The 456,273-nt window shown below is 64.6% G+C and carries 413 protein-coding genes, 4 tRNA genes, 1 other RNA gene, 4 pseudogenes and 2 riboswitches (2 of these 424 cut by a window edge); of the genes and pseudogenes, 149 read left to right on the plus strand and 273 right to left on the minus strand.

Going from position 1 to position 456,273, the window contains the following annotated elements; translation table 11 throughout:
- A protein-coding gene (locus GGC65_RS06350; protein WP_225940700.1) for a hypothetical protein crosses the window boundary here: on the plus strand, positions 1-156 show its 3' end. The gene continues 564 nt to the left of window position 1, outside the view; 156 of the gene's 720 nt are visible here — the last part of the coding sequence; the start codon falls outside the window, past its left edge; it ends in the stop codon at positions 154-156.
- A gap of 9 nt (positions 157-165) precedes the next feature.
- Here the strand turns inward: GGC65_RS06350 and GGC65_RS06355 are convergent, their stop codons facing one another.
- The 5 genes from GGC65_RS06355 to GGC65_RS06375 form a co-directional block, all read right to left on the minus strand.
- Positions 166-1,104, minus strand: a complete 939-nt coding sequence (locus tag GGC65_RS06355; protein ID WP_192646384.1) for a hemolysin family protein — start codon at positions 1,102-1,104, stop codon at positions 166-168.
- A gap of 18 nt (positions 1,105-1,122) precedes the next feature.
- Positions 1,123-1,629 carry an rRNA maturation RNase YbeY gene (gene ybeY, locus GGC65_RS06360; protein ID WP_192646385.1) on the minus strand — a complete coding sequence of 169 codons (507 nt, stop codon included), beginning with the start codon at positions 1,627-1,629 and terminating at the stop codon, positions 1,123-1,125.
- 151 nt (positions 1,630-1,780) lie between these two features.
- Complete coding sequence (locus GGC65_RS06365) at positions 1,781-3,550, minus strand: hypothetical protein (protein ID WP_192646386.1); 1,770 nt, start codon at positions 3,548-3,550, stop codon at positions 1,781-1,783.
- 128 nt (positions 3,551-3,678) lie between these two features.
- On the minus strand, positions 3,679-4,557 hold the full coding sequence (locus GGC65_RS06370) for a sigma-70 family RNA polymerase sigma factor (protein WP_225940701.1): 879 nt from the start codon (positions 4,555-4,557) through the stop codon (positions 3,679-3,681).
- Positions 4,557-5,012 (minus strand): carboxymuconolactone decarboxylase family protein, encoded by a 456-nt coding sequence (locus tag GGC65_RS06375; protein WP_192646387.1) that lies wholly within the window; start codon positions 5,010-5,012, stop codon positions 4,557-4,559. Before GGC65_RS06375 ends, GGC65_RS06370 begins: the two co-directional genes overlap by 1 nt.
- A 215-nt stretch (positions 5,013-5,227) precedes the next feature.
- On the opposite strand from GGC65_RS06375, the gene GGC65_RS06380 reads away from it, so the two are divergent.
- The gene (locus GGC65_RS06380) at positions 5,228-5,608 is read left to right on the plus strand and encodes a DoxX family protein (RefSeq protein ID WP_192646388.1); all 381 of its coding nucleotides are present in this window, start codon (positions 5,228-5,230) and stop codon (positions 5,606-5,608) included.
- Between the two features lie 4 nt (positions 5,609-5,612).
- Positions 5,613-6,059 (plus strand): hypothetical protein, encoded by a 447-nt coding sequence (locus GGC65_RS06385; protein WP_192646389.1) that lies wholly within the window; start codon positions 5,613-5,615, stop codon positions 6,057-6,059.
- A 52-nt stretch (positions 6,060-6,111) separates the two neighbouring features.
- Here GGC65_RS06385 and GGC65_RS06390 read toward each other — a convergent pair whose 3' ends face one another.
- The 11 genes from GGC65_RS06390 to GGC65_RS06440 all read right to left on the minus strand — a co-directional run bounded on the left by GGC65_RS06390 (position 6,112) and on the right by GGC65_RS06440 (position 16,517).
- Positions 6,112-7,089: a DUF6607 family protein gene (locus GGC65_RS06390; protein WP_192646390.1), complete on the minus strand. Its 978-nt coding sequence runs from the start codon at positions 7,087-7,089 to the stop codon at positions 6,112-6,114.
- A gap of 22 nt (positions 7,090-7,111) precedes the next feature.
- The gene (locus tag GGC65_RS06395) at positions 7,112-9,424 is read right to left on the minus strand and encodes a TonB-dependent hemoglobin/transferrin/lactoferrin family receptor (protein WP_225940702.1); all 2,313 of its coding nucleotides are present in this window, start codon (positions 9,422-9,424) and stop codon (positions 7,112-7,114) included.
- A gap of 447 nt (positions 9,425-9,871) precedes the next feature.
- Positions 9,872-10,879 (minus strand): PhoH family protein, encoded by a 1,008-nt coding sequence (locus GGC65_RS06400; RefSeq protein WP_192646391.1) that lies wholly within the window; start codon positions 10,877-10,879, stop codon positions 9,872-9,874.
- A gap of 130 nt (positions 10,880-11,009) precedes the next feature.
- A complete protein-coding gene (gene miaB, locus GGC65_RS06405; RefSeq protein WP_192646392.1) occupies positions 11,010-12,347 on the minus strand; it encodes a tRNA (N6-isopentenyl adenosine(37)-C2)-methylthiotransferase MiaB in 1,338 nt (445 codons plus the stop codon).
- A 7-nt stretch (positions 12,348-12,354) separates the two neighbouring features.
- On the minus strand, positions 12,355-13,140 hold the full coding sequence (locus tag GGC65_RS06410) for a lysophospholipid acyltransferase family protein (RefSeq protein ID WP_192646393.1): 786 nt from the start codon (positions 13,138-13,140) through the stop codon (positions 12,355-12,357).
- Positions 13,112-13,537, minus strand: a complete 426-nt coding sequence (locus GGC65_RS06415; RefSeq protein WP_039575806.1) for a Fur family transcriptional regulator — start codon at positions 13,535-13,537, stop codon at positions 13,112-13,114. The genes GGC65_RS06410 and GGC65_RS06415 overlap by 29 nt, the downstream gene beginning before the upstream one ends.
- A 134-nt stretch (positions 13,538-13,671) precedes the next feature.
- Positions 13,672-14,106 carry a MucR family transcriptional regulator gene (locus tag GGC65_RS06420; RefSeq protein WP_192646394.1) on the minus strand — a complete coding sequence of 145 codons (435 nt, stop codon included), beginning with the start codon at positions 14,104-14,106 and terminating at the stop codon, positions 13,672-13,674.
- Between the two features lie 109 nt (positions 14,107-14,215).
- The gene (locus tag GGC65_RS06425; RefSeq protein ID WP_318780128.1) at positions 14,216-14,698 is read right to left on the minus strand and encodes a GNAT family N-acetyltransferase; all 483 of its coding nucleotides are present in this window, start codon (positions 14,696-14,698) and stop codon (positions 14,216-14,218) included.
- Positions 14,695-15,312, minus strand: a complete 618-nt coding sequence (tsaB, locus tag GGC65_RS06430) for a tRNA (adenosine(37)-N6)-threonylcarbamoyltransferase complex dimerization subunit type 1 TsaB (protein ID WP_192646395.1) — start codon at positions 15,310-15,312, stop codon at positions 14,695-14,697. Before tsaB ends, GGC65_RS06425 begins: the two co-directional genes overlap by 4 nt.
- Positions 15,313-15,326: 14 nt before the next feature.
- Positions 15,327-15,920 (minus strand): malonic semialdehyde reductase, encoded by a 594-nt coding sequence (locus GGC65_RS06435; protein ID WP_192646396.1) that lies wholly within the window; start codon positions 15,918-15,920, stop codon positions 15,327-15,329.
- Positions 15,921-15,944: 24 nt separating this feature from the next.
- A complete protein-coding gene (locus tag GGC65_RS06440; RefSeq protein WP_192646397.1) occupies positions 15,945-16,517 on the minus strand; it encodes a NifU family protein in 573 nt (190 codons plus the stop codon).
- 63 nt (positions 16,518-16,580) lie between these two features.
- Here GGC65_RS06440 and GGC65_RS06445 point away from each other — a divergent pair, with 63 nt between their 5' ends.
- Together GGC65_RS06445 and GGC65_RS06450 are read left to right on the plus strand one after the other, a co-directional pair.
- Positions 16,581-17,450 (plus strand): hypothetical protein, encoded by an 870-nt coding sequence (locus GGC65_RS06445; protein WP_192646398.1) that lies wholly within the window; start codon positions 16,581-16,583, stop codon positions 17,448-17,450.
- A 17-nt stretch (positions 17,451-17,467) separates the two neighbouring features.
- Positions 17,468-17,543, plus strand: a tRNA-Thr gene (locus GGC65_RS06450).
- Positions 17,544-17,607: 64 nt separating this feature from the next.
- On the opposite strand, the gene GGC65_RS06455 is transcribed toward GGC65_RS06450, so the two are convergent.
- Positions 17,608-18,609: a VacJ family lipoprotein gene (locus tag GGC65_RS06455; RefSeq protein ID WP_192646399.1), complete on the minus strand. Its 1,002-nt coding sequence runs from the start codon at positions 18,607-18,609 to the stop codon at positions 17,608-17,610.
- Between the two features lie 267 nt (positions 18,610-18,876).
- Here GGC65_RS06455 and GGC65_RS06460 point away from each other — a divergent pair, with 267 nt between their 5' ends.
- The 4 genes from GGC65_RS06460 (at position 18,877) to GGC65_RS06475 (ending at position 26,447) form a co-directional block, all read left to right on the plus strand.
- Positions 18,877-21,372: an ATP-binding protein gene (locus tag GGC65_RS06460; protein ID WP_192646400.1), complete on the plus strand. Its 2,496-nt coding sequence runs from the start codon at positions 18,877-18,879 to the stop codon at positions 21,370-21,372.
- A gap of 68 nt (positions 21,373-21,440) precedes the next feature.
- A complete protein-coding gene (locus GGC65_RS06465; protein WP_192646401.1) occupies positions 21,441-21,833 on the plus strand; it encodes a response regulator in 393 nt (130 codons plus the stop codon).
- A gap of 16 nt (positions 21,834-21,849) precedes the next feature.
- Positions 21,850-23,220, plus strand: coding sequence for an EAL domain-containing protein (locus GGC65_RS06470; protein WP_192646402.1), 1,371 nt, complete (start codon positions 21,850-21,852; stop codon positions 23,218-23,220).
- 101 nt (positions 23,221-23,321) lie between these two features.
- A complete protein-coding gene (locus tag GGC65_RS06475) occupies positions 23,322-26,447 on the plus strand; it encodes a S8 family peptidase (RefSeq protein ID WP_192646403.1) in 3,126 nt (1,041 codons plus the stop codon).
- Positions 26,448-26,708: 261 nt separating this feature from the next.
- Here GGC65_RS06475 and GGC65_RS06480 read toward each other — a convergent pair whose 3' ends face one another.
- The 13 genes and pseudogenes from GGC65_RS06480 to GGC65_RS06540 form a co-directional block, all read right to left on the minus strand.
- Complete coding sequence (locus GGC65_RS06480; RefSeq protein ID WP_413052718.1) at positions 26,709-26,906, minus strand: helix-turn-helix transcriptional regulator; 198 nt, start codon at positions 26,904-26,906, stop codon at positions 26,709-26,711.
- A 6-nt stretch (positions 26,907-26,912) separates the two neighbouring features.
- Positions 26,913-27,128, minus strand: a complete 216-nt coding sequence (locus GGC65_RS06485) for a DUF2274 domain-containing protein (RefSeq protein ID WP_192646405.1) — start codon at positions 27,126-27,128, stop codon at positions 26,913-26,915.
- 1 nt (position 27,129) lies between these two features.
- Positions 27,130-28,350, minus strand: a complete 1,221-nt coding sequence (locus tag GGC65_RS06490; protein WP_192646406.1) for a TrbI/VirB10 family protein — start codon at positions 28,348-28,350, stop codon at positions 27,130-27,132.
- Complete coding sequence (trbG, locus tag GGC65_RS06495) at positions 28,347-29,174, minus strand: P-type conjugative transfer protein TrbG (protein WP_192646407.1); 828 nt, start codon at positions 29,172-29,174, stop codon at positions 28,347-28,349. The genes GGC65_RS06490 and trbG overlap by 4 nt, the downstream gene beginning before the upstream one ends.
- Complete coding sequence (trbF, locus tag GGC65_RS06500; RefSeq protein WP_192646408.1) at positions 29,171-30,019, minus strand: conjugal transfer protein TrbF; 849 nt, start codon at positions 30,017-30,019, stop codon at positions 29,171-29,173. The genes trbG and trbF overlap by 4 nt, the downstream gene beginning before the upstream one ends.
- A 2-nt stretch (positions 30,020-30,021) precedes the next feature.
- Positions 30,022-31,326 (minus strand): annotated as a pseudogene (gene trbL, locus GGC65_RS06505) (P-type conjugative transfer protein TrbL).
- 131 nt (positions 31,327-31,457) lie between these two features.
- The gene (trbJ, locus tag GGC65_RS06510) at positions 31,458-32,177 is read right to left on the minus strand and encodes a P-type conjugative transfer protein TrbJ (protein ID WP_192646409.1); all 720 of its coding nucleotides are present in this window, start codon (positions 32,175-32,177) and stop codon (positions 31,458-31,460) included.
- Positions 32,174-34,645 (minus strand): conjugal transfer protein TrbE, encoded by a 2,472-nt coding sequence (trbE, locus tag GGC65_RS06515; protein WP_192646410.1) that lies wholly within the window; start codon positions 34,643-34,645, stop codon positions 32,174-32,176. The genes trbJ and trbE overlap by 4 nt, the downstream gene beginning before the upstream one ends.
- Entirely contained in the window at positions 34,639-34,923 is a 285-nt protein-coding gene (locus tag GGC65_RS06520; RefSeq protein ID WP_192646411.1) for a VirB3 family type IV secretion system protein, read from the minus strand. The genes trbE and GGC65_RS06520 overlap by 7 nt, the downstream gene beginning before the upstream one ends.
- Complete coding sequence (locus tag GGC65_RS06525; protein ID WP_413052719.1) at positions 34,920-35,255, minus strand: TrbC/VirB2 family protein; 336 nt, start codon at positions 35,253-35,255, stop codon at positions 34,920-34,922. The genes GGC65_RS06520 and GGC65_RS06525 overlap by 4 nt, the downstream gene beginning before the upstream one ends.
- 3 nt (positions 35,256-35,258) lie before the next feature.
- Positions 35,259-36,260, minus strand: coding sequence for a P-type conjugative transfer ATPase TrbB (trbB, locus tag GGC65_RS06530; RefSeq protein WP_192646412.1), 1,002 nt, complete (start codon positions 36,258-36,260; stop codon positions 35,259-35,261).
- On the minus strand, positions 36,257-36,682 hold the full coding sequence (locus GGC65_RS06535; protein WP_192646413.1) for a CopG family transcriptional regulator: 426 nt from the start codon (positions 36,680-36,682) through the stop codon (positions 36,257-36,259). Before GGC65_RS06535 ends, trbB begins: the two co-directional genes overlap by 4 nt.
- Before the next feature lie 2 nt (positions 36,683-36,684).
- Positions 36,685-38,727, minus strand: a complete 2,043-nt coding sequence (locus GGC65_RS06540; protein WP_192646414.1) for a conjugal transfer protein TraG — start codon at positions 38,725-38,727, stop codon at positions 36,685-36,687.
- Between the two features lie 226 nt (positions 38,728-38,953).
- Between GGC65_RS06540 and GGC65_RS06545 the strand changes: the two genes are divergently transcribed.
- From GGC65_RS06545 to GGC65_RS06565, 5 genes are all read left to right on the plus strand, one after another.
- Complete coding sequence (locus tag GGC65_RS06545) at positions 38,954-39,118, plus strand: DUF6771 family protein (RefSeq protein WP_192646415.1); 165 nt, start codon at positions 38,954-38,956, stop codon at positions 39,116-39,118.
- Between the two features lie 139 nt (positions 39,119-39,257).
- The gene (locus GGC65_RS06550) at positions 39,258-39,509 is read left to right on the plus strand and encodes a PilZ domain-containing protein (RefSeq protein ID WP_192649423.1); all 252 of its coding nucleotides are present in this window, start codon (positions 39,258-39,260) and stop codon (positions 39,507-39,509) included.
- Between the two features lie 1,269 nt (positions 39,510-40,778).
- The gene (locus tag GGC65_RS06555; RefSeq protein WP_192646416.1) at positions 40,779-41,207 is read left to right on the plus strand and encodes a hypothetical protein; all 429 of its coding nucleotides are present in this window, start codon (positions 40,779-40,781) and stop codon (positions 41,205-41,207) included.
- Positions 41,208-41,277: 70 nt separating this feature from the next.
- Positions 41,278-41,940 (plus strand): HNH endonuclease, encoded by a 663-nt coding sequence (locus GGC65_RS06560; protein ID WP_192646417.1) that lies wholly within the window; start codon positions 41,278-41,280, stop codon positions 41,938-41,940.
- A 488-nt stretch (positions 41,941-42,428) separates the two neighbouring features.
- Entirely contained in the window at positions 42,429-44,345 is a 1,917-nt protein-coding gene (locus GGC65_RS06565; protein ID WP_225940703.1) for a GGDEF domain-containing protein, read from the plus strand.
- A 165-nt stretch (positions 44,346-44,510) separates the two neighbouring features.
- Here GGC65_RS06565 and GGC65_RS06570 read toward each other — a convergent pair whose 3' ends face one another.
- From GGC65_RS06570 to GGC65_RS06590, 5 genes are all read right to left on the minus strand, one after another.
- Positions 44,511-45,188, minus strand: coding sequence for a hypothetical protein (locus GGC65_RS06570; RefSeq protein ID WP_192646418.1), 678 nt, complete (start codon positions 45,186-45,188; stop codon positions 44,511-44,513).
- A gap of 59 nt (positions 45,189-45,247) precedes the next feature.
- Positions 45,248-45,811: a hypothetical protein gene (locus GGC65_RS06575; RefSeq protein WP_192646419.1), complete on the minus strand. Its 564-nt coding sequence runs from the start codon at positions 45,809-45,811 to the stop codon at positions 45,248-45,250.
- Positions 45,812-46,987: 1,176 nt separating this feature from the next.
- Positions 46,988-47,182, minus strand: coding sequence for a hypothetical protein (locus GGC65_RS06580; protein WP_192646420.1), 195 nt, complete (start codon positions 47,180-47,182; stop codon positions 46,988-46,990).
- A gap of 19 nt (positions 47,183-47,201) precedes the next feature.
- Positions 47,202-47,519, minus strand: a complete 318-nt coding sequence (locus GGC65_RS06585) for a hypothetical protein (protein ID WP_192646421.1) — start codon at positions 47,517-47,519, stop codon at positions 47,202-47,204.
- Between the two features lie 285 nt (positions 47,520-47,804).
- Positions 47,805-49,169: an alpha/beta fold hydrolase gene (locus GGC65_RS06590; protein WP_192646422.1), complete on the minus strand. Its 1,365-nt coding sequence runs from the start codon at positions 49,167-49,169 to the stop codon at positions 47,805-47,807.
- A 621-nt stretch (positions 49,170-49,790) separates the two neighbouring features.
- Here GGC65_RS06590 and GGC65_RS06595 point away from each other — a divergent pair.
- On the plus strand, positions 49,791-50,150 hold the full coding sequence (locus GGC65_RS06595; protein WP_192646423.1) for a hypothetical protein: 360 nt from the start codon (positions 49,791-49,793) through the stop codon (positions 50,148-50,150).
- 368 nt (positions 50,151-50,518) lie between these two features.
- On the opposite strand, the gene GGC65_RS06600 is transcribed toward GGC65_RS06595, so the two are convergent.
- Both GGC65_RS06600 and GGC65_RS23705 read right to left on the minus strand, forming a co-directional pair.
- The gene (locus tag GGC65_RS06600) at positions 50,519-50,809 is read right to left on the minus strand and encodes a hypothetical protein (RefSeq protein ID WP_192646424.1); all 291 of its coding nucleotides are present in this window, start codon (positions 50,807-50,809) and stop codon (positions 50,519-50,521) included.
- A 116-nt stretch (positions 50,810-50,925) separates the two neighbouring features.
- Positions 50,926-51,729, minus strand: a complete 804-nt coding sequence (locus GGC65_RS23705) for a Crp/Fnr family transcriptional regulator (RefSeq protein WP_192646425.1) — start codon at positions 51,727-51,729, stop codon at positions 50,926-50,928.
- Positions 51,730-51,885: 156 nt separating this feature from the next.
- On the opposite strand from GGC65_RS23705, the gene GGC65_RS06610 reads away from it, so the two are divergent.
- Complete coding sequence (locus GGC65_RS06610) at positions 51,886-52,314, plus strand: response regulator (protein WP_192646426.1); 429 nt, start codon at positions 51,886-51,888, stop codon at positions 52,312-52,314.
- A gap of 71 nt (positions 52,315-52,385) precedes the next feature.
- Here the strand turns inward: GGC65_RS06610 and GGC65_RS06615 are convergent, their stop codons facing one another.
- The 5 genes from GGC65_RS06615 to GGC65_RS06635 form a co-directional block, all read right to left on the minus strand.
- Complete coding sequence (locus GGC65_RS06615; protein ID WP_192646427.1) at positions 52,386-55,310, minus strand: PAS domain-containing protein; 2,925 nt, start codon at positions 55,308-55,310, stop codon at positions 52,386-52,388.
- 533 nt (positions 55,311-55,843) lie between these two features.
- Positions 55,844-56,068 carry a hypothetical protein gene (locus tag GGC65_RS06620; RefSeq protein ID WP_192646428.1) on the minus strand — a complete coding sequence of 75 codons (225 nt, stop codon included), beginning with the start codon at positions 56,066-56,068 and terminating at the stop codon, positions 55,844-55,846.
- A 527-nt stretch (positions 56,069-56,595) separates the two neighbouring features.
- A complete protein-coding gene (locus tag GGC65_RS06625; protein WP_318780129.1) occupies positions 56,596-58,026 on the minus strand; it encodes a serine hydrolase domain-containing protein in 1,431 nt (476 codons plus the stop codon).
- Positions 58,027-58,112: 86 nt separating this feature from the next.
- Positions 58,113-58,622: a hypothetical protein gene (locus tag GGC65_RS06630; RefSeq protein ID WP_192646430.1), complete on the minus strand. Its 510-nt coding sequence runs from the start codon at positions 58,620-58,622 to the stop codon at positions 58,113-58,115.
- Positions 58,619-59,224: a TetR/AcrR family transcriptional regulator gene (locus tag GGC65_RS06635; protein ID WP_225940704.1), complete on the minus strand. Its 606-nt coding sequence runs from the start codon at positions 59,222-59,224 to the stop codon at positions 58,619-58,621. Before GGC65_RS06635 ends, GGC65_RS06630 begins: the two co-directional genes overlap by 4 nt.
- A gap of 611 nt (positions 59,225-59,835) precedes the next feature.
- Between GGC65_RS06635 and GGC65_RS23545 the strand changes: the two genes are divergently transcribed.
- The 3 genes from GGC65_RS23545 to GGC65_RS06645 all read left to right on the plus strand — a co-directional run bounded on the left by GGC65_RS23545 (position 59,836) and on the right by GGC65_RS06645 (position 61,213).
- Positions 59,836-59,970, plus strand: coding sequence for a hypothetical protein (locus GGC65_RS23545; RefSeq protein ID WP_264081021.1), 135 nt, complete (start codon positions 59,836-59,838; stop codon positions 59,968-59,970).
- Positions 59,971-60,417, plus strand: a complete 447-nt coding sequence (locus GGC65_RS06640) for a hypothetical protein (RefSeq protein ID WP_192646432.1) — start codon at positions 59,971-59,973, stop codon at positions 60,415-60,417.
- A gap of 364 nt (positions 60,418-60,781) precedes the next feature.
- Complete coding sequence (locus GGC65_RS06645; RefSeq protein ID WP_192646433.1) at positions 60,782-61,213, plus strand: hypothetical protein; 432 nt, start codon at positions 60,782-60,784, stop codon at positions 61,211-61,213.
- A gap of 369 nt (positions 61,214-61,582) precedes the next feature.
- Here the strand turns inward: GGC65_RS06645 and GGC65_RS06650 are convergent, their stop codons facing one another.
- Genes GGC65_RS06650 through GGC65_RS06670 form a run of 5 tightly spaced genes read right to left on the minus strand, consistent with a single transcriptional unit; the run spans position 61,583 to position 64,040 of the window.
- On the minus strand, positions 61,583-61,759 hold the full coding sequence (locus GGC65_RS06650; RefSeq protein ID WP_192646434.1) for a YjzC family protein: 177 nt from the start codon (positions 61,757-61,759) through the stop codon (positions 61,583-61,585).
- Positions 61,743-61,916 carry a hypothetical protein gene (locus GGC65_RS06655; protein WP_192646435.1) on the minus strand — a complete coding sequence of 58 codons (174 nt, stop codon included), beginning with the start codon at positions 61,914-61,916 and terminating at the stop codon, positions 61,743-61,745. Before GGC65_RS06655 ends, GGC65_RS06650 begins: the two co-directional genes overlap by 17 nt.
- Positions 61,913-63,367: a HesA/MoeB/ThiF family protein gene (locus GGC65_RS06660; protein WP_192646436.1), complete on the minus strand. Its 1,455-nt coding sequence runs from the start codon at positions 63,365-63,367 to the stop codon at positions 61,913-61,915. The genes GGC65_RS06655 and GGC65_RS06660 overlap by 4 nt, the downstream gene beginning before the upstream one ends.
- Positions 63,364-63,750 (minus strand): hypothetical protein, encoded by a 387-nt coding sequence (locus GGC65_RS06665; RefSeq protein WP_192646437.1) that lies wholly within the window; start codon positions 63,748-63,750, stop codon positions 63,364-63,366. The genes GGC65_RS06660 and GGC65_RS06665 overlap by 4 nt, the downstream gene beginning before the upstream one ends.
- A gap of 11 nt (positions 63,751-63,761) precedes the next feature.
- Entirely contained in the window at positions 63,762-64,040 is a 279-nt protein-coding gene (locus GGC65_RS06670; protein WP_192646438.1) for a multiubiquitin domain-containing protein, read from the minus strand.
- 96 nt (positions 64,041-64,136) lie between these two features.
- On the opposite strand from GGC65_RS06670, the gene GGC65_RS06675 reads away from it, so the two are divergent.
- Positions 64,137-64,508 carry a hypothetical protein gene (locus GGC65_RS06675; protein ID WP_192646439.1) on the plus strand — a complete coding sequence of 124 codons (372 nt, stop codon included), beginning with the start codon at positions 64,137-64,139 and terminating at the stop codon, positions 64,506-64,508.
- A 2-nt stretch (positions 64,509-64,510) separates the two neighbouring features.
- Here GGC65_RS06675 and GGC65_RS06680 read toward each other — a convergent pair whose 3' ends face one another.
- Positions 64,511-64,702 (minus strand): hypothetical protein, encoded by a 192-nt coding sequence (locus GGC65_RS06680; RefSeq protein WP_192646440.1) that lies wholly within the window; start codon positions 64,700-64,702, stop codon positions 64,511-64,513.
- Between the two features lie 53 nt (positions 64,703-64,755).
- Complete coding sequence (locus GGC65_RS06685; RefSeq protein WP_192646441.1) at positions 64,756-66,246, minus strand: hypothetical protein; 1,491 nt, start codon at positions 66,244-66,246, stop codon at positions 64,756-64,758.
- Positions 66,247-66,465: 219 nt separating this feature from the next.
- Here GGC65_RS06685 and GGC65_RS06690 point away from each other — a divergent pair, with 219 nt between their 5' ends.
- Entirely contained in the window at positions 66,466-67,659 is a 1,194-nt protein-coding gene (locus GGC65_RS06690) for a DUF3644 domain-containing protein (RefSeq protein ID WP_225940705.1), read from the plus strand.
- A gap of 236 nt (positions 67,660-67,895) precedes the next feature.
- Here the strand turns inward: GGC65_RS06690 and GGC65_RS06695 are convergent, their stop codons facing one another.
- From GGC65_RS06695 to GGC65_RS06720, 6 genes are all read right to left on the minus strand, one after another.
- Positions 67,896-68,399: an RNA polymerase sigma factor gene (locus GGC65_RS06695; RefSeq protein ID WP_225940706.1), complete on the minus strand. Its 504-nt coding sequence runs from the start codon at positions 68,397-68,399 to the stop codon at positions 67,896-67,898.
- Complete coding sequence (locus GGC65_RS06700; protein ID WP_225940707.1) at positions 68,396-68,914, minus strand: hypothetical protein; 519 nt, start codon at positions 68,912-68,914, stop codon at positions 68,396-68,398. The genes GGC65_RS06695 and GGC65_RS06700 overlap by 4 nt, the downstream gene beginning before the upstream one ends.
- A 186-nt stretch (positions 68,915-69,100) precedes the next feature.
- On the minus strand, positions 69,101-70,024 hold the full coding sequence (locus tag GGC65_RS06705; protein ID WP_192646443.1) for a nucleotidyltransferase and HEPN domain-containing protein: 924 nt from the start codon (positions 70,022-70,024) through the stop codon (positions 69,101-69,103).
- A 105-nt stretch (positions 70,025-70,129) separates the two neighbouring features.
- Positions 70,130-72,094 carry a relaxase/mobilization nuclease RlxS gene (gene rlxS, locus GGC65_RS06710; RefSeq protein WP_192646444.1) on the minus strand — a complete coding sequence of 655 codons (1,965 nt, stop codon included), beginning with the start codon at positions 72,092-72,094 and terminating at the stop codon, positions 70,130-70,132.
- Between the two features lie 358 nt (positions 72,095-72,452).
- On the minus strand, positions 72,453-72,812 hold the full coding sequence (locus GGC65_RS06715) for a hypothetical protein (protein WP_192646445.1): 360 nt from the start codon (positions 72,810-72,812) through the stop codon (positions 72,453-72,455).
- Positions 72,813-73,156: 344 nt separating this feature from the next.
- A complete protein-coding gene (locus GGC65_RS06720) occupies positions 73,157-73,480 on the minus strand; it encodes a DUF736 domain-containing protein (RefSeq protein WP_192646446.1) in 324 nt (107 codons plus the stop codon).
- 844 nt (positions 73,481-74,324) lie between these two features.
- Between GGC65_RS06720 and GGC65_RS06725 the strand changes: the two genes are divergently transcribed.
- Positions 74,325-74,546, plus strand: coding sequence for a hypothetical protein (locus tag GGC65_RS06725; RefSeq protein WP_192646447.1), 222 nt, complete (start codon positions 74,325-74,327; stop codon positions 74,544-74,546).
- On the opposite strand, the gene GGC65_RS06730 is transcribed toward GGC65_RS06725, so the two are convergent.
- The 6 genes from GGC65_RS06730 to GGC65_RS06755 form a co-directional block, all read right to left on the minus strand.
- Positions 74,543-76,369: a ParB/RepB/Spo0J family partition protein gene (locus GGC65_RS06730; protein ID WP_192646448.1), complete on the minus strand. Its 1,827-nt coding sequence runs from the start codon at positions 76,367-76,369 to the stop codon at positions 74,543-74,545. The two genes, GGC65_RS06725 and GGC65_RS06730, sit on opposite strands and share 4 nt — an antisense overlap.
- A gap of 88 nt (positions 76,370-76,457) precedes the next feature.
- Positions 76,458-76,901: a DUF2958 domain-containing protein gene (locus GGC65_RS06735; protein ID WP_192646449.1), complete on the minus strand. Its 444-nt coding sequence runs from the start codon at positions 76,899-76,901 to the stop codon at positions 76,458-76,460.
- Positions 76,898-78,055, minus strand: coding sequence for an ArdC family protein (locus GGC65_RS06740; protein ID WP_192646450.1), 1,158 nt, complete (start codon positions 78,053-78,055; stop codon positions 76,898-76,900). Before GGC65_RS06740 ends, GGC65_RS06735 begins: the two co-directional genes overlap by 4 nt.
- Before the next feature lie 781 nt (positions 78,056-78,836).
- Positions 78,837-79,358: a lytic transglycosylase domain-containing protein gene (locus GGC65_RS06745; RefSeq protein ID WP_192649427.1), complete on the minus strand. Its 522-nt coding sequence runs from the start codon at positions 79,356-79,358 to the stop codon at positions 78,837-78,839.
- A gap of 89 nt (positions 79,359-79,447) precedes the next feature.
- Entirely contained in the window at positions 79,448-80,011 is a 564-nt protein-coding gene (locus GGC65_RS06750) for a S26 family signal peptidase (RefSeq protein WP_192646451.1), read from the minus strand.
- A 325-nt stretch (positions 80,012-80,336) separates the two neighbouring features.
- The gene (locus GGC65_RS06755; protein ID WP_192646452.1) at positions 80,337-81,104 is read right to left on the minus strand and encodes a helix-turn-helix transcriptional regulator; all 768 of its coding nucleotides are present in this window, start codon (positions 81,102-81,104) and stop codon (positions 80,337-80,339) included.
- A gap of 137 nt (positions 81,105-81,241) precedes the next feature.
- Between GGC65_RS06755 and GGC65_RS06760 the strand changes: the two genes are divergently transcribed.
- From GGC65_RS06760 to GGC65_RS06780, 5 genes are all read left to right on the plus strand, one after another.
- On the plus strand, positions 81,242-81,889 hold the full coding sequence (locus GGC65_RS06760; RefSeq protein ID WP_225940708.1) for a sigma factor-like helix-turn-helix DNA-binding protein: 648 nt from the start codon (positions 81,242-81,244) through the stop codon (positions 81,887-81,889).
- 62 nt (positions 81,890-81,951) lie between these two features.
- Positions 81,952-82,284: a hypothetical protein gene (locus GGC65_RS06765; protein WP_192646453.1), complete on the plus strand. Its 333-nt coding sequence runs from the start codon at positions 81,952-81,954 to the stop codon at positions 82,282-82,284.
- Between the two features lie 124 nt (positions 82,285-82,408).
- Complete coding sequence (locus GGC65_RS06770) at positions 82,409-82,801, plus strand: hypothetical protein (RefSeq protein ID WP_225940709.1); 393 nt, start codon at positions 82,409-82,411, stop codon at positions 82,799-82,801.
- Entirely contained in the window at positions 82,765-83,763 is a 999-nt protein-coding gene (locus GGC65_RS06775) for a JAB domain-containing protein (protein ID WP_192646455.1), read from the plus strand. The genes GGC65_RS06770 and GGC65_RS06775 overlap by 37 nt, the downstream gene beginning before the upstream one ends.
- 376 nt (positions 83,764-84,139) lie before the next feature.
- A complete protein-coding gene (locus GGC65_RS06780; protein ID WP_413052720.1) occupies positions 84,140-84,811 on the plus strand; it encodes a LuxR family transcriptional regulator in 672 nt (223 codons plus the stop codon).
- Positions 84,812-85,283: 472 nt separating this feature from the next.
- Here GGC65_RS06780 and GGC65_RS06785 read toward each other — a convergent pair whose 3' ends face one another.
- Together GGC65_RS06785 and GGC65_RS06790 are read right to left on the minus strand one after the other, a co-directional pair.
- Positions 85,284-87,941 carry a PAS domain S-box protein gene (locus GGC65_RS06785; protein ID WP_192646457.1) on the minus strand — a complete coding sequence of 886 codons (2,658 nt, stop codon included), beginning with the start codon at positions 87,939-87,941 and terminating at the stop codon, positions 85,284-85,286.
- A gap of 156 nt (positions 87,942-88,097) precedes the next feature.
- Positions 88,098-88,598: a hemerythrin domain-containing protein gene (locus GGC65_RS06790; RefSeq protein ID WP_192646458.1), complete on the minus strand. Its 501-nt coding sequence runs from the start codon at positions 88,596-88,598 to the stop codon at positions 88,098-88,100.
- 339 nt (positions 88,599-88,937) lie between these two features.
- Between GGC65_RS06790 and GGC65_RS06795 the strand changes: the two genes are divergently transcribed.
- The 4 genes from GGC65_RS06795 to GGC65_RS06810 all read left to right on the plus strand — a co-directional run bounded on the left by GGC65_RS06795 (position 88,938) and on the right by GGC65_RS06810 (position 91,332).
- Positions 88,938-89,348, plus strand: coding sequence for a low affinity iron permease family protein (locus tag GGC65_RS06795; RefSeq protein WP_192646459.1), 411 nt, complete (start codon positions 88,938-88,940; stop codon positions 89,346-89,348).
- A 272-nt stretch (positions 89,349-89,620) separates the two neighbouring features.
- Positions 89,621-89,872, plus strand: coding sequence for a hypothetical protein (locus GGC65_RS06800; protein WP_192646460.1), 252 nt, complete (start codon positions 89,621-89,623; stop codon positions 89,870-89,872).
- A 34-nt stretch (positions 89,873-89,906) separates the two neighbouring features.
- Positions 89,907-90,791 (plus strand): TetR/AcrR family transcriptional regulator, encoded by an 885-nt coding sequence (locus GGC65_RS06805; RefSeq protein WP_192646461.1) that lies wholly within the window; start codon positions 89,907-89,909, stop codon positions 90,789-90,791.
- Between the two features lie 337 nt (positions 90,792-91,128).
- Positions 91,129-91,332: a hypothetical protein gene (locus tag GGC65_RS06810; protein WP_192646462.1), complete on the plus strand. Its 204-nt coding sequence runs from the start codon at positions 91,129-91,131 to the stop codon at positions 91,330-91,332.
- A gap of 252 nt (positions 91,333-91,584) precedes the next feature.
- Here the strand turns inward: GGC65_RS06810 and GGC65_RS06815 are convergent, their stop codons facing one another.
- From GGC65_RS06815 to GGC65_RS06840, 6 genes are all read right to left on the minus strand, one after another.
- Entirely contained in the window at positions 91,585-91,860 is a 276-nt protein-coding gene (locus tag GGC65_RS06815; RefSeq protein WP_192646463.1) for a hypothetical protein, read from the minus strand.
- A gap of 626 nt (positions 91,861-92,486) precedes the next feature.
- The gene (locus GGC65_RS06820; RefSeq protein ID WP_192646464.1) at positions 92,487-92,864 is read right to left on the minus strand and encodes a nuclear transport factor 2 family protein; all 378 of its coding nucleotides are present in this window, start codon (positions 92,862-92,864) and stop codon (positions 92,487-92,489) included.
- Between the two features lie 20 nt (positions 92,865-92,884).
- Positions 92,885-93,391: a hypothetical protein gene (locus tag GGC65_RS23300; protein WP_225940710.1), complete on the minus strand. Its 507-nt coding sequence runs from the start codon at positions 93,389-93,391 to the stop codon at positions 92,885-92,887.
- Positions 93,388-93,579, minus strand: coding sequence for a hypothetical protein (locus tag GGC65_RS06830; RefSeq protein WP_192646465.1), 192 nt, complete (start codon positions 93,577-93,579; stop codon positions 93,388-93,390). Before GGC65_RS06830 ends, GGC65_RS23300 begins: the two co-directional genes overlap by 4 nt.
- A 373-nt stretch (positions 93,580-93,952) precedes the next feature.
- On the minus strand, positions 93,953-94,222 hold the full coding sequence (locus tag GGC65_RS06835; RefSeq protein WP_192646466.1) for a hypothetical protein: 270 nt from the start codon (positions 94,220-94,222) through the stop codon (positions 93,953-93,955).
- Positions 94,222-94,401, minus strand: coding sequence for a DUF3606 domain-containing protein (locus GGC65_RS06840; RefSeq protein WP_192646467.1), 180 nt, complete (start codon positions 94,399-94,401; stop codon positions 94,222-94,224). Before GGC65_RS06840 ends, GGC65_RS06835 begins: the two co-directional genes overlap by 1 nt.
- Before the next feature lie 107 nt (positions 94,402-94,508).
- Between GGC65_RS06840 and ligD the strand changes: the two genes are divergently transcribed.
- The 3 genes and pseudogenes from ligD to GGC65_RS06855 all read left to right on the plus strand — a co-directional run bounded on the left by ligD (position 94,509) and on the right by GGC65_RS06855 (position 98,284).
- Positions 94,509-96,404, plus strand: a complete 1,896-nt coding sequence (gene ligD, locus GGC65_RS06845; protein ID WP_192646468.1) for a DNA ligase D — start codon at positions 94,509-94,511, stop codon at positions 96,402-96,404.
- Positions 96,401-97,230: pseudogene (locus GGC65_RS06850) on the plus strand (exodeoxyribonuclease III). The gene ligD and the pseudogene GGC65_RS06850 overlap by 4 nt, the downstream one beginning before the upstream one ends.
- Positions 97,231-97,402: 172 nt before the next feature.
- Entirely contained in the window at positions 97,403-98,284 is an 882-nt protein-coding gene (locus tag GGC65_RS06855) for a Ku protein (RefSeq protein ID WP_192646469.1), read from the plus strand.
- Between the two features lie 32 nt (positions 98,285-98,316).
- Here GGC65_RS06855 and GGC65_RS06860 read toward each other — a convergent pair whose 3' ends face one another.
- Positions 98,317-98,574 carry a KTSC domain-containing protein gene (locus GGC65_RS06860; RefSeq protein WP_225940711.1) on the minus strand — a complete coding sequence of 86 codons (258 nt, stop codon included), beginning with the start codon at positions 98,572-98,574 and terminating at the stop codon, positions 98,317-98,319.
- A gap of 50 nt (positions 98,575-98,624) precedes the next feature.
- Between GGC65_RS06860 and GGC65_RS06865 the strand changes: the two genes are divergently transcribed.
- Positions 98,625-99,521: a GNAT family N-acetyltransferase gene (locus GGC65_RS06865; protein WP_192646470.1), complete on the plus strand. Its 897-nt coding sequence runs from the start codon at positions 98,625-98,627 to the stop codon at positions 99,519-99,521.
- 65 nt (positions 99,522-99,586) lie between these two features.
- Here GGC65_RS06865 and GGC65_RS23305 read toward each other — a convergent pair whose 3' ends face one another.
- Both GGC65_RS23305 and GGC65_RS06875 read right to left on the minus strand, forming a co-directional pair.
- Entirely contained in the window at positions 99,587-99,823 is a 237-nt protein-coding gene (locus GGC65_RS23305; RefSeq protein ID WP_225940712.1) for a hypothetical protein, read from the minus strand.
- A gap of 674 nt (positions 99,824-100,497) precedes the next feature.
- Complete coding sequence (locus GGC65_RS06875) at positions 100,498-100,854, minus strand: hypothetical protein (RefSeq protein WP_192646471.1); 357 nt, start codon at positions 100,852-100,854, stop codon at positions 100,498-100,500.
- 329 nt (positions 100,855-101,183) lie between these two features.
- Between GGC65_RS06875 and GGC65_RS06880 the strand changes: the two genes are divergently transcribed.
- From GGC65_RS06880 to GGC65_RS06895, 4 genes are all read left to right on the plus strand, one after another.
- Positions 101,184-101,429: a hypothetical protein gene (locus GGC65_RS06880; RefSeq protein WP_192646472.1), complete on the plus strand. Its 246-nt coding sequence runs from the start codon at positions 101,184-101,186 to the stop codon at positions 101,427-101,429.
- Positions 101,426-103,057: an alpha-amylase family glycosyl hydrolase gene (locus tag GGC65_RS06885; RefSeq protein ID WP_192646473.1), complete on the plus strand. Its 1,632-nt coding sequence runs from the start codon at positions 101,426-101,428 to the stop codon at positions 103,055-103,057. The genes GGC65_RS06880 and GGC65_RS06885 overlap by 4 nt, the downstream gene beginning before the upstream one ends.
- Positions 103,057-104,100: a glycosyltransferase family 4 protein gene (locus GGC65_RS06890; RefSeq protein WP_192646474.1), complete on the plus strand. Its 1,044-nt coding sequence runs from the start codon at positions 103,057-103,059 to the stop codon at positions 104,098-104,100. The genes GGC65_RS06885 and GGC65_RS06890 overlap by 1 nt, the downstream gene beginning before the upstream one ends.
- Before the next feature lie 396 nt (positions 104,101-104,496).
- Positions 104,497-104,676 carry a hypothetical protein gene (locus tag GGC65_RS06895; RefSeq protein ID WP_192646475.1) on the plus strand — a complete coding sequence of 60 codons (180 nt, stop codon included), beginning with the start codon at positions 104,497-104,499 and terminating at the stop codon, positions 104,674-104,676.
- Between the two features lie 323 nt (positions 104,677-104,999).
- Here the strand turns inward: GGC65_RS06895 and GGC65_RS06900 are convergent, their stop codons facing one another.
- Both GGC65_RS06900 and GGC65_RS06905 read right to left on the minus strand, forming a co-directional pair.
- Complete coding sequence (locus GGC65_RS06900) at positions 105,000-105,578, minus strand: DUF4142 domain-containing protein (RefSeq protein ID WP_192646476.1); 579 nt, start codon at positions 105,576-105,578, stop codon at positions 105,000-105,002.
- 72 nt (positions 105,579-105,650) lie between these two features.
- Entirely contained in the window at positions 105,651-106,460 is an 810-nt protein-coding gene (locus GGC65_RS06905; protein WP_192646477.1) for an esterase/lipase family protein, read from the minus strand.
- Positions 106,461-106,742: 282 nt separating this feature from the next.
- Here GGC65_RS06905 and GGC65_RS06910 point away from each other — a divergent pair, with 282 nt between their 5' ends.
- Positions 106,743-107,345, plus strand: coding sequence for a DUF1989 domain-containing protein (locus tag GGC65_RS06910; protein ID WP_192649430.1), 603 nt, complete (start codon positions 106,743-106,745; stop codon positions 107,343-107,345).
- A 9-nt stretch (positions 107,346-107,354) separates the two neighbouring features.
- On the opposite strand, the gene GGC65_RS06915 is transcribed toward GGC65_RS06910, so the two are convergent.
- The 5 genes from GGC65_RS06915 to GGC65_RS06935 are packed head-to-tail and all read right to left on the minus strand — an operon-like array spanning position 107,355 to position 110,582.
- Positions 107,355-108,323: an NAD(P)/FAD-dependent oxidoreductase gene (locus GGC65_RS06915; protein ID WP_192646478.1), complete on the minus strand. Its 969-nt coding sequence runs from the start codon at positions 108,321-108,323 to the stop codon at positions 107,355-107,357.
- Positions 108,320-108,976, minus strand: a complete 657-nt coding sequence (locus tag GGC65_RS06920; RefSeq protein ID WP_192646479.1) for a DUF6766 family protein — start codon at positions 108,974-108,976, stop codon at positions 108,320-108,322. Before GGC65_RS06920 ends, GGC65_RS06915 begins: the two co-directional genes overlap by 4 nt.
- Positions 108,963-109,616 carry a PRC-barrel domain-containing protein gene (locus GGC65_RS06925; protein WP_225940713.1) on the minus strand — a complete coding sequence of 218 codons (654 nt, stop codon included), beginning with the start codon at positions 109,614-109,616 and terminating at the stop codon, positions 108,963-108,965. Before GGC65_RS06925 ends, GGC65_RS06920 begins: the two co-directional genes overlap by 14 nt.
- On the minus strand, positions 109,606-109,836 hold the full coding sequence (locus tag GGC65_RS06930; RefSeq protein ID WP_192646480.1) for a hypothetical protein: 231 nt from the start codon (positions 109,834-109,836) through the stop codon (positions 109,606-109,608). Before GGC65_RS06930 ends, GGC65_RS06925 begins: the two co-directional genes overlap by 11 nt.
- Entirely contained in the window at positions 109,833-110,582 is a 750-nt protein-coding gene (locus GGC65_RS06935) for a Crp/Fnr family transcriptional regulator (RefSeq protein WP_192649432.1), read from the minus strand. Before GGC65_RS06935 ends, GGC65_RS06930 begins: the two co-directional genes overlap by 4 nt.
- A 226-nt stretch (positions 110,583-110,808) precedes the next feature.
- Here GGC65_RS06935 and GGC65_RS06940 point away from each other — a divergent pair, with 226 nt between their 5' ends.
- The 5 genes from GGC65_RS06940 to GGC65_RS06960 all read left to right on the plus strand — a co-directional run bounded on the left by GGC65_RS06940 (position 110,809) and on the right by GGC65_RS06960 (position 118,610).
- Positions 110,809-113,067, plus strand: a complete 2,259-nt coding sequence (locus GGC65_RS06940) for a catalase (RefSeq protein WP_225940714.1) — start codon at positions 110,809-110,811, stop codon at positions 113,065-113,067.
- Between the two features lie 124 nt (positions 113,068-113,191).
- Positions 113,192-114,178: a methyltransferase gene (locus GGC65_RS06945; RefSeq protein ID WP_192646481.1), complete on the plus strand. Its 987-nt coding sequence runs from the start codon at positions 113,192-113,194 to the stop codon at positions 114,176-114,178.
- Positions 114,175-116,913: a cyanophycin synthetase gene (cphA, locus tag GGC65_RS06950; RefSeq protein ID WP_192646482.1), complete on the plus strand. Its 2,739-nt coding sequence runs from the start codon at positions 114,175-114,177 to the stop codon at positions 116,911-116,913. Before GGC65_RS06945 ends, cphA begins: the two co-directional genes overlap by 4 nt.
- Positions 116,906-117,784, plus strand: a complete 879-nt coding sequence (locus tag GGC65_RS06955) for an isoaspartyl peptidase/L-asparaginase family protein (protein ID WP_192646483.1) — start codon at positions 116,906-116,908, stop codon at positions 117,782-117,784. Before cphA ends, GGC65_RS06955 begins: the two co-directional genes overlap by 8 nt.
- Positions 117,777-118,610: a cyanophycinase gene (locus GGC65_RS06960; RefSeq protein WP_192646484.1), complete on the plus strand. Its 834-nt coding sequence runs from the start codon at positions 117,777-117,779 to the stop codon at positions 118,608-118,610. Before GGC65_RS06955 ends, GGC65_RS06960 begins: the two co-directional genes overlap by 8 nt.
- On the opposite strand, the gene gntA is transcribed toward GGC65_RS06960, so the two are convergent.
- On the minus strand, positions 118,607-119,326 hold the full coding sequence (gntA, locus tag GGC65_RS06965; RefSeq protein WP_192646485.1) for a guanitoxin biosynthesis heme-dependent pre-guanitoxin N-hydroxylase GntA: 720 nt from the start codon (positions 119,324-119,326) through the stop codon (positions 118,607-118,609). The two genes, GGC65_RS06960 and gntA, sit on opposite strands and share 4 nt — an antisense overlap.
- A gap of 210 nt (positions 119,327-119,536) precedes the next feature.
- A complete protein-coding gene (locus tag GGC65_RS06970; RefSeq protein ID WP_192646486.1) occupies positions 119,537-122,794 on the minus strand; it encodes a helicase-related protein in 3,258 nt (1,085 codons plus the stop codon).
- A gap of 366 nt (positions 122,795-123,160) precedes the next feature.
- On the opposite strand from GGC65_RS06970, the gene GGC65_RS06975 reads away from it, so the two are divergent.
- Positions 123,161-123,679 (plus strand): hypothetical protein, encoded by a 519-nt coding sequence (locus GGC65_RS06975; RefSeq protein ID WP_192646487.1) that lies wholly within the window; start codon positions 123,161-123,163, stop codon positions 123,677-123,679.
- A 13-nt stretch (positions 123,680-123,692) separates the two neighbouring features.
- Positions 123,693-125,228, plus strand: coding sequence for an FAD-dependent oxidoreductase (locus tag GGC65_RS06980; RefSeq protein WP_192646488.1), 1,536 nt, complete (start codon positions 123,693-123,695; stop codon positions 125,226-125,228).
- A gap of 141 nt (positions 125,229-125,369) precedes the next feature.
- On the opposite strand, the gene GGC65_RS06985 is transcribed toward GGC65_RS06980, so the two are convergent.
- The 3 genes from GGC65_RS06985 to GGC65_RS06995 all read right to left on the minus strand — a co-directional run bounded on the left by GGC65_RS06985 (position 125,370) and on the right by GGC65_RS06995 (position 129,186).
- A complete protein-coding gene (locus GGC65_RS06985) occupies positions 125,370-125,876 on the minus strand; it encodes a CinA family protein (RefSeq protein WP_192646489.1) in 507 nt (168 codons plus the stop codon).
- A gap of 285 nt (positions 125,877-126,161) precedes the next feature.
- Complete coding sequence (locus tag GGC65_RS06990) at positions 126,162-128,387, minus strand: hypothetical protein (RefSeq protein ID WP_318780132.1); 2,226 nt, start codon at positions 128,385-128,387, stop codon at positions 126,162-126,164.
- 286 nt (positions 128,388-128,673) lie between these two features.
- The gene (locus GGC65_RS06995) at positions 128,674-129,186 is read right to left on the minus strand and encodes a PA2169 family four-helix-bundle protein (RefSeq protein ID WP_225940715.1); all 513 of its coding nucleotides are present in this window, start codon (positions 129,184-129,186) and stop codon (positions 128,674-128,676) included.
- 346 nt (positions 129,187-129,532) lie between these two features.
- Between GGC65_RS06995 and GGC65_RS07000 the strand changes: the two genes are divergently transcribed.
- The 4 genes from GGC65_RS07000 to GGC65_RS07015 all read left to right on the plus strand — a co-directional run bounded on the left by GGC65_RS07000 (position 129,533) and on the right by GGC65_RS07015 (position 135,370).
- On the plus strand, positions 129,533-131,878 hold the full coding sequence (locus GGC65_RS07000) for a glycosyltransferase family 4 protein (RefSeq protein WP_192646490.1): 2,346 nt from the start codon (positions 129,533-129,535) through the stop codon (positions 131,876-131,878).
- Between the two features lie 3 nt (positions 131,879-131,881).
- A complete protein-coding gene (locus GGC65_RS07005) occupies positions 131,882-132,913 on the plus strand; it encodes a mannose-1-phosphate guanylyltransferase (RefSeq protein WP_192646491.1) in 1,032 nt (343 codons plus the stop codon).
- A 116-nt stretch (positions 132,914-133,029) separates the two neighbouring features.
- The gene (locus GGC65_RS07010; RefSeq protein ID WP_192646492.1) at positions 133,030-133,776 is read left to right on the plus strand and encodes an HAD-IIB family hydrolase; all 747 of its coding nucleotides are present in this window, start codon (positions 133,030-133,032) and stop codon (positions 133,774-133,776) included.
- Positions 133,777-133,870: 94 nt separating this feature from the next.
- Entirely contained in the window at positions 133,871-135,370 is a 1,500-nt protein-coding gene (locus GGC65_RS07015) for an MFS transporter (protein WP_192646493.1), read from the plus strand.
- 5 nt (positions 135,371-135,375) lie between these two features.
- Here the strand turns inward: GGC65_RS07015 and GGC65_RS07020 are convergent, their stop codons facing one another.
- Positions 135,376-136,131, minus strand: coding sequence for an SDR family oxidoreductase (locus GGC65_RS07020; RefSeq protein WP_192646494.1), 756 nt, complete (start codon positions 136,129-136,131; stop codon positions 135,376-135,378).
- Between the two features lie 213 nt (positions 136,132-136,344).
- Here GGC65_RS07020 and GGC65_RS07025 point away from each other — a divergent pair, with 213 nt between their 5' ends.
- The 3 genes from GGC65_RS07025 to GGC65_RS07035 all read left to right on the plus strand — a co-directional run bounded on the left by GGC65_RS07025 (position 136,345) and on the right by GGC65_RS07035 (position 137,140).
- Positions 136,345-136,599, plus strand: a complete 255-nt coding sequence (locus GGC65_RS07025; RefSeq protein ID WP_192646495.1) for a hypothetical protein — start codon at positions 136,345-136,347, stop codon at positions 136,597-136,599.
- A 13-nt stretch (positions 136,600-136,612) separates the two neighbouring features.
- On the plus strand, positions 136,613-136,864 hold the full coding sequence (locus GGC65_RS07030; RefSeq protein ID WP_192646496.1) for a hypothetical protein: 252 nt from the start codon (positions 136,613-136,615) through the stop codon (positions 136,862-136,864).
- Positions 136,865-136,942: 78 nt separating this feature from the next.
- Positions 136,943-137,140 carry a DUF3606 domain-containing protein gene (locus GGC65_RS07035; protein ID WP_192646497.1) on the plus strand — a complete coding sequence of 66 codons (198 nt, stop codon included), beginning with the start codon at positions 136,943-136,945 and terminating at the stop codon, positions 137,138-137,140.
- Between the two features lie 498 nt (positions 137,141-137,638).
- On the opposite strand, the gene GGC65_RS07040 is transcribed toward GGC65_RS07035, so the two are convergent.
- Positions 137,639-138,859 carry a tyrosine-type recombinase/integrase gene (locus GGC65_RS07040; protein WP_192646498.1) on the minus strand — a complete coding sequence of 407 codons (1,221 nt, stop codon included), beginning with the start codon at positions 138,857-138,859 and terminating at the stop codon, positions 137,639-137,641.
- Between the two features lie 218 nt (positions 138,860-139,077).
- Positions 139,078-139,153 (minus strand) — tRNA-Trp (locus GGC65_RS07045).
- Positions 139,154-139,245: 92 nt separating this feature from the next.
- Between GGC65_RS07045 and GGC65_RS07050 the strand changes: the two genes are divergently transcribed.
- Positions 139,246-140,190 (plus strand): DMT family transporter, encoded by a 945-nt coding sequence (locus GGC65_RS07050; protein ID WP_192646499.1) that lies wholly within the window; start codon positions 139,246-139,248, stop codon positions 140,188-140,190.
- Positions 140,187-140,810, plus strand: coding sequence for a glutathione S-transferase family protein (locus tag GGC65_RS07055; RefSeq protein WP_192646500.1), 624 nt, complete (start codon positions 140,187-140,189; stop codon positions 140,808-140,810). The genes GGC65_RS07050 and GGC65_RS07055 overlap by 4 nt, the downstream gene beginning before the upstream one ends.
- A gap of 390 nt (positions 140,811-141,200) precedes the next feature.
- Here the strand turns inward: GGC65_RS07055 and GGC65_RS07060 are convergent, their stop codons facing one another.
- The 32 genes from GGC65_RS07060 to GGC65_RS07215 form a co-directional block, all read right to left on the minus strand.
- The gene (locus GGC65_RS07060; protein ID WP_192646501.1) at positions 141,201-142,760 is read right to left on the minus strand and encodes a fatty acid--CoA ligase; all 1,560 of its coding nucleotides are present in this window, start codon (positions 142,758-142,760) and stop codon (positions 141,201-141,203) included.
- 101 nt (positions 142,761-142,861) lie between these two features.
- Complete coding sequence (locus GGC65_RS07065; RefSeq protein WP_192646502.1) at positions 142,862-143,497, minus strand: DUF938 domain-containing protein; 636 nt, start codon at positions 143,495-143,497, stop codon at positions 142,862-142,864.
- Positions 143,494-143,943: an ABA4-like family protein gene (locus tag GGC65_RS07070; RefSeq protein WP_192646503.1), complete on the minus strand. Its 450-nt coding sequence runs from the start codon at positions 143,941-143,943 to the stop codon at positions 143,494-143,496. The genes GGC65_RS07065 and GGC65_RS07070 overlap by 4 nt, the downstream gene beginning before the upstream one ends.
- Positions 143,940-144,587: a TMEM175 family protein gene (locus GGC65_RS07075; protein ID WP_192646504.1), complete on the minus strand. Its 648-nt coding sequence runs from the start codon at positions 144,585-144,587 to the stop codon at positions 143,940-143,942. Before GGC65_RS07075 ends, GGC65_RS07070 begins: the two co-directional genes overlap by 4 nt.
- Before the next feature lie 46 nt (positions 144,588-144,633).
- Positions 144,634-144,969, minus strand: a complete 336-nt coding sequence (locus tag GGC65_RS07080) for a hypothetical protein (protein ID WP_192646505.1) — start codon at positions 144,967-144,969, stop codon at positions 144,634-144,636.
- A complete protein-coding gene (gene gcvPB / locus GGC65_RS07085; RefSeq protein WP_225941069.1) occupies positions 144,969-146,477 on the minus strand; it encodes an aminomethyl-transferring glycine dehydrogenase subunit GcvPB in 1,509 nt (502 codons plus the stop codon). The genes GGC65_RS07080 and gcvPB overlap by 1 nt, the downstream gene beginning before the upstream one ends.
- Before the next feature lie 32 nt (positions 146,478-146,509).
- A complete protein-coding gene (gcvPA, locus tag GGC65_RS07090; protein ID WP_192646507.1) occupies positions 146,510-147,868 on the minus strand; it encodes an aminomethyl-transferring glycine dehydrogenase subunit GcvPA in 1,359 nt (452 codons plus the stop codon).
- Positions 147,869-147,871: 3 nt separating this feature from the next.
- On the minus strand, positions 147,872-148,693 hold the full coding sequence (locus GGC65_RS07095) for a hypothetical protein (protein ID WP_318780133.1): 822 nt from the start codon (positions 148,691-148,693) through the stop codon (positions 147,872-147,874).
- Positions 148,694-148,732: 39 nt separating this feature from the next.
- A complete protein-coding gene (gcvH, locus tag GGC65_RS07100; RefSeq protein ID WP_192646508.1) occupies positions 148,733-149,104 on the minus strand; it encodes a glycine cleavage system protein GcvH in 372 nt (123 codons plus the stop codon).
- Between the two features lie 3 nt (positions 149,105-149,107).
- Positions 149,108-150,244 carry a glycine cleavage system aminomethyltransferase GcvT gene (gene gcvT, locus GGC65_RS07105; protein ID WP_192646509.1) on the minus strand — a complete coding sequence of 379 codons (1,137 nt, stop codon included), beginning with the start codon at positions 150,242-150,244 and terminating at the stop codon, positions 149,108-149,110.
- Between the two features lie 55 nt (positions 150,245-150,299).
- Positions 150,300-150,403: riboswitch (glycine riboswitch) on the minus strand.
- Positions 150,404-150,505, minus strand: a riboswitch (glycine riboswitch).
- Between the two features lie 60 nt (positions 150,506-150,565).
- Positions 150,566-151,213 (minus strand): NAD-dependent epimerase/dehydratase family protein, encoded by a 648-nt coding sequence (locus GGC65_RS07110; RefSeq protein WP_192646510.1) that lies wholly within the window; start codon positions 151,211-151,213, stop codon positions 150,566-150,568.
- On the minus strand, positions 151,206-152,378 hold the full coding sequence (locus GGC65_RS07115) for a deoxyguanosinetriphosphate triphosphohydrolase (RefSeq protein ID WP_192646511.1): 1,173 nt from the start codon (positions 152,376-152,378) through the stop codon (positions 151,206-151,208). The genes GGC65_RS07110 and GGC65_RS07115 overlap by 8 nt, the downstream gene beginning before the upstream one ends.
- Positions 152,375-154,288 (minus strand): SPOR domain-containing protein, encoded by a 1,914-nt coding sequence (locus tag GGC65_RS07120; protein WP_225940716.1) that lies wholly within the window; start codon positions 154,286-154,288, stop codon positions 152,375-152,377. Before GGC65_RS07120 ends, GGC65_RS07115 begins: the two co-directional genes overlap by 4 nt.
- 59 nt (positions 154,289-154,347) lie before the next feature.
- Entirely contained in the window at positions 154,348-155,802 is a 1,455-nt protein-coding gene (gene ftsZ / locus GGC65_RS07125) for a cell division protein FtsZ (protein WP_192646512.1), read from the minus strand.
- Between the two features lie 152 nt (positions 155,803-155,954).
- Positions 155,955-157,211 (minus strand): cell division protein FtsA, encoded by a 1,257-nt coding sequence (gene ftsA / locus GGC65_RS07130; protein WP_192646513.1) that lies wholly within the window; start codon positions 157,209-157,211, stop codon positions 155,955-155,957.
- Positions 157,212-157,215: 4 nt separating this feature from the next.
- A complete protein-coding gene (locus GGC65_RS07135; RefSeq protein ID WP_192646514.1) occupies positions 157,216-158,154 on the minus strand; it encodes a cell division protein FtsQ/DivIB in 939 nt (312 codons plus the stop codon).
- On the minus strand, positions 158,151-159,077 hold the full coding sequence (locus tag GGC65_RS07140) for a D-alanine--D-alanine ligase (protein WP_192646515.1): 927 nt from the start codon (positions 159,075-159,077) through the stop codon (positions 158,151-158,153). The genes GGC65_RS07135 and GGC65_RS07140 overlap by 4 nt, the downstream gene beginning before the upstream one ends.
- Positions 159,074-159,973: a UDP-N-acetylmuramate dehydrogenase gene (gene murB, locus GGC65_RS07145; RefSeq protein WP_192646516.1), complete on the minus strand. Its 900-nt coding sequence runs from the start codon at positions 159,971-159,973 to the stop codon at positions 159,074-159,076. The genes GGC65_RS07140 and murB overlap by 4 nt, the downstream gene beginning before the upstream one ends.
- Positions 159,970-161,400: a UDP-N-acetylmuramate--L-alanine ligase gene (murC, locus tag GGC65_RS07150; RefSeq protein WP_192646517.1), complete on the minus strand. Its 1,431-nt coding sequence runs from the start codon at positions 161,398-161,400 to the stop codon at positions 159,970-159,972. Before murC ends, murB begins: the two co-directional genes overlap by 4 nt.
- Positions 161,400-162,584 (minus strand): undecaprenyldiphospho-muramoylpentapeptide beta-N-acetylglucosaminyltransferase, encoded by a 1,185-nt coding sequence (gene murG, locus GGC65_RS07155; RefSeq protein WP_192646518.1) that lies wholly within the window; start codon positions 162,582-162,584, stop codon positions 161,400-161,402. The genes murC and murG overlap by 1 nt, the downstream gene beginning before the upstream one ends.
- Complete coding sequence (locus GGC65_RS07160; protein WP_192646519.1) at positions 162,581-163,822, minus strand: FtsW/RodA/SpoVE family cell cycle protein; 1,242 nt, start codon at positions 163,820-163,822, stop codon at positions 162,581-162,583. Before GGC65_RS07160 ends, murG begins: the two co-directional genes overlap by 4 nt.
- A complete protein-coding gene (murD, locus tag GGC65_RS07165; RefSeq protein ID WP_192646520.1) occupies positions 163,819-165,123 on the minus strand; it encodes a UDP-N-acetylmuramoyl-L-alanine--D-glutamate ligase in 1,305 nt (434 codons plus the stop codon). Before murD ends, GGC65_RS07160 begins: the two co-directional genes overlap by 4 nt.
- On the minus strand, positions 165,120-166,190 hold the full coding sequence (gene mraY, locus GGC65_RS07170; RefSeq protein ID WP_192646521.1) for a phospho-N-acetylmuramoyl-pentapeptide-transferase: 1,071 nt from the start codon (positions 166,188-166,190) through the stop codon (positions 165,120-165,122). The genes murD and mraY overlap by 4 nt, the downstream gene beginning before the upstream one ends.
- Positions 166,190-167,566: a UDP-N-acetylmuramoyl-tripeptide--D-alanyl-D-alanine ligase gene (locus tag GGC65_RS07175; RefSeq protein ID WP_192646522.1), complete on the minus strand. Its 1,377-nt coding sequence runs from the start codon at positions 167,564-167,566 to the stop codon at positions 166,190-166,192. The genes mraY and GGC65_RS07175 overlap by 1 nt, the downstream gene beginning before the upstream one ends.
- Positions 167,563-169,002 (minus strand): UDP-N-acetylmuramoyl-L-alanyl-D-glutamate--2,6-diaminopimelate ligase, encoded by a 1,440-nt coding sequence (locus tag GGC65_RS07180; RefSeq protein ID WP_192646523.1) that lies wholly within the window; start codon positions 169,000-169,002, stop codon positions 167,563-167,565. Before GGC65_RS07180 ends, GGC65_RS07175 begins: the two co-directional genes overlap by 4 nt.
- Complete coding sequence (locus GGC65_RS07185; protein ID WP_192646524.1) at positions 169,002-170,693, minus strand: peptidoglycan D,D-transpeptidase FtsI family protein; 1,692 nt, start codon at positions 170,691-170,693, stop codon at positions 169,002-169,004. Before GGC65_RS07185 ends, GGC65_RS07180 begins: the two co-directional genes overlap by 1 nt.
- Complete coding sequence (locus GGC65_RS07190; protein ID WP_192646525.1) at positions 170,690-171,304, minus strand: hypothetical protein; 615 nt, start codon at positions 171,302-171,304, stop codon at positions 170,690-170,692. Before GGC65_RS07190 ends, GGC65_RS07185 begins: the two co-directional genes overlap by 4 nt.
- Complete coding sequence (rsmH, locus tag GGC65_RS07195; RefSeq protein WP_192646526.1) at positions 171,298-172,278, minus strand: 16S rRNA (cytosine(1402)-N(4))-methyltransferase RsmH; 981 nt, start codon at positions 172,276-172,278, stop codon at positions 171,298-171,300. The genes GGC65_RS07190 and rsmH overlap by 7 nt, the downstream gene beginning before the upstream one ends.
- The gene (locus GGC65_RS07200) at positions 172,275-172,775 is read right to left on the minus strand and encodes a division/cell wall cluster transcriptional repressor MraZ (protein WP_192646527.1); all 501 of its coding nucleotides are present in this window, start codon (positions 172,773-172,775) and stop codon (positions 172,275-172,277) included. Before GGC65_RS07200 ends, rsmH begins: the two co-directional genes overlap by 4 nt.
- Positions 172,776-173,053: 278 nt before the next feature.
- A complete protein-coding gene (locus GGC65_RS07205) occupies positions 173,054-174,166 on the minus strand; it encodes a Gldg family protein (RefSeq protein WP_192646528.1) in 1,113 nt (370 codons plus the stop codon).
- A gap of 47 nt (positions 174,167-174,213) precedes the next feature.
- Entirely contained in the window at positions 174,214-174,612 is a 399-nt protein-coding gene (locus tag GGC65_RS07210) for a hypothetical protein (protein WP_192646529.1), read from the minus strand.
- Positions 174,612-175,586 (minus strand): cysteine synthase A, encoded by a 975-nt coding sequence (locus GGC65_RS07215; RefSeq protein WP_192646530.1) that lies wholly within the window; start codon positions 175,584-175,586, stop codon positions 174,612-174,614. The genes GGC65_RS07210 and GGC65_RS07215 overlap by 1 nt, the downstream gene beginning before the upstream one ends.
- Before the next feature lie 194 nt (positions 175,587-175,780).
- Between GGC65_RS07215 and GGC65_RS07220 the strand changes: the two genes are divergently transcribed.
- A complete protein-coding gene (locus GGC65_RS07220; protein WP_192646531.1) occupies positions 175,781-177,907 on the plus strand; it encodes a TonB-dependent receptor in 2,127 nt (708 codons plus the stop codon).
- Between the two features lie 61 nt (positions 177,908-177,968).
- On the opposite strand, the gene GGC65_RS07225 is transcribed toward GGC65_RS07220, so the two are convergent.
- Genes GGC65_RS07225 through GGC65_RS07240 form a run of 4 tightly spaced genes read right to left on the minus strand, consistent with a single transcriptional unit; the run spans position 177,969 to position 181,117 of the window.
- Positions 177,969-178,508, minus strand: a complete 540-nt coding sequence (locus tag GGC65_RS07225) for a hypothetical protein (RefSeq protein WP_192646532.1) — start codon at positions 178,506-178,508, stop codon at positions 177,969-177,971.
- 32 nt (positions 178,509-178,540) lie between these two features.
- Positions 178,541-179,281, minus strand: coding sequence for a 3-oxoacyl-[acyl-carrier-protein] reductase (gene fabG / locus GGC65_RS07230; RefSeq protein ID WP_192646533.1), 741 nt, complete (start codon positions 179,279-179,281; stop codon positions 178,541-178,543).
- Positions 179,282-179,305: 24 nt separating this feature from the next.
- The gene (gene fabD / locus GGC65_RS07235; protein WP_192646534.1) at positions 179,306-180,244 is read right to left on the minus strand and encodes an ACP S-malonyltransferase; all 939 of its coding nucleotides are present in this window, start codon (positions 180,242-180,244) and stop codon (positions 179,306-179,308) included.
- Positions 180,245-180,289: 45 nt separating this feature from the next.
- A complete protein-coding gene (locus GGC65_RS07240; protein ID WP_192646535.1) occupies positions 180,290-181,117 on the minus strand; it encodes an LD-carboxypeptidase in 828 nt (275 codons plus the stop codon).
- 148 nt (positions 181,118-181,265) lie between these two features.
- Here GGC65_RS07240 and GGC65_RS07245 point away from each other — a divergent pair, with 148 nt between their 5' ends.
- The 6 genes from GGC65_RS07245 to GGC65_RS07270 all read left to right on the plus strand — a co-directional run bounded on the left by GGC65_RS07245 (position 181,266) and on the right by GGC65_RS07270 (position 185,852).
- Positions 181,266-182,654 (plus strand): Mur ligase family protein, encoded by a 1,389-nt coding sequence (locus GGC65_RS07245; RefSeq protein WP_192646536.1) that lies wholly within the window; start codon positions 181,266-181,268, stop codon positions 182,652-182,654.
- A 159-nt stretch (positions 182,655-182,813) separates the two neighbouring features.
- On the plus strand, positions 182,814-183,179 hold the full coding sequence (rpsF, locus tag GGC65_RS07250) for a 30S ribosomal protein S6 (RefSeq protein ID WP_037517585.1): 366 nt from the start codon (positions 182,814-182,816) through the stop codon (positions 183,177-183,179).
- An 11-nt stretch (positions 183,180-183,190) separates the two neighbouring features.
- Positions 183,191-183,415 (plus strand): 30S ribosomal protein S18, encoded by a 225-nt coding sequence (rpsR, locus tag GGC65_RS07255; RefSeq protein WP_037517582.1) that lies wholly within the window; start codon positions 183,191-183,193, stop codon positions 183,413-183,415.
- Between the two features lie 13 nt (positions 183,416-183,428).
- Positions 183,429-184,055 (plus strand): 50S ribosomal protein L9, encoded by a 627-nt coding sequence (gene rplI, locus GGC65_RS07260; protein ID WP_192646537.1) that lies wholly within the window; start codon positions 183,429-183,431, stop codon positions 184,053-184,055.
- A 94-nt stretch (positions 184,056-184,149) separates the two neighbouring features.
- Positions 184,150-185,187 carry a hypothetical protein gene (locus tag GGC65_RS07265; RefSeq protein WP_192646538.1) on the plus strand — a complete coding sequence of 346 codons (1,038 nt, stop codon included), beginning with the start codon at positions 184,150-184,152 and terminating at the stop codon, positions 185,185-185,187.
- Positions 185,188-185,195: 8 nt separating this feature from the next.
- A complete protein-coding gene (locus tag GGC65_RS07270; protein ID WP_192646539.1) occupies positions 185,196-185,852 on the plus strand; it encodes a Fe2+-dependent dioxygenase in 657 nt (218 codons plus the stop codon).
- Positions 185,853-185,865: 13 nt separating this feature from the next.
- Here GGC65_RS07270 and folE read toward each other — a convergent pair whose 3' ends face one another.
- Positions 185,866-186,468, minus strand: coding sequence for a GTP cyclohydrolase I FolE (folE, locus tag GGC65_RS07275; protein WP_192646540.1), 603 nt, complete (start codon positions 186,466-186,468; stop codon positions 185,866-185,868).
- A 435-nt stretch (positions 186,469-186,903) separates the two neighbouring features.
- On the opposite strand from folE, the gene GGC65_RS07280 reads away from it, so the two are divergent.
- Complete coding sequence (locus tag GGC65_RS07280; protein WP_192646541.1) at positions 186,904-189,912, plus strand: TonB-dependent receptor; 3,009 nt, start codon at positions 186,904-186,906, stop codon at positions 189,910-189,912.
- A gap of 123 nt (positions 189,913-190,035) precedes the next feature.
- Here GGC65_RS07280 and GGC65_RS07285 read toward each other — a convergent pair whose 3' ends face one another.
- Entirely contained in the window at positions 190,036-192,609 is a 2,574-nt protein-coding gene (locus GGC65_RS07285; RefSeq protein ID WP_192646542.1) for a TonB-dependent receptor, read from the minus strand.
- A 244-nt stretch (positions 192,610-192,853) separates the two neighbouring features.
- Here GGC65_RS07285 and GGC65_RS07290 point away from each other — a divergent pair, with 244 nt between their 5' ends.
- On the plus strand, positions 192,854-194,359 hold the full coding sequence (locus GGC65_RS07290) for a lipopolysaccharide biosynthesis protein (RefSeq protein ID WP_192649438.1): 1,506 nt from the start codon (positions 192,854-192,856) through the stop codon (positions 194,357-194,359).
- Here GGC65_RS07290 and GGC65_RS07295 read toward each other — a convergent pair.
- The 20 genes from GGC65_RS07295 to GGC65_RS07390 form a co-directional block, all read right to left on the minus strand.
- The gene (locus tag GGC65_RS07295; RefSeq protein ID WP_192646543.1) at positions 194,356-195,276 is read right to left on the minus strand and encodes a hypothetical protein; all 921 of its coding nucleotides are present in this window, start codon (positions 195,274-195,276) and stop codon (positions 194,356-194,358) included. The genes GGC65_RS07290 and GGC65_RS07295 overlap by 4 nt on opposite strands.
- Before the next feature lie 162 nt (positions 195,277-195,438).
- A tRNA-Phe gene (locus tag GGC65_RS07300) sits at positions 195,439-195,514 on the minus strand.
- Between the two features lie 95 nt (positions 195,515-195,609).
- On the minus strand, positions 195,610-195,792 hold the full coding sequence (locus GGC65_RS07305) for a DNA gyrase inhibitor YacG (protein WP_039575976.1): 183 nt from the start codon (positions 195,790-195,792) through the stop codon (positions 195,610-195,612).
- Positions 195,782-196,774: a ribonuclease gene (locus tag GGC65_RS07310; RefSeq protein ID WP_192646544.1), complete on the minus strand. Its 993-nt coding sequence runs from the start codon at positions 196,772-196,774 to the stop codon at positions 195,782-195,784. The genes GGC65_RS07305 and GGC65_RS07310 overlap by 11 nt, the downstream gene beginning before the upstream one ends.
- On the minus strand, positions 196,767-197,333 hold the full coding sequence (locus tag GGC65_RS07315) for a Maf family protein (protein WP_318780134.1): 567 nt from the start codon (positions 197,331-197,333) through the stop codon (positions 196,767-196,769). Before GGC65_RS07315 ends, GGC65_RS07310 begins: the two co-directional genes overlap by 8 nt.
- Before the next feature lie 20 nt (positions 197,334-197,353).
- Positions 197,354-197,572: a translation initiation factor IF-1 gene (gene infA / locus GGC65_RS07320; RefSeq protein WP_010162480.1), complete on the minus strand. Its 219-nt coding sequence runs from the start codon at positions 197,570-197,572 to the stop codon at positions 197,354-197,356.
- Between the two features lie 84 nt (positions 197,573-197,656).
- On the minus strand, positions 197,657-198,523 hold the full coding sequence (locus GGC65_RS07325; RefSeq protein WP_192646546.1) for a cupin-like domain-containing protein: 867 nt from the start codon (positions 198,521-198,523) through the stop codon (positions 197,657-197,659).
- Entirely contained in the window at positions 198,520-199,704 is a 1,185-nt protein-coding gene (locus GGC65_RS07330; protein WP_192646547.1) for a GNAT family N-acetyltransferase, read from the minus strand. The genes GGC65_RS07325 and GGC65_RS07330 overlap by 4 nt, the downstream gene beginning before the upstream one ends.
- 77 nt (positions 199,705-199,781) lie before the next feature.
- Positions 199,782-201,677 carry an XrtA/PEP-CTERM system amidotransferase gene (locus GGC65_RS07335; protein WP_192646548.1) on the minus strand — a complete coding sequence of 632 codons (1,896 nt, stop codon included), beginning with the start codon at positions 201,675-201,677 and terminating at the stop codon, positions 199,782-199,784.
- Between the two features lie 11 nt (positions 201,678-201,688).
- Positions 201,689-203,167: an exosortase A gene (gene xrtA / locus GGC65_RS07340; protein WP_192646549.1), complete on the minus strand. Its 1,479-nt coding sequence runs from the start codon at positions 203,165-203,167 to the stop codon at positions 201,689-201,691.
- On the minus strand, positions 203,164-204,369 hold the full coding sequence (locus GGC65_RS07345; protein WP_192646550.1) for a TIGR03087 family PEP-CTERM/XrtA system glycosyltransferase: 1,206 nt from the start codon (positions 204,367-204,369) through the stop codon (positions 203,164-203,166). Before GGC65_RS07345 ends, xrtA begins: the two co-directional genes overlap by 4 nt.
- An 11-nt stretch (positions 204,370-204,380) precedes the next feature.
- A complete protein-coding gene (locus GGC65_RS07350; RefSeq protein WP_192646551.1) occupies positions 204,381-205,445 on the minus strand; it encodes a FemAB family XrtA/PEP-CTERM system-associated protein in 1,065 nt (354 codons plus the stop codon).
- Positions 205,427-206,287: an XrtA system polysaccharide deacetylase gene (locus tag GGC65_RS07355; RefSeq protein WP_192646552.1), complete on the minus strand. Its 861-nt coding sequence runs from the start codon at positions 206,285-206,287 to the stop codon at positions 205,427-205,429. Before GGC65_RS07355 ends, GGC65_RS07350 begins: the two co-directional genes overlap by 19 nt.
- Before the next feature lie 45 nt (positions 206,288-206,332).
- Positions 206,333-207,559 (minus strand): XrtA/PEP-CTERM system-associated ATPase, encoded by a 1,227-nt coding sequence (locus GGC65_RS07360; RefSeq protein ID WP_192646553.1) that lies wholly within the window; start codon positions 207,557-207,559, stop codon positions 206,333-206,335.
- A 22-nt stretch (positions 207,560-207,581) separates the two neighbouring features.
- Positions 207,582-209,297 (minus strand): hypothetical protein, encoded by a 1,716-nt coding sequence (locus GGC65_RS07365; RefSeq protein ID WP_192646554.1) that lies wholly within the window; start codon positions 209,295-209,297, stop codon positions 207,582-207,584.
- Positions 209,297-210,322 (minus strand): P-loop NTPase, encoded by a 1,026-nt coding sequence (locus GGC65_RS07370; RefSeq protein ID WP_192646555.1) that lies wholly within the window; start codon positions 210,320-210,322, stop codon positions 209,297-209,299. The genes GGC65_RS07365 and GGC65_RS07370 overlap by 1 nt, the downstream gene beginning before the upstream one ends.
- Before the next feature lie 14 nt (positions 210,323-210,336).
- Complete coding sequence (locus GGC65_RS07375; protein ID WP_192646556.1) at positions 210,337-211,878, minus strand: XrtA system polysaccharide chain length determinant; 1,542 nt, start codon at positions 211,876-211,878, stop codon at positions 210,337-210,339.
- A 48-nt stretch (positions 211,879-211,926) separates the two neighbouring features.
- Entirely contained in the window at positions 211,927-212,583 is a 657-nt protein-coding gene (locus GGC65_RS07380) for an XrtA/PEP-CTERM system exopolysaccharide export protein (RefSeq protein WP_192646557.1), read from the minus strand.
- 174 nt (positions 212,584-212,757) lie between these two features.
- On the minus strand, positions 212,758-213,987 hold the full coding sequence (locus GGC65_RS07385) for a pyridoxal-dependent decarboxylase, exosortase A system-associated (RefSeq protein WP_192646558.1): 1,230 nt from the start codon (positions 213,985-213,987) through the stop codon (positions 212,758-212,760).
- Entirely contained in the window at positions 213,984-215,516 is a 1,533-nt protein-coding gene (locus GGC65_RS07390) for an acyl-CoA ligase (AMP-forming), exosortase A system-associated (protein ID WP_192646559.1), read from the minus strand. Before GGC65_RS07390 ends, GGC65_RS07385 begins: the two co-directional genes overlap by 4 nt.
- Before the next feature lie 35 nt (positions 215,517-215,551).
- On the opposite strand from GGC65_RS07390, the gene GGC65_RS07395 reads away from it, so the two are divergent.
- Genes GGC65_RS07395 through GGC65_RS07410 form a run of 4 tightly spaced genes read left to right on the plus strand, consistent with a single transcriptional unit; the run spans position 215,552 to position 218,293 of the window.
- A complete protein-coding gene (locus tag GGC65_RS07395) occupies positions 215,552-216,541 on the plus strand; it encodes a GNAT family N-acetyltransferase (protein WP_192646560.1) in 990 nt (329 codons plus the stop codon).
- Entirely contained in the window at positions 216,538-216,804 is a 267-nt protein-coding gene (locus GGC65_RS07400; protein ID WP_318780135.1) for an acyl carrier protein, read from the plus strand. The genes GGC65_RS07395 and GGC65_RS07400 overlap by 4 nt, the downstream gene beginning before the upstream one ends.
- Positions 216,805-216,818: 14 nt before the next feature.
- Positions 216,819-217,487 carry a hypothetical protein gene (locus GGC65_RS07405; RefSeq protein WP_192646562.1) on the plus strand — a complete coding sequence of 223 codons (669 nt, stop codon included), beginning with the start codon at positions 216,819-216,821 and terminating at the stop codon, positions 217,485-217,487.
- Positions 217,472-218,293, plus strand: coding sequence for a hydrolase 1, exosortase A system-associated (locus tag GGC65_RS07410; protein ID WP_192646563.1), 822 nt, complete (start codon positions 217,472-217,474; stop codon positions 218,291-218,293). Before GGC65_RS07405 ends, GGC65_RS07410 begins: the two co-directional genes overlap by 16 nt.
- On the opposite strand, the gene trxB is transcribed toward GGC65_RS07410, so the two are convergent.
- Positions 218,290-219,255, minus strand: coding sequence for a thioredoxin-disulfide reductase (trxB, locus tag GGC65_RS07415; RefSeq protein ID WP_192646564.1), 966 nt, complete (start codon positions 219,253-219,255; stop codon positions 218,290-218,292). The two genes, GGC65_RS07410 and trxB, sit on opposite strands and share 4 nt — an antisense overlap.
- A gap of 90 nt (positions 219,256-219,345) precedes the next feature.
- Between trxB and GGC65_RS07420 the strand changes: the two genes are divergently transcribed.
- Genes GGC65_RS07420 through GGC65_RS07430 form a run of 3 tightly spaced genes read left to right on the plus strand, consistent with a single transcriptional unit; the run spans position 219,346 to position 222,330 of the window.
- Positions 219,346-220,356: a hypothetical protein gene (locus GGC65_RS07420; protein WP_192646565.1), complete on the plus strand. Its 1,011-nt coding sequence runs from the start codon at positions 219,346-219,348 to the stop codon at positions 220,354-220,356.
- Entirely contained in the window at positions 220,353-220,976 is a 624-nt protein-coding gene (locus GGC65_RS07425; RefSeq protein ID WP_192646566.1) for a class I SAM-dependent methyltransferase, read from the plus strand. Before GGC65_RS07420 ends, GGC65_RS07425 begins: the two co-directional genes overlap by 4 nt.
- A gap of 16 nt (positions 220,977-220,992) precedes the next feature.
- Positions 220,993-222,330 (plus strand): caspase family protein, encoded by a 1,338-nt coding sequence (locus tag GGC65_RS07430; RefSeq protein WP_192646567.1) that lies wholly within the window; start codon positions 220,993-220,995, stop codon positions 222,328-222,330.
- Between the two features lie 189 nt (positions 222,331-222,519).
- Here the strand turns inward: GGC65_RS07430 and GGC65_RS07435 are convergent, their stop codons facing one another.
- From GGC65_RS07435 to GGC65_RS07455, 5 genes are all read right to left on the minus strand, one after another.
- On the minus strand, positions 222,520-223,245 hold the full coding sequence (locus GGC65_RS07435; RefSeq protein ID WP_192646568.1) for a rhodanese-related sulfurtransferase: 726 nt from the start codon (positions 223,243-223,245) through the stop codon (positions 222,520-222,522).
- Positions 223,246-223,273: 28 nt separating this feature from the next.
- Positions 223,274-225,286, minus strand: coding sequence for a GMC family oxidoreductase N-terminal domain-containing protein (locus tag GGC65_RS07440; protein WP_192646569.1), 2,013 nt, complete (start codon positions 225,284-225,286; stop codon positions 223,274-223,276).
- 81 nt (positions 225,287-225,367) lie between these two features.
- Positions 225,368-225,991, minus strand: coding sequence for a DJ-1/PfpI family protein (locus tag GGC65_RS07445; RefSeq protein ID WP_192646570.1), 624 nt, complete (start codon positions 225,989-225,991; stop codon positions 225,368-225,370).
- 24 nt (positions 225,992-226,015) lie between these two features.
- Positions 226,016-226,510, minus strand: coding sequence for a hypothetical protein (locus tag GGC65_RS07450; protein ID WP_192646571.1), 495 nt, complete (start codon positions 226,508-226,510; stop codon positions 226,016-226,018).
- Positions 226,511-226,580: 70 nt separating this feature from the next.
- On the minus strand, positions 226,581-228,674 hold the full coding sequence (locus GGC65_RS07455) for a malate synthase G (RefSeq protein ID WP_192646572.1): 2,094 nt from the start codon (positions 228,672-228,674) through the stop codon (positions 226,581-226,583).
- A 202-nt stretch (positions 228,675-228,876) separates the two neighbouring features.
- On the opposite strand from GGC65_RS07455, the gene GGC65_RS07460 reads away from it, so the two are divergent.
- Complete coding sequence (locus GGC65_RS07460) at positions 228,877-229,176, plus strand: WYL domain-containing protein (RefSeq protein WP_192646573.1); 300 nt, start codon at positions 228,877-228,879, stop codon at positions 229,174-229,176.
- Positions 229,177-229,178: 2 nt separating this feature from the next.
- Here the strand turns inward: GGC65_RS07460 and GGC65_RS07465 are convergent, their stop codons facing one another.
- The gene (locus GGC65_RS07465; protein WP_192646574.1) at positions 229,179-230,351 is read right to left on the minus strand and encodes a GGDEF domain-containing protein; all 1,173 of its coding nucleotides are present in this window, start codon (positions 230,349-230,351) and stop codon (positions 229,179-229,181) included.
- A gap of 55 nt (positions 230,352-230,406) precedes the next feature.
- On the minus strand, positions 230,407-230,535 hold the full coding sequence (locus GGC65_RS23550; protein WP_264081022.1) for a hypothetical protein: 129 nt from the start codon (positions 230,533-230,535) through the stop codon (positions 230,407-230,409).
- 40 nt (positions 230,536-230,575) lie between these two features.
- On the opposite strand from GGC65_RS23550, the gene GGC65_RS07470 reads away from it, so the two are divergent.
- The 10 genes from GGC65_RS07470 to GGC65_RS07515 all read left to right on the plus strand — a co-directional run bounded on the left by GGC65_RS07470 (position 230,576) and on the right by GGC65_RS07515 (position 239,117).
- The gene (locus GGC65_RS07470) at positions 230,576-231,778 is read left to right on the plus strand and encodes a hypothetical protein (protein WP_192646575.1); all 1,203 of its coding nucleotides are present in this window, start codon (positions 230,576-230,578) and stop codon (positions 231,776-231,778) included.
- Positions 231,779-231,830: 52 nt separating this feature from the next.
- Positions 231,831-233,042 (plus strand): hydrolase, encoded by a 1,212-nt coding sequence (locus tag GGC65_RS07475; protein WP_192646576.1) that lies wholly within the window; start codon positions 231,831-231,833, stop codon positions 233,040-233,042.
- Positions 233,039-234,040: an arginine N-succinyltransferase gene (locus tag GGC65_RS07480; protein WP_192646577.1), complete on the plus strand. Its 1,002-nt coding sequence runs from the start codon at positions 233,039-233,041 to the stop codon at positions 234,038-234,040. The genes GGC65_RS07475 and GGC65_RS07480 overlap by 4 nt, the downstream gene beginning before the upstream one ends.
- 133 nt (positions 234,041-234,173) lie before the next feature.
- The gene (locus GGC65_RS07485; protein WP_192646578.1) at positions 234,174-235,424 is read left to right on the plus strand and encodes an N-succinylarginine dihydrolase; all 1,251 of its coding nucleotides are present in this window, start codon (positions 234,174-234,176) and stop codon (positions 235,422-235,424) included.
- A complete protein-coding gene (locus GGC65_RS07490) occupies positions 235,421-236,092 on the plus strand; it encodes a spermidine synthase (protein WP_192646579.1) in 672 nt (223 codons plus the stop codon). Before GGC65_RS07485 ends, GGC65_RS07490 begins: the two co-directional genes overlap by 4 nt.
- A gap of 78 nt (positions 236,093-236,170) precedes the next feature.
- Positions 236,171-236,593 (plus strand): hypothetical protein, encoded by a 423-nt coding sequence (locus GGC65_RS07495; RefSeq protein ID WP_192646580.1) that lies wholly within the window; start codon positions 236,171-236,173, stop codon positions 236,591-236,593.
- Positions 236,594-236,635: 42 nt separating this feature from the next.
- Complete coding sequence (locus GGC65_RS07500; protein ID WP_192646581.1) at positions 236,636-236,938, plus strand: UBP-type zinc finger domain-containing protein; 303 nt, start codon at positions 236,636-236,638, stop codon at positions 236,936-236,938.
- A gap of 49 nt (positions 236,939-236,987) precedes the next feature.
- A complete protein-coding gene (locus tag GGC65_RS07505) occupies positions 236,988-237,938 on the plus strand; it encodes a DUF5996 family protein (protein WP_192646582.1) in 951 nt (316 codons plus the stop codon).
- 132 nt (positions 237,939-238,070) lie between these two features.
- Positions 238,071-238,313: a hypothetical protein gene (locus GGC65_RS07510; protein WP_192646583.1), complete on the plus strand. Its 243-nt coding sequence runs from the start codon at positions 238,071-238,073 to the stop codon at positions 238,311-238,313.
- A 48-nt stretch (positions 238,314-238,361) separates the two neighbouring features.
- A complete protein-coding gene (locus tag GGC65_RS07515) occupies positions 238,362-239,117 on the plus strand; it encodes an alpha/beta fold hydrolase (RefSeq protein WP_192646584.1) in 756 nt (251 codons plus the stop codon).
- Here GGC65_RS07515 and GGC65_RS07520 read toward each other — a convergent pair.
- The 3 genes from GGC65_RS07520 to GGC65_RS07530 form a co-directional block, all read right to left on the minus strand.
- On the minus strand, positions 239,068-240,111 hold the full coding sequence (locus tag GGC65_RS07520; protein WP_225940718.1) for an alpha/beta fold hydrolase: 1,044 nt from the start codon (positions 240,109-240,111) through the stop codon (positions 239,068-239,070). The genes GGC65_RS07515 and GGC65_RS07520 overlap by 50 nt on opposite strands.
- 59 nt (positions 240,112-240,170) lie before the next feature.
- On the minus strand, positions 240,171-241,838 hold the full coding sequence (locus GGC65_RS07525; RefSeq protein ID WP_192646586.1) for an MFS transporter: 1,668 nt from the start codon (positions 241,836-241,838) through the stop codon (positions 240,171-240,173).
- 158 nt (positions 241,839-241,996) lie between these two features.
- Positions 241,997-243,379, minus strand: coding sequence for a DEAD/DEAH box helicase (locus tag GGC65_RS07530; RefSeq protein WP_192646587.1), 1,383 nt, complete (start codon positions 243,377-243,379; stop codon positions 241,997-241,999).
- Positions 243,380-243,687: 308 nt separating this feature from the next.
- Here GGC65_RS07530 and GGC65_RS07535 point away from each other — a divergent pair, with 308 nt between their 5' ends.
- Positions 243,688-245,157, plus strand: a complete 1,470-nt coding sequence (locus GGC65_RS07535) for a glycerol kinase (RefSeq protein WP_192646588.1) — start codon at positions 243,688-243,690, stop codon at positions 245,155-245,157.
- Positions 245,158-245,181: 24 nt separating this feature from the next.
- On the opposite strand, the gene rpmE is transcribed toward GGC65_RS07535, so the two are convergent.
- The 12 genes from rpmE to rpsB form a co-directional block, all read right to left on the minus strand.
- Positions 245,182-245,409, minus strand: coding sequence for a 50S ribosomal protein L31 (gene rpmE, locus GGC65_RS07540; protein ID WP_037517493.1), 228 nt, complete (start codon positions 245,407-245,409; stop codon positions 245,182-245,184).
- A 229-nt stretch (positions 245,410-245,638) separates the two neighbouring features.
- Positions 245,639-246,118 (minus strand): 3-hydroxyacyl-ACP dehydratase FabZ, encoded by a 480-nt coding sequence (gene fabZ / locus GGC65_RS07545; RefSeq protein ID WP_192646589.1) that lies wholly within the window; start codon positions 246,116-246,118, stop codon positions 245,639-245,641.
- Between the two features lie 6 nt (positions 246,119-246,124).
- Positions 246,125-246,823, minus strand: coding sequence for an OmpH family outer membrane protein (locus GGC65_RS07550; protein WP_192646590.1), 699 nt, complete (start codon positions 246,821-246,823; stop codon positions 246,125-246,127).
- Positions 246,823-249,513 carry an outer membrane protein assembly factor BamA gene (bamA, locus tag GGC65_RS07555; RefSeq protein ID WP_192646591.1) on the minus strand — a complete coding sequence of 897 codons (2,691 nt, stop codon included), beginning with the start codon at positions 249,511-249,513 and terminating at the stop codon, positions 246,823-246,825. Before bamA ends, GGC65_RS07550 begins: the two co-directional genes overlap by 1 nt.
- Before the next feature lie 71 nt (positions 249,514-249,584).
- Positions 249,585-250,718, minus strand: coding sequence for an RIP metalloprotease RseP (gene rseP / locus GGC65_RS07560; RefSeq protein ID WP_192646592.1), 1,134 nt, complete (start codon positions 250,716-250,718; stop codon positions 249,585-249,587).
- Entirely contained in the window at positions 250,711-251,874 is a 1,164-nt protein-coding gene (locus GGC65_RS07565) for a 1-deoxy-D-xylulose-5-phosphate reductoisomerase (RefSeq protein WP_192646593.1), read from the minus strand. Before GGC65_RS07565 ends, rseP begins: the two co-directional genes overlap by 8 nt.
- A gap of 1 nt (position 251,875) precedes the next feature.
- Positions 251,876-252,550, minus strand: a complete 675-nt coding sequence (locus GGC65_RS07570) for a phosphatidate cytidylyltransferase (RefSeq protein ID WP_192646594.1) — start codon at positions 252,548-252,550, stop codon at positions 251,876-251,878.
- A gap of 3 nt (positions 252,551-252,553) precedes the next feature.
- A complete protein-coding gene (gene uppS, locus GGC65_RS07575; protein ID WP_192646595.1) occupies positions 252,554-253,246 on the minus strand; it encodes a polyprenyl diphosphate synthase in 693 nt (230 codons plus the stop codon).
- Positions 253,247-253,280: 34 nt separating this feature from the next.
- Positions 253,281-253,835, minus strand: coding sequence for a ribosome recycling factor (gene frr / locus GGC65_RS07580; RefSeq protein WP_192646596.1), 555 nt, complete (start codon positions 253,833-253,835; stop codon positions 253,281-253,283).
- 23 nt (positions 253,836-253,858) lie between these two features.
- Positions 253,859-254,581, minus strand: a complete 723-nt coding sequence (gene pyrH, locus GGC65_RS07585) for a UMP kinase (protein WP_192646597.1) — start codon at positions 254,579-254,581, stop codon at positions 253,859-253,861.
- Positions 254,582-254,697: 116 nt separating this feature from the next.
- Positions 254,698-255,624 (minus strand): translation elongation factor Ts, encoded by a 927-nt coding sequence (gene tsf / locus GGC65_RS07590; protein WP_192646598.1) that lies wholly within the window; start codon positions 255,622-255,624, stop codon positions 254,698-254,700.
- Positions 255,625-255,754: 130 nt separating this feature from the next.
- Positions 255,755-256,588, minus strand: coding sequence for a 30S ribosomal protein S2 (rpsB, locus tag GGC65_RS07595; protein WP_192646599.1), 834 nt, complete (start codon positions 256,586-256,588; stop codon positions 255,755-255,757).
- Between the two features lie 312 nt (positions 256,589-256,900).
- On the opposite strand from rpsB, the gene GGC65_RS07600 reads away from it, so the two are divergent.
- The gene (locus tag GGC65_RS07600) at positions 256,901-257,161 is read left to right on the plus strand and encodes a hypothetical protein (protein WP_192646600.1); all 261 of its coding nucleotides are present in this window, start codon (positions 256,901-256,903) and stop codon (positions 257,159-257,161) included.
- Here the strand turns inward: GGC65_RS07600 and GGC65_RS07605 are convergent.
- Positions 257,145-257,927: a phosphatidylcholine/phosphatidylserine synthase gene (locus tag GGC65_RS07605; protein ID WP_318780136.1), complete on the minus strand. Its 783-nt coding sequence runs from the start codon at positions 257,925-257,927 to the stop codon at positions 257,145-257,147. The two genes, GGC65_RS07600 and GGC65_RS07605, sit on opposite strands and share 17 nt — an antisense overlap.
- 4 nt (positions 257,928-257,931) lie before the next feature.
- Positions 257,932-258,666 (minus strand): phosphatidylserine decarboxylase, encoded by a 735-nt coding sequence (locus GGC65_RS07610; protein ID WP_192646602.1) that lies wholly within the window; start codon positions 258,664-258,666, stop codon positions 257,932-257,934.
- Positions 258,667-258,802: 136 nt separating this feature from the next.
- Here GGC65_RS07610 and GGC65_RS07615 point away from each other — a divergent pair, with 136 nt between their 5' ends.
- Both GGC65_RS07615 and GGC65_RS07620 read left to right on the plus strand, forming a co-directional pair.
- On the plus strand, positions 258,803-260,017 hold the full coding sequence (locus GGC65_RS07615; RefSeq protein WP_192646603.1) for an NADP-dependent isocitrate dehydrogenase: 1,215 nt from the start codon (positions 258,803-258,805) through the stop codon (positions 260,015-260,017).
- 66 nt (positions 260,018-260,083) lie between these two features.
- A complete protein-coding gene (locus GGC65_RS07620) occupies positions 260,084-261,868 on the plus strand; it encodes a cation:proton antiporter (RefSeq protein WP_192646604.1) in 1,785 nt (594 codons plus the stop codon).
- Here GGC65_RS07620 and GGC65_RS07625 read toward each other — a convergent pair.
- Positions 261,865-264,810 (minus strand): M16 family metallopeptidase, encoded by a 2,946-nt coding sequence (locus GGC65_RS07625; protein WP_192646605.1) that lies wholly within the window; start codon positions 264,808-264,810, stop codon positions 261,865-261,867. The two genes, GGC65_RS07620 and GGC65_RS07625, sit on opposite strands and share 4 nt — an antisense overlap.
- Positions 264,811-264,897: 87 nt before the next feature.
- Here GGC65_RS07625 and GGC65_RS07630 point away from each other — a divergent pair, with 87 nt between their 5' ends.
- Positions 264,898-265,761 (plus strand): carbon-nitrogen hydrolase family protein, encoded by an 864-nt coding sequence (locus GGC65_RS07630; RefSeq protein WP_192646606.1) that lies wholly within the window; start codon positions 264,898-264,900, stop codon positions 265,759-265,761.
- A 119-nt stretch (positions 265,762-265,880) separates the two neighbouring features.
- Here the strand turns inward: GGC65_RS07630 and GGC65_RS07635 are convergent, their stop codons facing one another.
- Both GGC65_RS07635 and GGC65_RS07640 read right to left on the minus strand, forming a co-directional pair.
- Positions 265,881-266,108 carry a hypothetical protein gene (locus GGC65_RS07635; protein ID WP_192646607.1) on the minus strand — a complete coding sequence of 76 codons (228 nt, stop codon included), beginning with the start codon at positions 266,106-266,108 and terminating at the stop codon, positions 265,881-265,883.
- Positions 266,109-266,283: 175 nt separating this feature from the next.
- Positions 266,284-267,078, minus strand: coding sequence for an NUDIX hydrolase (locus tag GGC65_RS07640; RefSeq protein WP_192646608.1), 795 nt, complete (start codon positions 267,076-267,078; stop codon positions 266,284-266,286).
- 109 nt (positions 267,079-267,187) lie between these two features.
- Between GGC65_RS07640 and GGC65_RS07645 the strand changes: the two genes are divergently transcribed.
- Both GGC65_RS07645 and GGC65_RS07650 read left to right on the plus strand, forming a co-directional pair.
- On the plus strand, positions 267,188-267,814 hold the full coding sequence (locus tag GGC65_RS07645; RefSeq protein ID WP_192649439.1) for a DUF4126 domain-containing protein: 627 nt from the start codon (positions 267,188-267,190) through the stop codon (positions 267,812-267,814).
- Between the two features lie 71 nt (positions 267,815-267,885).
- Complete coding sequence (locus tag GGC65_RS07650; protein ID WP_192646609.1) at positions 267,886-270,678, plus strand: autotransporter outer membrane beta-barrel domain-containing protein; 2,793 nt, start codon at positions 267,886-267,888, stop codon at positions 270,676-270,678.
- Positions 270,679-270,682: 4 nt separating this feature from the next.
- On the opposite strand, the gene GGC65_RS07655 is transcribed toward GGC65_RS07650, so the two are convergent.
- The 4 genes from GGC65_RS07655 to GGC65_RS07670 all read right to left on the minus strand — a co-directional run bounded on the left by GGC65_RS07655 (position 270,683) and on the right by GGC65_RS07670 (position 274,167).
- Positions 270,683-271,906 carry an NAD(P)/FAD-dependent oxidoreductase gene (locus tag GGC65_RS07655; RefSeq protein WP_192646610.1) on the minus strand — a complete coding sequence of 408 codons (1,224 nt, stop codon included), beginning with the start codon at positions 271,904-271,906 and terminating at the stop codon, positions 270,683-270,685.
- A 100-nt stretch (positions 271,907-272,006) separates the two neighbouring features.
- Entirely contained in the window at positions 272,007-272,717 is a 711-nt protein-coding gene (locus GGC65_RS07660) for a glutamine amidotransferase (RefSeq protein ID WP_192646611.1), read from the minus strand.
- 146 nt (positions 272,718-272,863) lie between these two features.
- Complete coding sequence (locus GGC65_RS07665; RefSeq protein ID WP_192646612.1) at positions 272,864-273,115, minus strand: hypothetical protein; 252 nt, start codon at positions 273,113-273,115, stop codon at positions 272,864-272,866.
- On the minus strand, positions 273,115-274,167 hold the full coding sequence (locus GGC65_RS07670) for a Leu/Phe/Val dehydrogenase (protein ID WP_192646613.1): 1,053 nt from the start codon (positions 274,165-274,167) through the stop codon (positions 273,115-273,117). The genes GGC65_RS07665 and GGC65_RS07670 overlap by 1 nt, the downstream gene beginning before the upstream one ends.
- 125 nt (positions 274,168-274,292) lie before the next feature.
- Here GGC65_RS07670 and GGC65_RS07675 point away from each other — a divergent pair, with 125 nt between their 5' ends.
- The 3 genes from GGC65_RS07675 to GGC65_RS07685 all read left to right on the plus strand — a co-directional run bounded on the left by GGC65_RS07675 (position 274,293) and on the right by GGC65_RS07685 (position 279,017).
- Positions 274,293-274,754 carry an Lrp/AsnC family transcriptional regulator gene (locus GGC65_RS07675; protein WP_192646614.1) on the plus strand — a complete coding sequence of 154 codons (462 nt, stop codon included), beginning with the start codon at positions 274,293-274,295 and terminating at the stop codon, positions 274,752-274,754.
- Between the two features lie 85 nt (positions 274,755-274,839).
- Entirely contained in the window at positions 274,840-277,836 is a 2,997-nt protein-coding gene (locus tag GGC65_RS07680) for a DUF2339 domain-containing protein (protein ID WP_192646615.1), read from the plus strand.
- Positions 277,837-277,847: 11 nt separating this feature from the next.
- Positions 277,848-279,017 carry a benzoate/H(+) symporter BenE family transporter gene (locus GGC65_RS07685; protein ID WP_192646616.1) on the plus strand — a complete coding sequence of 390 codons (1,170 nt, stop codon included), beginning with the start codon at positions 277,848-277,850 and terminating at the stop codon, positions 279,015-279,017.
- A gap of 7 nt (positions 279,018-279,024) precedes the next feature.
- Here GGC65_RS07685 and GGC65_RS07690 read toward each other — a convergent pair whose 3' ends face one another.
- The 5 genes from GGC65_RS07690 to GGC65_RS07710 form a co-directional block, all read right to left on the minus strand.
- Positions 279,025-280,224, minus strand: coding sequence for an ABC transporter permease (locus GGC65_RS07690; RefSeq protein WP_192649440.1), 1,200 nt, complete (start codon positions 280,222-280,224; stop codon positions 279,025-279,027).
- Positions 280,225-280,232: 8 nt separating this feature from the next.
- A complete protein-coding gene (locus GGC65_RS07695) occupies positions 280,233-280,961 on the minus strand; it encodes an ABC transporter ATP-binding protein (RefSeq protein ID WP_192646617.1) in 729 nt (242 codons plus the stop codon).
- Positions 280,958-282,268, minus strand: a complete 1,311-nt coding sequence (locus GGC65_RS07700) for an efflux RND transporter periplasmic adaptor subunit (protein WP_192646618.1) — start codon at positions 282,266-282,268, stop codon at positions 280,958-280,960. Before GGC65_RS07700 ends, GGC65_RS07695 begins: the two co-directional genes overlap by 4 nt.
- Positions 282,265-283,677: an efflux transporter outer membrane subunit gene (locus GGC65_RS07705; RefSeq protein ID WP_192646619.1), complete on the minus strand. Its 1,413-nt coding sequence runs from the start codon at positions 283,675-283,677 to the stop codon at positions 282,265-282,267. Before GGC65_RS07705 ends, GGC65_RS07700 begins: the two co-directional genes overlap by 4 nt.
- A 187-nt stretch (positions 283,678-283,864) precedes the next feature.
- Positions 283,865-284,500, minus strand: coding sequence for a cation transporter (locus GGC65_RS07710; RefSeq protein ID WP_192646620.1), 636 nt, complete (start codon positions 284,498-284,500; stop codon positions 283,865-283,867).
- Positions 284,501-284,568: 68 nt separating this feature from the next.
- Between GGC65_RS07710 and GGC65_RS07715 the strand changes: the two genes are divergently transcribed.
- Positions 284,569-284,979, plus strand: a complete 411-nt coding sequence (locus GGC65_RS07715) for a MerR family transcriptional regulator (protein ID WP_192646621.1) — start codon at positions 284,569-284,571, stop codon at positions 284,977-284,979.
- A 52-nt stretch (positions 284,980-285,031) separates the two neighbouring features.
- On the opposite strand, the gene ssrA is transcribed toward GGC65_RS07715, so the two are convergent.
- Together ssrA and mscL are read right to left on the minus strand one after the other, a co-directional pair.
- Positions 285,032-285,387, minus strand: a transfer-messenger RNA (tmRNA) gene (gene ssrA / locus GGC65_RS07720).
- 38 nt (positions 285,388-285,425) lie between these two features.
- Positions 285,426-285,842 carry a large conductance mechanosensitive channel protein MscL gene (gene mscL / locus GGC65_RS07725; RefSeq protein WP_192646622.1) on the minus strand — a complete coding sequence of 139 codons (417 nt, stop codon included), beginning with the start codon at positions 285,840-285,842 and terminating at the stop codon, positions 285,426-285,428.
- Positions 285,843-285,958: 116 nt separating this feature from the next.
- On the opposite strand from mscL, the gene GGC65_RS07730 reads away from it, so the two are divergent.
- The 5 genes from GGC65_RS07730 (at position 285,959) to GGC65_RS07750 (ending at position 289,255) form a co-directional block, all read left to right on the plus strand.
- Complete coding sequence (locus GGC65_RS07730) at positions 285,959-286,555, plus strand: LemA family protein (RefSeq protein WP_413052721.1); 597 nt, start codon at positions 285,959-285,961, stop codon at positions 286,553-286,555.
- A gap of 112 nt (positions 286,556-286,667) precedes the next feature.
- The gene (locus tag GGC65_RS07735; protein ID WP_192646624.1) at positions 286,668-287,075 is read left to right on the plus strand and encodes a TPM domain-containing protein; all 408 of its coding nucleotides are present in this window, start codon (positions 286,668-286,670) and stop codon (positions 287,073-287,075) included.
- Positions 287,072-287,893 (plus strand): TPM domain-containing protein, encoded by an 822-nt coding sequence (locus tag GGC65_RS07740; RefSeq protein ID WP_192646625.1) that lies wholly within the window; start codon positions 287,072-287,074, stop codon positions 287,891-287,893. Before GGC65_RS07735 ends, GGC65_RS07740 begins: the two co-directional genes overlap by 4 nt.
- A gap of 12 nt (positions 287,894-287,905) precedes the next feature.
- Positions 287,906-288,592, plus strand: coding sequence for a TPM domain-containing protein (locus tag GGC65_RS07745; RefSeq protein ID WP_192646626.1), 687 nt, complete (start codon positions 287,906-287,908; stop codon positions 288,590-288,592).
- Positions 288,593-288,709: 117 nt separating this feature from the next.
- Positions 288,710-289,255 (plus strand): NUDIX hydrolase, encoded by a 546-nt coding sequence (locus GGC65_RS07750; RefSeq protein WP_192646627.1) that lies wholly within the window; start codon positions 288,710-288,712, stop codon positions 289,253-289,255.
- A gap of 187 nt (positions 289,256-289,442) precedes the next feature.
- On the opposite strand, the gene GGC65_RS07755 is transcribed toward GGC65_RS07750, so the two are convergent.
- The 5 genes from GGC65_RS07755 to carA all read right to left on the minus strand — a co-directional run bounded on the left by GGC65_RS07755 (position 289,443) and on the right by carA (position 295,624).
- On the minus strand, positions 289,443-290,078 hold the full coding sequence (locus tag GGC65_RS07755) for a rhomboid family intramembrane serine protease (protein ID WP_192646628.1): 636 nt from the start codon (positions 290,076-290,078) through the stop codon (positions 289,443-289,445).
- Between the two features lie 14 nt (positions 290,079-290,092).
- Entirely contained in the window at positions 290,093-290,569 is a 477-nt protein-coding gene (gene greA / locus GGC65_RS07760) for a transcription elongation factor GreA (RefSeq protein ID WP_192646629.1), read from the minus strand.
- Between the two features lie 96 nt (positions 290,570-290,665).
- On the minus strand, positions 290,666-293,986 hold the full coding sequence (carB, locus tag GGC65_RS07765) for a carbamoyl-phosphate synthase large subunit (RefSeq protein ID WP_192646630.1): 3,321 nt from the start codon (positions 293,984-293,986) through the stop codon (positions 290,666-290,668).
- On the minus strand, positions 293,970-294,443 hold the full coding sequence (locus GGC65_RS07770) for a hypothetical protein (RefSeq protein ID WP_192646631.1): 474 nt from the start codon (positions 294,441-294,443) through the stop codon (positions 293,970-293,972). Before GGC65_RS07770 ends, carB begins: the two co-directional genes overlap by 17 nt.
- Positions 294,440-295,624, minus strand: a complete 1,185-nt coding sequence (gene carA / locus GGC65_RS07775) for a glutamine-hydrolyzing carbamoyl-phosphate synthase small subunit (protein WP_192646632.1) — start codon at positions 295,622-295,624, stop codon at positions 294,440-294,442. The genes GGC65_RS07770 and carA overlap by 4 nt, the downstream gene beginning before the upstream one ends.
- 131 nt (positions 295,625-295,755) lie before the next feature.
- On the opposite strand from carA, the gene GGC65_RS07780 reads away from it, so the two are divergent.
- From GGC65_RS07780 to rpoD, 4 genes are read left to right on the plus strand one after another with little or no spacing between them, the layout of a single operon-like run.
- On the plus strand, positions 295,756-296,208 hold the full coding sequence (locus GGC65_RS07780; protein WP_192646633.1) for a GatB/YqeY domain-containing protein: 453 nt from the start codon (positions 295,756-295,758) through the stop codon (positions 296,206-296,208).
- A 45-nt stretch (positions 296,209-296,253) separates the two neighbouring features.
- Positions 296,254-296,643 carry an endonuclease domain-containing protein gene (locus GGC65_RS07785; RefSeq protein ID WP_192646634.1) on the plus strand — a complete coding sequence of 130 codons (390 nt, stop codon included), beginning with the start codon at positions 296,254-296,256 and terminating at the stop codon, positions 296,641-296,643.
- Positions 296,640-298,529: a DNA primase gene (gene dnaG / locus GGC65_RS07790; protein WP_192646635.1), complete on the plus strand. Its 1,890-nt coding sequence runs from the start codon at positions 296,640-296,642 to the stop codon at positions 298,527-298,529. Before GGC65_RS07785 ends, dnaG begins: the two co-directional genes overlap by 4 nt.
- 37 nt (positions 298,530-298,566) lie before the next feature.
- Positions 298,567-300,591 carry an RNA polymerase sigma factor RpoD gene (gene rpoD / locus GGC65_RS07795; RefSeq protein ID WP_192646636.1) on the plus strand — a complete coding sequence of 675 codons (2,025 nt, stop codon included), beginning with the start codon at positions 298,567-298,569 and terminating at the stop codon, positions 300,589-300,591.
- A 363-nt stretch (positions 300,592-300,954) separates the two neighbouring features.
- On the opposite strand, the gene GGC65_RS07800 is transcribed toward rpoD, so the two are convergent.
- Entirely contained in the window at positions 300,955-301,515 is a 561-nt protein-coding gene (locus GGC65_RS07800; RefSeq protein ID WP_225940719.1) for a hypothetical protein, read from the minus strand.
- Between the two features lie 89 nt (positions 301,516-301,604).
- Between GGC65_RS07800 and GGC65_RS07805 the strand changes: the two genes are divergently transcribed.
- The 4 genes from GGC65_RS07805 (at position 301,605) to GGC65_RS07820 (ending at position 305,173) form a co-directional block, all read left to right on the plus strand.
- Entirely contained in the window at positions 301,605-302,678 is a 1,074-nt protein-coding gene (locus GGC65_RS07805) for a winged helix-turn-helix domain-containing protein (protein WP_192646638.1), read from the plus strand.
- A gap of 314 nt (positions 302,679-302,992) precedes the next feature.
- On the plus strand, positions 302,993-303,289 hold the full coding sequence (locus GGC65_RS07810; protein ID WP_192646639.1) for a PspC domain-containing protein: 297 nt from the start codon (positions 302,993-302,995) through the stop codon (positions 303,287-303,289).
- Between the two features lie 271 nt (positions 303,290-303,560).
- A complete protein-coding gene (locus GGC65_RS07815; protein WP_192646640.1) occupies positions 303,561-304,232 on the plus strand; it encodes a DUF6975 family protein in 672 nt (223 codons plus the stop codon).
- 95 nt (positions 304,233-304,327) lie between these two features.
- Positions 304,328-305,173: an AAA family ATPase gene (locus GGC65_RS07820; RefSeq protein WP_192646641.1), complete on the plus strand. Its 846-nt coding sequence runs from the start codon at positions 304,328-304,330 to the stop codon at positions 305,171-305,173.
- 169 nt (positions 305,174-305,342) lie between these two features.
- On the opposite strand, the gene GGC65_RS07825 is transcribed toward GGC65_RS07820, so the two are convergent.
- Positions 305,343-306,740 (minus strand): methyl-accepting chemotaxis protein, encoded by a 1,398-nt coding sequence (locus tag GGC65_RS07825; protein ID WP_192646642.1) that lies wholly within the window; start codon positions 306,738-306,740, stop codon positions 305,343-305,345.
- Positions 306,741-306,853: 113 nt separating this feature from the next.
- Here GGC65_RS07825 and GGC65_RS07830 point away from each other — a divergent pair, with 113 nt between their 5' ends.
- Together GGC65_RS07830 and GGC65_RS07835 are read left to right on the plus strand one after the other, a co-directional pair.
- Entirely contained in the window at positions 306,854-307,429 is a 576-nt protein-coding gene (locus GGC65_RS07830; RefSeq protein WP_192646643.1) for a phosphoribosyltransferase, read from the plus strand.
- On the plus strand, positions 307,422-308,447 hold the full coding sequence (locus tag GGC65_RS07835; RefSeq protein WP_192646644.1) for an adenosine deaminase: 1,026 nt from the start codon (positions 307,422-307,424) through the stop codon (positions 308,445-308,447). The genes GGC65_RS07830 and GGC65_RS07835 overlap by 8 nt, the downstream gene beginning before the upstream one ends.
- Before the next feature lie 7 nt (positions 308,448-308,454).
- Here the strand turns inward: GGC65_RS07835 and GGC65_RS07840 are convergent, their stop codons facing one another.
- The 7 genes from GGC65_RS07840 to GGC65_RS07870 all read right to left on the minus strand — a co-directional run bounded on the left by GGC65_RS07840 (position 308,455) and on the right by GGC65_RS07870 (position 315,677).
- Complete coding sequence (locus GGC65_RS07840; protein ID WP_192646645.1) at positions 308,455-309,495, minus strand: rod shape-determining protein; 1,041 nt, start codon at positions 309,493-309,495, stop codon at positions 308,455-308,457.
- Positions 309,496-309,674: 179 nt separating this feature from the next.
- Entirely contained in the window at positions 309,675-310,154 is a 480-nt protein-coding gene (locus GGC65_RS07845) for a hypothetical protein (RefSeq protein ID WP_225940720.1), read from the minus strand.
- Between the two features lie 64 nt (positions 310,155-310,218).
- Positions 310,219-310,545 (minus strand): reverse transcriptase-like protein, encoded by a 327-nt coding sequence (locus tag GGC65_RS07850; RefSeq protein WP_225940721.1) that lies wholly within the window; start codon positions 310,543-310,545, stop codon positions 310,219-310,221.
- A 77-nt stretch (positions 310,546-310,622) separates the two neighbouring features.
- On the minus strand, positions 310,623-312,722 hold the full coding sequence (locus GGC65_RS07855; protein ID WP_318780137.1) for a TonB-dependent receptor plug domain-containing protein: 2,100 nt from the start codon (positions 312,720-312,722) through the stop codon (positions 310,623-310,625).
- On the minus strand, positions 312,719-313,465 hold the full coding sequence (locus GGC65_RS07860) for a hypothetical protein (protein WP_192646647.1): 747 nt from the start codon (positions 313,463-313,465) through the stop codon (positions 312,719-312,721). The genes GGC65_RS07855 and GGC65_RS07860 overlap by 4 nt, the downstream gene beginning before the upstream one ends.
- A gap of 113 nt (positions 313,466-313,578) precedes the next feature.
- Positions 313,579-315,303 carry a M56 family metallopeptidase gene (locus tag GGC65_RS07865; RefSeq protein WP_192646648.1) on the minus strand — a complete coding sequence of 575 codons (1,725 nt, stop codon included), beginning with the start codon at positions 315,301-315,303 and terminating at the stop codon, positions 313,579-313,581.
- Positions 315,303-315,677 (minus strand): BlaI/MecI/CopY family transcriptional regulator, encoded by a 375-nt coding sequence (locus GGC65_RS07870; RefSeq protein WP_192646649.1) that lies wholly within the window; start codon positions 315,675-315,677, stop codon positions 315,303-315,305. The genes GGC65_RS07865 and GGC65_RS07870 overlap by 1 nt, the downstream gene beginning before the upstream one ends.
- Positions 315,678-315,835: 158 nt before the next feature.
- Here GGC65_RS07870 and GGC65_RS07875 point away from each other — a divergent pair, with 158 nt between their 5' ends.
- From GGC65_RS07875 to GGC65_RS07885, 3 genes and pseudogenes are all read left to right on the plus strand, one after another.
- The gene (locus GGC65_RS07875) at positions 315,836-317,014 is read left to right on the plus strand and encodes a vWA domain-containing protein (protein ID WP_054730936.1); all 1,179 of its coding nucleotides are present in this window, start codon (positions 315,836-315,838) and stop codon (positions 317,012-317,014) included.
- Between the two features lie 31 nt (positions 317,015-317,045).
- The gene (locus tag GGC65_RS07880; RefSeq protein WP_192646650.1) at positions 317,046-317,852 is read left to right on the plus strand and encodes a lipid II flippase Amj family protein; all 807 of its coding nucleotides are present in this window, start codon (positions 317,046-317,048) and stop codon (positions 317,850-317,852) included.
- Positions 317,845-318,693, plus strand: a pseudogene (locus GGC65_RS07885) (DUF817 domain-containing protein); the annotation flags it as partial. The gene GGC65_RS07880 and the pseudogene GGC65_RS07885, both read left to right, overlap by 8 nt.
- A 365-nt stretch (positions 318,694-319,058) precedes the next feature.
- On the opposite strand, the gene GGC65_RS07890 reads toward GGC65_RS07885, so the two are convergent.
- Genes GGC65_RS07890 through GGC65_RS07900 form a run of 3 tightly spaced genes read right to left on the minus strand, consistent with a single transcriptional unit; the run spans position 319,059 to position 322,068 of the window.
- A complete protein-coding gene (locus GGC65_RS07890; protein ID WP_192646651.1) occupies positions 319,059-320,303 on the minus strand; it encodes a M24 family metallopeptidase in 1,245 nt (414 codons plus the stop codon).
- 14 nt (positions 320,304-320,317) lie between these two features.
- Positions 320,318-321,523: an exo-beta-N-acetylmuramidase NamZ domain-containing protein gene (locus GGC65_RS07895; RefSeq protein ID WP_192646652.1), complete on the minus strand. Its 1,206-nt coding sequence runs from the start codon at positions 321,521-321,523 to the stop codon at positions 320,318-320,320.
- Positions 321,520-322,068: a DOMON-like domain-containing protein gene (locus GGC65_RS07900; protein WP_192646653.1), complete on the minus strand. Its 549-nt coding sequence runs from the start codon at positions 322,066-322,068 to the stop codon at positions 321,520-321,522. Before GGC65_RS07900 ends, GGC65_RS07895 begins: the two co-directional genes overlap by 4 nt.
- 41 nt (positions 322,069-322,109) lie before the next feature.
- On the opposite strand from GGC65_RS07900, the gene tyrS reads away from it, so the two are divergent.
- A complete protein-coding gene (gene tyrS, locus GGC65_RS07905) occupies positions 322,110-323,336 on the plus strand; it encodes a tyrosine--tRNA ligase (protein ID WP_192646654.1) in 1,227 nt (408 codons plus the stop codon).
- A gap of 75 nt (positions 323,337-323,411) precedes the next feature.
- On the plus strand, positions 323,412-323,753 hold the full coding sequence (locus GGC65_RS07910) for a PilZ domain-containing protein (RefSeq protein ID WP_192646655.1): 342 nt from the start codon (positions 323,412-323,414) through the stop codon (positions 323,751-323,753).
- Here the strand turns inward: GGC65_RS07910 and recG are convergent.
- Positions 323,750-325,816, minus strand: coding sequence for an ATP-dependent DNA helicase RecG (recG, locus tag GGC65_RS07915; RefSeq protein WP_192646656.1), 2,067 nt, complete (start codon positions 325,814-325,816; stop codon positions 323,750-323,752). The genes GGC65_RS07910 and recG overlap by 4 nt on opposite strands.
- A gap of 204 nt (positions 325,817-326,020) precedes the next feature.
- Between recG and GGC65_RS07920 the strand changes: the two genes are divergently transcribed.
- Together GGC65_RS07920 and mfd are read left to right on the plus strand one after the other, a co-directional pair.
- Entirely contained in the window at positions 326,021-326,281 is a 261-nt protein-coding gene (locus GGC65_RS07920; RefSeq protein ID WP_192646657.1) for a succinate dehydrogenase assembly factor 2, read from the plus strand.
- Positions 326,278-329,772 (plus strand): transcription-repair coupling factor, encoded by a 3,495-nt coding sequence (mfd, locus tag GGC65_RS07925; protein ID WP_192646658.1) that lies wholly within the window; start codon positions 326,278-326,280, stop codon positions 329,770-329,772. Before GGC65_RS07920 ends, mfd begins: the two co-directional genes overlap by 4 nt.
- On the opposite strand, the gene GGC65_RS07930 is transcribed toward mfd, so the two are convergent.
- Complete coding sequence (locus GGC65_RS07930; protein ID WP_192646659.1) at positions 329,769-330,968, minus strand: GGDEF domain-containing phosphodiesterase; 1,200 nt, start codon at positions 330,966-330,968, stop codon at positions 329,769-329,771. The two genes, mfd and GGC65_RS07930, sit on opposite strands and share 4 nt — an antisense overlap.
- Positions 330,969-331,027: 59 nt before the next feature.
- On the opposite strand from GGC65_RS07930, the gene moaA reads away from it, so the two are divergent.
- From moaA to GGC65_RS07945, 3 genes are all read left to right on the plus strand, one after another.
- Complete coding sequence (gene moaA, locus GGC65_RS07935; RefSeq protein WP_192646660.1) at positions 331,028-332,044, plus strand: GTP 3',8-cyclase MoaA; 1,017 nt, start codon at positions 331,028-331,030, stop codon at positions 332,042-332,044.
- A 30-nt stretch (positions 332,045-332,074) separates the two neighbouring features.
- Positions 332,075-332,845, plus strand: coding sequence for an NAD kinase (locus tag GGC65_RS07940; protein ID WP_039576190.1), 771 nt, complete (start codon positions 332,075-332,077; stop codon positions 332,843-332,845).
- Between the two features lie 61 nt (positions 332,846-332,906).
- A tRNA-Asn gene (locus GGC65_RS07945) sits at positions 332,907-332,981 on the plus strand.
- A 399-nt stretch (positions 332,982-333,380) separates the two neighbouring features.
- Here GGC65_RS07945 and GGC65_RS07950 read toward each other — a convergent pair.
- Positions 333,381-334,721: an MFS transporter gene (locus GGC65_RS07950; RefSeq protein WP_192646661.1), complete on the minus strand. Its 1,341-nt coding sequence runs from the start codon at positions 334,719-334,721 to the stop codon at positions 333,381-333,383.
- A 10-nt stretch (positions 334,722-334,731) separates the two neighbouring features.
- Positions 334,732-335,262: a hypothetical protein gene (locus GGC65_RS07955; RefSeq protein WP_192646662.1), complete on the minus strand. Its 531-nt coding sequence runs from the start codon at positions 335,260-335,262 to the stop codon at positions 334,732-334,734.
- Between the two features lie 52 nt (positions 335,263-335,314).
- Between GGC65_RS07955 and GGC65_RS07960 the strand changes: the two genes are divergently transcribed.
- Positions 335,315-336,340 (plus strand): LysR family transcriptional regulator, encoded by a 1,026-nt coding sequence (locus GGC65_RS07960; RefSeq protein ID WP_225940723.1) that lies wholly within the window; start codon positions 335,315-335,317, stop codon positions 336,338-336,340.
- A 228-nt stretch (positions 336,341-336,568) separates the two neighbouring features.
- Here the strand turns inward: GGC65_RS07960 and GGC65_RS07965 are convergent, their stop codons facing one another.
- From GGC65_RS07965 to GGC65_RS07995, 7 genes are all read right to left on the minus strand, one after another.
- Positions 336,569-336,898, minus strand: a complete 330-nt coding sequence (locus GGC65_RS07965) for a nuclear transport factor 2 family protein (protein ID WP_192649444.1) — start codon at positions 336,896-336,898, stop codon at positions 336,569-336,571.
- Positions 336,899-337,040: 142 nt separating this feature from the next.
- Positions 337,041-337,922, minus strand: a complete 882-nt coding sequence (locus GGC65_RS07970) for a hypothetical protein (protein WP_192646663.1) — start codon at positions 337,920-337,922, stop codon at positions 337,041-337,043.
- A gap of 39 nt (positions 337,923-337,961) precedes the next feature.
- Entirely contained in the window at positions 337,962-338,636 is a 675-nt protein-coding gene (locus tag GGC65_RS07975) for a hypothetical protein (protein ID WP_192646664.1), read from the minus strand.
- Positions 338,637-338,664: 28 nt separating this feature from the next.
- Positions 338,665-340,584: a TonB-dependent receptor domain-containing protein gene (locus GGC65_RS07980; RefSeq protein ID WP_192646665.1), complete on the minus strand. Its 1,920-nt coding sequence runs from the start codon at positions 340,582-340,584 to the stop codon at positions 338,665-338,667.
- On the minus strand, positions 340,584-341,438 hold the full coding sequence (locus GGC65_RS07985) for a hypothetical protein (protein WP_192646666.1): 855 nt from the start codon (positions 341,436-341,438) through the stop codon (positions 340,584-340,586). The genes GGC65_RS07980 and GGC65_RS07985 overlap by 1 nt, the downstream gene beginning before the upstream one ends.
- Positions 341,439-341,473: 35 nt before the next feature.
- Positions 341,474-342,619 carry a hypothetical protein gene (locus GGC65_RS07990; RefSeq protein WP_192646667.1) on the minus strand — a complete coding sequence of 382 codons (1,146 nt, stop codon included), beginning with the start codon at positions 342,617-342,619 and terminating at the stop codon, positions 341,474-341,476.
- A gap of 19 nt (positions 342,620-342,638) precedes the next feature.
- The gene (locus GGC65_RS07995; protein WP_192646668.1) at positions 342,639-343,610 is read right to left on the minus strand and encodes an aspartyl protease family protein; all 972 of its coding nucleotides are present in this window, start codon (positions 343,608-343,610) and stop codon (positions 342,639-342,641) included.
- Between the two features lie 205 nt (positions 343,611-343,815).
- Between GGC65_RS07995 and GGC65_RS08000 the strand changes: the two genes are divergently transcribed.
- The 8 genes from GGC65_RS08000 (at position 343,816) to GGC65_RS08035 (ending at position 350,271) form a co-directional block, all read left to right on the plus strand.
- Positions 343,816-344,907, plus strand: coding sequence for a sensor histidine kinase (locus GGC65_RS08000; protein WP_192646669.1), 1,092 nt, complete (start codon positions 343,816-343,818; stop codon positions 344,905-344,907).
- A complete protein-coding gene (locus GGC65_RS08005) occupies positions 344,904-345,647 on the plus strand; it encodes a LytR/AlgR family response regulator transcription factor (protein WP_225940725.1) in 744 nt (247 codons plus the stop codon). The genes GGC65_RS08000 and GGC65_RS08005 overlap by 4 nt, the downstream gene beginning before the upstream one ends.
- A gap of 217 nt (positions 345,648-345,864) precedes the next feature.
- A complete protein-coding gene (locus GGC65_RS08010) occupies positions 345,865-346,074 on the plus strand; it encodes a hypothetical protein (RefSeq protein ID WP_192646670.1) in 210 nt (69 codons plus the stop codon).
- Between the two features lie 134 nt (positions 346,075-346,208).
- Positions 346,209-346,478, plus strand: coding sequence for a UrcA family protein (locus tag GGC65_RS08015; protein WP_192646671.1), 270 nt, complete (start codon positions 346,209-346,211; stop codon positions 346,476-346,478).
- Between the two features lie 28 nt (positions 346,479-346,506).
- Positions 346,507-346,836, plus strand: coding sequence for a hypothetical protein (locus tag GGC65_RS08020; RefSeq protein WP_192646672.1), 330 nt, complete (start codon positions 346,507-346,509; stop codon positions 346,834-346,836).
- Positions 346,837-346,914: 78 nt separating this feature from the next.
- Complete coding sequence (locus GGC65_RS08025; RefSeq protein WP_192646673.1) at positions 346,915-347,109, plus strand: hypothetical protein; 195 nt, start codon at positions 346,915-346,917, stop codon at positions 347,107-347,109.
- A 23-nt stretch (positions 347,110-347,132) separates the two neighbouring features.
- Positions 347,133-349,346, plus strand: coding sequence for a hypothetical protein (locus GGC65_RS08030; RefSeq protein ID WP_192646674.1), 2,214 nt, complete (start codon positions 347,133-347,135; stop codon positions 349,344-349,346).
- Positions 349,347-349,542: 196 nt separating this feature from the next.
- The gene (locus GGC65_RS08035) at positions 349,543-350,271 is read left to right on the plus strand and encodes a hypothetical protein (RefSeq protein ID WP_192646675.1); all 729 of its coding nucleotides are present in this window, start codon (positions 349,543-349,545) and stop codon (positions 350,269-350,271) included.
- Positions 350,272-350,449: 178 nt separating this feature from the next.
- On the opposite strand, the gene GGC65_RS08040 is transcribed toward GGC65_RS08035, so the two are convergent.
- The 10 genes from GGC65_RS08040 to GGC65_RS08085 all read right to left on the minus strand — a co-directional run bounded on the left by GGC65_RS08040 (position 350,450) and on the right by GGC65_RS08085 (position 357,938).
- The gene (locus GGC65_RS08040) at positions 350,450-350,914 is read right to left on the minus strand and encodes a YHS domain-containing (seleno)protein (protein ID WP_225940726.1); all 465 of its coding nucleotides are present in this window, start codon (positions 350,912-350,914) and stop codon (positions 350,450-350,452) included.
- A gap of 43 nt (positions 350,915-350,957) precedes the next feature.
- Entirely contained in the window at positions 350,958-351,458 is a 501-nt protein-coding gene (locus tag GGC65_RS08045) for a DoxX family protein (protein ID WP_318780138.1), read from the minus strand.
- The gene (locus GGC65_RS08050) at positions 351,458-352,156 is read right to left on the minus strand and encodes a putative DNA-binding domain-containing protein (RefSeq protein WP_192646676.1); all 699 of its coding nucleotides are present in this window, start codon (positions 352,154-352,156) and stop codon (positions 351,458-351,460) included. The genes GGC65_RS08045 and GGC65_RS08050 overlap by 1 nt, the downstream gene beginning before the upstream one ends.
- Complete coding sequence (locus tag GGC65_RS08055; protein WP_192646677.1) at positions 352,149-353,015, minus strand: DUF692 domain-containing protein; 867 nt, start codon at positions 353,013-353,015, stop codon at positions 352,149-352,151. Before GGC65_RS08055 ends, GGC65_RS08050 begins: the two co-directional genes overlap by 8 nt.
- A 2-nt stretch (positions 353,016-353,017) precedes the next feature.
- Positions 353,018-353,311, minus strand: a complete 294-nt coding sequence (locus GGC65_RS08060; protein WP_192646678.1) for a DUF2282 domain-containing protein — start codon at positions 353,309-353,311, stop codon at positions 353,018-353,020.
- Between the two features lie 89 nt (positions 353,312-353,400).
- On the minus strand, positions 353,401-354,123 hold the full coding sequence (locus GGC65_RS08065) for a putative DNA-binding domain-containing protein (protein ID WP_192646679.1): 723 nt from the start codon (positions 354,121-354,123) through the stop codon (positions 353,401-353,403).
- Between the two features lie 55 nt (positions 354,124-354,178).
- The gene (locus GGC65_RS08070) at positions 354,179-354,457 is read right to left on the minus strand and encodes a DUF2282 domain-containing protein (RefSeq protein ID WP_192646680.1); all 279 of its coding nucleotides are present in this window, start codon (positions 354,455-354,457) and stop codon (positions 354,179-354,181) included.
- 106 nt (positions 354,458-354,563) lie between these two features.
- Complete coding sequence (locus tag GGC65_RS08075) at positions 354,564-355,694, minus strand: patatin-like phospholipase family protein (protein WP_192646681.1); 1,131 nt, start codon at positions 355,692-355,694, stop codon at positions 354,564-354,566.
- Positions 355,691-356,959 (minus strand): NAD(P)/FAD-dependent oxidoreductase, encoded by a 1,269-nt coding sequence (locus tag GGC65_RS08080; protein ID WP_192646682.1) that lies wholly within the window; start codon positions 356,957-356,959, stop codon positions 355,691-355,693. The genes GGC65_RS08075 and GGC65_RS08080 overlap by 4 nt, the downstream gene beginning before the upstream one ends.
- 145 nt (positions 356,960-357,104) lie before the next feature.
- Entirely contained in the window at positions 357,105-357,938 is an 834-nt protein-coding gene (locus GGC65_RS08085) for a 3-hydroxybutyrate dehydrogenase (RefSeq protein ID WP_192646683.1), read from the minus strand.
- Between the two features lie 232 nt (positions 357,939-358,170).
- On the opposite strand from GGC65_RS08085, the gene GGC65_RS08090 reads away from it, so the two are divergent.
- Together GGC65_RS08090 and GGC65_RS08095 are read left to right on the plus strand one after the other, a co-directional pair.
- Positions 358,171-358,629 (plus strand): cupin domain-containing protein, encoded by a 459-nt coding sequence (locus tag GGC65_RS08090; protein ID WP_192646684.1) that lies wholly within the window; start codon positions 358,171-358,173, stop codon positions 358,627-358,629.
- A 113-nt stretch (positions 358,630-358,742) separates the two neighbouring features.
- A complete protein-coding gene (locus GGC65_RS08095) occupies positions 358,743-359,135 on the plus strand; it encodes a carboxymuconolactone decarboxylase family protein (RefSeq protein WP_192646685.1) in 393 nt (130 codons plus the stop codon).
- Here GGC65_RS08095 and GGC65_RS08100 read toward each other — a convergent pair.
- From GGC65_RS08100 to GGC65_RS23310, 14 genes are all read right to left on the minus strand, one after another.
- A complete protein-coding gene (locus GGC65_RS08100; RefSeq protein WP_192646686.1) occupies positions 359,132-360,019 on the minus strand; it encodes a LysR family transcriptional regulator in 888 nt (295 codons plus the stop codon). The genes GGC65_RS08095 and GGC65_RS08100 overlap by 4 nt on opposite strands.
- Before the next feature lie 62 nt (positions 360,020-360,081).
- Entirely contained in the window at positions 360,082-361,020 is a 939-nt protein-coding gene (locus GGC65_RS08105; RefSeq protein WP_192646687.1) for a YeeE/YedE thiosulfate transporter family protein, read from the minus strand.
- Entirely contained in the window at positions 361,020-361,511 is a 492-nt protein-coding gene (locus GGC65_RS08110) for a DUF302 domain-containing protein (RefSeq protein ID WP_192646688.1), read from the minus strand. The genes GGC65_RS08105 and GGC65_RS08110 overlap by 1 nt, the downstream gene beginning before the upstream one ends.
- Before the next feature lie 280 nt (positions 361,512-361,791).
- On the minus strand, positions 361,792-363,501 hold the full coding sequence (locus tag GGC65_RS08115) for an adhesin (protein WP_192646689.1): 1,710 nt from the start codon (positions 363,499-363,501) through the stop codon (positions 361,792-361,794).
- A 162-nt stretch (positions 363,502-363,663) separates the two neighbouring features.
- The gene (locus tag GGC65_RS08120; RefSeq protein ID WP_192646690.1) at positions 363,664-365,526 is read right to left on the minus strand and encodes a 7TM diverse intracellular signaling domain-containing protein; all 1,863 of its coding nucleotides are present in this window, start codon (positions 365,524-365,526) and stop codon (positions 363,664-363,666) included.
- Positions 365,504-366,169 (minus strand): LuxR C-terminal-related transcriptional regulator, encoded by a 666-nt coding sequence (locus tag GGC65_RS08125; RefSeq protein WP_192646691.1) that lies wholly within the window; start codon positions 366,167-366,169, stop codon positions 365,504-365,506. Before GGC65_RS08125 ends, GGC65_RS08120 begins: the two co-directional genes overlap by 23 nt.
- A gap of 227 nt (positions 366,170-366,396) precedes the next feature.
- Positions 366,397-368,067: a flavin-containing monooxygenase gene (locus GGC65_RS08130; protein WP_192646692.1), complete on the minus strand. Its 1,671-nt coding sequence runs from the start codon at positions 368,065-368,067 to the stop codon at positions 366,397-366,399.
- A 64-nt stretch (positions 368,068-368,131) separates the two neighbouring features.
- Positions 368,132-369,289 carry a CaiB/BaiF CoA transferase family protein gene (locus tag GGC65_RS08135; protein ID WP_225940727.1) on the minus strand — a complete coding sequence of 386 codons (1,158 nt, stop codon included), beginning with the start codon at positions 369,287-369,289 and terminating at the stop codon, positions 368,132-368,134.
- 263 nt (positions 369,290-369,552) lie between these two features.
- Positions 369,553-370,257, minus strand: a complete 705-nt coding sequence (locus tag GGC65_RS08140; protein WP_192646693.1) for a TetR/AcrR family transcriptional regulator — start codon at positions 370,255-370,257, stop codon at positions 369,553-369,555.
- Entirely contained in the window at positions 370,254-371,885 is a 1,632-nt protein-coding gene (locus GGC65_RS08145; protein WP_192646694.1) for a long-chain-fatty-acid--CoA ligase, read from the minus strand. The genes GGC65_RS08140 and GGC65_RS08145 overlap by 4 nt, the downstream gene beginning before the upstream one ends.
- Entirely contained in the window at positions 371,885-372,916 is a 1,032-nt protein-coding gene (locus tag GGC65_RS08150) for a phosphotransferase family protein (RefSeq protein WP_192646695.1), read from the minus strand. Before GGC65_RS08150 ends, GGC65_RS08145 begins: the two co-directional genes overlap by 1 nt.
- The gene (locus GGC65_RS08155; RefSeq protein WP_192646696.1) at positions 372,904-373,638 is read right to left on the minus strand and encodes an SDR family NAD(P)-dependent oxidoreductase; all 735 of its coding nucleotides are present in this window, start codon (positions 373,636-373,638) and stop codon (positions 372,904-372,906) included. Before GGC65_RS08155 ends, GGC65_RS08150 begins: the two co-directional genes overlap by 13 nt.
- Positions 373,639-373,650: 12 nt before the next feature.
- Complete coding sequence (locus GGC65_RS08160) at positions 373,651-374,970, minus strand: TonB-dependent receptor (protein WP_225941085.1); 1,320 nt, start codon at positions 374,968-374,970, stop codon at positions 373,651-373,653.
- Positions 374,901-375,911, minus strand: a complete 1,011-nt coding sequence (locus tag GGC65_RS23310; RefSeq protein WP_225940728.1) for a TonB-dependent receptor — start codon at positions 375,909-375,911, stop codon at positions 374,901-374,903. Before GGC65_RS23310 ends, GGC65_RS08160 begins: the two co-directional genes overlap by 70 nt.
- Before the next feature lie 276 nt (positions 375,912-376,187).
- On the opposite strand from GGC65_RS23310, the gene GGC65_RS08165 reads away from it, so the two are divergent.
- The 5 genes from GGC65_RS08165 to GGC65_RS08185 are packed head-to-tail and all read left to right on the plus strand — an operon-like array spanning position 376,188 to position 380,695.
- A complete protein-coding gene (locus tag GGC65_RS08165; RefSeq protein WP_192646698.1) occupies positions 376,188-376,940 on the plus strand; it encodes an SDR family NAD(P)-dependent oxidoreductase in 753 nt (250 codons plus the stop codon).
- A gap of 19 nt (positions 376,941-376,959) precedes the next feature.
- Positions 376,960-378,252 (plus strand): acyl-CoA dehydrogenase family protein, encoded by a 1,293-nt coding sequence (locus GGC65_RS08170; RefSeq protein ID WP_192646699.1) that lies wholly within the window; start codon positions 376,960-376,962, stop codon positions 378,250-378,252.
- Between the two features lie 24 nt (positions 378,253-378,276).
- Complete coding sequence (locus GGC65_RS08175) at positions 378,277-378,738, plus strand: nuclear transport factor 2 family protein (protein WP_192646700.1); 462 nt, start codon at positions 378,277-378,279, stop codon at positions 378,736-378,738.
- 8 nt (positions 378,739-378,746) lie between these two features.
- Entirely contained in the window at positions 378,747-379,550 is an 804-nt protein-coding gene (locus GGC65_RS08180; RefSeq protein WP_192646701.1) for an alpha/beta fold hydrolase, read from the plus strand.
- Positions 379,550-380,695, plus strand: a complete 1,146-nt coding sequence (locus tag GGC65_RS08185) for a 12-oxophytodienoate reductase (protein ID WP_192646702.1) — start codon at positions 379,550-379,552, stop codon at positions 380,693-380,695. The genes GGC65_RS08180 and GGC65_RS08185 overlap by 1 nt, the downstream gene beginning before the upstream one ends.
- A gap of 452 nt (positions 380,696-381,147) precedes the next feature.
- On the opposite strand, the gene GGC65_RS08190 is transcribed toward GGC65_RS08185, so the two are convergent.
- From GGC65_RS08190 to GGC65_RS08215, 6 genes are all read right to left on the minus strand, one after another.
- On the minus strand, positions 381,148-382,041 hold the full coding sequence (locus GGC65_RS08190; protein WP_318780139.1) for an SDR family NAD(P)-dependent oxidoreductase: 894 nt from the start codon (positions 382,039-382,041) through the stop codon (positions 381,148-381,150).
- 76 nt (positions 382,042-382,117) lie between these two features.
- Positions 382,118-382,798: a TetR/AcrR family transcriptional regulator gene (locus GGC65_RS08195; protein ID WP_318780140.1), complete on the minus strand. Its 681-nt coding sequence runs from the start codon at positions 382,796-382,798 to the stop codon at positions 382,118-382,120.
- A 58-nt stretch (positions 382,799-382,856) separates the two neighbouring features.
- Complete coding sequence (locus GGC65_RS08200; protein ID WP_192646703.1) at positions 382,857-384,443, minus strand: AMP-binding protein; 1,587 nt, start codon at positions 384,441-384,443, stop codon at positions 382,857-382,859.
- A complete protein-coding gene (locus GGC65_RS08205) occupies positions 384,440-386,068 on the minus strand; it encodes a carboxylesterase/lipase family protein (protein WP_192646704.1) in 1,629 nt (542 codons plus the stop codon). Before GGC65_RS08205 ends, GGC65_RS08200 begins: the two co-directional genes overlap by 4 nt.
- On the minus strand, positions 386,065-387,381 hold the full coding sequence (locus GGC65_RS08210) for a spinster family MFS transporter (RefSeq protein WP_192646705.1): 1,317 nt from the start codon (positions 387,379-387,381) through the stop codon (positions 386,065-386,067). Before GGC65_RS08210 ends, GGC65_RS08205 begins: the two co-directional genes overlap by 4 nt.
- A 4-nt stretch (positions 387,382-387,385) precedes the next feature.
- Positions 387,386-389,719: a TonB-dependent receptor gene (locus GGC65_RS08215; RefSeq protein WP_192646706.1), complete on the minus strand. Its 2,334-nt coding sequence runs from the start codon at positions 389,717-389,719 to the stop codon at positions 387,386-387,388.
- Positions 389,720-390,049: 330 nt separating this feature from the next.
- On the opposite strand from GGC65_RS08215, the gene GGC65_RS08220 reads away from it, so the two are divergent.
- The gene (locus GGC65_RS08220) at positions 390,050-392,128 is read left to right on the plus strand and encodes a calcium-binding protein (RefSeq protein WP_192646707.1); all 2,079 of its coding nucleotides are present in this window, start codon (positions 390,050-390,052) and stop codon (positions 392,126-392,128) included.
- A 220-nt stretch (positions 392,129-392,348) separates the two neighbouring features.
- Here GGC65_RS08220 and GGC65_RS08225 read toward each other — a convergent pair whose 3' ends face one another.
- The 4 genes from GGC65_RS08225 to GGC65_RS08240 form a co-directional block, all read right to left on the minus strand.
- A complete protein-coding gene (locus GGC65_RS08225; protein WP_192646708.1) occupies positions 392,349-393,848 on the minus strand; it encodes a SulP family inorganic anion transporter in 1,500 nt (499 codons plus the stop codon).
- Between the two features lie 5 nt (positions 393,849-393,853).
- Positions 393,854-394,549 (minus strand): carbonic anhydrase, encoded by a 696-nt coding sequence (locus GGC65_RS08230; RefSeq protein WP_192646709.1) that lies wholly within the window; start codon positions 394,547-394,549, stop codon positions 393,854-393,856.
- A 99-nt stretch (positions 394,550-394,648) separates the two neighbouring features.
- Positions 394,649-395,986 carry an ATP-binding protein gene (locus GGC65_RS08235; RefSeq protein ID WP_192646710.1) on the minus strand — a complete coding sequence of 446 codons (1,338 nt, stop codon included), beginning with the start codon at positions 395,984-395,986 and terminating at the stop codon, positions 394,649-394,651.
- A complete protein-coding gene (locus GGC65_RS08240; protein ID WP_192646711.1) occupies positions 395,986-396,693 on the minus strand; it encodes a response regulator transcription factor in 708 nt (235 codons plus the stop codon). Before GGC65_RS08240 ends, GGC65_RS08235 begins: the two co-directional genes overlap by 1 nt.
- 293 nt (positions 396,694-396,986) lie before the next feature.
- Between GGC65_RS08240 and GGC65_RS08245 the strand changes: the two genes are divergently transcribed.
- The 3 genes from GGC65_RS08245 (at position 396,987) to GGC65_RS08255 (ending at position 400,033) form a co-directional block, all read left to right on the plus strand.
- A complete protein-coding gene (locus tag GGC65_RS08245; protein ID WP_192646712.1) occupies positions 396,987-397,616 on the plus strand; it encodes a hypothetical protein in 630 nt (209 codons plus the stop codon).
- A gap of 481 nt (positions 397,617-398,097) precedes the next feature.
- The gene (locus GGC65_RS08250; RefSeq protein WP_192646713.1) at positions 398,098-399,003 is read left to right on the plus strand and encodes an alpha/beta hydrolase; all 906 of its coding nucleotides are present in this window, start codon (positions 398,098-398,100) and stop codon (positions 399,001-399,003) included.
- Positions 399,004-399,031: 28 nt separating this feature from the next.
- A complete protein-coding gene (locus GGC65_RS08255; RefSeq protein WP_192646714.1) occupies positions 399,032-400,033 on the plus strand; it encodes a LacI family DNA-binding transcriptional regulator in 1,002 nt (333 codons plus the stop codon).
- A 4-nt stretch (positions 400,034-400,037) separates the two neighbouring features.
- On the opposite strand, the gene GGC65_RS08260 is transcribed toward GGC65_RS08255, so the two are convergent.
- Positions 400,038-400,967, minus strand: a complete 930-nt coding sequence (locus GGC65_RS08260; RefSeq protein ID WP_192646715.1) for an alpha/beta hydrolase — start codon at positions 400,965-400,967, stop codon at positions 400,038-400,040.
- A 149-nt stretch (positions 400,968-401,116) separates the two neighbouring features.
- Between GGC65_RS08260 and GGC65_RS08265 the strand changes: the two genes are divergently transcribed.
- The 5 genes from GGC65_RS08265 to GGC65_RS08285 all read left to right on the plus strand — a co-directional run bounded on the left by GGC65_RS08265 (position 401,117) and on the right by GGC65_RS08285 (position 408,992).
- On the plus strand, positions 401,117-403,420 hold the full coding sequence (locus tag GGC65_RS08265; protein WP_192646716.1) for a TonB-dependent receptor: 2,304 nt from the start codon (positions 401,117-401,119) through the stop codon (positions 403,418-403,420).
- 3 nt (positions 403,421-403,423) lie between these two features.
- Complete coding sequence (locus GGC65_RS08270; RefSeq protein ID WP_192646717.1) at positions 403,424-404,380, plus strand: alpha/beta hydrolase fold domain-containing protein; 957 nt, start codon at positions 403,424-403,426, stop codon at positions 404,378-404,380.
- On the plus strand, positions 404,380-405,861 hold the full coding sequence (gene treF / locus GGC65_RS08275) for an alpha,alpha-trehalase TreF (RefSeq protein WP_192646718.1): 1,482 nt from the start codon (positions 404,380-404,382) through the stop codon (positions 405,859-405,861). Before GGC65_RS08270 ends, treF begins: the two co-directional genes overlap by 1 nt.
- Before the next feature lie 3 nt (positions 405,862-405,864).
- Positions 405,865-407,343 carry an AMP-binding protein gene (locus tag GGC65_RS08280; RefSeq protein ID WP_192646719.1) on the plus strand — a complete coding sequence of 493 codons (1,479 nt, stop codon included), beginning with the start codon at positions 405,865-405,867 and terminating at the stop codon, positions 407,341-407,343.
- Between the two features lie 65 nt (positions 407,344-407,408).
- Positions 407,409-408,992: a long-chain fatty acid--CoA ligase gene (locus GGC65_RS08285; protein ID WP_225940729.1), complete on the plus strand. Its 1,584-nt coding sequence runs from the start codon at positions 407,409-407,411 to the stop codon at positions 408,990-408,992.
- 9 nt (positions 408,993-409,001) lie between these two features.
- On the opposite strand, the gene GGC65_RS08290 is transcribed toward GGC65_RS08285, so the two are convergent.
- The 13 genes from GGC65_RS08290 to GGC65_RS08350 all read right to left on the minus strand — a co-directional run bounded on the left by GGC65_RS08290 (position 409,002) and on the right by GGC65_RS08350 (position 435,220).
- A complete protein-coding gene (locus tag GGC65_RS08290; protein WP_192646720.1) occupies positions 409,002-410,015 on the minus strand; it encodes an alpha/beta hydrolase in 1,014 nt (337 codons plus the stop codon).
- The gene (locus GGC65_RS08295; protein WP_192646721.1) at positions 410,012-411,232 is read right to left on the minus strand and encodes an MFS transporter; all 1,221 of its coding nucleotides are present in this window, start codon (positions 411,230-411,232) and stop codon (positions 410,012-410,014) included. Before GGC65_RS08295 ends, GGC65_RS08290 begins: the two co-directional genes overlap by 4 nt.
- A 220-nt stretch (positions 411,233-411,452) precedes the next feature.
- Positions 411,453-414,173, minus strand: coding sequence for a M16 family metallopeptidase (locus tag GGC65_RS08300; RefSeq protein ID WP_192646722.1), 2,721 nt, complete (start codon positions 414,171-414,173; stop codon positions 411,453-411,455).
- Positions 414,174-414,254: 81 nt separating this feature from the next.
- Positions 414,255-417,716 (minus strand): TonB-dependent receptor, encoded by a 3,462-nt coding sequence (locus GGC65_RS08305; RefSeq protein ID WP_192646723.1) that lies wholly within the window; start codon positions 417,714-417,716, stop codon positions 414,255-414,257.
- 232 nt (positions 417,717-417,948) lie between these two features.
- Complete coding sequence (locus GGC65_RS08310; RefSeq protein ID WP_192646724.1) at positions 417,949-418,923, minus strand: FecR family protein; 975 nt, start codon at positions 418,921-418,923, stop codon at positions 417,949-417,951.
- A complete protein-coding gene (locus GGC65_RS08315) occupies positions 418,920-419,396 on the minus strand; it encodes an RNA polymerase sigma factor (protein WP_192646725.1) in 477 nt (158 codons plus the stop codon). Before GGC65_RS08315 ends, GGC65_RS08310 begins: the two co-directional genes overlap by 4 nt.
- 290 nt (positions 419,397-419,686) lie before the next feature.
- Positions 419,687-421,045, minus strand: a complete 1,359-nt coding sequence (locus GGC65_RS08320) for an HlyD family type I secretion periplasmic adaptor subunit (RefSeq protein ID WP_225940731.1) — start codon at positions 421,043-421,045, stop codon at positions 419,687-419,689.
- Positions 421,042-422,796, minus strand: coding sequence for a type I secretion system permease/ATPase (locus GGC65_RS08325; protein WP_192646726.1), 1,755 nt, complete (start codon positions 422,794-422,796; stop codon positions 421,042-421,044). Before GGC65_RS08325 ends, GGC65_RS08320 begins: the two co-directional genes overlap by 4 nt.
- A 74-nt stretch (positions 422,797-422,870) precedes the next feature.
- Positions 422,871-430,325: a peroxidase family protein gene (locus tag GGC65_RS08330; protein ID WP_192646727.1), complete on the minus strand. Its 7,455-nt coding sequence runs from the start codon at positions 430,323-430,325 to the stop codon at positions 422,871-422,873.
- Between the two features lie 329 nt (positions 430,326-430,654).
- A complete protein-coding gene (locus GGC65_RS08335; protein ID WP_192646728.1) occupies positions 430,655-431,377 on the minus strand; it encodes a LuxR C-terminal-related transcriptional regulator in 723 nt (240 codons plus the stop codon).
- A 171-nt stretch (positions 431,378-431,548) separates the two neighbouring features.
- Positions 431,549-432,571 (minus strand): sensor histidine kinase, encoded by a 1,023-nt coding sequence (locus GGC65_RS08340; protein ID WP_225940732.1) that lies wholly within the window; start codon positions 432,569-432,571, stop codon positions 431,549-431,551.
- Complete coding sequence (locus tag GGC65_RS08345; protein WP_192646729.1) at positions 432,571-433,248, minus strand: response regulator transcription factor; 678 nt, start codon at positions 433,246-433,248, stop codon at positions 432,571-432,573. The genes GGC65_RS08340 and GGC65_RS08345 overlap by 1 nt, the downstream gene beginning before the upstream one ends.
- A gap of 559 nt (positions 433,249-433,807) precedes the next feature.
- Positions 433,808-435,220 carry a PLP-dependent aminotransferase family protein gene (locus GGC65_RS08350; protein ID WP_192646730.1) on the minus strand — a complete coding sequence of 471 codons (1,413 nt, stop codon included), beginning with the start codon at positions 435,218-435,220 and terminating at the stop codon, positions 433,808-433,810.
- 86 nt (positions 435,221-435,306) lie between these two features.
- Between GGC65_RS08350 and GGC65_RS08355 the strand changes: the two genes are divergently transcribed.
- The 4 genes from GGC65_RS08355 (at position 435,307) to GGC65_RS08370 (ending at position 438,012) form a co-directional block, all read left to right on the plus strand.
- On the plus strand, positions 435,307-435,732 hold the full coding sequence (locus GGC65_RS08355; RefSeq protein WP_192646731.1) for a cupin domain-containing protein: 426 nt from the start codon (positions 435,307-435,309) through the stop codon (positions 435,730-435,732).
- Between the two features lie 11 nt (positions 435,733-435,743).
- Positions 435,744-436,199: a carboxymuconolactone decarboxylase family protein gene (locus GGC65_RS08360; RefSeq protein ID WP_192646732.1), complete on the plus strand. Its 456-nt coding sequence runs from the start codon at positions 435,744-435,746 to the stop codon at positions 436,197-436,199.
- A 144-nt stretch (positions 436,200-436,343) separates the two neighbouring features.
- Positions 436,344-437,552 (plus strand): NAD(P)/FAD-dependent oxidoreductase, encoded by a 1,209-nt coding sequence (locus GGC65_RS08365; protein ID WP_192646733.1) that lies wholly within the window; start codon positions 436,344-436,346, stop codon positions 437,550-437,552.
- A 46-nt stretch (positions 437,553-437,598) separates the two neighbouring features.
- A complete protein-coding gene (locus GGC65_RS08370; protein ID WP_192646734.1) occupies positions 437,599-438,012 on the plus strand; it encodes an organic hydroperoxide resistance protein in 414 nt (137 codons plus the stop codon).
- Positions 438,013-438,087: 75 nt separating this feature from the next.
- Here GGC65_RS08370 and GGC65_RS08375 read toward each other — a convergent pair whose 3' ends face one another.
- From GGC65_RS08375 to GGC65_RS23765, 7 genes and pseudogenes are all read right to left on the minus strand, one after another.
- Positions 438,088-438,546 (minus strand): TonB-dependent receptor, encoded by a 459-nt coding sequence (locus GGC65_RS08375; protein ID WP_192646735.1) that lies wholly within the window; start codon positions 438,544-438,546, stop codon positions 438,088-438,090.
- Positions 438,504-440,207: a hypothetical protein gene (locus tag GGC65_RS08380; RefSeq protein ID WP_192646736.1), complete on the minus strand. Its 1,704-nt coding sequence runs from the start codon at positions 440,205-440,207 to the stop codon at positions 438,504-438,506. Before GGC65_RS08380 ends, GGC65_RS08375 begins: the two co-directional genes overlap by 43 nt.
- 300 nt (positions 440,208-440,507) lie before the next feature.
- The gene (locus GGC65_RS08385; RefSeq protein ID WP_192646737.1) at positions 440,508-441,074 is read right to left on the minus strand and encodes a hypothetical protein; all 567 of its coding nucleotides are present in this window, start codon (positions 441,072-441,074) and stop codon (positions 440,508-440,510) included.
- Between the two features lie 287 nt (positions 441,075-441,361).
- On the minus strand, positions 441,362-444,715 hold the full coding sequence (locus GGC65_RS08390; protein WP_192646738.1) for a TonB-dependent receptor domain-containing protein: 3,354 nt from the start codon (positions 444,713-444,715) through the stop codon (positions 441,362-441,364).
- Positions 444,716-444,801: 86 nt separating this feature from the next.
- Positions 444,802-445,554 carry a FecR family protein gene (locus GGC65_RS08395; protein ID WP_225941087.1) on the minus strand — a complete coding sequence of 251 codons (753 nt, stop codon included), beginning with the start codon at positions 445,552-445,554 and terminating at the stop codon, positions 444,802-444,804.
- Positions 445,555-445,758: 204 nt separating this feature from the next.
- Positions 445,759-445,866 (minus strand): annotated as a pseudogene (locus GGC65_RS23760) (hypothetical protein); the annotation flags it as partial.
- Entirely contained in the window at positions 445,863-446,372 is a 510-nt protein-coding gene (locus GGC65_RS23765; RefSeq protein ID WP_192646740.1) for a sigma-70 family RNA polymerase sigma factor, read from the minus strand. The pseudogene GGC65_RS23760 and the gene GGC65_RS23765, both read right to left, overlap by 4 nt.
- A gap of 218 nt (positions 446,373-446,590) precedes the next feature.
- Here GGC65_RS23765 and GGC65_RS08405 point away from each other — a divergent pair, with 218 nt between their 5' ends.
- Positions 446,591-447,817 (plus strand): serine hydrolase domain-containing protein, encoded by a 1,227-nt coding sequence (locus GGC65_RS08405; RefSeq protein ID WP_225940733.1) that lies wholly within the window; start codon positions 446,591-446,593, stop codon positions 447,815-447,817.
- Positions 447,818-447,848: 31 nt separating this feature from the next.
- Here GGC65_RS08405 and GGC65_RS08410 read toward each other — a convergent pair whose 3' ends face one another.
- The 6 genes from GGC65_RS08410 to GGC65_RS08435 all read right to left on the minus strand — a co-directional run.
- Positions 447,849-448,460: a glutathione S-transferase gene (locus GGC65_RS08410; RefSeq protein WP_192646741.1), complete on the minus strand. Its 612-nt coding sequence runs from the start codon at positions 448,458-448,460 to the stop codon at positions 447,849-447,851.
- Between the two features lie 152 nt (positions 448,461-448,612).
- Positions 448,613-450,643, minus strand: a complete 2,031-nt coding sequence (locus GGC65_RS08415) for a glycoside hydrolase family 97 protein (protein WP_192646742.1) — start codon at positions 450,641-450,643, stop codon at positions 448,613-448,615.
- 30 nt (positions 450,644-450,673) lie between these two features.
- On the minus strand, positions 450,674-451,720 hold the full coding sequence (locus tag GGC65_RS08420) for a cupin-like domain-containing protein (RefSeq protein ID WP_192646743.1): 1,047 nt from the start codon (positions 451,718-451,720) through the stop codon (positions 450,674-450,676).
- Entirely contained in the window at positions 451,713-453,197 is a 1,485-nt protein-coding gene (locus GGC65_RS08425; protein ID WP_192646744.1) for a tryptophan 7-halogenase, read from the minus strand. Before GGC65_RS08425 ends, GGC65_RS08420 begins: the two co-directional genes overlap by 8 nt.
- Positions 453,194-454,744 (minus strand): tryptophan halogenase family protein, encoded by a 1,551-nt coding sequence (locus GGC65_RS08430; RefSeq protein ID WP_192646745.1) that lies wholly within the window; start codon positions 454,742-454,744, stop codon positions 453,194-453,196. Before GGC65_RS08430 ends, GGC65_RS08425 begins: the two co-directional genes overlap by 4 nt.
- Before the next feature lie 72 nt (positions 454,745-454,816).
- Positions 454,817-456,273, minus strand: partial view of a TonB-dependent receptor gene (locus GGC65_RS08435; protein ID WP_192646746.1) — the final stretch only. The gene runs 1,933 nt beyond the window's last position; 1,457 of the gene's 3,390 nt are visible here — the last part of the coding sequence; its start codon lies off the right edge, out of view; the stop codon is at positions 454,817-454,819.

Below are 456,273 nucleotides of genomic sequence, written 5' to 3' on the forward strand. Positions count from 1 at the left end.
GACTTGCTCATCCGCCTCGACGTCTCGCGCGACCTCCTGTCCGACATCATGTACCGGCAGAAATCGATCGCAACCGCGAGCGACCGGTCGACGCGGCGCTGCCTGACCCGGAAGGAAGCGCTGAAATATAATGTGGTCAATATAGACGCGGACTAGCCGGCGCCGCTAGTCGCCGGTCTCCGACGGCGCTTCGAGGTCGACCACCACCGGCGGATGGAGGCGCAGGTGGTGAACGCGGCGCTCGTCGGCCTCGGTCACCTCGATGCGCCAGCCGCTCGGATGCTGCAATATTTCGCCAACCTCTGGCACATGGCCCGCGAGCACCGCCGCGAGACCGCCCAGCGTGTCGACATCTTCCTCGACCTCGGCAAGCCGCGGGTCGATCGCCTCGCCGACATCGTCGAGTTCGGCGCGCGCGTCGGCTTCCCAGCAGCCGCCTTCGCCGGGCGCGAACAGCGCGGTCGGCTCGTCGTCATGCTCGTCCTCGATCTCGCCGACGATTTCCTCGACCAGATCCTCGATAGTGAGCAACCCCTCGGTGCCCGAATATTCGTCGATGACGATCGCAAGGTGCGTCCGTTTCGCGCGCATCTCGGCAAGCAGGTCGAGCACGCCCATCGATTGCGGCACGTAAAGCGGCTGGCGGATGAGGTCGAGCAAAGGCGGCGGCGTGCGCCCCTCGGCGAGCACCGCGAACACGTCCTTGACGTGGATCATGCCGACGACCTCGTCGAGATTTTCGCGATAGACCGGCAGGCGGCTGTGGCCGGCTTCGGCGAAGGACGCGACGACCTCGGCAAAGCTGGCGCTTTCGGGGATGGCGATGATGTCGGCGCGCGGCACCGCGACATCGTCGACTGTCTGCTCGCCGAAATGGAGCAGGTTGCGGAGCATCTTGCGTTCGATCGGCGACAGGTCGCCAACGACGCTGCTGCCACGCCGGTCGTCGCCCTCTTCCTCGGCCTCGTCGATGACCTCTTCGATCTGTTCGCGCAGCGAGGGCTCCTTGTCGCCGCCGAACAGCAGTGTTTTCAGCCCGGACAAGAGTCCGGGTCTACTACTGTCCTCTTCCGATCGGTTCGAAGATCCCTGGTCGTCGGGCATAGATACGGCTTTTCCCTGTTAATCCTGATCCGCATATGGATTGGCGATGCCCAGCGATGCAAGCGCTTTCACCTCGAGCGCCTCCATCGCCGCGGCGCTGGCGTCGTCCATATGGTCGTAACCGACGAGATGCAGCGTGCCGTGGACGATCAGATGCGTCGCATGATCGGGAATCGAAATCCCCTTCTCCTCTGCTTCACGCGCGCAGGTTTCGCGCGCGAGCACGATGTCGCCGAGCAGGATTTCGCCATCGTCGCTGTTCGACATGGCGATGAGAAGGTCGGCCTGCACCTGCGGGAACGACAACACGTTGGTCGGCTTGTCTTTACCGCGGAAATCGCGGTTGAGCGCGTGCACCTCTTCATCGTCGGTCAGGCGCACCGAAACCTCGACGAGCGGCGCGGCGTCGGCGAGCGCGGCATAGGGCGTCAGCGCGAGCGCCGCGGCAACCGCCTCCCCTGCCCGCACCTCCCAGTCGAGCGCATCGGGCCAGGGCTGGGCTTCGTGGGTCTCGACGCTCAGCACGGGAAATAGGCTTTCTGAAAAGGCGCGGAAATCTGCGCAACTTCACTCGCAATTCGGGTGTGCGCGGCTGGCATGGTCGTCGAAGAGATCATCGCGCGACGCTATCGCGGCGCGACATTGTAGGACAGCGAAAACTTCGGATCGACGACGCCTAGAGACGATCCATGCGCAGCCAGCGGGCATCGCCAAGCCACGCCTTCGACAAGGCCCTGTCGGCGGCGGCCGCTTCGAGCTTGTGCCCCTGTGCGGCTTCGCTGCGCTTCAGCCCGTAAAGCGCCCAGCCATTGTTCGGCGCCTGCGCCAGCGCACCGCGGAAGGCTTCGCTCGCTTCGCCATATCGCTTCTTCTGGAACAACGCGGCGCCGAGCGACTGTTTGACCGGATAATACCAATAGGTCGGCTCCTGATAAGGAAGCCTGCCTTCGATCTCGATCGCCTTGCGATAGAAGGCGATCGCCTCGTCATAACGGCGGCCCGCAAAGGCAAGGCGGCCGCGTGCGACCTGTTCGGCCAGTGTCACCAGGTCCGCCGCCGGAACCCCCTGATCGATCATCGCCTTCATCGCGTCGGAACCGCGAATTTTATCCATCGCCGCCAATTCGCGGTCGAAACCGGCGCGGTTCCGCTGCTGCGCATAGGCGATGGCGCGGGCATAGTGGCGCATCGCCGTCGGATAGGCGAGCCGCGCATCGGGTGCCGGCATCGCGAGGATGGCCTTTGGCTCGGCGAATTGCGCCATCGCCAGATAGGGCGCGGCGTCGATCGCCTGGATCCAGGCAAACCGTTCCGAGGTTGCCGGATCGAGTACGGTGCCGAGGCGCTGCGCCTCACGGACGGCGGTCGGCATATCGCCCGCCATCTGCGCCGAGGTGACGATGAAGTGGATATTGTGCGGATAATAGCCGTAGCGCACGAGGCCGTGGTCGCCGGCGTCACGGATGAAGGCTTCGTCGGCGCGCGCCGCCGCGATGTTCACGCGGATCGAGTCGGCGTGGCGCCCGCGCAGTTGATAGATATGCCCCGGCATATGGACGAGATGTGCCGCACTCGGCGCACGGGGGCTGGCGAGCCGGTCCGCCGCCGCTTCGGCACGCTGCGGATCGACCGATTCCATCAGGTGGATGTAGAGATGGTTCGCCTGCACATGGTCGGGATTTCGGCGCAGCACCGCCTCGACAAGGCGCACCGCCTCACCGCTGCGACCGACCGGCGTCCGCTTGTCGGTTTCCCAATAATTCCACGGGCTCGTGTCCATCGCCGCTTCGGCCGCGAGGATCGCGACATCGTCGTCATCGGGAAAGCGGCGTGCGACGTCGAGCATCGCGTCGGCATAGGCGGCATCCAGCGCGGCGCGATCGGCCGACGGGTCGCGTGAATAGCGAAGCGCAACGGCCTCGATCAGCGCCCGCTCCATCGGCGTCGCGCCCGCGCGCAAGGCCATGGCGCGGTCCATCGCGTCGAGCGCTGCGGCATGGTCGCGATCGTCCATCGGCGCATTGATATTCGGGCCGAGCGCGACCGCCTCACCCCACCAGCACGCCGCGCAGCCGGGATCGCGGCGCTGCGCCTCGCGGAACGAGCGAACCGCCCCGGCATGGTTGAAGCCATAGGTCAGCAGCAAGCCCTGGCTGAAATATTGCTTCGCCTGCGTATCGCGCGTCGAAACGGGGAATGTTGATGACGCCAGATCGGCGAAGAGCGGGATCGTCTTTCCCTCGCTCGCCGGCGCAGCGTAGGCGGTCGCGATCAACAGATTTTGCGCGAGACTGGAACCCGCGCGGCGCGCACCGCAATAGAGCGACGCCAGCCGGCTGGGATCGAGCGCCTCAAGCGCGGCGGCCGAAAAGCCCGACGGCTGGGCAAAGCTGGAAAGCGAAAATCCGGCCACGACGAGCGCGGCGACCTTGAACGGCTGGCGCATCACAATTCCCCTCTTCCCCGAAGGCGAACTCGAAATAGCGGTGCACGCGTACCACGAAAGTAGGAGCGTCAGAAATCAAATGTGGCGGCAATTTTCAGATCATATTGAGTAAAATGCCGAAAAGCCTATCAATGCATATGCTTAAGCTTGTCCGGGTTTCGCATCACATAGATGCCGGTGACCTTGCCATCCTCGATTTCGAGCGCGGTGGTCTGAAACTCTCCGTCGGCCTCGCGCGTGACGAAGCCCGGCAGGCCGTTGATCATCCCGGCGCGGACGAGCGTCGAGCCATATTTGCCGTACATTACCGCAAAGCTGCGATGCAGCTTGAGCACGATATCATAGCCGAGTGCCGGTTCGACCACCGCAGGACGCTTGCCCCCGCCATCGGCCCACATGCCGACGTCGGCAGCGAGCAGCGAACCGAGCGCGCCCATGTCGCCGCTGCGCGATGCCGCAAAAAAGGCATTGGCGATCTCGAGCCCCTGCTCCTTTTCGAGCTTGTAGCGCGGGCGCGCGTCGCGGACGTGCGTGCGAGCGCGCGCGGCGAGCTGACGCGTTGCGGCGGGATCGCGGTCGATCGTCTTCGCAACCTCGTCGAACTCGACGCCGAAGACATCGTGGAGCAGGAAAGCGGCGCGTTCGAGCGGCGACAGGCGCTCGAGCGCGAGCATTAGCGGCAGCGTGACATCATCCTCTTCCTCCTCCTCGACCAGCGGGTCGGGGAGCCACTGGCCGACATAGGTCTCGCGCTGGTGTCGCGCCGACTTGATCTGGTCGAGGCAGAGCCGCGTCACCGCGCGGCGAAGAAAGGCCGCCGGCTCGCGCACCGCGCTGCGGTCGGTGCCGAGCCAGCGGATATAGGCATCCTGTACCACATCCTCGGCATCGGCGACCGAACCGAGCATGCGGTAAGCGACGCGGGTGAGAAGCGGACGCAGCGGGTCGAAACTCGCCGCTGCGTCCGCCGCCGCATCCATTTCGCCGCGGATGCCCTCGGGGGTCATCAGGCGGCCTTCAGCGCGCCGTTTTCGTACCAGAGGTCGAAACCGACCGCGATACGGTTCCAGCCATTGATGACGTTGATCATCACGGTCAGGTTCACCTGTTCCTCCGGCGTGAAATGCGCTTCGAGCGCGTCCTTGGCTGCCTTCTGTGTGTGCCCTTCGGACAGCTTGGTCAAGGCGTCGGTCCACGCGAGCGCGGCGCGTTCGCGGTCTGTATAGACCGGGGCTTCGTGCCACGCCGAGAGCAGATACATGCGCTGTTCGGTCTCGCCCTTCGCGCGGGCTTCGACGGTGTGCATATTGATGCAGTTGGCGCAGCCGTTGAGGATCGACGAGCGAATCTTCACCAGTTCGATCAGGCTTGCCTCGAGGCTCTTTTCGGCTGCGAGGCTGACGGCCATCCACTGCTTCATGAGCTGCGGGGCGGCGGCGTAGGGGTCGGTTACCTTGGTCATGTCATATCTCCTTCATGGGGGTTGTGCAGACTTGACGAGCGGGCCGCGGCGGATGTGACATGCCGGCCAAATATTTTTCGTCGGCATGCATTTTTCCGTGGCGACGGGGGCGAAAGGCAATGCCACTTTGGGATAGGGCGAGGTCGGCCGGGATATAGGTTGATGTGTCGCGGCGAGGCGCTAGCATCCCATCATCTTTGTTGGAGGGGGCAGTTATGAAGTTTCTCGATGGTTTCGGTGAACAGGCCTATGCCTTGCTGCGCATCGTCGCGGGCCTGTTGTTCCTTGCGCATGGCGTGCAGAAGTTCTTCGCATTCCCGGCCGCCTTTCCTTATCCGCTCACGCCGATGCTCTATGGCGCGGGCACGATCGAACTGGTCGCGGGCGCGCTGATCATCATCGGCTTGTTCACCCGCCCCGCAGCGTTCATCGCGAGCGGGATGTCGGCGGTCGGTTACTGGACCGCGCACGCCACGCAGGGACTGTATCCGATCGCCAACGGCGGCGAGACGATCATCCTCTATTGCTTCATCTTCCTGTTCATCGCGACGCGTGGTGCGGGCATCTGGAGCGTCGAGGGCGCAACGAAGAAATAAGGCGTTGCGCTATTATCTCGACGCCGAGTTCAACGGGTTCGGAGGGGCGCTGATTTCGATCGCGCTCGTTCCCGAAAGCGAGGGCTCGGCGCCCTTTTACGGCGCCATCGAATGCCGCGATCCGACACCATGGGTCGCGGCGCATGTCCTGCCCGCGCTCGACGTCCAGCCGATATCCTATGACGAACTACAATGGGCCTTTGCCGATTATCTATCGGCGGATCCGGAACCCGTGCTCGTCGCCGACTGGCCGGAGGATATCGTTCACGCCGCGCGTCTGCTCGTCACCGACGACGGGCGGCGGCTGATCATATCGGCAGTGCGTTTCGAACTCGCCGAGGTGGTCAATTTCTCGACCGCCGAACTCAGCCATGTCCCGCACAACGCCTATCATGACGCGGTCGCGCTCCGCACTTTCTGCATGGCGCGCCGCCACATCGCCACAAAATAGGGGGCGGCCTTTGCGGGCCACCCCCAGTTCGGGCTTCACATGGTGAAGGTCGTCAAAGCTTGCGCGTGTTCGTCTCGATCAGCTTCTTCGCCTCGCTGATGGCTTTCGCGGTGGTCAGCTTCTTTTCCTGAATATCGTCGGCCATTTCGAGCAGGCGGCCGCTGATCACGGTGCCTGTCTGCGCTTCCTCGTTGATCGCGATGCCGCCCTTGGTCGCGGCGACGCGGTCCCATTCCGCGCGCACCGCCGCCCAATAATCCTTGGTCGCTGCCCAATAATCGTCGGCGGCTTTCACGTCATATTGGTCATATTTGATATAGGTGTTGAGCACATATTCTTGGACGATCGGCACCAGCTTGCCGTCCTTCGTCCCCATCTTGGTATTGTCCTGCCAGTGGACCCAGCCGTCGGGCGAAGGCTGGTGGCGGTTGATCGACAAATAGCGGTCGTAGACCGGGTTGCGCACGGCGTCGCGGCGCGCGAGCGGGCGCCACGTCCAGTTCGAGCGCCAACGGCGGACGCCGCCCTGCGTTTCGAACTGGCCCCAGCCACCATAACGCGGGCTGTCGTCGACCTGATAGACCGTCTGCGACCAGCGGCCGGTGCGCATCTTTTCGGGCACGTCTTCCCACGTCCACGCGTTGCGGTCCGAATAGACCAGCACCTTCGCGGGCTCATATTCCCAGTCCTGCCGCCAATGCTTGATAATCATGCTCTTGTCGTCGTCGCCGGTGATGACGAGCATGTGCTGGAGGCTGATCTTGCGGCCCGTGTCCTCGATCACGCGCACAACCTCGTTGCCGCCCGAACGCTTGGGTTCGAGCACTTCGTAATTCGGATCCCAGCGCGTCGATTCCTGCATATTAAAGCTGACGCGGTAATTGCCCGCCATCGCGAGGATGTCGGCGCGGTCCTGTTCGAAATTGGCGGCAGCGGCCTCGGCGGCGATCGGCGGGTGAGCCGAGGCGGCGACGGGCAGCGCGGCGGTGAGCAGCAACAGCCCGGCGGCAAGCGTGCGATAGGTTTTCATCGGTGCAGTCCTTCTGTTTTGTTTAGAAGCGGAAGCTCAGCGACACGCTCGCGTTGCGGCCGGGCTGGGTATAGGCGTCGGTGACGGCCGAGGTCGAAGCGAGGCCGCGAACGTCGCTCCACCAGGCGTATTTCTTGTCGAGGATGTTGAAGACGCCCGCGCGCAGCGTCAGCGCGTCCATCACCCGCACGAAGGCCGTCGCGTCGAGGATCGTGAAGCTGTCGGGGCGGTAGCAGACCGAACCGCCGCAAACGGTCGTCGGGTCGCCATCGACGTCGACGCCCACGGTGCGCGATTCCTCCTTGCGGCCGCTATGCGTCATGATGATCTGGCCGCCGAAGCGCCCGTCGGGCGCACGGTAGCCGACCCCGGCAACAAGCTTGAGCGGGTCGATCGACTGGAGCGGCACACGCTCGAGCCCGAGCCCGGTCTGCGTCCCGGTGGCATAGGATAGGGCGAGCGTCGTATACAGGCCGGACGACGCTCGCCCCTCGAACCGTGCCTCGGCGCCTTTTACGCGGACACGGTCGAGATTCACGAATTGGAAGATGGCCGGATCGTTCGGCAGGAAATTGCCGCTGACCTGTTCCTGGCTGATGAAATCCTTGTAGCGCGCAGTAAAGCCCGTGACGTCGAGGCTGATCGCGTCGCTGGAAAAGCGGATGCCGCCCTCGAAGCTTTCGCTGCGCTCGGGGCCGAGGTCGGGGTTCGGGATCGAGGTGTAACCCGATGCAATGTTCGAGAAGAACTGGTTCACCTGCCCCGGTTCGGGCGCCTTGAAGCCGGTCGCATAGTTGGCGAACAGGCGTACGTCGTCGGTGACCTTCCACACCGCGCCGAATTTCGGCGAGACGCGCGATCCGTCCTGCTTGGCGCCGGCAAAGGTCGGGAGCAGCGGATCATTGTCGGGCGACAGGTCGTACCAGTCGAAACGCAGCGCCGGATAGAGGAGCAAGCGCCCCTCGGCGACCGAGATTTCGTCACCGACGAACAGCCCGGCGCGGGTAAAGTCGGTGCTCGGGAAGGCGCGCGTCGGATAGACCTCACCGAACGGAGGCACGGTCCCGTCGCGCAGGCCGCGCTGGCGCGTCTTGCTGATGTCGCCGCCGAAGACGAGACGGTGGGTGATCGCGCCGGTCGCAAAGTCGGCGCGAGCGTCGGCCGAGGCGCCGATCACGCGATTTTCGAAGGTGTTGAGGCGCGTGCGGTCGGCTGCGGGGGTGCGGTCTTCCTCGGTGTACTGATTATCCTCGCCGTCCTGCCAGTAGAGCGCGACGCGCGCGAAATCGATCGCCCCCTCGCCTTCCCAGCTCCAGTCGAGCGACACGCGCTTGCGCTCTCCGCTGTCGAAGCCCTCGAGACGGTCGACGCTGGCGGTGACGACGCCTTGCGGGTTGCGCGTCGCCGTCACACCGGTCAGGCCGTTGGTGTAGAGTTCGGTGTCGAGATATTCGCCGGTCAGGCGGAGCTTGTGGCCATTGCCGGGATCGTAAACGATCCGCGCCAGCGCGGCATTCGAATGACCGTCCTGCGGATTGGGCAGCGTGCGCAGCGGGCCGGTGTTCGCATCCTTGCCCGAGGTGCCGGTCGGGGTGACGCCGCCGGCGACATTGCCCTTGTTGTCGAGTTCCTTGTGATCGCGGCGCGTGTAGGCGGCCATGATCGACCAGTCGCCGCTGCGCCCCGCGAGGATCGCGGTCTCGCTGAACTCCTCGTCGGCGCTGCTGTAGGCGGCGCGGAGCAGGCCGCCGACATTCTTGCCGGGCTCGAGGAAGTCGGCGGGGTCCGAGGTGATGAAGCTGACCGCGCCTGCAAGGCCATCGCTGCCGTAGAGCGCCGACGACGGGCCGCGGAGGATTTCGACCGACTTGACGAGCCCGAGGTCGACATAGTCGCCCCGGCCCGCCGCCTGCGCGCCGAAGCTGAAGCCGTCGGGAACGCGGACGCCGTCGACCTGCACGAGCACGCGGTTGCCGCCGATGCCGCGGATATTGAAGCTGTCGTTGCCCGCGCGGCCCGTCGTACCGAGCGCGGCGCCGAAGCGAGCGGGCTGGCGCTGGACGCTGACGCCGGGTTCGAAGCGGACGAGGTCGCGGATGTCGGTAACGAGTTCGTCGGCGATCTGCTCGTCGGTCTTGACGGTGACGGTGAGCGGGGCATCCTCGGCCTTCACCGCGGTGCGCGTCGCCGTGACGACAATGCGGTTCTTGAGCGACACCCAATATTCGCCGTCATTGTCCTGCGCAAAGGCCGGCGAAGCGGTCGCGGCGAGCGCAAGGCCCAGCGCGCTGCCTGCGGCAAGGCGAGTGAAGGACGGCAAATGTCGGATGTTCAATTTTCTTCCCCTGATTGATTGCGACTGACTCGCAATAGCGGCGCTCTAGGCGTGCAAAATCAGTGGGTCAATATGCTATTGCGAATCGTTCTCGAAAAACAGCCGAGTACGGTCGCGCGCGAACACCCGGCCCGAGGCGTGGTGGATGCGGAAACAAGGTTGGAATTGGGAAAGGCAGATAGCGACCGGTTGCGGACATCCCCAATGTCGTCACCCCGGACTTGATCCGGGGTCCACGACGACGGCGCGGCTATGGATCCCGGATCAAGTCCGGGATGACGAGCGTCTGAAAACCGACCGGAAGCTGCTGATAGAGATGTGAACCCCGGCGAAAGCCGGGGCCCAGTGCGGCAAAGCGCGATGCTAGCGTTGAAATTCTGGGCCCCGGCTTTCGCCGGGGTTCACGAGGGGGCAGCTGCCAACCCCAAAACCGACGCTGTTTGCGTGCTAAGCCCCCGGGCCCTCATAGGCATCGACGATCCGCCCGACGATCGGGTGACGCACGACGTCGGCGCTGGTGAAGTAGCTGACGTTGATGCCCTCCAGCCCTTCGAGCCGGCCGACCGCGTCGGCGAGGCCCGAGGTTGCGGGGATCGGCAGGTCGACCTGTTTGGGGTCGCCGCAGATCACCATGCGGCTGTTCATGCCGAAGCGGGTGAGGAACATCTTCATCTGCGGGATCGTCGTGTTCTGCGCCTCGTCGAGGATGATAAAGGCATCGGCGAGCGTGCGGCCGCGCATGAAGGCGAGCGGTGCGATCTCGATCTCGCCCGACGCGATCCGGCGTTCCACCTGCTCGGCGGGCAGGCAGTCGTGGAGTGCATCGTAGAGCGGGCGGAGGTAGGGATCGACCTTTTCCTTCATATCGCCGGGAAGGAAGCCCAGTTTCTCACCCGCCTCGACCGCGGGGCGCGAGAGGATGAGGCGCTGGACGCTGCCGGTGATCAGCTGCGCCACCGCCTGCGCAACGGCGAGATAGGTCTTGCCGGTACCCGCCGGGCCGAGCGCGAAAATCACTTCGTCGCGGGCGAGCGCCTGCATATAGGGGACCTGCGACGGCGCGCGCGGGACGATCGTCTTCTTGCGCGTGCGGATCATGATCGGCGGCGCTTCATCCTTGTCGTGACGGATGATGCCCGCGAGCGTCGGCTGCGCCGACATCGCGATCACCCCGTCGACAAGGCCGGCGTCGACCTCCTGCCCCTGTTCGATGCGGTTATAGAGTTCGGTGAGCACGTCGCGCGCGCGCGCCGCGGCCTCGGCCTCGCCCTCGATCTGCACGCGGTTGCCGCGCGCCGAGATATAGACGCCCAAGCGGTTTTCGATCGCGACAAGGTTGCGGTCGAACTCGCCGAAGAGAATGCCCAAAAGCTGCGTTCGCTCGAATTCCGCGGTCAGTCGGACGCGGTCGCCGGGTTCGGCGGGGGTGGAGGCGGTCAGCGGGCGTTTGGACATATAAGCAAGGCTCCTTCGATCGACGACACGACTGTACTCCCGCCAGAACGGGAGTCCATGACTTGCAGGCTGCGAATGCGACGGAAGGAGGCGGAGTGTGTCTTCGGGGAGACAGCTTCCGCCTGCCGCACTAGGCGACTTCTTCGGTCAAAGCTTCGGCGCCGACGCTGTTCGCCCCGGCCGAGGTGATACGAACATCGATCATATCGCCGATCTTCAGCCCCGGCGCGATAACATGCACCGACTGGAGCCAGGGCGATTTGCCAATCAATTGCCCGTCGAGCTTGCCCTTGCGTTCGAGGAGCAGGCGCGTCGTGCGGCCGACGGTCGCTTCGTTGAACGCCTGCTGCTGTTGGTTGAGCAACGCCTGCAGCCGCTGGAGTCGATCGTTCATTACCGCCTCGTCGATCTGGTCACCCATCGTCGCGGCGGGGGTGCCGGGGCGGCGCGAATATTTGAAGCTGTATGCCATCGCATAGTTGGTGGCGCGGACGATATCGAGCGTCGCGAGGAAATCTTCCTCGGTTTCGCCGGGGAATCCGACGATGAAGTCGCCCGAGATCGCGATGTCGGGGCGCACGGCGCGCACGCGCTCGATGACCTTCAGATAGCTTTCGACCGAGTGGCTGCGGTTCATCGCGGCAAGGATGCGGTCGCTGCCCGCCTGCACCGGCAGGTGGAGGAAAGGCATCAGCTTGTCGACCTCGCCATGCGCGGCGATCAGACCCTCGGTCATGTCGTTCGGGTGACTGGTCGTGTAGCGGATCCGTTCGAGCCCGTCCTCGCGCGCGAGTTCGCGGATCAGCCCGTCGAGACCGATCGCCCTGCCCTTGTCATCCTCGCCGTCCCACGCGTTGACGTTCTGGCCGAGCAAGGTGATTTCGCGCACCCCGCCGGCAACGAGTGCGCGCGCCTCGGCGATGAGGTCGGCGTAAGGCCGGCTGATCTCGGCGCCGCGGGTGTAGGGCACGACGCAATAAGTGCAGAATTTGTCGCAGCCTTCCTGCACGGTCAGGAAGGCGGTCGGGCGCTGGCCGCCCGCGCGCTTCGGCAGCGCGCCGAACTTGCTTTCGAGCGGCATGTCGAGGTCGACGGCCTTCTCACCGCGTTCGACGCGCGCGATCAGGTCGGGCAGGCGGTGATAGGCCTGCGGCCCGACGACGACATCGACGCTCGGCGCGCGGCGCGCGATTTCGGCGCCTTCGGCCTGCGCTACGCAACCTGCCACGGCGATCGTCGGCGTGCTACCGTCGGCGCGCTTCAGCCGGCCGATGTCCGAATAGACTTTCTCGGCTGCTTTCTCACGGATGTGGCAGGTGTTGAGCACGACGAGGTCGGCGTCGGCGCCGTCGGCGGCCGCGACATAGCCTTCGGCGCCCAGCATCTCGGCCATGCGCTCGCCGTCATAGACGTTCATCTGGCAGCCGAAGGATTTGACGTGGAATGTCTTGGGAGAGTCGGATTTCATCGGCGCGCTATAGGCGATGCGGCGCGTTGGCGGAAGACCGCGAAATTTCGGCCGCAATCGTCGCGCGTGCCGCCTCGGCGAGCAGCTTGCGGTCGCCTTCGACAATGTCGGGAAGCGGATCGAGATAGTGGATCGTCAGATGGATCGGGCGCTTGCGCGCGAGCAGCCGCTTGAAATTGTCGAGCCCGGATTCGGGGTCGAGCCACGCGATATCGTTCGCCTCATGCCCGTAGTCGAGAAAGACCGGCTGAACGCGCAGGTTTGGCGGCGTCGGGATCACCGCCTGGAACAATGACGCCCGGAACGGCAGCAGCCCATCGCCCGGCCCCGTTGTTCCTTCGGGAAACAACGTCACCGGGCGACCGCGCGCGAGCGCGTTGCGCAGGTCGTTCGCCTGATTGTGGATCTCGCGCCGCGCCTCGCGCTGGACATAGACGGTGTGGTTCTGGTCGGCGAGCCAGCCAACGAGCGGGGTCGTGCCGACCTCGGCCTTCGACACAAAGGCCGAGCGCGCCGCGCCGCCGAGCGCGAGGATGTCGAGCCAGCTGACATGGTTCGACACGAACAGCACATTGCGCCGCAGACGCGTGCCCGTCGTGCGGATGCGGAGTCCCGCAATCCAGCCGACCGCGTTGAGGAACGCCATCAGCATCGGCGAAGGACGTCCGACGGCACGGTAGAGTAGATGCGGGACGATCAGGAAAAGGAGCGTCAGCACCATCAGGGCGAGACGGGCGACCGTCCGCCAGGTAATCGAGCTGCGATCAGTCGCGCTTGCGATCGATGGCGACACCATAAAGCTCCATGCGGTGGTCGACGAGGCGGAAGCCAAGCCGTTCGGCGATCACCTTCTGCAACGCTTCGAGTTCGGGATCGACGAATTCGATCACCTTGCCCGTTTCGACGTCGATCAGATGATCGTGATGCGCCTCGGGCGCGGCTTCGTAGCGTGAGCGACCGTCGCCGAAATCGTGGCGGTCGAGAATGCCCGCTTCTTCGAACAGGCGGACGGTGCGATAGACGGTGGCGATCGAGATGCCGCTGTCGAGCTTCGACGCGCGCTCATAGAGCGTCTCGACGTCGGGATGATCCTCCGAATCCGAAATGACGCGCGCGATAATGCGGCGCTGCTCGGTGATGCGCAGCCCCTTTTCGTGGCACAGGGCTTCAAGATCGATGTTACCGGACATGCGGGCCTTTCCTGCAAGATGCAGTCGGATTTCTGTTCTTCAAACTGTATAGGCACGCCCCGCGCATAGGACAAGGGCGGCACCCCTACGACGCCGCCCTTCCCTGCTCCCGCTGGAGCGATTTATCGCAAGGATCAGACCTTGGCCTTGCGCTTGCGCCCGCCGCCACGGCCCTTGGTGCCGAGGCCGATTTCCTTCGCCAGCGCGCGGCGCTTTTCGGCGTAATTCGGCGCAACCATCGGATAGTCGGCGGGCAGGCCCCACTTCGCGCGATAGTCGTCGGGGGTCATGCCATAATGGGTCATCAAATGACGGCGCAGCATCTTCAACTTTTTGCCGTCTTCGAGACACACGATATAGTCGGGCTTGACCGAGGTGCGGATCGACACGGCGGGCACCAGCTTTTCCTCGACGACACCTTCGGTACCGAGACCCGACAGCGCGGCGTGCACATTATTTATCAAAATGGAGAGATCGGAAATGGCGACGCTGTTGTTGCTGACATGGGCGGCGACGATGTCGGCGGTCAGCGTAACAAGCATCTCGTTGGTATCGGCTTGGTCGGACATGAGACTATTCCTTGATTTTCATTACCCAGAAGCATGAATGGCGAATATTGGATTTGTTCTTTCGCCAGCAGGATTACTGCCACTTTGGATGGAATTCCGCAATGACCGATCAGTCAGGCTTTCGTTCACGAACCGATTGCCGCATCGTAATTGCGTCGCGAACTACGCCGTCGTTGCCGCGGTAATAGGCCAGCCGGCGGCCGCATTCCGAAAAACCGACGCTCTCATAGAGATGTATCGCGTCATTATCTGCCCGCATTTCAAGAAAATAATCCTCGGCGCCCTGCTCCGCTGCCCACGCCCGCCAGTCATCCATCAGTAACGCACCGATACCGCGGCCGCGGAACAGCGGATCGACCGCGAGCAACAATAATTCGCTTTCGGGTCCGGCGATGCGCGCTGCCGAAAAGCCGCATGCCTGCTCGCCGTCCCACGCCACGCACACGCGCGCCGAGGGGAGCGCGAACAAGGTCAAGAGCTGCGCGCCGCTCCATGCCTCGCCAAAGGCGGGATCGAAGGCGGCATCCATCACGCGCATGACCGCGGCCAGATCGCCGACGCGGGCGGTGGCGAGGCGGATCGCGTCGGTCACGCCGGCGTCATCGGCTTGGCATCGGGCGCGCGGCCGTAGATCGGGCTGGGCTGGTCGATCAGCGCCGCAGGCGGCAGCCGCACGAACGCGCGCGCGTCGGGCAGCATCGCAAGCGCGCGCCCTGTGCCGCGACGCGCGACAAAGGGTTCGGCGCGATTGCCGACGATCAGCTCGTCTTCGAGCAGGACGGCGTCGTCGGGCAAGAGCGAGCGGATATCGGCGCGCGGCGACAGGTCGGCCGCGAACGGCTGGACGAACCATTGGCCATGACCGCCCTCCATCACCACAAGCGCGCCACCAGCCGCCGCAATATCATCGGCGGCGCCGGCTGCGACCAGCGCAAGCGTCGAGAAGCCGTGTACGGGCACCTGCCAGCCGAGCGACAGCGCGCGCGCTGCCGCCACCCCGATGCGCACCCCCGCAAAACTGCCCGGCCCACATCCCGCGACGATGACATCGGCGCGGCCACCGTCCGTCAGCTCGGCGATCAGCGGAACGAGCCGCTCGGCATGGCCGCGGCCGATGACCTCGTGACGATGATCGATAACGACACCATCCTCCAGCAGCGCGACCGAACAGGCCTCACTCGCCGAATCGATGACCAGGTGCCGCATGAGGGTGGGAACAGTCAGGCGATGCGGTTGAAGCGGGCAAAGTCCGGACGCGGGCTGCGTGCGAAGATCGTCGCTGGATCGCCATAACCGAGCGTCGAGATGAAGTTACTCTTCACATGCGGCTGGTCGGCGAAAAAAGCTTCATCGACGCCCGCATTGTTGAAGCCCGACATCGGGCCCGTATCGAGACCGAGCGCGCGCGCGGCGAGGATGAAATAGGCGCCCTGCAAGCTCGAATTGCGAAACGCGGTCGTCTGCGCCAGCGCTTCATTGCCGACGAACCAGCTCCGCGCATCGGCGTGCGGGAAGAGTTCGGGCAGGTGTTCATGGAATTCATTGTCGCTCGCGATGATCGCGGTGACCGGCGCCTTCAGGATTTTCTCGGCATTGGCGGGCAGCGCGAGCGCGGCGAGCTTTGCCTTCGCCTCGTCGGTGACGCACCAGACGATCCGCGCCGGAAGACTGTTGGCGCTGGTCGGGCCGAACTTCACCAGATCCCAGATCGCGTGCAGCTGCGCTTCCGAAACGGGCTTGTCGAGATAGCCGTTATAGGTGCGCGCAGTACGAAACAGCTGGTCGAGAGCGCTGTCGGAAAGCGGCTCGCTCATGGGCTAACTCCTCAGGTAAAATGGTCAGACGGCGTGAACTGCCGTTACCTCAGGCACATAATGTTTCAAGAGGGACTCGATGCCATTCTTCAGCGTCGCCGTCGAGGACGGACATCCCGCGCACGCGCCCTGCATCTTGAGGTACACATTTCCCTTGTCGAACCCGCGATAGACTATGTCGCCGCCATCGTTGGCAACCGCGGGGCGGACGCGCGTTTCGATCAATTCCTTGATCTGGTCGATGATGTCGGCGTCGGCGGGATCGTCGGCAAAACCTTCAGCCTCGGCCGGCACCGAAAAACCCGCACTCGCGGCGTTGAACAAAGGCACGTCGGCGAGGAAATGGTCCATCACGATGCCAAGCACGTCGGGCTTCACATCGGCCCATTCGGCGCCGGGGGCGATCGTCACCGACACGAACTCGCGGCCAAAGAAGACGCCCGTCACATCGCCCAGCGAGAAAAGCGCGCTTGCGAGTGGCGACGCTTCGGCCTCTTCGGGGCTCGCAAAGTCGCGGGTTCCCGTCTCCATCACCGCCCGGCCGGGCAGGAATTTGAGCGTCGCGGGATTGGGCGTCGATTCGGTTTCGATCAGCATGGCGTGCATGTGGGGCGGAGCGAGGCTTTGTGCAAGATGATAGGGATGCGCTAAGGCGCGCCGATGCGTCCTTTCACCCATTTTGCCGCGCTCGACTGGTCGGGCGCCCGCGGCCCGCGGCAGCGCGGGATCGCGCTGGCGGTCGCGAGTGGCAGAGCGGCGCCCGCGCTGGTGCGACCGGGGCATATCTGGTCGCGCGCCGAAATCCTCGATTGGCTGGAAGGCGTCGCGGCGGACGGCACGGATATGCTAATCGGGTTCGACTTTTCGGCCGCCTTCGCCTTTGCCGACCACAACGCCTATTTCCCCGGCTGGGCCGAGAGCCCGGCCGACATGCGCGCGCTGTGGGCGCTCGTCGAACGACTGGCGGGGGGCGATCCGCATTATGAGATCGGCGGATTCCTGGCGCATACGGAGGCTCGGCGCCATTTCCGCCACCTTGGCGAGGCGGGCGATCTGTTCGAAGCGGGCACGGGGCGGCTGCGGGTCGTCGAGCGGTACCAACGTACGACGAAACAGGCGGCGAGCGTCAGCAACTTCAACCTGGTCGGCGCGGCGCAGGTCGGCAAAGCCAGCCTGTCGGGCATGCGCCTGCTTCACCGGCTGGCGGGCCGCATCCCGTTGTGGCCGGGCGACCCGGTACCCGCAAAGGGCCCGATGCTCGTCGAAATCTACACCAGCCTTGCCGCACGCGCCGCAGGGCTGCCGCCGGGGCGCAGCAAGATTCGCGACGGCGCGGCGCTCGACGCTGCGCTCGCGGCCTTGGGTTCGCCGCCGTGCGGTTTGGCGGGACCGGTCAGCGACCATGCGAGCGATGCGCTGCTCACAGCCGCCTGGCTCCGCGCGATCGCGTCGGACCCGGCGTCGTGGACACCTGCACCGCTGACAAATCGCTTGGCACAAACCGAAGGCTGGACCTTTGGCATCATTTGAAGCAAAGGGCGCACAGCGCCGGCTTAGCTCAGTTGGTAGAGCACCTGATTTGTAATCAGGGGGCCACGGGTTCGAATCCTGTAGCCGGCACCATCGACGCCCCGAGCCCGGCGTTTGCGCGGCTTTAGCCGGTTTTCAGATCCAGCCCACGCAAACGCTATTTGGGGGCGCAGGCCTTGATGGGCTCTCCGGCCGCGATCGCGCTTGCTTCGGCCGAAGGCTCGGCCTGCATTGTAACGACGCCGGCTTCGGGGCTGGCGGTATCGGGGCCCTTGCCCTTTAGCGCGTCGATTTCGCGCTGGCGCATTTCCAGATAGAGCGTGCGCGTCTCGACATAGGGATCCGCGCTTTCCTCTTGCAGGCATTTGATCGCCGCATCGCCTTCGATGCGATCGTTGAGCTGCTTGATCACGGTCGTCGGGACCGCATAGGCCGGACGGTTGAAAGGCGCGCCGACGGCGGTCGGAAGGACGAGCAGATCGAGACTGTTACCGGCTAAGTCGCGCAACGTCGTCGGTCCGACGAGCGGAAGGTAGAAATAGGGACCGGGCTCGACGCCGTAGAAACCCAAAGTATTGGCAAAGCCGTTGCGCCGATAAGGCAGGTTGAACGGCTTTGTTTTCGCGACATCGAACAGCCCCCCGACGCCAAAGGTCGTGTTGACCGCAAACCGGCCGAGCGTCTCGGCGGCCTTGCCAATCTTGAACTGCAACAAAAAGTTCAGGAAATTGATAGGCTCGCTGAGGTTGCGCAGCGCATTGCCGAGCCCGTCGCGAACAGGCTCCGGCACGATGCCTTGATATCCCGTGGCGACCGGGGCCACGATCGCCTTGTCGACCGACTGGACGACGCGATACGACGTGATGTTGACCTCTTGCAGCGGATCGCCCGGCGGCGCCTCTCCGCGTGCGGTCACGACGATATCGTCGGGCGACGACGGCGCGTCCGTTGGCGGCTCGCTACCAGCTGTTGCGGGTGCGGCCGGTGCGGAAGATGGGATGGGCTCGATTGTCGGCACGACCGTCGGCGGCGCAACGGGTGCCGGATCATTGTCGTGTTGTTGCGGTTCGATCTCCGCCGAGGCCACGGGCGCAACATCCGAAACAGCGGGCGGTGCCCCGGAAAGCAAGAGAAGTGCAGCGACGGCCGAAATACTCATCGCGCGCGCGATCCCGCCGTCACAAGGTTGATGAGCATCGGTCGCATATGTCAAACTCCTTGCCCGGGTTCTCAGCCCGAAATCATGATCAAGAGACGCCCCTCCCTTCACCCAAGCCGTCTGACCCGCGATCGCGGGCAAAGGTTGCCTTACCCGTCCTCCGCCGAGAGGGAAGAAAAAAATGCTCCGCGGCTGGAAAGCCCGGAAAATAGCCTAACGCTTGCTTAACCCATTGATGGCACATGGGGCCGTCCAAAAGGATAGCGAATGCGCGCCACGATATTATGCCTCGCCCTGTTGATCGGCGCGGCGCCCGCGGGTGCCGAACCCGCCGCGCATGGCCAAACCGTTGCCGCACAATCGCCCGTCATAAAGGCGTTTGCCGCCAAGGTCGATGCGACCAAGCAAGCGATGATGGGCGATCCGGCGATTGCACGGAAATCGGCCGAAGACTTGCTGCGCATGGCCGACACCATGAAGCGCGACGGTTCGGTCAGCGCACGCGACGCCGCAATTTCGTCGGCCACGGCACGGTGGCTGCTGGCCGAAGCCTATATCTTCCTGAACGATACGCCGCGGGCGAAGTCGCTTGTTGCCGAGGCCCTGACCAGTATCCAGAGCGGCGCCCCCGGATCGAAGCTCAACGGCGATCTGCTGCGGTCGCGCGCGACGCTGGCGGAAATGAGCGGCGACGTGCAGGGTGCGCTCAAGGATTATCTGTCCGCGCATCGCATCTTTCGCGCGATCGGCGAGGCACGGTCGCGCGCGATCGCGCTTCAGGACATCGGCAACCTATATCTCGAGGCTGCCGATTTCGACCGCGTCCAAAGCTATTACAGCCAGTCGCTCGAAGCCTATTCGGAGGATCCCTGGCTCAATCTTGCGACCTATAACAACCGCGGCCAAGCGTATCGCGAACAAGGGAATTTCGCAAAGGCCGAAGCCGAATATGGCCTCGCCCTGAAGGCCGCACGGCAGCTCGAAAGCCAGCTGCTCGAAGCGCGCATCCTGACGAACCTTGCCGAAACGCAATATGAGCTGGGCAAGCTCGATCAGGCGCTCGCGACGCTGGCGCGCGCGGAGTCACTCGTCGCCCAGGGCGGCGAAGCCGCGGGATGGCATCCCTTCATCCTCGGCGTACGCGCGATGGTCGAAGCCAAGCGCGGCGACACGGAGAAGGCGGGCCAGCTGATGAGCGCGGCCTTTGCGGGGCAGGATCTGGCGAAGACCGAAATGCCTTTCCGCGAGCTGCACGAGGCCGCGACGGGAATTTACGAGACGCTTGGCGAGCGCGATGCGGCGCTCGCACATCTCAAGGCCTTCCAGCGGCTCGACCGCGAGGCGCTCCGTCTCACCGCCTCGGTCAGCGCGCAGTTGATGTCGGCGCAGTTCGATTTCGCGAACCAGAATCTGAAAATCTCCGAGCTCAAACAAGGGCAGCTCCAGCGCGACATCACGATCGAACGGCAGCGCGGCGAGTTTCGCACGCGCCTGTTCATCGCCCTCGGCACCGCGCTCCTGATCATCTTTGCGATGCTCGCTTTCGGCTATGTTTCGATCCGCCGCAGCCGCAATCAGGTCCGCGCCACCAACGTCGAGCTTTCGGCGAGCAATGTGGCGCTCGAAAAGGCGCTGAAGGCGCGCACGGACTTCCTTGCGACGACCAGCCACGAAATCCGGACGCCGCTCAACGGCGTCCTCGGCATGGCGCAGGTCCTGCTCGCCGACCGCCGCCTGACCAAGGACACACGCGAGCGGGTCGAACTGCTGCGCGGCGCGGGCGAGACGATGAAAACGCTCGTCGACGACATCCTCGACGTCGCCAAAATGGAGGCCGGCGATATGCCGGTCGAAAGCGAAGAGGTCGATCTCGCGCGCCTGATCGCCGACTGCGTGGGCCTCTGGCGCGAGGCGGCCGCAGGCAAATCACTGGCGCTCGACTGTGTGCTCGAGAATGTCCCGGCGCGGGCAATGACCGATGGCGGCCGGCTGCGCCAGATCCTGTCGAACCTGCTGTCGAACGCCATCAAATTTACGCCGCAGGGCAGCGTGACGTTGAGCGTCAGCGGAACTGCCGATGGCGTTGTCTTTGCCGTGCGCGATACCGGCATCGGGATCGACGAAACCGAGCACGCGCGCATCTTCGAAGCCTTCACCCAGGCCAATAATTCGACGACGCGCGAATTTTCGGGCACTGGGCTCGGGCTCGCGATCTCGCAGCGTCTCGCCAGGGCACTTGGCGGCGACATCGCCGTAACCAGCACGTCGGGCGAAGGGTCGTGTTTCACGCTGACCCTGCCGCTGCAAGCGATCGGCGAAGGCTATGCCGAAATCGCCGAAGCATCGGATACGCTGGCGCATGCCGCGGTGCTGCTGATCGAGCGCAATATCGCGAACCACGCGCTGATGCGGATGCTGCTCGCGCCTGAGACGCGAACGGTCGATATCGCCTTTTCGGCCGAGAACGCCCTCGAACAGATGAAATCGGCTCATTTCGATCATATCCTGATCGAAGGCGCATCGACGGGCGGCATCGACGATATTCGTGCGATCATCGCCGCCGCCGAAGCGGCCGGCAGCAAGACGACGCTTTTGGCCGCGCCGACCGAGCAGCTTGGCAAGGCGGAGATGTTCGCCGCGGGTGCGGATCAGGTCATCCTGAAACCGGTGGGCGCTGCAGACCTTATCGCCGGACTCAAGGCGCTCTATGCCGCGCCGGCCGATCGGGGCGAAGACAATCGGCCCATGCGGATCGCCAGCTAAATTTATCCATGGTTTGCCAGAAATTAACGAGCCCGGCATAGAACCCCGCAATCGAGAGGTGGGGACCCATGAATATTCTTTTCGTCGATGATGATGCCATGAACCGGCGTGTCGTGAAGGACATGCTCGGTGTCGTTGGCGCGAGCATGGACGAAGCCGACAGCGCCGAAGCGGGCCTCGCGCTGATTGAGGGCCACGACTATCAGGTCATCCTGATGGACCTGCGCATGCCGGGCATGGACGGGCTCGACGCCACGCGCGAAATCCGCGCCCGCGGCGACGCGAAGGCCGAGCTACCGATCATCGTCGTCACCGCCGACACGTCGAGCGACCTCGAACAACGCTGCACCGCCGCCGGCGCTGACGGTGTGCTGATGAAGCCCGTTGCGATGGCCGGCCTGATCGACACGATCGGCCGCCTGATGGCCCGCTCCGCGGGCAACGGCATCGTCCTGACCTAGTGCGCCCTCGCAGGTCATGAGCGCGCTGATCGTCGTTTCACTCCTCATCACCGTGGCTGTTGCGGCGACCCTGATCTGGGGCTGGCGCGACGGATGGCTAACGCCGCGAGGGCTCGTCGGACATGATGCGCCGGGAATACCCGCGCCGAGCCGACGAACCCATAATTACGCGGCGGTCGCCGAGGTCATGAAATTCGCCGCGGTGCGCCGCCGGATCGGATATCGCGCCGCCAACGAAATCATGCGCGCGCTCGCCGACCGCATCGCCGCCGATCCGCGAATGGAGATTGGCCGCGTCGGACGAACATCGATCGAATTTTTCTATCGCGCCGACGATCCCGCCGACGCGATGGCGACGATGCAGGCGCTGCGCGGCGCGTTGCAGCAAGCCGTGACCGTCGACGCCATGCCGTTCGCGCCCGAAATCGCCATCGGCTCCAACCGCATCGCGGCGGGCGAAACGGGCGACGAGCTTTTCGAGATTTCGGCGCTCGCGGTCGAGGATGCGCAGCGCAAGGCCGAGCGGATCAGCTTTGCCCGCGCCGGCGAATTCGGCGCCACCGCCGCGAGCGCACGGATGTTGCCCGACCTGATCGAGGCGATCCACGAAGACCGGCTCGAGCTTCATTACATGCCCAAGCTCAGCCTTGCCGACGAGACGGTGACCGCGGCGGAGGCGCTGTGCCGCTGGACGCATCCGCGACACGGCAATGTCCCGCCGATGACCTTTGTCGGGCTGGCGGAGGAGACCGGGCTGATCGACGAGCTGACGATCTGGACGCTCGACCGTGCGATCGCCGACCAGCACCGCCTCCTCGAACAGGATCTTGTCCTCCCGATCGACGTCAACCTATCGGGACGGCTGGTGAGCGACGCCGCCTTTTGCGACCTCGTCATCGCACGGATCGGCGATGCATCGGGCAAGATCGGGCTCGAGATCACCGAGACCGCCGTGATCGAGGATACCGATGCGGCGCTCACGAACCTGCGGCGCATCGCCGACGCCGGAATCCATCTTGCGATCGACGATTTCGGGTCGGGCCTCTCGTCGCTCTCTTATCTGCGCGACCTGCCCGCGCACGAACTCAAGATCGACCAGGCCTTTGTGCGATCGCTGACGACGAGCCACCGCGATCCGCTGCTCGTCCGCTCGGCGATCGAGATCGCGCGCGCGCTCGAAATGGAGGTTACCGCCGAGGGAGTCGAAGACGAACTCGCGCTGAGCCTGTTAACAATCATGCGCTGCGATCATGTGCAGGGCTATCATATTTCGCAGCCGCTGCCCCTGCCCCAGCTCGTCGAATATCTCAAGAGTGGCTCAAAACCGGTCAAAAATGAGCTTACCGAGCTCCAGAATCGGCTCGGAACACGACCTGTCGCAAACTGACACAATTTTAGCGTGAACGGGAATTAACGCAGTTCAGTAGGCTTCGCACAAGGAGCCGAAACTTATCCGGTCCCCATCGAGCAATCGATAGGGGGACCAAAATGACCACGTCCAAACTGCTGAAGGCAAGCCTGATGGCCGGCATCGCACCGATGCTGATCCATGCCGCGCCCGCGCATGCAGGACCCCTTTCGGGCATCCTGACGGGCGGCGCCACCAAGACCGCCGCACCCGCCGCTAGCACGGTCGCGAGCACCGTCGGTAAGACGACGACGATCGTGGCGCCCAAGGTCATTTCCGTCCTGCCCCTGTCGACCAAAACCAGCGACAAGCTCAACAATCTCCTGAGCCCGGTGATCAAGACCGTGAACGGCGCACCGGGTTCGCTCGTCAACACCGTCAACGCGACGGGCAGCATCCTCGACAACACGACGACCGACGGCCTGCCCTACCTGCTGCGCAACGATGCCTTTGCCGCGCCCGAGACGGGCGACGTCGAGCCCAAGTGGGGGAAGATCCGCAGCTTCTGGGGCAAGATCCGCAGTTTCGAGGACGAAGAAGTCTCGCCCTTCTGGGGCAAGATCCGCAGCTTCTGGGGCGATGTAACGCCGTTCGAAGGGGATACGCGCGCCTTCTGGGGCGACCTTGTCACCTATAACGACGGCAAGACGCCGAGCAGCGTCAACCGCTCCGCGCCCGCGTGGGGCAAGATCCGCAGCTTCTGGGACGAACTCGGCACGTCATGGGCCGCGACGCGTCCGGCGTGGGACAATGGCGACTATCAGGGCGCCTCTGCGCAGCTTCGCGTGATGGTCAATCGCTCGGGCGGCTTCTGGGGCGATGCTGTCAAGGCCGGCACCGGCAAGGATTTCAACGCGGGCTTCGCAAACCCGCTGCTCGCCAAATATGGCATCGACCTGAGTGATCCCGCGAGCCTCGCCAAACTCGACGTCAACCAGCGCGAGCATTTCTTCCTCGAATGGTATGACGGGCTGATGCAATTTTCGGGTGCCGACAATCCCGATTACTGGATGCGCATGGTCAACTGGTCGCCGTCGCTGACGCAGAATGCCGGCGAAGGCCGCGACAGCATCATTGGCCTGCTCGACTTCACCGTGTCCGACCCGGCCGCGGGCAACATCAAGACGTACAAGGGCGCGTCGAGCTTCGACAACGGCCATGGCTCGGCGGTCGCCAGCCTGATGGTCGCGCCGCACGACGGCAAGGGCGTGATGGGCATCGCGCCGATGGCGACGGTTGTCGCCTATAATCCGTTCGATGCGACCGAAACCGCAGGCTGGGCCGATATCAAAAAGGGCATCCTGACCCTTGGACAGAAAAACGCCAGCATCATCAACATGTCGCTGGGCGTTCCGGGCTGGACGCTGCATCCCGACTGGAACAGCGTGCTGGCCGATCCGGCGGTGACGCTGTCGACGAAGGAGAGCGTCTTCGTCATCGTCGCGGGCAACGACGGGATTTCGCAGCCGCAGAATATCAAATGGACCAATTCGGCGAACGTCATCGTGGTCGGATCGGTCGATCCGTCGGGCGCGATCTCCGATTTCTCGAACCGCCCCGGCGACGCGTGCCTCAACACCAACAATGGCTGCGTCAAGCTGATGGACCGCTTCATCGTCGCGCCGGGCGAGATGATGCTGGTGTCCGACGGCAAGGGCGGCGTGACGCGCTATTCGGGCACGTCCTTCGCCGCGCCGCTCGTTTCGGGCACCGTCGCGCTGATCCACGACCGCTGGCCGTGGCTCGCCAAATATCCCGGCGAGACGATCGACATCATCCTGGGCAGCGCGACCGACCTCGGCGCGAAGGGCAATGACTCGATTTATGGCGTCGGCATGCTCAACGTCACCGGCGCCCTGTCGCCGCTCGATTACAACAACCTCACCTGGTATCAGATGGGTGACAAGGGCCAGGCGAAACCGATGTCGTCGGCGACGCTCCGCTCGCAAGGCGCGACCCAGCTCGGCAATTGGGAAGCCAAGGGCATGTATTTCTATGCCTTCGAGAATATCGGCGGCACCTATCGCGACTTCGCCATTCCGTTGTCGAGCAAGCTGTTCGACAGCAAGGCGCTGTCGGCGGGGTCGACCAAGGAACAATTCCAGGCCTATCTCTACAATCAGGTTACGCGCTGGATGAAGACCGGCGCCTCGTTCACCGACCGGTCCAGCCTCAATTTCTCCGCAAGCTCGGCCAGTGTCGGCGCGCGGTCGGGGCTCAACATCACGCTGTCGAGCGCGCCACGCACGATCCGCGGCAGCGGCCTCCGCTTCGGCCAGTCGCCCTATCAGTCGTCGCTGCGCCTCGCGAGCCCCGAGGGCCGCTTCGCATTGCAGATGGGCGAAGGCGACGGCGCGATCGAGCTCGGCAATATCGCCGGGTTCGGGCGCGCGTCGGACTATGATCCGTCGCAGGGCGGCGCCAACCCGATCCTCGGCATGGCTTCGGGCGGCGCCTTCGGCAAGGTCAGCTACAGCTTCAACGACGCGCTCTCGATCACGGCGGGCTTCACCGAGCAGGACATACGCTATGATTTCCATGCGATGACCCTGGAGCAGCAGAACAGCTACGCCGAGGTCAAGGGCTACCGCACCGGCGCGAGCACCGTATCGGTCGCGTACCGCCCCGTCGCCGGCATCGAGCTGACCGGCGCCTACACGCGGCTCGCGGAGAAGGACGGGATCCTCGGCATCCAGTCGATGTCCTCGGACGTCATCGGCAAGGGCGCGACTACCGACGGGATGACGCTGGGCGCGACTTGGCAGGCGACACCGACGCTGCAGATCGCGGCCTCCGCCACGTCCGGCCGGACGCGCGCCGGATCGGGCGACACGCTTGTCACCACCGGCGGCGGCGGTTTCCGCACCTCGGCCTATCAGGTCAGCATTGCCAAGCAGCATCTGTTCGACAGCAACGACGCGCTGCGCGTCAGCATGGCGCAGCCGCTGCACGTCGACAGCGGCAGCCTCGACGTCAGCAGCGTACAGGTGATCGATCGCGAGACCGGCCAGCTCGGCCTCGTCACCGAACGCTTCGACCTGCCGGGCAGCAAGCGGCCGCTCATCGGGGCGTTCCAATATGCACGGTCGGTGATGGACGGTCAGGCCGATGTGGCGCTGTTCGGCCAAGTACGCCTGCGCGGCGAGCAATCGATCGATCAGGCGGCGGCTGTGATGGCCGGGGCGCGGTTCAACCTTCGCTTTTGATGTCCCTCGGGACGGGCCTGGCAGGGGCAGTAGGACTCGACTTCCTCAAGTAAGTACTTGAAATATAAAAAGGTGAGCGAGTCAAAATGCCCAATCTACCCCAAACTTCCGGCCATATTTCGTAGGCTGTACTGGGACTTTTAGGGACAAATCTGGCATTTTCGCCGAACTGACTTTATTCCGCGACGAGCAGTTCAATCTTTAACCGCAGCGGCTTTAAATCAAAGTTGCCAAGCGCCCGCAACCACAGTTCGAAGTCGGCTAGCTTGGCGGCTTTTCCCAAAACCCTGCAGGATCTGCAATCCACCTATCGACGGCAGATTCGTGCCAGCCGGAGCTGTGAACGCTCAGCTTCAACTGGCGGGGAAAGCTGCCTTCGGCAATTTTGCGATAGAGTGCCGAGCGCGACAGACCTGTCCGGTCCAGTACCGCTTTCAGGCGAAGGATTCGCTCTGCCATCGCCAATCACGACCGTCGGCGTTGCTTGCTGAATTCGCGGTCGCTCTCAAGGAAGGCCCACAGCATATAGGGAATGAGGTCGGCAGGCTTCTCGCGCTTCCCATAAGCGACCTCATAGGCCGCGGCGTAATCGGCGAGTGCCTGCTCGAGATCGGGCATCATCTCGAAGGTCAACTTGACCGGCTTGCGGTCGGGAAGCCTTGCCAGTTTGAGATCCGCCATCTCAGCCTCGCCAGGGCGAAAGGATGAGGTCCTGATGGACGACGATTCGGAGCGGCCAGCCGGGCCGCACTTTAAGCGTCGGCTGCACGTCGAGATTGCGTGCCACAATCTGCTCTCCGGCCCGGGCGCCTTTCTGTTGCGCGGATTCGCGGATAGCTCGAACGAGGTCGCTTTCGCTGCTACCCCATCCCAACTCGGTGCCGACGCCGAGAAGGGTTGAGAGAGCGACACCCTTGAGAAGCTGCCATGTGTGCCGATCGACACGGTCGGAAAGGCCAGAATACCCCTCGGTATCGCTTGCAGGCGCGTTGTTGATGCGGATCGATGCGCCGTTCGGGAGGATGATCCTTTGCCAAATGACGAGCGCTCGCCTTTGCCCAAAGGCAACGACGCTGTCGTAACTGCCGATGAGCCTGGATCCCTGCGGGATCAGCAACGTTCGTCCCGTTACGCTGTCGTAGGCGTTCTCGGTGACTTGCGCGCTGACGATCCCGGGTAAATCCGAATTCAGTCCGGTGATCAGACTTCCGGCGATCAGGCTACCGGCTTGGAGCGTCCACGGCGATGCAGGCGCTTCTAGCCTGTGCGGGTTCACATGGGGTTCGGTGTTTGCTCGCCCGGCAAGATCATCTTTGCGGCGCGGCACGCCAGGATCGGTTGCGTCCTCAGCTAAAGCGCCCTCAGAAATCGACTGAGCCTGTGTAGCAACCGCTGCAACGGATGGGCCCGAAACGCCGTTCGCCAGTTGAAGCATGACGCCCGACTGGCGAGCCGCGCGCTGTTCCGCGGCCAGACGCTGGCGCTCGGTTTCGGCCTCCTGCGTCGCGCGGGCCGCCGCGTCGGCTGCTGGGTCGGTCGGTCCCATCATGTCCAACTCACGCTGCTTTTCGAGGATCGGCCTGCCGAGATCACCTGGAAGCTTGGGCCCGAGTTTCGGAACTTCAGCGTAACTGGTCGGCGCGCCATCGAAAGCATCGGCAGGTGCCTTTACCGCTACCTGCCCGCGGCTTTCAGCCGGTCCGTTCGACAAGAAGCTGATCGGTTTGAACGCCAGCCAGACCGCCCCGGCGAGACAGGTCGTGCCGACGCCGGCGATCGCGATGATTGCGCCGCGGCGGAACCGGGTGGCCCGCGCCGGACTGCCGCGGAGCACCAGCGTTTCGGGGTCGACCTTCGCGGGGGCGCGCGCCGGCGCAGCGGGCACGGGGGCAGTCTCGTTCATTGGCCCTGCCCCCGGCTCGCGCGCTTCGCGCCGCCGCGCGTCACACGCACGATCTTCTGCTTCTTCGCGCCGAGCCGCAATTCGGCGGCGCCGAACAGGCGATCGACGATGTAGAAGCGACCTGAAACGCGATAATTGACGAGTTCGGCTTCGCCCTTGTCGCCGAGGACAAAGAGCGGCGGTGCCTCTCCGGTCGAGATCGCCGCCGGAAACTCGATCCAGGTCTGACGGCCGTCGTCGAATGCTCTGAGCGGCCGCCAGGCGGGCCTGTCTCCGCTAACCCGGTAATCGAAGTTCAGCTGTGCGATCTCGACGCCGAGGGAGACAGGCCGGGCGGCTTCCGCTTCGGCACGTTGCCGCGCCAGCGCGAGCAGTTCGTCCTGCGGATAAGTCCAGCGCATTCCGGTCATCCCCGTCGAAGCCGTACTGGTCAGCTGGACATGATAGACGCGCCGGTCGGTGGTGATGACAAGATTTGTCGACAGTCCGGGCGCGAAGGGTTTCACGAGAAGATGCGTCCGCTTCCCCTCCCCGCTTCCACTCGTGGTGTCGCCGACCGTCCAGCGCACCGTGTCGCCAGCAGCGACCGAGATCAGTGTCTCGCCGGGCTGCAGCGCGATATCGCTTACCCGCTCGGGCGCTGCAAACAGACGGAAGAGCGCGCCTTCGCTATAGGGGTAGACCTGCACGGCGTGGATGAAACCAGAGCGGGAGGGCTCGCGAAGCGCCGCCTTGTTGGCGGCGGCGACGCCGGAGGCGGACTGCGCAAAGGCGGCCGGGGCGAGCGCCGCCAGACTCGCCGCTATCAAGACCAGGCGGATCATTGCGGTTCTCCTTCGTATAGGGGCTGGGTGGATGGCATCAGAGCGAGATCGGGGTCGAGCGGCGACCCAAGCGGGATCGTCGCCGTCGGCGCACCGCCCGACCCGCGTTCCACCGGTGCGACGGCAGCCTCGTCGGCTGCCGGAAGCGACGGAGGCGCGAGCGCCTCGAGCTCGCGGCTCCAGTCGATCGCGTCGATGTAGAGACCGAGCGGATTTTTCCGCAGCACTTCGGCCGAGCGCGGCGGCTCGAGCTTGATGGTCACGACGGCGGTCCATCGCGACGTGCCCGACAGGCTGCCGCGCTCATAAGCCTGCTCGGTCCAGTTGATCCGGAAGCTGTCGTCCGACGCGCGAACGACGCTGGTCACCTGGACCGACACGGTGCGGCGACCGACCTCGGCAAACGGATTGGAGGCACGGGCATATTCGCCGAGAAACAAGGCCCCACGCTCGGTCGCGAAATCGTAGGCCGACAGCCAATGCTCGCGCATCAGCACCGGGTCGAGCGACCGCGCGCGAACATGGGTGATGAAGCGGCCAAGGTGCCAGGCAATCTGCGGATCGGTCGGACGATACGCCCCGTCCGCGGGCGTTACCGCCTGCGCCTGTCCCAGCTTGTCGACCTCGACCACATAAGGAACCACCCGGCTCTGCATCGATTGCCAGACGAGCGCCGACGAGAGGCCGACCGTCAGGACCAGCCCGCCGAACGCCATCAGCCGCCAGTTCCTCGCCTGGACCCGCGCCGAACCGATGCGGTCATCCCAGAGCTGGCCGGCGCGCTGATAGGGCGTGCCGGGTTCGGGCGTCTGCCCATAACGCTGCACAGCACGTTTGAATCGCATGACTAATCCCTTTCGTGGATGTCGGGGGTGATGCCGGCGCCGCCGCGGTCGCCTTCCTTGATCGTGTGCATGGCCATCTGGCGGCGGTGCCGGGAATTTTGCTGGCCTTGCAGGCGCTGTGCCCAGGCTGGAGCGGCATCGCCTGCGGCGGGGACCGGAGCCGGCGCGCCCCGCGCGCCACTAGCAGTTCCGGCGTCCCACGCCGCCGTGCGACCGCGCTCGGCTGCCTCGCCAAGGCCGGCGGCGGAGCGGAAGCGGTTCGCGGCTGCGCCTTTCGCAGCGGTCGCTACGCCGCCGAGCCCCGCGCCGACGCTCGATGATCCCGAGGTCTCCTGCCCCAGCTTCTAGGCGGTAGCGGTGGCGCTCCCCATCGAGGTTCCGGCGCGGATCGCGCCGAGACCGGCGCCGCCGATGCCCCGCGCCGCGGCGACAGCGCCAGCGCCCCCCATGGCGATGCCGCCGGCGGCGAGTGCGGTGGCGGCGACAGCCGATCCGGCGCCGAGCTGCGGTGCGCCCGATACGAGACCCGATGCGATCGCGGGGCCGAAGATCGCAAGACCGAAGAGCGCAAGGCTCGCGAGCATCAACGAGACGGCCTGCTCGATACTGACCTCTTCGACCGTGAGCGCGCTGGTAAAGTCGGCGAAATAGTTGGAGCCGATGCCGACGATCACCGCGAGCACCATGACCTTGATGCCCGAGCTCACGACATTGCCGAGCACGCGCTCGGCAAGGAAGGAGGTCCGGTTCCAGAGCGCGAACGGCACAAGCACGAAGCCCGCAAGCGAGGTGAGCTTGAATTCCAGAATCGTGATGAAGAGCTGGATCGCGAGGATGAAGAACGCCGCAATGACGATCAGCCAGGCGATGACCAGTACCGCGATCTCGATGAAATTGTCGAAGAAGGCGATCGGACCGACGAGCTCCTTCGCCTGCCGGAGCAAAGGCCAGGCGGCCTCAAATCCCGTACCGGCAAGCCTGCCCGGCATCAGCAAATCCTCGGGTCCGATCGCACTGCCGCCCGCCGTCAGGCCGAGCCCCGCAAACGAGCGGAAGATGATCTCCGAGAGCGTCTGGAAGCTGTTCAGGATCAGCGCGAAGACGCCAACATGGAGGATTTTCTTGAGGAACTTGGCGATGACATCGTCCTCGCCGCCGAGCGCCCAGAAGAGCCCGGCGAGCGTGATGTCGATGCCGATGAGGATTGTCGTGAGAAATCCGACATCGCCGCCGAGCAGCCCGAAACCGCTGTCGATATAGGCAACGAACGCCTGCATGAACTGGTCGATGACGTGGAGATCATCCATGTGCGCATGTCCTCATGAAATTTGTCACGGGGGCCAGCGGCCGGATAGCGACAGCCGCGGCAGCCCCCGTGACGGGGCAGCTTTCGGGTGTGGGGAGCGTTGTGACCCGTCCTGCCCCTATCGGATTGACGTCAGCGCGGCGGCGTCCAGGCCTTGCCGTCGCCGAGGAACCGGCGGGTCGATTCGCGGGCTTCGCGTGCGATCTGCGCGCGCTTCGCACGCTCGAGCGTCTGCTCGCGGAACTGCGCCGCCATCAGCTGCTGGATCTGGAACTGCTGCTTGGCGGCGAGCGCAAGCAGCTGATTCGTCGCCTGGGCCGCCTGAAGTCCACCTTCGGCGCCCTGACTCTTGTCGACGATCGCTTTCAGCGCCTCGGCATCGCCCCGAACATTTTCGACGATGCCGCTTTGCACGCCCATCGCCTGGCGAAAGGCCGCCATCTCGCTTTCGAGCCGCTGCTTCGCCGCGGAAATGCGGAGATCGCGCCGGGCGAGATGCTCGAAGCTTGACGGAAAGGCCTGCCGGAACTGCTCGTCGAGGCGGTCGACACGAAAGTCGATCCCCTGCGCCTGTCCCATCAGCCGGTCAATCTGTTGAAGCCGCTGCTCAAGCGCCGACATCTGCGGGAAATCAATCTTGGAAAGATGCTTCTGCTGGTTCGCGAGCACCTGCGCTTCGTTCTGCAGCGATTGGATCTGCTGATTGATCTGCTGGAGGGTCCGCGCGGCGGTGAGCAGATTCTGCGAGTAGTTGGCGCTATCGAAAACCGGTACGGCTTGCGCGGTCGTCACCGTTAATATTGTCACGGGAGCGAGCGCGGCTGCCAACAGCGCAAGGTGCATCTTCTTCATGGCATGTCTCCTTCGGGGGATAGGTCTGCGGGGGAATGGACGCCGGGGAATCCGGCGAGGAGGCCCGCGGCCCAGTCGACGCCGGCACCGCTGAGGAAGTGGGCGGCGAAGTCGCGCTTCCCATGCTCGGCAAGGATGGCGTCGATCCGCTTCTGCGTGTCGGGATCGGAGGCGCCGCACAGCGCCAGCGCGACCGGACCGAGGCCGAGTTCGAACAACCGGTTTCCGCGCGCCGATTGGAGATAATATTGACGTTTCGGGGTTGCGCGCGCGATCAGTTCGATCTGCCGGGCATTGAGTCCGAAGCGCGCATAAGCGACCTCAGACTGCGGTTCGATTGCGCGGTCGTTGGGTAACAATATGCGCTGAGGGCAGCTCTCGATAATCGCCGGTGCGATCGCGCTGCCCGCAATGTCAGCGAGACTCTGCGTCGCGAAAACGACCGAGACATTCCGTTTGCGCAGCACCTTCAGCCATTCGCGGATGCGCGCGCTGAACAGCGGATGATCGAGGAAAACCCAGGCCTCATCGAGGATCAGCAAAGTCGGCCGCCCGTCGAACCGCTCTTCGAGACGATGAAAAAGATAGGTCAGCACCGGCGCGACGATCCCCGCCTGCCCCATCAGCGCTTCGGTTTCGAAACATTGCACATCGGCAATTGCGAGATCGTCCTCGGCGGCATCGAGCATCCGCCCGAAGGGACCTTCGAGCGTATAAGGCGCGAGCGCGGTACGCAGCGATGCCGACTGGAGCAGCAGGGCAAGGCCGGTCAGCGTCCGCTCCTCGATCGGCGCCGTTGCGAGACTGGTGAGCGCCGACCAGATCGCCTCCTTGACCTCCGGGGTAACTGCAACGTGTTCGTGGGCCAGCAGCGCCGCGACCCACTCCGCCGCCCAGGCGCGCTCGTCGGCCCGGTCGATTCCGCGGAGCGGCTGGAAGGCGATCGCCCCCTCCCCCTCGCTTGTCCCGCCCAGGCCAAGCGCGTGATGCGCGCCGCCCATCGCGAGCACCGCGGCGCGCGCCGAGAAGCCCTTGTCGAAAATATAGACCTGCGCGCCCGCATAACGGCGGAACTGGAGCGCGAGCAGGCTGAGCAGCACCGACTTGCCGGCACCCGTCGGTCCGACGATCATCATATGCCCAACATCGCCGACATGCGTGGACAAGCGGAATGGCGTTGAGCCGCTTGTCTCGGCATAAAGCAGCGGCGGACCGTCGAGATGATCGTTGCGCGCCGGCCCCGCCCAGACCGACGACAGCGGCATGAGATGCGCAAGGTTGAGCGTATGGACGAGCGGCTGACGGACATTGGCGTAGACATGGCCAGGAAGCGAGCCAAGCCACGCTTCGACCGCATTGACGCCTTCGCGAATACAGGTGAAGCCGAGTCCATGCACGATCCGTTCGACCGCACGAAGCTTTTCGTTGACGCGGGCGGGGTCGACTTCGGACACGGTGATCGTCGTGGTCAGGTGCCCGAAGGCGACATGATCGCCGCCGAGCGCTTGCAGCGCGAGGTCGGCGTCGAGCATCTTGTTATCCGCATCGCTGTCGAGCAGCTGTGCGGGCTGATTGTACATCACCTCGCGAAGCAATGCGGTGATCGACTTGCGCTTGTTGAACCATTGGCGGCGAAGCCGGGTCAGCGCCTTGGTCGCCTCGGTCTTGTCGAGCGCTATGAAGCGCGTCACCCAACGATAGGAAAAGCCTTGATGATTGAGGGCATCGAGGATGCCGGGCCGGCTGAGGTTCGGGAAGCCGAGGATTGTCAGCGTGCGCAGATGAAGCCGCCCGAGCATCGGCTCGAGCCCGCCGACGAGCGGCGTGTCCGCGAGCAGCGCATCGAGATAGATCGGCGTTTCGGGCACCACGACGATGTGGCGACGGTCCGAGACCGAGCCGTGCAAATAGGTCAGCGTCTCGCCGTCGTCGAGCGGGCGCACCGAGGGCATGAAGCCCGAAAACAGGTCAAGAACACGGTTGGTCTCGGCGACAAAGCTGGCGAGCGCCTGCCGCCAGTCGCGACCCTTTCCGGCGTCGCTGCGCTCGACGAGCGCGCGGCCGGCGCGGTCGGCCTGATCGGGCTCGGCGAGAAAAGTCAGCGTCAGATAGTAGAAGCTTTCGAAATGCGCTTCGCGGCTTTCAAAACCGGCGCGCCGCTCTTCGTCGACCAGCCAGGAGGCGGCGTCGGGAAAACGGCTTGCCGGATAGCCCAGCGCCTCGCGGCGTTCGGCTTCGATATGCAGCGCCCAGCCCGATCCGAAACGCTTCAGCACATTATTGGCGCGTGCGGCGACCGAGACGAGCTCGGCCTCGGTCGCGGATTCGAGATCGGGTCCCCGGAACGCGAGCACCCGGCTGAAGCTGCCGTCCTTGTTCAGGACAACGCCCGGCGCGACGAGTGCCGCCCATGGCAGATGATCGGCGAGCCGGTCCGCCTTGCGGCGATATTCGTGAAGCATCAGCATGCGAGATACCCCCGCTGTTTCAGGTGACGCAGCAGCACCGGCGCGAAGTCGGGATCGCGTTTCGCCGCCATCACAGCGGCGGTGTGACCGAGCGCGCAGACTCCTATCCCCGCGATCCATTGCTGGAGCCCGAGCCCGAGCGCCGCGGCAAGCGTGCCGTTGAGGATCGCGATCGCGCGCGGCGCGCCGCCGAGCAGGATCGGCTCGGCGAGCGAGCGATAGATCGGCGCCTCATAGCCTTCGATCGGCGCGGCGGAAGGATTCGCCGCGGCCGTCATGCGATGAGCGCTCCGCCGCCGAAGCTGAAGAAGGACAGAAAGAAGCTCGATGCGGCGAAGGCGATCGAGAGGCCGAAGACGATCTGGATCAGCCGCCGAAAGCCGCCAGCGGTCTCGCCGAAGGCGAGCGTCAGCCCGGTCGTGATGATAATGATCACCGCGACGATCTTGGCGACCGGTCCCTGGACCGATTCCAGAACCTGCTGCAGCGGCTCCTCCCACGGCATCCCCGAGCCCGCAGCCTCCGCGGTGGCGGCGAAAAGCAGACCGGCGGCAAGCGCGGCGGCGGCGATCTTCGGCATGCGGTGGCGCGAATTGGTCTCGGCTGACATGGCTTAGTCTCCTGTCTTGGGATGATCGGAAGTGAGTTCGACGACGCCGTAGCCTCCGTCGGGATCGAGCCCGGCGACGCGCGCCACGGTCTCGACGCGCCGGGCAAGCCCCCGCCCCGAGATGAAGACGATGAGGTCGATCGCTTCGGCGATGAGGCGGCGCGGCACGGTGACCACGGCTTCCTGGATAAGCTGCTCAAGCCGGTAGAGCGAGGCGACCGCGCCATTCGCATGGATCGTCGCGATCCCGCCCGGGTGTCCGGTATTCCACGCCTTGAGCATATCGAGCGCCTCGCGTCCGCGGACCTCGCCGACGATGATCCGGTCAGGCCGGAGTCGCAGGGTCGAGCGCACCAGGTCGGCCATGGTGACCAACCCCGTCGCATTCGCACCGACGGTTCGCGTGCGCAGCGCGACGACGTCGGACGCGGCGCATTGCAGCTCGCGCGTGTCCTCGATCAGGATCACCCGCTCGTCGAGGTCGCCCATCTCGGCGAGCAGCGCATTGGCGAGCGTCGTCTTGCCCGATGAGGTGCCGCCGACAATGAGGATATTCTGCCGCTCGACGACCGCCATAGCGAGGCGCCGCGCCACATCGGCCGACATAATGCCGTCCTTCACATAGTCTAGCAAAGTGTGGATCTTCGCGGCGGGTTTGCGGATCGAGAAGCAGGGCGCGGTCGCGACCGGCGGCAGCACGCCCTCGAACCGCTCTCCAGCCCCCTGCCCGTGAGGAGGCAGTTCTGCCGAGACGATCGGCGACATAGCATGCGCCTCGGTTCGCGCGTGGCTCGCGACGAGGCGGATGATCCGCTCGACCTGCGCGGGCTCGAACCGGAAGCCGGTATCCCAGCGGCCGCGGCCAAGGCGGTCGAGCCAGAGCCGACCGTCGGGATTGATCATGATCTCGATGACCTCTAAGTCGGCGAGCGCCGCCGCGATCGTCGGCCCCATTGCCGTGCGAAGCATTGCGCGGCTGCGGGCTGTGGAAAGCGCCTCGCTCATGACCGCGGCGCCTTGCTGGCCGGCGCACCGCCAAGCGTGCGCGTCCCGCCTGCCATCGCCTCGCCGACGCGCGCGACGAAGGCGTTGAAGCGGTCGCGGCCCACGGCGCGCGAGGCATCGTCGCCTTCAGCAAGCGGCGCCTGGACGGTGAGCTGGTAGCGGATGAACAGCGCAAGGCTCTCGAGGAGGATATGGCCGTCGCGCTCGATCCGTCCGAGCGCCATCGACATGCGGTCAAGCCGGACGCTGAACTTTGTCTCGAGCTCGGACACGGCATGGCGATTGAGCCAAGCGGTCAGCGCGTCGACGAGGATCGCCGATTTCGCGGCGCCGGGCTCGGCGGCGAGCGCTTCGAACCGCTGACTGAGTTCCTGAGGGAGGAAGAGCTGGTAACGCACCTTATTTTCCTTGCGGCGTCCCATGATCAGAAGCTCGGCAGGGTGTCGTCGTCGTCACCCTGTCCCTGGTTGAGCGCGTGGGCGCGCTGCACATCGCCTTGCGAATTGCGCGACCGGTCCATCGCGCGCTTGTCTGTCGCGGGATCGGCATCGTCCTGCTCGAAGCCGAGCGCATCGATCTGTCTGGGCGGTTCGGCGGGTGCGGGCGGCTCTTCAGCGATTTCCGGCGCTCGCTGCTGCTGAGGTCCGCTGTCATCCTCGGGTACCTCGGCGTCGATGGTGCCCTCGAGCCGGGCATCGGTGCGCCGGGCAAGGCTGCCCCAATCGTTGGGTCGCGGCTTCGGACGGTCGGGATAGGCGCCGCCCTCGGTGCCGCCTGACGGCGGCGGCAAGATCCGCGCCTTGAAATGCGGGTCTTCGTAATAGCGCAGCTTATTGGCGCGGATCGGCGCCATCCCCGAGACGAGGACGAGTTCGTCCTTGGGATCGAGCTGCATCACCTCGCCCTGCGTCAGCAGCGGCCGCGCGGTTTCCTGGCGGCTGACCATGACATGCGCGAGCCAGGGCGCGAGGCGGTGGCCGGCATAGTTGCGCATCGCGCGCTGTTCGGTCGCGACGCCGAGGGCGTCGGAGATGCGCCGCGCCGTCCGTTCGTCGTTCGTCGCAAAGGCGACGCGGACGTGACAATTGTCGAGGATGGCATTGTGTTCGCCATAGGCCTTCTCGATCTGGTTGAGGCTCTGGGCGATCAGAAAGGCGCGCACACCATAGCCGGCCATGAAGGCAAGGCTCGTTTCGAAAAAGTCGAGCCGTCCGAGGGCCGGGAACTCGTCGAGCATCATCAGCAGCTGATGGCGGCGCACGCTCGATGCCTGGTCGTCCAGCTTCTCGGTGAGCCGGCGCCCAATCTGGTTGAGGATCAGGCGGACGAGCGGCCGGGTGCGGCTGATGTCGGACGGCGGGATGACGAGATAGAGCGAGACCGGATGTTCGGCTTCGACGAGGTCGGCGATTCGCCAGTCGCTGCGCGAGGTGACCACTGCGATGGTCGGGTCGCGGTAGAGGCTGAGATAGGACATGGCGGTCGACAGCACACCCGAGCGCTCATTCTCGCTCTTGTTGCGCACTTCGCGCGCGGCCGACGCCACGACCTTGTGGACTTCCGGTTTTTCGGGGGTGCCGAGATGATTGGTCGTCATCATCCGCGTCAGCGTGTCCATGAACGGGCGCTGCGGATCCGAGAGGAAGGTTGCGACGCGCGCGAGCGTTTTTTCTTCCTCGGCGTAGAGGACATGAAGGATCGCGCCGACGAGCAGGCTGTGGCTCGTCTTCTCCCAGTGCCCGCGCTTTTCGAGCGCCCCTTCCGGATCGACCAATATGTCGGCGATGTTCTGGACGTCGCGCACTTCGTTCGGGCCGCGGCGTACTTCGAGAAGCGGATTGTAGCGGGCCGAGGCGAGGTCAGTCGGATTGAACATCAGCGCATTGCTGAAGCGCGCGCGCCAGCCGGCGGTCAGTTGCCAGTTCTCGCCCTTGATGTCGTGAATGACCGCGCTGCCGGTCCAGGAAAGCAACGTCGGAACAACGAGGCCGACGCCTTTGCCCGACCTTGTCGGTGCGAAAGCCATGACATGCTCGGGACCGTCGTGGCGAAGATAATCCGATTTGTGACGCCCGAGGAAGACGCCGGCATCGCGCGTGAGCCCTGCCTTCCTGATTTCGCCATCACTCGCCCAGCGCGCCGAACCGTAAGTCGTGACATGGCTCGACTGGCGCGCGCGCCACAGCGACCCCGCGATCGCGCTCGCGCATCCAAGGAAACCGCTAGCGGCGGCAATCGTCCCCGCGGTGTCGAATATCTCGGGCGCATAGGCCTCGAAATGATACCACCAGGGGAAGAGGGCCCATGGCTTGTACACGGGCGTGCCGAACAGCGTGAACCATGCCGGGCCGAGTTCCGGCTGATAGCCGAGCGCCGAAGCGCAATATTGCGTCGCGCTCCAGACGCCGAGGATCATGATCAGGAAGACGATGAATATCTGGCCGAGCAGCAACCTCGTGGGTGACATCGATCAAACTCCGGGAAGGACGGGCAATTGCCCTGACCCGGAAATAATCGCATCGACCGCGTCATACGGACAGGGTCGCTAGGGGGTCGCTTGAGAGCCGCAAGAGGGTCGCTTCAGTCTCAGCACCCAGACCTGCCGTCTTCGAGGCGCCCGAACGCCGCGCAATGAACGCCGGAGTCGCGGGTGGCAGGTTGCGAAGCACGACTAGTCGGCGCATAGGCCGCAGATGAGCAGCGACCTTACCAGCATCATTCTAAACGTCATCGAGCGCGCTCCGCAATGGATGCGACGTGACCTTGAAGCTAAGGACGCGGTCGTTCGAACCCAGGCCGAAGAAGCATTGGCAGCGATGATTGCTGAAGCCCTGCGAAGGCAGGACGGAGCGGATTAATCATCTCAATGTCTGACTCGCGGCTGCGGGCCTGGGGCGTCAATTGCGCCATTTAGTCATGTTTCAGGCTGCGCGTCGGCGAACGGCTTTTTGACGGGGTCGCGCCGTACCGGTCACCGGGCCCGTACAAGCCGAGGCGATTGCCACGGCACACGGCGCAACCTTCCCGATCGAGCTCGTCGATCTATCGCACCGCGGGGCCGGGTTGCGTTTTGCCGGCTCGCTGGAGCCCGGGTCGGAGATGGAGCTGTTGCTGCCCGGCGGAGAATTGAGAAGGCGGGCAATCGTTCGCTGGATTGATGGGACACGCGGCGGTCTTTGGTTTACCATGCCGCTGGACCGCTCGGACCTTGAAAGCATCGCCCGGTTTCGAACGCAATCGACGAGGTGACGCTCTCGGCGGGCTGCTGCGGGAGCTGTCGGATTGAGGAGTGAACAGCTTAGCACCAGATGCGCTTCGCGGTCCGCGATTGGCGCGAAGGAGGTCCAGATTCACCTGCGCGTCGAACAGGACGAATGAGGCTTATCTTCAGCTTTCGTCTCAGCGGTCATCCGGCCGACATCGACGTTTCGCTCGTCGAAAGCGGCTGATACTGTCCGGTGCAGGAAAGTCGCCGCCAGACCTTCTTCGCGTCGATAAGGGTGCTCAATCCATCGTATTCGCCGTGGAAAGCTCCTCGCCGCGCATCAGAAATTAGGATCTCGCTAATCATCCTGTCGCAGTATTTGGGTGAGCGAGGCCGCTTCCTTCATGCCCCCCACCCACGAATGGCATCGGTCAGAGCGGCGGTCGCTGGTCCCGGCCGTCGCTTTCTATTAAAGCCCGAAAACCAAATCGCTGTCCGATCGCCCGCCGAAATCACTCCGAAGTAGGTTCTCAGCGAGGCCGTACGGCGCCGGGGTTCATCGCTGCTTTTTGAGGCCGAGAAGTCAGATGGGTCAGCCGTCGAAAAATTCCTTCGCACGCCTTTTCAGGATTTGCTCTACCGAAGGGCCCTTGTAGCCGATTGAGCCTATGTGGTCATGATTGCGCCAGTCGCGGCCTCAAGCGACCGCCTGGCCCTCTGAGCTGTCGACGGTTCTGCCCCCGAGGCTGCCAGTTGCGTCCCAAGCGTGCCAAAGTGGCGGCCGGAGCCTTCTCGTGCGATGGTCGCCTCGGACGGCTGGAGAAGCCGCTCGAACCTTCGAGGGCGCAGCCGCTCGCCGGGCGTGAAATCGGATATGGCAGGCAAACTATTGCGAGAGGAACATCTGTTCCGCGAGGGATTCTGCTCCGAATCAGGAACGATGAATAAATGGGCACAGATTCCGTCAGTATTTGAACAGTTAGTTCAGAACGACGAGCGTTTTCTTGATTTATTCCCTGCCCGATCAAGATGATATCAAATGAACTCGAATGCGAGGCGGCTTCCGCCGGAACGACAAGCGATCTGAGACATTTATTCTTCGCATCCCTCCCCACGAGGGGCGCAGTCGACGTGGCATCGAGCAGTGGTTGGTCCCTTGTTCGGTGCCATGCGTGTGCCGCGACGCTCGCAGCCGCGACCGGCATGCCGCCGCGCGAGAGAGCGTCGCGGGCGCACGCTCAAATTCTTCTAGCACCGACACTCAGGTGCGGCGGACGAACGATGCGAACGAAGCATGGGAAGGGAGCGACATCGTGAGTGTGACCGACATCAATGATCCACAGCAACGGCGCGGCCGTATATGCGAGGTCGTCGACTGGGTCATGGCAGAGGTTCCCTGGACCGTTTCCGTGACGGACTGGCCGGGCTTTTCCGAACGTTGGTCCGCACTCACGTCGACCGAATTGGCCGATGTCGAGATCGAACTACAAAGACGTAGCGAGGCGCTTACCGCCGACGATGTCAATCTCGATATTATCGCAGGAACGATGACCGGCCGCGTCGACCGTTGGACTGCAGCGGCTGACTGGCTCATGCAGCATGTTGGTGCCGATATATTCGACGCGGATTTTCGTCACAGGTTCGGGGAGCTTTCGCGTGCCGAGCTTATTCTCGCGGCAATAGAGTATCGCAGCCGCCTTTTAAGCGGCCGCGGAGGGGCGGAGCCCACATTCTCGTCGTAAGGCCCAGTCCCGTTGATCCGAGCGATTTTGTCCCTCGCATTCTCCTTCGTATTTCGGATCAGAATGAGCAGTGGCGAATGTCGAACAATTTGCGTTGATATTCGTCGCGCGGTCAATCATCCTTGCAAACAAGCGCAAGACGCCCGATCGCCCTCCCCCCGGACATGTGGACACGATGGCTCGCACCCACCTTCCGACACCCGAAGCACTTCATACGATTCTGTCCTATGATGCCGTGTCAGGTCGCCTCTCGTGGCGCGCACGGGACGCCGAAACGCTGGCCAGGCATGGTCTACCTATCCCAACCAACCTCGATCGTTGGAACGCGCGCTATGCGGGCACGGAGGCTGCGCAGGCCGATGACGGACATGGATACCGGACTCTCAGCATCGGGGGCCGCTTGCACAAGGCCCAGCGGGTCGTTTGGGCAATGCACTACGGCCGCTGGCCAACCGGCATCATCCGTTTCGTCGGCGCCGATCGCCGCGATCTTCGGATCTCTAATCTTCGCGCACCTGTCTCGCGCCCCATTCGGCGCAAAGGCGACAGGCTCAAAAACAACCGGAGCGGGGTCACGGGTGTTCATTGGCACTGCTCGAAAAACAATTGGCGGGCGAGAATCCACGTCGACGGAAAATGCATCGCGCTCGGCGAGTATGTTCGCTTCGAAGATGCCGTGCGCGTGCGGCGCGAAGCAGAACTACGCTATCGCCCGGCCGCGCCACCGAACTAAATGGCGTGTCACAGACTGACTTGAAGCTTTACGATGAATCAGGACTTTGCAGTCCTTTACCGGTTCAGCGCTTGCGTCGTCATCGTTGAGAACGTCGAAAAAATGGAGTTCGCGCAGCGCCTTCCGCTCGCGCACAAATGTCGGCGGCTTAACCGCTCGGCTACGTCCGAAGCTGCGCGAGACCCACAAGATCGGCGCGCTCCAGTGGTGGGGTAGAGGCCAGTAATTAGCCCCGATTGCGTGGGCTTTCGAATTTAGTTCGCGATCCACCGGGTGGGCATGAAAGCAGAGATTTCGTGGGATAGCCTAGTCTCGTAGGGGACACCGCTTCGCTGAGGCGATTGTCATTTGATCGACATCTTCAAATCCTTATATTTTCCAGTAATGAACCGCCATGCACACTTTCGGCCGCGCGAAGCGTTGCATTCGGATGAGGGAGAATCTTAAACTCTTCGGTTCAAGCTTTCGTGCTCGGCTCGCTCCCCTTCATGATCGCCGCTGGCGCTGGATCTGAGGAGATCATGTTAAAACTTCAGAACATCATTCTCGAAATGATAGCCAAGGGTGATACGCTGGCGAACACCGCCACGCGTTTGTGCATCGAGGCAGAGACCCTCGTGCCGGACGCCATCTGTTCGGTGCTGACGGTCGATGGCGCCGGAATTATCCATCCGCTCGCGGGGCCGAGCCTCCCGGCTTGCTATTCGGTCGCCCTCGATGGGATCAAAGCTGGTCCTACAGCGGGGTCGTGTGGCACGGCTGTGTATCTTCGGTCCGAAGTCACCGTAACCGATATCGAAAGCGACTCGCGATGGGCGGAATACAGGCATCTCGCGCTGCCGATTGGTTTGAAGGCCTGTTGGTCGAGTCCCATCTTGGACGCCAGTGGCGAACCGGTCGGAACCTTCGCCTTCTATTATCGCAAACGCCGGGGGCCGACCGAACTTGAACGTGAAATTGTCAGGCAATGCGTCCACCTTTGCGCGATCGCGCTCGAACGCGAGCAACGTATGGAAGCCCACAAGTTGCGCGCATTCACCGACGCACTCACGGGGCTTCCGAACCGGGCGGCGTTCAATGCTGCGTTGGGAGCCCTGGACTGCGCCGCGCCGGGCGGGTGGGCTTTACTCGTAATCGATCTCGACAACCTCAAATTCGCCAACGATACCTTTGGGCATCATGCGGGCGATTGCCTTTTGAAGATCGCTGGCGAAAGGATCGCTGCTGCGGTGGCGCCGAACGCCGCTTTTCGCGTCGGCGGCGACGAATTCGCCGCAGTGCTCCAAACGCCCGCTTCGCTTAAGAACCTCGACGGGCTCGCCGAGCAGGTACTCGCCGCGCTTGCGGAACCCGCCGAATGCGGCGAGCATGTCATCGTGCCGCGGGCGACGATCGGCGGAGCCACGCTTTCCCTCGGAGACCGGGTCGCGGAGAGGGTCCGCCAGAATGCCGATTTTGCGCTTTATCACGCCAAAGAAACCGGCCGCGGCGGCTTCGTGCGCTACTGGCCAGGCTTGGGAACAAATATTACGCGCCGCCTCGGCGAGATTCGGGATGTCGACGCAGCGCTTCGCGATCACCGGATTGAAGCCTATTATCAGCCTGTCGTACGGTTGGACACGCGGGAGATCGTAGGCCTTGAGGCCTTGTGCCGAATGCGGATTGGTGACCGGGTCATTTCAGCCGCCGACTTCCAGGAGGCAACCAAGGATGTGCATGTCGCAGTGGCGATGACGGCGCGCATGATGGCGCTCGTCGCAGCGGACGTTCGCGCGTGGCTCGACATGGGCATCCCCTTCCAGCACGTCGGAATCAACGTGTCGTCGGCGGACATGCATAGCGGAATGCTCGACCGCTTGCTGGCAGCGGCTTTCGAGAAGGAGAGCGTGCCTTTGCATCACGTCATCCTCGAGGTCACCGAGACGGTCTATATGGGTGAAGGCGAGCGGCTCGTTCAACGGGCGGTCGAAGCGCTTCGTGCCAAGGGTCTCCGCGTCGCCCTCGACGATTTCGGAACGGGCTATGCCTCGCTCACCCATCTTTTGACCGTGCCGGTCGATATCCTCAAAATCGACAAGAGCTTCATCGCGCGTCTCGCACCGGGTGACGCCAGCATGGCGATCGTTGAGGGACTGATCCAGATTGCCGGGAAACTCGATATGCGCGTGATCGCAGAAGGCATCGAAACCGAAAATCAGGCCCATGAACTGATGTCGGCAGGTTGCCTCCTCGGTCAGGGATATCTCTTTGCCGAGGCAGTCGACCGTGAAGCCACGACCGCGCTGTTGCTTAGCGGTGCGCAGCGGCTCTCCGGTCCGCTCAGGTGTCAGACGGGACGCGGCAAGCGGGGGAGCGCAATGCGGCCCACTGATGTTCGAGGATGTTCGGCGAGCCGACAGCAATGAGTCCGAAGGCACGGGAGCAAGTCTGGCACCGGAAACGCGCATGTTGAAATTCGGACAGCAAGCGTCGGCCAAGGCGATTTGACGCGCCCCAGCTATTTCAAGGAGCGCATATGGCGGATTCGAACGGCTAATGCCGCCTTTAGCGTCGCAAGTATCCGCCTCCCTCTAGCTTGGACAGGTGTAGCGATACCACTTGCGCGCGACGCCGGGCAGCCAGCGGAAGCTGGCTGGATCGTTTATCTGTTTGGAGACGCTGACCGAGCCGTTCGTGTCGACTTCGGTGACGCGGTTGGCACCCTCCAGCCAGCTACGGACCGTGCTGCGCGAAGCGATGGCGCCGACAAGCGTCTCGTTTGTTTGCGACAATCGATCCGCGCCGAGCCTGATATGCAGCGTGAAGGCGTCGCCCTTTCGAAGCGTGCCTGTGTGCGTGACCTCGGCGCCTTGCTCGCTCCAGCACGATCGGGAAACACCATGCTCGGTTGCGAACTCATAGCCCACGCCTATGGCCATGAGCGATTGCTGAAGGGTCGGCGCTACGACGGACGTCCGCAGCACGGCTTCGATGGGCGCGCCCGGCCGGATGACGGCGATGACATAGGTTTCGGCGTAGGAGGGTATGAAGTCAAAAGACCGTCCGGCGCTCGCACTCCGCACCATCAACAGCGTTCCAGCGGCGTCATAGACTTCGATAATGACTTTCCCGGCGAGACTGACGTCGATGCTCCGCGTTTCCCCGGGCACGCCGGCGAAATAGAAATAGCGCACCGCGTTGCGCTCACCGGCCGCGAGCGTGAGCGGCTGGCCGACCGGCAAAGGCTGTGCGCCTTCGATCTGCGCCATCGCGGGACCGCCAATCATCGCGGCCGCGATCGCCAGTGCGAAGATCTTCAGATGATGTTTCATTGCGCGCGCCCCCGCTTGCGCATGGCGTCGAGAAACGCCGTGAGCGCCGCCTCCGATTCCGCCCTCGCCTTGGCGCTGGCGGCGATGTTGCGGGCTAGTTCCGCGGCCGCCTGACGCTGTTGTTGCTGCTGCGCCTCGCTCCACTCCGGAGCGGCGGGCGCTGGCGGTGACGAGACGGTAAGATGGCTACCCGATGCCGCGGCTGGACCAGACGGCGCGCCGGGCGCCGGCCATCCTCCCCGCCAGTTGGTCCGAATGACTTGTCCGACGCTCATCGAATAGCGCCTGTTGCCTTCCTCGGCATCGCTCAGTCGTTTGGAGGAGTGGCAGTCGGGCTCGCGAACGATTGTCTCGAACTGTGCAACGTAGCTCTGGAACGCGCGGCCAAACTGGCGCGTCAGCACTTCCTGACCGACATTCGATCCCTCGCCGATGTCGACGACCGCTGAAAGATATGTGTCGTACGACCCGTCCTTCTGTATCGTGCACCAGCCATATTCCGCCTTGGCAGGGGTCATAACGGCGATCGACAGCACCATCCCCCAAAAAAATCGGCGCATCCAAGCCCCCTCGTTTGCATTGTGAGAATCTGTACCGAATATCCGCAGACATTGGCGAGTCGCCGCGGGCGACCTCGGCGAGCGCGACCGCATAGCGAGGCTGGAGCGCGGCATCGGCGCTCGAAGCGGAGCCCGCGTCGATCGCCCCCGGCAGCTTGTCCCCATCGTCCATCGCCGCGAGGACCAGCACTTCAGCGCCGAACCGGTCGATGATGCATTTCGCCTCGCGGGCGGAAACGGTGGTCGCTCCCGGAATATGCTGCGGCGTCAACCCGCTCCCACGCGGCGAAAGCCCGCCGGCATAGCTCTCATCGCCCGCCGCCTGCGGATCGGCGCCCGGCTTGCACGCCGCGTCGATTGCCGCCCGCGTCGGGATTTGCGCTGCCGCCGGAACCGCCGTCAATCCCCAGACAAGCACCGTTGCGGCGCAAAGCGACCTAATAATCTTGCTCATTCAAAGCCCCCCAATTGCGCGACGGCCCCCCCCCGGCGCGCCGCGATCAGATCATCATCTCCGTGCGCTTAGTTGCGCTCTATATTCGGCTGCCAGTATTTTCATGTCGAAGCGCGCGGCCCGAAAGGGATTCGCTCTTACATTCGCGGCGCAGGACGAGGCGTTCCAGCGGGATCTGTCGCGGCCTCGCATTTACCGGAACCCTGTTCGTCTACCACCATATTCAAATCCGGCGAAGCAGGGTATGTCGACTTTCCACTCCTCGTCCAATGAGCCTCGCCGCTGATGCGATCGATCTCGATCTCCAAGTCGTAGCGAGAATAACTCAAGCCATCGTCTTGTGCGACCTTCGCAATTCGCGAATAGAGCCGATCTATAGTTTGCACCGTACATCGAGCGGGCATCGCCATGTAGGCGTCGCAGCCAAACGGCACCCACGCCCATGCAGCTTTATCAAACCGCTCCCACCGGTCAGCACCAATGCGATAGGTGGGAGATGAATCGATCCAGAAGCGGTCCCATTTGCACGACACCATTGATTGAGCGCTCGCTGGCGCCGCGGAAGCACAGATTGCGGCTGCAGCAACCGCAGCTGTTAACGCTTGCAATCTCACCATTCCCTCCGCCACTTGCCTGACACCATGTGTCGGATCAACCGACTGCGAACTCATCGCGGAACCCGATGCCAATAAGTCGCCGCCCATGGAAGCCGACCTACCGCACTATGGCTTGTCCAGGCGCTCCTCGTTCTCGATCTGCTCCCGGTTTAGCCAGTCGAGCATCTCTAATCTTTGCAGTTCATCGAGATCTTCCTGCCGCCGTTCGCGGTGTAGCCGCGCTTCGGCATTAACGCGCACGAACGCCGCAATAACCGCTGGCACGCCGAAATAGACCGCGAGAGACAGCACGGTGATCAAGGCCCATCCGACAGCGGCGTCAGACATGGTGACAGAAGGTCGGAACGGCGTCGGCAGAACGCGTCGTCAAAATCTTGATTATCCGAAAACCGGCGCGGGAAAGCTTGAGATTGCAGAGCCCCTCATGCCGTGCCGGCGGTACAGCAGCGAGCAGCAGGGCAAAAATCGAGGCGGCTTTCGAACGGTCTTTCTCGCTGCGCCGCCACCAGTCAAAGACTATTTCCATTCGCCGGTATTGGCGTTCACGGAACTGCAGCCGGTTTCGTGGCCCTGTTGCTTGTGACCGTTGGCGTAGCGCCAGCATTCGTCGCTGGTTGAGTAAGAGCCCGAGATCCATCCGTACCCGCCCGAGTAGCTGCGGCCATGGGCCGCATTCTTGCACCAGGGCCGATAGGCGACGTTCGAAGCCAGTGCGGCTGCCGGCGTGGCGATGGCCACGGCGAAAATTATGAACCGTTTCATCAATTTTCCTCCCAAGACGGCGCGGGGAAGTTGCGTGGGGTCGCAACACGCCGCCTCCCCGCAGCACGCCCCATCTGGATAACAACGGCTTCCCTCGCCTCACATACCCATTTGTAGGGTCATCTCCTGCGTCGGTGCAGTGCATGAGGAAAGTGCCAATTCAGGTCGCCGAGGAGAGGCGCTCGATGCGCTCCACGATCAGCTCGGGATGGCTGGAAGTCATGAAGCGTCCGGCGCTATCGACGGTTTCCATGCTGGTTCGAGGCAGAAGCCGCGACCAGTACCCTGTCACCTCTTCAACGTCATTGTGGGGGTCGTCGGCGCCCTGCAGGACGATCCAGTCGCAGCAATCGAGCGGCTCGAAATTCCATCCACCATGAGAGATGACGAGTTCCTCGAAAATACCCCCGATATAATTGCCGCAGGCGAATGGACGAAGTGCGCGGAACCGATCACGAATGAACTGCGGGTCGTCGCATAGCTTTTCGTCTACGGCGGACCCACGCGTGATCGAGCGCATAAGGTGGACGACACGTTCGAAACTGAACTGCGCGCTGATCACCCGGAAGAAAAGCTCGACGAGCCGCGGGCTTCGGTAAAAGGCTTCCTTGAAAGCGCCGACGACGCCCATCCGCTTGCCGGCGGCGTCTGCTTGGGGGGTCGGAGAGACCAGCACCACGGGTCCCACCCTGTCGGGCTGCGCCGACTTGAAGGCGTGCACGAACTGAGCCCCGCAGCGCGCGATTACCGGCAATTTCTCGATGCCGAGCGAGGTCATCAGCTGCAGCACATCCTCGATAGCCTGGCTGAAGGGGTCCTCTCGTGACGCGTTCCCGAGGCTGGTCGCGCCAAATCCCGGCCGGTCGACGGCGATCGGTCGCCAGCCGCGCTTTTGCAGTACGGTGAGCAGAGGCCGCGGAACCGCACGGCAGCACCAGTTCGAATGTACGATCAGTATCGGACGCCCCGATCGCGGACCGTAATCGCTCCATGCGATGATACCGCGGCCGTTGGGGCGAACGGAGAAACGCGAGGGCTCGATCGACAGGTCGAGGAATCCTGGCGGGTTGTCGATCGTCCGCGCGAAAGCCCGCAACGCCTGCGACTCCGTAATGAGGCGGGTGAGTTCAGCAGCACTTTGCAGGCCGAAGGTCGCAAACAGGGTCTGCAGTTCCTTCTTGATGACGGCCGCGCTCGTTCCAATCGACGCCGCCGCCTCTTCGCGCGATGCGCCGCTCGCGATCAGGAGTGCGACCTTCGCCTGCCGGTCCGAGATGCAAAGCATGTCAGCGAGTTGAAGCTGGCCGTCGATGTCGCTGGGTAAAATGCCGAATGCGGCCGCAACGACGGCTCTCACCACCGCAGGCGTGTTGGGAAGGTGCATGCGCCGCGCCGCCGTGGCCATCGCCTCGCGCGCGGTCGCGTAGGAAACATCGATCTGTTCTGCCGCGCGCCTGACGCTGCCCGTTCGAACGACCGCCGCCACGGTGCGCTGCTGCAATGACGTGAGACCGAAGGCCGCCACCGCATCTTCCAGGGGTTCCGCCGAATTGCTGGCGAAGACCGCAATCGAGCCTGCCGGATGATCGTCGATAGCGGCGCGGAGAGTAGCGGGCAAATTCCAACCGAGTGTCTCGGAGCAAGGCGCCCATAGCCCGAACAAGGGCGGCGCGTCGTCGCGCGCGCAGCTTATCAGCCTACCATCGTTGCTCCGCGCATCGACATGCGCGAGGACGTCATCGAGGCAATCAAAATCCGGTAGCCATTCTGGCTGGTCGAGCGGGATGCGGGCGCCCCCGCCAGCGAAAAGAAGAAATGCGAGCGCGCGGCGGTCGAGCAGAGCCGCCTGCGCGACATGGCTTTCGGCTTCTTCGGCCATGACCGCGGCCTCGAACGCGGATGCATCATTCTGCAACGCCGCCAGCGACGATTCCGGCGAATCGATCATCTGCTGAAACACGGGTGAAAAGCGGTCGTCTTTTACCAAGCTGCGCCCCCCCGAGCGGCCTTCTGAATAAACTCGCTCTTCAGTTGCCCCGGCGGCGTTCGATCCACAAGGGCCCCTCAGCATGTGACCCTACAAATGGGTATCGCCGCAGGATGCCAAAGAGCGGATGCGAGCGAAATCTGAATGAAGGGGGCAGAAATGAAATATCTCATCGCACTAGCCGTGCTCGCCAGTGCAACGGCTAGCGTCTCCGAAAGCGCGGTGCAGGCCATGCAGGCCGACGAGACGCCGATGTTCCGTTCCATCAGGGCGATGGGCGGGTCGAACCGGAATTACTTCGTCACCGACATCTTCTGGGGCGATTACACGAACAATCTGCAATACAAGAATCGCTTCGCCAGCTGGGTCAATGCCAACTACGGCAGCATGGGCGGTCAATATGCCAGCTACTGCTGGTACGGCGATGATGAGAACGCAGCTTATGAGAAGCGCGACCGCGTCGTTCATGAAAAACGCAGCAGCGGCAATAATGTCATTCTGACCAACTGGGGCGCGTAGCAGGCGTCCTGAGCAAGGCGGACACATTGATCGGCCATCGGGATTCCGAATTGCAGCGCCGAAACCATGGAAACCGCCGTGATCCCGGAAATAAAGCGATGTCCAGATACATTCCGAAGCTCCTATTGCTGATGAGCGCGCCATTCTGCATATCAGCCGCGCCGCCGGCGGACGGCGCCTTATGGTCGGCGACGCAGGCGCCAATGCCGGGCACGATTTCAGAGTGCACAGCCAAGTAGCGGCGGCGGCTCGGCAGCTTCCGTATAGCGCTGGCTTTGCCAGGGCTGCCCGCGATGACGGGGCTTTCACGCTTCGCCATCGGGCTATGCCGATGATCGTGAACGGGCGATGCAACAGCGCCGAGATTATCACCCTGTCGATTGGGTTCCGCGTGCGCTGAGAACGGCCCGTATGCAGGCCTCGCTGTTCTGGAGTCCGCATGCTCGCACCTCACTGCGCTCCGTCGTCGTGGCAATCCGCTCGAACGCTCCGGAGTAAGCCACAAGCGTCATATAGGCTTCGGCAAGGCCTTCTTCGCTCAGGTCAGCGGAATAGGCGATCACATCGATCCGAGGCGGCGGCGGCGCCGCGAAGGCCGGTGCAATGATTAGCATCGGAAGGGAAAAGAGCGCGAGCAGTGAGCGGCTGACTATGGGCAATGACTTCTCCTGATGAAATCCCGGCGGCTTTGGCGTGACCTACATTGGTCATTGGACTTTCGCGACTTACGCTGCTGCTGCTTTCTCGTCCGGCAGCCTGTCCGCATGACACTGGCCTATTGTTCGTCTAGCATAGATGAAGGCTCATGGCCGGTCCGATGGAGGTATAAATCAGAGTAATGCGCTATCTCCAGCAGCCGCGTCATGTTCGAAACCCGTAGCCGCCTTCCCATGCGCCGGATCGCGTGCTTTTCGGAGAGCCTCCTGACCATTCGATTGACGTGCACGGGCGTCAATCCCAGCACGTCGGCGAGTTGTTGCTGTGTGAGGGGCACATCGAAATCTGTAACAGGCAGCCCAGCGACTTCGCTAATGCGATAAAAGGTCTCGCAAAGCAGATGCGCAAAGCGCACCTCGGCATTTCGCCGTCCGATATTCAGGAGCCATTCCCTCGATATCGCCCCTTCGACGAGCACATCCACAATCAGAGCGCGCGCTATCGATGGCCGCTCCGCTGCCAGCTTCTCCAACTCCGTCAGCGGCACGCGCGCCACCACCGCCGGAGTGATCGGATACATGTCGTGATCTGCGGTGTGAACGTAGGCGGACTGCAAGTCGAGGGCTTCGCCCGGAATTTTCAGAGCGACGATCTGACGTCCGCCATCGGCCGCCACCTTGTATCGACAAACGAACCCTTCGAGCAATATCGGACAGACCGTCACGCGATCGCCTTCGCACAGAAGGTTCGTATCGGGAGCTAGATGGATTATGTCGTGCGGCAGGCGGCTCAACGCCAGTTGGTCGTTTGATGAAAGTGGCGACCGATTGAGAAGTTTGCGGATGAAAATGCTGAGCGGCCCCAAATCCATCACGCTGCGGTGATATTCCATCCAGCTTGTGTTTTCGCCGCTTTCGGTCACAATGCCTCCATATTTCCCTTGAGATTAACAGCGGCAGGCGGGGATTGTTCCGAAACGGCTTCCATGAGATTATCGCGCGCGCCCAGCGGAGCGGACCAATTTTTCGCACGCAAGTTGGAAGAGCCGTATCTGTAAAGCCTAATGGAGAATGACGCCGTGAAGCGCCGGATTTTGATCATCGAGGATGACCCCCTCATAGGTCTCATGCTGGAGGAGCTGATCGAAGCGCTTGGCTATGCCTCCGCAGGCGTCGTCCAGCGCGTCGAAACCGCGCTCGACCGTGTCCGGGTTTGCGATTTCGATGCGGTTATCATCGATGTCCACCTCGCCGACGGCGAAACGAGCGGACCGATCGCCGCCGCGCTCAACGCGGCAGCGATCCCTTTTCTCGTCTCGACGGGCGGCTTTGTGAAAACGCCGCTTCCCGCCTGGGACGGCCATCCCGTATTGCTGAAGCCATTTACGCGGGAAAGCCTGGAAGCGGCGCTTGAAAACATCGGTCTGACAGCGTCGCAGAATAGCGCCGCTACCCCCGCCGATACGGCGTCAGCCGATCAAGCTCCGCGGTCTCCGGCCGCAGGCTGATGTTTCGAACAGATCGCCGACGCTTGGACAAAGTGCGTTAAGAGCTGCCAATTGCGTCAGAGCCCGCGGCGTCAACGGATGATGTCGCGAATTCGCTGGGCGAGGCTTTCCATCGGAAAGGGTTTCGTGAGGAGCGCCATGTTCGGTGCAAGCTGTCCGTTACCGATCACCGCATTCTCCGCATAGCCGGTAATGAACAGGATCCGAAGCTTCGGGATCAGGGCAAGAGCCGCATCGGCGACTTGCCTGCCGTTCATCCCTCCCGGGAGCCCGACATCGGTGATCAGAAGATCGATCGCCGGATGCGTCTCCACGAGCCGCAATGCGGCCGGGCCGTCTTCGGCTTCGAGAACGCTGAAACCCAGCTCCTCCGCAACCTCGACGACCAGCATGCGAATGGTGGGCTCGTCGTCGACAACCAATATGCATCCCGCCGCCGTCGGCACGAGGAGCGTCGGCGTTGTCTGTGCGGCTTCGGACCGTGCGTCGGTATCGTCATCAGACAAGTGCCGCGGCAGATAAATGCATACCGTGGTACCCGTTCCGACTTCGGAGTAGATCCTGACCTGCCCGCCCGACTGACGCGCGAAACCGTAAATCATCGAGAGCCCGAGACCCGTCCCTTCGCCGAGCGGCTTGGTCGTGAAGAAGGGGTCGAAAGCACGCGAGGCGATGTCGGGCGCCATGCCGGTGCCGCTGTCGGTCACACAGATGGAAACATATTGGCCCGGGTCGAGATCGCGCTCCCGAGCGCTTCGCGTATCGAGCCATTTGTTGGCCGTCTCGATCGTGATGCGCCCACCATCGGGCATCGCGTCGCGCGCATTGATGCAAAGGTTTAGGATGGCATTTTCGAGCTGATTAGGGTCGACGAGCGTACTCCACAGCCCTGCCTTCCCGACGGTTTCAACCGCGATGGCAGGGCCGACCGTCCGGCGCACCATCTCCTCGATATCGAATATGAGCCGATTGGCATCGGTCGGCTTTGGATCGAGTGTCTGGCGGCGCGAGAAGGCGAGCAGGCGGTGCGTGAGCGCTGCTGCACGGCGCAGCGCGCCCTGCGCCGCGACCGAATATTTTTCGATCTCGCCGACGCGCCCCTGCGCGATGCGGATCTGCATCATTTCGAGCGATCCCGAGATACCGGTCAAAAGATTGTTGAAGTCGTGCGCGATTCCGCCGGTAAGCTGCCCCACCGCTTCCATCTTCTGCGACTGCCGGAGCGCCTCTTCGGCCTGATCGCGTTCGGCCGCGGTAGCCGCCACTTCGTCGACCAGCCGCCGCCTTTCGATCTCGAGTTGCCGCTCGACTGCCTTGCGCGCCGACATATCGAGCATCGCGCCTACCATCCGGAGCGGAGCGCCCTCGGCGTCGCGGATGACATAACCCCGATCGAGCACGTCGGCGAAGCTGCCGTCGGCGCGCTCGAAGCGATACTCGCCCGCCCAGTCGCTGTCGGCGCCTTCGATAACCTCGTGGATGGTCTGGTTGATGCGGTCGCGGTCGTCGGAATGAATGTGCGCGAGCCACCATTCGCCGGTTGGTTCGACATCGGCGAGCGCATGACCGTAAGCGCGCTCGAGCGCGTCGTTCCATGTCACATGATTGGAGCGAAAATCCCAGTCCCAGATCGCATCGTTCGTCGCTCGTCCCGCGAGCCGAAGCCGCTCGCCGATCTCGCGCAATTCGCGGCTCGCTTCACGGTCCTTGGTGACGTCCTGCACCGTGCCGATCAGCCGGACGGGTTCACCTTCTTCAAAAAAAGCAATCCCGTGCGCAGTAAGGTGGCGCAGCACGCCGTCCTCGATGCCGATGGTGCGATATTCGACCTCGAAGCGATGCGACCCGTCGGGGTCGAGCGCCGCCGCGACGGCCGCATCGGCACGGTCCCGGTCATCCGGATGCAGCCCGGCAAGAAAGGCGGTTGCGTAAGTAACGGGTGCTCCCGCGGAAATGCCAAAGAGGGCGCGGCAGCGATCGTCCCAGGCAAGCGTGCCGTCGCGAGGACGGTAATCGAAACGACCGAGCTCGGCCGCTCGCGTCGCGAGCTCAAGCTCTTCCCGACTTGCGGCGAGCGCCTCTTCGGTGCGGCGCCTCTCGGTCAGATCGGTGAAGAGCACCGCGACATGATGTTTCTCGGGCGCATCGACGCGATAGGCGTGGACGAGATACCAGCGTTCGCCGAGTTCGTTCGCCGGAAGCTCGGCGCGTTCGGAAACGCCCGTCCGTGCGACACGGCCGTAAAGTTCAAACCAATGTTGCTCATGAACCGGTGCGATATCACGCATCCAGCGCCCCTCGGCATTGGCGATGCCGGTATAGGCATCGAAGCTCTTGTTCACTTCGACAAAACGGTAGTCGGCCGCTTCGCCATCATCGCCGAACTTCACCTCGACGACGCAGAAACCAGCGTCGATCGAATTGAAGAGACTGCGGTAGCGTTCCTCGCTTTCCCGCATCGCGGCCTCGCTGCGCGCCCGGTCGGCGGCTTCGCGCGTCCGGATCGCGACATCTTCGACGAGCGCGATCTCGGCGATGCGCCAGTCGCGCGGTTCGGAATGATGGACATAGAGAAGCGCATCGAGGCGCCCGTCCTTCATCAGCGGACAGACGATCAGGGAGCGGGTGCCGATGCTGTGCCAGCCCTCGACATAGCCCGAGGATCGGGAATCCCGTTCGCTGTCAGCGACCACAAGCGTGTCGCCGCCGCGAAGCTCGCTAATGACCTCGGGGCCAAAACTGTCGAGGAGGCGCGATTCGCCCGCAAGGCTGAAAAGATCGCCGGCCCAGTCACTGTCGACGCGCACCATCTGGCCGTCTTCGCTGATCGAAGCGAAACCGCAGCGCCCGGCCTCGAGTGCGCGCCCGAGCATCGCGCACGCTGCTTGCAGCATGCGGGCGGGCTCGTCGATATCGCGAAGCCGCGCGATGAGATCGAGTTGGAACGCCTGCCGCTCGAGCAACTCCTCACGGCTAAGCTGATCCGATCGCGGCATGCATGAAACCCCATCGCCAGACAATTACGGTCATTGGCCGTCGGCTGGCGACGTCGCCATTGTCAACGCTGGCGGCACGCCTTCGTTCCGCAGCCATGTCCCGTGGCGGCTAAGACCGAATGGCGCTTTAATAGCTGTTATAGATGGCGGCAGACGCAATCCGGCGCTCCGGCAAGCGATCGCGCGGTCTTTGCAAACGGCGCGCGACAACCGGAGCCGGATCGTCGGTGATACGGGCCCGGTTTGAAGCTCGCCCGGAGCATTCCGACACGCGGCACGTACTGGGGTTGGGCGGATCGCCCGCGCACGGCGAAAGCCGGAGGACGATGGAATGCCAACCGACGAAGTCCAAATCGAGGAATTCATTGTCCATGCAAACGACTGGGTGCCGAACAACGAGCGCCTTCCCGTATGAGTCTATCGCGGAGCTGTCGCGGCGGAAGGCCCCCCACGGCAATGCTGTCTCCGCGCCGCGCGACCGTAGAAGTCCGCACTCCCGCATTGCGGCGACGCGCATCGGCAAGCGCTTCGCTCTAGATTGGCGCTCCCGTCCAGGCAGCACCACCGTCCGGCGCATAAGGCTCGAGCCGTTCGATCAGGCGTCTTCGGTCCGCCGCCACTTCAGCCAGCAGCGCCACTGCGCCCGCCCTGTCGAGACCGTCGGGCTCCAAAACATCCGCTTCGATCTGCGCGATGAGGTCGCGGATGAAGCGCAGCTCCTTTTCCGCAATGCTGAGAAAATCTTCGCTTTGATTCATCCCCGCATAACGCCTGGACCGCCTGGGGGCTGCACTCGCGAGCGACGAATTGTCACCTGTTTAGCAGCTGCAAAGTGGCTCGGGGCATGCAGAAAAAGGGGCAAAAAAGGGCTGTCTGCCACTGCGTCTCACGTCACGCGAGGATGAAGCCCGTTCGAGCTCCCACGTCCGTCAGACGGGGAACTCCATGGCGCGTCGGCCTCCTCGGGATCGAAGCTGGTCTCCACGTTGCCGCCGCCGCTGCGAAGCGCTCTCTCGACTATGCGCGACCCGAAGCCACCCTACACCTGTCAGTTCTCGCGAGGTCAATTGTTTATCCTGCTTAGCAATCCGAGAAACGCCGACGGCTTTCAATCGTTTCAATGACAGCATCGTGATGCTCGCTCACAGGCGCAGGGCAGCGATCAAACGCGCACGACTTCGGTCCGACATCTCGGAAGGCTCGCTCGGCAGGTGCGAGACGAAGACGAACGTCAGTTGCGGTCGGAATTCACGGTGCGACCGGCAAGGGCCCGCCCTGACCTTCCTCACTCCGGTCGAAAACCGATCAGACGTCCATCGGCATTGGCAGATGCCAACCAGACCACCGTTTTGTACGCGAAGGTGAGCCTGTACCGCCGATCGCCATCGGCTTTGACGCCAACCAGCTCGACTCTGCGTAGCGGTCCCATTCCCCGGAGCATGGCGCGCGCGAACGGAGAACCAAGGCTTTGCGCCGCATCCTCACCGGACGGCGCGAACGCCGCCGTCGCGCCTTGGTCCCCCGCTGCCGCCCTGGTTAACGCCATCCGGATATTTGCCGCGATTTCGGGATGATCATCGCTCGCCGCGGGCTCGCGAAGCGATGGCGGCTGGAGGGTGCCGATAATCGCCTCGGCCAGAAGCGGATGCTGGACCTGCTGGTTCGACAGGACGATCACCGTCAGCTTTCGGTCTTCGATCCGCCAGATATCGGCGAGCGCCGGCCCGCCGCTATGCCCGGCGAGCGTGTCACCGCCATAGGGCCGGACGATCCAGCCGAGGCCGAAGGGTGCGCGTTTGCCGTTGGATAATGTCGCGGGAGTCTCAATCTCGCGCAGGCTTTGAGCGCTTAGCACGCGCCCCTCGTCAAGCGCGGTGAACAGCTTGGCAAGGTCGCCGACCGAAGCGAAAAGCCCGCCTGCGCCATATCCTTGCGGCGCGAAGAAGAAATCGCTGGTCGTAAGTTCGTCATCCCGCAGGCCATAAATCTGGGCGCGCCGAGGCAGGATGTCGCCGACGCGGACGGTGCCGTCGTCGCTCGCGTTGGCAAACGCCGTTTCGCGCATGTCGAGGGGCTCGAACAATTCCCGGCGCAGCATCTGCGGCAGCGTATCGCCTCCCGCCTTTTCCAGAATCACCCGAAGAACGGCAAAATCGGTAAAGCCATATCGCGCCTCCGTGCCGGGAGAATATGCAAGCGGGGCGGCCATTGCGGCGGCGAGGATGTCGCTGAGCGTCGCATCGCGCGCCGCGCCGTGCTGCTCTGCAAGACCCGATGTGTGATCAGCAAGCTGCCGCACGCGTATGGCCGACCAGCTAGCAGGTGCCTCCGGAATCCAGCGCGTCAGCGGGTCGTCGAGCCCGAGTTTCTTTTGCTCGACAAGCCGCATCAGCAAGAGGCCAGTCATCATCTTGGTCGCCGAGGCGAGCTGGAACCGCGTGTCGGTTCCAACCGGCGTATTCCATTCGAGATTGGCGCTGCCGTAAGCGGCGAGTTTGACGACGCGACCCTGCTCAATGACTGCGACTGCGACGCCCGGAATCTGGTTCAGCTGCATTTGCCGCGCCACAATTTGGTCGATCTCATCGGGAACGCTGGAAGGCTCGGGCGCCGACAGAACGGGAGATGTCCAAGCGCCGAGCAAGACGGCTAAGATCCAAAGAAATGGTCGATAGATGCCGACCGCACCACAATGCATTCTGCTCCAAACCGGCATTCGTTCTTCTCCCTTAGTCGCTTAGTAGTGCAGACATCGGTTGGGCGCCGCTTCGCCTGATGAGCGTATTTGAAAGACCTACGCTTTTAGATTGCAGCGCCAAACATCTGTCCTGCGACTTCGGGACGGTAGAAAGAGCGATAGCGGGCCGTTCCTTCGGGCGGCAGGACTTCCACCAGAAAGCGATTGTCGATCCAAAGTTCGACCAGGTCGAATACGCCCCCGCGATCGCAAGCAACGGCACGCCAGCCATGCTTCCGTCCAAGCTCTATTATTGCCTCGCCCGACATGTTGCTCGTCAAAGCCACGTGAAATCCGCTCGCCGCTTGCGCGGCTCCATCCTGTCTGATCTGGACCTCCCACGGCATCACTTCAGGTCCGTTTGCTCGGCGCGCGGGATCGGTATCGCCCTCGCCCATGTTGTGCGCGGAGCTTTGCGGAAGCACCTCGACGCCAAGGCCCGTACCATCGCGTGCGATCGCGACCCAGGCCCCGGGGACGACGGGGAAAGGCATGGCCACGCCGTCGATGATTTCTGCGAAGACCCGAGCGGTCCGCTGGGGGTCGCGCGCGGGCAAGGAAAAATGCGCAATCATTGAGTCTTCGTCTTTCGTGACAGGCCCGCCGACGCCGGAACGCGGCTGGGATTTTTGAGATCTGCAATCAGCGTGCGAGCAGCCCAAGCGGCCGCCTTCGCCGACTGCTCAGCGGTCATGCCCCACTGCTCCCTCATCGAGAGCCAGGCGTATGCAGAATATAAAAGCTGAAGCACGCTGGCGGCTGCCAGCTTTTCCTCACCGTCGAGGCCCGGTGCCTCATCGACCGCCTTCAGAAAAGCGGCACGCCGGTCTGCATCGCGAGAGGCTCGAAGGGTGCGCCCCTGCGGCGTGGTCAGCGTCGCCTGGATGTGCGCGGGGGTCTGATCGAAACTCGCGAACAATTCGTCCAGCCGACCGACGATCCCATCGAGAGTTTCGGGGAAGCCTCCCTTCACCCCTTCGATCCTGTTTCTGCGATCCCACAGCGCCGCCAGCAGGGCCCCGCGGGATTCGAAGTGACGGTAAATCGTTATCTCCGTTACCCCGGCGCGCTCGGCCAGCTGGCGATTGGAGACCGCTTCCGGACCACATTCTTCCATTAAATCCGCCATCGACTGGAGAATAGCATCGCGCGTGGCCTCAGCCTTCTGCTGGCGCAAAGGAGATTTGTAGGATCGCGGCTGTCTCATGGTGATGCCGCATATATATTGATGTTATGATTTACAACATGAATTTTGTCGCGGGCGTGCTCTCGCTCACAAACTTTGGTCGCGAAGCTGCATGCATCGCGATTTCTGGCCGACAGGCGTCGGGCAGATTTCCGGCACCGCCTGCAATATGCGGATGTTGAAAACTTCCGCCCCATAGCTGGCAGCGGCAATCTTCACATCGCGGGCGAAGCGAACCCATCATTGAAGGATCCATCATTACCGAGCAGGAGGGGCTCTCCAACTGGGGCGTTGAGCGCCGGAAGTTGTGATGGCCATCGCCAAAAAGAAAAGAAACATTGGCGTGCTTCTTTGCGGAGTCTTTGCCGTCTAGCCGAAGGCGAAGAAGACATGTGATACCGATAGCACGTGACTGGCGACAAGCGCCAGCGACCGCTCTCGCGTCTATGTTCGGTGTCAAAGTGAGCGGTCATGACTGACTTGTCTCACCCCCCTCTGTTGATATACCGAGTATCACCATGACACCGACGCAATGTAAGATGGCGCGTATGGGCCTAAGCTGGCTCGCAGACGATCTAGCAAAGGCTAGTGGCCTGACTAGGGTGACGATCGCTCGCTTCGAATCCGGTCACCCGATGGCGCCGGCGTCCATCAAGAAGATGCGCGAGGCGCTCGAAGCCGCTGGCGCCGGATTCACGCAGAAGCCCGGTCGAATCGGTGTCACGGTGCCGCTTTAGATGTCTAAACAGGCCGCTCCCGAAACGGAGTATCAGTTCCGGATTGAACGACATTATTCTCGTTATGTCTTCGGTGCGGGCTCCCCATCTCAGCCCACCGCCCATGAAGAATTTTTGTTCCTCGAGTTTGTGGCGTCTTGCGTTACACCCGCCGCCCATGCCGGCGAAAGAACCGAATTTCTGCTGATCGCCGACCGCGCCCGGGAAACAGAGATGCGCGAGCGCAAACCGGTAGGCGAGAAGGTCAAGGGCGTGGGAAGGTTAAAGATGCGCGGACAAGCGTCAAACTATTCCGGACTTCTACCTTTCGATGGCGTCTTTCCCCTCATCTCCATGGTCGATGCAGGCGTGCTCCGCTTTGTGCGGCTGATCGGTCCCGCACTCTATAAAGGGGAAACCATCGTCACGAGTTTCGAGCTGTGCCGCGAGTTGGATCGAGCAACCTGACGCCCATCGAGCCAGCGCTCGACGCGCAAGGAAAGCCGGTCGTATCCTATTATACGAACAGCGCCCGCTTCTCCATTCCCACGGACTAGCTATCGCCGGCGTCCGAAGCTGACGAAGCATAATGTCGCTATCCGGCTCACACTTCGATTATGACCCGCAATGGCCGGTTGCTGTCAGGCCGGTTTCGGGCGCGGATCTCAGAAAGCGGCCGTTCGCGTCAAAATGACTGCACATGACCGGAAGCGACCGAAAGTGGACGTTGGCGCCGTAAGTTGTACGTCGCCGCAATTTGGGGCAGAGTTCGCTAATGATCTCGCCGAGAATTACTGTCAGGCACATAATTGGCGGGCTGGTATTGGTCGGCATGGCGCTTGCCCTTTGGTTCATCCTGCCGGTTGCAACGGATGATGAACGCTCGGTTTTGACGGAATTGGCCAGATCCGCGCCCGTGACGACCTGTCTTGCCGTCAAGACCGTCGAGCCTTCAGGCCACCATCCAAGGTGGACCGATAAGGATGAAACTAATCCGAGAGCGCCGGAATTAGAGCGCGCACAATTGCAATCCAGCCATCGGGACGTATCCCTCATCCTCGACGCAGAATCCACGATCGACAACCTGCTCAGATTTGGTTGCCGAGATAGGGCAAGCCTATCGACACCCAGCTTCTTCGGCAATCTGGCGTTTGCGCAAATAAAAAGCAGGCGAAAACGAGAGACGGTTGCCCTTGAAAAGATCGGTGGTCGTTGGGAGTACGTGGGACGCTATATCGAGCGTCTCGACATCATCACTTACTAACCTCACCTCAAGCGAACCGGTGCGTCCGCTTCTCACCCCATTTGCGTCGTCGGTCGCCGATCTCGATGCGATGGCAGGAAATGGCCGTTTGGAGACCGTCTGGTTCCGGCCTGACATATGGCAAAGAAGATGTTCGGATAAAGATTGATTTACACGCGGCGTTGCAACCGTCCAATCTCAACGGAAGTACAACATTGCCAAGAGGCCCGTGATATCAAAGCGTCGGATTGCGAGCTGATCGGGACGATCTTCGCAGATCGCCCCGATCCCCAACAAGCCGGCACGGAAAGCGCGTACAATCACTGCCCCAACCGAAACAATATTTACCGGTCGAGTGTCGCGTAACCATCTGGCGCCCCGTGCAGCGCCTCAGCGGTGCCGGGTCGGATCGACCAAGCGGTAGCCCATTCCGGGCTTGGGCGTCGGCGGGAGCGGCTCGCCGCGCGTCACCGTGCGCTCGCTGCCGGTGTTGCCACCGCGCGGACCGATCTGCTCATATTGGCCGGACCGCGGTGCAGTCTGGCCGGGCTTAAACGTCTTGCTCATCTTTTCCTCCTTTCCAACCAATGACAGGCATCATCATCAGAGCTTTGAGAACCGCCGCCCCGCTAAGGCTTGCGGAATAAGTCCATCGCGAGCGATAGATGCCGGCGCCATCCGCCATACCTTGGCCGAAAGCATCCGCACCGTCGGCAAGGATCATGTGCGAGGATGACGACGGAACCATGCCCCGACCGCTTCTTTCCACCGTGCCAGCCATCCATGTTTCGGCGTCAGAGCGGTAACCGGCCGAGCCATAACGCCGGGCAGTCCAAGGGCGTCGCCACGACCGTAGCGACGAACGCATTCCGAACATTCAGGCTCACGGTGCGGCACGACCTTCATTGTCTTGCGAGCGAGGAAGTGCGCATGCTCATATCGCCAATCACCGCTCGCCTCGCGAAGACCAAGAAAGTCGAACAGAAAGTCGTTGATGCCCTGCGCCGCCGCAACGGCATTCATCGTGATCACGCTCGGATTGGGCTCGTTCGTCCCATAGGCCTGGGCCTTGCGATCCTCGTCGGACTTCGCCTCCAGCGCCAGCGTGCCTGAAGGAATGAACCCGTTGCACCATAGGCAGCCTTCGCCAGGCCGAACCGAGCGGACCGCGCTCATTGCATCGCTGAGCGCGCCTGCCTCGTCCGTTGCGATCTTCGCCCCAAGCTGCACCATCGGAACGAAATACTGATGGGTGATCGCATTCACGAGCAGTCGCGCGCGCATTGAGTCCGCGCAGAGGAAGATATAGTCACAGCTCTTGAGCGCATCCGCTGCGTCGGCGTTGAGCACGTCAAAGGGGAATTGCGTGACCTTAGCGGCGGGATTGGCGGTAAGAATCAAGCGCGCCGCGATCTCGGTCTTGAGGCGAGCTGCCTCAACGTCGGTAGCTGTTGCGCCGACGACCCGCGAGAGGTTGGTGTCCTCGATCACGTCTGGATCGATCAACAGGAGTTCGCCAACACCGAGACGGCCTGCATATTCGGCGACCAATGAACCGACGCCGCCTAGCCCGACGATCGCAACCCGCGCTTCCGCGAGAAGATCCTGCCCGGCCTTGCCGAACATCCGGACTTGGCGGTCGTAGATGCCCCCACCGTCATCAACCGTGCGCGGGCGTGCGGTTCGGCGCGCGATCGACTGGCCGATAATCCGATATTCGCCAAGCCTGGCGCGCGCGCCGTCGGGCAGCCAGATATCCCCCTCGACGGCGCGCCGGCCATAGACGAGGGCGCCGACCGGAACGCCTTTGCCGATGTCGCGCAGGGCGGGATAGCCGCGCTCGTGTGACTCTAGGTCGATCGTGCTGAAATCGACCCAATCGTCGCAGTCATGGTTATGGACGGCGAGATAAGCGAGCCGCTCGTCACGGCAGCCCGTGATGTGCTTGTGGATAAAGGTCGGTTTGAGCGCCCGGTAGCCATATTGGCCACGAACATAATCGATGCCGGGCTCGGCGAGCGCGATGTCGCGCACGAGAAGTCTCAGTCCGTTCCCCGCCTCGACGATGCCCGCGCGTAGAACGGCGCCATGCTCGTCCCGGTCGCCCGGATAAAGATGGTTCATGAGCCTTGCATGGTCGGCGGCACTGATCCAGACGTCGCACGTTCCGGTCATTGTACGGTCTCCAGAAAATGCAGGATCTTTAGGAATTTCGCGAGTGCGGTCTGGCGCGCGAGGTGCATCTGGTTGTTCATGCGCGACACCTGCAGCGCCGGGCGGCCTTCGAATGTCATCCCGGCCGTGATCGGTACTTCGAACGCGCGACCGTCGGATCGTCGAACATCACCTCCGACGAATACGGGATAGATGTCGGCATTCGGATATAGCGCGGTAATATGTCCCCCCATCCAAGTGAAGCGTGGGCAATAACGCTCACCGATGTCCAACGTTTCGATTATTACGCGCGCACCGCCCTGACCGTCCTCGACCACGGTGACGGCCGAGGACGGGAAAGCACGTTTGAGTTCTTCGATGGCTTCGAGGACATCCTGGTTCACCGCGCCGCTCCTTAACTGTTGTCGTCAGGCGCGATCGCCGTGAAACTCATGTGATTATGCACCTTCACTTCCTCAGTGTCGGCGATCACCTTGCTCGTTCCGTTCGGCAGTTCGAGCTGCAGGACAAAATTGGGCTGGATATTGACGCCTTGTTCGATCGCCGCCGCCTTGATCTCGGCGCCGGTCATCTCGCGCTCGGTAACGATGACCTCGTTACCGTTGACTTCGATCCGGATTTTTTTGGGCTTGGGATCCTTGTCTGGCTTTTCCGGTTTGTCGGGACTTGCCATTGTCTTTCTCCTTTGGCATGTAGTTGCTGATAAGCAATTATATGGATTGCCATTCAGGAATGCAATTGCTTTTTAGCAATCACGAAAGATTTTTGCATGAGCCGTGTCGCCGACTTTGATTTCTCTTCTTATTTCAAATCTCTAGCTGCAACGGTCACGAGCCGTAACACGAACTGGAAGTCGGTGAGCGAGGCGACCGGTGTGTCGCAGACGACACTTTCGCGCATGGGACGCGGACGCCAACCCGACGCGGAAAGCCTCGCGAAGCTTTCGGCATGGGCGGGTCTAAATCCTGTCGATTACGTTGGCGGAGAAAAGCGCCGGGCTGAACCGCTCGCTCTCATGGGCAAGCTGCTACGAGAGGACCCCAATCTCGACAGCGCGTCGGCCGATGCGCTCGAGGCAATAATAGAGACGGCCTACAGCCGTTTTCGCCGCGATCCGGCGTCAGACAAACTGACCGATTGACGCTATTCGGGTTTCGGCCGGTTGGCTGCTGCGCCCGAAACGCGCATCTGCGACGCGAGCTTGCTCCCCTCACGAATATCGTGCGTTATGCGCGGCATCGCCTTCTTGAGATTGTCACCATAAGACCGCGCCGTCGCAGCATCGGACCGGCGTGTTTCTTTGCCGGCGAGATAGGATTTCAGTGCATCGTCCATGGTGTGCCTGCCCCTGTTTCAATTTCCGGCGCGTGACAAGTCGCAATCGGACTTCATTTCCGAACCTGCCGTAGATTCAGCTCCATCCGTCCCAGCGGTGCTTCATGCGCGCGGTCGAGTTTCAAAGCGGTAAAATCAAGCTCGGGATTGTTGCGATCGAACATCAACGCCGTTTCATGGTCATGTGCAAGCCAAATCGGTACCGGATCGCGCGGGCTCGCGGTCGCGTCGAGAATGGCGCGCGCGGCGATATGGCCGTTTTTCCACTGTTCGTCGGATGCATATTCAACGACCCAAACGAATTGCGCGGTATTGAGGCGCATCAGAATATTGAGCAGTTCCGTGCCGAGCTCGGAATGTCGCGACCGTGCGAAGTCGCGAAGCCGCGAGATAGTCGTCACAAAATAGCGGCGTAGCATCACACCCTCGGCAGGAAGGCCTTTCAGTTCTGCAGTCAGCAGCGGGTAGAGAACATCCTCGGTGTAGGTGTCGACCGTGATCGCCGGATAGAATATCTTTTCGGGTAGGGCGACGATGAAGGCGAAAAAATCCATCGCGACATAGGGCGGCGCGGGACCGCCTGCCGCCGCACTTTCGACGGGATCAACCGGGATGCACCCATAGGGCAGCAAATTGTCGTCCACTGCGAGAATCGACTCGATCTGCTCCCAGGCGTGCGAAATGAGATATGGGGGCGCCTTGGGCGGATTGGTCCACGAATAGCCGGCGGCGACGATCGCATGACCCTCGCCGTTGATGTCGAGGGCAATGAACAAGGGAAAGCCCGATTCCAGATAGGCAATCATCTGCGCGTAGAAGCGGTCGTCCTCGTCGCCCCTCTTGACGACGATCAGGGGATAGGTCTCGGCAGCCTGGAACACCCTTTCGGCTTCGCCGATGTCGAGACCGAGGCCGGGGGTAACTCCGCCTGGATCGAACTGCGACGCCATCAGCGTGATATCGTGAAGCAGCAGCTCGCGGTGTTGCGGGAAGCGTTCGCTGTAATGGCGCAGAATCGACCAGCAGGACACATGAGCACAGACGCTGATGTCGATATGCTGCGCCATCGACGGAAAGCCCCAGACGGTCAGCGTGTAGCCGAGCAGATGGACCTTATGCTTAGCTTGGATGGCGGTGCCGCGCGCGCCGAGGCGGATGTCGGGAGACAGGATAGAACGACCTATGGTCGCGACAATCGTCGGTCGCAGGACGATGAATCCGTAATACTGCCCCTCGTTGACAGTCCCGGAGGGAGCGCTGAGATCGGTCGTCGCGGGATCGAAGCCAATACCTTCAGCGAAAAAATGAAGGCGGATGCAATCGTCGCGATAGTCCCGGCCCTTTTTGGCATAATGCTTGTAGAAAGTGCTGCGATAATCCTTGTCGATATAGCCCTTCTCGACCAGCACCCCGCGCACCGCCGGCCTAATGCTCGCCTTAAGTTCGGCCACGACCTCCGCCGGCGCAAATTCGCTGTCGATTAAGCCGGTTAGCGCGTCGAAGTCCGACGGCTGGCTGATGTCGACCCAATAATACTCGCTCACTCGATCCCGCCCCCCGCGATCTTCCGTGCGTGGCTATAAGTGCCGCCAATGAACGTGCATAGCAAAGTCTTTGTCGATTCCATCCTATATGGACCAATTTGGTATATGCTTTCTTGGCTGCTGATCGAGCAAATATAACAATAAGGGAAAATCTGCGTTTTGCGCATCCTGTTCAACAGGGGTGTCGTAGTTGACGACTGAGATGGAGGGATGGGACCCATGGCAGGAAGAAATCGTGAAGGTGCTCTGTCAGCTTCAGAGAAGCCTATCGTAAAGGCTCTACTTGCCAAGGGGTGGCGCAACCAAGACATTCAGGCGCTTGTCAACGTGGGTCGCGAGGCGACAATCAACAGCGGTCGCATCACGGAGACGAAGAAAGACAACACCATTGTCGCGGCTAGCGACGAAGAAATTGAGTTCTTCCAGATCCGGAAAAACTCATACGACCAGAAGACCGGCCTTAATCTGTTTGATCACGAGCGACTGATCCGCGCGCGGGAGGCGATGATCCTCGCGGTGCAGGTTTTCAACAGTCCAGCGATGCGGTTCAAAACAGAGGTTTTCGCTATGCTCGCGAACGTCGCGTGGACGTATTTGATGCACGAGCATTATGAGCGAAAGGGTGTGAAGATCGTCGGCAAAGACGGACGCTCGCTTCTCCTAAGTCAGATTCTCGAGCGCCACGACTGCCCACTCTCGAAAGGCATTAGGGACAATCTCCGCGCATTGAAGATCCTGCGAGATGACGTCGAGCATAAGCTCCTTGGTCGAGGAGACTCTAAGTGGCTTGGCTTGTTCCAGGCGTGCTGCCTGAACTTCGACAAGGCGATGTGCGAGCTATTTGGTGCCCAACTCACATTATCGCATGATCTGGCATTTGCGCTTCAGTTTGCGAAGCTCAACTTCGATCAAGCCACCACACTAAACCAGTACGAGATTCCTGAAGCGATCGATGCGATTGACGCCCGGTTGCGGGAGGGGATGACCGAATCTCAGATCGCCGATCTCGAATACCAATTTCGCGTCATCTATACTTTGGATGCAGTTACGAAGTCTCGTGCTCACTTCCAGTTTGTTCAACCGCACTCGACCGAGGGTAAAGATATCCGTAATGTGTTGGTTCAGCACAAGTTAGCAGATCATCTGTATCCCCATCGCCCCGGCGACGTAATTAAGAAAGTCGCAGAGATGACTGGCGTGGTGTTCACACAGTACAATCATACCCAAGCATGGCGCAAATTCGAAGTTCGCCCGCGTACGGGGGCAGCTCAACCAGAGAATACCAACCGAGATTATTGCATCTACCACGCGGCTCACGGCGACTACACATTCTCCGATCAATGGGTGCAGAAGTTGGCGGAGGAATGTGGGGATGAGCAACGCCTCCAAGAATTGAAGGCGTTCAAGTTATAGTCAATCCGGAACGCCAGCACGAAACTTGTATTCGTGATCTGAGATCCGAACGTTAGTTTCTGGTAGCGGCGAATGCCGCCCAAAATGATCGCAACCCGGCGCGTCCCTGCCGTAATGTTCTGACACGCCTAAACGGCAGCTTTTAGGCAGCTGATGCATCGCCAGCTATGACTGGGACCAGGCGCAAACCGGAAGGTCCTCCTCTCGCGGCCTCGAGGCAAAAAGTTAGTCCGTCATCATTGAGACGCCACTGCTGTGCGGCAGCGCGCAAGAGCACGCATCATATGATATTCAACGCCCTGCTCGCCGATGCCAACCTCGTTTGCGATCTCCCGATATGTCTGGCTTCGCAGCCGATGCATCAGAAAGATGCGACGTGTCCGACGCGGCATTGCGAGAATTGTCCGTCGCAATGTTCGCCGCAAGTCGGCAGCCTCGATTGAATAGGTTTGTTCAGGGCAAACCGGAGCATCGCGTCCTTCATCGAGCGGGAATAGCCGGGCTTTGCGCGCTTTCCTACGCGATCTCTCGATCAGGAGGTTACGGGCGGCGCTGAACATATAGGCGCGAGGATTATCAAGTCGTTCGAAAACATCGGCGCACAGCATCCTTGCAAAAACTTCCTGCACAAGATCGGCCGCCGCGTCACAGCCTGCCCGCCGTCTGAAGAAATGGAATAAGCATCGGTTCTGCGACCGGTAGAAGGCCTCAAAAGAGGCGGTGGAGCCCGGCGCCATCATGGCTCCCGGTTTCCGCGCGAGGTCAGCCGCGCATCCCGTGAAGCGCGGTAGAGTGTGATCCCCGCCTCGATACGATCGAGAATGAAGGTGTCGCGCTCCGCCTTGGCGATACGGATGTCGGACTTCGGATAGATCTCGATATTTACGGCGCAGCGGTCGCCGAGCTCGCTACGGATGACATCCCGGGCACGTTCCCAGCATCGCTCGTCGGCAAACAGCGGATGATTGACGACGATCCAGAGTTCGTAATCGGAGAAGTCGATTGTACGCTTGTCTTCGTACCACGTTCGGCGCGCATATGGACCAATCAGGATGATCCGCTTGATGTGTCCAAGTTCGGGGGCCTGACTCCGGCTAGGGTCGAAGAAAGCGCGCAGGATGCGCGTGATCCGCTCGATCTCGCGTTGCTTGCGCCTGACCAAGTGGCCGACGCGCGCCATCACGACTTCGCGCGCGTAAACGTCGTTCGGATGAGGGGTATGCAACTGCAGCTCGCACCGCGGCGGTCCGCGCAATCATGCGCAGATGTGCAAGCGGTGTCCGCTAGCGCCGACGAAGCGGCTCTCAGCAACCGTCCGACGCGCAGCCGGACCTACATGATGCCTGGCAGGATTATCCTCAGGATGGCCGCCAGTCTCTCCATCCCGTGACGACGATCATGCCAGAATCGCCGGGTCCCTTCAAGTCGCAGGGCGGCGCGCCTATGTCGCGGCGGCGCCCTTTTCGAGTTCGGCGATTTTGTCGGTACATACCTGATGGACAGCGTGCCCGAGTCCCTCAACTCGCGCGCCGAGCCAGATGAGTTCTTCTTCGCTGATTTTGTAATGTTTCGAATAGCGCGCCTTGGTGTAGGCTTCCTTCAACTTTTGGAACATGGCCCGCTCGCGTCGATTGCTCTCAGGCCAAATTCCAAAGAGACGGCGATCTAGCCCCTCCGCAAGCGAACGCAGAAACGCAATGTTGTGGTTGTAGGGTGTGTAGAAAGTGACTGTGAGTAGCAGGCAGTGGTAAAGCTGCTCCGTGGCCTGATGAAGCTGAAAGGCGGCGTTCTTGCAGAAGCCATCGTCTAACGCGTGCTTGTAGCTTCGAAAGAACGCAAGCGCGGTCGGCATGCCCTCCTCAAAGTAGTCCTTCGCCGCCACCAATGCCTGATCCGGTGTCTTAGGCTTCGGCGTAGCCAGTCCTCGCCCTTCAGTTTCGTAAATTGCTATCCCGTCCTTCACGACCTCCATGAAGAAAACACGCCCGTGCGATAGCCCCTCGTTCACCTCATGCAGGCTGTGTATGATGAAGTTCACTGGGGTCCGAAGCGTCCTCTCAATCGTGTACGCGCGGATCAATCGTTCCTCGGCCTTCGCCCAATAAGCGGCGCGATCGGTCAGCTCCTTCTGGCTGACGATGATGAGGATGTCATAATCGGATTTATACTGGTTCGCCGACAGCGGCGCATCGATCCAGTCTCCCCGTGCATGACTACCGAAGAGAATGATCTTGAGAATGCGCGCACCCTTGCGCGGCCCGGTCGCATTCTCGGTCGCCTGGCCGAACTCGTCGAAAATGATTTCGACGACGCGCTCAAGCTCGCGCTGCTTGGCCGCGGGAAGATGGTCGAGGTCGGTGCGCATGGTAATGAATCTTCGGGAATATCGCGCAGTTTGGCAAGGGCTAACGACCGCGCGAATGCGATTGAATAACTTGGTGCGCGGCTGCGTTGGAAGGCCGGAGGTCACTCACGATATCGACGGGCCGCTGCGCTGCCGCCCCATCGTCCAATTGATCCCGCCGTCACGCATGATGCCTGCAACGGGCTTGCCGATTTGCCGATCGAGTACCGGCCGCCACGGTACCAGCGTAAAATCCCGTGATCGTTCGACCAACGCGTGCCGCCCGCTCGCCATCTCCACCGTTCGCACAAAACGACCCTCGATCCGCTCGCCAGACTTAGCCTCCTTGAAGGGCTTGCCAAGCTCCTCCGACAGCTGCCCGGCAACGCGCAGCAATTCACGGCGCTGGAGGGCCGCGAGCATACCGCGACGGTAAGTGACTTGCCCGCCCTGCTCTTCTGCTAACTGCTCGGCGATCAGCCACTGACGCCGCAACGCTTGCGCGGCTCTGACCTCGCGTCCGAACCCGGCATTGCGCAGCTGGGTTGGGGTCTCGGTCACGAGCTCGCGATCGATCCACGTTGCGGCATCGATCGCGGGTAATTTCTCGATCGGTTCAGCGGACAGGATTTCGACATCGACAGGGCGGCTTCGCAGCTGCCGCTTTTCGAACGCCTCGACCTTGGCGAGATGATCGGACGATATCGTCCATGTCCCGTCGGGCTCGCGCTCGACGCTACGCATCACCCTTCGCATTGCCTCGAGCCGGCGAACATGCGTCTCGGCGAACGCCTGCTGCGCCGCAGGGTCGTGGCGTAAATGGGCGTCGACCGAGTAGCGCCCGTCGTTCGCCGCAGCGACCTCGATGATGGTTCGGTCCACGCCGCGCACGCCCCCGCCGCGCGGTGCGATGCTGACGATCGCGCCTTCGGGGGTCGGTTCGGTCTTTTCGCCGACGCCGATGTCGACATAATGGGCGCGACCATCGACCCCATCGACGAGCAGATAATGGCGATCGTCATGCTCGTCGGCCAGTCCGCGCATGATCACGCGGCCAACGAGCCGCGTGCTCGCCCCAGCCGTGGGTTCAAAGATCAGGCGATCGGTGCTCGCGCGTTCGACCTTTCTCGCGCCGAGCTCGCGCTGCATCGTGCGGATAATATCGCCGCGCTCGCCCATGCGGCGGAGCGTATCGGCGAAGCGCGGTTCGAGACGCCAGCTGTCGCCGCCCAGATGCGTGGCGAGATCCATCCGTGCGAGCTTCTGCAATCGTCCCGTCCGCAAGGATTGCTGGAGCGGGTCGCGATCGCGCGCGGTGACGAGGCCGAGATCGTTCATGTCGCGAACCAGCCGGCGGTCAATCGCGGTCAGCCTCTCCTCGCCGACATCGGAGCGGAGGCGCGCATCAATTTCGAGGTCGGTTCGGGGCCCCAGGTCGAGTGTCGCGATCGCCATCGCGCGCTCGCGGGCGCCGTGCGAAATATACTCGCGCGCGATGACCAGATCGGCGCCGCGATCATTTTTGCCGCGGATCATCACATGGCTGTGCGGATGACCGGTGTTGAAATGGTCGACGGCGACCCAGTCGAGCTTCGTGCCGAGGTCTTTCTCCATCTCGCTCATGAGCCGGCGGACGTAAGATTTGAGGTCGGCAAATTGATCGCCGTCCTCGGGCGCGACGATCATCCGGAACTGATGCCGATCCTGCGCGCAACGGGCGAGGAACGACTTGCCGTCGGCGACGTCGACATCGGCCGAATAAAGTTCGCCCGGCAACCCCTCGCGCGTCACGCCGTCGCGCTGGATATAGGAGAAATGCGCCTTGGCGGCGCCGAGCCCCTTGCCGGCGAGCGTGACGGGACGAAACTTCACGATGACCCGGCGAGACCGGAGCGCTGCATGCCTGCCCTGTCCGCGCAGCACCCGCGCGACGCTTGCGCCGCGACCGATCCGGCTGCCGTCGAACGGGCCGCGCCTGCCGCTTCTCTTGCCCGCACGCCGCGCCGCCTTGACCACGAGCCCGATGTAGCGGGCTTCCTTGCCGCGGCTGCGCATGCGCCCAAGCCGCGGGGTGAAATCATCATCGTCCATATCGCGTCCTTCCAGTCGGAACGACGCTCCCCAGGGTTAGAATGGCAATTCCGCCGAATTTGACAAGGAGTCTCGCGTTTGCGGCGTGAAAGGCGCGGAAATCCACGTGATCCGCGCCGCGAGTCTCGCGGCGGAAACGCGTGTCTCGCGAAACCGGCCAAAAAAGGATGTGCAGACAGTGAGTTACAATATCGCGAGATATTGCTTCTATCTTGCTATCAGCGCGCACCCCTCGATCCGACGCTCCTCCTCCCTTCCCAGCCGCTCTCCCCGCCGCCCCCTTGCCACCCCAGACAGGCAGAGAAAGAGGAGCAGTGCCTCGACGGCACCGCTCCTTTTCAAGCGCGATCGGCGCCCCTCAAACTGTCGTTTCGAATGCCTCGTCGGCGGCTATCTCATCCTGAAAATGCCGCACGCCCAGCAGCGCATCGACCGATCCCAGTGCATCGACAAGCAGCACCGCGACATAGTGCCGCCCGTCCAATATTCCGCTCACCGCGACGCGATCGAGCGCATCTTCCTCGTCCCGGTCGAGGCGCTCATAGCTGCCGAGCCTGCGTTCGCGCCCCCTCGCTTCCCAGTAAAAATCGGCGCCCTCGGCCTCGATAAATTGCCGCGCCAGGCCTTCCGCCGCCACGCTTCCGAACTCGATTTCGAGTCCGGCAACGAGCCGTTCAAACACGCGGGTATCACCGATGCTGATCGAAGACTGAAACATGATCCTTCTCCTTTGCGAAACGCCCTCCTCATCGAGGACGTTCCTTCAAAGACGGGCGGCGGCGCGGCTGTCAGGGCCGCGCGGAGCGCGCCGCGAAGCGGCGGTGGGGGAACCGATTTTCGCAGAAAATTGGGGGGACCGCCGGCCTTGCACAGCCGCGCCGCCGCCCGTCACACTTGGCCTTGCCGAGACGAGCCCCCACCCTCCCGGAGTCGCGCGGCGCCATCGGACTGGCGCTATTTTTTGGCGAAGGGTTTCGCACCTTTCGCCGCGATTATTCGCGAAATTCGAACAGCGAAAAGCCCCCGCACCGTCGCCGGTACGGGGGCGTTCGAGAGCCGCGATCAGTCGTTCGGATTCCAGATCAGCGCATAGCTGTCGTCGTCGTCCTGCCCGGCGGCGCGGCCGAGATTGCAGTAGAGCCGGCGCGGTCCGAACTCGGGGGCGGCAAGCGTCAGCGACACATATTGTTCGCCCGAGACCTGCCCGACACGGATCCAGCCTGCGCCGATCTCGACGCCGTCCGAATAGACCCGGTAGTCGGGCTGGGTCTCGCCCGCCTTGCTGCGGTTGGTACGAACCTCGATGCCCGCGCGGATCGTGAGCGTCTTGAGCTGCCCGACAAAACCCTTGTCGATGCTGCCGTTCACATAGCCGATGGCTGCCATTTTTCGTCTCCTCAAAACCGCCGCAGGGACCGTCCCCGCGGCATGGGCGGACCTGAGGACCGGTGCGATGGCGTCGCGCGAACCCGTAAGGGCCGCAGCGAAGCGGAGGACTTGAGGCGGGCCATTATTTGAGAGCGAAGCGGCCGCGAGGAGCGCGTGGCACACGCGCGGGGAAATAATCGCCCGCCGATGGTTTCGCGCGGCGCCGCGCCGGTCCAGGTCCCTCGCCCGGCGCCGGGAGACGGGGCTTGCGGAGACCGAAGGAGGACGAAGGGCCAGCGATATCCGGACGGCAGCAGGGATCGACCAGGCTTGGCTCAACCGCAGTCGAAGCGCCGCCCCATCGTCCGGGGATCATGCTCAGGAAAGCGAATCCCGGCATGGCGAACGGCGCCATATCGCTGCCGATGCTTGGCGCGCGACCGGGCCGCGATAGCGGGGAACGCAAGGGCGACTGTCGCGCGATGACACACCTCGCGGGCTTCGCCACTTGTCGCTTTCTGGTATCGGCAAAGCGCGCTAGGACCGCGCACCAGCCGGCGTCGCGGGGCCGATTGCGACCCAGCCCCGCGAAGCCGGTTGGCGACGATGCATCATCGATGCGCATATCGTCGGGGCGGTGGGATGGGGAAAACCGCACCGCCCCATATTCGCGGGGATCGTTGCCGATGCGAACCCCGTCCCGCCCAAGCCGTCATTCTGATATTCGTTCGACGAACAGGGGCGCTTTGGCGTTTTCAACCTATGCGAATCATCCGCGCGGCGGCAGGGCGTGCGCGACGACAACTTCTGCCGACCGGAGGCCGCAGCGACCCGCAGCCTCCAATCATCTGTGGGGGCGATGATGAAGATCATCGACTTGGCAGCGCGCGAGACCTTCGCGCGCCGCCTTTTTTCTTCTCTTCTTCAGCGCGCCGAGGCCGCTTGCGGCCGAGGCGCGCGCCCGACAGAAATCCATCGCGCCGTCACGAGCCGCAGCGCGGCGAAGGACGGCGCGATGGCCGCGATCAGGTTGGTGAAACTGGCGGATGAAAGGCGGGCGGCGAACCGCCCGCCCCTGCCTTAGGCCGCAAGCGGCGGGGCCTCGGCTTCGGCCTCGGTGTCGCTTTGGACGTCCCCGTCGATATCCATATCCACGTCGGCGGGATGGCCCTCGGCTAATTCGGCATCGACCATCGCTTCGAGATCGGCGCCCCAGCGTGCATGCGCGCGGACGCTGCCAACGCCGCCGCGCGCCGTATAGGCCGCAGGCGGGAACGCCATCCATCCGGGAACCCACGCCGAGACCTGCGTGCGCCCGTTGGCGCCGTCCAGATGATCGGCGATGATCCCTTTCAGCGCCTTCGCCTTCTCCTTTCCGTTCGCTGTCGCGACATCGGCGCCCGCCACCTCGCCGACGATGGCGAGCAGCACTTCGCGGTCGCGAAGCTGATCGAAGAAGGCCGCGTCGGCATGCCAATGCCTGCGCATATCGGTGCCGAGATGGACGCCGATCGCCTCGACCGCGAGGCTTCCCGCCTGCAAGGTTTCGCCCATCACGACCGCGACGACTTCCATCACCACCGGATCGGGAAGCTCGAGCAGACGCGCGAACACGCCCGCAAAGCCGGGCCGGTTGTAGCCCGAACCCGTCACTGTCGGCGCCTCGGGATCGAAACCGAGCACGCCAAGCACCGCGCGCCGCTGCGTATCGAAGACGGCCTCGGCGCTACAGGTTTCGACGCTCTCGGCGATGTCCTCCTTCGGCGCGCGCTGACTCTCGACATCGACGCGGTAATGGTCCGCGCCCGCGATGACATGCGCCACGAGCGCGCGAAGCGCGACCCCGCCGTGGCGCGCGAGGTCGGCGCGAACGGCGGCGTGGCGGTGGAGGTCGATATAAGTGTTCATCGCCGACGTGACCTCGGGCCGTGCCGCTTTGACGCGGTCGGCAGAACTGCCCGCGCTGGCGCCGCGCGCGGCTTCCTTCGCCGTCACGAAGCCTTCGTGGAAGGTCACTTCGCCGCTGTCGCGCACCTCGACATAGACGCGCCCACCCTTGCGCTTCGAGGCATGGGCATAGTCCCACGAGCGGAACCATTCGCCGCGCGCGAGTACCGCAACATCGCTCCAACCGGCCTCGATATAGCCAGCCTTGCGCGCTTCGATCTCGGCTATCTGCGCGGCCCAGAAGGCATCGCTGTCGGCGAAGAAACGGTCCTCGCCGAAGAGGTCGGCGACGATGGCGGCGCCGCTCGCCTCGGCATCGAACAGCGCATGCTTCACCGCAATCGCGCTGCCGCCGAAGAGCCATGCTTTCAGCTGATGGCCGGTCGGACAATAGGCCTGCGCGTCGTCGCGCAGCGCCAGCCAAGCGGTCTGCTGGCTTTTCGAGGCAAGAGTCAGATGGCGCACGGTGGCGGCGTCGATCTCGCCGCCGCGATAGAGGGTGCGGATGCGCGGCAGCAGCGCGCCGAGCGCAAGGATGCGCTTCACCGCCGAGACCTCAAAGCCGAAGACATCGGCGATGTCCTCGACGTTGCGGCCCGCCTTGACCAGCGCAATGAACGCCTCCCACTGGCTAACCTCGTCGGGCTTCACGCGCGCCAGATTTTCGAGCATCGACGCTTCGATGGCAGCGGCGTCGTCGGCATCGTCGAGGATAGCGCACGGCAGCGGCTTCACCTTAACGCCTTCGCGCGCAACGGCATTCATTGCCGTGAAGCGGCGCCGTCCGGCGACAATCTCGAAATGCCCTTCCGAACAGTTCGGGCGCACGAGCAATGGAACGAGAACGCCGCGTGCGCGAATGCTCGGCAAGATATCCGCGACGTCGGGATCCTTTCCTTTGCCGCGCATATTCGTCTTGGCAATCGACAGCTTGTCGAGATCGATAAAATCGAGTTTCATGGCACATGCTCCTAGTGAGTGCCGGTCCCGTTGGGGGTGGAGTCTCGGCGGGATCGGCTTCGATTGACGGCGAAAACGCGCCGCCGCGTCAGCTGCCCTCGCCTCCCTCGCCCGGCTCGGGGCGACGGTCGGGTTCGGGCAGAAGCCGGTCGGATTTGCCGCGCCTGAGCGCCGCTTCGGCGCGCGCAATCGAGCCGAGCCGCTGCGCGGTCTCGGTCCAGACCGAGAGCGGCGCGAGCGGGTCGAAGTCCGCATCGCGCTCGATGGCAAGGCCGAAAGGCAGCCGCACCGTCTTGATTTCGCGCAGTGAAAAGCAGCCGAGTTCGGGGCATCCGAAGCCAAGGTCGGCGAGGCCGAACAGCGTGTCGCCGTCCTCGGCGAGTTCGGTCGCGATCCAAGTCGCCGCGCCCACCGGATTGATCAATTTAAGGACGGGCCATGGGTCGAAGCGCCCACCCTGCGCGGCGTGGATGCGGCCCGTCAAGCCGTTGGCGTGGAGCGCGAAGGCGAGGCTGTGGGGAAGCAGGCTCATCGCTCCTCTCCCGCCGCATCCGCGCCGCGCGCGGCGCGTGCCGCGTCGGGTGCAAAGGCCATGAGATAGTCCGCCGCCTTACTCGCGAGGCTCGCGGCCTTGAAGATCGCGCGCGTATCGGCGCGCAAAATCGCGAGCCACGCGCCGATATAGTCGGCGTGACGGACGGTCGGCTTGATGCCGAGCGCGGCGCAGAGGAAGGCGCTCGCGAGTTCGGCGCAAAGCTCCTCGCGCCCATAGGCGGCGCCCGCGAAGGGTCCCGATTGGTCGCGGTCGAGCCGGGAGCGATGCCCGGTCCAGTGACCGAGTTCGTGCAGCGCGGTTCGATAATAATCTATCTGACTGCGGAAAGCCTGTTGCGGCGGCACCGCGACGAAATCATGCGAGGGCGAATAATAGGCTTCATGGCCGCCAATGCGGAAATCGGCGCCGCTTGCCGCGATCAGCGCCTCGGCGATGGGCACGGTTTCGCGCGGCGGCAGCGGCATGTCGGTCAGCAGGCAACGCGGCGGCAGCCCCTCGCACTGATCGACATTGAAGACGGTGAAGCGCTTGAGAAACGGCACGCCGCGCTCGTCCCCGCTCGCGTTGCCGCCGATTTCGCCGCCGTTCGCCGGGCCCGATGCATGCGATGCGCCCGCACCGGCATCGCCCTCGCCACTTTTCGGCGTGAAGCGCGCGGCATAGAAGATCGTCGTGCCCTTCTCGCCCCGGCGCACCGCGCCGCCCGCGCCGAGCGCCTGACGGAAGGTCAGCCAGCGCTGCGCGGCAAAGCCGCGCGCCGCCGCCTCGCCCCAGAGTATAAGGATGTTGATGCCCGAATAGCTCCGCCCGCTGTCCGCGTTGCGGGGCAGCCCCGGCGGACAAGCGGCGGCGTCCCATGGCTGGACCCATGGCACGCGCCCGGCTTCCAGCTCGGCGACGATGCGCGCGGTAACCTCGTCGTAAAGCGACGCGCACGGCGCCGCGTCGCGTTCGCTGCGACCCGCCGAGCGGCGTTCGCGCTTTTTCGGCCCGCGCGCCTCCCCCGCCTTTGTCGACGTCGAGGCCCGAGCCGGTGTCGGTGTCGGTGTCGGTGTCGGTGTCGGTGTCGGGGTCCGCGTCGGCGCCGGGACCGGAGTCAGTCTCGGTGTCGGTGTCGGTGTCGCCGACATGTCCCGAGTGTTCGAAAGCGCCTCGCGGCCATTCGCCAAGGCTTGCGGATGAAAAACCATCGGTGCGGATCCTCCTGACCAAAAACCGCCGCGGCCGGCCCCGGACGGCGGGGCGGGCTGCAGATCAGGACAAAGGGGTCGCCCCAGAGGCGGGTCCGCACCCGAAGGGCCGGAGCGAAGCGGAGGAGCCGGAAGCATGACGGCTTGCGGAGCCGCCGGGCGGCCCCATGGCCCTGCGCCGCCCGAACCGCCGTTCCGGTGCGCCGCCTCGCAAAGCGCGGCCGCGCGCCGCCGGCGCGCGGCGTCATCAGCATGTTCCCCAGCCACCTTGTCGCTTCGCCCGCTCGATCGGACATGACGGACGAAGAGGAACCGAAATGAAGCCGGTCGGCAGACGCTGGGGGTCGAACAAGGCGCGGCGCGCGCCCCTCCCAATGATCGACGGCACCGCGGCCCGTCAGGGCCGCTGCGCCGAGCAGAAGAAAACGGTGCCCTTGGCGAACCGCAGGCGGAGCGGCGTGCGCACGGATGCGACGGGTCGGCCATGGCGCCGCCAGGGCCGGAACAGCGCGGCAGCGCTGTTTACCCGGCGCGAGACGTGCGCCGCCGTTTCGCCAAGACCGCGAGCCCAAGAGCGCCTGCGCGGCCAAATGAACAAGCGCGCGACCTCTGGCGGCGGCCCCCGCCGCCAGTGTGCGCCCATTTCAGCCGCGCGCATCAACCGCGCGCAACGGATGGCGTCCCCGGCCGGTCGCCTGTAACCGTCCTTCTCCGCCGTCGCTCAGCGTTTTATGAAGAAGATGTCGCCCTTGGCAGCCGGGATTTCGGGAGTCCGCGATTTCGGTTCGGCCGCGAAGAAGGTTGCCTGCGAAGACCCAAGCCGGGGCGCCGGCGGACCGGTTCTCGCGACCTTCCTGAGATAATCGCGCGTCTCCCTGGGGAGCGAGCGTCGGCCTTCCAGATAGGCCGCGTAACGCGCCGGGCCGGCATTATAGGCGCCGAAGAGGCCAGGATAACCGAAACGATCGTACATCAGGCGAAGATAGAGCGTCCCCGCAAGGATGTTGTCGCGCGGCGCGTGTGGATCTTGGCCGAGACCGAGGCGGCGACGCATCTCGGCCCATGTCGCCGGCATCAACTGCATCAATCCCATGGCGCCGGCATGACTTACGATCGGGCGACCATGCCATATCGTGCGTCCGCCGCTTTCCGCGATCAGCACGCGTTCGATCCATTGCGCCGGAACGCCAAATCGCCCCGAGGCTTCTTCTATATGCGAACGCCAAAGCTCGGTCGGGTTCATCGCTGCGGGCGCCGCGGCGGCGTGCGCGGGAGCTGTCACTGTCGTTGCTACCGCCGCTGCCGCGGCCGCCGCGATCAGTGCGGAGAGCCTCAGCGCGTCCAAAGCAGATGGACCTTGCCGACGATGTCGCTCTCCGCGGTCGGACCGAAATAGCGCCCGTCGAAGGATGCAGCGCCGGGCATGAGCAGCAGATACTCGCCGCGGCCAAGGACGATGCAGCCAGACCAACGCGGCATCGGCCGCCCCGCGCCGTCGATATCGAGCCGCAGCGCGACCCTGAGGCCATTGACCGTGATATCGGCACCGGCCGCACAGACGCGGTCACCGGCCCTGGCCGCAACGCGCTTGATCAGCGGGACGTTCGCGGGAATGTAGCGCCGCGTGCTGCCGAGGACACGCCAGCTCGGCGGCAGCCGCGCTGCGACCAGGTCGCCTCGGGCGGGTGGCGCTGCGCTGCCCACCGCATAGAGACCGATCGCCGCGCTGGCGGAAACGTTCCAGATCAGCAACGGCCTGGGCGGCGTCAGCAAGGCTGCAGTCACCGCGGCGACGACGCCTGCGGCGGCGCCAGCCAGAAAGGCCTTTTGGTGACGGACGGCCGGCACGCGCAGCGCGCGCAGCCGGAACAGTCTCGCGAAGCGGCCATCACCCATGCGGGCGCCCCTCGACGATCGTCGTCCGGGACCATGCGTCGAGGTCCTCGACGCAATAGACGATCAGACGGCCGTGCCTTCGGTACCGCGGGCCTTGTCCACTGGCACGCAGTCTCCTGAGCTTTCGCCACCCTATACAGAGATAGGCCGCGGCCGCGTGAGTGTTCATGAACGGACGCACGTCAGCCATGGAGGCAGACCCCGAGATCGGGCTTCCGTCGCGCGGTGCTGCAGCGATAAAGTTCAAAAGATTGTTCCACGGTCGACTCCCGGCTTGTTGAGCACCAAGTCGACCAGCAAATCGGAACGCCGGGCATCCCCAGTTCTAGGGAATGATGTCGTTGACGCCGATCAGCCCGTGGCGCTGCGCGATCCGCGCGAGCTGCGTGCGACTGCGAACGGCATAGGTTTGGCGCAGATATTTCATGTGGGTGAGCACGGTCGAGAGCGCGATGCCCATGCGATGCGCGATCTCGGCGTCGCTATGGCCCAGAGCCGCGAGGCGGAGGCATTCCAGCCGGCGCGGACTGAGCGGCGGCGGCTCGTCGCCGACGGCGGAGGGATAGCCGTAGATGCGACGCACCTCCGCGAACGCTTCGTCGACGATCCATGCGGCGGCGCGGCAATGATCGCGCGGAGGAAGATCGCATGCAGCGGTCGCCAGCGATCCGCTGCCCGGCGGCTCGCCGGGAACCCCGATCGGAACGGTGATACCCCGGCGCAGTCCGTGACGCGCGGCCTCGTCCAGGATCGGCCGATGCACGCGGCTTCGCCCGAGAATCGAACCGAGTTCGTTCCATGCGAAACATCGGTTCGTTCGCAGCGAGGCGAGGTGTACCGGATCGCGGCGATAATAATGGCGCGCGATAAAGATGTCGTGCCATTCGCCGTAATTGTCGAGGCAGAAATAGCAACGTTCCTGGCGCACGAACCACAGCATCTGAACGAGCGCCACGCGGTCGAATCCCAGTTCGCGAACGGCGTCGACCGTACCGGTCAGGATATCCCGGTCGCGCCGTGCGGCGCGGACCGATTTGCGGTGCTGCTCGATCAGCCGCTCGAGCGGCATGACGGGAATGCGTGGTCGTCGCACGCGTCATCGCCGAGGGGGGACCGCAACCGTTCGACGGAAACGGTGAATCCAGCTGGACGGACCCGCATTCGTCGTCGCTCACGTGCGATCCGCATCCAGCCGCTCCCGTGCAATGAATGCCGACAGGTCTCAATCAAATGAGCAATCTTCGCCATCCCAAGAAATGGGGTGCAATCGGCCGATTTTTCGGAAAATCCCCGCGAGGCGGATTTTCCGCTGAAGAGGCGGCGGCGCTCAGCTGCAGTCCTTGCCATGCCCGGCTTTTTGACAAGAGTGTCAACATGGCCGAATCGCACACTATTCTATCTGACGACAGTGCGCGCGGGGCGCGTCTCACCGAAAAGCACCGTGCTTGTCTCGACCTGGTACTCGATCACAGGACGTCCAAACAGATTGCGCGGATCCTGAAGATTTCAAAGCCGACGGTCGACCAGCGCATTGCGGCAGCGCGGGTCATCTTGGGGGCGAGCGATCGCGGCGATGCCGCTTTGCGCTATGCCCGGCTCAAGGCGATATATGATCAAATCACATATGATCCGATGCATGTTCCCCAAGGCCGCAAGCTTGTGTCATCCGACTTTGCGGACGGTGATCCGGCCGGGACGACAGCGCCGGAAGAAGGCGCGTCGCTCCTCGCACAGTCGCCGTTCGGGGATTTTTGGAGGTCCGACCACCCTCCGATAACGCGAGGCACGATAACGGCTGTCCTTTTGGTCCTGACAGTCTTTCTCGTTCTCGCCGGCCTGATCATCGGCGACGTTCTGACGCGGCTGATCTCGGACTGATCCCTCCCATCAACCGAAGCCAGTATCGGGGATCGCCTGCCGTTCCCCGCAAAGGAGAAGCTATGTCCAGTTCGATCACAAACACAGCCGCCCGCCTCCAGCGCGACGTACCCGCCACCGAAGGCCGGATCGATGACGCGCTCGTCGCCGTATCCTCGCTGATAACGACGATCGTGACCGCGCGGCGCGACATCGGCAGCATCCCCGCGGTGGCGGGGCAAGCAACGATCCACCGGCTCGCCAAGGCGCAACTCGCGCTTGTCGGCGTAAGCGGAGACGTGTTGCGGGTCCATGGCGAGCTCGCGCGCATCGGTACGGAAACGGCCGGCTACGATCTACACGAGTGTCCCGAGGTCGCCCCTTCGGCGGGCCTCCCGCTTCGGAGCGTCGCATAAAGCTATATTGACCCGGGAGCAGCCAGCGTGGAAAAAAGTCACGATGCGAACCGCCTTGTTTCTGGCATTCTTGCTGGCTGCGCTTGGATATGCGGCGTGGCGGGGTGGCGGCCCCGAACGCGCTATGGCCGCAATCGCGCTTGGTCTGGTGGGCGGGGATTGGATCCTGCACCACTACATCCCGCTCGAGTTTGCGACGCTCGACGTGGGACATCTGACGATCGACCTTTTTGGCGTATCCACTACGACCATGCTCGCGCTCTGTGCGCATCGTTTCTGGCCGATGATCGCCGCCGCCCTGCACATCCTGCCGCTCCTAGCGCACACGACCCGGCTCCTCGACGTGTCCATGCATCCGGCGGCCTATCTCACGATGCAGGTGGCAGCGTCGTGGCTGGTGCCGCCCCTGCTCATCCTCGCAACCTGGCGTCATCAGCGGCGCTTGCGGCAGAGGGGCAACGATCCGTCCTGGCACGTCTGGTGGCGTGCGTCGAACCCGACAAGGCCGAGATCGTAGCGGCGCGGCTCATCGCCGAGTTTCGAAGTCTCGCCCGCCTGCTGTCGCAAAGTCCGGACGCAATCGCGCGGGTCGTGGGCCGGGACAGCCCGGTCGTCCCGTTGCTGCTGGTGTCGCGCGACGCCATGCGCGAGGCCATGCGCGGCGATCTGCATGACAAGCGGATTAGCGCGTCGAGCCGCAAGCTGACCGATTATCTGAAGATTTCGATGGGCAGCCTGCCCGACGAGACGCTGCGCGTCCTGTTCCTCGACGCGCGGCACAGATTGATCGCCGATGAGCAGATGCAGCGGGGAACGATCGATCAGGTCGTGCTCTATCCGCGGATCATCCTGCGCCGCGCGATCGAGCTCGATGCGGAAGCGGTCATCCTTGTCCATAATCACCCTAGCGGCGATCCGACCCCGAGCTCGGCCGATCTCTGGGTCACCGAGCGGCTCGCCGCGATGGCGCGATCGCTGGATATCACTGTCGTGGATCATATCGTGGTAACGGCGACGTCGCATCGAAACATCCTGCGGCAGAGCCGCTCATCCAGCCATAAAACCGCGCAATCCTTCGGCTTGCGCGCCGAAAAAGCGAATTTGCCACGCGCAGACGACGCCGATGATGCACCCGGCGCAACTTTGCCGGGCGCACTTGCGAACGCGCGGAGATCGGTCCGGCGCCTCCTGCTGCGCCGGCAGTTGGTGGGTGCCGACAGGCTGTTCGGCGAGCCGGCGTGGGATATGCTCGTCGAGCTCTTCATCGCGCATTGTGAAGTAGCGACGGTCCCGACAGGCGCACTTGGCATCGGCTCGGGTCTGTCGTCGAGCAGCGCGCAGCGCCTCGTCCAGCGGCTGGTCGATGCGCGGCTCGTCGTGCGCACGCCAGACCCCGACGACGCTCGACGCCATTTCGTCAGCCTCTCGCCGCAAATCGCGCACCGTCTTGCTGCCTATTTTGTCGCGCACGACGAATGAAGGTCGGCCAGCCACGCGGATAGAGGAGCTTTGTTAACCTGGGACCAAGCCTCTGAATTAGAACCAGTTTCGGGACTATTTCTGTACAGCTCCCCTTCCGCCTCCGGGCGGCATCTGTTACAATCGCAGCGCCGGTTGTCATCGAGCGAAACGGCAGCGGCAAGAGCCGGCCTTAAGATGACAGGACCAATCGCGCGATCGTTCAGCGAGGCCGGACCGGGAGAGAAACCCGGAAAAGCGCTATCTGGAGCGGCCGGCAGGCGAAGGGTCCGGACCCCGTCGGCGGCCGACTATTTTTACCATGCATAATCGACTGATACAGAAACTTGCGTCCGCTATCGCTTCGTCGGCTAGCGAGGACCAACTTTACAGCGCCTTGTCGAGCGCCGCCTCGCGGCTCGGCTTCGACCATTTCGCGCTGGCTTACGACCGGCGCGGCGCCAGCGGACCGGCTTCGCTGCTGATCCACGATTATCCGGACCCCTGGGCCAGACTATATGTCAAACTCGATCTGGGCGGCATCGACCCGGTGCGGCGCGCGGGCGAGCGGTCGATGACCGGTTTCGGCTGGCGCGATCTCGACCAGTTTATTCCGCTGACCAAAGGCGACCGGAGGATGCTCGAGGTCGGCCGAGAGCATGGGGTCGGCGATGGCTTCACGGTGCCGCGGCATCTCCCCGGCGAGGCAAGCGGGGCCTGTTCGTTCGCCATTAGCCCGCAAAAACAGATGCCGGGCGACATGCTCCATGTCGCCGAGATCGTCGGGGCGGTCGCCTTGTCGACCGCCCGGGGTCTGATGGGAGCACCGAGACCCAAGGATCGCCCCAGGCTCAGCGAGCGGCAGCGCGAATGCGTGCTTTGGATCGCGCGCGGCAAGACCGCGGGCGAAACGGCAGCGATCCTCGGCATCAGCGAGGAAACCGTTATCCAGCATCTCAAGGTCGCGCGCGACCGTTACGACGTCCATTGCCGCCAGATGCTGATCCTTTGCGCGCTGTTCGATGGCCTCATCGGCTTTTCGGACATCTACGATTGGTGGCACGACTGACGCATAACCGGGGATGGCGGAGCGCAAACCATCCCCATTTCTTTATAAACTGTTTATTATTGTACCGGCCGACGGCGGAAAAGGTGACCGGGCTGAGAAAACCTGCTTCCGGAGCATGTACTGGCGCCTTTAGCCCTAGGCCTGAACATTCGCGCCAGAACCCGGTCACGCATCTTTACTTCAAGATGCCGTCGCATTCTGATGTTGCAGGCTGGAAACTGCAACCGGAACTGGACCCAATAACGGGTGCATCACGGAGTGGCGCCCGTCGGCGCACGACCGCTGCGACACTCGCTTGTTCAAAAATGAAGGATGATCGACGGGGCCACCCGCTCGAGAGGATGATCGCTCAGGCACGGGTTCGGCTGACAGCATGCCGCGGGCTTGGACTGGCCGATTTCAACGTCGAGGCGGGCCGACTGTCTCGATGCAACGTCCTTTTCGCATGCACGACGCGGCGGGTACGACAAGGCTAGTCATCGACGCCTGCCATTGCATCCGCCACGGCTCGCTCGAGGTCGGTTTGGCTGAAAGGTTTGCCGAGCCGCACGACTGTCTGACCAACCTCGTGCGGCGTCTCGCCATAACCGGTAGCCAGCACGATCGGCAGATGCGGCCGCAGGGTACGGGCCGCCGCAATCAGGTCGCTCCCTGTCATTCCCGGCATAGCCTGATCGGTGACGAGCATCTCGATATCGTCGTGCGCGGCGAAAATCCTCAGCGCCTCCTCGCCCGATCCTGCCTCGAGCACGCGGTGACCCAAATCCTCGAGCAAGGCGCCCGTGTTCATCAGAATGATCGCATCATCATCGACAACCAAAATCTTTCGGGAGGTAGCGAGCGCCGGCTCGAGGCTCTCGACAGGCCCCTCCTCTCCCGCGCCCATCTCGCGTGCAGGGAGCCAAATATGGGCCTTGGTCCCCACGCCGAGCTTGCTCTCGATTTCAAGCGTTCCGCCCAGTTGCTGCGCAAAGCCGTGAACCATCGACAGGCCGAGGCCTGTGCCCTTGCCGACGCCTTTGGTCGTAAAGAAAGGTTCGATCGCCTTGGCGAGCGTTTCGGCATCCATGCCGCTTCCGCTGTCCGAGACGGTCATGCGAACATAGCGGCCGGCGGCGAGATCGGGCACCTGGTCCGCCGTGGCGGTCATGGCCTCGGCGCGGATCAGAATGTCGCCGCCGTCGGGCATCGCGTCGCGTGCATTGACGGCAAGATTGAGCAACGCCATCTCCAGCTGGTTGACGTCGGTGGATACGGCCGGGAGATCGCCGGGGAGGCGCGTGTCGATGCTATAGGCAGGTCCCAGCGCGCGCTCGAGCAACTCCTTCATACCGCGGACTAAGGCGGGAAGCATAACCTCTTCGGCTGCGAGCTCCTGTCTGCGAGCGAAGGCGAGCATTCGCTGCGTAAGCGAGGCGCCGCGGTCGGTCGCCTTCATGCTGTTATCGAGGAGCTTGCGAATCTGTGGCTCGTCGGGGACCCGCTTCCTGAGAAGTTCGAGGCTGCTGCGGATAGCCATGAGCAGATTATTGAAGTCATGCGCGACCCCGCCCGTCAACTGACCGATCGATTCCATTTTTTGAGACTGGAACAGTGCTTCGCGCGCCATTTCAAGCTCGTGCTGCGCTTCCTCGCGTTCGGTTACGTCCCGCGTGATCTTTGCGAAGCCGATCAATCGTCCATCGTCGTCATGTATTGCGTCGATGACGACGCTCGCGCGAAATCGGCTCCCGTCTTTTCGTACGCGCCAGCCTTCCGCATTGAACCGCCCTTCGCGCCGGGCAGTTTCCAAGGCCCGTTCAGGTTCACCAGCGGTCCGGTCCTCTTCCGGGTAAAAGGAGGAGAAGTGCCGGCCGATAATCTCGTCGGGGCTGTATCCCTTGATGCGCTCGGCGCCGGCATTCCAGCTGGTAACGTTGCCATGCTCGTCGAGCATATAGATTGCATAGTCCGTCACGCCCTGCACGAGCAGCCGAAACTGGGTCTGGCTTCGGTTGAGCGCCGCCGATCGCTCCTCGACCCGCTCTTCGAGCGTGTCGCTGAGTTCGCCGAGCCGGCTTGCGGCCACTGCCAGCGCCGCTTCGGTCTGGATTCGCTCGACGTGCGACCAACTGCGCTCGGCGACTTCGCGTGTCAGGGCGATCTCGCGCTCAGTCCAGATATGCGGTTGATCCCGATGCGCCGCCATCAAGGCGGTAAGCCGCCCCTCCTTCACGAGGGGAACCCAGATCAGGGCGCGTGCGCCCACTGCCGCAAAGGCAGCGGTCGCCGCGGGCGGCAGTTCGCTCAGACTGTCGTTGATCACCAGGCTTTCCCCCTTTCGGAGCCGCAGCGCCGCGAGCTCTCCGAAGGATTCGAGCGAATGGTGATCGGTCTGCCCCAGGCTGTCGGCGCCGGGCCAGGCCTGACGCAATGTGAACCCGCTGCCGTCGACGTCGAGATCGCCGTAAGCGCAGGACGAGAGGCCCAGCTCTTCGGACAACATGCCGGTCGTCACTTCCAGGACGTCTCGCGCATCCAGGCTGGTAGATGTCGCGCGGCCGAGCCGGTCGAGGAAACGGAGGCGGGCTTCGCTCTCTTCCAGAGCCTTCCCGGCCGCGACGAGTTTCGTTGTTTCGACCACGATCGCGAGGACGCCCGCAGGTCGGCCATCGTCACCGAAAACCGGAGAGTAATCAAGGTTGAGCCATACGTCTTCAAACTGCCCGGTGCGGTTCAGCTTGAGATGATGATCCTGAAAGGCCAGCGAGCCGCCCCCGAGACCCACCTTCATCACATGATCGTTGAAGTCCGCCACTTCGGGCCAGGCTTCGCGTACCGGACGTCCGAGAATGTCGGGATGATTGTCGGCCGCGAATTTGGCGTAGCCGTCGTTATAGATCATTGTTCCGGCCTCGCCCCAGAGCATCACCAGCGGTGCCGGCGAATGCACGACGAATGCGACGGCGTTCCGGAGGCTCATGGACCAGCCGGCTATGGGACCAAGCGGCGTCGCGCTCCAGTCCCGGCGCGCGATGAGCCGGCCCAGCTCCCCACCGCTTTCCAGAAAGGTCAAACGTTCCAAACCACTATCCTGAATATTTTTCCCTCTCCTCTCGATGCCAACAAAGCGTGAAGACGACAGTTCCACAGCTCGGCGCAAAGTAACATTTACGTGATGCCATCTCCCCCTCCCCGCGATGCTGCGTGACGCCGGGACGCCGTCCCGCCCGGCTTCACGGGCGTTATCCGGACCGCCTCGCAGCGGTCCGGCGTCAGCGCTATGGTTCCCGAAAGAGATGCTTCGTCAAGCGCGTAGCGTGGCAAGAACGGCGGGCGGAAGGCCCACACCCTCCGCCTGAGCTTTCAGTTCTTCTTTTCTGGAAAGCATCGCCTCCCCAAGGGATTCGAGGTCGACGTCGGCGGCGCGGGCCTGCTGGAACATATTGTCCTGCTGCTTTTCCTCTTCCTTCACATGATGCTTGATCTCCTCGGACAGCACCGTGACCTTGGCTTCGAAAAATTCGTCGTCGGGCCCGGAGGCTTCGATGTCGTTGATCAGCACCTTCGCACCATCATGCTCGACCCAGGCTTCCTTCAGCAGGTCGTCGTCGATCTTGCCTTTGAGGGCGGGATAGAAGACCTCTTCCTCGATCTGCGCATGAATCTTGAGTTCGGTGCAGATTTGCTTTGCGATCTTCGCCTTTCGGTCGGAGCCGCTCGCCTTTTCGAAATCATCGAACAGACCTTCGACGGTCCGGTGATCGGCGGCCAGGATGTGCGTCGCGTCCAGATCGGTCTTTTCCATTGCAGTCTCTCCATTTGCCCCGCAGTCGAAGAGCAAACGGCGCAATCAGCGCGAAGTTGCCGATCACATGTGGCGCCCGATCTTTTAGCAAGCGGCGCTTAATTCCGTCGCGGTCCGCAGCCGCTGCGGCCGATCCGCAATGCAATGCCGCGGCAGCGCTCTCCGGCGCGCCGATCAAAGCCGAGTGATGCTTGTTCGAGCCCCTGGCGCTTGAGCCCTCAGCCCGACAGCGCCGAGCCGCGCCGTGCTCCCGCTCGGACCTATGGCAGCCGATAGTCTCGACAAATTGGCAGCATTTGATTCAATGGGCCCATCCATGGCGTCATACAGGAGAGAGTGGTGGACGAATTTTTTACCCGCGTCGCGTCCGGAAGCGCCCGGATCATGGGTCAGCCCCTCGCTTTTATCATTTCCACTCTGCTGATCCTGATCTGGGCGGCGAGTGGGCCGCTGCTCAAATATTCGGACACGTGGCAGCTCATTGTGAATACGGCGACGACTGTGCTTACTTTCCTCGCGGTCTTCCTGATTCAAAACAGCCAGAACCGCGATGGCGCCGCGATGCAGGCCAAGCTCGACGAAATTCTGCGCGCGCTCGACAAAGCGCGCGTTGAGTTCGTCGGCATCGAGCATCTCACCGACTATCAGATCGAGCGCATTCGCGAGGCACTCGAAAAGGACATCGCCGATGGAACCGGGAAAGACGGGACGACGGGGGCGACGGTCGAGCAACTGCTGAAGCGCTATTAGGCTTCCGGGCGCACCTTGGCACTTAGGGAGATCGGCAGGTGTCCGGGCGGCATGATCCGCCCGCTCCCGAACGGACGAGCGCTCGGGCTCACTCGCGAATGATCGGCGAGACCGCGGGCGAAGAATGCGGCCTTCCCGCGCCGAACAGCGCGAAGAAGCGCCACGCCGGACGTCTATGAATGGCGCGCGCCGGGCGCGGGTCAAGGCGGCGGCGACGCAGGAACCATCATCGCCGTGAGGCGTCCTTGGTGATGGACTGAACGGAGGATAGCATGGCGGATGAAATTCATACGACCCGCGAAGCCGACGGGACCACGCACACGACGACCGTCGTCGACCGCGAGCCCCGACGCGGGACGGGCATGACGCTGATCGTCATCGTGGCGCTTGTCGTCGCGGCCTTTCTCGCGTTCCAGTTTCTGGGGAACGAGAAGGCCGAAACGGGAGCGGTTACGAAGGCGGCCGAACAGGTGGGCGATGCCGCGAAAAATGTCGGAGATGCCGCACAGGACGCCGTCAAATAGTCGCCTTGAGCCGGAGCTACGCCGTTTGCTATCCGTGCCCGACATCCACGGGCCACCACCGTCCGGCGACGGATGGAGCTTTCTCGTGGAGATATGCCGAGAAAAGAAAACGGTTGCCCCGTCGGCGGGGGCCTTTGCTCCCTCGACGGTGAATCGGGGTCGATACGCCGGCGCGTGTTCAAGCAGTAGGCACCGTGTATTCCTAACCGGTCTGCCAAGCCACGGGGTCTACCGCGAGGCCGGGTTTTCGAGGCAGATGCTGGAAAATATGATGGGCAGGACACGAAAATTCGATCTGACCGAAGCGCTCGACCGCGCGACGCGCGAGTTTTGGGATAAAGGCTATGCCGGAACCAGACTCGACGATCTGACGGCAGCGATGGGGATTGCCCGCCCAAGCCTCTATCGGGCGTTCGGCAACAAGGAGCAATTGTTCGCGCTTGTCGTCGAGCATTTCGAAACCATCTATCTCGACTTCGTCGCCGATGCCCTCGCCACGCATCCGGTCCAGCTTGTCGTCCAACGTCTTCTCGAGGGGGCGGTGCGCGCGTGCGCCGGATCGTCGACGCCGCCCGGATCCTTGCTCACCCACGCGGCGCCGGCGAGTTCGCCCGAAGATGAAGCGATCCGCCGGCTGCTGTCCCAGCGCATCGACATCTATCAGGATAAATTGGCGACGCGGTTCGCGCGAGCAAGCGATGTCGGGGAACTCCCTGCCGATTGCGACTGCCGCGCTTTGGCGGCATTCGTAATTACGCACTGCTGCGGCATGGCGCTGCGCGCGAAGTCCGGCGCATCGTCCGAAATCCTTTCCGCCGAAATCGCGTTTGTCATGCGGGCCATCCCTGCTCTGCCGGCCAGAGCAGCCCGTACCCCTCGTGCCAGCGGACTATTCGGCGATGGTTGTGAGCAGCGATAAGTCGCCAATTTTTTTGGATATGTCCTTTCCACTCTGCGTCGCAAAGTTCGAGAAGATTTCCCCCGGTCGTTCGCGGCCGGACGCATCAAAGATTTCGCACAACCGCGCAGGAGCGGGCGCTTTCCAGCGTCCCGGCGCAATGGATCGAGCGGACCTTGATGTGCGGACAGGTCCTTGGACGCCATCACGGCCATCGCTGACAGGGTTGGAAAATGACGGCATGGATTGATTACCTGATCGCGAGCGACGACCCAATCGACAAGGCTCTGGTCGATGAGCACCGCGTCCGCTCGTGGGCATACGCCCAGACAATGCAGTGGATTGTCGGGAGCGAGGGGTGACCCCGGATGCGTTCGACGTGCTTCACCAGGCGAATGAACTGGTGAATGAGTTGCAGGCGCGCATTCGCGCGCGCGGCGTCGAGTTGAAGGAGGCGGGCACCCACCCGGCCTCTCGCGAACAGGTGGCGGCCTGGAACGCAAGCTGGGTGCCCCTGGTGTCGAACTTGCCCGGCGACGAGGATCCAAGGCATTGGGCCTGAACCGACCGGCCGGGAAGTTGTCGAGACCAGACCTTTCAATCGCTTGCCGCTTGTCGCCTAGCGCATCGATGCCGGTCTCAAGCCCGGCGCAGTTAATTTAAGAATCCATCGCGATCCTCGAGGACCGCACGGGCGCCGCGATATACTCACCGCGAATGCGGGCGATAGCGCGCCCGTATCCCAGGGACCGGACAATGAAAAAGGGGCGCCGTCATCCGGCGCCCCTTACCCTGCCCTTTAGGGGAGGCAGGCTTATTTCTTCTGCGTGTCGCCCACGCCGGATTCCGAAGGCGCGATCTCGCCGTTGTCGTCCATGGCGTTGGCCTTCTCTTCGCCCTGCTCTTCGACGACGTCCGCCTTCTGTTCCATGGCTTCCTTCGCCGGACCAGCGGGCATGGCATCGGCCTGATCGTCGATCACGTCGGCCTTGGCCTCGGCCTGATCCTCAACCTTGTCGGCAGCGGGGCTCTGGCACGCGGCCAGGGCGAGGACCGAAGCGGCGGCGAGGCTGGTGAAAATCTTCTTCATGATGGGACTCCCTGCGTTGACTATGCCGCTAACGCCGAATGAGCGAAACGGTTGCACGCACTGCGGGGAGCCGGATCGGTTGATGGCGCCCGGGATACTCGTCGCTATGCGCGTTTCTGGCGTCCGGTCTAAGGCGCCGGGGCGGAGCCCACCGTGGATTCCGATAGCATATTTTGGCGCACGCCAAACGCGTCGACGGTGACCGCCGGCTCTTGCGGCTGGCGCCGGAGCGGAACCGATTGTCCGGTGCGCCCAGCCGCCGGGATGGTTTCCCCTCTTGGTTCGCTGCAAAATCCGGCCCGTCCCAAAATGACCCGCGCCTCTCGTCATCCCGATTGACGCTGCTGCCACTGCGGATATGATTGCTGCAACTTTGGCCATTCTACCCGACCGAGAGAGGCCAAGGGGGCTGCATGAAAATGCCGGAAGGCCGCGTTCCACTGGCGCGGCCTTTTTGCTGTCCAATTCGCTCGAAGTCGAGCTGATGGTAGATGGACAGCTTAGGCATGGATGCGCAGAGCCAGCCTGATCTGAACGCCCCCCCGCGCCCGTCGGGGGCGCCGGTATGGGGCGCCCCTAATTCCCATGCCGAACCGACGCCACCGCTGCTCGGGGTGACAGGCAAGTTAGCGCGTTGCCGGCAGCGGCGAACAATGCGCGAGGACAAGGCGCCAGCGGCCGTGGCGCTCGTGCCAGACCCGCGAATAAGCAAAGCGGCCGAAGAAGCTTTCGCCGTCGTAGAAGCCCGCAAGATCGACCGTCACACAAACGGTTGCGCAATCGCCCCAGCGGTGAATGTCCGGAGAGCCGACGATGTCGATCGTCTCAAGCTCGAGCAGTCCCGATTTATGGGCGGCGAGATCGTTGGCCTTGGACAAGCGATTGCCGGACTGATCAGTGAAACAGAGTTCGTCGTCGAGCAACGCGTCGAGTGTTGCGACATCGCTCGCCAGCATGGCCATACGGAGCGCTGCCTCCGCCTCGGCGATCCTTTCATCCTGCATGGTCGCTCCCGGAAATGCTCTTAGCGAAAAGGTGAATCCTCTCGGCCGAGCAACTCCACAATATCATCATGTGAAAAAGCCTGTCCGTTTTCGAGGACAAGGCTGTAGCGCTCACGCTCGGGCGAGGTTGCCGCCGCGAACCGCCCAAGTATCTCGCGCAACGGCTGCGGCTCCGCCCGCTCCTCCGCAAGCGGAGGAAGTTCGGCTCCATCACTCTGGTCGTGAGCGATCGTCAGAGTTCCGCGCTGCTCCCAAATATCCGGATTACCGGCCGTCTCAAGCTCCTCCCCCGGCAGCCCCTCTGCCGCGCGGCCCGCGCGCGTGTCACGTTCCTCGCCGACGCGGGTCCCGATCTCGGGGTCGTAATTGTCCGAATTACTGCTACCGCTTTCCGGATCCCGCTTGCGTTCTCTATCGAGCGTGTCGCTCGGGCGGCGTGCGGCGCCTTCCGGCTGGTTCTCGGTCGAGATATTGGGGTTCTTCGTCACTTCGGTCGGAACCTCGCGGACCTTTCGAAACTCGCTCACTTGTCGCCTCCCTCGCCGGACGCACCACCCGTATCTTCCCGCTTCGCCAGATCGTCCTCGGTGGGGCGTCCGCCGGCGCGGCCGCTGCCGAGCGAGGCGTCGTGGCGATCCTTCCCGCCCTCCTTCCGCCGTATCTGTTCTCCCGGGCCATTTTGCATCCCGTCGTCGCGCTTGTTCTGATCGCTCATCTTGCATCTCCAATCTTCGCCGTGAAAGAGAGACGCTTCGCTATGGGCGGGGTTGCGCCCCAAGGGCGCAATGCCTGAAACGTTCGCGACATCGATCCTGATTTTGTCGCAATCGACATGGCGCGTCCCATGGGCGGGGACTAACGATGAAGACAAGGAGCGCAATCCACGCCGCTCCGGACAGCGAGAAAGCGATGCGCGTCGTCGACCGGCTCCGCCGTCCTCGCACCATAGACTGAGGCGGCACTTCGCGGCGTCACCAACCAGCCGGCGCAGGGGTTGGACGACACGAGAATTTCGCGACGGCGGTGCATCCGCTCGCGAAACTATCTCATCGCCACCTCGTTAGACATTTCAGCCGCAAGGCGCGGGGCTAATCAGCAATCGTCTCGTCCTCGATCGCGGCGTGGATCATCCGGTCCCAGACCTCCGCGTCGCCGACCGCCAGCATCGCCGCGCTCGGTTCGCGCATCGTGCGCAACACCGAAAGCGCGGCATCGCTATAGTCGCCCCAAAGCGCGTCGACCGCTTCACCGGCCGAGGCCATGTCGCCCTCGGCATTGCGGCTCAGCGCATGGCCGGCGAGCACACGAGCGACCCGCTCGACCGGCGACGTGACCGCGCGATCCAGATCGCCCTGCATTACCGGCCCTTCAGATAGTCACGGACTTTGTCCGCCGAATTGCCCACCGCATCGACCGCTGCGCGCAACTCCTCCTCGGTGACGCCGAGCGCCTTGGTCCAGTCGCGCACTTCATAGTCTTCGCTAAGGCTGATCCGGTCGCGGTCCGCGCCGCCCACCTTGCTCTTGTCGTCTGCCATGTCCGATCTCCGCCTGCCATAGTCCTCGTCCGCCAACGCGCGTACGTTGCGCGGGTTGCAATGGCTCTCGACGTGGAACGAAAAGCGCGCCCATCGGTCTTGAGTCCATGGCCGAAGTCCAACGTCCCGCCCGCGCAAAAGGCGCTGTACCGAAGGCCCGAACGGCCAGCGCAACACCAACCCAGCCCGGTAGCAAGCCCCCGCCCTTCCGGCCGGTACAGCTCGCCACGCTCGTCGATAGCGTACCGGCCGGGAACGGCTGGCTGCACGAAATGAAATATGACGGTTACCGGCTGCTGATCGCCGTGGGCAGCGGAGAGGCGCGCGCCTATACGCGTTCGGGGCTCGACTGGTCGGAGAAGTTCGGACCGCTGCTCGATGCGGCGGCGAAGCTCAAGGTCGGCTCGGCGCTGATCGACGGTGAGGCGGTGGTGCTCGATGCCGATGGCCGCTCGAATTTCCAGTCGCTGCAGAATGCCATCAAATCCTCGCCCGACGCGATTGATTATTTTGCCTTCGATCTGCTCGAACTCGACGGCGAGGATCTTGCCCAGCGGCCGCTCGTCGAGCGCAAGGCGAAGCTTGCAAAGATGCTGCCCAAGGCCGGCAAGCGCATCCGCTTCTCGGACCATATTGCGGGCGGCGGCGAAAAATTGCTGCAAAGCTTCTGCAAGGCCGGGCTCGAAGGCGTGATTTCGAAAAAGGCCGATGCGCGCTATGTCGGATCGCGGGCGGGAAGCTGGCTCAAGACGAAATGCATCAAGCGCCAGGAGTTCGTGGTCGTCGGCTGGACGCCCTCGGACAAGTCGCGCAGCTTTCGCTCGCTGATGCTGGGCATCCATGAGAAGGGCGAACTGCGCTACGCCGGCAAGGTCGGCACGGGGTTCGACACCGCCGAGCTTTTTCGCCTCCAGGAGCTCATGAAGCCGCTTGAGCGCAAGGAACCGACGGTCCCGGCGCCGCGCGCCGAGACGCGCGGCGCGCACTGGATCGAACCGAAGCTCGTCGCCGAAATCGCCTACACCGAGATGACGCGCGAGGGTACGCTCCGCCATCCCAGCTATCTCGGGCTTCGCGAGGACAAGAAGGCCGAAGCGGTGGTGCTCGAGACGGAAGCCGATCTTGCAGAAGCCGATACCGCCTCGCCTGTGACGATCAGCAACCGCGACCGGGTCATCTTCCCCGAGGCCAACCTGACCAAGGGCGCACTCGCCGACTATTATGCCGCGATCGCGCCGATCATGTTGCCCTGGGCGGGTTCGCGCCCGATCAGCCTCGTGCGCTGTCCGCAGGGGCGCGCGAAGAAATGCTTCTTCCAGAAGCATGACGCCGGCGCATTCGGTGACGCCGTCAAGCAGGTCGCGATCGTCGAGAAAGACGGCGAGGAAGAGCCATATCTCTACATGGATACCCCTGTGGGACTTTTGACCTGCGTTCAGATGGGGACGATCGAGTTCCACGGCTGGGGCGCACGGATCGAGGATATCGAGAAGGCAGACCGGCTCGTTTTCGACCTCGATCCCGACGAAGGTCTCGATTTCGAGGCGGTGCGCCACGCCGCCTTCCATTTCCGCGACATTCTCAAATCGATCGGGCTCGAGACCTTCCCGATGCTCACCGGCGGCAAGGGGGTCCATGTAATCGCGCCGCTGACGCCTCGGGCCGAATGGCCCGAGGTCAAGGATTTCGCGCACCGGCTCGCGCAGGCGGTCGCGCAAAGCGATCCCGACAATTTCACCGCGGCGCTGCCGAAGGCACAGCGTAAGGGCCGCATCTTCGTCGACTATCTGCGCAATCAGCGCGGCGCGACAGCAGTGATGCCCTATTCGGCGCGCGCGCGCGAAGGCGCCCCGGTCGCGGCGCCGATCAGCTGGAGGGAAATGGAGACGATCGACAAACCTTCGCACTTCCATATCACCGACGCCAAGGAGCTCATCAAGCGTGCGTCACTGAAAGCGCTGCAGGGCTGGGGCCGCGCGGCGCAGGCGCTTCCAGACCTGTGAAGATCGCGACCTACAATGTGAACGGGATCAACGGGCGCTTGCCCGTTCTCCTGAGGTGGCTCGAGCTCGCCGAACCGGACATCGTCTGTCTCCAGGAGCTGAAGGTGCCGCAGGAGAAATTTCCCGAGAAGGCGATCCGCGACGCGGGCTATGATGTCATCTGGCACGGCCAGAGCCGCTGGAACGGCGTCGCGCTCCTGAGCCGCCTCGGCGAGATCCAGGAGACGCGTCGCGGGCTGCCCGGCGATCCGCATGACGAACAGAGCCGCTATATCGAGGCGGCGGTCGGCGGCGTGCTGATCGCGGGTTTCTACCTGCCCAACGGCAATCCCTGGCCGGGTCCCAAATTCGATTACAAGCTCAAATGGATGGAGCGGCTGCACGCGCATCTCGCGACGCTTTACGATATCGAAGCACCGGTCGTCGCCTGCGGCGACTATAATGTGATCCCGACCGAGCAGGACGCCTACAAGCCCGAGAAGTGGAAAAAGGACGCGCTCTTTCACCCGAAGCGCGCGAAGCGTATCAAAGCCTGCTCGGCCAGGGCTGGACCGACGCCGTTCGCCATCTTCACCCCGATGAGCGCATTTACTGCTACTGGGCCTATTGGCGCCAGTCCTTCGAGCGCAATGCCGGCATCCGCATTGACCATCTACTGCTCAACAAGGCGGCGGCGAAGCGGCTCTTCTCCCACCCGCGCGGGCGCGTATCGACCCCTGCAGTCTTGACGAGCGATCACGCGCCGGCGTGGATCGAACTCGGCGAAGCGCGGCGCGCGCGTGCCGGCAAGGCAACGACACGAACGGGCGATGCGTCGAGAAATTAGGCAGGTGCGGTACTTTACGCTGCATCGACGCCCGCCTGCCCGTTTCGATCGACGTCAACCGGTTCGCGGTCGCGGCGCGCCTCTGTTGGGTGAACGTCGGCCATCGCATGCGTCTCCGGGGAACGTTAGACCTCATCGCGAATTGAAGGAGTCACATTCAAGGAAGACGATCATGGCTGCACGACCCTATTGGAAAGGCCAGATCCGCTTGGCGCTGGTTTCGATCCCGGTGGAAATCTACTCTGCAACCAAGAGCGGCGCCTCGATCGCCTTCAACCAGATCCATGAACCCTCGGGCAAACGGATCAAATATGAAAAGGTCGTCCCCGGCATCGGGCCCGTCGATGTCGACGAGATCGTCAAGGGCTTCGAATATGCCAAGGGCGAATATGTCCTGCTCGACGAGGAGGAGATCGAAGGGGTCAAGCTCGAGAGCAAGAAGACGCTCGAGCTCACCCAGTTCGTCGAGGCGCAGGACATCGACGAGATCTATTTCGAAAAGCCCTATTATGTGGTGCCCGCCGACGATCTGGCGGAGGAAGCCTTCATTGTCCTTCGCGAAGCACTTCGCCGCAGCAATAAGGTCGGGCTTGGCCAACTCGCGATGCGCGGGCGCGAATATGTCGTGAGCGTCAAGGCGTGCGGTCGCGGCCTCGTGATGGAAACGCTGCGCTACGCCGACGAGGTCAACAAGGCGGCGAGCTATTTCCGCGACATCGGTGAAGGCGATCCCGACGAGGAGTTGCTCGACCTTGCGACGACGCTGATCGACAAAAAGACCGGCAAGTTCGATGCGACCGATTTTCACGACCGTTATGTCGAGGCGCTGCGCGAACTGATCGACCGCAAGAAAAAAGGCAAGACCCTCAACATCGAAAGCGCAGACGGCGAAAAGGAGGCACGCGGCTCCAACGTCGTGGACTTGATGGCGGCGCTCAAAAAATCGATCGGCGGCGGAGACGGCGGCAAGGCCAAGCCTGCCGCGAAAAAATCGTCGGCCAAGGCTTCCGCCAAGAAGGCGCCGGCCAAATCGCCGGCGCGCAAGCGCGCCTGAGCGCGCGCGCGATGCCCGACATGCCGAGTCGGTCAGGCCTTAGGGCCGAACCTCCGCCGTTCGGGATCGCGCCGGAATCGATAACGATCCTTGATCCGTTCGTTGAAGAAGCTGCCCGCCGAAGCTGCGCGGCGGAATGCCTCGAACAGCGCCGCGGGCACCCCCTCATAGACATATTTGCCCGTGTCCCGGAACGATATGCACAGCGTGCGGGCCTCGTCGTCGTAAAGGATCCGGTCGATGATCGAGCTTTGTGGAAAGCGATGCGCATGCATGGCTGCATAGCGCATGGACCGGCGCGATGTTCCCCGCCTGCAACCCGCCTGGCGATCTCGCGGCGATGACGGAAGAGACCGGGCCCGACGAGCTCCGCGCAATGGCCGAGCATCGCGGGATGAAGCTCGTCCGCTCGCGCAAGCGGACGCCTGGCGTCGGCGATTATGGCAAATACGGCCTGACTGACACGTTCGGAAAACCGCTGCTCGGGATCGGCAAGGCTGGCCTCACCGCGACGGCTGAGGAGATCGAGGAATATTTGCGGGGCGGCGCGCTCAGCAGCTGGAAGCTTTCGGCCGAGACGACTCCCGATGCCAAGCCGCTCAAGAAAACAATAGCCGTTGCCGATCGCTCCGAAGAAGAAGGTCCGATCAGTCGGGGAAAAGCGTCTCCAAATCCTGCCCGTGTCGAGGCGCCTAAAGCGCCGGCTCGCAAAGAACCGCTCCGGGATCACCGACCCGCCCGTGCGAAACCGGCGCTGCGCATCGTCCCGAACGAGCCTCTCCCGCCCCAGAAAAGCCTCGTCGTGCGTCCGGCGAAGGCCGACGACGCCGCTCGGGTTGCGAAGCTGATGAATCAATTGGCCGGGCCGAACGCCGACAAGGCCTTTGTTACCGCGAATATGGAGTTGCTGCGCAATTCCAGGGGGCAGTTGCTGGTCGCCGAGCGCGACGCGGTGATCGGATGCTGCGCCTGGGCGGTCGTGCCGACGATCCAGCGCGGCCCGATCGGCCGGATTACGCTCCTGCTTGTCAACAAGCCCGAGCGGCGCAGCGGAGTCGGGACCGCCTTGCTGTCGGCTGCCGAAGGCGCGATCGCCGAGGCAGAATGCCGTGAGATCGAGGCGATGAGCGACATCATGGTCAACAATGCCCATAATTTCTTCCGGTCGCTGAAATTCGAGCAGAAGAGCTACCGGTTCGTTCGAATTATCGAAGGCGAGAGCCGCGATGGTGCATAAACCCGATGATCATCTTCAGCCGTCGTCATCCGTGCCTCCACACGGCAACAGGATACCGTCGCCGCTCATGGCCGGGTTGCGCGCTCCCTGGTGCCGCGGTCGAGCGAGCGCAGTGCCGCCAGCACTTCGTCGACGGGAACCGCGCGCCGCGCACCGGGCGGCTTCCTGAGCGAGGGCTTGTCGCGGACCGCAGCGCGGTCGGACGCCCAGGACGCGAGGAGCGCGCGTTTGACCTCGGGCTCGAGGCTCGGGTGACGCGCAACGTCGAACGGATGCAGAAAACGGGAAAATGGCTCGGACATGATCGTGCCTCCTTCCTTGTCGCCATTCCTTTTCACCAGGCGCGGCGTGCCTGCCGCGCCCATGAAATTTTGGAAATGAATCGAGCCGCGTCAAGAGGTGAAATCGCCACCAAGCCGCTGAAATGCGGCGCGCTGGCAGTCATCGCCTGCGAGCGCAAAAAATTTTGCGGGCCCCTCTTGAAGCGAAAAAATCCGCTTCCCAGCTCTTCGGCGCCGCGCGTCCCGGACAAGGTCGTGCGCACCGCGCTGCAGGATGCGGCGTCGGTCGCCTCGCTGCTGATCACGACCGAGGCGCTTGTCGCCGAGCTGCCCAAGGAAGAGAAGCCCGCACCGATGCCGGCGATGGACTTCTGACGAGAATGGGCGGCGGGGCTACCTCCGCCCAATCCGACCGATGATGCGGGCCAGCGATGTCCTGCTATGGCAGTCAAAGCGTTCGCGGCTGTGCGGCAGAGTTGCAACTGCGATATGGCGAAGGAGCCGAACATCATGTCGTGCGGCAGATAAAATGGGCGCGAACGCGGCAAGGACAATGAAATAGCCTATTGGGAATCAGTGCATAACGACCTCGCGAAAATATCGCTGAGAGGAGGCGGCGGCCGATTCAGGACGCGGCCGAAATGACGCCTAACTTGCCGACATTGGATTGGAACCCCGTAGGAAGCCCTGCGTTCTTACAAAACCCCGCCGCTCCTTGCGGCGGGCTCCTTGGAACCCTCAAACTGCCCCGCTCCGGCGGGGCGATTTTGTGGTGATGCATGACTGATATCGACGCAGAGCTTCTTTCTCATCTCCCACTGGGAGAGATAGAGAGGATCGTGTTCTATAAGCGTGACGAAGTTACGGCAGACCTGCTCTGCTGCGACGTAAAGGTCGCCGGAAAAACTTGGATGTTTCACGAAATGTTGCCCGGATGGAACTTGCTGCTCGGCCACTTGGGCAGCCTTCCCGGGTTCCGGTCCGAAGCGCTCGGGGCGATTGCTCATCCGCCTTTTGAAAAGTCGGAAGCTGTCGCATTTCAGCGATAGCATGGTGGCTCGCCTGGAAACGACAGGCCTAGCTCTGCTTCTGTTTTTTTTCGGCGTTGTCGAAGTGATCTGGCAAGCGTGCCTGCACGCATTTGACTGGCGGAAACAGGTCACGTTTCGGAGTAATACGCGCAAGCGACCGAGCGTGCCGATCAGTCCGGCGTGGCCGCCATCGACCGAAATTAGTCCGACGTCTACCAGCACATCGGTAATGCCGACGCTGGCTGGAGCGATTCACTTCCGCGCTTACGTCGCGCAGCCATCACGCGCCCACTGCGTTACCTATCTCGCTGCCTTTGCCTTGGGCTAACCCACATAATGGAATATCGTTTATGCTGCAATTTCTTGGACGCCTTCTTACCAGCGAGCCACCGAAGGTCCGTTATCTGAACAAAGCAGAAGCCGACACGATATGGCGGGACGGCCGTCTTCTTGCTGTCGATCCACAAGGCGCAACCTTCGAAACCGTGGTAAGCGGCGTACCCGTTGCAGAATGCCTACCCTGGGGCTCGATCGGCGCCGTCTGCGTGCCGCTGAAATCGGATGCAACGAACGCCGCGGCAGAAGCTCGCACATGACGTTTTCAGAAAGTCTCCGCGCAAGCGCCGGGCGCGACAGCCGGACCGCTCGGCCGTGGTGGGAGGCAGGCGTCGTCTACCAAATCTATCCGCGCTCGTTCCAGGATAGCGATGGCGACGGGGTCGGTGACCTTGAGGGTATTCGCCGACGTCTGGGTTATGTGGCTTCGCTAGGGGTGGATGCGATGTGGCTGTCGCCGATCTTCCCTTCGCCGATGGCTGATTTCGGCTATGACGTCGCGGACTATTGCGACGTCGATGCGCTGTTCGGGAATCTTGACGACTTTGACGCACTGCTCACCGACGTGCATGCGCACGGTCTCAAGCTCCTTCTCGACTTCGTGCCGAACCATAGTTCGACCGAGCATCCCTGGTTCACCGAAAGCCGTGCGTCGCGGGACAGCCCGAAGCGCGCCTGGTACTTCTGGCGCGACGGCGCTCCCGATGGCGGTCCACCGAACAACTGGACAAGCGACATGGGCGGCCCGGCATGGGAATATGATCCGGCAACCGGTCAATATTATCTCCACACCTTCCTAAAGGAACAAGCCGACCTCAACTGGCGCAACCCCGAGGTGCGCGCCGCGATGACCGACGTGCTGCGCTTCTGGTTCGATCGCGGGGTCGACGGGTTTCGCATCGACGTGCTCTGGCATTGCATCAAGGCCGAGGATCTGAGGGACAATCCGCTGAACCCGGCCTACACGCCAGAACAGGGCGAAAAATTCCGCGTGCTCCAGCAGCATTCGGCGAACCAGCCCGAGATCCACGAGATCGCGCACGCGTTTCGTGCGCTCGCCGACAGCTATGGCGAGCGCCTCCTCGTCGGCGAGATCTGCCTGCCGGTCGATCAGCTCATGACCTATTATGGGAGCGCCGAGACACCGGGCGTCCACTTGCCCTTCAACTTCCAGCTCTTCGAAGCGCCGTGGGATGCGGCGCTCATCGCGCATATCATCGATACCTATGAGGGTGCGCTGCCCGAGGGCGGCTGGCCGAACTGGGTGCTCGGCAGCCACGATGCGCCGCGTATCGCAGGCCGCCTGGGCGAGGCGCAGGCGCGCGTTGCGGCGATGCTGCTCCTGACACTTCGCGGAACGCCCACGCTCTATCAGGGCGACGAACTGGGGATTGGCCGGGTGCCGATCCCGCCCGATCGCATCCGCGACCCCCAGGATTTGCGCCAGCCGGGCCTTGGCCTCGGGCGCGATGGCGCGCGCACGCCGATGGCGTGGGACGACAGTGTGAACGCCGGCTTCAGCGATGCGGAGCCGTGGCTGCCGCTGCATCCCGACTGGCCCGTCCGCAACGTTGCCGTGCAGGAAGCCGACCCGGCTTCGATGCTCACCCTCTATCGCCGCTTGCTCGAACTTCGCCGCCATCACGATGCGCTCGGCATTGGCGCCTTCGAGCTTCATCCCTCGAGTCCCGACGTCCTGCAATATGGACGAAGCGAGGGCGACGAGTATTTCGTCGTCGCACTCAATTTCGGCCCGGTGCCGCACGAGCTATCGCTCCCACCCGGCAGCGGGGCCGCTAGCCTCATCCTGTCAACGCACGGCCGCACGTCATTCGACGGCACGCTTCAACCCGACGAGGGCGTCATCTTTCAGCTCAAGGCCAATTGATGCGCATCGCGATGGTCGCTCCGATCGCCTGGCGCACCCCGCCGCGCCACTATGGGCCATGGGAGCTCGTCACCAGTCTGCTTACTGAAGCGCTCGTCGCGAAGGGCATCGATGTCACGCTCTTCGCGACCCTCGACAGCATCACGTCGGCGACGCTCGCCGGCGTCGTCCCCGCACCCTATTCCGACGATCCCGCGATCGATGCGAAAGTCTGGGAGCATCGGCATCTCGCGCATATCTTCGAACGCGCCGACGAATTCGATATCATTCACAACCAGGCCGATTTTCCCGCCCACGCCTTTTCGGCGCTGGTCGCCACGCCGATGGTGACTACGATCCATGGCTTCTCCTCCGAGCGGATTCTGCCGATGTACAAGCCGTATGAGGACCGCGTTCATTATGTCGCGATCAGCGCCGCCGACCGCCATCCCGACCTGCGCTACGCCGCGACGATCCATCATGGCATCGTGCCCGGAGATTTTCCGCTCGACCCCGTCAGCAGCGACGATCTGCTCTTCTTCGGGCGCATCCATCCCGACAAGGGCACCGCGGAGGCGATCGAGGTCGCGCGGCGCACGGGACGCCGGCTGCATATCTACGGCATCGTCCAGGACCAGGCATATTATGAGCGCGAGGTTCTGCCGCATGTCGACGGCAAAGCCATCATTTTCCACGGCCCGGTCGGCGGCGAGGCACGCGTCGCGGCACTCGGCAAAGCCTATGCTCTCCTTCACATCATCAATTTCGACGAGCCCTTCGGTCTCTCGGTTATCGAAGCGATGGCGTGCGGCACGCCGGTGATTGCGCAGCGACGCGGATCGATGCCCGAACTGATCGAGAATGGCGTCAACGGCTACCTTGTCGACGGCGTCGAAACAGCGGTAGCCGCGGTCGGCAAGATCGATGCGGTCGACCGTCGCCAAGTCTCCGAAAGCGTCGCGCGGCGCTTTTCTGTCGGCCGTATGGCGGACGAATATATAGCGCTGTATGAGCATATTCTGACCGGGCGGGGAAGAAAGTGGGGCGCCGGAAGATGTCTGTAGCCGAGCGGGCTCTATGAGGCGTCGATCGCTGGCGCGGTTTTTAGCCCCACAGCTGCGTCACACTTTCTGTTTATCTGAGATTACGGGTCATGCCGGCCTGAGACTTTCCGCTACTCGATAAGGATCATTAATGGCGGCCTCAATCGCTAGTTGGTCCGATCGCAGGAGCGGATAAGCTGGATGCGGACGATCATAGCTATGAAACCTCGGGAAGGCGTCCCTCACTGTCGACGACGCGCGTGCGCTCCTCCCACCGACAGACTGCTCGGAAGCCATCCACGCGCGGGGAGGAACGCATAAGAGCGGCGGCCTCGCCTCCCCTTCGCTTTGGAGGCAGCCAACCCGCCAGTCATTGGTTCTGAGGTCATCACAAACTGCGCTTGGAAGGAAGCATCGATGGAATGGGGCATTATGACGATCGTGGGACCAATCTTGCTGGTTCTGGTACTCGCTTGGGCGATGCTCAACAATCGCCGTTCCGCCGCCGAAAAGCGGCGGACTGAAGAAGCGACAAAAATGCGCCGTGCAGAAGAGGATGCTGCCGAACAGGCGCGTGATCCCAACGATGTCGACTAACATGAGTCGCTATTCCTGAAGGTGCCGCCACCAGCCTAATCACGCGAGCAGGCGAAAATCGCGCGCACGACTTCCGATGGAATTGGATCTCGCGATTGCCACGCTGGCCGTGAAGGCGCGCCGACCCTTGCTGGCGCGGCGACCACCGGACCTTGTCCAGACCCGAGCCAAGATCAACAACTCGGCGCCATCTTCCGTAATCAGCTCCCAAAATCGGCTCGGCTGTCCATGCCGTGTTCGACAAGGCGCCATATTTGACGGCGTTAACCACCAGCTTGTGAAGGCGGCGGGAGACCAGCCCATCGCTGCCGCGAGCGCCAGCGTCAGCTCTTGGGATCAAGCTTTGCAAGGTCGGCGCGGTGCGCCTCGACGACGGGAACGATCTCACTAGCCGCCTTCTTCAGGCTGCCTGTGTCGCCGCTCGTGGCATAGCCCTGATGCAGCGCCAGCGCTGCATCGTGCGCGGTCTTCTGGTGGGCAAGATAGACGGCATCGACGCCGGCAACGTCGGCGGCCTTGATTTCATCGAGCATCTTCTGCTGCGCGGCGTCGAGCTTTGGAATGGGCACTTCCAACCTCGCCTCCGCTGCGGCGGCCTTCACTTTCGCGGTCGATTTCGTGTGATGGTCGATCATCATCTCGGCGAACCGCTTCACGTCGGCGTTGGCCGATTTGGCAAGCAGCGCTTTCGACGATTCGATCTCCCAAAGATCGCCGGCACCGGCCTTGCCGATATAGGTGGCGGCATCGACCACGGCGGCGGCGGGCGGCGCCGCGGGCGGGCTCCCGGCCTCGGGCACTGTCGCATCAGCGACGTCGGCCGTTTCCGCCGGGGCGGGGGTCTCGGCAGCGCCGCATCCGGCGAGCAGAAGGGCGAGCGTCAGAATATAGGGGCTTTTCATAATTCCTCCATCGCAGGCAATAGATCGAACTGATCGCGCAACGTCGGCCGCGGACCGAAGTTCCGTTTGCCGCTAAGCATGACCGGCCGCGGGATAGGCCCATGCCGACCAAGGGGAAGGCTGGAATGGCGCCCATTCGCTCTCGTCCTGCGCAAGCCGGTCGGCCACTGCGTAGATCACGCTCGGGTTGACCCCGAGGCCGCAGTGGCTGCCATAAACTTCGATATTCTCGCGCCGCGCCGCGGGCGTCTCGCAGCAAACCTGCCAGGCGCAGACCCCGTCTGTCCGACTGTAAATTGCAGAGGATGGCACGGTCGACGGCGTCGCGAGCTCGGCCAATATCGCACGATTGAGGCGGTCGTCGCGGCGCGTCCCGCTCGCAAGCTCGAAGAGTTTTGCGGCATTGGTCGCCTCGCCATCGTCCCGAAAAGGCGAGCCGAGGGTAATGACCTGCCGGATGTTGGCCGGCATGCGCCGGGCGATGAGGCGCGCAAAGATGCCGCCAAGACTCCAGCCGACAAGGCTGATCTTTCTCCCGGTCTCGTTGAAGATCGCTTCAACCTCGGCCATGAGACGCTCACCGCTTGCTCCGATCGCGCGCGGCCCCCGATTGCGCCCGAGCCTCCACGGCCGCGCATCATAGCCAAGCTTTGTCAGGACCGACCGCAGAGCTGCGGTCGACCGGTCGCTCGCGAGTAGCCCCGGCAGGACGAGGACCGGATGGCCGTCGCCGCGCGCGGCCGCGTGGACAAGGCCGCCATAGCTGGCGGCGAGGAGCCCGAATTCGGCAGCCGCGCGCGGGAGTTCGGCGGCGGCGAGCCAGGCGGATGGCGCCTTGGCAGCGCCGGCACTCGCGGTGCGAGTTGATTGTGAGACGGTCATTGCCGACAAAGCCCCGGACCACGGTCTTCGTTGCGGAAGTTGATCGAGATCAAGCCGATTTGCGTCTCGCGTCGGACAAGATGATGCGCGTTAGGCAGCCGCGACAAGCCGGATTTTGGTGCCCCGACGCTCCAACAGGCGGCGGCATTCGAACAAGCGTCGTTCAGCGTGGCAGCTTGCGCTTTTTCCGCGGAGCCATTTCGCTTCGCCATCGTTTGCAGGGAATCATTTGCTCGAAGAGGAGAAATTGTGACGGCGACCGACTCGAATTGCGCGACGTGGGTGCCCGTAGCGCCCGCCCATGCCGCCCCGACGACGATCCCGCCGCGATCGGGCGTTGCCTTTCAGCTTGCGAAGGGCGACATTCTTAAGGTGACCGATCCCGAAGGCGGGCAGGTCAGCGACATGCTCGCTTTTCTCGCACGCGATACGCGCGAATGCCTCTCGAACGGCCGCACGCTCGACTATGAGGAAACGATCCGTCTCACGGCGGGCCACCGGCTCTGGTCGAACCGTTCGAACCCCATGCTCGAGATCATTGAGGACAGCGTCGGTGTGCACGATTTTCTTCTCACGCCCTGTAGCGAGGCGACCTTCCGCCAGTTCTACGCCGACAAGCCCGTTCACCGCGGCTGCTTCGGAAATCTCGCGGAAGCGCTCGCCCCCTATGGCGTCGAACCCGATGCGATTCCGGTTGCCTTCAACATCTTCATGAACGTGCCGGTCGATCCGGAGGGAAGGCTTCGCGTGCTGCCGCCGATGACGCGACCAGGCGATTTTATCCGGTTGCGCGCGCTTGACGATCTCGTGATCGGGCTGACCGCCTGCTCCGCCTATGACAGTTGCGGCGGAAGCTTCAAGCCGATCGACTACGCCATCGAATGACATCCTCGATCATGTCTCATGCTGCGCGGCCAATATGTGCCCATCGCGCTCGCGCAGCCAGTTGTGGAGCCGTGTCGCCGCCATCGCGCCCTGTCCCATAGCCGTACTGATCTGGTCCAGGCCTTCGAGCAGATCCCCTGCGGCGTACAGGCCTGGAAGCAGACCGTCGGAGAAGGCGGCAAAGGGCAGGCAGCGCTGCGTGTCCAGGATCGCGCCGAGCCTTTCCGCGAGATCGCTGCGCGGTGTCGATCCAAAGGCCGGGTAAAGAATATCGAAGCGACGAGGCGCGTCTTCGCCCTCGAGCGACACGATGATCGAGTCCGGCCCGGCCTCGAGGCGGTCCACCCGTGCCTCTACGACGTCCACGCCGCTCGCCGAAAGTTCATCTCGCGCCGCGTCGGTCAGCGTCGCCTGCCACTTCGGGATCAGCGTCACATGGCGAGAAAACTGGCGAAGGAACATGGCTTCGGCGGCGCCGTGCAGATCCGAGCCCAGCACCGCGATGCGCTCGCCCCGATGTTCGAAACCGTCGCAGATCGGGCAGTAGCGCAGGACCCCGTCGGCCACGGCCTGCATGTGGTCGCCTGCGTCGAGCGTCGCGAGATGGGTCTCGACGCCCGTCGCGAGGATAACCCCGCGCGCCTCGAGCCGCCCGCCGCTCGAAAGCGCGGCGACAAACAGATCGTCCCCGCGCCGAACGATGTCCGTCACGCGCGCCTCTTCGATTGTGGCGCCATAGCGCCGCGCGTGTTCGGTCATCCGTTCGATCAGGTCGATGCCTTTGACGCCTTCCGGAAAGCCCGGCACGTTACGCGTCAACGGAATCCACAGGGCGCGCGAGCGGCCGTCATGGACAATGCGGATCCGCCGCCGGTACCGTCCAAGATACATGGCAGCCGTGAGCCCGGCCGGGCCGGCGCCGACGACCAGCACATCGAGCGGTGCCGCCCCTCCTGATTCCCGCTGCCCCGGCGTCAAGCGCCCGTCTCGGAATGCGGCGCGGCGACCGCTTTCGATTCCGGAGATTCGCGCTGGCGCAGGAATATCGAGAGCAGGACGAGAATCGCGGTCGAGAGAAATTCGCTCTGCCAGTTCTGGAAGCTTTCGAACCACAGCTGCGGATCGCCGAGATAGGCGATCGTCGATTGCACCGCCTCGCCATGCTCGCGCGCTTCGTTCGCCGCCGCAGCGGCGCTCTGCGTCCAGTGGACCACGAACGAGAGCAGGAAGAGCAGGAAGAGCGCGATGCCCAGCGAGCGCGCGTACAGCGCGCGCGCCAGGCGCCCTTTGCGAAGCACCGCCGGCGCCCCGGGTTGCAGGGCCTGCGCCTCGAGGTTCTGGTCGCGCGGGGGATCGTCGGGGTCCTTCGATTCGGCGGAGCCCTTCTGGATCAGCATCGCGGTCAGGACGACATAGGCCGACATCTGAAGGAACTCGCTTTCCCAGTTTTCAAAGACCGACGACAGGAACTCCGGACTGAAGCTATAGGCGCCGAGCGTCATTGCGGGCTCGCCATGTCGCACCGCGTCTTCGACCGCGACATGCCAGCCCGTCAGCCACTGCCCGGCGATGCTTCCCGCGAAAAGCAGAAGCAGCACGATGGTGAGGCCATTGTCTTTAAGCCGTTGCATTATCGGTCTCCCGCTGGCGGCCGGCGTCATGTCGATGGCCATTGTCTGATTGCATCTTCTGCGACAGGGCGACGGTCGCAGGCCATCGGCCCTGCTCCAATGGCGCGCGCCGTTCGAACGCGGCGCGGCTCTCAAGCAGGATCAGCCCGTCCGAGTGACAGTCGAGATGCGCTATCGCGACGGACCGCAATTGCTCTTCGACACCCGCAATTCCGCCCGACGCCACGACGACATAATTCACGCGCCCCGAAGCGCATTCGATCATCGCTTCAACTGCGCGGCCGACCGCCTCGCCGCGATCGTCGCTGACGGGCATCCCGGCGATTCCGGTGGCCGGAAACAGCGAAGGCCCGCCTGCCCTGCTGCTTCGCCGCGCGGCCGCCTCGGCGCCGTCCTCATAGACACGCTGGCGGCCGAGCCAGCGCCAGATGCCGACGAGATTAACGAAGGTCAGGAAGATGTTGGTCGCGAGAAGATTGGTCTGGCCGGATGAAATGCCGACGACCGACCAAGCAACCGAGCCGACGGCGAAAACGACAAAGCCCCAGCCGGTTATCCGCGCCCCGAGATTGGCCGCCGTCATCATCGCCGCGACCATCGTCGCGACCGGTGCGATCCAACCGGCGGCATCAGCCAGCATCGCTGATCTCGTCACCGTCCGTCGGCGTGCCGGTCTTGCCCGCGGCGCGCTGCTTCAGTGCCTCGGCCGCCGCATCGACGAGACTGCGCCCTGTCTCGGCGGCCGCCTCGGCCGTCAGCGAGATTGCCACACCATTGGGACCATCAAGAAGCACGATGCCCTCTTCAGCGGTCGCGATGCCGGGTCGGATGTGCGGATCGGGCGGGTAGCGGCTTGTCATCGTCGTAACCTTTTCGTGGTGGGGAGAATATTTTCACTATCCTCGATATAGAGGGAGGCCGGGTCGAACTCGCCCCGTGTCGCAAGGGCGGATGGGTCGAGAATTTCGACGAGCGACGACCGGAAGATGCACAGCCGCTCTTCCCGCAACTGTCGGATGACGCGGTTTACATGGACCGTCGTAAGGCCGCAGATTTCGCCGATGTCGGACTGGGTCAGCGCGAGCGCGAAGCGCCGCCCGTCGCTAAGACCGGCGGCGAAAAGGCGGGCGCTGGTCTCGCAGAGAAAGTGGGCGATGCGGCCCAGCGCATCGAGCCGCCCGAGGCGGAACAGCCACGCGCGATGAATCGCAGCATCGAGGAGGGTCGCATACCACAGCTTTCGCGTGAGGCCCGGCATGTCCTCGGCAATGGCCTCGAGCTGCGCATGCGGGACGATAGCCACCGTCGCATGCGTGAGAGACGCGACGTCGTGATCGAGACTGTGAAGCGGGAAGCCATGCAGGTCGAGGAAGTCGCCGGGCAAGTGGATCGCAACCAGTTGCCGGAGGCCGCGACTGTCGTCGAGGTAGCGCGACATGATCCCGTCGACAAGCAGCGTGCTGTGCGCCAGCGTTTCTCCCGTGCGGGCGATCGTTTTGCGCGCTGCGATGCTCCGAACCTCGCTGATGGCCGCCTCGAGCCGTTCGCGCTCGGCGGTGCTGAGCTCGGCTCCGCGCCGTTGCCTCAGGAAGCGGTCGGTAAACATCAAGCGGCTATCCTCACCGGTCGAAGGCGCGGCCGAAGCGACCGCGGCGAGCGATCAACGGGCAAACCTGGGCAAGCGTTGCATGCGGAAAACGGCGATCGAATTGATGCAGATTAACTTCGCAATTTGTTCGGCAACTTCACGCGCGTTGATTTGTTGACCTGTTGCTCCCGCCGCGGCGCAACGGTTCCAACGAGCGAAGGCTCCCAACCAGCTGGTGTGACAAATGGCCCGAACAGAAACTTCGAAACCGACCGCAAAATCGTCCAATGCGAAGGCGTCCTCCGCGCCCGCAGCCGGGCCGACCCGATCGCCTGCCGACATCGCGGGCGCCGACGTCGCCGGCGAGACGCCGAAAAAGGCACCGGCGATCCCCGCAGATGCCCCGATCAGCAACAGCTTCAGCGAACTGCAAGGCGGCGGCGGCGAAACGCGCCAGACCACCGAGAGTGGCGCCCCGGCGCTCACCACCCAGCAGGGTGCGCCGGTCGCCGACGATCAGAACAGCCTGAAGCAGGGCGCGCGCGGCCCGACGCTGCTCGAGGACTTCCACTTCCGCGAGAAGATCTTCCACTTCGATCATGAGCGCATCCCCGAACGTGTCGTCCACGCGCGCGGCTATGGCGCGCACGGCTATTTCGAACTGACCGACAGTCTCGCCGAATATAGCCGCGCCGATATCTTCCAGCGCGTCGGCGAGCGCACCCCCGCCTTCGTGCGTTTCTCGACCGTCGCGGGATCGAAGGGCAGCTTCGATCTCGCGCGCGACGTGCGCGGTTTCGCGGTCAAGCTCTACACACAGGAAGGCAATTGGGATCTCGTCGGGAACAATATCCCCGTTTTCTTCATCCAGGATGCGATCAAATTCCCCGACCTGGTCCACGCCGTAAAGCCCGAGCCCGACCGTGCCTTCCCGCAGGCGCAGTCGGCGCATGACAATTTCTGGGATTTTGTCAGCCTGATGCCCGAGAGCTTCCACATGATCATGTGGATCATGTCCGACCGGGCGATCCCGCGCTCGTTCCGGACGATGGAAGGCTTCGGCGTTCACAGCTTCCGGCTCATCAATGCCGAAGGCAAGGCGGTGTTCGTCAAATTCCACTGGAAGCCCAAGCAGGGGCTGCAATCGGTCGTGTGGAACGAGGCGGTCAAGATCAATGGCGCCGATCCCGATTTCCATCGCCGCGACCTGTGGGATGCGATCAACGGCGGCGACTTCCCCGAGTGGGAGCTCGGCGTCCAGCTGTTCGACGATGATTTCGCCGACAGCTTCGATTTCGACATACTCGACGCGACAAAGATCATTCCGGAGGAGCTTGTCCCCATCCGGGTGATCGGAAGGCTTGTTCTCGACCGCGTTGTCGACAATTTCTTTGCCGAGACCGAGCAGGTCGCCTTCTGCACGCAGAATGTCCCGCCGGGCATCGACTTCTCGAACGATCCGCTGCTCCAGGGCCGCAACTTCTCCTATCTCGACACCCAGATCAAACGCCTCGGCGGGCCCAATTTTACCCATATCCCGATCAATGCGCCGAAGTGCCCGATGGCGCATTTCCAGCAGGACGGGCATATGGCGATGCGCAACCCGAAAGGCCGCGCGAATTACGAGCCGAACAGCTGGGGGCCGACGCAAGGCGGTCCGCGCGAGGATCCGGTGCGCGGTTTCCAGAGCTTTGCCGACGAGCTCGAGGGGCCGAAACAGCGCGTGCGCTCCGAAAGCTTCGCCGATCATTATAGCCAGGCGCGGCAATTTTTCATCAGTCAGACGCCGATCGAACAGAAACATATCGGCGATGCGCTGGTGTTCGAGCTCTCGAAGGTAGAACGTCCCGACATCCGCGCACGCACCGTCTCGCATCTGCGCAACATCGATGCCGGCCTCGCCGCGACCGTCGCCGACGGCCTCGGCATCGCGCTCCCCGATGCCGCACCCGCAGCGCGCCAGCCGATCACCGACCTGCCGCCTTCGGACCCGCTCAGCATTCTCAAGAACGGACCCGACAGCTTCAAGGGCCGCAAGCTCGGCATCTTGATGAGCGATGGCGCCAACCCGACGATCTTCAAGGCCCTGGTAAAGGCGCTCGACGCCGAAGGCGCGGTCTATGAGGTCGTCGCGCCCAAGATCGGCGGCGTGACGCTCGCCGACGGAACCAAGGTCGCGGCAAGACACAAGATCGACGGCGGCCCGTCGGTCCTCTTCGATGCCGTCGCGATCCTCGTCTCGGAAGAAGGCGCCGCCGAGCTCGCGGCCGACGCGACCGCGAAGGATTTCGCAAGCGACGCCTTCGCGCATTGCAAGTTTATCGGCATGACCGCCGAGGCCGAGGCCATCTTCGCGGCCGCCGGGCTTGCCGATGACCTCGACGAAGCCTGTATCCCGCTCGCCAAGGCGGGCGACGCTGCGCCCTTCGTCGAGGCGTGCCGGGCGCTGCGCCACTGGCCGCGCGAACTCGTGGTGGATCTCGACGCCAAGACCAAGGTCTAGCGCCACCGGAAGCCGCCGCGCGCATTGGCGCGGGCGGCTTTCGGACAATCGACATAATCCAGATCAATCGCGGCAACCGCGCCAGGATCATCGCGTTTCGGGAAGGGAGAGTGAAGGAATCCCGATGACCCGTTTGAGCAGTTTGTTCGCCGCCGAATCCGAAGCCGAAAGCCCGGCTGTTCCAGCGGATCGACGCGAGCGCCTCCTCGATATTCTCGGCTATCTGGACGGTGTCGGCTATGATTTCATCGCCCCGACGCCCTCGACGCACGCACGCGTGGTCGCCCGCGCTGAGCGCAGGATGGCCCGTAATCTCGTCGACGCCCTCGGCTGGAGCCTGCCGGTGCCCCGCGGGACACTCGATCCGATGCTCGAGCGGATTCTAGGCGAAGCGGGACTGTTCGCCGCGTCGGGCGAAAGCGGTCTTCATCCGAGCCTCCGCGTCTCGCGCGTCGAAGGCGCATTGTTCTGGCATTCGGCCTATCCTACCGACGCGGCGGACTCGGTTTTCCTCGGTCCGGACAGTTGCCGCTTCGCGCAGTTCATCGCCGGGCATATGCCGGCCGACGTTGCGACGATCCTCGACTATGGCGCGGGCGCCGGCGTCGGCGGCATCATCGCCGCGCAGCGCGCGCCGGGCGCGTTGCTGACGATCGCCGACGTCAATCCCAAGGCGCTTTTCCTGGCTTCGATCAATGCAGAGCATGCGGCAGTGCGTCATGAGCTGCTGCACGTATCGAGCCCCACCGAGGTGCCGGGTTCCTACGACCTCATCGTGACGCACCCGCCTTTCATGATCGACACCGCGCACCGTGCTTATCGCGATGGCGGCGGCCTTCACGGAGGCCAGCTCTCGCTTGACTGGTCGCTGGCGGGCGCGGACCTACTCGCGCCGGGCGGCCGGTTCGTGATGCACACCGGCGCCGCGATCGTCGGCGGCACCGACGTGCTTCACGCAGCGCTTGCCGAGCGTCTCGACCGAACGCGATTTTCCTTCAGCTACCGCGAACTTGACCCCGACATTTTCGGCGATGAACTCGACAAGCCGGCTTATGCCGATGTCGAGCGCATCGCAGCGGTCGGCGTCGTCATCGACCGGGTCGGCGCATGAGCGAGGCAGCACCGATGCACGTCATCGAACGCAGCGTCTACCGCGGTCCCCATGTCTACAGCGCCCGCCCGATGATCCGCGTGCGCCTCGATCTCGGCGCCCTCGAGACGCGTCCGACCGACCGGCTCCCCGGCTTTGCCGAAAGGCTCGTCGAGCGGCTTCCGGGCCTCGCTGCGCATGGATGCAGCTATGGCGAGCCCGGCGGCCTTGTCCGCCGGATGAAGGACGGGACATGGCTCGGTCATGTCATCGAGCATGTGGCGATCGAACTCCAGTCGCGCGCGGGCGCGCAGGTGACGCGCGGCAAAACCCGGGCGGTCAAGCGGCAGCCCGGCGTCTACGACATATTATTCTGCTATGCCGATGCCGAAAGCGGTCTCGCCGCCGCCCGCGCGGCAATCGAAATCGTCGCCGATCTGCTGCCCCCCGGATTGCAGGCTGTCGAGGGGCTCGACAGGCTTGCGTCGTCACTCGACCTGCGCCCCGATGACATCGGCGCGATCACCGAGGCCCTTCGCAGGCTCGCGATCGCGAACGGCCTCGGCCCAAGCACCGCCGCGCTCGTCGCCGAAGCCCGCCGCCGTCGCATCCCGGTCCTGAGGCTCGATAAGGCGAGCCTGGTCCAGTTCGGCACGGGGAGCCGTCAGCGCCGCATCCGCGCGAGCGTGACCGGCGCCACATCGCTCATCGGCGCGGAGCTCGCCGCGAACAAACAGAAAGCCAGATTGCTGCTCGAGAGCATCGGCGTCCCCGTGCCGCGCGGCGGTGTCGTCGGCTCCGCCGCGGACGCCCGTGCGGCGGCGTCGAAGCTCGGATGGCCGGTCGTCGTCAAACCGCTCGACGGGAACCAGGGCCGGGGGGTCAGCACGGGCGTTGCCGACGAACGGCAGCTGGACGAGGCCTATGCCCGCGCCGCCGCCACCGGCCGCCGCGTGATCGTCGAAAAGCAGCTGCCGGGAACCGATCACCGCATTCTGGTTGTCGCCGGCACCGTCGTCGCGGTCGCGGAGCGCGTTCCAGCAAGCGTCGCCGGCGACGGCACGCATTCGGTCGCCGATCTCATCGCAGCGGTGAACGCCGATCCACGCCGCGGCGCCGGACATGAGGCGGTTCTCACCCGCATCCGGGTCGATGCAGCTCTCGAGGATTTTCTCGCGCGCGGCGGACGCGATCTTGCGACCGTCCCGGCACCGGGAGAACGCGTGGCGCTGCGCGGCACCGCCAATCTTTCGACAGGCGGAACGGCGATCGATCGCACCGACGACATTCATCCGGACAATGCCGCAATCGCGGTGCAGGCCGCGGCGATCGTCGGGCTGGACGTCGCAGGCATCGACATGATGGCCCCCGACATTTCACGCAGCATCCGCGAGACAGGTGGCGGGATCGTCGAGGTCAACGCGGCGCCGGGGCTGCGGATGCATATCGCGCCGTCCGAAGGCAGCCCGCGCGACGTCGCAAAACCGATCGTCGCCTCGCTTCTCCCCAAGGGGTCGAACAGCCGGATACCCATTTTTGCCGTCACTGGCACAAATGGCAAGACGACGACGGTCCGGATGGTTGCGCGCATTCTCGGCGAGGCGGGCTACCGGGTGGGCTTCACGTCGACGACCGGGGTCTATGTCGAGGGAAGACGCCAGGCTGCGGGTGACGCCAGCGGGCCCAAAAGCGCGCGCATGATATTGCGCAACCCGATGGTCGATGCCGCAGTGCTCGAGACCGCGCGTGGCGGGCTGCTGCGCGAGGGGCTCGGGTTCGACGTCTGCGATGTCGGCGCGGTGCTCAACATCAGCGAAGATCATCTCGGCAACCGCGGCGTCGAAACGGTCGAGGACCTTGCGCGGGTAAAATCGGTAGTGGTCCAGAGCGTCAAGCGCCGCGGCGCCAGCGTGCTGAACGCCGACGATCCGCTCACCGTGCGAATGGCGCGCCGTGCGCGCGGCCGCATCGTGTGGTTCGCCGCGTCCGCGGGCGCGGCGGAGCGGCCTCCGCTCGCTGGCCACCTCGCCGCGGGCGGCATGGCGGTCACCCATGAGAACGAAACGGTCATGCTCTACCGCGACGGCGAACGCCACGCGATCGTCGGTACGGGCGCCCTCCCTTCGGCGCTGGGCGGCGCCGCGGAATTCAATATCTGGAACGCGCTCGCGGCGACTGCGATCGCGGCGGCCTACGACATTCCACTCTCCGCAATCAGCGCGGGGCTCGTGTCCTTTCAACCCAGCTTCGAAGATTCGCCGGGGCGCCTCAACATCGTCGACGCGCACGGCGTCCGCATCCTCGTCGACTATGCCCATAATCCGGCTGCGCTCGATGCACTCGCGGCGCTGTTGCCCAAGCTGCGCGATCCCAATGGCCGCATTCTCGGAGTGATCGGTCTTCCCGGCGACCGGCGCGACAGCGATCTCCTAAACGTCGGCGCGCAGGCGGCCGCGATGTTCGACGAGATCATGTTTCGCGAAGGGCCCGACGGACGAGGACGCCCGCGCGGCGCGGTCAATGCGCTGATGGCCGAAGGCGCCCTTGCCGCGGGCAAAGCGCCTTCGGCCATCCACCTGCTCGTCGACGAAGAGGCGGCGACAGATCTCTGCCTGGCGCGCGCCGAGCCGGGAGATATGATCGTCCTCACGCCGACCGACGTCGACGGCATCTGGGCACGCGTTCAGGCCTTCGCGAACAGCCCGGCGCCGCTGCGGCGACCGCCGTCACAGTCGCCGGCTGCCGCCCTTGGCTGACCGCCCCTGGTCGATCGTCGTTCACGGCGGCGCGCGGTCGATTCCGCCCGAGAAGGCGGAAGCGCATCGCGCGGGCTGCCGCCGCGCTGCGGACGCGGGCGCGGCGGTCCTGCAGGCTGGGGCCACCGCGGTCGTCGCGGCGCGGATCGCGGTCTGCGTCCTCGAGGACGATCCGACGTTCAACGCCGGCCGGGGCTCGGTCCCTAACCTTGCCGGCGAAATCGAGATGGACGCCGCGATCATGGACGGAGCCTCGCTCGGCGTCGGAGCCGTCGCGGCCGTTCGCCACATCTACAACCCGATCGAGGCGGCCGCGGCAATGCTCGCCGCCGAACCGATCCTTCTCGTCGGGCCGGGCGCCGAGGATTTCGCGCGCAGCCGCGGCGTGCCCTGCGCCGGGCTCCCGCTCGCGCCCGCCCCCTCCCCCGGCGGCGGCCACGACACCGTCGGCTGCGTTGCCTTTGATCAGGCCGGCCATGTTGCGGCTGCGACCTCGACCGGCGGTCTCGCCGGCACACTCCCCGGCCGCGTCGGGGACGCCCCGCTTCCCGGCTGCGGCTTCTACGCCGACGACGCGGTGGGCGGCGTATCGCTCTCGGGCGATGGCGAGGCGATCGCCCGCGCGCTGCTCGGCGCGCGCGTCATGCGCGCGATGGAAGAAGGGCATGCGGGCACGGCCGTGAACGCGATACGTGCCCCGATGCAACGGCTTGCCGCCGAAGCCGGCGTGATCGCGATCGATGCTGCGGGACGGATCGGCATGGCGCACAACAGCGATCATTTCGCGGTCGCGTTCGCCGACCGGAACCGTGCCGCCGCGATTGCCGTCCTGCATGAGACCGAATGGAGAAAGGAAATGAATCATGACTGACCGCACCGGGGCCCTCATCGCGATCGGCGGACATGAGGACAAGGACGGCGACCGGGTCATTCTCCGCGCGGTCGCCGAGCGACTTCAAGGCGGCAAGCTCGTCATCGCCACCGTCGCAAGCCACGAGCCCGAGGGCTATTTCGAGGCCTATCGCCAGGCATTCAGCGGAATCGGCGTGACGGACCTTGTTGAGCTGTATCTCGACGAGCGCGAGGACACGCTCGACCCCACACGCCAGCAACTTATCGCTTCGGCCGCAGGAATATTCTTCACCGGCGGCGATCAGCTGCGCATCGTGAGCCAGATGGGCGAGACGCCGCTCGAGGAGCTCGTGCGCGACCTGCACGCACGCGGCGGCGTGGTGGCGGGCACATCGGCCGGCGCGTCGGCGCAAAGCGAGACGATGCTCGTACGCGGCAACGGCGCCGAATCCTATCGCATCGGCGACCTCCACCTGGCGCCGGGCCTCGGGCTGCTGTCCGACGTCATCATCGATCAGCATTTCGCCGAGCGGGGACGCATCGGGCGGCTGCTCGGCGCGATCGCGCACAATCCCCGGCTCCTCGGCATCGGCATCGACGAGGACAGCGCGATCATCGTCGAGGGACGCTGCTTCAATGTCATCGGCTCGGGGGCGGTAACCATCGTCGATGCCGGAGCGGTCACCCATTCGAATATCGCGGAAGCCGCACCCGACCGCACGCTTTCGCTGCACCATGTGGTGCTGCACGCGCTCAGTGCCGGCGACCGATTCGATCTCGATGCCCGGCAGCCGCTGCCCGGGCCCGTCGATCCTGGCAAGGCCGAGGACAAGGCGCTAAGCTAGCGGGCTCGCCCCGTGATCCTGTCGCCACGGCGCAGACCCGTCTCGCGGCCCGCGAAGGGGCATGTCCATTCTTCGCCCACAGCGCGTCCCGAATATTGCCGTGCTTCGGAGATGGTACCATGGACCGCAAGCATCGGGTTCGGTTCGCCTGCGAGCGCGACATCGCGCGCGATGATAGCCGCGCGCATCTTGTCGTAGAGGCCGCGACTCCGCAGCTGCTCGAACTGGTCATGGAGGTTGAACACGAGCGCGGGTCTCTCGAAACGCCGCGCGGGGCGGCTGGCTCGCGGATGCAGGCCGACGACGAAAAAGGCCTCGCCGCCGAAACTCAGCGAAAAGTGCGGATCGTCGGGATCGTTGCTGACGCGGGGGTCGGGCTCCTGGCCGTGCCAGTCGTCCTTGTGCGAGAGCGATGCGAGCCGCTCCCACAGGCACGCTTCGAACCCCGCTTCGTCGAGCCCGCTGTCTTTTTCGAAAAGGACGACCAGCGAGTGAAAGAGCGAAGGTTCGCGCGAATAGGACCAGGCGAGGTCGAGGAGATTGGGATAGATACGCAGGTCGTCCCACGCCGACCGGAGGTCGCGGCCGACGACGAACCGGATCTGGTTTCGGGCTAACGCGGACTTTGCCCCGACGCACGGGAAGTTGGTATCGCGAATGAACTCCGCGAAGCGGCGGGCAAGCGGATGGGTCTGGTCGTCGGTCGGGGAAAGCATGGATTAAAAACGGGGGACCGCGGCGCAAGTTGCATCGATTGATCCAGATCAACGCGAATCAGCACGCGGTCTTTTTTGTCCTGTGAACCACTTGACCGGCACTAGTTCGTGTCGGTCGCACGACAGCCAAGGCGATGTCTTGCCGGCCCTGGCAAGGTCCGAATACGGCAGCCGCGGCCGGATGGGTCCCGGAAACACGACGGTACCGGTTCAGAAAGACAGCGCTTCCAGAAGCGCCTGCACACGAGCCGCGCCGTCCGCGCCAAAATCGCCCTGCAGAACCCAGCGCCCCGCTCTCTTGCGAAGCCCGTGAGCGGCCGGGTCGCCCGCGAAGTCTCCTCGCGGCGTCAACGCGATCCCGGCCTTGCCCGCGTCGATCCGCGCAATGCGCGCGGCGCGGGCCATCGCGCGCCATCGAACGTGCAGAAGGAGTTGCTCGGCCGGCGGCGGCAGCGGGCCGAAGCGGTCGGCGAGTTCTTCCTCGAACGCGTCGATCTCGGGTTCGGATGCGAGGCGTGCGAGCCGCATATAGAGTGGCAATCGGACATTCACGTCAGGCACCCATTCGTGCGGAATCATTCCGGCTCCGCCCACATTCAGCTCCGGCGTCCAGTCGTCGTCCGCGTCGCCGCGGGCGCGCTCGAGCGCTTGCCCCAGAAGATGCTGGTACAAATGGGCGCCAATCAATTTGACGTGGCCGGCCTGCGTGTCGCCGAGTAGATCGCCGCCGCCGCGCGCGTCAAGATCGCTGGCACTGATCTCGAAGCCCGCGCCGAGCTGATCGAGCGCAGCCAGGGTCCGCAGCCGTTTCCATGTCGATTCGGCGATCTTCGCGCCCTCGTCGGTCAGCAGCACCATCTGGCCGCGCCGTGCACCGCGCCCGACGCGGCCGCGAAGCTGGTGCAGCTGCGCGAGCCCGAACCGGTCGGCGCGCCACACCACCATGGTGTTGGCCCGCGGGATATCGAGCCCGGCCTCGATGATATTTGTGGCAAGCAGGATATCGCCCTTGCCATCGGCGAAATCGACCATGATGGCGTCGGCCTCCTTCGCCGGCAGCTTGCCATGGACCTCGACGATCGCGAGTTCGGGCACCGCCCGGCGAAGTTTGTCGGCAAGCGCGCCCATATCTTCGATCCTCGGCACGACGACGAAGCTCTGGCCGCGCCGTCCATGCTCGCGCATCAGTAGCGTCCTGATCCGCGTGGCATCGAAACTGTCGAGGCTGGTGCGCACTGGCCGGCGGCGGGCGGGGGCCGTGGCAATGAGCGAAACCTGGCGGAGGCCGGTCAGCGCCATTTGCAGCGTGCGCGGAATCGGCGTTGCGCTCATCGAGAGCTGGTGCACCGAAGCATCCCGGCGAAGCCGCGCCTTGTCGGCGGCGCCGAATTTCTGCTCCTCGTCGATGATCACCAGTCCAAGGCGCCGGTAGACGACCGACTTGCCCATGACGGCGCCCGTGCCGATGACGATGTCGATGCTTCCGTCGGCGAGGCCCGCCTTGACCGCGCTCTTCTCGGCCGCGCTCGACAGCCGAGAGAGACCCGCTACCGTGACGCCGATCGAAGCGAATCTTTTGGCGAACAAGGCAAGATGCTGCCGGACGAGGACGGTCGTCGGTGCCGCGACGATGACCTGATAGCCGGCGATCGCCGCCATCGCCGCCGCGCGTAGCGCGACTTCGGTCTTCCCAAAGCCGACGTCGCCAATCACGAGACGATCCATCGGCTTGCCGCTTGTAAGATCCTGGCGAACAGCGGCAAAGCTTCGCTCCTGGTCGGCGGTTTCGTTGAAGGCGAAGCCGCCGACAAATCGTTCATAGCGCGCTGGGTCGGGGTCGAGCACGGGGGCCTTGATGCGCTCGCGCTCGGCCGCGAGCGTCGTGAGGCCTGCCGCAACGTCCTCGACCGCGGCGCTGATCGCGGCGCGGCGTTTCGGCCAACCGCTTCCGTCGAGCTTGTCGAGCGCGACCGCGTCGGCGTCGGCCCCGTAACGCCAGATACGCCCGGCGTCGGCTACCGCGACAAGACGCCTGGCGCCCCCGGAGAAGCCCAGCGCAATCATCTCGCCGCCGGACTCGCCCGGGGCCAGTTCAAGCCCTTCGATACGCGCGACGCCATGATCCTCGTGGATCACAAGGTCGCCGACGCGGACGTCCGAATGCTCCAAAGACAGGGCGTCGGGCCGGATTGCATCGCCCGGGTCGAGAATCGCGCGGCTGCCGAGCAGGTCCGCGGCCGCTACCACGAGGAGTTTCGGGCCAATGAAGCCGCGATCAGCGGGCACGACCAGTGAGCCGATGCTACCCTTTGGCAGCGCGAGCGCCGCGCCGAAGTCGGCGACCGGCTCGACAGCGATGCCGAGCCGCTTTGCAAGCCGCGGCCGCAAGAAGCGCAGATCGCGTTCCGAGCCGATAAGCAGCATGGCCCTGTCTTCGAGCAACGGCGCCGCGAACCGGGCAAAGGCGGAAAGCGGCGAACGCGACTCGGCGAACCGCGGCAACACGCCATGACCAATCGCATCCGCACTTCGGTCGCGCCAGGCGGCCAGACCTGCCTTCCAGCCGGCATCGTCGATCGCGTCCAGAGCGCCGCCTCGCCGCGCCGCGGCGTCACGAGCCAGCGCAATGTACCGACGGCGCCGCCCGTCGGCCTTGGGCGTCAGCATGAGGAACCCGGGACGCAGATGCGCGAGGATCGAGGTCGCGGTATCGAGCGGGGGCTCGCTTGCCCGGCCTATGGCGATGCAGGGGACATCCTCGACCATCAACTGGGTGTCCGCGCGAAAGCTGCGGATTGCTGCGATATGACCGTCGGCGAGTTCGATACGGAATGGAAGCCCGGCATCGGCCGGGAAAAGGTCGACGACATGGCCGCGGATGGCGACCTCCCCTGGCTCGTCGACGCGTTCGTCGCTGACATAACCGAGGGCTTCGACCATCTCAGCGAAGGCCACCGTGTCAAGCGCGTCGCCAACCTTCAGCGTCGGCGGCGCGGTTTCGAACGCGTCCGGCGGCGAATAAGGCTGCGCGGCCGCCTCGCCGCTCAGGATGCAGCAGGTGTGGCGCCCCTTTTCCTCGGCGGCGCCACGTAGCGCGCGAAGCGCGGCGACGCGTTGCCCGATGTTGGCAGGCGACGCCGGAGCGTCCTCGCCGGGCAGGGCGTCGCTCGAAGGGATGAAAATGACGCTCGCCGCAGTGCCGAGTGCCTCGACGGCGCGCGCGAGCGCTTCAGCCTGCCGGTCATCGTCGGCGAGGAACAGGACATTGCCTTGTTCGAGATATGCATGGATCTGGCAGGCGGTCGATGCGACATTATCATCACCAAGCCCGAGCGCGGCGTAGCCCAGCGGCGCTGAAGATTTCGGCGCGCGCGCGCCGCCGCTCGCGTCTCCGGCCGTCGTCGCGGCCGGCGCCTCCGATATGTCGTTCGCCCGCGGCGATCCCCTGTCGAATTGTTGCGCCGCCATCTCCCCAAAGCGCCCGGTGCGCGAACATGTTCCTGCACGTGAGACATTTTCCGAACAGCCGCGCGTCAGGCGGGGCGCCGCGCCCGCGCCGACGGACGGTCGTGGCGCTTCGAACGACGATAAAGATTGGGCGGCGACCGCCCGCGCGTCGATCGGGCTCGACATATGCAACCCGGGCTCCGCGTCGCGACTTTAACTATCCTGTGCGTTAGTTCGAGAGCTGCTTCGTTCCTCGGCGAGTGATCTGATCTTTTTGCACGCGCCATCTTGAGACGCGGCGCGAATCGAAATCGTCTGACGCTCCGGGCGGAACGCGAAGGCGGCGCGCGCGTGCTTGCGGGAGGACATCAACCGACGCGAGGCGATATGGAACAAGGACCAAGAGATACTCTTCCCCTGGCGAGCCGGCTGCTGCTCGGCGCGATTGCGGGAGTGGCCGCAACCGTCGCGATGACCGCCGCCATGAGCCGGATGCACAAGCGCCTGCCTCCGGCCGAGCAATATCCGCTGCCGCCCCGCGAAATAATCGAACGGACACTTCCGCGTCTTGAAAAAGACGACGCGATCCAGGACGCCGCAACCGCCGCGCACCATCTCTACGGCGCTGCGGCGGGGGCGCTCATAGCAGCGTCCGCCCCCGAGATTGGTGTGAAACGCGGCGCACTCGCGGGGGTGGGTATATGGGCCGCCAGCTACTTTGGCTGGGTACCCGCGGCCCGGATCCTCGAACCCGCGCATCGTCATCCGCCGCGGCGGAACGCCTTGATGATTGCGGCACACCTCGTCTGGGGCGCGGTGACCGCGCTGGCGATCCGCGAACTGGCGGATGCGCGCGCGACCGCCCTGCGAGCCGGCCCGCTCGACGACGCCGCGCCGAAAAATTGAAAGGAGAAACATGATGAACAGCCTCGACGAACGAAGCCGCTCCTGCTGGATGAGCGAGACGGAGATCGCACATGACGGTACTCTCAAGAACGACGTCGCATGTGATGTCGTCATTATCGGCTCGGGCATCGCCGGGCTGTCGACGGCTTACGAGCTCGTTCAACGCGGTAAATCGGTCGTCGTGATCGACCGCGGCGCGATCGGGGGCGGGATGACGGCGCGCACGACATCGCATCTCGCCTCGGCGCTCGACGATTACTACTCCGAGCTGGTCAAGGTGCACGGTGAGGATTCGGCGCGAAGCTATTTCCGGAGCCAGGCAGCGGCGATCGACCGGATCGAAGCGATTTGCGCAGCGGAGAATGCCGACGCCGATTTCGCCCGCGTCGATGGCTATCTCTTTCCCGCCCATCCGGATGACGAGGCCGATCTCGAAGAAGAGTTCGCCTGCTGCGCGCAGCTTGGCATCCCGGTAAGCTGGGAGGACAGCGCTCCGATCGCGGCCTTCGACACGGGCCGCACGATCCGCTTCGCGGACCAGGCCCGCATCCATCCCGGGCGCTATCTCGCCGCGCTCGCCCGCGCGGTCCGGCACGGGGGCGGCCACCTCTTTCCTGATACCGCTTATGTCGGCGACGAAGAGACCGACGGCAAGGTCGAGATCGAGACCGAGGCCGGGTTCCGAATCCACGCCGCGGCGGCGGTGTTTGCGACCAACTCGCCGGTCAACGATCGGGTTGCGATCCACACCAAACAGACGCCGATGCGTAGCTATGCGATCGCCGGGGCGGTCCCTGCGGGCTCGGTGACCGACGCGCTCTACTGGGACACGCTCGAGGCCTATCATTATGTCCGCCTGCAACCCCTTGGCAACGACCGGGACCTGCTCATCGTGGGCGGCGAGGATCATCGCACCGGCGAGGCAGACGACATGAACGAACGGTTCGATGCGCTCGAGCGCTGGACGCGCGAGCGCTTCCCGGCCTTTGGCGAGCCGCAATATCGCTGGTCGGGGCAGGTGCTCGAGCCGATCGACTTCATGCCCTTCAGCGGCCGCAACCCGGGGAACGACAATATCTACATTCACAGCGGCGATTCGGGACAAGGCATCACCAACGGGGTTGCCGGCGCGCTGACCATCGCGGCGCTGATCAGCGGTGAGCCCGCGCCGTTCGCAGCGCTGTTCGAGCCGTCGCGCAAACCGGTCACGTCGCGCCCTTCGCTGGCAAATTTCATCGAAGGCCAGCTGGGCGCTGCGAAAAATTTCGCGGAATATCTCGGGCCCGGCGAAGTCGCTTCCGAAGACGATCTGTCGCCCGGCGAGGGCGCCATCATTCGCAAGGGGCTTCACAAGCTCGCGGTGTACCGCGGGGAGGACGGCACGCTATCGCAGCGCTCGGCCGTGTGCACCCACGCCGGATGCCTGGTTCACTGGAACAGCCTCGAGATGTGCTGGGATTGCCCCTGTCACGGTTCGCAGTTCGCCCCGGACGGCGCCGTGCTCAACGGGCCGGCCACCCGTCCGCTTGCCGCGGCCGATCCGGATTAGTGCATTCGAAGCGCCGGGAAGGAAATTCGCCCCGACGACCGGCGCCCGAGACTGGCTTGCAATGCCGGCGCGCCGCGGCCGGCTGCAAATTCAGCGCCGCCCGTTGCTCGGGAGAGCGACCGAGCCTCTGCGCAAATCCAGTCAGGCCTCGCGCTCGCGTAACCGTCGGGCCGCATCGGCAAGCATGGCGAGGGCAACGCCCACCGCGGCTTCGAGAACCGCCGGCCGGCCGATATCGCCAAAATGATGCTCTTCGATTTCGACCCCGTCGCGTGCGGCCGTCGCGACATAGACCAGGCCTACCTCTTCGTCGGCCTGCTGCGGCCCGCAAAAGCCGGTGACAGAAACCGCGATGTCGGCCCGGCCCTGCTCGAGGGCTCCGTCGGCCATCGCGCGGGCCACCTCGGGATTGACCGCCTCGCATCGCTCCGCATCGGCACGGTCCACTCCGAGCATGTCGCACTTCGCATCGAGCGAGTAGGCAACATATCCGCGCTCGAGGCTGGGTCCGAGCTCGGTATCGCCCGCGAACACCGCGGCGAGTTGCCCGCCCGTACAGCTTTCTGCCGTGGCGATCCGGAGGTCGGTTCCGCGCAGCGCCTGCTTCAGCGCAGCGATATGGGCTGCGTTGGGCGGGCCCGCGCTCATGAGCCGCCTCCGCGGGCGCGGGCGCACGCCCGGGCGGAGGCGATAATGGCGGCGAATGATCGGGACATGACAATTTTCCTTTTGCCTGTCCTGCTGAAACGAAAATCCATGCCGAAGGTTTCCCCGCGGATAATCGCTGAAAATTGCTGGACGGAATTGCGCAGGCCATCTTGCGACGAGGGCGTGCCATGCCGCGACGAAAGGCGATCGTCCCTGGGGCTCAACGCCGCAAGCGGAATGATAAAAGTCCGAGGCACGCCCCGCTTTCGGGGTTCCCCTATGCAACTACCAGCTCAGGATATAGCGCGCATTGGCCGCGACGCGGAAATCGATGCGGTCAACGTTCTGGGCGTGGTGCTCGCAGGGGGCGCCGCGAACCGGCGAAAGGCGGACGGGTGGAAGCCTCTTGCGTTTCTGCCGCACGATGCTGAGCCGCGCAAAACAGTCATGTTCGCCGTCGAGCTGAATGACCAGACGGCGCTCGCCGACCGGTTCGACAACGCGGATGAAATGGTCCGCGGCGAGCAGGAACGGCGCTCCCTCGATCCGGTGGAAACCGCGCGTCGCGAACACGAACGCCGCTCCCGCGCCATAGACTTCCTGCCCGACTTGCCCCGCCGGCTGTCCGTCGGGGTAGAGATCCTCGAGCGGAAAGTTCAATGCGCGGTCGACGTGCCCATTGGGCGCGCGTTGTTCGCTCGAAATTGCGTCGCGCGGCAGCGCATCGGGATAATAATACCAGGCGCGGTCGAGGGCGTAGCGGCAGTACTCGCTTACGAGCAGGCGTGCGGCCGGGTCGAGTTCGGGGCCCCCCGCCGCCAGATATTCGTCGAACGCCGCGAAGGCTTCGAAACATTCGTACATCGCCATATAAGGCGCATCCTGCAGGCAGGTGACGCCCATGAAATTACGGTAATGAACCGCGAGCCCGATCTCGCTTTCCCAGATCTCGCAGTTATGGAAGAAGCTGGCCAGATAGACGTAACTTTGTTCCAGATAGACCTTACGGTTCGTGATCCGCCACAGCCGCATGCATGCAACCGCGCCCCACGCCGTGAGATTGGCCTGATAGTTCAGCGCGAAGCCGAGTCCGATCGCCGCGTCAATCGCCGCGCGCGCCTCGTCAAGGTAGCGCTTGTCGTCGGTCAGCTCGAACGCGCGCAGCATGACCATGGCATAGAAGCCGCCGACATCGGTCTGGCCTCGCCCATCGGCGCCTGCCGCGGCGGTGATCACCGAGAAATCGGTCACCTTGAACTGGATCGGCCACTGATAGTCGAAATGGTGAGCCACCTTGATCGCAAAATCGATCGAATCGAGAAACAGCGCGCGCGCCTTCGGGTTGCCGCCGAGCGCCAGCTTCGCGAGGTTAAGGAGAGGGTGATAGAGATACCAGCTGTCGACGGCGTCGGCATCCTTGTCCGCTCCGACGTTCGGCAGGTAGCGCCGCAGCGTCCCCAGCTCGCGGTCGTAGAAACGATTCATCCCGGCAAGGAATTCCGCCTCGAGCGGATGGGGCTCGCCCGACCATTTTCCCCAATCGCAAAGAGCGGAGATGATCGACATCTGGACCATGGAATCGGGATATTCGGCCGCGGTGTAAGGATGGACGTAGCGATGGCCATAATGGGCGACCGTTGCCTCCGGCGCCCGATCGAGATCGCGCAGGGTGCGCTCGGCGCGCCCCGGCCAGTCGCGAAAGTCCGTCCGCGGCGCTTCGATCTCGCGGTATGCCGCGGCAAGCATCTGCAGAAAATACCGCGCGCTCTGGCGCTCGTCCGAAGGCGCGCCTGGCCGCAGGACAAGAATGGCGTCCGACAGCGGAACCTCGCGTCCTGGCGGCAGGGGTTCCGCGGCGGCGCCTCCCTCCGCCGGCACGGGCACAAGATAGCCGAGCTCGGGCCATATACCGCCCACCGCGTCCTCGGGCTTGGTACCGGTGGCTGCGAAATAGGGGTTGAGCGCGGTCAGATTCTGAAAATATAGAGCCGTTCCCACCCCGCCGTCATCGCTATGGAAATAGACGAGGCCGGCGTTCAGTCCTCGCTGCGAGGCAATCACACGCCCCCGGGCGCCCAGCGGATCGTCGCGGGCATCGAGCACGAACAGATCGCGCGGAACGAAGGGCAGGTAGAGCGAACGCGCGGGCGTAAAATGCGTCTTACACCGCAGCAGATCGAAGGCGTCGGCCGCCGCGCTGAATGCCACGAGATAGTCGCCTGCGTCCGCCGTGATCCGAAACCGTGCCGCCTCCCCTTCCCGCGGCGCGACCAGCTGGACGTCGCCCTCGCCCGACCAGGTCGCTGCGCGCAGCGCGAGCCCGCCGCCTTCCGCGCGCCGCGCGAAGGCGAACAGCGCGCTCCCGACGATCGACACCTCCACCGACAGGTTTCCAAACGAAAAGGTCGCGACACGCTTCGCTCCAGCGCGCAGGGCGCCGCGAAAGTCGAGTAGCGGACCGCTGACTTCGCTGACTTCGTGCGCTTCGCCTTTCGCAATCTTCCCGCTCACTGAAATACTCCTTTCGAAGACGAGCTTGCCGCTCCCGGGTGGCCGATCCCGCTAACGGCTGCGGAAGGTCGCCGGTTCCCGCTCCTTGTGCCAAGTTACCGGATTTGCGGACAAATCGCCGCCGTGATCGGCGCGGCTGCGAAGAGTCATGGCTGCAGTGCCCGGCCAGTGCGTGCCCGATCCGGGACATTACCAAGTTGATGCGAAGTATGCCCGCACCAAGAAGGCGGCCCCGGCGATGCGAGGGCCGCCTTGGTGACATGCGGTCACCCGCGCGCGCGGCGATTCAGTTAGCGTCTAGCCCATGTTTGAGCGCCGACATCTGATCGTGGCCGCTACGGACGGACGAATAGCTCGCCTCGATCAGCTGACGAACGGCAGGATCGAGATCGGTTTCCTGTAGCGCCGTCTCGAACTTCGACTTGATATGATCTTCGCCGCGTTCGACCTCCGCAATGACCGCGCTGTCGTCGCGCTCGCCGGTCAACAGGTCGCGCAGTCCCAGGAAGGCGCGATGCGCGGACGCGAGGACCGTGCCGTCATCTTCCGGGTTGCCACCGAGAGTGCGGACCTGGGCCTGGAAATCGGCGACGATCGCCTGACGCTCGTTGGCGCGGCTGAGAAACAGGTCCCTGAACTGCGCCGCATTCGCTTCGTCGGCTGCCTTTCGGTATCCATCCACACTGTCGAGCGTCGTGGCAATGAGCGAGTTCAGGGTCGCGACATTCTTGTTATCAGACATCGTGAATATCCTTTTGCTGATTGAATGGTGCCGGCCCCGTGCCGGCGCCTTGACCATCCAACCGCTCTCGACGCCTAAAGTTGCAAGCGGTCTCCGCAGCAGCGCAGCCCGCCGCAAGTACGCCCTTTTCGGCTGTTCGGCGGTGTCTTTGCCCTCGCCTTGTCCGGCCTGGCCACTGGCTGACTACTGCGTCCCGCCACAGCGCGGGCGCTCGCCCATGAGGCGTCGCCGGCTGCAATTTTTCACAAGCAGGCGTTGCAACTCGCGATGGGTTTCGGCGTTAGACAGCTATCTCCAACCCGCTCCGGCTTCGGCAGTTGCCCGAAGACGACGCTCTGCGCCTTGTGCGCGAGCGGGTCGATGCGCGCGCGCCACGGCCGGAGCCCGAACAAACGGGGTTTCTATGAAGCACGACGGCAATGACCGCTTCTTTCGCCAGACCGAAGACGATGAAGGCCTCTCCTTCAGAGCCGATCCGACTACCGCGTTCGGCGCACCTGTCGCGCCCGCGCGCCTTGCGCTCATCGGTTGCTTCCGGCCGCGGCGCTGCGGCATCGCGACCTTTACCGCCGATACCTACGACCATCTGCGTCTCGCGGCACCTGACCTTTCCGTTGACATTTACGCGATGTGCGCAGGCGCCGACGCGCCAAGCGACCCGGCGATCGTTCAGACCATCGCCGAAACTAATGCCGAGAGCTATCGCCGCGCCGCCGAGGCGATCAATCGGAGCGGCGCGAGCGCAGTGTGGCTCCAGCACGAGTTCGGAATATTCGGCGGGGCTGCCGGGAGCCTGGTCCTCGATTTCGTCGATCGCATTGCCGCGCCGCTCATCATAACCTTGCATACGGTGCTGGCGGAGCCGAGCCCCGAGCAGCGCCATGTGATGGACCGCCTCGTCGCGCGCGCTGCAAAGCTCGTCGTGATGAGCGACTTTGGCCGCTCGACGCTGGTGGAGGTCTATGGCGCCGACCCCGGCCAGATCGAGCATATCGAGCATGGCACCCCAGACCGCTCCTTCGTCGAGATCAGCCCGCTGCGCGAAGCGCTCGGGATCGCCGCGCGGCCCGTGCTGTCGACGTTCGGCCTGATCGGCCCCGGCAAGGGGCTCGAGGCCGCGATCCGCGCCCTCCCGGCTGTTGCCGTCCACTACCCCGATATCATGTACCGCATTGTCGGCGCAACGCACCCCAATCTGATCGCGCGCGAGGGCGAGGCCTATCGCGACAGTCTCAAGGCGCTCGCCGAAAGCCTCGGGGTGGCCGCCAATATCGCCTGGGAAGATCGTTTTCTCAATACCGACGAACTGCTCGAGCAGATCGAACTGTGCGACATCTATCTCGCCCCCTATCCGAATCTCCAGCAGATCACCTCGGGGACACTCGCCTATGCAGTCGCGCTCGGGCGCGCAGTGGTGTCGACCCCCTTCGTGCACGCGCGCGAACTGCTCCGCGATGACGTGGGCATTCTGCTCCCCGATGCCGACAGCGAGGCGATCGCCGAGGCGGTGCTCCTGCTGCTCGCGGTGCCCGAGGAGCGGCGCGCGCTGCAGCGGCGAGCCTATGCGCGCGGCCGCCTTACGCGATGGGGCGTGATCGCCCGTCAATGCGCCGAGCTCGTCCGCGAGGTCGCGGTGAAGGCCGAAAGCGTCTCCGACATGCGGCGCGCGCCATCGCTCGAAGGCGTCTGGGCCATGTGCGACGACGTCGGCATGATGCAGCACGCCATCCATCTGGTGCCCGATCGCCGGCACGGCTATTGCATCGACGACAATGCGCGGGCGCTGATGCTGGTGCACAGCCTGCCAGGCCGCACGCAGCAGGAGGCGGAACAGCGCGCCCTCGGCTTTGCAAGCTTCATCCAGCACGCCTGGAACCCCGACCGGGGCCTTTTCCGCAATTTCATGGGCTATGACCGAAGCTGGCTCGAGGAGGCGGGATCGGAGGACAGCAATGGCCGAACGCTCTGGGCGCTGGGCCATGCCGCCGGCCGGGCGCGCTCGGGAGCGATGCGAAGCTGGGCGGCCGAGTGGTTCGACCGGACAGCGGGCATAACGGAAGGCTTCAAAAGCCCGCGCGCGATTGCGTTCGCTATTCTTGGTGCCGACGCATTGCTCGCGGCGAATCCCTCCAACGCCCGCGCTCGCGCGCTCATCGAGCGCGGCGGCGCCTTTCTGGGCGCGCTTTGGAAGGCAGGAAGCCGGGCCGGCTGGGAGTGGTTCGAAGCCGGACTGGCGTACGACAATGCGCGGCTTCCCGAGGCGCTGATCCGGGCCGGGCGCCGCCTCCCCTCGCTTCCACTGGAGGAAGCCGGGCTCGAGGCGCTCGACTGGCTCGCCTCGATGCAGACGGCTCCCGAGGGACATTTTCGTCCGGTCGGCTCGGAGAGCTTCAGCCGCGCCGGGGAGGTATTGCCGTTCGATCAGCAGCCGCTCGAGGCGTGGGCTACGGTTGCCGCGTGCGGCACGGCCTATAGCGGAAGCGGAGGAAGACGCTGGCGGGAATATGCCGAGACGGCCTATGCCTGGTTTCTGGGGCAGAACGACCGCGGCGCCTTGCTGGGAGACACCCGGTCCGGCCGTTGCCTCGACGGACTCACGCCGCGCGGTGTGAACCGGAACAGCGGCGCCGAGTCGATCCTTGCGTTCCACCTGGCGCACCGGACGATGGCCGACATATTCTGGCGCGATGCCGTGCCCTCGGCGACGAGCGCGGATCGGGGTGCCGCCCGCGCTGGCCTTGCGAGCTGACCGATGACGCCGTCCATCCAGCCCGTGATCCTCTGCGGCGGCGCGGGAACGCGCCTCTGGCCCGCTTCCCGCGGCGCGCGCGCCAAGCAGTTCCTCGACATTCTCGGCGAGGAAAGCTTGTTCGCGCGCACGCTTGCGCGTGTTGCCGGACCCGGGTTCGGCCGGCCGCTCGTCATTTGCGGGACGCAGCATGTCGCCATGGTTCGCGCGCAGTCGGGAGATCATGCGCCGCGCCTCATCGTCGAGCCGGCTCCCCGCAACACGGCAGCCGCGGTGGCGCTTGCGGTCGCGGGCGCCAGCCCGGACGCGCTTCTTCTCGTGATGCCGAGCGACCATATCATCACCGACGTTGCAGCCTTTCATCGCGCCATCGGTCAAGCAGCGTCGCTGGCGCGCGAAGACTGGCTCGTCACTTTCGGCATCGAGCCCGAGCGGCCCGACACCGGCTTCGGATATATTGCGAGCGGCGCGCCGATCGGCGACTCGGCCTTCGCGGTCCGCCGCTTCATCGAAAAGCCGCCGCTGAAGGATGCGGAAGCGATGCTCGCCGAAGGCGGCTACAGCTGGAACGCCGGGATATTCCTTTTTCGCGCCGGCGCGATGCGCGCCGCCATGCTGACGCACTGCCCCGCAATTTTCGAGGCGGCGGAGGCCGGGTTCGCCAAGGGCGCGGAGAATGGCGACACGCTCCTTGCCGACCGCACCGCTTTCGAGGCCGCGCCATCGGACTCGATCGACTATGCGGTGATGGAAAAGCATGACCGTGTCGCGGTCGTTCCCGTCGCGATGGGCTGGTCCGATCTCGGCAGCTGGCAAGCTGTGCACGCGCTCGCCGGCTGCGACGAGGCGGGCAATGCCTGCGCTGGCGACCTGTTCGCGCTCGACAGCCGCGGCTGTCTCGTACGCGCCGAAGGCAAGCGCGTGTCGCTCGTCGGAATGGAAGATGTCGCCGTCATCGTCGACGGAGACGATATTCTCGTCATGCCGCTGGCGCGCTCGCAGGACGTTCGCGCCGCCGCGCTCGCCCGGCAGTAATCCAACCGGCAGCTCGCGGCGCACGCCGCGCGCTGCCGCATCCCATGATCCACGACACTGATGGCCGGACCGCACAGCCTGCGTTCTACGGCACTAAAAAAAGGGAAGACCAATCGATGAAGCAACTCGTGGCATTCGACCTTGATGGCACCTTGGCAGAAAGCAAGCAGCCGCTGCCACCCGAAATGGCCGAAGCGTTGGCCGATCTGCTCGAGGTGATTGACGTGGCGGTGATCTCGGGAGGCGACTGGCCGCAATTCGACAAGCAGGTTGCGAGCCGCCTCCCCGAGCGCGCCGACCGCGCCCGGCTCTGGCTTATGCCGACAACGGGAACGAAGCTGTACACGCATGCAAATGGTGAATGGCGCCCGGTCTATGCCGAGCTTTTCGACGACGAGCAGAAGCGCGAGATCCTGAACGCTTTCGACGCGTCGCTTGAGGCAACCGGTTTCGTGCCGGAAGAAACCTGGGGAGAGCGGATCGAGGATCGCGGCAGCCAGATTACCTTCTCGGCGCTTGGCCAACAGGCTCCGGTACACGCCAAGGAGGTCTGGGATCCCGATTTCGCGAAGCGAAAGATCATCCAGGCCGATCTCAAATCCCGGCTTGCCGGCCTGTCGATCAACATGGGCGGCGCGACGTCGATCGATGTCACCCGCGCGGGCGTCGACAAGGGCTATGGTCTGAAAAAGCTCGCCGAGACCAGCGGCATTGCACTCGACGCGATGCTGTTCATTGGCGATGCGATCTTCCCTGGTGGAAATGATTATCTCGCAAAGGAGATCGGGCTCGACACCGTCCGCGTGCGCGATCCCGAAGAGACACGCGCCGTCATCGCGGCACTTGTCGCCTGCCACAAATAGCCCCCGGCGCGAATCGCGCCGCAACAGGCCGTAGGGTCAGGCCCGCCTCCGGGGCGTGACACGACCGACGGTGCTCGGTGAGGAAGGACCCGCAATGCTGGCGCCGCAAGCCAAGATAAGCGAAGATGATCTCGAAACCGGATTGCGGCGGCTTGTCGTCGAAGCGCTCTTCTCGAATACGACGGCGGCGCTCACGACGGGCGTCGTGCTCACGGCTTTTGCCCTCCATCTCGGCGCAAACAATGCGACGATCGGACTGCTTGCCGCGATCCCCTTCCTGACCCAGCTGGCGCAGGTACCGGCGATCGCGCTCGTGAGCCGTTTGCGCCAGAGAAAACGGATCGCGGTGTTTTCGAGCATCTTCGGGCGGACGATGCTCGGCGTGATGGCGCTGGCGCCATTCGCCGGCGCACTCGGCCTTCCGATCATGGTCGCCGCGACGTTCGTCCTTTGCGCGCTGGGCGCGGTGGGCGGCTGCGCGTGGAACAGCTGGCTGCGGGATCTGGCTCCCGAAGAGCGGATGGGCCGCATCTTCGCGCGGCGCACCTTTTTCGCTACGCTGACGACGCTGATCGCCGGTGTTGCGGCGGCCGCGGCACTCGAGTTGACGCCCGCGGGCGGCGCGGCGCGCGACTGGAGCTTCGCGGCGCTCTACGCCACCGGTTGCGCTGCCGGGCTTGCCAGTGCATGGATCGTGGCCCGCATCCCCGAACCACAGATGCCCCGACCGGCCGAGAGGAGCCTGCACCTTCTCGAACAGCTTCGCATGCCCTTCCGCGACCGCAATTTCGCGCGGTTGATCGCCTTTCTGGGTACCTGGCAGTTCGCCATCAACTTCGCGACGCCCTTTTTCACCGTCTATCTCGTCCGGCAGCTCGGATATGACATGACAGTCGTGATGGGTCTCTCGATCGCCAGCCAGCTTGCCAATGCGTTTGCGCTACGCGGCTGGGGCGCCCTGGCCGATCGCTTTGCGAACAAGTCGGTCCTGCTTGTCGCCGCGCCGGCTTATATCGCTTGCATCGTGGCGATGGCGGGGGCGTCGCAGTTTGAAGACGACGCTTTTCGCCTCGTCTGGCTTGGCGCGCTGCACATTCTGATGGGCGGCGCTGTCGCCGGCGTCACGCTCGCGACCGCCAATATCGCGCTCAAGCTGTCGCCGCGCGGCGAGGCGGCATCCTATCTCGCCGCAAGTGCGGTGGTGACCGCGGTCGCGGCGGGGAGCGCGCCGATCCTCGGCGGCGCGCTCGCCGACTTTTTCGCGGCGCGGCAACTCGAACTCGTCGGCCGTTGGACCAACCCGGACGGCGTCTTCACCTATCTGTCGGTTCGCCTTGGCAGCTGGGACTTTTATTTCCTGCTGTCGGCGCTGCTCGGGCTTTATGCGCTGCACCGCCTTGGCCATGTTGAGGAGACGGGCGAGGCGAGCCGCGAAGAGGTGCTGCGCCAGCTGGTGAAGGAAACGCGCGGCTCGATCCACAATTTCTCGACGGTAACCGGACTCAAGGCGCTGACCGACCTCCCGGCCGGCCTCGTGCGCGAGATCCGCGTCCGGCAGCGCTTTTTTCGCATCCGCGCTGCCGGAATGCGCTGACCCCGTCAGGGATGCTCGAGCCGCGTCTCGACCCGCATCAGGGAGACTGCCGTGCGCCGTGGCTGGCTAAGCATGAAATGCGTCGCCGCTGCGATATCTTCCGCGCGCAGCATCTTGTGCGCGTTGATCAGCTCGCGCTGCTTTTCGGGCGGGAATTCGGGATATTGGAAATCCGCCCCAGTGAAGCCGGGCTCGATCAGGCCGACCTTGATATCCTCCTCGGCAAGCTCTTGCCGAAACGACTGCGCGAAGCCCTGAATGCCTGATTTCGCCGCAACATAGATCGAACTTCCCGGTTTTTTGGATACCGCCGACATCGAACCGATGAAGATGATGTCGCTTCCCGCCTCCATGCGGCGCGCCGCTTCCTGGGCGCAGATCAGATAGGCGGTAAGATCGGTGTCGAGCTGATAGCGGGTCTCGCTTTCGCCGCTGTCGGCGAGTGCCGCAGCGGGCACCGCCGCGTTGACGATCGCGATGTCGATCCCGCCAAGATAGGCCTCGGCCGCCTCGAAAAAGCGGTCGACATCCTCGGCGATGGAGAGGTCGACGTTGATGCCGTCGCCCTCGCCGACTTCGTCGATGCGCTTCAGTGCGTCGTCGAGATGCTCGGGGGTGCGGCCGCATATGAATACGCGTACGCCATAACTCGCCAAAAGCACCGCAATAGCGCGTCCGATGCCGGTCGTGCCTCCGGTGATGATGGCGCGCCGGCCATCGAGGCTCGGCTGTTCGGTATGGGCGTCCTGTTCGTCGATCATCAGCGGCTCCTTGCTTGCACGCGTTTGCCTGCCCCTCTCCCATGCGACGCTTCGGAACCGCCGGCGGTTCCACCACGCACGCGTCCCTGCCAAGAATTGCCTTGGAACGAGCGTGCCGTGTGATGGCGCATGCTACCGGAATTACAGCAGGGCGACAGGCAACTCCGGACCCGCCCGTCCGTTACTGCGGTGGGGGGTCAACGGAGACTCGATATGGGAATAGGTCGAAAAATTGTCGGAGCGGCGACGCTCGGCGCACTTTTCTATTTCACCCGCCGCCCCGCCCCGCCCGCAAAGGCGGACCGTCACAGCGCGGCATTTTCCGACGGAGAAACGCATCCCGAAAATTTCGATCAGACGCGCTCGGCGGGTCCCGATGGTATGCGAGATGACGTCCGCCGCCCGTGGGAGCGCGTCGACCAGGCAGGAGACGAATCCTTCCCGGCCAGCGACCCGCCGGCCTATTGAGCGCACGACGCCGATGCCGACCTTCACGTTACGATATAAAGATGACGGGCTTGGCCTCGATAAGCGCGTCGAGTTCGATGCGACGAGCCCGGCGGTGGCGCTCGGCGTCGCGAGCGCTGAACGGGAGGGACGCAGGGCGATCCTCCTTGCCGACGGCGAACCGCTGTGCGAACTCGCGCGCGAGAGCGAGGGCTATTGGCGCATAGCAGGCGCATCCTGCACAGGCGGTTGGGTCACCGCCCCGTCTTTCGGACGCCAGGAATGAGAATGCCATCGACGTTGTGCCAGGCGGCCCGGCGCTGCGTGCGCCATAAAGACGGCTTGGTCATAGAGGAATAAGGCGATGACCGTTTCGAAAAAGAAGGGTCGTTCGGTCGACCGCGAACGGGTCAGCCTGACGCAGCCGCACGAGGTTCAAGGTTGGGCGAAGCGCCTCGGCGTTAGCGAGGAAAGGCTGCGGGCTGCCGTCGGAAAGGTGGGCCATGTCGCATATGATGTGCGCGCCTATTTCCTGTCCGGCCGCGAGCGGGACGACGCGTAAGACTGATCGGCGGCTTGCCGTTCTCCGTCCTGGCCGGGCACATGCCGGCGCTCCTCGGGGCGCCCGACCCGGTTCGCTCGCGGAACTTTTCGAGGCGTGAGCTATTGTTCAGGCAGCCGAAGCTCGCGTATCCCGACTCCCGAACGAAGGCCGAGCTTCGGCCCGACGATTTGAGAATCGTCTCCCTGACGCCTTCAGGCTGGCGACCGCCTGAAGGGCCGATGGGGCTTTCTCTTGAGCTTGCTTACGAGAACGAAAAGGCCTCGCTCCCTCCGCGGGGCCTTTTTGCTCGTTGGCGCCGGATCCGAACGCAGAGGCGGTAGCTTATCCTGCTCTTCCTGCCAGCCGCCGCCAAGCTTGGGCTTGCCACCCCGCTTCTAGTCTGGGCCGTCATGCTCTCCTCCTCCAAACTCACCTTTGCGAGTTTGAGCGGTGGTGGACAGGGCTGAATTCGAACCAGCAGCACAGACGTCTTCGTGTCCATGCAACGGCCGATGCTTATGCAACGCCCTTCGCTTCGGCGCTGTCGAGATAGTCGGCCCACCACTGCATCATAGGTCTTCGATGCGCGAGATAGCGGGCCGAATTATAAACTCCCCGCACCCCCTGCGGCTGGTGCGCGAGCTGCATCTCGATCCAGTCGGGCTCAAACAGGCCGCTCTCGTTAAGCACGGTGCTCGCGAGGCCGCGAAAGCCGTGGACGGTCGCCTTCCCGCGCAGACCCATGCGGTACATGATGTCGAGCATGCGGTTCTCGCTGATCACCAGCGATTTCGAGATTGGGACGGGGAAGAGGTAGCGGCCAAGCCGCATATTGCCAGCTGCGCGATAGACGTTCAGCTCCAGGATCTCGTGATACAGCGCGACGGCCTGACGCGGCAGCGGCACCAGATGCTCGCTCCGCATCTTCATCCGCTCGGGCGAGATGCGCCACATCGGATTATCGCCTTCCATGTCCTCAAACTCTGCAAACTCCGCGAAGCGGGTTTCCGAGGTGCGCACCATCGTCACGATCGTCCAGCGAAGCGCGAGGTGGCTGAGGCGCTCGCCGGTATCGGCGTTGAACTTTACGTAGAAGTCCGGGAGGTCTTTGGCCGCGATCTTGGACCGGTGGCGTACCGGCTTCTTCTTGGCCATCGCGGGGCTGAGATCGCGGCAGGGATCGCTGTCGCAGCGCCCATCGGGGATCGCGTAACGGAAGACCTCGCTGCAATAATTCTTGATCCGGTGGGCGGTCTCGAAGGACCCGCGCGCCTGGATGCTGCGGAAGATGTCGAGCATCTCGCGCGGGGTGATCGCGGCGATGTCCTTGTTGCCGACCGCCGGAAACACGTCGCTCTCAAGGCGGGTTACGATACGCGAGGCATATTTGGGGACCCACGAGAGGATACGCGCCTCAAGCCACTCGCGTGCGACCTCCTCGAAGGTGCTGCCCGCGGCAACCGGCACGACCGCTGCCTCTTTCCGCCGTTCTTCCGACGGATCGAGACCGAGGGCCAGCTGGTGCTTCATCTTGTCGCGCCACGCGCGGGCGTCGGCGAGCGAGGTCTGGGGGAAACGCCCGCCCGAGAGAAGCTTGGCTTTGCCGTCATGGCGATAGGCGAAGCGCCAGAGCTTCGAGCCATTGGCCTCGACAAAAATGAAGAGGCCGCCGCCGTCGGCCTTCTTGTATCGCTTGGCGTCCGGCTTGAGCGCCTTCAGTGCGACGTTGGTGAGCATGAACCTGTCTCCACACGATGGTGAAACCGGCTCGAATCTCCTACCCCAAAAAACTGGGGTAGGACCCGATTTCCTACCCCAAAAATGACAAAAAAGGGGTTGGGCTGCAAGGGGGGCAGTTGGGACGGGCTGGGACTTTCGCAAGCGTTAACCCGCTGATTTCCTTGTTTTTTGGTAGGACGCTCTGGGCGTCTCTGGGTCCCCTCGGGACACCGGCCTGGCAGGGGCAGTAGGACTCGAACCTACGACCCTCGGTTTTGGAGACCGATGCTCTACCAACTGAGCTATACCCCTAGGCCGGAGTGCGCCACTAGCCGGATTGCGGGGGCGGGGCAAGAGGGATCACGGGTTGCGCGACCGGACGGGCCTGATATGCGCAATTTCGCATGAACGCCGCGCCGTCCCCCGCCCCATCCCCCGCCGCCCCGCAGAATTATCTGGGTGGTATCGGGCTCCGGTTGCTCGCGATGGTCAGCCTTTCGCTGATGTTCGTGCTGGTCAAATATATCGACGCTGTGGGCATCCATATCGTCGAGAGCCTGTTCTGGCGACAGGCGCTGGTCCTGCCCTTCCTACTCATCTGGGTGATGGCGACCAGCGGCCTGTCGTCACTCAAGACGCGGCGCATCGGCGCGCATGCCCGGCGCATGATGATGGGCCTCACCGGCATGGCATGCAATTTCGGCGCGATGATCCTGCTGCCGATGGCCGAAGCGACGACGATCAGCCTGTCGGTGCCGATCTTTGCCGTGATCTTCGCCGCGCTGCTGCTCGGCGAGGCGACGGGCTGGCAACGGTGGAGCGCGGTGATCGTCGGCTTCGTCGGCGTCCTCGTCGTGCTCGATCCGATTTCGAACTTTGCGGGCGGGTTCGGCGGGACGCATGGTCTCGGCACGGTCGTCGCGCTGACCGGCGCGATCATGACTGCACTGATCACCATCGCCGTGCGCGACCTTGGGCGTACCGAAAATGCGGGAACGATCGTCTTCTGGTTCAGCCTCTTGTCGATGATCCCGCTCGGCATCGCCCTGCCCTTCGTTATCACCCCGCATGACGGCCATGAATGGTTGCTCTTGATCGGACTCGGCTTTCTCGGCGCCGTCGTCCAGATGTCGCTGACCGGGGCGCTGCGCCTCGCGCCCGTATCGGTCGTGATCCCAATGGACTATTCGAGCTTGCTGTGGGCGATTGCCGCGGGCTGGTGGTTCTTCGGGACGCTGCCCGCGGATACAACCTGGGTCGGCGCCCCGCTCATCATCGCGTCGGGCCTGTTCATCGCCTGGCGCGAGCATCGCCGCCACATCGACCGACCGAAGGAGGTTGCCGCATGACGCGCCCGATATTGTACCACTGCCCCGACGCCCGCTCGCTGCGCTGCCTGTGGGCGGTCGAAGAGGCTGGGATCGACGTCGACCTCAGGCTGCTCAAATTCCCGCCGCGCGCGTTCGAGCCCGACTATCGCGCGGTGAATCCGCTGATGACGATTCCCGGCTGGGTCGAGGACGGGCAGCTGATGACCGAGTCCGCCGCGATCTGCGAGCGTATCGCGGAGGGGACGCCGCTCGAGCTTCGCCGCGACGAGGATGATTATTGGGCGTGGCGCAACTGGCTTCACCGCAGCGACGCGACCCTCACCTTCCCGCTTGCGATCATGATCCGCTACACGCGCGTCGAGCCCGAGGAGCGGCGGCTGGCGCAGGCGGTGGATGACTATAAAGCCTTCTTCGGCGGCCGTGCGAAGAGCATCGAGGCGGCGCTGGGCGACGGGCGCGAATGGCTGGTGGCGGGGCGCTTCACCATCGCCGACATCGTGGTCGGCTATGCCGCCTTCCTTGCGACGACATTGGGCGCCGACGATGTGCTGGGCGATGCGACGAAGGCGTGGCTTGGCCGCTGCACGGCGCGCGAAGGCTTCCGGCGCGCCCGCGCGCGGCAGAAAGCCGCCGCCTGACACAAAAGGGCCCCACCAGCTGGTGGAGCCCTCCATGTTCCTCGTGCATGGGTTGCAACAACAAGGAAAATTCATCGGCCTTTCGGGGTGTAAGGTCGCTTGAAAGGCCGAATGTGGGGAGAATTTATGCTGCGCCGGAGAGGTTGGCTTTCAGATTCTCACGGTGAGAGATTGGGGACCGTTCTTATCTTACAGCGGCTATGGGGTGGGAAGCGGTCGTATGAACAGCATCAGGCCCTCTCCTTCAGGGGAGGGCAGCGAGACTTGCGGACTTGTCCTCTAGTCGCAGCGGGTGGGGTCAAGCGGCGTTGCGCAAGGCCGACGGCCCCCACCCCAACCCCTCCCCTGAAGGGGAGGGGCTTGATGTCTGCAATCGGTCGAAACCGGCCATCAATTGACCATCCGCTCATACCCCTCCCAATAGGGCGCACGCAGGTCTTTGCGCAAAATCTTGCCGCTGGCGTTGCGCGGCAGCGCGTCGATCACGTCGATACTGCGCGGGCATTTGAACGGCGCGATGCGCTCGCGCGCCCAAGCGATGATGTCGGCTTCGTCAACACTCGCCCCGGGCTTGGCGACGACCACCGCCTTCACCGTCTCGCCCCATTTCTGATCCGGAACGCCGAACACCGCGACCTCCTGCACCGCGGGATGGCCGAAGATCGCGCTTTCGACCTCGGCCGGATAGACATTTTCACCGCCGGTGATGATCATATCCTTCATCCGGTCGTGGATATAGAGATAGCCATCCTCGTCGAGGTAACCGGCGTCGCCCGTGCGGATCCAGCCGTCGTCGGTCATCGTCCGCGCGGTCGCATCGGGCAGGTTCCAATATCCAAGCATATTGTTCGACGAGCGCGTGACGACCTCGCCCACCTCGCCCTGCGGAAGCGGTGCGCCATCGCCGTCGACGACGCGGATTTCGACCCCCGGCAGCGGCTTGCCCGCCGAGCGCATGCGCTTGTTGCCTTCCGGATCATGATCTTCGGGGGGCAGCATCGAAATCGTGCCGGTTGTTTCGGTCATGCCATAGGCTTGGATGAACTGCGCGCCGAACATCTTGATGCACTGGCGCAGCAGGTCGAGCGGGATCGGCGCGGCGCCGTAGAGGATATATTTGAGCCGGCTGTAGTCGACGGTCGCGCAGCGCGGATGCATCAACAGCATCTGCAGCGCCGCGGGAACGATGAAGAAACGCGTCACGCCATGCTTTTCGACCGCGTCGAACACGCCGTCGGGATTGAATTCGGCGAGGATCACGCCGGGCAGGCCCGCGGCAAGTGCCATGATGCCGAGCCCGGTGCCGCCGATATGTGCGCATGGCATTGCGACCAGTACCGCCTCGTCATCCTCCCATTTGGTATAGGGCAGGTCGAGGCTGTTCGAATGTTTGCGGAGCGCAAAGAGGTTGCGGTTCGAGAGCACCGCGCCCTTGGGGTTTCCGGTCGTGCCCGAGGTATAAAGCTGGAGCACCGCATCGTTCGCGCCCGACGGCTCGAACGGCACGCGCGGCGCCGCGTCGATCATCGCATAGGCTTCGGCGGCAGTGACGATCGCCGGGTCATGCTGCAATTTCCCGGCGAGCTGGTCGGCGAGCGTATCGAACCCCGGCCCGCCGAACACCATCTTCGCCTGCGTGTCGTTGACGATGAACGCCCATTCGGCCGGCGACAGGCGCCAGCCGATCGGCGCCATCACGATGCCCGCGCGTGCTGCACCAAAAAACAGCGTGAAATAGAGGTCGCTGTTCTTGCCGATCCACGCGATGCGATCGCCCTTCTGCAACCCCGCCGCGAGCAGGGCCGAGGCCGCGCGCGCCGTATGGTCATCGAGACTGGCATAGGAATAAACGCGATCTTCCTCGCGCATCGCGACCCGGTCGGGGCGCTCGGCGGCCCAATGGGTCAGGAATTCGTCGAATGTGAAAAGGTCCGAAACATCGCGGCCCATCGCCTATCTCTCCTCGAATCGCATCTTTTTCGTGCAATTGCGACGAGGCTAGCGGCTGCGGGCGCGACGTAAAGCGCCGATCGAATACCCTGTCAGGTCCGTCAGGTGCGACGGAACAGCAGCATCAGGTTGTTCGCGGGCATCGCGCGGCGTTCGGCGAAGGCAAAGCCGGCATTCGTCGCAGCCGCCTTGACGTCCTTCGTATCGCGCAGGCCCCACGCCGGATTGCGCCCGCGCAGGCTGGCGTCGAAGGCGAGATTGCTCTCTGCCGTCGGAACGTCGGGTTCGCGATAGGGCCCGTAGAGGATCAGCGGCGCGTCAGGCGCGAGCAGCGCAGCAGCGCCCGCGAACAACCCCAGCGTCGCCTCCCACGGGCTGATATGCACCATGTTGATGCAGAGGATCGCGTCGGCGCGGTCGATCGGCCATTCACTGGCCGACGCGTCGAGCGCAAGCGGCGGCATAATATTGGCGCGGCCCGCTTCGGCTCGATAGGCGGCGATCGAGGTCAGGCCGGCGGGATCGGGGTCGCTCGGTTGCCAACCGAGCTGCGGAAAGACGGCAGCAAAATGGACGATATGCTCGCCCGATCCGCTCGCGATTTCGAGTATCTTGCCAGTCGCGGGCAGCCAGTCGGCGAGCACCGCGGCGATGGCATCGCGGTTGCGCAGCGTCGCGGGAGCGTGACGCTTATCCTCGTTCCCGCCGTCACCCGGCGTCCATGGACCCGACGTCACTTGGCCTTTGCCTGCGCCCTAGCACGCCGTTCACGGACGATCAGCCACGCCAGCAGCCCGACCGGGCCGACCATCAAGGTCAGGAACAGGAAGGGGAATTGCACGACGCGGCTGAACCCCTTCTGGTCGGCGTCGCGTGCGATCCACATGCCCGTGAACAGGTCGAAGGCAAGATAATGCGTCCAGCCGAGCGTCGCGCCGCCCGGGCTGTCGAACAGCTTCATCACCCCTGCGAGAGTCGTAAAATCGCCACCGCCCGGCCCGCCTGCGTCGATGCTGCCGGTCAGGAAGCCGACGATCATCACAGTATAGGCAAGGCAGAGCAGGAACACGCCGGCGTAGAGGATCACCGCAAGGATCTTGGGAGTGCGCGGCAGGAAGGCGAGCGCGATCCAGCCCGCGAAGGCCCAATAATTGGCGAGTAGAAAGATCGTATCCCAGCTCATGTCGTTCCTTTTCCGCCTTCGGCGGCGTCTGTCCAGCGGTAGCGTGATGCGAAGATGCCAATACTGATCGGCAGTGTGGCATAGACCATCGGCGCGAAGGGTATCGTTGCGCGAAAAAATGTGAGGATAGTCGAAAGCAGTCCGGTCGCGACGAGAATGAGCCAGATAATCATTTGGCCATAAGCCTCGCGCCGCCGCTGCGCATCGAGGTCGGGGTTGCGCCGCGCCGCCGCGAAGAGCCCGGCGGTCAGCAGCGACATCAGGACAAAACCGGCGCCATAGAGTGCGAACATCTGCCCCAGCCGGCCGCCATAATCATCGGCCTGTCCGGTGACAAAGGCTGCAAAGCTCGACGCCATGGCGCGCAGCGGGTGGACATAGAGCAGGACGGTGAAGACGAGCGCGAGGGTCAGCAGCACGAAACGCCAGTCGCCGTCGCCCGCCATGCGCCGCGCGCGGACATGCGCCAGCCAGAACATCGCGATGATCGCAAAAGCGATCGCGAAGCTCGGCGCGCCGGCGATTGCCGCTTCGAGTTGTCGATAGTCGGGCGCCATACCCCCGGTGCCTGCCACCATCAGCGTGACGGCAAAAGCGAAAGCCGCGTCGGTAAACGCGTCGAGCCGATCCTGTCCGCTGGTCATGCGCCCCTCCCCCAAGACCGTCGCTCAGGTCACACCTCTGCCACGGTCAGATCAGGCCGCCAAGCCCGAACAGTACGACACCTGCCAGCAAGGCAATGGCGCCGGTGACGGTGATCAGCAAGGTCATTCGCGCCGCCGCCGCGCGCCGCGACGTCAGGAACGCGGCGGCAAGGCCGAGCCCGACAGCGAACAGCGGCGCCCAGAGGAAGACCCAGTCGTAACTGAATTCGCGGCGGACCTCGATCATCTCCCACTGCTCGACAACGAGGCCGTAGGCTGTGATCGCGATCAGCCAGCCGAGGAGCGTGACAATCGCGAACAACGCACTGGCCGCGACGCAGCCCGTTCGGGAGCGTTCGGAGCCGGGCGCCGGTTCGGCCATCAGTCCTCCCAGGCCAGCACGGGCTTGCGCGCCGCAAGCGTCTCGTCGAGCCGTCCGCGCGGAGCGAAATGCGGCGCCGTCTTGAGCGCCGGGTCGCCGTTCTTCGCGCGCATCGCGATGCTGCGCAGCGCGCCGATGAATTGGTCGAGTGCCGCCTTGCTCTCGGTCTCGGTCGGCTCGACGAGCATCGCGCCGTGGACGACGAGCGGGAAATAGACCGTCATCGGGTGATAGCCCTCGTCGATCAGCCCCTTGGCGATGTCGAGCGTCGAGAAGCCTTCGGCGAGGCCCTTGTCGCTGAACAGCGCCTCGTGCATGCATGGGCCCGATGCCGCGAAGGGCGCGTCGAGCACGCCTTCGAGGCTGCGCAGCACATAGTTGGCGTTGAGCACCGCATCCTCCGCAACCTGCTTGAGCCCGTCGGCGCCGTGGCTGAGGATATAAGTCAGCGCGCGCGTGAACATGCCCATCTGGCCGTGGAAGGCGGTCATGCGACCAAAGGTCTGCGGATGATCCTCACCCGCATTTTCCTCTTCGATCAGGCGGAAGCCTTCGCCCTGCTTCGTCACGAAGGGCAGCGGCGCGAAGGGCGCGAGCGCTTCGGACAGCACCACCGGGCCCGAGCCGGGGCCACCGCCGCCGTGCGGGGTCGAGAAGGTCTTGTGCAGGTTGATGTGCATCGCATCGACGCCAAGGTCGCCCGGGCGCACGCGGCCGACAATCGCGTTGAAGTTTGCGCCGTCGCAATAGACATAGCCGCCGACCGCATGGACCGCGTCCGAAATCGCTTTCATGTCGCGTTCGAACAGGCCGCAGGTATTGGGGTTGGTGATCATCACGCCCGCAACGTCGGGACCGAGGCGTGCCTTCAAGGCTTCGAGGTTGACGCGGCCTTCTTCGGTCGCGGGGATGTCTTCGACCGTAAAGCCCGCGAACGCGGCGGTCGCGGGGTTGGTGCCGTGCGCGCTTTCGGGGACGAGGATCACGCGGCGGTCCTCGCCGCGTGCTTCGAGTGCCGCCTTGATGCAGAGGATACCGCACAGCTCACCATGCGCGCCTGCCTTGGGCGACATGGCGACGCTGTGCATGCCGGTGAGCGTGATCAGCCATTCGGCAAGTTCATGAATTACCGCATACGCGCCCTGCACCGTCTCCTGCGGCTGCAGTGGATGCGCGTCGGCGAAGCCGGGCATGCGCGCGACCTTTTCGTTGAGGCGCGGGTTATGCTTCATCGTGCAGCTGCCGAGCGGGAAGAGGCCGAGGTCGATCGCGTAATTCTGGCGCGAGAGGCGCGTGTAATGGCGCACCGTTTCGGACTCGCTGAGCCCCGGCAGGCCGATCGGCGCCGAGCGCGCGAGCGCACCGAGGTCGGCGGCGGGCGCGGCTTCGTCGAAATCGACGCCGGTCGTCTCGGTCGACCCGATCTCGAAGATCAGCGCTTCTTCGAGCATCAGCGCGCGGTTGCCGGTGAAGGTCGTCGTATCGTCGGCGCCGCCGGCGGTGTTCATTTCGGGGCGCCAGCCGGCGCGGTTGAGCGCGGTCATGCCAGCACCTCCTTCAGGGTAGCGGCGAAGGCGGAAATATCCGCCTCGGTAACGGTTTCGGTAACGGCCACGACAAGGCCGTTCGCGAGACCCGCATTGTCGGGATAGAGCCGGCCGAGCGAGACGCCGCCGAGCACGCCCTTCTCCGCAAGCTTGTGAATCACCGGCCGCGCCTCGGTCGGGAGCAGCAGCGTGAATTCGTTGAAGAAGCCCGTGTTGAGCACCGACACGCCGGGGATCTTTGCGAGCTCGGTTGCCGCCGCCTTTGCCCGCGCATGGTTGATCGCGGCGAGCTGGCGCAGCCCGGCTTCGCCAAGCAAGGTCATATGGATGCTGAAAGCGAGCGCGCAGAGCCCTGAATTGGTGCAGATATTGCTCGTCGCCTTTTCGCGGCGAATATGCTGCTCGCGCGTCGACAGCGTCAGCACGAAACCGCGCTTGCCGTTCGCGTCGACGGTTTCGCCGCAAAGACGTCCCGGCATCTGGCGGACATATTTGGTCTTGCACGCGAAGAGACCGACATAGGGCCCGCCGAATTGCAGCCCGACGCCGAGCGATTGCCCCTCACCGACGACGATATCGGCGCCCATTTCGCCGGGCGACTTGATCAGGCCGAGCGCGACAGGTTCGGTGACGACCGCAATCAGCAGCGCGCCCGCGGCCTCGCACGCTTCGGCAAGCTTGGTCATATCGTCGATACGGCCGAGGATGTCGGGATATTGGACGACGACGCAGCTCACCTCCTCGTCGATGCTGTCCGCGAGCGCCGCCCAGTCGGTGCCGGCTTCAAGGCTGGGGTCAGCGTCGACCAGCACGTCGCCGGTATATTTCGCCATCGTGCGCGCGACGCTGCGATAATGCGGGTGCAGCCCGGTCGACAGCAGCGCCTTGGCGCGCTTGGTGATGCGACGCGCCATGACGATCGCTTCCCAGCAGGCGGTCGAACCGTCGTACATCGACGCATTGGCGACGTCGGTGCCGAGCAGCCGCGCAACCTGCGACTGGAATTCGAACAGCATCTGCAACGTGCCCTGTGCGATTTCGGGCTGGTACGGCGTGTAGGCGGTCAGGAACTCGCCGCGCTGGATCAGGTGATCGACGCTCGCCGGCACATGATGGCGATAGGCGCCGGCGCCTAGGAAGAAAGGACCGTCGCCGGCGGCGCGATTCTGGCGTGACAGCGCCGCCATATGGCGCTCGACTGCGAGTTCGCTGGCATGCATCGGCAGACCCGTGATCGGGCCATCGAGCCGCGCTTCGGCTGGAACGTCGACGAACAGGTCATCAATCGACGATGCACCGATGGTCGCGAGCATCGCTGCGCGATCGTCGGATGTAAGGGGGAGGTAACGCATGAACTACTCCGGAGAAGAGGCTGAATTTGTGGAAAGAAGCTGCGCAACGTCCGCCAGCGAACCGCGGAAGATCGCGGGACCACTGTGCGTCGTGCTGACCCAGGGAGCGAGCCAGATGCGGAAGCCTGCGTCGCGCACACGCCGGCAAAAGGCATAATCGTCGGACAAAAGTGCCCGCGTTTCGGCTTCGACCATCGGCGAAAAGCAGGCGGCTTCATATTCGCCGACCCCATGCGCGTCGCGCTCGGCCGGATCGGGTCGGAACGCGATATCGGGAAGCGTATCGCGCAGCGTTTCGAGCACGTCGCGCCGGATGAGCATCATCGCGGTGCCGAGCCGTGAGAGCTCGACGAGATCGGTCAGCGCGAAACTCTGGCTGGGATCGACAAACTGCAGCGCGAAATCGCCGGCGAAGCGCGCGAGATCGGCAGGATCATCCCTACCAAATCCCCGCTCGACCGCGAGTGCGACATTGCGCCAATTGACCATCCGCCGCGGATAGGCGGCGCCAAGCACGGCGCACTCGGGCCGCGCGGTCATCGCACGTACCATCGAAAACACGTCGTCCGACGTAAAGTCGATATCGGCATCGACGAACAACATGTGCGTGCAATCGCTCGCGAGGAACATCGCCGCTAATATGTTGCGTGCGCGCGTGATCGACGGTTGATAGAGGATGAATTCGAACCGGACCGAAATGCCATGCGCCTGCGCCCTCAGCGCGAGATCGAGCGCCGAGCGCACATAGGTACCCTGCGCCCCGTCATAGATGGGCGTCGCCACCATCAGGCGGCAGGTCGCAAGCGCAGGGTCGATGGTCGTCACACTATCTCCCTCCCCCTCCCGCACGGGAAGAGGACCGGGTCAAAGGTCGTCGCAGAAGGCCTTGTACGCTTTCGCGTCCATCAGCCCGTCGAGCTGGCTCTTGTCGCCGAGCGTCATGCGGAAGAACCAGCCTTCGCCTTCGGGATCCGAATTGACGAGCGCGGGATCTTCCTCGAGCTGCGCATTGCCTTCGGTCACTGTGCCATCGACGGGGGCATAGACGTCGCTCGCCGCTTTCACCGATTCGACCACCGCGGCATCGCCGCCCTGGCTGAGCTCGGCGCCGGTGTCGGGAACCTCGACGAAGACGATGTCGCCGAGCTGGCCCTGCGCGAAGTCGGTGATGCCGACCGTCGCGACGTCGCCGTCGACATCGATCCACTCATGCTCTTCGGTATAATAACGCGGCATCAGTCAACCTCCTGTTTTACGAACATAATTATGCGGAACAAAGGGCATGGCCGCCACGGTGCAATGGACCAGCTTGCCGCGCACTTCAGCGGCAATCGCGGTGCCGGCCACGGCATGGTCGCGCGGGACATAACCCATCGCGATCGGCGCGCCGACACTCGGCGCGAAGCCGCCCGACGTCACGACGCCAATCTCGTCCTCGCCGTCGAACAATTTGGCGCCTTCGCGGACAGGCAGTTTGCCATCGATGAGCAGGCCGACGCGCTTGCGCGGCGGACCGTCTTCAAGATGACCGAGAATACGCGCCGCGCCGGGGAAATTTTCTTCCTCGCGCCGACGCTTGCTGACCGCAAAACCGAGGTCGGCTTCGGCGGGGTCGATCGCGGAGGTGAGGTCATGGCCGTAAAGCGGCAGGCCCGCCTCGAGCCGCAGCGAATCGCGCGCACCGAGCCCGATCGGCTTCACTTCCGCCATCGCGCAGAGCGCGTCGGCGAAGGCCTCAAGCGCCTCGTTGGGCAGCGAGATTTCGAAGCCGTCTTCGCCCGTGTAGCCCGAGCGGCTGAGCGCAATCGCATGACCGTTCCAGGTCGCACGCGCCGCCTGCATGAAGACGAGGGTCGCCGCCTCGGGCACCAACCGCGCGAGCGCATCGACCGCCTTCGGCCCCTGCAGCGCGAGCAGGCCATAATCCTCATTGTGGTTGAGCGTGATATCGTCGGGCAGGTTTTCGCGCATATGCCCGATATCTTCCCACTTCACTGCCCCATTGACGACGATGCCATATTGGTCGCCTTCGTTGGTGACCATCAGATCGTCGAGGATGCCGCCATCTTCGTCGAGCAGCAGCGAATAACGCATCCGGCCGGGCTTCAGTCCCGCGATATCGCCGGGAAGGAGCGTCTCGAGCGCCGCGGCGACATTGTCGCCCGATAGTGCCAGCTGCCCCATATGGCTGACGTCGAACAAGCCGGCGTTTTCGCGGACCCACAGATGTTCGGCCATGATGCCTTCATACTGGATCGGCATCCAATAACCGGCGAACTCGACCATCCGGCCGCCCTTCGCTCGATGCCAGACGTCAAGCGGCAGCGTCGCGGTGTCGACCGCCGTTTCGTCACCCGTAAATTCCGTATCGGTCATGCCAGTCTCCCGCGGTTGCACGGCGTAAGCGCGGCCCGGTGCCGCACCCTGTCGCCATGCCCCCTCTGTCACGGGAACCTGAGAGTTTTCCCCCATATCATGGGGTTACCCCTTCGGTGGTTCCGGTTTAGGGCCGGAACGCTTTCCAGAGTGTCCGTTCCAGCCTGCGCGGTCCTTTTGACCTGAGAGTTTCCGGGGCGGTTGCTCCTTCGGTGGTGAGGCGCCGGTTGCCCTGCCCTCACGCTCTCCCGCGCGGCCGGTCGAATCTCTTGGCAGAGGCCCGACAGACGCTGCGAGCCTTGGCGCCGCCCATTTACGGAGTCAATCGGCGAGCGCTCGGATTGCGTCGTTTTCGTGGATATACACGCCCGAACCACCTTTCCCGGCCAGCGCGACGATCGCGGCGGCGACGGTATCGCCCGAAATCGAACGGTAGCGGCGAAAGGCACCATGCAGCAGCGCGTCGGTCAGGGGGGCGGCGATCGTCGCAATCCCCTCGGCCAGCCGCTGCGGCCCGGGTCGATCGCCGCGCAGCAGGCCGGGGCGGATCAGGTCGAGCCGTCGGAAATCGAGCGCACGAAGGTCGTCTTCGGTCTGCCCCTTGGTGCGGAGGTAAAAATTGCCGCTTTTTGCTGCGGCGCCGACCGAACTCACCGCAATCATATGCGGCGTGCCGGCGCGTCTGGCCGCGCCGGCAACAGCGAGGACGAGGTCGTGGTCGACGGCGCGAAATGCCTCCTGCGACCCCGCCTGCCGGATTGTGGTGCCGAGGCAGCAGATCAGGACCGCCGTCTTTTCAGCCGCGATGACTTCGGGCCAACGGTCTGAGGGAATGATGAGTTGTTTGTGGTGCGGCGCCAGTCCCTCGACATCGCGGCGCGCGAGCACGGTCACGGGCGCGTTTCCAAAGCGTTCGATCACCGCGCGCCCGATGAGCCCCGTCGCGCCGACGATCAGCGCGTCAGGCATGCGCCAGCGCCCCCGGCACCGCGTCGCGGCCGAAGATATCGGCGTAACGGTCGATGGCGAAACGGTCGGTCATCCCCGCGATATAATCACCGATGTGCCGGTTTGTCGCGCATTCTTCGCCCGGCAGTCGCCCTGACCAATCCTCGCCCATCAGGCGCGGGCTTTCGGCATAGGCGGCGAACAGCCGCCCAACCACTTGATTGGCCGCTTCGGCAGCAGCGACCTGTTCGGGGTGGTGATAAAGATTGGCGTACATGAAACGCTTAAGGTCGCGCTCCTCCGCCGCGAGACCGGCCGAAAAACCGCCGAGCGTCCGGCCCGCGGCGCGCACCTCGTCTACACTCCCAACGCCCGCCGCGGCGACATTGGCCTCGGTCGCCGCGATCACATCATTGACCATCACGCCGATCTGGTCGCGGACAAGCTCGCGCAGCAACCGATCGCGCGGCGCGCCGGGAAAGCGTCCCTCAACCGCGCGGAAATTAGCGGCGACGAAGGGCTGTTCCATCAGCTGATCGAGACACAGCAGCCCGGCGCGGAGGCCGTCGTCGATGTCATGATTGTCATAGGCGATATCGTCGGCGACCGCCGCAATCTGCGCCTCGAGGCTGGCATAGCTACCGAGATCGAGCCCAAAATCGCCGTCGATTTCGGCGAGCGCCCAACCGGGGTTCGTCACCGGGCCATTATGCTTGGCGAGCCCCTCGAGCGTTTCCCATGTCAGGTTAATACCGTCGAAGCGCGGATAGGGACATTCGAGCCGCGCGAGCGTGCGCAGCGTATGGCCGTTGTGATCGAAGCCGCCATGCGCGGCCATCGCGGCCTTGAGCGCATCCTCGCCAGCATGGCCGAAGGGCGGGTGACCGATATCATGTGCAAGGCACAGCGCCTCGGTCAAATCCTCGTTCAGCCCGAGCGCGCGCGCGATGCCGCGGCCGATCTGCGCGACCTCGATACTGTGGGTCAAGCGAACGCGATAATGGTCACCGTCGGGCGCGACAAACACCTGTGTCTTGTGGCGCAAGCGGCGAAAGGCGATCGAATGGATGATGCGGTCGCGGTCGCGCTGGAAATCGTCGCGCGGGCCGCGCACCACACGCCCGAGTTCGGCATGACGGCGCCCGCGGCTTTGCGCGGGATCGCTGGCGCAATCGGCGACGCTCACTTGACCGGATCGACGGACTGGCCCGCCTCGCTGTTGAACAGGAAGCCGTCGCCGCCCGCCTTCTTGTAATCGCCCAGCCAATCCTGTGCCGCCTTGCGGTCCTTGAACGGCCCGACGAGCAGGCGGCGCGTCTTGCCCCATTCGGTCGTCGCACCCGACTTGCCCTTGAACACGGCGGGGCTCTTCTTGGCGAATTTGCCGAAATCGGTCGCGAGCGCCTTGGCGTTGGCGCCAGTCGCCACCTGCACCCAGATGCGCGCCGGGTTTGCCTTTTTCTCGGCCGCTTCTTCCTTCGCCTTCGCGTCGGCTTCGGCCTTGGCTTTCGCTGCCGCGCTGTCCTTCTCGCGCTTAGCCGCTTCGGCGGCATCGGCTTTGCGCTTGTCCGCCACCAGTTTGGCAAGCGTGTCGGCGCCGATCGCATTGTCAGACTGGACCAGTTCCTCGGCCGGAATCTCGATCGAGCCGACGATGTCGGCGAGCGAAGCGAGCGGCGCCGCTGAAACCGGTGCGCGCGCGACCGCTCCAGCCGATGACGGCGGCGCAGCGGGCTCGATCACGCTGGGTGTCGGCGCCGGGCTCGGCGCTGCGGCGGTCGAGCGGCCCATGTCGGCGATCGAGAAGCCCGGTCCGACCGGCCCCTTGTGGGCATCGACAGCCGTGCCGATGGGTTCCGGCGTGGCCGCGGACGGCGTAGATATCGGCGCGGATGTGGGTGCCGGGGTCGATGCGGAGGCAGCGGGGACCGGCGTGGGCGTGGGCGTGGGCGTCGATATCGGTGTCGACGCGCTCAGCGCCGGTCGAATCGCCGAACCGGGCGACGGCTGGAGCGAAGGCATCTCGGCGGTGTCGCGTCCTGCCGGCGTCGAGGCGGACGACGGCCTCGCGGTTGGCGATTTGGCGATCGGCGCGGCAGCGGCCGAGACAGGCGGCTTTGCTGCAGGCAAGGGATCGGGCTTTCGCACAGCCGTCACGGGTGTGGGCGCGGCAGACGCGATCTCTTGCCGCTTGCCGCCCGTCGTCTGGCGCTTGCCCGTTGGGACTGGCGCCGGCGAAGGCGGCGGCGAGGCCGCGGCGACCTGGACCGGCTTGCGTTTCGGCCCGAGCTGCCCGTTCGGGAAACGGCCAAAATGTGCCGCCGCCGCCTGCTGCGCCGGATTGAGCCGGTCCATCTGGACCAGATAGGGCATGATATTCTGCGCCATCGCGGGCGGCATCGTCGCATTGACGATCTCGGTCGCTTCCTTGTCGCGACCGTTCATCGCGAGGATCATCGCGCGGAGCCGCCAAGCCCCGCGGTCCTGCGCGCGAAGCTGCGGTGTCAGCATAGCAATCGCGCGATCGGCGTCGCCGCTGATCCCGAGCGACAGCGCGTAACGCCGCGTGAGTTCGTCGTTCGGGGTGATCGACAGCGCGAGCTGGTAATCGCGCTGCGCCGCGTCCTGTTGCCCCAGCAAATCGCGCGCGAGGCCGCGATCAGCCAGAAACAGCCGCTCCGACGCCCCCAGCAACTGCGCTTCGCCGAAATAATCGAGCGCGCGCGTCGGATTTTCGGAATGGACCATCGCCGAGCCGAGCGCCGCCTTGACCGCGCCGTCACGCGGGCTCGCCTGTTCGGCGCGAACGAGAAAGCCGAGCGCGGCGCGATAATCCTCGAGCTCGATCGACGCGCGGCCGGCGTCGAGCAACGCCGCTGTGTCGCTATTGTTCGACGCGATGCGCGCGAGCGCCGACGAGAGCAAGGTCCGCGCAGCCGTCCGCTTCTGCATTGCGGCCTGCGTCGCGGCATCGGGCGGCGTCACCTGCAAGGCGTGGACCGGCCCGATCAGGGCTGTCCCAAGCAACAGCACGCCGAGCGCGCCGGCAAACCGCCGTGCGCGCACCGGCCCCGCCGTCAATTTCGCTTGCCGCATGGGCAACTCATCCCGATTTCCGGCCTGCCGTGCCCGGCGGGCGGCCGCACGAAGCCCCGTTACTGGTTGTTCTGCCGCCCCAGGAAGCGCGGAATATCGACCCCGTCTTCCTTGCCGCCATCGTCGCTTTCGGGAGCCGAAGCCCCGCGCGACAGTCGCGACATGCGCTCGAACAACGTACCGCCGCCGATCGAGCGCGCCGGCGCTTCCTCGGCCGGGGTCGGATCCGCAGCGGGTGCCGAGCGATATTCGGCCGGCGCTTCGGGTGCGTCGAGCACGAGCTCGTCGGCGGTATCGTCATAGGTCGCGGCGACCTGCGACAATTCCATCGGCTCCTCTTCGGCGGCCGCTGCCGGAACCTCGGGCTCGGCATCGCTCAGCGAGAAGCCGGGGGCCGGATCCTTGTCCTCGGCCGCAGGCGGTTCGACCACAGGCTCTTCACGAACCGCGGGTTCGACGACCTCTTCGGCCACCGGAGCGGGCGTAGCCGCACGTGCCGGGGCGAAGGAGAAGCTGCGCGTCGCAGGCGATGCCTGAGCAACCTCGCCGCTACCGTCGATGCCCGTGGCAACGACCGATACGCGGATCTTGCCGTCGAGGCTGTCGTTGAACGCGCTGCCCCAGATGATGTTGGCGTCGGGATCGACCAGTTCGCGAATATGGTTCGCCGCCTCGTCGACTTCCATCAGGCGCATGTCCTCGCCGCCGGTGATCGAGATGATGACGCCCTTGGCGCCTGCCATCGACACGCCGTCGAGCAGCGGGTTGGCGATGGCTTTCTGTGCCGCTTCGAGTGCGCGGCCGTCGCCTTCGGCTTCGCCGGTGCCCATCATCGCCTTGCCCATTTCGCGCATCACGCTGCGCACGTCGGCAAAGTCGAGGTTGATCAGGCCGGGCATGACCATCAGGTCAGTGATCCCGCGCACGCCCTGCTGCAACACTTCGTCGGCCATCGTGAACGCTTCCTTGAAGGTCGTGTTCGGGTTGGCGACGAGGAAGAGATTCTGGTTCGGGATGACGATCAGCGTGTCGACATGCTCTTGCAGCTCGGCAATGCCGGCCTCGGCCGAACGCATGCGGCGATTGCCTTCGAAGGTGAAGGGCTTGGTCACGACGCCGACGGTCAGGATACCGCGGTCGCGCGCCGCCTTGGCGATGACCGGAGCCGCACCGGTGCCGGTGCCGCCGCCCATGCCGGCTGCGACGAAGCACATATGTGCACCGTTCAGTGCCTCTTCGACCTGCGCGATGCTTTCCTCGGCAGCCGCGCGACCGACCTCGGGCCGCGAACCCGCGCCCAGTCCCTGGGTGATCTGCGTCCCCAGCTGGATGCGGCGTTCGGCGGGCGAAGCGTTCAGCGCCTGCGCGTCGGTGTTCGCGACGACGAAATCGACGCCCTCGACCCGTGCTGCGATCATGTTTGCGATGGCATTGCCACCCGCACCGCCGACGCCGATCACCGCGATGCGCGGCTTCAGCTCGTCGACCTGCGGCGGGCCAATATTGATGCTCATCAAATAGTCTCCCTGCAGCGGCGGACAGGTGCCGCTTCCCCAACTTTGCGACCCAGCCGGGCGGTAGTCCGTCCGCCCGGTTTTCTACTACCGCATTGCACTATTGTGACGTCGGAATCACCCAAAAAATTAACCTTTTCGTCGCGTATCATCTAAAAACTGCTTTTCAATGCGGCCATCAACCGATGGAGGATCGAAGTCCCCGCCGGCTTGTACACATCCTGTGCCATCATCGGCAGGTCGCGAAGGTCGACGGGGTCCGATGCCGCATAGAGAACCAGACCCGCGAGCGTCGCGAAAGCGGGGCCACTATGCGCATCGGGCAGTCCGTGCAAGCCGCGCGGTCGCCCGACGCGCGCGGCGCGGCCGAGCGCGCTTTGCGTATAGTCGGCGATACCCTTGAGGTCGGCGCCGCCGCCGACGAGCACCACCTGCCGCCCGATCGGGCCGACGAAATGCAGGTCCTTCAGCGTCCGGCCGATCTCGCCCATCATCGCGTCGAGCCGCTGGCGGATCACCGCCACCAGCTGCGCGCGCGTGATGCGCGGGGAGTCGCTGCCCGACGGCGCGCCGGGTTCGAGTTCGATGATCTCGTTGTTATCGCGCGGACTGGCCGAGGCCGAGCCGTAGAAGCTCTGGAGCCGCTGCGCCTGGCTGCGGCGGATGCCGAAGGCCGAGGCGATATCGTCGGTGATGTCGCTCGCGCCAAACGGCAGCGACACCATTTCCACGAGCATGCCGCCGGCGTAGAGCGACACGGTCGTCACCGCCGCGCCGAGTTCGACGAGCGCGACGCCGAGGTCGCGTTCTTCGTCCGACAGGCAGGCAAGCCCTGCCGCGATCGGTGACGCCACGACGGCGTTTACGTCGAGATGCGCCTGGCGGACTGCAGCCTCGAGATTCCGCACCGGGGCACCGTCGGCCATGATGATATGGATGTCGACGCCGAGCCGGTCGGCGTGAAGCCCGATCGGGTTCTTGACCCCGGTGAGCCCGTCGAGCGTGTAGAGCGCGGGCTGGGCATGAAGGATCATGCGGCCCTCGGGATCGATCCCGGCGCGGCCCGCGGCGAGCAGGTCGTCGATATCCTCCTGCTCGATCCGGTGGCCGCCGAGTTCGCTTTCGATCGGCGCCACGTCGCTGAGGAGCCCGCCAGCCGAGAAGCTGACCCAGACATCGTCGATGTTGAGCCCGGCGATCCGCTCGGCCTGCTCGATCGCCTCGCGCACGATATGCTCGGTCTGTTCCATGTCGGCGACATAGCCGCGCTGGACACCGCGACTCTCGCGCTGCCCGGTGCCAAGCACATGCAGTTGGCCGTCGGCGGTCTGCCCCGCGATCAGTGCGCAGACCTTCCACGACCCGACATCGAGCGCGGTGATGATCTTTTCGATGCGCGGCGGCGCCATGGCCCTACCCTTCGTTCGACTGCGCGACGGCGACTGCGTCGACCGCGGCGCGCGCGTCTTCGAGTTTCGCGGGCGCCACCTGCCCTTCGTGCGGCAGGCGTAGCACGAAACGTTCGGGGTCGCGCATGTCGAAACGAAGGATGCCGCGGCCGAGCAGACGATTGGCGCCGTCCATATGCGCGAATTTGGCGAGCGCCGCTTTCGCTTCGGCCTCGCCTTCGGGCAGCGAGAGCGTTTCGCCGCTGCGGAAACGCAGGTCCCAGCGGCGGTTGCCGACCCAGGTCGCACCCGCGAGCAATTCCTTGAGGCTGCTCGCCTCGGTCAGCAGCCGATCGAGATCCTGCGAACGCTGGTTCGCTTTCGGGCCGATGACGAGCGGCAGGTCGGGCATCGTCGCGACCGTCACGGGCTCGAGTACGACGCCCTTCTCGTCGATCAGCGACAGGCGGTTATTATGCTGCCAGATCGCGGCCGGAGTACGCTCGACGATGTCGACGACAAGCGTGTCGGGCAAGCGGCGCGACACCCGCGCGTCCTTGATCCAGCCATATTTCATCAGGTCGGAGCGGACATCCTCAAGATCGACCGCCGCCATCGAGCGGTCTTTCTGCGCGAGCGCGATGTCATAGACCTTCAGCCGGTCGATGCGGTCGGCGCCGACAACCTCGACCTTCTTGACCTGAAAGCCGGCCCGGCCAACGGCCTGCGCATATTCCTCATGGACCTTCGCGGTGACGCCGGTCGCATGCGCGGCGATGCCCACGACGGCGCAGAGGCTGAGCCCGATCGTCCAGTTCGCGACCTTTTGCAGCCGCTGCGGGCTGATCGGCAGCGCGTTGATGATCGCGTTGAGCCGCGACTGCTGCACCTTCCGCCGTTTCTTCGGCGCGCGCACCGGGCGGCGCGGCGGCGCCTTCCCGCGCTTGATCTGTGTCTTGCTCATGATAACGCTTCCCCCACGATGCGTTCGACGAGTTCGGCATAATCCATGCCGACGGCGCGCCCCTGTTCGGGCACAAGGCTGAGCGGCGTCATGCCGGGCTGGGTGTTGACCTCGAGCAGGAAGATGCCCGCGAGGCCATGTTCGTCGTCCCAGCGGAAGTCCGAGCGCGAGGCGCCCTTGCAGCCGAGCAGGCGGTGCGATTGCAGCGCCAGATCCTTCATTCGCTGCGCGACATCCTCGGGGACGTCGGCGGGGCAGACATGTTCGGTCAGCCCGTCGGTATATTTGGCGTCATAGTCGTAGAAGCCCGATTTGACGCGCAGTTCGGTGACCGCGAGAGGCGTGTCGCCGAGCACCGCGACGGTCAGTTCGCGCCCCTTGATGAAGGGTTCGGCGAGCAGGCGGTCGAACTCCTGCCACGGCCCCACGGCGTCGCGCGCGATGGGGTTGCCGTAATTGCTGTCATCCTTGACGATCGCGACGCCGACCGACGAGCCTTCGTTGACGGGTTTGAGGACATAGGGGCGCGGCAGAGGGTCGACTGTAAACAGGCTTTCGCTGTCGACCATGGTCCCCGTCGGCATGGGAATACCATGCGGCACGAGCGCCTGTTTCGTCAATTCCTTGTCGATCGCGATCACCGAGGTAACGAGGCCGCTGTGGGTATATTTGAGGCCCATCAGGTCGAGCATGCCCTGCACGGTGCCATCCTCGCCCGGAACGCCGTGGAGCGCGTTGAAGACGACATCGGGTTTCGCCTCGGCGAGCCGCAGCGCGACGTTGCGGTCCATATCGATGCGCGTGACCTTGTGCCCGCGGCTTTCGAGCGCGTCAGCGACGCCATTGCCGCTCATCAGCGACACTTCGCGTTCGGCGGACCAGCCGCCCATCAGGACGGCGACATGCCACGGACCCCGGCTCACTTTATGACTCCTACGCGCTGAATTTCCCATTGCAGCTCGACGCCGCTCTTGTCCTTGACGCGGCGGCGGACTTCCTCGCCGAGCGCCTCGATATCGGCGCTCGTCGCCTCACCCGTGTTGATGAGGAAATTGGTGTGCTTCTCGCTGACCTGCGCGCCGCCGACGGCGAAGCCCCGGCAACCCGCCTCGTCGACAAGTTGCCACGCCTTGTGTCCGTCGGGGTTCTTGAAGGTCGAGCCGCCGGTTTTCGAGCGCAGCGGCTGCGATGCCTCGCGGCTCGCCGAGATGCGGTCCATGTCGGCCTGGATGGCAGCGGGTTCGCCGGGCACGCCGCGAAAGGTCGCGCCGATCACGACCGCGCCCTCGGGCAATTCGCTGTGGCGATAGGTGTAGCCGAGGTCCGCGAGCGGCAATGTTTTACGTTCGCCCGAACGCAGCACGACGTCGCAGTCGATAAGGATATCCTTGACCTCGCCGCCATAGGCGCCGCCGTTCATGCGCACGAATCCGCCGACCGTGCCCGGGATCGAGCGCAAGAATTCCATGCCCGCGATGCCCGCATCGCGCGCGGTCGAGGAAACAAGGATGCCCGACGCACCGCCGCCGCAGCGCAGCGTGGTGGCGTCGACGGCTTCGACCTTTGCAAAGGCCTTGCCGAGCCGGACGACAACGCCGGGGAACCCGCCGTCGCGGACGATAAGGTTCGACCCGAGCCCGAGCGCCATCACCGGGACGGCAGGATCGAGATCGCGCAGGAAATCGGCGAGGTCGTCGGCGTCCTTCGGCTCGAACAGCCAATCGGCAGGGCCACCCGACTTGAACCAGACGAGCGGCGCCAGCGGCGCCTTCGCGGTCAGCTTGCCGCGCACGGCTGGAAGGGTCTCGGCCGCGCTCATGCCGCCTCGACCGCCACGGCAAGGCCCGCCGCCATCTTGGTGATGTCGCCCGCGCCAAGGCAGATGATCACGTCGCCCGCGCCGAGATTACCCGCGCGGATCGCATCGGCGACGGTGGTTGCCAGTGCGCCCGCGTCGGCGACGGTCGACGCATGGCGGTGGCCGCGATCGCGCAGCCCCTGCGCCAGCGCGTCCGACGTCACGCCGTCGATCGGCGCCTCGCCCGCTGTATAGACGGGCAGCGCGAGCACCATATCGGCATCGTTAAACGCCTGCTGGAAATCGTCCATATGATCGCGGAGGCGCGTGAAGCGATGCGGCTGGACGACGCCGACGACGCGCCCTGCCCCCGCCCCTTCGCGCGCGGCGGACAGCACCGCGCGGATTTCGACCGGATGATGCGCATAATCGTCGATCACGGTCACCACGCCGCCCTCGACCGCGATCTCGCCGACCTTGGTGAAGCGGCGCTTGACCCCGGCAAAGCCGTTGAAGCCCGACACGATCTTGTCGTCGCTGACGCCCATGTGGAGCGCGACGGCAATCGCCGCGAGCGAGTTCTGGACATTGTGGCGGCCCGACATGGGCAGGTGAATACCCTCGATCGTCCGGCTGTTGCCGTCACGGTCGCGCACGACGACGTCGAAGCGGTTGCCGTCTGGACCGGGCACGACATTGGTACCGCGGACATCTGCCTGCGCCGAAAAGCCGTAGGTGACGATGCGGCGGTCGCGGATGCGCGGGATGATCGCCTGCACCTCCGGATGATCGAGGCAGAGCATCGCGGCGCCATAGAAGGGCACGTTCTCGATGAACTCGACGAAGGCGTCCTTGATCGCGTCGAAACTGCCATAATGATCGAGATGTTCGGGATCGATGTTGGTGACGACCGCGATCGTGCCGTCGAGGCGGAGGAAGCTGCCGTCGCTCTCGTCGGCCTCGACGACCATCCAGTCCGACGCGCCGAGCCGTGCGTTCGACCCGTAATTGTTGATGATGCCGCCGTTGATCACGGTCGGGTCGATCCCGCCCGCATCGAGCAGTGCGGCAACGAGGCTGGTCGTCGTCGTCTTGCCGTGGGTGCCCGCAATCGCGACGGTCGACTTCAGCCGCATCAGCTCGGCGAGCATTTCGGCGCGGCGGACGAGCGGAATGCGGTGCGCGAGCGCGGCCTCGACTTCAGGATTGCCGCGCTTGACCGCGGTCGAGGTCACGACGACCGCGACGCCGTCGACGTTCGACGCTTCGTGCCCGATCGCGACCTTGATCCCGCGTTTGCGAAGACCCTCGACGACATAGCTGTCGGCGATGTCGCTGCCCTGCACCTGATAGCCGAGGTTGTGCATCACTTCGGCGATCCCCGACATGCCGATGCCGCCAATGCCGATGAAGTGGATGGTACCGATGTCGGTCGCAACGCCGCGCATCATTTATCTCCTGCGCGGGTGGCGGCGACGCCGCCGGCGACCGCCGCGCTGCGCGATGTGGCGCCGACGCGGATCACGTCCATCATCGGCGGCGCGGCGAGCGATTCGACGAGATCAGCGAGGTCGCGCGTCGCGTCGGGCAGGCCGCAGCTCGCGGCGCGTTCGGCGGCGTCTTCGAGCGCGCCAGGTTCGAGCGCCATGCGCTGGATATGTTTCGCGACCTCGGCCGCCGTGAAATCGGGCTGCTGGAACGAAATCGCCCCGCCCGCCTGAACCAGGTCGACGACATTATAGGTCTGATGATCGTCCATCGCGCTCGGATACGGCACAAAGATCGCCGGCCGCCCGGCGCAGGCAAGCTCGGCGACGGTCGAGGCGCCCGCGCGCGCGATCACCATATGCGCCCAGCGCAGCCGCTCGGGGAAATCGGTGATGTAGGATGCGCATTCGGCCGCAACGCCGAGTTCGGCATATTTGGCGCGGACCGCTTCGATATCATCCTCGCGGCACTGCTGCACAACCTGCAAACGGCTGAGCAATGCCGGGGGCAGCATCGCGATCGCGGCGGGAACGACTTCACTGAGCACCGTCGCACCGAGGCTGCCCCCGACGACGAGCAGGCGGAAGATGCCGTCCTCGGGCAGCGGCGGGAAACCGTCCTCGCGGATCTGGACGATCTCGTCGCGCACCGGATTGCCGGTGATGTGGAGCTTGGCCTCATGCCCCACGGGAAAGCGCTGGATATTGCGATAGGCGACCGCAACCGCATCGACGCGCGGCGCCATCATGCGGTTGACGCGACCCAGCACGGCATTTTGCTCGTGCAGCACACGCGGCCGCTTCGTCGCCCCCGCGGCGAGCAGGCTGGGGAGCGAGGGATAGCCGCCGAAGCCGACGACGACCGCAGGATCAAAGTCGCGGATCAGGTCAATCGCCTGCCGGCGCCCCTTGCGGATCGCCAGCGCAGCCTTCACCCAGCCGACAGGCCCACCATGGACGCGGCCAGCCGGAAGCACATGCGTTTCCATCTCGGCCGGCGCGCCCGGAATCTTCAGCCCGCGATCGTCGCTGACCAACGCAACGCGGTGGCCGCGGGCGATCAGTTCGGCCGCGAGGGCATAAGCGGGCAGCATATGTCCCCCCGTCCCGCCGGCGGCGAGAAGGAAGTGGCGGGTTGCGGTCATTTCTTGTTCCAGTTTCGGGTCATCGATACCCGAGCCGCATAGGGGTTCCGGCGGGTCAGCGACAAGAGCAAACCCATGCCGATCGACAAAGCGATGAAGGACGAACCGCCATAGCTGATGAACGGCAAAGTCATCCCCTTCGACGGGAAGATCTGCGTGTTCACCGCCATGTTGATCACTGCTTGCCCGCCGAACTGCGCGATCAGGCCCGCGACCGCGAGGATCAGGAAGCTGTCTTCCTCATCGAGCAGGCGGACGAGAACGCGGACGATGATCGCGAGATAGAGGACCGCAATCGCGATGCACGCGATCATCCCGAACTCCTCGCCGATGACCGAAAAGATATAGTCGGTGTGCGCCTCGGGCAGTTGGAATTTGGCGAGGCCCGCGCCGGGGCCGGTGCCAATCAGCCCGCCAGCGGTCAGTGTCGCATGCGCCTTGTCGACCTGAAAGCTGTCGCCTTCGGAGAACAACCAGATGTTGATGCGCTGCTGCGCCACCGGATAGAAGAAATAAGCGAGCACCAGCCCCACGACACCGGCCCCGGCCAACCCGGCAAGGATGCGCATCGACAGCCCAGCGACCATCACCAGCACCAGCCAGGTCGCGACAAAGATGACCGTCTGGCCCAGATCGGGCTGACCCATCAGCAGCAGCGCGATGACGCCGGTGAATGCGAGTGCCAATGGTACCACCGGCAGACTCTGGTCGTGCAGCCGCAGCGACAACACCCACGCGAGCGCGACGGCGAAGAAGGGCTTGAGAAACTCCGACGGCTGGAGGCGGAACACCCCGCTGCCGATCCAGCGCTGCGCGCCGTTCACCGACGTGCCGACCAGCGGCACCATGAAAAGCAGGAAAAGAAAGAGGATCGTGCCATAGATGGCGAAGCGCCGCGCCTGCGGTTTGGGCAGCATCGATACCATCAGCATCACCGGGACGCCGACCATCACCCACATCAGCTGGCGATAGAAATAATAAAGCGGGTCGAGCGACGCGGTTGAGGTCGACAGTTTCTGCGCCGCGACCGGCGAAGCGGCGGCGACCGCAACCAGCCCGACCGCGACGAGGATCGACACCAGCAGCAACAGCACGCGGTCGATTTCCCAGAACCACAGGCCCAGCGGGGTGCGATCGGCGCGGCTAAGGCGCGGGCCGCGGCGCTTGACCGTGCGCGTGGTGGTGGCGATCACCGGCCTTTCGGTCGTCGCGTCCATATTGTCGATTCCCCCGCTCATGCCCCAAGCGCCTGCACAAGGCCGCGAAACACATCGCCGCGCTGCTCATAATCGGTGAACTGGTCGAACGACGCGCACGCCGGCGACAGCAGCACGATGTCGCCAGGCTTTGCCGCCGCCGCCGCATGCGCGACCGCGGTCGCCATATCGCCCGACAGGTCGACGGGCAGCGCATCGCCGATTTCGGCCGCGAACGGCTCCATTGCCTCGCCGATCAGATAGGCGCGTTTGACATGGCCGAACCACGGGCGGCACGCCGCGAGCCCGTCGCCCTTGGCCTTCCCCCCCGCAATCCAGTGAAGACGCTGGTCCGGCGCTGGCGGGAAAGCCGCCAGCGCCGGTGCAGCGGAAGCCGCATTGGTAGCCTTGCTGTCATTGAACCAGCTGACCCCCCCGACTTCGCCGACCAATTCCATACGGTGCGGCAGCGACTTGTACGTCGCGAGCCCGCGCTCAATCTGTTCGTCGTTCAGCCCCAGCACGCGGCACACGGCAATCGCGCACACGGCGTTCTGGGCATTGTGCGGCCCCTGCAATGCGGGCCAGCGCACCTGATCCACGGGATCGACATCCTTGCCTGACACGCGGTGGAGGCGATGGTTGATGCGGCTCGCGATCATCTTCGACGGGTCGTCGTCGACCGCGACGATCGCGACCTGATCGCGGTGCTGGAGCGAGAAGAGCCGCGCCTTCGACGCCGCATAGCCGGTGAAGCCATCATAGCGGTCGAGGTGATCGGGGCTGAGGTTGGTTAGCACCGCGATGTCGCAGGCAAGGCTGTGCGACAGATCGATCTGGTAGCTCGACAGCTCGAGCACATAGACGCCGCCCCCGGGAAGCGGGTCGCGGCTGAGGATCGGCAGGCCGATATTGCCGCCCATCAGCGTCGGGATGCCCGCGCTTTCGAGCATGTGGGTGACGAGCGCGGTGACGGTCGACTTGCCATTGGTGCCGGTGATGCCGACGACCTTGTGCGCGGGCAGTTCGTCGCGCGCCTCGGCAAACAGTTCGATGTCACCGATCACGGGTACATGCGCCCCACGCGCGTGCGCGGCGATGGGGTGACGGTTGAGCGGCACGCCCGGCGAGACGACGACGCCCGCGAAACCGATGAGGTCGATCTCGAGCGGATTGCCTATATCGGCGCCGAGCGCCATCGCATCGTCGCGCGCTTCCTCGCGGTCGTCCCACGCAGTCACGCCCGCGCCGCTAGCGACGAGCGCCTCGACGGCCGCCAGACCCGAGCGCGCCAGTCCCAGAACCGCATAGCGGCGGCCGGCAAAGACGCGCGAGGAGATCACCGGAGTTTCAAGGTCGCGAGCCCCGCGAGTGCCAGGACGATCGAGACGATCCAGAAACGGATGACGACAGTGGATTCGGGCCAGCCCAACTGTTCGAAATGATGGTGGATCGGCGCCATGCGGAAAACGCGCTTGCCCGTCCTCTTGTACCAAAAAACCTGGATGATCACCGACAGCGCCTCGACCACGAACAATCCGCCGACGAGGACGAGCACCAGCTCATGCTGGGCGGTGACCGCGATCGTCGCGAGCGCGCCACCGAGCGCAAGGCTGCCGGTATCGCCCATGAACACGGCCGCAGGCGGCGCGTTGAACCACAGGAAGGCAAGGCACGCGCCGATGATCGCCGCCGCAAAGACCGCCAGTTCGCCCGCGCCGGGCACATGCGGGATGCCAAGATAACCCGCGAACTTCACGTTGCCCGAAAGATAGACGATGACGAGGAAGGTCAGGCTGGCGATGATCACCGGGAAGGTCGCGAGCCCGTCGAGCCCGTCGGTCAGGTTCACCGCATTGCCGAAACCGACGATCAATATCATCGCAAAGACATAATAGAGCGGTCCAAGCGGGATGACGATGCCGCTGAAGAAGGGCAGATAAAGGTCCGTACCGGTGCGCGACACGATCAGCAGCACCGCGACGCCCGCGATGAAAAACTCGATGAGCAGGCGCACGCGCCCCGGAATCCCGCGATGGCTGGCCTTGGTCACCTTGTCGAGATCGTCGAGGAAACCGACCGCGGCAAAGCCGCCGGTCACGAAAATACACGCCCAGACGAAACGGTTGGAAAGATCCATCCACAGGAGCGCGGAGATCATCAGCGAGATCAGGATCATCAGCCCGCCCATCGTCGGCGTGCCCTTTTTGGCGAGATGGCTCTGCGGACCGTCTTCACGGATCGGCTGCCCCTTGCCCTGCCGCATGCGCAGCATCAGGATGAAGCGCGGCCCAATCCACAATCCGATGATCAGCGCGGTCGCAACCGCCGCTCCCGAGCGGAAACTCAGATAGCGAATGAGGTTCAATACCCCCGGAAAGCCAAGCCATTCCGCCAGCCAATATAGCATCAATAGTCCCCGTTGGTCAGCGCCGTCACGACATGCGACAGCCCGACACTGTTCGACCCTTTGACCAGCACGGCGTCGCCCGGACGGATCAGGTCCTTCAGCCGCCCTACCGCGGCCGAGTGGGCGGGCACATGCTCGAAATCGATGCGGCCCTCAAGCGCTTTGGCGAGCGGCGCCATCTCTTCGCCGACAAGCAGGGCGAATTGCACCCCCGCCGCGACGAGCGGAGCCGCGAGCGCGGCGTGATAGTCGTCGCTGCCCGGCCCAAGCTCGCGCATCGCGCCCAGAATCGCGATGCGGCGGTCGCCGGATTCGCTTCCGAGCTGGCCGATCGTCGCGGCCATCGATGCAGGGTTGGCGTTGTAGCTTTCGTCGATGACGAGGATATGGCCGCCGCCGAACGGAGCGCGATGGCGCGCGCCGCGGCCTGTGAGGCCTGCCATCTCGGCAAATGCCAGTCCTGTCGCGGGAAGGTCACCGCCGACGGCCTTCACCGCCGCAAGCACTGCCAGCGAATTGGACACCCAATGGGCTCCCGCCTGCGCGATGGTGAAGCAAAGGAGTGAGTCCTGCACCTGCGCGGTGACGAGCGACCCGCCCTGCCCGTCGGACAACCAGTCGACCGCGCGGACGTCGGCCTCGGCACCGAGGCCGAAGCTGACGATATGCGCTGCGTGCTTTTCCGCCTTGGCACGAAGGCGCGCATAGTGCGGGCTGTCGAACGGGACGATCGCCGTGCCGCCGGGTTCGAGGCCTTCGAAAATCTCGCCCTTCGCGTCGGCGATCGCTTCTTCGCTGCCGAAAAATTCCATATGCGCCGGGGCAATGGTTGTGACGATGGCGACGTGGGGCCGCACCATCCGTGTCAGCGCCGCGAGCTCACCCGCATGATTCATCCCCATTTCGAACACGCCATAGTCGGCGGTCGACGGCATGCGCGCGAGGCTGAGCGGAACGCCGACGTGGTTGTTGTAGCTTTTGACCGAACGGTGTGCCTTGCCGGGACGGAAGCGGTCGAGCGCGGCGAACAGCGCCTCCTTCGTTCCGGTCTTCCCCGCAGATCCGGTTACGCCGATGATACGCCCATGGCTGCGCGCGCGCGATGCGATGCCGAGCGCGTTCAGCGCCGCGGCGCTGTCGGCGACGCGGACATGCGGATGGTCGATTGCGGTTTCGCAAACGACGCCCGCGGCGCCCGCGGCGATCGCCTTGTCGATAAAGGCATGGCCGTCGGCGACCTCACCTTTCATCGCGACAAACAGGTCGCCGTTTGTCACCTCACGCGAATCGAACGCGACGCCCTGAACGGTGAAGTCGGCGCTCGCCTCCCCGCCGGTGGCGGCCGCAATGGCGCGCGCGGTCCAGAGCGGGTTCATGCGGCCTCCTCGCGCGCTACGGCCACATCGTCGAATGGAATGACGCGCATATCGTCGCCGCGGCCGATGATCTGGCCCTGTTCGTGGCCTTTGCCGGCGATGCAGACGATATCGTCGGCGCGCGCTTCTGCGATCGCGGCGGCGATGGCGGCGCGGCGGTCGCCAATCACCTTTGCCGTCGGAGCGGCGGCGGCGATGGCCTCACGGATGACCGCCGGGTCTTCGCCGCGCGGATTATCGTCGGTGATGATCAGCACGTCGGCCTTTGCAGCGGCGACCTTGCCCATCTCCGGGCGCTTCGCCTGATCGCGGTCGCCGCCGGCGCCGAAAACGAGGATAAGCCGCCCGGTTGCGTGCGGGCGCAACGCGTCGAGTGCGGCCTCGATCGCGTCGGGTGTATGCGCATAATCGACATAGACCGGCGCGCCAGCCTTGGTGATCGCAGCGCGCTCGAGGCGCCCGCGCACGGGCTGCAGCCGTGCAAGATTGCCGAGCGTTTGCGCGACATCGCCGCCCGTCGCGATGACGAGGCCCGCCGACACGAGCGCGTTGGCGACCTGATAGGCACCGATCAGCGGCAGATCGACCTTTTGGGTCAGATCGCCCGCCGCAATCACGAGCGTCTGGCCGAGCTGGGTCGGTTCGCGCGAGACCAGGCGGAGGGTCTCACCCTTCGCGCCAACGGTCAGCAGCCGAACGCCCCGCGCCTTTACGGCTTCGATGACGGCGGCCGAATAGGCGTCGTCGGCCCATACCACGGCGACGCCATCGGGTTCGACGACTTCCGAAAACAGTCGCATCTTGGCCGCCAGATAGATGTCCATCGTGCCATGATAGTCTAGATGATCGTGGCTGAGGTTGGTGAAGGCGGCCGCCTTTACCGTCAGGCCTTCGGTGCGATACTGATCGAGGCCGTGGCTCGACGCCTCGAACGCCGCGTGGGTGATGCCCTCGACCGCGAGGCCCGACATGTTCGACAGGAAGGTCACGATATCGGGCGTCGTCAGCCCGGTCGAGGCGCTGTCCTGCGACGTCGTGATGCCAAGCGTGCCGATCGATGCGGCGTTGAACCCCGCCATCCGCCAGAGCTGGCGCGTCATTTCGACGGTCGAGGTCTTGCCGTTGGTGCCGGTCACCGCGACGCAGGTCGCCGGAAAACGATGGAAGAAGCGCGCGGCGATATGCGCGAAGGCGCGGCGGGGGTTATCGTCGGCGATATGCGCGACACCTTCGACGCGCGCCTCGGGTCGTGCGACCACCGCCACGGCGCCGGCCTCGATCGCAGCGGCGATGAAATCCTCGCCGTTGAATTTTTCGCCGATGAAGGCCCCGAAAATCGTGCCCGGCGCCACCTTGCGATGGTCGATCGCAAGCCCGGTGACGACGGGATCGCTGCCCTCCAGTCCTTTATCCTCGAGCAGCGCGGACAGGCGCATTATTCGCTTTCCCCATTTCTCCACAGCAGCGGGGTCAGCTCGGAGACGTCGACATCGCGGCTTTCGTCGGGGAAGACGCCGAGCATCGGGCCCGCGCGGGTCACAACCTTGCGCACGACCGGCGCCGCGGTCCAGCCCGCAGTGCGCTGGCCCGAACTATAGGCGTTGCCCTTCGGCTCGTCGATCATCACCACCACGACATAGCGCGGATTGTCCATCGGGAAAGCCGCCGCGAAGGTCGAGACGAGCGAATGGCGGCGATAACCGCCCGCACCCGGCTTTTCGGCCGATCCGGTCTTGCCGCCGACGCGGAAACCCGGAGCCTCGGCCTGCTTGCCGGTGCCGTCGGAAACAATCAGGCGAAGCAGCTGGCGCATCCGCGCGCTGGTCGCGGCCTTGAACACGCGGCGGCCCTGCGGCGGCGCCTTGTCGCCAAGCTTCATCAGCGTCGCGGGACGCCAGATGCCACCGTTGACGAGCGCCGCATAGCCGCTCGCGAGATGCAGCGGAGTGACCGCAATGCCGTGGCCGTAGCCGGTGGTCATCGTCGTGATCCGGCCCCAATCCTTGGGCCACAGCGGAAAGGCGCGTTCCTTCAGTTCGATATGCGGACGGCCGTCGAATTCGAGGGTGCGGAACATCGCCTCCATCTTGTCGCGACCAAGCTCGTCGGCGATCCGCGCGGTAACGATGTTCGAACTGTGGATCAGCGTTTCGGGAACGTTGAGCCAGCGCTTCGACGGGTGGCTGTCGCGGATGCGGAAGCCGGCGATCGCGAGCGGCTGCGTCGCGTCGTAACGGCGCGCCATGCTCGTCACCGTGCCGGCGTCGATTGCCGCAGCGACGGTGAAGGGTTTGAAGGTCGAGCCGAGTTCGTAGAGATTATAGGTCACGGCATTGCGGCGCGTCGCAGGGTCACTGCCGGTCAGCTTGTTCGGGTTGAACGTCGGCAGCGAGGTCATCGCGGCGACCTCGCCGGTGTGGACGTCGAGGATGATGCCCGCGCCGCCGATTGCCTCCAGATTGGCGACCGCCGTGCTCAATTCGCTTTCGAGCACGCCCTGCACGCGCGCGTCGATCGACAGCGCAAGCGGCTGGCCGCGCGTCGCCTTATCGATCAGCCGCTGGTCGAAGGCGCCCTCGACGCCGGTGACACCATGCCCCTCGGCATTTGTGAAGCCGAGCACATGCGCCGCAAGCGTCGACTGCGGATAGAGGCGTTCCTTTTCGCGCGGAAAGTCGAAGCCGACGTCGCCGATCGCGTTCACCGCGGCAACCTGATCGGGCAAAGCGCGGCGGCGGATATAGGTCGGGCGCGATCCGCTGACCTTCGCGAGCAACTCCTCGCGCGGCGTGTCGGGGAAAATCTTGTGCAGCTCGTCGGCAAGATATTGCCGGTTATTGAGCAGCTTCGACGGGACGACGCGGATCGAATAGCCATCGATCGTGCGCGCGAGCGGCACCCCGTTGCGATCGACGATATCGGCGCGCGCCGGAACGAACGCCGACGCCGAAGCATGGCCCGACGCGGTATCGAACAGCGCGAAATAGAGCAGCCGCACCGACACAACGAAAAATGCCGCCATGAACAGCAGCATCAGGATCATCAAACGCTGTTGTGCGGTCAGCAATATCTGCTGCCGCACCCCGGCGGTTCGAACCCGCGTTGGACGGACGACAAGCGTGTTCATCGGCCGGACTTGCCTCCTGCCGCTTCGGCGGCCGCCGCGCGCTTGAGGTCAGCGAGCGTCGATTCGGCGAGCAACTGGTCCTCGATCATCTTGAGCTGTTCGCGGCGGCGCGTCGGCGCCATCCGCGGCGACGTATCGCTACGGATCGCGGTATCGGCCTGCGCTAGGACGACGGGCTTGGCGGTGACCGGCTTGGCCGCGACGGGCTTGCCGGCGACCGGGCTTTCCTTTGGTGCACTGACGGCGGGCGTGCCGACCGGCGAAACCATCGCCATCAGCACCGGCGCAACCTCGTTGGCGCCGCGCGCACGCGGCAGGCGGTCGAGCGACGCAAGCTGGCGCTCGCTTTCCAGATACTGACCGGCATCGGGCGCCGAATAACCGAAGGTATCGGCGTTCCACTGTTCGAGCTGGCGCATCGAAGCGCGCACCGCGAGTTCGGATTCGAGATAACGGATATTGTCGCGCGTCCTGTCGATCTGCCGCTCGATGCGCGTCAGTTCGCTACGCGTCGCCGCGACTTTCAGCGACACGGGATAGAGCATCATCGCAAAGATGAGCACGAGCAGGACCAGGCCGATTCCCTGGAGCTTGCGGGCCGCCATCAGCATGACATTGCCTCCTTCGTCGAATGCGCCGGAGCCGAGGTCCGGACTGCACTGCGCAGCGTCGCCGAGCGGGCGCGCGGGTTGCGCGCCTCTTCGGCCTTGCCCGGCCGCACCTTGCGCGCCGGGGTTTCGAAAGTTGCGGCCCGCGCCAGAGGGGTAGGCGCGGGCCGGTGACGCGAACCCGCGGCATCGCCACCGCTCCGTTCGCGCAGGAAGTTCTTCACGATGCGGTCCTCGGTGCTGTGGAAACTGACGACCGCGAGCCGGCCGCCGGGGCGCAGCAGGCGCTCGGCGGCATTGAGCCCGGCCATCAGCTCGTCGAGCTCCGAATTGATGTGGATGCGGATCGCCTGAAAGCTTTTGGTCGAGGGGTCCTTGGGCGCACCGGGCGGGTGGCGCAGCGCCTTGCGGATCACCGTCGCAAGTTCGCCGGTTCGCGTCAGCGGGCGCGCCGCGACAATGGCGCGCGCCACGCGGCGCGACTGGCGTTCGTCGCCATAATGGAATAGCACATCGGCGATTTCGGTCTCGTCGGCGCTGTTCAGCCAGTCGGCGGCGCTTTCGCCTTCCTGCGCCATGCGCATGTCGAGCGGGCCGTCCTTTTGGAAGGAGAAGCCGCGTTCATCGCGATCGAGCTGCATCGACGACACCCCGATGTCGAAGGTGATACCATCGACGCTTTCGATCCCGCGCTCGGCGAGCAGCCGGTCGATTTCACCGAAACGGCCGTGGATCAGCGTCAGCTTGCCGCCGGCTTCCTCGACCAACGCCTGCCCTTCGGCAATCGCGTCGGGATCGCGGTCGCACGCGATCACATCGGCACCCGCCGCCAGCATGGCACGCGTGTAACCGCCGGCGCCGAAGGTCGCATCGACATGGCGCTCACCCGGGGCGATGGCGAGCGCGGCGATGACTTCTTCACGGAGGACCGGATCGTGACGGGGATCCTTGGGGAGTCCGGGGGGAAGATCGGTCACTTTCGCGCCTTCCCTTTCGTTGCGTCCCAGGATGCGGCAAGGCGCTGGAGGACCGGGTCGGCCTCGGCGCATTCGGCCAAGGTCGGCAGCCACCAGATTTCGAGGCGGCGACCCGAGCCCACAAAAGCCGTCGCGCCGGCATCGCCGACGCGGTCGCGGTGGATGAAGCTCGGAAGGAAGCGACCGCTATCGTCGAGCGTGTAGGGCTCGGTATAGCTGAAGCGCTTCTTGAACTCGGCATCCTCGTCGAAGTCGAGGTTGCGCAGCCGCGCGGTTTCGCGGTCGCGTTCGATCTCGCCGTTCAGCCGGTCGTATTGATCCTGGCCATAAGCGACGAGGCAGGGCAGCTTTTCATGAAAGCCGACCCAGAGCACGCGCTGGCCGTCCGCAGTGAGGGGCACATTGTTGCGGAACTGTGAGGGGACGGCGATGCGCCCCTTGCCATCGATCGCGGCGAAATTGGTGCCCGCATACTGGCCGGGCGTCACAATCGCCATCGCTCTGCCCCCCGTATTCGCGCCACCGGGCATAACTTTCCCGGCGCCGGAATCGCACGATTCCAGAAGGTTCAACGCGGGTGGAGAATGCCCCTCTCCGATTCTGTGAGTATCAACTATAGATCGGGGTGAAAAGGGGTAATTTAGGGTAGATTAGGGAATCTAGCCCCCATTTACCGCAAAAACAGCTCTGAATTGGGTAAATACCGGTCCCTCGGCGCATAGCGGCACCGTGGAGCATGTTTCGATCGGGGCGAATTGGGGCGAATACGCCCGACTCAGACGGTGGCGGCGCGAATCCAGAGTGGATGCAGCAGGCCGTTTCCGGCACCGGGCCACAGGCGAGCAGATAGCCATTCCATCGTATCCGCCTGCCGCAGATGCGGGGCGGCCGGGACAATCGGCCGCCACAGCGGCGCGAAGAGCAGATCGGCGTCGCCGATCAACCAAGCCTCGCCCTGCCCTATCCGGCATTGCACGACGCGGCGATCAGCGTAGGCGCGGCATTGTTGTGGCAGGCGATCGAAGCGCCCTGCGCTGAACAAGCGAAGGCGCGCGCCGTCGATATCTACCGGCAATGCCTTGTTCTCCCCGGCGGGCGCAGCACCCAAGGTCACGCCCCAATGGTCGAGCAGCGGCGTAAGCAAGCTGGTGACCGGCGCATTGCGCGGATCACCGAGCGGGTGGCGCGCCGGCCACCCCGACAGCGCATCGGCGAGCACGACCGCATGCCCACCGCCACGAACGAACGCGTCGATCGCGACCAGTTCCTGTGGAGCCAGCGCGCGCGGGTGCGCGATCAGCAACGCTCCGCCCGGCGGCGGCACATGGTCGGCAAGGCTGTCGACGAGCGATACCGGGCCCGCCGTCACCAGCCGCGCGAGCGTTGGATCGTCATTTGTCCCTTCGGCGATCATCGCCGCAATATCGGGGCTCGCTGACCAGCGCAGCGGCAGTCCGGTCAGGACGGTGGCGGTGGGGGCGCCGGCGGCAGCCGCAGTGGGCTGGTAGAGCAGCACAAGGAGCGCGTGCCCTGCCCCGAACCAGCCGATCACCAGCATCGATCCGGCAAGCCACGGCAGCAATCGGGACCGCTTGCGCCATTGGACCAGCAAGTCCGCGAGCCAGGCCGCGATGGCCCCGGCGGCAGCGGCGGGGAGCAGTTGCAGCCAGCCTGCCGATCCGGCGAGGACGATAGAGAGCCCCCCCTGCATTGCGGCGAGAAGCGCTAGGGTAAAGAGTCCGGTATGTCGCCGGGCCGCGACTGGCTCGCCGCGCTGCCAACACGCGAGAAGGAGCATCGGCGGGGCCAATAGCGGGATCGCCAGCGCCGGATCGACACGGCCGAGCAGCGCCTGCCCGCCCGCGATCCACGCCAGCGCCGCTATCATGGCAGCAATCGTAAAAGCGCGCAGCCAATGTCCGCGCGATACCGCCGTCACTGTTTCGACTGGCGCGCGCGCTGGAGGGCGGGGTCGGGTTCGAGATCAGGCACGCTCGACGACGATGGCACAGCCTGCGGCACCTTCACATCGGTCGCGGCATTTTCATCCTTCGCGGACGGCGATACCGCCTGGACGCCAAGCTCCTCCAACGGTGCGCCGCTGGTTTTCTGCTCGTCACCCGGCATCTTGACCTCGGCGGTGGCTGCCGCATCACTGGCGGCGCTTTGGCGGGCGCGATCGCCGATCAACCCGGCCATGCCGACCAGCAGGAGCACTGTCAGCACCCCGGCAATACCGATCTGCAGGCGCCGCATCGTGTCGTTGACGGGCGCCGTTGCCGGTGGCGGTGGCGGCGCCTTGGGAGTCGAAGGAATATCGATCCGCACGCTCATCAGGCAGTCTCCAGTCCCTTGCTCGCCAGCCATTCTGGGTTGTAGAGCGTCGAGAGATAGCGAAACCCGCTGTCGCAGAGCATGGTTGCGATACGCTTGCCGGAGCCCAATTGCCTCGCGAGCGCCATCGCTCCCGCGACGTTGATCCCCGACGACAGGCCGAGGCACAGCCCCTCCTCGTCGAGCAACTGGCGAACTACGGCGAGCCCCTCGGCATCCGAGATGCGGAATTGCGTGTCGATCGGCGCGCCGTCGAGATTGGCGGTGATGCGGTTCTGGCCGATCCCTTCGGCGACGCTGCTGCCTTCAGCCTTGAGTTCGCCACACTGATAGTAGTTAAAGAGCCCCGCGCCATGCGGATCGGTGAGCGCGATGACGATGTCGGCGCTCTTGGCCTTCAGGCCGAGCCCCGTTCCCGCGATCGTGCCTCCGGTGCCCGCGGCGCAGGTAAAGCCGTCGATCCGGCCGTCCATCTGTGCCCAGATTTCCTCGGCGGTACCGAAGATGTGCGATTTGCGGTTGGCGATATTGTCGAACTGGTTGGCCCAGATCGCATTGTCGGTTTCCTCGGCGATGCGCCGCGAGGTGTGGACGAAATGACCGGGATTGGCGAAGGGCGCGGGCGGGACGAGCACCAGTTCGGCGCCCAGTGCACGGATCGTCGCCATCTTCTCGGCGCTCTGATTGTCGGGCATGACGATGATCGTCTTGTAACCCAAGGCATTACCGACGAGCGCGAGCCCGATGCCGGTGTTGCCCGCCGTCCCCTCGACGATCGTGCCGCCGGGCTTCAGGCTGCCGTTCGCTTCGGCATCGCGTACGATATAAAGCGCAGCGCGATCCTTTACCGATCCGCCGGGGTTGGCATATTCGCACTTGCCCCAGATTTCGCAGCCGGTGGCTTCGCTCGGCCCCTTGAGCAGCACCAGCGGGGTGTTGCCGATTAGGTCGAGGCTGTTTGCAGCAATAGTCATAGGCCTGATCTAGGGCGCCACCTCGCCCCTCGCAAGACAGCTTCGTTTTGCCCCTCCCATATCCGTCTTTGTCGACCAACGGGGCATGAGCGCCGACAAACGACCATTGATGAGTATGCGAAGGGCTTGTCATTGTAACAGTATATCATTACTGAGCCGCCATCAGATCACGATAACAACAGGACTCTCCCCTTATGCGTTTGCTTTGCTCTGCCGGTTTTACCTTTGCCCTCTTCCTCGCCGCCCCGGCCTTTGCGCAAGACCGCGCCGCCGCGGGCAGCGACGACGATGTGCACACCGGCGAGCCGATCGTCGTCACCGCGCCCTATGTCCGCAGCCTCGACATCCTCGGCAATGTGTCGGTGCTCGAAGGCGACGAGCTGGCGCGCGACATTCGCGGCCAGATCGGCGACACGCTGACGCGCCAGCCGGGGGTCTCGGCCACGAGCTTCTCCCCCGGCGCGTCGCGCCCCGTCCTTCGCGGCTTTTCGGGCGAGCGCGTCAAGGTCCTGACCGACGGCATCGGATCGATCGACGCGTCGAACACCTCCGCCGACCATGCGGTCACCATCGACCCGCTGACCGTCGAGCGCATCGAAATCCTGCGCGGTCCCGCGGTGCTGCTGTTCGGCAGCCAGGCGATCGGCGGCGCAGTGAATATGTTCGACCGCCGGATTCCCCGCAAGGTCCCCGCCGATCATGTCCATATCGACGCGATCGGCGGCTATGCGACCGCGGCCAACGACCGCAATATCGGCAGCTCGATCGACGTCGCGCTGAGCCCGCAGATCGTCGCGCATCTCGACGGCAGCTGGCGCAAGACCGGCGACGTCCGGACCGGCGGCTTCGTTTACGCTCCCGATATTCGCGGCGACCTGCTTCACCTCGCCGAACATGCGGTCGAGGACGGGCACCTCGACGAAGCAGCCGAGCTGACCGAACAGGCAGGCAAGCGCGGCAAGATCGACAATACGCAGAGCGAGACCTGGACCGCGGGCGGCGGTATCTCGTTGATCAACGACGGCGGCCAGCTCGGCATTTCGGTCGGCTATTTCGACACCAACTACGGCGTGCCCGATCGCCCGAATACCGCGCACGATCATGGCGGCGAGGAAGAAGAAGGCGGCCACGACCATGGCGAAGGCCCCGTCACCATCGGCATGAAGCAGTGGCGCGCGGACCTGCGCGGCGAGGTCGAACTCGGCGACGGTTTCTTCGACAAGCTGCGCATCCGCGCGGGCTTTGCCGATTACAAGCACACCGAGTTCGAGGGCGACGAGGTCGGTACCGTCTTCACCAACCAGGGCGTCGAAGGCCGGATCGAGCTGGCGCAGAACGACCGCGGCGGCTGGCGCGGCGCGAGCGGCGTGCAATACAGCCACCGCGACTTCGATGCGATCGGGGCTGAGGCGTTCGTTCCGCGCAACCTGACCGACCAGTTCGCGCTGTTCACGCTGCAGGAATATACGATGGGCCCGCTCGGGCTCGAAGCCGCGGCGCGCTACGAAAAGACCAATGTACGTGCGCAGGCGCTCGGCTTCGAGCGCAACTTCGACAGTTTTTCGGGCGCGCTCGGTGCAACCTATGACGTCTTTGAGGGCGCGAAATTCGGCGTCTCGGTGTCGCGCGCGGTGCGTGCGCCGTCGGCCGAAGAATTGCTGTCGAACGGCCCGCATATCGCGACGCAGAGCTTCGAGCTTGGCGACCCGAACCTGAAGCGCGAATCCAACTGGGGCGCCGAAGCGTCGTTCAAGATCAAGACCGACGCCTTCAACCTCAGCCTGACCGGCTATTCGAACTGGTTCGACAATTTCATCTATTCGGCCGCGACCGGCGCCGAACAGGATGAACTGCCCGTCTTCCAGTATTTCCAGCGTGACGCGCGCGTCTATGGCTTCGAGGCCGAGGCGAGTGCACGGCTGGCGCAGATCGCCGGCTTCAACATCGTCGGCGACGTCACCGCCGACATGACGCGCGCGAAGATCAAGAACGCCGGGCTCGACCGCAACGTCCCGCGCATCCCCCCGCTCCGCATCCTCGGCGGGCTCGAAGCGCAGGGCGAACGCGTCGATGCGCGCGTCGAGGTCGAATGGACCGACGATCAGACGCGCACCGCGCAGTTCGAGACGCCGACCGACGGCTTCACGCTCGTCAACGCGTCGCTCAGCTGGCGCCCGCTGCCCGATACGAAGAATCTGACGCTGAGCCTGTCGGCGAACAACATCTTCGACGTCGAGGCACGTCGCCACGCGAGCTTTACCAAGGATTATGTGCCGCTCGCCGGGCGCGATTTCCGCCTGACAGCCCGGGCGAGTTTCTAACCCCTCTCTCCGCTCGTCCCGGCGGCCGGGTCCGGTTTCACCGGGCCCGGCCTGTCGCGGTTCAGAAGGGCAGTTGCTTGCGCTTGTTCCAATAGATCGAGGTGGCGGCCGCATAGGCGCCGACCTTTTCCCACACCGCACCGTCGATCTTGTCGATGTCGACGCCGCTCTCGATATAGGCTTGGACGATCTTCATGACCTGCTCTTCGGTCATGTCGCCCGACAGATCGGGGTTTGCCCCGGTCGGGCCGAAATCGAGCGCCTTGTCGACCACGGCGGGCGCCAGGTCGAGCCGTCCGATATCCGCCGCGAGCCACTCGCGCGAAATCCGCGCGAGGCTGTAGTCGAAGTAAATGCCCTTCTGCTCGTCGGTGATACCGTGACGCGCGACGCACGCGTCGGTCACGGCCCCCAGATCCTTGAACAGCGCCTCGCGTGAAGCCACATCGCCGCCGCCCGCCATCGCGTCACCGATCGATGCCCGCGTTTCACTCGGGATCGACGCGATGACGCAATCGAACTTCTCGCCTTCCTGCGCCGATGCGATGCCCGGCAGCGCCGAACACGCCAGCATCGCCGCAGCCATCAAAGTCCTGAACATCGGCGAATCCTTCACGCTCGAGAGATCGACCCTCAGGACAGCATGGCCATCCCGCCGTTCACATGCAACGTCTGCCCGGTGACATAGCCCGCCTCTTTCGACGCGAGATAGACGACGGCCGCGGCGATATCGCTACCCTCACCCATCCGGCCCGCCGGGATGCGCTGGTTCAGCGCTTCCTTCTGTGCGTCGGGCAGGTCGTCGGTCATCGCGGTCGCGATGAAGCCCGGCGCAACACAATTGGCGGTGACGCCGCGGCTCGCAAGTTCCTGCGCCAACGCCTTGGTCATGCCGGTGACGCCCGCCTTCGACGCGGCATAATTGGCCTGCCCCGGGTTGCCGGTCGCGCCGACGACGCTGGTGATCGAGATGATACGGCCGAAGCGCGCCTTCATCATCGGCTTCGCAGCGGCGCGCGCGAGACGGAAATTGGCTTCGAGGTTGATGCGGATGACATCCATCCACTCCTCATCCTTCATCCGCATGATCAGATTGTCGCGCGTCACGCCGGCGTTGTTGACGAGAATATCGAGTTGGCTCAGCGCTTCGACCGCCGACGGCACGAGCGCGTCGACCGCGGCACCGTCGCCAAGGTTGCACGGCAAGGCTACATGATCGCCGCCGAGCGTATCGCGAAAGGCATTGAGCTTGTCCGCATTGGAGCCCGAGACCGCGAGACGTGCGCCCTGCGCCGCAAGCGCCTGCGCGATGGCCGAACCGATACCGCCCGAAGCGCCGGTGACGAGGGCGGTCATGCCGGTAAGATCGAACATCTGAGTTTCTCCTGAATCTGGTAATTAGAGCGACTTGAGCAACGCTTCGATGTCATCCATCGAAATCACGCTGATCGTCTCGACTTCGCCCGACGCGCTGCGCTTGACCATTGGCGACAGGACCTTGCCGCCGAATTCGACGAAGTGCGCGACGCCGATATCCTCCATCGACGCAACGCTTTCGCGCCAGCGGACGCGGCCGGTGACCTGGCTCACGAGCAGGTCTCGGATCGTGTCGGGGTCGCTCACCGGGCTGGCTGTGACATTGGCGACAACGGGGACCAGCGGGGCCGCCGGCGGGTTCGCACCGAGCGCCTCGGCCATCGCATCGGCGGCGGGCTGCATCAGCGGGCAGTGAAAAGGCGCCGACACCGGCAGCAGCACACCGCGCTTGATGCCAAAATCCTTGACCAGCGCGACCGCGCGCTCGACCGCGCCCTTGTGGCCCGAGATCACGACCTGCGACGGGTCATTGTCGTTGGCGACGGTGCAGATTTCGCCGTCGGCGGCGGCATCGGCAAGCTTCTGCGCTGTCTCTATATCGGCGCCGAGCAGCGCCGCCATCGCGCCGATGCCGACGGGCACCGCCGCCTGCATCGCCTGCCCGCGCGTCTTCAAAAGGCGCGCGGTGGTCGCAAGGTCGAATGCTCCCGCGGCGCAGAGCGCGGTATATTCGCCGAGGCTGTGGCCCGCGACATAATCGGCCTTGGCCGACAGCGTCACGCCGCCTTCCTTCTCGAGCACGCGCAGCGTCGCGATCGCGTTCGCCATGATCGCGGGCTGGGCATTTTCGGTAAGGACCAGCTGGTCCTCGGGACCTTCGCTCATCAGCTGGAACAGCTTCTGGCCGAGCGCGTCGTCGACCTCCTGAAACACTTCGCGTGCGACCGGCGAGGCGTCGGAAAGCGCCTTGCCCATGCCGACTGCCTGGCTGCCCTGACCCGGAAAGATGAATGCGCGCATATTGCGTCCCCTAGCGTAATTTTGAATTGGGCCGCGCCTATTCCTTCACCCCGCGCGATGCAAGCCGAAGGGCACGACCTTGTTCGCCGCGTCGTGGCCGATGTCCGCCCGGCCGAGCCACGCGATGCCGGCACGCGCACACCAGCCCTGCGCGATTTCTTCGGCTTCCATGCCGAATGGACGGTCGTTTTCGCGAATGTCGCTGAAGCGCCCCAGCCGCAGCCCCGCAAGCCCGCGCGGCCCCAGATAGCCGGTGACATGGAAGAAGGCGCGGTCGAAGGCGTAGAGATATTCGCTGACCTCCTCGATCAGCAGGACATGGCCCGAAAGATCGGGTTCGAGCGGGGTGCCAAGCAGCATCGACAGCGTCATCAGGTTGAACGCCGCATTGCGCGCGCCATGCTGCAAGCCCGGCTCGCACGCCCCCGGATCGCGCGCGACGAGCCAGTCGAGCGCGCGGAGCACCGCGGCGTCGCCGCCGTCACGGCGGATATCGGCAACCATCGGACCATGCGCGACATGGTCGAAGCCTTCGCGGTAGAGGGCGCCGAGCAGATTGCCCTGATCCGAATAGCCGAGAAACGTCTTGCCCCGCGCCACGTCGGTCATCGCCGCCACCGCATCCTCGGCGATCCGGCATGCGCCATAGCCGCCACGCGCGAACCAGACCGCGTCGATATCGGGGCGGTTCGCCATTTCGACGAGCGCGGCGAAACGATGCCCGTCCTCTCCCGCGAAATGGCCGTGCGTCGCGAAGCATTGCGGGTCGAAAACCAGCTCGACGTCGGGATAGCCGAGGCTGGCGAGCGCGCGCACCGCCTCGGCATCGTCTGGCAGGATCGGGGTCGACGGGGCTACTATTCCTATACGCATGAGCCCCCTTATCCGCTCGCATCGAGCGAAGTCGAGATGCCTCTCGGCCTCACGTTATTCCAACGGGTGTCTCGACTTCGCTCGACACGAGCGGAAATCGGGGCGAGTGCCGGTTGCAAACCCATGATCAAAGCCATATCGCGCCGCGATGGCCGAAAACAAATCCTATTTCTTCTGCGGCATCGGCGGGTCAGGTATGTTGCCGCTCGCGATGATCGTTGCGGCGCGCGGCGCAGCGGTTTCGGGTTCGGACCGCAGCCGCGACCAGGGCCGGACGCCCGAAAAATTCGCCTGGCTCGAAAGCCAGGGCATCGCCTTTTATCCGCAGGACGGCAGCGGGCCGCGCATGGGCCAGATTCTCGTCGCATCGGCGGCGATCGAGGATAGCGTTCCCGATATCGCCGCCGCCAACGCCCTCGCCCTGCCGCGCATGACGCGCGCCGACCTCAACGCCGCGCTGTTCAACGATGCCGACAGCGCGATCGGCGTCGGCGGGACGAGCGGCAAATCGACCGTCACCGGGATGATCGGCTGGATCCTCGAAAACACGGGCCGCAAGCCGACGGTGATGAACGGCGCCGTAATGCGCAATTTCTCGGGCGACGACCGCCCCTTTGCCAGCGCGCTCGTCGGCGATGCCGCCATCTATGTCAGCGAGGTCGACGAAAGCGACGGGTCGATCGCGCTTTATCGCCCCGATGTCGCGGTCGTCACCAACATCAGCCTCGATCACAAGAGCCTCGAAGAACTGCACCGGCTGTTCGGTGATTTTGCCGCGAAAGCGCGCGTCGCGGTGATCAACGCCGACGATCCCGAATCCGCGCCGTTGATGCGCGGCGGCAATGCTCTGAGCTTCGGTTTCAGCGACCCCGCGACGGTGCGCGGCAGCGATTTCGAAGCGCTGCCCGACGGTTGCCGCTTTGCGGCGAACGTCGACGGCTACCGCTACGAGATACGTCTTCGCATGCCGGGGCGTCACAACGCCGCCAACGCCCTCGCCGCGATCGCCGCCGCACGCGCGGTCGATATCCCGGTTGCCGAGGCGGTCAACGCGCTGGCGAGCTTCGCCGGTCTCGCACGCCGTTACGAGGTACTGGGTCAGGCGAACGACGTCACCGTCATCGACGATTTTGCGCACAATCCCGACAAGGTCGCCGCGACGCTGGCCGCGGTCGCCGAACTGCCCGGCCGTGCGCTGTTTTTTTTCCAGCCGCACGGTTACGGTCCGCTGCGCCAGATGGGCAAGGAACTGGCGGCGAGCTTTGCAAAGGGAATGCGCGACGACGACAAGCTTTTCGTCTGCGACCCGGTCTATTTCGGCGGCACGGTCGACCGCAGTATCGGCAGCGAGGTACTGGTCGCCGATATCGTCGCGGGCGGCGCTGATGCAGTCCACCTGACCACCCGAGCCAATTGCGGCGCCGCGATACTCGACGAAGCGAAAGCAGGCGACCGCATCCTCATCCTCGGCGCGCGCGACGACACGCTCACCGAATTCGGCCGCGAACTGTTGGAAAAGCTCGCCCTCCGCGCTTGATTTCCTCCCGCGAATCTGTATAGGCGCGCTCATTCGGGGCGAGGCCTTGTGCCGTTCGCCCCGTTTGCTTTGCATCAATCCGCAAAGCCGGACGACAGCCGGAGGGGTTTCGCGATTGGCGCGAAATCAGCGATCGGCCAAATCGAAGGAAGCGCGACCATGCCGTTTTACGAGCATGTCTTTATCGCGCGTCAGGACCTGAGCCAGGCTCAGGTCGACGCGCTGGCGGAAACCGTCACCAACGTCATCGGCGAATATAAGGGCACGGTTCACAAGACCGAGACCTGGGGCCTCAAGCAGCTCGCCTACAAGATCCAGAAGAACCGCAAGGGTCACTATGTGATGCTGTCGGCCGAAGTGTCGGGCGAAGCGATCGCAGAGATCGAGCGTCAGGCTGCGATCAACGAAGATATCATCCGCTGGCTCACCATCAAGGTCGATGAACTCGAAAAGGGTCCGTCGGTGATGATGCGCAAGCAGGAACGTCGTGGCGGCCGCGGCCGTGACCGCGACGGCGAAGAATAAGGATAACGATCATGGCACGACCCTTTTTCCGCCGCCGCAAGACCTGCCCCTTCAGCCAGAAGGACGCACCGGTCATCGATTACAAGGACGTCCGCCTGCTCCAGGGTTACCTGTCGGAGCGCGGCAAGATCGTCCCGTCGCGGATCACCGCGGTGTCCACCAAGAAGCAGCGTGAGCTGGCGAAGGCGATCAAGCGCTCGCGCCACATCGGCCTGCTCCCCTACATTGTGAAGTAAGGAGGGCGGACCGATGGAAATCATCCTGCTCGAACGTATCGAGAAACTGGGCGGTATCGGCGACGTCGTCACCGTCAAGAACGGCTTTGCCCGTAACTACCTGCTGCCGAACAACAAGGCGCTCCGTGCGAACGAAGCGAACCGCAAGCTGTTCGAAGCCAATCGTTCGAAGATCGAGGCCGACAACGCCGAGCGTCGTACCGACGCCGAAGGCCGCGCCAAGGACATCGACGGCAAGCAGGTCGTCCTGATCCGTCAGGCATCGAACACCGGCCAGCTTTACGGCTCGGTCTCGGTGCGCGACATCGTCGACGCGCTGGTCGAGGACGGCGCCGCGAACATCACCAAGTCGATGGTCGAGCTTGAGCGCCCGATCAAGTCGCTGGGCCTTTTCGAGGTCAAGGTGAAGCTGCACCCCGAGGTCGTCGTGACCGTCGGCGTCAACGTCGCGCGCTCGCCCGACGAAGCCGAAATGCAGAAGCAGGGCATCGACGTCATCGCGGCGATGTTCGAGGAAGAACAGGCCGAAGCCGTTGCTTCGGCGCTGGAACCCGACAGCGAAGACGAATTCGAAGACGCCACGCCGCCTTCGGAACTCGCTGCCGAAGCTCCGGCTGCAGACGAAGCCGAAGAAGCGTAGGCTTCCTCTGGCCAAAGCCTTTTGAAAGGGCCGCGTTTCCGAAAGGGAGCGCGGCCCTTTTCTTATGCGCCACCCTTTCCTATGGCGACAGGTGATGGCCAACGATCCTTTCCAGCGCCGCTTTGCCGCCGATGCGAGCCTGTTACCGCATATGGCTGACCTCGCGAACGACCGGATTCTGATCGCGCTGCTGGCCGAGGCCGATTATCGCGCGGCAAGCTTCCTCGACCAGCGGCTGCTCACCGACCGGGTCGGGCGCGAATGGATGGCGTGGAACGCCCTGCCCGACCTCGGCCCGGCTGCGCCGCGGCCCGATTTCATCTTTCATATCGGCCATGTCGGATCGACACTGCTATCGCGCCTGCACGCCGAGATCGGCGAGGTGCTGCCGTTACGTGAGCCGATGCTGCTGCGCACGCTGGCGCAGGTCGCCGAACGGATCGACCGGCCGGAATCACTCTGGTCGCCCGAGCTCTACCGGACGCGGCTCGCGCAGCTGCTCGGCTGGCTTGGCCGCGGTTTCGCGCCGGGCCAGCGCGTGATGGTCAAGGCGTCGAGCGTAATCACGGCGATTGCGGACGACCTGACAGGCGCCAACGGCCGCGCGCTGTTCCTGTACGTCCCGCTCCCCCGCTATATCGAGACAATCGTCGCAGGCGAGGCGTCGATGGCCGAGACGCTGGCCCAGGCCCCGGGCCGCATCGCGCGGCTCGCGGCCCTGCTTCCCGACTTTCCTTTCGCGCTGTGGCAGCTGCCGCCGGTAACGCGCGTCGCCATGAGCTGGCTTTGCGAAATGGCAACGGCGCAACGAATCCTGCCGCGCACCGATCCGCGGTATCTGTGGGTCGATTTCGAGCAGTTTCTGGCCAACCCCGCCGCATCGCTCTCGGCACAGTGCGAGCATTTCGAACTGACCATCGACCCGGCGCGGATCGACGACGTGCTCGCGGGCCCCATCATGCGCCAATATTCGAAGGCGCCCGAGCACGGCTACAGCCCCGATCTACGCCGCGAACTGCAGGTACAGGCAGCGGCCGAACACACCCCCGCGATCGCCGAAGCGATTGCATGGGTTGAAGCGCTCGCGGCACGCTATACAAGCCTCGGCGACCTGCCGATCCGCGGCGCATAGGAATCAGGATGTTCAAGCTCGTCCAGTTGCTCGACGATGGCGCGGTCCGTGCGCTGCGCGAGATCGCCGCCAGCGGCAAGTTCGTCGATGGCAAGATCAGCAACCCGCATTCGACGGTGAAGAACAACCTCCAGCTTCACGATGCCGGCGCCTATGAACGCTCGTCGAAGATCTTGCTCGATGCGATGGTGCAGAACCCCGATTTCATGGGTTTTTCTTTCCCGGCGCGCATCGCGCCGCCATTGATGACGCGCTACACGCCGGGCATGCATTATGGGCTGCACCCCGATGCCGCCTATATCCCGCTGCCCGACGGCCAGCTTCGCACCGATGTCAGCTGCACCGTGTTCCTGAACGATCCCGCCGACTATGACGGCGGCGCGCTGCATGTGCAGCTCGGCAACGCCGATCTTCGCTTCAAGGAGGCGCCGGGGGTTGCCGTCGTCTATCCCTCGCACACGTTGCACGAGGTCGAACCGGTGACGCGCGGCGAGCGGCTCGTGGCGATCACCTTCATCCAGAGCCTGATCCCCGACGTCGCGCACCGTAATTTGATGTACGAACTCAACGAAGTCGCGGCGATCGAGGGCGGCAAGATGGACCCTGCGAATTTCACGCGGCTCCAGGCGGTCCAGTACCAGCTTTTGCGGATGTGGCGGCGCTAAGCGCGGCCCATCCTCAATAACCCATCAGCGCGAGCACTTCCTTGCGGCTGCGCTCGTCGTCGAGGAAGCAGCCGAGCAGGCGGCTGGTCACCATGCCGACGCCGGGGGTGCGCACGCCGCGGCCTGTCATGCAGCCATGCTGCGCGTCGATGACCACTGCGACGCCATGCGGGTGGAGATTGTCCCAGATGCAGCGCGCGACCTCGGCGGTCAGCCGCTCCTGCACCTGCAACCGCCGCGCAAAGCCGTTGAGGACACGCGCAAGCTTGGAGATACCGACGACGCGGTCACGCGGCAGGTAAGCGATCGATGCCTTACCGGTGATCGGCGCCATATGATGTTCGCAGTGCGACTGGAACGGGATATCGCGGAGCAGGACGATCTCGTCATAGCCGCCGACCTCCTGGAAGGTGCGCGACAGATGCAGCGCCGGATCCTCATTATAACCCTGGCAATATTCCTTCCACGCACGCGCGACGCGGCGCGGTGTATCGAGCAGCCCTTCGCGTGCCGGATCGTCGCCCGCCCACTCGATCAGCGTCCGCACGGCGTCGGCGACATGGTCCGGGACGACCACCTTGCCGTCGGGTCCCAATTCGGTCTTGCTGTCGCTCATCGCCCCGCTTTCACTGTTGCCATCTTGTCGCACATTTCGCCTTCCCAGAGCCGATAAGCAAGGCCCGGACAAGAAGAATTTATGCCAGCTGCGCAAGTTTACGTTGCGGAATCTTAGCTTTTTATCATTTCAAAGAGGCGCGGTTTCGCGTCCTTTTTCGGGTCAAACAAGTCACTTGACGCTTTCGTCAACTCGGCGCACCTTCCTTGCTATACAGAACTCGCTCAAGCGGGTCGTATTCCGGAGAGGCTGGCGTTTTCCCCGACGCCAGCGGGAGAGGACGATGACCAGCACAGCTGGCAGGTGGGATACTCAAGGGCACATGGCCATATCGGCCCGGTGCCCTTTGCCATGTCTGGTCGTTTCCCCTCCCCTTACCACAATTTGACGTTGGGCGGCCCCGCATCGCGCGGGATCGAAAAAGGGAGGCTATAGATGAAGTTCAAGGCACTGATCGGAACCTCGATCCTTGCGATGACGGTGGCGACGCCGGCATTTGCGCAGGACGCGGCGGATGAAGTGGAACGCGATGCTTTCGGTGGCGAAATCGTCGTCACGGCGCAGCGCCAGTCGGAACGCCTGCAGGACGTGCCGATCGCCGTCAGCGCCTTCTCGACCGAGGCGCTCGAAGCACAGCAGATCAAGACGCCGTCGGATCTTCAGCTGACCCTGCCCAACGTGACCTTCACCAAGACCAACTTCACCGGCGCCAGCTTCACGATCCGCGGCATCGGCGACCTTTGCGTCGGCACGACCTGCGACAGCGCGACCGCGATCCACCTGAACGGCGACCCGCTGTTTTCGACCCGCCTGTTCGAAACCGAATTCTTTGACCTTGAGCGCGTCGAAGTGCTGCGCGGACCGCAGGGCACGCTGTTCGGGCGCAACGCGACCTCCGGCGTGGTCAACGTGATCACCGCGAAGCCGAAGCTCGGGACGTTCGAAGCAGCCGCCGAAGCCGAATATGGAAATTATGATTCCATGAAGGGCAAGGCGATGGTCAACATCCCGCTCGGCGATACGATGGGTATTCGCGTCGCGGGCATCTACCTCAACCGCGACGGCTATACGAAGAATACCTTCCTCGACACGCGCATCGACGACCGTGACCTTTATTCGGTCCGCGGTTCGTTCCGCTGGGAGCCCTCGCCCGACACGACGATCGACCTGCTCGCCTCCTATTTCCGCGAGAAGGACCAGCGCACGCGTATCCAGAAACAGCTTTGCCAGCGCGACCCGACCGGCATCCTCGGCTGTTTGAACAGCCGCCTCGACAATTCGCCCTTCAACGGCAATGCGACCTTCACCGCGGCGCTGACCTCACGCGAATTCCTTGCGATCCGCGGCATCCCCCAGGCCTTTGCGCTCGGTAGCCTCTATGGCCCCGACGTCTATGCGAACACGACGATCCCGTCGGACCCGCGGACGGTGAACACGGCCTATACGCCGAGCTATTTCACCAGCGAACTGACGCTGCAGGGACAGATCGAGCATAATTTCGGGCCGGTGTCGCTGCAGGTGTCGGGCCAGTATCAGAAGGTCAAGCTCGACGCATCGCAGGACTATAACAGCAACGTCGGCAACCGCGCGCTGTATGCGGGTGGGCTTGCAACGTTGCAGGCCGCTGCGAACGGAGCGCTCGGCGCCGCATTCACGCCCTATTTCGCGCCGGTCGCCGCAGCGATCATCCCGAACGGCCCGAACGGCCAGCTCTGTACATCGCTGGCCGAGGAAAGCGGCTATGGCAGCTTTGGCGGCAACAAGATCTGTAGCGATCAGTCGCTGCAGTTCGACCGGTCGAACCAGTATAACAGCAGCTGGTCGGTTGAAAGCATCCTGTCGAGCGACCTCGACGGGCCGTTCAACTTCCTCGTCGGTGGCATCTATGCCGATTACCACCTGACCGAGAACAGCTATTATGTGAACGCCTTCCCGATCGATTATCTGACCGGGGTGCTGGGCGCATTCACCGCGGCGACGAATGCGACCGGCCCGCTGCCGCCGTCGTTCCTCGCTACGCCCTTCTTCCGCAACAACACCGACGACCTGAAGATCAAATCCTACGGCCTGTTCGGTGAAGCCTATTTCGAAGTCAGCGACCGGCTGAAGCTGACCGCAGGCCTGCGCTACAACAACGACAAGAAGAGCGTGACCGCCCGGTCGACGCTGGCCAGCTTCCTCGCGCCACACGCGGGGACGACCGACACCGTCTTCGGCTCGCCCTTCGTCGGGTCGTTCGACGCGGATCCCGGTACGCCGGGCAACCAGATCATCCAGGCGCGTCAGGTGAAATTCAACAAGCTCACCGGCCGCTTCGTGATCGATTTCAAGGTTACCGACGACAATCTGCTCTACGCATCCTACTCGCGCGGCTATAAATCGGGCGGCATCAACCCGCCGCTGCAGCCGATCTTCGAGGTCCCCGAATCGTTCAAGCCCGAGCAGGTCGATGCATTCGAAATCGGGTCGAAGAACACCTTTGGCGGGGGCGCGCTCCAGCTGAACCTGACGGCCTTCTACTACAAGTATAAGGACCTGCAGCTCAGCAAGATCGTTGCACGTACCGCGGTCAACGACAATGTCAGCGCCGACATCTATGGCTTCGAGGCCGAAGCCATCGTCCGGCCGGACCCCGATGTCGTCGTCAACCTTGGCTTCAGCTATCTGCATAGCAAGGTGTCGGACGACAAGTTCACGAGCAACCCGCGCGACTTTGGCGGCGGCCGCAGCGACGCGGTGATCGTTAAGGACATCACCAACGCCGCAAACTGCGCCGTGGCCTCGCGGACCGGCAATGTCGCAGGCATCAATGCGTTCGTGAATCAGGTGAACAACCTGATCAACACCAATCCGGACATCAATCCCGACCCGGCGGTTGTAACGCGCGTCATCCCGGGCGTTCAGCCCGGCGCGAACCTGCAGGGGACGACGGCTTTCCCGTCGGATGGCGGCATCGCCTCGACGGGCGCATTCGGGATCTGCGACGTGCTCAGCGCCGCGGCCGCTGGTGCCTTCTCGCCGCTCGGGCTCAACCCGACGACCTTTGGCGGGGTCGAATATTTCTCCGCCGGTGTTCCGGTCAACATCAAGGGCAACCAGTTGCCGCAAGCGCCGAACTACAAGTTCAGCGCGGGCATCCAGTACACGGCGCGTATGGGCGATATGTCGCTCGTTCCGCGCGTCGACCTTGCCTATACCGGTGAAAGCTATGGCAGCATCTTCAACGGCAATGTGAACCGCATCAAGGGCTATGCCCAGGTCAATGCCCAGCTGCAGCTCAACGGCCGTGACGACAAATGGTATGTGAAGGGGTTCATCCAGAACGTCTTCGACGCCAACAGCGTCACGGGCCTCTACATCACCGACCAGTCGTCGGGTAACTATACCAACATCTTCACCCTCGAACCGCGCCGCTATGGCATCGCGGCCGGCGTGAAGTTCTAAGTCACCCGGCGGCAACGCCAGCAAAAAACCCCGGCCTCTCCATCGAGAGGCCGGGGTTTCTTTTTGCCTTCTGTCCAGGCCCCCGCGCTTAAGAGACGCCAGAGGCTCCGGTCAGCGCACCGATCAGAACTTGGCGCGCAGCTTCACGCCATAGAGCCGCGGCGGCGCCGGATAGACCGCGAAGCTCGCGCTCTGTTCCGGGATCGGGAACGAGGTGATGTTGTAATATTTGTTGAACAGGTTCTCGACGTAGAATTCGACCGCGTAATTCTGGTCGGGACCGAAGTTGAGCCCCGCCCGTGCGTTGACGATCGAATAGCCATCGTTGGTCGTGAACGGCACCGCGACCGGATCGTTGATCGTGTTCGCGTCGCTGTTCATGCGCCAGTCGACATGCACCAGGCCGCCGACATTGCTGCTGATCTGCGGGGTCCAGGTGACCGCACCCGTGACCACATGCTTCGGCGAATTGGTCAGCGGCATGCCATTGTCCACGCCGGCCACCGGATCCTTCACTTCGGTATCGACATAGGAATAGCCGAGCGTGAAGTTGAGGTTCGGGGCCGGGCGAATGACCGATTCAAGCTCGACGCCCTGCGCAACGACCTTGTCGAAATTCTGGACGACGAAGTTGTTCCCTTCGAAGGCCAGGTTCTGATAGCCCTTGAGCTCGGTGTAGAAGAGGTTCGCGTTGAACTGGAACGCCGAGCTGAAATCGGTTTTCACGCCGACTTCGTAGGAATCGACGTCCTCGTTGCCGAATTCGAGGTCCGAAGCCTGCGCGCCGTTGCCGCCGAGGAAGGCGGTGTCGAACGAACCGCGGTCGAGGTTGTAACCGCCCGACTTGTAGCCACGGTCATAACCGCCATAGACCATCACGCGATCGTCGAGCTTGATCGACAGCTTGGCGGTGCCGGTCAGCTTGCTCTCGCTGCGCTTGTCGCGATAAATCCCGTTGAATTCGGGGTTCACCACGGGGTTGCAGACGAGGTTGAAGATCGCATTGCCAAGGCCCGACGGCAGGCCCTGCAGCGCCTGACGATAGAGGGCATAGCGGGGACCCTGCAGCGTCGAGCAGCCCGGCAGGTTCGACTGCAGGTTGGCGTTCAGCTTCTTCGTTTCATGATTGTAGCGCAGACCGAGGGTCAGCGAGACATTGTCGTTGAAGTCGATGATGTTGTGCGTGAACAGCGCAAAGGCTTCGGTGTTGACGCGATACGCGTCGCCGATCTGGCCCTGTCCGGCCTGCGGCGCGGGCAGCGGCGTCAGGAAGGTGTCGAGCACGCCGGCTTGTGCGGCGGCGGCCGCAAGCTGCGGGTTCGACGCAAGCAGCACCTGACCGACCAGCGGCGAATTCGGGATCGACTGGAAAATCTGGAAACCCGTCGGTCCGGGCACCGCGGAATCGGTCAGCGCGTTGATGAAGGCGTCGACATATTGCGCGCCCTGCGTGCCGAAACGCGTGCGTTCGGTATATTTCAGCTTTTCGTTGAGGTAGAAGCCACCGATCAGCCAGTCGACATGATCGTCGAAGGCCGTACCCTTGAGCCGGACTTCCTGCGTGAAATCGCGCATGTTGATCGGCATATTTTCGCGATAGGCGCGGTCGATGCCCGAGAAATCGACATCCATGCCGCGGATCGCCTTCCAGTCGCGATATGCGGTGATCGAGGTCAGCTCGACGCCGCCGAGATCCCAGTCGAGCTGGCCCGACACGCCCCATTCGCGCATCTTTTCGGTAAGGTCGCGGTTCGGCGAATAAGCGACTTCGCGATCCTTGGGGTTAAACGGCGTCACGATGCCGGTCAGGCCATTGGCAGCCGCCAGCCCTTGAATGACCGCGCTCGCGGCAAAGGCCGGCGTGCCCGGCTGCGCAAAGCCCGAGTTGGTGTTGAGCGCGCCGCAGCACTGCTCGTCGGTCTTGGCATAATCGGCGATCAGGCGGAACGAAACATCGTCCTTTTCGAACAAGGCCTGACCGCGCACCGACCAGCGGTCGAGGTTGTTGAAGGCGCGATCGCTGTTCACATCTTTGATATAGCCGTCACGCTTGTGATAGCCGCCGTCGAGCCGCAGCGCGAAGGTTTCGGATACCGGGCCGGTGACGCCGGCCTTCAGCTCGATCTCGTCGAGATTGCCATAGCTCGCCTCGGCATAGCCGCCGAAGTTAAAGCTCGGCTTCTGCGTGACGATGTTGAGCGCCCCTGCCGACGTGTTGCGGCCGAACAGCGTGCCCTGCGGCCCGCGCAACACTTCGACGCGATCGATCGGCGGCAGGTCGGCGAGGGCGAGACCGGCACGAGCGCGGAAAACGCCGTCGACGAAGACGCCGACCGACGGTTCGAAGCCGGGGTTGTCGCCCGCCGTACCGATACCGCGGATGCGAAGCACCACGCCACTCGCCGACGACTGGCCGGTCGTGGCCTGGAAGCTCGGTGCGATCTGGCGAAGGCCACGAATATCGCTGATACCCGAATTTTCGAGCTGCTCGCCGCCAACCACATTGACCGCGATCGGAATATCCTGCGAACGCTGCGCGCGGCCCGTCGCGGTGACGATGATGTCGTTGCCATAATCGGTGTCGTCGGTCGCGGTCGCCGCATCATCGGCGGGGGCAGCGTCCTGGGCGAAGGCCATAGCGGGGGTGGTGGCAGCACACAGCATGGTGGCGCCCAACAAAATGTTGCGCAAAGTCATGATAATCTCTCTCTCCAAAACCCACCGAGGCGCAGCCAAAGGCTTATCGGGAGATGCCCGGCAGTGAATGGCCGGTCTAACGCACCGCCCCGCCGCGTCAACGCGCACGCGCGCGAGACTGCCGATTTTCCATCGATTCGTGACTAAATAGCAACAGTTTACGTTACGGCCCCGCGATGAGGCGCACGCGCAATGCTTTGCCAACGAATAGTTGCTAAGGCTGATCGCCATGTCAGGTCGCGCAATGCCCCCGGAAACCTCAATTGGTCCAGACACGCCACTTGCGCCCGATTTCGGCCAGCAGGTCCGCCGTGCGGTGATCTGGCGTTCCGGATCGCAGATCGCGGGCCAGGTCATCGCCTGGGCCTCGACCTTCCTCGTCATCCGCATCCTGACGCCCGAGGATTATGGGCTGTTTGCGCTAACCCAGGTGCTGCTGATGCTCTTCACCTTGCTCAACGGCTACGGCCTCGCGAGCGCGGCGATCCAACGCGACAAGGTCAGTCCGCACGAGCTCAGGCAGATTTTCGGACTGATGCTGCTGCTCAACGGCGCGCTAGCGCTCGCGCAAATCCTCTGCGCGCCGCTCGCCGCCGCCTATTACCGCCAACCGATGGTCGCCGACCTCCTGCGCGTGCAATCGCTGATCTATCTCACCATCCCCTTCTCGGCCCTCGCCTATGCCCAATTGGCGCGGTCGATGGAGTTTCAGCGTCAGGCGCAGGTCAATCTGGTCTCGGCGCTGATCGGCGCCGGCGTGGCGCTCGGCGGCGCACTGGCGGGCTGGGGCGTATGGGCGCTGGTATGGGCGCCGATCGCCATGTTCGCGGCGCGCGCGCTGGGACTGACGATCGCGGCGCGCAGCTGGATGTGGCCGAGCTTCGACTTCCGCGGCGCGGGTTCGATCGCGCGCTACGGCGGGCTGATGGCGGTCGGGCAATTCTTCGGTTTCTTGCAGAGTCAGGCGGACATATTGGTCGCGGGCCGCTGGTTCGACGCGCATCTGGTCGGCATCTACACGACGGCGCTACTGCTGACGCAGATATTCAACAACAAGGTGGTACCGCCGCTCAACGAGGTGGCCTTTGCCGCCTATGCGCGGATGCAGAATGACCGGCCCGCGCTGACTGCGGGCTTCACACGCTCGACGCGCGCAATCATGGTCGCGGCGATGCCCTTTTTCTTCGGCCTCGCCGCGGTGGCCGAGCCGCTCGTGCTCACCCTGCTCGGCGAAAAATGGCGCGAGATCGTGCCGCTGCTCCTGCCGCTGGCGCTCGCCATGCCCTTCTGGACGCTGTTCACCCTGCTCCGGCCCGCGACCGACGCGCTCGGCCGTCCGGGCATCGCGTCGGGCAACGCCGCCGCCGGCGCGTTGCTGATGCCGGTCGTGTTCGTCGTCGGCGCGCAATGGGGCATTATCGGTATCGCGTGGGCGTGGATGGTCGCCTATCCGCTGTTGCTCGCCTTTGCCGCTGTGCGGTCGTTACCGATCATCGGGATCGGGTCGATCGACCTGATCCGCGCCGTCGCGCCGCCGGTCCTCGCCGCAGCGGCCATGGCCGCTGCGGTGATGCTGGTCGACCGCGTGCTTCCCGCGATGCCGCAGATATTGCGGCTGGCGACGCTCGTCGCGACGGGAGGCCCGATCTATTGCCTGTGGCTGTTCCTGTTCGCACGCGAGACGGTGCGCGACCTGATCTCCATGGTGCGCGGCCGGCGTATGCCGACCGACGCGGAAGCGGCCGCCTAAGTCCGGCCCAGCGCAGCGATCGCCGCGCGCGTCGCGTCGATATAGGCGCTGCCGCTGAAACGATAGCTGCCGATGAAATGAACGAAGCGCGCGTCGGCGGGTACGCCTTCATCCCAGAAATTGAGATAATGGTCATAGGGCAGCAGCAAGGCATCGGGCTCGTTGGCGATGACCATGTTCGAGGTCACCTGTTCGCTGCCCCACCGCGACCAGCGTTCCATCCCGAGCAAGCGTTCGGCTTCGATCGAAAAGGCCTCGGCAAGTACGCGACCATCGCCGCCGCGCGCGAATCCGGCGAAGCCCGAACATCCCCGCACGTACAGCGGATTCGCGAGCATCGGCAACGCAACCCGGTCGAGACCGCTCTCGATCGCACCCTGCACATGCGCATCGGGATTGAACAGGAAGGCCGCGTCATCGGTCTTTTCTGCCATTTCGGCAAAGGACAACAGTCGCGAATCCGGGTCGCCGCGCAATGTGAAGCTGCGATTCTGTGCAATTGCGGCCGCGATCTCGGGCACGTCGCCCAGCGCGACGGTGTCCGAATCGAGCTGGATCACATAATCATTCGCGCGCATGTCCAATATCGTGAGGAGTCTCTCCCACGTACCACCGCGCGGGCAAGGGCCGGTGTCGACATCCGCGAGCGAAAGGATGCGCGGATTTCCCAGTTGCTTTGCCAATATGCCCCGATCGTCGGCGGTCAATGTGCCGTCGTCGAGGATCACGATGCGCCCGCGTCGAAGCTGCGCATGCAGCGACTTGACCGCGACCAGATAGGGCAGCAGCACCCGCGTGCCGATCATGGAAAACAGCACCAGCCCGTCGTCGGCCGGCACGACCGGCGGGGTGTTCAGCACAGTACGCGCCGCGGCGCGATGCGCGCGCTCCTTCCATAACCGGTTGAGTTTGTTCACGACCCTGTTCATCGCGCGGCCGTAACACGCGTGGCAAATCAATGGTAGTAGCGAAAATCGACGCATTTGCGCCCTTTCAGGACGACCCTTGTCGGCGATATCGGGTGTTCGCGAACGATCGCGATCCGCGTCCGCCGCTCGCCATGTCCAATGTCAGGAAAGTGGTGCCCGGGGACGGGGTCGAACCGCCGACACTGCGATTTTCAATCGCATGCTCTACCAACTGAGCTACCCGGGCACGGCCGCTGCGACCGGTCGGTCGCGCTGGCGAGCGGCGGCTATAGGCAGGGCTTTGCATCCTGTCCAGAGGCTTTATGACGCTCGCTTTCGCGGTCAGTTATCGTCGAAACGATCGTCGTCGGCGGTGCCGTCGGGCGCCTGATCGACCGGCACGCGATAGCCTTCGCCGAACCAGGTCAGAAGGTCGCGGTCGCGGCAGCCGCGGCTGCAGAATGGCTTAAACTCAGGCTCGCGCGGCTTGCCGCACAGCGGGCAGCGCGGCGGTTTACTGGGCATGGCCCGCTCCTTTCATGGCCGCGTCCGCCAGCAGGCGAACCGCGCGGCCGGTCCGATTCTGCAGCGCATCGACCCACGCCGGGTGCGCTGCGATATGATCGATCACCCCGGCGCGCGCCGAGAGCGTCAACGCGCCGGTGCCCTGCGCGCGTTCGGCATGTCGCAACAACAAAGCTGCATCGGTCGCGACGGGATCGAGGCAGACCTGCTCGATCAGCGACGGACGGTCGCGGCGGCGGATGATCTGCATCAGGCCAAAGCCGTTAACCGCGGTACGCTCGAACGGCGGCGGCAGCGCAGCATCGACCGCCGCGTCGACCGCGTGGCGTCCCGCCCGGTCGGGAAGCGATGGAAAATCGATGCCGATCGAGCCGCCGATGTCGCAGCGTCGAATCACCGCCGCGGCTGCCCGCGCGCCTGACTTGGCGAGTGTAAGCGCATCGCCCTCGCCGTCCACATCGATCAGCACCATCGCAGGGGTTGCATCGACCCACAGCGCCCCGCCGTCGAACGCCCAATGCCCGGTGCGCACGCAATCGACCAGTTCGGACCATCCCGCCTGTTCGAGGCGGTCGACGTCGGTTGGTCGCAATTCGGTTATGGGCATACCGCTCGTCGCGATACGGGCGCGCAGGTCGGGGCCGTCGGCCAGCGCTGCGCCGGGCTCGGCAAGTCGCGCCCTCGCCGGCTTGTCGCGTCCCCGTTCGCGCAATGCCATGCGGGTGATTTCCACCATGATCGTCGCGCCGGCCGAGGTTTGCGAGGGAAGGTCGGCGAGCGTCGCGTGCGGCTGGCCCGGGCGGTCAAGCGCGACCAGCGCGCCCTTGCCGCCCCGTCCCGCCTCGACGAGCCTTGCCGCCGCGATCGCGCCGACGCGCGGCCCCTCGCCGTCGCGCTCGATCCGCGCTTCTATGATCTCGCCATCCTCGACCAGCGCCGCGCGCGCCTCGCCGATTCCGGCTTCGTAAAGCCACTCAGCCAAGCGCGATTCCCGCGCTGGTGAGCAGCGCGCGCGTTTCGAACAAGGGCAAGCCGACGACATTCGAATGGCTACCAGACAGGAAGCGGACAAAGGTCTCGGCCCGGCCCTGGATCGCATAACCGCCCGCCTTGCCCATGCCCTCGCCCGATTCGATATAGCGGTCGATCTCGGCAGCACTCAGCGCCTTGAACGCGACGACCGTGTCGACAACGCGCACGCGCGCCTTGCCATCGGTGCCGACGACGCAAATCCCCGAATAGACATGATGCCGCCGACCCGAAAGCAGACCGAGCATCCGGCGCAGATCGGCTTCGTCGACCGGCTTTTCCAATATGCGGCGGCCAACCGCGACCGTCGTGTCGCCCGCGAGCACGACCTCGTCCGGCGCGCGCTCGACGGCCAGCGCCTTGCCCTTGGCGAGCCGCGCGACATAGTCACGCGGCAGCTCTGCCTTCAGCGGCGTTTCGTCGATTTCGGGGGCCGCGATGCGCGCCGGCACAAGGCCGATCCGCGCCAGCAATTCACGCCGGCGCGGCGATGTCGAAGCAAGGACCAGCACGGGAAAGTTCGCCGCGCCGCTCACTTGAAGCGATAGGTGATCCGACCCTTGGTCAGGTCATAGGGGGTGAGTTCGACGAGCACTTCGTCGCCCACCAGAACGCGGATGCGGTTCTTGCGCATCTTGCCGGCCGTGTGGCCCAGAATCTCGTGGTCATTTTCCAGTTTGACGCGAAACATCGCGTTGGGGAGCAGTTCGACCACTTGGCCGCGCATTTCCAGAAGTTCTTCTTTCGCCATCAGTCCTCTATGGGTCGAAAATTCAAGGATGCGGGCCCATAACCGCAATTTGCGCCAATTGAAAGCAATCTGTCACAGGCGGTTTCAGGAGACGAGTTTGAGCCGGCGCGCAATGCGCCAGCCGACCGTCTTGGCCCAGGCATAGCTTGGCCAGCGCGGCGGCATCGCGGGGTCGAGCCCCATGCGGCGCAGCGTGGCGTTGGCGGCGTGCGCCTCGGACTCGCGATAGCTCCACTCGCTGCGCCAGGTGATCGAGAGCGAGATCGACGGGGCATCGCCATTGGCGACGAAATGCGGCGCCATCACCGGCATCAGCACTGCGTCGCCGGGGCCGAGCGGCACCTGCTGCGCATCGCCATGATAGTCGTCCTGCCAGGGCAGGTTGCGGTGACCGCCGGTATGATAGCGTTCATGCTCGCGGCGATGCGCGAAACGTTCGTCGCCCGACGGCCAGACGTTCATGACCTTCGTGCCCTTGAGCTGGAGCAGGATGTTATGCTCGGGATCGAAGTGAAAGGGCGTGATCGATCCGGGCGACGAGATGAAGATGAAGCCCTGCGGCGTCAGCATCGCACCGGTGCGCGGCTCGACCACGGGTTTAAGCTCGCCGAGCAGGTCCATCAGCAGCACGCGGTAGGCGTCGACATTTTCGATATTCTTGAGCACCGCCCAGCTGCCGTTGCTGTCGATCGTGCGGATCGTCTCGCCGATCGACAGGCCGTTCGAGGGGACGTCTTCGGGCAGGATGCCGATCGGGACATTACCCGGATTATATTCGACCTCGCTCGCTGGCAGGCTTTCGCCGAGCGTGGCGAGCGCTTCGAGCGACAGCAGCGGATGATCGGGCAGGTGATGATGGAGCAGTCCCGCCTGCAGCGGATAGAGCGCCGTCATCCGCTCGAGCGTTTCGGCGGGAAATACGGGTTTGGTGATCGGCTGATGCGCGGTCATGACGGGCTTTCTACTTCATTTTCCGATCCTGCGGCACCCTTCCAGCGCCGCCAGAGACGCTCGATCTTCGTCAACATGGCGAAACGGAGGCGATCGCCGGCCGACGACAGGGGAACATTGGCCCACACCAGCACCCGCCGTTCGCGCCAGACGCTGTCGATCATCGGATGACCGGGCGCGGCGCAGCTGTCGACCCAGTCGATTCGCGGGTTTTCGAGCAGGTCGAGGTTCGCCTGTTGCAGCATCACGCCAGGCGAGAAGCGCGCATAATCCTCGTCGAATGCGGTCTTGAACGAAAAGCCACCCGGCGGACAAAGGAAGTTGACGAGCATGGCGAGCGGTCGGCCGTCGAGGTCGAGCGCGCGCATGTCGAGCCGGCCCGCGTCGCCCGCCGCGGCGAGAATTGCGCGGAACCAGGCCTGCGTGTCGCTCTGGCTCGCGAGCGCCGATTTGGCGCGGCCCTTCCAGCCGCGCGCCTCGAGGTCGAGGAAGGCCTCGATCCAAGGATCGATGGCCTCACATGGTTGCCAGCGGCGAAATTCCACTACGCCCTGTTCGGCGAGGCGGTTCGCCTGCCGCCGCAATTCCTTGCGCTTCTTCGCGCGTACCGCGGCGTCCCAATATTCCTCGGGCGACAGATCGCTTTCCAGCAGCGCGCGTTCCTCGCGGTGCACCACCTCCGCTTCACCGCCGCGTGCCCGCGCGACGTCGACGAGCGCGCGGTGGAGCGGGCCGTCCTCGGTCAGCCGCGGCACATGCAGCAACGTGCGAGCCCAGGGCGCCGCATCGCACCAGCCGAGCAGGATCGACCAGAACAGGCCTTCGAAACCCGCGCGCACCAGCGGCGCACCGTGAAAATGATTGTGGTGCGTCCAACCCGTGACGTGGCGCAGCGGAATGCGGCCATAATGCGTCGCGGCCGCGAGCGGCATGATGCCGATCACCGGCCCGTCGCTACCATCGCGCACCAGCACCAACCGCGCGTGGCGCTCGGGATCGAGTAGGTGCAACGCCGATTGCAGGCACCAGCGCTCGGCAAAGGGATTGGGCTCGCTCGCCTCGTCGGCCAACCGGTCCCACGCCGCCGCGAGTTCGGATGACAGCGCCAACGGATCGACGACGCGTACGGTGAGCGGAGCAGCTTCGGCAGCGCTCGTCGGAAAGGCGGGATGGACCGTCATCGGGAGCGAGCCTAGCAGCCAAGCGTTAAGGATGGGTGGCAAATCCGATGGTGCCCTTCCCTACCAGGAAGAGAAAATCAGATCCCGAAAAGCTTCGCGAGCGATTTTTCGAGCATGAAGAATTGCCAGATCAGCCGGCCGTGATCGCGCCGGCCCGACTGGTGCGCCGCGACGATGCGTTCGATTTCGGCCATGTCGAACCAGCCCGAGCGTGCAAGCGTCGACGAGGTCGCCAGCGCCTTTGCCTGCTGGGCGAGCGGGCCGCGGAACCAGTGCGATACCGGCGTCACGAACCCCATTTTGGGCCGGTACAGGATGTCGTGCGGCAGATAGCGTTCCATCGCCTGTTTCATGATCGCCTTGCCCGTCCCGCGCTTGACGCGCATCGATGCAGGGAGGCTCGCCGCGAATTCGATCAGCCGGTAGTCGAGCAAAGGCTCGCGCGCTTCGAGGCTGACCGCCATGCTCATCCGGTCGGTCTTGGTCAGGATGTCGCCGGGAAGCCAGATCTGAAGATCGGCATATTGCGCGCGGTCGAGCGGCTCGCGCGCTGGTGCAGCGGCCATCGCCTTCCAATAGCGTGTCTCGGCCACATGATCGCCGAGCGCATGATGCGCGGCGTCGTTGAAAAGGCGCGAGCGCTGTGCTTGTCCTGTCACCCCGACCGCCTCGGCATAGCCCTCCGCCCCGCTCTTCGACAGGCTGGCGAGCGTCGCGCGGGCGCGGAGCGGGCGCGGTGCCCAATCCATCTGCGGCCATACATGCGATAGCGGTCCAAGCACGCCGCGGCGGAGGAAACCGGGGATAAGGCCGCGGAGCCGTTCTTCCTGATGCTGGAACACGAGGCGGCGGTATCCGGCGAACGCTTCGTCGGCGCCGTCGCCCGAGAGCGCGACGGTCACCTCTTCGCGCGCGAGTTCGCAGACGCGGTACGTCGGCAGCGCGCTCGCGTCGGCGAAGGGCTCGTCGAAATGATCGGCGATCCTGTCGACGAGCGCAAAATCGCCCGACGACACGGTGCGCGTCCGATGGTCGGTCGCGAACCGCTCCGCAATCTGCTGCGCATATTCCGTTTCGTCGAGCGCCGCCTGATCGAAACCGATCGTGCAGGTCTTGACCGCCTTGCTGCTCGCTTCGGCCATCAACGCGACGACCGCGCTGCTGTCGACGCCGCCCGAGAGGAAGGCGCCGAGCGGCACGTCGGACACCATGCGGTCGGTCACCGCGGCGCGCATCAGGTGGACGAGATGCTCGGCCGCCTCGCCTTCGCTGGCACGGATACGCTTCGAGAAATCGGGCGCCCACCAGCGCGTCGGCGCGGGCACGGGCTTGCCGCGTTCGAGCATGAGGAAATGCCCCGCGGGCAACTTCTCGACCCCAGCGACGATGCAATTGTCGTCGGGGACATAGCCGAAAGCGAGGAAATCCTCGATCGCGGTGAGGTTCGCCTCTTGCCGCAGCAGCGGGTTGCGCAGCAGGCCCTTCAGCTCCGATGCGAAGGCCACCGACCCGTCCGACAAACGAACAAAGTGAAGCGGCTTTACGCCCAGCCGGTCGCGCGCAAGAAACAGGCAGCCGCGCTGATGGTCGTGGATCGCAAAGGCGAACATGCCGTTGAGCCGCGACAGGCAGTCGGGACCCCATTGGCGCCACGCCGCGATGATGACCTCGGTATCGCCGCTGGTGCGGAAACGATGGCCGCGATCCTCGAGTTCGGCACGGAGCTCGCGGAAATTATAGATTTCGCCATTGTAGGTGAGCGTGACGAGCTCGTCGTCGCTCGCCATCGGTTGCGGGCTGCCCGCGATGTCGATGATCGAGAGGCGGAGATGGCCAAGCCCGACGCCGGGCGCGGTCCACTCGCCCGATCCGTCGGGGCCGCGATGCTGCATCGGCTGGAGCATCGCGCGGAGGCGTGCGGGGTCTACCGGCTTCGCCGTCTCCAGATGATAGATGCCCACAATCCCGCACATATAGTCGAGGCCTAGCTGGTTTTGAGCGCGCGGTCAGCCATCGCTTTGGCTCCGCCCGACGCGGAAACGAAATCGACTATCGCATTGCGGCCGCCTTGGCGCTCTTCGCTCGATATGATCAGTGACAGCGCGCGCGGGTCGCCACCGAACAGACGTGCCTTCAGGCCCGCAAGCTTCGCTGCGCGCGCGCTACCCGTCACTTTGCCATCGACGACATACCAGGTCGCGGCGTCGCGCAGCACCGGGCCCGGATGCAGGAGGCGTTCGGTCTTCGCGCCCTCGACGGCTGGCAGCGCGGCGCTCCACGCCCATTTGCTGTCGGGGTCGATCGCGCCTTGCCCGAAAGCGACCACTTCGCGACCTTCGGCCTGCCGTTCGTAGCCGCCGACAGCAACGGTCACGACCTGCCCCTTGTCGTTCGAAAAATGGCGCAGCTGCCGCTGGTCGGCGCCATCGAAGCGCGGCGCCCATGCTGGCCCATCGACGCGCACGTCGCCCCACCCCCGTGGCACGGTGATTGCGACCGTCGAAGGCAGGACTGCGCTGCGCCCGCCCACCAGATGGCTCCAGCCGACGAACAGCAAGGGAATCGCAAGCGCCGCGGGCAACACCGCTTTCGCGGGCCCGGCAAAGCGCGACACGCCCCCCAGCCTGCTCACATCGACCGCGGCGTCGTTGGCCGGCCGGTCGAACCAGCGGCGCGCGACGAGCATGACGAGCAGGATCACAGCGCCGAAGAAGAACCAGCCGTAGAAGACATGGTCGATCCCGCCCGCCGCCTCGATCCCCCAGATTTCCGCGGCGACCATCGTGCCATATGCGCGGAGTGCGTTGGCGAGGATCGTTGTCGCAAGGGCAGCCACGATGAAGATGATCCGCCGCGTCCAGCTCTTGAAGCACAGATGTGCCGCGAACACGGCATAGGCGAGCATCGCGATCAGGAAATTGACCCCCGAGCAGGCCTCGGCCACCTCGAAGAAGCCGGCAGGGGTCGTGATGAACACGCCCTCCATCTCTGCCGGAATGCCCGAGAGATGGAGCAGGACCATGCTGATATGCGCGGTGAGCGTCTGGAGCAAAGGCACCAGTTCTTCGCCGAACGGCACGAGCAATAGCGCATAGCCAAGCGGAAAGAGCAGCGCGCGCACGAGCTTTTCGCCGAGCGCCGCCGCGACCGCGCCCTGCAGCATCAGGACCAGCGCGAGCTGGCGAAACAGACCGACTCCCGCCGCCTCGCCAACGAGCCATACCAGCCCCGCGCCCGCCATCCATATCAGCGCGGGCCACCAATAGACCGGCGTCAGCGGCCGCAACAGCGCAATACGCTGCGACACCAGCCAGCCGATCATCGGCACGATCAGCAGGCAATGGGTGAAGGTCGAGCTGTTCCACCAGATGCCCGCCACATCGGCCGCTTCGCGCCAGAAAATCGCGGCGATCGCCGCGGACAGCAATGCCAGCGCGGCAAGGTGGCGTTGCCAAAGCGTCATGCGGGCAGCCCGAGCAGCGCGCCCAGCGGCGAAAGACGGGCGTCCCAGCCATAACGCGCGATCATCTGCGCACGCGCCGCATTCCCCATCTTCGCGGCTGCGGCCTGGTCGTCAAAGACGTGGCAAACCGCATCGGCCATGGCCGCCGCGCCATCGGCAACGAACATATGCTCGCCCGGCGTCGCTTCGATCCCCGTCGCGGCGGCGGCACTCGCAACCACAGGCCGCGCCATCGCCATCGCTTCGAGCAGTTTGTTCTGGACGCCGCGTGCGAGCAGCAGCGGCGCAACGACCGCGTCGGCGGCAGCGAGCCAGGGGCGCACATCGGGCACTTCGCCGGTGACCGTCACTCCGGGCAGCGCCGCGAGCGCGCGGACTTCGTCGGTCGGCGCGCGGCCGACGATCGCAAAGCGGGCTTGCGGATGACGCTGGCGGATCAGCGGCAAGATATCCTTTGCGAACCAGCGAACCGCGTCGATATTGGGGCGGTAATCCATCTGGCCGGTGAAGACGGCGAGCGGCCCGTCGCCTGTCCCGACCGCATCGAACTCACCCGCCGGGTCGAAGCGATCGGTGTCGATGCCGTTTTCGACGGCGCGCACGTGGTCGGCGCCCAGCCCGCTCTGCGCGCGGAACAGTGCGGCCTCGGCTTCGCTAACGAACAGGCTGGTATCGACTTTGCGGGCCACCTCGACCTCGAACGCACCCAGCTTCACCGCCTCGCGCTTGTGCACCCAGTTCAGCGGCTGGCTCTTGTCCTGCTCGGCGTAAGTCGCGAATTTGGCGGAATCGACATCGACGAAATCCATCAGCACGGCGCCGTCGAAAGCGGCCGGGATATATTGCGCCATCTGGCCCGAGAAGGCGACGATATGCGTAATGCCGCCCCGTCCGACGAGATCGTCAACGTGACGCGCCAACGCGGCGTTACGGAACAGGCGGTTCGACACCGGCTCGCCGCGCAGCACGGCCTGGATCAGCGCGACCGGGCGAGAGGCCTTGCGCACCTCGATCGCCACACTCTTGCAAAGCGGCGCCATCTTCTCGCGCGCAGCGCCGGCATCTTCCGCGTTGTCGGCAAGCGCCGCAACATGCACCGGCGCGAGCTTCGCCAGCGCTTCGAACATATGCCAGCTGCGGATCCGGTCGCCGCGGTCGGGGGGCCAGGGCGCGCGGTGGACGAGGAACAGGATTTCGGCCATTTCGCGGCGTCTTACCCTAGGCCGCGGGCGATCAGCGGGCCGATCCGGTTCGCCGCCCACAGCGGCAGCTTCTTCCAAAGGTCGACTTGCAGCCGGTATTTGGCGCTGTTGGGATTGGTGTCGCGCGCCGTTTCGCCGGGAGCGAGCCAGCGGGCGTAGGTGAGCGGCTGCGGTTCGAAGCCCCAATTCTTCTTGTAGGCGAAAGGTCCCGTGCCGAGTTTCGAGCGCCCAAAATCGAAACGCGTGCAGCCCTTGGCATGTGCGTGGCGCATCAGGGCGAAATACATAAGCTCGTTGGCCCGAAGGCGGCGCGCGTCGGTAGTGCCGCCGCCCCAATAGGGCATGACGGTGCCGCGCCAGTAGAGGCTGAGGACGCTGGCCACGGCGCGGCCTTCCTCTCGCACGGTCAGGATATCCGCATCGTCGCCAAAGGCTTCGAGCACGGCATCGAAAAGCGCTTTCGGGAACACGGGCGTCCCGAGGTTACGGACGCTGGTTGCATAGATGCGATAATGGTCGCGGCGCTCCTGTTCGGAGCGGCCCGTGGTGACGGTGAGGCCGCTTTCGAGCGCCTTGCGGACCTCGGCGCGCTGTTTGCGCGGGATGGCGAGGAGTTCGGCGTCGTCGTCGGACGCGAGGTCGCGTGCAAAGCCCGCGTAGACGCCTTCCTCGACCTGCCAGCCCGTGGGCAGCGGACTGCCGCGCAGTTCGACCGACGGGACGCCCAGCGATCGCGCCATGTCGGCCGCGCCCCCCGCGAGTGTTGCCGCCACGGCTTCATTGTCGGCGAGGATGCCGCCGCCCACCGCGAAGCCGCTGCCGACCAGCGCCTGCCCGAACAGCGGCGAGCGGATATGGTGGAGCGGCAGGAGGCCCGTCAGCGTGCCATCGGCGTCGCGCGCGGTGACGAGGTGGCAGCGGTGCCCGGTGGCCTTGGTGATCGCCTCGCACCATTCGCGGGTGTGAAAGGGCGTCGCTTGAGCGTGCGCGGCGACATAGCTGTCCCACGCGGCGGCGTCGGACAGCGGTGCGGCGGTGAAGCTCGACACAGGCGCGTTCACGCCGCGGCGCGCCATGGCAAAGCGCGCTGCTGCTGCGCGGGGAGCAAGGCATCGGCGCGCGTCCATTCGAAATCGGCGAGCAATTTCTTCAGCTTGCCGGCCATCGCCGACAGGCCGCTGTAATGGCGGATCTTCGACTTGATCGGTGCATCGGCGACGCGCGGCTGGCCGGGGTCGATTTCCCATGGATGGAAATAGAGGATCGCCGGGTGCCCCTCCGCGTTCATCCGCGCGATCGCCCAGCGCGTGAAGGCGTAGGGCAGCATCCGCATGAACCCGCCGCCGCCCGCTGCCAGCGTCCGGCCGGCAAAGCGCGCGGTGGTGACCGGCCATTCGACGAGGTCGCTGTCGGGGAGCGGACGCCACGCGTGGCGCGGGCTTTGCGGCCAGCCATAATGATCGTGGACGACAGGCGCGACGCTGCTCGAATAAGCATAGCCCTGTTCGGCAAGCACGGCATGCGCCCATGGGGTTCGCGTATCGACCGAGAAGCTCGGCGCGCGGTAGCCGCGGATCGCCACACCGCCGAGGTCTTCGAGGATCGCCCGCGTCTTCCGTAAGTCCGCCGCGAATTCGTCGGCGGTCATGTTAAAAACGCGCTTGTGGTCGTAACCATGGCTCGCCAGTTCGTGCCCGGCGTCGGTGATCCGCTTGATCAGCGCGGGATAATGTTCGGCCACCCAGCCGAGCGTGAAGAAAGTGCCCTTGGCACCTGCATCGGCGAAAATCTGCAGCGCTGCGTCGCAATTCGCCTCGACCCGGCATTCGAGCGTCGGCCAGTCGGCACGGTCGATCGTGCGCTCAAAGGCGCCGACCTGGAACCAGTCCTCGACATCGACCGACAGGCCGTTCTGCATTTTTCCTCACCTTCATCAACCCGATAGCGGATTTCAGCCGGGCTGTCAGGCGGCCCAGGTTCGCGAATTCTGCGGATTCGGCGCATTGTCCGGATCGCGCTCGACCCATTCGATCAGCAAGTCGAGCACGCGGCGGAGCGCGGCATCCTGTTCGACGAGACGCTCCTCGAGCGACGCGATCTGCTTTTCGAGCGCGGCGAGCTGTTCGGGGTCGACCGCCGGGGCGGCCGGAGCCGGTTCGGGCGGGGTCAGCGTGATGACGGGCGCCGGTTCGGCAGGCGTGGCGAAGGGCGCCGGACCGTCGGTAACCGGCGCGGCGGCGCGCGCCGGCCATTCGGGCGCTGTTTCGTTCGCGGCTTGCGGCGCAGCGAAGGGCGCGGGGGTCGGCGCCACCGCGGTTGCGGCGGCGGCCACGACCTCTTCGACGGGCAGCGGTGCCAGCGTCGCCGCGTCGATTCCGCGATCGGCCTCGATCTCCGCGACGACCGAGCGCACATTCTGCGCGGTGATGCGGTGCATCTGTTCGACCGCGCCATAGAGCAGCAGGCGGCTGACCAGCACGTTCAGTTTGCGCGGCACGCCTTCGCTGTAATCGAAGATTTCCTCGAAGGCGTCGGGGCTGAAGCTGGGATTGCCCGTCCAGCCAACCTTGCCGAGGCGGTGGAGGATATAGGGTTCGACCTCTTCGGGCTCCATCGGGTCGAGGTGGTGCGTCGCAATCACGCGCTGGCGCAGCTGTTCGAGCGTCGGCGAGTGAAAGAGCGTCTGGCGGAATTCGGGCTGGCCGAGCAGGAATATCTGGAGCAGCGAATGGCCGCCGAGCTGGAAGTTCGAGAGCATGCGCAGCTCTTCGAGCGCCGAGATCGCGAGATTCTGCCCCTCATCGACGATCAGCAGCGTGCGGCGACCGGCGCGCGCCTGTTCGCGCAGATATTCCTCCATAGAGCGCAGCAGTTCGGCCTTGCTCTGCCCTTCCCACTCGATGCCGAATTGTTCGGCGACGAGGCGGAGAAGATCGTCGCCCTCGACCTGCGTCGACACCAACTTGACCGCGGTCAGACGATTGGGGTCGATCGTGTTCATCAGATGGCCGACGAGCGTCGTCTTGCCCGCGCCGACGTCGCCGGTGATGACGATGAAGCCTTCGCCCTGCGCAAGACCGTAGCCGAGATAGGACATCGCCTTGCGATGGGTGCCGCTTTCGAAATAGAAATGCGGGTCTGGCGTCAGCTGGAACGGACGCCCGGTGAAACCATAGAACTGATCGTACATCGTAAAAATCCCGTTTGCTTGGTCAGAAGTTGTAACGAAGTCCCACCAAAGCTGAACCGATAAGCTGACTGTTGAAACCTTCTTGGTCGAAGGCGTTGAGGCTGGCCGCGGCTGTCCCGGTCAGGCCACGCCAGAAGCGCCGCGCATAGGAAGCGGTCAGGCCGGCCGACTGGACGTCGCTGGCGCCCGGCGCGCCATTGTCGAAATAATTGACATAGCCCGACAAGCCGATGTCGGAATCGACGTCGAGTTGGCGCCCCGCCGAGACGAAGAGATAATAATTCTCGTCCTTGATCCCGTTGAGATTGCCGATCGGCGACAGCAACGGCGCGAGCAGCTTGCGCCGGTCGTAACCGACGCCGACGCCATAGCTCCACCCGCCGAAGCGCGACGACAAGGTCGCCTGGATACCGCGGCTGCGATATTGCGCCGAGGTCGCGTTGCCGAGCTGGTTGCTGAGGCAGCCGCCGCCCTGCTGGCCGAAGACGCACGGGTTGATGTCGCCGCTGATCGGGTTGCGGGTCGGGTCGAATTGGGTCGGCAACGCGGCAAGCCCGCCCGACAGGCCGCGGCCGAAGCTCGACAGCCCGTCGTAGACGCCGACCTGGATCGAGGTCGCATGGTCGGCGCGATAAGTGAAGCTGCCGGTATAGATCGTATCGCCATAGCGGCGGCCGACCTTCGCGGTCAGCGATGTACGGCGGCTCGGCTGCCACATCACGCCGGCGTCCCAGATCAGCCCGTCGGTGTCGAACGACAGCTGGCGCGGGGTCGATTTGTCGGTGATGAAGCGGCCGTTCGAATCGCGCACGGGCACGCCATTGGCGTCGACGACCGGATTGCGCTGGCCGATTTCGATATCCTCGTAGCCGACGCCGCCGAGCAGCGCGACGGTCGGGCCGATCGGCACCGTCACGTCGGCGCGGGCGAACTTGCCCTCGTAACGCTGGTCGAGCTGGCTCGCATCCTCGCGCTCCCAGCCGCCCGACACTTGCCATCCGAACGGCAGGTCTCCGGGGCGTGCGCCGACGCTGGCCCAGGCGACATGGTTCGTCGAGCTGTCGAAAATATCCTGCGGCTGCGTTCCCGGCGACAGGATCGCGGGTTCGTCGACTTCGACCTTGGTATAGCCAACGCGATAACCCGCCCCGACGTCGAGCCCGCCGATACGCCGTGCAAAGGTCGGGCCGGCATAAAGCGAATAAATGTCCGCGACATTGCTGGCGTCGCCGATGAACAGCCCGCTCGCCGCGCCCTGTCCGTCGGCGCGGGTTCGCGTCGCGAGCGCGCCGGCTTCGAGGTTCAGACCGCGCGCTGCCTCGATCCGGCCGCGCAGAAGGCCGCTAACCATGTCCGAATCGCCAAGATCGTCGTTCCATCCGATACGATGTTCATAACGAATGGATCCGGCGAGTTCGGCGCGGTTGGTCGCGATCGCGGCATCCACCCCGACCGCGAGGTTCGTATAGGTGAGGACGTCGCCGCCGTTCTTGAGGTCAGCGGTCAGCACCTGATCGATTTCGAGATAGGGGCTAACGGCGACCGTCCGCTGGGTGCGGCGGCGCTCGGCGCGCTTCTCCGAGCGCCCCTGCTCGGGCGCCGGCGCGCCGGCCGATGTTGCATTATCGCCGCCCGAGGCGGGACCGCCCGAAAATTGCGCATGCGCGCCCGTCGCCGTCCCGGCGAGCAGCAGGGCCGCCAGCGTCGACAGATGACGCATGGTGGTCGTGGTGCGCATCACGCGCCTCCTTGTCCGTAATAAGTCCCGAAGCGGCGGCCGCCCGGCGAGAATTTGACCCCGTTGAGGAGCAGCTGGATATGCGGACACGCGCCCATCAGGCCGATCGCGTCGCGCAGCGCCGATTCGAGCGTCTCGTCGGCGCGCACGACCATGATCGTCTGTCCGACGTGCCCCGCGAGCACCGTGGCGGGCGATGCCGCGAGCACCGGCGGCGAATCGATGATGAGGATGCGGCCCGGCGCGCCCGCTTCGAGCTGCGCGAGCAACGCCTCGGTCCGCGCCGAGGCGAGAAGTTCGGTGTCGTGCATATGGCCGGTACCCGCGGGCATGACCTTCAGGCCCGGAATATCGGTCTGGATCAGGCAGTCGCCGAGCGGCAGATGCGGATCGGCGAGCGCGTCCATCAGGCCGGGACCGTCTTCGAGGCCCAAAGATTCGAGAACGCTCGGCTTGGCGATGTCGGCATCGATCAGCAGCACGTCGTGATCCGCCTCGACCGAAAGGCTCAAGGCAAGGTTGACCGCGGAGAAGGTCTTGCCCTCGCCCGGGTTCGCCGAGGCGATGAGCACACGGTGGCCGCGCGGCAGGATCGGGCGATTGCCGACACCGCCGAAATTGCGGATCAGCTCGCGCTTCACGATGCGATATTCTTCGGAAATGCCCGTGACGGGCGTTCCGGGCACGATCATGCCGCGCGATGCAAGGCGCGCGCGGTCGACCGTTCCCTGCCGCGTCGGGACGATCGCAGGCGCTGCCTTGGCGACATCCTTGCGCGGCGACGGCTTCGGCGCGACAGGCGCAGCTTCGACCGCAGGCGCCGCCTCGACGACGGGATCGAGGATTTCGGGCTGCGGCGCTTCAGTCGCGGGTGCAGCCTCGACCTTCTTCGCCTTTTTGGGCGTTTCAGGCGGCAGTTTCGACACGTCGATCGTCGGCGCATTGGCCGCGGGATCGAGGCCGAACATATCGGCCGCGCGTTCGAGGAGCGAGGGCGGACGCTTGACTTTGCGTTGGTCGTTCATGTCATCGTCCCCCGTCACGCTACCATGCCGCGCTGGATGAATTCGGCGACCAGCAGCAAGGCATAGAGGCCGACGAGTGCGCCCCCGCCGCCCGCGAGCCAGATGAGTTTCTTGCGCCGGTCGAGATGGCGTTCCGCCGTCACGACTTCGGTGATCGATCCGATTACTGGCAGGCCGCTTGCGCGTTCGAGCTTTGCCGCGGTCGCATAGCTGGTGCGGACCTGGCCGAGCCCGAAGGCCGCGCCGACGCCGCCGCCGATGCCCGCGAGCAGGACGAGCGTCAGGAACAGGGGCCGGTTGGGAGCCGCGGGGCTGGTCGGTTTCGACGGCGGGTCGAGCAGCTCTATCTTGATTGCGTCGGTTTCGGTCTGCACCTCGCCGCGCATGCGGACCTGTTCGCGCTGCGCGAGCAATTTGTCATACTGCGCCTTGAACGCGGTATATTCGCCGTTGATCCGGTCATATTCGGCGGCAATGCCGGGGTTCTGGATCTGCTGCGAGGTGATCTTGGCGATGTCGCCCGTCAGCTGCGCCTTGCGCGCCGACAGCGCGCTGACCGTCGCCTGGCGTTCGGCGCGCATCGCCGCGAGCGAGGCATAGGCGGGGTTTTGCGAATTGCCGCCGCCACTGGCGCCCGCACCTTCGCGGTCGGCGATGGCTTTCAGCGAGGCGATCTGGCTTTTCAGCGCGATGATATCGGGGTGCGCGTCGGTCAGCCCGCGCGCGCGCATCGACGAGAGTTCGTTCTGCGCCCCGGCAAGCTGCTGGCGCGCGACGCCGCCGCCCACGCCGCCCATGCCGGGGACGTTGATCGTCGCGGGGGTCGAGGCGAGCTGGCCGTTCGCGGCAGCAAGCTGCGCCTGCGCCGACACGAGCTGCGAATCGATCTGGCCGAGTTCGGCGCGCGCGGCGTCGACCCGCTGGGCGGGTGAGCCGCTGCCGCCGGGGATCAGGCCGATATTCTGCGCTTCGAACGCGCCGCGGCGCGCTTCGACCTCGCGCAGCGCCTTTTCGCGGTCGGCGATCTGGGCGTCGAGGAATTTCAGGCCTTCGCGCGCGTTCATCCGGCCGCCGCGCAGCTGGTCGTCGCGAAATACGGTGATCAGGCTGTCGAGCACGCCCGAGGCGAGCTTGGCATTGTCGGCGTCGGACAGGCTGCCGACCGCGACGCTCGAGGTGATTTCGAAGATATTGTCCTGCTGCGGAACGACCTTGATATTCTTTTGCAACATCGCGACGGCGCCGGCCTTTTCGCGTTCGTTCGCGCCGGCGGGGAGCAGGCCCGTGGTCGCTGCAACCTTTTCCATGTTGCGCGCGCTGGTCAGCGTTTCGCGGATCTGGTCGAGCTGCGGACGCCCGCCACCGCCCTGCGCGTCGTCGGGAAGGATTTCGTTGACGTCGACGAGCAGCCGGGCGCGGCTGTCATAGCGGTTGGGGATCGACGCGATCGCCAGCCAGCCGAGGATGCAGATGCCCCACGCCACCGCCAGCACGAGCCACCGGCGCGTCCAGACGCTGTGCAGCGCCACCCGGAATTCGTCGTAAAGGCTGGTCATCGGTCGAAATGGATCCTTGGGAGATGGGTGGGAGGCGGCCGGTCGATATCAGAACATGCTTTCGGGGATGATGATCACATCGCCCGGCTGAAGCCGCACGTTCGCCTTGATATCGCCGCGCTTGATCAGGTCATTCAGCCGCAGGCCAAACTCCTGCTGCTTCCCACTGCCCTTGTCGAAACGGACGAGTCGCGCCTTGTTTCCAGCGGCATATTCGCCGAGGCCGCCGACTGCAATCATTGCGTCGAGCACGGTCATGTTGGCGCGGAACGGGATCGACGCCGGTTTCTCGGTCGCGCCGACGACGCGCACCTGCTGCGAGAAGGTGCTGTTGAAGCTGGTGACGATCACGCTGACAATCGGATCGGTGATATATTGGCTGAGCTGGAGCTTCAGATCCTGCTGCAGCATCGTGGGGGTTTTCCCCACTGCGGGCATGTCGGTGATCAGCGGGGTGGTGATGCGGCCGTCGGGGCGCACCTGGACCTTGCCGCCGAGTTCGGGGTTGCGCCACACGAAGATCTGGAGCTCGTCGAGCGGACCGATGATATATTCCTCGCCCGGCCCTTCCTGGTTCGCGACGAAGTTCGCGCTGGGCAGTTGCGGCGCGGGGCCACCGGCGCCCATGCAACCCGTCAGCGCGGTCGCGGCGATGCCCGACACGAGCGCGGCGCGCGCGATACGGAGCGAAGGGAACGAAGCCATAATCCATCAACCTTTCGGGGCCATCAGGGGAACCGCGGTCCGGAAACTCCGCGGCGACAGCCATTGCGTCAGCTTCCGCCATTGCTCGAAAAGGGTGAACATAATGTTAGTATTGACATAAGTTTGGACCGCGCTCGTCGCAAACTGTCCCGATAGGGAACAGATTCAGGCGCGTCAGACGAGCATTTCGCGCGCCGGTCCCTGCCCGAGGAAGGTCGCCGGGCTCGCGCTCGCGCCATAGGCGCCAGCGAGGAAGATTGCGATGAGGTCGCCGACCCCTGCGCGGGGGAGCGCGACCTGATCGCCGAGGCGGTCGAGCGGAGTGCATAGACAGCCGACGACCGAGACGGTTTCGGTGGGCTCGCGGCCGAAGGCGCCCGCGACCGCGATCGGATAGTTACGGCGGATCACGGTGCCGAAATTACCGCTGGCAGCAAGCTGGTGATGGAGGCCGCCGTCGGTGACGAGGAAGGTTTCACCATGGCTGACCTTCCGGTCGACGATGCGGGTGAGATAGACCCCCGCCTCGGCGACGAGCCAGCGGCCGAGTTCCATCGCGAAATGGCTTTTGGCGAGCACCGGGTCGCGCGCCGCGAGCGTCTCGGTAAGCGCGGCTCCGACGGCCCGCACGTCGACCGCCGTGTCGCCGGGGAAATAGGGCACGCCCATCCCGCCGCCGAGATTGACGAGCGGCGGGGTCTCGCCGATCTCGTTCGCGAGCCGCGCCGCGAGCGCCACGGTCTGCGCCTGCGTGTCGGCGATCGCCGCAGCATCAAGTGCCTGCGATCCCGCAAAAATATGGAAGCCCTGCCAGTCGGCGCCGGCATCGATCAGGCGGCGGACGAGCGCCGGGACCTCGGCGGCGTCGACCCCGAAAGGCTTGGCACCGCCGCCCATCTTCATCCCCGACCCCTTGAGGTCGAAGTCTGGATTGACGCGCACCGCAAGGCTGGGCGTGAGGCCGAGATGCCCGGCGATCGACAGCGCGCGTTCGGCCTCGCCCACGGATTCGAGGTTGAGCGTCGCGCCGGCGCTGATCGTCGCTTCGAGTTCGCGATCGCGTTTGCCGGGGCCGGCAAAGCTGATGTCGCCCGCCGGCATCCCGCTCGCGAGCGCGGCCTTGAGTTCGCCGCCCGAGGCGACATCGAACCCGTCGACCAGCCGCGCCATGAAGGCGAGCAACGGCGCGTAAGGGTTCGCCTTCATCGCATAATGGAGCTGCACCCCGCCGGGCATCGCGGCGCGCCATTCGGCGACGCGCGCGGTCAGCATGGCGCTGTCGTAAACGAACAGCGGCGTGTCGCCCGCGACGTCGGCGAGCGCCTCGGCGCGGTCACCACCGACAAGCAGCATGCCGCTGACATCGGCGCGAAAACCGGGCGGGATGGGGCCGTGCGGTTTCATGCCGTCACCTCCTTGGCCCAATTGGCGGCGATCGCCACGCGGTCGAGCTTGCCATTGGGATTGCGCGGCAGGACGTCCCGCCATTCGATCGCCTGCGGCTGCATGAAATTGGGGAGATTCTGGCGAAGATACGCCGCTAGGCCCTCTTCATCGACGATACCATCCTTGCCACGAACGATCAGGACGATCGCGGCCCCGAGCCGCTGATCGGGGACACCGAACGCCACGGCTTCGTAGATCAGACCCGACGCGACCGCGACATCCTCGACCTCGGTCGGGCTGACGCGGTTGCCTGCGGTCTTGATCATCGCATCATCGCGTCCGACAAAATAGAGGAGATGGTTGGCGTCGCGGCGCACGGTGTCGCCCGACCACACCGCCATCCCGCCATATTCGGAGGCACCCGGCGCGGGCTTGAAGCGCTGCGCGGTGCGTTCCTCGTCCTGCCAATAGCCCTTGGCGACGAGCGGGCCGCAATGGACGAGTTCGCCGGGTTCCTCGTCGGCGGTTATCGTGCCATCGGTCCGGCACACGAGAATCTCGGCGTGCGGGATCGCGCGGCCCATCGAGGTCGGATGATCGGCGACGAGTTTCGGATCGAGGAAGGTCGAGCGGAACGCCTCGGTCAGCCCGTACATCGGGTAGATATCGGCGTTCGGGAACGTCCTGCGCATCGCGTCGATCAGCGACGGTGTCAACGCGCCGCCGCTGTTCGTCAGGCGTTTCAGATGCGCCGCCGTTTCGGCAGGCCATTCGGCCTCGACGAGTTGAACCCAGAGCGGCGGCACGCCCGCGAGCGTCGTCGCCTTGTGCCGCGCGACCGCCTTCACGACGTCACGCGCGGTCAGATAGTCGAGCGGCGCCACCGCCGCGCCCGCATACCAGCTCGAAAGAAGCTGGTTCTGGCCGTAGTCGAAGCTGAGCGGCAGCACGGCGAGCACGCGGTCATCGGGCGCGATCCCGAGATAGGAGGCGACGCTCTCGGCACCGAGCCACAGGTTCGCGTGGCTGAGCATCACGCCCTTCGGCCGCCCGGTCGAGCCGCTGGTGTACAGGATCGCGGCGAGGTCGCCCGGCTCGGCGATCGAGAGCGGCAGCCCCTGCCCGCCCGAATCAATGACTTCCTCGCCGATCTTCAGATCCTGCACCACGCATTCGTCGGGCAGTCCGTCGCCGAGCATCTCTGCGCGCGCGCCGTTGGTGACGAGCAATTTCGCGCCGCTGTCCGACAGGATATGCGCGACCTGCGGCCCCTTGAGCAGCGGATTAACCGGCACATGGATCAGCCCCGCGCGCGCCGCGGCAAGCGGCATCAGGCAGGCGAGCCGCGTCTTCGCGCTCCAGCTTGCGACGCGTTCGCCGGGGCCGCCGGCCTGCTCGATCAACCATGACGCCAACCGGCCGACGCCGGCGTCGAGCTCGGCGAAGGTCGTGATGCGATCGCCGATCAGCAGCGCAGGCGCGCCCGGCGCGCCGCGGCGGGCGAGATGGTCGAGAGGAAGCGAGGGCGGGTTTTTGACTTTGGTCATCGGCTGTTAGGACTGGAGTGATAGAGGGCGGCACCATGCAAGGGAACGGTGAACATCACGCTAATGATGATGCGGCACGCGCCGCAGGCTTCGCCGCGCCTTTCGACCGAGCCCTTTGGTTCGACTTGCTCGCGGCGCATGGCTTCGCGGGCCTGGGACGGTTCGATGCGCGCGGCCAGGCTGACGCCACGACCGCATGGCTGCCGCTCCGGGTCGAAAAGCCCGGCCATCTCGCCGGTCTGACGAACTGGTACAGTTTCGCGATCCGGCCGCTCTTTGCGGGTGGCGGCGATCGCAGCACCGCGCTCGTCGACCTCTTTCGCAATTTGCGCGCGAAGGCTGCGCGGTTGTCGCTCTATCCGGTTCGCGACGAGGAGCAGCGGGATATCGTCGCCGCGCTGCGCGATGCCGGCTGGTGGGTGAAGGCAAGCCCGGCCGGTGATCGCCACTGGCTCGACCTCGGCGAAATGGATCATGATGCCTGGTGGGCGAGCCGCCCGGGCGCGTTGCGGAGCACCGTCCAGCGCAAGGCGAAGAAGGGTATCGTCGACATCCAGCTGCTGACCGATTTCGATGCCGAAAGCTGGGCCGCCTATGAGCAAATTTATGCCGCGAGCTGGAAACCCGAAGAGGGTCATCCCGCGCTGCTCCGCGCCTTTGCTGAGGCCGAGAGCGATGGCGGCCGGCTGCGCATGGGAATCGCGCGCATCGACGGCGTACCGGTTGCGGCACAATATTGGACGGTCGAGTACAGCACCGCCTTCATCCACAAGCTCGCGCATGTCGAGGATAGTTTGAAAGCCTCTCCTGGCACTTTGCTGTCGGCGGCGCTGTTCCGCCATGTCATCGAGGTCGACGGCGTGAAGCGCATCGATTTCGGCACCGGCAACGATGGCTACAAGCGCGACTGGATGAACCGGCACGACCCGCTGTGGCGCATCGAGGCTTTCAATCCGTCCCGGCTCGCGGCATGGGGACCGGCATTGAAGGCATTTGCCCGTTCCGTTCTGAGGAAAGAAAAGTGACCGATAGCAGCTCCGTCGACGCCACCCTCCGCGCCCTGCTCGCCGATGTGCTCGGCCTTGGAGACGATCGCGCCGCGGCGCTGACCGAGGATAGCGGGCTGTTCGGCGAACTGCCCGAGTTCGATTCGATGGCGGTCGCGACGGTGCTGACCGAGATGGAAGACCGGCTGGGCATCCTGATCGACGATGACGAGATCGACGGCGAAATCTTTGAAACCTACGGCAATTTGCTCGCCTTTTCGCTGCGCAAAGTGACCGACTGATCCCGGATGCGCGCATGAGCGAACATCGGCTGCGCATCGTCCCCGCGGGTACACCCCGCGCCACCATCCTGATCGTCCCGCCGCTGTTCGAGGAAGCGAACCGCACGCGCCGTACGCTGGTGCTCGCGATGCGCGCGCTGGCGGCTGACGGATTTGCGGCGCTGCTGCCCGACCTGCCGGGGCAGAATGAGAGCCTTATTCCGCTCGTCGAGGTCGATATGGTTTGCTGGCAGGATGCACTCGCCGAAGTGGTATCCGGGATCGATGGCCCTGCGATCGTCGCCTCGTGTCGCGGCGGCGCACTGATCGACCACAAGGCTGAGGCCAAAGCATGGTGGCGCCTTGCCCCCGTCGGTGGCGCGTCGCTGCTCCGTACGTTGATGCGCGCGCGCATCAGCGCTGACCGCGAAGCTGGCGTCGCGTCTTCGCTCGAGAGCCTTCAGGACGAGGCGAAAACCACGCCGCTGTTGCTCGCCGGCAATCACCTGTCGCCCGCGATGATCGCGCAGCTTGGCGCGAGCGAGGCGCAGGCGGTGGAGCCGCTACGCAGCATCGGTCTCGGCGCCGACGGCATCGCGGGAACGCCACTGTGGCTGCGCGCCGAGCCCGGCGAAGACGCCGCGATGGCAGCGGCGATCGCCGCCGATATTTCCGCATGGAGCAAGACATGCGGCATCAGCTGAGTTTCACCTGCGAAGGCGACACGCTCGCCGCGACGCTCGACGAAGCGCCGGGCAGCACCGGCCTGCTGATCGTGTCGGGCGGCAACGAAATCCGCAGCGGGGCGCATCGCGGCATGGCGATGCTCGCGGCACGGATCGCCGAGGCGGGCTATCCGGTGTTCCGTTTCGACCGCCGCGGGATCGGCGACAGCGAGGGCGCGAACGGGGGCTTCGAGAGCAGCGGACCCGATATCGCTGCAGCCGTTGCGGCGTTTCGCGAGGCCGCGCCGCAGGTCGCGCGCATCGTCGCGTTCGGCAATTGCGACGCGGGGAGCGCGCTGTTGCTGCACCAGCCGCTCGCGCTCGACGCGCTGATCCTTGCCAATCCGTGGACTTATGACGGCGAGCAGGCGGACAGCACCGACGAACCCGCCCTGCCCCCTGCCTCCGCTATCCGCGCGCGCTACTGGTCGCGGCTGAAAGATCCGGCAAGCCTGCTGCGACTGATCAAGGGCGAGATCGACTTTCGCAAGCTGCTGCGCGGACTATCCGCGCTCAAACAGGCGCCGCAACCGGCCGTAACCGACAGCCTCGCCTACCGTCTCGACAGTACGCTGGCCGAGCTTCTCTGCCCGGTGACGATCCTGCTCGCGATCGGCGACCGGACCGCGCAAGCCTTCATCGAAAGCTGCGGCCCGTCGCTCGCCTATATCGAAAAGAACCCCTGCACGATCCGAATCGAGCGCCTCGCCAGTACGTCGCACAGCTTTGCAGGCGACGATGCGGACTGGCTCGCGGCGCAAATTCTGACGGCTCTCGCCGCTTAGGCGGTCGCCATCGCGTGATATTCGGCTTCGGCGAGGAAGCGTTCGGCGTCGAGCGCGGCCATGCAGCCCATGCCCGCCGCCGTGACCGCCTGGCGATAGACCTTGTCGGCGACATCGCCCGCGGCGAAGACGCCGGGGATCGAGGTCAGCGAGGTACCCGGCGTGATCTGCAGATAGCCGTCGTCGTCGAGCGGCAGCTTGCCCTTGAACAGCTCGGTCGCGGGGCTGTGGCCGATCGCGACGAAGCCGCCGTCGGTCGGCTCGTGGCTCGCCTCGCCGGTGACAGTGTCGATCAGGTCGACGCCGATCAGGCCAGTGAGGCCCTCGCCCGCGACGAAACGATCGACACGCTTGTTCCAGAGTATCTTGATCTTCGGATTGACCATCAACCGGTCCTGCAGGATCTTTTCGGCGCGAAGCGTGTCGCGGCGGTGGATCAGCGTCACGTCTTCGCTGTGGTTGGTGAGGTAGAGCGCCTCCTCGACCGCGGTGTTGCCGCCGCCGATCACCACGACCTTCTTGCCGCGATAGAAGAAGCCGTCGCATGTCGCGCACGCCGACACGCCCTTGCCGCCGAGTTCCTGCTCACCGGGAACGCCGAGCCACTTCGCCTGCGCGCCCGTCGCGATGACGAGCGTTTCCGCCATGTATACGTCGCCGCCGTCGCCGGTCAGCTTGAACGGACGGCGCGACAGATCGACGTCGACGATCGTGTCCCAGATCATGCTGGTGCCGACGTGCATCGCCTGCGCGGTCATCTGTTCCATGAGCCAGGGGCCCTGCACGACCTCTGCAAAGCCGGGATAATTTTCGACATCGGTGGTGATCGTCAGCTGGCCGCCGGGTTGCAGCCCCTGCACCACGATCGGCATCATGCCCGCGCGCGCCGCGTAGATCGCGGCAGACAGGCCGGCGGGGCCGGAGCCGAGGATGAGCATCTTGGTATGGTGAACGCTGGGCATGACGGTCTTTCAATGACTGTGCGGACACGCACAGATGGGTGTTGCCAATAGCGCTAGCAAGGGTCACCTTCCGCGCCAAGGGGAGACCGCGTGATAACGAACGATAAGCCGAACGAAACGGCGCAACGGCGCCGCGACAACTGGAAATTCGTTACGGTGATTATCGTCGCGCTCGCCGCAGCGCTGGCGGTCTTCATTCTTGCCGAAGCGGGATCGGGCGGCGCGATCGGTTATGCGCTGATGGTCGTGCTGCCCGCCGCGTTGACCGCCTTTATCGCATGGGCCGGCAGCATAGGGCGTAACTGGGCACGGAGCAGCTTCCTGCTCATTCCGGTCTGGCTGGCGCTCGCCGCCACGATCATCGGCGCGCTTGTCCTCCGCGAAGGCGTCGTCTGCCTGGTGATGGCGCTGCCTTTCTGGGTCGCTTTCGGCTATATCGGACTCTGGCCTGTCTATCTGTATCGGCGCAACCAGCGGCAGGTCGATCCGGCGATCTTTCGGGCACATGCCCTCCTCCTCTTGCCCTTCCTCGCGTTGCTCATCGATCAGCAGGTCGCGCCGCCGCGCGAAACACGCACCGTGGTGCGAGAAATCATCGTCGATGCGCCCGCAGCGGCCGTGTGGCCGCGGCTGCTTGCGATCCCGGCGATCTCATCGAAAGAAGGCCGTTGGAACATCAGCCAGGATATACTCCGGCTGCCGCGACCAGTGGCCGCGCATTTGCGGGGCGCGGGCCCCGGCGCGGTGCGCGACGCGCGCTGGCAGGATGGCATCCGCTTTGAGGAAATCGTTACCGACTGGCAGCCGGGCGAGGCGCTGCGATGGCGCTTCGCCTTTCCCGATCCGTCGATCCACGAACGCACCGATCGGCACATCGAACCCCATGGACGCCATCTGTGGATCGATGAGGGCGGATATCGCCTGATCCCGTTGAGCGGTGGCCGAACGAAGATACGGCTGTGGACGCGCTATCACCTCGCGACGCCGTTCAACGCCTATGCCGGATGGTGGGGCGAACATATATTGGGCGATATTCAGGACAATGTTTTGGCGGTGGTGGCCGGGCGGATCGCAAACGACAGGGAGAAAGGGGCGCCATGAGCAGTTGGTGGGAACGTCATGGGGTGCCGCGGCTGATCAAATGCGCCTGTTCGCAGGGGCAGATCATGAAGCTGCGCAGCAAGGTGGTGCCGCATGCGCGCGGCCATGTGCTGGAGCTTGGCTGCGGCGGCGGGATCAACATGGAATTTTACCGGCCCGGGCAGATCGAGAGCTTCAGCGGGCTCGATCCCTCGCCCGAACTGCTCGCGATGAGCGTCGCCGCGGCGGCGGCGCGCGGGATCGATGCCGATATCCGCGAAGGCGTCGGCGAGGCGATGCCGTTCGAAAGCGCGTCGTTCGACACGGTGGTCACGACCTTCACCCTGTGCTCGGTCGGCGATCAGGCCGCGGTGCTGAGCGAAATCCGCCGCGTGCTGAAGCCCGGCGGCACCGCACTGTTCCTCGAACATGGCGCCGCGCCCGATGCCGGTGTCGCGAAATGGCAGCGGCGGATCGAGCCGCTGTGGAAGCGCATCGGCGGCAATTGTCACCTGACGCGGCCCATCGGCGACGCCTATGAAAAGGCGGGTTTTGCCGTCGACCGGCAGGCTGCCGATTATATCCCGAAGACCCCGCGGCCGTTCGGCTGGTACGAATATGGCGCGGCACGCCTCGCCTAGCGAAGAGGATTGCGACATGATGCGATTCTGGCTTGTTACTCTCACCGCGCTGCTGCTGTTCGCGCCGTCGGTGGCCGAGGCGCGCAAGGTCGCGCTGATCATCGGCAATGGCGATTATGCGAACACCAGCCGGCTGGTGAACCCCGCGAACGACATCAGGATCATCGCGGCGTCGGCGAAGCAGGCGGGGTTCGACGATGTCACCGTCGCCGCCGACCTTGCGGTCAATGATTTCCAGAAGGCGATGCGCGATTTTCGCGCCAAGGCCGACGGCGCCGAGGTGGCGATGGTTTATTATGCCGGGCACGGGATCGAGGCGCAGGGCAAGAACTGGCTGATCCCGACCGACGCGCAGCTCAAATCGGACCTCGACCTGCCCTATGAGGCAATCAACCTCGACCGGATGATGGAGGCGGTATCGGGCGCGCAGATCCGGATGGTCGTGCTCGATTCGTGCCGCAACAATCCCTTCGGCCGATCGTGGCGGTCGGGGACGCGCGCGGTGGTCAATGGCCTTGCGGGTGTCGAGGCCGACGATGTGCTCGTGATTTTTGCCGCGGCGCCCGGGCAGACCGCCGCCGACGGGACGAGCGGCAATTCGCCCTTCGCGACCTCGCTCGCGAAACGCCTGCCACAGCCCGATACGCCGGTGCAGCTGCTCGGCGGCTTGATCCGCGACGATGTGCTCGCGGCGACGGGAGGCGCACAGCGGCCGTTCGTCAGCGCCAGCATTACCGGGACGCCAGTGTATCTGGTCCCGCGCGCCGCGCCGCCTGCCGCGCCCGCGGCGTCGGGCGACCGGGCGGCGGTTGAGGATCTCTTGTGGAAGGGCGCGGTCGCCGAAAACAGCGTTCGCGCCTTCAGCGCCTATCTCGCCGAATTTCCCGCGGGCAAATTCGCAGGCGAGGCGAGCGACAATATCGGGCGGTTGCTGAAGAAACCTGCCAGACCGACCGCAGCCTTCGCGGGCGCCGCCAAACGCCCGCCCCCCGTCCCGGCGGCACCGGCGGCGCGCAAGTTCATCGTGTCGAACGTGCGCGTCGAATGCGTCAAGCTGACGGGTCGGCTCGGCCTCGGCCTGCCCGACCAGCTGTTCCTGCGCTTCAACACCGGGCAACGTTTTCCCGAGGGCAAGAGCGAGATTTATTCGATCAAGAAGGGCGAGAGCTGGGTCGTTCCCCAGAGCTTCGAGTTCGACCAGCCGGTGAGTTTCCAGCTCCGCGAATTCGACGATATCGGCGGCAGCGACAATATCGGGACGATCGACATCGGCGACGCGCCGGGGACATTCACGAAGACGCTCGACGGCGATGCCAGCGATTACCGGGTGACCTATACGGTGACGGTCAGCTGACGACCGATTGCGGCCGTAATCTCCCCTCCCGCTTGCGGGAGGGGTCGGGGGTGGGCAGCAACGTTGCGATGACCCACCCCGCTGCGACTAACCAGCAAGCTGGCAAGTCTCGCTGCCCCTCCCGCAGGCGGGAGGGAAAATCAGCTCGCTGCTGCAACGGCACCTCACCACCCCAAAGCTGCCGCCGAATTATTCCTTGTCGCCGATCTCGACGAGCCCGTGCCCGACGCTCACCCGTTCGTCGAAGACGAAGCAGCTGCCGTGCCAGCGGCTGTCGCCTTGGGGCACCTGTTCGAGATAGGCGAGGATGCCGCCTTTCAGATGCACGACATCCTCGACGCCCTCGTGGCGCAGGAAAGCGGTCGATTTTTCGCAGCGGATACCGCCGGTGCAGAACATCGCGACGCGCTTGCCCACAAAGCGGTCGGCGTTGGCGCGCCACCAGTCGGGGAATTCGCCGAAGCTTTTCGTTTCGGGGTTCAGCGCGCCGTCGAAGCTGCCGTAGCCGACCTCGAAATCATTGCGCGTGTCGATGAGCACTGTGTCCGGATCGTCGACAAGCGCGTTCCAGTCGGCGGGATCGACATAAGGCGCGGCGTCGCGCGCGGCGTCGAGCCCCGCGACCTTCATCGTCACGATTTCCTTTTTCAGCCGGACCTTCATGCGCTGGAACGGCATCTCCGCGGCGGTCGAATATTTGACGTCGAGGTCGGCGCAGTCGGGCAAGGCGCGGATATGGTCCAGTACTGCGGCAATCCCGGCCTCGGTTCCCGCGATAGTGCCGTTGACGCCCTCGCGCGCGAGTAGCAGCGTGCCCTTGACGCCTTCCGCAGCGCAAAGGTCGAGCAAGGGCTGGCGCAGCGCGGCGGGATCGTCGAACGGCGCGAAGCGGTAAAGGGCGGCAACCTGGAACATCGGCGCGCCATGTAGGCGCGATTGCGCGCTAACGGAAGGGATCGCTCCGCCCGGTCGCATATTGTGCCATCGCCATCGTCGTCCATTGCGCGTTGACGCGGATGCAGCTCGGGAAGACGCTCGCGTCGGTCACGACGACATTGGTCGTGCCGTGGACGCGGCATTCGGGGTCGACGACGCCATATTGCGGATCCTCGTTGATCGCATTGCCGCCGTGCGGGTGGCTGCTCGACAGGGTCACATCGTCCTGCTCGCGGATCGCCGTCTTGAAAAAGGCATCAACGTCCATGTCGGGCGTAACCTTCTGCCCCTTCGCAAGCGCCGGATAGCATTCGAGCGCGCCGGCGGCGAAATGGACCTTGGTCAAAGTCGCCATCGCGCGCCGCAGCATCGGGAGGTCGTCGTCGACGTCGAGGCGGAATTTGAGCTTGCCGTCGACGATCTGCCCGCGCCGGTCGGCGGGGAAGAGAATGCCCGCCGAATGAACGCGGCTGAAATTCTTCATCCGCTGCGAATGATCGGCAAACCAGCCGGGCATCAGCGAGGCCATCGACATCGGCGGCTGGAAATGGCTTTCGAGCAGGAAATCGCCGCAATCGACATAGCTCGACATCTGGTCCTCGTCCCACGCATCGCCGCCCGCGCCCGCGGGCATCAACGCGACCACCGGCGACGCGACGTTGAGCGAGACCTGATAGCCGGTGCCGTCGATATCGCTGCGGTCGAGCAGCTTCGACGAGGCGATCGTGCCGGCCGCGACGACGACGCCGACGCGCGCGCGGACAAGGCGGTTCGATCCGTCGGGCAGGACCAGCTTCACCGCCTCCGCCTCGCGCCGGCCGTCGGCGGCGGTCTGCCACAATATCTGCTGCGCCTTGGTATCGGGCAGGATGCGCGCGCCGCGATCGCGGCACGCCTGCGGCAAATAGGTCTGCGCCACCCCCATGCGGCGGCCATAGGCACAGCCCGAATTGCAATAGCCGCAATAGGAGCAGGCGGTCGGTGTGTTCGGCGGACCGAAATTCTTGTCGAACCAGTCGGTAATCGCGCGCTTGTCCATCGGGTTGTCCGACGTGTCGGCGTAGGCGTGCCAGCCGTTGATCAGGTGCGGGCCGTTGTGCCGGCCGCTGCGCGGTTCGATCCGCGCGATGCCGAGCATGTCCTTCACCGCGTCATAGCTGTCGTGAAAGGCGGCCGCGTCGATCGGCGCACCGATGCTCGCCCATTTGGCGAGCACATCCTTGGCATCGGGATGCGTCCGCCCGGGTTCGTTGACGCGCAGGCAGATGCCGTTGTTGATCGTCGACGACCCCCCGACGCAGCGTCCCTGGAACACGACGAAATCGCGGTTGGTCGTCGTCTGGACCGCGCCATGTTTGTAGAGCTTGGCGATCATGTCGAGTTCGTGATGGGTGATCGCGTGGCTCGGGTAGAAGGGCCCCGCCTCGACGATCAGCACCTTATAGTCCCAACCCGCGATATTATAGGCCGCGACCGCCCCGCCCGCGCCCGAGCCGACGACGATCACGTCATATTCGTCCTCGAGGCTGTCGGCGTCGACGACATAGGCGGGGTCGATCTCGCGCCCGCGGATCGGCGCGAGCGGCATGTCGGCACTGCCGCGCTGGCGAAATTTGGGCAGCGTGAAGCCGATCTGGCGGTGAACGGGATTGGTCGCATTGGCGTCCTGGTCGCCGGGCTCGAGCCCCGGCTGCCAATGGCCGTAATAGCAGGCGTAGATGATCCCGCGCAGCCGGCCCATATCCTGAAAAAGGTCGATGCTACTGTCGCGCAGCCGGTCGTCGATGCGCTCGACGCGCGTTTCGACATCGACCTCGGCGAACATCGGGCCGAGCACGATTTCGGTCGCGGTGAGCGACAGGCGGATCTCGTCGAGTTTCGTCCCCCCGACCTTTTCGAACAGGTCGCAGACATTGGCGACGACCTGATCGGGGGTGATCGCCATTTCGGCGCCATGGAACAGCGCCTCGGTCAACGCCTTCAAAAATTTGAGCTGCCCGAAATTAAACGGTGCCGTCATCGCCCTGCCCCCAGTTTGCGCACGCTGCAAAATGCCGGATTATAGGCGGTCGGGGCAAGCTGTATTGTACGGGATCGCCAGTTACGCCGTGCGGGCGAGCGCCTCGACGGGCAGGAATGGCTGCACGGCTGCAATCGCGCGCGTCACATAATCCGCTTTCTCACCGACCGGCGCGACATAGTGGAGCGCCTCCTCGGCCGCAGTCACGCCCGCGACCCGCGCGATGATCCATGCGGCGAGATATTGCGATGCGAGGCAGCCGCCCGCGGTCGCGACATTGCCGTGCGCAACGAAGGGCGCGTCGAGCACCTCGACTCCCGCCTCGATCACCCACGGTTTGGTGGTGAGGTCGGTGCATGCGGGGAGATTGCCGATCAGCCCGAGCTTTGCGAGCAGCAGCGTTCCCGAACATTGCGCGCCGATCAACTGGCGCGCCGGATCGAGCCGGATGCGGCCGAGCATCAGCGGATCGGCCGCGATCTCGCGCGTCCTGATCCCGCTGCCGATGATCACCGCGTCGGCCTTGGCCGCGAAGTCGAGCGGTTGCTGGCGTTCGATCGTTACCCCGTTCATCGAGGTCACTTTCGGCGTCGGCGACGTGATATGCGCTTCCCAGCCCTGCCCGCGCAGGCGGTTCAGGATTGCCGCGGCGACGAACGAATCGAGTTCGTTGAAGCCGTCGAAGGTCAGCACCGCAATTTGCACGTCAAAACTCCCGTAAACGATGGCCTATATGGTGCCTTCGAAGACATCCTCAACCCAGCGCGTGCGCGCCGCAGCGTCGCGCTGCGACGAAAGATAGCGGCCCCAAGCAGTGCTTTCGTGCGCGACGATGCCGAGTTCCCAAACGCAAAAGGTCGGGCGCACCAAGCCCGCCTGCGCCGGGTAGGCCGCATCGAACGGTGCAAACGCAGGCATGTCGCCGTGGCGGTACCAGACGGCTTCCCACAGTTCGTTCGACCCGCGCCATACCGACACGAGCAGGAAATAGAAATCGGCGCCGCAGCGGTGGAGGATGACGAAACCGCAATCGCCGGCCGCCAGCGTCGTGGCCGCCTGCTCGTCGAACCATTCGGCAGAGAGCGACGCCACTTCGTCCGGAACCGGCGCGTCGGGCGCGGTCAGGTGATAGAGTTTCACGGCCGCGCCGCCGGCTTCGACAAGTCCCCGATACCCGGCTTGCTTGGGGTAATGGCGATAAGCGGCATCGACAGCGGCGGACATAAGCGGACCTCTCCATTCGTTCCACTTATGTTCTAGTCGCCGTCGACCGCCCCCGCAATCCTCTTTCGCCTCAGGCCGCCTTTTTCGCCTGCCGATATTTGTGGAGCAGCGGCTCGGTGTAGCCCGACGGCTGTGTCACGCCTTCGAAGATAAGCGCGCGCGCCGCCTGATATGCGATGCCGTCCGGCGTCAGCTTTTCGTAAAGCGCATCGCCGGCGTTTTGTGCATCGACCTTCGTCGCCATCCGCGCCAGCGCGGCGTCGACCTGTTCGGGGGTGCAGACCCCGTGGAGCAGCCAGTTGGCGAGCGCCTGGCTGGCGATGCGCAGCGTCGCGCGGTCTTCCATCAGGCCCACGTCGTCGATGTCGGGGACCTTAGAGCAGCCGACGCCCTGGTCGATCCAGCGCACGACATAGCCGAGGATGCCCTGGCAATTATTGTCGAGTTCGCGCGTGATTTCGGCCTCGCTCCAGTTACGCCCCGTCGCGACAGGAATGTTGAGCAACCGGTCGAGCGACGGCACCGCCTCGCCCGCGATCTCCTTCTGCCGCGCGAAGACATCGACCTGATGATAGTGCAGCGCGTGGAGCGTCGCGGCGGTCGGCGACGGCACCCATGCGGTGTTCGCGCCCGACTTCGGGTGGCCGATCTTGGCGTCGAGCATCGCCTTCATCAGGTCGGGCATCGCCCACATGCCCTTTCCGATCTGCGCCTTGCCCGAAAGCCCGCAGGCGAGGCCGATGCGGACGTTGCGGTCCTCGTAGGAGGCGATCCAGTCGCTCGCCTTCATCTCGCCCTTCGGGATCATCGGACCCGCGCGCATCGAGGTGTGGATCTCGTCGCCGGTGCGGTCGAGGAAGCCGGTGTTGATGAAGACGATGCGGTCCTTCACCGCGTGGATGCACGCGCCGAGGTTCGCCGAGGTGCGACGCTCCTCGTCCATCACGCCGACCTTCATCGTGTGACGCGCGAGGCCGAGCATATCCTCGACGGCGTCGAACAGCCGGTCGGTGAAGCCGCATTCCTCGGGCCCGTGCTGCTTGGGCTTCACAATGTAGATGCTGCCGGCACGGCTGTTGGTGAGCGTGCCGAGGCCCTTCAGATCGTGGAGCGAGCAGAGGCTGGTGATCACCGCGTCGCAAAGCCCCTCGGGCGCCTCGGCACCGTTCGGCAGCTTGATCATCGGCGTCGTCATTAGATGGCCGACGTTCCGCACGAACATCACGCTGCGGCCGTGGAGCGTGAAGGGCTCACCCGACGGCGAGGTCCATTCACGGTCGGCCTCCATCGCGCGCGTCACCGTCGCCCCGCCCTTGGCAAAGCTTTCGACGAGATCGCCGCGCATCAAGCCGAGCCAGTTCGTGTAGCCGAGCGTCTTGTCCTCGCCATCGACCGCGGCGACGCTGTCTTCGAGGTCGATGATCGTCGTCAGCGCGGCTTCGAGCACGACATCGGCGATGCCCGCGGGGTCGGTCTTGCCGATCGCGCTCGCCGAATCGATCACCAGTTCGATGTGCAGGCCGTTGTGGCGAAGCAGTATGCCGCCGGGCTTGTGGCCGACGCGTTGCGACGGATCGGCAAGGATGAGTTCGCCGCCCTGCCAGTCGGTCCAGCTTCCCGATGCGAGCGGCACCGCCTCGTCCAGAAACGCCTTTGCCCGCGCGATCACCGCAGCGCCGCGGTCGGCATCATAGCCGCCGGGCCGCGCCGGCGGTGCGTCGAGCGCGTCGGTGCCGTAGAGCGCGTCATAGAGGCTGCCCCAGCGCGCGTTGGCGGCGTTGAGCGCGAAACGCGCGTTGAGCGCAGGGACGACGAGCTGCGGGCCCGCCATCGTCGCGATTTCGGGGTCGACATTCTGCGTGCCGACTTTGAAGGCTGCGGGCTCCGGAACGAGATAGCCGATCTCGCGCAGGAAGGCCTGATAGGCCGCCGGATCGTGCGCTTGTCCGGCGCGTGCTTCGTGCCAGGCGTCGATCTGTGCCTGCAGATCCTCGCGCTTCGCCAGCAGCGCCGCATTTTCGGGCGCGAACTTGCGGAGCAGATCCGCGAAATCGCTCCAGAATTTGACGGTGTCGAGCCCCGTCCCCAGCAACGCGCGCTGCTCGATAAAATCGGCCAGTCGCGAATCGACGGACAGTCCGGAACGGTCGAGAAATTCGGTCATTGTTCACCCTCTGGTCGGCGCGGCTGCGCCAGTGGACCCGGGGAGGAAAGGGCCGCCGCCCTATGCCGCGATTGGTTTCGATTGGCAATGGGCCGCTTTTCCCGCATAGGTTTTCAGCCATTCTGCGCTTGCTCACCCGGTCTGCATGTGCATTATGCTGCAACGCACAACAGAATCTTTCCTCCCCGAACGGCTTTGAACGATGGACGACACGCGACTGAAATTGATGGAGGCGATTGCCCGCAAGCGGAAGGTGACGGCCCAATATAATGGCCAGACCCTGACGCTGGCGCCGCATTTGCTGTTCGAACGGCGCGGCGACCTGTTCATCAGCGCGCTGAACCTCAACAAGAGCTGGCGGTCCGACGAGGACCCGCGCCTCGGCCATTTCAAGCTCGACGGGCTCGCGTCGATCGAATTGATCGATGAGGAATTCGATCCGCTGCCCGGCTTCGAACCTGCACCGCCGCGCGAGGAAGACACCCCGCTGCTCGCGGTCTGAAATCAGGCCACGCCCAGCGCAGGCGCCGGCGGCATTTCGCCGAGCGCGACACGAACCTGGTCGCGCCCACCCGCCTTCGCACGATATAATGCAGCGTCGGCACGGCGCGACAATTCGAACAGCGAATTATCGGAAGTACGTTGCGCGACGCCGAACGACGCGGTGAAGCATCGGTCGATGCCGAGCACGGGCAATTGGACGGCAGCGAACGCGGTCCGCACGGTTTCGGCATAGAGACGGCCGTCGGACAATAACGCATCGGGGAGCAGGACGGCGAATTCCTCGCCCCCGATCCGACCGACAATCGCACCCGCCGGCGCTGCATCGACGAGCATCGCCGCGAAATGCGCGATCACGCCGTCGCCCGCCGCATGGCCGAAACTGTCGTTGATCTTCTTGAAATCGTCGAGGTCGGCGGCGATCAGCACGGCGGCTCCCCCGCGCATGAATGCCAATTCGGCATGATGTTCGAAACCGCGCCGGTTGAGCACGCTCGAAAGCGGATCGGTTTCCGAGCGTGCCACCATTTCCGCGGTGGTGTCGCGCATCATCACCAGCAGCAACACGAGCGCGATCGCCATCAATGTGACGACGCTCCCGCTTTGCGAGATCGCGGCGTAGGTCGTCCCCATATAGCCTTGCGGCGCGCTCGCCGTACCGACCAGCGTCGCGATGAAGGGCTTGGCGACATAGATGGCCGCCGCAACCACTTGCAGCGCGATCAGCAACAGGTCGAGCGCCTGCCGCCTGCCCGAGCGCCAGATCACAAACCCCAGCAGGCTCTGCATCGCGAAATAGGGCAGTTGGTAGAGTGTCAGGCGCAGCGTCGAACCATAGGTCAGGCTGAAGATCGCCGGCACAGCAAGGATCGTGACGACCCATATCGCCGCCATGGCACGCCAGGGCGGCTGCACATGATAATGATAGGCGGCGCCGATCAGCGCAAAGCTGAGCGCGAGCAGGAAGACGAGGAAGATGCCGATGCCGACCGGGGTCGGATCGACCTGCCGCGTCAGCAGGAATTCGAGCGCGACATAGACGATGCCCATGCCATAGCCGGCCGCAAGCCACCGCGCACCGCGCGCGCCGCGGTTCGTCGCCGCCACCACGGCGAACGCCACGGCAAAAATGCCGGCCACGGACATGTTGATGCCAAGCACAAAGGCGGCAGTCATCGGCTCACTCGCTTATCGGTTCGGCCAGCGTAACGAGGCTGTTCCGAACTTTCGGTTAATGCGTTGCGATTCGGCGCAATTCGACCGCCTCATAGCCGAGCGCGACGCGCGCGACAGTGACTTGCCGCACAGTGGAGACGAAATCCCCGGCGGTCCCACGAACATTGTCACGCGCCTCGTCCATGCTATGCGGTCGTCCTCTTCTCCGGACAAGGAAATCGACCGTGCTGCGACGCGCCTTTGCATGCCTTACCCTGCTCCTCGCCGCTGCGTTTCCGCACGGTACGCACGCCGATGAAGGCAAGACGCGGGTCGCGATCCTCGGCGTCGATCACACCGCGCAACTGGTGGCCGAAAAGGACCAGCCAGGAATGCTCGCGGCCTGGCTCGATCTGGCAAAGCCCGCCGCGGTCTGCATCGAGCGCCCGCCCGAACAGGCGTCACGGCAGGATTTTTACGAATTCACCTATGAGGTTCAGGGTATCATCCTGCCTTGGGCCGCAAAGCGCGGCACCGCGCTTTGCCCGATCGATTGGACCCCGCCGATGGACGATCAGCTGCTCGGCTTCGGGGTCGACCTCGACACGCCGCTGGAGATACGCAAGGCGCAAGGATTCCAGGGCTTCCTGGCCTTTCCCGATCGGAAGATTCTCGATTGGGACTTTTTTGCTGCCGAAGACCCGGCGACGCTCGCGCCGCTGCAAAAATGGGCAGCCGAGCCCGCTCCGCGCGCCGATCGCGACCTGCCGCGCCGCCTCTATCTGTATCGCACCTTCATGCAGGCACAGCGCATCCGCGCGGCCGCGCAAGGGTACAGGGGCGAGACGATGCTCGTCGTCGTCGGCTATTTCCACAAGCCCGACATCGAAGCGATCCTGAAAAACGATCCGGCCATCGAAATCGTCTCGCCCGCGAGCCTCGGCCGGCCGGGCGAAGACGCCGTGCGCGCCGCGACGACCACGCAGCACCGGGGTGCGATCCTCGCGTTCAACCTGCTGGGGATGCAGGCGGCGACGGGCGTCGTGAACTGGGATTGGGTCGGGCGCGTGCTCGCCGATTTCGCAGGCGCGGCACCGTCACCCGAAGCCAAGCTGTTCGAGACGCGCCTCGCCATGCTGACCGGCAAGATCGCACCCGCAGAAGCCGCGCGGCGTTATGCGGCGATCGCGAACGACAAAGAGGCGGGCAAGCCGTTTAGCTGGGATGGCGTGAAGGACCGCGCGCGGATCGATTCCTTCTTCGACCCCTTCGGCAATCTCGACGTACGGCAGCGGGCGCGCGTCGAACTCGCACGAGCCCTGTTTGCACAGGGGAAAAACGCGAGCGCGGAGCAAAATCTGGACCAGCTCGCCGGCGAACTTTCGCCGCGCAAGACGCTGCAGCTTCGCGGCTACACGCCGTTGCTGAAGCCAGCCAAGCCGTCCTGACACGCAACGTCGGGGGTCGCCAAACGACATTGCGCGCGTCTATAGCCGGGGCATGACGTCCGTCTCGACAACCGAACATGGCGCGCTCGAACGCGCCGCCGATGCGCCGATGCTGGCACAGGTCGAAAAATGGGCGGCGGTGAACAGCGGCACGGGCAATCTTCCGGGCCTGAAGACCGTCGCGGGCCTGCTCGCCGACAGCTTTGCGGCGCTGCCCGGCGAGGTCCGGCTCGTCGCCGCCGACCCGGTCGAGAGCGTCGACAGCGCGGGCACGGTCAACATAATTCAGCGCGGCGATCATCTGCACGTGCGTGTGCGGCCCGAGGCGCCGGTGCAGCTGCTGCTCACCGGGCATATGGATACGGTGTTTGCCGCCGACCATCCGTTCCAGACGCTGAAATGGCTGGAGGAGGGCGTGCTCAACGGCCCCGGCACCGCCGACATGAAGGCGGGCATTTCGGTGATCCTCGCGGCGCTCACCGCGCTCGAAGCCTCGCCACTTGCATCGCGCGTCGGCTATGATGTGATGATCAACAGCGACGAGGAAACGGGGAGCCAGGCGTCGGCGCGGCTGATCGCCGAGCTCGCGAAGGGCAAGACCGCGGCGCTGACCTATGAACCCGCGCTGCCCGACGGCACGCTGGCGGGAGCACGGCCGGGAAGCGGCAATTTCTCGATCGTCGTCCACGGCCGCGCCGCGCATGCCGGGCGCAATCCGCAGGATGGCCGCAACGCCTTGCTCGCCGCGGCCGATCTGGCGCTGCGCCTCGGTGCGCTCAAATCCGATACACTCAAGGTCAATCCGGCGAAGATCGACGGCGGCGGCCCCAATAATATCGTTCCCGACAGCGCGATCCTGCGCGTCAACATGCGCCCGTCGACCCCCGATGCGATGGCGGCGGCCGAAGCCGCGATGCGTGACGCGATCGCAGCGGTCTCGCGCGAGCATGATGTGCATTGCCACGTCCATGGCGGCTTCAACCGCCCGCCCAAGCCGCTCGATGCCGCGGCGACGCGATTGTTCGAACTCGTGCGCGACTGCGGCGCCGCGCTTGGCCTGCCGCCGATCAGCTGGAATGCGACCGGCGGCGTATGCGACGGCAACAATATCGCGGCGTGCGGGGTGCCGGTGGTCGATACGATGGGCCCGCGCGGTGGGGCGATCCATTCGTCGGACGAATTTCTGATCGTCGATAGCCTTGCCGAGCGCGCGCAATTATCGGCACTCACCATGATAAGAATAGCAGAACGGGGGACGGTGTGAATTATGTGATCCGGGCGGCCAAGCCGGGCGACCTGCAGAGCATTTACGAGATGGCGAAGCTGACCGGTGGCGGTTTCACCAACCTGCCCCCCGACAAGAAGGCGCTGTCCTCCAAGCTCGAGCGCACAGCGGCCTCGTTCGCGAGCGACAAGGAATATCCGTCGGACGAGCTCTACCTGCTCGTGCTCGAGGACACCGACAGCGGCGAAGTGCGTGGCACCTGCCAGATCTTCGGGCAGGTCGGCCAGCGCTGGCCCTTCTATAGCTATCGCATCGGCACCGACAGCAAGCATAGCGAGCAGCTCGACCGCACCTTCCACGCGCAGGTGCTGATGCTGAGCAACGATCTCAATGGCGCGAGCGAGGTCGGCGGACTGTTCCTGCATCCCGCGGCGCGTGCCGGCGGGCTGGGGCTGCTGCTCGCGCGCTCGCGCTACCTGTTCATCGCGCGCCACCGCGCGCGTTTCGGCGACCGCATCCTCGCCGAACTGCGCGGGGTGATCGACGAGGCGGGCGGGTCGCCTTTCTGGGACGGGGTCGCGGGCAAATTCTTCGGCATGAATTTCCAGGAGGCCGACCAGTTCAACGCGGTCCATGGCAACCAGTTCATCGCCGACCTGATGCCCAAGCACCCGGTCTATATCGCGATGCTGGGCGAGCATGCGCGCAGCGTCATCGGCGTGCCGCACCCGACGGGGCGCGCCGCGATGCGCATGCTGGAAAATGAGGGCTTCGCGTTCGAAAATTATGTCGACATCTTCGACGGCGGCCCGACGATGACCGCGCGCACCGATCAGGTCGCCAGCGTTCGCGACGCGAAGCATGTCGAGATTTCGGGGATCGCCGAAACGGGTGCGGACGCGCTGGTCGCAACGGGGCAGCTCGCCGATTTCCGCTGCTGTTTCGGCAAGGTCGGCGACGGCGCCACGCTCGATAGCGAAGCCGCGAAATTGCTCGGCGTCGGCAAGGGCGGCGCGATCAGCTGGATCGGACGTTAGAAATATAAAGCCCCGTTCGTGCTGAGCTTGTCGAAGCACCGTCCTTCCCTGCAGCGTCACAGATAAGAACGGCCCTTCGACAAGCTCAGGGCAAACGGCTTTGAGATCGAACAGACTGGAGCGAGAGCCAACCATGCTCACCGAAATCAACTTCGACGGGATCATCGGCCCGAGCCATAATTATGCGGGGCTCAGCCGCGGCAATATCGCATCGGCGTCGCACGCCGGCGACGTGTCGCAGCCGCGCGCCGCGGCGCTGCAGGGCATCGAGAAGATGCGCCACAATCTGGCGCTCGGCCTGCCGCAGGGTTTCTTCATGCCGCTCGACCGGCCCGACGCGCCGTGGCTCGCGACGCTCGGCACGACGCCCGCAGATGCCGAGGGGCATTTGCGCGCGCAGGCGTGGTCGGCATCGTCGATGTGGGCCGCGAACGCCGCGACAGTCTCCCCCGCCCCCGACAGCGCCGACGGCAAATGCCATCTGACCGTCGCGAACCTCGTCACCATGCCGCACCGCAGCCATGAATGGCCGGGAACGCTGGCGCAGCTTCGCCTCGCCTTCGCCGATCCCGCATTCGTGGTGCATGCGCCGGTCCCCGCGCCGTTCGGCGACGAGGGCGCGGCGAACCATATGCGGCTGTGTAGCGGACATGACGGGCAAGGCGTCGAAATCTTCGTCTATGGCGTCGGCGGCGGGCGCTTTCCGGCGCGCCAGCATCTCGACGCGTCGAAGGCGATCGCGCGCCATCATCGGCTCGATCCCAAGCGCACATTGTTCATCCGCCAGTCGGATACCGCGATTCAGGGCGGCGCATTCCATAACGATGTCGTCGCGGTCGCGAACGAGCGTGTGCTGTTCACCCACGAAACCGCGTTCGAGGATCGCGACGGCGCGCACGCCGAAATCCGCGCCGCCTTTCCCGCCGTCGAGATCGTCGAGGTGCCCGCCAGCGCGGTGAGCCTGCCCGACGCGATCAAATCCTATCTTTTCAATGCGCAGCTCGTCAGCCTGCCCGACGGCGGTGGCATGGGGCTGGTGCTGCCGACCGAGGCAAAGGACACGCCCGCGGTTTGGAACTGGCTGGAGGGAATGATCGCGGGCAATGGCCCCATCCGCCGCCTGCTGCCCGTCAACGTCCGCCAGTCGATGGCGAATGGCGGCGGCCCCGCGTGTCTGCGCCTGCGTGTCGTCGCCGACCCCGCGACGGTCGATCCGCGCTTCATCGCCGACGAGGCAAAGCTCGACCGCATCGCGGGCATCGTCGCATCTCACTGGCCCGAGGCGATCGCCCCCGGCGACCTCGCCTCTGCCGCGTTGGTGGGCGATGTGCGCAACGCCCGTGCGACGCTGCTCGAAACGCTCGACCTCGGCGAACTGGTTTGAAGATACGTGAACTGATCGGCACCGCCGAGGTGCCGGGCGGCGACGAACTGCGCCTGTACCGGCGCGGCGACGATTTCATCATCGCGATCGATCGCAACGAATTGATGAGCAGCCGCATGAGCGGCTCCGAAGAAGCGCTGGCGACGATGACCTGCGACCGGCTGCGCAGCCCCAAAGGTGCCAGCCTGCTGATCGGCGGTTATGGTATGGGGTTCACGCTGCGCGCCGCTCTGGCGACGCTCGGCCCCGACGCGAAAATTGCCATAGCCGAACTGGTGCCCGGCATCATCGAATGGGCGCGCGGGCCGATGGCGGAGCTCGCGGCGGGCTGTCTCGACGATCCGCGCGTCGAGCTGATCCTCGGCGACGTATCGAAAGCCATCAGCGCGGCGACGCGCCGTTACGATGCGATCCTGCTCGACGTCGACAACGGCCCCGACGGCCTGACGCGCGAGGCCAACGAAGGCCTCTATTCGGCGGCGGGGCTCGCCACGGCCAAAGCGGCGCTGCGCCCCGGCGGCATATTGGCGATATGGTCGGCGGCCCCCGACGCGCGCTTCACCCGCCGGTTGACGGCGGCCGGCTTTCAGGTCGAAGAAGTCGGCGTACGCGCGCGGAGCAACGGTAAAGGTCCACGGCACGTCATCTGGTTTGCGCGGGCGAATTAGTCGGGCCGGCAAAAATATTGCGCGATGCCGCCCGGCACGGATAACATCACATCATTCCCGAAACCGAAAGGACGCGGTGTGAACTGGCTCTTCGACGCAATCCTTGCCACGGCGGTCTCCATCGCCGCAGCCGGTGAAACGCCGCCATCCACAAAGCCCTATTCCGAAAGCCCCGATATCGTCGATGAGCGAGCGCGTTCGGGCGACCTCACGATCGGCGCCGAAACGGGCCGCGACACGCCAATCCTGGAAGTCCAGACAATGGGCTGCCTCGTCGCCTTCAAGACGGCGATCGACAGGTCCGGTTTCAAGGCGACAGTGGTGCAACTCGGCGACGGTAGTTCGCTCGATCTGCTTGGCGCGGCGAATGCAATCCGGATCCAGAGCTCGCCGGATCTGGCCAATGTACTGACCCTTCGGTCAAAACAACCGATCGGCAGCGTTTTCGATGCACTGAAAGGCGTCCAGAAAGGCTGTCGAGAGAGCCCGGTGATTTTTTGACCGTCAACAGGGACAGCGAGATCCGCCAACGAAGGAAATGTCATGGCATCCTGCCCGCACGAAACTACGATTCAAGAGGTCGTCCCGAGCGCGAAAGGATGCGAGGAATGCCTGCGGGTCGGCGGCATCTGGGTGCATCTGCGCCTCTGCCGTTCGTGCGGCCATGTCGGATGCTGCGACGATTCGCCGCATCGCCATGCACGCGCGCATTTCCACGAGACCGGCCACCCGATCATCGAGGGCTATGACCCGCCAGAGGGTTGGGGATGGTGCTATGTCGACGACGTCCAGGTCGCCCTCCCCGACCAGACGCCGCAGATCGGGCCGATTCCGCGCTATTTTTGACGGCGGAATCGAGTAAGCATTAGGCGGGGGTGCACGATAAGGAGCCGCCATGTCATCGAGCGACCCGTCCGCGATCTGGCCCGACCTTAACTGGGCCGACTGGCGCGACACCGCGATCACGCTGCAATTATGGACGCAGATCGTCGGCAAGATCCGGCTGTCGCTGACGCCCTGGCTCAACCACGGCTGGCAGGTGCCGCTCTATGTCAGCACACGCGGGCTCACGACATCGCCGATCCCGATCGGGCATGAACTGCTCGAGATCGAATTCGATTTCATCGTCCACCGCCTGATCTGCCGCACCAGCCAAGGGCAGGAACGCGAACTGGTTCTGGAACCGCGCAGCGTCGCCGATTTCCATGACCGGCTGCTCGGACTGCTCGCCGACCTCGGCATCGCGGTGCGCATCCACGGCGTCCCGAACGAGGTGCCCGATCCGATCCCCTTCGCGCGCGACGAAAGCCACAACAGCTATGATGCCGACGCCGCGCATCGTTTCTGGCGCGCGCTGGTGCAGGTCGACCGCGTCTTCAAACTGTTCCGCAGCGGCTTCCTGGGGAAGGCGAGCCCGGTGCATTTCTTCTGGGGCAGCTTCGACCTCGCCGTCACGCGCTTTTCGGGGCGCGCGGCGCCGCCGCATCCCGGCGGAGTGCCGGGCCTGCCCGACCCGGTGACGCGCGAAGCCTATTCGCACGAGGTCAGCAGCGCGGGATTCTGGCCGGGCGGCGATGCGTTTCCCGAGCCGGCCTTCTATTCCTACGCCTATCCCGAACCGGCGGGGTTTCGGGGCTATCCGGTGTCGCCGCCGGGACGCTTCGATACGGGCATGGGCGAATATATCCTGCCCTATGACGCGGTGCGGACGGCGGCATCGCCCGATGCGATGCTGCTCGACTTCCTCGAACAGACCTATGGCGCGGCGGCCGACGCCGCAGGTTGGGACCGCACCGCACTGGAATGTCCGCTGGGCACTCCGGGGCGCGTTCGCGAGACGAACTGAAGCGCCGCTTCGCCGAGTGGTTGCCGCCGCATCTTGCCCGTATCTGTCGGATTAACTTACAGTTTACCATAGGCCCGAAACGCCGACTCGTGCATTTGCGCCAGTGGCACGGCGCTTGCTTAGGCTATGGTGATGCTGAAGAAGATCGGACGCCTGTTCGTCATCAAGACCCGCTTCGAGGCGTGCCTCATCATCTATGCGCTGGCCGTCGGCGCGATGGCGCGCGGCTCCGCTTACCTGCACGAATATCCGGGGACCGGCGGCAAGCTGTTGTTGCTCGCCTGTACCGGTTCGGTGTTCCTCGCCGGTGCCAAGATTTTCGATTGCCTGCGTCATGAGCAAGCGGCGGCTGCGGCACTAAAACAGGCCGAATAGGTCCCGTCAGCCTTTCACCTGTCACCCGGATATGCGAAGGCGTACGCCATGAGCAGGATCAGCGGCCGCCCGGCCATCAGCAGCGAGCATGTCTATGGCCTCAGCCTGCGCGTCGCGCGCTGGCGTGAGGGCGCCCCCGGCACGCCCCTGCTGTTCCTGAACGGCATCGGGGCCGATCTCGCCGCCGCCGCGCCGCTGCTCGCCCAGATTCATGGCCGCGAAGTATGGACGCTCGACATGCCCGGCGTCGGCGGCTCGCCCGACGCGCTGCTGCCCTATGGCGCGCCGACGATCGCGGCGGTGGTGATGGAGATCGCCGACCGCCTCGGCCACAAGGCGATCGATGTCGCCGGGTTCAGCTGGGGCGGCGCGTTGGCACAGCAGATCGCGATCCAGTTTCCGGGCCGCGTGCGCCGGCTGGTCCTGATGGCGACGACGCCGGTCATGGGTGCGCCGGGGATCGGTTGGGCCGCGATGTTCGACGACGATATGCTGGCGAGCGGGCTCAAGATCCAGACCGCGACCCCGCTCGGCATCGCCTACCAGAGCGCGGCGATGGCGGGATGGAGCAGCGTCGGCTTCCTGTCGGGGCTGAAGAACCTCCCGACGCTGGTACTGATGGGCGAGCAGGATGGCGTGATGCCCGCCTGCTATGGCGAGATGCTTGCCGACCAGATCGACGGCGCGGTGCTGGAAATGGTGCCCGGCTCGCACCTTTTCCCCTTCACCCATGCCGCGGCCATTTCGGCGCGGATCAGCGCGTTTCTGGATCAGCCGGCGACTGGCCAGCAAGCCGCCGCGTAAGGAAATCGGCGATCGCCTTCGCGGTCGCATCGGGAGCTTCCTCCATCGGCAGGTGGCCGATCCCCGGCAGCATCACGACCTCCGACCCCTTTATGCGTTCGTTGAAGGTCTTTGCCGCGCTGGGGTTAATTACGCGGTCCTTGTCGCCGAACAGGATCAGCGTCGGCGCCGTGATCTCGCCCACGCGCGCCGCCATCGCGGGTTCGCGGTCCATCCGCGTGCGCATCACCGTCGCCGCGCGATTCCCGGGAAAACGCAGCAATTCCCAATAGCGATCGATCATCGCGTCATCGACGATCTCCTGTTTCTCGACCGACCCGCGCAGCGATTGTTCGACGAGCATGCGCGGCGTCACGCGCGTCGCGAGCCAGCGGCCGAACGGATATTCGAGGACGCGGAAACCGACATTCGATTCGGGCCTTTTCTCGCCCTTGCGGAGCGGCATGCCGCTTGCGTCAAGGAGCAACAGCGCATCGACACGGTCGGGCTCGGCGAGCGCGTAGCGCCAGCTGACCCAACCGCCCATCGAATTGCCGCCGATGACAAAATGATCGAGTTCGAGCTTGGCCGCGACGACGTCGACCGCGGCGATCATGCCCGCGGCCGAATAATCGGTATCGGGGATCGCGCCGGTCAGGCCATGTCCGGGCAGGTCGAGCGTGACGACGCGCCAGGTCTCGCCAAGCCGCTCCACCAGCGGCTCCCACGTCTGGAGGCTGCTGTTCGCGCCGTGGATCAGGATGATCGCCCGGTCGCCGCGCTTGCCCTGATCGCGGTAATGGATGCGCTGTCCCGCCGGGCCGGCGACGAACGCGCCCGCGGGCCCGCTATATTTGGCGATCATTTCGTCGCGGTCGGTGTCGGGGGTGCGCAGCAACAGGAAGGCGCCAATGATCAATAGGATGATGCCGAGCGGGATCAGCACCCGCTTGCGCCGGTAAAGCGGTCGCCGCGGCGGTGGCGGCGGGTCGAAATCTATGTCGTCGGCAATCATCATGCCCCCCTCAAGGCTTGGCGCGAACCTAGCGCACAGGTCTGGTGGGTCAATCTATCCTAAGGGTGGAGCGACCGGCGGAAGGTTTCGGGCAAGAATATCAGCCCGACGACCAACGTGATCACCGCGACGATCACCGGATACCAGAGGCCATAATAGATATTGCCCGTCGCCGCGACCATCGCGAACGCCGTCGTCGGCAGGAAGCCGCCGAACCAGCCGTTGCCGATATGATAGGGCAGCGACATTGCGGTGTAGCGGATGCGGCTGGGGAACAGCTCGACGAGCAGCGCGGCAATCGGACCGTAAACCATCGTCACGAGCAGCACGAGATAGAAGAGGATCGCGACGACGAGCGGCTTGTTCATGGCGTCGAGATCGGCCTTGGCGGGATAGCCCGCGTCGGCGGTCGCAGCAGCCAGTTCCTTGCGGAACGCTTCGGCCGCCGCGGCGCGATCTTCCTCGGCGAGCCGCCAGGGTTCGGGGGCGACCAGCACGCGCTTGCCGACCCACACATCGGCGGGTTCGCCGGTGCGGCGCGGGCGGGTGATGCTGGTATAGCTGACGCCCGCCTTGGCGAGCGCCGACTTCGCGATGTCGCAGCCAGTGCTTTCGAACTTCTCCTTGCCCACCGGATCGAACTGGAAGGCGCAGGCGCCGGGGTCGGCATTGACCGTGACCGCCGCCGCCTGCTGCGCCTTCGCCATCGCCGGGTTTGCCGCGCTGGTCAGCATCTGGAACGCCGGGAAATAGGTGAGCGCCGCGAGCGCGCAGCCCGCGAGGATGATCGGCTTGCGCCCGACCTTGTCGCTGAGCCAGCCGAAGAAGATGAAGAAGGGCGTGCCGAGCGCGAGCGCGATGGCGATGAGAATGTTGGCGGTCGCGCCGTCGACCTTCAGCGTCTTTTCAAGGAAGAAGAGCGCATAGAATTGCCCCGAATACCAGACCACCGCCTGCCCGGCGACCGCGCCGAACAGCGCGACGATCACCCATTTCAGGTTTTCCCAGCGACCGAAGGCTTCGGTGAGCGGCGCCTTCGAGGTCGTGCCCTCCTCCTTCATCTGCTTGAAGACAGGGCTTTCCTCGAGCTGGAGTCGGATCCAGAGCGACACGCCGAGCAGGATCACCGAGATCAGGAAGGGAATGCGCCAGCCCCAGTCGGCGAACGCTGCCTCGCCCATCGCCGAACGGATGACGATGACGACGCCGAGCGCCGCGAACAGGCCCAGCGTCGCGGTGGTCTGGATGAAGCTGGTGAAGAGGCCGCGTTTGCCATCGGGGGCGTGTTCGGCGACGTAAGTGGCCGCGCCGCCATATTCGCCGCCGAGCGCGAGGCCCTGAACGAGGCGCAACACCACCAACAGGATCGGTGCCGCGACGCCGATCGACGCATAGCTGGGCAAAACGCCGACGAGGAAGGTCGATACCCCCATCAGACCCATGGTGACGAGAAAGGTGTTCTTGCGCCCGACGAGATCGCCGATGCGCCCGAAGACGACCGCACCGAACGGCCTGACCGCAAAGCCCGCAGCGAAGGCGGCGAGCGCGAAGATGAAGCCGGTGGTCTCGTTGACCCCCGAAAAGAACTGCGCCGAAATGATCGTCGCGAGCAGGCCGTAGAGGTAGAAATCATACCATTCGAACACCGTGCCGAGCGACGAGGCAAGGATGACCTTGCGTTCGCTCTGCCGGGTATCGACCGCAACTGCTGCTTCGCCTTCGGCCATCCGTCACCCCTCTCTTGTGTTTTTCCGTCCTTCCGAAGGGGGACATAAAAAACCCCACCTCGCCGGAACGAGATGGGGTTAGCAAAACCGGCTTGCACCGAGCTTTCGCGTCCCCTCATCCGAAGATGAGGGGGAACGTAGCGGCGCGGGAAGCTACGTCAACCGACGCGCTTCACTGCGCCCTTGTGCGCGCCGACGCTCTTGTTCCGCGGGCGGAAGCGGCGCTTGCGCTGACCCTCGGCACCTTCACCGCCGGGTGCGCCGTCGCGGCGCGGCCCCCGATCGCCGCGCGGCTTGTTCCCGTCACGGCCGCGGAGCGCGTCTTCGCGCTGGCGCTGCGGGTTGCGGCCTTTACTGCCGGTATCGCGCGGCGGCTGCGCCGGCTTCGGCAGGTTGCGCACCAGTTCGTTGAAATTCTCGGGCAGCGGCATCGGTTCGGACTTCGTCCGCGTCACACGCTCGATATCGCGCATATAGGTGCGCTCATCGGGGGCGATGAAACTGATCGCCTTGCCCTCGGCCCCCGCGCGCGCGGTGCGGCCGATGCGGTGGACATATTGTTCAGGCACGTTCGGGATCTCGAAGTTGATGACGTGCGACACGCCCGACACGTCGATACCGCGCGCGGCAATGTCGGTCGCGACAAGCAGCTTGATCTCGCCCGAACGGAAAGCCTGCAGCGCGTGGGTGCGCTGCGACTGGCTCTTGTTGCCGTGGATCGCCATCGCCTTGATGTTCGCACCCGCAAGATGGCGCACAACGCGGTCGGCACCATGCTTGGTGCGGGTGAAGATCAGCGCGCGGTCGATATCTTCCTTCTGCACCACGGCGTGGAGCAGCGCCTGCTTTTCCTTCTGTTCGACGAAGGTCGAGAACTGGCGGATCTTTTCCGCCGTGGTCGATTGCGGCGCGACCGACACAGTCACGGGATCCTCGAGGAACTGTTCGGCCAGATGCGCAATTTCCTTCGGCATCGTCGCCGAGAAGAAGAGGTTCTGGCGGCGCGACGGCAGCAGCTTGGCGATGCGGCGCAGCGAGTGGATGAAACCCATGTCCATCATCTGGTCGGCTTCGTCGAGGACGAAGATTTCGACATCGTCCATGCGCAGCGCGCGCTGGTCGATCAGGTCGAGCAGGCGGCCCGGGGTCGCGACGAGAATATCGACGCCGCCCGAAAGGTCGCGGATCTGCTTGTTGATCGGCACGCCGCCGAAGACGGTCGTCACGCTGAGCTTGGTAAAGCGGCCATAGTCGCGGCAGCTCTGCGCGATCTGCGCGGCGAGCTCGCGCGTCGGCGCGAGTACCAGCATGCGGCAGCTGCGCGGATTGGCGCGATGCGGATAGGTCAAGAGGTGATGGATCGAGGGCAGCGAGAAGCCGGCGGTCTTACCGGTGCCGGTCTGCGCGATACCGCACAGATCGCGGCCCTTCATCAGCGGCGGGATCGCCTGCGTCTGGATCGGGGTCGGCTGCGTATAATCCTTGGCGGCAAGCGCGCGATTGATGTCGGCGTGCAGGCCAAAGTCGTTGAAAGTCGTCATAAGATACTCACATAGGGCGACGCGCAGGCGCATCCGTTCGTATCGAACGGACGGCGCACGGCCGCGGGTTCGAAACGACCCGCGTGAAAGGGTGCCTCTGGGGACAAAGCGCTGGTCCGGCTCGCCCGCGCCTGAAAATGGGCGGGAAATCACGCTGCCGGTGGTTGCGGCGGGTGGTCCCGCCATGCTGCGCTGCACAATATATGGCATAATGCCCGCAATTTTGCAAGGTGATTACGAATGTATGTGTCGCGCGCCTTGTCGACGCGCCCTTCTTTCTGCATCAAAAGCAAAAGAGGGAGAGCGACATGGCCGAGATCATCGTCATCGACGAGGGCACGACGTCGACGCGCACGATGCTTTTCGGCGCCGACGGTACCCCGCTCGGCAGCGCGCAGCGCGAAATCCGGCAACATTATCCCGGGCCCGGGCTGGTCGAGCATGACGCCGCCGAAATCTGGGAGGCGACCCTCGCCTGCACGCGCGAGATGATCGACCAGGCCGGCGGCGCCGACCATGTCGCCGCGATCGGGATCACCAACCAGCGCGAGACGGTGGTGTTCTGGGACCGGACGACGGGCGAGCCGCTGGCGCGCGCGATCGTGTGGCAGGACCGGCGCTCGGCCGCCGATTGCGCCGCGCTGAAAGAGGCGGGCCACGAGCCCATGGCGCAAGCAAAGAGCGGATTGCTGCTCGATCCCTATTTTTCGGGGAGCAAGATCGGCTGGGCGTTGAAGCACTGGCCGCAGCTCAAGGAAGCCGGCGACCGGCTCGCGGTCGGGACGGTCGAATCCTATCTGGTCTATCGCCTGACCGGCGGTGTGCATGTCAGCGACGCGAGCAACGCGTCGCGTACGCAGTTGATGGACATCAACGGCGCTGGCGGCTGGGACGCCGAACTCTGCGACCTGCTCGGCGTGCCGATGGGCCTGCTTCCCGAAATCACCGGCTGTACGACGCGCGTCGGCACGACCAGCCCCGCGCTGTTCGGCGGCGCGATCCCCATCTGCGGCATGGCGGGCGACCAGCAAGCGGCCACGATCGGGCAGGCGTGCCTGTTGCCGGGGCAGACCAAGGCGACCTTCGGCACCGGCGCCTTCATCCTGTCGGCAAGCGGCACGGTGCGGCCGGTATCGAACCATCGCCTGCTCGCGACGGTGCTGGTGCAGGAGGGCGACGTTCGCTCCTACGCGCTCGAAGGGTCGGTGTTCGTCGCGGGCAGCCTGATCAAATGGCTCCGCGACGGGCTCGGCCTGCTCGCCAGCGCGGGCGAGAGCGAGGGACTGGCGCGGTCGGTCGCGGACAATGGCGGGGTCTATCTGGTCCCTGCCCTCACCGGGCTTGGCGCGCCGCATTGGCGCCCCGATGCCCTCGCCGCGCTATCGGGGCTCAGCTTTGCGACAACCAAGGCGCACGTCGCGCGCGCGGCGCTGGAGGCGCAAGCCTACCAGGCCCACGACCTCAAATCGGCCTTCGCCGCCGACGGGGTCGACTGGGCCGAACTGCGCATCGACGGCGGCATGGCGGCCAACGACTGGATGGCGCAGGATCTGGCCGATGTGCTGGACCTGACCGTCGAGCGGCCGGATTTCGTCGAAAGCACCGCGCTCGGCGCCGCGATGCTCGCCGCGACCGGCGCGGGGCTCTATCCCGACCTCGCCAGCGCGACGAAGGCAATGCGCGGCACCGCGACGCGCTTCACGCCCGCGCTCGAGCCCGAGAAACGCAAAACGCGCCTTGCCGGGTGGCAAAGCGCGCTTGCAAAGGTTTTGGGCTGATCCCCGCTTGCGCGGTGGATGCCATTAGCGCTTGAGGGTGAGACCACCGAAACGCTTGTTGAACTTCGCGACCTGACCCGCAGCGTCGAGCATGCGTCCGGTACCGCCGGTCCATGCCGGGTGCGCGGTGGGGTCGATTTCGAGCGTCATCGTGTCGCCCTCTTTGCCCCAGGTCGAGCGCGTCTGATATTCGGTGCCATCGGTCATCTTGACCGTGATCATGTGATAGTCGGGGTGAATGTCGTTCTTCATGTCTTGGGCTCCTGTGCCGCTGGTTTCCGACCAGCCGCGTGAGTCGATGCTTCCCCGTCCGGGGCCGCGAAGCGGCGTCCCCTAACGGCGAAAGCCGGATTTTGCAAGCACGCTTTGTTTTCCGGCTAACGCCGGAAGCGGCACCTGCCCGCTCCCCCACCCAGCCTCCCGACATAGTATTCTATGGGAGGCTGGGTGGGGGAGCGGGCAGGTGCCGTCTAACTAACGCTTAGTCGCTCGGCGGATCGGCGATCATCGCGGTGAACTGGCATTCGGTCGCGAGTTGGCCGCCGAGCATCGCCTTGCCTTCGAACTTGCAGATATTCCGCTTCGCCTGAAGGATGGTGACGTGGAGGTCGAGCAATACGCCGGGTTCGACGGGCTTACGGAACTTCACCCCGTCGATGCCCATGAAATAGACGAGCTTGCCCGAGCCGCCGAGGCCGAGCGATTCGATCGCCAATATGCCGCCCGCCTGCGCCAGCGCCTCGACGATGAGGACGCCGGGCATGATCGGCCGGCCGGGGAAATGCCCTTGGAAAAAGGGCTCGTTCATCGTCACCGCCTTGACCGCGTGGATCGAGGTGTCCTTCACCATCGATTCCACCCGGTCGACGAGCAGCATCGGATAACGATGCGGCAACAGCGTCAGGATCCGGCGGATATCCACCGGCCCCAATGCGCCTGCCCCGTTTTCCCCGTCCGTCATCGATCTTTAGCGGGTCGTCGGAGCGGTGCCGGTCGGTGCCGGAGCCGGGGTCGCCGGACGCGCGCCACCCTGTGCGGCGCGGGCCTGGTCCATCAGCTGCTGGTTGCGCTGCTGGACGAGCTGGCCCGGCTGATAACCGGCGGGAACCGCGATCGACACGTTGGGCAGGATGCGGTTGAGTTCGGTCACCACCGCGTCGGTGATGTCGACATTGTTTTCGCGCGCGATCACCGCCTCGGGGTTCACGAGCAGGTCGACCTTTTTCGCGGTCATCGCGGCCTTGATCGCTTCGTTCATGCGAACGCTGATTTGGTCTTCGACATAGGCAATCGCGAGGTCGACCGGCGCGCCGATCTGGCCGAGTTCGGTCTGCGCGGCGCGCTGCTTGTCCTGAACGGCCTTGCCGGCCGCCTGGACCGCGGTTTCGTTGCGCGGCGTCTTTTTGATTTCTTCGTTATATTTGGCAACGAGGACGTTGACTTCGGCCTGCAGCGTCTGGCCGCGCGACTGCTGCTGGTCGATCTGCGCCTTGTAGGTCGTCTCGATCTGGGTCGAGGCGGTCTGGAACGCGTTCGAGCGGGCGGCGGCGACGCGGACGTCGGCGACGCCGACACCCTTGGCCTGCGCAATGGCCGGAGCCGACAGGATGGGCGAAACCGACAGCGTGGCCATCGCCAGCGCCGAAGCGACGAGAAGTTTCTTCATTAGAATTGGGTTCCTACATTGAATGAGAAGCGTTTGGTATCATCGCCCTCTTCTTTACGAAGGGCGTAAGCGAAGTCGATCCGGAAGGGACCGAAAGGAGAGTTCCAGTTCACCCCGGCGCCGATCGACACGCGCGGCATCCAGGTGTCGCCGAAGAAGCGTTCCTCGAACGGATCGAGGCGCGAGAAATCGGTCGGGCAGGTCGTATATTGACCGGTCCCCGTCGGGACGCCCCCCGTCGGGGTGGTAAAGGTTTCGGTTGCGAACTGGGTGACGCCCGTGGTCGCATTGCGGCAAAGCGACTTGGTCAGGCCAAAACCGGGCGCATTCGGATCGGTTTCCCTGAAATTCGCGAGCGTCGTCAACTGCGGACGGCGGACGCTGAACACCGAACCGACGTCGACGAAGATCGACGGGCGAAGTCCCATTTCCTTCGCACCGGTGCCAAGCGGAATATCGAGCTCGAGCCGGCCCTGATAATAAGCGCGGCCACCGAGGGCGTCGTCGATCTGCCCGCGATCGCTGTTGCCGTCGGTCACGACGATCGGATTGGCGGGGTCGCTGTTGTCGACACCATAACGAATGACGCGCGGACCGACGCCGCGAATGTCGAAGCCGCGCATCTGCGGTTCGCCGAGGAAGAAGCGGTCGGTCAGGCGGACCTTGTCGCTGGTCGGGGTCGGACGGCCGCCGAAGGGATAGATATAACCGCCCTCGGCCGACAGGTTGAGGATGAAGCGGCTGCCGAGATTGAAATGCTTGCTGCCCGACAAGCGCGTGCGGACATATTTGACGCTGCCGCCAAGGCCCGCAAAATCCTGGCTGAGCGACAGTGACTGGCCGCGCGTCGGGCGCAGGCGGTTGTCGCGATCGTCATAGGCGAGCGTGTAGCCGAGCAGCGACGTCGTGCGGTTACCGAGCGCATCGCAAAGGTAACGGCCCGCGACCAGCGGGTCGCATTCGTCGCCGAAATAATAGATGTCCTTGTCGAGCGTCACATCGTCGAAATTGATGCTGTAGCGTGCGAAGAAGGACATGAATTCGGTCAGCGGCACACCGGCGTTGATCTGGGCGCCAGTCGTGACCTGCTGGAAGGTCGTGCGACGGTCGTTGTTGATGAAGTTGAACGAGTTCAAATCGCGGCGATAGACGCTGCCGCCAATCGAGATATTGCGGTCGAACAGATAGGGTTCGGTGAAACCGAGTTCGATCGACTTCGAATAGCTCGAATAGTTGACCGACGCCTGGAGCTGCTGGCCGAGGCCGCGGAAGTTGCGCTGGCGGATCGACGCCTGGAGCAGGAAATTCTCGATCGACGAGAAACCGGCCGACAGCGACAGTTCGCCGGTCGGCTTTTCCTCGACATTGGTTTCGAGGATGATGCGGTCGGGCGCGCTGCCTTCCTTGCGCTCGATTTCCAGATTTTCCTGGAAATAACCGAGGCTGTTGATGCGGTTCTCGGTGCGCTTGACGCCGAAGCTGTTGAAGGCGTCGCCTTCGTTCAGGCGGAATTCGCGGCGGACCACTTTATCGTGCGTCAGCGTGTTGCCGTTGACGTCGATGCGCTCGACATAGGTACGCGGGCTTTCGGCGACGTTGAAGGTGATCGCCATCGTCCGGGTTTCAGGGTCGCGGCGGAATTCGGGGTTGATGTCGGCAAAGGCGTAACCGAACAGGCCGGCGGTTTCGCTGAGGCTTTCGACCGTGTCCTCGACCTGCTTGGCGTCGTACCAGTCGCCGGTCTTCATCGGCAGCAGCTTCTTCAGCATTTCGGGCTGGAAGTCGCGGATTTCGCTCTTCACGTCGACGTCGCCGAACTTGTAGCGCTCGCCTTCCTCGACCACATAGGTGATGATGAAGTCCTGCTTGTTGCTCGTCAGCTCGGCCACCGCCGAAATCACGCGGAAATCGGCGTAACCGTTGGTGAGGTAAAAGAGGCGCAGCTTTTGCTGGTCATAAGCGAGGCGGTCGGGGTCATAGCTCGTGTTCGACGACAGGATCGTCATCAGGCTCGACTGCTTCGTCGCCATCTCGTCCTTGAGATCGCCATCGCTGAACCTCTCGTTGCCGATGATGTTGATCTGGCGGACCTTCGACTTCGGCCCTTCGTTGATTTCGAACACGACGTCGACGCGATTCTGGTCGAGCGACACCATCTTGGGCTCGACCGTCGCGGCAAAGCGGCCCTGGCGCTTGTAGAGTTCAATGATGCGCGCGACGTCGGCGCGGACTTTCGAGCGGGTGAAGATCTGGCGCGGCGCGAGCTTGATCTCTGGACGGATCTTGTCTTCCTTCAGGCGCTTGTTGCCTTCCAGGATGACGCGGTTGATCACCGGGTTTTCGGTGACCTGGATCGTCAGCGCACCGGCGTTATCGGTGATCTGGAAATCCTTGAACAATTCGGTCGCGGCGAGGTCCTTCAGCGCCTGATCGAGCACCGAGCGGTCATATTGCTGACCGACGCGCAGGCGCAGGTACGACATGATCGTCTGCGCCTCGAGCCGCTGGTTGCCGACGACGGTGATCGACTGGACGGTCGTCGCGGCCGGAGCCGCTTCGGGAGCCGGCGCCGGGACCGTCGGCGGTGCAACCTGCTGCGCCGCCACCGGCGTCGCAAGCATCGTGCCGGCCAAAAGAATTACCGACAGCTGCGTCCGCGCCGAGAATTTGTGTGAAGCCACGCTGTTCATCCCGAAAAAATAACTAAAAGCGACAAACCCGCCTGACCGCAGGTTCGCGCGCACTCCCTGCCCCAGACTCGCTAGCCAATCAAGCGCGCGATCCCGTCCCACAGGCCCAATGAGCCCAAATCGTTGAAAGTTACGACCAGCATCAATGTAACGACTGCCGCAAAGCCGAAACGAAACGCCCATTCCTGCACCTGCGGCGGCGCGGGGCGCCGACGGACCGCTTCATAGGCAAAGAATAGCAAATGACCACCATCGAGCATGGGCAATGGCAAGAGATTGATGAACCCCAGATTGATGGAAATCAGGGCGATGAAGAATATCAGCGACGCAATCCCCAGCGTCGCCGCCTGCCCCGAAATCTCGGCGATCTTTACCGGCCCGTTCATGTCCTTGATCGAGCGGCGTCCGGTGAGGAACTGGCCGAGCACCTCGCCGGTCTGGCGAACGATTTGCCATGTCTGGTGCAGCCCGACCGCGGGCGCTTCGAGCAGCGATACCGGCTGCAGCTCCTGCGCAGGCGGCGCGACACCGATGATCGCGCGCTCATATTCCTGACCGAAGGGATCCTTGTCCTTGACCAGCCGCGGGGTCAGCTCGACCGTGCGCTCGCTGCCGCTGCGCAGGATCCGTACCTGCATCGCCTCGCCCGGGCGATGCGCGACCGCCATCGGGATATCGCCGAAGGTCTCGATCGGGCGGCCGTCGATCGCGACGATCCGGTCGCCGATGCGCAGACCCGCCGAAGCCGCGGCCGACCCGACCTCGATCCCGCCCGCAACCGGCGGCGTCACCGGCTTGCCGCCCATCCACGCGAAACCCGCGAGGATCAGGATGGCGAAGATAAAATTGGTCACCGGACCCGCAGCAACGATCAGCGAGCGCTTCCACACCGGCTGCGCCGGGAACGTGTGCGATTTCTCCTCGGCGGGGAGCTGCTGCCAGTTCGCATCGGGCTGGCTGACGGCGTCGCGGTCGCCCGCGAACTGGACATAGCCGCCAAGCGGCAGCCAGCCGATCTTCCATTCGGTGCCGCGCTTGTCGGTCCAGCCAAGAATCTTGCGGCCGAAGCCGATCGAAAAGGTGTCGGCCTTCACCCCGCACCAGCGGCCCACGATATAATGGCCATATTCGTGCACGAACACGAGCGGCCCGAGGACAAGCAGGAAAGCGAGGATCGTAAAGGCGAAACCGGGGGTCTCAAGCATGTTCAATTTGGTCCACAAAAATTTGGGCAGCCGCGCGGGATGCCGCATCGACGCTGAATATGCCGTGAAGCGATGTCGGCACGGCCGGCGCATCGGCGTCGATCACCCGGCGCACCGTATCGACGATCGCGGGGAAGGAAATGCGGCCGGCGAGGAAGGCGGCGACTGCGACCTCGTTCGCGGCGTTGAGCTGCGCCGGGCGCGCGCCGCCCTCGGCTATCGCGGCGCGGCAGAGCGCGGTCGCGGGAAAGCGCACTTCGTCGGGCGCCTCGAAATCGAGCCGCGATATGCTTGCGAGATCGAGCGGCGCGCACGGCGTCGCCATCCGCTGCGGCCAGGCGAGCGCGCTGCTGATCGGGATCCGCATGTCGGGCGAGCCGAGCTGGGCGAGCGTCGAGCAGTCGATATATTCGACGAGGCTGTGGATCACCGATTGCGGGTGGACGAGGATTTCGATGCGGTCGAGCCCGACCGGGAACAGGTGATGCGCCTCGATCAGTTCGAGGCCCTTGTTCATCATCGTCGCCGAATCGACGCTGATTTTCGCGCCCATCGACCAGTTCGGATGCGCCACCGCCTGCGCCGGCGTGACGCGCGCCATGTCGGCGGCGCTCATCGTGCGGAAGGGGCCGCCACTCGCGGTCAGGATGATGCGGCGCACCTGATCGATCCGCCCGCCCGCAAGACACTGGAAGATTGCATTATGCTCGCTGTCGACGGGCAGGATCGTCGCGCGCGACGCGCGCGCGGCGGCGGTCATCAGTTCGCCCGCCGAAACCAGCGCCTCCTTGTTGGCGAGCGCGACATCGTGGCCCGCTTCGAGCGCGGCCATCGTCGGCGCGAGGCCCGCGGTGCCGACGATCGCGGCCATCACCAGATCGGTCGGCTGCCGCGCGACGGCGACAAGCGCATCGGCGCCGGCCGCGGTTTCGATGCCGGTGCCCGCGAGCGCGTCTTTCAACGCGCCATAGCGCGCGTCATCGGCGATCACCGCAATATCGGGTCGGAATTCCTTTGCGAGCTTCGCCAGCTCTGCGACATCGCTGTTCGCGGTCAGCACGCCCACAGCCCAGGCCTCGCCATCGCGGCGCACGAGATCGAGGGTCGATTGCCCGACCGATCCCGTCGCACCGAACAGCGAGAGACGGCGCGTCATGTCAGCCCGCCGCCCGCACGGCGATCTGGCCCACAAACGCCAGCGCGCCGAGCAGCAATGCCACCGGCAGCACGCCGTCGACGCGATCGAACAGCCCGCCGTGGCCGGGAATGAGCTTGCCCGAATCCTTGACGCCCGCGCGGCGCTTCATCCAGCTTTGCGCGAGGTCGCCGAGCTGCGCGAGCAGCCCCATGAACAGGCCGATCCACAGCGGCACGCCGATGATGCCCGCGCGGTCGCCGATCGTCGCGCTGGCAATCAGCGCCGCGACCATGCCACCGATCAGCCCCGACCAGGTCTTCGACGGGCTGATCTTGGGCGCGAGGCGCGCGCCGCCAAAGGCGCGGCCGGCGAAATAGGCTCCGATATCGGTCGCCCACACCATGCCGAAGACCCAGAGCGCCGCCGTCATGCCGAGCGCCTCGCGAATGAACCACAGTCCCGCCATCGCGCCGAGGACGAGCACCGGGCCGAGGATATTGAGCGAGGTCTTCGCGCCGCCGCCGAGCGTCATCGCCTTCACGAGCTGGAACCACTCGACCAGAACCAATGCGCCGCCGACGAGAAGCAGCAGGCCGAAAGCGATACCGCCGAACCAGAGCGCCGTGCCCGCAATCGCAAATAGCACGATTGCCGACCCGATCCGCACCCAAAGATCCGATTTGCCCGCTGCCATGAACTAGAGTCCCCCGTAACGGCGGTCGCGCCGCGCAAAATGGTCGAGCGCTGCTTTGAGATCGGCCGGCTTGAAATCGGGCCACAGCTTGTCGGTGAAATAGAGCTCGGCATAGGCCGACTGCCACAGCAGGAAGTTCGACAGCCGCACCTCGCCCGACGTGCGGATGAGCAGATCGAGCGGCGGCATGTCGGCGGTATCGAGATTGGCTTCGATTGCCTCGGCCGTGATCGCGCCCGTCGCAGCGGCGGCGGTCGCGGCGCGCACCAGCTCATCCTGCGCGCCATAGTTCAGCGCGACTGCAAGCGTCGTGCGCTTGTTGCCAGACGTGCGTTCGAGCGCATTGTCGATCAACGCGACGACGTCGGGCGCGAGCGCGCGCCAGTTGCCGATCACTTTCAGCTTCACGTCATTCGCGGCGAATTCATCGAGGTCCGAGAGGATGAAGCGCTTCATCAGCCCCATCAGGTCGCTGACCTCTTCCTCGGGCCTCTTCCAGTTCTCCGACGAAAAGGCGTAGAGCGTCATCGCCTCGATGCCGAGGTCGCCCGCCGCGCGCACGATCGTGCGCACCGCCTCGACCCCGGCCTTGTGGCCGGCGACGCGGGGCAGCAGGCGCTTCTTGGCCCAGCGGCCATTGCCGTCCATGATGATGGCGACATGGCGTGCGCCATGGCTGGCGGCGGCTGTCGTCATAGTCTGTACAAGGTCCCGGAAACCGACCGATCCACTAGCCCAGGATTTCCTTTTCCTTGGCGGCGGCGGCGGCGTCGAGTTCGGCGATCGTCGCGTCGGTCAGCTTCTGCACCTCGGTTTCGGCGCGCTTGCGATCGTCCTCGCTGATTTCCTTCTTGTTCTCGTCGGCCTTGAGGTTGTCCATGCCGTCGCGGCGGACGTTGCGAACCGCGACGCGCGCCTTTTCAGCATATTGACCGGCGAGCTTCGACAGCTCCTTGCGGCGCTCCTGCGTCATTTCGGGGATCGGCAGGCGCAGCATCTGGCCGTCGACGATCGGGTTGAGCCCGAGGCCCGCCGAGCGGATCGCCTTGTCGACCGGGCCGACGTTCGACTTGTCCCACACCTGCACCGACAGCATACGCGGTTCGGGGGCGCTGACCGAGGCGACCTGGTTCAGCGGCATGTGGCTGCCATAGACCTCGACCGTCACCGGATCGAGCAGCGCGGTGTGCGCGCGGCCGGTGCGGAGGCCCGAAAGGTCGCTCTTCAGTGCTTCGACCGCGCCGTGCATGCGGCGTTCGAGGTCGGCCTTGTCATATTTCGCCATCGTCTTTTCCTCTCTTGGTCTTGTCAGGCGGCGTCGCCGACGACGGTGGAAACACCCTCGCCCGCCAGCACGCGCGCCAGATTGCCGGGTTCGCGAATATTGAACACGACGATCGGGATATGGTTGTCGCGGCACAGCGCCACCGCGCTAGCGTCCATCACCTTCAGATTGTCGGCAAGGACGCGGTCATAGCTCAGCGTATCGTAGCGAACCGCGGTCGCATCCTTCTTGGGATCGGCGTTGTAGACGCCGTCGACGCTGGTGCCCTTGAGCAGCGCGTCGCACTTCATTTCGGCGGCGCGAAGCGCGGCGCCGCTGTCGGTCGTGAAATAGGGTGCGCCGACGCCGGCGGCGAAGATCACCACGCGGCCCTTTTCCATATGGCGCTCGGCGCGGCGGCGGATCACCGGCTCGCACACCTTGTCCATCTCGATCGCCGACTGGACGCGGGTTTCGACGCCGAGCTGTTCGAGCGCATTCTGCATCGCGAGCGCGTTCATCACGGTTGCGAGCATGCCCATATAATCGGCCTGCGCACGGTCCATGCCCTTGGCGGCCCCAGCCATGCCGCGGAAGATATTGCCGCCGCCGATGACGAGGCAGATTTCGAGCCCGCGATCCTTCGCTTCCTTGACCTCGGCGGCCATGCTCGCGACGGTTTCGGGGTCGATGCCGAACGGGCTGGAGCCCATCAGCGCCTCGCCCGACAGTTTCAGCAGAATACGTTTCATGCCGGGCAGAGCCATGATCGGGGGAACCTTGTGTAATCGATGAATATGCGAATGGCGCGCACCCTAGAGCGGGCACGCGCCATTGCCAAGCGGACTACCGCGACGAACGCAGCAATCCGGATCTTCTTTTATCAGACGCCGGCGACGGCCGCGACTTCCGCCGCGAAATCGCTTTCTTCCTTCTCGATGCCTTCACCGAGCTGGAAGCGGACGAAGCCCTTGAGCGTGATCGTCGCGCCGACATCCTTGCCGGCTGCGGCGACGACTTCGGCGACCGGGGTCTTGCCGTCCATCACGAAGAGCTGCGACAGCAGCGCGTTTTCCTTGCGGAACTTCGCGATCGAACCGTCGACCATCTTCGAAACGATGTCGGCGGGCTTGCCCGACTGGGCAGCCTTTTCCTCGGCGATCGCGCGTTCGCGGGCGACGAGGTCGGCGTCGAGATCGTCGCCGTTCAGCGCCAGCGGGTTCGCGGCGGCGACGTGCATCGCAAGCTGCTTGCCGAGCGGTTCGAGCACGTCGGCACCGGCGGTCGATTCGAGCGCGACGAGCACGCCGATCTTGCCCATGCCGGGAGCGGCGGCGTTGTGGACATAGCCCGTGACGACGCCCGAGTTCACCGAGACGATGGTCGAACGACGCAGCGACTGGTTTTCACCGATCGTCGCGATGTTGCTGGTCAGCTTCTCGGCGACGGTGCCGCCGCTGGGATAGGTCGCAGCGGCGAGCGCTTCGATGTCCGAGATGTTGCCGGCGAGCGCGACCTGCGTCACGTCGCGGACGAATTCCTGGAACTGCTCATTCTTGCCGACGAAGTCGGTTTCGCTGTTCACTTCGACCATCGCGCCGCGGGTGCCGTCGGTGGCAACGCCAACCAGGCCTTCGGCGGCAACGCGGCCGGCCTTCTTGGCGGCGGCGGCGAGGCCCTTGGTGCGCAGCCAGTCGATCGACGCTTCGATGTCACCGTTGTTTTCGGCGAGCGCCTTTTTGCAGTCCATCATGCCTGCGCCCGTGCGGTCGCGCAGTTCCTTGACGAGAGCGGCCGTGATTTCAGCCATGAGTTGTTCCTTTCAAAAGGGGCGGACCCATCGGATCCGCGGGACGCCCGCGCGCATGGCCGGGCGATAAGTCAAAGGGATGACAGGGACGGCGTGGGCCTTGCCGCGCCGTCCCGTCATGCCCGAGCGATTATGCGTCGCTCTGACGTTCGGTTTCGGCAGCAGCTTCGGCCGGGACCTGTTCGTCCTCGGTCACCGGAGCGGCAGCTTCTTCGACCAGGACGGGTTCGGCGGTCGGCTCGACAGCGGCGCCGAGATCTTCGCCGCGGTTCGCGCGGGCCTGCTGGCCGCCACGGGTTGCCGCCTGGGCAACCGCTTCGCAGTAAAGGCGAATGGCGCGTGCGGCGTCATCGTTCGCCGGAACCGGGAAAGCAATGCCGTCGGGCGAAACGTTCGAATCGAGGATCGCGACGACGGGGATGCCAAGGACGTTGGCTTCCTTGATCGCCAGCTCTTCCTTGTTCGCGTCGATCACGAACATCACGTCGGGAATGCCGCCCATGTCGCGGATGCCGCCCAGGCTCATTTCGAGCTTGTCGCGTTCGCGCGTCTTGTTGAGCACTTCCTTCTTGGTGAGGCCCGAGGTGTCGCCCGAGAGCTGCTCTTCGAGCGTCTTGAGACGCTTGATCGAACCCGAGATCGTCTTCCAGTTGGTGAGCATGCCGCCCAGCCAGCGGTGGTTGACGAAGTGCTGGCCCGAAGCGCGCGCCGCATCGGCGATCGCACCCTGCGCCTGGCGCTTGGTGCCGACGAACAGGACCTTGCCGCCAGCGGCCGAGGTCGAGGCGATGAAGTCGAGCGCGCGCGCGAAGAGCGGCACGGTCTGCGACAGGTCGAGAATGTGGATGCCGTTGCGCGCACCGAAGATATACGGCTTCATGCGCGGGTTCCAACGGTGGGTCTGGTGGCCGAAGTGGGCGCCAGCTTCGATAAGATTCTGCATCGTGACGACAGGTGCCGCCATAGTCTTTCTCCTTCCGGTTGGTCCTCTGGAAAGCAAGAACCGAAGGTCCGCAAGCGGACGATCCGGCACCGGTTTATGTGCGCCTTCCATGTGGAATGGGCGGGCCGTTAGCCGCCTTGGCCGCCAAAAGCAAGGGGCGCGCGCGCCTTTTCGCGTTCAACTGATCGCAGGTGCCGGACTCGGTTCGGCGACAAAGCGACTCCGTTCGTCGCAAAATACTTGAGAACAAAACGGGAACATGGAACGAAAAGCCCCACGAAACCGTCGCTGGTTAACAAAAGGTTTCGCACACGAAAGCCGAAAGGACAAGTCATGGTTCAGGTCGCAGCCGCCCTCCTCTTCACCCTCGCCGCCGGTCTCGGCGTCACGGTGATCCTGGCCATGCTCAAGAATAACGAGAATGCGATTCTCTCGGCGCTGCTGGGCGAAGGCGCCTTCCCGGTCGAAACCGCGCCGCAATCGGGTCCGCTGCCGCAAAAGATGACGCTGCGCCGTTCGCCGGCGCGCCGCGACGCCCCGCGCCCCGTCCGCGCCGCCGCCCGCACGCAGCCGGCGCTCAGCCGCGCCGCCTGACCTTCGCATAGCTCGCGAGCCCGAACGGCAATGTCGCGGCATAGAGAGCACAAACGGCAAGAAGTGTGAGCCAGGGCGCGGTGACGAGTGCGGCGCCGAGAAGGCCGACCCCGGCCAAGGCGAACAGGCGCCACGAACGGCGCAAGCGGATCGATGACCAGCTGTAGGTCGGGATCGCCGATATCATCAGCATCGCAACGCCAAGCGCCCACGGCATCACGACATACCATTCGCGAAACAGATCGCTTCCCGTCGTCAGCCAGAGGTACACCGGCACGAACGACAGGCCCGCACCGGCCGGTGCGGGAATGCCGGTATTGAACCCGGCGGACTTGTGCGGCTGGAAATCGGCATCCATGCGCGAATTGAAGCGCGCGAGGCGCAGCGCGCAGCATACCGCAAGCGCCAGCGCTGCGGTCCAGCCGAATTTGGGCGCATCGGCGAGCGACCAGAGGAACAGGATCATCGCCGGCGCGACGCCGAAGGCGATGACGTCGGACAGCGAATCGAGCTCGGCACCGAACTTGCTCTGCGCGCGCAACAACCGCGCGATGCGCCCGTCCATGCCGTCGAGCACGCCCGCGACGATGATCATCGTAATCGCCGCTTCCCACGCACCGTCGATCGCAAACCGGACGCCGGTCAGTCCCGAGCAGAGCGCAAGCAAGGTGATCGCATTGGGCGCAAAGGCGCGCAGTGGGATACCGCCGATGCGGCGCCGTTCCGCCTCGCCTGGGGCGCCGGCCGAAAGCGGGGCGTCGTCCACCAAATTACTGACCGATTCCGTCGATCGTCTCGGCCTTGCCGATCCGTGCAATCACCGTCTCGCCGGCGAGCGTGCGCTGACCGAGTAGCACCTGCGGTGTCGTTCCCGCGGGCAGGTATACGTCGACGCGGCTGCCGAAACGGATCAACCCGACGCGCTGGCCGGTCATCAGTTCATTGCCCATCGTCACGAAGGGCATGATGCGCCGCGCGACGAGGCCCGCGATCTGGGTAAAGCCGATGCGGACGCCATCGGCGCGTTCGACGACGAAATGCTGGCGCTCATTCTCTTCGCTCGCCTTGTCGAGGTCGGCGTTCACGAACTTGCCCGGAATATAGACGAGCTTGCGCAGCGTCCCTGCCACGGGTGTGCGGTTGATGTGGACGTCGAAGACGCTCATGAAAATCGACACGCGCAGCATCGGCGCCGCGCCGAGGCCATCGGGGCCGGAGATTTCGGGCGGCGGCGGGACTTCGGCGATCTGCGTGACCAGCCCGTCGGCGGGCGCGATGATCAAATCACTGCTCGCGGGCGTGACGCGTACCGGGTCGCGGAAGAAGGCGCCGACCCAGACGGTGACGCCGAGCATCAGCCAGCCGAGGATTTCCCAGCCGAGCAGCCAGAAGCAGAGCGTGACGATACCGGCGATCAAAAGGAATTTGCGGCCTTCGGGATGGACCGAGGGCCAGTGCCATTTGATGCCGCCGCCGGGGCGGTTCGAAGATATGATATTGGACATGGGCGTTCTTCTAGGGGGCAGCTTCTATACTGACAATGGATAAGCTGACCGGCCCGTTCCACCGGCAGTTGAACATTCTCTCGGCTTTGCCTAAGGCGCTCGCAACTCCGACTCCCCAAGGAAAAAGGCTGAACGCATGGGCAAGATCAAGGTAGCCAACCCGGTCGTCGAACTCGACGGCGACGAAATGACCCGGATCATCTGGCAGTGGATCCGCGAACGGCTGATCCTCCCCTATCTCGACATCGACCTGCATTATTACGACCTCGGCATCGAGGAACGCGACCGCACCGACGACAAGATCACCGTCGAGGCCGCGAACGCGATCAAGAAATATGGCGTCGGCGTGAAGTGCGCGACGATCACCCCCGACGAAGCGCGCGTCGAGGAATTCGGCCTGAAGAAGATGTGGAAGTCGCCGAACGGCACGATCCGCAACATCCTCGGCGGCGTCGTGTTCCGCGAACCGATCGTGATGCGCAACGTCCCCCGCCTCGTCCCCGGCTGGACCGACCCGATCGTCGTCGGCCGCCACGCGTTCGGCGACCAGTATAAGGCAACCGACTTCCGCGTCCCCGGCCCCGGCAAGCTGCGCCTCGTGTTCGAAGGCGAAGACGGCACGCTGATCGACGAGGAAGTGTTCCAGTTTCCGTCGTCGGGCGTCGCGATGGGCATGTACAATCTCGACGATTCGATCCGCGACTTCGCGCGCGCCAGCCTGAACTATGGCCTCGCACGCCAGTGGCCGGTGTATCTGTCGACCAAGAACACGATCCTCAAAGCCTATGATGGCCGCTTCAAGGACCTGTTCGAGGAAGTGTTCCAGGCCGAATTCAAGGCGAAGTTCGACGAGCTCGGCATCGTCTACGAACATCGCCTGATCGACGACATGGTCGCCTCGGCGCTCAAGTGGAGCGGCAAGTTCGTCTGGGCCTGCAAGAATTACGACGGCGACGTCCAGTCGGACACCGTCGCGCAGGGCTTCGGCTCGCTCGGCCTGATGACCAGCGTGCTGATGACCCCCGACGGCCAGACCGTAGAATCGGAAGCCGCGCACGGCACCGTCACCCGCCACTATCGCATGCACCAGCAGGGCAAGGCGACCTCGACCAACCCGATCGCGTCGATCTTCGCATGGACCGGCGGCCTCAAGCACCGCGGCAAGCTCGATGGCAATGCCGAGCTGGTCAAGTTCGCCGACGACCTCGAAAAGGTCTGCGTCGCGACCGTCGAAAGCGGCAAGATGACCAAGGATCTCGCACTGCTGATCGGTCCCGACCAGAACTGGCTGACGACCGAAGGTTTCTTCGAGGCGATCGTCGAAAATCTCGAAGCCAAGATGGGCAGCTGATAACAACCAAAAAGGTTGGGATAGCTATCTAGCCAATCGGGGCCGGCCTGCATAAGGTCGGCCCTTATGGTATCGGAAACAGAAACCTCCGCCATCGGCAACGCGCTGGTGGTCCTCGGCGCCGCAGGCATCGTCATCCCGGCGTTCGCCCGCTTCAAGATATCGCCGGTGATCGGCTTCATCCTCGTCGGATTGCTCGTCGGCCCGTCGGGCCTCGGCGCGCTCGCGGCCGATTATCCGTGGCTGAAACATGTCACGATCGCGTCGACCGAAGACATCGCGCTGTTCGGCGAGTTCGGGATCATCCTCCTCCTCTTCTCGATCGGGCTCGAGCTGTCGTTCCGACGCCTCTGGCAGCTCCGGAAGCTCGTGTTCGGAATCGGCGCGGCAGAGCTGTTCGTCGCGGGCGGCATCCTCGGCACCGCATTGTTCCTCGTCGGCAACCATTCGCCCGCTGCGGCCTATGGCCTCGGCATCGCGCTCGCCCTCTCGTCGACGGCGCTCGTGCTGCCGATGGCGGGGACCAAATCGGCGGTCGGCCGCGCCTCCTTCTCGATGCTGCTGTTTGAGGACCTCGCGCTGGTGCCGATCATCTTTGTCCTCGCCGCCCTGTCGCCAACCGCGTCGGGCGACAGCGCCGAACTGCTGCTCACCACCTTGTGGCAGGGCGCGCTCGTCGTCGCCGCGCTCGCGATCGGCGGCTGGTTCCTGCTGCCGCGTATCTTCGCGCAGGCAGCGCGCGCCAAGGATCCCGAGCTGTTCCTCGCCGCGAGCCTGCTCGTCGTGATCGTCGCCGCGCTCGCGACCGCCGCCGTGGGCCTGTCGCCGATCGTCGGCGCGCTGCTCGCGGGCCTGATGATCGCCGAAACCGAATATCATGGCGAGGTCGAGGCGATCACGGCGCCGTTCAAGGGCCTCGCACTCGGGGTCTTCCTGATCAGCGTCGGCATGGGCCTGAACCTCAAGACGATCGCCGGCCAATGGCCGCAGCTCGTCGCCGCGGTCGTCGGCGTCGTGCTCGTCAAGGCATTCGTCACCGCGGCGCTGCTTCGCTTCTCCGGCGCAGTACGCCGCGGGACCGCCGCCGAGGTCGGCCTGTTGATGGCGAGCCCGTCCGAGACGACATTGATCGTGCTGACAACTGCACTCCAGGCACAGCTCATCAGCCGCGACACCGCCGAATTCTGGCAGCTCGTCACCGCGATCGGCCTGACGATCACGCCCTTGCTCGCCCGTATCGGCCACGACATCGCGCGGCGGATCGAGATGCGGACCGGCGATGCGCAGGATGACGAGACGCCCGAGGGACGTACGGTGATCGTCGGTTTCGGCCGCGTCGGCCACACGGTCGCCGAGCTGCTGCGCGAGCATGACCGCCCCTATATCGCGGTCGATGCCGATATCGACACCGTCGCCGCCGCACGGCGCGATGGTTTCTCCGTGCGCTTCGCCGACGTCGCGCGGCCCGGCAGCCTCGACAAGCTCGGGATCGAGAATGCGAAAGCCATCGTTCTGACGATGGACGACCCCGTCCAGCAGCTGCGCATGACGCGCCAGCTACGCCAGAAATATCCCGCGCTGCCGATCATCAGCCGCGCGCGCGACGCCGACCATGCCGGCGCGCTCTATCAGGCGGGGGCGAGCGATGCCGTTCCTGAAACGCTCGAAAGCTCGCTTCAGCTCGCCGAGGCGGTGCTGATCGACCTCGGTGTGGCAATGGGGCCGGTGATCGCGTCGATCCACGACGTGCGCGCCAAGATGCGGCACGACATCATGACCAAGGGCAAGCTGGAACGCGAACCGCGCATCCGCAAGACCCGCCGCCCCGTCGAGGGCGGCGAGAGGGCCTAGCGCCCGCCCGCCGCGGGAGCCGGTGCCTGCGCCTGCGCTGCACCGAGCGCCGACGCGTCAGCCAGCGTCATCCCCTTGGGCAGGATCGCTAGCGACCATTGGCGCGCGGGCGACAGATATTGCTGTGCCAGCCGCTGGATGTCGGCGGAGGTGACAGCCGAAATATCGTCCTGGATCGACAGCGCAGCCGCGGTGACGCGCGGGTCGCGGGTCGCGCCTTCCAACAGGAACATCCAATAGACATTGCCCGTCGAAGCGCGCGCCACCTGCTCACGGATCGGGCCGGCATTGCGCGCGAGTTCGTCGGCGTCGACCGGCTTTGCCACGAGATCGGCGGCGATATCGCGCGCGATCCCATAGAAGCGATCGAGATCCTTCGGCGCCAGCAGGCTGCCGACGAGCAGATAGCCGCCCGTATCGAAGCCTGTCGGCCAGTGGCTGTCGACGACCGGACCATAGCTTGCGCCCTGTTCGGCGCGAAGGCGGTCGAACAGCCGGTCGTTGAAAATTGCCGCGAGCACTTCGAGCCCGCGCGCATCGCGCGGATTGGCAAGCCCACCGCTGGTCGGCCAGGCGGTCATCGCCGCCGCCTGTCCCTGCTCGCCGCGATGATAGGCGATTTCAGGGACGGTCACATGTTTGGCGAAGTCGACGCGCTGGCCCGCAGGCGGCGCAAGGGTCTGACGCGGCGGCAGCGCGCCCAGCGTTTCGGCGAGGATTTTCTTGTAGTCGACCGATTCGAGATCGCCAAAGATCTGGACCTCGATCGGCCCGCTCGCGAGCCGCGGCTCCCAGAAGGCGCGGAAGGCAGCGGGGGTCAGTGCCGCAATCTGCGCCTTGTCGGGCGCCGCCCAGCGCGCGTCATTGTTCGTCAGCCAGCCGCGCAAATTCCGGTCGAGCACGGCATTCGGCGTCGCGTCGTTGAGGTCATAGCCGGTGAGGAAGCCGATGCGCAGCCGTTCGACCGGCTGCGGATCCCAGCGCGGCTGCGCGAGCTTGCCCGCGATCAAGCGCATCTGGTCGGTCAAATCGGCGGGATTGCTTTCGGCCGACAGTTCGAACGCATCGTCGTCGATCGCGAAATTCATCTGGATCTGGCGGCCATTGGTCAGCTGGTCGATCTCATTCTGCCCCCACGGGCCGATCCCGCTCGCAACGAGCGCATAATCGCCGGTCCAGAGCAGGTTCGGCGCATCGGCGGCGACGCTGCGGTTGCCGGTACCGAAACGCACATTGACGCGCACCTTGCCTGGCTCGACCTTGTTGTTCGACACCAGCGCGGTCACGCCATTGGCAAATTCGATCCGCTCGGCGCGCAGGCCGAGCAGGCTGCTGGTCGAGGTAATCGTTCCCGGCTGGCCGATCGCGGGAAGCTGTTTGAAATCGGCCTTCAGCGTCGCCAGCCGGTCGTCGCGCGCGGTGACCGGGGCCTTCAGCGCCGCAAGCACGGCAGCATCGCCGCCCGCCGCGGTCGGGGTGGTCAGCACGACGCGCGTAACCGGTGCCGCGAAGATCGCCTTGCTGATCTCGAGCATCACTTTCGGGGTGGCGGAGGCGCGGATCGCCTTGAACATGTCGACCTGCCCCTGCGGGCTCGTCACCGTTTCGTTGATGTCGACCGCGCGCACCATATCGTCGGCGAGCCGCGCGCCAGGCTCGTTGCGCGCATTTTCCAGTTCCTTGACGAGGAACGCCTGGATCTCGTTCGCCTCGCGGTCGATGTCGGCCTGCGACGGCGGGTTTTTCACCGCGTCGGCGATGACGCCGCGCACATCGGCGAGCGCCGCCTTCCAATCGCTCAGCGGGACGATCGACGCCATCGTCACATCGACGCTGCGGCTCACATATTGCTGTTCGACCGTCGCGACCAGATAGCTGCCGCCGCTGCGCGCGCGGTTTTCGAGCCGGCGGTTGACGAGCGCCTGTGCGATGAATTCGAGGTAGAGGCGACGCGTATTCTCGACCGTGTCGATGCGCTTTTTCCACGGGCGCACCATTGCCAGCGTCAGCGCGAGCGGCTGGTTCGCCTCGACGATCTCGCGCGCGGCAGGCTGTTTCGGATCGGGTTTGCCGAAATCGGGATCTGCGGGGTTGGGGCCGTCGGCTTTCCAGTCGCCATAATATTTCGCGACCAGCCCGGCGAGGACCGCCGGATCGGCGTCGCCGACGATAACGACGACTGCGCGATCGGGGCGATACCAGCGATTGTGGAAGGCGGCGACCGACGTCGCGTTCGCCTTGCCCAGCGACGCGGTCGTGCCGATCGGCGAGCGGTCGCCGAGCAGCTGCCCCGCGAACAGATGCGCGTTGGTCGCATCGGCGATCCGTTTTTGCGGCCCGTCCGATTCGCGCAGTTCGGACATCACGACGCCGCGCTCGGCGGCGACCGCGAGTTCGGAAATGCGTGGCTCGCGCACCATGCCCGACAGCAATTTCATGCTTTCGTCGAGGTTGGCGGGCGTGACGCTGGGCAGGTCGAGTTGGTAGACGGTCTGCGTCGGCGTCGTCTGCGCGTTCGAATCGCTGCCGAAGGTGACGCCGAAGCGCTGCCAGATGCGCTTGGCTTCGCCGTCCGGAATATGTTCCGACCCGCGGAAGGTCAGATGCTCGAGCAAATGGGCGTAGCCGCGCTCTTCCTCGGTTTCGAACATCGAGCCGACATCCATGCGGACACGGATCGACACCTGTCCCGGGGGGACGCCATTGTTGCGCACGGCGTAGCGCACACCATTGGGCAGCTCGCCGAACTGCCACGCGGTATCGCGCGGAATATCGCTACCGACATAGAGCCAGTCGCTGTTCTTTGCCTGGCTTTGCGCGGTCGCGGTCGCGGCGCCGCCCTGCGCGCTCGCGGCGAGCGGGGTCAGCAGGAGCGCGGCGGCGCCGGCGAGGAGGAAGGACCGGGTGAACTGAAGCGGCTGGCGCGCGAAAATATTGGACATTGGCCCATCTTATCGCCTTCGAACCTTGCTGGCCACTGAACTGTCACACGGCTTGTCCTGCGGGCGCCACGGGCTTAGCCAGATGCGATGGATAATATTTCGCAAGCCGCTCCCCTCGCCGCGCTCGTCCAGATGACGAGCGGCATCGACCCTGCCGCCAATCTGGCGACGATCGACCGCGCGCTGGGCGAAGCCGCCGCGGGCGGTGCCGCCATGGCCTTTTTCCCCGAAATGTCGCTGCTGCTCGACCGCGACCGCGCGCGATCGGGCGCGCATATGGCCCGCGAGGCCGACAGCCCCTGGCCCGCCGCGCTGCAGGCGATGGCACAGAAGCACGGGATATGGTTGCATTCGGGATCGATGCCTTTGCTGTCCGAGGACGGCGAGAGGCGCGTGAACCGCAGCCATGTCATCGCCGCCGACAGCAGCATCCGCGCGCGCTATGACAAGATCCATATGTTCGACGTCACCCTGCCCTCGGGCGAGAATTGGCAGGAATCGGCTGCCTATGCGGGGGGCAACGCGGTGACGGTCGTCGATACGCCGCTGGGGAAACTGGGGCTCAGCGTCTGTTACGACCTGCGCTTTCCCGAACTGTACCGCGCGCTCGTCGATCGCGGCGCGACATTGATCGCGATTCCCGCCGCCTTCACCGTATCGACCGGCGAGGCGCATTGGCACGTGTTGATGCGCGCGCGCGCGATCGAGACGGGTTGCCATATCGTGGCGGCGGCGCAGGGCGGCTCGCACGAAGACGGGCGGCAGACCTTTGGCCACAGCATCGCCATCGATCCCTGGGGCGCCGTCCTGGCCGATGCAGGAGTTACAGAGGAAATGGGCGGGAAAGGCTATGCGCTGACGCTCGCGCCCATCGACGCGGCGGGCGTAAGCCGCGCCCGCGAGGCGATTCCGCTGGCGCGATCACGGGCCAACCGGAACATCATGCTTTAATTCGGAGAGAGACCGGTTCTGCACCGGCCAATGTCGCGGGCAAAATCCCGCGCGCCAAATACACAAAGGGCCCCGAGCAAAGCTCGGAGCCCTTCGGTATTAGTATCGATCAGCCGATATTACGGGCTGGTCGGCGAATCGTCGTCGTTGTCCGACGCGATGATGATGCCGCCAACGACAGCAACGAGAGCGAGGACAGCGATGATCCAGCTCGTGCTGCCTTCGAGTTCGCTCTGGCCATCAACGGCCGAAGCAGCGCGTGCTGCGGGAGCAGCCGACGCAGCAACCGGGGCCGCAATCATCGAGGTCGCCGCGAGAGAGATCGCAGCCTTCTTAAGCAGGTTCATCATATTCTCCGTCCACTGGATTACTCTTGTCGAATCACACCGGAGATTTCTCCCCGGTCTGCTTCTGCAGGGCCTTCTTAGGCACCGCATTCAGCAATTGCAACGACGTTTTGCCCTACCCCGGCAAATCTTAGTAAATAATAAATATGGAAAAAGTTGTTGCAAACCACGTCATTTACCCGCGCCGTACGCGCTCAAAGGATTCGCTCGTAACGGGATATCCGAGATGCTCCGGAATGCAGAGACGGGTGCCCCCGTCCCGTTCCTCGATCCAGGGGGTGATAAGTTCGACCGGAAACTGTCGGGAATGCGCTGAAAAGCTGTGGAAATCCGTAGATAGCGCCAGCCGCTCGAGATTGCGGCGGGTGGGAAAAATCACCGACACCTCGCCGCGGTCGGCCATCGCCAGCGTGTCTTTCGCACTCGCCCAGAAAATATGGCTGTGCTCGGCCTCTTCGACCGTTAACTCATGATTGTGTTGCGGAGATGCAACAGCGAAAAATCTTGTGTCGAAGGTTCGCGCCTCTTTGAAATTGGGGCACCAGCGCGCAAAGGGCACGAAGGATTCCAGTGCAATTCGGTCGCCCCGCGCCGCCAATATGTCCGAAAGCAACGTTCCGGCCAGCAGCGCCTGGCGAACCTCGGCAACCTCGCCTTCGGCCAGCCCCGGCCAGCCGACCGCAAGCCCCGTTTCTTCCAGTGTCTCGCGCAACGCCGCGACCCGCGCCGCGCCGTCGGCTTCGTCGATACCCAGTCCGTACAGGCGCGCAACCCGATAGTCATCGGGGTCGACGCGGCCGCCGGGAAACACGACGGCGCCGGCAGCAAAGGCCATGGTGGTCGACCGCTTGACCATCAGGATTTCGTCAGGACCACCGCCGTCTGCCGGCCGCATGATGACCAGCGTGGCCGCAGGAATGGCACCGTCGGGCAAGGTTTCGGGCAGCGGGGTCGGGGGCGTATCGATCATGAAGCAAGCGATAACCGCGCTGCCCGGCCTTGTCATCCCGGCATTGCGGGCAGGCGCGGACGGGTGCAAGATGTCCGCAACCAAGGGATCCGGGACGGGGAGCAGGACATTGGGCATCGTCGAGATTTTGGGCGTCGCGGGCAGCCTCAGCCTCCTTGCCGGCTGGCGGCTCTACCTGACCATATTGGCGACCGGCATCGCGATGCATTTCGGCTGGTTGCCGCTTCCCGACCATCTCGCGGCCCTGCAGGTGCTCGCCAATCCATGGGTGCTCGGCGTCGCTGCCGTCGGCACGATCGCCGAGTTCCTCGCCGACAAGATCGCGTGGGTCGATTCGGTCTGGGACACGGTCCACAGCATCATCCGTCCGCTCGGCGGCGCGCTGCTGGCGCTGGCCCTGGTCGATAGCTCGGATCCGGCGTGGCAGGTCATCGCCTTCCTGCTCGGTGGCGGCGGCGCCTTGCTCAGCCACGGCGCCAAGGCCACGACGCGCGCGGTCGTCAACGTCAGCCCCGAACCGTTCAGCAATGCCGTGGTTTCGACCGGCGAAGATGTCGCAACGGGCGGCCTGCTCGCGCTCGCCATCGCCTATCCGCCGCTGGCGATCGTCATCGCGATCCTGCTAGCGGTCGCCGCCGTCATCGTCATCATCGCGCTGCGCCGGCTGCTGCGTAATATCAAGGCAACGCTGAAACGGGCATTGGGCGACGAGCCGTCCATTACTTTAGATGCTTAGTAATTTGGCAACATTCACTTTATAAGCTTCTGCGAGAGGGGGGCTCTCGACCCGAAAGGGAGTGATGTCCTGTGCCCCCGAAAAGCATCCATAAGCCCATTCTGTTGTCGTCGGTCGCGGTCTTTGCGCTCGGCCAAGCCTCCCCCACCCTCGCCCAATGCGTCTTCACGCCCACCGCGGGTAACGACAGCCATGTCTGCGCGAGCGGGACGTCGCCCGGCGGCCTGACCGATACGGGGGGCAACAACCAGCTTTCGCTCCCGGCCGGTGGGACGGGTACCATTGCCGGCAATGTTACCTTCGGCGGCGGGACCGATGCGGTCGAGATGGACGCGGGCCGCATCGAAGGCGCGGTCGATCAGGGCAATGGCGACGACCGTTTCCGGATCGGTGGCGGGACGGTTACCGGGCAGGTGCAGCAAGGCGAAGGCATCGACGATTTCGTCATGACCGGCGGCGAGATCAATGTCCTCAACCAGGGCGGCGCGTTCGATACCTTCCTGATGTCGGGCGGTCGCATCGTCGACGCGTTCGACGACGGCGATAATGCGCGCATGACCGCTGGGCGCATCGGCCGCGTCAACATGAAGCTCGCCGACAACCTCTTCGACATGTCGGGCGGCATCATCGATCGCAACCTTGTTACCGGATTCGGCAACGACACGATCATCCTGTCGGGCGGAACGATCGGCGGCAATATCAGCGTGTCGGGCGGGACCGACAGCGTGACGATCACCGGCGGATCGGTCGGCGGCGACGTGCTGCTGAGCGTCGGCACCGACAGCTTCAACTGGGATGGCGGCGGGGTGGTGCACGGCACGGTCGACCTCGGCGGCGACAATGACAGCGCGCGGCTCGCCGACCTCACCGCCGCGCATCTCGGCCGGTCGCCGCGGATCACCGGCGGCGACGGCTCCGATACGCTAGTCTTCGACAATGTCACGACGGGCGGTATCGCGCGCTTCGACGGTTGGGAACTCATCCGCGCGACCGACGATAGCGAACTGACGTTCGACGGTTTCCTGACGCTGGGGGACGCGGGAACGGGCACCGGCCGTTTCGAACTCGACGCATCGAGCACGATCTTCGGCGGCGGTCTTCAGGGCGGGATCGCGGCCTTTACCGCGGGGCAGCGCGCGACGCTGGTCAACGCCGGACGGATCGACCTGACCAATGGCGGCAACATGCCGGGCGACAGCTTCACGGTGCGCGGAGACTATGTCGGCGACGACGGGCTGTTGCTCATCGACACCGTACTCGGAGGCGATAACTCGGCCTCCGACAAGCTCGTGATCGACGGTGGCAGCGCGTCGGGAACGACGGGGGTCACCGTGCTTAATGCCGGAGGTACGGGTGCAGCCACCGCCCAGAACGGCATCCTGATCGTCGAGGCGCTGAATGGCGCCACGACCGCGAGCGGCGCCTTCGCGCTCAACAGCCGCGTCGCGGTGGGGGCTTATGAATATTTCCTGTTCCGCGGCGGCGTTTCGGCCGGAACGGGGCAGAATTGGTATCTGCGCTCGACCCTGCCGCCCCCGCCGGCCCCCGCGGCGCCCCCGCCACCCGCCCCCGCGCCCGCACCGCCGGTCCTGACCCCGCCGCCACCGGCACCGGCGCCCGAACCCCTACCGCCCGAGCCGCCGGCACCCCCGCCGCCGCCCGTGCCCGATCCCCCGCCGCCGCCGCCCGAGCCGACGCCGGTCGATCCCGACCCGGTCGACCCCGCGCCGCCTGTGACCATCACCGATCCGCCGCCGGCACCGACGCCCGAACCGCCCCCGGCGCCCGCGCCCGAGGCTCCGCCGCCGCCCCCCGAACCGCCGGCCGAACCCGCGCCACTTCCTCCGCCAACCCCCGACCCGGCGGCCGAACCGCCAACGCCCGGTGCAACGCCCGCGGTTGCCGAGGCCGGTGAAGCCATTCCGCTCTTCCGGCCCGAGGTCGCAGCCTTTGCCGCGGCGGTTCCGGTCGCGCATCATCTCGCCAGCGCGACGCTCGGCACGTTCCACGAACGCCGCGGCGAACAGGCGTTGCTGCGCGGCGGCGGCGTGCTGCCCGCGACATGGGGCCGCGTCTTTGCCGAGAATAGCGACATCAAGTGGGACGGCGACGTCGCGCCCTCGCTCGATGGCGACCTCAGCGGCTTCCAGATCGGACAGGATTTCGCCGGATGGGGCGAGGAAGGCGGGACGAACATCCGCCTCGGCGCCTTCGTCGGGCGCTCGTCGACCGATGGCACCATCCGCGGCGGCGCGCTCGGCTGGAACGACCTGACGGTCGGCCAGATCGACGTCAAGGCGACGAGCCTGGCCGGTTACGCGACGCTGGTCGGGACAAGCGGCTGGTATATCGACCTGGTGGCGATGCACAGCTGGTTCGACGGCACTTCCGCCGCCAGTTCGGGCATGGCGATCGACGTCGACGGCACCGGCTGGACGGCGTCGCTCGAGGCCGGATATCCGATTGCGCTGTCGGATAGCTGGACGCTCGAACCGCAGGCGCAGCTCTTGTGGCAACAGGTGAAGCTCGACGACCGCGCCGACGCCTTCTCGACGATCGACTTCGCCACCGGCGACGTCCTGACCGGCCGCGCCGGGCTGCGCCTCCAGGGCGAATATGGCGGCTTCCAACCCTATCTGCACGCGAGCCTATGGCACGGTTTTTCGGGCGACCAGTCGACGCGCTTCGGCATCGATCCGATCCGCACCGACCTCGGCCGGACCGAGGCTGAGGTCGGCGCCGGGCTGATCGCGCGCCTCGGCGACAGCGTCGCGGTGCATCTCAAGGGCGATTACGCCTTCGACGCCGACGGGCCGCGCAGCCGGCGCTACGGCGGCACGGTCGGGGTAACGATCCGCTGGTGAGCCGTCAGGCAGGGAGCAGCGCCTTCAGCGGCGTTTCGGTGTCGGCGAGTTGCTCCGCCGTCGCCCGAAGTCCCGCGGTAACGATCATGCGGCCCTGGACATAATCCTTGGTCGCATTGACGCAGTCGATCGCAATGACCTTGCCGTCTTTGAGATAGACCACCGAGAAGCTGCGCGTCGCGGGATCGCCGCGCATCACCGCGCGGTCGTGGCCGGTCGAGAGGCCTGCGGTCTGGAGCTTCAGATCATATTGGTTCGACCAGAACCACGGGATCGCATGGTAAGGCGCTTCGTCGCCGACAATGCCCTTGGCGACGACATTCGCCTGGTCATTGGCATTCTGCACCGATTCCAGCCGGATGACGACGCCCTCGGCAAAATGATTCTCATGCGCGGCGCAGTCGCCGATCGCATAAATGTCGGGAAGGCTGGTCTTGCAGAGCGCGTCGACGAGCACGCCGTTGCCGCCTTCGGCGCCCGCCGCAATCAGCGGTTCGACCGCCGGCACGATGCCGATGCCGACGATAACGAGGTCGGCAGGAATCACTTCGCCGTCCGACAGGCGGACGCCGGTGACACGCGTGTCACCCTCGATGGCCGCGACATCGACGTCGAGGCGCAAGTCGACGCCGTGATCGCGATGCTCCTGCTCATAAAAACGCGACAGCTCGTGGCCCGCCACGCGCGCAAGCACGCGGTTTTGCGCCTCAAGCAGCACGACCTTCTTGCCCGCCTTGCGCAGCACCGCCGCCGCCTCGAGTCCGATATAGCCGCCGCCGATCACGACGATCTGGCCAGCAGTTTCGGACGCTGCCTTCATCGCATCGGCATCGGCGCGCGTGCGCACGCCCTGCACGCCGGGAAGGTCGCCGCCGGGGATCGGCAGCATGCGCGGATGACCGCCGGTCGCCCAGACGAGCTTGCCATAGCCGATCGTCTCGCCGCTATCGGTGGTGACATTGTGCGCGGCCGGATCGACCGACACGACGCGCTTGCCGAGCAACATCGTCACCTCGCGCTCGTCCCAATATTTCGCGGGGCGCAGCTGGATGCGTTCGAATTCCTTTTCGCCCGCGAAATATTCTTTCGACAAGGGCGGGCGCTCATAGGGAAGCTCGGGCTCGTCGCCGATGATCGCAATCGTGCCAGTGAATTTCTGCGTGCGCAGCATGATTGCAACCTGCGCGCCGCCATGGCCGGCGCCCACAATCACCACGTCGAAATGCATCGCTTTCGTCTCCTGTCGCCTCCCGTGGCGCGCCCCTCGCACGCGCGTGCGGGCGAGGCAAGCGGGTGCTTCGTTGCGATGGCGAAAGAAAAGCTGCGGGTCAGGAGAGGCCGGCGAGCCATTCGGCGATCATCGCGCGGCCGGCGACGACCGCAGGCGGGCCATGCCGGCTGTGGAGGTCGCGCATGCCCTCGACGCTGCCGCCCGTTTCGGTGAGGGCGTCGGGCCATTGCCGCAGCCATTCGTCGAACCGCGGGTCGAGGCCCATTTCGCCGTGGAATTGCAGCGCGAGAATATTGGAGCCGCGCCGGAACGCCTGATGCGGATAGGCCGGGGTCGATGCCAATAGTTCGACATCGTCGGGGAGGTCGAAGGTGTCACCATGCCAGTGGAGCACGGGCACGTCGGCCAGGTGGCGCAGCGGCGAAGTGGTGTCGACAAAACTCAGCGGATGGAATCCGACCTCCTTCGCGGGCCCCGGATAGACGCGCGCACCCATCGCCGCCGCCACCATCTGCGCACCGAAGCACACGCCCAGCGTCGGCCGCCCCGCATCGATCCGGCGCGCGAGCCGCTTCATCTGGCACGCGATCCACGGATGCGCGTCCTGCTCGTAAACCCCCATCGGTCCGCCCATCATGATGAGCAGGTCGGGCTCGCCGAGGTCGACCGCGCCGAAACCCGGATCGGAGACATCGATGCGCGCGAGCTCATATCCCGCGGCCTCGATCGGCTCGCGATATCCGGCGATCCCTTCGTGGGGCACGTGGCGGATGATGAGTCCGGTTCTGGTCTTTTGCTGCAATGGCATATCGGGCGATGAATCGAGTGGTTGCTGCGCTGTTTCGAACCACCGCAGTCTAGCCAAGCCTCCGCCCCGATGTCACTCTACCAAAGCAGTAGAGATACTGTTGCGGCCCGTAGCTGAGCTTGGCTCCGTTCGCTACGGGCCGCCATTCAGGCTGCGGCCACCAATTCGGCGGCGCATTCCAGTTCGCTCTTCATCACCGCGACCACTTCGCCGAGCTTCGCCGCGATGATTTCCGCCTGGCCCGGCGGAAGCCCGACGACGGTCACGTCGATCCGCATATGCGTCGGCAGGACCTCCATCGCCATCGCGCTCGGCACGATCGAGCGCTGCGCGAAAAAATTGGCGACGCGCGGCAGCGATTGCGGATCGAGGATCGCGTCGACGTGGAACCGGTGCATCACGCCGCCTCGCGCTGCGCGCCCGCAATCACCTCTTCGGCCATCTCGTCGGCGACAAGCGCGGGCGAGCGGCCTTCGCGCGCCGCGCGTTCGAGCAGCGCGCCGACCCGCGGCGCGATCTCGGCGACACGAAGCTTCACGTCGCCCTCATCCTCACCCAGATATTCGGCCGACACATTGATGATCCCGCCTGCGTTGACGACATAGTCGGGGGCATAAGTGATCCCCCGCTCCATCAGCAGCGCCGCCACGTCGGGCGTCGCGAGCTGGTTGTTCGCCGCACCGCAGACGAGCTTTGCCTTGAGCTTGCCGACCGTCTCGCGGTCGAGCGCGCCGCCAAGCGCACAGGGGGCGAAGATGTCGGCGTCGACCGACGCGATGTCGGCAACGTCGACCACCTCGGCGCCATGCACCGCCTGCAGCCGGTCACGGCGCGCCGGGTTGACGTCGGCGATCACGAGCCGCGCACCGGCGGCCGCAAGGCGGCGGCAAAGGTCGGCGCCGACATTGCCGGTGCCCTGCACCGCCACCGTCAGGCCAGCGAGATCGCGTCCCAGCGCAAATTCTGCCGCGACCTGCATCGCTTCGAACACGCCCTTGGCGGTCCATGGCGAAGGATCGCCCCCCGCGCGTCCTGCCACCGCGGGCAGGCCGGCAACATGGCGCGAGACCGAAGCGACCTCCTGCATGTCCTCGACCGACGTACCGACATCCTCGGCGGTCACATACATGCCGCCCAGATTTTCGACCGCGCGGCCGAACGCGCGAAACAAGGCCACGCGATCGAACTCGCCTTCGGGACGCCGCAGCACCGCCTTGGCGCCGCCGAGCGGCAAACCGGCGAGCGCATTCTTGTAACTCATGCCCTCGGCAAGCCGCACGGCATCGCCCAGCGCCTGCTTCATGTCGTGGTAGGACCAGAGGCGGCAGCCCCCTGCCCCCGGGCCCAATGCGGTCGAATGGATCGCAATAAACCCGTCGAGCCCCGCTTCGAGGTCATAAAGACGCACGCACTCAAGCGGCGGCGCCAGACGGGCAAGACGGACAACCATGAACAACCCTCCTTTGATTGAGGCCGAGTTGTCGCATTTCCGCCTTGGACAATCTTGCTCGATTATCGGCCGAACGACCCAATTTTTGCATATCCTATTCCCAAAAATGTCGATATCAGGTCAAAATGACCGATCTTGACCCATTCGAGATAAAGATTCTCCGCGAATTGCAGCGCGACGCGAATCAGACGACGGCCGAGATCGCCGAGCGCGTCGGGCTGTCGGTCTCGCCATGCTGGCGCCGTATCGACCGGCTCGAACGCGAGGGGTTCATCAAGAAGCGCGTCGCGATCATCGACCGGCGCAAGGTGGGGCTCAACGCGCATGTCTTTGCGCAGGTAAAGCTCGACGCCCACGGCCGCGCCAACCTCGACGAATTCAGCGCGGCGATCCGGGGGTTCCCCGAGGTGCTCGACGCCTATGTACTGATGGGCACCACCGATTTCATGCTGCGCATCGTCGCCAGGGACATCGACGCCTATGAACGCTTCTTCTTCGACCAGCTGAGCAAATTGCCGGGGGTGCAGGAAATCAACTCGACGGTGGCGCTGTCCGAAATCAAGGCGACGACCGAACTACCGCTCTAGGTCGGCACGACCAAATTCCGTTGCCGCAGCAAACGGATCGAAATTGCGGCCGCCACCTGCTACGAGGCCAGTTGAAGGGATCAACGTGTTCGACTTCCTCGCATTTCTTGCCATCGTCATTTTGCTCGTCCTGTTGATGGACACGCGCAGCCGGCTGAAGCGGGCCGAGGCGACGTTGATGGAGGCGGCGAAACGGATCGGCGCATTGCAGCGCGGGGAAGCGCCGCGCGTCCCCGAGAATAAAGTTACTACAGAGATGGCGGCGGAAGTCCGCGATGTCCCCGATGTCGCCGCTGCCGCACCGCGCAGGCCCGCTATCGCGACCGATGCGCCGCCACTCGCCGCGCTGTCTTCCCATCCCGAGGAGACGCCGGACACCGTCGAAGCACCGCCTTCTCCAGCGGTGACTGCCGCCCCCTCCCCGAAACCGGCACCGACGCCCGTGCCGTCCGGACCGCCGCCCAGCCTCGCGTCGCGCTTCGAAAATCTGTTCGGAAAGACGCTGCCGATCTGGGCCGGCGGGCTCACGCTCGCGATCGCCGGCGTCCTGATCGTCCGCTATGCGATCGATGCCGGCTTCTTTGCACGCGTCTTCACGCCGGGCGTTCAGATCGTCGCGGGCTTGTTGTTCGGCCTCGGCCTGATCGGCGGCGCCGAATATGCTTGGCGCAACGAAGAAAAATTGCGCGACGTGCGCGTGCCGCAGGCGCTCGCGGGCGCCGGCATCGCGACGCTCTACGCGGCGATCATGGTCGCGGCGAATGTCTATCAACTGATCGGGCCGCTGCTCGCATTTCTGGCACTCGCGCTCGTCACCGCCGCGGCGCTCGGCCTGTCGCTCCGCTTCGGGCCGCCGAGCGCACTGCTCGGTCTCGCCGGCGGGCTCGCCGCGCCCGCGATGGTCGGCGCGGTCGAGCCCAACATCCCGCTGCTCGCGGTCTATCTCGCGCTGACGATCGCCGGGCTCGCCGGGGTCGCGCGCGCGCGGCGTTGGCCGTGGCTCGCGCTTGCGGCGCTGATCGGCGGGATCGGCTGGGGGCTGTGGATGGTCCTCGCGAGCACGGCGCTCGATGTCGTCGCGTCGCTCTCGATCGGGGGCTTCGTCCTTCTTCTCGCCATCGCGCTGCCGATGATGGCGTTCGAGGGGCCACGCTCGACATTGTTGCGCACGGCTTCTGCGGCTGTCGGCGCGTTCCAGCTGGCGCTGCTCGTCGGCTATGGCGGCTTCGCGCCGCTGCATTGGGGCCTGTTCATCCTGATCGCCGCCGCGGGGCAATGGCTGGCCTGGCGCGAACGCGATTTCGCGATCGTTCCGACGATCAGCCTGCTGCTTTCGCTCGCATTGCTCGTCGCCTGGCCCGATCCGACGCCCTTCTGGTTCGGCCTGATCGGGCTGTCGCTGCTGGTCATCCACGCGCTGCCGCTTCTGATGCGGATGTGGGAAACCCCCAGAAGCCTGCGTCAGACGCTCGAGCTTTGCGTGATCGCGCTTGCGGCCGCGCCGCTGACGAAATGGCATTTCTGGGGCGTCGCCGACGGGGCACTCGCGCTGGTCGCGCTGGGCGGCGCGCTGCTGACCGCGACCGCCATCGGCCGCGGCTGGAAGGTCGAAGGGCGGACAAAGGACAGCCGCGTCGCTTGGCTGGCGGCGACAGCGGGCGCGCTGCTCGCGCTCGCCATTCTCCTCGTCATTCCCGGCTGGCTGGCGCCGCTTGGCATCGCGGCGGTGGCCGCCGCGCTCCTCTTCTTCGGGAAGGCCGCGCTCGACCCGCGCATCGAACGCGTCGCAGCCGGATTCGTCGGCGCGGCGCTCGTCGCGCTCGTCGCGACACCGCGCGCTTTGGACGAACTGCCGCGGCTGGTCGAAGGCGCGGATGGCGCCGACGGCATGGCGATTACCCGCTGGGTCGGCCTCGCGGCCGCCGCTCTCCTCTTTGCCGTGCGCAGTGACGGCGCCATCGTGCGCCGGCTCGGCCAGATCGCCACGGCCTTGTTCGCATATGGCGCATTCGCACAGGTCTTGCCGGCGAACGCGTTGATGCTCGTTCCGGCGCTCGGCGGGGCGGCGGCGCTTCTTGCCGCGCGGCGAATTCCCTTGGGCCGCGTCGATAGCGCGGCGGCCAGCTTTGCGGCGCTCAGCCTCGCATGGGCGGCGCTGCCGATTGCCATTTGGTCGACGAAAGCGACGTTATCGCTCGTGGGTGTGCCCATGCAATTCGACGCGGCGCTACTCACGATCGAACCGCTATTGCTGCGACTGCTGCTCCCCGCGCTGCTGTTCGCGATACCGCTCTGGCTGGTACGCGGAGCGCTCCCGCGCTGGCTGTGGATCGCTGCCATCAGCCTCACCGCGATTGTCGCGGGAATCGCCCTCCATTCGCTCTATCGCATCGGCTTTGCGGCGGTGGCGGGTGGCGACTTCGTCGCGACGGGCATCCTCCAGCGGCTGATCTGGGAAGCGTTGTTGATCGGCGCTGGCTGGTTCGCGATGGGGCGCGGGCTGACCGGCATCGCGCGTCCGCTGATCGTCGCCGGCACCGCGCATGCGCTCTTCTACGGCCTCATCCTGCACAATCCCTTGTGGTCGGCGCAGGCAGTCGGCGCATGGCCGGTCGTCAACCTCCTCGTCCCGCTCTTCCTGCTGCCATGGCTCGGCCTGACACGACTCCCGGCGCTTTTCGCCAAGACGCCGGAGGGGCTCGACCGCGCGATCCAGATTGCGACGATGCTCCTCGTGGCGGGCTTTGCATGGGCGACGCTTCGCCAAGCCTTCCATGGATCGCTGCTCGCGCAGCCGGGTGTCACCGACGCGGAAAATATCCTGCGCTCGATCCTCATCCTCGCGCTCGCGCTGGGCTTCCTGTTGTGGGGCATAAGGGCGAAGCGCCACGACTGGCGTATCGCCTCGCTAGTGCTGATGATCGGCGCGGCGGGCAAGGTCTTCCTGTTCGACGCCTCGGGGCTCGAAGGGCTCGCGCGGATCGGCTCGTTCGTTGCGCTCGGCTTCAGCCTGATCGGCATCGGTTGGCTCTATAGCCGGCAGCTCGCCCCCGATCGCGACACTGCCGCGCCGGCCGTCTGAAACACGAAACCATGCTGCGTAGCCTGCCCCCCATCCCGGCTTGGTCGTCGGCGCTGATCGCCGCGCTCGTCGGCTTTGGCGGGACGATCGCGCTCGTCGTGCAGGCGATGCGCAATCTTGGCGCGTCGGGCGACCAGACGGGGTCGGCGGTCACCGCTTTGTGCCTCGGCATCGCGGTCGCCGGTGCGGCGCTGTCGTGGCGGCTGCGCATGCCCGTCGTGCTCGCCTGGTCGACCCCCGGCGCCGCCCTGCTCGCCGCCGCGGCGCCCGGCCTGTCGTGGCCCGTCGCGATCGGCATCTTCCTGTCGGCGGCGTTGATGATGATCCTGCTCGGCATCGTGCCGCTGCTCGGGCGGCTCGCCGAGCGCATCCCCGCGTCGATCGCGTCGGCGATGCTCGCGGGCGTGCTCCTGCCCTTCTGCCTCAAGCTGTTCGCCCTCGGCGCAGCCGATCCGTTGCTTGTCGCGTTGCTCGTTGCCGTCTTCGTCGCCGCGCGGGCACGACTACCGCTCTATGCGCTGCTCCTCGCGCTCGCGGCGGGCATGGTGCTCACGCTGGCGCGCGGCGATATCGGGCCGCTGCCGCAAGGCGCGACCTTCGGCACGTTATTGCCTGTGGTTCCGACTTTCGACGCGCGCGCCATCCTCAGCGTCGGCGTGCCGCTGTTCCTCGTGACACTGGTATCGCAGAATCTGCCCGGTCTCGTCGTGCTGCGCGGCGCGGGTTATGCGCCGCAGCCGCGCCCGCTGATCGTCGGCAGCGCCCTCGCCTGGCTCGCGGCGGCGCCGTTCGGCGCGCACGGCCTCAACCTCGCGGCAATCACGGCGGCGATCTGCACCGCCGAGGAGGCACACCCCGACCGCGCGAAGCGGTGGACGGTGGGGATGCTCTACGCGGGCTTCTACCTGCTGCTCGCGATCTTCTCACCGCTGCTCGTGCGCCTCTTTCTCGCGCTGCCGCCCACCGTCATCGCGGCGCTGACCGGCATTGCGCTAATCCCCGCACTGCTCGGCGCGATGGAGTCGATGATGGTGGCGAAGTCCGACCGCGATCCCGCAATCCTGACCTTCCTCGCCACCGGATCGGGGCTGACGCTGCTCGGCCTGGGTTCGGCCTTCTGGGGGCTGGTCGTCGGCTTTCTGGCGCTCGCGGCGAGCCGGTGGCTCACGAAACGAAGCTGAAGCGCCGCTATTCGTGCCGCAGCGCGTCGATCGGGTCGAGCTTCGACGCCCGGCGCGCGGGATAAAAGCCGAAGGTAATCCCCATCAACGCCGAGAAGAGGAAGCTCAGCGCGTTGACCAGCGGGTTGAACAGGAAGGGGACGTCGATCACCCCGGCCATGCCCCATGACAGCAGGAAGGCGAGCGCGATGCCGACGACCCCGCCAAAGCAGCAAAGCACCACGGCCTCGGTCAGGAATTGAAGCTGCACCTCGCGCGCGAGCGCACCGATGGCGAGGCGAATGCCGATCTCGCGCGTCCGCTCGGTGACCGACACGAGCATGATATTCATGATCCCGATTCCGCCGACGAGCAGGCTGATCCCAGCGATCACCGCCACCATCGCGGTCAGCGCCCCGGTCGCCGCGCCCAGCGCCTGATTGACCTGCGCGGTGTCGACGACGTTGAAGTCGTTGGCGGCGGTCCCCTGAAGCAGCCGCCGTTCGCGCAGCAGCGCGACGAGCGAGGCCTGGATCGTCGTGCTCGCATAGGCGCCGTCATATTTGATCACGAAATATTGCAGGTCATCGTTGCCACTGAAGCGCCGCTGCACGGTCTTCAGCGGCATCATCACGACATTGTCGCTATCCTGGTCGGGGCCGCCGCCCTCGCCGCGTTCCTTCAGCAGGCCGACCACGGTACACGAAACATTGTCGAGGCGGACTTTCGCGCCGAGCGGGCTCGCGCCCGCCACGAAAATCGCCTGCCTTACCTTCGGCCCGATCAGGCACACGCTCTTGCCCGCGCTCTCTTCCTCGGCCGAGAAGCTCCGCCCCTGCTCGACCTCGACCGACCGCGCGCGGAGAAAGGCATTTTCGACGCCCTGCACGCTCGTCTGCCAGCTCTGGCCGTTGTGGAAGGCGGTGGCGCTCGACGATACGCTGCCCGACACATCCTCGACCCCGGCAATCTGGCTACGCACCGCGTCGATATCGTCCTGCTTGAACGGGCGCGGCGCGCCGCGGTCGCCGCGGACCGGAAAGACGATCAGCACATTCGATCCCAGCGAGGATATCTGGCTCTGGATTGACGCGGTGACGCCATTGCCCAGCGTCACCATCGTGATCACCGCCGCGACGCCGATGATGATCCCCAGCGTCGTCAGGAAAGAGCGCAGCAGGTGCCGCCGGATTTCGCGGAAGGCGAGCAGCAAAGTCGCGCCGAACATGCCGAGCATCAGCCGGCCTCCCCGGCGACCGCGCGGGCGCGATGCTCGACGCTTTCGACCAGCCCGTCGCGGAACCGCACCACGGTGCGCGCGAACGCGGCCATTTCCTCTTCGTGCGTGACCATCAGGATGGTGATGCCTTCGCCATTCAATCGGGTGAGCAATTGCATGATCTCGATCGAGCGTTCGGTATCGAGATTGCCCGTCGGCTCGTCGGCGAGCAGCACCGCGGGCTCGGTGACGAGCGCGCGCGCGATCGCGACGCGCTGTTGCTGGCCGCCCGACAGTTCGGCGGGGGTGTGATCGGCCCATGGCGCGAGCCCGACCTGATCGAGCGCGCGCATCGCGGCGGCATGGCGCACCGCCTTCTTCTCGCCGCGATAAAGCAAAGGCAGTTCGACATTTTCGACCGCCGACGTGCGCGCGAGCAGGTTGAAGCCCTGGAACACAAAGCCGAGATAGCGGCGGCGCAGCAGGCTGCGCTGGTCGCGATCGAGCGCCTGTACCTCGACCCCGCGAAAGCGGAAGATGCCGCTCGTCGGCACGTCGAGGCAGCCGAGGACGTTCATCGTCGTCGACTTGCCCGATCCCGACGGCCCCATCACCGCGACGAAATCGCCGCGCTCGACGCGCATGTCGACGCCCTTCAGCGCCTGGAAAGCCGCCTCGCCCTTGCCGAAGGTCTTGGTGATCCCTTCGAGCTCGATCAGCGGCGTCGAGGACGGCTCGCCGGTCACTTGGGTGCGGCCGCCTTGCCCGTCACGACCTTCATGCCCGCGCGCAATTGCTTCGACGTTACCGCGGTCAGGCGCCCGTCGCTCTCGCCGGTGACGACGTCGATGGGCTTGAGCTTGCCGTCCGCCTGCAACACCCAAACGCGCTGCCGGCTGCCCGCCCCGATCGTTGCGCGCTGTTCATTCTGCTCGAGCCCGATCTCGGGATTGAGCACGCTCGCCTCGCCCTTTTCCTTCGCGTCGGGTTGGAAGCGCAGCGCGCCGTTGGGAACGAGAAGCTGCTTGCCCGTGCTGCCGGTCGCGATCGTCGCGGTGGCGGTCATCCCCGGTCTCAAAACGCCCTCGGCATTGGCGACGGCGAGCCGCGCCTCATAGCTGACCACGGCATTGGCGCTCGCTGCCGCCGTTGCCGCCTGCTGGCTTGCCTGCGAGGCGGTGTTGCTCGATGCTTGGTCGACGCGCTCGACGCGCGCGGGGAAGCGGCGACCCGGATAGGCGTCGACGGTAAAGCTCGCCCCCTGCCCCTCGCGCACCTGCCCGACATCGGCTTCGTCGATTTCGACGCGAAGCTGCATGGCGGACAGATCCTCGGCGAGGATGAAGAGCGTCGGCGTGTTGAAGCTCGCCGCGACGGTCTGCCCCGGTTCGACCTGCCGCGCGAGCACGACGCCCGACACGGGCGAGCGGATCACCGCGCGGTTGCGATTGGTGACGGCCGTCGACAGTTGCGCCTCGACCGCGCGAACATTTGCATTCGCCGCCGCAACGGCCGCGACGTCGCGTTTGACCGCCCCCTTGGCCTGATCGAACTCGACCCGCGACGGCACCTTGCCGCCCGAAATGCGATAGACATCCTCGAGCCGTGCGAGTTGCGCGCGGTCGACGTCGAGCGTCGCCTGCGCCTGCGCCACCTGCGCGCGCGCGGCGTTCAGGTTGGCCTGCGCCTGCGTGATCTGATCCTCGATCACGTCGGTATTGATCTGTGCCAGCACCTGCCCCCGCGTCACGCGGTCGTTCACATCGACATAGATATGGTCGATCTTGCCCGATACTTCGGACCCGACCTCGACCTGGTTGGTCGGGCGCAGATTGCCCGTCGCGGTCACACTGAGCACCAGCGATCGCTCGGCGACCTTTTCGGTGATATATTCGGGCTCACCGCTGCCGCGCGAGCAAGTCGCGACGCCGAGCAGCACCACAAGCACCAGCAGAGCCGGCAGCCAATATTTCATCCAGCGCCGCCAGCGCGGCTGCGGCTTGGCGCCGAGGAATTCGTCGAGTTGCTGCGCATCGGTCGCGGCTTCGGTCATTCTGTCATTCCTCCGTCCGGACCCATATTCATATCGATCGCGCCGCCGCCGAGCGCCTGGTTCAGCACGATAAAGGCATTGGCACGCTCGGCCTCGCTCGCGGCGAGCGCGTTGCGCGCGCCGAGCAACTGACTCTCGGCCGTGAGCAAGGTCTGGAAATCGATCAACCCCGACTGATATTGGCTGCGCGCGAGCACGGCGGCATTGTTCGCGGCCTCGAGCGCCGTGCCGAAAAGCAGGACCCGCTCGCGCGCCGCCGTCAACGCGGCCGATGCGCTTTCGACATCCTCGAGCGCACCAAGGATCGCCTGCTCCCACGCCGCGAGCGACGCTTGCGCCGCGGTCTCCGCGCCGGCAACCTGCGCGCGGGCGCGCCCGCCGTCGAAGATCAGCTGACTGACCCCGGCGAACAGCCCGCCGGTGACGACGTCGAACAGATTGCCGATCCCGAAGGACGAGGTCCCGATATTGCCCGTCAGCCGCACCAGCGGCAGCAACTGCGCGCGCGCGACGCCGATGCGCGCGGTGTCGGCGAGCAGCGCCGCTTCGGCCTGGCGCACATCGGGGCGGCCCCGCAGGATCGCCGCGGGTGTGTCGAGCCCGGCGGCTTCGGGCGGGATAGGGATCGGGCGCGCATCGGCCTCCAGCGCGGCGCGCACCGCGCCGGGCGGTTCGCCGATCAGCGTCGAAATCGTGTTCGCCGCCTGCGCGAAATCGCGTTCGAGCCCGGGGATGCTCGCGGCCGTCTGCGCGCGCTGTGCGGCGGCCTGCTCGACGTCGAGACTGGACACGAGGCCGGCCTGCAAGCGCCAGCGCGCGATTTGCAGATTTTCGTCCTGGATCGCCAGCGTCTCGCGCGCGATCGCGCGCTGCACCGCCAGCGCGCGCGCCGACACCGTCACCTGCGCCACCTGCCCCGCGATCAACCGCCTGAGGTCGGCAAGGCCATAGCCCGCCGCCGCAAGGTCGGCGCGCGACGCCGCGACATTGTTACCGATCCGCCCGAACAGGTCGATTTCCCACTGCGCGTCCGCGCCAAGCGAGAATTGCAGCCGGTCGTCGGCGAGATCGCCGACGTTGCGCCTTATGCCGCCCGACGCGTCAACCTGCGGCAGGAAGCTGGCGCGCGCGGCGCGCACCCCGGCACGCGCCTGCGCCACGCGGGCCGCTGCCTGCGCAATGTCGCGATTATTGGCGAGCGCACGCTCGACATGGCGGTCGACCAGCGGGTCGTTCAGCCGGGTCCAATATCGTGCAGTGTCGGCGGGAAGCGCTTGCGCGTCGCCCGACCATTGTTCGGGCAGGGCTATGCCGGGCTGCGGCGCCGTCCGCAGGGTTGCCGGGGCGCAAGCGGCAAGCCCGCCGGCAAGGACGATGGTGAGCGGCCAATGCTTCCCGGTTTTTCGCATTCGCCCTCTCAAAACCATCAAAACCCCACGTTTTCGCACCCGAAAGCGGCAGGATCATATGTATTGAATGGGCAAAATTTCCGGGAGAGACAATATCCAATTGCCTCTGCCCTGATCTATTTCTCTTCTAATTCTAAATCTCTAGCCAGTTCGTCGACGCTGGAACCGCGCCTTCCGCGGCCGCCGCCTAGGCGGCCTCTCCCGCGGGCGTGGCGGCAAGTTCGCCGCGCGCTTGCCGGAACACTTCGGCGCTGCCCCAGATCGCGAGCCCGGCCATGATCGCCGCGACTGCGAGGTCGGGCCAGCTCCGCCCAGTGCCGAACACACCCAGCGCGGCACCCATCACCGCGATATTGCCGATCGCATCGTTACGCGAGCAGATCCAGACCGAGCGCATATTCGCGTCGCCGGTGCGATAACGATAGAGCATCAGCGCGACCGCGACATTGGCGGCAAGCGCGAGCGCCCCGATCAGCCCCATCGTTTCGGCATGCGGCGCCGATCCGGTGACGAAACCCCACACCGCCGATCCAAAGACCCACAGGCCGAAGACGAGCATCGTCCCCGCCTTCAGCAAAGCAGCCCGCGCGCGCCATGCGAGCGCCATGCCCGCAACGCCGAGGCTGATCGCGTAATTGGCGCTGTCGCCAAGAAAATCGAGCGCGTCGGCTTGAAGCGCGCGCGAGTCCGCCGCAACGCCCGCGACGATCTCGACGCCGAACATCGCGGCGTTGATCAGCAGCGCGATCCACAGGATGCGCCGCCACTTGGGGTCACCCAGCGCGGTCTTGCCGCTTTTGCCGGCACAGCATTGATCGGCCACGTCGAAAGCTCCTGTTATCTTCGAGTCGGCACCCTATATGCACCCTGTAGCAACTACAGGGTCAAGCGATGAAAATCGGCGAACTGTCGCGGGCGACCGGGACCAATATCGAAACCATCCGCTATTATGAGCGCATCGGGCTGCTCCCCGCGCCCGATCGTACCGCGGCCAATTATCGCAGCTATGGCGATGCGCACCGCTCGCGCCTCAGCTTCGTGCGCCACTCGCGCGACCTTGGCTTTACGATCGAGGAAATCCGCTCGCTGCTCGACCTGTCGGACGATCCGGCACGCGACTGCGGCGAGGCCGACCGGATCGCGACCGCGCATCTGGAACAGGTCGAGGCGAAAATTGCGCAATTGACCCTGCTCCGCGACGAGCTCGCCCGTATCGTCGGGCGCTGCCGCGGCGGCGTCGCCGCCGACTGCCGGGTGATCGAGGCGCTCGGCGACCATCGCCATTGCGAAGGCGCACACTGAGAATTTTGGGGAAGGTGGGACGATTCTGTTGCCCGGCTCGTCCCCAGCCGCTGGTATCCGATTCTGTTGCCCGGTTCGGTCCGAACCGCGTTCTATTTGTCTAACCTTAGGCCGTGAGGCTTATCGGTTAGGCAGCCAGAGCGAGTGCTTCGTTATCGTTAGCACCTATTGGTTTTGAGCCTTTAACGGGTTACTCAGCCCGGAAGAAAACATCGTCTTTGAACACACGTCGATCCTGGTTCGGCCCCGTCAGAAACCCGCGCGCCCATCAAGAAACGCGGGTTTGTGGTGGAGCCGCCGGGTACTGCCCCCGGGTCCGCTGTGTCTATTCCACGACACCATTTATCCTCATAGCCGGCCGAAACCGGCACGACTTATATAGGAAGCCCGCCCGCACTTGGAAAGAGCGCAGGCGGGCTATTCGTCCCGTAACAGGCTCAACTCCCTTATTTCTTTCGCAATTCGTCGCGGATTTCGGTGAGGATATCGACCTCGCTCGGCCCCGCGGGCGCGTCGGGTTCCTTGCGCACGACCTTGTTTACCGCCTTGACCAGCAGGAAGATGATCCAGGCCAGAATCAGGAAATTGATCGTCGCGGTGATGAAGGCGCCATAGCCGAACATCGCGACCCCGGCTTCTTTCAGCTTGGCATAATCGGTCGGCGACACGCCCGCGGGCACCTCGCCCAGCAGGATGAACATGTTCGAGAAATCGACCCCGCCAAAGATCGCGCCGACGACGGGCATGATGATATCCTCGGTCAGCGACTTGGTGATCGTCGCGAAGGCGCCGCCGATGATCACGCCGACCGCGAGGTCGATCACATTGCCGCGGGCGATAAATTCCCTGAATTCACTCAGCATCTTGTCGTACCCCGGATTGTTGAGCCGTGCCGCGAAAGGTGCCGCGACGATTGCACAAAGGCAAGCAGCTTCCTATTATGTGTATTGTTGCGGCAAAACGCCGCCGGAGGGAGTTTTTGACTATGACCTATCGTTCCGCTCGCTGGTTGATCCTGCCTGTCGCCGCGATGAGCCTGTCCGCCTGCGGCATCAACAGCGTTCCGACCAAGGAAGAAGCCGCCAAGGCCAAGTGGGCGAATGTCGAGGCCGCCTACCAACGCCGCGCCGACCTGATCCCCAACCTTGTCGAAACTGCCAAGGGCGCTTCGAAGATCGAACAGTCGACGCTGGAAGGCGTGATCCAGGCGCGCGCTTCGGCGACGCAGGTCAAGCTCAGCACCGACGACCTCAACGATCCCGCGAAGGTGCAGGCGTTCCAGCAGGCGCAGGGCAATGTGTCGGGCGCGCTCGGCCGCCTGCTCGTCACCGTCGAACAATATCCCGACCTCAAGAGCCAGGCGCGCTTCGCCGACCTGATGACGCAGCTCGAGGGCACCGAAAACCGGATCAACATTTCGGTCCAGGACTATAATGCCGCGGTGCAGGATTATAACACGACGATCCGCACCTTCCCCGACATCATCGGTGCCAAGATCGTCCATGGCGCGCAGCCGATGACGCCGTACAAGGCGATCACGCCGAACGCGAACCAGGCGCCGACGGTTAAATTTTGATCGACAGGGCGGGCGCCGCTGCCCTTGCCGCTCCGCTCGCGATCCTGATGATCGCGGGCGATGCAAGGCGGCAGCGCCGGTCGAAGCGGCTTATTGCGCCGGCGTACCCAAGATGGCGCTGACGGGCCGGGTGACCGACGCCGCGACCATATTGAACGACGCGGAGGAAGATGGATTGAGCAAACGCCTCGCCCGCTACGAAGCCCGGATACAACATCAGATGGCCATCGTGACGGTTCCCGACCTGCATGGCGTCAGTGTCGAGGATTTCGCGACCTGCTCCGGCAACCGTTGGGGCATCGGCCGCGCGGCGCACGACGACGGCATTCTCATCCTGGTGGCCCCGACCGAACGGCAGATACGTGTCGCCACGGGGAGCGGTATCGAAAATTTGCTGCCCGATGAAAAAGCAAAAGCGGCCATCGATGCCATGACGCCGCGTTTCAAACGACGCGATTATGCCGGCGGCCTGTCGGCCGGCGTCGAAGCCATCGCCGCTCAAACCGGAGATCCACAATGAGATCGCTTTTGCTCGGCTGGGCTCTTGGCCTCTCGCTGCTCGCAGCGCCCGCGATGGCGCAGACCTTCCCCAAGCTGACCGGCCGCGTCGTCGATCAGGCGGACATCATTCCGCCGGTCGAAGAATCCGATCTCAACACCCAGCTCGAACAGCTTGAAAAGACGACAGGGCACCAGCTGGTGGTCGCCACGGTGAACAGCCTCGAAGGCTATGACGTCGCCGACTATGGCTATCGCCTCGGCCGCGAATGGCAGATCGGCGACAAGGAAAAGGACGACGGCGTCGTCTTCCTGATCGCCCCCAACGACCGCAAGATGCACATCGCGGTCGGCTATGGCCTCGAACCCGTGCTGACCGACGCGCTGTCGGGGCGGATCATCCGCGACACGATCACGCCGAAGTTCAAGGCGGGCGACATGCCCGGCGGCATTCAGGACGGCGTCAATGCGATCGCGCAGCAGATCCAGTTGCCGCCCGAGGAGGCCGCGGCGCGTGCTGCTGCCGCCGACAAGGCTGAACGCGACCGTGCCGATGACGGCGATTTCGGCGGGCTCTTCTTCGTCGGTTTCATCATCCTGATCTTCTTCGTCCTGCCGATGCTCTCGCGCATGGGGCGCGGCAAGAAACACCGCCGCAGCCGGCCATGGGGCGGCGCACCGATCATCATCTGGGGCGACGACGACTGGGGTGGTGGAAGCGGCGGTTCCTCATGGGGCGGCGGTGGATCGAGCTGGGGCGGCGGCGGAGGCGGCGGCTTCGGCGGCTTCTCGGGCGGCGGCGGTTCGTTCGGGGGCGGCGGCGCCTCGGGCGGCTGGTAGGGGACGCAGGACATGCCACAGAAAATCAGCCATGTAAGCGAGGCCGACCACGATATCGTCACCGCGGCAGTCGCGGCTGCCGAGGCGCATACGAGCGGCGAGATTGTCACGGTCGTCGCGGCGAAATCAAACGATTATGACGATGTCGCCCTCGTGTGGGCGAGCGTCATCGCCTTTATCGCGATGTCGGTGATCGCGCTCTTTCCCGAATTTTACCGCGGGCTGTACGACCGGCTGACCGGCGGTTGGGGGCATGAGCTGACGGCCAATCAATGGCTTGGGACGGTGATTGCGGTCGGCGTACTCAAATGGATCGGCATGTGGTTGATCCTGCTGTGGCGCCCGCTGCGGATGGCGCTGACGCCGCGTGCGATCAAGGCGCAGCGCGTGCGCGTCCGCGCGATCGACCTGTTCAAGGTCGGCACCGAGGCAAAGACGATCGGGCGCACCGGCGTCCTCCTCTATTTGAGCCTGAAAGAGCATCGCGCCGACATCGTCGCCGACGAGGCGATTGCGGCGAAGGTCACACCCGAAGTGTGGGGCGAAGCAATGGCGGCGCTGATCGAGCGCGTCCGTGTCGGCAAGCCCGGCGAAGGTATGGCCGAAGCGGTGCGCCAAATGGGTATCGTGCTCGCCGATCATTTCCCCAAGGGCGACGAAAATCCCAACGAACTTCCCGACCGGCTGATCGAACTTTAATACCTCCCCTTTTTCGTTCGTGCTGAGCGTGTCGAAGCACAGTTCTTTCTTCAACGGCGCAAGAAAGAACGGCCCTTCGACAAGCTCAGGGCGAACGGAACTAAAAGGAAACCCTATATGACCCGCCCCTCCCCCGACGCCCCCATCGAGACGCAGTGGGAAGGCCGCTTCATCACCGTCAAGCAGCAGGGAACATGGGAATATGTGTCGCGCTCGCGCGGCATTCATGCCGCGGTGATCCTCGCGATCGACGAGGATCCCGACGGCCGCCACGTCATCCTGGTCGAGCAATATCGCGTGCCGCTGAAGGTTCAGTGCCTCGAACTGCCTGCGGGCCTCGTTGGCGACGATACCGCGGGCGAGGCGCCCGAAATAGCGGCGCAGCGCGAGCTGGAAGAAGAAACCGGCTATCATGCCGAAAACTGGCGCACGGTCGGCGAATTCTACAGCTCGCCCGGCATGGTCAGCGAAAGCTTCACCCTGCTGATCGCGACCGGATTGACCAAGGTCGGCGCGGGCGGCGGGGTGGATGGCGAGGATATCATCGTCCACCGCGTGCCGCTGGACGGCATCGCCGATTTCGTCGCGGCGAAACGCGCCGAAGGCTGCGGGATCGACGTACGCGTCGCGATGCTGCTCGCGGGCGGGCTGTTGGCTGGATAGCCGCTCTTGACCCGGTAGGGGACACTCTCTTTTATCGTCACCCCGGACTTGATCCGGGGTCCCGCTTGATACCTACGCCGGTCGATACGAAAAAAGGGGGATCCCGGGTCAAGCCCGGGATGACGAAGGGGTGTTGGACGATGGCAGTTCCCCACCCCAAAAGCCGACAGGCGTCCGGCCGCGTTTCCTATCTCGCGCCGAAGCGCCAGCGGAGCAGCGGGCGGGCCAGCAGCAGGCCCGCCAGAAACCCGCCGACATGCGCCCAGATCGCGATCGCGCCGAAACCGCCGCCGCCGGCAAAGCCGATCAGCAACTGCAGCCCGATCCACGCCGCGGCGAGCCATAGAGCGCGCACCCAGTGCCCCGGAATCGGGCCGATGGCGGATGCCTGCGAGCGGCTGAAGATCAGCGCATAGACCGCGATCAGCGCCGATATCGCGCCGCTGGCGCCGATCATCGGCACCGCCGACTGCGGATCGGCCAGAAACTGCGCGAGCGCGCCGCCATAGGCGCCGACGAGAAGCAGCACCGCCATCGCCTTCGACCCGAGCGGGGCTTCGAGCTGGCGGCCGATGAAAAGCAGCACGATGACGTTGAAGACGATGTGCAGCACCCCGCCGTGCAGCAAGGCCGACGACAGCGGGGTCAGGATGAAGGGGACCATCGTCCCCGGCGGGAGGATCAGTGCGCTACCGAAACGCGCGGGAATAAATCCCGCGCGCACGATCGCGTCGACCTGGAAGCCGGTGATCCAGAGGAGCACGAAGACGACCACGCAGACGAGCGCATAGCCCGTGACCAGCGGCGCATCCTCCGGCTTCATCCTCGCGGCGCCCGTCAGATGAATTCGATCTTGGTCACCAGATAATATTTGTCGCCCGCAGGCACGGTGACTTCGACCTCATCGTCGACGCGGCGGCCGATCAGCGCGCGGCCGAGCGGCGAATTATAGCTGATCTTGCCGTCCTTGGCGTCGGCCTCGGCCTGCCCGACGATCTGGTAGCGGACGGGCTTGTCGTCTTCGTCGGCAAGGGTAACGGTCGCGCCGAACACGATGCGGTCGCCCGACAGCATCGTCGGATCGATGACCTGCGCACGCGAAAGCTTGTCTTCGAGGTCGCCGATCGTCGCTTCGACCTGGCCCTGACGTTCCTTCGCGGCGTGATATTCGGCATTTTCCGAAAGGTCGCCATGCGCGCGCGCTTCTTCGATCGCATCGACGATCAGCGGTCGCTCGGCTTTGAGGGTCGCGAGTTGCGCGTTCAGCTTCTCATAGCCTTCTGCCAGCATCGGCACCTTTTCAACGCTTGCCATTATCCTGTTGTCCTTCGTCAATAATCCAGCGCCAGCGAAACTTCGCCGGGCGGCTGCGCCGCTGTTCCGTCAATGTCGGGGAGTTGGAGCGGTGCCTCAATAATAGTCCTGAAGCGGCTTTACTTCAAGACTGTGCGCGCGGAGCGCCCCGATCGCCTGCGTCGACGCGTCGCTTGCCGCGGCGGTCGTATAATAGGCGATGTCGGCCGCGAGCGCCGAAGCGCGGATCGACTGCGAGTCCTGCAGCGACTGCCACCCTTCGGTGGTGTTGAAGATCAGCTGCACATCGCCGTCCTTGATCCGGTCGACGATATGCGGGCGCCCTTCGGCAACCTTGTTGACGCGCTCGACCGTGATCCCCTCGCCCGCCAGATAGTCGGCGGTGCCGCCGGTCGCGATGACCTTCCAGCCCCAATCGGTCAGCTGTTTCACCGCGCCAAGGATGCGCGGCTTGTCGCTGTCCTTGACCGACACGAAGACACGGCCCTCGGTCGGCAGGCGGTCGCCCGCGCCGAGCTGCGCCTTGGCGAAGGCGAGGTTGAAATTGCTGTCGATTCCCATCACTTCGCCCGTGGACTTCATCTCGGGGCTCAGCACCGGATCGGTGCCGGGGAAGCGCGCGAAGGGGAAGACCGCTTCCTTCACCGCGACATGCGCGATGTCGCGGTTGATCTTCGGCAGGTCGGCGAGCTTTTCGCCCGCCATGACGCGCGCCGCGATCTTGGCGATCGGCGAACCCACCGCCTTCGCGACGAAGGGCACGGTGCGGCTCGCGCGCGGGTTGACCTCGATCAGATAGACCTCGTCATCCTTGACCGCGAACTGGATGTTCATCAGGCCGCGGACTTCGAGCGCACGCGCCAACGCATCGGCCTGCCGCTCGATTTCGGCGACGATCTTGTCGGACAGGCTGTACGGCGGGATCGAGCAGGCGCTGTCGCCCGAATGGACCCCGGCTTCCTCGATATGCTGGAGCACGCCCGCGACGACGACGTCGGTCCCGTCGCAGAGCGCATCGACATCGACCTCGATCGCATCGCGCAGATAGCGGTCGATCAGCACCGGCGAGTCGCCCGACACCTGCACCGCGGTCTCGATATAATTTTCGAGCTGCGCCTGATCGTCGACGATTTCCATCGCGCGACCGCCGAGCACATAGGAGGGGCGCGTCAGCACCGGGTAACCGATGCGCGCCGCGACCGCGACGGCTTCCTCGCGGCTGCGTGCGATGCCGTTTTCGGGCTGCTTGAGGCCAAGCTTGTTGACGAGCGCGGCGAAGCGCTCGCGGTCTTCGGCGAGGTCGATCGCGTCGGGCGAGGTGCCGAGGATCGGGATCCCCGCCTCGGCCAGCGCCTGCGCGAGCTTCAGCGGCGTCTGCCCGCCGAACTGGACGATCACGCCCACAAGCTCGCCCTTCGACATTTCGACGTGCAGGATCTCGAGCACGTCCTCGGCCGTCAGCGGCTCGAAATAGAGGCGATCCGACGTGTCATAGTCGGTCGACACCGTCTCCGGGTTGCAGTTGACCATGATCGTTTCATAGCCCGCTTCCTCGAGCGCGAAGCAGGCGTGGCAGCAGCAATAGTCGAACTCGATCCCCTGCCCGATCCGGTTCGGACCGCCGCCGAGGATGACGACCTTCTTGCGGTCGCTCGGGTTCGCCTCATTCTCGGCCTCGCCGAAGGTCGGCGCTTCATAGGTCGAATAGAGATAAGGGGTCTTTGCAGCGAACTCCGCCGCGCAGGTGTCGATCGTCTTGAACACCGGACGCACGCCGAGCTTGTGGCGCAGCGCGCGCACTTCGGCTTCGGTCACGCCGCCGGTCATCGCCTTCACCGCTTCGTGGATCAGGCCCGAACCGCGCGCGGTCGCGCGCTTCGATCCGGGGCGAAGGTTCGCCGACTGGAGCGCGAGATAAGCAAGGCGCTTGTCGGAGAAGCCCATGGCCTTGAGCTTGCGCAGCCCCTCGGCATCACGCGGCAGGCCGTTTTCGCAGACATCCTGTTCGGCCGCGACAATCTCCGCGATCCGTTCGAGGAACCACATGTCATAGCCCGCGACGCGGTTGATATCGGCGAGCGGCAGCCCCTCGCGGATCGCCTGCGCGGTGTTGAGCAGCCGGTCGGGGGTGCGCTGCGCCAGCTCGTTGCGGAGTTGGTCGTGGCTCGCGCCCTTGAGGCGGTCGACGAAATTGAACCCCGAGAGGCCGGTCTCGAGACCACGGAGCGCCTTCTGCAAGCTCTCGTGGATCGTGCGGCCGATCGCCATCACTTCGCCGACCGACTTCATCGCGGTCGACAGCGTCGCCTCGGCGCCCTTGAATTTTTCGAAGGCGAAGCGCGGGATCTTGGTGACGACATAGTCGATCGTCGGTTCGAACGACGCCGGGGTCACGCCGGTGATGTCGTTCATGATCTCGTCGAGCGTATAGCCAACCGCGAGCTTCGCCGCGACCTTGGCGATCGGGAAGCCCGTCGCCTTCGACGCAAGCGCCGACGAGCGCGACACGCGCGGGTTCATCTCGATCACGATCAGGCGGCCGTCCTTCGGATTGACCGCGAACTGGACGTTCGACCCGCCGGTTTCGACGCCGATCTCGCGCAGCACCGCGATGCTCGCGTTGCGCATGATCTGATATTCCTTGTCGGTCAGCGTCAGCGCCGGCGCGACGGTGATGCTGTCGCCGGTATGCACGCCCATCGGATCGACATTTTCGATCGAGCAGATGATGATGCAATTGTCCTTGCGGTCGCGCACCACCTCCATCTCATATTCTTTCCAGCCGAGGAGCGATTCCTCGATCAGGACTTCGGTGGTCGGCGAGGCGATCAGGCCGCCGCGGACGATATGCTCGAACTCCTCGCGGTTGTACGCGATGCCGCCGCCGGTGCCGCCGAGCGTGAAGCTGGGACGGATGATCGAAGGCAAGCCCGTGCGTTCGAGCACCGCGAACGCCTCATCGAGCGTGTGCGCGACGCCGCTGCGCGCGCTCTCCAGCCCGATCTTGTCCATCGCGTCGCGGAACTTCTGCCGGTCCTCGGCCTTGTCGATCGCCTCGGCATCGGCACCGATCATCTCGACGCCATATTTCGCGAGCGTGCCGTCCTGCGCGAGCGCGAGCGCGGTGTTAAGCGCGGTCTGCCCGCCCATCGTCGGCAGCACCGCGTCGGGGCGCTCCTTCGCGATGATCTTCGCGACGATCTCGGGCGTGATCGGCTCGACATAGGTCGCGTCGGCGAGGTCGGGATCGGTCATGATCGTCGCCGGGTTGGAGTTGACGAGGACGATGCGATAGCCCTCCTCCTTCAACGCCTTGATCGCCTGCGTTCCCGAATAGTCGAACTCGCACGCCTGACCGATAACGATCGGGCCGGCGCCGATGACGAGGATGGATTGGATGTCAGTTCTTTTGGGCATACAGACTCTTGAAAGATGAGGAATCTAAACTAGGTGCGCGGCCAATTCCGGCGCCAAACGAAAAGAGCGAGTTCTTTCGGACACACTCGACAAGCTCAAGGTCGGTTTGGTCGCGGAACGGATTATTTTTCTTTAGAGGAACAGAAACATACTGGACGTGCGTCCAGCCCTGATCGATCAAGAATTTTGCTTCACCGCAGCCCGCGAGAAGCGTCACTAGAAGATCGGCAGACCCGGTACTCAGCACAGGGTCGCTACTCTCTTTCCCCCCTTTGATGGGCCCGCCCGAATGATCCTCACCATCCTCTATCGAGAAAACGAGAAGATCATTCCCACTGTCAAACGCCTTATCATATTTTGCTACGTCGTCGTCCTTGGCGGACCTTTCCGCGGCAGGCGCGCAACCAGCCAAGACAACGGGAAAAGCCAGAAACAGAAGAGGCGTAGCAAGCCTCACTTCAACCCACCCACAAACTTCTCGAACAGGTAGAAGCTGTCCTGCGGACCCGGGCTCGCCTCGGGGTGATATTGCACGCTGAATGCGTTCTTGCCCGTGATCGCGATGCCGCAATTCGATCCGTCGAACAGGCTCTTGTGCGTTTCGACCACGCCCGCGGGCAAGGTCGATGCGTCGACCACGAAGCCGTGGTTCATGCTGGTGATCTCGACCACGCCGTCTTCGGCGCGCTGCACCGGATGGTTCGCGCCGCGGTGGCCCTGATGCATCTTCACGGTCTTGGCACCCGCCGCGAGGCCGAGCATCTGGTGGCCGAGGCAGATGCCGAAGATCGGCACGTCGCGTTCGAGCAGCCCCTGGATCACCGGCACCGCATAATCGCCCGTCGCCGCGGGGTCGCCGGGGCCGTTCGACAGGAACACGCCCGCGGGCTGGTGGCTCAGCACCTCGTCGAGGCTCGCGGTCGCGGGGACGACGGTGACGCGCGCGCCCGCTTTCACGAGATTGCGGAAGATATTGTCCTTTGCGCCATAATCGATCGCGACGACATGCGGCCGCGCGCCGCCGTCCTCGGTCGCATAGCCATGGCCCAGCGTCCACGCGCCGCCGGTCCAGTCGCCGGTGTCGGTGCGGCTGACCGCCTTCGCAAGGTCCATGCCCTCGAGCCCCGCCCAGCCGCGCGCCATGGCGAGCAGCTCGTCGATGTCGAACTTGCCGTCGGGGCTGTGCGCGATCACGCCGTTCGGCGCGCCCGCGTCGCGGATGCGGCGCGTCAGCGCCCGCGTGTCGATGCCCGCGAGCCCGATCACGCCCTGCTCGCTCATCCATTCGGGCAGCGTCTGGACGCTGCGGAAGTTGCTGGGCTGCGTCGGCAACTCGCGCGTGATCGCGCCGAGCGCTCCGTGCACACCGCGTTCCATATCCTCGGGGTTCGCGCCGACATTGCCGATATGCGGGAAGGTGAAGGTGACGATCTGCCCGGCGTAACTGGGATCGGTCAGGATTTCCTGATAGCCCGTCATCGACGTATTGAAACAAATCTCGCCCACAGCAGAGCCGCTCGCGCCATAACCCACGCCCCACAGGATCGTGCCATCGGCAAGGACGAGAACACCCGTAGCCCCGGAAGGCTGGGTTTTAGGCGCGACTTTGGGCGCCACTGGGGGGTTGGCAGGTGCCATTCAACATGCTCCGGACGGGGGGCTAAACGGCCGACCAAGTAGGAGGCAAAAAAGTGATTCACAAGCTATCGGATTTGGAATCTTCCCGCTAGGGAGGGTCTTTCCGAAATTTGCAGCGCATGGGGACACGCATGATTCGTGACGACATCAAGGCTGCGCAGGTCGCCGCGATGAAAGCCGGCGACAAGGCGCGGCTCGGCACCATCCGGCTGATGCTGGCCAAGATCAAGGACAAGGACATCGAGCTGCGCACCGGCACCGCGCCGGCCGACGACGATGTGCTCGTCACCGACGTGCTCCAGAAAATGGTCAAGCAGCGCCGCGAATCGATCACCATGTACGAACAGGGCGGCCGCCAGGAACTCGCCGACATCGAGGCGGCCGAGGTCGTCGTGATCGAGGATTTCCTGCCCGCGCAGCTCAGCGACGACGACGCGATGGCCGCGATCAAGGCGATCGTGGTCGAGCTTGGGGCGGAGAGCCTCAAGGACATGGGCAAGGTGATGGCCGCGGTGAAGGAGCGGCTCGGCAGCCAGCTCGACATGAGCAAGGCGTCGGGCTGGGTGAAGGCGGCCTTGAGCTGATAAAATCTCCCCTCCCGCTTGCGGGAGGGGTCGGGGGAGGGCCTGTTGGACAAAGGCTACAAGCGGCCGACCGCGCGCTCCCGCGAATTACGCCTCAACGCCACGCCCGCGGAACGGAAGCTTTGGGCGCAACTGAGCGCACGAAAAATTGCCGGCATCCGCTTCAACCGGCAATTTCCAATCGGCCCGTTCATTTGTGATTTTGTCTCGCGCAGCGCAAAACTCGTCATCGAAGTCGATGGCGGGCAACATGCGGTTGATGTAGAAAAAGACCAATCGCGCACAGCCTATCTGGAAGCACAGGGATATCGAGTGATCCGGTTCTGGAACAATGATGTGTTGGAACGGATTGAGGGCGTCGTGAGCGAGATCGAACGCACGATTGCGGACATGCCCTCCCCTAGCCCCTCCCGCGAGCGAGAGGGGGACATTTGACCCTCACCCCGCAATGGCTGGACGAACTCCGCTCGCGCATCACGCTGTCGACGCTCATCGGGCGGACGGTGAAGGTCACGCGCGCGGGGCGCGAGTATAAGGCGTGCTGCCCCTTCCATAACGAGAAGACGCCGAGCTTCACGATCAACGACGAAAAGGGTTTCTACCACTGCTTCGGCTGCTCGGCGCATGGCGATGCGATCCGCTGGATGACCGACCAGCGCGGGCTGTCGTTCATGGACGCGGTGAAGGAGCTTGCCGCCGAAGCCGGGATGGAGGTCCCCGCCGCCGACCCCCGCGCGGCAAAAAAGGCCGAAGAACAGGCGAGCCTGCGCGACGTCGTGCAGGGCGCGGCCGACTGGTTCACGCAGCAGCTCGGCAGCAGCAACGGTGCGCCGGCGCGCGAATATCTTGCGAAACGCGGAATTTCGGAAGCGACACGCAAATCCTTCGGTTTCGGCCTCGCGCCCGAGAGCCGCAGCGCATTGAAGGAAGCGCTCAAGAAATTCCCGACCGCGATGCTGGTCGAATCGGGGATGCTGATCGCCGTCGACGACAAGGAACCGTACGACCGGTTCCGCGGCCGCCTGATGATCCCGATCCGCGACGCGCGCGGGCGTGTGATTGCGTTCGGTGGGCGCATCTTGGGCGATGGCGAGCCCAAATATCTGAACTCGCCCGACACGCCTTTGTTCGACAAGGGCCGCGTTCTCTATAATCTCGACAAGGCATCGCCGGCGTCGCGGCAGACGAACCGGATCATCGTCGTCGAGGGCTATATGGACGTGATCGCGCTCGCCGAAGCGGGGATCGCCGATGCGGTCGCACCGCTCGGCACCGCGCTGACCGAGGCGCAGCTCGGGCTCATCTGGCGGATGGTGCCGGTGCCCATACTCTGCTTCGACGGCGATGCGGCGGGACAGAAGGCCGCGATGCGCGCCGCGATGCGCGCGCTGCCATTGCTCCGCCCCGGCTTCAGCCTTGCTTTTGCGACGCTGCCGGCGGGGCAGGACCCCGACGATATCGTCCGCGCGCGCGGCGCCGAGGGGTTCAATGCCATCCTCGACGAGACGCAGCCGCTCGTCGAACGCCTCTGGGCGCACGAGGTCGCGGCGGGACCGCTTGCGACGCCCGAGGAGCGCGCGGCGCTCAAGACCCGCCTGCTCGCGCACGCCGACGCGATCGAGGATGCCGACGTCCGCCACCATTATCGCGAGGCGTTCCGCGAGCGGCTCGACACGCTGTTCGCGCGCAAGCAGCCCGAGCGCGCTCAGCGCCAGCCTTGGACGCCAAACCCGCCGCGTGGCGGACAATTTGGCGGGGGCAATCGCCGCTTCGCCTCCGACCCGCGATTGCAACCTCCGGCTGATGAGACGCGTTCCATCGGGCAAGCCGGGATCGCGGCGCCGTTGATCGCCGCCCTCATCGGCGGACTGCTGCGCTATCCGGGCATTATTCGGCGCCATGACGAAGAGTTAGCGAGGCTCTCGATCGGCGACCCGGCCGATGCGGAATTGCTCGATGCGATGCTTGACATCGGAATGCGGCAAGAAGGGCTTGATTGCGAGGGGTTGCTTGCCATATTGGAGCCAATGAAAGTGTATAATAGGGCGACGACATTGCTCCGAGCCGATGGAATGCACTTCTCATTCAATCGCTCGCCGAAAAAGAATGAGGCTATCGATCACGATCGGGCGCAGAGGGAACTTTCGGAGTTTATCTCTCTCGTGAACACGCAGGCGGAGCTGAAAATGCGCCGTTTGCAAGCCGATGAGATCGCTAGAGCCAGACTTGATGAACAGTCCATCGCAGAGCAGCAGAGGCTGCGAGCGATGGATGAGGACCTGATGCACCGGCTCCAGGCGCTCCGCGAAGGCAGCGCTTAGAACCGAAACCACTTATTGCCCCTAGGCAGGAACAAATATGGCCACCAAGAACACCGCCGACACCGATACCGACACCGACAGCCCGCTGATCGACCTCAACGAGGCCGACGTCAAAAAGCTGATCGCGCGCGGCAAGAAGCGCGGTTACCTGACCTATGACGAGCTGAATGCGGCGCTGCCGCAGGACGAGATGTCGTCCGAGCAGATCGAGGATATCATGTCGGCGATTTCCGACATGGGCATCAACATCGTCGAAAGCGACGAGGATGTGCAGGAAGAGGCCGAGCAGGAAACCGACGACGATATCGACGTCAGCGCCGGCACCGGTTCGGTTTCGAACCCCGCGATCGAAAAGAAGAAGGAAACGGTCGATCGCACCGACGATCCCGTTCGCATGTACCTGCGCGAAATGGGCGCGGTCGAATTGCTCAGCCGCGAAGGCGAAATCGCGATCGCGAAGCGCATCGAGGCGGGCCGCGACACGATGATCCTTGGGCTTTGCGAAAGCCCGCTGACCTTCAACGCGATCATCGACTGGTCGACCGCGCTGAACAACGGCGACATGCAACTGCGCGAGATCGTCGACTTGGAAGCGATGCTCTCGAAGGACCCCGTTCCCGAGAATATGGACGAGGAAGGCGCCGAGGACGACGGCGAGATCAGCGAAAAGACCGCCGGCGTCTCGTTCAAGGACGAGGACGAGGTCGAGGAAGAGCCCGCAGCCGACTCGGATGACGAGGATGGCGAAGGCTCGTCGGGCAAGCGCGAAACCTTCGAGGAGGACGAGGAAGACAACACCCTCAGCCTCGCGGCGATGGAAGAGCTGCTGAAGCCCGATGCGCTCGAAAAATTCGCGAACATCACCAAGAGCTTCAAGGCCTTCTCGAAGCTGCAGGAAGCGCGCCTCGAATCGCTTTCGGGCGGCGAGGAATTCCCCGCGGCGTCGGAAAAGAAATACCACAAGCTGCGCGAAGAACTCACCGCGCAGGTCGAGAGCGTGCAGTTCCACGGCACCAAGATCGAATATCTGGTCGACCAGCTCTACAGCTATAACCGCCGCCTGACCGCGCTCGGCGGCCAGATGCTGCGCCTTGCCGAGCGCCACAAGGTGCCGCGCAAGTCGTTCCTCGACAATTATGTCGGGCGCGAGCTCGAGGAAAATTGGCTCGACGAGGTTTCGGGTCTCGACAAGAAATGGGCCGCCTTCGCCGAAAATGAAGCCGGCGCGGTCGACCGCATCCGCATCGAGATTTCGGAAATCGCGCAGGCGGCGGGCATGAGCCTGACCGAATTCCGCCGCGTCGTGAACATGGTCCAGAAGGGCGAGCGCGAAGCGCGCATCGCCAAGAAGGAAATGGTCGAGGCGAACCTGCGCCTCGTGATCTCGATCGCCAAGAAATATACGAACCGCGGCCTGCAGTTCCTCGACCTCATTCAGGAAGGCAATATCGGCCTGATGAAGGCGGTGGACAAATTCGAATATCGCCGCGGCTATAAATTCTCGACCTATGCGACCTGGTGGATCCGGCAGGCGATCACCCGCTCGATCGCCGACCAGGCGCGCACGATCCGTATCCCGGTCCATATGATCGAGACGATCAACAAGCTGGTCCGTTGCAGCCGTCAGTTCCTCCACGAAAGCGGCCGCGAGCCGACCCCGGAGGAAATGGCCGAGCGCCTGTCGATGCCGCTCGAAAAGGTCCGCAAGGTGATGAAGATCGCCAAGGAGCCGATCTCCCTCGAAACCCCGATCGGCGACGAGGAAGACAGCCACCTCGGCGATTTCATCGAGGACAAGAATGCCGTCATCCCGGTCGACGCCGCGGTGCAGTCGAACCTCAAGGAAACGGTCACCCGCGTCCTCGCCTCGCTCACCCCGCGCGAGGAACGCGTCCTGCGCATGCGTTTCGGCATCGGGATGAACACCGACCATACGCTGGAAGAAGTCGGCCAGCAGTTCAGCGTGACGCGCGAACGTATTCGCCAGATCGAGGCGAAGGCGCTCCGCAAGCTCAAGCACCCGAGCCGCAGCCGCAAGATGCGCAGCTTCCTCGACCAGTAGGGAAAAGCCCCGCCCCGGCGGGGCTTTTTTTTGGCGGTTATGTTTCTGCGGAACCCCTTGCCGGGATGTCGGCATTGGGGTGGTGAGCAGCCATCCGTAGTCCGTTCGTGTCGAGCGAAGTCGAGACACCCGTCGAAGCAAAGCCTAGCCCGAGGGGCATCTCGACTACGCTCGATGCGAACGGGTCAGGTAGGCGGAAGGTCCCCTACCGGCCGTTTCCAGACCTTCGTCATCCCGGACTTGATCCGCGATCCCGCTTTTTGACGCACTTACCGCCTTCGATCTCAAGCGGGACCCCGGATCAAGTCCGGGGTGACGATGAAAGAGACGGCCGCGATCGGTCGGTTGCCGCCTTTCCTCCGCTCAAATTTCGCCCGTGGCCTTGCTGGCCTTATGGAACAGCGCCGCCGACACCAGCCACAGCCCTGCGAAAAAACCGCACAGGACGAGCACGCTCACCGCGCCGCCGGGCTCGCGCTGCGTCGAGGGCGCCGTCGCTATCGCAATCGCGAGCAGCATCTGCACCGCCGCGGTGCCGAGCATCGCGCGCGCCATGCCGTCCGGCTGGAACCGCGCAGCGAACGCCCCGATGGCCGACGCAAAGATCAGCATGAAAAAGCTGAAATTGATCGGATTATCCTCGCCGACGATGCCGACCGCGAGGTTGATCCAGATTATCAGGAAAGACACGACCAGCGCCACCGCGGCGCCCCCGCGATAGGCGACGCTCGGCCACAGGCGCGCGGTGCGCTCATAGACGAGGATCGGCCCGCAGATCATGATCCCGGCGAGCACGAAAGAGGCTGGCCCCCAATTCCATTCGTTGCTGACCTGCATCATCACGGCCGGGGTCAACAGCAGCGCCGCCGCGATCGACCAGCGCGCCACGCGCCAGAAATTCCACCCCATTTTCGCATCGCTCACCATGGACTTGCCTCCTTCGATATGTGAGGCTCTACCCTCTGCTGCCGGCCGATGAGCGGCATGAGCAGTTCGTGAGATTTTGCTGGAAAATGAACCCGGACCGCTATCAGTTCGACGATTTCACGGTCGATCCCGCCGATCGCAGCCTCCGCCGGGGCAGCACGTCCGTCGAACTCAGCAATCGCTATTTCGATGCGCTGACTTTGCTGCTGCGCGAACGCGGGCGGCTCGTCACCAAGGATCGCTTCATGGACGAGGTCTGGCGCGGCGTGCCGGTCACCGACGAAGCGCTCACCCAATGCATTCGGACGCTGCGCCGCCTGCTCGGCGACGATGCGAGCCGGCCGCATCTGATCGAGACGGTCCCCAAGCATGGCTATCGTTTCATCGGCACGGTCGGGGCGGGGGCCGCCTCCCCGCTTCCGGCTGGTGCCATCGCGCCCGCGAGGGACCGCTGGCGGCGTTTCCTGTTCGTCGGCGCCGCGGCGACGGTGGGTGGCGGCATCGCCGGGGTGCTCGGCGGCCTCTTCTATGGCCTCAGCATCGGCGCCGGCCCCGCGACAGGCGCCACATCGGCGCTGTTCGTCCTGCTCGCGATCAACATGATTGTGGGGCTGGTTGCGGGCGTCGGTGTTGGCGCCGGACTGGCGGCCGCAGAGTTCGCGCGCGGCGACCGCTGGCAATGGACCATGATGGGCGGTGCGATCGGGGGCTTTGTGACCGGCGGGGTCGCAAAGCTTGTCGGCCTCGACGCCTTCGCCTTGCTGCTCGGCCAGTCGCCGGGCGACATGACCGGTGCACCCGAAGGACTGATCCTCGGCGCGGCGGTCGGCCTCGCCGCATGGATGGCGCGCCATCACGCGCTCAGCTTGGCACGGAGCGCTGCTATCGGCGGGGTGGTGGCGGGCCTGTCGGGTGTCGCCATTTCGCTCCTGGGCGGGACCTTTCTCGGCGGCAGCCTCGACTTCCTGCTCAAACGCTTTCCCGAATCGCGCTTCCGGCTCGACGCGATCGGTGCGCTCTTCGGCGAAAGCGGTTTCGGACCGGTCAGCAGCGCGGCCACGTCGGGCATCGAGTGCCTGCTGTTCGGCGCATGCGTCGCGGGGGCGATGTTTTTCGTGCGACCCGCCGGAGCAGGCGCCCCACATCGCCCGATTTCGTAAAGCAGGCCAACGCCTTGCAGCGATGCTGCGCCGCACAATTTTTTCGTCCCGCCTTCTTTAAATCTTCATCTTCCTGCCCCAGATAGCGCCCGTCGATGCGATGGGAGGGCTTCATGAACCGTTCAGGCGCCACCCATCAAATGGCAATCATTCCCACTCGTTGGGAATTGATTCACGATCCAGAGCAGGCGGCCCAACGCGGCTGACACAAAAAAGCTCGGAAATCTGGGGCTCGCAAAAATTGGCACGACCTTTGCGATGCATTGTGCATCGGCGCGGGGCAGTGCCCGCCGCCCAAGGGAAAGACAAAAAAGATGGAAAACGAAACGACCAACCTCTTCCGCCGCCGCGACACCTTCTTCGGTATCTGCGAGGCCGTTGGCCAGGATTTCGGCTTCAACCCGCTGTGGTTGCGCCTCGCCTTTGTCGCGCCGCTCTTCTTCTTCCCGGCCCAGACCTTCATCGGCTATTTCGCCCTTGGGTTGGTCGTTCTGGCCTCGCGCCTGATCTTCCCTGCCAAGAAGGCAGCAACGGCCCAGACCGCGCCGAGCGCGGTCGAAGTCGCCGCACCGCAGGCGGACAAGACCGAAGAACTCGCACTCGCAGCTTGAGCAGGGCCGGCCGGACACTCCCTCTCCCTTGCGTCCGGCCGCTCCGCTCCAATGGCGTCCCCCCGGCGCCAAATCGATGGGACCGGCAAACCTTCCCCGGGGTTTGCCGGTCCCTTTGCGTCCGCGGCCCATGTTTGTCCCTGACTGAAACACTCATGTCACAAATCAAACGCCGCTTATAAACGCGACGTTTACGACGTGGGCTTATGACCGATCGCTGTAATTCCATTGGCTTGGGCGCGAGCGCCCCTGCCACAGCGAGGATCAAGCGTTGAGCCAGTCGACCCAGCCCCAGGTACAGACACGCGACGTCGCCGAAATGCTCGATTCGCTGGTCGCCAGCGACGGCACCGGCGCGCATTCGCATGTCCGTTCGGGCGCGCTGTCGAACGGTCCCGATGCGATGCGCAACCTCGCCGACGCCGTCCATTTCCTCTGCCTGCTCCACGGCCGCTATCCCGGCGTGATCGACAATGCCGCGCGCAAGGCGGTCGACCCCGCGTCGCGCCAGTGGATGAGCGAAGCCGCCGATGCCTTCGTCCAGGAACGCGCCTTCCTGACCAAGATCGCTTCCGCCGTCGGCCCGGTACCGAGCACCCAAGGCCAAGCGCAATGCGAAGCCGCGGTCGCCGCGCAGCGCAAGGCGATCGACATGCTCGCCGAGTCGGACCGCCACGGCTGCGCCGTCGGTGCCGCGATCGCGCTGACGCTCGACTGGCGGACGATCCGCGTCCTGCTCGACATCAGCGCGCAGCGACTCGACCTCACGCCGCCGACCTGCACCCTCCCCGACCTCCGCGACACCGCACGGCTCGCCTCCACGGTCGCCGACACACCCGCGGTCGAACGCGCAATGGTGTTCGGCGCGCAGCAGCTGATCACCCAGCACAGCGGCCTCTGGGATTTGATGGCGGCACGCGCCGCCAGCCGCGCGCACCCCTAAGCCCTCACGCAAGCGGGAGGGGAGACGTCTTGCACCGCCCTCACGCTCCAGCTATGCCTGCTTGACGTTCACGTTAAGGGAAAGGCCGCGAGCCGATGCGTTTCGAAGGTACCAGCGCCTATATCGCCACCGACGACCTGAAGGTCGCCGTCAACGCCGCGACATTGCTGCGCCGCCCGCTGCTCGTGAAGGGCGAACCCGGCACCGGCAAGACCGTGCTCGCCGAGGAAATTGCCAAGGCGTTCGACGCGCCGCTGATCACCTGGAACATCAAGTCGACGACGAAGGCGCAACAGGGCCTCTATGAATATGACGCGGTCGCGCGCCTGCGCGACGGCCAGCTCGGCGAAGAGCGCGTCCACGACATCCGCAACTATATTCGCAAGGGCAAATTGTGGGAGGCGTTCACTTCGCCCAAGCTCCCCGTCCTGCTGATCGACGAGATCGACAAGGCCGACATCGAATTCCCGAACGACCTGCTTCAGGAGCTCGATCGCATGGCGTTCCACGTCTACGAGACCGACGAGACGATCGTCGCCAAGGAACGCCCGATCGTCGTCATCACGTCGAACAATGAAAAGGAACTGCCCGACGCCTTCCTGCGCCGCTGTTTCTTCCACTATATCAAATTCCCCGACCGCGACACGATGGCATCGATTGTCGACGTCCATTTCCCCGGCATCCAGAAGACGCTGGTCAGCCGCGCGATGGATATCTTCTACGAAGTGCGCGAAGTGCCGGGGCTCAAGAAAAAGCCGTCGACCAGCGAGTTGATCGACTGGCTGAAGCTGCTCCTCAACGAGGATATGCCGCTCGAAGTCCTCCAGAACCGCGACGTCGGCAAGGCGATCCCGCCGCTCCACGGCGCGCTGCTCAAGAATGAGCAGGATGTGATGCTGTTCGAAAAGCTCGCCTTCATGGCGCGCCGTCAGGGTAACTGAGGCAAAGCAACCGCCTATCCAATCCCGTTCGCATCGCGCGAAGTCGAGATGCCCCTCGGCTTGGCGCTATCGCGATGGGTGTCTCGATTTCCGGCGAACGCCGGAAGTTTATCCTGAGCGGCTGCAAGGCAGTCGAAGGGCTCGACACGAATGGAGACGAGACGGCCGCTTAAAGCTGGTACGCAACCTCGACGTCGCCCCAGCGGCGGCCATTGATCACCGCAGGCATATAGACGTTGCGCACGGTCAGATAATTGATCCCGTCGCCTTCCTGGCGATAGACCGTCATGAAGAAGGGCGCGGTGCTGCGCTTCGCCGCGGCGTCGGTCTCGTCATAGAGCAGGCGCCCGTTGCGGCAATGCGCGGTGTCATGCTCCAGATCGCCCGTCGGCGCGCGCGAGCAATCGGTGATATGCGTCGGCAGGAAGCCGTTCATGTCGCCCGCCGACGACATCTTGATCTCGGGATGGCTGGCGACGATGCGGTCGAACAGCGGGCGCCAGTTGGCATCGGCCCAGTCGCAAAGCGTCGTGCGGAAACGTTCGGGATTCGAATTGGGCACGCGCACATAATTGGTGTCGAACAGCTGCTCCATCGACAGCTGGCCCTCTGCGACCGCGCGTTCGGCCAGCCCGACAAATTCGTCGCGAACCTTCGCCGCCAGTGCGACGATCGCCGAATCCTGTGGGCTGACGCCTGCGGAGATCACGGCGTTGAACATGCGGTTCGATACATGCTCCATCGACAGGATGGAATCGCGCGTGCCGACCAAGGTCGAGCTATTGTCGCGCACCGAGGTGACGACGCTATCGAGCGCCTCGCGCACCTTCGCGCCATTGGCATGGACCATCGCGCTCGACTGCGCGATGCGGTCGCTCTGGTCGTCGAGCAGCGCAACAAGATGCGTCGCGTCGTGCAGCGCATCGGTGATCGTTTCGAACTGCGCCTCGGCGCGGCTCGACTGTTCGACCCCCGACTGGATTTCGGTCACGAGCCCGCTCGCCTCGGCGGCAAGGCTCCCGATGCTGCGGCGGATTTCATCGGTGGCGCCGCGCGTATTCTGCGCGAGCTTTTTCACCTCGGCGGCGACGACGGCAAAGGTGCGGCCGGCGTCGCCCGCGCGCTCGGCCTCGATCGCGGCGTTGAGCGCGAGCATGTTGGTGGTCTTGGCGATCGACTCGATCGACTGGCTGACCTGCTGGACCTGCTCCATCACTGCGGCAAAATTGGTGACATGCGTGCCGAGCCGCGCAACGAGGTCGATGACGGCGCGAAATTCGGTGACCGCGGCGTTGACGCGCTCGGCGCCGGTGTCGAGCTGTTCGCAAGCGCGCGCCGACAGGATCTTCGCTTCGTCGGTCGAATCGGCGATCTGACGCTGGTCGGCCTCGAGGCTGATGACATATTCCTCGAGCCGCCCGAGTTCGCCGATCTGACGATCCATCTGGTCGGTCGCGAGCTTGATCCGCCCTGCGGCATCGCTGCACCCGACGGCAAGCTCGCCGCAGTCGCTCGCAACCGACTGGTCGAGCATCTGCATGGCCGGGTTGATCGGATCATATTTCATTGGCTTGCCCACGTCCCTGAATGATCGCGAAGCTATGACGGGCAATGGTTAACGGCGGGTCAATGGGTTGATCCCGCCTTGCCCCGCCCCGCCCGCGCGATTAGGCCTGCGCCATGAGCGGCGAAAAGATCTTCATCAGCGCGAACGACCTGCTCGCCGACTCCTTCCGGCTCGGCATGCAGGTTCTGGACAGCGGCTTCAAACCGACGCACCTCGTCGGCATCTGGCGCGGCGGCGCCCCGGTCGGCATCGCGGTGCAGGAACTGCTCGACTACCACGGCCAACACTGCGACCACATCGCAATCCGCACCTCCTCCTATCACGGTATCGACAAGCAGGATGCGCACGTCAAAGTCTTCGCTTTGGGCTATCTGATCGATACGCTGAACCCCGAGGATCGGCTGCTGATCATCGACGATGTGTTTGACAGCGGGCGGAGCATCCGCGCCTTCATCGCCGAACTCAGGGCGCGCTGTCGCAACAATATGCCGCGCGACATCCGCATCGCGACCGTCTGGTACAAGCCGGGACGCAACGTCACCGACCTCAAGCCCGATTTCTTCGTCCGCGAAACCGATCAGTGGCTGATCTTCCCGCACGAGGTCGACGGGCTGACGGTCGAGGAAATCCGGCGTCATAAACCCGAAGCGGCGATCATCCTGCGCGAGGGAGGCCAGTCCGATGGCTAATGGTTTTGCGTCGACAGAAGAACGCGCCGCCTTCATCGCCGCGCTGCCCAAGGCCGAGCTCCACCTGCATATCGAAGGGTCGCTCGAACCCGAACTGATGTTCGAACTGGCGCAGCGCAACCATGTCGCCATCCCCTTCGCCAGCGTCGATGAAGTGCGCGAGGCTTACGCCTTCTCGAACCTCCAGGATTTCCTCGACATCTATTATCAGGGGATGGGCGTGCTCCACACCGAGCAGGACTTTTATGACCTGACCGCCGCGTATCTCGCGCGCGCGCATGCCGACACGGTCCGCCACGTCGAAATCTTCTTCGACCCGCAGGGGCACACCGAGCGCGGCATCGCGTTCGAAACCGTCATCGCGGGCATCACCCGCGCGCTCGACGATGCGACGGCAAGCTACGGTATGACGTCGAAACTGATCATGTGCTTCCTCCGCCACCTCAGCGAAGCCGAGGCCGAGGCGACGCTCGACGAAGCCTTGCCTTACCTCGGTCGCATCGACGGCGTCGGCCTCGATTCGTCGGAGGTCGGCCACCCGCCCGCGAAATTCGAACGCGTCTTCGCGCGCGCGCGCAGCCTTGGCCTCAAGATCGTCGCGCATGCCGGCGAGGAAGGGCCGCCTGCCTATGTCCATGAGGCGCTCGACCTGCTCAAGGTCGACCGCATCGACCATGGTAATCGTAGCCTCGAAGACCCCGCGCTCGTCGCGCGCCTCGCGGCCGAAGGCATGACGCTCACCGTCTGCCCGCTTTCGAACCTGAAGCTCTGCGTCGTAGGCGACATCGCCGACCATCCGCTCCGGACGATGCTCGACGGCGGGCTCCGCGCGACAGTGAACAGCGACGATCCCAGCTATTTCGGCGGCTATGTGAACGCAAATTATCTGGCGGTCGCCGACGCGCTCGATCTGTCGAAGAGCGACCTGCTCACGCTCGCACGCAACAGCTTTACGGGCTCGTTCCTGAGCGAAGCGGACAAGGCAAAATACCTCGCCGCGATCGACGCCTACGCCTGAACGCCGCTCAGCCCGCGATCAGCACGCCATGATAGGCGCGGTCCTCGAACGCGCGCCCGGCGCCCATCGCGACACAGATCAACGCATCGTCGGCGACGACGACCGGCAACCCCGTCGCACGCGCGATCGCCTGATCCATCCTGCGCAGCAGCGCGCCGCCGCCGGTCAGCGTGATGCCTTCGTCGATGATGTCGGCCGACAGCTCGGGCGGCGTCTGCTCCAGCGCAGCGCGCACCGCGCTGACGATCTGTCCGACGGGCTCAACCAGCGCCTCCGCGATCTCGGCCTCGGTCACCTGCACCTCGGCGGGGCGACCGGTCACGAGGTCGCGGCCCTTCACGCCCATGAACATCCCGTCGCCCTTGGGCGGCGTCGCGCATCCGATCGTCAGCTTGACGCGCTCGGCGGTCATTTCGCCGACCATCAGATTATGTTTGCGGCGGATCGACGAGGAAATCATCTCGTCCATTTTGTCACCGCCGACACGCACCGAATTGCTGTACGCGACGCCGCTCAGCGACAGGACCGCGACCTCGGTCGTGCCGCCGCCGATGTCGACGACCATCGCCCCTCTCGGCTCGGTGACGTGCAATCCGGCGCCGATCGCAGCGGCGAGCGATTCCTCGATCAGCCGAACCGATACCGCGCCGGCATTGCTCGCGGCATCGCGGATCGCGCGGCGCTCGACCATCGTCGATCCCGACGGCACGCAAATCACGACATGGCTACGCTGCATGAAACGGCTCGCACCGCCCTGCGCCTTGTCCATGAAATGCTTCAGCATCTGTTCGGCGACGTCGATGTCGGCGATCACACCGTCGCGTAAGGGGCGGATCGCCTGGATATTGCCGGGGGTCTTGCCCATCATCGGCTTGGCTTCGTTGCCGACGACCTTGACGCGGCGGACGCCGTCGCGCGTTTCCAGCGCAACGACCGACGGTTCGTTGAGGACGATGCCCTTGTCGCGCACATAAACGACGGTGTTAACTGTACCCAGATCGATGGCCATATCGTGCGCGGTCGACGCAAACCGATTAAAAAACTTCATATTCGGGGCAAATGCCTTCGGGAATGACGGAAGAATCAGGCGCAGCGGGGCCTTTGGCGCCCCCGACGTCTGTCATATATCGCTGCGTCGAAGGGGGCATGACGTCAACCGCGGCCGCACCACTTGCTGCCAGAACGGTAGTTTCTCAGGCCCGGCCGATCCGCCCGGCCCCGATTTTATTAGTCGTGCGCGCCCGGCACAAGGAACTTCAGACCCTGCAATTTGATCACCTGCTCCCCCGCGCAAACGGGGGCGGTGATCAACCGCATCCAACGGCGCTGCGCTGCGGCGGGCTGGATTTCGACATCGAGGGTAAAGCCGCGACGGTGCTTGATCGCATAGGCGCGCAATTTCTCCATCGCCGCGCGCGACCCTTCGCAATAGCGTGCGGCGGCGTCCTCACGCGTGATCGCCGCGTCGCGCGGGATGCCGAAAATGTCGTAAACCTCGCCCGACCAACTTAACCGGTTGTTGTCGCGAAGGTCGCACTCCCACACGCCCGGCCGCATCTGCCCCAGCCGCGCCGATCCCACGATATGCGTGATATCCGGCACCGGATCGACCATGTCGCAGCTGTGGATTTGCCCCAGCTCGAAAAAACGGTCGCGCTCATAGAGCGGCCAGCTGTGATGCACGGGCAAGGGATAGGTCTGTTTCAACGCTCTGGTCTTCCCGTCGGATTGCCCTGACTAGAGACCGGCACTTAACAAGTAGTGATGAAAATTAACAGTCTGCCGCCGCGCCCGCCAGCGCGATCCCCGCCAGATTCTGCGTCCGCTTGATATGCCGGATGCGCGGCATCGGCCCTTCGCCGACGAGGGCCTGGAAATTGGCGAAATGGCGCGCGCCTCCACCCCGAGCGCGCACATCGCCATTCGCCTGTGCCACGACCGCCGCCGCATCGCCGAGGAGGATAAAATCGGTCAGCTTCAGCTCCTGCGCAAGCCGCAGCGCCGCGATCAGCGCCAGCCACTCGGCGTCCATGCTGCTGCCGATCCCCGCGTCACGGACGACCGTCGCAGCGCCTCCGGTCACAACGGCGGTTTCCATCTTCCCGGGATTGGGCCGGCAGCCGCCGTCGAAGTATATTTTGATCCGGCGCGCCACCATCATACTCCCTTAGCGGGTCAGAACTTTCCGCGCACCGAAAAGGAAAAGATCGGTCCGATCAGCCGGTCGCGTTCCTCGATGAAGCTGACGGGGCTTTCGCCGCGAACTCCGGTATAGGCTGTCCGGTCGCGCTTCGATCGCGCATTCGCGATGTTGCGGACCGACGCGCGCACCGTCAGGCCCAGCACATCCTTGTGCTCGACAAAAACCGACGCCCAGACCGGCCCTTCCCAGACCTTGTCGACCTGGGTGCGGCGATAATTGGGCTGATAATGCGCATATTCGACATCGCCGCCCCACGCCCAGTCGCTGGCCGGGATATCGTGGCGCAGGCCCAGGCTGATCACCGTGTCAGTAAAGCCGTTCCACTGCCGCTTTTCGCCGGTGAACGGATCGCGCAGCGAACTTTTCTGCAACAGCATCCGGGGTTCGAGACGCATCCCCTTGATCCCGGCGGGATCGAGATTGATCGTCGCGGTCCAGTCGATCGCGCCCGCCTTCGCCTTTGCGATATTGCCCACCGCCTCGCCATTGGTGCTGATCGGGATCACGTCGACGCGGTCTTCGACATCGCGATAGATCAGGATGACCTTGGTCGAGCCCCACGCGCCGAACTTCTTGTTGATCTCGGCCTCATAGGTCCAATCCTGCTGCGGCCTGAGGTCGTTATTGCTCTCATTCTGGTTGCCGTCGTTCAGGAAGGCCCGCGCGAGGAAATCGTAGAAGCTGAGCTGGAGCACGCGTCGCCGCAGCTTCACCGACACGTCGAAGTCGGGCGACGGCGTCCAAGCGAGCGAGATCGAGCCCTTGGGCCGGAAAAAGCTGCGCGTCAGCCCGTTCATCCCCGTCTGGGTGATCGTCGAATGTTCGGCGCCGGCGATGATCTGAAAATTCAGCTTGTCGGTCAGCTTGCGCCCGAAGCTGAGCAGGCCTTCGTAACGATCTTCGCTCACCCCGCCGGTGCCGCCCTCGAAGGGCTGGTCGATCCATTCCCCCGTTGGACCCAGCACCGCGATCGATGCGACATTGTCGAGCGTGTTGAACGCCGCCTCGCCCGACAATTGCCAGTCGCCCCCGAACATCTTCCACTGATATTCGCCGCGCCCGATCGTCTCGCCGATGTCGCCGGTTTGCGCAAAGCGGTCGCCGGTCGCGATGCCGCCCTCGGGAGTCGTGACGATCTCCTGACGGTAGGGCTCGTGGCTGAAGCGCCTGAGGCCGATCAGCTTCAGCTTTCCGGGGCCGAAGCCGAACTGATAATCGCCGCTGACCTCATAATTCCAGCTGTCGGCATTTTCATACACGGTACGGATACGGTCGGGCAGCCCCGGGCCGGTCCGCACGCCATCCTCATAATAGCGGTCATATTTGCGCTGATAATGACCGCCGAGATTGGCGACGGTGTCGCCTGCGGGATCCCAAGTAATCCGCCCCGACAGTTTCGGCGTGTCATAATGGGTGTTCCAGATGTCCTTGCGCCGCTCGATGACATTGCGCGCCCCGTCATAGATCAAAGTCGGGCCGCCCGCCCCGCTGCGGGCGGAATCGTCATTGTTCAGCGCGACCTCATATTCGATCGCACCGGTGCGGCCGCGCACCGACACGTCGGCGCGGGTGAACAGCGGGTCGGTGTAGTGCGCGCGAAATTCGGGCTTCCATGAAAACTGCCCTGAAAAGGCATCGGCGCGATAGACGATATTGGCCACCTGCCCCGACAGGCCCGGAATATCGAGCGTCGCGCCGTCGACGATCTCGATCCGCTCGACATTGCTCGCGGGGATGCGCGACAGCTGGGTGTACATGTCGTCGGCCTTGTTCGACGGCCGCTCGCCGTTGAACAGCACATTGCCCGTCGCCTGCCCCAGCCCGCGGAGATTCTCGTTATCGCGGATCTGGAAGCTCGGAACCTGGATCAGCATATCGTACGCGTTGTTGGGCGCGTAGCGTGCGAAGTCGGCGGCCGTATAGATCTGCCGCGCGGCGCTACTGATCCCGCCCGCCGGCACTTCGGTCGGTGCAGGCGGCGGCGTATCGCCGGTCGGCGCCGCCGTTTCCTGCGCCGACACAGGCGTCGAGAGCGCGGCCGCGACCGCAGTCAGGCTGATCCATCGCTTCACTTGGAAATTCCCCCCGCCGCACGATTCATCGCCTGCGCATATTCGCCCGTCACGCCCATCGCCTTCATGCCGACGACGTCGTCAGCGCTCAGCTTCCGGTATCCCGCCGCAGCAAGCCCGCGCACATAGGCGCCGTCGACGCCAAGCGCCTTGCACGCGATCGCATCCTCGACGTCGGTCAGCACCAGCGCCTCCGATTTCAGGTCACGCACATATTCGGGCCGCACATCGAGCGCGGCCGCCGCGATCAGATCGTCGGCATCCTTCGGTCGCACACCCTCGTTCGCCAGCCCGTCGGCCAGCTCGATCGTCGCATCGACCATCAGCATCGCCAGCAGGGTCGAGCGCCGGTCGGGCGCGAGCCCACGCGCGCTCAATTCGCGTTCGAACGCGGGATCGGAGGTGAAGCGGCACTCTCCCCTGCCCTCGAATGCGCGGGTCAGTGTACCGGTGCACGACAGCGTCCCCGCGCCATGCGTCACTGTAAAGCTCACCGGCCCGGGCGTCTTCCGGCCCAGTGCGGCTTCGGCTGTGGCGAAATAGGGACGCGAGCCGTCAAACGACTGATCGCTGCTCGATCTTTTGTGCTGGATGCGGACGCGCGGCGCCCCCTTCTTTCCGTTCGCGGGCTCTGCGACCCAGCTGACGTCGCTCAGCACAAGCGGGTCGGCTGCGGCGGTCGGCGCCGAACAGGCGAGGACGGACAGCAGCGCGGCGCCGCCGGCAAGTAACAGGGCTTTCATTTGGTGCACTCCTCCCTCCGTGCGCCGGGCGAGCGTCATCGCTCGCCGCCGCAGCGGCAATTTTGAATCAGGTTTCGATTAATCGTCGGTCGCTGCGGACGAATGTCCGGGCGTCAGTCGCGGACGGGCGGCTCGGGCGGTTCCGGCATGGCTGGGAATTCGACCCGCGCAGTGCGGCCGTCGGCACGGCGCGCTTCGATCACGCCGCGTTCCATATCGACGACGGCGACATTTCCGTCACGGACAGCCCTCGTCACGGGTCGCGGAGCCGCCGCGGGACGAGGCTTCACGGGGCGGAACCCACGCGTCGCGCGCAGTTCGATCGCATCGTCGGCATCGCGCATTTTCACCCCCGACTTCTGCATATCGGTGACGAAATCGCAGTCGACGCCCATCGCCTTCAGCGCGACCAGATCGTCGACCCCGATGTCGGGGAAATGCGACTTCATATCGCGGGCAAAGGCTGCGTTGACCCCGACATGCCGCGCGCCGACCAGATCGTCGAAATCGGCGTTGGGGATGATGGCGCGCATCTGCGCGATATAGGCCGGATCGATCCCGCTCGCCTTCGCCGAAATAATATCGTCGGCGTCCAGCGATCCGCCATGCTGGCGCATCTCGGCGACATATTCGGGGGTCACGCCGACCGCGCGCATGCTGACCAGTTGCTCGGCGCTCAGCGTCTTCGATGTTGCTGCGGCGGTGGCGGCGTCATCGGTCGCAACCGCCTTTGCGGCTGCAGCGGACCGCGAGGTGACGGTCGTTGCCTCCCTCGTCGTCGAGGCGACAGCGGAGCGGACGTCCGCCGTCGCCGCGGGCTTGGCCGTCGCCGAGAAGGCGGCGAGCGGCACGGTGACCCCCGCGAGCACCACCAGGCTCATCAGCATCCAGCTCGCGCTCGCCGGGCCGCGCTTCAGGCTGCCGTCGAGGACGCGCGTGATGCGGCGCTTCAAACTGTCCTTGCCGGGCGCAACGCCATGCGCGGCGAGCAGCGCGCCCTGATTGTCGTGCCGGGCCGCGCCGACCAGCAGCGTTGCATAATCGGGGCCGTTGATGTCGGCCATCAGCACCGCATCGTCGGCGGCTTCCTCGCGCAATTGATGGCTTTCGCGCGCCAACATCCACACGAGCGGGTTGAACCAAAACACCGCGCAGGCGACGCGCGCGCCGAGCAGTTTCGCCCAGTCGAGACGCGCGACATGCGCTAGTTCGTGCGCGATGATCGCCTCGGCCTCACCCGCCGCGGCAACCGCCTTCGGGCTCAGCACGATCGTCGGGCGCAGCACGCCCCAGCTGATCGGCGAGCGCAATTCGTTGCTGACCAGCAGCGCGGTGCCATGCTTGAACCCCATGCGCCGCTGCGCTTCGGCGAGCGCCGACAGCCATGACCGTTCGACCAAAATCTCCGCGCGCCCGCGCATCGCGAACAGCCGCACCACCGCGAGCGCCATCACTCCAGATAATAGCAGGAGGGGGACAAGATAGAGAAAGGGAGCAAGGTCGCTCCACGAAAAGACGATCGGCGTCGACCCGGCACCATCGACCACGACAGGGACTGACGTCGCGGCGGGTGCCGGATCGATCACCGATCCCCCCGTTGTTGCCGTTTGCACGATCGGCACGGCGGGTTCGAAAGACCATGCCGCGGGCAGCGGCGCCCATTGCGGCAGCAGCAATATGGCGGCCGGCAGCGCGAGCAGCGCCATCAGGCCCGCATGCGCGATCATCGACCGCTCACCTGCCGAGCGCCAGCGCGCGAGGCGCAGCAGCACCAGCGTCAGCCCGGCGACAATGACGGATTTCCAGGCAAGGCCCAGCAACATCGCGGTGGTCAGCATCACCCTCTCCCTTCGCGCGCTTTGGCGATCATCTGTTCGAGTTCGTCGAGTTCCGAATTGCTCATTTCGTCCTGCATGCCGAGCAGCGCCGCGGCGGCGCTCGTTGCCGATCCGTTGAAGAAGACGCGCACGACCTGGCTCAGCGCCGACTTGCGCGCGGTCTTGTCCGACACGCTCGGCGCATAGACGAAACCGCGGTCGGACTGTTCGCGTGCGACAAAGCCCTTTGTCTCGAGGCGCTTCAACATCGCGCGGATCGCCGAACCCGAAAGTTCGTCGGCCAAGGCTTCACCGATCTCGATGACGGTCGACGCACCGCGCTCGTAAAGGATATCGACGATTTCGCGTTCCCGCGGCGGCAAACTGGACAACATGCGACTCACCTCATGCGCTACATTTGTAGCGTGCTACATTTGTAGCGCATACTTGGCAAGGGGTTTTATTCCGATAATACACAAGGCCGGATCAGGATGCCGCTTTCCGTGAACGTAAAGTGATTGCGCCGACCGCCCGAACGCGATACCCCTGCCCCATGTTTTTCGGCTTTCTCGACGAGCTTCGCGCCGCGGGCATTCCCGCCAGCCTGAAAGAGCATCTGATGCTGCTGGAGGCGCTCGACCGCGAGGTGATCGATCGCAGCCCCGAGCAATTCTATTATCTGTCGCGCGCGATTTACGTGAAGGACGAGGGCCTGCTCGACCGCTTCGACCAGGTGTTCAACAAGGTCTTCAAGGGCATCATCTCCGACTATGGCCAGAACCCGGTCGATGTTCCCGCCGATTGGCTGAAGGCGGTCGCCGAGAAATTCCTGACGCCCGAGGAAATGGCCGCGATCGAATCGCTCGGCGACTGGGACAAGATCATGGAGACGCTGAAGGAGCGGCTCGAGGAACAGCAGAAGCGCCACGAGGGCGGCAGCAAGTGGATCGGCACCGGCGGCACCAGTCCCTTCGGCAATTCGGGCTATAATCCCGAGGGCGTGCGGATCGGCGGCGAGAGCAAGCACAAGCGCGCGCTGAAAGTCTGGGAAAAGCGCGAGTTCCAGAACCTCGACAACACCAAGGAACTCGGTACCCGCAACATCAAGATCGCGCTGCGCCGCCTGCGCAAGTTCGCGCGCGAAGGCGCGGCGGACGAACTCGACATTCCGGGCACGATCGACGGCACCGCGCGGCAGGGCTGGCTCGACATCAAGATGCGCCCCGAACGGCGCAATGCGGTCAAATTGTTGCTGTTCCTCGACGTCGGCGGATCGATGGACCCGTTCATCAAGCTCTGCGAGGAATTGTTCAGCGCCGCGACGACCGAGTTCAAGAATCTCGAATTCTTCTATTTTCACAATTGCCCGTACGAAGGCGTGTGGAAGGACAACAAGCGCCGCTGGTCCGAACGCCACCAGATGTGGGATATCCTCCACAAATATGGCCATGACTATAAGGTGATCTTCGTGGGCGACGCATCGATGTCGGCCTATGAAATCACCCATCCGGGCGGCAGCGTCGAACATTTCAACGAGGAATCGGGCGCGGTGTGGCTTCAGCGCATCACCCACGTCTATCCCGCCGCGGTGTGGCTCAATCCGGTGCCCGAGGCGCATTGGGGCTACACCCAGTCGGTGAAGCTGATCAAACAGCTGATGAACGACCGCATGTATCCGCTGACCCTCGCCGGACTGGACGATGCGATGCGCGAGCTGACGCGAAAGCATTGACGCGGCGTGGGCGGGCGCTAGGGGCGCGAAGATGATCGACCTCCCCCTCGTCACCATCCTGCTGCTCACCGGCTTCATCAACCTGATCGGTGCGCTCGCCTATGCCGCGCGCATCGCCGGGGTCCGCACACGGCGCATCGCGATGTCGTTCGCGCTGTTCAACATCCTCGTGCTCTTCTCGCGCACGTCGAACAGCTTTCTCGGCCCCTTCCTCGCCAAGCGCATCGAGACGCGTATCCATGACGGCAGCGGCGCATCGCTGTTCATCGACATGCAACTGGTGCTCGCCGCAGCGAGCGTCGCGACATTGATCGGCATCCTGCTCGTCCCCACCGGGCAGCGCATGTTCGCCACCGCGATCGGCTGGTATCAGAACAACCGTTCGACGACGAAACTCGCGATCAAGGCCGCAAGCCCGAGCGGCCTGCGCACATTGGGCCGGTCGCTGACCATCCCCAGCCTTTCGCATCTCAAAAGCTGGAAGATGCCGAAGGGGATCGGCTGGGGCGTGTTGATCGCCAATTGCCTCGCGCAATCGCTGCTCGCTGTCGGCGTCGTCGCCTCGCTTTACGCCGGCTATCTCGCGCCCGAATTCCGCGTCACGGCATCGCAGCTTTCGGCGCTGATCAACGGCTTTGCGACGATCCTGCTCTTTGCCTTCATCGACCCGCAATTGTCTGTGATGACCGACGATGCGGTCGAGGGCAAAGTCGACGAGGCCGATTTCCGCCGCGCGATCACCTTCATCTCGCTGAGCCGCCTCGCCGGTACGATCCTCGCGCAGGCGCTGTTGCTGCCTGCCGCGGCACTGATCGCCTACGTCGCCATCTATGTCTGAACCCAATGGGCGCGCGGCGCGCGGCCACAGCCGCTTTCACGCCGTCCGCGCACGGCTGGAGGCGATGGCGGTCGAGCCGGGGCCGCGCGGCTGGTTCCTCGAATTTCTGGTCTTCGGTTTCAAACAGGGCTGGGCGTGCCTGTTCGGCGGGTTGATGCTCGCGCTGTTGCTCGGCACGCATCTCTTCTGGCCCGAGGGTGCACCGCTCCATCGCTATGATGCGATCACGATCGGCGCAGTGCTGATCCAGCTCGGCATGCTCGCTTTCCGGCTTGAGACGCCGAAGGAAGCACTGGTCATCCTGATCTTCCACATCGTCGGCACGGTGATGGAATTGTTCAAGACCGCCGCGGGATCGTGGCAATATCCCGAGGCCAGCCTGCTCCACATCGGCGCGGTGCCGCTCTTCTCGGGCTTCATGTACGCCGCGGTCGGCAGCTATATCGCGCGCGTCTGGCGCATCTTCGACTTCCGCTACACGGGTTATCCGCGCATTTGGGCAAGCTATCTTCTTGCCGCGGCAATCTACGTCAATTTCTTCGCGCACCACTGGCTCTACGACATCCGCTGGCTGCTGTTCGCCGCGACCGCCCTGCTCTTCTGGCGCTGTCAGGTGTGGTTCCGCCCGCTCCACGTCTATCGCCGGATGCCGCTGCTCGTCGGCTGGGGCCTCGTCGCGCTGTTCATCTGGTTCGCCGAGAATATCGGAACCTTTGCGCGCGCATGGACCTATCCGAGCCAAAACGACGGCTGGCACATGGTCGGGCTCGAAAAGCTCGGCAGTTGGTATCTGCTGATGATCATATCGTTCGTACTGGTCAGCCTCGTCCAGCGACCGAAGGCGCCGGACCCCACTGCAGAAAAGGGCACGCCCACGCTGTACCCCGAAGCTCGCTGGGTCGTGGTCATTGACGATGACGTGTTGGCTGTTACCGACGGCAAGGGTGAAAGAATGGCTTGCCCATTATCCGATATCGCCGGAATTATTATCGAGACCAACGACAGTGGACCGTGGGGAAGCGATGTTTGGTGGATGTTCCTTGGGCCCGATGGTCGGCCGAATCTGGCATATCCGCAGGGTGCGACGGGCGAAGCCCCGGTCCTCGAACGGATCACGAAATTACCCGGCTTCGATCACGCCGAAATGATCGCCGCGACGGCATCCACCGACAACGCCAGGTTCATCGTCTGGAAAAAGAAGACCCCTTAGCCGAACGGCTTGTCGATCGACGGCGGCGGTTCGCTGAACCACTTCGGGCCACTGTCCGTCATGTAGAAACAATCCTCGAGCCTTATGCCGAACTCGCCGGGGATATAGATGCCGGGTTCGTTCGAGAAACACATGCCGGGCGCCAGCTTCGTCGTCTCGCCATGCACAAGGTTCACCGGCTCGTGTCCGTCGAGGCCGATGCCGTGGCCGGTGCGGTGCGAGGTGCCGGGAAGCTTGTAGCCGGGCCCCCAGCCGAGGCTCTCATAATAAGCGCGCACCGCATCGTCGACCTTGCCCGCCGGCGTGCCGAGCTTGGCCGCGGCGAAGGCGACATCCTGTCCCTTGCGCATCTGGTCCCAGACCTGCCGCTGGCGCGCACTCGCCTTGCCGTAGACGAAGGTCCGCGAAATATCGGATTGATAACCATGCACCGTCGCGCCGCAGTCCATCAGCACGACCTCGCCATCCTTCACCGCCTGCGGCTTGCCGCTGCCATGGGGATAGGCGCTTGCCTCGCCGAGCAGGATCAACTCGAACTCGCTGCGCCCGCCGAGCGCGATGGTCGCGGCCTTCATGATCGCGCCGATATCGGCGGGGGTCATTCCGGCTTCAACGCGCGGCGCGGTGTGGCGATAGGCGGCGAGCGTGATGTCGGCCGCGATCTGCATCAACGCAATCTCGGCGGGCGACTTGTGCATCCGGCAACCGCGCACGACCGGCGCGCCGTTGACCACGGTCACGCCCGGCATCGCCTTTTCGAGCCCGTCGACGGCGAAATAGCGCACCGTTTCCTCGACGCCTATCTTGCCTTTGGTCAGCCCGCGTTTGCCGAGCCACGCCGCGACCGCTGCGAGCGGGTTCTCGTCCTCGTTCCACGTCAGCACCTCGGCCTCGACGCCCAGGCTCTCGCGCACCGAAGGTTCCTCGAAGAAGGGGGTGACGATCGCGACCTCGCCCTCGCGCGTCAGCACCGCGGCGGTCAGCCGTTCGCTGCGCCACCATTCGACCTCGGTGAAATAGATGAGACTCGATCCCGGCTCGATCAGCAAAGCGCCGATGTCGTTCGCGCGCATCAACTCCTTCGCTTTGGCGATCCGCGCCATGCGCTCGGCCTTGCCGATCGGCACCGCCTTGGCTGCAAGGTTGGGGAGCCCCGCGGTATCGGCGGCGAACGCCGATGCGGGCAGCGCCGCGGCTAAGCAGGCCAGCGTGGCGGTGCCGAGAAATTGCCGTCGGTGCATCATCGTCCCCTTCGTCAGTAGATCAGCAGATCGGCGATTTCTTCACGCCACGCCGCCTCGTCGGGCTGCGCCAGTGCATCGAGATCGCTCGCCGTCGCCCCCGCATCGTCGACCCACTCGCGCAGACCCGGGCCGCCGTTGATCACGTCGATCGCGAGCACATCGTCGGTGTATTCATATTTGAAATCCTTGCCGCGCCAGATCGGATAGTCGGGATAGAGGCCGCGGATCGCCTTGAAGCCCAATGCCTGCACGCGCCACGGCTGGAACGCGTCATCGTCGTACCAGGGTCCGTCGGCATGGATATGCACCCCGCTGTTGAGCTGACCGACATGTTTGTGGAAGGTCGGCTGGAACCAGATATCGCGCAGCTTGCACCCGCCGAGCCATTGCGGCGCGAGGCGCTGCATTTCGGCGATCACCGCCTTGGCGTTGATATCGGGCGCGCCAAACAGTTCGAGCGGGCGCGTCGTGCCGCGACCTTCGCTGAGCGTCGCGCCTTCAACCATCACCGTTCCGGCGTAGGCGCGTGCCATATTGACGTTGGCAGCATTCGGGCTGGGGTTGATCCACACGCGGTCCATTGGCCAGCCGAAGCCGGGACCTTTCGGATCCCATCCTTCCATGCCTATCACGCGATAATCGACGTCGAGGTTGAAGTGGCGGATGAACCAGTGCCCGATCTCGCCCATCGTGAGGCCATGGCGCATCACCATCGGCCCGGCGCCGACGAAGCTTTCCCAGCCGGGCAGAAGCCGCGTGCCCTCGACGGGGCGTCCAGCCGGATTGGGCCGGTCGAGCACCCACACAGCCTTGCCATGCTGCGCCGCGGCTTCGAGGATGTAGAGCAGGGTCGTCACATAGGTGTAGATGCGGCAACCGAGATCCTGCAGGTCGACGAGCATCACGTCGAAGGTGTGCATCGACTGGCCACTCGGGCGCCGCACCTCGCCATAGAGGCTGAACACCGGCATGCCATAGGTCGGATCGGTGAAGTCGGGCGACTCCATCATATTGTCCTGAAGGTCGCCGCGCACGCCATGCTGCGGTCCGAATACCGCGGTGATATCGAGCCCCGCGGTAACAAGCGCATCGAGACTATGCGTCAGGTCGGCGGTGACCGAGGCGGGGTGTGCGAGCAGCGCGACGCGCTTGCCTTCGAGCGGTTTGCGAAGCGCCGGGTCGGCGAGCAGGCGGTCGATGCCGAAGTTTACTGTCATGCCGCGTCGGGTGCCCCAAGCGTGAGCGCAAAGCAATCGGGATGATGGAAGTCGGGCTTGCCCGGCGGATGCGCGAGCGCCCAATAGCTTTTGGTGCCGTCGAGTTCCTCGATCACCGCCGACAGCGCGAGCTTGGCCCCATTATCGGGAAAGATGCCGGGTTCGACGCGCAGCGCATAGCTTTGCTCGCCCTTCTCCGCCGCCATTTCCCATGGCGCGAGATCGTCGGTGCGGAGCAGCGAGCGATAGTCGTCGAACTGGTAGCAGGCCCAGCGGCCGTCGGGCGAATAGTTGAACTCGGTATAATCGGGCTCGCCCTGTTCGGTCAGGAAGGCTTCGAAGCAGGTGCTTTCCCACAGGCCATCGGTCGCGCTGTCCGCGATGACGAGTTCGCCCTGCCCGTCGGGCAGCACCAACGCGGAGATCGCGCCGTCGACGATGAAGCGCAGCGCAAAGCCGTCGTCGAACGACAGGCTGACCTCGACCGCAACGCCGCGCACGGCCTTGCCCGGAGTCGCCGGATGACAGATCAGCTCTTTGCGCATGCTATCCAAATATCAAACCCCATGCTAAGCGCCCGCCCGCTATGACCAGTTACAAATCCGACCTGCTGCGCCTGCTCGACGAGCGAGGCTATATCCATCAGACGACCGACGCGGAAGGGCTCGATGCGCTTGCCGCGAAACAGGTTGTCCCGGGATATATCGGCTTCGACGCGACCGCACCCAGCTTGCATGTCGGCAGCCTCGTCCAGATCATGATGCTGCGCCGCCTGCAACAGACGGGGCACAAGCCCGTCGTGCTGATGGGCGGCGGGACAACGCGGATCGGCGATCCCACAGGGCGCGACGAGAGCCGCAAGATGCTGTCGGACGAGACGATCGCCGCGAACATCGCTTCGATCTTCAGCATATTCCAGCAGTTCCTGCACTTCGGCGACGGGCCGACCGATGCGGTGATGGTCGACAATCAGGACTGGCTCGGCAAGCTCGGCTATATCGAATTGCTGCAGGAAGTCGGCACGCATTTCACGATCAACCGCATGATGACCTTCGATTCGGTCAAGCTGCGGCTCGATCGCGAACAGCCGATGACCTTCCTCGAATTCAATTACATGATCCTGCAGGGCTACGACTTCCGTCACCTGTCGAAGGACATGAATGTCCGCCTGCAGATGGGCGGGTCGGACCAGTGGGGCAATATTGTCAACGGTATGGAACTCGGCCGCCGCATGGACGGCGCCGATCTCTATGGCCTCACGACTCCGCTGCTGACGACCGCGGCGGGAGCCAAAATGGGCAAAACCGCCGCCGGCGCGGTCTGGCTTAATCCCGAACAACTGTCCCATTTTGACTATTGGCAATATTGGCGCAACTGCGACGACCGCGACGTCGGCAAGTTCCTGAAGCTCTTCACCGACCTGCCGCTCGATGAGATCGCGCGATTGGAAGCGCTCGAAGGCGCGGAGATCAACGAGGCGAAGAAGATCCTCGCGAACGAAGCGACCGCGATGTGCCGCGGCGCGGACGCCGCGAAGACCGCTGCAGAGACCGCGACGCAAACCTTTGAAAAGGGACAGATCGGTGGCGACCTTCCGCAGGCCGTCGCGCCCGCCGAAGGCATCAGCGTCGTCGATGCGCTGCGCGAATTGGGCTTCGCAGCGTCGAACAAGGAGGCGCGCCGCAAGCTTGAGGAGGGCGCGGTGAAGGTCGACGGCACGGTCGTTCGCGACCCGCAGCACCTGATCCAGCCCGGCGCCGAAGCCGTTCCACTGAGCCTCGGGTCAAAAAAACATGGTCTTGTGACGCGGTAACGCGCAGAGAAGCGTTTACGACTTTTTCAGCAATCGGATGGATCGTTCATGGCCAAATCAACAAGGTCCACGAATATGCGCAAGATCGACACCAGCAAGGCCCATTATGTCGGCCTCGACCAGCGGATCGCTCCGCGTAGCGACGTCTATTGCCGCCTGCCCTTCGTCATGCCCGATGGACGACAGGAAATGTGCACCTGCGTCAATATCAGCGCCGATGGTATGCTGATGCGCTTCGAACGCGGGCTGGAGATCGGCGACCTCGTCGTATTCCGCATGCCGATCATCGGCCGCACCGCGGCAAAGGTTGTCTGGTCGCTCGGCGGCAAGACCGGTGTGCAGTTCGACAAGTCGATCTCGGTAGAGGATTATCTACCGATGATCCGCGCCATGGGCGCGCGGGGCGACGTCAACTAACCGCTTCGCAGCAGCGGCACCGCCGCATCGCGCTCGAACAGATAGAGGCAGAGGCGCACCGCTTCGGCCCGCACGCCGTCCATTCCGCCATCGCGTTCGACAAACAGCCGGGCATCGTCATGTGCGACGGGCAGTAGCCGGACGAGCTGTTCGGCCGTTGCGAGCCGGTAATCGGCATCGCCCGACTGTTTAAGGCCGAGCAGCTCGCCGCCGCCGCGCAGTTCCAGATCCTTCTCGGCAATCACGAAACCGTCGTTGGTGTCGCGCATCAACGCGAGCCGCTCGCGCGCGGTTTCGGACAGATTTTGTGAGCGGAGCAACAGGCAGACCGACTTCGCCGCGCCGCGTCCGACACGGCCGCGGAGCTGATGAAGCTGTGCGAGGCCGAAATTCTCTGCATGCTCGATGATCATCAAACTGGCGGCGGGCACGTCGACCCCGACCTCGATCACCGTCGTCGCGACAAGCACGCCGATCTCGCCCGCCTGGAAGCGCGCCATGACGTCGTCCTTCTCGGGACCCTTCATCCGCCCATGCACCAGACCGACACGTTTTTCGCCGAGCCGCTCACGAAGCAAGGCCGCGCGATCTTCGGCGGCGGCGAGTTCGCTCCCTTCGCTTTCGGCAACAAGCGGACACACCCAATAAGCCTGCGCGCCTGTCGCAAGGTGGCGGTCGAGCGAGTCCACGACGTCGTCGAGCCGGTCGAGCGAGATCACGCGCGTATCGACCGGAGTGCGCCCCGGCGGCATCTCGTCGATCTTCGACACGTCCATCTCGCCATGATTGGCGAGTTGCAGCGTGCGCGGGATCGGGGTCGCGGTCATCACGAGCAGGTGCGGCGGCCGCGCCGCCTTTTGGGTGAGCATCAACCGCTGCGCGACGCCGAAGCGATGCTGTTCGTCGACGACGACAAGCGCCAGATCCTTGTACGTCACCGCCTGCTGGAAAATCGCATGGGTACCGACGAGGATGTCGATACTGCCGTCGGCGAGCCCCATCAGCGTCGATTCGCGAACCTTGCCCTTGTCGCGCCCGGTCAGGATCGCAAGATTCACCGGCAGCCCGCCGAGCATCCGCTGCAAGGTCGCGAAATGCTGCCGCGCGAGGATTTCGGTCGGCGCGAGCAGTGCTGCCTGCGTCCCCGCCTCGACCGCCGCGAGCATCGCGCGCAACGCGACGAGCGTCTTGCCCGACCCGACATCGCCCTGCAGCATGCGCAGCATCGGCGTATCCTGCGCCATGTCGCCCGCAATCTCGCGCCCGACACGTTCCTGCGCGCCGGTCAGCCCGAACGGCAGCTTCAGCGCATCGGTGAGCCGGCCGTCGCCCACGATCGAACGGCCCTTACGCGTGCGGAGCCCCTGCCGGATCAGCATCAGCGCGACCTGGCTTGCGAAAATCTCGTCATAGGCGAGCCGGTCGCGCGCCGCTTCGTCGCGCGGGCTGGCGTGCGCGCGCTCCATCGCCTCGTTCCATGCCGGCCAGTTCCGGCTGGTGAGCAGCGGCGCGTCGATCCACTCGGCAAGCTCGGGCCGCCGTTCGAGCGCGACCTGTCCCAGCTGCGACAGCCGCGCGTTGGTCAGCCCCTCGGTCAGCGGATAGACGGGCTCATGCTCGGCAATCCCCGCCTCGTCGCCGGGTTCGACGACCTGATCGGGGTGCACGATCTGGCGCATGTCGCCATAGAGATCGAGGCGGCCCGACACCCGGCGCTTCTCGCCGAGCGGAAACAGCTTGCGCGCGAGCCCCGACGTCCGCCCGAAATAGACGAGCCGCACATGATCGCCCGCACCGTCGAACGCTTCGACGCCGAAGGGCGCACGCGGCGAGCGGCCGGGGCGATAGTCTTGGGCGGTTAGCTCGACGATGATCGTCTGCCCGGCCTGTGCCTGATCGAGCCGGTCGATGGGAAAGCGCGAGATCAATCCGGTCGGCAGATGGAACAGCACATCGACGACGCGCTCGAGCCCCAACCGCGTCAGCGGCTTGGCAAGCTGCGGTCCGACGCCCTTGAGGTCGGTGAGCGCGGCAAAGAGCGGATTGAGTATCTCGGGTCGCATGGCTAGGGCGTGTCTAGCCCCCACATTCCGTTTGTGTCGAGCGAAGGAAAACGCATCCCTCTCTTCCGTTCGTGCTGAGCTTGTCGAAGCACCGTCCTTTTTCCGGCGGCGCGAAGAAAGAACGGCCCTTCGACAAGCTCAGGGCGAACGGTGAATGGGGCAATGTTCGTTGCCACTTCGACGCTTCCGACTAAAAGGCCCGCCATGCAAGACCGCCTCAAACGCCTGAAATTCCGTGCCTGGCACCGCGGCACGCGCGAGGCCGATTATATGATCGGCGGCTTTTTCGACCGCTATGCGGCCGGCTGGAGCGAGGAAGAGATCGCTTGGTACGAGGTCGTCGTTGAAGAAGATGACGTCGACATCATGGCCTGGGCGCTCGGTACCGGCGAGCCGCCCGCGCATCTCGACCGACCCGAAATGATCGCCGCGATGCGCCGGCTGGACTATATCCCGCTGCCATGACCCGAAGCGCCGCCGACATTTTTGCCGCGATTGCGTCGGCGGCCCAGCCGCTGACGATTTCGCGCGCGGCCGACGGTTTCCTGCCGCTGTTGCTCGCCGATCTGGCGCGCGCGAGCGACAAAAGGCTGGTCTATGTCGCAACCGACGATGCCGCGATGCAGGCGGTCGCCGACGCTGCGCCCTTCTTTGCGCCCGACCTGATCGTCCACCGCTTCCCTGCGTGGGACTGCCTGCCTTATGATCGCGCTGGACCGTCGATGCGGGTCAGCGCGGACCGGCTGGCGACGCTGTCGGCGCTGCAACTGCCGCCGAAGCGCGGCGAGCTGATCCTGACCACCGTCGCCGCGATCACGCAGCGCACGCTGACGCCGTTCCGTATCCGCCAGCTCGCGACGACGCTCGCTGCGGGGCAGCGGATCGACCGCGACGCGCTGGCTGAGCTGCTCGTGTCGAACGGCTTCAGCCGCGTCGACACGGTCGCCGATCAGGGCGAGTTCGCAGTGCGCGGCGGCATTCTCGACCTTTTCCCCGCGGGCGAGGAAAATGGCCTGCGCGTCGATTTCTTCGGCGACGAGATCGAAAGCATCCGCCGTTTCGACCCCGCCGACCAGCGCAGCCTTGGCCCCGCCAAGGCGCTGCAACTGCTTCCCGCGAGCGAAACCTTGCTCGACGAGGCAACGATCAAGCGTTTCCGTTCTGCCTATCGCGACCTATTCGGCGCGCAAGCGACGGGCGACCCGCTCTATCAGGCGGTCAGCGACGGGCGGCGACAGGCGGGCATGGACCATTGGCTGCCGCTGTTCGAGGAACGGTTGGCGACGCTGTTCGACCATATCGATCCGGCGACGCCCGTGCTGCGCGGCCACCGCACCGAAGCCACCGCCGAAACGCGTTTCGCGGCGATCGCCGATTATCATGCGAACCGCGTCGCCGCCGAGCGGGAGTCGCCGGGAAGCTATCGCCCGCAGGCACCCGAGACGCTCTATCTGACCGAAAGCGAATGGGCCGGGGCATCGTCCAATCGCCCGATCCATATCGTCACGCCCTTTGACGTCCCGCCGTCTGCGACGGTGGTCGATCTCGAAACCTTCGCCGCGCGCGATTTCACCCCCGAACGCACCGCCGACGAGAATGTCTATACGAAGGTTGCGGACCACCTCAGCGATGAGCGTCGCAAGGGCCGCAAGACGATCATCGCCAGCTATTCGGGCGGCGCGCGTGAGCGCCTGTCGGGGCTGCTCCGCGACCATGGCGTTACCTCGCTGGCGCCGGTCGATAGTTGGCAGGAGGCACTCGGCACCGCCTCAGCCGAAAGTGGCGGCGCGACCGCGATGGTCGTCCTGCCGCTCGACCATGGCTTTGCCTCCGACGCGATCAGCCTGCTCACCGAACAGGATATCCTTGGCGAGCGCCTCGTCCGCCGCCAGAAGCGCCGCAAGAGCGCCGACGCCTTCCTCGCCGAACTCGCGACCCTCAGCGTCGGCGATCTTGTCGTTCATCTCGATCATGGCATCGGGCGCTATGAGGGGCTGACGCAAATCCCCGTCGGGAGCAGCCCGCACGATTGCGTCGCGCTCACTTATTCGGGTGGCGACAAGCTCTACGTCCCCGTCGAAAATCTCGACGTCCTTTCGCGCTACGGCGGCGAGAGCGAGGGGGTCGGCCTCGACAAGCTCGGCGGCGAGGCGTGGCAGCGCCGCAAGGCGCGGATGAAGGAACGCATCCGCGAGATTGCGGGCGAACTCCTCGCGACCGCGGCGCAGCGCGCGCTGCGTTCGGGCGAATTGCTCGCGCAGGACGCCGCTTATCCCGCCTTCGCGGACCGCTTCCCCTATCAGGAAACCGACGACCAGGACCGCGCGATCGGCGACGTGCTCGCCGACATGGCCTCGGGGCGCCCGATGGACCGGCTGGTGTGCGGCGATGTCGGTTTCGGCAAGACCGAGGTGGCGCTGCGCGCCGCCTTCGTCGCGGCGATGGCGGGAGTGCAGGTCGCGGTCGTGGTGCCGACGACCCTGCTCGCGCGGCAACATTACGCCAATTTCGTCGAACGCTTCAAAGGTTTCCCGGTCAACATCGGTCGCCTGTCGCGGCTCGTCCCCGCGGGCGAAGCGCAGAAGACGCGCGATGGTCTTGCGAGCGGCCAGATCGATATCGTGGTCGGCACCCATGCGGTGATCGCCAAAGCGGTCGAGTTCAAGAATCTCGGCCTCGTGATCGTCGACGAGGAACAGCGTTTCGGCGTCGTGCACAAGGAGCGGCTGAAGCAGCTCAAGGCCGACGTCCATGTGCTGACCCTGACCGCAACCCCGATCCCGCGCACGCTCCAGATGGCGATGTCGGGCCTCCGCGAACTCAGCGTAATCCAGACGCCGCCGGTCGACCGCCTCGCGGTGCGGACGTACGTCGCGCCTTGGGACCCCGTTGTGATCCGCGAAGCGCTGCTCCGCGAGCACGACCGTGGCGGGCAAAGCTTCTTCGTCACCCCGCGGATCAAGGATCTGCCCGATATCGAGGAGTTCCTGCGCACGCGGGTGCCCGAAATCAAATATGTCGTCGCGCATGGCCAGATGGCGCCGGGCGAGGTCGAGGAGCGGATGAGCGCCTTCTACGACCGCAAATATGACGTGCTGGTTTCGACCACGATCGTTGAAAGCGGGCTCGATATCCCGAGTGCGAACACGCTGATCGTCCACCGCGCCGACCGTTTCGGTCTCGCGCAGCTCTATCAGCTGCGCGGCCGCGTCGGGCGGTCGAAGACGCGCGCTTATGCGTATCTGACCACACTCGAAGGCGGCGCGATCACCGACACCGCGGAAAAGCGGCTCAAGCTGCTCGGCGATCTCGACACGCTCGGCGCGGGGTTCCAGCTCGCGAGCCATGATCTCGACATTCGCGGCGCGGGCAATCTCGTCGGCGACGAGCAGTCGGGGCACATTCGCGAGGTCGGTTTCGAACTTTACCAGTCGATGCTCGAGGAGGCGATCCTCGTCGCCAAGGCCGAGGGCATGGGCGCCGCGCCGCCGCGCGAAGCGCTGTCGCCGGTCATCACGGTCGATGCGCCGATCCTGATCCCCGAGGATTATGTCCCCGACCTGCCGCTCCGCATGGCGCTCTATCGCCGGCTTAACGAGGCGGGCGACCGCCCTGCCCTCGATGCCTTCGCCGCCGAGATGATCGACCGTTTCGGCCCACTGCCGCCCGAAACCGCGAACCTCGTCCAGCTGATGGAGATCAAGGCGAACGCCAAGCTCGCGGGCATCGCGAAGCTCGATGTCGGCACCAAGGGCGCGTTGATCAGCTTCCACGGCGACCAGTTCGCGAATGTCCCCGGCCTGATCGCCTATGTCGAGCGGCTGAAGGGCCGCGCGCGCATCCGTCCCGACAACAAGCTGTCGATCAGCGGCGACTGGGTAAGCACCGGCGCACGCCTCAACGGCGCGCTACAGCTATCGAAGGGATTGGGCAAGCTCGCGAAGCAGGTCGCTTAGGCTTCCATCAACGCGAGCAGTTGATCCGCGGGCACGGGTCCCGACTTCAGGAATCCCTGCCACGTCGCAACGCCGAGTTCGGACAGGCGCGCAAGCTGGCGCTCATTCTCGATCCCTTCGGCCACGACCAGCAACCCCAGCGCACGCGCAAGGTCGACGATCGCACGCACGACGATACGGTCGCGGTCGCTACCGTCGATCGTGCGGGTAAAGCCGCTGTCGATCTTCAGATAATCGATCGGCAGCCGCGCGAGCAGCGAGAGGCTGGAATAGCCGGTGCCGAAATCGTCGATCGCGACCGCGACGCCGAGTGCGCGGATCTGCGCCAGCTGTTCGGCGGCGCTCGCGGGGTCGCTCAGCATCGCCTGTTCGGTCAGTTCGAGCGTCAGCCGGTCGGGGTCGACCTTCGCCGCCTTTGCCATCGCGGCGAACCGGCCCGCGAATTCGGGATCGCCGAGATCGGCGGCGGTGATGTTGAGCGAGACGCGGAGTTTCGCCAGAGCCTTGGGCCAGCTCGCCATTTCGGCGAGCGCGACGCGGTGCGCATGTTCGGTGAGCTCGCATTCGAGCCGCGCCGCGCGCGCCGCGGTGACCAGCGGCCCCGCGCCGAGCAGCCCGAGTTCGGGGTGCTGCCAGCGCAGCAGCGCCTCGACGCCCGTCATGGCACCGGTCGCGACATCATATTGCGGCTGATAATGGATCACGACCTCATTCTGCGACAGCGCCGCATGCACCATCACCCCGTCGCGTGCCGAGGCCGGCCGCGACAGCTGATCGCCGGCGTGACGAAGCTGTTCGGCGACCGACTCATCGCGCGTGATCAGCGCCGCGGCGATGCGGATCGACAGGCGGCCGTTCGGATCGCCGACGATCGGCTCGGCCAGCGCGACGTGCAGCGCGCGTTCCTGCGCGCGCAATGCGCCAAGCGACAGCGGCGTCGACGGCACGATCAGGAAGCGCGGGCCGTCGAGGCGGTCGACGCACGATCCGTGGCCGAATTCATCGCTGGCGAAATTTTCGAGCCGCCGCCCGATCTCATCGAGCACCGAATCGCCCGTCGCCTTGCCCGCGCTATTGTTGATGCGCGCCATCTGGTCGACCTGGACCAGGATGACGCCCGCGTCGGCGTCGTGCCGCGCGTGCAGGGCTTCGAGCTTGCGGACGCAGGCGGAAAGGGATTCGGACAGGCGATTCATCGCATTTCTCTAGCAGGCTTTGCTTGCCAAGTTCCTGCCTTTTGCATCAATATGGACGCGTGGCTGTCACATTTTCCCATAGCGCCGCATCCGCGGCGCCGTTGATCGACGGACATGGACGCCGGATCAGCTATTTACGCCTTTCGGTCACCGATCGCTGCGACCTCAGGTGCCGCTATTGCATGGCCGAGGATATGACTTTCCTCCCCAAGTCGGCGGTACTCAGCATCGAGGAAATGGGCGAAATAGCCGAGCGCTTTGTCGCACGCGGGATTCGCCGCATCCGCCTGACCGGCGGCGAACCACTGGTGCGGCGGGGGATCGACACGCTGGCGATGCGGCTGGGCGCGATGATCGGCCATGGCCTCGACGAGCTGACGCTGACCACCAATGGCATGCGGCTCGCCGAACATGCGCCGATGCTCGCGGCGGCGGGGGTCCGCCGGATCAATGTCAGCCTCGATACGCTCGACGCCGCGGCCTTTCGGCACATCACGCGCGTCGGCGACCTCACCGTCGCGCTGCACGGGATCGACGCGGCGCGCGATGCCGGGCTGGCGGTCAAGATTAACATGGTCGCGCTTGCAGGGCTCAACGAGGATCAGCTGCTGCCGATGCTCGATTATTGTGCCGCGACCGGGTGCGATCTCACGCTCATCGAGACGATGCCGGTCGGCGAGGTCGAGGACGACCGCAGCGATCATTATATCCCGCTCCACCACTTCATCGCGCCGCTCCGCGACGCGCGCGCCATCTACTCAGTAGACAAGCGCACCGGCGGCCCGGCACGCTATTTCGCGGTCGAGGACAGCCCGGTGACATTGGGACTGATCACCCCGCTCAGCGACAATTTCTGCGCGACGTGCAACCGCATCCGCCTGACGGTCGAGGGGCGCGTCTATATGTGCCTCGGCCAGGACGACCATGTCGACCTGCGCGCGGCGCTGCGCGAGGGCGGCGATGTCGATGGGTTGATTGATGGCGCTTTGGCTGGCAAACCGCGCGCGCATGACTTTCATATCGAAGGAAAGTCCAAACCGGCGGTCGCGCGTCATATGAGTGCAACGGGCGGCTGACAGGCAGTCCGCGAGGGGAACCGGACCAATATGCATCGCAAGATCGCGCTTGTCGCATCAAACGCGCCCGCGGCCATGGAGGCGGAAGCCGAACTGCGCCCGCTCTATGACTTCGTCGATCTGGCCGAAGCCGATTTGCTGATCGCGCTCGGCGGCGACGGTTTCCTGCTGCACATGCTGCATCAATTGCTCGACCAGCGCCGCAGCATGCCCGTTTTCGGGATGAACCGCGGCACGATCGGCTTCCTGATGAACGAATTCCGCATCGAGGGGCTGGTCGACCGCCTCGCCGCCGCGCGCCCCTTCCTGATCCATCCGCTGTCGGGCGACATCACGACGATCAGCGGCGAGCGCCACATATTGCCCGCGATCAACGAAATCTCGCTACTGCGCGAAACGCGCCAGGCGGCAAAGCTCGAGGTGATGATCAACGAAAAGACGATGCTGGAGGAACTGGCGTGCGACGGCGTGCTCGTGTCGACTCCGGCGGGATCGACCGCCTATAACCTCAGCGCCAACGGCCCGATCCTGCCGCTCGAATCCGAAATGCTGGCTTTGACGCCGATCAGCCCCTTCCGTCCCCGCCGCTGGCGCGGCGCGCTCGTCCCCGAATCGACGAGCATCCGTTTCAACGTCCGCGAGGCGGCGAAACGCCCGGTGAGCGCCGTCGCCGACCAGCGCGAAATCCGCGATGTGAAGACGGTTCTCGTCACCACGGACCGCAGCCGACCGCTGACTTTGCTGTTCGATCCCGATCAGGGATTGGACGAACGCATCGCGATGGAACAATTTATCGTTTGAGGGCTTGATTAATACCGCAACCGACGGCAAAGGGGCCGCCTTGCCTGCTTCGGCGGCGTGTTCCTCGGTAGCTCAGCGGTAGAGCAATCGACTGTTAATCGATCGGTCGTAGGTTCGAATCCTACCCGGGGAGCCAGCTTTTTCCTAACGTGCGCCAGACTACGCCAAAGCACCCAGCTTTGCGGATTTTTGCGGTCTAGTTTGAGCCCTCACGATCAATCAGCGTCGATAAGCACCTCCAATCTCAACAGGGGGCGGTTTATCGTAGTTTTTCGACGCCGCCAAAGCCTGAATCAGCCGAGCAAACTCCGGGAAAGTAATAGAAATTCTAGCGTATATTAGGAAAGGTTGCTGGCGCTGGCCTGCCGCGCTTTTCAACATAAATGGCGTTCGAATCCGGGCCTACATCGCCGTAAATCGACCATACGCAGCGAATCACCCGCTCAGGCCATCCCTCGATTTGGTTCAAGCCATCTCATTTGGCCGGTTGTTGACTGTCCGCTTTCGGCTCCCGATCGCAAGAGTAGCTGCCCTCTCAGTGCCAGTTCCACCAACTGACTGAGGCTGATGCGACGGCCGCAATCGCCGCTGTCCCAAATACAAACGACGCCGCAGAATTTACAGAGCCTACCGAAAGCAAAATTGAAGCTGAAAGTGCCCCTGTCACCTGGCCCGCAAGCCGCGCCGTCCCCTGCACTCCCCCCGCCGAGGCAGCACGGTCAATGGGCGCTGAGAGGAACATGGTGCGGTTATTCGGCGTCTGGAACAGACCGAATCCGATGCCGCAGAGCATGACTCCGAGTATGTGCACCGGAATGCTTAGAGCCAGTGGGGCGACTGTTAACGTAGAAAGTCCACACGCAAGTACCAACCCGCCAGCGGCGCAGAGCTGAGCGGGCTGAACGCGCTCTAGCAGGCGCGAGGTGATCGGCGTCGTAAATAGCACAGCGAGCGGCCAGGGCGTCATTACCAAGGCGGTGTCTCGGGCCGATAATCCAAGCCGGTCATGCAAGGCGAACGGCAGAATCAACAGCGCCATGCCCATCGCGAAAAAACACAAAACCGACGCGAGCACGGACAAGGTGAAGCTGGGCGACCGAAAGAGCGGCAACGGAAGAAATGGCTCGTTTCGGCGGAGATCCCGCCGGACAAGGCCCCACAGGCCTAGGCCTCCCACCGCCGATAGCAGCATGGCGGCCAGCAACGATTGGCGCACGAAGCCAGCGGCGAGGACGAAAGCCGGAATCACGGTGACGTAAGCAAGCAGGCCGACGCTATCGAGTTTCTTTCCCACGCTCCGCCAGGACGGTAGCGAACATGCCCCGACCAATGCCATGCCCGCCAACAGCACGCTCCCCGCAAAAGCAAATCGCCAGCTTCCAAGGCCGATCAGCAAAGCACCAATCGTCGGCCCGGCCGCGGAAAATAACGCGACCGTCATCGCGTTCCAACCGATCGCGCGTCCAAAGTCGCCCTCTGCAACCGTCTGGCGGAGCAAAGCAACGCCCAAGGCCATGATCGCCGCGGCCCCGACGCCCTGAACAGCTCTGAACGCGACAAGCGAAGGGAAGGTCGGCGCAATTGATGATGCGAAGGCGCAGAGCGTGAACAGAGCCACCCCAGCGACAAAGGTCAGACGATAACCGAAACGCTCGCCGACCGCAGCGAGCGGCAGTAGGCCGGCGACGAGCGCACCCTGATAGGCGATCAGGAGCCATGCTGCGACCGCGGGGTCGATGCGAAGCGCGGTCGCTATCGAAGGCAGCGCTATATTGACGCTAGATGCGTCGAGAACGGCGGCGGCCATCGCGAAGAGCACGCTGGCGATTGCAAGGCGGCGGCGCAGCGTGTCGGGTAAAGCTGAGATGCTCGTCACGGCTGCGATCTCAGGCAGAAGCGACCCAGACGCCGCCCGCGTCGGCATAACGGACCATCCTTGTATCGAGGCGGAGGTCGCGCGCGGTGAAGCGGAACTGGATCGCCGGTCCGCTCACGCAGCGCGTGTCGTGGATATCGCCGGGCAGATAAACCTGCACGTCCCCGGGCCGAACGCGTGGTGATCCGCGTTTGACGAGACGCGTGCCCTCCCCCTTCTCCTCGAAGCGATCGTAGGTGCCCATCTCCATTTCACCGTGCAGCACACCGTAGATGACCCAGCTCTCGCCATGATCATGCGGCACCCGATAGCGCCCTTCGGCCTCGGTGTGCGCCAGGAGAACGAAACCGTGAACCGGATCGCGATAGAGTTCCCGGCTTTCAGGACGTTCGAGGCAGAGGTCAGCGAGCCACGCCTCGGTTTGCGGCGCCCGAAGCAGTTCAGCGAGGTGTGCGCTGCATGTGTCAATCAGTTCGGACGTCAACGCCCCCCAGCTATCGCGGACACGGCCGGCGAAGAGATCGAGTGCGGTTCCAGTCATCGCAAAACTCCTGTCTCGTTGAGATCGAGACCGAAGATAGATCGGCGCCAACATGGCGGAAGGCGCAGCATTTGCATTCCATTGTTGCGTATGGCGCTATGTCATGCAATCGGCCCGTGCTATTGGTAGGGGCATGAGCGGACCCGACCTCAACCTGCTGTTCACCCTGGATGCCCTGCTTCAACAAGGCAGCGTCGCCGGTGCAGGGCGCAAGCTCGGCCTTAGCCCCTCAGCGATGAGCCGGGCTCTCGCGCGCCTCCGGACAGTCACGGGCGATCCGCTGCTCGTCCGGGCGGGTCGCGGGCTGGTTACCACCCCTCGAGCAGAGGCGATACGCGACGAGGTTCGCCGGCTCGTGGAGGATGCCCGTGCCGTTCTGCGACCCGCGGACGCGGTCGACCTCTATCGCCTCGACCGAACCTTCGTGCTCAGAACGAGCGACGGCTTTGCGGAAACGATCGGGCCGGCGCTGATCCAGCGTGTTGCCGAGGAGGCCCCGCACGTCCGCATCCGCTTCATTCGCAAGCTCGACAAGGATAGCGCGGGGCTCCGCGATGGTGATATCGATCTCGAAACCGGCGTCGTAGGAAATTCGATCGGCCCCGAAGTCCGCGCGCAATCGCTATTTGAAGACCGCTACGTCGGCATCGTGCGCGCGGGTCATCCGCTAGCGAAAGGCCGAATGACCGCGGAGCGATATGCCGAATGCCGTCACGTGCAGGTCACGCGGGAGGGCTTGGGTCTTGGTGCGATCGACGAGGCGCTCGCGGCGCTCGGTCTTGCCCGCACAATCGTCACCACCGTCGATGGTTTCGCCGCGGCGCTCGCATTAGCCCGTGGTTCCGATCTCGTTTCGACGGTCCCCGAGCGGCACACGCGTGGTCTCCGCGATAGTATGGCAACGTTCGCGCTACCCGTCGAGACCGACGCCTTTACCATATCGTTGCTCTGGCACCCCCGCATGGATGGAGACGCCGCGCATCGCTGGCTGCGCCAGCTTGTACGGCAAGCATGCGACGCCGTGCTTCGGTCCGCTCCAGGAGCTAAACCCAAGCTGGACATGGCGCCGGACGCATGAATGAAGTGCAAGCAATGCATTTTCCGCCACGCCGGAAGACGCGATAGAAAAACTGCATCGCCGGGACCAAGGGCGGCTCGAAGCCAATTCGAACGATGTGGGGATGATTGCGGGCGGCGGTCATTATCCGGGCGCCGCCAGCGAGGAAGCGTTCGACCGTGGCACGGCCCAAACCCTTTGTACCGCCGCTGATGACGACGGGCTTACCTGCGAACTCGGCCTCGATGCTCATGCCGTGATATCCAGCATCGTGATGATGTCGTTATCGAGCGTGAAGTCATAGGTGAAGCGGATCGGACTGCCCTTGAGATCGCCATAGGCCGGCCCTTCGACAATGATTTTCCCGCTTTCGCGCTGCACGCCATCCGGTGTGAAGATCGCCTTAACGAGTATCACCTCTTCTTCGAACAGGGTTCTGATTGCGGCTAGGCCCGCAAACCGATGCCCGTTGTCGAGGATGACCGCATCGGCCGCGAACGGCTTTAGCATGGCCTCGATATCGAGCCGTGCGTTGGCCTCCACATAGTCAGCGATGGGTTTGGGCAAGGCTGCGACAATCGCTTCGGTGCCGCGCTGACTGGTATCGGACTCGCTCTGGTTCTGCATGAGATGTCTCCTTGGTTTGCCTTGCCTCCATTGTAAGAGCCGTTCACCATCCGGATAAGCAGGCTAATCTCTCAACTGAGACATCGGCATCTGTTCAATTTACCATTGCCGCAAACTTGTTGTGATCCAGAGCATTCCAGATCGCCTTACGTGCAGCGAAGCGGTCCGCCGTTTCGCCATGCCCCGCCGATGGCGGCGTTTCCACGACGAGCAGTTGCACGGCTTCGGGGCGGCTCTTGTCGAAGTAGGCGGGGTTGAGTTCCATGACTGTGTCGGCCGCCCGGCAATCGCGGACCAACGCGCCCGTCGTCCTGAGAAGACAGGCAGGGGCGGCGCGTTCGGTCGGATCAAGGTCGGCAAGCCTTGCTTCCAACTGGTGCCGTACGGTCGATCCTTCATATTCGATGGCGATCTGGCGCCGGAGGTAGCGGCCGGTCGATACCGGAATGAGCAACGGAGCGCGGCCATGCGTGAAGGCGACGGCGTCGCGTATTTCAATGATCCGGCGGTTTGCGATCTCGGCGTCGCGAACAAGCCACCAATTTCCCTCGCCTTCGCCGGCGCGCATCAGCGCCTCTTGTGGGTCGAGCAGCAGCGACAGGCTGTTGAGCCGAAAGATTACGCCGGTCGCGGTCATCCGGTGACATTTGCCTCCGCTGAAATTGATCGGGTTCATCACGCCGATTTCGGCGCCGAGCACGCCGTGAAGCGGCAAGATTTCGATCCATGATTTGAGCCGGTTGCAGAACGGTGCAGGTGGCGCGTTCACCTCCGGCATCGCCTCCAGCATCGCGATCAGCGCATCGGACGACCGGCGAAACTGCCGGATCTTGTCACCGGGAAAGCCGGGGACGACGGTCTTGGCGTCGAGCTGCGTCTCGAAACGCCCGCCCGCACCCTTGACGATGATCGGAACCTCCTGGGCGACGGCAGCGGTGCCGCACAACGCGGCGGCGAAAAGGGTTAGCAAGCGCATGGGGTATCCTGTCGTGGGGGCGCCGGGGAAGCGGCGCGATCAATAGATTTCGTGCCAGTTCTCGACCTCGGACGAGCGGTTCGCGAGACCGAAGCAGATGAGCCCGGGACGGCTGGCCGAAGCCGAGCCTTTCTCCAGCCGGTATTCGAGGCGGCGGCAGCGGAAGCCATCGACCTGTTCTTCGCGCGCGATTGTCAGCGTGCCCTTGGAGGCCCTGCCCTGCCAGCGATGCACATGGCCGACGGACCAGCTGCCGGCACGTTTTGCGCGCTCGCCATATTGGCCGCTAAACTGGTCATAGGGGAATTTGGGCCGACCGTCGAAGTCGATCCCGCCCTCACAGTCGTTGCAGCTCACTTCGCCGAACTTGTTATAGCTGGCCTTCTGTGCCTCGATCTCGGGCGGGACGCGCAAGGCGTCGATATAGCCTGACGACTTTGGCGTCGTGGACGCGGCGCCCGAAGAGGATGTCGGTGGCGTCGCGGCCGTTTCACCGGCGCTTTCAGCCGGAGGGGCGGTCTCTTCGTCTCCCGACTTATCCCCGTCCCCCCGAAGACCGGAAGCGATGGTGTCGCGAACGACGGTTTGGGCTTCGGCTTCCGCCTGCTGCGCCGCGCTATCGACGAGGCGTTTCAGAAACCCCTGAGCTTGCGCCACTTCGGCGATACCCAAAAGCATGGCGGCGGCGGCGACCGTTCGAAATATTTGGCGCATGATAGGCTCCTATTCGTCGTGATACCGATCAGCCGAGATCGGTCGTCAGCGTGGCGGTCAACCGGCGCGGCATGTTGTAGAGGTAGATGCCCGACGGTCCGTTCGCCCAACCGAACTTGTTCCCGACGTTGGCGACCTGGACGCGCAGCGTCGCCGGGGCCTTGCCGAGCTTGAAGCGGTAGCGCCCGCCGACGGAAGCGATAGCGCGAGCCGGGATGACGAGCTTGCCATCGGTGCTCGCGACGCGGTCCGACGTGCTTTCGACGACGAGGTCGACCGAGACGGCAGGTGCAAAGGTCGGCCGGTAGTCGAGCACCGCAGTCGAGAGCCGGCCGAAGCTCGCGAGCGGCTTTTTGCCGAGCTGTCCGCTGTCGACCGCATCACCCGACAGCGTCGCGTCGATCAGCGCGGTGCCGGCGATCGCGGTGAGCCCCGGCGCGATCTGCCCCGACAGCGAAAATTCGGCACCGCGATGGCGAACGTCGCCGAGTTGGCGGAACACGCGTGCGGTGTCGATCGAGTAGAAGGGTTTGGACACTTCGAACACGCCGGCCACGATGCGGATCGTGGGTGTGACCGACCAGCGCAGGCCGGCATCGATCTGGCGCGTGCGGATCGCGGGCGGCGCTTCGTCGCGGTTCACGGCATGGCCCGGCGCGACCGGGCTTTCCTCCAGCCCTTCGGTATAGCTGCCGTAGAATGCGAGCGAAGGCGACGCATAGACGGCGGCGGTCGCGTTGAGCAGCAACGGCGCGTCCTTGGTCGTGATAACAGGCGTATCGGGGCCGAAGACGCGTTTGCGATAATCGGTCTTCTGCAGACCCACGCTGACCTCGCCGACATCTTTCCAGCGCCCCTCATAGGCTATACCGGCGGTCCATTGGTCGACCGTATCGCGCGTCTGCGCACCGAAGGCGGTGACCGGCTCGGGGAAGATCACCGGATCCTCGATCACATGGTTTCCGATGAAGATCTCGCGGCCGCCGCCATAGCTGCGCGAACGGTCGCGTCCCTTCAGCGACAGGTGCAGCGTGTGAAGACGCGGCCCGTCGGCAAAGCGGCGCGACAGGCGAATTTCGCCGCTGGTCGAGGCCGAACGCCGACCGGGTTCGGCGATGACCACCTCGTCGGCCGTCCCGTCGGGACGGACGTTGAGGAACAGCTGCGTGTGCGAGCGGTCGAGATCGAGGATCGAGCGGAACGCGCCCGCCTTCAATGTCCAGTCGCCGCGGTTGATCGTCGTCGTCAGCCCGGTGGCGATCGTCTTGCCGTCATTGGCTGCCCATTTCTGGCCGATCCGCTTCACCCGATCGAGCCGCGGCGGCAGATAATCGCCGGCGGTCAGGAGCAGCGGCGGCAGTTCCTCGTCGGCGATGCCGATGCGGCTCCAGAAAGGCGTGATCTCGACGCCGTCGACGGGTTCCCAGCGCGCGATCGCTGCCATGGTGCGGAACTGCGCGCTGCCGCCCGTATGGTTACGGTCGGAGAAGAAGCCATAGCCCGCGCCGAGCGACAGCCGGTCGGTGACGGGAAGCTGGCCGTCGAGTTCGAGCACTTTCGCGCCAAAGGGTCCGAGCCGTCCGCTGACGCTGAGCAACCGCTTGTCGCCCGGCTTGCGTAGCTCATATTCGGCGATGCCCGTCGGGGCAGGAAAAGGATAGCCCTGCGCCGACAGGCCGACGCGCATCTGGAGCCCCGCGATCACGCGGTCGGAGAAGGCCGCCTGCTGGTCGATATAGAGGCCGTCGAGGCGGATATTGCCTGCCTCCGCCGCAGAAAAGCCACGAACATAATTGGGGTTGTAGATGCCGATCTGCTCACCGCCGATCGAGGTGCCGAAAGCATCCTCGGCGCTGGTCGTCGCATTGTCGTCGGTGCGCTGGGCCAGCGCGGCGGCGGGCGCGGCGGCCAGCGCCAGCCCCAAAGCGGTCAGGGTAAAGCGGCGCATCATTTCACCTCCTTCATGCGGCGTTGGACATCTTCCCAGTCGGTCATGAACATCGCGGCGGCGAGCCGCGCGGCGGGGCGTTCGGGGTTCAGCCGGTCGCCGCGCAATTCGTCATTTTCGTGCGAATGGCTCGACAGATGGACGAGCAGCGGATGCACTCCCGCTGCGCCCGGCTGGTACCAGCTGCGGTCATGCTGCAATTGCAGCGCCAGCGGCCGCGGTTCCCAGCCATATTCGGAATCTGGATCGTAATCGGGCAGCCGGTCGGCGACATAGAGCCCGTACGCCGCGCCCGTTCGCACCTGAAAGCTGGCCCGCTGCACGCCTTCCGCCTGCACCTGCCGGCGCGCCATCATGTCATAGGGGTTGAGGAAGACGCTGAGCACCGCGCCCTCCTCCGACGGGGTCAGGTAGCGGCCGTCGCGCGGGACCGTGTCGGGCTTGCCCTCGATCACGCTCTTGGCGCGGAGCGTGAAGGTCGCGCCGACCAACCGCACTCCGTCGAGCGTCGGCACGACCGAGATGTTGATGTCGGCATGCAGGCTGGTGCCGCGCACGTCGCGCAGCGACGGCTGCCGCATCACCGCGTCGAAGGCGACCATTGCGCGGCGGCGGAGCAGGTCGACCTCGGCGATCGGGATCGACGTGAGGTTCCGCGGCTGGTGCACATGGACATCGGGCGCCTTGGAAGCCCAGCCAGGCAGTCCGACGCCAGGATCCGGCGCTGCATTTGTCCAGCGCGCCATCAATTTCTTGGGCGCACGGCTGTCGCCGGTTGTCGCGAGCGCGGCCGGGATCGCCGGCGCCGCGGCAAAAAGGCCAAGCAGGGCAAGCCGCAAGAGGGACAATTTCATCGTTCGGACTTTCGGAAAGAGAGGGGTTTTCGCGATCAGCCCGGCAGGCCGAGCGCACCGCCAAGGCCGCGCAGCAGCCCGCGCTTCTTTTTCGGCTTCTCGTCGGATACGGACGTGTCGTCGTCGCTGCCCGCCATCATCGACGCGAGATCGACACCCAGCAGGCTCATATGCGTCGCCCTTGTGCGCAGCTTGACCGACCATCCGGCGGGCACGTCGCGCGGCGAACCATAATTTCCCTCGGGCCCATAAGCGGTCATCATCAGCATCGCGGATTCGGCCGCTTTGGCGACCGCGGTCGGAACGATGCATTCGGTTGCGGTAGGGGCAAGCAGCACGCGCTGTTGGACGAGGCGCGCGATATCGCCCTGTTCGAGATAGTCGGGGAGCGCCATTGCCGGCATCCGCACCGCGCTCGACGTCCACATGAAGACGGTGCCGTCCTCCTTGGCGCCGGTGACCGACAGCATGTAGCCGCGCGCGTTGGCGAGCACGGGCCAGTGGACCTTGACCGCCCCCGACGCGAGCGCGGCGTTTCGGGGAGCGAGGGCTGCGAGGAAATCATTTCCCGCGCCGACCGCAAAGCGCATCTCGGGCGAATAATTGCCCTGCACGACATGGTCGCCGACCAACGAGCCATTTCGCGGAACGCGCGTTCCATTGCGGCTGTTCGGCCATTCGCCATAGGTCGCGTGGCTGGCCGTCGACGGCGGCGTCATCGCGCGGACATCGGGCATGGCGCCAAAGGGCGACGCCGCACCGGGCTTCATCGTCGCGAGGTCGATCACCACCGGCTGACCCGCTGGAGCACTTTCCCCGCAGCCCCAATAAAGCTCGATCCGTCCCTTGGGCTTCGCGGCCGGGCCGGGCCGAAAATCGGCCCGCCCATCGGCCTTGGGCGTCACGACCGTGGAAGTCAGCAGCGGCAGGCGATCGCCGGCGCGCAAGGCTTGCGGCGGCAGATGGTCGGCGCTCGGAGCCGGATTACGGCGCACCGAACCGAGTTGGAGCATCAGATTCTTTTCGACACCACCCGGTTGGCCGGTTGCCATTCCCGATACGGTCTCGGCAGAGAGCCAATAGACGGCGTCGATCTTGGGCTTGGGCGCTTGCTGCGCCGTGGCAACGGTTGCGGCGAAGGCGAGCGCGGCGAGCGCGCTCCCGGTCAGGATCATCTTCATGGGCGATATTCGCTTTCGATCAGGATTTGGGGGAGGCCGACGGTGCGGCCGGGGGCGAGACGTGAAGACGCAGACCCGGATGATCGATGACGAAGCGCCGGTCGGCGAACATGTCGATCCCCAGGATCACCGCGGGTTGCTCCAGCGTGAAGCCAAGGACCTTGAAGATCGAAAGGTCAGCGATACGGACCTTCTTGCCCTCGACCTTCGCCTCGCCGATCGTCAGCGCGGCGATCGGCGCTTCGACGCTGGACATCGCATGGTTGGTCGCGCCCTTAATGTCAGTCGCCTTGACGACGCCGGGGCTGTCGGGGCTGATCCCGATCGCCTTGGCCGCCGCCCAGTTAATGATCGTGCCGCGCGCACCGGTGTCGAGGATCGCGGGAACCTCCACGCCGTTGAGGCTGATCTTGAGACGCGGCGCACGCATGTCGTCGAGCGTGAACGGCACCGCCGCCGGCAGGCCGTCGAGCGTCGCCGCCACGACCTTCGGCGTCATCCGCCAGCGGCGGCCGGGGATGTCGAGCTCGATCGCATAATCGGCAATGATGTCGGCGCCCAAGATACCGTCGACCCCCAGATGATCGGTCGGCCCCGGGGGCAGCAGCATCAGTTCGGGCGAACGAAAGACGTGACCCGCGACCTCCACCTGGCTGACGATGGTCGTTTCGACATCGCTCCGGCCCGCCGCGCCGTCGAGCGGATCGTCCGACAGCTTGGCAACAAGGCCGGGCATTTCGGCGCGCAGCTTCGGCATGATCGTTGTCGTGCTTGCCGCGGTATCGATGACGAAGCGTCTGGGCGCGCCGCCGTCGATGCTGACGAGGACAACGGGATGCCCCGAAGGAAGGATTTCGAGCGGCTGCGCGGCAACCGCCGCCGGTGCGGCAACAGCAAGGGCCGGTTCAGCAGCGACCGAGCGCGCCTCGGCGAGAATGAGCGCGCCGAGCAGCCCGAAGGCGGCGAGGCCCGTGCGATAACGATAGGTCATGGCGTGTCTCCTTTGCGGCGTGGTGCCGCGAATGGAGACCGGCTATCGGCCAGGATCGTCGCCTTCCATCGGCCTGCGACCAAGCCGGATCGGGTGTCGCCGGGCGCGGTACGGCGCGACGAAAGCGGACGCTGATGCGACGAGCGAGGACGTCAGCCGCGCCCACTTCCCTTATGCTGAGCGCAAACTACACATTGGAACCGCCATGTCGCTGAAGCCCGAACATCGTCAGACCATTTCGCTGGTCATCGCGACCTGGACGCTGTCCGGGGTGCTCTACATCATCCCCTATCATATCTTCAGCGGTGCCAGCACCTATGTCACCGTGTCGGTGATCAACATCTGCGTGATGGGGATGCTGCTGTCGTGGGGCGTTTACTGGACCGTGCGCCGGACGCGCCATCGCAACATGGCGCTGCGCCTCGCCGCGATGGGCGCTGCGGTCTGCCTTGCGTCGGGAATGCTCGCGCTGATTGATGCGGCGACGGGCGAATGGATCGGGCGGCTGGTCGTGTCGAAGCAGATGGCGGCGCCATTTGGCCTGCGCGCCACCAACAATTTCATCGCGCTGGTTTGGCAGTTCGCGCTGCTCGGCGCCGCCTTTACCGTGATCGAGGCGAACAAGCTGACCCGCGAGCGTGAGCTGGAGCTCGCCGCGGCGCGCGAAATTGCCAGCCGCGCGGAGGCGGCCGCGAGCGCCGCGAGCCTCGCCGCGCTTCGCTACCAGCTCAACCCGCATTTCCTGTTCAACACATTGAACGCCATTTCGTCGCTGATCGTGACGAGGGAATATACGACCGCCGACGCGATGCTCGCGAAACTCTCGGAGTTCCTGCGCGCCACGCTGTCGTCCGAACCCGACGCGCTGCTGCCGCTCGAGGACGAACTCGCGACCTTGCAGCATTATCTTGAGATCGAGAGCGTCCGCTTCGGCGAGCGGCTCGCGGTCGAGTTCATCTGTCCGCCGGCGCTCAACAGCGCGCTGGTGCCGAGCTTCCTGCTGCAACCGCTGATCGAAAACGCGATCAAATATGCGCTTGCGCCGTCCCCCGTCCCTGTGACGATCCGCGTCGAAGCGTCGAGCGAAGGCGACACGCTGATCGTCGCGGTCGAGGATGACGGGGTCACGCAGGACAAGGAACTGAAGCCAGGGACCGGCGTCGGCATCGCCAACGTCCGCCAGCGGCTCGAAACGCTCTATGGCGCGAGAGGTAGCCTCGAGACGCACAAGCGCGAACGCGGTTTCGTCGCGGTCGCGCGCCTGCCGCTCGAACGGCATAGCGAGCTCGCCGCATGAGCGACCTGCATGTCCTGCTCGTCGATGACGAGCCGCTGGCACTTCGCCGCCTCGAAACGCTGTTCGGCGATATCGACGATGTCGAAGTCGTCGGCACCGCGGCGACCGGAGACGAGGCCGAGGCGCAGATCGCAAGGCTCCGTCCGGACCTCGTCATGCTCGACATTTCGATGCCGGGAAAAAGCGGGATTCGCGTTGCCGCCGACCTCGCCGCGGATCCGCGGCCCGAAATCATCTTCGTCACCGCCTTCGAACAATATGCGCCCGACGCCTTCGAGGTCGACGCGGCCGACTATCTGCTCAAACCCGTCCGCTTCGACCGCCTGCGTCAGGCTGTCGAACGCGCGCGACGGCGCCGCACGATGCGCGACGCGGCCGACCGGCTCGCCGGTGTGCCTGCGGAAGCCCGCGACGAAGCAATCTGGGTACAGGTCGCGAGCGGAAACCTGCGCCTTCCCATCGCCCAGATCGAGTGGATCGAGGCGGCGCGCGACTATGTGCTCTTTCACACCGCAACGCGCAGCTTTATCCACCGCATCTCGATGGCCGCGCTCGAACAATTGCTGGGTCCTGAACAATTGATCCGCGTGCACCGTTCGACCTTCATCCGCCCAGCGCTCGTGAACGGCGTCCAACGGCTCGGTAAGGGACTCATTGCGCTCGAGATGCAGGATGGCGCGGTGGTGCAGGTCGGGCCAAGCTACGTCAAATCCGTGCTCGACCGGCTCGGCCTCGCCTGACCCCTTCGTCGTGTCGGCGTCGGCCTTCGTCGACGCGCGACCGTTCAGGTCGCATCGCAATCCGCTTTCGAAGCAGACGCCGCGCCGCGAAAACCGCTCCTCCATAGCGTGACGATTGCGGCATCGAGCCGCGAGCAGGGATGACCGGTCCGTCCCGCGCCGACCCCGGCGAGCGACCGCCATCCCTGCTCTCCCTCACCGACGATGGAGACATATGATGAGCAAACTCCCCTTCCTCGCCGCGGCGATCGCGCTCGGCCTGCCGATGCCCGTGCTGGCAAAGGCCGAAGCCAAGCCCGAAGCGCACGCCAAGGCGGAAGCGAAACCCGAGGCGCGCGCCAAAGCCGAAGCGAAACCCGAAGCTCGCGCCAAGGCCGAAGCCAAGCCCGAAGCCCGCGCCAAGGCGGAAGCGAAACCCGAGGCGTAACCGCCACGGCAGGCGGAGTGCCCACGGGATAGCCCCCTTCCCGGCACTCCGCCGCTTTCATCGACAATATTTCGTCACCGCTGGCTTTCAGGAGACCCTTCATGCCATGTTTGCGTCCTGCTTTCGTGCTTGCGATGGCCGTTGCATCCGCCGCATCGGCCTGCGCCGCTACACCCGCACGGCCCGCGGCTGTCATCGCCTATCGGGACCTCGATCTGCGTTCGCCCGAAGATCGGCAGCGACTAAACGACCGGATCGACAAGGTCGCGAACGAACTCTGCCGGAAGGAAGCCGAAGACCGCCAACTCGGCGAGCATTTCAACCGCTTCAATCCCGGATGGTGCGTCAAGCCGACGCGCAAGGCGATTGCCGCCACCCTGCCGGCAGACGCCCGGAAAATATAACGCTCCCAAGCCCCCCGAAGGAATGACGATGCGAACCCTGATCCAAGCGGCTGGATGCGCCGCGCTGCTCTTCACCCTGCCTGCCCCGGCATCGGGGCAAGGCTTGCTCAAACGGCTCGCCGACAAGATCGCCGACGCGCCGAAGCGCGGCGCCGGGGAGTCGGCGCCGGCCGACACGCCGGCCAACGGGAAGCCGGCGGCCGTGCAGACGCCCGCCAAAAAATCGGCTGTGCCTAAAATCCTCTATCCAAGCAGCCTACCGAAACCCGAGGGCTTCGACGCCGTCAAACAGGCCTACACGGATTTTGGCAAGGTCCGCTGCACCAGCTGCGAGGGCGGTTATGCCTACGACGGTTAGCCCGTCTTTCCGCGCGACGAAACCCCGCGGCCGTACAACGGATCGCGCCATATCCTCGGCGAATTTGCGATCGGTCATGTGCACCGTTGGAAAGGCGCCGAGTCCGAAGGCTCGCTGACTATCGTCAGCGAAGAACCCGTCGGCGGCTTTCGCTGCCGCCAGCTTCTCTACCGCCTGACGAAGGGTGGCGCCTCGGCCGAGCGCCCGGGCCTCCTGTGTTGGGGCTATGCCAACCAGTTCGCGGGGTCCGAGGGCTGGAACGAAGTTTACTGAGTCCGCCCGACAAGGACATTCCGATGACCATTTTGCGAACCCTGCCCGCGCTGACGCTCGGCCTGATGCTTTCCGTCGCCGCGGCTCCGGTCGCGGCGGCCGCCGCGGCCCAATGCGAAAGCGGCTGGACCGGAACCATCACTTATACGCGGCATCAGGCGAACAGTAATTCGAAGACCGAGAAGCGGATTTCCGGCAAGGGCACCGAAACGACCGACTGGACGATGACCTATGACTATAAGGCACAGGTCGCGGTGCAAGCGACCGAGAACCCCGATCTCAGTACCGGGCTCGCGAATATCAGCCTGAATTCCGTATCGACCGAGACCAAGTCGGCGAACGAACGCTTCATCTGCCCGCATGAGCGCACCCCGCGCGAGATGTCGGGGAATTTCGTCTACAAGAGCGAGACGCGCGCGAACCAGAGCGGCGTCGAGGCCGGGGTCAACATCTCGCTCGATACCGGCGGCACCTACATGGTCAGCATCGGCCTTCCCGATGTGAAGGGCATGGCTTCGGGATCGAATTCGGCGACTTACAGCGGTCAGTGCAAGGCCAAGGAGGCTGTAAACCAGAGCCTTGGCAACATGCCGACGACCGTCGACGGCGTACGCTTCGCGAGCAGCGGCGAAGACCGTTACCAGCTCTCCGACCCCAATCGTCTTTCGGGAAGTCATTCGACGACGCTGCTCGGCATGACCGAAACGCTGGGCTGGAATCTCCGCCGCTGCGGCGGTGACCTCCGCCTTGTGGATGTGAAATTCGAGGACATGCGCTTTCCCGACTGGGGGGCGTGGAAGGATATCGTCGAGCAGGTCGGCACGATCGACGGCAATCTCGTCCGCCTGACCGCGATCGTCGCCAACGACGGCCCCGAGGAAAAGGCCGCGACCGTCAAGTTCCGCGACACCTACAAGGGCGACAAATGGGACGGCGCCAAGCCCGACGGGATGCTCGGCGAAATGTCGGTCAGCGTCCCCGCCGGAGAGCAGCGCGAAGTGCAGTTCGAATGGGACAGTTCGGGTTATGCCTGGTTCGACGACGGCCGCCCGCGGCTGGTCCAGCGCATCAAGGCCGAGGTCGAGGATAAGGGCAAGAAGATCGACGATATGACGCGCAACCTGAAGGTCGCGCCGAAGCCGATCCTACTCGTCCACGGCCTCTGGTCGAACTGGCGCGCGTGGGAGACGTGGCAGAATATCCTGACCGCGAGCCACAGCCATGACTGGAAAGCCTTCCCCGTCGGCGAGCGGCCCGAACATGGCCGGATGAACACCGGCGAGGAAGTGGGAAATTTCGGCCCCACCAACACGATCGCCCAAAACGCCATCGAGCTCGGCAATTATGTCCGTTATGCGCAAAAGGACCGCAACGCTTGGCACGTCGACATCGTCGCGCACTCGATGGGCGGGCTGATCAGCCGGCGCTACATCCACGCGACGATGCCGACATATCCCGACGGCAAGCCGCAGGTGTCGCATCTGGTGATGCTGGGGACGCCCAATATGGGCAGCCGCTGCGCCGACCTCCTCAGCGTTCCGCTCGAAACCGCCGGTCGGTCGATGGATGCGCTGCGCGAATTGCGGCCGAGCGTGGTCGAACAATTCAACGCCGAAAACAGCAATCGCAAGAATGTACCCTTCTCGGTTCTCGCCGGCAACCCACTGCCCCCTGGCTGCTACATGCCCAGCCTCAACGACGGCGTGGTCGCGGTGCCTTCAGCCAAATGGACGATCACAGACAATGAGACGCAACTGATTCTGCACACGAGCATGACCGGCAGCGAGACTTTCGAATCTTTTGTGAAGCCTCGCATCGTGCTCGGCCCGGGCAAGCAGGCTCCAGCCGGCGGGTCAGCAGCGGCGGCAACGGGCATCCGCGCGCCGGCCCGGCTCATGATAACCGGGGTCGAGGGCGCAGCGCCGCTCGAAGCGCCTATCTTTTCGAAAGTGGTAATGCTCGCCCCGGACCAGACGCTAGACATCTCGATCCCGGTCGAAAACGCGTCGAACCTCGGTGTAACCTTCGCCGCGGCGAGCACGGTTTCGGCGATGCTGATCGACGATCAGGGAGCAATCGCGGCGACCAACCTTTCCGATCAACCCGAAGCGAACCAGATATTCCGATCGCTTCGCGTGAACCGACCGGTCGCCAAGGGCAATTGGACGTTGAGACTGCACAGCAGAGACCGCGCCGATCGTGAAGTCATACTTTCGACGTGGTCAAACGAACGCTGATGGCCGGTAGTCGACAGTCAGCTTTCGGAAAGTCCGCAACCAATGCAGCCATACCGGCTGCTCTAGAGACAGATTTCCGCGCCTAATTTCTCGCAGCGGCAAATGCTGGAAACGCAGACATATCAGGATTGTCACGATTGCTTATTCTCTTGCTTCAGAACGTCTGACACCCCGAGCCACGGTGGAGAATGACAGCATGAACAGCGCGATGATCTCGGCGGCGCTTGCCAACTCCCTTCTGATGCCGATGCCAATCGCGGCGCAAACACCTCCCGGGATCTCGGACCTTGTCGGCACCCGGGCGGCGGGCGGCGAGACCCAGCTCGAGGCACGGGGCTGGACGCACATCAAGACCGAGAAGGGCGACGATCGCGCGTGGAGCTATTGGTGGCAACCGCAGCGCCGTGAATGCGTCACCGTCGCGGTAATGGACAGCCGTTTCGATTCGATCACGACGAGCCCGGCTGCCGATTGCAACCAGAGCGCGACAAAGTCGAAGGGCAGCGACGCCGGCTCCGCCGCCGCAGCGGCCGTTGCCATCGTCGGCATCGCGGCGCTCGCGCACAGTTCGCACCATCACAAGGACGGGAAGCATCTCGGCGAAGCGGACGACGACCAGTATGGGCGCGGCTATCGCGACGGCCTCTACAGCCAGTCCTACCATAATTGCGACCGGTCGGACGCCTATTCCGATGGCTATACGCGCGGCACCGAACAGCGCGGTCATGAGACTGGTTATCGCGATGGCCAAGGTTCGGGCGCGGGCTACGCCCCGGCCGCGAAGGTGAACGACCTTCTGACCATGCGCGCCGCAAGCGCGGACGTCGAATTGCAGAAGCGCGGCTTCCGCACCGGCAACGCCTATCAGGCCGGCGACACCTCCTACACGATCCGCGCGAACGATCGTACCGGCCAGTGCGTCTAGGTCGCCACCCAGGATGGTCGCATCCGGTATATCTCCAACATCAAGGCCAAAGCCTGTCGCTGACGTCGCGCACGGGGGTCGGCACGCAGCGGCGTTACCGATCCCCGCTTCCTCCCTGGCCGCGCAGCGGCTAGCGAAGCAGATACACTGCGAATTCTCGCACCTAACCCGGCAATTCTTATCGATTATCCGCCTTTTCCAGCACAGTCGGCCAATTTGCCTTGCTGCGGTCAATCGAAGCGGCGAGGTCTGCCTCCCACAGTTCTTTGGCACGCTGATTATAGTTCAGGTACAATCGCCCATCGACAATGCGCCACACCTTGGGGTCGCCGGGCGCTATATAATTCTGGCTCACCGCCCAGGCACAATAGCCGCCGAACTGGGGCGCAAACGCCGCAGGATCGGCGGCGAAGCGGTCGCGCGCATTGGCAGAGGCGAAGCGCCAAAGCGCGCCGTTCCAACGATATTCGAATGCAGCAGAGCCGGCAATGGGACCTCCGTCGGAGAAGTAGGAGACGGCGTCATAGCCTCCGATCGCAAGCCCTTCTTCAGACATCGACACAGGCGGCGCTGAAGCTGGTGCAGCGGAGGTGCCGACCGTCGAGGCCGAGGCCAGCACGATGGCAGCAATGATCATACGCATGAAAGGAGGCTCCATTTCCCAAGATGGACGAGTCGTCGGACCTTCAGCGGTCGGCGGCGCTCAAGCGAAAGCTCGACGACGTCGATTTGACCCGCACCGCGGAAAGCAACGCGTCGATCGAAAACAGCCCCCCGCCGCGCACCACCAGGATTGCCGCCATCGCAACCCAAAGCGAATGCACCGGCCACCAGGCGTCGGGAAAAACGAAAATCTGGATGACCAGCGTCATCACGAGGAGCGCGCAGCCCGAGAAGCGCGTCGCGAGACCCAACAGCAGCAGGATCGGGAAAAAATGCTCGGCGTAGGTGGTCAGCGGCACGGCGAAGACCGGATCAAGCGGCAGCCCCGAGAATTCGGATGCGAACAGATCGTATTGCGACGGGTCGATCGACAAGAAGCTGCCCTCGACCACCTTGGTCTGCCCCGACCGCCAGAAGACGCCGGCGAGCGCGAGGCGCAACAGGAACAGCGCGGCGGATTCGGGGATGCGCGAGGCGGCGATTTCCACGCCGCGGTCATAGAATGCGACTAAGCGATTCATCATCAAAGCCTTTCAAATGCCCCTGCGTCGATCAGCGCCGCGAGAGCGGCGCCACCGTCGGGATGGTCTTCACCCAGACGCGCAAGGAGGTTACAGAGTGGAGAAATTTCTTTCGCAAGTTCGAGCGCCGCGATGCCTGCCAATTGCACAGGCAACAGCCGAACCTCGGCATGCGGCCGCGTGACGAGCAGCGCCGGCATATCCGGTGCGAAGGCCGGGTCGATCCGCGAGGCCGCGCCGGTAGCCAAGCGAAGAAATCTGGTCGCGGGATGCAGGCGCACCGGCATATCGAGCAGCGACGCCTCGTCATGCCCGGCCAGATCAGCGAGCCCGAATGCGGACGCTTCAGCTGAATTGTAACTTTCGAGCCAGGCCCATTCGATGCGCGCCAGTTCGGCCGCGAGGGGGGCGTCCAGCCAGTCGGCAAAGCGTTCGCCAATGTTGGTCAGCGGCCGCCCTTCGGCCCCGCCCGCGTCGACGAAGGCGCGTGAAAGGCGATTGAACACGCCTTCACCGAGATGCTCACGCGTTTGCGGAAATGTCTCTTCGAGCGCGACGAGCCGTGCGTGCGAGATCGTGTTGGCGTGCACGCGAAGACCGCGCAGCACAGACGCCTCGTCCCCCGCAAAAAGCGCCTCGGGCAAGTGGCCCGGCCCATGCAGCAATGTCGCCGCGAGGGCGCTCTGGTCGAGCTCAAGCATGGGCTATCTCGGACATCAGCAGCGCGTCGGCCGCCCTCGCCTCGCCCATGAGCGTCGCATAATCGGGAACGTCGGTGTCCCATTCGACAAGCACCGGTTTTGTCCCGCCGCGCGCAAGGAAGCGTGCAAGCAAGCCCCAGCAGCTCGACCGAACGGACGATCCGTGATCGTCGATCGCGATCATTCCGCCCATGTCGTCGTCCTTTACGGTGTGACCCGCAACATGGATCTCACCGACAAGGCCCGGGTCGAAGGCGTCGAGCCACACGACCGGATCGAGCCCGAGATTGAACGCCGAGACCTCGACATTGTTGATATCAAGCAACAGGCCGCAGCCGCTGCGCCGGCAAAGCATGTGGAGGAACTCGACCTCGTCCCAGTCGCTCTGTGCATAGGCCAGATAACGCGACGGGTTTTCGATCAGGATCGTCCGGCCCAGCCGGTCCTGCACGCGGCCGACTTCACGCACGAAATGATCGAGCGCCGCATGAGTGTAGGGAATGGGAAGCAGGTCGGGGAACTTGTCCTTGGGTCCGTTGCTCCAGCTCAGATGGTCCGAGACCATCGCGGGCCCATAGCGGTCGCACAGCGCCGCAAGCACCTCGAGTTCGTCAAGGTCGACGCCTGCCGCCGAGCCAATCGACAGACCGACAGAGTGAAAACTCAGCGGCAGATGCTCGCCGATCGCGGTCAGCCATCGGTGCGGTGGCCCGCCTGCGCCGAAGTAATTTTGGGGGTGCACCTCGGCCCAGGCGGGCGCCGTCCCGCGCTCCGCCGCTGCGAGCACATCGGCATAATGGCTCGATTTGAGCCCTATGCCGGCACGCGGCGGCAGCGAGTGGAGCACGGGAGCGGACATCGTCAGCCCTTGCGCGGAGCCGGCTTGGCGTTGCCCGCGTGCGCGGTCAGCGTGCCGCCCATCTTGACGCAGGTGCCGGCCTTCACATGTTTCCAGGCGTTGCCCTGATAGTCGACGGTCGACGTGCCGGCACAGCTGGTGCCCGGACCGGCAGCGCAGTCATTCTTGCCTTTCAGCGAGATGCCGTAGCATTTTTCGGTCTTGCCTTCGGCGGCGGCGGCACCGCTGACGGCAGTGCCGGCGGCTATGGCGAGGATCGCCGAGGCGGCGAGCGACAGTTTCAGCGTATTGGTCATTTCTATCTCCCTTGGTTGAATGGGTGATGCGAGGGATGGCATCGATCACCGGTTCGCGGCCCAAGTTGAGGAGGTTACGTCGCGACAAATTATCGCCCCGGGCGCAGCGACGCGATCGCGCCGCTGTCGAATATCGCGTGAACCGCTCGGGTGATTTCGGCATCGGGATAGAGTGCATGCGCCGCGGCCGATGCCGCGCCGATCGTCTCGCCGATGCGGAGCCCCGACAGGATGCGATGCTCGGCAGGACCGAGACGTCGCGCCCGGACGGTGTCCGCGGGACGCGTGATCAATAGCCCTTCGGCCTTCCATTCGGTCGTCACCTCGGCGCGGCGCGGCGCGAAATGCGCGAGCCAGATCGAAGGGGCCGGCACGGCGAACCAGCCAAAGCGCGTGGCGGCGTGCAGCTTGACGCGGCTCGACGACCATTGTTCGGCGGTCATGCCCGCGATGAGGGCCGGCGCGACGGGCGCATCGGCCGGCGCGCGCGCCGATGCCAGCCACAGCCGGTCGATAGAAGCGACGGCCGAAAGATAGGGCAGCACGCGCCCGATATCTCGGCCGACGATCCACTCCGGGAAAAGCTGGCCGTATGCGGCCAGTGCGGGACCGTCGGGCGGCACCGCAGCGACGAACTCGCATGCGAGATCACGAAAGGGCGCTGGTCCGAGGATCGCGGCGACGATCGGATAATTGGCGGCAAGCGCTTCGACCGCAGCGACCGGCGGGCGCGAACGACGCAGCCGTCGCGATACGCCGAACGAACGGCGTGCGTCGGCGACCGTCCGCTGGACGGTGGCAAGATCAGACATGATGGGCATCCTCTCCTCAGGATGGGCGCCCCGGCGCGCGGCCGGGGCATCCGGGTCAACGCTTTTTGGGCGTCAGCGAGCCGACACCGTTCGGCGTCTTGATCTTCGCGCACGTCCCCTTGGCGACATATTTCCAGGCGTTGCCCTGATAGTTGGTGGTCGACGTACCGGCGCAGCTCGTGCCCGGGCCGGCGGCGCAGTCATTCTTGCCCTTCAGCGCCACGCCATAGCATTTGTCCTTGCCCGGCTGCGCCGCGACGGGCCCCGCCTGCACCGCGGCGGTGGCGAGGAACGAGAGGGTGGCGGCAGCAAGTGCGATCGTCGATTTGTTCATGATGAAATCCTTTCCGTTGAGAGCGCCCTTCAGGGCGTGCCCTTTCATCGGCCGAAACGGGCGCTGCGTCCGCTACCCAAAGCGCATCGTTTCCATGCATGGTGCGTCAGCACGTCGGCTCGACCATATGGCCGCCGATGGCCTCGTGCAGGATGAAGCCTTCGAGCGGGTCGAACTCGCCGCGCCACGGCGCCGCCTCGAGCGTGTGCATCGTGTCGGCATAGCCCGCCTCGCGCCGCTGGCGGATGCCGGAGGGGCTGAAGTCGATATCCTTGCTATGATCCTCCCCCGCGAGCGCCGGAGCAAGCAAGCGGATCACATGCATCCGCGTCGGGCAGCCATAGGCGGCGAGTTCGGGCACGCCGGGCGCCGTGCGGCATCCGTCGGGCAGCAACGCGGTCAATTCTGTGATCACATGGCGCAGCTTGTGGAGCTGGCGCTGACGGCGGATATGCGTGCCCGCGCGGCTCGAATATTGGACGTCTTTCTGGCGATTCATCACGTCCCAGATCGTTTCGGGTTCGGGGCCGTGCGAATTCCATATGTGGACGGCGTAGACCATCGAGTCCCGCCGCGGATTGTCATCGAAGACCGCCTCGACGGGCGTGTTCGACAGGATGCCGCCATCCCAATAGAGGTCGCCGTCGATGCGCACCGCGGGAAAGGCCGGCGGCAAGGCGCCCGATGCCATGATGTGGCGAAGATCGAGCGGCATGTCGCGTGAATCGAAATAGCGCATCTCGCTGGTCGTGACGCTGGACGCGCCGACGGTCAGTCGCACGTCGCCATCGTTGATCCGGTCGAAGTCGATCAGGTCCGATAGCGTCTCGCGCAACGGATCGACTGAATAATAGGCCGCCTCCTCGGCACCAAGCGCCGCATGGACGCTGCCAAAGGCCGACGGATTGGGGGTGAAGAAGGTCGGCAATCCGCCGACGATCGTCGTCCAGTTGCGAAAGAAGCTCGCGACCGCTGCCGGAAGCGCGTGGTCGAAGCCATGGCCGTGCTCGACGCGGCGCCAGAATTCCGTCAGGCGATCGATCCGCTCTTCGGCAGGGCTGCCCGCGATGATCGCGGCGTTGATCGCGCCGATCGAGGTGCCGATCACCCAATCCGGTTCGACCCCGGCCTCGTGCAGCGCCTGATAGACGCCGACCTGATAGGCGCCGAGCGCGCCGCCGCCCTGCAGCACGAGCACTTGTTGCCCATGCGCCTTGAGTTCGCTGGCAAGGTTCATTTGCTCTCTCCATGAATGGGGGCATCGCCGCCGGTGATCAGCCGCGCGCCGCGCTCGAAGGTGAGGTAGTTCCAGAGCCAGTTCGCCCCGACGAGCAGCCGGTTGCGAAAGCCCGCGAGGAAGAAGATGTGCGCCGTGGTCCACACGAACCAGGCGAGCACGCCCGACATCCGCAGCCATCCGAAATCGATCACGGCGCGGTGGCGGCCGATCGTCGCGAGATTGCCATAGTCGCGGTAGCGAAAGGGTATCGCTCGGCCGCGAAGGATCTGGTGCGCGACATGCCGGCCTTGCTGCTTCGCAACGGGTGCTATGCCGGGAAGACAGCGCCCCGCCCCGTCGGTGAACGAAGCCGTGTCTCCGATGGCGTAGGCGCCGGGGAGCCCGGGGACCGAAAGGTCCGGTCCAACGATGACGCGCCCGGCGCGATCCGCCTCGACGCCGAGCCATGCGGCGGCGTCCGATGCGCGTACGCCCGCCGCCCAGACGACGCTGTGCGTCGGCACGCGGATGCCGCCGATATCGATATAGGTTTCGGTGATCGCACTGACGCGCTTGTCGGTCATCACCGTGACGCCAAGGCTCTCGAGCGCTTTGCCCGCCTTGTCGGACAGGCGCGGCGGGAAGGAGGCGAGCAGCCGCGGCCCCGCCTCGACGAGCAGAACGCGCGAGCAATGCGGGGTGATGCTGCGAAAATCGCCCGAGACCGATCGCCGCGCGAGTTCGGCGATAGCGCCCGCCATTTCGACCCCGGTGGGCCCGCCGCCAACGACGACGAAGGTCAGCAGCGCCTGGCGGCGCAGCGGATCGGGCTCGGTCTCGGCCAATTCCAGTGCGAGCAGCACCTTGCGGCGCACCGTCGTGGCGTCGTCGATCGACTTGATACCGGGCGCGTGCTGTTCCCAGTCGTCGCGTCCGAAATAGCTGTGGCGCGCGCCCGTTGCGACGATCAGCCGGTCGAAGCGCACGGTGCGGCGACTTGCGAGCAGCACGCGCCGTTCGCCGGGATCGACGTCGATGACGGTGTCGAGGAGAACCTGCACATTCTTGTGCCGCCGCACGATCGAGCGGATTGGCGCGGCGATATCGGCAGGCGACAGGCCCGCGGTCGCGACCTGATAGAGCAAGGGCTGGAACAGATGATGGTTGCGCTGGTCGATCAGCGTGACCCGGACGTTGCCGCGTGCAAGCTCGCGCGCGGCGGCAAGCCCGCCGAAGCCGGCGCCGATAATCAGCACATGGAGCGGTGAAGCGTCGGCCTTCATCGCTCGTCTCCGCGTCTTGCGAGGTCGGCCAGGACGCCGCGCGGAGAGGCGGAACCCCTGTCGCGCGGCGATGGCCCAATCGGCCTCGAGACGAAGAAGGCGGCAAGATGCGGCGGGAGCGGCGTGTGATTGGAGGTCAGCGGGGTCATTGCGCGGTCCACCCGCCATCGACCGGCAACGCCGCTCCGGTGATCGATTGCGCACCGTCGGAACAGAGGAAGACGGCGAGCGCACCCAGTTCGTCGACGCTCGCGAATTTCTTGCTCGGCTGCGCGGCGAGCAGGACATTTTCGATAACCTCTTCGCGGCCGATCCCACGGGCTCTGGCTGTGTCGCCGATCTGGTTTTCGACGAGCGGCGTCCAGACATAGCCGGGGCAGATCGCATTGCATGTCACACCGTGCCGCGCGCCTTCGAGCGCGACGGTCTTGGTCAGCCCGACGACCCCGTGCTTGGCCGCGACATAGGCGCTCTTGAAAGGCGAGGCGACAAGGCCGTGGGCCGAAGCGACATTGATGATGCGCCCCCAGCCCGCTTCCTTCATCGGCCCGAAGGCGGCGCGGACGGTGTGAAAGGCGGCCGACAGATTGAGCGCGATGATCGCATCCCATTTGTCCGCGGGAAAATCCTCGATCGGACTGACATGCTGGATGCCGGCATTGTTGACGAGGATATCGGCGCGCCCGAAGCGCTGCAGCGCGTCGTCGACCAAGCGGGTCGCACCCTCGGGCTGCGTCAGATTTGCGCTGTCATAATGGACGCGCACGTCGGCACTCGCTTCGATCTGGCAGCAGACACGATCGATCGCTGCGAGCTCGCCGAGCCCGTTGAGGACAATATCGGCGCCCGCATCGGCCAGCGCGCGCGCGATGCCGAGCCCGATCCCGCTCGTCGATCCGGTGACAATGGCGACACGGCCCGCCAGCGGGCGGGCGCTGGGCTGGGCGCGCTTGAGTTCGCCCAACGGCTGAACGGTCATCTTGGCTCTCCTGAATGAATGGATGACCAAAGAATGGAGACATGCACGCCGCGGCGGAAATGCCGTTCGTGCATCGAAACCATGCCGACAATCGAATGTCCGCGCGCAGCGGCCCCGGCTAAATTTCGAGGCGTCCCGGGAAGCGGCCAGCCGTTATCGACCCCCCGCTCCCTCGCGTCGGCGCCGCCGCTTCCCGCGACATCGAATTCTTGCAACAGAAGGAACTATCGCAATGAAGCTCAACCATCTGACGATGGCCGCATTGGCCGCATTGGCCGCATCGACCATCTTCCTCGGCGCCACCCCCGCCTTTGCCGGCACTTGCCCGACCGGGCGCGACGCAGCCAACGCGCTGGCCGACGCGCCGACCGCACCCAGCAACGTCACCGACACCGTGATCGGATCGGTCGACCTCGCCAAGGAAATCGGCGTCGAAAACCGCGACCTGCGTATGCGGCGCCTCGTGGTGCAACCCGGCGGCGTCGTTCCGCTCCACAGCCATGCCGGCCGCCCCGCGCTGATCATCGTCGTGTCGGGCGCCATCACCGAATATCGCAGCAGTTGCGCGGTCGGGATCGACCATGCCGCAGGCGAGATTTCGAGCGAGTCCGACGGCATTTCGCACTGGTGGCGTAACAATGGGTCGGTTCCCGCCGAACTCCTGTCGGCCGACGTGAAGGCACGCGACTGATTGACGGCTTTGGAGCGTGTCCATGCCTCCGTCCCGGACCGCTCCCGGCGCGGCATCGGTGTTTCGACACCGGTCGCCGCGCCGCTCCCGTTTCTCGCGCAAGGAATGATATTTTGACCGACCCCTATCGCGCCGGAATCGACATCCTCTCACAGACTGGTTCGATCCAGGAGGCGCGCCGCAACCGTGCGGCCGAGGTGGCGCCCGATTTCGTACGGACCGCCGTCAGTTTCACCTATGGCGAAATTTTCGCGCGGCCGGGCCTTGACCTCAAGATGCGCGAGCTCGCCGCCGTGGCGGCCTTTGCCGCACTCGGCCGATCGACCGCGCAGCTTCGCCAGCACGTCGAAGCCGCTCTCCATCTCGGCTGGACCAAAACAGAGATTATCGAAGTGCTGATCCAGACCGCCGCGCATTCGGGCGTGGCGATGGCGATCGACGCGATTGCCGATTGCCACGACCTGCTGGTCGAGCGCGATCCAAACTCAACAGCTTGCGAAGACTAGGCGGCGAGCGCCGGCCATTGATGCCGGCGCGCCTCGCGAACGAAGGCACCGAGTGCCGGCGAATGCGGCCGGCCGCGCACCGTCGCGAGATAGATGGTGCGGCTATATTCGGGCTCGATCAACGGGCGCACGATCAGGTCGGGATCGGTGACGCTGTGCTCGGGAAAGAAACCGAAGCCGAGCCCGGCCTTGATCATCTTCTGCACCCACTCATCGCGCGGCGAACTGAACACCTTCTTGGTCGTGACCCCGCGCCGCGCGAAATCCTCGGTGACCATCTGGAACACTTCGCAATTGGCGCGCCCGACATAGGGTTCGCCGTCGAGGTCGGCGGCGCGGATCGCGTTGCGCTCGGCCCAGCGGTGACCGGGCGGCAGGACGATCACAAAACGCTCGCTGAACACCGGTAGCTGATGAAAACCGTCGGGCAGCTCGCCGGGGATACCGACGAGGCTGAGGTGCAGATCGCCCTTCTCGAGCGCGCCGATCATCGCCGATGCCTCGCCGTCGATCACCTTGACCTCGACGTCGGGATGTTCGGTCTGGAAGCGGACGATCAGGTCGGCGACGAGCTGGGGCCCGATCGTGCACATCGCGCCGATCGTCAGCGTGACATGCTCGATCTTCTTCGCCGACACCGCGGCCTCTTTCGCCGCACGTGCCGAGGCGGCCACGCTTTCCAGATACGGAGCCATCATCTGACCCAATTCGGATAGATGCGTATTGCCGCGCTCGCGATGGAACAGCGGGCCGCCAAGCTCATGCTCGAGCTGCTGGATCGCGCGCGTGAGCGCGGGCTGGCTGACGTTGCACTGCTCGGCCGCGCGCGTGAAATTAAGCGTCTGCGCCAGCGCGACAAAATAGCGGATCTGCTGCATTTCCATGGGCGTCGTCCCCAAATCAACGCGGGCGAAGGATATCAGCGTGCAGCCCGGCGTGCCAGTCGCTACGTATTCGCCGCCAACGCGGCGCGGGTTACAAACTCCAGCTTGATCGCGGCAGCGATCGACAGCGTCATTACGCCCACCGCGACCCAGGCGTGTGGGAGCATCGCCGGCAGACCAAGCAGGATCAGCCCGTCGTTGCTGCCGGGAACGAGCGCAGCGCCCATCCCCATCAGCATGCCACCCGCGAGGCAGCGGACGACGGCAGCCGGCCGCGGCCATTCGCGGCGCAGCTTGCCCGCGATCGCCCCGCCCGCGATGGCCCCCGAAAGAAGCGCGACGACCATCGCACCGCGCAACGAGAGCATCGCGTCCATAGAGCGCGCCAATGCCGCCAGCGCGTCGGTGTAGGCCCAATATCCGGCACTCAGCAACGTCGTGACGAAGGTCAGCGCAATCAGCAGGGTCGCGCGATGCGGATGCCACAGATGAACGCCGATCCGCGGCGCGCGCGCCGCCTCGACGACGCGCCAGATTGCAAGAACAGCAACGGCCAGCACGAGAACATATCCGATATTGCCGAAGCCAAATGATATCGCGTGCTGGCTCTCGGGTGCCGGAAAAGGAACAAGGCAGCCGATGAAAAAACCGACCGGGGTCGCAAGCCACGCCCATTGCCCCGACCCGATCCGCGCGACCGCTCCGAAAACGCACGCCTGGTTCACCCATGCGCCAATGCCGAGCAGAAGCCCGCCGGCGATCGTCGCGCCATCGACCGCATAGGCGGGGAACGTCATCTGCAACCACCCCGTCGCCGCTGCGATCGTGGCAAGGCCGCCTGCCCAGACCGCCGCTTCGGCCAGCGCCACTGCGCGCGTGGCGCGGCCCGCACTCAATATCTCGTCGACCGCGGCGACCATGCAGGTCGCGCCGCGCTGGATAGCGAGCCCCATCAGGGCGGCGGACGCCAGCGCGACGAGAAGGACGCCCGCCGACGACATCAATGTGTCGCAGCTGTAGCGATCGAAAGGGTCACCTCGCTCGCCATCTTGAATTGCGCCGTGCGGTCGGTGATCGAATAGCGGCTCGCGATAGCCGAAAAATCGGTCCAGGAGACGGTAACCGCACCGGCGGCGTCTTCCGTGACGAGCATGCGAACGGGCCAGTCGAGCCCGGCGTAAGGGTTCGATTGAAGAAACTGGACGCCGAGCGGCGGGTTGCCGAACAGCACCAGCGTCGACCGGCCGAGCGGCAGTCCGGCGCCCCCGGCAAGCTCGGCCTGATCGATCGTCGCGAAATGGCGAATGCCTTTCGCCGCGACATCGCCTGTCAGTTTCGTGACGGTGTCGTCGAACCCGTTCGCGCTCTTCAGGGTGAGGATGTCGGCGGCACGCTCAGCCCGAATCGGTGTATCTGCGGTTTGAGCACAGACAGGCGAGCAAATGCAGGCCGCGGCCGTGAAGAGCAGCGTGAGATAGGATAGACGGGGCATCGGCAGTCTCCTGTGAACGAATGCCGGCACTTATGGCTGCTGTGCCGTTTCACAAAAAATGCCGGTTGCTTATGGTGTTTATGTGCGGCGCGCATGGCATACGCTTCGCATCGCCGCGACCCGCCGGTCGCGTGCTTCGAGCTTTGTAGCCCCGCTTTTCGAACCCTGGTTGGCCGCTTTTGGGAGGTGGCGGACTGCTAGCTCTTGGCGGTTTCAACCTGAGAACTGACATTCCGCATCCGATTGCGCGCCCTTCGTCAAGAGCAGACCGTCGCGCAGATCAGAATCCGAGGGCTACGCCCACGCGACCCCCGGTCGACCCCTTCGCGGTGGAACCGGCGAACCCGCCGTTCAGATAGACGCGCGGCGACGCGCGCACGACGACGGCACCCGAAAAGCCCTGCTCGCCGCGATAGGTCGCGAGATTGAAAGACACTGACGCATTGCTGTCGGGCACGATCATCGTACCGCCCAGCGCCATCGCCGCTGCAATCCCGCCATTGACCTGTTGGAACCCGCGATTGGACGCTAGTTCGAGAAGGTCGACGCGACTGTCGAGGTCGCTGAGACCGCTGTCGAGCGCGCCAATCGCGGACCCTACGTCGCGATAGGTCGCGCCCTGAACGGCATATTGCGGTGCGGTCATCGTTCCCGTTGCGCTGTCATAGGAAGCCCCGCCGCCCAGAACGGTGGCGGTCGCCTGTCCGAGCGAGGTGTTGCGCGCGAGCGCGGTATTAGCTGTCGCCTGCGAGGCATTTGCCGTTGCCTGCGCCTGTGTGGCGGTCGTTTGTGCCGTTGTCGCGCTGGTCAGCGCCGTGCCGGCGGCCGCCTGGGCCAAGGCGGCATCGCTTCGGGCCAAATTCGCGGTTCCCTGCGCCGTCGCGGCTTCACTGCGCGCCGTGTCCGCCGTCGTTTGCGCTGAAGCGGCGTTGGCAATCGCCGTATCGGCCGCCGCCTGCGCTGTCGATGCATTGGCGAGCGCGGTGTTGGCGGTGGCCTGCGCCACCGCGGCCTCGTTCCGCGCGATGCCGGCTGTCGACTGAGCGCCAGCGGCATCCGCGAGCGCGGTGCCGGCCGTGGCCTGTGCCGCCGCGGAATTCGTCAGCGCCGTACCGGCGGCCGTCTGCGCCGCTGTCGCGGTGGACGCGGCGGAGTTGGCCGTCTGCTGCGTGGCAAACAGCTGGCTGCCATTGACCGCATCGGTGCTTGTCGCGCCCACAGCGCCCGCGCCGACATTGGTCAGGGTGCGCGTCTGGCCCGCCGAGCCGAAGGATACGGTGTTGCTCCCCGTCGCCACCGAGTTCGCGCCAATGGCGACGCTGTTCGTCGCGCCCGACGCGACCTGGCTGCCCGAACCGAGCGCCACGCTGCTTGCAGCCAGCGCTGACGCGCCGGCCGATCCATTGTAGGCGCCGCCGATCGCGGTGCTGCCGTCGCCCGAGGCGACAGCGCCTTGTGTCGTACCCAGGGCGCTGCCGAGCGCAATGGCCGAGACGCCCGATGCCTGCGCGCCGCTCCCGCCCGTCTGCCCTGTAAATCCGCAGCATCCGTTGCCGCCGACGCCCCCGGCGCCGACCGCAATAGCGCCGCTCGCCGACGCCGACGCACCGGTGCCCCCGGTCCCGCCGGTCCCGCCGGCAGTTCCATAGCCGCCGGTTCCACCGCCCCCGATTGCCGTCGCCGCGCCGGCGGTCGCCTGCGCCCCAGCGCCGCCGACGCCGCCGATCGCCCCCGAATTTGAGGTCCCGCCCGAACCGCCCGCGCCGATCGCAGTGCCGCCGTCGCCTGTCACGGTTGGGGCGCTCCCTCCGGCGCCGCCGGTTCCGCCGCTGTCGGCCACGCCGGTCGAGCCCCCCGTGCCAACGACCACACCATCCGCAAAGGCATTGCCGGGCGACAGAAAGGCCAATGCGCTCGCATAGCCAAACGCATGCGCAAGGCGCCGCTTTGCTGTCGACTGCGCCCGCGCGCCGGTGCCGGAATTGATCATCGCGATGTCCCCCTTCTGTCCCGGCGTGCCGGGATGATCGCGCTCGCACAGCCTTGGCTGCGCGAGCGCGCCTCTTCACACCCGGTGGCCCCCAATCCGAGCGCGGGCCGCTTCAAGCACCGGGACAGGAAAAGGAAAATACCTGAAATCAGGTAGATGGCCTTAGCTTTTCGTTAAGCTATTCACCGGCGCTTGTGAAATTTCGAGGATCACCATCGTGCCATCACGGGTCGAACGGATATCGAGCGCCCCACCGAGCCGCGCGGCGCGCGAAGCCATGCTCCGCAGACCAAGCCCTTCGTCGCGCGCGCAAGCCGGATCGAAACCGCGCCCATTGTCGCTTATGGTCAGCGTCAGTCGGTCGCCGATAGACGCCAGCGCGACGGCAATCTCGCTGGCACCGCTGTGCCGAAGCGCATTGGTGACCCCCTCCTGCACGACGCGCGTGATGTCGAGGCTCTGCGCGAACGGCAGTATATGGGCTCCTGCTCCGTCGAGCCGCCAGTTGCACTTGATGTCCTGATTTTCGCAGAGCAGCGTCAGCCGCGATCGAAGGGGCGCGATCCATTCCGTCAGCGACCGGTCGGCCGCCTGTGCGCCGGTGGTCGTGTCGATGATTAGCCGCAGTTCCTCGCGCAGTTCCTTCAGGATCGAAAGGAAGCGTCCCGCGGGAACTGCACGCTCGCCATGCTCCAGCACCGCGATGTTGTTGACCAGCGTCGTCCCCATGCCATCGTGCAGGTTGCGCACCAGGTCGATCCGTTCGGCCATCCGGCTTCCGGCGAGTTCGAGTTCATGCTGGCGCCGGAGAGCGGCCGCCGTCTCCCGTCTTGCCACCTCGACCTTTTCGCCGAGTTCCTCGTTGAAGCGTTCGACGCGCGTCGCCGCCGACACGAAGCGCCAAGCAAGGACCGTCGCCATGCAGATGATCAGCATCTGCGAGGTCACCGGCGAATAATAGATATTGTCGTCGAGCAGCCCGGCGAAGGTCAGATTGTCATGCGCGCCCGCGGCGATCGTCAGCACGTTGCTGACGTTGAGCACCCAATGGTCGATGCGCCGGCTACGCGCGGTTTGCACAAAGAGGAACAAGACCGCGCCGCAATAGATCGCAAAGGCCGCACCCGACATCGCCACCCGCGTCGTATCGATCAGGCTGTGCGGAACGGCGACCAGACACAGTGCGCCGACGGCAAACCCCGCCCACAGCAGCATCTCGGCACGCGGATAGCGGCGATCGAGGAAGCGAAGAATGAAAAGGCAGTGGCTGACCGCGAACAGGAGCAGGAAGACGATCGTCGTCCGCGCCCATCCGTCGGTGGTCGCGAACGGCCATGGACTGCGCGCGACGAGGTTCAGCGAATAGCCCGCCCAGGCGAAGGTCGCCATGCTGTACCAGCCATAGGCGGTCTCGCGCCGCCGCATCAGCCAGATCGCAAGGAAGAAGGAGGCAAGCGCGACGGTGATACCGAGGTTGAAGGTCGGCAGTGTTCGCCGCACGATCTGTGCCGCGTCGTAACGAGCCGATATCCGCGCCGGATCACCAAGGGTCGCGACGCCGAGGCCCGGCTGATAGACGGCCTGCCCCGACACGCGCACGAGCAGGACATTTTTGCCCTCGCGCAACATGGGCGGCGCGAGTTGCCATCGCCGCGGCGCATTCCACGAGCGCGAGAGCGGCTCGACGAGCCGGGGGTCGCGCTCGAGCAGCTGCCCGTTGAGATAGGCCGCGCCGGCCAGTGTCCAGTAATCGATCATCAGCGCCGTGGGCCGAGCCGCATCTCCCTGTTGCCATGTCAGCCGGTACCAGACGACGCCGTCGAAACGCGGCCAGCGCCGCGACCAGTCATCGGGCAGCGTGACCCGCTCCCATCCCGAATTCGGAGGCACCGCCGCATTCCAGTCCGAACGTGCCGCCTCGATGGTCCGGAAACCGACGGTCCCCTCCTTCGCCGCCGCCTCATCGACAGCCACGACCACGAGGAACAGGCACGCGAGCCACCTAAGGCAGGAAACCACGCGCACGCGCCTCGAAAATGGCCTCGGTACGCGACCGGACTGCCAGCTTTTTATAGATATTCCGCACATGACATTCGACCGTGAATCGCGAAAGCGAAACGATCTCGGCGATTTCCTTGTTCGTCAGCCCCTTGCTGACGAGGTTCAATATCTCGACCTCGCGCGGGCTCAGCACCGATTGCGGCACGTGCGCCAGCGCACCGCCCGGCGCTGCGGCGGCCAGCGAACCGAAGGTCGACAGGATATGCCGGGCGACAAAGGGGTCGATCGGCGCGCCACCACGCAGGACGCTGCGTATCGACAGCTTGATCTCGATATCGTCGCGCTCTTTCAGCAGATAACCTGTCGCGCCCGAACGAAGCGCCCGCATGATGATATGCTCGTCGCTCCAGGCCGATATCACGAGGATCGGAAGCGCCGGGTCGCGGCCGTGCAGAAATTCAATCAGGTCGATCCCATTGCCGTCGGGCAGCCCGACGTCGATGAGCGCCATCGCAAAGGGCTGTTCCTCGATCAATCGCCGTGCATCGGCGATCGTCGTCGCGAAGGACAGCGCATCCCGGCTATATCCCATCTCTTCGAGAATGGAACGCAGCCGGATGTGCATCATCGCCTGATCCTCGACCAAGAGGAGCGGCGCGGGCAGCATCGGCTCGTCAATGTCTGGCGCAGGATCAATCAAATGGGCAGGTCCGCCGGCTGGAGAGCGCGACCCGTCTGCCGCAATATGACAATACATCCGCCGTTCCGCCTGACCATAGCGGAAATCAGTTATAGCGAAGCACGGTCCCTTGCGACCTATGACAAGCGCCGGGCCGCCTCTGGCCGGACAACGAACGTAAGCGTCAGAGCGGCGCTGCAGATGATCGCAACGGATTAACGCGCCGCGACAGCGCGCTCATAGGTCGATAGCGTCTTGAACTCCAGTTCGGGAAAGCCTTCGGCAGCCGATTTGTCGAGCGCGTCATAATAGAGGTTCGCGCCGCCGAAATAGATGAGGACGCGTGCGCCCTTGTCGTCGCGGTTGGCGCCCATCATCCACGAATTGACCTTGTCGCCTTCGTTCATCAGCGTCTGGCCGTGGATATCCGCGGTTGCCGCAGTCCATTCGCGTTCGGCCTCTTCGCGCGGCTCGAAAATATCCATCCCCTCGCGTCCCATCTTGCCGATGCAACGCGATATCCAGATCGCATTCTGCTCGATCGAGGTCGGCAGGTTGGCAAAGGGCGCCTGCGGTCCGGTGACGGTGAACATATTGGGGAAGCCCGCGACGCAGACCCCCATGATGCACGCCGATTCTTGCTGCCATTTTTCGCGCAGCGTCTGCCCGCCGGTACCACGGATCGGAAAGGCTTCGAGCGCGCCGGTATATGCCTTGAAGCCCGTCGCCAGCACGATGATGTCGAATTCATAGTCCGCGTGCGTCGTGCGCACCCCGGTTTCGGTGATCTCGACGAGCGGCTCCTGCTTCTTGATGTCGACCAGATGCACATTGTCGCGGTTGAAGGCTTCGAAATAGCCATGGTCGAGCGGCGGGCGCTTCGCGAACAGCGGATAGTCGTCGAAGCTGGGCGTCAGCAGGTCGGCGAGCGCGGGGTCGTTAACGCGCTCGCGCATCTTGGCAGCGATGAAGTCGCCCGCGATCCGGTTCGCCTCGGGACTGGCGAGCAGATCGTCGAACGTCTCGAAAACCCAGCGGAAGCTGCCGGTCCAATTCTCTTCGAAGATGCGCTGCCGCTCCTCGGGCGCCGTGTCCATCACATTGCGTCCGACCGGACTGTCGAACGCCATGCCGAAGACATGGTTGCGGCACTTGGCGACGATCGCCTGGTAATTGTCCTTAATCTCCTTTTCCCACTCGGGGGTCATGTCTTTCTGCATTGCGGGGAGGACGTAATTCGGCGTGCGCTGGAACACCGTCACGCTGCCCGCGGTTTCGGCCACGACGGGCAGCATCTGCACGGTCGTGGCGCCGGCGCCGATGATCCCGACCTTCTTGCCGGCATAATCCAGTCCTTCGTGCGGCCAGCGCGAGGAGTGGAAGATGGGGCCCTTGAAACGATCCATACCGGGGATCTTCGGGATCATCGGCTCCGAAATCATGCCCATGCCGCTGATGAAATATTTGCTCGTAAAGACATCGCCGTCGCCCGTCGTGACCTGCCAGCAGCCGCGCTCCTCCAGATAGTCGGCCTCGACAATCTCGGTATCGAGCTGGATGTGCGGCCACATGTCGCATTTGTCGGCGACGAAGCGCATGTAATTCTGGGTTTCCTCGCGGCCGGGATAGCGTTTCGTCCACGACCATTCCTGAAGCAGTTCGGGCGAGAAAGTGAGGCAGTAATAATAGCTCTCGCTGTCGGTCGCGGCGCCCGGATAGCGATTCCATGTCCACGTGCCGCCGATGTCCGACGCCCGGTCGAACACGCGGACGGTGAGGCCCAACTCGCGCAGATAATGGATCAGCGCGAGGCCTGCAAAACCAGCCCCGATCACGATCGCGTCATAGTCCACCGCGGGCCCGCTTGAATTGTTCTTCTCGGTCATCTGTCTCACTCTCCACAAGTCCGACGGCGCCTTATCCGGCGCTCGTCCTGCTCTTCCAAAGCTCTCAGCCCGCCGTCACGCGATCGGGGTCCATGGCGCCAATTTCGGCGAGGATCGCCGCGCGATCGGAATCGCGCTGCCACATTTTGGGCATAACGACGTCGGTGTCCGCGAAGCGCGGCGCGGGGCGCGGCTGCATCCAGCCGCCGGCCTCGACATAGCTGCCGCGTGCGCGGCTGTGCTCGTGCGCTGTCGCGTCGGCCATCGTCAGCACTTCGCTGTAACAACAGTCGCGCGATTGCAGTCGCGCGGTCCATGTTGCACGCGGTTCGCCGGCGAAAATCGCGGCGAGCCGCGCCTTCATCGCGGGCCATCGCGACTGGTCGTGCTGCGCGGCGAAAAGCGGGTCACCACCCAGCCCCAGCGCATCGACAAGCCGCGCATAAAATTGCGCCTCGATCGCCCCGATCGCGACAAAGCGGCCGTCGGCGCAGGCATAGCAGGCATAAAAGGGCGCGCCGCCGTCGAGCAGGTTCTGGCCGCGCCCGCGGTCCCACATGCCATTGTGCCGCAGCGACCACATGCCCGCCATCAACGCCGCGGCGCCATCGGCCATGCTGCAATCGATCACGCGCCCCGCGCCGCTCTGCCGCGCCGCGAGCAGCGCCGACACAAATCCGAACGCCAGCAGCATCCCGCCGCCGCCATAATCGCCGATCAGGTTCAGCGGCGGCATCGGTGGCTCGCCCTCGCAGCCGAGGGCGGCAAGGCATCCGCTGATCGAAATATAGTTGAGATCGTGTCCCGCCTTGTCGGCGAGCGGGCCATCCTGTCCCCAACCGGTCATTCGTCCGTAAACCAGCGCCGGGTTGCGCTCCATCAAGACGGCGGGACCCAGCCCCAGGCGCTCTGCCACGCCCGGCCGGAACCCCTCGATCAGGCCGTCGGCGGTTTCAACAAGGCGAGCGACGATCTCGACCGCCTCGGGTCGTTTCAGGTCGAGCGTGATCGACCGCCGCGACCGCAGCAGGACATCGCGCCCCTGATCCTGCGACAGCGGGTCGCTGCCGCCCGGCCGGTCGATGCGGATCACCTCGGCACCATGGTCAGCGAGCATCATGCCACAAAAGGGGGCCGGGCCGATCCCGGCGAGTTCGATGACGCGCACGCCATCGAGCACAGGCCGCATCAAACCGCTGTCGATGCGATCCGTGCAGTTCATCCGATAGGGTTCCCGGGAAACAGACGATTGAGCGAGTATCCGGCAGCGCCCTTTGGCGCCACCATGGCGACCGAATGGCCCAAAACACTGCGCAACGGCAGCGGTTCGACAGCCTTTGCCAAGCCAGCTCTCCCAATATCTTCGATGCCTTCATGGCATCTCATGAATTTATTTGTTAGCGTCTAGCAAATGAAAAATCAAGTGCGAATAGAATCACATAAATTATTGCACTTATTGATTTTAAACGAGCCTTCGCGAAAGAATCAGTAGGCGATCCCGAATGCCTTAGCCGTCGAACGGCGATAGGCTTCGAACTGCTTCGGCAGATCGACATTTTCGGGCGCGACGAGCCACTGATAGATCGTCCCGAAGATGAAGCTGCAGAAGCCAAAGGCATAGCATTCGGCGTCAACCGACGCGTCGATCTCGCCAGCGGCGATGCCCTCTTCGACCCAGTGCGCGACATCGCTGCGATAAATTGCGTGATAGGCGGACAGATGATCGCGCACATCATTGTGCGAGCTGATCGATTCAAACCACAGGATGTACATTGCCTGCATATAGCCCGAGTGACTCGACAGGAATCCCTCGACCGCGCGCAAGGCGGCGAGGCAGGCCTGCGCGCCGCCACGCGTACCGACCTTGTTCGCCAGCTCGCGCGTCCAGCTGGTGTTGAAATGCAGCACCAGCTGACCGAACAGCGCATCCTTCGATCCGAAACGGCTCGATGCGAGCCCGCGCGAATAGCCGGCGCGTTCGCCGACTTCCTTCAGCGTCGTCGCGTGCGTCCCCTGTTCGACGATCAGCTGCATCGCGGCGTCGAACATCCGGGCGTCGGACAGCGCGGTGCGCTCCGCCTGCGTGCGGCGAACGGCGCGCGGCTTGGCGCGCACCTTGGCGGGAGCCGGCTGGACCTCTGTCACCTCGCGCAGCGAGGCCTTGCCCTTCATCGACGACGGTGCGTTCATGAAGATTCATCAATCCTTTCAAAAGCCGTTTTGCCCGTCGCGACGGCCTCGCGCAGCGCCTGCTTGTCAATCTTGCCGACGCTGGTCAACGGCAGAGTGTCGGCGTGCGCCCAGTATTCGGGTATCCAGAAACGTGCAACGCGGTCGTTCAGGGCGCGGCGCAGGCCCGCGAAATCGGGTCGCGCGCCGTCGGTCGTGGTGACGATGGCGAGCGGCCGCTCCTCCCAGCGCGGATCGGCGACGCCGATCACCGCGGCGAGGTCGACGCCCGCGAGGCTTGCGACATGATTCTCGAGTTCTGCCGAGGGTATCCATTCGCCGCCCGACTTGATGAGATCCTTCATCCGGTCGGTGACCTGGACATAGCCGCGTTCGTCGATCGTCCCGGCATCGCCGGTATCGAGCCAGCCGTCGGCGGTCAGCACATCGGTGCCCGCACCGCGATGATAGCCGCGCGCGATCCACGCGCCGCGCAATTGCAACCGGCCGACGCTCTTGCCGTCCTCGGCGACGCGCTTGCCGTCATCGTCGACCAGCCGCACCGACACTCCCGCGACCGGACGCCCGCTTTTCGCGCGCAAATGGCGCGCTTCCTCGCCCGCCGCGTCAGCAGCGGGATGCGACAGGACGCAGAGCGGGCTGGTTTCGGTCATCCCCCACCCCTGGATCAGCGGCACATTCCAGCGGCGCTCGACATCGGCGATCAGCCCTTCAGAGACGGCCGAACCGCCCGCAACGATGACGCGAAAACTCCCCATATAGACCGGCTCGGCGGCATCGGCGCGCAGCAGATCGTTGAGGATTGTCGGCACAGTGGCGGTAAAGGTCGGCGCGGTGGCACGGACCATCCGGCGGATCGCCTCGGGCTGCAGGTGCGGCCCCGGCAGCACAAAATCGGCGCCTGCAAGCCACCCCGAATAGGGAAGCCCCCACGCATTGGCATGGAACATCGGCGGCATCAGGAGGATCGTGTCGCGGTCGCTCAGCGCAAACGCATTCGCCGCCATTGACGCGAGGCTGTGCAGGAATATCGTGCGGTGCGAATAGACGACGCCCTTGGGATTGCCTGTCGTTCCGGAGGTATAACAGGTTGCGGCCGCCGCCGTTTCGTCGGGCACCGGAAATTCGGCGAGCGGCGCCTGGCCGGCGATAAAATCCTCGTAGGACGTCCAGGGCTTTTCCAGTCCGATGAGTCCTGTGGTGTCACCGGTGACGATGACATGCCCCAGCGCGTCGAGCGAATTGACCTGCGGCAACACCCCGGCGAGGAGCGCGCCATCGGCGATCAGCAGCGCATCCTCGGCATCGGCCATGATGAAGCGGATCTGGTCGGGATGAAGCCGCACGTTGAGCGTGTGGAGCACCGCGCCCATCGTCGGCACCGCCAGATAGGCCTCGATATGCGCAAAATCGTTCCAGCTGAGCGTTGCGACACGCGTGTTCGGCCCCACGCCCGCCGCCCGGAGCGCCGCGGCAAGACGGCGGGCGCGCTCGGCGGTCTCGGCAAAGCTGCGCCAGATCACCTGCTCGCCGTCGAACAGGCCGATACGACTGGTCGCATGGATGCGTTCGCCGTGCGCGAAGATCGTCGCGGTTCCCAACGGTTCGTGCATCATCGTGGCGTCCATCACGCCATCCCCTCGCCGCGCGCGATCCGCTGCGCGGCGTCGAGCAACGCCGGCACATCATGCTCGAGGCCGCGTTCATACGGTCCGTCGACCTGCCCTTCACGATACAGGACATGGGCGCCCTCGACGATCGCAGCGAGACGCCAGAGCGCGAAGGCCTGAAAATATCCCAGTCGGTCGATCGACAGCCCCGTCGCATCGGCCCAGCGCCGCGCGAGGTCGCCGCCGCCGACCACGCCCGCGACGTTCGACACGCGCTGGACGAACGCAAAGCCCAGCGGCAGGTTTTCGTCGCGGCTCCACATCGCGGTGACCAATCCGACATCGACGAGCGGATCGGCAAGCGTCGCCATCTCCCAATCGAGGATCGCCAGCAGTTTCGGCTCGGCCAGATCCATCAGTACATTGTCAAGATGATAGTCGCAGTGCACGATCCGCACCGCTTCGGGCGCCGGCGCGTTGTTGGCGAGCCAAGCACCGAGCGTTTCGATCAACGGCAGGTCGCGGACCGCGTGCGCCGCTCGCACCCCGCGCCAGCGCTCGATCTGGCGGCTGACGAAGTTCCGCGCCTTATCGGCATCGCCCAGCCCCGTAGGAACGGGCTTGATGGCATGGACGCTCGCGAGCGCGTCGATCAACGCATGACCGATGGCATCGCGTGTCGCGACATCGTCGGGATAGCCATCCGGCAGCGCATCGGTGATCGCCGCACCGCGCACAAAGCGGGTCAACGAAAAGGGCGCGCCGAGCACCTCCACATTATCGCAGAAGAGGATCGGCTCGGCGACCGGCGCCTTGCCCGCGATCGCCGAGATGAAGCGATACTCGCGCGCGATGCCGGCGGCCGCAAGGTCGGATACGGTATCGGCCGGGGGATGCCGCAGCACCATCGGGCCGCTCGCACTTTCGACAAGGCTCGTGACATTGGCGTTGCCGCCGGTCAGAGGGCGAACGATCTGCGCATCGGCAATCCCCGCCTCCGCTTCCAGCCAGCGGGCGAGCCGCTCGGCCGGGTCGCTCACAATCTGCACAGCAGGCCGCCGTCGTTCGAGATGATCGAACCGGTCATATAGGGCGACCCCGCCACCCACCAGACGACGTCGGCCAGCTCCTCCGCCGTGCCTTCGCGGCCGAGCGGGATGCCCGCCACCAGCTTGGCCTTGGCGCGCGCCGATATCCCGTTTGTCATTTCGGTCGAGGTCAGCCCTGGAATGACCAGATTGACGCGAATGCCGCGCCGCGCCAGCTCGACCGCCAGCACCTGGGTCAGCCCCACGAGCCCCGCCTTGGACGCACCGTACGCCGCGTCGCCCGAAAAGCCGCGCAACCCGACGACCGCACCGATATTCACAATCGAAGCGCCCTCACCCAGATGCGGCAAGGCCGCGCGCACGAAATTGAACGGGCCCGTCAAATTGGTGTCGATCACCGCCTGCCAGTCGTCCTGCGCCAACGCGCCGACCAGCCCGCCGCGATGGAGCCCCGCATTGTTTATCAGCACATCGATGCCGCCCCAGCGCTCGACGACCTCGGCGCAAAGCCCGGCGACCGCCGCCGGATCGGTCACGTCGGCGGTCAGGCCGATCGCATCGGCGCCGATTGCTTTTGCCTGCGCATCGATATCGGCCCCGCGCGCGACAAGCGCGACCTTGTCCCCCTTGCTCGCGGCCAACCGGGCGATCGCGAGGCCCAGGCCCCGCGATGCGCCCGTGACGACCCATCGGCGCTGTTCGGACTTCGATGTCTTGGCCATTCCGGGTCCCGCTCAGAAGGCCTGGGTCACGGCAACACCCCATGTCCGCCGGGGACGCGGCGCAGCATAGCTCCACACCCCCTGCACGTCATAGCCGATCGTCCAGCCCTTTTCGTTGGCCAGATTCTTGCCGAACAGGCTGACCGTCGTCTTGTTGAACCGGGCGTTGATCGACGCGTCGACCAGATACTGGCCGCTGTTGCGCAGGTTCGGGTTGTTGAGGAAGGTGATCTCGTGCCCGCCGACATAATGGACGTCGCCCGAAGCCCACGCCGAGGCGTTGCTGCCGATATCGGCCTCATAGGTTCCGCCGACGCTCCACGTCCATTTGGGCGCGCGGCGGATTTTCAGGAAGGACGCGTCGATCGGCGTCCCGGTCTGATATATGTCGCCCACGAAATCCTTATATTTCGCGTCGAGATATCCCAGGTTGCCGTTGAGCGTGAAGCCGTCGGCGACGCGCGCGGTGAGGTCGAGTTCGAACCCCTTGAGTTCCGCCGAAGCGGCATTGATCGTGCGGTTCTCGCGCCCGGTCGAGGTCCCCGGCGCGGGCACGTCGAGATCCTGCTGCATATCGTCATATTTCATCAGGAACGCCGCGCCGTTCAGGCGCACGCGCCCGTTCGCGAATTCTGTCTTGAAACCCGCCTCATAATTATCGAGAGTTTCAGGGTCATAAGGGATCGTCGCCGCGCCGATCGTCGACGGCCGCCCGTTGAATCCGCCGCCGCGATAGCCGCGCGACCAGAGCGCATAGATCATCGCCTCGTCGGTGATTTCATAACGCACTGAAACGCGCGGCGTGAATTTCGACCAGCTCTTGCGAACCGGGTCGGCCATCACAATCACACCGGGCGCCGATCCGGTTGGATTTTCTTCCACCGTCGTGCCGTAAAAGAAGATAGGCAGGTCGTTGACGATGCTCGACTTCTTGTCCTTGGTATAGCGCGCGCCGACCGTCAGCGTCAGCCGGTCGATAATCTCATAGTCGGCCTCGCCATAGATCGCCCACGACTTGTTCGTTTGCCGGACATCCTGCGCGCTGGTGAGCAGCGGCGGCCCGGCAAAGCCGATATAGTTTTTGAGGTTAATCGTATAGCGCGAGTCCCAGAGGTACCCGCCGAGCACAAAGGTCAGCGGCCCCGATCCGCCCTTGGTCAGGCGCAGTTCGTTCGTCGTCTGGCGCCAGCGCGCGGGCCGGTCGGTGTGATAGAGGGTCTGCGGTCCGGCGTCGAAATCCTGATTGATTTCTTCATCGGTCTTCAGCCAGCCGAAGATATAATCGACCTGCATGTCGGAACCCAGGTCATAGGTCGCCTTGGCGATCGCCATGTCGAGCTTGAACGTCGCATTCTTCTCGAGCCGGCCGTCGGATACGCTGACATAGCGATCCCCCGATGTCGGCACGCCCGGCGCGGGCGAGCATTGGCTATAGGCAACGCAGAACAGGTCGGTCGGCCGGTTGACCGCGAGCAGCTGCGGCGGATCCTGCTTCGTCTTCTGGTGGTCATAGCTGAGCTGGATGTCGAGATTGTCGGTCGGCTCGAACGCAACGCGCCGGATATGGCGTAGAATTTGGATCGCTGCCCGTCCTGGTTCTGGAAGCTGTTGAAAATATAACCGTCGGACTTCTCGTACGCGCCGCTGACCTTGACCGCGACATTGTCGGTCAGCCCGGTGCTGGCGACGCCTTCGACCTTCCAGCTGTCAAAGCGGCCATAGGTCAGACGCGCCTTGCCGGTGAGGTCGTAGGTCGGCCGCGAGCGCGCGAGGTTGATGACGCCGCCGGTGGCGTTGCGTCCGAACAGCGTGCCTTGCGGACCACGGAGCACTTCGACGCGGTCGATGTCGATCGCCTTCAGCAAGCTGCCCGAGCTCTGGCCGATATAGATATCGTCGAACACTACACCCACCGCGGGGTCGACCGATTTCTCGACGTCGGCGACGCCGATGCCGCGGATATAGACGGCAGCGACACCGCCGGGCCCCTGCTGCGTATCGTCGATGACGATGTTCGGCGACGAGTCGGCAAAGTCGCGCACGTCGGAATCGAAACGCCGGTCGAGCTCACCCGCGGACAAAGCGCTGATCGACGCAGGCACGTCCTGCATGCTTTCCTCGCGCTTGCGGGCGGTGACGACGATTTCTTCGAGTCCGCCCGAGGATGCCGCTGACGTCTCGGCGGCAGCCTGCTGCGCGCTGGCGACCGATGCCGGACACAAAATGACTGCTGCGGTGGCCAAAAGGCGCACGGATTTCACGCGATCGATCATGATCATTTCTCTCCCATCGACGGGCGCATTGGTCGCTCACGGTCGCTTGTGCGGTTCTCGTGAGTCACGCTCCGATCAAAGCATGCCTCACTTGCTTGTTATCGACAAGCAAATTTTATTCATTTGCATTTAACTCTCGGAAGTGAATGATTTATATAATTGATATAATGCCATATTTATGGTCAATTTAATCCTTGGAAATATTCTTGCTTGTTCTCATCTAGTAAGTGTGCAAGAAGATTCGCCAACGATAAACACCGAATGGGAGAGTGAAATATGGCAGACCGGCTGGCCGGTAAGTCGGCCTTGATCTCGGGCGGCGCGAGCGGCTTGGGCGAGGCTCAGGCGATCCTTTACGCCCGCGAAGGCGCGGCGGTGCTCATCGGCGATGTGCAAGCAGACAAAGGCCACGCGGTCGTCGCCGCGATCGAAAGCGAAGGCGGCAAGGCAGCCTTCATCCGCCTCGACGTATCCGACGCGAACAGCTGGTATGCAGCCGTCGCCGACGCCGTCGCCCGCTTCGGCAAGCTTACGACGCTGGTCAACAACGCCGGCATCTTCCATCCTGGCGGCATCGCCCAGGAAACCCAGCAAGGCTGGGACCGCATGATCGCGATCAACCAGACCGGCGTCTTCCTCGGCATGAAAGCGGCAACCCCTGCCCTGCTCGCCTCGGGCAATGCGGCGATCGTCAACGTCAGCTCGCTCTATGGCCTTATCGGCAGCCCGAACGCCATCTCCTACCACGCCTCGAAAGCCGCGGTGCGCGTGATGGGCAAGGCCGGCGCGCTCGAATTCGCGAAGCAGGGCATTCGGGTCAACACGATCTTCCCCGGACAGATCAAGACCCCGATCCTTGGCGACATCACCCCCGAACAGGACGCCGCGATCAAGGCGTCGATCCCGATGGGCATCGTCGGCGATCCGATGGATATCGCCTACGCCAGCCTCTACCTCGCCTCCGACGAGGCGAAATATGTGTCGGGGGCCGAACTCTGGGTCGACGGCGCATGGTACGCTGGACAATGAGCGAAAGGGCAGCCCGCTGATGGCCTGGGACTTTTCGACCGATCCCGAATTCGAGGCGCAGCTCGAATGGATGCGCGGCTTCGTCGCCGAGGAGATCGAGCCGCTCGACCTCGTCTTCCGCGACCCCGCGGCGCATGTCGACCCGCGCTCGCCCGCGGCGCGCGCGATGGCGCCGCTCAAGGAAGAGGTGAAGAAACGCGGCCTGTGGGCGTGCCATCTCGGCCCCGATCTCGGCGGCAAGGGCTTCGGCCAGCTCAAGCTCGGCCTCATGAACGAAATCCTCGGCCGCAGCCGCTTTGCGCCGACCGTCTTCGGGACGCAGGCGCCCGACACGGGCAACGCCGAAATCCTCGCGCGCTTCGGCACCGAAGAGCAGAAGGCGAAATATCTCCAGCCGCTGCTCGATGGCGAAATCGTCTCCTGTTACTCGATGACCGAGCCGCAGGCGGGCGCCGACCCCGGCGAGTTCACCTGTCAGGCGCGGCTCGATGGCGACGAATGGGTGATCAACGGCGAAAAATGGTTCGCGAGCCACGCCTGCATTGCCGAATTCTTGATTGTCATGGTCATCACCGATCCCGACGTCCCGGTGCACGAAGGCTCGACGATGCTCATCGTCCCGCCCTACGCGCCCGGGCTTGAATTCGTGCGCAACACCGCAGTCGGTCCGAAGGACGAGATCGGCAGCGGCGTCCACGGCTACCTTCGCTTCACCGATTGCCGCGTACCCGAAGCGAGCCGGCTCGGTCCCGTGGGCGCGGGCTTCAAGGTCGCGCAGTCGCGGCTCGGCGGCGGACGCATCCATCATGCGATGCGCACCGTGGGCATGCTGAACAAGGCGATGGACTATATGAAGGAGCGTGTCGTCAGCCGCGTCACCAAGGGCGAGCGGCTGGCCGACAAGCAGATGGTGCAGGAAAAGATCGCCGACAGCTACACGCAAATCCTGCAGTTCCGCCTGCACGTCCTCTATGCGGCCTGGCTGCTCGACCGCGACAAGAGCTACACCCGCCCCGTGCGGCGGGAGATCAGCGCGATCAAGGCGGCGATGCCGGACGTCCTTAAGGACGTCGTCTATCGCGCGCTTCATCTCCACGGCTCGCTCGGCATGTCGAACGAAACGCCGCTGATGGATATGTGGCAATATGTGCCCGAAATGGGGATCGTCGACGGACCGACCGAGGTTCACAAGATCGGCGTCGCCAAGGACATATTGCGCGACGTGCGCCCGGCCGAAGGCACGTTCCCCTCCTATCATGTCCCGACACGCCTCGCCGCCGCACGCGAAAAATTTGCCGCCTATCTCGACTGAAACGCCAAACCCCGGGAGCCCCGAATGACCGAAAACATCGAAGAGCGCCTCGACCGCGTCGAGAGCCGGTTCGCGATGCACGATCTCGTCAGCGACTATTGCCATGGTTTCGATAAGCGCGACTGGGACCGCTTCGCCGCGATCTGGTGGCCCGACGCGGTCTGGGACATCGGCCCGCCCTTCGGCAGCTTCGAAGGCAGCGACGGCATCGCGCATGTCACCAAGGACATCCTGTGGGACGCCTGGCTCGCGTCGAGCCACTATACCACCAACCTCGTCATCACCTTCGAAGGGCAGGACCGCGCGACCGGCGTGTGCGACGTCGATTGCATCGGCACCACCTCGGACGGACAGGCGCAGACCGTCGCGGCAAGCTATTTCGACATTTTCGAACGGCGTAGCGGCGTGTGGAAGATCGCACACCGCAAGGTGAAGATGTATCACTTCAACCCGCTGCCCGGCGTCACGCTGTCGCCGCCCGTATAGGAGCTTCTATGGCCTATCTCGACACCGACGACGGCGGCCGCGTCTATTACGAATATCACCGAGCCCCGAAACTGCCGGTCGTGCTCGTCCACGGCTGGGGCATGTCGGGCGACTATTGGGCATCGGCGGTCGAGGCGCTGCTCGCCGACGGTCATGCCGCGATCACCATCGACCACCGCGGCTGCGGCCGATCCGACCGCGATTTCGCCGACATGTCGATCGACGCGATCGCACGCGATGTCGCCGCGATCGTCGAGCGCAGCGGCGCGCTGCGCGTCGCGCTCAACGGCTGGTCGCTCGGCGGTGCGGTCGTCGTCGCGGCTGCTGGACTGCTCGGCGAGCGCGTCGCCGGGCTCGTCCTGACCTGCGGCGCATCGCCGCGTTATGTGCAGGGCGAGGGCTTTCCGCATGGCGGCACGGCAGAAGATGTATTGGGCATCGGCGCCGCGATCACCGCCGACCGCCCCGGCTTTTTCCGCGCGCTTGCCGAAGGCGCCTCGGGCGAAGGCGCGAGCGAGGCGACGATCGGCTGGGTCGAGCGCGGCTTCATCGCGACGGGCCCGCGCGCGAGCACTACCCTCGCCGGTCTCGCGACGCTCGATCAGCGCGATCTGCTCGCCTCCTTCGCCTTTCCGGTCCTGTCGATCGGCGGCGTCAGGGACACGATCGCCGACCCCGCGATTGCGGGCTTTGCCGCCAACTGCGCGAAAAACGGAACGCTGCTGACGATGGACACCGGGCACTCGCCGCAACTTGAGGCACCGACCGAATATAACGGCGCATTGCTCGCCTTCATAAGGACGCTCGCCTGATGACCACCGCGCCGCTCGACGATCTCGCCGCCCTGCTCGCGCCGCTGCATGCTCCTTTCACCTGCAAGTCGCTGAAGGCGCCGAACCGCTTCTGCATGGCGCCGATGTCGCGCTATTTTGCACCCGGCGGCGTGTTGACCGACGACGGCGCCGAATATTACCGCCGCCGCGCCGCAGCTGGGATCGGCACGATCATCACCGAGGGCACCGGCGTTGCCATCGACCACACCGTCGCCGCCGACACGGTGCCGATCTTCGCGGGTGACGAACCCCTCGCCGCGTGGAAGGGCGCGATCGACGCGGTGCATGCCGAGGGCGGCATGTTCGTTCCGCAACTATGGCACGTGGGCGGCTGCATCGATTTCAACTTTCCCGACTCCCCGCACGCAGAGCTGGTCAGCCCGTCGGGCTTTGCCGGACCGGACGTGCCGGGCGGCCGCGCGATGACCGACGAGGATATCGCCGACACGGTCGCCGCCTTTGCCGAATCGGCGCGGGCGGCCAAGCGGATCGGCTGCGACGCGATCGAGCTTCACGGCGCGCACGGCTATATTTTCGACCAATTCTTCTGGGACCGGACAAACCTGCGCAGCGATCGTTACGGCGGCCCCGACATCGCCGACCGCGCGACCTTCGCCGCCGAGGTCGTCGCCGCCTGCCGCGAAGCAGTGGGCGATGATTTCGCGATCATCATGCGCGTTTCGCAGTGGAAGACCTATGATTATGACGTTAAACTCGCACGCGACCCCGACGAGATGCACCGCTGGCTCGATCCGATGGTCCGCGCCGGGGTCGACATTTTCCACGCCTCGCAGCGACGCTTCTGGGAGCCTGAATATGAGGGCGACCGGAAAAATCTCGGCGGCTGGATCAAGGAGGTCACCGGCAAGCCGGTGATCACCGTCGGATCGATCGGCATGGACCGCGACCTGATGCAGGATTTCGTCGAGGGCATTTCTTCGCCGATGCTGGCTCGACTGGAGGACCTGGCCACGATGTTCGACCGCGGCGAGTTCGACCTCGTCGCGCTCGGCCGGGTGCTCCTCGCCGATCCCAACTGGCTGGAAAAGGTCGAACAGCGCCGCATCGACGAACTGACCGCCTACGACCGCGGAATTGCGCTCGCGCAATATGAGCATGATTGACGTCGGCGCCTGAATATCAATTCTGCAAGCGCTGCGCGTCATTACACGTGCTTCGCCGGCCCAAATCTCCAAGCCTATGAGTAGTGGCCCAATCCCGATCGCGCGGGCAGGTCCGTGCACTTGGCTGGCAGCGACCTCCCTTGGCCGGTTGCGGACGGTCGGCTTTCAGTCTGCGCGCGAAAAGCTGGCAGCCGCATATGACCCTTTTATCCGGCGCCACCATCTGTTCTTCTCGCGACGACTTCGCTTTGGCGGCGACAATGCGTTCCCCCGGCCGCTTTAAACGGCACCCGGAGCGCCGGCAATGGTTCCGGCAAGCGTGCGTGGCTGCTGTATCGGAAGGTTATGTCTTCCATTCAGCGCGATAAACCGCGACGACGGATTGCGCTTCTCGATCGGTTCCAGATCGGCTCGCCGGTCCTTGGAAAGCCCGCCATCGGCCCAGATCCGGATCAGCGTTTCAAACCATCCGCCGAGCTGGCGACCTCGCGTTCGGCCTGCACAAAGCCATATGCCGGAACGACCGCGCCGTCCCGCGCAACGACGTTCGGCCACCACGTCATGAGACGGTTACCGGCATCGGGATCGCTCCCGATGAACGCGCCGCGCGACAATGTGATCTCGGCGCTCGCGAAATGCCCGGCGCCTCCGCAAAGGATGGCGCGCGTCGGGGCAGCGTCGCCGGCAAGAGACAGCAATCCCGGGCTGACGAGCGCCGGATCGAGCGCCGCAAGGCTCTGCTCGGACAAGACCCCATGCGTCATCTGCGTCGCGGCGGTGGGCGCGAGGCTGTTGACGCGGATGCCATATTTCTCGCCCTCGATCGCCAGCGTCTGCATCAGCCCGACGAGCGCCATCTTGGCGGCGCCGTAATTCGCCTGCCCGAAATTGCCCCAGAGCCCCGACGAAGAGGTCGTCATGACGATGCGGCCATATTGCTGCGCGCGCATCACCTCCCATACCGCCTTGCAACAGATCGCGGCACCCATCAGGTGGACGTCGACGACCAAACGGAAATCGTCGATACTCATCTTGGCGAAGCTCTTGTCGCGCAGGATGCCCGCGTTGTTGACGAGGATGTCGATGCGTCCCCACGCATCGATCGTATCACGAACCATCGCCGCGACCGCGGCCTCGTCGGTCACCGAAGCCGCGATCGCCAACGCCTCTCCGCCATTCGCGACGATCTCCGACGCGACCTGCTCGGCAGCAGGCAGCGCGAGGTCGTTCACCACGACGCGTGCGCCCTGCCTTGCGAGGTAGAGCGCATGGGCGCGGCCCAATCCGCCGCCGGCGCCAGTGACGATCGCTACGCGGTCCCGCAACGGCAGAATCTCTTGTTCCACAATAATCTCCATTCACTCTCTAGTGAGTTAATATATTGAACGGGCAAAAGACAAGCGGGCGAGCCGGCCCTTCCGTCTAAGCCTTGTTGTTGCAGATTTGCCGGAAACCCGCCGCCATGAAGGCGGCCATGCGTGCCTTGATGGCTTCGAAATCCTCGGACTTGCAGACGCCGCCCGACAGCTTGTCGATGCGTCCGGTGCGTGCGAGCGTGACCATCAGCGCGCCGGTGACGAAATGATAGCCCCAGAAGATATCCTCTTCGGCGCAATCGGGCATCGCTTTCTTCAGCAGCTCGATCAGGCGAAGAACCACCGGATCGAAATGGCTGTCCATCAGCTCGGCGCCCCATTCGGGGGTGTTCGCGACCTGCGCCCCGAGCGCACCGTAATTTTTCCAGCCGTCGCCGCCGTGGATATAGAGATCGAGGTCGGTGTCAAGGAAGGCGTGGAGCGCTCCCTCGATCGTCGGCTTGCCGCCGCTCGCGCGATCATATTCGTCGAGCGCCTGCATCCGCTTGGTGCTCGTCACCACCGCGCGGCGCGCGAAGACGGCGTCGAACAGCTTCTTCTTGTCCTCGAAATAATAGTTGAGCAGCGTGTGGTGGACTCCCACGCGCTTTGCGACATCCTTCAGCGTCACACCGTGCAGGCCGTGCCGCGAAAACAGCAGTTCGGCCTCGTCGAGGATCTGCTCCATCGTCTCGGCGCGCTGTTCGGCCTTGGTCGATCGCCGACGCGTTTTCGCCTCTTCTGCCACTCTTCCGACTTTCAATAACTGTTCCGTCGCCGCCCCTGCCGCAACGTCCCCTTGCCGATCAACCCGCGCCATGATCGTTCCGCAAGCGAATCTTATCGATTTTTCCAGTCGGCGCCAGCGGCATCGCGGCTAGGCGTACGACGGCGTCGGGGATCCACCAAGGCGCCACACGGCCCGCAAGCGGCGCGAGCAGATCGGCGTCGCTGATGTCGACATCCGCGCCAAGTTCGACGAGCAGCACCGGCCGCTCGCCCCATTTGGGATCTTCGCGGCCGATCACGGCGGCGAGCGATACCTGCGGCAGCGCGCCGACGACGGCCTCAATCTCGGCGGGGTTGATCCATTCGCCGCCCGACTTGATCAGATCCTTGGCGCGGCCGGTGATCGACAGGTTCCCGCGCGCATCGATCCGGGCGAGATCGCCGGTCGCGAACCAGCCGTCGGCATCCGTGGCGGACTCCGCTTGCCCGAGATAGCGTTCGACCACTGCCGATCCGCGGACACGCAAATGCCCCTCGACCCCGCGCTGCTCCGGCAACGCGATACCGGCCGCGTCGGTGAGCAGCAGGTCGACGCCGATCGCGGGCCGCCCCGACACCGACGCGGTGCGAAGCGGGTCGTCGGGCGGCGCGATTGTACCGAGCGGCGACAATTCGGTCATGCCCCAGCTCGTCTGGACGGTGACGCCAAGGCGTCGCTCGATACGCTCCATCAGTGCGGGCGGCATCGGCGCACCCCCGACGATGATGCGCCTCAGCGACGGCAGGTCGCCGCCGGTCGCCTCGAGATGCTCGACGACGCCGAGCCACACCGTCGGAACCCCGACGCCGACCGTCACGCCCTCGGCCGCGATCAGTCGCGCAAGGCTTGCGCCGTCGGCCTGACGCCCGGGAAGTACTAGCTTGCCGCCGACCGCAGGCAGCGCGAACGGCAGCCCCCAGGCGTTGGCGTGGAACATCGGCACCACCGCGAGCACCGCATCTCGGTGCGTGAAGGCCATGACGTCGGCCTGCAACGCGCGCAGCGTGTGGAGGAAGCTTGCGCGGTGCGTGTAGGTTACGCCCTTTGGCGCTCCCGTCGTCCCCGAGGTAAAGCATAGCCCAGCAGGCGAACGTTCGTCGAAGCCGCCCCATTGCGTCCCGCCCGACGCGTCCGCCATCAGACCCTCAAGTTCGTGGAGCGGCGGCGCGGCGGCGGGCCAATCCCCGGCGTGGCCGTCGATCACCAGCACCTGCGCGATCGCGGGAGCTCGCTCGACGATCGACCGCGCGAGCGGCAGCAGATCGGCGCCGACGATCAGCAGCTTGGCGCCCGACTGCACCGCCATCGCGGCGAGCTGCGGCGCGGTGAGGCGCGGATTGAGCGTATGACAGACCGCGCCGATGCCCATCGTCGCATACCAGGCCTCGACATGCGCCTGGCTGTTCCATGCCAGCGTCGCGACGCGGTCACCCTCGCCCACCCCGAAGCCGGCGAGCAGCGACGAGATCGCGAGGCTGCGGTCGCGGAGCATCGCATAGCCGATCCGGCCAACGCTTCCGTCCTCGCGCGCGGTGACGACCTCGGCCTCGCCATGCCAGCGCGCGGCATGATCGAGGAATTTGTCGAGGGTCAGCGGGTAATCCTGCATCATACCGTGAATCATGGACAGTTCGCGTCCTTCGCGAGGACCGGCGAAACGATGCCGGTGTTCCAGTTCCACGGTTGGTTACCCGCCGCACGGCGCCGACAGACCGCGGCTTCGTGCAGCGCGTACATGGCGGGCATCAGCCGCGCACCGGGACGCGGCACGTCGGCGAAGGCCATGAAGGCGGCGTCCTTGCCATAGGGGCGCCATGCCGCCTGCCCTGCCGCCTCGGGCTTGCCGGTCTTCGCGAAGGAGACCCAATAATCGCCCATCGCGGTCGCGAAACGGCGCTCGGCCACCGTGTCGGGGATTTTGGGCCAATAAGGCGGAGTATCACTCGCGGTGCCGAACACGAACGGGATTTCGGCGGCATGAAAGCCGTGCAGCCCGGCTTCGCTCGCCGTGCGATAGCCATGATCGAAGAGGTAGAGATAGGCGGGCTGGCCGAGCGCGGTTTGCTTGATCGCGAGCCGTTCGGAGGTCCAGCCATAGAGCGCGTCGCGCGGGGTCGCGAGGATCGTCTCGGCAAGATTCTTTGCAGGATAGAGCTTGAGCCAGGCATCGGCGAGGTCGCCATAGCGTTCGCGGATCGACGTCTCATAGGCGGCGGCATTGGCGGGAACCGGCGGCGCAAGGATACGCAGCGAACGGATTTCGCCAATATTGAATCCGGCGATCATCGGCACGGGCGCCTGCTCACCGCGGTCGAAGATGTCGACGAGCTGGTCGGGCAGGACCTTGCCGTCGACGGTACCCCACGGGAAATAGCCGACCTTGGCCGCACCGTCGGTCAACTGGGCCGGATCGACCTTGCGCAGCGCGGCGATGTCGGCTGCGCCGAGCGCGGCGGCAACTTTCTCGCCCGTCGCTTCGGCGGCGGGTTCGCCGTGGCGAACCTCCTTCAGCGAGGGGGTCGAGATCATATAGGCGCTCTGCGCGATCGCCTTGTGGAACAGGCCGCGCGCCTTTGGCGACGCCATCAGATACATCACGCTGAGCGCACCCGCGGACTCACCCGCGATGGTGACATTCGCCGCATCACCGCCGAATGCGCCGATATTGGCCTTCACCCATTCGAGCGCGGCGATCTGGTCGAGCAGGCCGTAATTGCCCGACACCCCGTCAGGCGATTCCGCGCTGAGCCCCGGATGCGCCATGTAACCGAGGACTCCGAGGCGGTAGTTGATCGATACAACAATGGCACCGCGCGCTGCCAGCTTGGCACCGTCGTACATGCCTTCGTGACTGTAGCCTGTGGCGAGCGCACCACCGTGAATCCACACGATCACCGGTGCGCCCGTCGCGTTTTCGGGCGCCCAGATATTGAGCGTCAGGCAATCCTCGGAAATCTTCGCGGGCGGATTGGCGTAGATGTGCACCGCGGCGGGACGCGGCTGGATGCAGGCGGCGCCGAAGCTCTGCGCCTTGCGCACGCCCTGCCATGCCGGCAGCGGCAGCGGGGCTTTCCAGCGCAGCGGCCCGACCGGCGGCTGCGCGAAAGGAATGCCCTTGAACTCGCGGATTTTGCCGACGGTCTTACCCTCGACCGTGCCCGCGGGTGCTTCGACCATCGGACTTGCTGCGACGGCGGGCGCCGCCATCAGAAGCCCGGCCGCCGATAATGCGCCATATAGTTTCTTCATGCCGTCAACTCCTGCCGGCCATCCTCTCGGCGCAGCCGCCGTGCGAGCCAGAGGAAGAGCCCGATCGCGATCAGATAAAAGGGCGTCAGCGTGTAGAGCGCCGTTTGCAGCCCGTGGAGGTCGCCCTGCGCCTTGAACCAGTCGCTGGCGAAACCGACCCATGTCGGCCCCAGACCCAATCCGATGAAATTCATGATCAGCAGCAGCAAGGCACCCGCGAGCACGCGCTGGTTCGGCTTCACTTCCTCCTGAACCAACGCAACCGAGGCCGAGAGGTAGAAATAGTTGAAGATCATCACGACGGTGAGCAGCGCCAGCGCGAGCGGCCAGCCCGGCGCCCAGACGAAAGCGACGTAAAAGGGCATCGCGACCACCAGTGAGAGCGCGGGCGCGATCGCATAGCCGGCGCGCGATTTACGGACCATGTGGTCGATCACGCGGCCCGAGACAATCATCCCGCCGCCCATGCCGATCAGCAGCACCAGCGCGTACCAGATCGCGACGTCGCCCAGTTCCATACCCTTTTCGCGCATCAGGAACAGCACCGCGAAATTGCCGAGGCCGTAAGTGACGAACTGCGTCGCGCCGCTGCCCAGCGCCGCGAGCATCAGGATCGGATGCGAGAGGAACATACGAACTGTCGGCCAGAAAGCCGCCTTGTCCTCGGCGTTTACGCGCGAAGCGGCGACATCGGTCGCGCCGCGCTTCGGCTCGCGGACCGTCAGCCAGACGGCCAGCGCGGTGACGATCCCGATCGCGCCCACCGCTATGAAGGGAATGCGCCAACCGAAACGCTCGGCGATCGCCGCGCCGAACGCCACGCCGGCCGCCGCGCCGATCGCCGGGCCCAAGTTGAAGATGCCGAGCGCCGCGGCGCGTTTGCCGGGCGGATAGGTGTCGGTGATGATCGCATAGGAGGGCGGCACGCCCCCCGCTTCGCCGAAGCCGACGACCATCCGCGCAACGACCAGTTGCATGTAGTTGGCAGCCATGCCGCACGCGACAGTCGCCCCGCTCCAGATCGCGCAGGCGGCGGAAAGGACGCCGACGCGGCTGGTGCGGTCGGCGAACCAGCCGACCGGGATCGCAATGAAGCAATAGAACATCGCGAAATACAGCCCGCTGATCAGCCCGAGCTGGCCGTCGCTGATCTGGAGCGCATCCTGGATCGGCTTGGCAAGGATCGACAGCAGCTGTCGGTCGAGGAAGTTCAGCACATAGACGAAGCAGAGCATTCCCAGCACGAAGGTCGGATTGCTCCCCGGCCGCGTGGACGCTGCGGCCGGGGAGAGGGAGGCTTCTGCGCTTGCCATCGCTTTAGAGCCCGTAACCGAGGCGGATGCCGAAGGTGCGCGGACGCATCGTCCCGAAGCGGCTGTTCAGGAAGGCCTCGGGGTGGATGTAGGTAATCGAATGGTCGTCGAAGAGATTTTCGACATAGAGCTGCGCCGAAATATCGCCCTTCTTCAAACCGAAACTGAGGTTCACATTGCTGTAGGCGTCGGTCTTGCCGAACGTCGCGAGCGGCACGTTCGGGGCGCCCGGGGTGTTCGGGAAGCTGCTGTTATACGCGCCGATATGCTGCGCGTTGACCGCCAGCATCGCGTCGACGTCGGTAGCAAGCTTGAAGCTGTACGACATATAGGCCGATCCCTGGATCCGCGGCGCCGACAGCCGGTGCCCGAGCACCGCGCCAGAAATCGCCGCCTCTTCGGGCGACAGCTTGGTGATCTTGCTATCGTTATACGCGCCGTTGAAACCGATCGCCCACCCCGTCGCGGGAATCACCCCGACCTCGAACTCGAAGCCCTTGCTGCGCGCGGCGCCGATGTTGGTCGCGAACTGGACCGAGTCCGACACGCGGTTCGCCTGCGCCTGGATATTGCTCCAGTCGATCTGGTAGAAGGCGACATTCATGCTGACGCGTCCACCCAGCCAGCGGCCCTTCGCACCGATTTCATAGCTTTTGAGGTTATCCGAATCCGCGCCGAAGGGAATGACGATGTCATTGGGATCGACAACGCTCGCCCGGCCCGCAAAGGCGTTGACGATCGGCGCGCGAAAGCCCGTCGAGAAGGTCGCATAGGTGGTGACGCTCTCGCTCGGCTTGAACGTCGCACTCGCTTTCCACGACGGCTTCGACCCCTTCGCCTTGATGCCTTCGACCGCGGCATAGGGCGTGAACGTCGTGAAATTGACCGGAAGATACGCGCCCGTCGGCCCTTTCAGGCCGGCCAGCGCCGCCTGAAGATAGTTCAGATTGAAGAAGCCCGGCGCGGTCGCAAGATAACCGCCTTCCTCGGTAAAGCCCTGCGCCGACGTCTCGCCATAACGCAGGCCGCCCGTCAGCCAGAAATTGTCCGAGAAGCGATAGGTCAGCTCGCCAAAGCCGGCGAGTTCCTTGCTGAGCGAATGGGTATATTGCTTCTGATAATATTGGTCGGGCAGCCCCGTCATGTTGCGCGACGCGAGAAATGCGGGGTTCGACCGATAGAAATAATCGACGTCGCGGCGGCGATCGAGATAGAAGCCGCCGACGACGAACTGGAACGGCCCGTCGAGCGTCGACGCGAGGCGCGTTTCCTGCACGAAGACCTTGTCATAGCCATCGGCGTCGAGCCCGAAGGCGATCGGCGCGCCGGCGAAGGAGCCGGGCTGGAAGGTGCCCGCGAGATCGACGTAGAAGCGCTGGTCGAAATCCGAATAGGTCGACGAACTGGTCAGCTTCGCGAAATCGAATTCATAGTCGATCGTCGCGTTGGCGATCAGCTGCTTGCCGGTGAAGCGGTCAGGCTGGTCGGAGACGCGCTTGTTGCGCCCGAGCGACGGGCTGGTCAGCGACGAGTCCTTGGGATTGCTATATTCGTATGAGCCGAGCAGCTTGATCGACAGGCGGTCGGTCGGGCGCCACAGCAGGGTCGCGCGGCCGCCATAATCGATCAGCGTGTTCGAATTTTTGACCCCGGTCCCGACATTGTCGAGATAGCCTTCTTCATCGCGGTAAAAACCGACGACGCGCAGCGCGAGCTTGTCCTCGACCAGCGGCACATTGACCATCGCATTATAGCGCTGACGGATCGAATCCGATCCGGTTAGCCCGATATCGACGAGCGCCGAAACGTCGAAATCATTGAGGTCGGGAGTTTTCTGGAGGATGCGCATCGCGCCCGACAGCGAGCCCGAACCGAAGAGCGTGCCCTGCGGTCCGCGCAGGAATTCGACGCGCTCGACGTCGAACAAATTGGGGTCGACGACGGTGGTGTTGCCGATCGTCGAGACGGGAAGCTCGTCGATGTAGATCGCGACCGAGCTTTGCAGGTTCGCGTTGTAGCCGTTCGTCGCAATGCCGCGCGCGGTGAAATTGTTGAAGTTGGCGGTCGGCTTGTTGAGCACGACGCCCGGCGTCTCGCGCCCGATGCCTTCGTAACCGACGATGCCCTTTTCGGTCAGCTCTTCCTGCGAGAAGGCCGAGATGCTGATCGGTACGTCCTGGATGCGTTCGGCACGCCGCGTTGCGGTGACGATGATGTCGTTGCCGCCTTGTGCTTCATCGGCCTGCGGTGCGGTATCGGCGGCATCCTGTGCGGCGGCGCCCGCCGGGATTGCGAAAAGCGCGCCCGCGCATACGGACGCAAACAGCTGAACCCTCATCTTGCCCTCTCCCATTCATCGCCGCTCGATCGTCGGCATGCCCTGTTAGTGACAGCGCGTGGATCAAGAGTCAATATTCACTCTCTTGCGTGTGAATGAAATGCGATGACGCCGGATGATGGGCTATGGCGGTGATGGGGCGGCAATAGAAACAAGATTGGCGGAAGAGCTTGCGCTACCTCAACCGCGAGGGCGAAGCGGCATCCTCTCCCGCGCGCGCCATCGCGCAAAAGGGGCGTGCGGGCTCAAACGTCCCGGCGCCGCGGTGCGCGGCAACCGCTCCCCCGCTATGGAACATCTCCGCCCACCCGCAGATGAGGGAGCACGTATATGGCCGTCAGGATCGGTACCGAGTTTCTCGTCAACACGCTCCACACATATGGCGAGCAAGGTCAGGCCGATATAGCGGGCACCGCCGATGGCGATTTTGTTGTTACCTGGCGCAGTCAGGTGCGCGGCGACGAGCTGCCTCGATCCTATTCGGACATCCACGCCCGCGCGTTCGGCACCGGCCGGGCGATCGGCGACGAGTTCCGCGTGAACACCATCACCGACGATGCGCAGGTCAGCCCGGCGGTCACCGCCCGTGCCGACGGAAGCTTCGCGATCGTCTATAGCAGCGGCGAGGAGAATCATCTTCCCGGCACTTCGGTCAATACGCGGATCATCGGTGCCGACGGCGTCCCGATCGGCGCCGAGCTGCTCACCGACTATGACTATTATCACCAAAACCCGCGGATCGCGGCGTTCGCCGATGGCCGCACGGTGACGGTGTGGAGCGGTGAGGATCAGGGCGAGGGCGAGATCCGCGCCGCCGACGGGACGGTGCTTTCGAGCTTCGTGTTCGGCTGGGACGGGCGCGTGAAGCCCAAGGGATTGGCGACGCTGGCCGATGGCGCGTTCGCACTGCTCTGGTATGGTCAACGCGACGAAGCCGACGCGCAGGACGGCGGGCTGCCTGCTTTTTACGGCCAGATCCGCGCGGCGGACGGCAGCGCAGGCGCGACCTTCGAGATCGGTGCGGCGCCGGGCGAGGACCCGAGGCCCTCGATCGTCCAGCTTTCCAACGGCAACATCGTCGTGGTGTGGCAGGACGACGCCATTGATACGGATCCGGCGGCCGACCCCGACGGCACCGACGTGAAGGCGCGGATCTTCTCGCCCACGGGCGTGCCGCTGGGCGAGGCCTTCACGATCAACACGCTCGCCGCGGGCGACCAGCGCGACGCCGATGTCGCCGCGCTTGCCGACGGGCGTTTCGTCGTCACCTGGCGCGACGCCAACGGCGAACCCGGCGAACCGAATGCGGGCGCCTCGATCCGCGCCGCGGTGTTCGGAAGCGACGGCCAGCGGTTGGGCGACGAATTCCAGGTCAACACCGCCGCGCTCTACGATCAGGACCACCCCCGCGTCGCCTGGCTCGGCGCGGATCGCTTCGCGATCAGTTGGACCGACGGCAGCGGCGACGACCTCGACATCATGGATGGCGGGATCAAGGTACAGATTTTCGCAGTCGACGCCCCTGCCCCCAATGCCATCGGCGGCACAAGCGCAGCGGATAGGCTGACTGGGACCTTCGCCAACGACACGATCAGTGGCGGCAACGGCGGCGATACGCTGTTCGGCGGCGCAGGCGAGGACCGGCTGCTCGGCGAGAAGGGCGAGGACAAGCTCTACGGCGGGCTGCACGACGATCAACTCGTCGGCGGCTGGCAGAGCGATGAGCTCTATGGCGAACTCGGGCGCGACACGCTCTATGGCGATCTCCTTGCGATCGGCAGCGGCAGCCGAGGCGGCAACGACCGGCTCTACGGCGGCGACGGCGCCGACATACTCTACGGCGACGCACGGAGCATCGCGGCGGGTGGCCAAGGCGGCAGGGATGCGCTGAAAGGCGGCAGCGGCGACGACCGCCTCTACGGCGATGGCGAAACGGGTGCGGGCGTGGCGACGGGCGGCGGCGCGGACACGCTCGACGGCGGCGCGGGCAACGATCAGCTCTGGGGCGGCGGCGGCGACGATCGCTTCATCTTCAACGGACTGTCCGGCAGCGACATCATCTGGGATTTCGGTCAGTCACCGGGCGACAACGACGTGATCGACCTGCGCGGCACCGAGGCCGGCGATCCCACGAACGGCCAGCTTCAGGTCTATTATGTGGATGGCAATGCAATCCTTGAGTTCAACGGCGGGCGCATCACGGTGATGGGCGTGACGCATCTGGACGATTCAGACGTACTGGTCACCTATCGCAACGGCGGACAATCCCCGTTCGAAAGCCAAGCCCCTGATCCACGTGTTGCGTTGATGGTTCAGGCAATCGCAGCGTTTGGCGCGCCCGGTGCGATCGAAACGCGCATGAGCCGCAGCGCGGAAGGATCGCGGCCCATCGACTATTTCGCGGGATAGGAATGCGCCTATAGGAAAGAAAAACCGGCAAGCGGACGGTCACTTGGCTGCGGCCGCCATTGGCATAGCTGGCGCGATACCCACTATAGTCGCCGGCTGCCGGACCACCGCAAAGGGCAGCGAGCTTCAGGACGAAGGTCGACTGTCGAGGCGGAAAACCAAGCCCGCAGCCGCAGGCTTGGCCTTCCGCACACACGACGCATTTATCGTGAGAGCTCCTTCAGTGTGCCAGTAGCGTGGCAAGTCGTCCGTGCGCACCGTGGATCTCGACCTCGCCGCCCCGCGACCTGCGACGCTGCCACCATTCGGAAAGCAATTCGGCGCAGCTATGATCGATCGATCGCAGACCGGATAGATTCATCCGGACGCTTCGGTCGGCGGGCAGCGCGTCGAGCGCGGACGACAGCTTGGGCAACGAGACAAAACTCGCGACACCCGCCAGCCGCAGCTCGTGGCCATGATCATGCTCGGTTTGATCGACGTCGAGCTTCAGTCGCCGCATATTGGGGATGATCTCGATCAGCGACAAAGCGAGGCCGACAAGGACACCGGTCAACAAATCCGTCGCAACAACCATGACGAGCGTCGCGGCCCAGATGACCGCCGGCAACGGGCCATGCGATTTCAAGAGATGACGCACATGGCGCAGGCTGACCAGCTTCCAGCCGGTAACGACAAGGATACCCCCCAGCGCCGCCATCGGGATCTGGCGCAGAAGCCACGGCATTGCCGCGACCAGCGCGAGGATCCAGATGCCGTGCAGCACCGCCGACATGCGCGTCACCGCTCCCGCCTGGACGTTCGCCGAACTGCGGACGATTACGCCCGTCATCGGCAACGCGCCCGCCGCGCCGCACAGGAAGTTGCCGACGCCCTGCGCCCGCAGCTCCTTGTTATAGTCGGTGCGCACGCCATCGTGCATCCGGTCGACCGCCGCTGCCGACAGCAATGTTTCCGCGCTGGCGATGAAGGCAATCGCGATCGCCGTGACCATCAGGGTCGGCGTCAGCATGGCGCCGAGCCCCGCCATCGTCGGCGGCGCGATTGCGGCGGTGATCGATTCAGGCACATCGACGCGCGCGACGTTAAGACCGGCGAACGACGCGATTAGCGTGGCGAGCACGACACCGATCAATGCGCCGGGCAACAGCCGAAGCGCGGCGGGACGGAGCTTGTCCCACAAAAGGGTACAACCGATAGCGACCATACCGATGAACAGCGCGGGAACCGCCGGTCCGTCGAGGCCGAGGACACGCCCGGGAATTGCGACCAGATTTTCCAGCCCGCTGGCAAGCGGCCGGGCATCGAACAGCACATGGAATTGGCCGACGACGATCAGTACGCCGATCCCGGCCAGCATCCCGTGAACGACAGCCGGCGAGATGGCGCGAAACCAGCCACCAAGTTTCATCACGCCGGCGAGGAACTGGATCAGGCCGGCGACGACGAGGATCGGCCCGAGCGCGGCAAGGCCATGCTGCTGGACGATTTCGAAGACGATGACCGCCAGACCCGCTGCGGGCCCGCTGACCTGTAGCGGCGATCCCGCGAGCAGGCCGACGACGACCCCCCCGATGATGCCAGTGATAAGGCCCTTTTCGGGCGGCACGCCCGACGCGATCGCGATGCCCATGCACAGCGGCATCGCGACGAGGAAGACGACGACCGACGCGGTTATGTCGCGCGCAAGCCAGTTCGAAGGCAAGGCCGAAGCGGTCATCGACGTCACTCTGCGGCGACCAGCGGCTGCACGTCGGCGGCGCGGCGCGGCCCGGCAGCAAGCGCGACGGGCAAGGGACGATCGTCGCGCATGGGCACGAAGCGGCCGGTGGTTCCGTCAAGGCCGAGCACGGCACCGGCGTGGATGTCGACGAACCAGCCATGCAGCGAGATCTCGCCGCGTGCGATGCCCAAGGCGACCGAAGGGTGGGTCCGCAGGTGCGCGATCTGGGCCACGATGTTTTCCATCGCGACAATCCGCACGCGCTGATGGTCTTCGGCTTCGGGATATCCGTCAGCGGCGACGCGCTGCGCGGCATGCGAATGCCGCAGCCAGGCAGCAACATTCGGCATGGTGTCGAGGCTTTCGGGATGCACCAGCGCTTTCATCGCGCCGCAATCCGAGTGACCGCAGACGATGATGTCGCGCACGCCGAGCGCGAGCACCGCATATTCGACCGTCGACGAAACACCGCCATTGGCGGTCGCAAAGGGCGGCACGATATTGCCCGCGTTGCGGCAGACGAACAGGTCGCCCGGCTGCGCCTGCATGATATGTTCGGGCACCACGCGCGAATCCGCGCAGGAAATCATCAGCGCCTTGGGGCTCTGCCCGTCGCTGGCGAGCTTCGAATAAAGATCGAGATTGCTGGGGAAAACCTGCTTTTCAAAATGGAAGACGCGTCCGATCAGCTCGTTCATTCCGATACTCCTTCGCTGGGGGGCGGGACGAGGTCCCGGCCGGGGGAAGGAGGCTGATAGATGGCCTAAATTGCTGCGACGCAGCATGAATGTAAGGAATTATTGCTGGCGCGGCAAAGCTTTGGCCGGATTCGGGCGGGGCAATGCGATCTCGGCGCGCAGGCCGCCTTCGGGCCGGTTGGACAGCGTCAGCGTGCCGGCCTCCCGTTCCACCATCCGCGAAACGATCGCGAGGCCGAGACCCAGCCCCTTGGTATTGCGGCTGCGCGCGGCATCGAGCCGAACGAAGGGCTCCAGCACGTCCGCAAGCGATTCCACCGGAATGCCGGGACCATTATCTTCGACGCGCAGGATGATCCTGTCCGGCTCACCGGCCAGACTTACCTCGACATCCTCGCCGTAATGAATGGCGTTCTCGATCAAATTGCCGACCGCGCGCTTGAACGCGTTGTGGCGAAGCGTCGCGACAAGATGGTCAGGCCCCCGATATCCTATCCGATGACCGTGATCGGTCATGTCGTCGACCAACGTTGCGACAAGGACAGCAAGATCGACGCGTATCGGCGCCTCGGGATCGGTGTCGCCGCCGAGATAGGCGAGGACCGAGGCGATCATTTCCTCCATCTCGGCTATATCTTCGCCGGAGGAGAGGCGCAGATCGGTATCGTTCGATCCGTCCAGGCGAAGCTGAAGCCGCGCCAGAGGCGTGCGCAAATCGTGACCGACGGCCGCCAGCGCTTGGGTCCGATCGGCAATCATCCGCCCGATCTGGTCCTGCATCTGGTTGAAGGCGCGGATCAGATGGCGAACCTCGTTCGACCCTTCCTCCTGCACCACAATGCGTTCGCCCTGCCCCATGCTCTCGATCGCGCGGCTCAGGCTCTTGAGCGGCCGCAGCGTTTGCCGAACGAGCAGGCCGCCGAGCACGGCAAAAGCTATTGCAGGAATCAATGCGAGGATGATGCGATTGAGCTGCAAGCCCCAGCCGGTGCCGAGGCCGTGCATTTTGAAATGAACCCAGCTGCCGTCCGACAAGATGATCTGGCCGGCCACGCTGTCGTTGCGGACGGGTGATGCCAGTTGCAATTGCAGCCCCGCACTGGCGAGCGCCGGTTCCCATTCCACCACCTGATCACGCATTTGCCGGAGCTCTGCGGAGAGAATATGGCGTTCAGGTGCCGATCGTTGCCAGTGGACCTTGTAACGATCGGTCGAAAGATAGCTCGCGATCGCCGGGCGCTCGGCAGGGGGACGTTCGTCGACGAGGCGCTGCACGATCACCAGATGCTCGGCCAGCCGCCGCGCCTCATCCTCCTTGATCGAAAACTCGCCCGCGCGTTCATAGAGGAGGGTGCTGACCGCAAACTCCATCATCACCGTCAGGAGAATAATCCCGACGATGCGACCGATCAGTCCAAGCGATGGCCGCCCGACCATCAAATCCGGTTGACGCTGGTATTCAGCATATAACCGACGCCGCGCACGGTGATGAACGGCGCCGGCCGGCCATCATCCGACAGCTTGCGGCGCAGCCGGCTGACGAGGACGTCGATACTGCGGTCGGAGGAATCACCGATCCGCGTTCGCGACAATTCGATCAGCCGCTCGCGCGCGATCACCCGCAGCGGATGGCTGAGAAAGCTGGCGAGCAGGTCGAACTCGGCGCCTGTCAGCGGGATCATCGCACCATCGCGCGAAAACAGCTGGCGCCGGGCGAAATCCACCGTGAAACGGTCGAACTCGGCACGGTTGGACGGGATGACGCGCCGTTCCTCGACGACACCGCGACGGAGCACCGCACGGACGCGCGCGACAAGTTCGCGCGTCCCGAACGGCTTGGCCAGATAATCGTCGGCACCCAGTTCGAGCCCGACGACGCGATCGGTCTCGCTGGCGCGCGCGCTGATAAAGATGATGGGGACGCTGCTGCGTTGCCGGATCATTTTGCACAGATCGATACCGCTGGTGCCCGGCAACATGATGTCGAGCAGGATCAGGTCGATCGGGCCGGCCTCGAACGTCGCCCACATCTCGGCGGCCGTCGCGGCGGGCCGGACGATATAGCCGTTTTCCTGAAGCGCACGGGCGGTGAGCGTCCGGAGCGGCGGATCGTCTTCCACCAGGAGGACGGATGGAGCGGTCATCGTAGGCTGGAGAAAATCGGAAGGGGCGATCTCGGAAGGGGAGGAAAGCATCCGCGCCACGTAGGTGGCGATCAGTTGACGTCAATGGTGCAGGAACCACTCGTCGCGGAAACACAACGCATTATCGTCACAGAAACAAATAGAAACAAATCGCCCGATGACTCGGCGGCATTCGAACAGGTCAGCAATATTTCGTCACATTGGCGACAACGGGCTGCATCGTTCGCCCGGTACCTCGCAGGCCGATGACGGGCATGTCCGGCTCGTTGTCAACGATCTGAGGAGTATTGTCCGTGCGTTTTTCCAGCCTGGTTTTCAGCGTCGCGGCCGTGGCGGTGCTGGCCTCCCCCGCCGCTGCAAATGCTCCAAAGGTGCCGAGGCAACTCGCAAAGATGGATGCGGAAGCCTTTCGCTCCGCAGCAAGAGTCGATGACGATGACCTGGAATTCGCAACGGTCATTTCGACCCGCAACGGTTTTCGCAAGGAGTGGCGCGTGAATGGCTCGACCTGGGTCGACAGCCATATCGAGGCCCATATCGACAAACGAACCGGCGATACACGGTTCGAAGTGCACCAAGCCCTGCGCTATCAGGGCTCGCAGCGTCTGTATGACGCAGTTCATTTCGAGAATGGTGACGGAAAACTCGTGGCGCAGCCTTTGGATCGTGCCCTTCGCGGCGACGACACGATGTGCCCTAACAGCGAGTTCAACAGCGATTGCTCGCTGACGATGAAGCTGGTGTTTTCGGTCGACGAAACCCAGCTCAAGGCCGCCATGGCCCGCCAGGAAGGCTGGGATCTCAAGTTCAAGGGTCAGCCGACCGGAGAGGGAGACCTCCGCATCCGGATCGTGCCAGCCGAGATCGAGGGGCTTTTGCTCGCCGTTGAGGACTATCAGGCAAACGCAATCAATGCGTGTTAACAGCTCACACAACGAACGGCCGCTCCTCAATCCGGTGCTGCAGATATAGGATTTTGTTCCGTTTTGCGTAAGCGGACGCCAAATCCGGGGGGCGCCTTATCATAAAGAAACGGTGGCCACTTCGCGAAGCGAGACGTTTGTTACCGTTCGACACGCCTGGCTCATTCCCTCTCCTAGCTCGGGAATAGCTCCCGGATTGAAGAGCGACGCATAGCCGCTTTTGAATGTTGACTTTGGCCGATTGTGGACAGTCCGCTTTCGGGAACAAGTGAGGAAAAGCGAACCTCGGAAAACTGCCGGCGACGAATGTCGCATGGAGCCGGTTAAAGGCGAGCTGCGATTAAACGCCCACAGGACCTATCTTATGTGCACGGCCGATCCGTGCCCACGCACCGCATCGACCGAAGGGGATAATTTTGTTCATCGGAATTAGACAAAAGCCTCGCCGATTGGTATCGATGTCAATCGAGGAGAAAACTGGATGCTCGATCCTGACATTGCAGCCTTTACCGGCGTACCCCAAGAAATGCCGCCGCTGAGCCCCGACGTCATTCCGATGATGCGCGCCGGCATGACGATGATGGCAGCCGCCATGCCGGGGACCGAGATCGAGCGTGTCGAGAATTATGACGCCGATGGCGTGCCGGTACGTCTTTATCGCCCCGCTTCGGATACGCCCTTGCCGCTGCTCGTCTTCCTTCACGGCGGCGGATGGATGTTCGGCGATCTCGAGACGCATGACGCGATGACGCGGCATCTGGCCGCGGCGAGCGGCTGCGCCGTGCTCGGCGTCGGATATCGTCTGGCGCCCGAGCACAAATTTCCCGCCGGGCTCGACGATGCGATGACTGCGCTCGACTGGGCGCGCCGGTCGGCCGCCGATCTTGGCTGCGATCCCGATCGTATCGCGCTGGGCGGCGAAAGCGCTGGCGGCAACCTGACCGCCGCCGCGACGCTGCGCCTTCGGGACGAAGGCAAGCCGCAGCCGCTGTTCCAGCTGTTGATCCACCCCGCGACCGACATGAGCTTCTCGCTCCCGTCGTTCACCGAAATCGCCGCACCCGGTCTGTCGAAGACCTATCTCGATGCATGCCGCGAATATTATCTCGGCGATGTGTCGGAATCCGACCCGCTCGCCTCGCCGCTCCTTGCCGCGAGCCATGCCGGGCTCGCGCCCGCGATCGTCCTGACAGCGTCCGAAGATCCGCTCCGCGACGATGGCGAATATTATGCCGCCGCGCTGGTCCGCGCCGGGGTCGAGACGCTCGCGCGCCGCCTGCAAGGCCTGCCGCACGGCTTTCAATTCCTGCCGATCACGATTCCCGCAGTTGCAGCGGCGAACGACTTGATCGGGGGGCTGGTTCGCCGCTACTTCGCGGCTACATAGGTCAGGATTTTTCGGGGGACGGTCATCGATGGGCAGGATCGGCAAGGACGAGCGCCCGACCATGGAGATGGTCGCGACGCTGGCCGGTGTCTCCAAGATCACCGTGTCACGCGCGCTGCGCGGCAGCGACCTCGTCCGCCCCGAAGTGCGCGAGCGCATTGTGAAGGTCGCCAACGAGGTTGGCTACCGGATGAACGTCGCCGCGCGCAGCCTGCGCACGCGCGAAACGCGGACGATCGCGGTCGTGATCGACCAGATCGATCCCGGCCGCCAGTCGCACACCGATCCGCTGATCCTGTCGATCATCGGCGGCCTGCTCGAAACGCTGACCCCCGCGGGCTATTCGACATTGCTCACGACCAACGAGCATTTCCTGTCGTCGAGCGCGGTCGGCGCCGATGGCGCAGTGATGCTGGGCCAAGGCGAAGGCGCGCACCGCGTCACGCAGGTTTCGGCGATGAACCTGCCGATGGTCGTGTGGGGCGAACCCGTCCCCGGGGTCAGCGTCAAGGTCGTCGGCAGCGACAACCGCATGGGTGGCAAGCTCGCCGCCGAGCATCTGGTGAGCCGCGGCGCCACGCGCCTGCTGTTCCTCGGCGACGTCCAGCATCCCGAAATCGCCGCGCGCCTCGAAGGCTTTCGCGAGGCACTGGCATCGAGCGAGGCACGGCTGATCGATGCGCTGTCCTGCCCCTTCACGGCCGAGGGGGGCGCCGACGCGGTCGGTCGCGCGCTCGACGCCGGGACGACATTCGACGCCGTCTTTGCCGCCAGCGATTTCATCGCCGCGGGCGCCTGCGATGCACTCTCTGCGCGTGGCCTGTCGGTCCCCGGCGATGTCGCAATCGTCGGTTTCGACGACGCCCCGATCGCAAGCGTGCATCGCCCGTCGATCAGTTCGATCCGGCAGGATGGCGCCGAGGCTGGCCATGCGCTTGCCCACGCCGTCATGGCGCTGATCGAGGGCAAGGCGTCCTCCGCGGCGCACGCACTTCCCGTCGAACTCATCGCCCGCGAAACGAGCCGCTGACGCCTCAGCCGAGTTGTTTGAGGAAGAAGTCCGCGATGATCGCATAGGTTTCGACCGACTCGGGCAGGTCGACGTCCATATGATGTGCGTGCCAAAGGCCGTCGAACAGGACGAAGCGGGCATCGACGCCTGCCGCGAGCAGACGGCGATGCATGACCGACACCGCGCTCGCCGCGAAATCGCGCGTCGCCGAAATCAGCAGGCTCGGCGGAAATTGAGCCAGCATCTCGGGATGGTCGGCCGACAGTACAAGCGGATCGGACAGGTCGGCGCCCCGGAAATAAGGAAGTTCCTCGACCTTGGGTGCCGCGCCCGCGTCGGCCCGTGGGTCGAACAGCGCCTGCGCCAGCGCCGCATCGCCCGCGAACGGGACCGGTGCGCCGTGGAATATCCCGATCGCACCGGGTGTCGGCAGATCGTCGTGGAGCAGGCGCGCGACCGCCTGCGTCGTCAACACCGCGCCCGCCGAGCAGCCGTAAATGCCGATCTTCGCGGGATCGACCGTTTCGATCAGCGCGCGATACACTGCGACGACATCGTCGACGGCCGCCGGATAGACGTGCTCGGGCGCAAGGCGGTAGTCGACCGCAACGACGCGCATTCGCGTAACCGCCGCAATCGGCACGGCCTCGAGGAGTGCGCCCGCCCCTTCACCCCACATGAACGCGCCGCCGTGAAGACAGAGCAACACCGGTGACTCGTCCGTGCTGCCCGCGGGGACGACATCATAGACCTTCACCCCCGCGACTTCGCCTTCGGTGGTGTCGACCGAATATCGGGCCTCGGCCTTGTCGAGCAAACGCCGGTTATAGGCGGCAAAGAACGGCCGTGCTTCGGACAGGTCGGCCGGCGCGGCGGACTCGGCCAGATAGGCGGCAAACCGGGCCTTCGCTGCGTCGCTCACCCATGGACCAAATTGCTCGGCGTCGCTCATCCCCTCGCTCCCTGTTATCGATAGCAGGCTAAAATCACCGCTATTGATAGGCTTTGTTCGCTTCGATGCAACCTCTATTGACATCGATACCATTTTTGGTCATTGCACCCTCGACCGGACGAATCCGGCTATCCTTTGGGAGGGAAGTGATGATTTCGATGCGTTCCGCCTTTCTGCTTGCGCTCGCGAGCAGCGCGAGCTTGCTGCCCGCCGCCGCATTTGCGCAGACCGAAACGCCACCGGCCGACGAAACGGCCGCCAGCGATGACAGCGGCTTTGCCGACATCATCGTCACCGCGCGCCGCCGCGAAGAAAATCTGCAGAGCGTGCCCATCGCCGTCACCGCCTTCACCGACGAAGCACTCGAGCAGAAGGGCGTCACCGACCGCACCTCGCTCGCCGACAACACACCCTCGCTGTTCACGATCAGCGGCGGCTATCCGCGCGAATTCGCCTATTTCGCGCTGCGCGGTCAGGGGCCGGCGTTCGGCTCAACGCCCGGCGTGGTCAATTATTTCGCCGAAGTGCCGAACAGCGTGAACGTTGACGGCCGCGTCGGTACCTATTTCGACATGGCCAATATCCAGGTGCTCGCGGGGCCGCAGGGCACCTTGTTCGGCAAGAATGCGACTGGCGGCAACATTTTGTTCGAACCGGTCAAGCCGAAGGACGAATTCGAAGGCTATGTCCGCGTCCAGCTCGGCAATTATAATGACCGCCGGATCGAGGGTGCGCTTAATACGCCGATCGTCCCCGGCGGGGTGATGCTGCGCATTGCCGGCGAAGTCGGCCGCCGCGACGGCTATACCAAGGACGTCGGCCCCTTCTTCGAAGGCAAGGATTACGACAATCTCTCGTACGAAAGCTTCCGCTTCGGCCTGACCCTGCAGCCGACCGACAGCATCGAGCTTTATACGATGCTGCGTTATTATCATTCGGACACCAATGGCGGCGGCACCGTTCTGGGTGCGTACAACCCGGCAGCGGGCTTCGACGCCACCGCGCTCGGGCTGGGGTTCCTTCCGGTGGCGGCCTTCTATCCGGGGGTGCTGACCGCGGTCGCCGAGCAACAGGCGCGCGGTCCGCGCCGCGTCTCCTATGATCTCGACCAGTTTTCGGAGACGAAATATTGGCAGGTGATCAACCAGGCGTCGGTGCAGCTGAGCGACAATATCAAGCTGCGCAACATCATCAGCTATTCCGAACTGCGCACGATCTACGGCTATGACTATGACGCGATGCCGTTCCCGATCGCCGGTCAGCGCGGACGCATCCCGACGATCGCGCCCAATTTCTTCACCGAAGAACTGCAGCTTCAGGGCACTTTGTTCGACGACGCGGTCGACTTCTCGGTCGGCGGCTATCTCGATCGGCAGAGCTGGTCGGACCCGGCGGGGATCGAGGTCTATACCTTTTTTCCGATCGGCACGCTGATCCCGACGATCTCGGGCTTCTTCACACAGACGAACAAGAGCGAGGCGGTGTTCGGGCAGGCGACGGTCGATCTCGGCAAGCTGTCGGGCGCGCTCACCGGACTCAGCGTGACGGGCGGCCTCCGCTATACTTGGGAGCATAGCTTCACCGCGCAGACGATCGGCGGTCCGCCCACGGTCTCGGGTTCGGTCGACAGCGATTATCCGAGCTACACCGCGACGCTCGACTATGACGTGACGCCCGGCGTCCACGTCTATGTCACCGCGCGCGACGCGTATAAATCGGGCGGCGTCAACGGTCCGGTACCGGTCGATTCGGAGTTCCGCACCTACAAGCCCGAACGGCTTTCCGACGTCGAGGTCGGGCTGAAGTCGCAATTCTCGCTCGGCAATGTCGACGTCCGCGCCAATGTCGCCGCCTATCGCGGCATCTACGCCAATATCCAGCGCACCACGGCGGAGGTGGTCGAAACGCCGGGCGGCACGATCCCGCTCAACGTCACGCGCAGCGCGGCGAAGGGCAAGATCCAGGGCGTCGAGGTGAACCTTGCGGTCATGCCGGTGCAGGGGCTGACGCTCAACGGCAGCTATTCCTATATCGACGCGCGTTATACCGAGGTCGCCGACGCGAGCGCGGGCGCGATCCTCAACGGCGCGCCCTTCCCCTATACCCCCAAGCATAAATTCTCGGTTGGCGGCTCGTACGAGACGCCGCTCGGCGGCGCAGGCGATCTGGTGCTGGCGGCCAACTATGTTCGCCAGACGAAGGTCTCGACCGCACAGACCAATTCGTCCTTCTATAACTTCCTGCCCGCCTATGGCCTGCTCAACGCCAGCATCGGGCTCAAGGATATCGGCGGACGCCCGATCGACCTGACGTTGTTCGCGAACAACATCACAAACGAGGCGAAGCCGGTCGGTGTGCTCGACCAATATGCCCAGTCGTCGGGCATGGTCGGGCTGACTTATAGCGAACCGCGGATGTACGGGGTGCGGATCGGCTACCGGTTCGGGGGCTGATCGATGACCGACAAGGGGCCGGTCCAGCCGCCGTTCGCCATGACCGTCAGCGCCGAGGCGCGGGCGGTCATGGAACCGATGCTGAAACAGGGTTCCGCCCCCGAAGTCACGGCGACGCTGCTGCGCAATCCCGTCACCCGCGCGGCGGTGCGCGCCGCGGCCGCCAATCATCTGAAGCCGCTCAACAAGGGCCGCGCCAAGCGCTTCGGGGTCGACGTTGAAAAGGGCAAGGTCGCCGGGGTGCCGGTCAAATATGTGCGCCGGCGCGATGCGGACCCCGCCGACAAGCGCTTGCTGATCAACTTCCACGGCGGCGGCTTCATGGTCGATGCGGGGTCGCTGACCGAAACGATCCCGATCGCCGGGCTGACCGGAATTCCGGTCACGACCGTGCTGTACCGCATGGCGCCCGAACACCCGTACCCCGCCGCCGTCGACGACGCGCTCGCGGTCTATACCGATGCGCTGGCGCATCGTCGGGCGAGCGCGATCGGCATCTACGGGACCTCGGCGGGCGCGTGCCTCACCCTGCAATTGCTGGCGCGGATCAAGGCCGAGGGGTTGCCGATGCCCGCGGCGGCGGGCTTTTTCTCGGGCGCGGGCGACTTTACCATCGTGGGCGATTGCGAGGCCTATCTGCCGCCGATCATGGGCACGCGCACCGCGGCGGAAACGATGGACGATTATTGCGGCGCTGCCGACCGCACCGATCCGTTGTTCTCGCCCACCTATGGCGACCTGTCGGGCCTGCCGCCGATGCTGCTGATGACCAGCACGCGCGACCAGTTGCTCAGCCACACCGTGCTCGCTGACCTTGCGCTCCGCAAAGCGGGAGTCGATGTCGACCTCCGCGTTTACGAAGCCATGCCGCACGCCTTCTGGGCGTGGATCGAATGCCCCGAAACCGAGATCGCGCTCGCGGCGCAGGCCAGCTTCTTCGACCGTCATCTGGCAAGCTGATGGGCGTAGAACCGAGCCCTGCCGACCTGTTCGGACCGCTTCTTGCCAAGGTGCAGGAGCGTGCGATCCTTCCCGACAGCAAGACCTTCGTCGATGCGCTGCCCAAGCGCCCGGTCGCAGACATCATGCATGATTTTGCGCTTCTTCCCGCCGATGACGAAGCGTTGCGCGCGTTCATCGCCGCCAATTTCGACCTCCCTGCTGCGGCCGAAGGCGCACGGCCCGCCGTCCTGCCGCTGCGCGAGCATATTCGTGCGCTGTGGAAGGACCTCGCGCGCGCGCCGAAACAGGCCGCGAGCGGATCGGCGCTGGCCGTCCAGCACCGTCACGTCGTACCCGGCGGTCGCTTTCGCGAAATCTATTATTGGGACAGCTTCTTCACGATGCTGGGCCTCGTCCGCGACGGGGAGCACGAACTCGCCAATGGCATCGTCGAGGCGATGACCGACCTGATCGAGGCGCACGGACACGTCCCCAATGGCACGCGCACCTATTATCTCGGCCGCTCGCAGCCACCGCTCTTCCATATGATGGTCGAACTGCTGGACGATGAAAGAGCTGACGTCGCTGCGCGCCGGCTCTCGGCGATGAAGCGCGAGCATACATGGTGGATGGAGGGCGCCGAAGGTCTTGCCCCCGGCGAGCAGAACGCGCGCGTTACACGGCTCGCCGATGGCGCGCTGCTCAACCGCTATTGGGATCCGCGCAGCACGCCCCGCGACGAAAGCTGGCGCGAGGATGTCGCGACGGCAGCCGAGAGCGGCCGGCCTGTCGAAGAGGTCTATCGCGACCTGCGCGCAGGCGCCGAAAGCGGCTGGGACTTTTCGTCGCGCTGGCTGGATGGCGATGCGCTATCGTCGATCCGCACCACCGCGATTGCACCGATCGATCTCAATGCCTTTCTCTTCGGGCTCGAAACCGCGATCGCCGCGCGCGGCGATCGCGGCGACGCACATTATGCGCGGCTGGCCGATGAGCGGCGCGAAGCCATGAATCGCCACTTATGGAATTCGGAGGGCGGCTATTTCGCCGATTACGACGTCGAGGAAGACAAGCGCCGCAACGCTTTGACGGCGGCGGCGCTCGCCCCTCTGCTCGTCGGCGCGGCGACGCAGGAGCAGGCCGACGCGACGGCGCGCGCGGTCGAGGACGCGCTTCTTGCGCCCGGGGGGATCCACACGACGCTTTTACAGACGGGCCAGCAATGGGACCGGCCGAACGGTTGGGCACCGCTGCAATGGATCGCGGTCGCGGGGCTTGGCCGCTACGGGCATGGCGCACTCGCGCGCGAGATTGCGCGCCGCTGGGTCGACACCGTCGGCGCGACCTTTACGCGCACCGGCCTGTTGTTCGAGAAATATGACGTCGAGGCGACAGGCGTCGGCGGCGGCGGCGAATATGAAACGCAGACCGGGTTCGGCTGGACAAACGGGGTGACTGCCGATTTTATCGACAGCTACGATTTTCTGCCGACGGAGTAGCCGATGACCGACCCGAGTTTCGACCAGATCATGGCCGCGCATGGGTCGGGTCCGGCGGCCGCCGAGACCGCGATCACCTACCCCGGCGAACGGCTGAGCTGGGCAGAGCTCGAAACGCGCAGCGCCGCGCGGGCGCGGCGGCTGGTATCGTTCAGGGTGGAACCCGACGACCTTGTCGCGATCGCGCTGCCCAACGGGATCGAGCATCATGTCAGCAGCTTCGCCACTTGGCGTGCCGGCGCGACCCCGTGCATCCTGCCGACGAAGCTGCCGGGCCACGAGCTGGCGCAGGTCATCGAGCTCGCTGCGCCGCGCGTATTGATCGGCATCGGCGACGCGCCCGATGGCGTGGCTCATCTTGTACCCGGTGACGACAGCGATGCGGAGGCCGACCTGGCGCCAGACCTCGCCGCGGCGCATTGGAAGGCCGTCACCAGCGGCGGTTCGACCGGACGCCCCAAGCTGATCGTCGACCATGCCCCGGCGCGTTTCGGCGAGCGACTGAACGGGCTGATCGATCTCGTCCGCCTGCCGCGCGGCGGCGTCATCCTGAACCCCGGTCCGCTTTATCACAACGCGCCCTTCCTCTTCACCAGTCTTGCCTTGTTGGCGGGATCGCGTGTCATCGGCATGCACCGCTTCGACGCCGAGGAGGCGCTACGCCTGATCGAGGCCGAGCGCGTGCAATGGGTGTGCATGGTGCCGACGATGATGCAGCGCATATGGAACCTGCCCGAAGACGTGCGCAATCGCTACGACCTGTCGTCGCTGCAATGCGTCTGCCACATGGCAGCGGCCTGCCCGGCGTGGCTCAAGCAGGCGTGGATCGACTGGCTCGGCCCCGAGCGCATTTTCGAAGTCTATGCCGGAACCGAAGGCGCCGCGCTCTTCATCACCGGCGAGGAGTGGTTGGCCAAGCCGGGTTCGGTCGGCAAGGCGCCGGCCGAGCTCGTCACCATCGTCGATGAGAATGGCGCGCCGTGCCCACCGAACGTCGTCGGCGAAATTTTCTTCGGCGGCGACGCGGGAACGCGCTTCCATTATATCGGTGCCGACGCAAAGCTCGACGGTGCGGGGCGGCTGTCGCTGGGCGATCTCGGATATGTCGACGAGGACGGCTATTTATTCCTCTCCGACCGGCGCAGCGACATGATCATCCGCGGCGGCGCGAACATCTACGCCGCCGAGGTCGAAGCCGCGCTGAGCGAGCATCCGGCTGTCGCCGACGCCGTCGTCGTCGGGCTGCCGTGCGACGACCTCGGCCAGCGTGTCCATGCAATCATCCAGGCCGCTGGCGAGCTGCCGATCGGCGAGGTCGAGGCGTTTGTGCAGACCCGGCTCGCGAAATATAAATGCCCCGAAAGCTATGAGGTCGTGACCGAGGCGCTCCGCAGCGATGCCGGCAAGGTCCGCCGCACCGCGCTGCGCGACGAGCGGCTGATATGGCTGCAGGATGGCAAAAGCTTCCAACTGACCCGCTGACCCGGGGGCGGTGACATGACGAACAAGGGCGGCGCCGGCCCGCCCGCGCCGCAAAAGGAGAGACGATGCTACTCGGCTTGATGCAGGATGCCCCGCTGCAGATCAGTTCTATTCTGACCCACGCCGCGCGCGCTCATGGCGAGCGCGAAATCGTCTCGAAACTCGTGGGCGAGCCGCTGTGGCGTTACAACTGGGCGGAATGCGAGCGCCGCGCGCGACAGGCCGCGCAGATGCTCGGCACGCTCGGCATCGCCAGCGGCGACCGCGTCTCGTCGCTTGCGTGGAACACGCACCGCCATCTCGAACTCTTTTACGCCGTCCCCGGCATCGGCGCGGTGCTGCACACCGCCAACCCGCGGCTGAGCGACGAACAGATCGCCTTCACGATCAACCACGCGGGCAGCCGGATCCTCTTCTTCGAAGCCAACCTTGCCGACCTTGTCGAGCGGCTGAAGCCCCTGCTGCCCGCGATCGAAAACTATGTGCTGCTCGCCGATCCCTATGAGGAGCTAATCGCCGCCGAGGACGGCGCGTTCGACTGGCCGCGTTTCGACGAGAATGCCGCAGCCTTTCTCTGCTACACCTCGGGCACCACCGGCGATCCCAAAGGCGTGCTCTACAGCCACCGCTCGATCGTGCTGCACGGCATGGCGGCGGGGCTCAGCAGCGCCTTCGGATTCAGCGCCTTCGATACAATCATGCCCTGTTCGTCGATGTATCACGCGACCGCGTGGGGCCTTCCTTTCACCGCCGCGATCAACGGCTGCAAGCTCGTCCTGCCCTGCGACAAGATGGACGGCGCGAGCCTGTCCGAACTGATCGTGGGCGAAGGCGTGACCTTCTCGGGCGGCGTCCCGACGATCTGGACCATGTATCTCGCCTATCTGGAGAGCAGCGGCCAGAGCGTCGGCGATCTCAAGCGCCTCGTCATCGGCGGATCAGCGGTGCCGCGCGCAATGGCAGAGACGTTCCGCGAGAAATACGGCGTCACCGTGCTCCAGATCTGGGGGATGACCGAGACCAATCCGCTCGGCGTGATCGCGACCCCGACCCCGTTGCTGATGGCCGAAGGCGAGGATTTCGCGACCGAGACGATCCTGACGCGGCAAGGCCGGATGCAGTTTGGTATCGAGCTGCGCATCATCGACGACGACGGCAACCCGCTGGCGTGGGACGGCGAGCAGGCAGGCAAGCTGCAGGTCCGCGGGCCGTGGGTCGTCGATCGCTATTATCCCGATCTTCCCGCAGCGAGCGCCGACGGCTGGTTCGACACCGGCGACATCGGGACGATCGACCGCTTCGGCTTCCTGCGCCTGACCGACCGCGCGAAGGATGTCATCAAGTCAGGCGGCGAGTGGATCAGTTCGATCGACCTCGAAAATGCCGCAGTCGGTTGCCCCGGCGTACGCATCGCCGCGGTAATCGGTGTGCATCATCCCAAATGGGAAGAGCGCCCGCTGCTCGTTATCGAGACGCATGAGGGCGAGACGGTGGCGGCGGACGCCATCCGCACGCATCTCGAAACCCGCATAGTGCGCTGGTGGATGCCCGACGACATCCTCTTCGACACCGTCCCGCTCACTGCGACGGGCAAGATCGACAAAAAGGCGCTGCGCGACCGCTATCGTGATCATCTGGCGAACGGCTGAGCCGCCGGATCATTTTCCGGCGGCGTCGAGCTTTTCCTTCAGGAATCGCGCGACGACCTCGTTCGCCTGATCGCTTTCGGGGATCGCCATATAGGCCCAGAAGGCGTGCGGCAGGCCGTCGAACATCATAAGCCGCACATCGACGCCTTTCTCGTGTAACGCCCGCGCAAAGATCGATGTCGGGCTCATCAGGAAGTCGCGCGAACTCGTCAGCAGCAAGGTCGGCGGAAAGCCCGACACATCGCCGCGGATCGGCGAGAGGATCGGGTCGGTCATCGCCGTTTTTCCTGCATAGGCCGCGACCCAGTCGAAGCCCGGCCCCGGCATCCAGCTTTCGGAATCGCCGCGCACCGACAGGTCGGCGCTGCCCGACAGGAATCCGAGCGCAGCGGGCATCGGACGGCCGAGGCTCGCAAGCTTCGCCACCAACTGCCCCGACAGGCACGCGCCCGCCGAGGTGCCAAACACCGCAATCTGGCGTGCCTTCCGGTCCTTTTCGAGCGCCTGGTAGACCGCCAGCGCATCATCGAGTGCGGCGGGATAAGGGTGTTCGGGCGCGAGGCGGTAGAGCACCGCGACGACCGGAAGGCCGGTGCGCGCCGCGATCGGTATCGTCTCGGTCAGCGAGCCCGAATCGATCGCAAAGCCGCCGCCGTGGAGATTGAGCAGCACCGGCCCGTCGCCGAGCGCACTCACGCCTTTGGGATAGACGATCCGCACCGGCACGCCGGCAATCGTCGACGCCTCGATACGCACGTCATAACGCTTTTGAAGCTCTGTCCCCATCGCCGCCTGCATGGCATCGATGAGCTTGCGGATATCGGCGACCGGCGGCAGCGGATCGGGCATGGCCTGGCTTGCTGCGGCAGCAGTTGCCGCCTTGCCTTCGGGGCTCACCGTGTCGGGAAGTGGCCAGTTCTGCATATTCAGCGTCGGCGGTGCTTCGGGTGCGGCTTGGCCCGCTGCCGAGACAGATATGGCGCCGACGAGCAGCGCAGCGAAAATAAGGGCCTTGCGCATCATGCCTCCACCCCTGCTTTCGGCGCCTTGTCGGCATTATTTCCGAAATGGCCCGGCCAGGCGAAGAGTGCCCCGAGCAATGCGAGCGCCGACATGGTGAAATAGGCGATACCGAGGCCATAAGACCAGAGCATGCCCGACCCCATCGTTGCGACGGCCAGCACCGCACCGAGCAGCACCGCATACATGCCCTGCGCGGTCGCGCTGAGATGCGTCGGCACCCGGTGCGCAATCATCAGCATCATGCCGAGGATCGTGCCCGTTGCGGTGATGCCGTTGAGCAATTGCGCGGCGATCAACACCGGCAGTCCCGGACCCGTCGCCATGATCGCCCAGCGCAGTGCCCCAGCCAACGCCCCGGCACAGACCAGCAAGCGAGGATCACGGTCTCCGAGCAGTTTTGCGCCGAACCAGAAAGCGATGATCTCGGCCGCGACCGCGAGCGCCTGCAACAGGCCGATCACCGTCGTCGAAATGCCCTGCGCTTCCCACTGGATCGCGCCAAAGCTGGTCAGGACGCCGTGGCTGCCCATGATCAGCGAAGCTGCGATCATTCCCATGATCAGCGCGCGGTCGCCGAACAGGTCACGCCAGCGGCCGCCCTCCGACGCGTCGGCGGCGCTGAGTTTGCGGTCGTGGGGAAGACGAAACGCAACCAACGCAGGCGCGAGCAACAGCGTCGCGACCATCAGCGGCAGCATCTTGATCCCCATCACCGAAATCGCCCACCCCGCCGCGGCGTTCGAGGCGACGACCGCGATCGAACCCCAGACGCGCAGGCGTCCGAAGTCGAGCGACCGGCTGCGCACCGCCATGACCGCATAGGCGTCCGTCAGCACGGGGATTTGATCCCAGACGATCGAGAACAGGATGACGATGACAATTCGCCCGGCATGATCGGGCTCGCCCATCAGCACCAGGACGACCGCCGCCGAAGCCAGCGACGTATAGGCGATCGCATTGCGCACCCAGCCGCGGCGGCCGACAAACGCCGAAAAAGGCGCGACGGTGAGCAGCCGCAAGATCAGCGGAATCGCAAGCAGCACGCCGATTTCTTCGGCTGATGCCCCGCTATTCTTCAGCCACAAGGGCAGAAACGCGAAGAAGCCATAATGGATGTAGAGCGCGAGATAGAGCCCCGAAACGCCAAGCCCCAGCCGACCGGAATCGCTCGAGCCCAAAGCCTTAGCCGACTCCACGTGCAGATGCGCCGAATCCATATTTCTCTCCCAATCCGGAAGCGCATAACGATATTTGGTATCGATGTCATTTAAATTTCTGTCGGAAGATGTCATCGGAATCGAGCGCCCGGCTCGAGCACCGAATGGATCTCGTTGAGGTGCGTCTCGCCCGTCAGGATGATCACGCCCAGATTGCGCGATCCGACAATCTCGACGCCCGAATGGCGGCTTCGTAGCGGAGACGAGCGCCTTTGCGGCGCTACCGCAATTTTCGCCCTTCGGCGTCCCACACCTCGACCGGGCCCAGATTGAGCGCGCGCACCTTTGCCTCGATCTTCGACAGGTCGCCGACGATCACCCAGCTCATCGCGTCGGGGCGGAGCATTTCATCCGCGGCGCTCGTGATCGCCGCAGGCGTCAGCGCGCCATATTTCGCGGGCAGCGTCGCCAGATAGTCATAGGGCTTATCGTAGAGCGACACATATTGGAGGTAGCTGACGAACGCCTGGTTCGTCTCGAATTGTCCCGGCAGCGACAGGACATTGCCCTTCACCATCATGTCGAGTTCGGCCTGCGTTGCGGGCCGCTCCTTGCGTATCGCGCGGATTTCCTTGTTGATTTCGGCCAGAGCTTCCGAGGTCTTGTCGGTCTGCACGCTCGTCGCCACGCCGAAATTCTGCGGCCCGCGCTGTTCGTTGATGAAGCTGCTGGCACCGTAGGTCCAGCCCTTGTCCTCGCGCAGGTTCATGTTGAGGCGCGCGGTGAAGCTGCCACCCAGAACGCCGTTCGCGGCGTCATAAACGAAGTTGCGTGGATCGAGGCCGCCCGGCATCAGCTGGCCGACGCGGATGGCCGACTGGATGGCGCCGGGCTTGTCCACCAGCACCACGCGGCTTGCACTGGCGAAGGGAATGGCGGGGACCGTCTTGATGCCCTTGGCGGCAGCGGGCGGCGTCCAATTGCCGAACCCCTTTTCGAGCAGCGCGGTCAGCGCTTCCAGCGTCGTGTCGCCACTCGCATAGATGACCGCATTGTCGGGGCGCACCCAGTTCGCGTGCCAGCCCGCGACATCGGCGCGAGTAAAGGACTTCAGCGTCTCCGCCCGCCCCGCGAGCTGTGCGCCATAGGGGTGCTCGGCGCCATAGAGGACATTGGTAAAGGTCCGCTGGGCGATCGCGGTCGGCTCGGCGAGCGACTGCGAAATGCCCGACAGGCTCTGCGTGCGGTCGCGCTCCAGGTCGTCGGCGCGGAAGCCCGGCGTGCGGATATAGCTTGCCCAAAGCGCGATCGTCGCGGGCAGTTCGCGGCTGAGCGACGAAAGCATGAAGCTGGTCGTGTCGCTGCCCGAGCTTGCATAGAGGCGTGCGCCGAGCGACGCCTGCTTCTCTTCGAACGCCTGCGCGGTGAGGCCGGCGGGGCCGTCACCCATCATCTGCAGGGCGAAACCGCCGAGTCCCTTCTTGTCGGCTGCGTCCGCCGCCGTCCCCGCATCGAACACGATCGCCATATCGACCGTCGGCACTTTCTGGCGCGGCGAAAAGACGACGCGAATACCGTTCGACAGCCGCGCTTCCTGTGCGACCGGCAAGGTCAGGCCGGGCGACGCGGCGAGCGCCGGCAGCTTGGTGCGGTCGGCGCCGTCGGCGGTCACCGTGTGCGCCGCATAAGGAAGCACCGTCAGCTTGTGTGCGCCGCGGGTCAGCCAGTTTTTGGCGTCGGCAAGCACTGCGGGGCCCGTGACCGCATCGAAGCGCTTGTTGTCCTCGGCATATTCGGCCGGATTGTTGGCGAAGATCAGGCCGTCGGCGAGTGCCATTGCGCGGACGTAAACCGATTCCAGCGCGCGGATATTGTTGCCGTAATTGGTCACCTTCGCGCGCTTCAACTCGTCAGCATTGGGGCCGGTCGCAAGGAAGCTGTCGAGCGTCTGCTGGATCGCCGCCTCGACGTCCTTCGGATCGACACCGGGCTTCAGCCGCGCGTCGATCGAGAAGATGCCCGCAACCGCCATCGGCTGATAATTGACCGATACCGAGGTCGCGAGCGGCCGATCGAGGATCAGCGCCTTGTAGAGGCGCGACGTCTTGCCGGTGCCCAGCGCGCTGGCGGCGGCGCGCAGCGTCGATGCCTGCGGCGTCCCGCGCCCCGGCACGGCCCAGCTCCACGACACGGCGGTCTGCGGCACATTGTCGAGCATCGTATCGCGCTTGTCTTCGGAGAGGCTCGGCACCCATGCGGTCGCGCGGCTGACCGGCGGTCCGGCAGCGACGCTGCCGAAATATTTCTCCGCAAGCGCCCGCGCCTGTTTGGCGTCGACATCGCCCGACAGCGACAGCACCGCGTTGGCGGCACCATAATATTGGCCGAACCAATCCTTCACATCGGTCAACGATGCGGCGTTGAGATCGTCCATCGATCCGATGATCGAATGATAATAGGGGTGATTGACGGGGAAGAGCGCCCGCGCGGTGACATCGTCCATTTTTGCGTAGGGCTGGCTTTCGCGCTGGCGTTTCTCGTTCTGGACGACGCCGCGTTGCTCGTCGAGCTTCGCCTGTGTGATCGCGCCGAGCAGATGCCCCATGCGGTCCGATTCCATCCACAACGCGCGCTCAAGCCCGCCGGTCGGGACGACTTCATAATAATATGTCTGGTCGAACGAGGTCGCACCGTTCACCGCCGAAGCGCCGATTTCCTGGAGCGGCGGAAACCATTCATCGTCGCGGTTCTCCGATCCGTTGAACATCAGATGTTCGTAGAGGTGCGCGAAGCCCGACTTGCCCGCGGGCTCATCGGCCGAGCCGACACGATACCAGACCGCGACCGCGACCTTCGGCGTGCTGCGATCCTCATGGACGACGACGCGCAGGCCATTGGGGAGCGCGAACTGTTCGAACGGCAGCACCTCGTCGGCGTGCGCCGGCTGGACGAACGAAAGCGCGGCGGCCGCGGCCGACAGCAAAAGGCTGGTACGGATCATGAGGCGAAGCTCCAATTGCATATTCGGGGGAAGTCCGGCCGGTTGCCCGGGACAAAAGCAACCGGCCGGAAGGGGAAATAATCAGAAGGTAACGGCGACACCCGCCTTGATCCGGCGGCCACCGAGATAGGTGGCACCGCTGTAGAAACGCGGCGTGTCGCCCCCGCCGCCGACCGAATTGAGCAGGTCGGGGCTGTTGGTGCCCTTCAGCAGATCCTCGCCTTCGACATAGAGGCGCAGCTTGCCGAAGCTCGGCTGCATCCAATATTCGAAGCGGAAGTCGAGCGTGCGGACCCCCTCGCGATAGACCGACAAACCGCGCGGATAGAAATTGTCGAGCGTGCGCGACTGGAAACCATAGGCCAGCGTCGCGTCGATCCCATATTTGTTATAGGTCAGCGCGACGGTGCCCGAATGTTTCGGCTGGTTGTTGAACGGGATGCCGGAGAATTCGAAAACCTCCTGCCCGCCCGCGCCATAGGCCCAGTTGTAAATCTGCGAGCGCTTACTCTTCGTGAAGGTGTAATTGGCATAGATGCCGAGGCCCGCGAGCGCGCCGGGCAGGAAGTTGAAGCGCCGCTCGGCCTGCGCCTCGACGCCCCAGATCGTCGCCATCTTGTCGCTGTTCGAGGGGGTCGAGCCGGTGATGAAGTAATTTTCGGGATGCGCCGGATCGAAATAGGGCGCGCCCTGGAAATAGATATGATCGGGGAGCGGCACCGCGGCGAGCTGGGCGGGCCCGTTCGTCGCATTGGCTTGCAGCAGATTCTTGATCCGCTTGTAGAAACCCGACAGCTTCAGAAGGCCGATGTCCTGGTCATAATATTCGACGCTGAGGTCGAAATTATGCGTCATCGCGGGCTTGAGGTCGGGGTTGCCGGTATTGATCGTCAGCACCGGTTTTAGCCCGTCGGGCCCGGGGATCGGGATGTTGATAAAGCTGATCCGCGTCTGCGCCGACAGCTGGCTGATCTGCGGCCGCGCAACCGACAGGAAATAACCGCCACGGAAGATCAGATTGTCACTCTGGCGATAGTTGAACAGGATGCGCGGCAGCCAGTCGGTCGCGGTCGCCTTCTGGCTCGCGAGCTGCGTAAAATCATTCTGGAATTTGAGGTCGATGCCGAAGCCTCCGCCATTCGACGGATCGATCGGCCCGATATAGGTCGGAAAGATCAGGTTGGAGGCTTCGAGCCGCGTCCGGTTGAGGCGCACCCCGCCGATCACCTCGAGCTTGCCGAAGTCGAAGCGCGACTGGACATAACCCGCAAGATTCTGTTCGAGCGTCCGTTCGCGGTTGATGTCGTCGGGCAGCGCGATCGGGGTCAGCAGGAGGCCGCTCGTGCCGCCGACATAATCGTCCACATTGTCGACAAAGTCCCGCAGCGATTCCTCGCTGATCACGACGAAGCGCGACCCGGTAATGCCGATGCGCGAGAGGTCGTTGGGAACGAGATCGAGCGGCAGCGCGCTGATCGGGACATTGCCGCCGAATTGCGAGCGCGTGAGCCGGCTCTGGAACTTCACCCGTTCGAACTGCACGCCCGCTTCGATATAGGTCAGCGGGCCCCATCCGGCATTGAACTTCGCGCTATATTCGCCCGTGTAACGGTCGTTCCGGCCGCGCGTCGCGTCGATCTGGCCGCTTGCCGCGTCGATCGTGAAATTGGAGGTGTCGTTGACGAAATCCCATCCGGCCTCGGTCAACAGCGGCAATTGCAACCCCTTGCCGCCGCGCGGACCGAAGGGTGTCACGATATAGCCGAGCGTCGCGTCGGTCGCGGCGGGCAGGAAATATTCGGCGCGCGCATCGGCGGCGGGCATACGGAGCTGCAATCCGAAATTCGACGGATGCCGCTCGCTGCCATGGGCATAGCCGACCAGATATTTGAATTCGAACCGCCCCGCCTTGGTGCTGCCGCCGAGGCTGTAGGTGTCGGTGATGTTGCGAGCATTGCGGTCGTACACATAATTTTGCGTGTGCTGGAGCGCTTCGTTGCCCGGCGCCAGGTCGACCATCAGCGCGGTGCGATTGCCGCTTGTCGGCGTGGCGACATAGTCGATGTCGACGCCGAAGCTCTCGTTAAGCTGGACCGTCGTCCGCCGCGCTTCGCTATGCTGAAAGTCGAATTTCAGATTGCTGTGGTCGCCGACCTTCCACTCGGCCGAAAGCGTCGCCGCGACATTCTCGTTCTCGACATGGTTGAAGGTCGTGCCGAGGCTGAGCGGAAAGGCGCGTGTCGCATCGGGCAAGAAGGGAAAGATCGAAAGCGGGTGCACCGCGTCATATTGTTCGAGCGTCGGATTGCCGTCGGCGTCGGGCGGCAGGAATTCGCCATAGCGGAGATTATGGCCATAGCTGATCGAACGGTTGCTCGACTTGCGATACTGGACCGAGGCGCTGAGGCCGAAATTCTCGTCGGCGCCGAACTTGCCGGCGATCGTCCCGGATACCAGCACATCGTCGCCGAACTTCTTGCCGGCCTTGCCGCCTTCGACGAGCAGGTTGGCATAGCGACGCGGCCGGTTGAGCGGCGACAGCGTCTCGATCTCGACGAGCCCGCCGGTGCCCGCGCTGTCCTGGCTGGGCAGCAGGCTCTTGCTGATCGTGATCTTGCTGACCGAATCGGCGAGCATGTTCGACAGGTCGGCGGAGCGGCCGACGCCGTTGCCGACAGGCAGGTTGAGCCCGTTGAGCTTCACCGCGTTCATGTCGGGGTCGAGCCCGCGGATCATGATATTGGTGCCGTCGCCGGTCAGGCCGTCGCGCTGGAACGACACGCCCGCGACACGGCGCAACGCTTCAGAAATCGTCGTACCCGTGAAATTGCCGAGATCGTCGACCGACACGACGTCGGAGCTGTTTTCGGCCGTGCGCTGAAGATTGAGCGCATTGGCGCGGGCGCTACGCGACCCATAGACGACGATTTCGCCGGCGGCATTGCTGCCCTCGTCCATCCAGAATTCGGCGTTCGTCTGCTCGCCGCGGGCCACATCGACGCGCGTCGATTGCTCGATGAAACCGAGGAAGGAGACGGTCAGCGTGTAGCTGCCAGTCGGAACGCGTGCGAAGCGGAAGTTGCCGAGATCGTCGGCGGTTGCGATCTGCCCGGTTTCCTCGATCCGCACGAGTGCGCCGGCGATGTTACGATTGCCGTCCGACTGGGCGACCCGGCCCGAGATCGAACCCGCACCTTCGGCGGCCGGCCGTTCGGATGCCGCGGGCGTGGTGCTGCCCGGACGTGTGACCACATAAGACCCGCCCGCGGTTTCGCGAAGGATCAGCCCCGACCCCTGCAACAGCGCGCGATAAGCACTGCCCGCGGTATAGCGGCCGCGCAGCGACGGCGCCGTCTTCCCCCGCACCACCGAATTGACGAAGACGATATTGGTCCCGGTTTTCGACGCGACATCGCGAAGCGAGCGGCCGAGCGGCTGCTCCGACAGGTCGAGGTCATATTCGGCCTGCGTCCGGGCCGCAGCACTATTGGAGACGATGGCAATCGTTGCGGCGCAAGCCGCGAGCGTGGCTTTCGAAATCATCAATGGCCCCCTTGTGGACGGGGTGTTGCTTGCGACCCGCCTCATTCAAGCAGACGCGCGATTGCCCCAAAACCGACATCGGGGTGAAATAAAATTTTCGCGAACGGCATTCAGCGAAATATAATTACCAGTTTCATAGGTTTAGCGAATGCCGCCGACCTTACGCCGACGGAGGGCGCGCGACCGCGTCGCCCCGCAAGGGCGCAACATTCATCGATGATGGAAATGCGGCCTAACGGCCCAGGCGAATTCGGCCCGCGTCGCGGTCGACAGTCAGTCCATGCAACGCCGCGACCGCGTCGGCGAACTCTGCCGTGTCGTTCGTGGCGAAGACCCCCGACACGGTCAGCCCGCCGAGCCGGGGATCGGCGACGTCAATCTGCGGCCCGCCATAACGATTGAGCTCGGCAATCGCGGCGGATAGCGGCATATCGTTGAACATCACCTGCCCGCGCCGCCAGGCCGTCGCCGCCTCCGACGAGACAGGGGTGACCATCGCTGCGGCATCGCCTGCGGCGGCGAAACGCTCGCCGGGGGTCAGCATGGTGGATTGCACGGCGGGCGCCCCCGCCGCCGACGGGTGCGTGTCGACGCGGACCTTGCCCGAGATGAGCGTCACGGTGACGACGCCGCCTGTCTTGCGGACGATGAAGCTTGTCCCGATCGCGGTTACGCTCTTGTTCCCCGCCGTCACGACGAAAGGCCGCGCCGGATTGCGCGCAACCTCGAACATCGCCTCGCCGTCATCGAGCACGATGCTGCGCCGCTTCTCCTCATAACGGACGTTCAAATGGGTATCGGTGTTAAGGGCTATCCGCGTGCCGTCCTCCAGCGTCGCGACCTTTTGCTCGCCGACCGCGGTCGAATAACCCGTCGGCTGTTGCAGCACCCACCATCCCGAGATCAGGACGATAAGCAGAAGCGAGGCGACGACCGCGAGCGAGCGCGACCGCTTGGCCAGCCAGGCCCCGAACGCGAAACCGGGTTCGGCCCCACCATCGCTGGCCCCGTCGCGCAATGCCGCGGCGCCGGGGAGGATTGCCCACAGATCCATCGCCTTTTCGAACGCCGTACGGTGGCTCGTATCGGCTTCGAGCCAGGCGCGAAGCCCTGCTTCGGTCGCTTCGGTACGACCCGTCGATTCCAGACGCGCGAGCCAGGCAGCGGCCTCGGCCGCGATCCGCTCGGCTCCGTTCCGCCGGTTCACCATTGCTCCATCCACTTCATGAGCTGCAGCGTCGCGCGCGCGACCTGCTTTTCGACCGCCGCGACGGACATATTTTCCGATCGGGCGATTTCGGCGAAGGGGAGGTTCTCAAGCCGGCGTTTGAGCAGGATGCGCCGCGTTCGTTCGGGCAATTGATCCAGACCGCGCGCCGCATGCGCAAGCCGCGCCCGTTCCTCGACGACCTGCTCCGGGTCGGGGGCACCGTCGGCGATCGCCTCGACATCGTCATGCTCGGCGAAAGGCGCGCGGCGCTTTTTGCGCGCGCGATCAATCGAAAGATTCACCGCCGCCGTCACCAGCAGGGCTTCCTTCGATTCCGCCGCGTGGGCCCGTTCATATTGCTCGACCTTGATAAAAGCGTCGTGCACCAATTCATCCGCATCCTCTGCAGGAACGCCGCGCCGCATCACCGCCCGCCGGGCTTTTGCCAACATCTCAGCGAGGCTCGACATAGCGCTCCAAAATTGTCCTTCGCCTTCTTAGACGAACGACTTCGCATTTTCCGACATGATAAGGCAATATTCGTCGCACGGGCATTCGGGGCACTTATGGCCGGTTGCGGACGGTCTCCTTCGGCTCGCGAAAGCGTCGAGGCGCGGCACGGCCCACGCGGGCAAAATCGTAGACTTCCACCGGTATTGGCTGGTTGCGAGCGAGCCGATTTTGGTCAGCAAATTGGGGAAGCAGCCATCTGTCGAACGGCGGCGGCGAGCGCGGTACCGCCGACAGGACGAAGCTCTTCCTAATGCTCCCGGCCTGCCCTCCACAATGTCTGCGTGAGCGGCTCGATCAGATAGCCGAGCGCGGTCCGCTCGCGCAGCGGCACCATCACTTCCGCCGGCATGCCCGCACGCAGGCTGTTCTCGCCGCGCAAGACCGCGATCTTTTTCATTTCCTTGGGTGGGACGACGACCTCGATCTCGAAATATTCCATCCCGGTGCGGTTATCCTCGAAACTGTCCGCCGACACCTTGCTGATCTTGCCCATCAGGATCGGCAAGCTGCGTTCCTGGATGCCCGAAAAGCGCACCTGCGTCTGCATGCCCGATGTCAGGTCGTCGGCGTCGTTCGGCGAGGCTTTCGCGAGCACCACCAGCGCCTTGTCCTGCGGCACAATTTCCATCAGCATTTCGCCCGGTGCAACGACACCGCCGACGGTGAAGACCTTCAATCCGACGACGCGACCATTGGACGGGGCACGGACCACAGACTGCGTCAGTCTTTCGCGCGTCGCGAACAGGCGCGGCTGCAGTTCGTCGAGCCGGACCTGAACCTCGCGCAGCTGCGTCGCGACCTCTTCGATAACCTGACGGTCGAGCGACACCATCTGCAAGCGCGATTCACCGATCGCCTCTTGCAGCCGCGCGACGTCGGACTGCAGCGCCCCGAAATCGCCGTCGAGCTGCGCCGAACTGCGCTCCACCGCGCGCAGCCGGTTGGTCGATACGAACCCGCGCTCGGACAATGTACGGAGGCCGGTCAGTTCCTCGGTGATCAGCCGCTGCTGGATCCGGTTCGATTCCATCTGCGCGCCATAGCCGCCGATCTGCTGGCTGTGCTGCGCGATCCGCTGGCCCAGCATGCCCCGTTCGGTGACGCCCGACCGTTGCCGCGCGTCGAAAAGCAGACGCTGACCGCGCATCGCCTCGTCGGCAAGCGCCCGGTCGCCCGCAAGATAGGAAGAAAACTCCACCGGCCGCACGATGTGCCGCGCACCGTCGCGTTCGGCGATCAGTCGCGCGCGCTGTGCGAGCAGGGCCACGACTTCGCCGGTCAGGCCGCGCTCGGCGGCGACGATATCCGAAGCCGAGATCTTGAGCAGTACGTCGCCGCGGCGCACCTCGCTCCCCTCGGTCACCATCAAGGCGGTGACGATGCCGCCATCCTTGTGCTGCACGGCCTGCCGATTGCCCGAAACCGACACCGATCCCTGTGCCATCGCGCCGGCGTCGAGCGGCGTGAACGCCGCCCAGCCGAGGAAGCCGAGGAAAAAGGCCGCGGCGACCCATACCCCGGTCCGAAGCTCGCGCTTGGGGGAATCGATCGTATCGACCGGAAGCGGTTCGCCGTGCAGGTCGTCGCCAAAGCTCATCGCGTTCATGGTTTCTTGTTCCTCGTCATCTTGATGACATTCGCGGCCGCGGCTGCGCTCTCGCGCAGCAGTTCCATCACCTCGCCGCGCGGCCCCTGATATTCGATCACGCCATTTTTCAGCACCGCGAGCCGATCCGCGTCGCGCAGCGCCGACTGGCGATGGGTGACGATCATGATCGCGGTCTGGCGCAGCTTGGCGGCGGCGATGGCGTCGTTCAGCGCCTCTTCGCCCTGGCTGTCGAGCGCGGCGTTGGGCTCATCGAGAATAAGCACTTTCGGATCGCCATAGAGCGCGCGCGCCAGCGCAATGCGCTGCGCCTGCCCGCCCGACAGGCGCAGCCCGCCATCGCCGATCTGAGCATTGTAGCCGCCAGGCAAATGCAGGATCAGGTCGTGGATACCCGCAGCGATCGCGGCGCGCGTGACCTTGTCGTCGATGTCGGCCGCATGCTCGCCGCGTGCCGCCGCAAAGCGCGAGATATTCTCGCCGATCGTTCCGGGCAGCAAGGTCGGCTCCTGCGGCAGATAACCGATGTGCAACGCGAGGCGCTCGGCGTCCCAATCGCCATATTGCGCCTCGTCGATGCGGACTTCGCCGCCGTCGGGCGGGACCGCGCCCGCCGCGATGCGCGCCAGCGTGGTCTTGCCGGCGCCCGAGGGGCCGATCACGCCGAGCACTTCACCGGGGATGAGCCACGTCGACACGCCGCGCAGGATCAGCGCGCTGTTGTCGGGCGAGCGCAGCGAAATATTGGACAGTTCGACATAACCCTCGGGCGTGGGCAACGCGACCCGATCGCTGACGAGATTGTCGGTCGAACGGAACAGCGCCTCGATCGATGCCTTGGCTGCGCGCGCCTGCCCGATCGTCGGCCAAGCCTGGACCATCTGCTCGATCGGCTGAAGCGCGCGCGCCAGCAGCACCGAAGCGGCGATGATCGCGCCGACCGAAATTTCGGCATTGATGGCAAGCCATGCGCCGACACCAAGCGCCAATGACTGCAGGAACATTCGCGCGAATTTGACGAGGCCCGTGTAGCGGGCGGCGGTCAATTGCGTGTTTGCGCTGGCCTCCAGTCCCTCGCGGCGATCGGCGATCTGGCGTGCGACCAGCGCGCGGCGCATCCCGAGCGCGCGAACGATCTCCGCCTTTTCAAACATCGATTCCTGTTTCGTATAGGCCGCCGCCATCGCCCGGTGGCCCGCCGCAGCCGATTTCTTGGTCGCGCGCTCGTTGAGGAGCGCAAGGGTGAGAAGCACGACACCGGCACCGAAGATCAGCAATCCAAGCGCGGGATGAATGATGAACGCGACGACGAAATAGAGCGGTGTCCATGGCAGGTCGAACAAGGCAATCGCCGATGGGCTGGCGACCGCGCTTCGGAACGTGTCGAAATCGCGCATCGCCAGCGCCGCCGCCGGGTCGGCATTGCCCTTTGCGCGCGCGAGCAGGCGATCGAGGATCGGCGCCGCGAGCTGGCGGTTGAGCCGCAGCGAAGCGCGCAGCATCAACCTGCTGCGCACCATGTCGAGCGCGCTGAGGCAGGCGATGGCGACCGCGACGATGACGGTGATCCAGAACAAGGTCAGCACGCCGCCCGTTGGAACGACGCGATCATAGACCTGCATCATGTAGATCGTCGGCGCGAGATAGAGGATGTTGACGAGCGCGCTGAACGCGGCGGCGGCCACAAAATGCTGACGGCAGGCGGCAAAAGCCTGTCTGATTTGCGGCGGAACGGCGGAATCGGTTCGCATGACCCTGGTTCTTTCCTGTTCGGTCGAGTCCGGACCGGCCAGAGCCGGCCCGGACCTCCCGGGGGCGCGGGATTTTAGAGGAGGCTCCATTCATAATGGGCCAGCTCGTGGTGCCCGTTCGCTTCGAACCGCGACTTCAGCCACCAAGGTCCCAGGCTGCTGTCGAACCCGTCGCTCCAGCGGTCATGGCTCGGTGCCGACGGATCGGGTGCCGCACCGGCTCCGCCCTGTTCGACCGGCTGCGGCGACGGGTCGTTCGCTGCCGCCTCGATTTCGGCCGGAGGCGTTCCATTTGCCGCCGAATTCGAGCCTGCAGAAGCGAACGCGAACGAGGCCGTCTGCACATTGGCGGCGGAAACACCGTCGAGACGCAGCTCGTTCCCGTCGATCCGAACGAGGGTATCGTTCCCCGACTGGCTGATCACGACGCGCGAAGCGAAGCTCTGCGCCGTGATACCGAGGCCGCTGAGGTCGATGCTGTCGGCACCGAGCTGGAAGTCGGTGATCCGGTCGTCGCCGTCGCTGAAGACGAAAACATCGTCGCCGCTACCGCCGGTCATGACATCATCGCCGTCGCCGCCGTCGAGCCGGTCGTCGCCCGATCCGCCGCCGAGCACGTCGTCGCCGTCGCCGCCCGCCAGCAGGTCGTCACCCGACCCGCCGCCGAGGACATCGTCTCCGTCGCCGCCGGACAGCGTATCGTCGCCCGATCCGCCATTCAGCACGTCGTCGCCGCCGCGACCGCTGATGACGTCGTCGCCAGACCCGCCTTTCAGCGTATCGCGCCCGGCGGTTCCGGTCTGCGTGTCGGCCTGCGACGGCGGTGCCGGCGCGTCATCGTCGTCGTCATGATCGTCGTCGTCCTGCCCATGATCATCGTCATGGTCGTCGTCGTCATCGTCGTGCGACGCCCCGGCATTCTGCGCGTTGGCGGTGGTACCAAAGAAGGTCACACTGTGTCCTTCGGTCGCCAGCGTCGTGCTGCCGTCGTCATTGTCGGTCGCCGTATAATCGGCGATCGTCTTGCCTTCGGCGAGCTCGAAGCGATCCTGCGCGCGCATCTCGCCGATGATCACATCATTGCCGCCGTTCGAGCGGAAGACGATGCGATGCGCCGACTGGAGTGCGCTGATGTCGACCGTGTCGTCGCCCGCACCGCCGTTGATCGTGATGGTGTTCACGTCGAGGCTGGTGGGCGCGAAATTGCCGATCACCTGCACCGTATCGTTGCCATTGTCGGTGTTGACGACGATCTCCTCGATATTGTCGAGTTCGGCAATGATGAAGGCATTGGTCGTGCCGCCGCGCGTGATCACGATTTCCGTATCGGGATTGCGCACCGTCAGCCCGGCCGCATCCGCAGCGGCGCGCGAATAGATGCGGTAGGTTTCGGCGACATTGTTCGCCGTGTTGCCGTTGATCACGAACGTATCGACCGTGCCCGCGCCGCCATCGACGACATCGCGTCCGTCGCTGTTATTGTTGCTCGTCGCGTTGGCATTATTGGCGTTCCACACGATCGTGTCATTGCCGCCACCCGCGAATACGACGTCGTCGCCGGTGCCCGCATCGAACGTGTTCGCGGCATCGCTGCCGACAAGGATGTTCGCAGCAGCCGTGCCGTCGATCGTACCCGTCTGATCACGCGTGACGGTAACGGTCGCATTGTCGGTGTCGCCCGGCGCACCCGTCGCGGTATAGGTGAACGAGCCGCCGGCAGTGCCTGTCGCCGGATCGGTAAAGCTGACCGACGTCGCGTTGTGCGCAAGGCCGTTGAGGCTGTTCGCGCCGCTCACCGCGGTGATGCTGATCGGGCTGTCGGGATCGACATCGTTCAGCAGCAGCGCCCATTTGGGAATGACGATGCTGGTCGTCCCGCTGATGTTGGTGATGACGCTGTCGTTGTTGGCATTCACATCATCGTCGACCGCGACGACATTGATCGTCGTCGTGGCGACATTGCTGTCGGCGAAGCCGCCGTTGACGGTCACTTCGACGACGCGGTCGACGACACTCGGATTGTCGGACGTATTTTCGAACTCGATCGCCTGGATCGCCGCCTGGTAGTTGGCGATCGTTTCCGTGCCGGTCAGCGTGACGGTGATGCGCCCGGGAACCGATGTATCGACATCGCTGTCGATATTGCCGGGCAGGTTGTTCGGGATGACGAACTGGTCGCCCGCCTGCGCATTGGTGAGCACGATGCGCGCCGATACGAGTTGACCGTCGGTTTCGACGATGAACGGGCCCCGCGCGATCGCAACCTCGCCCGCGTCCTCGGTGAAGGTCGTTTCATAATCCTGCACCGGCGACGTGGCGAAATCGATCGTGACATTGTCGATGCTCACCTGCTCGTTCGTCGCATTGATCGCGCTGGCAACGAAGCGGATCGCCGCATTTGCCGTGAACGGCCCCGTCAGCGGATGCTCATAATCCTGGTTGCCGCCGTTACCGGTGATCGTCCGCAGCAGGGTGAAGTTGACGCCGTCGGCCGCAAACCACACCTCAACATTCTCGCCGGCATCCAGATTGTCCGGGTTCGCCGAAAAGCTGAGCGTCGCGGTGACCGCGCCCGCCAGATCGACGGTGCGGGTGATCTCCGCGCCGTCACCATTGTGAAAGCGCAGCACATTGCTGTTGCCCTCGTCGATGCGGATCTGGCCGCTCGTGACGCCGCCCGAATCGTTGGTTTCGACCCAGTCGGGAACCCAGTTCGTGGTCCCGTGCGAATTGCCCAACGTGGCTTGGGTGAACTCGTCCTGATATTCCCCCGGCGTCGTCTGCAGCGCCAGCGTCGGCCCCCTCAGGTCGACGACGCGGTCGGCGAACTTCAGCTGCTCGATGTTGAACAGCCGGTCGGTGCCGTCGGACAGCGGCCGGTTCGCGACTTCTTCAGGCAGATCGTCGTCGCCGCCATCGTCGTCGAAGCCCGTGTGATCGACCGTGACGCTGCCGTCCGCGTTGCGGGTGATCGTGTAGTTCGCGAACACGTCGGTGTAGACCGCCGTGTCGACGTCGCTGTTGTCCGGATCGCCGTCGAGAAGCTCGCGGACGATCGACAGTTGGCCGGGATTGATTTCTCCGGCGACCATGCGCGCGGCGATTTCGGTCATGCTGTCGACGCTGAACGCCGCCCAACTATCGGTCGGACGGGGCGTGACGAGGATGCGGACGTTCAGCCAGCGGTCGCCGTCGATGATGTCGTTGCCGGCAAGACCCTTGATCGTATCGCTGCCGCCGCCGCCGAGCAGGATGTCGCCCGCCTGCGATGTGCTGAAGATGATGCGTTCCTGAACGCCATTTTCGTCGAGTACCGGAACCGTCTGTCCGTTGACCACCTTGGTCACCGGGATGCCGGCACCGAGATGCGCGACCAGCACGTCGAGCCCGTCGATCAGGTCGACATTCTTCGCGAGCAGGTCGTTCGAATAGGAGTCGAGCGGCGAGTCCGGTCCCGGGATCGCAGCGGTGTTCTGCAATTCGCCGCGCGCATTGGTGCTGCGGCTGCGCCCCGTCAGCGTGTCGTCGTGAATCCAGCCCGACAGCCCTTCGACCAGGTCGAAGCGGTCGCGCAGGATGAACGCCTCCTGCGTCTCGAAGATGGGGATGCCGAGGTCCGAATTGGCGGCCGTGCTGTCTCCCTTGTGGATGCCCCAGTCGAAGCCCGCCTGCCCGTTCGAGCGCTGGATGCCCTCATTATTCTGGAACATGATGTCGTCACCGGATTCGGCGTCATAGTCGGTGTCGCCGCTGCCGCCGTTCAGGACATCGTGGCCGATGATCGACGAGTTGAAGAACAGCTCCGAATTTTCGCCCGACAGCGTGTCGAAGCGCTGGCCGCCCTCGATCCAGTCATTGCCTTCGTTGCCGAGCAGGAAGTCGCCGCCCGAGCCGCCGAGGATGAAGTCGTCGCCGGTGCCGCCGAAGGCTTCCTTGCCGTCGGGGCCGGTGATGATGAAGTCATTGCCCTGGTTGCCGAACAGCAGCGACAGGCCCGAACCGCCATGGATGACGTCGTTACCTTCGTTGCCGTGGAGGAAGTCGGCCTCGCCGATGTCGGTGCCGGCGTTGGTGATGATGTCGTCACCTTCGCCGCCGAACACCTTGTCGACGCCATAGCCGGCCTCGATCCGGTCGTTGCCGCCCTTGCCCCAGATCGCATCGTCGCCGCCGCCCGACACGATGACGTCGTCATTCTCGGTGCCGCCGATGACAAAATGCTCGTTGCTGTTGACGCGGATATATTGTGCGACCGTTGTAGTATCGTTCGGCGCGATCAGATTGCCGTCCACATCGCGGCGTTCCACCAGGCTGGCGAACGGCAGGAACGGATTGTCGCTCGCCGGGTCTGGATCGAGTTGCTTGCTCGGATCCATTTCCAGCTGCGGCATCTCGAACGCGGAGAACAGATTGCCCGGCAGCGCGGTCGAATGATCGTCGCCCAGATCGGTGTTGCGCATCACCAGTTCGGCGAAAGTGTTGTTCTCCAGCTCGTTGAGCAGGTTAAGCCCCTGCGTGCGCGACAGATAATAGAAACGGTCGGCGTCCTGCAGGTTTTCCATCGTCATCTGGAAGACGAAGCTGAAGGTCGAGCCGAGCATGCCGCCGAACGCCATCTTCTTTTCGGCGAGGCCGCCGATCCAGAAATCGATGTCGTTGAGCCCGCCGAGCTTCGGATCATTGGCATAGGCGCCCTCGGCGTTGAGGAAGTCGAGCCGGTCCGCCGGCGCGCCCGCGCCGCCGAGGACGAGAAGGGTCGCCGCTTCGCGCAGCTGTTCGACCGTCTTCGGGTTGGCGGCAGTGTTGAGCACCGATTCATGCGTGCCATAGGCCGCGATGAAGTTGATGATCGACGCCGGATTTTTGAGGTTGAGCGCGAAATCGGCCCAGCTCTCATAGGGTTTCAGCAGCGTATCGCCGGTCGCATCGAAGAAGCGCTCGCGTGCGGTCTGCAGCGACGGCATGCCGACGTCGCGGCCGCGCGCGAGGTTGATCGTCGCGAGGTCGAGCGGGATGCCGAGCAGCTGGTTGCGCAGCACGTCGGTGACGAACTCGTCGATCTCGCTGCCCGTCTGGCGGCTCATCCCGCGGATGATCGCGCCCGACGCCTGTTCGGCGGTACCGAGCGAGTCATACGCCACCGGGTTCAGGAAGCCCTCGAACAGCGAGATATCGTTCTGAACAGGATTTCCATTCTCATCCATCTCGATGACCGCGATATCCTGCCGCAGCATCGAATGGCCGAAACGATAGACGACGTGCGCGAATTCGGCGGCGATGCTGGGGTTGATGTCGGCCGAGGGCTCGAACACGAAGGCGTCGATATCGGGCTGCATCATGCGGCCGAATTCCTCGAACACCAGATGCTGATATTCCATCTCGTTCGTAAAGCGGCCGACCTGGAACAGGCGTTCGCCATCCCAAACCAAAGTTTCCGACAGCGCGGCGATCGCCGCGGGGTTGCCGGTCGTCAGCGTCGCGAATTGCGCATCGGTCAGGTCGGTCAGCAGCCATTCGTTGATGAAGGCACGGTCCATCGATGCAAGCGTCACATCCTTGGTGTGTTCGACGATGCGGTTATGTTCGGCGTGGAACACCTGGTGGACCGCGGTCAGCGCGATATTCTCGTTCGCGCGGCCATCGCCCGCGATGAAGTGGCGGTCGAGCAGCTCGTTGTCGTAGCGCGTCGGGCCGCGCTGGCCCTGCGGCCCGGGTGTGCCGTCGGCATTGGCATAGCCAAGCGCCGAGTCGCCGTCCTGCATCAGCACGCCGCCCGTGATGATCGGCACCGCGGCATGCGCGATGTCGTCGAGGAAGGCATGACCGGTCAGCACGACGCCCTGCGCGCTGACAGGCGCGGCCGGATTGCCTTCGCGCAGAACGTCGTCGGCGGTGCCGAGCTGGCCGTCGGCGCCCATGCCGACGACGAGCTGCGGATAGCCGTTCGCGCCGGGAATGAAATTGCCATAGGGATCGGTCGCGATCAGCGGGATGTTGCCGACATTGAGGTCGGTAAGCTCGATCCCGAGCACGGTGCGCGCCTGCGCCTTGATATCGGCCCAGGTCGCAAGACCGCCGTTGCTGCCCTCGAGCAGCAGGCCGCTCGAAACCGGCTTGCCGTCGGGCCCCGGGATATATTCGCGCATGAAGACCTGCTTCGATGCGGAGGAGGCATAGGTCTGGTTCTGGTCGACCCAGGGCGTGGTCAGATTCTTCGGCCCCGGACCGTCGTCGGCGGTGCCGAGGATGCCGTCGGCACCGGGATTCACCGTCACGCGGGTCAGCGGAATATAATTCTGGCCGCCCGGAACATAGAGCGGATCGTCAGGCGACAACGGCACGTAAACCGTACCGTTGCCGCCCTTCGCGACCAGATCGAGGCCGTGATCGAAGAATTGTCCAAAGATCGTCATCCAGCCATTGAACGGCGAGGACAGTCCTTCGTCGGGCGATACGTTGGGCAGATAGACGGTGTTGCCGTCCATCTCGACACCATGTTCGGCGAGCGCCGCGTCGAGCGCCGCACTGGCGGCTTCGTCGGCACCGGCAGCGGCCTGCGCGTCGGCGAGTGCGGTTTCGGCACCGGCGAGCGCCGCCTGCGCCGCGAGAAGCGCGGCGGCAGCATCGGCAGCGGCGGCAGCCGACGCGGTCGAGGTAGCTTCCGCCGCCTCGGCATTGTCCTGCGCCAGCTGGTAGGCGGCCTCCGCCGCGTTATAGGCGTCTTCGGCCGCCGTGATTTGGGCGGTTTGCTGGTTGTTCGGGATCGCGTCGGCAAGGAGCGCCACATAGGCGGCGAGGCTGACGTCGCGCACCTCCATCGCCGGGGCGACTTCGGCATCGGCAGCTTCAAAGGCCGCCTGGTCGGTCGCCGCCTGCGCAGCGGCCGCAGCATCGGCGGCCGCGGCATCGGCCAGCGCGAGCTGGGCAGCCGCGACGGCGGCATTCAGGCCGCCGAGCGAGCCTTCGGCGGCTGCGGCCGCCGTGACGGCGGCTTCAAGCGCATCGCGCGCCGCGACGATCTGGGTCAGCGCAGCCATCAGCGCCGCACCCGACAGGCCGGCATGCGTCAGCGCCGCGGCAATGGCGGCCGGATTTTTCAGCGTCTGATCGACGATCAGGTTGGAAATGATGCGCGGGTCGGCGTCGATCACGGTACCGCTGCCGGGGCCGGGCTGCGACCCGGTCCGGGGCCCGGCGTTGGCATAATCATTGTTGGTGTACCACGTCTCCATATTCGGCAGCGGATTGAAGTCGTAGCGGTCGCCATCGGCGTCGTTCAGATATTCGGGCGTGAAGATGCCGGGGAAGGACTGGTCCGCCGCACCCCAATATTCGCGGCCCGGCAACAGATTGTTGTAGCTGCCATCGACGGTCCTGAGCCCATAGGGCAGCAGATGCGCCTGCGCGAACCCGTCGTTGCCGTTATAGCCGGCAACCAGCGCGGCGAGATCGCCGCCCGCGGCGTGCGCCTCTGCGATCTTGATCTGGGCGAGGATGAAGTTGAGGTCATGTTTCGTAAGCTGTACCATGTCGCGTCTCCGGTCCGGCCGCACGCGAGGTCGCGCACGGCCTCATCCGCAAAATCGTGCGGACGAAAGGTTGAACAGAAGCTGGTGCGGCCCCCCGCCAGCAAGGCCGAACGTCACAAATCGAATCGACTCGTGGGACGGCTTAAGGACAGGTTAAGTAGAATGAGGATCGGGAGTCGATTGGACTTTACGTACTAGCCCGATATGGGACTCGATGAGTCTTCTTCACTATCGGCATGACGATATTATCTAGTACTTTTGGCCGATGAGTAGGCGAAGTTATTTCGCCCTCGCGAAAGAGAGCGGAATAATTCTGTTTATGTTTGTTGTCAGCCGAAGGCGCGCGTACGGAAATCGACGCTCGCGCGGCGTCCGATGAATTGGTCGCGGACAAATGCCGACGCGTCGCCGCGGCTCTGCAGCGCCGCCACCGCGCCCACGCGGTTGTGCACGCCGAGCAGCCGGAAGGCGGCCGCTACATGGACCTTCACCGTGCTTTCGGAGATACGCAGCGAGCGCGCAATTTCCTTGTTCGATTTGCCCATCGACATATGCGTCAGCACTTCGCGCTGCCGTTCGGTGAGGCTGGATAGCGAGGCTTGGTGCGAACCAGAAGAGCCTGTCGCCCTTACGTCCGCGTCGACGTGACTGACGATCGGCGGAACATAGACTTGGCCGGCGATCACTTGCCGGAAGGCGTGGAGCATTTCATCCTGCTCCATGTCCTTGGGAATGAAACCATGCGCGCCGTCGGAGATCGCGCGGAGCACGGCATCGCGATCGCGTCGCCAATCGACGATCACCAGCGAAAGCTGCGGAAAGCGGTGACGCAATCCGCGAATGCCGCCGGGAACCACCGGCTTCAGGTCGATCCCGCCATCGAGAACCAGCATGTCATGCGCACCGCTCGCGGCCAGCCAGCCGAGCGCCTCGTCGGCATCTCCCGCGGTCGCAACATCGCAATAACCGTATTCGCGCCGAATAATGGAAGCGAGACCGCTCCGGCAGAGTAATTGCCGTTCCCAAACCAGCGCCCTTGATAAAGCGGACAAGATATTTCCCCCAAAGTTCATCAACGGTTGCGACCCGCTGTGAACGCCGGATAGCTGCTCCCCTCTTTTGTCTGTTGAGCTAGTCCGTCGGAAGGATCCGCCCTACCGAATCCTTCAATCTGAAGCGTAACGAGTTTTGCTTACAGAAAGCTGACGAGTGCGGAATCTGTCTCAAGTCGCTACAATAGTGTCGAAATCCAGCTCGATCGCTGGCTCTTCCGGATGGCTTTGCAGCGTTCCGCCATGCACTTCCATGATTCGCGCGACGATCGAAAGGCCCAGCCCCGCGCCGCCGTAACTCGCATGTTCGCCGCGCCGGAAACGGTCCGACAGGGCAAGCAGCCTGACGGGATCGATACCGGGCCCGCCATCGACGACGCGAATATTGGCCCCCGGGCCGCGAACGATAACCACCTCTTTGCCCGCGGCGGTCACCCGGACGGCATTTTCGACCAGATTGCGCAGTGCCGCGGTCACCGCCTCGATCCGGCCCATAACCATCGGCCCACCCTCGTCGCGATAAGCAAGCGCGACGCCCTTTTGCGCTGCATCGACCGCGCAAAGCTTGATCGCCTCGAGCGCCGCATCCGCCAGATTGATCGGACGGAAGGGCTGCGGCGCCGCCGCATAGGCGTCGAGCTGGGCGAGCACCAGCAATTGCTCGACCAGCCGATTCATCCCCGCAAGACCGTCGATCACGCGGTCCGCGTCGGCGGCCTTCAGCCGCTCCAGTTCGAGCATGGCGACCGCGAGCGGCGTTTTGATTTCGTGCGCGACGTCCGCAGCGAACCCCTCTTGGCGCCGCGCCGCGTCGTCGAGGCGCAACAGCAGCGCGTTGACGGCCTCGGCAAAGGGCAAGGCTTCGGTCGGGAAATCGGCAAGCGTCACACGAAAACCACGTTCGCGACCGGTTGCCTGATGGATGAGGTCCGCCGCTTCGTGCAGCGGCCTCAGCGCCCGGTTGATCAGCCATCGCGTGGCGATTGCCAACGGGGCAAGCAGGACGATGATCGGGAATATGACATGATCGATCACCTCATGGACGATTCCGATATGCCCGTATTTTTCCCGGATATCCTCACGGATCAGTTCGAAATCGACAATCAGAAAAGCGGCGAGGACAATGCTGCCCGCAACAGCCATCCAGGCAAAACCGGTTCGCAGCTCATCGATGATCGAGCGACCTTGCTGCATCAGGCAACGGGCTCCAGCATCAGATATCCAACGCCGCGGAGCGTCACCAGTTGATCGTGCACACCTAGGCTCGCGAGCTTCTTCCGGACCCGCGAAACCAGCACCTCGATGGCATTGGGCGTCACGGGTTCGTCGAAGGAATAGAGCGACGCTTCGATCTGGTCGCGACTGACGACGCTGCCGGCCTTGACCATCATCAATTCGAGCAGCGCGGCCTCGCGCAAGCTGAGACGGAGGGGCTCGCCGCAGCAGCTGCCGACGCGGGCTATCGTGTCGAAGAGGATTGTCCCCACCGAAAGGATCGGGGTTGAACGCGCACCCGGCCGGCGAAGCAGCGCGCGCACGCGTGCGGCAAGCTCTTCGACGGCGAACGGCTTGACGAGATAATCGTCGGCCCCCGCGTCGAGGCCATCGATGCGATCGCCCAAGGCCGATCGCGCGGTGAGCATGATCACCGGTGCGACAAGCCCATGCGCACGCTCGACCATCAGCCACGCGCGCCCGTCGCCATCGGGCATACCGAGGTCGAGGACGATGATGTCATAGCTTGTCGCAGCAAGAAGTTCAGATGCTTCGGAAAGCGTTGGAGCGACGTCGCAGCAAAATCCCATCGCCGAAAGCCCTTCGGCGGTCAAAACGCCAATCCTGGCATTGTCCTCGACGATGAGTATGCGCATAACATCCCCCGGGCGGGAGTGCAGCACCCCTCCCCATGTTGGTCAAGCGCTACCGCCTAATCCATAAGACTTAGTCCGATAGGTCGATGGACGTCCGGACACGATCGCGCTTGAATTGTGGGGGCAAGGGTTGCAGTTGTGACATTTGGTGGAGGGACAGGGAAACTATGCGCAAAGAAGGCTGGTTCCTTGGCGCCCTGGCTATGCTTTCACTGCTTTGGCTGCTGCTGCACGTATTCGACATCCTCTAGGCTCACACCCCCAGTTCTGCCCGGCTTTCTGGCCTCATATAGCGGACTGATATCGGGCAGTTTATGCATACAGACCCGTGACGCCCTCCCCTATCCGCAATGGGAAACCATTTCTTCAGGTCGGGGCATAAAAAAAGCGCCCGTCCGATCGAAACCGGACGGGCGCCAGATGAAGAAATCTGTCTCGGGAGAGAAAGAGCTCTTCTGGGTCGCCCAGCGCAATTAGGAGCGAATCCTGTGCGGAGATTGTATGAAAGCGCCAAATCGTCCGCCCTGAGTGGGCCGCGCCGGCCGATTGAGCGAATATCTTAGCCGAAGCGCGCGACAAGGCCGCACAGGCGGTCGCACAGGCCACCCAGCTGGCGTTGCGGGGCGGTAGCGATTCCCAGCACCAGTCCCGAACGCCGCCCTTCCGATCCCGCATACCAGCTCGATAGCGGCGCGGGAGCCATTCCGAACGCCAGCGCCTCGCGGGCGACCGACAGGTCGGACGAGGTGTCGGGAAGCTGCAGCACGACGCCAAGCCCCGCCACCGACAGACGGTCCGGCGGAATGTGGCGGTGCAGATTCTCGAGCAACGTATCGCGCTGCGCCGAATAGACCCGCTTTGTGCGGCGAAGGTGGCGCATATAATGACCTTCGCGCATGAACTCGGCGATTGCGAACTGAACGGCGGGCCCGGGTGGCGGGTTCAGGCACGCGGCGACCTCGAAGACAAGGTGCACGAGCGCTGCGGGCACCACCATGAAGCCAAGCCGGAGCGTCGGGCTGATCGTCTTGCTGAACGGGCCAATATGGATCACGCGGCCGCTGCGGTCGAGCGATGCGAGCGCGGGGGCGGCGCGTCCGACGAGCTGCAGGTCGCTCAAATAATCATCCTCGATGATCCAGGCGCCTTGTTCGGTTGCCCAGTCCAGCAAGCGCAGCCGGCGATCGAGCGACAGCGTCGCACCAAGCGGCGCCTGTTGACCGGGCGTCACCATGACCAGTTTCGCATCGGGATGATGCGCGATGCCATAGTCCACGTCGATGCCGCGCTCGTCGACGGGGACGGAGACCGTCGACAACCGCGCAAGTTCGAGACCGCGTCGCGCGAACGGATAACCCGGCTCCTCGGACCAGGCCTTTTCGCCATCGAGACCGAGCGCACGGAGCGCCAGCCCGAGAGCGCCGGAAAAACCCGCGGTGATGAATATCTGCGCGGGCGAGCAATCGATGCCCCTGGCGATCGCGAGATAGGCTGCGATCTCGCGGCGCAGATCGATTTCGCCGCGAATATCCGGATAAATGGGGGGACCGCTGGTCTCTAGGCGCACCGCCTGCGCCCGGATGCGCGCCATCAACGTGGCCGGAAAACTGCTCGCTCCCGGCACACCATTTTGAAAGACCGCCGGCCCCTGCAACAGATCCTGATAGAATTCCATGAACGACCCGGGATGGGGCGGAACCTCAGTATTCACTCCGGCGCGCGGCCTCCCCGCGACGCGCGTTCCCGTCGCGCGCGATACCTCGACGAACTGAGCCGCGAGCAGCTTGTCATACGCGATCCGGACCGTTCCGCGCGATACGCCCAGCTGCGCGGCAAGGTCCTGCCAGGACGGCAGCCGCGCGCCGGGGACCAGCACCCCGCTTTCGATCGCCGAGCCAATTCCGCGCCGGATCTGGTCGCTCAGCGATTGCTTTGCACGGCGGTCGAGCTTCAGATCGAATGGATTGGCCATACCCCGTAGTACAGGATTCCACGCTCTTCTTGGTCCTTCTTTTTGACCCGGCTCGCATCATCTTCGCCGGACAAAGGAGAATTGCCATGAAATTTGTTTCCCTGATTGCGGCAGCGTCCGCCGCCCTCGCATTGACCGTCGCGCCGCCAGCGCTCGCGCATGGCGCCGGCGAAACCGTCACGACCAACTTTGAAAAAGAAATCCCCAACATCCCGGGCAAGACGCTCGTCGCAACAGTCGTCGACTATGCGCCGGGCGCTGAATCGGCACCGCACGCGCATGCCAAGTCGGCGTTCGTCTACGCCTATGTCGTTTCGGGCGAAATCGAGTCGAAGGTCAACGACGGCCCGGCGCGCGTCTATAAGGCGGGCGAAAGCTTCTACGAGCCCCCCGCCTCGCTGCACCCGATCAGCCGCAACGCCAGCAAGACCAAGCCTGCAAGGCTGCTCGCGGTGATCGTCCTCGACAATGACGAGGTTGGCGAAATCACCACCTCGCTCGATCAGCACTGAGGAGAAGACCGATGTCCCAGCGTATCGACTATAATCAGATCGCCCCCGCCGGGGTCAAAACCCTTGGCGGCGTCTATGGCTATATCATGCAGTCCGGCTTGCCCGCCGAACTGGTCGAACTCGTCTATCTGCGCATCTCGCAGATCAACAATTGCGCCTATTGCCTCGATCTCCACACCCGCGACCTTATCCGCCGCGGTGTCGCGACCGAAAAGCTGGCGCTCGTCCAAGCCTGGCGCGAAGCGGGCGCGCTGTTCAGCGAGCGCGAGCGCGCGGCGCTTGCGTGGGCCGAGAGCGTCACGCTCGTCGCGGCCACGGGTGTGCCCGACGAGGCTTTCGAAGCGGCGCGTGCCCAGTTCGACGAAAAAGAACTTGTCGACCTGACCCTCGCCATCAGCCTGATGAACGCTTTCAACCGGATGGCGATCAGTTTTCGCAACCCGCCGCAGGGCGCCATCGCGAAATAGCAAAGCCGCTTCGCGGTCGGTGCCCATCGACCGCCTCGCGCCACCGAACCTTCCCATCTCGGCATCCTGCCGGACGTGCCGGGAAACCGCCGAGCGAGTGCGCGGCGGAACGCCTTTCTGCGTCCGGCGGACAAGGAGCATAGAATGACCCAGGATATTGTGATCGCCGGATCAGGATTTGCCGGCATGTGGGCCGCGATTTCGGCCGCGCGCGCGATCGCGCTCGCCGACCGTGAAGCGGATGTGCGCGTGACGATCGTCTCGCCCAGTCCCAATCTCGCCATCCGCCCGCGGCTTTACGAAGCGAACCTCGACGACATGAACCCCGACATCGCGCCGCTGCTCGCGGCGGTCGGCGTCCGCCACGTGGCGGGGGTCATCGAGTCGATCGACGCCGAGTGGCGCCGCCTGATCGTCGCCGGCACCGATGGCGTCCGCACCGTCATGTCGTACGACAAATTCGTGCTTGCGGCGGGAAGCCAGCTGTTTCAGCCGCCGATCCCCGGTCTTGCCGACCATGCTTTCAACGTCGACCAGTTCGCGGAAGCCCGCCGGCTCGGCGCGCATCTGGAATCGCTGGCCGACCGGCGCGACACGACGGCGCGCAACACAGTCGTCATCGCGGGCGGCGGCTTCACCGGCATCGAGACCGCCGCCGAAATGCCCGAGCGCCTGCGCGCGATCCTCGGCGATCAGGCGGCGATCCGCGTCGTTGTCGTCGAGCAAGCGCCGCACATCGGCCCCGATCTTGGCGCCAATCCCCGCCCGGTGATCGAGGAAGCGCTGGCCGAATGCGGGGTCGAAATCATCACCGGCGCCGCGGTGACCGCGATCGACGCGGACAGCGTCACATTGTCGTCGGGCGAACGGATCGCGACGAGCACCGTCATCTGGACCGCCGGCGCGCGCGCGAACCCGCTCGCGGCGCAACTCGCGGGCGAAAAGGACCGCTTCGGCCGGGTCGCCGGCGACGCCTATCTTCGCGCGCCCGACGGCGACATTTTCGTCACCGGCGACGTCGTCCGCGCCGCCACCGACGACGCCGGCAATGTCGCGGCAATGTCGTGCCAGCATGCGATGAGCCTCGGCCGCGTCGCGGGGCACAATGCTGCCGCCGAGCTCGTCGGACTGCCGCTCCATCCCTATAGCCAGCCGCGCTATGTGACCTGCCTCGACATCGGTCCGTGGGGCGCATTGTTTACCGAAGGATGGGACCGCGAGGTGCGTTTGACGCGCGAGACCGGCAAGGCGGTGAAGCGCGAGATCAACACGCGATGGATCTATCCGCCCGCCGCCGATCGCGACGCTGCCTTTGCCATCGCCGCCCCCGACCATGTCATCGTCGCAGCCTGACGATGCCGCGTTCCGACACCCCGATCCCCCAAGAAAGCGAGTCATCATGACCAAGAGCATTGTTTATACCGGAAAGACCCACACGACAGGCGGCCGCGATGGCGCCGCGCGCAGCAGCGACGGCGAACTCGACGTCAAACTGGCGCCCCCCGGATCGCCGCGGTCCGGCACCAATCCCGAACAAATGTTGGGCGCCGGCTGGTCGGCCTGTTTCCTCGGCGCGATCGGTAAGGCGGCGATCGAGATCGACCAGCGCCTTCCGACCGACGCATCGATCGACGCCGAAATCGACCTCATATCCGATGAGGCCGACGGCTATTCGCTCGCGGCGCGCCTCGCCGTCAGCCTTCCCGGCATCGACCGCGAAACCGGCGAAATGCTGATCGCGCGTGCGCACCAGCTTTGCCCCTATTCGAAGCTGTCGCGCGGCAATATCGCCGCCGAGATCGTCCTCGCCTGACCGCGCCGCCGCCGCCGTGCCTGTCGCTCCCGAGGCACGGCGGCGCTTTGCCTGCTCAAGATTGCAATCGCCGGGTCAGAATTGCTTCTGAATGCTGACTTGGACGGTGCGGCCCAGCGGATCGATTTCATGGCGGCGATATCCCGCCGGAATGCTGCCGTCGGGCAACCGGACGCGGCGATAGCTGTCGAACAGATTCTGGACGTCGAACGCGACGCGCAGCTTCGAGAGCCACGACGTCTTGCCCGAGGGGGGCGCCAGGCGTGCCGGCTCGACATAGAATCCGACATTGAATTGCGCGAAGGCCGGGTAGAAGAAATCTCCCTGCCCGCCGGGATTGCCGGCATCGCGGACGCGCGCAGCGCTTTGCCAGTTTCCGTTGAGGTTGGCGCCAAGACCGCGAACGCCGCCATTCACCTGCAACGACAGCGTGTGCCGCGACTGACCATTATCCCCGCCCAACCGGTCGAGCCGTGGAAGCCCGCGAGCCGTCAGCAATTCGCTTCGGAGCTGCCAGCTGTGGGCGAGCGACACCGTAACCTGCCCCTTGTTCCATATCCGCGCCTTGGCGCCCCCCGATCGGCCGCCTTAGCGGCACGCGACAAGAAGAGCGTGATACTGCTGCCAAGCCGCGAGGAGGAGTCGCGCTCGATCGGGATCGGCCGCGCATCGATCGAAACGAGACGTCCGTCGGCATCGCGCACGATCCGATCGGCAAAAATGCGCTCGGTCGCCGGGGTCAGCTGGGGAAAAGAGGTAATCCCGCCTCGCGCGACTTCGCGTTGATAATCGGTCGTCAACGTCACCAGCTGGTCGCCGAACGGGCGCAGCGTCGCACGGAGCGAGAGCGAGCGCTGGCTGCCGCCACGCAGATCGGGATTGCCCCCCGATATCCAGATCAATTCGGCCGTTTCCTGGCGGGCATAGTCGTAGAGCCGCAGGGCGGTTTCGACCCGCGGCGCATTCAGCAGCGTGACCGGCAGCACCATCTGGGAGAAGATCATGGCGCCGCGCAGATCCAGCCCCGCGGCGGGCGACCAGTTGAGCCCTGCCGTATAGCGCAATCGCCGCTTTTCCTCCGAGGCGATATCCATACCCCCTGCGATATCGGCCGAAATATTGCCGAGTGCGCCGATGAAAGGCGTGTCGCGGCGGGCGACGGGAATTGCAAACGACAGCTGCGTCGTGAGCTGGTCGCGCTGCAGTATATTTACATATCCATCGCCCAGCGTCGAATGCGACGCGCCGCGATTGCCGCCGATCATGGCGTTCGTGGTCAGTGGCCCCGCCGGCAACATGGCAATGCTTGTGTCGACCACAAGCTGGATGTTCCAGTTTTCGTTCGTCGACTTGCTCCTGGCGCTCCCCGATGGCGCCGCGCGTTCGAACAGCGTGTCGCTCCAACTCCGCGTATAGCCGGCGGCCAGGCTGGTGCGAAAATCGCCGACCGGTCCCGAAAGGGTCGTCGATAGACCCAGCGACCGCGAATTCTGCCTGTCTTGCAAAGTGCGCCGATCGTCACGCCCAAGCAAACCGCGGCTTGCATTGGCGCCGGCATTGAGGCTCAGCGACGCGGAAAAGTCGCCGATCGGATGCGTGATACCGGCACTGACGTCAATATTGCGGGTCGACGGCAGCAGGGTCCTGTACCGGTCCTCATCATCGAACATCGGCAACCGTTCGCTTCGCAGCAAGCGACTCTTGCGTCCGGCGCGCACGCCGGCATTCCAATAGGTATCGCCGTCGATCGCGACGCGGTTCGCCGACAGCGTCTCGCCATCGCGCCCGCCTGCGGTTGGCAGCAGCCCCGTCGAGCCGAGCGTCCAGCTGGCAAAATGCGGTTTGAGCACGAGGTTCACGACCCGTTGGTCGGCCGGATAGCCATAGCGTAGCGCGGCTTCGGGGGGCAGGATCGCCAGCCGGTTCAATGCCTCTGGCGGAAAGCCCTCGATCCCCGCCGCGTCGCCGACACGCTTGCCATTAACAAGGAGGACCGGTTTGCCCGCGCCGCCAATCTGCGGCGCAAGATCGCGGATCAACTCCCCGATGCTGAAGGCGCCGTACAGGCCGATCCGCTCCTCGTCGAGTTCGCTCTCGGGCGCGACCAGGGCTTCGCCGCGGCGCGCGGTGACGACTATTTCATTGGGATCGGCAATGACCGACAGCCCCGAAGGGTCCGATTGGCCGGCGGCCACGGGGCGGTCCATTCCGGCCCCCGGCCGGGCCGGTTGCGCATCGGCGCGTCCGGCAGCGGCCAGGTATAAAAGAGTTGCAATCGCCCGGCTTGCCAGACCGAAAAATGACCGAGAACCGTGGCGAAAGCCGGGCACGCGCGCTCCGTTGGCGCACTCCCGCCGCACGAAACGGCCGTCTGGGAACGAAGGAAAATTTCGAACCATCATATCCATGGAAAAAGCGGGCGCCCTATTGGGCGCCCGCCAGGTGGGCCGCCATCCCGACCTGATGGCGGTTCCGAGAGGACGGATCAGGACGGGTCAGATCGTGATGGTGAGATTCGTCGGACCCGAGGTCTGGGTGAGGGTTCCGATAATCTTGCAGGGATTTTCCGTGCTCCCGAGATTGCCGTCGGGGTTGGTGTCAGCAAGGTCCGAAAAGGGAGAATCAAATTCAATCTCCGGCGGCGAACCCGGAATCCAATAGACCTTGAGCACGCCCTCGCAGGCATCGGCACCGATAAGTCCCCCCAGCAGCGGCGGGATATTCACTTTCACAGTCGACAACCACAGCTCTTCCGCGGCGCTGCCGGCACCGCCCGTGCCACGCGCGTCCACCGAATAAGGCAGGTTCGAGAAGGTGATCACCGGGCATATGGTGCCGGAAGACAGGACGGGCGCGCTCGTCACATTGGCGGCAGTGCCGCTGCCCGAAACGGCGACGCTGACCGACAAATTGCAGGACGTCGCGGGGCTCAAATTCTTCTGCACAGTGACCGGTCCCGCGAAGGTGTAGGTGCCGTCGGTACCAAAATTGTCCGCCGCCTGTGCGACGCCAGGACTGGCGAGTGCAAGCGCTGTTGCGCAAAGAGCAACAATATTCCTCATATCAACTCTCCTGTTCAGATGTAATTATAATTAAACATCAAACGAATCGATGCATATTAAAAATATCGGCTCGATAAAAATCAGTCAATATTAAATACAAATTCACTATAATACGCATTTATTACTTAAAAAGTAAAATGCAAAATACCACTCACTACGAAAACTTGATTTTCGCATACCGGACTTCGATATTTTGAACTTATCAGTATTAATTGATCATCAATCAGTAATTGCTGTTACGATTCTGAATCCGAAACGGGATCGGACGCGTAGCGGCCGCTTCGGCATCAGAACCGCTTCGTCGCGCTAAATCCGATGATGCGCGGATCGAGCGTGAAGACGTTGGTGCTGAGCAGCGAATCGTCGCTGTTTGTGAAGAAGTCGGTGATCGGCGCGTCATCGAACAGATTTTTGACATAGAACTGGAAGCTCAGGTCTGAATCGGGTCGCGCGAGCGTCACGGCCAGATTGACATTGTCCCACGCCTTCAGCCGGTCATAGGGCGTGTTATAGATGCGCGCGAAGCTTTTCGATTGGCGGTAGTAATCGCCGCGGAAGGTGAGATCCCAATCGCCCATGAAAAATGTATACTGCGCACCGATATTGGCCGTGATCCGCGGCGAATTGGGCAATTCGTTGCCGCCAAGATCGGCAAAGAACCCGCGCCCGCCATTGGGTGCGCCGCTGACTTGGCTCCGCCAGGCATTGGGGTTCGCCGGATCGAAGGGAACGATCGCACCGACCTTGGCGGGGTCATAGGGCGCGGAGGGATCATAAGCGAAGCCGTAGCGTATTGCGGGATTGCCAAGCGGGGTGGTTGGGTCAAAATTGCCGAAACCGTTGGACTGGCCGCACAGTGCATAAAGCGCAGAGCCGTCAGGATCCCGCAATATTCGTTCGACATAGGCGCGCGGCGCGATGCAGTTCGAGGGAACCTGGAGGAAGGGACGAAGCAAGATCCAGTCGGGATCGCCCTGGGTCCGATCCATCACGTCGATCGACTGCGCCCCATCCTTTACCCGGGTTCTCAGGTAACCGAGATTGGCATCGACACGGAACGCGCGCGACGGCCGCCATGCGGCCTCGAACTCAAGTCCCCAGATCGTCGCATCGAAATTTTCGTTGAGCGCGATGCGGTCGACGATCTGCGATATCTGATAATCCTTATAGTCATACAGGAAACCGGTCACGTTCAACGTGAAGCGCCCGCCGTCGAAGCTGTTCTTGGTCCCGATTTCGAAGGCGTTGACATATTCAGGCTTAAAGGTCGGCGAAATATCGGAAAACTGGACATTGGCGCGGTTGATGTCCGGGCGCGCCGGGTTGGCGCCGCCGCCCTTGTAGCCGTGCGATGCCGAAGCATAGACCAGCGTGTCGTCGGTGAAGGCCAGATCGGGTTTCCAGTCGATCACCAAACGCCCGGTCGGTTTTGACCAGCGCTGGTTGAGCGGGTCGTTCGCCTTGTACCCGCCACTGATGTTGCCGCCGCTGGCGCCGGTGCCGCCGCCGCCGAGCAGGAGCTGGCTGGGATAGAGGATTGCGCGCTTGTCGTCGCGCGTGAAGCGCAGCCCGGCGGTGACTTTCAACGCGTCGGTGACGTTCCAATAGGTTTCGCCGAATATCGCCCAGGATTTCGTCTGGACATTGTTGCGGCTGCGGAAATAATTATGCCCCTGCTCGTCGAGCGAACCGATCGGATTGGGGTCGACATACACGCAGTCGCGGCCGACGACATCAGGCGGGCAATCGCGATAGCGAAAGAGACTGCCGGGGGCGCCGTCATCGAGCCGATTATTTCGGTTATAGGCGATGAACGTATAGAGATTGTTGAAGACGAAATAATCGTCCTGCGATTTGAAGTTCAGATAATTGGCGCCAAGGCTGAAATTAAACGGACCGTCGAACGCGGATTGAAGACGAAGCTCCTGCGACCATTGCCGGTTGCGCGATCGGCTGAGATCCATCGACAGCATCCGGTCCGAGCAGCCGAGCTGCGGGTCGCAAAACACACCGCCCGGCGCCGCGTGCGACTGGTCGATCGGCAGGGCATTGCGGCGGCGATCCACCAGATCCGAGGTATCGTTGAACACCGGCCCCGAGACATAACGATTATAATCCTGCGAAGAATAATAGCGATCGCGGGCATAAGCGGTCTGCGACACAAGCTTCAGCGCGTCGCTCACATCGAAATCCAGGTTGAGCTGGAAGATATCGTTTTTCGCGCGAAAGACCGGATCGATGCTCGTCGCGATTTCGCGCAGGTCGCGCGATTGCTGAACGCCCGCGAACGGATCGCCGCGCTTCAGGCCAGAGACGAGAGAGCGGCTGCCGCTCGGCGTATACCCCATATAGACATATTCGGTCGAGCCCGCGACGATCGGGGCGTAACCGCTGGCGTTGGGAGCATCATAGGAGCGCTCGTCATAGAGCGAGATGGGCAGGCAGCCCTGACTCATTCGCCCACGCAGATCGATTTCCGTGCCGCCAAATCCGTCGCCGCGCGTCCCGTCGGGCACCCGGATTCCGCCGACCGTATCCCGTCCGGGATCGCGCGCGCAAAGCTGCTTCCCGGTACGCGAACGATTATCGTCTTCATCGAAATGCTGCCAGATTGCATTGGCGCGGAAACGGTCGCTCGGTTCCCAGGCAATCGAGGCACGTGTCGACCACAGCTCACGGCCATTCACGCGCCTTTCCGTAAATGTGTTATAATCGAACCCGTCGCGACTGGTCAGCGCCCCCGCGACGCGCACCGCCAGCGTGTCCGACACCGGCACGTTGACCATGCCCGATACGCGCATCGTCTTGTAATTGCCGACCTCGACCTTCGCATCGAGCCCGAAATCCTGAAGATCGGGTAGCGCCGGAATCAGGTTGACGACACCGCCGGTGGCATTGCGTCCGTAAAGAGTCCCTTGCGGCCCGCGGAGCACCTCGACCCGCTGCATGTCGAAAAATTCGGATTCGAACAGGCGGTTGCGGATCAGCGGCGTGTTGTTGAAGCTCACCGCCACCGCAGGGTCGGTCGATGCCGATACCGCCTTGGTCCCGATCCCGCGGATCGAGATATTGTACATGCTGAAATTGGCCTTGGAGAAGCTCATGTTCGGAACCGCCCGCAGCAGTTCCGCGCCTCCCTCGATCTTATGGTCGTCGAGTGCGGCGGACGACAGCGCCGTCATCGCGATCGGCACGTCGCCGATCTTTTCTTCCTTCTTCTGCGCCGTCACGATGATATCGGTGACGTCGCTGATCTCGTTCGCCGGGTCCTGCGCCGCCACCGCGAGCGGCGCTGCGCTCGCCATCTCGACCGGAACTTGCGCGACCCGCCGCATCGGGCTGACGATGAAGATCTTGCCGTTGCGGCGATAGGCCATTCCGGTACCGCGAAGCAGCACGCGAAGTGCCTCTTCGGCGTCCGACCGCGACCGGAGCGCTTCGCTGCGCTTGCCACGCACCGCCTTGCCGTCGAAGATGACCTGCACGCCCGACGCGCGGGCGAAGGCGCGCAGCGCGCCGCCCAGATCCTGCGCCGGAATATCAAACTGTTTAACCTGCCGCGCTTCGGCCTGCGCAGGCGCCGACACAGAAACCAGCGCGCCGACGGCGAGACTCGACAACAAATAGCGACGGTTGGACATATTTCTCTCCCCCTTTATGCGAGGGATCGATATTTCCGCCCCTCTGTCATAAAGACGATCCATTCGTCAAATTCAGCCTTTGATTTTTATCTTTGGCTATTTTTTTCTTCATCTACTTTGGAATTTACTGTTTTAATAACGATGCGATGCCCCTCTTCGCGTGCCGACAGCGGGTAGAGCGACGTCACGCCCTTGACGAAGCTGTCGGTGTCGCCGGCATCGAACACGCCATTGACAATGTGGCGGCCAGCAGCCGCATCGCCGAGGACGATCGGCGATGCGGCGTAGCGATTGATCCGCTCGACCGCGTCGGCCAGCGGCATATCGACAAAATCGACGCGGCCGCCTTCCCAGCCGAGCGAGCGCTCGGCTTCGGCTGGCAGGACCTCCGCGGTTCCGGACGAAAGATCGGCCACCAATTCCTGGCCGGGCACGAGCTGGGTGGTCGCCGGGGCCGGTCGCCGAACCTTGATATTGGCCGCCGCGACCGCACGCGGAACGACCGCGACCTGTCCTTCGAACAGCAGGACGCGGAGCTGGTTGCGCAGCAGTTCGACGCTGAAACTCGTCCCGACCGCCACCACTGACTGCGATCCCGCGGTCACGGTAAACGGGCGCAGCGGATCTTTCGCCACGTCGAACTTGGCCCGGCCGCGCTCGAGCGTGACCGCACGCCGCTCGTCGGTGAACGACACAAGCATCCGGCTGGCAGCATCGAGCGAGACGCTGGATCCGTCGTCGAGCCGGACGGTCCGCCGTTCGCCGACCGCGGTGGCATAAACGTCGGGACTTTGCGCCCAGTACCAGGCGCCGCCGCCCGCCGTCAGCGCGAACGCCATCAATGCCGCGAAGGCATGGCGGCGGGTCAGGCCGCGCAAAGGCCGCTCATCATGGTTCCGGGCATTTTCCATCATCATCAACGCCTTGGCGCGAAGCGAAAGAAAGCCTGGAAGTTCTGCGATCGCGTCGGTGCACTGCCAAACCGCCACCATCTGTTCGAAACATTGGGCGTGGCGTTCGTCGGCGGCGAGCCATTCGTCGAAATCGGCCTGTTCCGCCGGTGTGAGCGGCCGCTCGGCAATCCGCAGGCACCAGGCGGCTGCCTGTTCCTCCTGTTCGGCGAAGCCGTCGTTGTCGTTCTGCGGGATCATGGCTGCAGCCTCATCCGGCGGGCGATAAAAACCAGCGCGCGCGAAATATGCTTGTCGACCGTTCGCAGGTGAAATCCGAAATTGTCGGCGATCGTCTGCTTGGGAATATCCTCGACGCGGTACAAGATGAATATCTGCTGCGTGGGTTCGGGCAGCGCCTGGATCGCGGCCCAGAGCACCGAAATACTCTCCCGCGCCGAGGCGATCCGGAAAGGATCGAGCGGGTCGATGCCCGCGCTGCCTTCGCTTCGGACAGCGTCGGAGAAATGCCGGCGCACAAGGTCGTGTCGGGCGCGATCCGTTACAAGATTCGCCGCAATCCGGAAGATATACGCGGCACTTGTTTCCTCGATGTTCGCTTGCGTCCGCATCAGCCTAACAAAAACCTCCTGGGTCATGTCCTCGGCCTCGGCCAGACTTGCGACCCGACGCGAAAAAAAGGCGATCAGCGGCGGCCGGAATTTCCGGGTTAGCCGTTCCAGTTCGGAGACAGATTCCGCTGCCACCCCCGCTCCTCCCGTTCCGTTTCCTATCTAAAACGGCCACCCGGGCAAAATGCGCCCCACTTTGTGCACCGAAACGCGCGCCCCGCTCTGCTGCGGGAGAGTCCATCAGATGTTTTCAGGTTTTTCAATGTCTTCTGGCCAGAAATTCTCCTGCCGACAATATTTCTCCTTGCGCGCGATTTCGGGCCCAGCGAATGATCGACGCGAGGGGGAAGCCAATGACGATATTCGGGCGGCGGGCCTTATTGTTCGGATCTTCGGCACTGATCGTCGGCAGCGCGGCATCCACCCGCGCCCGCGCCGGCCAAGGCCCCGACAGCAGCGCCACGTGGATCCCGTCCGGGGAACTGGTCCGCGACCTTCCGCGCCTGATGCGGATCGCCGGGGTGCCCGGCGCCGCCATCGCGGTCGTGGACCGCGGGAAACTCGCCTGGAGCCGGAGCTTCGGCGTCAAAAATATTCTCACCGGCGACCCGGTGCGCGACGACACATTGTTCGAAGCCGCGTCGATGACCAAGCCAATCTTCGCCTATGTCGTGATGCGGCTGGCCGACGAAAAACGCCTCAACCTCGACAAGCCGCTTGTCCAGTATCGCCGGCCGGCGAACTTGGGTGGCGACCCGAATCTCGAGCGCATCACCGCCCGGCACGTGCTGGAGCATTCGAGCGGCCTGCCCAACTGGGCGTCCGAACCGCTCGTCACCAGCAGCACGCCCGGATCGCGCTACAGCTATTCGGGCGAAGCCTTCATCTGGCTCCAGCTGGTCGTCGAGACGATCATGGGAATGGGCCTCGGCAGCGTGATGCGGGCCAAGCTGTTCGACCCGGCCGGCATGCCCAACAGCAGCTTCGGCTGGGACGAGGAGATCGCAGCGTCGACGGTCTTCGGCCATTCGGAACCGCCGGAAGGCGAGCAGGCGCTTCCCGCCCAGCCGACGCGCGATCTCGGCAACCGGCTGCTGCCGGTCGCTGCGAAATGGCGCAAGCCAATCGCGGCGTGGACCTTCGAAGATTCGGTCGCCGCGATGCGCGAGACCGATCCAAAGACGCCGCCGTCGACCCACGACCTGTTGGTCAATTCGGCGGGCGGGCTGCTGATGACCGTGTCCGATTATGCGAAGTTCATGGCGCTGATGATGGATCGGCCGGAGCGGGCGGCGTGGGAGATCAGCGATGCGGCCCGGCAGGCAATGCTCACCCCGCGGCTCGACGTGCGCGGGCGCGACATTTCGCGAGGGCTGGGCTGGGAACTCGAGCAATCGCCGACGGGCCTATTATTCCAGCACAGCGGCAGCAATTACGGGATTTTCAAAACGATGGGCGTTGGCGATGCCCGAAGCGGGCGGGCGATCGTCGTCTTCACCAACGCCGCGAACGGCAATGCGCTCGCGGCCCGGATCATCCGGCAGGCAACCGGGATCGACCGGTTGAAGTCGCTGATCTGACCGGCAGGCCCGGCCGATCACGAGATGGATTTCAGCCCCCGCCTGGCGCCCAGGGTGCGAGCCGCACCATCGCCCGCTCGAACAGCTCCGACGCGACCAGTGCCCCGAGCCATTCGCGCACCCGTTGCGGTGCATGGGCTTCGAACCAGGGCGGATCGACGCCCGCGAACTGGCGCACGAACGGAAAGATAGCGACGTCGCTGAATCCCCGCGTGGCGCCTCCCAGATATGCCCGATCGGCGACCCGTGCGTCCAGCTCGGCCAGCATCGCCAGTCCTGCCGTGCGATGCTCCACAGGATCGACGCCGTAGCGCCCCCAATATTTATAGCGGTCGAGATGATGTTTGAACGCACCGTCATAATCGGCAACCAGCGCCGCGTCGGCGCGCGCCATCCAGTTTTCGGGGTCGCTCTGTTCGAGCGCCCAGCGCATGATATCGATGCTTTCGTCGATCACGCTTCCGTCAGCGAGCACCAAAACCGGCACCGTACCCTTGGGCGACGCCGCCAACATTGCGGCGGGCTTGTCGCGCAGCAGCACTTCGCGATGCTCATAAGAAACGCCGCTCGCCAAAAGCGCCAAACGCGCGCGCATCGCGTAGGGGCAGCGGCGGAAGCTGTAGAGGATCGGTAGGCCCGTCATCGTCCGCGCCATAGCCGACCGCCCATGCTGCGGTACAGTCCGATGGATAGTGCCCTCGACCGGGGCTGCGGCCGCCGATTGAAGCGGCTCGCCTGGACCAAAGGGAATTGGGATTTACCGAAAGAGCGCGGCCAATACTGCGTCGATGGCGGTCACCGACGCGCGTCCAGCAGCTTGAAGCGGATCGCTACGCCGCCGCCGGGCGCCATGTCCAGATCGAGACTGTCGGCGCTCGTCACGACCCGCTTGCTGATCGTCAGCGCACCGGGGTTGGTGCGATAGTCGGCGCCCGGCCCGTCGGAATAGATTTGCGCTTCGTAGCGCTTGCCGGGGGCGAGGAAATCGAGCCGCTGCGTCAGTTTCCGCGCCGCCTCGTCGGTGATGCCGCCGAGATACCAGTCGCCCTGCCCGCGCGGCTGGCGCGCGACGACGACATAGTCGCCGATCGCGCTCTGCAGCGTCTTTGACTGTTCCCAATCGGCGGGCACGTCGCGGATGAACTGGAAGGCGTCGACCCGCGCCTCGTAATTTTCGGGCAGGTCAGCCGCCATCTGGATCGGCGAATAGATAACGACATATTCGGCAAGCTGGGTCGCGAGCGTCGACTGCACCCGGCGCGTCAGTTCCTTGCCTTGGCGTGCGATGTCGAAGATCCCCGGCGTATAATCCATCGGCCCCGCAAGCATGCGCGTGAAGGGCAGGATCGTCATATGCTCGGGCGGGTTGGTCGGGTTGCCCCACGCGTTGAACTCCTGCCCGCGCGCACCCTCGCGGCTCACCCAGTTTGGCCAGGTGCGGCGCAGCCCGGTGTCCTTCACGGGCTCGTGCGTATTGATCGCGATATGATATTTCGCGGCGCGCTTCACGACGTCGAGATGATGGCGCACCGCATATTGGCCCGCGAACCATTGCATCCCGCCGTCGGCGTCGGCGATCGCGCCGCTGTGGCGGACATAGCCGGTCTTGATCAGCGACACGCCGTTATCGGCGTAAAGCTTGAGCGCGTCATCGAGCTGGCGCGCGTAATTTTCGATACCGCCGCCAGTCTCATGATGCCCGATCAGCTTCACGCCCTTCGTCTTGCCGTAGCGGGTGATCTCGGGAAGGTCGAAATCCGGATAGGCTTCGGTGAAGCTGAACTTGTCACCATTGGCGATCCAGTCGCCGTCCCAGCCCTTGTTCCACCCCTCGACGAGCACACCATCGAAGCCATATTTCGCCGCGAAGTCGATGTAGCGCTTCACATTCGCGGTGTTCGCGCCGTGTGTCGGCCCGCTGCCCCACGTCGATTTCTCGAGATGCATTTCCCACCAGATGCCGACATATTTTCCCGGCTTGAACCATTTGCCGATGTCGGGAAGCTTGCTCGGTTCGTTGAGATTGAGGGTGATCCGACTGTCGGCGAGCGCGCCGGGGGTTTCACCGACGAGCACCGTGCGCCATGGCGTCGTGAACGGCCCGGTCTTTTTCGCCAGCGTCCCGTCGGGCCATGGCATCAGCCAGGCGTTATAGGTTCCCGCGCCATTGCCTTCGAGCAGCATCGAGGGGAAGTCGACCAGCGCGGCTTCATGGAAGCTCAGATACAGACCATTGTCGCCCTTCAGCGTGAGCGGCGTTTCGGCGAGCGTGATCCGCCGCGCATCGGTCTGGGTATAGAGATATTCGTCGCGTTCCTGCCCGAGCCCCTGATACCACCACGCCTGATAAGCACCGACGGTGCGAAATTGGGCGTCGTCGGCGGTCACCGCGACCGCCTGCCCCGCCGGAATAGCGGCATAGTCGTAGCGGAAGCCGAACCCGTCGTCGAACAGGCGAAAGGTTACGCCGACCGCCTTGTTCAGCGCGGTGTCGCCCGCCAGCGTCACCGACAGTTCATTGTGATTGTCGCGGATCAACCGTTGTTCGCCCCATGGCTGTTCCCAGAGCGTATCGACCGAAGCACGTTTCACATTGCCGATTTCGGCAAAGCGCGGATCGGCCTCGCCCGCGAAGCGCAGCCCCAGCCGCGACGGCGCGATCACCGTCACATTGCCGCGCTTGACCTCGTAGAGCGCCTCGCCTCCTTCCACCGAAACGCACAGCTCCAGTACCTTTTCCGGCGACTGGGCGCACTCGCGTGCCACCGCAGGGGTCGCGAACGCCAGCATCGACAGGCCGAACAAAAGGGACGTTTTGGGGATCATTTCATTCTCTCTTTGCTGGGGAGGCGTGGGTTATTTCTGGAAAGCCGAAAGCAGCCTTTGGCGCAGCGCGGCGCGCTCATCGGGTCGCATCGCGCCGAGCGTCCCGCGCAGCGCCGCCGGGATATGGCCCGATGCGCTATCGGGATCGCCGAACACATGGGCGTCGAACATCGCCCGCCAATAAGCCCGCTCGCCGGGTGGCAGATCCTTCAGCGCAAGCAATGCCGCGAGGAAGATGTCGTTAGGCTTTTCGATCCCCCTGGCGGTGTCGCCCCACCAGTAATTGACCATCGCATTATAGGGATCGAGCGAGGCAACATGATGCCACCAATATTTGGGGATGAAGATCGCGTCGCCGGGCTCGAGGATTGCCACACGCGCCGCCGCGAGCGCCTCGCGAAAGCGCGGGAAGCGATCGTAATCGGGGTTCTCGGGATCGACGAGCGACAGCGGCGGCGGATTATCGAGCGGGCCGATATAAAGGTTTGCGACCTGATCGGGCGGGAACAGGGTGAAGCGCCGCCGCCCCGCGATCACGCACGCCAGATTATGGTCGCGGTCGTTGTGCGTCTGCGTCTTCACGCTGCCGCCAAGCCACAGTTTCGGGCCAACGTCGGCAGGCAGCAGCGGCATCGGGTTCTGGCGCACGAACTCGGGCAAGGCGTCGGCGAGCGGCAGCATCTGGATCGCGACTGTCGGCACATTCTCCTGCCCGATCAGCCCCTCGATCCGCGCCAGCGTCTCGCGCAGCGGCGCGCTCCTTTTGGTGAAGGTGAATTCGCGCATGTCGGCGCGATAGGCGAAGCGTCCAGCGGCTCGCGCGGGCGCTTCCATCACCGGCACCGCCGCGCCTCGATCCATTCCCGCGAGATAGGCGTTTAGGCGGCCGGGCGAGTGCCGCCCGGCCGCCAGTGCGACCCAGTCGTCAAACAGCCCCTTGATGACGACGGGAGTTTCGGCCGCGACGAGCGCGGCAAAATCGGCGGGAGCCGGAGCGCCACGCGCGGCAATGCGCGGCAGCGCGTCGAGCGGCGACGGCTGCGCCGCAGCGGCACCGAGGCGCGCGGGCTCAGCCATGGGGGCGTTGCAGGATGCGCGAGAGATAGGCGTCGTGCGTCGGCTGGCGCAGCACCTGTTCGCGCACGAAGCCGAGCATCTTGCGGAAATGGACCTTAACCTCGTCGGGCGGCACCCGGTCGACGGCGGGACGCCAGCTTTCGGGGACGATCCCGTGCCCCGTGAAAAGCGCGCGCCAACTGTCGGGCGGCAGGCTCTCGTCTTCCTGCGGCGCGAGCTCGCCGCGCGCGCGAAAGAAATCGATCATATGCACCAGCTCGTCCGAAACCGGCAGCGCGCGCGCCGCCTCCCAGAAGGGGCCAGCGTAATTCTGCAGCGTATGGTGCGCGGCCTGGAAATCGGCGACGCGCGCGAAATGCGAGCGCATGATCCGGTTATATTCGGCGCGCCGCGCTGCATAGCTGTCGCCCTCGGCCGGATAAACGCCGAGCAGGTGCACGATGCCGAGTTGCAGCCCGTGCAATCCAAGGCCGTGAACGGGGTCGAACGAACAAGCCGCCTCGCCAAGCCCGATGACATTGCCCGCCCATGGCGCGCTTGCCGCGCCGGGCGCAAGCGCGCGGATTGTCGCAGCCTCCAAAGCCACACCGCTCGCGGTCGCAGCGGCTTGCAGCGCCGCTTCGTCGCTCGTCGCCGCACTCGAAAAGACATGCTCAACATGCGTGTGGGTCAGGCTGGGGAATAGTCCGGTCCAACCGTCCGTGCCCGCGCGGATCTCGGCATAGACCGGCAGCGCGGCAAAGCGCGGCGCCAGCGCGGTCAGCATCCGGTCGCCGGGCATCGCCCAGGTTTCGAACGTGCCGCCGATTGCCTCGCGCAGCAGCCCTTCGCGCGTCAGATCGGCGAACAAGGCGCTTTCAACCCGGCTTCCGTCATCGAGCAGCAGCGCGGCGATGCCATCATCGCTGCGCTCGACCGCGACGCTTGCGGTCTCGAAAACCTCGACCCCCAGATGCTGCGCGATCGCCTTCAAGCTTTTGGCATAGGCGGCCGCGGGTAGATGATAGCCATAGTCGCTGCGCCCATAGATCTCGCTGTCCTCGTCGGGAATAAACAGCCGGCCGTTGTGCGCGGCGGTCGCGGTCAGCGAAAAATCGTCGAGCCCGACTCCGAGCCCATGGCGACGTGCCTTCACCCAATGCGGAAAGAAATCGCCGCCGTTAATGCCGGTGCCGAACGCGCCATAGCTGTGAAGGAAGGAAGCCTGCCTCGCTCCGCTCGCATCGACGAAATTCTGACCGAGCGTGAAAGCGCCGCGCACGCCGCGCAGCAGCGCCGCCTCGTCGATGCCGATCTGGTTGTGCAGTGCCTCGATCGCCGGCAGCGTCGCGTAGAGATCAGCCGGACTGTTTTCATCGGGCAACGCCACCGCCCTGACCGTCACGCCCGCGGGCGCCAGCGCGCGTTGCAGTGCCGCCGCCGCCAGCCACAGCTGCGCATCGCGGCCGAGCAAAGTGATATCGCGCACCGCGCTCACGCCGCGTTCGCCGGGACGCCGGGCCGCGCCTTGGCCTCCGAAGCGCAATAGCTCGCCAGGAATTCGGCATGCGGCGTCATGTCGGCGGCGTTGACCACGATCCGTTCCGCCAAATCGTCGAGCCGCGCCTGCAAATCTGCCGCCGACAAGCGATGGGTTAGCGGATTTGCCGCCGACGGCAGAACGCCCTGCCCCTCGAGCACTGACAGCCAGCTGTCGCGTGAGAAAAGGCCAAGCCGATATTCGGGCGCCGCGGCGCTTTCGCGGAACAGCGCCATCTTGTGCGCAAGGCTGTCGGGCAGCGTCATGTTGCGCACATGATCCCACATCGGTTCGCCGACACGTTCGTTCGCGGTGTAGTGGAGGACGAGGAAGTCGCGCGTCCGGTCATAGTGGACCGCAAACAACCTGTTGAACTCGCGCACCATGCGCGGATCGACCTTTTCGCCGCGCCTCGGGATCAGGCCGGCAAGGTCGATCGTCGCCGCCTGGATCAGGAAGATGCTCGTCGACTCCAGCGGTTCGAGGAACCCGCTCGCAAGACCGACGGCGATGCAATTGCCCGCCCAGCCAACCTGCCGCCGACCCGCCTGAAAGCGGAGCAGGCGCGGCTCGTCGAGTGCTTCGCCGTCGATCGCGCCGAGCAATGTCTGCCGCGCCTCTTCCTCGCCGCAAAAGCGGCTTGAAAAGACATAGCCATTGCCGATCCGGTGCTGGAGCGGGATGCGCCAGGTCCAACCCGCGCGCTGCGCGGTCGCGCGCGTATAGGGGGTAAGCGGCTCGACGCCGGTGCAGGGCACCGCAAACGCGCGGTCGCACGGCAGCCAATCGCTCCAGTCGACCCACGGCACCTCCATCGTTTGCCCGAGCAGCAGCGAACGAAAGCCCGAGCAGTCGATGAAAAGATCGCCCGAAACCTCCGCTCCCGACGCGAGCGTCAGGCTTGCGACATCGCCGCTTTCGGCGTCGCGGACGACATCAACGACCTTGCCCTCCATGCGCCGGATCCCGCGCGCGGTCGCCCATTTGCGGAGATATGCGGCGTACAGCCCGGCGTCGAAGTGATAGGCATAGCTGTAGGTCGAGCGGATCGATTTCGGGTCGCTGTTCGGATGCTCGAAGCCATTGGCGTGGCAGGCGGCTACCGCGAAGCTGTAGTCTTGCAGCGAACGATTGTCGGTTCCCGCCAGCCGTGCACGCGCCCAATGATGCTGGAAGTCGGCGCCCGTCCAGCGATCGCCGAACGTGCCGAACGGATGGATATAACGCACGCCGGGCCGCAGCCAGTCGACGAATTCGATGCCGAGCTTGATGGTGCCGGCGGTCTCGCGCATGAATTCGGCCTCGTCAATGCCGATCATGTCATTGAAGGTCTTGATATGCGGCAATGTCGCTTCGCCGACGCCAACCGTGGCGATCTCGTCGCTCTCGATTAGCGTGATGTCGTAGTCGGCGCCTGCGAGAAGGCCAACCAGCCCCGATGCGCACATCCAGCCCGCGGTGCCGCCGCCCAAAATGACGATCCGATAGGGTGCGTGCTCGGTCATGACCGGTTCCTTACTCCCTTTGAAAACGAAGACGCGGCCGCCGCAAGGGAACGGCCGCGTCCCAGTGGAGGATCAGAACTTCACACGCGCGCCGAATTGGAAGCGGCGGTCGACGCGGCTCCACGCCGAGTCGAAATATTTGGCCGCCGCGCCCGGGGTCTGCGGAGAGTCGCCGAAGACCTGCTGCTGATAGACGGTCGTCGTGTTGAGCAGATTGGTGCCGTCGACCGAAAGCTCCAGCCACTTGGTCGGCGAGAAGCGCAGCGACGCGTCGAGGAAGCCCGCCGCCTTCTGGAACACCGGCAAGCCGATGCAGCAGTCGAGGTTCTGCGTCAGGTAACGCGACCGCCAATTATAGGCGACACGGAGCCCGACCGGTCCCTTTTCATAGAGCCCGACGAGGTTGAACGTGTGCTTCGATATCCCGGCAAGCTTGTGCGAGTCGAGAACATAGCCGGTGCCACCCAGCGACTGCTGGCCCGCGCCGAACGCCCCTACGTCGCCGCTCGACGATGCGGTGAACAGGTTCGAGTTGTTGATCCCCGACTGATGCACATAGGTGTAGTTCGCCTGCATGCCGAGCCCACTCAAAAGGCCGGGCAGGAAGTCGAAGAAGGTCTGGTAGGCGAGTTCGCCGCCCCAGATCTCGCCGCCCTTCCGGACATTGCTCGGTCCGTTGACCTGCACCGTCTGGGTCGACGTCCCGTTGGTGATGTCGCGGCCGAACTGGCCAAAGGAGATCGCGTTCGTCAGCTTCTTGTAAAAGACCCCGGCCGTGATCGCACTGTTCGATCCCATATAATGTTCGAACGTCAGATCGAACTGGTCCGCACGCAGCGGTTTCAGCGCCGCATTGCCCGAGTTGGCGAGGAACACGAAATTATAACCGGTGATGGCCCCGGCCGCGTTGCGGACGATGTAGGGCGAGTCGGCCGTCGTGTTGATGATCGGCGCATTGATCGCGAGCGTGTTGCGCAGGAAACCGAACTGCGGCCGCGAGATCGCCCGCGAATAGGCGAAGCGGACAAAGGTCTTGTCGTCGAAGCCGAAGCGCAGGTTAAGGCTGGGAAGCCAGTCGGTGCGCGTCGTCTTATATTTGTCCTCCGTCGCGGCGCCGTTGGCGAAGGCGATAATCTCCGGCGTCAGATAGCAGCGCGGGTTGACGACATTGTTGCCCGTCAAAGGCGTGTTGCACGGCACCAGATTGTCGAAGATGTTCGTCGCGGGAAAGGCGACGCTGCCCGTGCTCGCGATCTTCGTTCGCACGACGCGCAGGCCGACATTGCCCTGCAGGTTGACGCTGCCGAGCATCAGCTTGTCGCCACCGCCGAACTTGATCATCGCATAGGCCGCCTGGGTCTGTTCGCGAACGCGAAACTTTTCGCCAGGTGTGAAGCATTCGTCGACGGTCGCCTCGGGCCGATCGCAAATGGCAGTATAGCCCGTGCCGAGCGGCGAGTTCGTGGTTGCGCCGCTCAGCGACTGGATCAAGCGCGGGAAATCGCGCAGCGTATCGCGGTTGAGGAAGA

The organism is Sphingopyxis sp. OAS728, from assembly GCF_014873485.1.
Lineage (GTDB): Bacteria > Pseudomonadota > Alphaproteobacteria > Sphingomonadales > Sphingomonadaceae > Sphingopyxis.

Excerpts from the sequence above, each read along its gene's own strand:
- GGC65_RS06375 (WP_192646387.1), bottom strand. The coding sequence starts at position 5,012 with ATGACCAAGGTAACCGACCCCTACGCCGCCGCCCCGCAGCTCATGAAG.
- GGC65_RS06475 (WP_192646403.1), top strand. The coding sequence starts at position 23,322 with ATGACCACGTCCAAACTGCTGAAGGCAAGCCTGATGGCCGGCATCGCA.
- rseP (WP_192646592.1), bottom strand. The coding sequence starts at position 250,718 with ATGCTTGAGACCCCCGGTTTCGCCTTTACGATCCTCGCTTTCCTGCTT.
- gcvPA (WP_192646507.1), bottom strand. The coding sequence starts at position 147,868 with ATGCGTTACCTCCCCCTTACATCCGACGATCGCGCAGCGATGCTCGCG.
- GGC65_RS06470 (WP_192646402.1), top strand. The coding sequence starts at position 21,850 with ATGAGCGCGCTGATCGTCGTTTCACTCCTCATCACCGTGGCTGTTGCG.
- GGC65_RS06420 (WP_192646394.1), bottom strand. The coding sequence starts at position 14,106 with ATGTCCGACCAAGCCGATACCAACGAGATGCTTGTTACGCTGACCGCC.
- GGC65_RS07660 (WP_192646611.1), bottom strand. The coding sequence starts at position 272,717 with ATGCCATTGCAGCAAAAGACCAGAACCGGACTCATCATCCGCCACGTG.
- GGC65_RS07665 (WP_192646612.1), bottom strand. The coding sequence starts at position 273,115 with ATGCACCGGTTCCACGTCGACGCGATCCTCGATCCGCAATCGCTGCCG.
- GGC65_RS07025 (WP_192646495.1), top strand. The coding sequence starts at position 136,345 with ATGGGAATAGGTCGAAAAATTGTCGGAGCGGCGACGCTCGGCGCACTT.
- GGC65_RS08180 (WP_192646701.1), top strand. The coding sequence starts at position 378,747 with ATGGCCTATCTCGACACCGACGACGGCGGCCGCGTCTATTACGAATAT.
- GGC65_RS07820 (WP_192646641.1), top strand. The coding sequence starts at position 304,328 with ATGCGTTTCGAAGGTACCAGCGCCTATATCGCCACCGACGACCTGAAG.
- GGC65_RS08165 (WP_192646698.1), top strand. The coding sequence starts at position 376,188 with ATGGCAGACCGGCTGGCCGGTAAGTCGGCCTTGATCTCGGGCGGCGCG.
- GGC65_RS06390 (WP_192646390.1), bottom strand. The coding sequence starts at position 7,089 with ATGAAAACCTATCGCACGCTTGCCGCCGGGCTGTTGCTGCTCACCGCC.
- GGC65_RS07375 (WP_192646556.1), bottom strand. The coding sequence starts at position 211,878 with ATGACCAGCCTTTACGACGAATTCCGGGTGGCGCTGCACAGCGTCTGG.
- GGC65_RS07215 (WP_192646530.1), bottom strand. The coding sequence starts at position 175,586 with ATGACTATTGCTGCAAACAGCCTCGACCTAATCGGCAACACCCCGCTG.
- GGC65_RS08035 (WP_192646675.1), top strand. The coding sequence starts at position 349,543 with ATGAACAGCGCGATGATCTCGGCGGCGCTTGCCAACTCCCTTCTGATG.
- GGC65_RS08325 (WP_192646726.1), bottom strand. The coding sequence starts at position 422,796 with ATGCGAACCGATTCCGCCGTTCCGCCGCAAATCAGACAGGCTTTTGCC.
- GGC65_RS08355 (WP_192646731.1), top strand. The coding sequence starts at position 435,307 with ATGAAATTTGTTTCCCTGATTGCGGCAGCGTCCGCCGCCCTCGCATTG.
- GGC65_RS08220 (WP_192646707.1), top strand. The coding sequence starts at position 390,050 with ATGGCCGTCAGGATCGGTACCGAGTTTCTCGTCAACACGCTCCACACA.
- GGC65_RS06750 (WP_192646451.1), bottom strand. The coding sequence starts at position 80,011 with ATGGGTGATGGCCGCTTCGCGAGACTGTTCCGGCTGCGCGCGCTGCGC.
- GGC65_RS08225 (WP_192646708.1), bottom strand. The coding sequence starts at position 393,848 with ATGACCGCTTCGGCCTTGCCTTCGAACTGGCTTGCGCGCGACATAACC.
- GGC65_RS07160 (WP_192646519.1), bottom strand. The coding sequence starts at position 163,822 with ATGAGCGGGGGAATCGACAATATGGACGCGACGACCGAAAGGCCGGTG.
- GGC65_RS07975 (WP_192646664.1), bottom strand. The coding sequence starts at position 338,636 with ATGCGCCAAATATTTCGAACGGTCGCCGCCGCCGCCATGCTTTTGGGT.
- rlxS (WP_192646444.1), bottom strand. The coding sequence starts at position 72,094 with ATGGACGATGATGATTTCACCCCGCGGCTTGGGCGCATGCGCAGCCGC.
- GGC65_RS06975 (WP_192646487.1), top strand. The coding sequence starts at position 123,161 with ATGGAACAAGGACCAAGAGATACTCTTCCCCTGGCGAGCCGGCTGCTG.
- GGC65_RS07850 (WP_225940721.1), bottom strand. The coding sequence starts at position 310,545 with ATGGAAACCGCCGTTGTGACCGGAGGCGCTGCGACGGTCGTCCGTGAC.
- GGC65_RS06840 (WP_192646467.1), bottom strand. The coding sequence starts at position 94,401 with ATGGCAGACGACAAGAGCAAGGTGGGCGGCGCGGACCGCGACCGGATC.
- GGC65_RS08320 (WP_225940731.1), bottom strand. The coding sequence starts at position 421,045 with ATGAACGCGATGAGCTTTGGCGACGACCTGCACGGCGAACCGCTTCCG.
- GGC65_RS07030 (WP_192646496.1), top strand. The coding sequence starts at position 136,613 with ATGCCGACCTTCACGTTACGATATAAAGATGACGGGCTTGGCCTCGAT.
- trbB (WP_192646412.1), bottom strand. The coding sequence starts at position 36,260 with ATGAGCGAGGCGCTTTCCACAGCCCGCAGCCGCGCAATGCTTCGCACG.
- GGC65_RS07865 (WP_192646648.1), bottom strand. The coding sequence starts at position 315,303 with ATGCTGACCACCGCGATGTTGCTGGGCCTTGCCTGGAAATCCGTCATT.
- GGC65_RS07940 (WP_039576190.1), top strand. The coding sequence starts at position 332,075 with ATGCATCGCAAGATCGCGCTTGTCGCATCAAACGCGCCCGCGGCCATG.
- GGC65_RS07180 (WP_192646523.1), bottom strand. The coding sequence starts at position 169,002 with ATGCGCCTGTCCGCGCTGCTCGAGGATAAAGGACTGGAGGGCAGCGAT.
- tsf (WP_192646598.1), bottom strand. The coding sequence starts at position 255,624 with ATGGCTGAAATCACGGCCGCTCTCGTCAAGGAACTGCGCGACCGCACG.
- GGC65_RS07745 (WP_192646626.1), top strand. The coding sequence starts at position 287,906 with ATGCCACAGAAAATCAGCCATGTAAGCGAGGCCGACCACGATATCGTC.
- GGC65_RS07225 (WP_192646532.1), bottom strand. The coding sequence starts at position 178,508 with ATGTTCAGGACTTTGATGGCTGCGGCGATGCTGGCGTGTTCGGCGCTG.
- GGC65_RS07485 (WP_192646578.1), top strand. The coding sequence starts at position 234,174 with ATGCTCACCGAAATCAACTTCGACGGGATCATCGGCCCGAGCCATAAT.
- GGC65_RS06540 (WP_192646414.1), bottom strand. The coding sequence starts at position 38,727 with ATGTCACCCACGAGGTTGCTGCTCGGCCAGATATTCATCGTCTTCCTG.
- GGC65_RS07630 (WP_192646606.1), top strand. The coding sequence starts at position 264,898 with ATGGATAATATTTCGCAAGCCGCTCCCCTCGCCGCGCTCGTCCAGATG.
- GGC65_RS08265 (WP_192646716.1), top strand. The coding sequence starts at position 401,117 with ATGATTTCGATGCGTTCCGCCTTTCTGCTTGCGCTCGCGAGCAGCGCG.
- GGC65_RS06890 (WP_192646474.1), top strand. The coding sequence starts at position 103,057 with ATGCGCATCGCGATGGTCGCTCCGATCGCCTGGCGCACCCCGCCGCGC.
- pyrH (WP_192646597.1), bottom strand. The coding sequence starts at position 254,581 with ATGGCTCTGCCCGGCATGAAACGTATTCTGCTGAAACTGTCGGGCGAG.
- GGC65_RS06920 (WP_192646479.1), bottom strand. The coding sequence starts at position 108,976 with ATGCAACGGCTTAAAGACAATGGCCTCACCATCGTGCTGCTTCTGCTT.
- gntA (WP_192646485.1), bottom strand. The coding sequence starts at position 119,326 with ATGCTTTCCCCGACCGACGACCAGACCCATCCGCTTGCCCGCCGCTTC.
- GGC65_RS06370 (WP_225940701.1), bottom strand. The coding sequence starts at position 4,557 with ATGACCCCCGAGGGCATCCGCGGCGAAATGGATGCGGCGGCGGACGCA.
- GGC65_RS07810 (WP_192646639.1), top strand. The coding sequence starts at position 302,993 with ATGGAAAACGAAACGACCAACCTCTTCCGCCGCCGCGACACCTTCTTC.
- GGC65_RS07000 (WP_192646490.1), top strand. The coding sequence starts at position 129,533 with ATGAAGCACGACGGCAATGACCGCTTCTTTCGCCAGACCGAAGACGAT.
- GGC65_RS07910 (WP_192646655.1), top strand. The coding sequence starts at position 323,412 with ATGCGCAAGATCGACACCAGCAAGGCCCATTATGTCGGCCTCGACCAG.
- GGC65_RS06400 (WP_192646391.1), bottom strand. The coding sequence starts at position 10,879 with ATGTCCAAACGCCCGCTGACCGCCTCCACCCCCGCCGAACCCGGCGAC.
- GGC65_RS06730 (WP_192646448.1), bottom strand. The coding sequence starts at position 76,369 with ATGAAACTCGATTTTATCGATCTCGACAAGCTGTCGATTGCCAAGACG.
- trbF (WP_192646408.1), bottom strand. The coding sequence starts at position 30,019 with ATGCGATTCAAACGTGCTGTGCAGCGTTATGGGCAGACGCCCGAACCC.
- GGC65_RS08045 (WP_318780138.1), bottom strand. The coding sequence starts at position 351,458 with ATGATGAATCGCTTAGTCGCATTCTATGACCGCGGCGTGGAAATCGCC.
- GGC65_RS07405 (WP_192646562.1), top strand. The coding sequence starts at position 216,819 with ATGAGCGAACATCGGCTGCGCATCGTCCCCGCGGGTACACCCCGCGCC.
- GGC65_RS07840 (WP_192646645.1), bottom strand. The coding sequence starts at position 309,495 with ATGAAGTTTTTTAATCGGTTTGCGTCGACCGCGCACGATATGGCCATC.
- GGC65_RS07920 (WP_192646657.1), top strand. The coding sequence starts at position 326,021 with ATGCAAGACCGCCTCAAACGCCTGAAATTCCGTGCCTGGCACCGCGGC.
- GGC65_RS08145 (WP_192646694.1), bottom strand. The coding sequence starts at position 371,885 with ATGGACGCCACGATGATGCACGAACCGTTGGGAACCGCGACGATCTTC.
- GGC65_RS07550 (WP_192646590.1), bottom strand. The coding sequence starts at position 246,823 with ATGAAGAAACTTCTCGTCGCTTCGGCGCTGGCGATGGCCACGCTGTCG.
- GGC65_RS06640 (WP_192646432.1), top strand. The coding sequence starts at position 59,971 with ATGTCTAAACAGGCCGCTCCCGAAACGGAGTATCAGTTCCGGATTGAA.
- GGC65_RS07610 (WP_192646602.1), bottom strand. The coding sequence starts at position 258,666 with ATGTCCAATATCATATCTTCGAACCGCCCCGGCGGCGGCATCAAATGG.
- GGC65_RS07960 (WP_225940723.1), top strand. The coding sequence starts at position 335,315 with ATGGCGGAAGGCGCAGCATTTGCATTCCATTGTTGCGTATGGCGCTAT.
- GGC65_RS07475 (WP_192646576.1), top strand. The coding sequence starts at position 231,831 with ATGACGTCCGTCTCGACAACCGAACATGGCGCGCTCGAACGCGCCGCC.
- recG (WP_192646656.1), bottom strand. The coding sequence starts at position 325,816 with ATGCGACCCGAGATACTCAATCCGCTCTTTGCCGCGCTCACCGACCTC.
- GGC65_RS07930 (WP_192646659.1), bottom strand. The coding sequence starts at position 330,968 with ATGAATCGCCTGTCCGAATCCCTTTCCGCCTGCGTCCGCAAGCTCGAA.
- GGC65_RS06535 (WP_192646413.1), bottom strand. The coding sequence starts at position 36,682 with ATGGGACGCCGCAAGGAAAATAAGGTGCGTTACCAGCTCTTCCTCCCT.
- GGC65_RS08390 (WP_192646738.1), bottom strand. The coding sequence starts at position 444,715 with ATGTCCAACCGTCGCTATTTGTTGTCGAGTCTCGCCGTCGGCGCGCTG.
- GGC65_RS07120 (WP_225940716.1), bottom strand. The coding sequence starts at position 154,288 with ATGCGGCAAGCGAAATTGACGGCGGGGCCGGTGCGCGCACGGCGGTTT.
- GGC65_RS08070 (WP_192646680.1), bottom strand. The coding sequence starts at position 354,457 with ATGAACAAATCGACGATCGCACTTGCTGCCGCCACCCTCTCGTTCCTC.
- GGC65_RS07465 (WP_192646574.1), bottom strand. The coding sequence starts at position 230,351 with ATGACTGCCGCCTTTGTGCTTGGCATCAACATGTCCGTGGCCGGCATT.
- GGC65_RS08240 (WP_192646711.1), bottom strand. The coding sequence starts at position 396,693 with ATGACCGCTCCATCCGTCCTCCTGGTGGAAGACGATCCGCCGCTCCGG.
- GGC65_RS06815 (WP_192646463.1), bottom strand. The coding sequence starts at position 91,860 with ATGAAGAAGATTTTCACCAGCCTCGCCGCCGCTTCGGTCCTCGCCCTG.
- GGC65_RS08250 (WP_192646713.1), top strand. The coding sequence starts at position 398,098 with ATGCTCGATCCTGACATTGCAGCCTTTACCGGCGTACCCCAAGAAATG.
- GGC65_RS06625 (WP_318780129.1), bottom strand. The coding sequence starts at position 58,026 with ATGCCGGTTTGGAGCAGAATGCATTGTGGTGCGGTCGGCATCTATCGA.
- GGC65_RS07395 (WP_192646560.1), top strand. The coding sequence starts at position 215,552 with ATGCAAGGGAACGGTGAACATCACGCTAATGATGATGCGGCACGCGCC.
- GGC65_RS06860 (WP_225940711.1), bottom strand. The coding sequence starts at position 98,574 with ATGCGCTATGCAGCCATGCATGCGCATCGCTTTCCACAAAGCTCGATC.
- GGC65_RS07835 (WP_192646644.1), top strand. The coding sequence starts at position 307,422 with ATGGCTAATGGTTTTGCGTCGACAGAAGAACGCGCCGCCTTCATCGCC.
- GGC65_RS08315 (WP_192646725.1), bottom strand. The coding sequence starts at position 419,396 with ATGTCGAGCCTCGCTGAGATGTTGGCAAAAGCCCGGCGGGCGGTGATG.
- murC (WP_192646517.1), bottom strand. The coding sequence starts at position 161,400 with ATGCGCGGCGTTGCGACCGACATCGGTACCATCCACTTCATCGGCATT.
- GGC65_RS08100 (WP_192646686.1), bottom strand. The coding sequence starts at position 360,019 with ATGGAAATGCAGCAGATCCGCTATTTTGTCGCGCTGGCGCAGACGCTT.
- GGC65_RS07825 (WP_192646642.1), bottom strand. The coding sequence starts at position 306,740 with ATGAAATATGATCCGATCAACCCGGCCATGCAGATGCTCGACCAGTCG.
- carA (WP_192646632.1), bottom strand. The coding sequence starts at position 295,624 with ATGGCACCTGCCAACCCCCCAGTGGCGCCCAAAGTCGCGCCTAAAACC.
- GGC65_RS06865 (WP_192646470.1), top strand. The coding sequence starts at position 98,625 with ATGACGGAAGAGACCGGGCCCGACGAGCTCCGCGCAATGGCCGAGCAT.
- GGC65_RS08345 (WP_192646729.1), bottom strand. The coding sequence starts at position 433,248 with ATGCGCATACTCATCGTCGAGGACAATGCCAGGATTGGCGTTTTGACC.
- GGC65_RS06545 (WP_192646415.1), top strand. The coding sequence starts at position 38,954 with ATGAGCAGCGACCTTACCAGCATCATTCTAAACGTCATCGAGCGCGCT.
- GGC65_RS07335 (WP_192646548.1), bottom strand. The coding sequence starts at position 201,677 with ATGTGCGGGATTGTGGGCATCTATCATCTGGAGACGGCGAAGCCGGTA.
- mscL (WP_192646622.1), bottom strand. The coding sequence starts at position 285,842 with ATGCTGAGTGAATTCAGGGAATTTATCGCCCGCGGCAATGTGATCGAC.
- GGC65_RS06930 (WP_192646480.1), bottom strand. The coding sequence starts at position 109,836 with ATGACAAGCCGCTACCCGCCCGATCCGCACATCCGACCCGGCATCGCG.
- GGC65_RS06800 (WP_192646460.1), top strand. The coding sequence starts at position 89,621 with ATGGCGGATGAAATTCATACGACCCGCGAAGCCGACGGGACCACGCAC.
- GGC65_RS06655 (WP_192646435.1), bottom strand. The coding sequence starts at position 61,916 with ATGATCCTTGCCGACGGTGCGGATGCTTTCGGCCAAGGTATGGCGGAT.
- trbJ (WP_192646409.1), bottom strand. The coding sequence starts at position 32,177 with ATGAAGAAGATGCACCTTGCGCTGTTGGCAGCCGCGCTCGCTCCCGTG.
- GGC65_RS08365 (WP_192646733.1), top strand. The coding sequence starts at position 436,344 with ATGACCCAGGATATTGTGATCGCCGGATCAGGATTTGCCGGCATGTGG.
- GGC65_RS08270 (WP_192646717.1), top strand. The coding sequence starts at position 403,424 with ATGACCGACAAGGGGCCGGTCCAGCCGCCGTTCGCCATGACCGTCAGC.
- GGC65_RS07035 (WP_192646497.1), top strand. The coding sequence starts at position 136,943 with ATGACCGTTTCGAAAAAGAAGGGTCGTTCGGTCGACCGCGAACGGGTC.
- GGC65_RS08065 (WP_192646679.1), bottom strand. The coding sequence starts at position 354,123 with ATGTCTGATCTTGCCACCGTCCAGCGGACGGTCGCCGACGCACGCCGT.
- GGC65_RS06725 (WP_192646447.1), top strand. The coding sequence starts at position 74,325 with ATGAAGATCATCGACTTGGCAGCGCGCGAGACCTTCGCGCGCCGCCTT.
- GGC65_RS06630 (WP_192646430.1), bottom strand. The coding sequence starts at position 58,622 with ATGATTGCGCATTTTTCCTTGCCCGCGCGCGACCCCCAGCGGACCGCT.
- GGC65_RS08415 (WP_192646742.1), bottom strand. The coding sequence starts at position 450,643 with ATGATCCCCAAAACGTCCCTTTTGTTCGGCCTGTCGATGCTGGCGTTC.
- GGC65_RS08330 (WP_192646727.1), bottom strand. The coding sequence starts at position 430,325 with ATGGTACAGCTTACGAAACATGACCTCAACTTCATCCTCGCCCAGATC.
- GGC65_RS07705 (WP_192646619.1), bottom strand. The coding sequence starts at position 283,677 with ATGCGAAAAACCGGGAAGCATTGGCCGCTCACCATCGTCCTTGCCGGC.
- GGC65_RS06355 (WP_192646384.1), bottom strand. The coding sequence starts at position 1,104 with ATGCCCGACGACCAGGGATCTTCGAACCGATCGGAAGAGGACAGTAGT.
- fabG (WP_192646533.1), bottom strand. The coding sequence starts at position 179,281 with ATGTTCGATCTTACCGGCATGACCGCCCTCGTCACCGGCGCTTCGGGC.
- GGC65_RS08060 (WP_192646678.1), bottom strand. The coding sequence starts at position 353,311 with ATGACCAATACGCTGAAACTGTCGCTCGCCGCCTCGGCGATCCTCGCC.
- GGC65_RS07990 (WP_192646667.1), bottom strand. The coding sequence starts at position 342,619 with ATGAAGATGATCCTGACCGGGAGCGCGCTCGCCGCGCTCGCCTTCGCC.
- GGC65_RS06435 (WP_192646396.1), bottom strand. The coding sequence starts at position 15,920 with ATGAGCGAGCCGCTTTCCGACAGCGCTCTCGACCAGCTGTTTCGTACT.
- GGC65_RS07735 (WP_192646624.1), top strand. The coding sequence starts at position 286,668 with ATGGCGCTGACGGGCCGGGTGACCGACGCCGCGACCATATTGAACGAC.
- GGC65_RS07505 (WP_192646582.1), top strand. The coding sequence starts at position 236,988 with ATGTCATCGAGCGACCCGTCCGCGATCTGGCCCGACCTTAACTGGGCC.
- tyrS (WP_192646654.1), top strand. The coding sequence starts at position 322,110 with ATGACCAGTTACAAATCCGACCTGCTGCGCCTGCTCGACGAGCGAGGC.
- GGC65_RS07515 (WP_192646584.1), top strand. The coding sequence starts at position 238,362 with ATGAGCAGGATCAGCGGCCGCCCGGCCATCAGCAGCGAGCATGTCTAT.
- GGC65_RS07510 (WP_192646583.1), top strand. The coding sequence starts at position 238,071 with ATGCTGAAGAAGATCGGACGCCTGTTCGTCATCAAGACCCGCTTCGAG.
- GGC65_RS06490 (WP_192646406.1), bottom strand. The coding sequence starts at position 28,350 with ATGAACGAGACTGCCCCCGTGCCCGCTGCGCCGGCGCGCGCCCCCGCG.
- GGC65_RS07460 (WP_192646573.1), top strand. The coding sequence starts at position 228,877 with ATGGACGACACGCGACTGAAATTGATGGAGGCGATTGCCCGCAAGCGG.
- GGC65_RS07280 (WP_192646541.1), top strand. The coding sequence starts at position 186,904 with ATGAAGTTCAAGGCACTGATCGGAACCTCGATCCTTGCGATGACGGTG.
- GGC65_RS06875 (WP_192646471.1), bottom strand. The coding sequence starts at position 100,854 with ATGCTATCGCTGAAATGCGACAGCTTCCGACTTTTCAAAAGGCGGATG.
- GGC65_RS07285 (WP_192646542.1), bottom strand. The coding sequence starts at position 192,609 with ATGACTTTGCGCAACATTTTGTTGGGCGCCACCATGCTGTGTGCTGCC.
- GGC65_RS07455 (WP_192646572.1), bottom strand. The coding sequence starts at position 228,674 with ATGACCGAATTTCTCGACCGTTCCGGACTGTCCGTCGATTCGCGACTG.
- GGC65_RS06790 (WP_192646458.1), bottom strand. The coding sequence starts at position 88,598 with ATGGAAAAGACCGATCTGGACGCGACGCACATCCTGGCCGCCGATCAC.
- GGC65_RS06740 (WP_192646450.1), bottom strand. The coding sequence starts at position 78,055 with ATGTCGGCGACACCGACACCGACACCGAGACTGACTCCGGTCCCGGCG.
- GGC65_RS06715 (WP_192646445.1), bottom strand. The coding sequence starts at position 72,812 with ATGTTTCAGTCTTCGATCAGCATCGGTGATACCCGCGTGTTTGAACGG.
- GGC65_RS08005 (WP_225940725.1), top strand. The coding sequence starts at position 344,904 with ATGAGCGACCTGCATGTCCTGCTCGTCGATGACGAGCCGCTGGCACTT.
- GGC65_RS07635 (WP_192646607.1), bottom strand. The coding sequence starts at position 266,108 with ATGAACCTGCTTAAGAAGGCTGCGATCTCTCTCGCGGCGACCTCGATG.
- GGC65_RS07265 (WP_192646538.1), top strand. The coding sequence starts at position 184,150 with ATGGCCAACGATCCTTTCCAGCGCCGCTTTGCCGCCGATGCGAGCCTG.
- GGC65_RS06935 (WP_192649432.1), bottom strand. The coding sequence starts at position 110,582 with ATGTTTACCGACCGCTTCCTGAGGCAACGGCGCGGAGCCGAGCTCAGC.
- GGC65_RS07385 (WP_192646558.1), bottom strand. The coding sequence starts at position 213,987 with ATGAAACCGCACGGCCCCATCCCGCCCGGTTTTCGCGCCGATGTCAGC.
- GGC65_RS07620 (WP_192646604.1), top strand. The coding sequence starts at position 260,084 with ATGGTATCGGAAACAGAAACCTCCGCCATCGGCAACGCGCTGGTGGTC.
- GGC65_RS06980 (WP_192646488.1), top strand. The coding sequence starts at position 123,693 with ATGAACAGCCTCGACGAACGAAGCCGCTCCTGCTGGATGAGCGAGACG.
- murG (WP_192646518.1), bottom strand. The coding sequence starts at position 162,584 with ATGACCGCAACCCGCCACTTCCTTCTCGCCGCCGGCGGGACGGGGGGA.
- GGC65_RS23305 (WP_225940712.1), bottom strand. The coding sequence starts at position 99,823 with ATGTCCGAGCCATTTTCCCGTTTTCTGCATCCGTTCGACGTTGCGCGT.
- GGC65_RS08350 (WP_192646730.1), bottom strand. The coding sequence starts at position 435,220 with ATGGCCAATCCATTCGATCTGAAGCTCGACCGCCGTGCAAAGCAATCG.
- rplI (WP_192646537.1), top strand. The coding sequence starts at position 183,429 with ATGGAAATCATCCTGCTCGAACGTATCGAGAAACTGGGCGGTATCGGC.
- GGC65_RS07780 (WP_192646633.1), top strand. The coding sequence starts at position 295,756 with ATGATTCGTGACGACATCAAGGCTGCGCAGGTCGCCGCGATGAAAGCC.
- GGC65_RS06905 (WP_192646477.1), bottom strand. The coding sequence starts at position 106,460 with ATGACCGTCTCACAATCAACTCGCACCGCGAGTGCCGGCGCTGCCAAG.
- rpmE (WP_037517493.1), bottom strand. The coding sequence starts at position 245,409 with ATGAAGAACGACATTCACCCCGACTATCACATGATCACGGTCAAGATG.
- GGC65_RS07440 (WP_192646569.1), bottom strand. The coding sequence starts at position 225,286 with ATGACGGCACCGTTTAATTTCGGGCAGCTCAAATTTTTGAAGGCGTTG.
- GGC65_RS06705 (WP_192646443.1), bottom strand. The coding sequence starts at position 70,024 with ATGCGCACCGACCTCGACCATCTTCCCGCGGCCAAGCAGCGCGAGCTT.
- GGC65_RS07005 (WP_192646491.1), top strand. The coding sequence starts at position 131,882 with ATGACGCCGTCCATCCAGCCCGTGATCCTCTGCGGCGGCGCGGGAACG.
- GGC65_RS07345 (WP_192646550.1), bottom strand. The coding sequence starts at position 204,369 with ATGGCCGAAATCCTGTTCCTCGTCCACCGCGCGCCCTGGCCCCCCGAC.
- GGC65_RS06760 (WP_225940708.1), top strand. The coding sequence starts at position 81,242 with ATGAGCAATCTTCGCCATCCCAAGAAATGGGGTGCAATCGGCCGATTT.
- GGC65_RS07360 (WP_192646553.1), bottom strand. The coding sequence starts at position 207,559 with ATGTACGATCAGTTCTATGGTTTCACCGGGCGTCCGTTCCAGCTGACG.
- GGC65_RS07370 (WP_192646555.1), bottom strand. The coding sequence starts at position 210,322 with ATGAACGACCAACGCAAAGTCAAGCGTCCGCCCTCGCTCCTCGAACGC.
- GGC65_RS08210 (WP_192646705.1), bottom strand. The coding sequence starts at position 387,381 with ATGGCAAGCGCAGAAGCCTCCCTCTCCCCGGCCGCAGCGTCCACGCGG.
- GGC65_RS08405 (WP_225940733.1), top strand. The coding sequence starts at position 446,591 with ATGACGATATTCGGGCGGCGGGCCTTATTGTTCGGATCTTCGGCACTG.
- GGC65_RS08255 (WP_192646714.1), top strand. The coding sequence starts at position 399,032 with ATGGGCAGGATCGGCAAGGACGAGCGCCCGACCATGGAGATGGTCGCG.
- GGC65_RS06835 (WP_192646466.1), bottom strand. The coding sequence starts at position 94,222 with ATGCAGGGCGATCTGGATCGCGCGGTCACGTCGCCGGTCGAGCGGGTC.
- xrtA (WP_192646549.1), bottom strand. The coding sequence starts at position 203,167 with ATGACGCTTTGGCAACGCCACCTTGCCGCGCTGGCATTGCTGTCCGCG.
- ftsA (WP_192646513.1), bottom strand. The coding sequence starts at position 157,211 with ATGGCGCCGCCGCGCATCGAAAAGATCATCACCGCGCTCGATGTCGGG.
- rpsR (WP_037517582.1), top strand. The coding sequence starts at position 183,191 with ATGGCACGACCCTTTTTCCGCCGCCGCAAGACCTGCCCCTTCAGCCAG.
- GGC65_RS08230 (WP_192646709.1), bottom strand. The coding sequence starts at position 394,549 with ATGAACGAGCTGATCGGACGCGTCTTCCATTTTGAAAAGCAGGTTTTC.
- GGC65_RS07070 (WP_192646503.1), bottom strand. The coding sequence starts at position 143,943 with ATGAGCTGGGATACGATCTTTCTACTCGCCAATTATTGGGCCTTCGCG.
- GGC65_RS08410 (WP_192646741.1), bottom strand. The coding sequence starts at position 448,460 with ATGACGGGCCTACCGATCCTCTACAGCTTCCGCCGCTGCCCCTACGCG.
- GGC65_RS08285 (WP_225940729.1), top strand. The coding sequence starts at position 407,409 with ATGCTACTCGGCTTGATGCAGGATGCCCCGCTGCAGATCAGTTCTATT.
- GGC65_RS07185 (WP_192646524.1), bottom strand. The coding sequence starts at position 170,693 with ATGAACACGCTTGTCGTCCGTCCAACGCGGGTTCGAACCGCCGGGGTG.
- ftsZ (WP_192646512.1), bottom strand. The coding sequence starts at position 155,802 with ATGAGCATCAATATTGGCCCGCCGCAGGTCGACGAGCTGAAGCCGCGC.
- GGC65_RS07525 (WP_192646586.1), bottom strand. The coding sequence starts at position 241,838 with ATGGCCGAAGGCGAAGCAGCAGTTGCGGTCGATACCCGGCAGAGCGAA.
- GGC65_RS07210 (WP_192646529.1), bottom strand. The coding sequence starts at position 174,612 with ATGAGCGTGCGGATCGATATTCCTTCGACTCCCAAGGCGCCGCCACCG.
- GGC65_RS06440 (WP_192646397.1), bottom strand. The coding sequence starts at position 16,517 with ATGCTGATCGAAACCGAATCGACGCCCAATCCCGCGACGCTCAAATTC.
- GGC65_RS06995 (WP_225940715.1), bottom strand. The coding sequence starts at position 129,186 with ATGGTCAAGGCGCCGGCACGGGGCCGGCACCATTCAATCAGCAAAAGG.
- GGC65_RS06680 (WP_192646440.1), bottom strand. The coding sequence starts at position 64,702 with ATGGACGATGCACTGAAATCCTATCTCGCCGGCAAAGAAACACGCCGG.
- GGC65_RS08185 (WP_192646702.1), top strand. The coding sequence starts at position 379,550 with ATGACCACCGCGCCGCTCGACGATCTCGCCGCCCTGCTCGCGCCGCTG.
- GGC65_RS08130 (WP_192646692.1), bottom strand. The coding sequence starts at position 368,067 with ATGACCGAGAAGAACAATTCAAGCGGGCCCGCGGTGGACTATGACGCG.
- tsaB (WP_192646395.1), bottom strand. The coding sequence starts at position 15,312 with ATGCGGCACCTGGTCATCGATTCGGCGAGTGAGGCCTGTTCGGTCGCG.
- GGC65_RS07755 (WP_192646628.1), bottom strand. The coding sequence starts at position 290,078 with ATGAAGCCGGAGGATGCGCCGCTGGTCACGGGCTATGCGCTCGTCTGC.
- carB (WP_192646630.1), bottom strand. The coding sequence starts at position 293,986 with ATGCCCAAAAGAACTGACATCCAATCCATCCTCGTCATCGGCGCCGGC.
- GGC65_RS23550 (WP_264081022.1), bottom strand. The coding sequence starts at position 230,535 with ATGGACGAGGCGCGTGACAATGTTCGTGGGACCGCCGGGGATTTCGTC.
- rpoD (WP_192646636.1), top strand. The coding sequence starts at position 298,567 with ATGGCCACCAAGAACACCGCCGACACCGATACCGACACCGACAGCCCG.
- GGC65_RS07175 (WP_192646522.1), bottom strand. The coding sequence starts at position 167,566 with ATGAACCCGCTCTGGACCGCGCGCGCCATTGCGGCCGCCACCGGCGGG.
- GGC65_RS08215 (WP_192646706.1), bottom strand. The coding sequence starts at position 389,719 with ATGAGGGTTCAGCTGTTTGCGTCCGTATGCGCGGGCGCGCTTTTCGCA.
- GGC65_RS07080 (WP_192646505.1), bottom strand. The coding sequence starts at position 144,969 with ATGGCCGAACCGGCGCCCGGCTCCGAACGCTCCCGAACGGGCTGCGTC.
- GGC65_RS07020 (WP_192646494.1), bottom strand. The coding sequence starts at position 136,131 with ATGATCGACGAACAGGACGCCCATACCGAACAGCCGAGCCTCGATGGC.
- uppS (WP_192646595.1), bottom strand. The coding sequence starts at position 253,246 with ATGACGACAGCCGCCGCCAGCCATGGCGCACGCCATGTCGCCATCATC.
- GGC65_RS06925 (WP_225940713.1), bottom strand. The coding sequence starts at position 109,616 with ATGCTGGCTGATGCCGCCGGTTGGATCGCACCGGTCGCGACGATGGTC.
- GGC65_RS08020 (WP_192646672.1), top strand. The coding sequence starts at position 346,507 with ATGCGAACCCTGATCCAAGCGGCTGGATGCGCCGCGCTGCTCTTCACC.
- GGC65_RS07875 (WP_054730936.1), top strand. The coding sequence starts at position 315,836 with ATGTTTTTCGGCTTTCTCGACGAGCTTCGCGCCGCGGGCATTCCCGCC.
- GGC65_RS07325 (WP_192646546.1), bottom strand. The coding sequence starts at position 198,523 with ATGACCGCGCATCAGCCGATCACCAAACCCGTATTTCCCGCCGAAACG.
- GGC65_RS07860 (WP_192646647.1), bottom strand. The coding sequence starts at position 313,465 with ATGAAAGCCCTGTTACTTGCCGGCGGCGCCGCGCTGCTGTCCGTCCTC.
- GGC65_RS06615 (WP_192646427.1), bottom strand. The coding sequence starts at position 55,310 with ATGCCGCGATCGGATCAGCTTAGCCGTGAGGAGTTGCTCGAGCGGCAG.
- GGC65_RS07305 (WP_039575976.1), bottom strand. The coding sequence starts at position 195,792 with ATGCCCAGTAAACCGCCGCGCTGCCCGCTGTGCGGCAAGCCGCGCGAG.
- GGC65_RS08155 (WP_192646696.1), bottom strand. The coding sequence starts at position 373,638 with ATGGCCAAGACATCGAAGTCCGAACAGCGCCGATGGGTCGTCACGGGC.
- GGC65_RS07330 (WP_192646547.1), bottom strand. The coding sequence starts at position 199,704 with ATGACGGTCCATCCCGCCTTTCCGACGAGCGCTGCCGAAGCTGCTCCG.
- GGC65_RS07640 (WP_192646608.1), bottom strand. The coding sequence starts at position 267,078 with ATGATCGATACGCCCCCGACCCCGCTGCCCGAAACCTTGCCCGACGGT.
- gcvH (WP_192646508.1), bottom strand. The coding sequence starts at position 149,104 with ATGCCGCGTTATTATACCGAAGAGCATGAGTGGATCGATGTCGACGGC.
- GGC65_RS06565 (WP_225940703.1), top strand. The coding sequence starts at position 42,429 with ATGATCGCCGCTGGCGCTGGATCTGAGGAGATCATGTTAAAACTTCAG.
- miaB (WP_192646392.1), bottom strand. The coding sequence starts at position 12,347 with ATGAAATCCGACTCTCCCAAGACATTCCACGTCAAATCCTTCGGCTGC.
- GGC65_RS07245 (WP_192646536.1), top strand. The coding sequence starts at position 181,266 with ATGGCCGAAAACAAATCCTATTTCTTCTGCGGCATCGGCGGGTCAGGT.
- trxB (WP_192646564.1), bottom strand. The coding sequence starts at position 219,255 with ATGCCCAGCGTTCACCATACCAAGATGCTCATCCTCGGCTCCGGCCCC.
- GGC65_RS07425 (WP_192646566.1), top strand. The coding sequence starts at position 220,353 with ATGAGCAGTTGGTGGGAACGTCATGGGGTGCCGCGGCTGATCAAATGC.
- GGC65_RS06940 (WP_225940714.1), top strand. The coding sequence starts at position 110,809 with ATGGCCCGAACAGAAACTTCGAAACCGACCGCAAAATCGTCCAATGCG.
- GGC65_RS07050 (WP_192646499.1), top strand. The coding sequence starts at position 139,246 with ATGAACGCCGCGCCGTCCCCCGCCCCATCCCCCGCCGCCCCGCAGAAT.
- GGC65_RS06885 (WP_192646473.1), top strand. The coding sequence starts at position 101,426 with ATGACGTTTTCAGAAAGTCTCCGCGCAAGCGCCGGGCGCGACAGCCGG.
- trbE (WP_192646410.1), bottom strand. The coding sequence starts at position 34,645 with ATGCTGATGCTTCACGAATATCGCCGCAAGGCGGACCGGCTCGCCGAT.
- GGC65_RS07895 (WP_192646652.1), bottom strand. The coding sequence starts at position 321,523 with ATGACAGTAAACTTCGGCATCGACCGCCTGCTCGCCGACCCGGCGCTT.
- GGC65_RS06895 (WP_192646475.1), top strand. The coding sequence starts at position 104,497 with ATGGAATGGGGCATTATGACGATCGTGGGACCAATCTTGCTGGTTCTG.
- GGC65_RS08125 (WP_192646691.1), bottom strand. The coding sequence starts at position 366,169 with ATGCTGCCCGCGCCGCTCCTCTTGGTCGAGGATCAGGCGATGATGCAC.
- GGC65_RS06720 (WP_192646446.1), bottom strand. The coding sequence starts at position 73,480 with ATGGCAGCCATCGGCTATGTGAACGGCAGCATCGACAAGGGTTTTGTC.
- GGC65_RS07435 (WP_192646568.1), bottom strand. The coding sequence starts at position 223,245 with ATGTTCCAGGTTGCCGCCCTTTACCGCTTCGCGCCGTTCGACGATCCC.
- GGC65_RS06465 (WP_192646401.1), top strand. The coding sequence starts at position 21,441 with ATGAATATTCTTTTCGTCGATGATGATGCCATGAACCGGCGTGTCGTG.
- GGC65_RS08420 (WP_192646743.1), bottom strand. The coding sequence starts at position 451,720 with ATGGCTGAGCCCGCGCGCCTCGGTGCCGCTGCGGCGCAGCCGTCGCCG.
- GGC65_RS07200 (WP_192646527.1), bottom strand. The coding sequence starts at position 172,775 with ATGGCGATTGTGACGCCCGGCCAGTATGCGGGCACCAATTTCGCCGCG.
- GGC65_RS08235 (WP_192646710.1), bottom strand. The coding sequence starts at position 395,986 with ATGGTCGGGCGGCCATCGCTTGGACTGATCGGTCGCATCGTCGGGATT.
- treF (WP_192646718.1), top strand. The coding sequence starts at position 404,380 with ATGGGCGTAGAACCGAGCCCTGCCGACCTGTTCGGACCGCTTCTTGCC.
- GGC65_RS06670 (WP_192646438.1), bottom strand. The coding sequence starts at position 64,040 with ATGGCAAGTCCCGACAAACCGGAAAAGCCAGACAAGGATCCCAAGCCC.
- GGC65_RS06855 (WP_192646469.1), top strand. The coding sequence starts at position 97,403 with ATGGCTGCACGACCCTATTGGAAAGGCCAGATCCGCTTGGCGCTGGTT.
- GGC65_RS08030 (WP_192646674.1), top strand. The coding sequence starts at position 347,133 with ATGACCATTTTGCGAACCCTGCCCGCGCTGACGCTCGGCCTGATGCTT.
- GGC65_RS08015 (WP_192646671.1), top strand. The coding sequence starts at position 346,209 with ATGGCCGTTGCATCCGCCGCATCGGCCTGCGCCGCTACACCCGCACGG.
- GGC65_RS07135 (WP_192646514.1), bottom strand. The coding sequence starts at position 158,154 with ATGAGCAAGACACAGATCAAGCGCGGGAAGGCGCCGCCGCGCCGCCCG.
- GGC65_RS08430 (WP_192646745.1), bottom strand. The coding sequence starts at position 454,744 with ATGACCGAGCACGCACCCTATCGGATCGTCATTTTGGGCGGCGGCACC.
- GGC65_RS08205 (WP_192646704.1), bottom strand. The coding sequence starts at position 386,068 with ATGAAGAAACTATATGGCGCATTATCGGCGGCCGGGCTTCTGATGGCG.
- GGC65_RS06880 (WP_192646472.1), top strand. The coding sequence starts at position 101,184 with ATGCTGCAATTTCTTGGACGCCTTCTTACCAGCGAGCCACCGAAGGTC.
- GGC65_RS07685 (WP_192646616.1), top strand. The coding sequence starts at position 277,848 with ATGCTGCGTAGCCTGCCCCCCATCCCGGCTTGGTCGTCGGCGCTGATC.
- GGC65_RS06765 (WP_192646453.1), top strand. The coding sequence starts at position 81,952 with ATGTCCAGTTCGATCACAAACACAGCCGCCCGCCTCCAGCGCGACGTA.
- GGC65_RS07670 (WP_192646613.1), bottom strand. The coding sequence starts at position 274,167 with ATGGTTGTCCGTCTTGCCCGTCTGGCGCCGCCGCTTGAGTGCGTGCGT.
- GGC65_RS07040 (WP_192646498.1), bottom strand. The coding sequence starts at position 138,859 with ATGCTCACCAACGTCGCACTGAAGGCGCTCAAGCCGGACGCCAAGCGA.
- GGC65_RS07690 (WP_192649440.1), bottom strand. The coding sequence starts at position 280,224 with ATGTTCGGCGCGACTTTGCTGCTCGCCTTCCGCGAAATCCGGCGGCAC.
- greA (WP_192646629.1), bottom strand. The coding sequence starts at position 290,569 with ATGGCAAGCGTTGAAAAGGTGCCGATGCTGGCAGAAGGCTATGAGAAG.
- GGC65_RS07890 (WP_192646651.1), bottom strand. The coding sequence starts at position 320,303 with ATGCACCGACGGCAATTTCTCGGCACCGCCACGCTGGCCTGCTTAGCC.
- GGC65_RS07970 (WP_192646663.1), bottom strand. The coding sequence starts at position 337,922 with ATGCGCTTGCTAACCCTTTTCGCCGCCGCGTTGTGCGGCACCGCTGCC.
- GGC65_RS07880 (WP_192646650.1), top strand. The coding sequence starts at position 317,046 with ATGATCGACCTCCCCCTCGTCACCATCCTGCTGCTCACCGGCTTCATC.
- GGC65_RS23310 (WP_225940728.1), bottom strand. The coding sequence starts at position 375,911 with ATGATCGATCGCGTGAAATCCGTGCGCCTTTTGGCCACCGCAGCAGTC.
- GGC65_RS06960 (WP_192646484.1), top strand. The coding sequence starts at position 117,777 with ATGACTGACCGCACCGGGGCCCTCATCGCGATCGGCGGACATGAGGAC.
- GGC65_RS06695 (WP_225940706.1), bottom strand. The coding sequence starts at position 68,399 with ATGATGGCGCCGGGCTCCACCGCCTCTTTTGAGGCCTTCTACCGGTCG.
- GGC65_RS07220 (WP_192646531.1), top strand. The coding sequence starts at position 175,781 with ATGCGTTTGCTTTGCTCTGCCGGTTTTACCTTTGCCCTCTTCCTCGCC.
- GGC65_RS06985 (WP_192646489.1), bottom strand. The coding sequence starts at position 125,876 with ATGAGCGCGGGCCCGCCCAACGCAGCCCATATCGCTGCGCTGAAGCAG.
- GGC65_RS06595 (WP_192646423.1), top strand. The coding sequence starts at position 49,791 with ATGAAATATCTCATCGCACTAGCCGTGCTCGCCAGTGCAACGGCTAGC.
- GGC65_RS06660 (WP_192646436.1), bottom strand. The coding sequence starts at position 63,367 with ATGACCGGAACGTGCGACGTCTGGATCAGTGCCGCCGACCATGCAAGG.
- GGC65_RS06820 (WP_192646464.1), bottom strand. The coding sequence starts at position 92,864 with ATGCAGGATGAAAGGATCGCCGAGGCGGAGGCAGCGCTCCGTATGGCC.
- GGC65_RS07365 (WP_192646554.1), bottom strand. The coding sequence starts at position 209,297 with ATGCGCACCACGACCACCATGCGTCATCTGTCGACGCTGGCGGCCCTG.
- GGC65_RS07900 (WP_192646653.1), bottom strand. The coding sequence starts at position 322,068 with ATGCGCAAAGAGCTGATCTGTCATCCGGCGACTCCGGGCAAGGCCGTG.
- GGC65_RS08080 (WP_192646682.1), bottom strand. The coding sequence starts at position 356,959 with ATGAAGGCCGACGCTTCACCGCTCCATGTGCTGATTATCGGCGCCGGC.
- GGC65_RS07600 (WP_192646600.1), top strand. The coding sequence starts at position 256,901 with ATGGTTCAGGTCGCAGCCGCCCTCCTCTTCACCCTCGCCGCCGGTCTC.
- GGC65_RS08110 (WP_192646688.1), bottom strand. The coding sequence starts at position 361,511 with ATGCCCCGTCTATCCTATCTCACGCTGCTCTTCACGGCCGCGGCCTGC.
- GGC65_RS06830 (WP_192646465.1), bottom strand. The coding sequence starts at position 93,579 with ATGAGCGATCAGAACAAGCGCGACGACGGGATGCAAAATGGCCCGGGA.
- GGC65_RS07985 (WP_192646666.1), bottom strand. The coding sequence starts at position 341,438 with ATGAAATTGTCCCTCTTGCGGCTTGCCCTGCTTGGCCTTTTTGCCGCG.
- folE (WP_192646540.1), bottom strand. The coding sequence starts at position 186,468 with ATGAGCGACAGCAAGACCGAATTGGGACCCGACGGCAAGGTGGTCGTC.
- GGC65_RS07450 (WP_192646571.1), bottom strand. The coding sequence starts at position 226,510 with ATGTCCGCCGCTGTCGATGCCGCTTATCGCCATTACCCCAAGCAAGCC.
- GGC65_RS06745 (WP_192649427.1), bottom strand. The coding sequence starts at position 79,358 with ATGAACCCGACCGAGCTTTGGCGTTCGCATATAGAAGAAGCCTCGGGG.
- GGC65_RS08055 (WP_192646677.1), bottom strand. The coding sequence starts at position 353,015 with ATGTCCGCTCCCGTGCTCCACTCGCTGCCGCCGCGTGCCGGCATAGGG.
- GGC65_RS08305 (WP_192646723.1), bottom strand. The coding sequence starts at position 417,716 with ATGATTTCGAAAGCCACGCTCGCGGCTTGCGCCGCAACGATTGCCATC.
- GGC65_RS07675 (WP_192646614.1), top strand. The coding sequence starts at position 274,293 with ATGACCGATCTTGACCCATTCGAGATAAAGATTCTCCGCGAATTGCAG.
- GGC65_RS07355 (WP_192646552.1), bottom strand. The coding sequence starts at position 206,287 with ATGCAGAACGGCCTGTCGGTCGATGTCGAGGACTGGTTCCAGGTCGGC.
- GGC65_RS07240 (WP_192646535.1), bottom strand. The coding sequence starts at position 181,117 with ATGCGTATAGGAATAGTAGCCCCGTCGACCCCGATCCTGCCAGACGAT.
- GGC65_RS06585 (WP_192646421.1), bottom strand. The coding sequence starts at position 47,519 with ATGGATCTCGGGCTCTTACTCAACCAGCGACGAATGCTGGCGCTACGC.
- GGC65_RS07805 (WP_192646638.1), top strand. The coding sequence starts at position 301,605 with ATGAACCCGGACCGCTATCAGTTCGACGATTTCACGGTCGATCCCGCC.
- GGC65_RS08140 (WP_192646693.1), bottom strand. The coding sequence starts at position 370,257 with ATGAACGCACCGTCGTCGATGAAGGGCAAGGCCTCGCTGCGCGAGGTG.
- GGC65_RS07750 (WP_192646627.1), top strand. The coding sequence starts at position 288,710 with ATGACCCGCCCCTCCCCCGACGCCCCCATCGAGACGCAGTGGGAAGGC.
- mraY (WP_192646521.1), bottom strand. The coding sequence starts at position 166,190 with ATGCTATATTGGCTGGCGGAATGGCTTGGCTTTCCGGGGGTATTGAAC.
- GGC65_RS07615 (WP_192646603.1), top strand. The coding sequence starts at position 258,803 with ATGGGCAAGATCAAGGTAGCCAACCCGGTCGTCGAACTCGACGGCGAC.
- GGC65_RS06480 (WP_413052718.1), bottom strand. The coding sequence starts at position 26,906 with ATGGCAGAGCGAATCCTTCGCCTGAAAGCGGTACTGGACCGGACAGGT.
- GGC65_RS07430 (WP_192646567.1), top strand. The coding sequence starts at position 220,993 with ATGATGCGATTCTGGCTTGTTACTCTCACCGCGCTGCTGCTGTTCGCG.
- GGC65_RS08295 (WP_192646721.1), bottom strand. The coding sequence starts at position 411,232 with ATGGATTCGGCGCATCTGCACGTGGAGTCGGCTAAGGCTTTGGGCTCG.
- GGC65_RS08290 (WP_192646720.1), bottom strand. The coding sequence starts at position 410,015 with ATGATGCGCAAGGCCCTTATTTTCGCTGCGCTGCTCGTCGGCGCCATA.
- GGC65_RS08300 (WP_192646722.1), bottom strand. The coding sequence starts at position 414,173 with ATGATCCGTACCAGCCTTTTGCTGTCGGCCGCGGCCGCCGCGCTTTCG.
- GGC65_RS07390 (WP_192646559.1), bottom strand. The coding sequence starts at position 215,516 with ATGACCAAAGTCAAAAACCCGCCCTCGCTTCCTCTCGACCATCTCGCC.
- GGC65_RS07410 (WP_192646563.1), top strand. The coding sequence starts at position 217,472 with ATGCGGCATCAGCTGAGTTTCACCTGCGAAGGCGACACGCTCGCCGCG.
- GGC65_RS08175 (WP_192646700.1), top strand. The coding sequence starts at position 378,277 with ATGACCGAAAACATCGAAGAGCGCCTCGACCGCGTCGAGAGCCGGTTC.
- GGC65_RS07010 (WP_192646492.1), top strand. The coding sequence starts at position 133,030 with ATGAAGCAACTCGTGGCATTCGACCTTGATGGCACCTTGGCAGAAAGC.
- GGC65_RS06445 (WP_192646398.1), top strand. The coding sequence starts at position 16,581 with ATGCGTCCTTTCACCCATTTTGCCGCGCTCGACTGGTCGGGCGCCCGC.
- rpsB (WP_192646599.1), bottom strand. The coding sequence starts at position 256,588 with ATGGCGGCACCTGTCGTCACGATGCAGAATCTTATCGAAGCTGGCGCC.
- GGC65_RS07570 (WP_192646594.1), bottom strand. The coding sequence starts at position 252,550 with ATGGCAGCGGGCAAATCGGATCTTTGGGTGCGGATCGGGTCGGCAATC.
- GGC65_RS06525 (WP_413052719.1), bottom strand. The coding sequence starts at position 35,255 with ATGTCAGCCGAGACCAATTCGCGCCACCGCATGCCGAAGATCGCCGCC.
- murB (WP_192646516.1), bottom strand. The coding sequence starts at position 159,973 with ATGAGCGCGGCCGAGACCCTTCCAGCCGTGCGCGGCAAGCTGACCGCG.
- GGC65_RS07500 (WP_192646581.1), top strand. The coding sequence starts at position 236,636 with ATGGCATCCTGCCCGCACGAAACTACGATTCAAGAGGTCGTCCCGAGC.
- GGC65_RS07530 (WP_192646587.1), bottom strand. The coding sequence starts at position 243,379 with ATGACGACTTTCAACGACTTTGGCCTGCACGCCGACATCAATCGCGCG.
- bamA (WP_192646591.1), bottom strand. The coding sequence starts at position 249,513 with ATGAACAGCGTGGCTTCACACAAATTCTCGGCGCGGACGCAGCTGTCG.
- GGC65_RS08395 (WP_225941087.1), bottom strand. The coding sequence starts at position 445,554 with ATGGCGTTCGCGCTGACGGCGGGCGGCGGCGCCTGGTACTGGGCGCAA.
- fabD (WP_192646534.1), bottom strand. The coding sequence starts at position 180,244 with ATGCGCGCATTCATCTTTCCGGGTCAGGGCAGCCAGGCAGTCGGCATG.
- GGC65_RS06570 (WP_192646418.1), bottom strand. The coding sequence starts at position 45,188 with ATGGCGCAGATCGAAGGCGCACAGCCTTTGCCGGTCGGCCAGCCGCTC.
- GGC65_RS08360 (WP_192646732.1), top strand. The coding sequence starts at position 435,744 with ATGTCCCAGCGTATCGACTATAATCAGATCGCCCCCGCCGGGGTCAAA.
- GGC65_RS08260 (WP_192646715.1), bottom strand. The coding sequence starts at position 400,967 with ATGAGCGACGCCGAGCAATTTGGTCCATGGGTGAGCGACGCAGCGAAG.
- mfd (WP_192646658.1), top strand. The coding sequence starts at position 326,278 with ATGACCCGAAGCGCCGCCGACATTTTTGCCGCGATTGCGTCGGCGGCC.
- GGC65_RS07060 (WP_192646501.1), bottom strand. The coding sequence starts at position 142,760 with ATGGGCCGCGATGTTTCGGACCTTTTCACATTCGACGAATTCCTGACC.
- GGC65_RS06945 (WP_192646481.1), top strand. The coding sequence starts at position 113,192 with ATGACCCGTTTGAGCAGTTTGTTCGCCGCCGAATCCGAAGCCGAAAGC.
- GGC65_RS07520 (WP_225940718.1), bottom strand. The coding sequence starts at position 240,111 with ATGATTGCCGACGACATAGATTTCGACCCGCCGCCACCGCCGCGGCGA.
- GGC65_RS08370 (WP_192646734.1), top strand. The coding sequence starts at position 437,599 with ATGACCAAGAGCATTGTTTATACCGGAAAGACCCACACGACAGGCGGC.
- GGC65_RS08170 (WP_192646699.1), top strand. The coding sequence starts at position 376,960 with ATGGCCTGGGACTTTTCGACCGATCCCGAATTCGAGGCGCAGCTCGAA.
- GGC65_RS06645 (WP_192646433.1), top strand. The coding sequence starts at position 60,782 with ATGGCGCTTGCCCTTTGGTTCATCCTGCCGGTTGCAACGGATGATGAA.
- GGC65_RS08085 (WP_192646683.1), bottom strand. The coding sequence starts at position 357,938 with ATGACCGTTCAGCCGTTGGGCGAACTCAAGCGCGCCCAGCCCAGCGCC.
- frr (WP_192646596.1), bottom strand. The coding sequence starts at position 253,835 with ATGGCGAAATATGACAAGGCCGACCTCGAACGCCGCATGCACGGCGCG.
- GGC65_RS08280 (WP_192646719.1), top strand. The coding sequence starts at position 405,865 with ATGACCGACCCGAGTTTCGACCAGATCATGGCCGCGCATGGGTCGGGT.
- GGC65_RS08105 (WP_192646687.1), bottom strand. The coding sequence starts at position 361,020 with ATGTCGTCGGCGGGCGTCCTTCTCGTCGCGCTGGCGTCCGCCGCCCTG.
- GGC65_RS08040 (WP_225940726.1), bottom strand. The coding sequence starts at position 350,914 with ATGCGTATGATCATTGCTGCCATCGTGCTGGCCTCGGCCTCGACGGTC.
- GGC65_RS07700 (WP_192646618.1), bottom strand. The coding sequence starts at position 282,268 with ATGACCGAAGCCGCGACCGATGCGCAGCAACTCGACGAATTCCTCGGC.
- GGC65_RS06900 (WP_192646476.1), bottom strand. The coding sequence starts at position 105,578 with ATGAAAAGCCCCTATATTCTGACGCTCGCCCTTCTGCTCGCCGGATGC.
- trbG (WP_192646407.1), bottom strand. The coding sequence starts at position 29,174 with ATGATCCGCCTGGTCTTGATAGCGGCGAGTCTGGCGGCGCTCGCCCCG.
- GGC65_RS08075 (WP_192646681.1), bottom strand. The coding sequence starts at position 355,694 with ATGAACCTTGCCAGCGAACTCAAGGCGCATGGGCAACAAGTGCTCGTG.
- GGC65_RS08200 (WP_192646703.1), bottom strand. The coding sequence starts at position 384,443 with ATGATTCACGGTATGATGCAGGATTACCCGCTGACCCTCGACAAATTC.
- GGC65_RS07015 (WP_192646493.1), top strand. The coding sequence starts at position 133,871 with ATGCTGGCGCCGCAAGCCAAGATAAGCGAAGATGATCTCGAAACCGGA.
- GGC65_RS06575 (WP_192646419.1), bottom strand. The coding sequence starts at position 45,811 with ATGCGCCGATTTTTTTGGGGGATGGTGCTGTCGATCGCCGTTATGACC.
- GGC65_RS08010 (WP_192646670.1), top strand. The coding sequence starts at position 345,865 with ATGAGCAAACTCCCCTTCCTCGCCGCGGCGATCGCGCTCGGCCTGCCG.
- GGC65_RS06460 (WP_192646400.1), top strand. The coding sequence starts at position 18,877 with ATGCGCGCCACGATATTATGCCTCGCCCTGTTGATCGGCGCGGCGCCC.
- GGC65_RS07290 (WP_192649438.1), top strand. The coding sequence starts at position 192,854 with ATGCCCCCGGAAACCTCAATTGGTCCAGACACGCCACTTGCGCCCGAT.
- GGC65_RS07565 (WP_192646593.1), bottom strand. The coding sequence starts at position 251,874 with ATGACGCGCCGTCTCTCGCTGTTCGGTGCGACGGGATCGGTCGGGCAA.
- GGC65_RS07205 (WP_192646528.1), bottom strand. The coding sequence starts at position 174,166 with ATGATAGCGGCGCTGGCGTGGATCGCGGGCGGGCAGGCGCTGCTCGGC.
- GGC65_RS07980 (WP_192646665.1), bottom strand. The coding sequence starts at position 340,584 with ATGCGCCGCTTTACCCTGACCGCTTTGGGGCTGGCGCTGGCCGCCGCG.
- GGC65_RS07995 (WP_192646668.1), bottom strand. The coding sequence starts at position 343,610 with ATGACCTATCGTTATCGCACGGGCCTCGCCGCCTTCGGGCTGCTCGGC.
- GGC65_RS06675 (WP_192646439.1), top strand. The coding sequence starts at position 64,137 with ATGAGCCGTGTCGCCGACTTTGATTTCTCTTCTTATTTCAAATCTCTA.
- gcvT (WP_192646509.1), bottom strand. The coding sequence starts at position 150,244 with ATGACCGATACGGAATTTACGGGTGACGAAACGGCGGTCGACACCGCG.
- ligD (WP_192646468.1), top strand. The coding sequence starts at position 94,509 with ATGGCCGAAGTCCAACGTCCCGCCCGCGCAAAAGGCGCTGTACCGAAG.
- GGC65_RS07830 (WP_192646643.1), top strand. The coding sequence starts at position 306,854 with ATGAGCGGCGAAAAGATCTTCATCAGCGCGAACGACCTGCTCGCCGAC.
- GGC65_RS06770 (WP_225940709.1), top strand. The coding sequence starts at position 82,409 with ATGGCCGCAATCGCGCTTGGTCTGGTGGGCGGGGATTGGATCCTGCAC.
- infA (WP_010162480.1), bottom strand. The coding sequence starts at position 197,572 with ATGGCGAAAGAAGAACTTCTGGAAATGCGCGGCCAAGTGGTCGAACTG.
- GGC65_RS07190 (WP_192646525.1), bottom strand. The coding sequence starts at position 171,304 with ATGCTGATGGCGGCCCGCAAGCTCCAGGGAATCGGCCTGGTCCTGCTC.
- rpsF (WP_037517585.1), top strand. The coding sequence starts at position 182,814 with ATGCCGTTTTACGAGCATGTCTTTATCGCGCGTCAGGACCTGAGCCAG.
- GGC65_RS08340 (WP_225940732.1), bottom strand. The coding sequence starts at position 432,571 with ATGCAGCAAGGTCGCTCGATCATCGATGAGCTGCGAACCGGTTTTGCC.
- GGC65_RS06365 (WP_192646386.1), bottom strand. The coding sequence starts at position 3,550 with ATGCGCCAGCCGTTCAAGGTCGCCGCGCTCGTCGTGGCCGGATTTTCG.
- GGC65_RS06735 (WP_192646449.1), bottom strand. The coding sequence starts at position 76,901 with ATGAGCCTGCTTCCCCACAGCCTCGCCTTCGCGCTCCACGCCAACGGC.
- GGC65_RS06380 (WP_192646388.1), top strand. The coding sequence starts at position 5,228 with ATGAAGTTTCTCGATGGTTTCGGTGAACAGGCCTATGCCTTGCTGCGC.
- GGC65_RS07715 (WP_192646621.1), top strand. The coding sequence starts at position 284,569 with ATGAAAATCGGCGAACTGTCGCGGGCGACCGGGACCAATATCGAAACC.
- GGC65_RS06455 (WP_192646399.1), bottom strand. The coding sequence starts at position 18,609 with ATGAGTATTTCGGCCGTCGCTGCACTTCTCTTGCTTTCCGGGGCACCG.
- GGC65_RS06520 (WP_192646411.1), bottom strand. The coding sequence starts at position 34,923 with ATGACGGCCGCGGCGAATCCTTCCGCCGCGCCGATCGAAGGCTATGAG.
- cphA (WP_192646482.1), top strand. The coding sequence starts at position 114,175 with ATGAGCGAGGCAGCACCGATGCACGTCATCGAACGCAGCGTCTACCGC.
- fabZ (WP_192646589.1), bottom strand. The coding sequence starts at position 246,118 with ATGACGGACGGGGAAAACGGGGCAGGCGCATTGGGGCCGGTGGATATC.
- GGC65_RS06690 (WP_225940705.1), top strand. The coding sequence starts at position 66,466 with ATGGCAGGAAGAAATCGTGAAGGTGCTCTGTCAGCTTCAGAGAAGCCT.
- GGC65_RS08000 (WP_192646669.1), top strand. The coding sequence starts at position 343,816 with ATGTCGCTGAAGCCCGAACATCGTCAGACCATTTCGCTGGTCATCGCG.
- GGC65_RS06620 (WP_192646428.1), bottom strand. The coding sequence starts at position 56,068 with ATGAATCAAAGCGAAGATTTTCTCAGCATTGCGGAAAAGGAGCTGCGC.
- GGC65_RS06650 (WP_192646434.1), bottom strand. The coding sequence starts at position 61,759 with ATGAGCAAGACGTTTAAGCCCGGCCAGACTGCACCGCGGTCCGGCCAA.
- GGC65_RS07535 (WP_192646588.1), top strand. The coding sequence starts at position 243,688 with ATGGCCGAGATCATCGTCATCGACGAGGGCACGACGTCGACGCGCACG.
- GGC65_RS07270 (WP_192646539.1), top strand. The coding sequence starts at position 185,196 with ATGTTCAAGCTCGTCCAGTTGCTCGACGATGGCGCGGTCCGTGCGCTG.
- GGC65_RS07955 (WP_192646662.1), bottom strand. The coding sequence starts at position 335,262 with ATGACTGGAACCGCACTCGATCTCTTCGCCGGCCGTGTCCGCGATAGC.
- GGC65_RS06415 (WP_039575806.1), bottom strand. The coding sequence starts at position 13,537 with ATGTCCGGTAACATCGATCTTGAAGCCCTGTGCCACGAAAAGGGGCTG.
- GGC65_RS07380 (WP_192646557.1), bottom strand. The coding sequence starts at position 212,583 with ATGGCTTCGTTCCCTTCGCTCCGTATCGCGCGCGCCGCGCTCGTGTCG.
- GGC65_RS07870 (WP_192646649.1), bottom strand. The coding sequence starts at position 315,677 with ATGTTGTCCAGTTTGCCGCCGCGGGAACGCGAAATCGTCGATATCCTT.
- GGC65_RS08160 (WP_225941085.1), bottom strand. The coding sequence starts at position 374,970 with ATGGCGATCGCCAAGGCGACCTATGACCTGGGTTCCGACATGCAGGTC.
- GGC65_RS08135 (WP_225940727.1), bottom strand. The coding sequence starts at position 369,289 with ATGAACTGCACGGATCGCATCGACAGCGGTTTGATGCGGCCTGTGCTC.
- GGC65_RS06970 (WP_192646486.1), bottom strand. The coding sequence starts at position 122,794 with ATGGCGGCGCAACAATTCGACAGGGGATCGCCGCGGGCGAACGACATA.
- GGC65_RS08090 (WP_192646684.1), top strand. The coding sequence starts at position 358,171 with ATGAAGCTCAACCATCTGACGATGGCCGCATTGGCCGCATTGGCCGCA.
- GGC65_RS07740 (WP_192646625.1), top strand. The coding sequence starts at position 287,072 with ATGAGATCGCTTTTGCTCGGCTGGGCTCTTGGCCTCTCGCTGCTCGCA.
- GGC65_RS07110 (WP_192646510.1), bottom strand. The coding sequence starts at position 151,213 with ATGCCTGACGCGCTGATCGTCGGCGCGACGGGGCTCATCGGGCGCGCG.
- GGC65_RS08115 (WP_192646689.1), bottom strand. The coding sequence starts at position 363,501 with ATGATCAATTCCGGCACCGGCGCGCGGGCGCAGTCGACAGCAAAGCGG.
- GGC65_RS07350 (WP_192646551.1), bottom strand. The coding sequence starts at position 205,445 with ATGGCGCGCCGCGGCGTGAACGCGCCTGTGTCGAGCTTCACCGCCGCA.
- GGC65_RS07075 (WP_192646504.1), bottom strand. The coding sequence starts at position 144,587 with ATGACCAGCGGACAGGATCGGCTCGACGCGTTTACCGACGCGGCTTTC.
- GGC65_RS07055 (WP_192646500.1), top strand. The coding sequence starts at position 140,187 with ATGACGCGCCCGATATTGTACCACTGCCCCGACGCCCGCTCGCTGCGC.
- GGC65_RS07655 (WP_192646610.1), bottom strand. The coding sequence starts at position 271,906 with ATGCATTTCGACGTGGTGATTGTGGGCGCCGGCCATGGCGGCGCGCAG.
- GGC65_RS06485 (WP_192646405.1), bottom strand. The coding sequence starts at position 27,128 with ATGGCGGATCTCAAACTGGCAAGGCTTCCCGACCGCAAGCCGGTCAAG.
- GGC65_RS07625 (WP_192646605.1), bottom strand. The coding sequence starts at position 264,810 with ATGTCCAATATTTTCGCGCGCCAGCCGCTTCAGTTCACCCGGTCCTTC.
- gcvPB (WP_225941069.1), bottom strand. The coding sequence starts at position 146,477 with ATGAACACCGCCGGCGGCGCCGACGATACGACGACCTTCACCGGCAAC.
- GGC65_RS08385 (WP_192646737.1), bottom strand. The coding sequence starts at position 441,074 with ATGAGGAATATTGTTGCTCTTTGCGCAACAGCGCTTGCACTCGCCAGT.
- GGC65_RS08050 (WP_192646676.1), bottom strand. The coding sequence starts at position 352,156 with ATGCTTGAGCTCGACCAGAGCGCCCTCGCGGCGACATTGCTGCATGGG.